The following is a 449,773-nucleotide window of genomic DNA, read 5'->3' on the forward strand; positions in this document are numbered from 1 at the left end:
CGATGTGGAATCGGTATCGCCGCACGGCTACTACATCGTCGAGCGCGAACAGGCCCCGCTCAAGCCCGAGGCGCGCTATTTCGTCGACTGGCTGCTGAGCCTGGACTGGTAGGAGACTGCGCCCATGGAAATCCGCCTGCTGAACCCCGACGATGCCGCAGCCTTCCACGCGCTGCGGCTGCAGGGACTTGCCGAAGCCCCGGAAGCCTTTGCTGCCAGCCTCGAAGAAGAACAGGACCTGCCACCTGAGGCGGTGGCGCAACGCCTTGCGCCGAGCGCGGACAAGGCCATGTTCGGCGCCTTCGAGGCCGGTCCCGCCGGCATCGCGCTGGCCGGCATGGTCGGCGTGATGCGCGAGCCCCGGCGCAAGCACTGGCACAAGGCCTCGATCTTCGGCATGTACGTGGCGCCGGCCTGGCGCGCGCGCAAGCTCGGCCGCGCGCTGATGCTGCGCGCGCTGCAGCAGGCCGCCGCCATGCCGGGCGTGCGCCAGGTCACGCTGTGCGTCAATGCCGGCAGCGCGGGCGCGGTGCGCTTGTACGAATCGCTCGGATTCGAGCGCTTCGGGCTGGAACCCGATGCGTTGTACGTCGCGCCGCACTTCCACGACAAGCTCGACATGGTGCTGCGGCTGCCTGACGCCCCGGCGCAGCCGGACCGCTGAAGGCGGCGCGGCCGGATCCCTGAAACCGGCCCCGCCTTTCCGCTGACCGGCCGCCGGTGCTACGCTGAAACCGGCGCCCGTGCCCGCGGGGCATCATGAGCATTTTTGATCGGCCTGCCATGCGGAATTCACGTCCGGCGTGGTGCCCGCGCCAGGTGCCCTGCGCTATAGTCACCCGTCCCCACGCGGCAGGCCTGCACCGCCGCGACTGGCAGGCCGCGCACCGGCCGCCGTCCCGGAGACCCCACAGGAGTCGTTCATGAATGCCCCGCACGAAGCCCAAACCCTCGCCACCGGCGACGCCCCGGCCTCGGCCACCGCGGCCGACGGCCGCCGCGACGCGCTGCTGGCAGGCCTGGCGCAGATCCTGCCCGACGCCGCGGTGTTGTGGAAGCCGGAAGACACCGTGCCCTATGAGTGCGACGGCCTGGCCGCGTACCGCCAGGTGCCGATGGCGGTGGCACTGCCCGACACGGAGGAGCAGGTCTGCGCCATCCTGCGGCTGTGCCACCAGCTGGGCGTGCCGGTGGTGCCGCGCGGCGCCGGCACCAGCCTGTCGGGCGGCGCCATGCCGATCGCCGAGGGCCTGGTGCTGTCGCTGGCCAAGTTCAAGCGCATCCTGTCGGTCGATCCGTATGCGCGCACCGCGGTGGTCCAGCCGGGCGTGCGCAACCTGGCCATCTCGGACGCCGCCGCGCCGCACAACCTGTACTACGCGCCCGACCCCTCCTCGCAGATCGCCTGCACCATCGGCGGCAATGTCAGCGAGAACTCCGGCGGCGTGCACTGCCTGAAGTACGGCCTGACCGTGCACAACGTGCTGCGCGTGCGCGCGGTGACGATGTCGGGCGAAGTGGTGGTGTTCGGCTCCGAGGCTCCTGACGCGCCCGGGCTGGACCTGCTGGCCGTGCTGATCGGCTCCGAGGGCATGCTGGCGGTGGTCACCGAGGTCACCGTGCGCCTGATTCCCAAGCCGCAGCTGGCGCAGGTGATCATGGCCTGCTTCGACGATGTCGAGAAAGGCGGCAACGCGGTCGCCGACGTGATTGCCGCTGGCATCATCCCGGCCGGGCTGGAGATGATGGACAAGCCCGCCACCGCCGCGGTCGAGCAGTTCGTGCATGCGGGCTATGACCTCGATGCGGCCGCGATCCTGCTGTGCGAGTCGGACGGCACGCCCGAGGAAGTCGCCGAGGAGATCGAGCGCATGAGCGCGGTGCTGACGGCATCGGGCTGCACCCGCATCGTGGTCTCGCAGAACGAGGCCGAGCGCCTGCGCTTCTGGAGCGGCCGCAAGAATGCCTTCCCGGCCGCGGGCCGGATCTCGCCGGACTATTACTGCATGGACGGCACCATTCCGCGCAAGCACATCGGTACGCTGCTCAAGCGCATCGAGGCCATGGAAGTGAAGTACGGGCTGCGCTGCATCAACGTGTTCCATGCCGGGGACGGCAACATGCACCCGCTAGTGCTGTTCGACGGCGGCGACCAGGACGAGTGGCACCGCGCCGAGCTGTTCGGCGCCGACATCCTCGAAACCTGCGTCGAGCTGGGCGGCACCGTCACCGGCGAGCACGGCGTCGGCGTGGAGAAGCTCAACTCCATGTGCGTGCAGTTCTCGACCGCGGAGCGCGATGCCTTCTTCGGCGTCAAGGCCGCCTTCGACCCGGCGCGGCTGCTGAACCCGGACAAGGCCATCCCCACGCTGGCGCGCTGCGCCGAGTACGGCAAGATGCACGTGAAGAAGGGCCTGCTGCCGCATCCCGAGCTGCCGCGCTTCTAAGCCACACCCCTGAGCCAAGCCATGCGAGAAAATCCCCGCCGGCGCCAGCACCAGGAAGCCGTGGTGCGCCAGCGCCTGGGCCAGCCCGAGGCCGGCTGGCGCCAGCGCTGGTACACCATCATCTTCGAGGCCGACACCCGCGAAGGGCGCATCTTCGATGTCGCGCTGCTGCTCGCCATCGTCGCCAGCGTGATGATCGTGATGCTCGACAGCCTGCCGGGGCTCAACCAGCGCCTGGGCCGAGCCTTCACGGCGCTGGAATGGATGTGCACGCTGCTGTTCACGGCCGAGTACGCCATGCGACTGCTGGTGGTGCGGCGGCCGTGGCGCTACGCGCTGAGCTTCTACGGCGTCATCGACTTCATCTCGATCATGCCGACCTGGCTGGCGTTCTTCGTGCCGGAGCTGCATTTCCTGATCGACGTGCGCCTGCTGCGGCTGCTGCGCGTGTTCCGGATCCTGAAGCTGACGGTGTATTTCGAGGAAGCCGAGATCCTGTACCGCGCGCTGGTCAACAGCCGGCGCAAGATCTTCGTGTTCCTGGCCGCGGTGTTCATCATCACCGTGATCCTGGGCACCGTGATGTACGTGGTCGAGGGCCCGGAGCACGGCTTCCACAGCATCCCGGTCAGCATGTACTGGGCGGTGGTGACGCTGACTACCACCGGCTTCGGCGACATGGTGCCGAAGACGCCGCTGGGGCAGTTCATCACCTCGCTGACGATTCTGCTGGGCTACGGCATCATCGCCTTTCCCACCGGCATCGTCGGCGCCGAGCTGGCCGCCAGCATCATGAAGCGGCCGCTGACCACGCGCACCTGTACCCATTGCCTGACCGAGGGGCACGAGCCCGACGCGCAGTATTGCAAGCACTGCGGCAGTCCGCTGCCGGTGTATCAGAACGACCGGCCTGAAGTCCCGGGCGGCCGCGACGGCTCGACCTGACCCTGGGCCTCGCCACCACACCCTACCCATCTCGCACGACTATGCAAGCCACCCTCGACGCCTTCCGCGACGCCGTCAGGCAAGCCACCGAGACCCGCACCGCGCTGCGGCTGCGCGGCGGCGGCAGCAAGGACTTCTACGGCCAGCCGCCGCAAGGCCAGCTGCTGGACACGCGCGCCTACACCGGCATCGTCGACTACGACCCGGCCGAACTGGTGATCACCGCGCGCTGCGGCACGCCGCTGGCCGAGATCGAAGCCGCGCTGGCGGAAAAGCGCCAGATCCTGGCGTTCGAGCCGCCCCACTTCGCGCCGCCCGGCCAGCCCAGCGTGGCGACGCTGGGCGGTGCCGTCGCCGCGGGGTTGTCGGGCCCGCGCCGCCAATCGGTGGGCGCGCTGCGCGACTTCGTGCTGGGCGCGCAGCTGATGGACGGCCGCGGCGAAGTGATGGACTTCGGCGGCCAGGTGATGAAGAACGTCGCGGGCTACGACGTGTCGCGGCTGCTGGCGGGCTCGCTCGGCACGCTCGGGCTGATCCTGCAGGTCTCGGTCAAGGTGCTGCCGGCGCCGTTCGACGAGGCCACGCTGCGCTTCGAGATGGCGCAGGCCGAAGCGATCCGGCAACTGAACCAGTGGGGCGGCCAGCCGCTGCCGCTGGCATCTTCGGTGTGGCATGCAGGCGTGCTGCACGTGCGCCTGTCCGGCGCCGGCGCCGCGGTGCGCGCGGCCTGCGCCAGGCTCGGCGGCGAACGCCTGGAGCCGGCCTCGGCTGCGGCGCTGTGGCAGTCGCTGCGCGAGCAGACCCATACGTTCTTCGCCCCGGCGCAATCCGGCCGCGCGCTGTGGCGCCTCGCGGTGCCCCCGGTGGCCGCGCCGCTGGCGCTGCCGGGCGAACAGCTGGTCGAATGGGGCGGCGGCCAGCGCTGGTGGCTGCCCGAAGAGGGTTCGGCCAGGGCCGACGCCGAAAGCGTGCGCGCGGTGGCCCAGGCCGCCGGTGGCCATGCCACGCTGTTTCGCCACGGTGACAAGTCGATGGGCGTGTTCACGCCGCTGGCGTCGCCGCTGGCCGCGATCCATCGCCGCCTGAAGGAAACCTTCGACCCGGCCGGCATCTTCAATCCGCAGCGCATGTACCCCGGGCTCTGAGCCCGCGGGCCAAGACACTCCAGGCACTACCTCCCCACATCATGCAAACGACCCTGGCCGATTTTCTCCGCGACACGCCCGAAGGCGAGGAAGCCAAATCCATCGTCGGCAAATGCGTGCATTGCGGCTTCTGCACCGCCACCTGCCCCACCTACCAGCTGCTCGGCGATGAACTGGACGGGCCGCGCGGGCGCATCTACCTGATGAAGCAGGTGCTCGAAGGCCATGCCATCACCGAAAGCACGCGCCTGCACCTGGACCGCTGCCTGACCTGCCGCAACTGCGAATCGACCTGCCCGTCCGGCGTGCGCTACGGCCGCCTGGTCGACATCGGCCGCCAGCTGGTCGACGACCAGCTCGAGGCCGAGGGCGTGCGGCGTCCCGCCAGCCAGCGCATCGCGCGCTGGGTGCTGCGCGAGGGACTGACGCGGCCGGCGCTGTTCGGCACGGCGCTGCGCCTGGGCCAGATGATGCGCCCGCTGCTGCCGGGCACGCTGCGCGCCAAGGTGCCGCCGCTGTCGGCCAGCGCCGCGCCCGGCGCGTGGCCGCGCAACACCCATGCGCGCAAGATGCTGTTGCTCGACGGTTGCGTGCAGCCGGCAATGTCGCCCAACATCAATGCCGCCACCGCGCGCGTGTTCGACCGTGTCGGCGTACAACTGGTGGTGGCGCGCGAGGCCGGCTGCTGCGGCGCGATCCGCTTCCACACCGGCGACCACGATGGCGGCCTCGACAATATGCGGCGCAATATCGACGCCTGGTGGCCGCATGTCGAAGCCGGCGCCGAAGCCATCGTGATGACCGCCTCCGGCTGCGGCGCGATGGTCAAGGACTACGGCCACCTGCTGCGCAACGACCCCGCCTATGCCGAGCGCGCGCGCCGCATCTCGGCGCTGACGCGAGACCTGTCCGAGATCCTGCCGGACTTTGCCGACGACCTGCACGCCGCCGCCGGCGCAGTCCCGCGCGACGGCCGGCGCGTGGCCTACCACCCGCCCTGCACGCTGCAGCACGGCCAGCAGATCCGCGGCAAGGTCGAAGCGCTCTTGACCGGCCTCGGCGTGGAAGTCAAACTCTGCGCTGACAGCCACCTGTGCTGCGGCTCGGCGGGCACTTACTCGGTGCTGCAGCCGGAACTGGCCCAGCGCCTGCGCGACGACAAGCTCGCCAAACTGCAGGCGACCCAGCCCGAAGCCATCGTCTCGGCCAATATCGGCTGCATCTCGCACCTGCAGGGCGGCACCGATACGCCGGTCATGCACTGGATCGAACTGGTCGACCGGATGCTGGGATAAGCCCTCCGGCCGGAGCAAGGCCCCGTGGTTGTCGCCCCTCTCCCATAGGGAGAGCGGAGAATGCACAACCACGACCGCCCCCATGCTCCAGACCTTTGCCATCCTGTTGGTTTTTCAGTCCGTCGGCGAGGTGATCAGCTACGCGCTGACCCTGCCCGTGCCCGGCCCCGTGCTCGGCATGATCCTGCTGTTCGGCTGGCTCGTCTTCGACGACCGGCTGCTGCCCGTGATCCAGGGCACCACCACCGAGCTGCTCAAGCACCTGTCGCTGCTGTTCGTGCCGGCCGGCGTCGGCATCATGGTCCACGCCAACCGCATCGAGGGCGAATGGATGCCGATCCTGGTCGCGCTGGTGGTGTCGACATGGCTGGCCATTGCCACCACCGCGGTGGTCACGCGCATGCTGATGCGCAAGCGCTCCGGCAGCCCCGACGCGCCGCCCGCCGACGCCAAGGGGGAACAGGCATGATGACGCCGCGCCTGAACGAGATCTGGGTCTACCTGGCCGCCAGCCCGCTGGTGGGACTGACCGCGACGCTGCTAGCCTATGTGTTCGCCTTCCGCATCTACGAGAAATCGCGCTTCTCGCCGCTGGCCAATCCGGTGATGATCGCGGTGGCGCTGCTGGTCACGGTGCTGACGGTCACCGGCACGCCCTACAAGACCTACTTCGACGGCGCGCAGTTCGTGCACTTCCTGCTCGGACCGGCGACGGTGGCGCTGGCGGTGCCGCTGTACCTGCAGCTGCCCAAGCTGCGCACCCACGTGTTTCCGTTGCTGGCCGGACTGGTGGCCGGCTCGGTGGTGGCGGTGGTGTCGGCGGTGGGCATTGCCTGGCTGCTCGGCGCCTCGCCGGAAACGGTGCGCTCGCTCGCGCCCAAGTCGGTGACGATCCCGATCGCCATGGGCGTGGCCGAGAAGATCGGCGGGCTGCCGTCGCTGACCGCGGTGCTGGTGATGGGCACTGGCATCATCGGCGCGGTCAGCGCGACCATGCTGCTGAACCTGCTGCGCGTCCGCGACTACAGCGTGCGCGGCTTCGCCACCGGCGTGGCCGCGCACGGCATCGGCACCGCGCGCGCGTTCCAGGTCAACCAGGAAGCCGGCGCCTTTGCCGCGCTCGGCATGGGCCTGAACGGCGTGCTGACCGCGATCCTGGTGCCGGTGATGGCGGCGTGGATGCCGCACTGACACCCTCCTGACAGCACGCTGTCAGCAGCCCCCGCGCATGATGCGAGCTCCTCACTCCCCTACCCATGGAACCCAGGAGCCCATCATGAGCCACCGCCTGATCAACTGGCTGGAAATCCCCGTTATCGACATGAACCGCGCCGTCGGCTTCTACGAGCAGGTGTTCGATGTCCGGCTGCGCCGCGAAACCATGAGCCAGGTCGACATGGCGGTGTTTCCGCATCCCGATCCCGGCGGCGCGCTGGTCGCCGGCGAAGGCTACCGCCCCAGCAACTACTACGGCACGGTGCCGTACCTGCATGCGCCGGAACTCGATGCGCTACTGGAGCGTGCCGCGCGCGCCGGCGGCAAGACCGTGTTCGGGCCGCTGCGGCTGCCGGGCGAGATCGGCCGCATCGCGCATATCACCGACAGCGAGGGCAACCGCATCGGCCTGCACGAGCCGGTGGCCGGATGACCGCCATGGACCACGCTGACCGATGAGCCGCCGCGCCGACCGCCTGTTCCAGATCGTGCAGGTCCTGCGGGGCCGCCGCCTGACCACGGCGGCGCTGCTGGCGCAGCGGCTCGGGGTCTCGGAACGCACCGTCTACCGTGATATCCAGGCGCTGTCGCTGTCGGGCGTGCCGGTCGAGGGCGAGGCCGGCATCGGCTACCGGCTGCGCGCCGATTTCGACGTCCCGCCGCTGATGTTCACCGCCATCGAAGTCGAAGCGCTGGTCGCCGGCCTGCGGCTGCTGAAGGCCTGGGGTGGTGGCGCGCTGGCCGCCGCGGCCGATCCGGCGCTGGAGAAGCTGATGGCCGCGCTGCCGCCGCCGCGCCGGCTGGCGGCCCAGCAAAGCCGCGTGTTCGCGCCCGAGTACGTCAACCAGGCGCAGGTGCGCGAGGCCTTCGACGTGGTCCATGGCGCGCTGGGCGCGCACAAGCTGCTGCAGCTCGACTACTGCGACGTGCAGCAGCGCATCACCGAACGCGTGGTGATGCCGCTGGGGCTGTTCTTCTGGGGCAATGCCTGGCTGCTGGCAACGTGGTGCACCACGCGCGAGGACTACCGCAGCTTCCGGCTCGACCGCTGCCGCGCCATCCGCATGCTCGACGACCATTTCCACGAAACCCCGGACCGCTCGCTCAACGGCTTCCTGCGCGCGGTGCGCGCCGGCGGGAGCTGAGGCTCAGGCGGCGGGGTCGGACAGCAGCCGCTCGATATCGGCGCGCAGCTCTTCCGGCTTGGTGGTCGGCGCATAGCGCTTGAACACGGTGCCGTCGCGGCGCAGCAGGAACTTGGTGAAGTTCCACTTGATGCCCTGGGTACCGAGCACGCCACGCTTTTCGGTGGTCAGCCACTGGTACAGCGGATGGGCGCTGGGGCCGTTGACGTCGATCTTGGCGAACATCGGGAAGCGCACCGCGAAGCGGGTTTCACAGAACTGCCCGATCTGCTGCGCATCGCCCGGCTCCTGCTTGCCGAACTGGTTGCACGGGAAGCCCAGCACCTCCAGGCCGCGCCCGTGGTATTCGTCATAAAGCTTCTGCAGGCCCTGGTACTGCGGCGTAAAGCCGCATTCGCTGGCGGTATTGACCACCAGCATCACCTTGCCCTGGAACTGCGACAGCGGCACCGGCTGGCCGGCGAGCGAGTTGGCTTCGAACTGGTAGACATTGCTCATGGCAGACTCCTGTAGGTAGCCAAGCATACCGCCATGGGCAGCGAAGCGCAGCCCTCAGATGACGTTGAGATGCTCGGTGCCGGCACCCAGGTCCGAGTCCTTGGCATGGGTGCTGTGCAGCTTGATCATCAGGCGCAGGTCGTTGAGCGAGTCGGCATTGCGCAGCGCGTCCTCGTAGGTGATCTTGCCCTGCTCGTACAGGTCGAACAGCGCCTGGTCGAACGAGATCATGCCCTGCTCGCGCGACTTCTTGATGACTTCCTTGAGCTCGTGGATCTCGCCCTTGAAGATCAGGTCGGCCACCAGCGGCGTGCCGATCATGATTTCCACCGCCGGCACGCGGCCCTTGCGGCCCGCGCGCGGCAGCAGGCGCTGCGAGATCATCGCCTTCAGGTTCAGCGACAGGTCGATCAGCAGCTGCTGGCGCTTCTCCTCGGGGAAGAAGTTGACCACGCGGTCGATCGCCTGGTTGGCATTGTTGGCGTGCAGCGTGGCCAGGCACAGGTGGCCGGTCTCGGCGTACTGCATCGCGTACTCCATGGTCTCGCGGTCGCGGATCTCGCCGATCAGGATCACGTCGGGCGCCTGGCGCAGCGTATTCTTCAGCGCCACATGCCAGGACTCGGTATCGATGCCGACCTCGCGCTGCGTGACGATGCAGTTCTGGTGGGCATGCACGTACTCGATCGGATCCTCGATCGTGATGATATGGCCGTAGGAATGCGCGTTGCGGTGGTCGAGCATCGCCGCCAGCGTGGTCGACTTGCCCGAGCCGGTCGCGCCGGTGACGATCACCAGCCCGCGCTTGGCCATCACCACGTCATGCAGCGTCTGCGGCAGGTCCAGGTCGGCCACCGACGGGATGCGCGTATTGATGGTGCGCACCACCATGCCGGCCTTGCCCTGCTGGATGAAGGCCGAGACGCGGAAGCGCCCGGCCTTGGGCGCGCTGATGGCGAAATTGCATTCGCGGCTGGTATCGAAATCCTGCACCTGGCGCTCGTTCATCACCGAGCGCACCAGCCCCAGCGCCTGGGTCGGGTTCAGCGGCTGCTGCGACACCGGCGTGATCTTGCCGTCGACCTTGATCGCCGGCGGGAAGTCCGAGGTGATGAACAGGTCAGAGCCGCGGTTGCTGACCATCAGCTCGAGCAGGTCGTTGATGTACTTGGCGGCGGATTCGCGGTCGAGCATGGCGGTGTCCTGCTGGAGGAAGGGCGAAGACGGGCCTCAGCCCATGAAGGCGTCCGGATTCTTGGCAATCGCGCGCGCGTCGTTGTAGCTGATGACGCTGCGCTTGATCAGGTCCGACAGGCACTGGTCCAGCGTCTGCATGCCCAGCCCGCTGCTGGTCTGCATCATCGAGTACATCTGCGCGATCTTGTTCTCGCGGATCAAGTGGCGGATCGCGGGGGTGGCGATCATGATCTCGTGCGCGGCGGTGCGGCCGTTGCCGTCGCGGGTCTTCAGCAGCGTCTGCGAGATCACTGCCTCGAGCGATTCCGACAGCATGGTGCGCACCATGTCCTTCTCTTCGGGCGGGAACACGTCGACCACGCGGTCGATGGTCTTGGCCGCCGAGCTGGTGTGCAGCGTGCCGAAGACCAGGTGGCCGGTCTCGGCCGCGGTCAGCGCCAGGCGGATGGTTTCGAGGTCGCGCAACTCGCCCACCAGGATCACGTCGGGGTCTTCGCGCAGCGCCGAGCGCAGCGCGTTGGCAAACGAATGCGTATGCGGCCCCAGCTCGCGCTGGTTGATCAGGCTCTTCTTGGAGCCGTGCACGAATTCGATCGGGTCCTCCACCGTCAGGATGTGGCCCATGTCGTTTTCATTGCGATGGTCGACCATCGCCGCCAGCGTGGTGGACTTGCCCGAGCCGGTCGGCCCGGTCACCAGCACCAGCCCGCGCGGCTTCATGCACAGGTCGGCAAATACCGCCGGCGCGCGCAGCTCTTCCAGCGTCAGCACCTTGGAAGGAATGGTACGGAACACCGCGGCGGCGCCGCGCTGGGTGTTATAGGCATTGACGCGGAAGCGCGACAGGCCGGCGATCTCGAACGAGAAATCGATTTCGAGGCGTTCCTCGTAGGCCTTGCGCTGGGTGTCGCTCATGATGTCGTACACCATGGCGTGGACATCCTTGTGCGTCATCGAGGCGACGTTGATGCGGCGCATGTCGCCGTGGATCCGCACCATCGGCGGCATGTCCGCGGACAGATGAAGATCGGACGCCTTGTTCTTGACGGCGAAAGCCAATAGCTGCGCGATGTCCATCTATAATGACCCCACCCTGATTTGTTATCGGTACTTGAGGTACCTTTTATATATGTTCGCCGGATTATGTCTGTGATTGCCGCCAACTTGCAAGCCGTGCGCCAGGGCATTGCGGCGGCAGCACAACAGGCTGGCAGGCAGCCCGCGGACGTCGCCCTGCTGGCGGTTTCCAAGACCGTTTCCCCCGACCGCATAAGGGCCGCATACGCCGCCGGACAGCTCGCTTTCGGCGAAAACTACGTCCAGGAAGGCATCGACAAGATCGCCGCGCTGGCCGACCTGCGCGACCAGCTGCAATGGCATTTCATCGGCCCGCTGCAGAGCAACAAGACGCGGCCGGTGGCGGAACATTTCGACTGGGTCCACACCATCGACCGGCTCAAGATCGCCGAGCGGCTGTCGGCGCAGCGCCCGGCCGGCATGCCGGCGCTGCAGGTCTGCATCCAGGTCAATATCAGCGGCGAAGCCAGCAAGAGCGGCGTCGCCCCGGCCGAGGTGCCCGCGCTGGCGCATGCTGTCGCGGCCCTGCCCGGCCTGCAACTGCGCGGGCTGATGGCGATCCCCGAACCCGCACACGAGCCCGCCGCGCAACGCCGCCCGTTCGCCGCCATGCGTGCCATGCTGCAGGCGCTGCGCGGCGACGGCCTGGCGCTCGACACGCTGTCGATGGGCATGTCGGGCGACATGGAGGCCGCCATTGCCGAGGGCGCGACCCTGGTGCGGATCGGCACCGCCATCTTCGGCGCGCGCGGCTGACGTCCGCGCCCCGACCGGAATCTTTCAGACCCCAGAGACCTTCATGCTCGACACCCTCACCTTCGGCTTTCTCGGCGGCGGCAACATGGCTTCCGCACTGATCGGCGGCCTGATCGCGCGCGGCGTGCCCGCCGGCGCGATCCGCGTGGTCGACCCGTTCCCGGAAGCGCAGCAGCGCCTGGCGCGCGACCTCGGCGTGCATGCCGCCGCGGCGCCGGACGCCGCCTTCGGCGCCAGCGACGTGCTGGTGCTGGCGGTCAAGCCGCAGCAGTTCCGCGACGCCGCGGCGCAGCTGCTGCCGCACCTGCCGGCCGGCGGCCGGGGCAACCTGGTGATCAGCGTGGCCGCCGGCATCCGGCTGCAGGACATGCAGCGCTGGCTCGGCGGGCACACCCGCGTGGTGCGGGCGATGCCGAATACGCCGGCGCTGTCGGGCATGGGCATGACCGGGCTGGCGGCACCGGCCGGGCTCTCGGCCGCGGACCGGGCCATTGCCAGCGCCGTGGCCGAGGCCGTCGGCAAGTGCGTGTGGGTCGATGGCGATGACCAGATCGACGCCGTCACCGCGATTTCCGGCAGCGGTCCGGCCTATGTGTTCTATTTCATCGAGGCCATGCAGCGCGCCGCCACCGAACTGGGGCTGAGCGCCGAGCAGGGACGCGAACTCGCGGTGGAAACCTTCCGCGGCGCGGCCACGCTGGCGGGACAGTCGCCCGAACCGGTGGCAACGCTGCGCGAACGCGTGACGTCCAAGGGCGGGACTACCTACGCGGCGCTGACGGCAATGGATGCGGGCGGCATTGCCGATGCCTTCGTGCGCGCCATGCATGCGGCAGCGGCGCGCGGCAAGGAGATGGGGGCGGAGTTCGGGAAGGATTGAAGTACCAGAGCGCCCGCAGCAAGCTCCCCTCTCCCGCCTGCGGGAGAGGGGCCGGGGGAGAGGGCAAGCGCGTGCCAAGGACGCCAGCCTCTCACTTCGTTGATACGCCGGCCCTCTCCCCCGCCCCTCTCCCATAAATGGGAGAGGGGAGCACACCCTCAGCCAGCGTACCCGTCACCGCACCGCATACGCCAGCGCCGTCCCGGCAAACACGCAGGCCCCCAGCCAGTTGTTGTGCCGGAACGCCGCGAAGCACCGCATCCGGTCTCGATCCCGGATCAGCGTGTGGTGGTAGCCGGCACAGCCGATCGCGGCCACCAGCCCCGCCCAGTACGGCCACCCCAGGCCGAGCAGCATGCCCGTCCACGCCATCAGTGCGAAGAATGCGCCATAGCACAGCATGATCGCCGCCACGTCGAAGCGACCGAAGGTGATGGCCGAGGTCTTCATGCCGAGCAGCAGGTCGTCGTCGCGATCGACCATGGCATAGGCGGTGTCATACGCCACCGCCCAGAACACATTGGCCAGCAGCATCAGCCACGCCACCGGCGGCACCTGGTCCTGGATCGCGGCGAACGCCATCGGGATGCCGAAGCCGAACGCGATCCCCAGATAGGCCTGCGGAATGGCAAAGAAGCGCTTGAAGAACGGGTACGTGCCCGCCACCACCGCCGCCACCACCGCCAGCCACTTGGTCAGCGCATTCAGCGGCAGCACCAGCGCAAACGCCACCAGCGCCAGCACGGCGGCGACCGCCAGCGCTTCCCACGCGGCGATCTTGCCGGCGGTCAGCGGGCGCTCGCGGGTGCGCTTGACGTGCTTGTCGAAGTCGCGGTCGGCCCAGTCGTTGATGGCGCAGCCGGCCGAGCGCATCAGGAAGGTGCCGGCGACGAAGATCCAGAACAGGCCCCGGCGCGGCGGCCCGTCCGCCGCCATCCACATGGCCCACAGCGTCGGCCACAGCAGCAGCAGCGTGCCGATGGGCTTGTCGATGCGCACCAGGCGCGCGTAAAGGGCAAGGCGTTCAAGCATGGAGGTCGGGGGCAACGGCGAGAGGGTCTGCACGGCGTGGATCCGGGGCGGGCGATTCAATGAAAACGCGCCGCAGCCCGGACGGCTGCGACGCGCAGTGCCGGCCGCCGCGGGCGCGGCAGCCAGGAGAGCGGGCCGGCCTCAGGCCAGCATCGAGCGCAGCATCCACGCGGTCTTTTCATGCGTCTGCATGCGCTGGGTCAGCAGGTCGGCCGAGGGCTCATCGCCGGCGGCATCGATCACCGGGAAGATCGAGCGCGCGGTGCGCACCACGGCTTCCTGGCCTTCGACCAGCTTGCGGATCATGTCGGTGGCCTCGGGCACGCCCTCTTCCTCGGCGATCGACGACAGGCGCGCGTACTCCTTGTAGGTGCCCGGGGCCGGGTAGCCCAGCGCGCGGATACGCTCGGCGATCGAATCCACGGCCAGCGCCAGCTCGTTGTACTGGGTCTCGAACATCAGATGCAGCGTATTGAACATCGGACCCGTCACGTTCCAGTGGAAGTTGTGGGTCTTGAGGTAGAGCGTGTACGTGTCCGCCAGCAGCTTGGACAGCCCTTCCGCGATCTTCTTGCGGTCCTTGTCGGAAATACCGATATTCACGCTCATCTCGTTCTTCTTTGCCATGGTAGATACGCTCCGTTCAGGTATAGCCACGAGGAGCGCCGCCGGGCTTGCCGATTCGGGGCCGGGCGGCGCAGTACCCCGCATTATTGCACCGGGCAACGGTCCCGGCCAAACCCCACGCCGGTTGGCCGTTGCCTGGCAGGTGCCTATCGCAGGTTGAGCGCGCGCTTCACGCCCTCGCCGTAGGCCGGGTCGGCCTTGCTGAAGTGTTCCAGCTGGACCCGCACGATTTCCTCCGGCACGCCCTGCATCGCCGCGGCGATATTGGCGAACAGCCGCTGGCGCTGGCCTTCGTCGAACAGGCGGAACAGCGCGCCGGGCTGGCTGTAGTAGTCGGTGTCGACGCGGTGGTCCCAGCGGTCGGCGGCGCCGTCGAGTGCCAGCGGCGGCTCGAGCGCGCGCTCGCTGGCGGCGTAGGCGCTTTCGCGGTTAGGCTCGTAGTTGAGCTTGCCGCCCTGGTTGCCGTCCACGCGCATCGCCCCGTCACGGTGGAAGCTGTTGTGGAACGGGCATTTCGGTGCATTGACCGGGATCTGCGCGTGGTTGATGCCCAGCCGGTAGCGCTGCGTGTCGCCATACGAGAACAGCCGCCCCTGCAGCATCTTGTCGGGCGAAAAGCCGATGCCGGGCACGATGTTGGCCGGGTTCATCGCCACCTGCTCGACCTCGGCAAAGTAGTTGTCCGGGTTGCGGTTGAGCTCGACCACGCCCACGTCGATCAGCGGGTAGTCCTTGTGCGGCCAGACCTTGGTCAGGTCGAACGGGTTGATGTGGTACTTGGCCGCCTCGGCCTCCGGCATGACCTGCACGCGCAGGTTCCAGCGCGGGAAGTTGCCGCGCTCGATATTGTCGAACAGGTCGCGCTGGGCGCTCTCGCGGTCGTTGGCCACCACCCTGGCCGCTTCCTCGTTGGTCCAGTTATCCACGCCCTGCTGCGACTTGAAGTGGAACTTGACGTAGAAGCGCTCGTTATTGGCGTTGATGAACGCGTACGTGTGCGAGCCGAAGCCGTGCATCTGCCGGTAGTTCTGCGGCAGTCCGCGGTCGCTCATCAGGATGGTGACCTGGTGCAGCGATTCCGGATGGCGCGACCAGAAGTCCCATACCGCGATCGGGTCGCGCAGGTTGGTGCGCGGGTTGCGCTTCTGCGTGTGGATGAAGTCGGGGAACTTGAGCGGGTCGCGCACGAAGAACACCGGCGTGTTGTTGCCGACCAGGTCCCAGTTGCCTTCGTCGGTATAGAACTTGATCGAGAAGCCGCGCACGTCGCGCTCGGCGTCGGCCGCGCCGCGCTCGCCGGCGACGGTGGAGAAGCGGATGAACAGCGGCGTTTCCTTGCCGACCTCGGCAAACACCGAAGCCTTGGTGTACTGGGTGATGTCATGGGTGATGCGCAGCGTGCCATAGGCGCCGGAGCCCTTGGCGTGGACGCGGCGCTCGGGAATGACCTCGCGGTCAAAGTGGGCCAGCTTTTCCAGGAACCAGACGTCCTGCAGCAGCATCGGGCCGCGCGGGCCGGCGGTCTGCGAGTTCTGGTTATCGGCGACCGGTGCGCCGGCGGCAGTGGTGAGAGTGTCCTTCTTGCTCATCTTTTCCTCTTTGTGGGTCGGCTGTAGGGGAATGCCGCGTCAGTGCGCAGCGGCATAGCAGGCAAGGCAATCGAGCAGGCAGCGCCCCATGCGGAGGGAAAAACGGGGCTGTGTCGGTGTGGTTCTCAGGGACTTGGCGCTGGTGCTCATCATCGGTTCCTGTCTTGCGTCGACGCCATCCGCATCGACAGGGCCAGTCTACAAATTATCTATTAAGTTGAGAATTTAATTATTTATACCTATGTATTAGGTCAAATCTATCCGGGGTTAGTGAAACTTATGCCGGCGACGGGTGACCGCCGCGGGACTGCCTGGGAACTGACCCGTCAGGAGAAGCACAAATGACAACGGCCGCAGCGGAATCTCCGCTGCGACCGTTGCATGGACAGTTCTTTGACGCGACGCTCAGGCGGCTTCGGCCAGTTCCTTGGCGTCGAGCTTGCGCACGCCGGGCAGGTCGCAGGCCGCCACGGCCTTGGCCAGCGCTTCCATCGCCGGCAGCCGGGTGAAGCTCTTGCGCCAGGCCAGCACCACGCGCCGGTCGGGCACCGGATCGGCAAACGGCACGTACGACAGCATGTCGCCCTTGGCCTTCAGGTCGGGCACCGAGGTGCGCGGCAGCACGGTGATGCCGACCCCGCTGGCCACCATATGGCGGATGGTCTCCAGCGACGAGCCTTCAAAGGTCTTCTGGATGCCGTCGGCCGCTTGCGAAAAGCGCGACAGCTCGGGGCACACGCCCAGCACGTGGTCGCGGAAGCAGTGGCCGCTGCCCAGCAGCAGCATGGTCTGCTGCTTCAGTTCCTCGGGATCGACGGCGTGGACCTGCGCCAGCTGGTGGCCGCGCGGCACCGCCACGACGAAGGGCTCGTCATAGAGCGGGCGCACCGTCAGGCCGGAATCGGGGAACGGCTCGGCCATCACCGCGCAGTCGATCTCGCCCTGCTTGAGCAGCTCGATCAGCTTGTGGGTGTAGTTCTCCTGCAGCATCAGCGGCATCTGCGGCACGGTGTCGATCATCTGCTTGACCAGCGACGGCAGCAGGTACGGCCCGATGGTGTAGATCACGCCCACGCGCAGCGGCCCGGCCAGCGGGTCCTTGCCCTGCTTGGCGATCTCGCGGATGGCCATGGTCTGCTCCAGCACCCGCTGGGCCTGCGCCACGATCTGCTCGCCGACCGAGGTCACCGACACTTCGGAGGTGCCGCGCTCGAAGATCTGCACGTTGAGTTCGTCTTCCAGCTTCTTGATGGCGACCGACAGTGTCGGCTGCGATACGAAGCAGGCCTCGGCGGCCCGGCCGAAATGGCGCTCGCGCGCCACGGCGACGATGTACTTGAGTTCGGTGAGCGTCATGACTTATCAAATCCGGGTAGGCGATAGATTTTACCTTCGATTGCCCGATCTGTCAGAGTGTCCGCTTCACGCGAACCGGCATGAGCCGGCTCCTTCACAAACCCGGCCAGCCAGACTTCAGTCAGGCCTTCAGGTAGTGCTCGCGCCCGCCCAGCCAGCGCGACAAGTGCGCTTCCACCGCTTCCGGATAGTGCGCCAGCATCAGCTCGGCCGCCGCCTGGGCATACTCGACCAGCCAGGCATCGGTCTGCAGGTCGGCAAAGCGCAACATCGCCTCGCCCGACTGGCGCGCGCCGAGGAATTCGCCCGGGCCACGGATCTCCAGGTCGCGCCGCGCAATCTCGAAGCCGTCGGTTGTCTCGCGCATGGTCGCCAGGCGCTCGCGCGCGGTGGGCGACAGCGGCGCCTGGTACATCAGCAGGCACACCGATTCGGCGCTGCCGCGCCCGACCCGGCCGCGCAGCTGGTGCAGCTGCGCCAGGCCGAAGCGCTCGGCATGCTCGATCACCATCAGCGAGGCATTGGGCACGTCCACGCCCACCTCGATCACGGTCGTGGCTACCAGCACCTGCAGCCGGTTGGCGCTGAAGTCGTCCATCACCGCGGCCTTCTCCGCCGGCGGCAGGCGCCCGTGCACCAGGCCCACGCGCAGGTCGGGCAGCGCCGCCACCAGGGTCTCGTAGGTCTCGACCGCGGTCTGCAGCTGCAGCGCCTCGCTTTCCTCGATCAGCGGGCACACCCAGTAGACCTGGCGGCCTTCGGCGGCGGCATGGTGGATGCGCCCGATCACCTCGTCGCGGCGCTCGTCGTTGACCAGACGCGTGACGATGGGGGTGCGCCCCGGCGGCAGTTCATCGATCACCGAGACGTCGAGGTCGGCGTAATAGGTCATGGCCAGCGTGCGCGGGATCGGCGTGGCCGACATCATCAGCTGGTGCGGCACGGTTTCGGCGGCGCTGCCCGCGGCGGGCTGCTCGGCCGCGCCGGCCTTGCCGCGCAGCGCCAGCCGCTGCGCCACGCCGAAGCGGTGCTGCTCGTCGACCACCGACAGCCCCAGCCTGGCAAAGCGCACGGTGTCCTGGATCAGCGCATGGGTGCCGATCACCAGCTGGGCCTCGCCCGCTTCCACGCGCGCCACCGCCGCGCGCTTGTCGCGCGCCTTCTGGCTGCCGGCCAGCCACGCCACCGGCACGCCCAGCGGTTCCAGCCACGCGGACAGCTTGCGGAAATGCTGCTCGGCCAGGATCTCGGTCGGCGCCATCAGCGCTGCCTGGAAACCGGCATCGATGGCCTGGCACGCCGCCAGCGCGGCAACGATGGTCTTGCCGCTGCCGACGTCGCCCTGCAGCAGCCGGTGCATCGGGTGCGGCAGGCTCATGTCGGCGGCGATCTCGCCGACCACGCGCTGCTGCGCGCCGGTCAGCCGGAACGGCAGGGCCGCCAGGAAGCGCGTCAGCAGCCCGCCGTCGCGGCGCGGCATGGTCGGCGCGGTCTTGTCGCGGCGCGCCGCGTGCGCGCGCCGCAGCGAGATCTGCTGCGCCAGCAGCTCGTCGAACTTGACGCGCTGCCACGCCGGGTGCGAGCGGTCGGCCAGCGCGGCCTCGCTTTCCTGCGGCGGCGGCGCGTGCAGCAGCCGCAGGCAGTCGGCCAGCGGACGCAGCTGCAGGCGCGCCAGCGGCCCCTTCAGCACCGCTTGCGGCAGCGTCTCGGGCAAGGGGGTACGCGCCAGCGCACCGCCGATGGCCTTGCGCAGATAGGCCTGCGGGATGCCGGCGGTGGACGGGTACACCGGCGTCAGCCGATCGGGCAGCGCCTCGCCCGCCAGCACCGGCCGCACCGTCGGGTGGACCATCTCGGCGCCGAAGAAGCCGCCGCGCACCTCGCCGCGCACGCGCAGGCGCACGCCTTCGGCCATCTGCCTGGTCTGGCTGCCGTAGAAGTTGAGGAAGCGCAGGGTCAGCTCGCCGCTGTCGTCGGCAATCTTCACCACCAGCTGGCGCCGCGGCCGGAACGTGACTTCGTTGGTCACGACCTCGCCTTCCACCTGCGCCGGCAGCCCGAGCCCGGCACGGTGGATGGCCTCGGCGATCGGCACCACCGTGGTCTCGTCCTCGTAGCGCATCGGCAGGTGCAGCACCAGGTCGACCGGGCGGCGCAGGCCCAGCTTGGCCAGCCGCGCGGCGGCCGTGGATGTGCCCTTGCCCGCGCCGGCCTTGCCGCGCGCGGGCGCCACCGCGTCGCTGGCGTCGTTGGCGTCGGCAGGGTCCTGGATCGGTTCGGCGGCGGTTCCGGGCATCGGCGAAAAAGTTGGCAGCGGTCGCTGCGGGCTGCTGGACTGGCTGGCGCGGCGCCGGCGAATGGCCGGTATCACGCCCGGCGCGGCGGCAAGCGCGCCCGTGGCCTTACAATATCGGATTCGCCGATTGTACCCATGCCGGCTGCCAACCCGGGCAGCGGAGTGACGCGCCATGCCCGGCGCCCGCCTCCGCCACAGCCTGCAGCCCGCGCAGACCGCCCCCTCCCACGATGTTGACGCTTTCCGATTTCGACTTTCCGCTGCCGCCCGAACTGATCGCCCAGAGCGCGCTGCCCGACCGCAGCGCCAGCCGGCTGCTGGTGGTGGAGCGTCTCGCCCCCGGCGACAGCACCGACGCGGTGCGCATGGTCGACCGCGCCTTCAGCGACATCGTCGATTACCTCGGTCCGGACGACCTGCTGGTGTTCAACGACACCCGCGTGATCAAGGCCCGCTTCTTCGGCCACAAGCCCAGCGGCGGCAAGGTCGAGGTGCTGGTGGAGCGCGTGCTCGATCGCGATACCGTGCTGGCCCAGGTGCGCGCGTCCAAGACGCCGGCCGAAGGCAGCGCCCTGCACCTGGCCGACGGCGCCTTCGCCGTGACCGTGGGCCCGCGCGTGGACCAGTTCTTCACGCTGCGCTTCCCCGAGCCGGCGCTGGACCTGATCGAACGCTACGGCCGCCTGCCGCTGCCGCCGTATATCACGCACGACCCCGACGCCTACGACGAGACCCGCTACCAGACCGTCTACGCGCGCAGCCCCGGCGCGGTCGCCGCGCCCACCGCGGGCCTGCATTTCGACGACGCCCTGTTCGCCCGCCTCGATGCCGCCGGCGTGCGCCGCGCCTTCCTGACGCTGCACGTGGGTGCCGGCACCTTCCAGCCGGTGCGCACCGAGAACCTGGCCGAGCACAAGATGCATTCGGAGTGGTACGCGATTTCCGAAGACCTGGCGCAGGCCGTGCGAGCGACCCGCGCGCGCGGCGGCCGCGTGATCGCGGTCGGCACCACCTCGCTGCGCGCGCTGGAATCGGCCGCGCAGGCCGACGGCACGCTCGCCGCCGGCAGCGGCGACACCGATATCTTCATCACGCCCGGCTACCGCTTCCGCCTGGTCGACGCGCTGATCACCAACTTCCACCTGCCCAAGTCGACGCTGCTGATGCTGGTGTCGGCGCTGGCCGGGCTGCAAGCCATCCGCGCCGCCTACCGCCATGCGGTCGAGCAGCGCTACCGCTTCTTCAGCTACGGAGACGCCATGCTGCTGACCCGGCAGCCGGACGCCGCCGCCGCGGCCTGATTTCAGACTATTCGACATGCTCAACTTCGAACTCATCACCACCGACGGCAACGCCCGCCGCGGCCGCGTCACGCTGAACCACGGCGTGGTCGAAACGCCGATCTTCATGCCGGTGGGCACCTATGGCTCGGTCAAGGCGATGTCGCCGCTGGAACTGAACGAGATCGGCGCGCACATCATCCTGGGCAACACCTTCCACCTGTGGCTGCGCCCCGGGCTGGAGGTGGTCAACGCCCATGACGGCCTGCACCGCTTTATCGGCTGGGACAAGCCGATCCTGACCGACTCCGGCGGCTTCCAGGTGTTTTCGCTGGGCGATCTGCGCAAGATCACCGAGGATGGCGTCACCTTTGCCTCGCCCGTCAACGGCGACAAGCTGTTCCTGTCGCCCGAGATCTCGATGCAGATCCAGCGCACGCTGAATTCCGACATCGTGATGCAGTTCGACGAATGCACGCCGTACGAGATCGACGGCCGTCCCGCCACCCACGAGGAAGCCGCCAGGTCGATGCGCATGAGCCTGCGCTGGGCCAGGCGCTCGCGCGACGAGTTCGAGCGGCTGGCCAATCCCAATGCGCTGTTCGGCATCGTCCAGGGCGGCATGTACGAAGACCTGCGCGACGAGTCGCTGGCCGGCCTGTCCGAACTGGACTTCCATGGCTTCGCCATCGGCGGGCTGTCGGTGGGCGAGCCCAAGGAAGACATGATGCGCGTGCTCGAGCACGTGGCGCCGCGCCTGCCGGCCAACAAGCCGCACTATCTGATGGGCGTGGGCACGCCCGAAGACCTGGTCGCGGGCGTCGCCGCCGGGGTGGACATGTTCGACTGCGTGATGCCGACCCGCAACGCGCGCAACGGCTGGCTCTTCACCCGCTACGGCGACGTCAAGATCAAGAACGCCGCGCACCGCAACGACCCGCGCCCGCTCGACGAGAGCTGCGCCTGCTACACCTGCCGCAATTTCTCGCGCGCCTATTTGCACCACCTGCACCGCGTCGGCGAGATCCTGGGCGCGCGCCTGAACACCATCCACAACCTGCATTACTACCTGCAGCTGATGCGCGAGGTGCGCGAGGCGATCGAGCAGCACCGCTTTGCCGGCTTCCGCCGCCAGTTTGCCGCCGACCGCGCCCGCGGCACGCAGTGACAAAGCGGCACGGCGCGAACTTTGGCGCCGCCGGCGGTCGAATAGCCGGTCGAGGCGCGGCGCCCGCCGCGCAAGTTGCCCCCAGCGCACCCGAACAAACCCGTATTCCGCCCTAGAATGCCAAGGGCGGGCTGGGTGCGAATGGTAGAATGTTCGATTAATTGATTGACTTTGTGACGGAGAATCAACGTGCTGATTTCTAACGCATTTGCCCAAACCGCCGGTGCCGGCGGCGCGGCTGGCGGCCTGATGAGCTTCCTGCCCATCATCCTGATGTTTGGTGTGCTGTGGTTCATCATGATCCGCCCGCAGATGAAGCGCCAGAAGGAAGCCAAGGCAATGCTCGAAGCGCTGGCCAAGAACGACGAAGTCGTCACCGCCGGCGGCATCCTGGGCCGCGTGACCAAGGTCACCGACCAGTACGTCAGCCTGGAAATCGCCGAAGGCACCGAGATCACGGTGCAGAAGAACGCCGTGACCACGGTGCTGCCCAAGGGCTCGCTGAAGGCGCTCTGATCCCCGGATCGCGCGCGCGACTCCCGCCTTTGTCTTTTCCGGCATGCCCGTTCGCGCATGCCCCGGCAGCCGCCTGATCCAGCCCGACGACGCCCCGGCGGCTTCGTTCCGCGGCTGCCAGGCGGCTGTTTGCCAAACCGGTTCGGCCCCGCCGTCGTGGCGCGCCACGCCTGCGCCGGCCCCGCCAACCGCTGAATGACTGGCCCGAGATGAATCGTTATCCGCTTTGGAAATACCTCGTGATCCTGGTGGCGCTGACCATCGGCATCCTTTACACCTTGCCGAACTTCTTCGGCGAGGCGCCTGCCGTGCAGGTGTCCTCGGGCAAGGCCACGGTCAAGGTCGACCTGTCGATGCAGAAGCAGGTTGAAGAGATCCTGGCGCAGAACCAGCTGCAGCCCGACGGCGTCTTCTTCGATATTTCCGGCCAGTCGGGCTCGGTCAAGGCGCGCTTCCGCACCACCGACGAGCAGCTCAAGGCCAAGGACGTGCTGTCGCGCGCGCTCAACCCGGACGCGTCCAATCCCGCCTACGTGGTCGCGCTGAACCTGCTGTCGGGGTCGCCGCGCTGGCTGACCTCGCTGCACGCGCTGCCGATGTACCTGGGCCTGGACCTGCGCGGCGGCGTGCACTTCCTGCTGCAGGTCGACATGAAGGGCGCGGTCGACAAGAAGCTCGACAGCCTGGCCGGCGACGCGCGCACGCTGCTGCGCGACAAGAACATCCGCCACGGCGGCATCGACCGCGACGGCGAGCGCCTGACGGTGCGCTTCAACAACGCCGACGACGCCGGCCGCGCCCGCGCACTGCTGACCGACAACCTGCGCGAAGTGGCCTTCGCCATGGACGGCAACAATATCGTCGGCACCTTCACCGAAGCCGCCCGCCGGGCCGTGCAGGACGCCGCGGTCAAGCAGAACATCACCACCCTGCACAACCGCGTCAACGAACTCGGCGTGGCCGAGCCGGTGATCCAGCAGCAGGGCGCCGACCGCATCGTGGTGCAGTTGCCGGGCGTGCAGGACACCGCCAAGGCCAAGGACATCATCGGCCGCACCGCCACGCTGGAAGCGCGCCTGGTCGACAACGACGCGCCGCGCAGCCCGCGCCCGGGCGACCCGATCCCGTTCGGCAGCGAGCTGTTCACGCAGGGCAACGGCGCCCCGGTGGTGCTGAAGAAGCAGGTCATCTTCACCGGCGACCGCATCGAGAGCGCCTCGGCCGGCTTTGACCAGAACCAGCAGCCGTCGGTCAACATCAAGCTCGACGCCCAGGGCGGCCGCGTGCTGCGCGACGTCTCGCGCGAGAACCTGAAGAAGCCGATGGCGATCGTGCTGTTCGAGAAGGGCAAGGGCGAAGTGCTGACGGTGGCGACGATCCAGTCCGAGCTGGGCTCGAGCTTCCAGATCACCGGCTCCTACTCCACCGAAGCCGCCAACGACCTGGCGCTGCTGCTGCGCGCCGGCTCGCTGGCCGCGCCGATGGAGATCATCGAAGAGCGCACCATCGGCCCGTCGCTGGGCGCCGACAACATCGAGAAGGGCTTCGATTCGGTCGCCTACGGCTTTGCCGCCATCGGCGTGTTCATGATCCTGTACTACATGCTGTTCGGCGTGTTCTCGGTGGTCGCGCTGGGCGTGAACCTGCTGCTGCTGATCGCGGTGCTGTCGATGCTGCAGGCCACGCTGACGCTGCCGGGCATCGCCGCGATCGCGCTGGTGCTGGGCATGGCCATCGACGCCAACGTGCTGATCAACGAGCGCATCCGCGAGGAACTGCGCGCCGGCGCGTCGCCGCAGATGGCGATCGCGGTCGGCTTCGACCGCGCCTGGGCCACCATCCTGGACTCCAACGTGACCACGCTGATCGCCGGCCTGGCACTGCTGGCGTTCGGCTCGGGCCCGGTGCGCGGCTTTGCCGTGGTGCACTGCCTGGGTATCCTGACCTCGATGTTCTCGGCGGTGTTCTTCAACCGCGGCCTGGTCAACCTCTGGTACGGCCGCAAGAAGAAGCTGCAGAGCGTGGCCATCGGCCAGATCTGGAAGCCGGGCAATACCACCGACACGCCGGTCGCCAAGTAAGCGGCCCGCGGTACAACACGCAGTACAGAACAGGATTCAACATGGAATTCTTCCGCATCCGGCGCGACATTCCGTTCATGAAGCACGCGTTGATCTTCAACGTGATCTCCTTCCTGACGTTTGCCGCGGCCGTGTTCTTCCTCTGGCAAAAGGGCCTGCACCTGTCGATCGAATTCACCGGCGGCACGGTGATGGAGGTCAGCTACCAGCAGGCGGCCGACCTGGAAAAGATCCGCGGCCAGGTGGGCAAGCTGGGCTATACCGACGTGCAGGTGCAGAACTTCGGCACCTCGCGCGACGTGATGATCCGCCTGCCCCTGCAAAAGGGCCCGGACGGCAAGCCCGCGACGTCAGCCCAGCAGAGCGAGCAGGTAATGGGCGCGCTGAGCGCGGCGGCGCCTGACGTCAAGCTGCAGCGCGTCGAGTTCGTCGGCCCGCAGGTCGGCAAGGAACTGGCCACCGACGGCCTGCTGGCGCTGCTGTGCGTGGTGGCGGGTATCGTGCTCTACCTGTCGTTCCGCTTCGAGTGGAAGTTCGCGGTGGCGGGCATCATCGCCAACCTGCACGACATCGTCATCATCCTGGGCTTCTTCGCCTTCTTCCAGTGGGAGTTCTCGCTGTCGGTGCTGGCGGCGATCCTGGCGGTGCTGGGCTACTCGGTGAACGAATCGGTGGTGATCTTCGACCGGATCCGCGAAGCCTTCCGCAAGTACCGCAAGATGACCACCCACGAGGTCATTGACCACGCCATCACCAGCACCATGTCGCGCACCATCATCACCCACGGCTCGACCGAAATGATGGTGCTGTCGATGTTCTTCTTCGGCGGCCCGACGCTGCACTACTTCGCGCTGGCGCTGACGGTGGGCATCCTGTTCGGCATCTACTCGTCGGTGTTCGTTGCCGCGGCGCTGGCGATGTGGCTGGGCGTCAAGCGCGAGGACCTGGTCAAGGGCGAGAAGAAGGGCGAGTCGACCGACCGCAACGACCCCAACTACGGCGCGCAGGCCTGAGCCCTGCCCTGCCGCAAAACAGAACGGCGCCCCGCGGGGCGCCGTTTTTCATGGCAAGGGGGCCGGCGACAGCCGGGCCCGCCCGTTCAGGCGGGCATCGAGAAGCGCTCGATCCAGGCGGCGAGGCGGTCGGCGGCGAAGCTCTCGCTGCGCGGGGCGGCGCGGCAGACGATGGTGTCGCCGTCGCGCACGAACTTCAGCGCCCCACCGGCCTCTTCCAGCCACAGCAGGCTGGCCAGCCAGGCGGCGTGCTGCGCCGACACCGCGGTGCCCACGGGCTGGGCCAGGAACTCGGCCAGAGCGGCCGGCTGGGTCCAGACCACCGTATCGCCGTCGCGGCGCACCACGTCGCTGCCGAGCGCGTCGGCAATCACCACGGCGGCATCGGCCGCGCCCTTGCCGGCATTGGCGCTACGCAGCCCGGCCAGGAGCGTGCTGACGGCATGGCCGAAGCTGCCGCTGCGCTCGGCTTCGGCGCGCACCAGGTCGGCATAGTCCATGCGTTGCCAGTCCGGATCGGCGTTGCGGGCCCCCGCCAGGTCGACCGCGACAAGGTAGGTCTCCACCGGCTGGAAATGGCCGGGACCGATCAGGCTCGCGCACAGCGCGTGCAGCATGCCGATGCGGGTCGCCACGGTCTGGGTCTGCAGCACCGCCAGCTTCTCGCGCACCAGCTGGTCGCGCTCCTTGCGCAGGCCGGACATTTCCAGCGCCTGCTTGAGCTCCATGCGCAGCGCGGTGATGTCCCACGGCTTCTTGATATAGCGGTGGATCTGCCCCTGGTTCACCGCCTCGACGGTCTGGTCGAGTTCCGAGTACGCGGTGGTCAGGATGCGCACGATATGCGGGTAGCGTTCGCGCGCATAGCGCAGCAGCTCGTTGCCATACTCGCCCGGCATGCGCTGGTCCGAGACCAGCACGGCGAGGCTGTCGGCGTGAGCGTCGAGCAGCGTCTTGCCCTCCTCCACCGAGCCGCCAGTCACCACCGGCGCCAGCGCGCCGATGGCCCGCTGGAAATATTTGACGGCGGTCGCCTCGTCATCGACGAACAGAATCGCCGGGGGTGGTGCCTGGGTGGCAATCGGTTCGCTCATCGGTCACTCCTAATCATTCGATTCCTGAAATTTGGAAAGTCCAGCGTCACTGTGGTCCCGGCACCGGGAGCGGAGGCGATCCGGATGCCGCCGCCGAAGGACTGCATGACGCGGTTGCAGAAAATCATGCCGAGGCCACTGCCGCCAGCACTGGCGTGGGTAGTGACCGGATCGACCAGCAGGCGTCCCATCACCTCCGGCGGGATGCCCGGGCCGTTGTCGCAGATGCGGATTTCCTGGTTGGGCTGGGTTGTCACCACGAAGCGCAGCGATGGCCGGTCCACGCCCGCCAGCGCGCGTAGCGCGTTGCTCATCACCGACGACAGTACCAGCGCGACGCAGTTGGGCAGCGTCTGCACCGGGAAATCGCCCTGCATGTCGACCTCGACCCACTGGCGCTGCCCGCCGGTGAACGGATACGTATCGAGCAGCGACGTCACCAGCGCGCCCGCGCTGACCTCGGTGCCGGCGTCGGCCGCCGGCGCCTTGCTGACACCCGCGCTGTTGCGCACCGACTCCAGGAACGACGACAGCACCGCCAGGCAATACTGCGCGTTGTCGTACATGGCGCCCGCGGCCTGCCCGATTTCTCCTTGCCGCTGCTCGCTGTACTCGGCCTGGACGCGGCTTTCGATGCCGCGCGCGAAGTTGGCGATCGCGGCCAGCGGCGTGTTCAGTTCATGCGCCAGGAACGCCAGGGTTTCGTCGATCGCCATCAGGCGGTGCTGGCGCAACGCGCGCTCCAGGTGGCGCTCGCCGGCCAGGTGCAGCACCTGGCGCACGTCGCTGACACTGAGCGGCTTTTCCAGGATGCGGAAGACCTCGCCGCTGTTGACCGTCTGCAACAGCATGTCCTTGTCGGCGTAGGCCGTCACCAGGATGCGCACGATCTGCGGATAGGCCTGCGCGACCTCGCGCAGCAGGTCGCCGCCATCGCGGCCGGGCATGCGGAAATCGGTGACCAGGATCGCGATCCGCCCGCCCTCGGCGCGCAGCATCGCCATCGCCTCGTCGGCGCCGGCGGCAAGCAGGACCTCATACTCGCTGCCGACCGCGCGCGCAAAGTACTTGCGCGCCATGTCCTCGTCATCGACGTAAAGGACCACGTTTGGCCGCGCTTGCTGGAGTTCGCCCATGCGACTTACTCCGCGCGAGGCAGGTCGAAGCTGAACGCGGCCCACTGGCCGAGCTCGCTCTCGGCAAACAGCTGGCCGCCGTGGCGCTCGATCACGGCATAGCTGATCGAGAGCCCCAGGCCCAGGCCCTGCCCGACTTCACGGGTGGTGAAGAACGGCTCGAACACCCGCGCCAGGTGTTCCGCCGCGATGCCGGGGCCGTTGTCGCGCACGGTCACGTGCAAGCGGCCTTCGGTCCAGCGCACCGCGGTATGGATCGCGGGTTCGGTGGTGCCGGCCTTGCGCATGGCCAGCGCCGCGTTGGAAAACAGGTTGATCAGCACGCCGATGATGGCGGCCTCGTCGCCCAGCACCAGCGTGTCGGCGGGCAACTCGCGCGTCACCTTGACGCCGCGCAGCTCATGCGCGGTCAGGCGGATCGACGAATCCAGCGCCTTTTCGAACATGAACGGCGTGCCTTCCACCTCGGCGCCCGGCTTGCGGTAGGCGAAGGTCTTCAGGTCGGAAACGATATGCTGGATGCGCTGCATCCCCTGCTTGGCATCCACCAGGCATTCGGTCAGCGACTCGCTTTCCTTGGCCTGGGGTTCTTCCATCGCCACCTCGATCGCCATCAGGCAGAAGTTCACCGGATTGTTGACTTCATGCAGCAGACCCGCGGCCAGGGTACCGATCGCGGCCATCTTTTCCTGCTGCAGCATCTGGCCCTTGATATCGACCAGCTTGCGGTTGATGACCTCGAGTTCGGCGTTCTTCTCGGCCACCTCCGCCTTGAGGCGGAACAGCATGAAGCGCGCGCGCTCGTTGAAATAGGTGTAGACCGCGCTGGCCGCGGCGGCAAACAGCAGGAACAGCGAATTGACGATAAAGGTCCCGAGCGGCTCGATGCCGCCGGGATGAAACAGGCACGCCAGCACGTACAGCAGGTACGAAAGCACGCCGAATACCAGGTTCTGCCACAGGCCGAACGGCAGCGCGATGCCTGACGCGAAGATGGCCAGGTTCAGTCCGACGTAGTACGGCGAATGCACGCCTTCAGTCTGCGAGATCATCCAGGCAATCATGATCTGCGGCAGCAGCAGCCAGGTCAGCGTCAGCCAGGGCGCGAAGCGGCGGCCGGCGGCGCTGTACAGGACCACCACGACCCCGGCGATCAGCATCGACACCACCACGCGCGCCACCGCGAAGGGAAACTGCTGCTGCGGATACTGTCCGTAGTCGAGCCCGACGCCGAGCAGGACCAGCACGATCGCGGTGTAGGCGCCGCCGCGGCTGAAGGCCAGGCGGAAGTCGACCAGTTCGGACTGGTAGCCGGCGTAGAGTTGGTTGGTGCTCATGGCGTGGCCCGCGAGGACAGCCTCAGTCAATGGTGGCTTCCGCGAACACGTTGACCCCGGTGCTGTCGACGTAGACGCGGTGCGAATGCGAGTGTTCGGGCAGCAGTTGCGCCATGCCCGAATCGTCGCGATAGATCAGGTACCACTCGAGCAGGTGCTCCATGCCGAATTTCTCCGGATTGTCCGCATGGACGTTGGTCACCAGGATCTGGCCGCCAGGGCGCGAGCGCGAGGCGAAGTACGACAGCAGCCGGGCGCAGACCTTGTCCGACAGGTAGTCGAACAGGCCGGCACAGTAGACCGCGTCGAACTCGCGTGCGGCGGCATCGTCCGGCGAGATGCGACGCTTGAGCAGTTCATGCACCGACTGGTGCACCATCTCGACGGCAAACTTGTTGCCGGCGCTGTTGGCCGAGTGCTCGATCGACTTGCGCGTGTAGTCGAGCGTCTCTTCGCTGAAATCGACCAGCTGGAACGACAACAGCTCCGGGTTCGGGTATTCGCGCACGAAGCGCTGGATTTCGAAGGCGGGGCCGCAACCCACGTTGAGCACGCGGAACGGCCGCCCGGCGGCGCGCGCGCGCTCGGCCTGGCGCTTGAGGAAATCGATCAGCAGGTCGATGCGGTTGCGGTGCGCGGTCGCCACCGCCGCCTTCAGGAAGGCGGTATTGACGATCTGGAAATAGGTGGTCGGACCTTGTTGCGGATCCCCCAGGATCTGGTTCACCATTTCATAGTCGCCGGCATAGCCAAGCGGCTTGGTGAACGTGCGATAGACGAACGGCGCGCGCAGCAGCAACGGATGCAGCGCCGACTGCGCGTAGGTGCGGTGCACCGGTGCGATTTCGGCGTCCACGCGCTGGGCTTCGCCCTCGAGCCAGTCCAGGTAGGTCTTGGTCTTGGCCATGATGGGCGTGGCCAGCTCGTAGAAGACGTCCTGGCGCAGCTTGCCTTCGGTCTTGGGCAGCGACTCGGTCAGGTCGACCTGCTCGACCCAGCGCGACACTTCGGACAGGAAGGCGCGCATCTCGTTGACCACGATCTGGTAGTCGCGCCGGATATTGAAGCGCGTGTCCCAATCCTGCACGAACAGCTCGGCTTCGCGCGCGACTGACTTGGGCTCGTTGTTGAGATCGGACAGTTCGCGCCACTCGTCGATCAGTGTCAGCGACACCACCGCGGTCAGGCCGGTGTTCACCAGGCTCATCACCACGGCCTTGCCGAGATAGGCATTCTTGGCGCCCATGCGGACGCTGAGCTCGCTCAGCACCTCGCTGACCTGCACGATCGAATACGGATTGTAGATTTCCATCACCAGAGACTTTCTCTGGAGATTGATGATCGTGCCCCGCACCTGCTCGCCCTGCGAGTTGCGGAAACTAACTACCGGATCGATTTGCGTTTTGGAGTACACGGTATAGCGCCAGGGAAAACCGGGAAACGCTGCGGGCCATACAGCCAGGGCAGAACGGCCAGGTACAGCATGAGGGGCGAGGGGGTCGCGGGGATGGCTACCGGTATCGGGACATGCAGCGAATGCTCATAGTGATGCGCTCTGGCCAGTTGCGGGCATGGCTGCCCCCCGCCGTGGCAGGAGTCGCAATACCCCGGATCATGGTGATTGCCGCGGGCCATTGTACTGTGCTCGTCGCAACTCGCACAACAAAGTGCCTTGCGGTCCCCTCGCATGGTGCGATACAACAAAAAAGGCCGGCATGCGCCGGCCTTGACAGCAGGTTGCCCGCCGCAGCGGGCCGCGCGCTCAGTCGGCGCGCACGCCTTCCACCTGGATGGCGAGCTTGACTTCGGGCCTGAAGCCCATCTTGACGCCATAGTCCAGGCCGAAATCGGCCCGGTTGAACTGGCCGACGGCGTCGGCGCCGCAGGCTTCGCGCTTGAGCATCGGGTGCTGGATGCACTTGAATTCGCGGATCTCGAGCTTGACCGGCTTGGACACGCCGCGCAGCGTCAGCACGCCGTCGACCTCGGTCGGCACGTCGCCCTTGAACTTCGAGAACTTGCCCTTGTAGGTGGCCTCGGGGAAGGCTTGCACGTCGAACATGTCCGGGCCCTTGGCGTGCTGGTTCAGCTTGGGATTGCCGAAATCGATCGAAGCCGGGTCGATGTTGACCTCGACCGAGCCCGCCTTGGCGGCGCGGTCCAGCGTCACCACGCCGCTGGACTTGTCGAACTTGCCGCGCCAGGTCGACAGGCCGCCCAGGTGGTCGGCCTCGAAGCTGGGGTAGGTATGGGTCGGATCGAGGTTGTACGTCACGGTGTTGGCCGAAGCCACGCCGAAGGCGGCGGTTGCGGAAACGGCCGCGACGGCGGCAACGAGGGAACGCAGTTTCATGGTGTCTCCCGACAAATCAGGGTTGGGATGGAGCGGTTCAGGTAAGTCCTGGGGTACGTCAGAGGTATGCCGGCCTTATTTCTTGGCCAGCACGATACGGAATTTGATCTGGACATCATCGGCGACCACGGAGGTGTCCTTCCATTCGCCGTCGCCGATATTGAACGCGGTGCGCTTGATCGGCAGCGCGCCCTCGAACACCTGCGCGCCGCCCTCCTGGCGGTAGGTGGCGGGCACCACCACGTCCACGGTCTTGCCCTTGATGGTCAGCTTGCCGGCGACGTCGTACTTGCCCGGCGTGCCGTTCTTGATGCTGGTCGACTGGAACACCGCCTTGGGATACCTGGCGGCGTCGAACCAGTCCTTGCCCTTCACTTCCTTGGTGGTCTCGGCATCGCCGATCTCGAAGCTGGCCACGTCGATCTCGATCTTGGCCGTCGAGGTCGCCAGCTTGGCGGGGTCGAAGCTGACGTTGGCGTCGAATTTCCTGAACTTGCCCTCCATCGGCACGCCGATCTGGCGCGCCACCGCGGTCACCGAACTCCTGGCGGCGTCGACCTGGGCCCAGGCCAGGTTGGCGGCGATGCCGGTGGCGGCCAGCACGGCGGCCAGGCTGGCGCGGATAGTGGCCGAGCCGCGGCGGGAATTGCGTTTCATCTGAGAAAACTCCTGTCAGGGACGGCGCAACGGCGCCGCGGTACGAAAATGATTGGCGCGCCAGGCTCAGCGCAGGAACGGCAGCATCCGGCCCAGCGTGCCGTCACGGTCGACAAACTGGTGTTTCACCGCCGCCGCCGCATGGACAACGACCACTGCGGCCATCAGGTAGTTCAGCCAGATATGGGTGAACTTCAGCACGTCCTTGAGCGCATCGCTTTTCTCGATCAGCGCCGGCATCTTCCACAGGCCCAGGTACACCACCGGCACGCCCGCGGCCGAGCTGTACAGGTAGCCGCTGATCGGCACGATCACGATCAGCAGGTACAGCAGGTGGTGGGCCCCGGCCGCGGCCCTGGCCTGCCACGCCGGGGTACCGGGCGCGACCGGCGGCGCGGCGTGGGTGGCGCGCCACAGCACGCGCAGCAGGGCGATGGCGAAGATCGTCACGCCCAGCCACTTGTGCCAGGAGTACAGCTTGAGCTTGGTCGGCGTCAGCCCGGGAATGCCGGTCATGTAGAGGCCCAGCCCGAACGCGGCAAAGATGGCCAGCGCCACCAGCCAGTGCAGGGCGATCGCGGTGGCACCATAGCCGGCGGGGGCATTGGCGGTAGAACGCATCGGATTCCTCTCGCCCGCGGCACGGGCGTTTCACAATTTTGGGGAAGGCAACGGCCGGATCCACCCGCCCGTGCGCTGACGATTCTCGCATTATTGCGGCCGGATGTGCGCCGGTGCAGGACAGTCCTTCATTAAGTTATTCAAATGCTTTGAAGCGACATTCCGGCGCAAGCGCCACAACGGTGGCCCGCAGGCAGCCGAGCATGCCCAAAACAAAAAAGCCATCCCGCGGGATGGCTTTCCGTTGCGACCGCCGGCTGGCGGCGGCAAGACGTGGCGTCAGATGCGCTCGGCGAGGGTCACGGCCTTGCCGATATAGCTCGCGGGCGTCATCTCCAGCAGCAGCTTCTTGGCGTCGTCGGGGATCGCCAGGCCGTTGATGAAGGTCTGCAGCGCTTCGCGCGAGATGCCCTTGCCGCGGGTCAGCTCCTTGAGCTGCTCGTACGGGTTGGGCACGCCGAAACGGCGCATCACGGTCTGCACCGGCTCGGCCAGCACTTCCCAGCAGTTGTCGAGGTCTTCGTCGAGGCGTTCCGGGTTGGTCTCGAGCTTGCCCAGGCCGCGCAGGCAGGCCTCGTAGGCCAGCAGGCTGTAGCCGAAGGCCACGCCGATATTGCGCAGCACGGTCGAGTCGGTCAGGTCGCGCTGCCAGCGCGACACCGGCAGCTTCTCGGACAGGTGGCGCAGCACCGCGTTGGCCAGGCCCAGGTTGCCTTCCGAGTTCTCGAAATCGATCGGGTTGACCTTGTGCGGCATGGTCGACGAGCCGATTTCGCCGGCCTTGGTCTTCTGCTTGAAGTAGCCCAGCGAGATATAGCCCCAGACGTCGCGGTTCAGGTCGAGCAGGATGGTGTTGGCGCGGGCGATCGCGTCGAACAGCTCGGCCATGTAGTCGTGCGGCTCGATCTGGATGGTGTACGGGTTGAAGCTCAGCCCGAGGCGGGTCTCGATGACCTGCTTCGAGAACGCCTCCCAGTCGAACGCGGGGTAGGCCGACAGGTGGGCGTTGTAGTTGCCCACGGCGCCGTTCATCTTGCCCAGCAGCTCGACCTGCTCGATGCGCTGGATCGCGCGTGCCAGGCGCGCCGCCACGTTGGCCATTTCCTTGCCCAGCGTGGTCGGGCTGGCCGGCTGGCCGTGGGTGCGCGACAGCATCGGCTGGGCGGCATTGAGCCTGGCCAGCTCGACCAGGCGTGCATGCACGCGCTTCAGCGCCGGCACCACCACGCCCTCGCGCGCGCCCTTGAGCATCATGCCGTGCGAGGTGTTGTTGATGTCTTCCGAGGTGCAGGCGAAGTGGATGAACTCGCTGGCGGCTTCCAGTTCGGCGTTGCCCTTGACCTGCTCCTTGAGCCAGTACTCGACTGCCTTCACGTCATGGTTGGTGACTGCCTCGATTTCCTTGATGCGGGCGGCGTCGGTCTCGCTGAACTTGTCGACCAGCGCCAGCAGTGCGGCCTCGGACGCGGCCGAGAACTTCGGCATGTCGGGCAGGCCGGCCTGCGCCAGTGCGATCAGCCAGTGCACCTCGACCTTGACGCGGTTGCGCATGAAGGCCGCCTCGGACAGCCATTCGCGCAGCGCATCGGCCTTGGCGGCGTAACGGCCATCGATCGGGGACAGGGCGGTGAGCGGCGAAAGCGAGGAGGAGGTCATGCTGGAAACCGGGAAAGGGAGGAATAGAAGAAGGCGAACAAGGGGCGCCGCGGGGGCCGGCGCTGGCGGCGCTGGCAGGCGCCGACGGGGCGATGCGCCCGTCACGCCGCATCGGCGGGCGGCCGGCGCTGCGCAACGCGCGATTTTACCACCCTGCCCCCGCTCCGGGCGGCGGCCAAGCGCGGCCGCGGGGCATCGGTGCGCGAGCCCGCATTCGCCATGCGCCGCGGGTATACTCGCGCACGCCGTTCCAGTAGCCTGTTATGAAGTGCATCGGGCAAGCCATCGCTGCCTCCCCGCCGCCGAGCGACGATGCACTTCATAACAAGCTCAAGGGGAGAACATGAAGCTGTATGCATCCCGGACCAGTCCATACGCGCGCAAGGTGCGCGTGGTGATGGCGGAGAAGAAGATCGAGTGCCAGCTGATCGAAGAGGACGTCTGGTCGCCCGAATCCCGGATCGGCCAGTACAACCCGCTGGGCAAGGTGCCGTGCCTGGTGATGGAAGACGGCGGCGCGATCTTCGACTCGCGCGTGATCGTCGAGTATGTCGACACGCTCACGCCGGTCAGCCGGCTGATCCCGCAGGGCGGGCGCGAGCGCCTGGAAGTACGTTGCTGGGAGGCCCTCGCCGACGGCCTGCTCGACGCCGCGCTGCTGGTGCGCCTGGAGGCCACCCAGCGCGAGCCGCACGAGCGCAGCGAGCGCTGGGTGCAGCGCCAGCGCGGCAAGATCGACGCGGCACTGGTGGCCATGGCCCATGGCCTGGCCGACCGCCCGTTCTGCACCGGCACGCACTACTCGCTGGCCGACGTGGCGGTGGGCTGCGCGCTGTCCTACCTGGACTTCCGCTTCCCGGACATCGCCTGGCGCGAACGCCATCCCAACCTGGCGGCGCTGGAGGAAAAGCTGTCGAAGCGCCAGTCGTTCATCGATACCGAGCCGCCGCGGGGATAAACGCCGGCGCCCGTGGCTACCCTATTGCCTGCTTCCTCTCCCCCAAGCGGGAGAGGGAAACAAACCGCGAGCGGCTTACTGCGGCGACGGCACTTACTGGATGATCCCGCCCCCCAGGCAGATCTCGCCGTCATACAGCACCGCCGACTGCCCGGGCGTGACCGCCCATTGCGGCTCGGCAAACGACAGCGTCAGCGCCTGCGCGTCGACCGCCTGCACCGTGCAGGCGGCATCGCTCTGGCGATAGCGGGTCTTGGCCGCCATCGCCGCCCCCGCCGCAGGCGGCTCGCCGGCCACCCAGGACAGGTCCGACGCGGTCAGCACGGGCGTCAGCAGCCACGGATGGTCGTGGCCCTGCACCACGTAAAGCGTATTGTTGGCCATGTCCTTGCGCGCGACATACCAGGCATCGCCGTTGCCGTCGCGGCTGCCGCCCAGGCCGATGCCCTTGCGCTGGCCCAGCGTATAGAACGCCAGCCCGATATGCTCGCCGACCACCTTGCCCTCGGGCGTCTTCATCGGCCCCGGTTTGGTCGGCAGGTAGCGGTTGAGGAAGTCGCGGAACGGGCGCTCGCCGATAAAGCAGATCCCGGTCGAATCCTTCTTTTTGGCGTTGGGCAGGCCGATCTCGGCGGCGATCTCGCGCACGCGCGTCTTCGGGATCTCGCCCAGCGGGAACAGCGTGCGCGACAGCTGCGCCTGGTTCAGCCGGTGCAGGAAGTAGCTCTGGTCCTTGGTATGGTCGAGCGCCTTGAGCAGCTCGAAGCGGCCGGCCGCATTCTGGCGCACGCGCGCATAGTGGCCGGTGGCGATGGTCTCGGCGCCCAGCGACATGGCGTGGTCCAGGAACGCCTTGAACTTGATCTCGGCATTGCACAGCACATCCGGGTTGGGCGTGCGGCCGGCCGAGTATTCGCGCAGGAAGTCGGCGAAGACGCGATCCTTGTACTCGGCGGCGAAGTTGACCGCCTCCACGTCGACGCCGATCAGGTCGGCCACCGAGACCACGTCGAGCCAGTCCTGGCGCGTGGAGCAGTATTCGCTGTCGTCATCGTCTTCCCAGTTCTTCATGAACAGGCCGATGACCTCATAGCCCTGCTGCTTGAGCAGCCACGCGGTGACCGACGAATCGACCCCGCCGGACATCCCCACCACGACACGCTTTGCGGCACCGCTCACGACTGCGCCCCCGCCTGCAGCACGGACGGGTGCGTGTACAGTGCGTCCAGCGCAAAGCGCTTGCCGGCCAGGTAGTCGTCCACGCACGCCATCACCAGCGGCGAGCGATGCCGCTCCGGGCACGCGCGCAGCTCGTCGGCACCCATCCAGACCGTGCGCACGATGCCGGTGTCGAGCTGGCGGCCGGCGTCGAGCGAGCCGAGGTCGCCGGTAAAGGCAAAGCGCACGTAGGTCACGTCGCCACCGGTGCGCGACGACAGCGAACGCCCCATGTAGCAGCCCAGCAGCGCGCGCGGCTCGAAGGTGTGGGCGGTTTCTTCCAGGGTTTCGCGGATCACGGCGCGGATCAGGCTTTCGCCCGGATCCAGGTGCCCCGCGGGCTGGTTCAGGCGCAGCCCGTCGGCGGTTTCCTCTTCCACCAGCAGGAACCGGCCGCCGCGTTCGATCACGGCGGCAACGGTCACGCTGGCATTCCAGTCACTTGACATGATGCTTATTTTTTAGGCAATGCCGCATTCTACCGGTTGCCGGCCCATCGTGCAGCCCGGCGGGGCCGGCACCGGCGCGCCACCCAGGCGCGGCAAAAGCCGACCGGCCGGTCACCATAGCAAGTCAGATTCCTGTAAGCTGCGGAAAAATTGTGCGCTGCGGCTTAACCCGTTCCGGCAGCGCGCACGGGCCAGACGTCGGTCCGCCAACCAGACAAGACGCCAGCTAAAGGAGAAATTGACGATGTACATCGGCATCCCGCAGGAGACGCGGGCCGGCGAGACTCGCGTCGCCGCCACCCCGGAGACCGTCAAGAAATACGTCGCCCAGGGCCACAAGGTGGTCGTTCAGGCCGGCGCCGGCCTGAGCGCCAGCCAGCCCGACAGCGCGTATGAGGCGGTCGGCGCCACCATCGGCAGCGCCGCCGACGCGCTCGGCGCGCAACTGGTGCTGAAGGTGCGCGCGCCCGAGGCCGCCGAACTGGCGCAGATGAAGCCCGGCGCGGTGCTGGTGGGCATGCTCAACCCGTTCGATACCGAGAACAACGCGCGCATGTCGGCCGCCAACATCACCGCCTTCGCGCTCGAGGCCGCGCCGCGCACCACGCGCGCGCAGAGCATGGACGTGCTGTCGTCACAGGCCAATATCGCCGGCTACAAGGCCGTGCTGGTGGCCGCGCACCACTACCAGCGCTTCATGCCGATGCTGATGACCGCCGCCGGCACCGTCAAGGCCGCGCGCGTGCTGATCCTGGGCGCCGGCGTGGCCGGCCTGCAGGCAATCGCCACCGCCAAGCGCCTGGGCGCGGTGATCGAAGCCTCGGACGTGCGCCCCGCGGTCAAGGAGCAGATCGAATCGCTCGGCGGCAAGTTCCTCGACGTGCCGTTCCTGACCGACGAAGAGCGCGAGATCGCGCAGGGCGTAGGCGGCTATGCGCGCCCGATGCCGCCGGACTGGATGAAGCGCCAGGCCGAGCTGGTGCACCAGCGCGCGCTCCAGGCCGACATCGTCATCACCACCGCGCTGATTCCGGGCCGCAAGGCGCCGGTGCTGCTGCAGGAAGCCACCGTGGCGCAGATGAAGCCCGGCTCGGTGGTGGTGGACCTGGCCGCCGCGCAGGGCGGCAACTGCCCGCTGACGGTGGCCGACCAGGTGGTCAACCACAACGGCGTGATCCTGATCGGCCATACCAACCTGGCCAGCATGGTCGCGGCCGACGCCTCGGCGCTCTATGCGCGCAACGTGCTGGACTTCCTCAAGCTGGTCATCGACAAGGACGGCCAGTTCACGCTCAACCTCGAAGATGACATCGTCGCCGCCTGCCTGATGTGCAGGGACGGCCAGGTCGTGCGCGAGGCGGCGTAACTCCAACGGGCGCAGCGCGCCCACTGCTTTCGCTTCAGATATAAGGACGTATCACCCATGCAACGCATCATGCTCCGCGCCAAGCTCCACCGCGTCACCGTGACGCAGGCGGACCTCAACTACGAGGGTTCGTGCGGCATCGACCAGGACCTGCTGGACGCCGCCGACATGAAGGAGTTCGAGAAGATCGAGCTGTACAACGTCAACAACGGCGAGCGCTTCTCCACCTACATCATCAAGGGCGAGCGCGGCAGCGGCGAGATCTCGCTGAACGGCGCCGCCGCGCGCCGCGCGCACCTGGGCGACCAGCTCATCATCTGCACCTATGCGCCGATGACGGACGAGGAAATCGCCACGTACAAGCCCAAGGTCATCCTGGTGAACGAGAAGAACGCGATCAAGGAAATCAAGAAGGTCTGACGCCTTGCCCCCTCTCCCGCAAGCGGGAGAGGGAGTACGCCGCCGGCCATTCAAGAGCCCGTGTCCGGCCGCGTGCCCCGCCGTAATACTGCAAACAACAATCACAGCAACACGCAGCATCCCGGTTTCAAAGCAACGGAGGAGAAGTCGATGGAGATGGTGAACCACACGGTGATCAACCTGATCATCTTCGTGCTGGCGATCTACGTGGGTTACCACGTGGTCTGGACGGTCACGCCGGCCCTGCATACGCCCCTGATGGCGGTAACCAACGCGATCTCGGCCATCATCATCGTCGGCGCCATGCTCGCCGCGGGCCTGACCGAAGGCGGCGTCGGGCGCGTGATGGGCACGCTGGCGGTGGCGCTGGCGGCGGTCAACGTGTTCGGCGGCTTCCTGGTGACCCAGCGCATGCTGGAGATGTTCAAGAAGAAGGAACCGAAGGCCAAGGCGTCCGAGGCCAAGCCGGCACTGGCCAAGGAGGGCGCGTGATGGCGGGCCTTGTCAGCATGAACCTCGTCACCCTGCTCTACCTGGTGGCCTCGGTCTGCTTTATCCAGGCGCTCAAGGGGCTGTCTCACCCGGCCTCGGCGCGCAAGGGCAATGCCTTCGGCATGATCGGCATGGCCATTGCGGTGGTCACCACGCTGGTGCTGATCATCAAGCTGAAGAACGAGTTCCTCGCGGCGGGCACGGCCCAGTCGTCGGTGGGCACGGGGCTGGCGCTGATCTTCGCGGCGCTGGTGGTCGGCGGCGGCATCGGCGCCTATGTGGCGCGCAAGGTGCAGATGACCAAGATGCCGGAACTGGTCGCGGCGATGCACTCGCTGATCGGCCTGGCGGCGGTGTTCATCGCGGTGGCCGCGGTGGCCGAGCCCGCCGCCTTCGGCATCAGCCCGGCCGGCTCGCACCTGATCCCGCTGGGCAACCGCATCGAGCTCTTTATCGGCTGCTTCGTCGGCGCGATCACGTTCTCGGGCTCGGTGATCGCCTTCGGCAAGCTGGCCGGGCGCTACAAGTTCCGCCTGTTCCAGGGCGCGCCGGTGGTGTTCGCCGGCCAGCACCTGCTGAACCTGGCGCTGGCGGTGGCCATGGTCGGCTTCGGCATCGCCTTCTTCATGACGCAGGAATGGCTGCCGTTCCTGGTGATGCTGGCGATCGCCTTCGTGCTGGGCGTGCTGATCATCATCCCGATCGGCGGCGCCGACATGCCGGTGGTGGTGTCGATGCTGAATTCGTACTCGGGCTGGGCCGCGGCCGGCATCGGCTTCTCGCTGAACAACCCGATGCTGATCATCGCCGGCTCGCTGGTGGGCTCCAGCGGTGCGATCCTCTCGTACATCATGTGCCGCGCGATGAACCGCTCGTTCTTCAACGTGATCCTGGGCGGCTTCGGCGGCGATGCATCGGCTGGCGCGGCGGCCGGCGCGCAGGCGCAGCGCAACGTCAAGTCGGGTTCGGCGGATGACGCCGCCTTCCTGATGGGCAACGCCGAGACCGTGATCATCGTGCCCGGCTACGGCCTGGCGGTGGCGCGCGCCCAGCACGCGCTCAAGGAACTGACCGAGAAGCTGGCCGAGAAGGGCGTGACCGTAAAGTACGCGATCCACCCGGTGGCGGGCCGCATGCCGGGGCACATGAACGTGCTGCTGGCCGAGGCCGAGGTGCCGTACGACCAGGTCTTCGAGATGGAAGACATCAACAGCGAGTTCGGCCAGGCCGACGTGGTGCTGGTGCTGGGCGCCAACGACGTGGTCAACCCGGCGGCCAAGACCGACCCCAAGTCGCCGATCGCCGGCATGCCGATCCTGGAGGCGTACAAGGCCAAGACCATCATCGTCAACAAGCGCTCGATGGCGGCCGGCTACGCCGGGCTGGACAACGAGCTGTTCTACATGGACAAGACCATGATGGTGTTCGGCGACGCCAAGAAGGTGGTCGAGGACATGTTCAAGGCGGTCGACTAAGGCCCCACAAGGCCAGTCCGCCCGCGCCCGCGCGCCGGGGCCGTTGCCGGTCCTGGCGCGGGCCGCGGTCCTCGCCCGCCGGCCCCGCAGGAACGGGGGCCGCCCTCCCATCCTTTCCCGCCGCAAGCCGCCTTGGCCGCAAGGCGTGCCTTGCAAGGCAGCCGTGGCGCGCTATACTGGCCTGCGAATACGCACGCTGGCTTGCCACTTGCGCCACGCCTGTGCCAACCCCTGCCCGCCGCTCCATGACCTTCAATCCCCACGACAGGAATCTGTCGGTCTTCCATCACCCGGTCCTGACTGTCCTGGTGGATGACAGCAAGTCCTTCATCGACAGCCTGGCGTTCCAGATGGATGCCGCGCGCGGGGTGATCACCTTCACCGACCCGCGCGAAGCGTTGCAATGGATCCGCGAAGCCTACGCCACCCGCTTCCCCGGCTTCCTGCCGGTGCGCGTCACCCATGACGACCTGACCTTCCTGACCGAGCGCCGCACGGTCCAGCTCGACATCGACCGCATCTACCGGCAGATCCACGACGTCAACCGATTCCTGCAGCCCGGCGTGGTGGTGGTCGACTATTCGATGCCGCAGATGGACGGCCTGGAGTTCTGCCAGGCGCTGCAGGACCTGCCGTGCAAGACCATTCTCCTGACCGGCACCGCCGATGAAAGCATCGCGGTGCAGGGCTTCAACCACGGGCTGATCGACCGCTATGTGAAAAAGCACGACAGCAATATGGTGGAGCGCCTGGACCAGGAAATCGAAGCCATGCAGCAGGCCTACTTCGCCACGCTGTCGCGCACGCTGCGCGAGCTGCTGACGCGGCATTCGTTCTCGTTCCTGTCCGATCCCGCCATGACCGAGCGCGTGCGCCAGCTGACCGCGCGCTACGGCTTCGTCGAGTACTACCTGTACCCCAATCCCGCCGGCATCCTGCTGCTGACCGCGCAGGGCCACGCCACGCTGATGGTGATCGAGACCCGCGCCGGACTGATGACGCAGGTGGAGTCGGCCGAGGCCTACGACGCCCCCGCCGCGCTGATCGAAGGCCTGCGCGAAGGCCGGCTGGTGCCGTTCTTCTGGCCCGGCAACGGCATGTACACGCCGGCCTGCGTCGATTGGGAACAATACTGCCTGCCGGCCGAGCGCTGCGACGGCAGGGAAGAATTCTTCTACGCGCTGTTCGACCTGCCGCGCCACCTGCTGCAGGAGCCGGTGGTCAGCCTGCAGAGCTTCCTGGCGGATTTCAGCCGAAACCCGGAAGCCTTGACGGGGCGCAAGCGCCCCTGACGCCACCAGACCGGCGGCTGGGCCGGATCAGTCCGCCTGCGGCGCCCGGTTGGCGCCGCGCACCATGTCGAAACGGAACAGCCGGCACTCGATATTGCCGTTATAGAGCGGCGTGCGGCGCGATTCCTTCAGCCGCAGCCGGCGCGGAAAGCCCAGGTCGCCGGTGAACACCCACGCCTGCCAGCCCGCGAAGTGCTGCTTCAGGGTGGTGGCAAAGGCGCTGGCGAACTGGTTGGCGGCGGCCTCTTCCACCTCGTCGCGCGGCGCTTCCTCCTCCGGCGCGCGGCGCTGCCCGCGCACCGCAATGCGCTCGCCGTACGGCGGATTCATCAGCAGCAGTCCCGGCTCGTCAAAGGGCGGCTGCACGAAACGCGCGTCCACCTGCTTGGTGCGCGCCTCGCCCGGCAGGCCGGCGCGCTCCCAGTTGGCGCGCGTGATCGCCAGCATGTCGATGGAGATGTCCGAGCCGACCACCTGCAGTTCATCGGCCGAGGCCAGCATGCGGGCGCGCTGCGCGTCCGACTTCAGCTTCTGCCAGGCTTTGGTGTCCATGCCCTTGAGCCATTCGAAGGCAAAGCTGCGGCTGCCACCCGGCGCGATGCCCAGCGCCACCTGCGCGGCCTCGACCAGGAAGGTGCCGCTGCCGCACATCGGGTCGTAGAAGGGCCGGAACGTCTGGCCCGGCACCCAGCCCGCCAGACGCAGGATCCCGGCCGCGAGGTTTTCCTTCAGCGGCGCCTCGCCCTTCTCGGTGCGCCAGCCGCGCTTGAACAGCGGCTCGCCGGTGGTGTCGAGATACAGCGTGCAGTCGCGCTCGGTCAGGTGGGCGTAGATGCGGACATCCGGGCTGACCGTGTCGACGCTGGGCCGTGCCCCCAAGCGCTCGCGCATGGCATCGCAGACGCCGTCCTTGACCCGCAGCGCGGTGAAATTCAGGCTGCGCAGCGGCGACTTGTGCGCCGTAATATCCACGCGCAGCGATTCGTCGGGCGAGAACCATTGCTCCCAGCGCACGCCGCGCGCCAGCGCATAGATGTCGTCCTCGTGCCGGTAGCCGCGCGCGGCCACGCGCATCAGCACCCGGCTGGCAATGCGCGAATGCAGGTTGACCGCATAGGCGGCGGCCATCTCGCCCGAGAAATTGACGCCGCCCGGCACTTCCTGGTGCACCGCGAACGGCGCCAGCGCGGCCATGCCCGGCATCGCGGCGATCTCGCGCAGCTCTTCGGCGAGCGCGCTCTCCAGGCCGCGCGGGCAAGGGGCAAAGAAGGCTTGGGTCATGAGAGGGATTCCTGCAAACAAAAACGTCCGCCGTGGCGGACGGGGAAGTATCGGTAGCTTAGGTCAAGCCGCTGCCAGGGCGCGGTCGAGAAAATCAAGGCGGTCCTGGCCCCAGAACGGCTCGCCGTCGAACACGTACCACGGCGCGCCGAACACGCCGGCCGAGATCGCGTCCTGCGTGTTCTGCGCGTAGGCGGCCTGCACCGACTGGGCCTCGCTCGCCTTGACCAGGCCGGCGCCATCCAGGCCGGCCTCGTCGGCGATCTGCGCCAGCGTGGCGGCATCGGCGATATTGCGCTGCTGTGCCCACACCGCCGCGCCGATCGCGCCGGTCAGCGCCATCGCGCGCGCGGTGCCGTGCGCGAGCTGCGCGGCAATGATCAGCTTGCTGGCGGCATCGCCCGACACCGGAAAGAACGTCGGTTGCAGGTTCAGCGGCAGGTTCAGGAACTCGCTCCAGCGCCTGAGTTCGACCAGGCGATACGCCTGCCGCTGTGGCGGGCGCTGCGCCAGCGGCAGACCGCCGGAAACCGAGAACACCTTGCCCAGGTCGCACGGTTTCAGGTTCACCTGCGCGCCATGGCGCGCGGCGATGGCGCTGAACCGGGCATGGCCCATGTAGACGTACGGCGATTGCGGCGTAAGGTAGTAGTCGACCAGCTTGCTCATCTCGGTTCTCGCGACGGAATAGGCAGCAATGTAAAGGCGGCCAGCCTCAGAACGGCTTGACCACGACCAGGATCACCACCGCCAGCAGCACCAGCACCGGCAGCTCGTTGAACCAGCGATAGAACTTGTGCGAGCGCGCGTTGCGCCCCGCCTCGAACTTGCGCAGCAGCACGCCGCAGCCGTGGTGGTAGCCGATCAGCACCAGCACCAGCGCCAGCTTGGCGTGCATCCAGCCTTGCCCGGCACCGCGGCCGATGCCGTAGCCCAGGTACAGCCACAACCCGAACACCAGCGCCGGCACCGCCAGCATGGTCATGAAGCGGAACAGCTTGCGCGCCATCAGCAGCAGGCGCTGCGTGCTGGCGGCATCGGTCTCCATCGCCAGGTTGACAAAGATGCGCGGCAGGTAGAACAGGCCGGCGAACCACGAAACGACGAAGACGATATGCAGCGCTTTGACCCAGAGCATCGGCGGACAGACGTTGGCTTGCGGTGGTTATTGTTGTTGGCGGGCCGGCTTCAGGGCCGCGTCAGGTCCGGATCTCGCCGTGCCCGAACACCACGTACTTGAGCGAGGTCAGCCCCTCCAGCCCCACCGGCCCGCGCGCATGCAATTTGTCGTTGGAGATGCCGATTTCCGCGCCCAGGCCGTACTCGAAGCCATCGGCGAAGCGGGTCGAGGCATTGATCATCACGCTGGCCGAATCGACCTCGCGGATAAAGCGCATGCCCGCCGAGTAGTTCTCGGTGATGATCGAATCGGTATGGTGCGAGCCGTATTCGTTGATATGCGCGATCGCTTCATCCAGGCCGGCAACGGTCTTGATGGCCAGGATCGGCGCCAGGTATTCCAGGCGCCAGTCTTCCTCGCTGGCATCCACCAGGCCGCTGAAGCCCGCCGCTTCGAGCGTGGCGCGGGTGGCCGGGCACACGCGCAGCTCGACGCGCTTCTGCTGGTAGACGCGGCACAGCGGCGGCAGCGCTGCGGCGGCGATGTGCTGCGACACCAGCAGCGTCTCCATGGTGTTGCAGGGCGCATAGCGCTGGGTCTTGGCGTTGTCGCAGACGCGCACGGCCTTGTCCAGGTCGGCCTCGGCGTCGATATAGACGTGGCAGATGCCGTCCAGGTGCTTGATCATCGGCACGCGCGCTTCTTCCATCAGGCGCGCGATCAGGCTCTTGCCGCCGCGCGGCACGATTACGTCGACGTACCCGGTCATGGTGATCAGCCGGCCGACCGCGGCGCGGTCGGTGGTCTCGATCACCTGCACCGCCTCGGACGGCAGCCCGGCCGCTGACAAGCCCTCGGCCACCAGCTTGGCCAGCGCGGTGTTGGATTCGATCGCTTCGGACCCGCCGCGCAGGATGGTGGCGTTGCCCGACTTCAGGCACAGCGCCGCGGCATCGATGGTCACGTTGGGGCGCGACTCGTAGATGATGCCGATCACGCCCAGCGGCACGCGCATCTGGCCCACCTGGATCCCGGTCGGGCGGAACTTCATGTTCGAGATCTCGCCGATCGGGTCGGCCAGCGCGGCGATCTGCTCCAGGCCCGCGGCCATGGTGGCGATGGCCTTGTCCGACAGCGTCAGGCGGTCGACGAAGGCGGCGTCCTGGCCGTTGGCGCGGGCGCGCTCCACGTCGCGCGCGTTGACGGCCTTGAGCTTGTCGGCATCACGGCGGATGGCGGCGGCAATGGTCAGCAGCGCCTGGTTCTTGTCGGCGGTGGAGGCACGCGCCATTGCGCGCGACGCCGCGCGGGCCTGGCGGCCGACGCGGTCCATGTATTGGTTGAGGTCGAGCTCGGTCATGTCAGTGGCCGGGGGGAAGGCCGTCTATGTGTGTTCCTTCCCTCTCCCGCGCGCGGGAGAGGGGTTGGGGGAGAGGGCCGGAGCATCTCGCGGCGAGATCGCCCGAGCCACCGCCTGCCCTCTCCCCCGGCCCCTCTCCCGCGGGCGGGAGAGGGGAGCAAACCTTCGGGACGCGAACGCTAGCGCGCAACCATCAGCGCCAGCTGCTGCAAGCCGTCCCACGGCTCGGCCGGCAGCGGCGCGGCGCCTGGCGGCGGCAGGTCCTGCAGGCCCTTGACCTGGCGGTCCAGCCGCGCGGCCAGCGCCAGGGCTGCTTCCAGCCGGGCCTGCGACAGGCGCTGCGCGGCCTGCGGCACCAGCCGCTCGCGCGGGCCCCAGACGCGCAGTTCGCGCATCAGCACGCCCGCCGGCTTGCCGGCCGCGAGCCCTTGCCGGACCTTGGATAATACGCGAATTTCCTCGGTCAGCGCCCACAGCACCAGCACCGTGGCCTCGCCCTCGCCGCGCAGCCCTTCGAGCATGCGCACCAGCCGCGGCACGTCGCCCGAGAGCATCGATTCCGACAGCTTGAACACGTCGTAGCGGGCCACGTTCAGCACCGCGTCGTGGACCTGGTCGAAACTCACTTCGCCGGGCGGGTACAGCAGGCCCAGCTTCTGGATTTCCTGGTGCGCCGCCAGCAGGTTGCCCTCGACCTTGTCGGCGATGAATTGCAGCGCACGCCGGCCCGGCTCTCCGCCCTGCACGTGCTGCTGCTGCAGCGCCAGCCGCTCGCCGACCCAAGCCGGCAAGCGGGTGCGGTCCACGGTGTCGACCTTGATCGACACGCCGGCGCCTTCCAGCGCCTGGAACCACGCCGACTTGGACGCGGCAAAATCCAGCCGCGGCAGCGTCACCAGCATCACCACGTCGGGCGACGGCTGCGCGGCCACGGCGCGCAGCGCCTCGCCGCCGTCCTTGCCGGGCTTGCCCGAGGGAATGCGCAACTCGACGATCTTGCGGTCGCCGAACAGCGACATCGACTGCTGCGCCTCGACCAGCCGGCCCCAGTGGAAGCCGCGTTCGGCCACCAGCACCTCGCGTTCGGTAAACCCCGCTTCGCGCGCCGCCGCGCGCAGGCGGTCGACCGCCTCCAGCACCAGCAGGTGCTCGTCGCCGTGCACCACATACAGCGGCGCCAGGCCCTTGGCCTTCGCCTGCTTCAGGTGCGCGTCGAGCCCGTCGAGCTTGAGTTGCATGCGCGCGTCAAATGGCCTTGACGGCGGCCAGCCGGCGCATCAGCTGCTGCACGATGTCGCGCTGCATGTCGCGGTACAGCTGCTGCTCTTCATAGTCCTTGGCCAGCGTGTTGGCTTCGTTGTAGGTCAGGTCGCGCGTCAGCACCAGCTGCGACGGCGCAATCAGTTCCTTGCCCGCGGCATCGCGCAGGCGGAAGGTGAAGCGCTGCGTCAGGCGGTATTCGCGCACCACGCCCTCGGTCGTGATCGACAGGATGGACTTGGTGCGGGTGTCCTGCAGCACGTCCAGCAGCGCGTCGGCCTCTTTCTGGTCGGCCACCACCTGGGTGTCAGAGCCGCCTCGGATCGCGCGGCGCAGGTCCGCGCCCATCAGCGAGTTGGGCGGGATGCCGATATACAGCCGCTTGAAGGCGAAGTCCGAGTTGCCGCGCAGATGGAAGCCGCAGCCGGCCAGCACGCCCGCGGCCGGCACTGCCAGCAGGGCTGCGAGCAGCTTGCGGCGTCCCAGGTTCAGTCGCTTCATGGTTGGCGATTCCTTTGTCAGGTTCCGGCGGGCGGACGACGGTGCTGTCAAAGCACCACGTTGACCAGGCGGCCAGGCACCACCACGATCTTCTTCGGCGCCTTGCCTTCGGCAAACTTGGCCACGGTGTCGCTGGCGGCGGCGGTGGCCTCGATTGCGGCGCGGTCGGCGTCGGCCGGCACGGTGATGCTGCCGCGCACCTTGCCGTTGATCTGCAGCACCAGCTCGATCTCGCTGCGCACCAGCGCGGCTTCATCGACCTGCGGCCAGGGGGCGTCGAGCAGGTCGCCGGCCTCGGCGGCATAGCCCAGCTGCTCCCACAGGCCGTGGGTGATGTGCGGCACCACCGGATACAGCACGCGCAGCAGGATGCCGAAGCACTCGCGGCGCGCGGCCGGCGACGCGGTCTTGGCGTCGTCCAGCGCGTTCAGCATCTTCATGGTGGCGGACACCACGGTGTTGTACTGGATGCGCTGGTAGTCGTAGTTGGCCTGCTTGAGCACGCCGTGGATCTCGCGGCGCAGCTCGGCATCGTCCGCGCCCGGCGCGCCGGCGGCCCCGTCTCGGATCGCGGCGGCGTTGGCATAGCCGTAGTTCCACACACGGCGCAGGAAGCGCGACGCGCCCTCCACGCCCGAACCGCTCCACTCCAGCTGCTGCTCGGGCGGCGCGGCGAACATCACGAACAGGCGCGCGGTGTCGGCGCCGTACTGGTCGATCAGCGCCTGCGGGTCGATGCCGTTGTTCTTGGACTTCGACATCTTCTCGATGCCGCCGATCACCACCGGCTGGCCGTCGGCGACCAGCGTGGCGCCTACCGGGCGGCCGCGCTCGTCGGTCTGCAGGTCGACCTCGGCCGGGTTGTACCAGTGCTTCTTCCCCGAGGCGTCTTCGCGGTAATAGGTCTCGTTGAGCACCATGCCCTGCGTCAGCAGGTTGGTGAAGGGCTCGTCGAACCTGACCAGGCCCAGGTCGCGCATGACCTTGGTCCAGAAGCGTGCGTACAGCAGGTGCAGGATCGCGTGCTCGATGCCGCCGATGTACTGGTCCATCGGCATCCAGTAGTCGTTGCGGGCATCGACCATGGTGGCCGCGTCCGGGCAGGTATAGCGCATGTAGTACCAGCACGAATCGATGAAGGTATCCATCGTGTCGGTCTCGCGGCGCGCGGGCTTGCCGCACGACGGGCAGGTGCACTGCAGGAAGCGCGGATCCTTGGCCAGCGGGTTGCCGGTGCCGTCCGGCACCAGGTCTTCGGGCAGCACCACCGGCAAGTCCTGTTCAGGCACCGGCACCACGCCGCAGCTGTCGCAGTGGATCAGCGGGATCGGCGTGCCCCAGTAGCGCTGGCGCGAGATGCCCCAGTCGCGCAGGCGCCAGGTGGTCTTCTTCTCGCCCAGGCCCATCGCTGCCAGGTCGGCGGCGATCGCCTCCACCGCGGCCTGGTAGCCCAGCCCATCGTACTTGCCGCTGTGGATGCAGGTGCCATGTTCCTTGTCGCCGTACCATTCCTGCCAGGCTTCGGTCGAATACGGCTGGCCCTTGACGTCGATCACCTGCTTGATCGGCAGCTGGTACTTGTTGGCGAAGGCAAAGTCGCGCTCGTCGTGCGCGGGAACGCCCATCACGGCGCCGTCGCCGTAGCTCATCAGCACGTAGTTGCCGACCCACACGTCGACCTTTTCGCCGGTCAGCGGGTGCACGACCTGCAGGCCGGTCGGCATGCCCTTCTTCTCCATGGTCGCCATGTCGGCTTCCATGACCGAGCCGTGCTTGCATTCGTCGATGAAGGCAGCCAGTTCGGGGTTGTTCAGCGCGGCGTGCGTGGCCAGCGGATGCTCGGCGGCGACCGCGCAGAAGGTCACGCCCATGATGGTGTCGGCGCGCGTGGTGAAGACGTAGAGCTTGCCGTCGTTGATCGGCTTGCCGTCCTCGCCCGGGATGTCATGGGTGAAGGCAAAGCGCACGCCCACGCTCTTGCCGATCCAGTTCTGCTGCATCACCTTGACGCGCTCGGGCCAGCCCAGCTGGTCCAGGTCGCCCAGCAGCTCCTGCGCATAGTCGGTGATGCGCAGGTAGTACATCGGGATCTCGCGCTTTTCGACCACCGCGCCCGAGCGCCAGCCGCGGCCGTCGATGACCTGCTCGTTGGCCAGCACGGTCTGGTCGACCGGGTCCCAGTTGACGGTGCCGGTCTTGCGGTAGGCGATGCCCTTCTCCAGCATCTTCAGGAACAGCCACTGGTTCCAGCGATAGTAGTCCGGGCTGCAGGTGGCAACCTCGCGCGACCAGTCGATCGCCAGGCCCATCGACTGCATCTGCTTCTTCATGTAAGCGATGTTGTCGTAGGTCCAGGCGGCCGGCGCCACGCCGTTGTTCAGCGCCGCGTTTTCCGCCGGCATGCCGAAGGCGTCCCAGCCCATCGGCATCAGCACGTTGTTGCCGTTCATGCGCAGGTAGCGCGCCATCACATCGTTGATGGTGTAGTTGCGCACGTGGCCCATGTGCAGCTTGCCCGACGGATACGGCAGCATCGAGCAGGCGTAGAACTTGGGCTTTTCCTTGCCGTCGGGCCCGGCGGCATGCTCCGACACGCGATAGGCGTCGATGGCTTGCCAGTGCTGCTGGGCGGCTTGTTCAACGGCGGAAGGAAGGTATTTGTCTTGCATGGTCGGGACAGCAGTCAGGGCAACGGTCAAGCCAGCGTCTGCGCGGCAACTGGCCTGCCGGCATCGGGGAAGATTCGTTGGAAAGTAAGCGGCGGGCGCCAGTCTGGGCGCCCGCCCGGCGTGCAATGCTAAAGCAATCGATTATAACCGTGGCGGCAGCGCTGGCCGCCCGCGGCGGCCTTACTTCAGGCCCAGCACGTCCTGCATGTCGAACAGCCCGTTGGCCTTGTCGGCCAGGAAACGGGCCGAACGCACCGCGCCGTCGGCATACGACTGGCGGCTCGACGACTTGTGGCTGATCTCGATGCGCTCGCCGATGCCGGCGAACATCACGGTGTGGTCGCCGACGATGTCGCCGCCGCGAATGGTGGCAAAACCGATCGAACCCGGGTCGCGCTCGCCGGTATGGCCTTCGCGGGCGAACACGCCGCAGGTCTTGAGGTCGCGGCCCAGCGCATCGGCGATCACTTCGCCCATCTTCAGCGCGGTGCCCGACGGTGCGTCGACCTTGAAGCGGTGGTGGGCCTCGATCACCTCGATGTCATAGCCGCTCGACAGCAGCCTGGCCGCGACTTCCAGCAGCTTGAAGGTGGCATTGACGCCGACGCTGAAGTTGGCGGCAAAGACGATGCCGATCGATTTGGCGGCCTCGGCCAGCGCGGCCTTGCCGGCCTCGTCGAAGCCGGTGGTGCCGACCACCATCTTGACGCCCAGCTTCTGCGCCGCTTGCAGGTGCGCCAGCGTGCCTTCCGGGCGGGTGAAGTCGATCAGGCAATCCGCGCCGGCCAGGCCGGCGTCCAGGTCCGCCGTGATCGCCACGCCGGTGTTGCGGCCCAGGAACAGGCCCGCATCCTGGCCCAGCGCCGGCGAGCCCGGCAGGTCGAGCGCGCCCGACAGCTTCACGCCCTCGGTGTTCAGCACTTGTTCGATCAGCATGCGGCCCATGCGGCCCGATGCGCCTGCGATGGCGATGTTCATGGTGTCTGGCTCTGCGGAATATGCGCGGTGCGCGAAAGAGAAACGAGCCGGCCATGACTGGCCGGCCCGGAAAACCGGCAGCGCGCCGCGGCTGGCGCGCGTGATCGATCAGTTGGCGGCGGGCTTGGTTGCGTCGGCAGGCGCGGTGGCCTGGGCCGGAGCAGACGCTTCGGCGGCGGGCTGCACCGCCTGCGCCGGTTGTGCGGGAGCGCCGGACGCTTCCGGCTGCGCCTGCCGCGGCACGAAGTTCTCGACCGTGGTCTGCTGCTCGGCCGGGGCCGGGGCCGGGGCCGGGGCCGCGGCTGCGCTGGTGGATATCCTGCCCGGCGTCTGCTCCTTGAGCGCCTTCTTCATGCCGTCGATTTCGGCGATCAGCTCATACTCGGACGGCAGTTCGTCACCGCCAAACTTGACCAGGCGCTCGCCCTCGAAGAACACCGTGTAGCGGCGCTGCTGGACCACGGAGGTATTGCCGCGGCGGAACGAAAACACATAATCCCAGCGGTTGGCATGGAACACGTCGTTCAGCAGCGGCGTGCCGAGCAGGAACCTGACCTGGTCGCGGGTCATGCCTTCGCGCAGCTGCGAGGCGGCTTCGCGCGAGACGAAGTTGCCCTGCACGATGTTGATCCGGTACGGCGTGATGGCGTTGGCTACCTTGCGCGAAGTGGAATCGTAGGCCGAGCAGGCGCCGGCCAGCAGGGCCGCGGCCAGCAGGGAAACAACCAGCGTCGGACGCATGGCGGACGAACGGATAGAACGCATGGATCTCGTTTCCGGAGGGAAAGAAAAGTAACGCGGCAGAGAACGGCTGCGCAGGCATAAAAATGGCGCAAAATGCGCCGATTGCACCCCACGCGCGGATGGCATCTGCCGCCGCAACCACATGGGTCGGCAGCCTCGCCGGGCACGCGATGCCGACCCGGGACATCGTCGGCACGAGCGACTTTTGCTGCCAAAACCCTTATGATTCAACTATCCAGACATTGTACTCTAGGGAGTCACCCACATGCCGAGTCCGGCGGACCTCAAGAATATCGGCCTGAAGGCGACCGTGCCCAGGCTGAAGATTCTTGAAATTTTTCAGACCAGCGAACAGCGTCACCTGAGCGCGGAAGACGTCTACCGCATCCTGCTCAACGAGCATATGGATATCGGCCTGGCCACCGTCTACCGCGTGCTGACCCAGTTCGAGCAAGCCGGCCTGCTGTCACGCAACAACTTCGAGTCCGGCAAGGCGATCTTCGAGCTCAACGAAGGCAAGCACCACGATCACCTGGTGTGCCTGGACTGCGGCCGGGTCGAGGAATTCTTCGATTCCGAGATCGAGCAGCGCCAGCAAAGCATTGCGCGCGAGCGCGGCTTCACCCTGCAGGAACATGCGTTGTCGCTGTACGGCAACTGCACCAAAACAAACTGTCCCCACAGACCTAAACGATAAGCAACCGCTCGCTCCCTTGCCGGAGCGCAGACGGGCAACAAAAAACCGGCGCCAGGCGCCGGTTTTTTGTTGGTGGCGTGCAGCAGCCACGGCTCAGCGCGCCTGCAGGTCCTGCAGGTCCTGCTCGCTCACCGCCCGTGCCGTGCGTGCCGGCGGCAGGCCGACGAACTCGCCCACCACCTGGCGGAACAGGCCGCGCGCCCACACCAGCATCGGGTGAGTGTTGCGGCTGCGATGCCAGAACATGTTCAGGCCGAGCGTGGTGTTCAGCTCTGCCGGCAGCGGGAAGGCCTTCAAACCATAGGTTTCGCAGGCCATGTCCTTGGTCAGCGCATTGACGGTGAAGATCATGTCGGTCTGCGAGGCCAGTTCTGCCTGGGCCCGCCACGAATGTACCGTCAGTGAGGCATTGCGCTTGAGGCCGCGCTGCTGCAGTGCGTAGTCAAGCGGAATCAGCGAAGGCGCCGGGCGTCCCGAGCCACCGGAGTGCGCCATGAAGATATGGCCGCAGTCCAGGTATTGCTCCAGCGTGCAGTGGCCCTTCAGCACCGGATGGTCCTTGCGCGCGCACACCCACAGGTTCAGCGACGTCACCATTTCCTCGACGATTTCCGGATGGCGGGTCGGGAACGGCGAGAATGCCAGGTCGAGTTCATTGGCGCGCATCGAGGCCACGTCGGTTTCCCACGAATGGGACTCGACCAGCTTGATATGCAGGTCCGGCGCCAGCGCCTTGATGCGCAGCACGAAACGGTTGAACACCGTATCGCCCAGTTCCGCGGCAAAGCCGATGCTGAGCGTGCCGGTGGCGGTGGCCGGATCGAAGTTGTCCGCGTCGCCCTCGTTGATCGACGACCACAGGTCCAGCATGTCGCGGACCTTGGGCCCCAGCTCGAGCGCGCGCGGTGTCGGCGTCAGCCCGTGCGGGACGCGGATAAAGAGTGGATCGTCAAAGATTTCGCGCAGCCTGCCCAGCGAATGCGAGACCGCCGGCGCGGTCATGTGCATCTTCTCAGCCACGTAGGTGGCATTACGCTTGCTCAGCAGCTCGGTGAAGATCACTAGAAGCTTTGTGTCTACGTTCACCATGATCAGGCCCCGGTCAGATTTTTCACAGCTAAGATGGCCCCACCACTTGCACTGGCTGCACATCAGATTTCAACAGCGTCTTAATAGTGTAAGAGGAAAAATCAGGCTCGGAAAGCAAATTCGGCATTTCTGAAACGGCCGCGCACGACATTACTTCGAAAAATTGCGCGATTTTGCCGCCATTGATTGCAGATGCGTACATTACTGGCGGCTCAACCGGCACTTCATTCCCGCAGGACCTGCAACTTCGGTTTCCACTTTTATCATTCTTTTCTGACGCAACTATTTCAGTGGCGCCAGCAGACCAGCCATCCTGCCTGAAAAAAGAAAAACGCGCCCGCAGGCGCGTTTCCGTGCTGTGGTAGCGGCGGATTACTTGGCCACCACGCGCGCCATTTCCAGGCACTTGTTCGAGTAGCCCCACTCGTTGTCGTACCAGCTCACCACCTTGATGAAGGTGCCGTCCAGCGCGATGCCGGCTTCGGCATCGAAGATCGAGGTGCGGGCATCGCCGCGGAAGTCGGTGGCAACGACCTTGTCTTCGGTGTAGCCCAGCACGCCCTTCAACGCGCGCTGGCTCTGGGCCTTCATCTCGGCACAGATTTCTTCGTACGAAGCGGACTTTTCCAGCTCGACGGTCAGGTCGACCACCGACACGTCGGAGGTCGGCACGCGGAACGACATGCCGGTCAGCTTCTTGTTCAGCTGCGGGATCACCACGCCCACGGCCTTGGCGGCGCCGGTCGACGACGGGATGATGTTTTCCAGGATGCCGCGGCCGCCGCGCCAGTCCTTGTTGGACGGGCCGTCAACGGTCTTCTGCGTGGCGGTGGCGGCGTGCACGGTGGTCATCAGGCCGCGCTTGATGCCCCACTTGTCGTTCAGCACCTTGGCCACCGGGGCCAGGCAGTTGGTGGTGCAGCTGGCGTTGGAGATGATCGCCTCGCCCTTGTACGTGTCGTGGTTCACGCCGTACACGAACATCGGGGTGTCGTCCTTGGACGGGGCCGACATGATCACCTTCTTGGCGCCCGCGTCGATGTGCTTCTGCGCGCCTTCCTTGGTCAGGAAGATGCCGGTCGACTCGATCACGACGTCGGCGCCGACCTCGCCCCACTTGAGCTCAGCCGGATCCTTGACGGCGGTCAGGCGGATCTTCTTGCCGTTGACGACCAGGGTGTTACCGTCGACCGACACTTCGCCGTCGAAGCGGCCGTGCACCGAGTCGTACTTCAGCATGTAGGCCAGATAGTCGGGCTCGAGCAGGTCGTTGATGGCAACGACTTCGATGTCCTTGAAGTTGGCGGCGGCGGCGCGGAACACCATGCGTCCGATGCGGCCGAAGCCGTTGATGCCGATCTTGATGGTCATGACTGTCTCTCCTGAGGATCGATTGAAACCGGTGGGCGCCGCGTCTGCCGCGCGCACCGCGCGGCTCCAGCGCCCGGATGCTTAGATAAGGGAGTCCTTCACCGTACGGACCACATTCTCGACGGTAAAGCCGAAGTGCTTGAACAGCACGCCGGCCGGGGCCGATTCACCGAAGGTATCGATGCCCACCACCGCCTGGACCTGGTACTTCCACCAGAAGTCCGTCACGCCCGCCTCGACCGCCACGCGCGGCACGCCGGCCGGCAGCACGCTGGCCTTGTAGGCGGTGTCCTGCTTGTCGAACACGGTGGTCGCGGGAATCGACACCACGCGCACATGCACGCCTTCGGCGGCCAGCGCATCGGCGGCGCCCACGGCCAGGCCCACTTCCGAGCCGGTGGCCAGGATCACGGCGTCCGGACGGCCGGTCTTGGCATTGACGCTGTCGCGCAGCACGTAGCCGCCGCGCGCGATATTGGCGCGGGTGGCGTCGTCGCGCTGCTGGAACGGCAGGTTCTGGCGGCTGAAGATCAGGCAGCTCGGGCCGTTCTCGCGGCGGATCGCCTCAGCCCAGGCCACGGCGGTCTCGGTGGTGTCGGCGGTACGCCAGACGTCCATGTTGGGGATCAGGCGCAGGCTGGCGACGTGCTCGATCGACTGGTGCGTCGGGCCGTCTTCGCCCAGGCCGATCGAGTCATGGGTGAACACGAACAGCGAGCGGATCTTCATCAGCGCCGCCATGCGCAGCGCATTGCGGCTGTAGTCCGAGAAGGTCAGGAAGGTCGCGCCGTAGGGGATGTAGCCACCGTGCAGCGTGATGCCGTTCATGATGGCGCTCATGCCGAATTCGCGCACGCCGTAGTTGATGTGGTTGCCCCAGGCGTCCACGCGCACGGCCTTGCTGCCCGACCAGTTGGTCAGGTTCGAGCCGGTCAGGTCGGCCGAGCCGCCGAGGAACTCGGGCAGCACCGGGCCGAAGGCCTCGATGGTGTTCTGGCTGGCCTTGCGGGTGGCGATGGTCTCGGCCTTTTCCTCGCACTTGGCAATGAAGGCTTCCACGGCGGCATCGAACGAACCCGGCAGCTCTCCCTTCATGCGGCGGGTGAATTCGCCGGCCTCGTACGGGTGGCGCTCGGCATACGATTCGAACAGCGCGTTCCAGGCACGTTCCAGCGCCTGGCCGTTGGCCTTGGCGTCCCAGGCGTCGTAGACCTCGGCCGGCACCTCGAACGGGGCGTGGGCCCAGCCCAGCGCCTCGCGCGTGGCCAGCACTTCGGCGCCGCCCAGCGGGGCGCCGTGCACGTCGTGGCCGCCTTCCTTGTTGGGCGCGCCCTTGCCGATCTTGGTACGGCAGCAGATCAGGGTGGGCTTGTCGCTGGCCTTGGCCTGCGCGATGGCGTTGTCGACCGCGACCACGTCGTGGCCGTCGATGCCGCGGATCACGTTCCAGCCGTAGGCTTCGAAGCGCTTCGGGGTGTCGTCGTTGAACCAGTGCACCACGTCGCCGTCGATCGAGATGCCGTTGTCGTCCCACAGCGCAATCAGCTTGTTCAGCTTCAGCGTGCCGGCCAGCGAGCAGGCCTCGTGCGAGATGCCTTCCATCAGGCAGCCGTCGCCCAGGAACACATAGGTGTAGTGGTCGACGATGTCGAAGCCCGGGCGGTTGAATTCCTCGCCCAGCAGGCGTTCGGCCAGCGCCATGCCGACCGCGTTGGTAATGCCCTGGCCGAGCGGGCCCGTGGTGGTCTCCACGCCCGGGGTGATGCCGTATTCCGGGTGGCCGGCGGTCTTGCTGTGCAGCTGGCGGAAGTTCTTCAGCTCTTCGACCGGCAGGTCGTAGCCGGTCAGGTGCAGCAGCGCGTAGATCAGCATCGAGCCATGGCCGTTGGACAGCACGAAGCGGTCGCGGTCGGCCCACTGCGGGTTGCCCGGGTTGTGCTTCAGGTGCCGGCCCCACAGCGCCACGGCGATGTCTGCCATGCCCATCGGCGCACCGGGGTGGCCGGAATTGGCCTGCTGGACGGCGTCCATGGCAAGCACGCGGATGGCGTCGGCCATCAGCTTGGCGGGCTGGGAAGCAAAAGGACTTGTGGCGGGATGGGCAAGGGCGGACATGCGGGCGGATTCGGCGTAAGCCTTGGCGGCAGGAAAACCGCAATTTTAGCAGAAGCCAGGGGGTTCTCCGGACTGCCGGACGCCCCGTCGGCCGAGTCCGGGCGATCATCGCAGGCCGCCCGCGCAGCCGCATGCCGGCAAGCGGAACTATCCGGGCCCCGGCATGCCTGATGCTTCACCCCGACGCCATGCCACGGAACGTGGCGCGGCACTTCGACAGCGTAGCGCGGCACGCGTAAGATGCACTCTCGCACCGCGCGGCCCGCCGCCGCGCCGGGTTTCCCGCAATCAGGAGACGATCATGACCAGACCGGCCAACACCCCCTGGCTCACCCCCTACCTGACCGTCGCCAACGGCCGCGCCGCGCTGGACTTCTATGGCCGCGCCTTCGGCTTCAGCCCCGGCAACGTGGTCGACGAGAACGGCGTCCCGACCCACGCCGAGATGCACTACCAGGGCCAGCTGGTGGTGATGTTCGCGCCCGAAGGCGCGTGGGGCAGCACGGCGCGCACGCCGCGCTCGCTGGGCGTGGAGTGCCCGCAGACTTTCTATGTCTATTGCGACGATGTCGACGCCATGCACCAGCGCGCGGTCGATGCCGGGGCGGTCAGCCTGATGGCGCCGGCCGACCAGTTCTGGGGCGACCGCTACTGCATGGTCGAGGATCCCGATGGCTACCGCTGGGGCTTCGGCAAGCCGCTGGCCGAGGCCAGCCAGGCCAGTCAGGCAAGCTGATGGCGCCACGATTTTTTGTCGGCGGCGCGGACGCCGTGCTGGCCGCCGACTCCGATTTCACGCTGCCCGAACCCGTGGTGCGCCACGCGCAGGTGCTGCGCCTGGCGCCGGGCGACGCCATCACCCTGTTCGATGGCCGCGGCGGCAGCCACGCCGCCACGCTGGTCGAGCTGGGCAAGCGCCACGCGCTGGCGCGCATCGGCGCGCATGACGCCGCCGAGGCCGAGCCGCCGTTCCGCGTCACGCTGGCACAGGGCCTGGCCGGCGGCGACAAGATGGACTGGCTGATCGAGAAAGCCGTCGAACTGGGCGTCGCGGCGATACAGCCGCTGCAGGCCAGCCGCTCGGTGGTGCGCTTGTCCGGCGAACGCGCGCAGAAACGCCAGGCACACTGGCAGGCCCTGGTCCAGGCCGCCTGCGAGCAATGCGGCCGAAATCGTTTGCCGGCGGTGACGGAGGTCACTAACTTGGATACGTGGCTGGCGCGCGCAGACCGGTCCGGCAACGGCGGCACCAGGCTGCTGGTGTCGCCGCGTGCCGCGCAAGCGCTGCCGGCGCTGGTGGCGGAACGGCGCGAGGCCTTGCTGGCCGATGGCGTCACCTTGCTGATCGGCCCGGAAGGCGGGCTGGCACCCGAAGAAGAGCAGGCCGCGCTGCGGGCGGGTTTCACCGGCGTGTCGCTCGGTCCGCGCATCCTGCGCACGGAAACCGCCGGGCTTGCGTGCCTGGCAACCCTGAACGCCTTGCTGGGCGGATTCTGACGACAGGGCCGCCCCGGCCCTGTGTCACCTTGCAACCCTGACTGAAAGGAGTCGACCATGGGACTACTCGATAGCGTGCTGGGCGGTGTGCTCGGACAGCTCGGCGGCGCGCGCGGCGAGGATGGCCAGGCCGGCGGGCTCGACCCCAAGCTGATGATGGCGCTCGGCCTGCTGGCGACGCTGGCCATGCGCAGCCGCGCGCAAGGTGGCGATGCCGCCGGCGACGCACCCGCGGCCGATGATGGCCTGGGCGGGCTGGGCAGCCTCGGCGGGCTGCTGGGCGGCATGCTCGGCGGCGGCGCCGGCACGCCCGGCGGCGCTACCGGCGGTCTCGACCTGGGCTCGCTGCTCGGCGGCCTGCTGGGCGGCCAGGGCGGCGCGCCGGCCAACAGCCAGGCGCTGGGCGCGGCCGCCGGCGGCATCGGCGCGCTGCAGCAGATCCTGGCGCAGGCGGGGCTCGGCGAACAGGTCGATTCGTGGATCGCCAGTGGCGCCAACCAGCCCGTCACGCCGTCAGCGCTGAGTGATGCGCTGAACGACACCGGCGCGCTGCAGTCGCTGGCGCAGAGCACCGGCATGTCGGAGGACGACGTGGCGGCACAGCTGAGCGAAGGCCTGCCGGAACTGATCGACCGGCTCACGCCGCATGGGCACCTGCCGGCGCAGGAATAAGCGCCCTATCTGCCCCGACAAGCAAAAAGCCCGCATCAGCGGGCTTTTTGCCTGGTATGCCGTGGAACGGCAGCCGCGCGCTCAAGCGAACGAGTAGAACACGCGGAACTGCACCTTGCGCTCGCCCCAGAACTCCGCGGCGTCGCGGAACACGTCGAGCAGCACCTCGCGCGCTTCCTTGTCGAACTTCTGAGCGATCGGCAGTCCCTCCAGCACGATCACGAAACCCGGCTGCGGGCCGGCCTTGTAGATCATGTCGGTCAGGCAGTCGGCCAGCGCATCGAAATTCTTGCCGAAATGCTTGGGAAAGGTGAACGAGGTGGCGATGGTTTCGAGGATCTCCGCCTTGCTGGCGCAATGCGCGCAATTGGCATAGAGAAAATGCTGGCCGAGATCGGCCGCGGCCTGGGCCAGTTCCGGCACGCGGAAGGCGCGGATCGACTGGACGATGTTCGGACGCACCGTCTTGAACAGGTTCATGGCCCCCTCGCTGGTGCCGTCGTTCCAGCCGGGACCGGCGGGCATGGCCACGGGCGCGGTCGCGGGCGGGAGTTTTTGCATGAGCTCCTGGCTCGGCATCATCAGCACGTTGTCGTATAGGTTCTGGGCCTGCTGCTGAGCCCGCTGCCAGCCATCTCCGGCGCCGCGCTCTTCGCGGGCGGCAAGGGCGTCGCCCAGTCCGAAAATGTCAGTCATCATTTGAGTATCCGTTTGAAGCTGTTGTAGTGGTCTTCCGTGTAGTAACAATCGTTGGCAGCGCGCTGTTCCCCGCCGCAGACGATCCGCTTGGCTCCCCGGTTCCGGCTCCTGGCGCTCTTGACCGTGTATTCGCGGTAATAACCGCGTTCTCTTTGCGGCAGGATGCGTTCGTAGTTGCCGAATCTCGAGCCGTCCTTGTCATACGCGAACGGGCCGCCGGCTTCGATGCGCTCCAGGGTCTGCCGCGCTTCGTTGGGCAACTGCTGCACTGCAATGGTTCCCAGCCCTTCGGTCTGCGCCTGGCGTGCCAGGGTCGGCTGCGCCAGGGCCAGCACCAGCGCCGCGCCGGTCAGGGACCGGGCCAGCATGCGCGTTGCCTGCCGCATCGGAGAAACTTGGAAACCCACGTTGCTTGTCTTGGTTGAACCGGAAATCGAGCCTGCCGCTGGTTGGGTAGACGATCTGTCCGGGCCACCCTGGCCTGCCCCTCTGCGCTGCATGAAGCGTCGCAAGAGGAATGCCGGCCGCACCGGGGCGCTCATGGCGAGCGCCTGTATCAAAGGCGTAAGGTTACGCGCATGCACGCAATTAATCAATCCCGGCCCTGTTGCAGCGCAATTTCTTCAATTGTTTCAATATGTTAAGCGTATGTGTGCGCATACTAACCAGAATCACGAGGGGATAAAAAAAGCCGGGCAAACCCGGCTTTTCGTCACCCTGGCCCGTAACGGGCCAGCGAAATCGGCTCAGCGCTTGGCGGCGGCGTCGACCACCACCAGCGACGTCATGTTGACGATGCGGCGCACCGTCGCCGACGGCGTCAGGATGTGGACCGGCGCCTTCACACCCAGCAGGATCGGCCCGATCGCGACATTGTTGCCCGCGGCAACCTTGAGCAGGTTGTACGAGATGTTGGCCGCGTCGATATTCGGGCACACCAGCAGGTTCGCCTCACCCTTGAGCGTGCCGTCCGGCACCAGCTGGTCGCGCAGCTTCTGGTCGAGCGCGCAGTCGCCGTGCATTTCGCCGTCGATCTCCAGCTCCGGCGCCTGCTCGCGCAGGATCGCCAGGGTTTCGCGCATCTTGCGCGCCGACGGCGCCTCGGACGAGCCGAAGTTTGAATGCGACAGCAGGCCGACCTTGGGTTCGATGCCGAAGCGCTTCAGCTCTTCCGCGGCCATCAGCGTGATCGCGGCCAGTTCCTCTGCGTTCGGGTCGACGTTGACGTGGGTATCCACCAGGAAGATCTGGCGGCCCGGCAGCACCAGGCCGTTCATCGCCGCATAGACCTTGTTGGTACCGCCCAGCACCTGGTCGATATAGCGCAGGTGCGCCGCGGTGTTGCTGACGGTGCCGCAGATCATGCCGTCGGCCTCGCCCTTGTGCACCAGCATGGCGCCGATCAGCGTGGTGCGGCGGCGCATTTCGAGCTTGGCGTACTGCGGCGTGATGCCCTGGCGGGCCATCATGCGGTAGTAGGCGTCGGAATAATCGCGGAAGCGCTCGTCGTGTTCCGGGTTGACCACGGTGAAGTCCACGCCGGCGCGCAGGCGCAGGCCGAAGCGCTCGATGCGGTGCTGCAGCACGGCGGGGCGGCCGATCAGGATCGGGTTGGCCAGCTTTTCGTCGACGATCACCTGCACCGCGCGCAGCACGCGCTCTTCCTCGCCCTCGGCGAAGACGATGCGCTTCTTCTCCATCTCGACCTTGCGCGCGGCGGCGTAGATCGGCTTCATCACCGTGCCGGAGTGGTACACGAACTGCTGCAGCTGCAGGCGGTACGCGTCCATGTCCTCGATCGGGCGCGCGGCCACGCCGGACTTCATCGCGGCTTCGGCCACGGCCGGTGCCACCTTGACGATCAGGCGCGGGTCGAACGGCTTCGGGATCAGGTATTCCGGACCGAACGAAAGGTCCTGGATGCCGTAGGCGGTGGCAACGATATCGCTCTGCTCCTGGCGCGCCAGTTCGGCCAGCGCATTGGCCGCGGCAATCTCCATCTCGCGCGTGATGGTGGTGGCGCCGCAGTCCAGCGCGCCGCGGAAGATGAACGGGAAGCACAGGACGTTGTTGACCTGGTTCGGGTAGTCGGTACGGCCGGTGGCCATCACCGCGTCCGGACGCACTTCCTTGACCAGTTCCGGCGAGATTTCCGGGTTCGGGTTGGCCAGCGCCAGCACCAGCGGCTTGTCGGCCATGCGCTGGACCATGTCCTGCTTCAGCACGCCTGCTGCGGACAGGCCGAGGAAAATGTCGGCGCCGTCGATCACTTCGCCCAGCTTGCGCTTGTCGGTCTTTTGCGAGAAGCGCGCCTTCTCGGGGTCCATCAGCTCGGTGCGGCCCTCATAGACCACGCCGGCGAGGTCGGTCACCCAGATGTTTTCGATCGGCAGGCCGATATCGACCAGCAGATCCAGGCAGGCCAGCGCGGCCGCGCCGGCGCCGGAGGCCACCAGCTTGACCTTGGTGATGTCCTTGCCGACCACCTTCAGGCCGTTGATGACGGCAGCGGCCACCACGATGGCGGTGCCGTGCTGGTCGTCGTGGAAGACCGGAATCTTCATCTTCTCGCGCAGCTTGCGCTCGACGTAGAAGCACTCCGGTGCCTTGATGTCTTCCAGGTTGATGCCGCCGAAGGTGGGCTCCAGCGCGGCGATGATCTGGACCAGCTTTTCCGGGTCCTTTTCGTCGATTTCGATATCGAACACGTCGATACCGGCAAATTTCTTGAACAGCCCGCCCTTGCCTTCCATCACCGGCTTGGATGCCGCGGCGCCAATATCGCCCAGGCCCAGCACGGCGGTGCCGTTGGTGATCACCGCGACCAGGTTGCCGCGCGCGGTATAGCGGAACGAGTTGGCCGGATCGGAAACGATTTCTTCACAAGCCGCCGCCACCCCGGGCGAATACGCCAGGGCCAGGTCGCGCTGGTTCGACAGGGGCTTGGTCGGCGTGACCGAGATCTTGCCGGGGGTGGGAAACTCGTGATACTCGAGCGCCGCTTTGCGCAGCGCCTCGCGCTGCTGCTGTTTCAGATCGTCTTGGGACGGGGACTGTGGGCTGGTCATCGGCGCATCTTCCAATCGGTGGAGCCGTCATTGACGAGGCGGGGACGATCGGCGGACCGGCTCCACGCGTCCGCCCTTCTCTTCCTTTGGAACCCAGCATTTTATATAGTGAAAAACTATTTCACAATAAGCGTTTTGCTTGGGGCACCTTTGCGATTCGGTACAATATGCCCCATCCTCCCGGGCAACACCAGCAAGCGTAGCGCCGAGCCGGCAAAGCGGCGCAGCGCATGGCGGTCATGGCTGTGATGCGCGGCAGTATCTTGCTGAAACGCACGGCGCGCCCCATGCTGATGCCGCGCCGCTGCGGGATTTTCCGCAAACCCGCTGATCTGCCGCAAAATCCCGCCGTCACTCCACCGCCCGTCCCGGCACGTCGTCGACCCATGCCCAACGCCCAGTCCGTCCAGCTCTCCGAATTCGACCTGATCCGCCGCTATTTCACACGGCCGGTGCGCAAGGCTGCGCTCGGCGTGGGCGATGACTGCGCGCTGGTCGAGGGCCGTCCGGGACACCATCTGGCCATCAGCACCGACATGCTGGTCAGCGGCCGCCATTTCTTTCCCGACGTGGCGCCGCGGGCGCTCGGCCACAAGGCGCTGGCCGTGAACCTGTCAGATCTCGCCGCCATGGGTGCCGAGCCCCGCGCCTTCACGCTGGCGCTGGCCTTGCCGGAGGCCGAGCCCGACTGGCTGGCCGAACTTGCCGCCGGCATGCTGGCGCTGGCCGACGAACATGGTTGCGAACTGGTGGGCGGCGACACCACGCGCGGCCCGCTGACGCTGTCGCTGACGGTATTCGGCGACGTGCCGCTGCGCGCCGCGCTGCGCCGCGACGCCGCGCACCCGGGCGACGATATCTGGATTTCCGGCACCCTGGGCGACGCGCGGCTGGCGCTGGGCGACTGCCGCGGCGAATGGCTGCTGCCCGAACCCGAGTTCAGCCAGGTCCGCCCCCGCATGGACACGCCCACGCCGCGGGTGGCGCTGGGCATGGCCTTGCGGGGTGTGGCGCATGCAGCACTTGACATTTCGGACGGCCTGATTGGGGATCTCGGCCATATCCTGGTCCGCTCTCAGGTCGGGGCCCTGGTCGATATCGACGCCTTGCCCCGCTCGGCAGTGCTGGCCGGCCAAAGCGACGCCATCCAGCGCGAATGCGTGCTGGCCGGCGGCGACGACTATGAACTGTGCTTCACCGCGCCGGCGGGCCAGCGCGACGCCGTTGCCGCGATCGGCGAGCGGCTGGCGCTGCCGCTGACGCGCGTCGGCACGATCACGCCCGAGCCGGGCCTGCGGCTGGTCGACCGCGCCGGCAACCCGACCCGCTACGAGGGCGCCAGCTTCGACCATTTCGCTGCCCCCTGACACTCGGTCACAGGCATGTCATGATGCCGGCATCGGCGCCTGCGCGGGCACGGGAATCCCGCACGAATCGCAGCGCAGCCGGCCATAACCATAAGCCGCATCCGCATCACACGAGCCAACTTTGATGTCCACCTTCCCTCCCGGGGCCGCGCCGCGCGACCCCGCCCTGACCCTGGAAGCCGGCCAGACCGTCAAGGTCACGCGCCCCAGCGCGCGCTTCATGCTGGCGCATCCGGCGCACCTGATCGCCTTCGGCTTCGGCTCGGGCCTGTCGCCGGTCGGCCCCGGCACCGTCGGCACGCTTTACGCCTGGCTCTCGTTCGTGGTGATCTCACTGTGGATCGAGCCCGCCGCCTGGCTGTGGATCATCGCCGGCGGCTTCGTGCTGGGCCTGTGGGCGTGCGCCCGCACCGCGCGCGACATGGGCGTGCACGACCACGGGAGCATGGTCTGGGACGAGATCGTCGCGTTCTGGCTGGTGCTGGCCTTTGTCATGCCGACCGGCTTCTGGGGCCAGTTCGCCGCGTTCCTGTGGTTCCGGCTGTTCGATATCGCCAAGCCGGCCCCGATCGGCCACTATGACCGCGCCCTGAAAGGCCCGGGCTTGCGCGGCGGCTTCGGCGTGATGTTCGACGATATCTTCGCGGCGTTCTACACGCTGCTGGTGTTTGCGCTGTGGCGCTCGTTCTGAGCGGCGAACGCCAGACTGATTCCCCCAAAACAACCCTGCACCCATCATGTCCGTCAGCCGCCTGCTCGACCAGCTCGCCATCCAGGCCGGCGTAGCCCTAGCCGACAAATCCCTGATGCTCGCCACCGCCGAATCCTGCACCGGCGGCCTGGTCGCCGCCGCCATTACCGACGTGTCGGGCTCGTCGGGCTGGTTCGAGCGCGGCTTCGTCACGTATTCCAACGAGGCCAAGTCCACCATGCTGGGCGTGCCGGCCAAGCTGATCCGCGATCACGGCGCGGTCAGCGAGGAAGTGGCGCGCGCGATGGCGGAAGGGGCGCTGCTGAACAGCCGCGCGCAGGTTTCCCTGTCGATCACCGGGGTCGCCGGCCCCAACGGCGGCACCCCGGAAAAGCCGGTTGGCATGGTGTGCTTCGGCTGGAGCAACCGCATCACCACCATCGTCGAAACCCAGCGCTTTCCCGGCGACCGCGCGCAGATCCGGCGTCAGGCGGCCGAGCACGCGATGCGCGGCCTGGTGGAGCTGTTGCGTAACGAGGCCTGAAAGACCGGCCGCGGCAAGCAGCCCGATCCAAAAAAAACCGCGCCAGCAGGCGCGTTTTTTTTATCCTGCCGCGTGTGGCGGCCGTGGCGGTCAGCCGTGGCGATAGCGGTTGATGGTATCGCGCGTCTGCAGCGCAACGTTGCGCGCAGCCGCCGCGAAGTCTTTCTCGCGGCTGGCGTACAGGATGGCTCGCGAAGAGTTGATCATCATGCCGGTGCCGTCGGCGGTGCGACCGGCCTTCACCGTGGCCTCGATGTCGCCGCCCTGGGCGCCGATGCCGGGAATCAGCAGCGGCATGTCGCCGACGATCTGGCGCACCCGCGCGATCTCATTGGGGAAAGTCGCGCCGACCACCAGGCCCATCTGGCCGGTGGTGTTCCAGCGCTCGCGCGCGGCCTCGGCCACGAGCTGGTACAGCGGCTTGCCGTCGACCTGCAGGAACTGCACGTCCGAGCCGCCCGGGTTGGAGGTGCGGCACAGCACGATCACGCCGCGGTCCGGGTAGGCGAGGTAGGGCTGCATCGAGTCGAAGCCCATGTACGGGCTGACCGTGACCGCATCGGCCTTGTAGCGCTCGAAGGCTTCCAGCGCATAGTGCTCGGCGGTCGAGCCGATGTCGCCGCGCTTGGCGTCGAGGATCACCGGGATGCCGGGGTGGGCGTCGTGGATATAGTGGATCAGCTGCTCGAGCTGGTCTTCGGCGCGCTGCGAATGGAAGTAGGCGATCTGCGGCTTGAAGGCGCACACCAGGTCCGCGGTGGCGTCGACGATCTCGCGGCAGAACGAGAAGATGGCGCCGCCGGCCCCGGTCAGGGACAGAGGAAGCTTGTGCGGGTCTGGATCGAGCCCGACGCACAGGAGGGAATCGTTGCGCTGCCAGGCGGCAGCAAGCTGCTCGATGAAGGTCATGGGTACTCGAAATGTCCTGGTGGCGCCGGCGTCTCATCATGAGGCCCGTCGTGACCGATGGACTCGGCCGGCGCGGTTGGCCGCAGTGGCGTGAAAACCTTTCATCCCTGCAGCATATGTCGCTTTCGGCAATTTTACCCGCTGCGTGCTATCGTTTTGCGCTTCGTCTCAAAACAATGCGCGGCATCCCGCACAGCCGCGTCCCGCCATGTCTCTCGATCGCCGTGGTCTCTTCCTGCTTGTGGTGCTGACGCTCGCCTGGGGCATCAACTGGCCCATCATGAAGGTGGGCGTGGCGCATTTCCCGGCAATGGGTTTTCGCCTGCTGTGCATGGCCGGCGGGCTGGTGGCGCTGGGGCTGGCGCTGCGGCTGCGCGGCGATTCGCTGGCCGTGCCGCGGCGCGAATGGGGCACGGTATTGCGGCTGGCGCTGCCCAACATGGTGATCTGGCACCTGTTCGCGATCTGCGCGGTCAAGATGCTGTCGTCTGGCCGCGCCGCCATCCTCGGCTACACCATGCCGATCTGGGCGGTGGTCTGGGGCCTGGTCTTCTTCCGCGAGCGCATCGGCGCATGGGCCTGGCTGGGTATCGGCTGCGCGCTGGCGGGCACGGTGCTGCTGCTGTCGGGCGAACTCGCCGCGCTGACCGGCAGCCCCGCCGGCACGCTGCTGATGCTGCTGGCCGCGGCCGGCTGGGGCTTCGGCACCCAGCTGATGAAGCGCACCCAGACCGATGTGCCGATCGGCGCCATGACCTTCTGGATGCTGGCCGTGACGCTGCCCTTCCTGGCGCTGGGCTCGCTGCTGCTGGAACACGGCTGGCGCATGCCCACCGCCATCGAATGGGCCGCGATCGCCTACAACGCGGTGGTGGTCTTCGCCTTCTGCCACCTGGTCTGGTTCGGGCTGGCGCGCAGCCTGCCGCCGGTGGTGTCGAGCCTGTCGATCATGTTTATCCCGGTGGTCGGCGTGTTCTCCGGGATGTGGATGCTGGGCGAGCAGCCGCACTGGCAGGACTACGCCGCGATCGTGCTGATGTTCCTGGCGCTGTCCTCGGTGATGCTGGCGCCGCTGCTGTGGCGCCGGCTGCGCGGCGCTGTGAGCTGAGCCGGCGCAGCGCGACCGGGGTCGCGAGCGGGCAACGGCGTGCGCCCCGTCGCCGAGATTTCACTTAACAAGCCACCCTCCGTTGGGCTACACTCGCGGCCATCACAATCCCGGAGAAATTACGTGGGCAGTAGCATCGGGTGTTCGAGTTGGCGCGGCAACGCTGCGACCTCTGCGAATGCCATGTCACTGCGGGCTGCGTAACGACGACCCGCCCGGAGCATCCGGCTCCGCGCTTCGTCGGCCTTGCCCGCAGTCAGAACTGCGGGCGAGTGTCTTTCCGTGCCACCGGCGGCGCCTCCATGCGCGCCCACCGTGGCGGATCTTCCCTCTCCCGGCTAGCCAGCCAACCCAGGCAAACGCCATCGCCTTGTCCGCCTGCCGCACGCAGCCGCGGGACAGCGCGATCACGCTTGCCCGTGGCCCGGCCCCGCGCGGCATGCCGCGGGGCCATGACGGGGCATGACGCAATACCTGGGAATGCGGCGAGCCGCCTGCGCTTGTCTTCGCGCTTGTCTTTGTTTTTCGTCGCAATCAGCAATAAGGAATCCCGGGGATGATCAACCTGTTCGTCCTGCAAAAAGGCCGGCTTGCCCAGGAGCAGGTCGACGAGCGCAATGAGCTGCTGCAGCACAAGCCGATCTGGATCGATGTCGTCAATCCCGACGACGAGGAACTGAACTGGATCAAGGAAGCCTATGGCGTCGCCCTTCCTGAACTGGAAGACCTGGGCGACCTGGAAGCGTCCGCGCGTTATTTCGAGGGCGAGGACGAGAACATCCATATCCGCACCGACTTCCTGCTCGACGAGGAAGAGGTGTCGCGCAACGTGCGCGTCGCCTTCGTGCTGACCAAGGACGTGCTGTTCTCCATCCACGACGAAGACCTGCCGGTGTTCCGTCTGGTGCGGCTGCGCGCGCGCATGCGCCCGGGCTCGGTGCGCAACGCCAAGGACGTGCTGATGGACTTGTACGCGACCGACGCCGAATACTCGGCCGACTCGATCGAGGAAATCTACGAACGCCTGGAAGAAGCCAGCCGCCGCGTGCTGGCCGAAAACGTTACCGATGCCGCCGCGGCCGACGTGCTGGAAACCATCGCGCGCGAGGAAGACCTGAACGGGCGCATCCGCCGCAACGTGATGGACACGCGCCGCGCGGTGTCCTTCCTGATGCGCAGCCAGCTGCTGTCGGCCGAGCAGCAGGACGAGGCGCGCCAGATCCTGCGCGACATCGATTCGATCGAGAACCACACCGCGTTCCTGTTCGACAAGATCAACTTCCTGATGGACGCCACCGTCGGTTTCATCAACATCAACCAGAACAAGATCATCAAGCTGTTCTCGGTGGTGTCGGTGGCGCTGATGCCGCCCACGCTGATCGCCAGCATCTACGGCATGAACTTCAAGTTCATGCCGGAACTGGACTGGGGCGCCGGGTATCCGTGGGCGATTGCGCTGATGGCGGTGTCGGCGGCGATCCCGCTGGTGTATTTCCGCAGGAAGGGTTGGCTGAGCTGAGGCCGGCGGCTTCAGTCGGGCAGCGTCGCTGCCCCCATCCGCCGCGCGATGATGCCCGCCTTGGCGCGGAAGTTCACGCGCACGTTGGCGCAGTACTCCTTCTTGTCGAAGCACTTGGGCGCCGGCAGCGCCGCCGCCAGGCGCGCCGACTGGCCCACGCTGAGCTTGTCGGCGCTGGTGCGGAAGTAGTGCTGGGCCGCGGCCTGGACGCCGAACACGCCCTCGCCCCATTCCACCGAATTCAGATAGATCTCGTAGATGCGCTGCTTGTCGAGCCAGAACTCGAGCATCCAGGTGATGGCGAGTTCCTGGCCCTTGCGCAGGTAATGCTGCTCGGACGACAGGAACAGGTTCTTGGCCAGCTGCTGCGTGATGGTCGAGCCGCCACGCACGATGCGCCCCCGCTTCTTGTTGCGCTCCCAGGCATCGAGCATGGCATCGAGCTCGTAGCCGGGATGGTTGACGAAATCGGCGTCCTCGCTGGCGATCACCGCGCGCTTGAGATTGCGCGAGATGCGGTCGTATGGCACCCACTGCCGGTCCAGGCCGCAGCTCCACACGTTGATGCCGCACAGGCGCCAGCGCTCGGCGCGCATGAAGGTGGTGGTGGTGGGATTGAGGTACTGCCAGCTGGCGATCTGCATGAAAAAGTACAGCTGCATCGCCACCACGCCGGCGGCCACGCAGCCCAGCAGATAGCCGAGCCAGCGCACCGGATTGAAGACGGCGCGCGCCGGCGCCGCGTGGGTGCGGGCGGCACTGGCCGTGCGGTTGCGGTTGGCCACGGCCGGCGGCGTCCCGGTCAGCCCTTGCGTTCGGCCTGCAGCGCGGCGCGCAGCTCGGCCAGCACGGGCGCGGTGCGGGGCCGCACGCCGCGCCAGATATAGAAGGCCTCGGCGGCCTGCTCGACCAGCATGCCGAGGCCGTCGCTGACGCGCGCGCCGCAGCGCGCGGCGAACTGCAGGAACACGGTGGGCTCGGCGCCGTACATCATGTCGTAGGCCAGCACGCCTTCCCCCAGCAGGAACTCCGGCACCGGCGGCACCTCGCCCTGCAGGCTGCTGGACGAGGCATTGATCACCACGTCGACGGCCTCGTCCTCGGACAGGCCCTCGAGCGCATCGAGGCCGCCGCCCCACAGCTCGACGCCATACTGGTCGGCCGCCTCGACAAATTCTTCGAGCATGTCGCTGGCGCGCGACGCGGTGCGGTTGGCCACCACGATGCGCGACGGCCGGCATTCGATCAGCGGCAGCATCGCGCCCATGGCCGCGCCGCCGGCACCCAGCAGCAGCACGCGCCTGCCTTCGATCAGCGTGTCGAGGTTGTCCTGGATATCGCGCACCAGGCCGATGCCGTCGGTGTTGTCGCCATGGATCAGGCCTTCTTCGATCCACAGCGTGTTGACCGCGCCGGCGGCCTCGGCACGCTCGGTCAGGCGGTCGGCCAGGTCATAGGCTTCCAGCTTGAACGGCACGGTCACGTTGCAGCCGTAGCCGCCATCGGCGAAGAACCGGCGCACGGTGTCGGCGAACCCGTCCAGCGGCGCCTCCAGGCGGTCATATTGCACGGCCTCGCCGGTCTGGCGCGCGAAGGCGGCGTGGATCGCCGGCGAGCGGCTGTGCGCGACCGGGTTGCCGATCACCACATAGCGGTCGGCGCTGGCTTGGGAAGGGGCAGTGGATGTCATCAGCGTGCCTGCAGGCGGGTTTCCAGCCCGCTGCGCGAAAACTTGAAAGTGGATATGACTTCGAGGATGTCCTGGCGCGCCGACATCTCCGCGGTAAAGGCGCCGAACGGCGCGGCCGCACGCACGATCGCCACCGCCTGGCGGTCGAGCGCGGGATCGCCCGAGCTCTTGACCACGTCGATGGCATCGACGTTGTAGCCGTCGCGGTTGTAGCCGAGCTTGCCCTGCCGGTTGACGTTGATCACCAGGATCAGCTGGCCGTAGAGCGGCTTGCCGTTGCGTTGCGGGAAATCGGTGGTGCCGCGCGCCTCGATCTTGCGGCGCAGCCGGTCATAGTACTGCGCGTAGTCGACCGCCTGCGCGCTGGTGGCGGTCAGCTGGAAACGCTTGGGCCGCTTGGCGTAGTGCTCCAGGTTGCGGCCGATCTCGGCTTCCAGCCTGGCCATCTCGTCGGCCGAGGTGCGCTCGTCCTGGCCGCGCTGCGGCGCGTCCTGGCGCTTCTCGCCCGGCCTGAGCGGCTGGTTGCGCACCGCCGGCGCGGCTTCGCGCGCCTGGGTCAGCAGGCGCTGCTGCTCCTGTTCCAGCTGCTCGACCCGGCGCTGCACCTGGCGCACCAGGTCGCCCTCCTGCGTCAGGGTCTGCGCCGGCAGCGGCGTGGTGGCGCGCTGCCGGTCATGGTCGCCGCCGCCGTCGAGGTTGGCCTGCGCCAGGGCGGTCGGGTTGCGCGGCTTCTGCGCCGACTTGGCATTGACCAGCACCACGTCGAGCGCGGCGTCGCTGCGCTTGATCTCGAACACTTCCGGCGCGGCCACCCGCACCATCAGCAGCAGTGCGTGCACGGCCACGGAAATGGCCAGCGCCCGGGCCAGCATACTGCTGTGGTGCCACCTGGCGTGCCACCAGGGGCGGGAAGCGGCAAGAGTGGCGTTCACGATGGATGGATGAGGGCTCGGGAGACAAGCGCGGCGGCACCGGCCGTGCCGGCAGGCAGGGCGGGCCCGGGGGCCCGGATCAGACCCGCATTGTAAGGGAGCCCCGCGGATTTCCGAAGGCTTCAGCCGGCCGCCGGGGTGCCGGTGTCGCGCTCGCCCGACGCCGCGCCGGCGGCGTCGCCGTCCGCCTGGGCCGGCTCCTGCTCCGCGACGCCCGCGGCTTGCTCGGCGGCTTCCTCGGCCGCGGCCTCGGCTGCGGCTTCGGCGGACATTTCGGCGGCTTCCTCGTCGCTTTCCAGCTCTTCCTCGGGAACCTCGCCTTCACCGGCGAAGATCTCGAGCACCCGGCACGAGACCTCCAGCGTGATCTCGTCGGTCTCGCCGATTTCCAGCAGCACCTGGGTGCCGCGCTGCGCCTGCACCAGCTCGGGCACGCGCGTGACCAGCGGGATCTCGGTGAAGCGCACCGCGCCTTCCTTGAGCACCGAGGCCACCATGCGCTCGCGGTTTTCCTGCTTGAGCCAGCGCAGGCACCAGTAGCGCTCCATGGTCGACTGGTGGTCGGCATAGGCGGCGTAGGTGCCTTCGAAGTCGGCCACCGCGGCCAGCAGGTCGGCGTCCTTGGGCTTGAACGGCGCCACCAGCTTGGCGGTCACGCCGTGCTGGGCCACCGCCAGGATCTGCCACTGGTTGACCAGGTCGACATAGCGGCGCAGCGGCGAGGTGCTCCACGCGTACTGCGCCACGCCCAGGCCCTCGTGCGGCGCCGGGTAGGTCTGCATGCGCGTGCGATGCATGCCCCAGGCCTTCTGCGTGCGATAGATGCCGGGCACGCCATGGTCCGCCAGCAGCTTGCCCCAGGTGCTGTTGGCCAGGATCATCATCTCGGCCACGATCTTGTCCAGCGGCGAGCCGCGCTTGCGCTGCTCGATGCGCACGCGCTGGCTGCCGTCGGGCTGGTCGTCGAGGTAGAAGTTGAAGTCGGCGCGGTTATGCGTCTCCGGGCGCAGGCCGCTGGCCAGGCGTGCCCGCTGGCGCTCGTCGTACAGGTAGCCGGCAAAGTGCCACAGCCGGGTCAGCGCCTCGCGGAACGGGTAGTCGCCGGTGCCCCCGGCGAGCGAGGCCTCGGTGATGACATCGTCGAGCAGGTTGTGGCGCAGGTTGGCGGCGATCGGCACCATCTCGGCGCGGGTCTCGCTGCCGGTGACTAGCCACACCGACGGGTCCACCGTCACGTACAGCGACAGCGCCGGGCAAACCCGGCCCTCCTGCAGCGTGTAGCGCTCGACCACCGGGTCCGGCAGCATGGTGATCTTGTCGCCCGGGAAATAGACCGTCGACAGCCGCTGGCGCGCGATGGCATCGAGCGGCTCGCCGCGACGGATGCCCAGCGCCGGCGCGGCGATATGGATGCCGATGCGCAGCTTGCCGTCGGGCAACTGCGTCACCGACAGCGCATCGTCGATCTCGGTGGTGGTGACGTCGTCGATCGAGAACGCCTCGACCTCGGCCAGCGGCAGCTCGGCGGGCGGCTCGGGCACGTCGGTATCGGGGAAGCCGGTGCCCTTGGGGAAGCACTCGGCGAGGAACTTGGCTTCGTGCAGCGCGCGCGCGCTGGCGACGCCGCCTGCAGCCACCATCAGCCGCATCGGCGACATGCCGAGCGCGCTGCAGGCGGCGTCCATGGCCTTGTATTCCAGGCTGTTCTTGTCGGGCTTGAACAGCAGCTGCAGCACCTTGTTGCGGAACGATTCCGGCAGCGTCAGCGCCTTCAGCTGGTCCTCATACTCGGCCTGCACCAGCGCCTGCTGGCGCTTGCGCTCGAGCGCGGCCAGCGCGGCCTTGAGCTGGTCTTCGGGGGCGCGCTGGTAGCGCCCGCGCCCCTTGCGGCGAAAGTACACCGGGTTGCCGTGCAGCGCCATCGCCAGCGCCGCCTGCTGCACCGCGCCGGGCTCCGCGCCGTAGTATTCCGCGGCCAGCTCGGCAAAGCCGAACTCGGCCTCGGGCGCGCATTCCCACAGGAAGTCCAGGTCGATCTCGGCCACCAGCTCGCCGGTCTGGCGCACCAGCTCGGGCGCCGACGGCTGCGCGAACTGCAGCAGCACGTCGCGCGACTTGACCTTGGTGCGCTTGCCGGCCGGCAGCTCCACCTGGTAAGCCTCGCCCTGCTGGTTCAGCACGGTGCCGGCGCGGATCTCGCCGCCTTCTTCGAACAGCAACTGCATCGATCGGTACTTTCAACTATGCGCGGAACCGCGCCGGGCGGCCCTGTGGCCAGCGCTGGAGCGGATCCGGTGGGAGAAATGGTGCCACCGCGCGCACCCGGACATCAACGCGTGCGAACGGGAACGGGTGCGGGGCGCGAGGGCCTGTCGGCGGCCTGCCGGTGACCGGCAAAGACCCAGGCCGAGACCTGGCATGATACCGCACCCCGGTGCGGCCGCCCTCCGGGGGTTCAGAGCGACATGCCGCCGCTGGCCTCGATCGCCACGCCGTTGACGTAGCTGGCGTCGTCGCTGGCCAGGAAGGCATAGATGCTGGCGATCTCGGCGGGCTCGGCCAGCCGGCGCAGCCAGCACGACGACTTCATGCCGTCCAGCACCTTGTCCGGCACGGTCTGCAGGATCTCGGTGTTGACGAAGCCCGGGCACACCGCGTTCACGCGCACGCCCTTGGGGCCCAGCTCGCGCGCCCAGGTCTTGGTGAAGCCGATCACGCCGAACTTGCTGGCCGCGTAGTTGGTCTGGCCGAAATTGCCGTACAGGCCGACCACGCTGGAAGCGTTCAGGATCACGCCCTTGCCCTGCTCGGTCATCAGCCCGGCCACGGCCTGCGCGCAGTTGAATACGCCTTTCAGGTTGACGTCGATGACGGCGTCGAACTGGGCCTCGGTCATCTTGGCCAGGCGCGCGTCCTTGGTGATGCCGGCGTTGTTGACCAGGATATCGACCCGCTCGTGGGCGGCCAGCACGGCGGCCACCATGGCGTCGACCTCGTCGCGGCGCGTAACGTCGACGCGGTAGGCCGAAACGGTGGCACCGGTGGCGGCCAGCCTGGCGGCGGCCTCGCGCACCCGCGCTTCCTGCACGTCGCACAGCACGACAATGGCGCCGTCCTCGGCAAAGCGCTGCGCGGTGGCAAAGCCTATGCCGGCGGCGGCACCGGTGATGATGGCAACCCGACCCTGCAGTTTCATCTCGTGGTCTCTTTCTTGATTTCGGTAGTGTGTGTCGAAACAGGGCTTCGGTCTGTCGTCCGCATATATTTGGGATGCGGTACCGCCTCGGTCCCCGGGGATGGCCGCGACAGCAGGTCCGGCAGGAACACTTCTGTCACGAGCATGACGCCGCCGCCGCGCCGGAACACCGAGCGCCGCGCGGTCAGCATCGGCACTGCAGCCGTGGCCGGCAGCACGCGGTGCAGGGACTGGCGCAGCGGGTGGTGCGGCAGCAGCCGCGCAAACTGGAACGGCTCGCGCCGCACCGCCGGATCGACGAACAGGCGTCCGCCCAGCGGGCGCTCGCCCAGCCCGCGCAGGAATGGCCAGTCGCGGCGCGCGTGGCGCAGCCGCACCACGGTGTGGGCGAACACGGCGGGGATGTCGTCGCAGATCAGCAGCACCTCGCGCGTCAGCGCGGGGGTGCGGTCGGGCTGGCCCAGCGCCTGCCATTCGTCGGCGAGCGGACGCTGCGGCGCCTGCAACAGCCGCGCCACGCGAAAGCGAGCGGACGCGGCCACCAGCCGCGCCGTCAGCGAACCGTCATCGCCGGTGACCCAGCGCCGCAGGTTCGGCGGGATCGCCGCGTCGAAGGCCAGGTGGGGACTCCAGCCGCAGCGGCGCACCGACTGCGCGCTCATGCCGCGTCGGCGCCGGCCGGCACCCTGCCGCCGGGGCCATAGCCGCAGAAGGCGAGCACATCGTCGACATAGTCGGCAAATCCGCTGATGCCGTGGTCGCTGCCCTCGATCACGCGGATGTTCGCGCCGGGGCAGGCCGCCACCATTTCGCGGTAATCCAGCACCTCGTCGCCGGTGGCGGCGAGCAGGTAGTAGCGCTCGGGGCGGGTGATGGTGTCCACGCGCAGGTCCAGCAGTTCCTGCAGGTGGCGGCGTTCGACCGTGACCGAGCCGCCGCCGTGCCACAGCGGCTGTTCGCCGAGGTAGCTTTCGAGGTCGGTCCAGGGATGGATGGCAGGATTGAGCAATACGGTCTTGCAGCCGTGCTGCTCGCCCAGCCAGCGCGCGTAGAAGCCGCCCAGCGACGAGCCGACGATGGCGATTTGCTGGTCGCCACCCGCCTGCGCGGCGCGGATCGCCGCCTGGGCCTGGGCCATGGCGAGCGCCGGCGAGACATTGAGCAGGGGGCAGGCATAGTAGCGCCCCACGCCCCACTCGCGCATGCGCGCCTGCACCAGCTGGGCCTTGAACGATTGCGGCGAAGAGCGGAATCCGTGCAGATACAGCAGCATGGCGGTGCGTCCGGTCAGCCCGCGGCGCCCTGGTGCAGCGCGTCCAGCAGCTTCTGGTGCACGCCGCCGAAGCCGCCGTTGCTCATCACCAGCACATGGTCGCCCGGCCGCGCCGCGGCGCACACCGCCTGCACCAGTTCGCCGAGATCCTGGAACGCGGTGGCGGTGGCGCCCAGCGGCGCCAGCGCTTCGGCCAGGTCCCAGCCCAGCGCGTCCTTGCCAGCGGGAGCGCCGTAGCCGAACACCAGGTCGGCCTGCTCCAGGCTGGCCGGCAACTGCGCCTTCATCACCCCCAGCTTCATGGTGTTGGAACGTGGCTCCAGCACCGCCAGGATGCGGGCACCGCCGACACGGCGGCGCAGCCCTTCGAGGGTGGTCTGGATCGCCGTGGGATGGTGGGCGAAGTCGTCATAGACGGTGACGCCGCCGGCCACGCCGCGCACTTCCATGCGGCGCTTGACGTTGGCGAAGCGCGACAGCGACGCGATCGCCTGCGCGACCGGCACGCCCACGTGGCGCGCGGCGGCGATCGCGGCCAGCGCGTTCATGCGGTTGTGGGTGCCCTGCAGGTCCCACACCACGGTACCGGCGACGGCGTTGCCGAACCACACATCGAACGCATCCTTGCCCGGCGCCGCCTTGGTGCCGGCAGCGTCGCTCTCGCGCCAGTCGCCGACGCCGAACTGCTCCACTTCACTCCAGCAGCCGCGTTCCAGCACGCGCGCCAGGCTCTCCTCCACGCCGTTGACGACGATCCGGCCCTGGCCCGGCACGGTTCGCACCAGGTGATGGAACTGGGTCTCGATCGCGGCCAGATCCGGGAAGATGTCGGCGTGATCATATTCCAGGTTGTTCAGGATGGCGGTGCGCGGCCGGTAGTGGACAAACTTGCTGCGCTTGTCGAAAAACGCCGTGTCGTACTCGTCAGCCTCGATCACGAAGAAGTCCGATTCGGTCACGCGCGCCGAAATACCGAAGTTCTGCGGCACCCCGCCCACCAGGAAACCAGGGTTGTAGCCGGCATCTTCCAGGATCCAGGCCAGCATCGAGGTGGTGGTGGTCTTGCCGTGCGTGCCGGCCACCGCCAGCACCCACTTCCGCGCCAGCACATGCTCGCCCAGCCATTGCGGGCCTGACACATAGGGCTGGTTGCGGTCGAGGATGGCCTCCATCAGCGGATTGCCGCGCGAGACCACATTGCCGATCACGAACAGGTCCGGCTCCAGCGCCAGCTGGGCCGGGTCGAAGCCCTCGATCAGTTCGATGCCCTGGGCTTCGAGCTGGGTGCTCATCGGCGGGTAGACGTTGGCATCGCAGCCGGTGACGCGGTGGCCGGCCTGCTTGGCCAGCACCGCCAGGCCGCCCATGAAGGTGCCGCAGATGCCAAGGATATGAATATGCATGGGTTCCCGGAAAGACTTGAAGCCCGCAGGCGAGGGGATTCGGGCCCGGCGGCGCGGCGGCTGGGTTGGAGCCTTGCGGCGCTGCGGCCGGGCAGGAAGCCTTCGATTGTACCCGAGCGCCAGCGCCCTTCCCTGCACTGGGACAGCGCCGGCAGCGCGTGCGCTGAAGCCTCCGGTATCATGGGGCATGAACCGACGTACCGCCCCAGACCCCACCCGCCTGCGCGAGGAAATCGCCCAGGCCGCCGCCCGCATGATTGCCGAAGACGGTGCCGACTACGCCACCGCCAAGCGCAAGGCCGCGCGCCAGGTGCTGGGCGAACAACGCGTGCCGGGCGAATGGTTGCCCGACAACGAGCAGGTCGAGGCCGAGGTACGCGCCTACCAGGCGCTGTTCCACGCCGACAGCCAGCCGCGCGTGCTGGCGCTGCTGCGCCGGCTGGCGGTCATGGCCATGGAAGACCTGGCAACGTTCCGTCCTTATCTGGTCGGCGCCGTGCTCAACGGCACCGCGACCGAACACTCCGATATCTATCTGCAGTGCTTCTGTGACAGCGCCAAGGATGCCGCGCTGCACCTGATCAACGCCGGTGTCGACTTCGAGACCAGCGAGAGCCGCCATTTCGGCGGCCGCGGCGAGGTCGAAACGCTGAGTTTCCTGTGGAAAGGCCAGTGGCCCGACCGCCGCGAGGCGCGACTGCTCGCGGGGGAGGTCCGTGCCGAACTGGGTGCGCCAGTCGGCATCCATATCGCACTGTATGATGCCATCGACGAACGGGGCGCAATGCGGACCGACGCCTCCGGGCGCCCGGCACGCGCCGATGTGCAGGCCGTGCAGGCCTTGCTGGATGCCGCCGGCGCCGCCGGCAACGCCTGAAGCCCCGTCCCACCTTCTACTGTTCAAGCCATTCCATGACTGAAACCATCGCCCCGCCCGCACGCCGCTCCCGTCTCTGGCTGTGGGTCGCCGTCGCCGTAGTCGCCTGTGCGGCCGGAGCCCTGGCTGGGCATTTCGTGTTCACGCCGAAGCCCGTCAGCGATCAGGCCGTCGAAACCTTGTTCCAGTCGCGTCTGCCCGATCCCGCTGGCGCAGAGCTGGACCTGAACAAGCTTCGTGGCAAGACCGTCGTGGTCAACTTCTGGGCGCCGTGGTGCGGTCCATGCGTCGAGGAAATGCCGGAGCTGACCGCGCTGCATGACGAGTTCAAGCACCGCCAGGTGGAATTTGTCGGCATCGGTATCGATTCCGCGGCAAACATCCAACAGTTCACTAAAAAGGTGCCGGTCGCTTACCCGCTGGCCGTGGCGGGATTCGCCGGGACCGAGTTGTCCCGCAATTTTGGCAACAGTGCCGGCGGCTTGCCCTATACGGTCGTCATCAATCCGGACGGATCGGTCAAGTATCGAAAGATGGGCCGGGTCACCGCGGACGAACTACGTGCCGTGTTGCCGCGCACTTGAGTCACTTTCGCGCCATCATCGCGCAATTTCGGGTTTCTGGACGGAATTACGCAAGACCCGCATCCTTTTGCGTGAAGGTGCTCGAAAGGCCGGCGCGAGCGCTTCGCAAGCCCGCAAGCCCTGTATCGCGTGCTAGACAAATCCCTCTAAGCTACGGTAATCTCCGCGCAATTTCGTTGATCTGGTCGAGCCGCCGTGACTGCATCCCGCTCTATCCGTCGCTCACCCCGCTACCGCAAGGTGCTGGTCCTGCATGGACCGAACCTTAACCTGCTGGGAACGCGCGAGCCGGAAACCTACGGGCACACCACGCTGGCCGATATCGACGCGGCGCTGGCCGAACGCGCGGCGAAAGCCGGCATTTCGCTGGCTACGTTCCAGTCCAACCACGAGGGAGCGCTGGTCGACCGCATCCATGCCGCGCGCGCGGAGGGGGTCGAGTTCATCATCATCAACCCGGCGGCCTATACGCATACCAGCGTGGCACTGCGCGACGCGCTGGCCGGCGTGGCGATCCCGTTCGTCGAGGTGCACCTGTCGAACGTGCACCGGCGCGAAAGCTTCCGGCACCACTCCTATTTCTCGGACGTGGCGGTCGGGGTGGTCTGCGGGCTTGGCTGGCAGGGTTATCTGCTGGCGCTGGACTATGTATTGGGCCAGGAGCAGCCCCCGCCCGACAGTTCGGGGAGCTGAACCCCCACAAGGATTTTTTCGACAACCTGCGCGCGCCGCCCGGCGGCCTGCGCCCGTTGGCGTGCCTCGGCACGGCGGGTGCGGACTTCCGGTGGCCGGCACAACGATTGTTCCGCCACGGCCCGTCTCGGGCAGCGGCGGAAAACCCGATTCAGGAGGATAAAAAGATGGACCTGCGCAAGCTGAAGACGCTTATCGACCTGGTGGCCGAATCCGGCATCTCCGAGCTGGAAGTCACTGAAGGCGACGGCAAGGTACGCATCGTCAAGCAACCGCCGCAAGTCATCGCCGCGCCGATGGCCATGCCGCAGATGCAGGCCCTGCCCGCCGCCGTGCCGGCGGCCACGGCCCCTGTCGGCGCCGCCGCACCGGCTGCCGAGCCGGCTCCGCAACTGCCCGCCGGCCATGTGGTGACGTCGCCGATGGTGGGCACCTTCTACCGCGCGCCGTCGCCGGGCGCCGCGCCCTTCGTCAACGTCGGCGACGCGGTCAAGGAAGGCCAGACCGTTTGCATCATCGAAGCCATGAAGCTGCTCAACGAGATCGAGTGCGACAAGGCCGGCGTCATCAAGGAAATCCTGGTCGAGAACGGCCAGGCCGTGGAATACGGCCAACCGCTGTTCGTCATCGGCTGATCCTGACCGGCATGCCGGGCCCGATGCCGCAGCCGTCCGCGCCAGCGGTCCACTGCGGCCCCGCCCGCACCGCATGCCAGGGCGCTTCCCGCGCCACGGACGTTGTGGGCTTCGCGGCCCGTTCCGTGCAGTTCCATGCAGTTCCCGCAGTCTCGCCGCCCTCACCGGCCATCGCGGAGCGCGCCTGGCGCGCCATGGCGCCACGCAGCGGGGCCGCTACTGTTCTCGCAGAGAGAGACCATGTTTGAAAAAATTCTGATCGCGAACCGCGGCGAAATCGCTCTTCGCATCCAGCGCGCCTGCCGCGAGCTGGGCATCAAGACGGTCGTGGTGTACTCCGAGGCCGACAAGGAGGCCAAGTACGTGCGCCTGGCGGACGAAGCCGTCTGCATCGGCCCGGCCCCGTCGCCGCTGTCGTACCTGAATATGCCGGCCATCATCTCGGCCGCCGAAGTGACCGACGCGCAGGCCATTCACCCCGGCTACGGCTTCCTGTCCGAGAACGCGGACTTTGCCGAACGCGTGGAAAAATCCGGCTTCGTCTTCATCGGCCCGACCGCCGACAGCATCCGCCTGATGGGCGACAAGGTGTCGGCCAAGCAGGCCATGATCAAGGCCGGCGTGCCGTGCGTGCCCGGCTCGGACGGCGCCCTGCCCGACGATCCCAAGGAAATCCTGGCGACCGCGCGCCGCGTGGGCTACCCGGTGATCATCAAGGCCGCCGGTGGCGGCGGTGGCCGCGGCATGCGCGTGGTGCATACCGAAGCCGCGCTGATCAACGCCGTCAACATGACGCGCGAAGAAGCCGGCCGTGCCTTCGGCAATCCCGAGGTCTACATGGAGAAGTTCCTCGAGAACCCGCGCCATGTGGAAATCCAGATCCTGGCCGACCAGCACAAGCAGGCGATCTGGCTGGGCGAGCGCGACTGCTCGATGCAGCGCCGCCACCAGAAGGTGATCGAGGAAGCGCCCGCGCCGCACATTCCGCGCCGCCTGATCGAGCGCATCGGCGACCGCTGCGCCGATGCGTGCAAGAAGATGGGCTACCGCGGCGCCGGCACCTTCGAGTTCCTGTACGAGAACAACGAGTTCTATTTCATCGAGATGAACACGCGCGTGCAGGTCGAGCACCCTGTCACCGAGATGATCACCGGCATCGACATCGTGCAGGAGCAGATCCGCATCGCCTTCGGCGAAAAGCTGCGCTTCCGCCAGAAGGACGTGCAGTTCCGCGGCCATGCCATCGAATGCCGCATCAACGCCGAGGACCCGTTCAAGTTCATCCCGTCGCCGGGGCGCATCACCGCCTGGCACATGCCGGGCGGCCCGGGTGTGCGGGTCGACTCGCACGCGTATGATGGTTACTTCGTCCCGCCCAACTACGATTCGATGATCGGCAAGATCATCACCTACGGCGCCACGCGCGAGCAGGCAATCGCCCGCATGCGCATCGCGCTGTCGGAAATGGTGGTGGACGGCATCCTGACCAACGTGCCGCTGCACCGCGAGCTGATGATGGACGCCAACTTCGTTGAAGGCGGCACCAGCATCCACTATCTCGAGCATCGCCTGGCAGAACGCGCGAAGGCCTGAGCACCGGTCTGAGCAACCCGCAGCAACAGAAGGAAGCCCGTGGCATTTCAGGAATGTGTGATCGAAGTGGCGCAGGACCAGGCCGAGGCCTGGTCTGACGCCCTGTTCGACCTCGGCGCGCTGTCGGTCTCGGTGGAAGACGCCGACGCCGATACGCCCGACGAGCAGCCGCTCTTTGGCGAGCCCGGGCTGGAACCGAAGCAACTCGCGTGGAACCGCTCGCGCGTGGTCGCGCTGTTCGGCGACGACGCCGATCCGGCCGTGGTGGTGGCGGCTGCCGCCAACCAGCTCGGCATCGACCCGGTGCCGCCGTACCAGCTGCGCGCGGTCGAGGACCAGGACTGGGTGCGGCTGACGCAATCGCAGTTCGAGCCGATCCGCGTGGGCGAGCGCATCTGGGTCGTGCCGTCGTGGCACGACGCGCCCGAGCCCGACGCCGTGGTGCTGGAGCTCGACCCGGGCCTGGCCTTCGGCACCGGCAGCCATCCCACCACGCGGCTGTGCATGCAGTGGCTGGAGCAGAACCTGACGCCGGGCGAAACCGTGCTCGACTACGGCTGCGGCTCCGGCATCCTGGCGATCGTCGCGCGCAAGCTGGGCGCCGGCGACACGGTCGGCATCGACATCGACCCCAACGCCGTGGAAGCGTCGCGCTACAACGCCGAACGCAACCAGGTCGAGGCGTCATTCGCGCTGCCGGAATCGGTGTCCGAGGCCAGCTACGACCTGGTGGTCGCCAATATCCTGTCCAATCCGCTCAAGCTGATGGCGGCCATGCTGAGCGCGCGCGTGCGCGCCGGCGGGCGGCTGGTGCTGTCCGGCGTGCTCGAGCGCCAGGCGGAAGAAGTCGCAGCGGCCTACGCGCCCTGGCTGCCGCTGACGGTGTGGCGCAGCGAGGAAGGCTGGGTCTGCCTGCACGGCACCCGCCCCTGATTGCGCCCGATGGCCGCCGTCAAGCTAGTCACGCGCTGCCCGGCCTGCCGCACCGCCTTCCGGCTGGTCGCCGACCAGTTGCGGCTGCGCCAGGGGCTGGTGCGCTGCGGCCAGTGCGAAACGGTGTTCGACGCGCGCGAGCACCTGATCGAGATTCCCCTGCCGGCGGGCACCAGCGCGGTCAGCGCCCCGGCACAGAAGCCGGCTGCCTCTGCCACAGCTTCCACACCTGCCACACCTGCCGCGCCTGCCCCGGCGGCCGCTGAAGCCGCCACGCCGCCCGCATCGGCGCCAGCGCTAGCTGGGCAGATGTCCGCCCCGAAGCCCGCCTTCACCCCGACCATCGATCCCGGCTATGACGTGCCGGCGCTGGATGCGCCGACCATGCTGATGTCGTCGCCCGAGGACACGGCCTTGCCGCCGCAGGCCGGCATGGACGATGCCGAGATCGAGCGTGCGCTGCGCGAAGCCAACGCAGCCGTCGCCGACCGCGATGCGCGCGACGCGCAGCGCCAGGCAGCGGACGCGGTCGCCGAAGCGGCCCCGGTCCCGGCACCGGCCGCAAAGCAGCCCACGCCGCCAGCCGCGTGGCCGGCGCTCGATCACGGCGCGCTCGATAGCGCCGCCGGGACGCCTGCGGCGCCGGCCCCTGGCGCGATTCCCAGCGCGAGCGAATTCCTGCGCGCGGCATCGGCCGACACGGCACCCGAGCCCGCGCCGTGGCCGGATCACACGCCGCTCCCGGCTGACACCCCCTCGCAACCAGCTTGGCCGGCGTCCCCGGACGCGGCCCCCGCCGCCGGCGACGAGGACCAGGCGACCGCCGCCGCTGCCGACACCATCGCCAGCGCCACGGGCGGCGCCGTCGCGCGCGAGCAGGTGACCCGCCGCTGGGTCCGCGCCGAAGCGCCGGCCGGCCCGGTGTTTGCCCCTGACTTCCTGCGGCACGCGCGCGAGCGTGAACGCGAACGCGAGCCGCGCCGGCCCATCGCGGTGCCGCGCGCCGCGTGGCCCGCGCTGGCCGTGGTACTTGCCATCGCCGCGCTGTTGCAGCTGGTCTACCTGGGCCGCAGTCAATTGGCCGGGCACTTTCCGATGCTGCGCCCGGCACTCGAGGCGGCATGCGCGCCGCCGGGCTGCACGGTGCCGCCGTGGCGCGACATCGATGCGCTGCGCATCGAGACCTCGCAGCTGCAGCGCCAGGATGAAGGCGGCGACACCTACCTGCTGGCCGTCACGCTGCGCAACCAGGGCCGCGCCAGCACCGCGCTGCCGGCGATCGAGCTGGTCATGACCGACCTGCAGGACCAGCTGCTGCTGCGCCGGGTGCTGCAGCCTGCGGAATACCTGGAGCCATCGCAGCAGGCCTTTGCCGCGCAAGGGCTGCGCGCGGGCATGGAGCTGCCGGTTCGGGTACGATTCCGAACGCAGCAGGCGCCAGCCAACTATCGCGTGCTGATTTTTTACCCCTGAATTCCTGGCCCGCCGCCGGACCGAATCCGAGTCAGGCAGCGAGCCTTGCCCCCGCTCCGGACCGCAACCGGAAACCCATCAGATCTCAAGGAGTAGACATGAGCAACGTCACCCTCGGCGGCAACGCCATCGAAGTCGCAGGCAAGTTCCCGCAAGCCGGCGACAAGGCCCCGGCCTTCTCGCTGGTCGGCAAGGACCTGAAGGACGTCACGCTGGGCGACTTCGCCGGCAAGCGCAAGGTGCTGAACATCGTCCCGAGCCTGGATACGCCGGTGTGCCAGGCCTCCGCGCGCAAGTTCAATGAAGCCGCCAGCGGCCTGGCCAACACCGTGGTGCTGACCATCTCCGCCGACCTGCCGTTCGCCATGGGTCGCTTCTGCAGCGCCGAAGGCCTGGCCAACGTGGTGCCGCTGTCGACCATGCGCGGCGCCGAGTTCAAGGGCAACTACGGCGTCGACATCAAGACCGGGCCGCTCGCCGGCGTGACCGCGCGCGCCGTGGTGGTGCTGGACGAGAACGACACCGTCAAGTACAGCCAGCTGGTGCCGGAAATCAAGACCGAGCCCGACTACGACGCCGCCCTGGCCGCGCTGAAGTAACAGGCGGCACGCCTGCGATGTCAGCGGCCGCCCGCAACCCGGGGCGGCCGCTTCTGTTTTCTGCGTTACTGCTTCTGCCCGCGAGGGCGCCGATCCACCAAAAGACCAATCTGACACCTGGAGAGAGCATGGCCAGCCTGATCTGCGGCTCCGTCGCCTACGACACCATCATGACGTTCGACGGACGCTTCCGCGAACACATCCTGCCGGACCAGATCCACATGCTGAACGTCTCGTTCCTGGTGCCCGGCATGCGCCGCGAGTTCGGCGGATGCGCCGGCAATATCGCCTATACGCTGAAGATGCTGGGCGGCGATCCGGTGGTGATGGCCACCGTCGGCAGCGACGCCGAGCCCTACCTGGAATACCTGCGCAAGCTGGAGATCCCCACCGGCCATATCCGCGTGCTGCCGGAGACCTTCACCGCGCAGGCCATGATCACCACCGACCTGGACAACAACCAGATCACCGCCTTCCACCCTGGCGCAATGAGCCAGTCGCAGCTCAACCAGGTCAAGGACGCGCTGGGCGGCGCCCAGGCGCCGAGCCTGGGCATCGTCGCGCCCGACAGCCGCGAAGGGATGCTGCACCACGCGCGCCAGTTCGCCGAAGCCGGCGTGCCGTTCATCTTTGACCTGGGCCAGGCCATGCCGCTGTTCAACGGCGACGACCTGCGGGAGTTCGTCGAACTCGCCAGTTACGTGACAGTCAATGACTACGAAGCGCAGGTCCTGCTGTCGCGCACCGCGTGGACCAGCGCCGAGGTTGCCGCCAAGGTCCGTGCCTTCATCGTCACGCACGGCGAGCGCGGCGCCAGCATTTTTGCCGATGGCCGCCAGTACGCGATCCCGGCCGTTGCGGCCGAGCGCATCGTCGACCCGACCGGCTGTGGCGACGCCTTCCGCGGCGGCCTGCTCTTCGGCATTGAAAACGGATTAGACTGGGAAACGACCGGCCGCCTGGCATCGCTGATGGGGTCGGTCAAGATCGCGCAGCAGGGTCCGCAGAACCACTGGTTATCGCGCGAGGAAATCGGCAACCGGTTCCAGTCCGCATTCGGGTACCGCTACGCCTGAGCTGCGGCCAGCGCGTAGCGTCTTTTCGGGAACTGACATGAACAAGAAGCTACGCGGCGGCGCGCTTGCAGTCCTTGGGGCCGCCGTGGTTGCCACGCTGGTGGCCGGCTGCGCCACCCAATCCAATTCGAACAGCGTCTACGGCACCGGCCAGGCGCAGCGCGAGCAGACCGTGCGCTACGGCGTGGTCGAAGGCATCCGCGAGGTCACCATCCAGGGCGGCCAGACCGGCGCCGGCACGCTGGCCGGCAGCGCCATCGGCGGCATCGCGGCCGGCAGCACCATCGGCGGCGGCAACGGCGCGGTGGCGGCCGGCATCCTCGGCGCGGTGCTGGGCGGCATCGCCGGCAGCGCGACCGAGAACAAGATCAACCAGCGCCGCGCGCTGGAGATCACTGTGCGCCTGGACAACGGCGAGATGCGAGCGATCACGCAGGAGGCCGACGAAGCCTTCCGCCCCGGCGAACGGGTGCGGCTGCTGTCCTCCGGCGGCGTGACCCGCGTCACGCACTGACGGCCGCGCAGGGCCTCGCCCAAGGCGCCCCGGGCGCCGTACCCGCAAGGGTGCGGCGCTTTTTCTTTGGCCGCTCTGGCGGCCATCCATGCCGTAGCGCAGCCTTTGCGCGCCCATGAAAAAACCCGCCGGGCGGTTGCCATCGGCGGGTCGGCAAGACCAGGTGTCTTGCGGACCGGATACGCGGTATCCGGTCATGCAGGCACGACTCGCGTGCCGAGGTGGTTCCTTGCGGAACGGGTAGGGTCCACGCCTTGGCGGCGCAGCTTACGGACGGTTGCCCGTCGGGAACGGCCAGGCAGCGGCCGGGTTCAGCGCGGTCTTGGCAGCCGAAGCGGGAGCAACCGCAGGGGCCGCGGCAGGCTTGGCGGCAGCCTTCTTGGCAGCCGGCTTCTTCGCAGCAGCCTTCTTGGCGGCCGGCTTCTTCGCAGCAGCCTTCTTGGCCGGTGCAGCCTTCTTGGCAGCGGCCTTCTTGGCAGGCGCCTTCTTGGCAGCAGCCTTCTTGGCCGGTGCGGCCTTCTTGGCGGCGACCTTCTTCACTGCGGCCTTCTTGGCCGGTGCCTTCTTGGCGGCTGCCTTCTTGGCCGGTGCGGCCTTCTTGGCGGCGACCTTCTTCACCGCGGCCTTCTTGGCCGGTGCGGCCTTCTTGGCGGCTGCCTTCTTGGCCGGTGCGGCCTTCTTGGCGGCGACCTTCTTCACCGCGGCCTTCTTGGCCGGTGCCTTCTTGGCGGCTGCCTTCTTGGCGGCCGGTGCAGCCTTCTTGGCGGCGACCTTCTTCACAGCAGCCTTCTTGGCGGCCGGCTTGGCGGCCTTCTTAGCCGCCGGCTTTTTCTTTGCAGCAGTTGCCATGGATAACTCCTTCACTAGAGAGTGAATATCGAATGACCTAAGTTGGCGACCCGACCGACCCGAGGCGCGCCACAGCAGCGCGGCCCCAGTCGAGCGAGCGATTCATCGGCGTGCGGCCCGACCACTGCTGCACGCTAATGAATTCGGTTGCAGGGGCACCGCCCATGGCGGTGACTTGGCGGCCGGCGCGAGCCCGCAAGCGGGTCTCGGGCACATGCCGCGCCCTGGAATATTCGATCAGCCCGCACCGCCCGTTGAGCCGGCGCGCGGCCAGAAATGAGGAGATATCGGACAGCAGGCCTGCGGTGCGGGCTTGGCCTCGCGCACGGCAGGCGGCATTCATTCGGTGGTAGCGGGTCCAACCCGTCAATGGACCAAGGGAGACTGCACGCGTTTTAAGAAGCCGGTCGGGCCTGGTCTGCGTCAAAGTTCTCGTGCTCCTCAGCTACTACCTTCGTCATTGCATCGAAGCGCGCATCGCGCTTTTCGGTTCATCTTGCTTCCTGCTTCGCTGCAATGAAGTGAGACTCTTGTCAAGGCGAATCATAATTCGTTTGCACGATGATGTTAAGAAAAAAGTGCAAAAAAACTTGCCTGCATGCACCGCTCCAGCTAGTTCTCACGCGCGTCGTCACGAAGACGTTGCCGACGACATCAAAACGCGTCGCACGCATGCCGGTGTCGGGACCCACCACGCGTGCTCGCGCACGCCGCGCGCTGCCCCGTCGCTGAACGCGCGCGCCGCAGCTTTTACACACAGTCCCGCGTAGCGATGACAAGCCGCGCTGCGAGTGCGCGGTGACTGCGAGAAGCTCTGCCGCGCGCCCTCGCGCTTTCTCAAAAGCCGCATGGACAAAGGCTTTGCGGGCGATGCACCGATACGCGAGCGGCGCGCCCCGCGCAACGCGGCGGCACGCTTCGACACGCGCGCGCCGCGAACTCCGGCGCGCGCTCTGCATGCTTTACACACTCGACCCGGCACGCACGCGCAGCGCCGCGCTCGATGCTCGGCGACACCGGCGTCGGTCGCTGCGCGACACCATCGCCGAGCACGCGCGCGAGTGATGCGTGTACGCAACGGTTTGCATCGAAGCAACATCGAAAGGGCATCGCGAAGGCATCGCAGAGACAGCGCGGCGGCATCGAAGCATTGCGATCGAGCCATGCCGCGACGACCGCGAAGCATCGCGGCAACACTCCGGCAGTCGCTGCGATGAGGGCGCGTCGCGTCGCGCGATCCGGAGCACGCGCGGCGCGATTCGCGGATGCGTGCGCGCCTTCGCGACGCGCGCGGCAAGTTGCCGCGCGGTGTCTCGTACGTCCGCTTAGAGGATTGCTTCGGCGGCGCGTGCAGGCGCGTTTTGCTGCGCCACAAAAACCCGCAATCCCCCGCCGCACGCGGCCTGGCGGGCAGCAGCCGGGTGCGGCGAAGCGGCGCGCGCCACGCCGCGCCGGATTGCGGCGCGGCGGCTGCGCCAGTAGATTGGCGTGGCTACGGACCTCAAAGGAGACATCATGCGCAGCCCTTCCCTCATTGCTTCCACGGTACGCGCCGCGGTGCTGGCCGCCACCCTGCTCGCCAGCGCCGCGGCGCTGGCGCAGGCCACGCCGAGCGGCACGTGGAAGACCATCGACGACAACACCGGCAAGCCGCGCGGACTGGTGGAGATCACCGAGAAGAACGGCGTCTACAGCGGACGCCTGCTCAAGAGCTTCGTCGACAGCGACGGCAAGCCGCGGGTCTGTGACAAGTGCACCGATGCACGCAAGGACCAGCCGCTGATCGGCATGACCATCCTGTCCGGCCTGCGCAAGACCGGCGACAACGAGTGGAGCGGCGGCGAGATCCTGGATCCGGAGAACGGCAAGGTCTACAAGAGCAAGATGTCGCTGGCCGAGGATGGCAACAAGCTCAACGTGCGCGGCTTCATCGGCATCAGCCTGATCGGACGCACCCAGACCTGGGAGCGCGAGCACTGATCGCTGCCGGCACTCAGGGTTTCTCCGGGGCATGCCGTTGCATGCCCGGTCAAAGGAGAACCAACAGGCGAAAAAAAACCGGGCGGTGATGAACCGCCCGGTTTTTTTGTCCCCGATGCTGCGCTTTACATGCGGTAGCGCAGGGTTGCCATGACGCTGCGCGGAGCGCCCGGCATGTTCAGGTTGGGGTTGGTGCCGTGCGCCGAGACGATGTAGCCCTTGTCGAACAGGTTGTACACGTTCAGCTGGGCCTCGAAGGCGCCGCGGCGGTACCAGGCCATCGCGTCGGCGGTGACATAGCCGGGCAGGGTCACGGTGTTGCCCGGATTCGCGAAGCGCTTGCCGACCAGGTTCAGACCGGCACCCACACCGAAGCCGTGGCCCAGATCCTTGGTCAGCCAGACGTTGCCGCTGTGCATCGGCGTAATCGTCGCGCGCTTGCCCTGAACCGGTTGTCCAGCATCGATCTGGGTAGAGTTAGTGACCCGGGCGTCAAGGTAAGCATAGCCAGCCAGTACACGCCAACCTTGCGGCAGTTCCGCCGCACCGGACAGTTCCACGCCATCGGTCCGCTGCGTGCCGATCGGAAGGATGGCATTGCCGGCGGCGTTCTGCACCTTCATGTTGTTCCGCTCCAGGCGAAACACCGAGATCGTCGTGCTGGCCTTGCCGTTCAGCCAATCGTACTTAGCGCCGACTTCCGTATTCCGGGTGCTCTCCGGACCGAGATCCGCATTGTTGGCCGCCACAGCGAACGCTTCGCCGGACGGCTGGAACGACTTGCTCCACGACACATAGTACGACTGCGTCTTGCTCGGCTGCCACACAAGGCCGGCACGCGGGCTCCAGGCAGTGTCGGTGCGAGACAGGTCGCGCTGGCCGGCGATGCGGTTCTTGGTCTCCTGCTGGAAGTTGTCGTAGCGCACCCCGACCAGCGCCTTCCACTGCTCGCTGAAGGTGATCATGTCCTGGGTGTAGAACGCCAGCGTGTCGAAGATGCCCAGGTTCGAGGTGGTCGGGGTGCCCGGCGCCAGGCGCGGCAGCACCGGCAGCACCGGGTTGAACAGGTCGAAGGTGCCCGGCACCGGCTTGGTGTTGTTGATCTGGTCCTTGTTCTGCTGACCGATCTCCATGCCGTACAGGATCTCGTGCTTGGTGCCGAAGATCGTCGCCTTCTGGATCAGGTCGGTCTGGTTGAACCAGCCATGTTCCTCACGGCGGACATTGCCGTGGTTCATGGTCAGCTGTTGCGTCGCTTCGTTGACCGCGGCGGTCAGCGTGTTGTTGCGATCGAGCGAGTAGTGGTAATACCGCGTGGCATTGCGGATCGACCAGTTCTCATTGAAGCGATGGTTGATCGTGGCGGTGCCGGAGAACACACGCGACTGCGAGTAGTCCGCATCGCGCGCATTGGCCGCGCCGTAGTAGCGCGACGCGGGCACGTCCACCGGCCGCCCGCGGTACGCCGGGATGCCGAAATCGGTGACGCGGCGGTCTTCCAGGTAGTCGGCCTGGAACAGCACGGTGGTCTCGGGCGCCACGCGCAACTCCAGCGACGGCGCGATCGCCGCCCGGTCCAGGAATTGCTGCGAGCGGTAGCTGTTGGCCTTCTCCACCGCGCCGGTCACCCGGAACGCCGCGGCGCCGTCGGCGAACACTCGGCCCACGTCGGCCTCGGCGCGGCGGTCGGCCCACATGCCGTAGCTGAGCGCGAAGTCGGTGACGTCGATGCCCGGCTTCTTGGTCACGCGGTTGATCAGGCCACCCGACGAGCCGCGCCCGTACAGCACCGCGGCCGGTCCCTTGATGACTTCGACGCGGTCGACGTTGGACATGTCGCGGAAGTACAGCGCGTCGTCGCGGATGCCGTCGACGAACTGGTCGGCGATGGCGGTGAAGCCGCGGATCGAGACCTGGTCGCGCTGGCCGTCGCCGTGCGAGAACGACACGCCCGGCACGTTCTTCAGCGCGTCCTGCATCGAGGTGGCGTGCTGGTCGCGCATCACCTCGGCGGTGACCACGTTGACGGTCTGGGGGACATCGCGTAGCGGCGCTTCGGTCTTGGTCGCGCTGACCGCATTGGGCGGGTTGTAGCCCTCCCCCAGCTCGCGGCTGACATCCGCCTTGACGGTGACCTCCGGCAACTGCGCCGGCGTCGCCGGTGCGGACTGCGCCCACACCAGCATCGGTTGAAAAACGAAGCTCCCCGCCACCGCGGCACAAATCGGGTGAAGTTTTATTCTCATTGGCCTGTAATCGACTGTAATAATTTAAAAATGCCGGCAAATTATCGATTACGGCTTTGTCACGGTCAACGAGATTGCGAATTATTCCTATTCCCAATCCGGATATGTTGCTTTCAACACAATGGCACCCACCTGGCGGGAATCGATTGGTGGCCCTTTTCTGACTTCAAGGGGACGCGCTAGGCCAGTTGTGCAGCCAGCGCATCGCGCGCTTGCGCAATGAAGGCCGACTCCCCCCGCCGCGCTGGCAGCAGGAAGAATTCCGCCTCGGGCAGCCGCGGCAATCCCAGCCGCGCAACCGTGGCGGCGTCCAGCGGCGCCACGCCCGGCCCGATCGCCGATGCGTTCAGGCACGACACGCCCAGCCCCGCTGCCAGCGCCAGGTGCAACCCCGCCACCCCGGAGGCAGAGTGCGCGATCTCGAACGGCACCCGCTTGCGCAGCAGCCGCTGCACCACGTACTGGTGCAGCGAGCAGGTATCGGGCAGCAGCACCAGCGGCACGGTCGCGGGCAGGCTGTCGGCTTCTGTCGGCGCGGCGACCCAGGCGAGCGGCTCGCGCCGCAGCACCGTGCCGCGCGCGGCCGGCCCGCGCGTGCCCGGCAGGCGCATGCTGAGGCCGATATCGAAGGTGTCGCGCCCGGCGGCGGCGTCGATCGCCGCGCTCTTCATCACCGTCACGTGCAGGCGCAGGTACGGATAGCGCTCGCGCAGGCGCCGCAGCATGCCGGCAATCTCGCCGGGGCGGAAATAGTCGGTCACCGCCAGGCGCAGTTCGCCTTCCAGCGCGTGGCCGCGCAACTCCTGCAAGGCCAGCTCGTTCAGCGCCAGGATGCGCCGCGCGTGCGCCAGCAGCCGCTGCCCGGCCGGCGTCGGCTGCGCGCCGTGGCGGCCGCGCGTCAGCAGCGGCACGCCGGCGCGCTCTTCCAGCTTGCGCAGCTGCTCGCTGACAGACGACTGCGACAGGAACAGCCTGGGCGCCGCGGCCGACAGGCTGCCGCTGTCGGCAACCGTCACGAAGGTGCGCAACTGGTCGGTGTCGAAGCCACGCATGGCAAGCCTCCGGGCAGGGTTGGAATGATTTCGGCATAGCCGATGGAATGCATCGATTATTCCCGCTTTTCCGATACCACGCCACGCCCTACCATGGCTTCACCAACCCGCTCGAACCCAAGGAGCCCGCCATGCCCCACATCGTCCTGCACCTGTCCGGCCACCCCGATGCCGACCTCACCCGCCGCAGCGCCAGGGCCATTGCCGACCTGACCGAGCGCGTGCTCGGCAAAGCGCGCGACGTGATCGCCGTGACGGTCCAGTACATCCCGCACGACCACTGGATCATCGCCGACGCGCCGCTGTCCGAGCATGGCTGCAACGCCTTCCACCTGGATATCAGCGTGACCGACGAAACCAACACCAAGGCGGAGAAGGCGCAGTTCATCGCGGCCGTGTTCGAGACCATGTCCGGCCTGCTCGGCAAGCTGCATCCGGTCTCCTACGTCCACGTGATCGACGCCCGTGCCGCGGCGTATGGCTACGGCGGGCGCACGCAGGAGTATCGCCACCAGCACCGGTGAACCTGCCCTGCTCCTTCATGCCGGCCGCCGCCACCGGCGCGGCCGGCGGCGAGCCGCGAGGTTTCGCCGACGGCCAAGCTGTGGCACAGTCGCCGGCTGATCCCTTTTCCTGACGCACAGAACGAGACAACGCGCCACCAGCGCAGCCCCCCGCGCGGCAACGGACCGCACCTCAGGAGAAGGCAACCCTGAAGGAGATCCGATGTCGTTCCTGATCGTACTGGCAGCCCTTGCCTTTCTGATGTTCGCCGCCTATCGCGGCTACAGCGTGATCCTGTTCGCGCCGATCGCCGCGCTGGCCGCGGTGCTGCTGACCGACCCGTCGGCGGTGGCGCCGGTGTTCAGCGGCATCTTCATGGAGAAGATGGTCGGCTTCGTGAAGCTGTATTTCCCCGTGTTCTTATTGGGCGCGGTGTTCGGCAAGGTGGTCGAGCTGTCGGGCTTTTCCGAGTCCATCGTCGCCGCGGCGATCCGCTATATCGGGCGGTCGCGCGCCAACGCGGTGATCGTCACGGTGTGCGCGCTGCTGACCTACGGCGGCGTGTCGCTGTTCGTGGTGGTGTTCGCGGTCTACCCGTTCGCCGCCGAACTGTATCGCCAGAGCAACATCCCGAAGCGGCTGATGCCGGGCGCGATCGCGCTGGGCGCGTTCTCGTTCACCATGGATTCGCTGCCGGGCACCGCCCAGATCCAGAACATCATCCCCACCAACTTCTTCAACACCACCTCGTGGGCAGCGCCGGTGCTGGGCGTGGCCGGCTCGCTCTTTATCCTGGTGGTGGGCCTGAGCTACCTGGAATGGCGCCGCCGCGCCGCCGCCGCGCGCGGCGAGGGCTACGGCACCAACCTGCGCAACGAGCCCGAGCGCAGCCAGGCCGGCAAGCTGCCGCATCCGCTGCTGGCGCTGCTGCCGCTGGTGGTGGTGGGTGTGGCCAACTTCTGGCTGACGCGGATGATTCCGCTGTGGTACGGCGAAGCCAGCAGCGTGGCGCTGCCCGGGCTGGCCAGTCCGGTGGAAACCAGGATCGCCAGCGTCACCGCGATCTGGGCGGTGGAAGGCGCGTTGCTGCTGGGCATCGCGGTGGTGCTGGTGACCGCCTTCGGCGCCCTGCGCGAGCGCTTTGCCGAGGGCACCAAGGGCGCGGTCGGCGGCGCCCTGCTGGCGTCGATGAACACCGCGTCGGAATACGGCTTCGGCGGCGTCATCGCGGCGCTGCCGGGCTTCCTGGTGGTCAGCGACGCGCTGCGCGCCATTCCCAACCCGCTGGTCAATGCCGCGGTCTCGGTCAGCACGCTGGCCGGCATCACCGGCTCGGCCTCCGGTGGCATGAGCATTGCGCTGGCGGCGATGTCGCAGACCTTCATCGCCGGCGCGCAGGCCATGCAGATTCCGCTGGAGGTGCTGCACCGCGTGGTGTCGATGGCCAGCGGCGGCATGGACACCCTGCCGCACAACGGTGCCGTGATCACGCTGCTGGCGGTGACCGGCCTGACCCACCGCGAGTCCTACCGCGATATCTTCGCGGTCACGCTGATCAAGACCGGCGCGGTGTTCTTCGTCATTGCGCTGTATTTTCTGACCGGACTGGTCTGAAGCATTCCCGGCGCGCGCCGGTTGTACATTGGCGATGTTGTTAACTAGTGTGGTTGGGTGCCGCACGGGCGCCCGACCCCGGCCAACCTGGAAGCCAAGCGATGAAGCAAGTCACCCTGCCCGACGGCGAGCGCATCCCGGCGCTCGGCATGGGCACCTGGAATATGGGCGAGTCGCCCGCCGCGCGCGCCGAGGAAATTGCCACGCTGCGCCTGGGGCTGGACCTGGGCCTGCGCCTGATCGACACCGCCGAGATGTACGGCGAGGGCCAGTCCGAGGCCATGATCGGCGAGGCCATCGCCAGCCGCCGCGACCAGGCCTTCCTGGTCAGCAAGGTCTACCCGTTCAACGCCAGCCGGCGCGGCACGGTGCAGGCCTGCGAGCGCAGCCTGAAGCGGCTGGGCACCGACCGCATCGACCTCTACCTGCTGCACTGGCGCGGCGGCGTGCCGCTGGAAGAGACCGTGCAGGCCATGGAGGCGCTGCAGCGCGACGGCAAGATCCGCCACTGGGGCGTCAGCAACCTGGACCTGTCCGATATGCAGGAATTGTGGGACGCACCGGGCGGCAGCCGCGTCGCCACCAACCAGCTGCTGTACAACCTGGGCCGGCGCGGCATCGAGTGGGACCTGTTGCCGTGGCTGCGCCAGCGCGGCGTGCCGGTGATGGCCTATTCCCCGATCGAGCAGTCGCGCCTGCTGGGGCATCCCGGTCTCAAGCGCTTCGCGCGCGACCACGGCATGAGCGCGGCGCAGGCGGCGCTGGCCTGGCTGCTGGCGCAGGAGGGCGTCATCGCCATCCCCAAGACCGGCCGGCGCGAACGCCTGCAGGAAAACCTGGCGGCGCTGTCGCAGATCCTGTCGCCGGCCCAGCTGGCCGAGCTCGACCGCATCTTCCCGCCGCCAGACGGTCCCGGGCCGCTGGAAATGCTCTGACCCGACGGCGCGCGCGCCGTCAGTTCTGGCGCGCCACGTAGCGCTCGCGCTCGACGTAGCGCACCAGGTAGTTGCGCGCCTTGTCGCGGGTGTCGGCGGTCACGCGCGCCGCCGCCTGGCGCGCGCTGCTCTTGCCGTGCGACGACGACATCTGCGCGTCGAGATAGCTGCGGAACGCACTGTGCATCGCATCCAGTTCCGGCTGGCATGCGGACAGCGCCAGGTCGGCCACGTCCCTGGACTGGCCCTTGGCCGACAGGTTGTCGTTCGCCTTCTTCTGCGTGCAATCCATGTATCTGGCGCGCAGCGCCTGCCATTCGCTGCCGGTGTCGGCCGCCGGGGCCGATACCGCGGCGTCAGTGGAAGCCCCCGGAGGCTGCGAAGCGCAGGCGGCCAGCAGGATCAGGGGCAATGCGGTGAGAAGTTTCTTCATGGCGGGTCAAGATGCGGTGACGGCGCAGCGGCGGTCACATGGGCATAAGCCAGCCATGGGACGTACCGGGCGCAAGGCCCGTTATTCTTGCCGCGAATGGCCATCCCACACCACCTTCGTCACAAATGGAAACGACTCGGCGGCGTGAATCATTTGCCCGGGTGATTTCGGCGCCTATGCTTCAAAGACGACAACAACACCAAGGAGACGAGATGAAACGTCGAACCTTCCTTACGGGCAGCGCGGGTCTGGCTCTCGGCACCCTGGCTACCGGCGCCTGCACCACCACCAAGCCCGAGGCGCCGAGCGACAAGTCGGCGCGCCGGCGCGAAATCGACTCGGGCGTGGATGGCACGCTGTCGCGCCTGTATAGCTCCGTCAACGGCTCGCGCGAGCTGGGCAACCGCGCGCGCGGCATCCTGGTGTTTCCCAAGACCCTGTCGGCGGGCTTCATCGTCGGCGGCGAGTATGGCGACGGCGCGCTGCGCTCTGGTGGCGCCACGCGCGGCTATTACCGGCTGGTCTCGGGCTCGGTAGGCTGGCAGATCGGGGCGCAGTCCAAGTCGGTGATCCTGATGTTCATGACGCAGGACGCCTACGACAAGTTCGTGCGCAGCAGCGGCTGGACCGTGGGCGTGGATGCCACCGTCGCGCTTGCCACGATTGGCGCAAACGGCGTGCTCGACACCAACACCGCCCAGCAGCCCATCGTCGGCTTCGTGCTGACCAATGCCGGCCTGATGGCCGGGCTCAGCTTCGAGGGCAGCAAGATCACCCGGCTCGACCTGTAGCGGTGCTTTGCGGGGCCACCGCGCGACCGGCGGTCGCGCGGCGCCGGGCATTTTTCGCCGCGCCGCGCCGCGGGCGTTAGAATTCGTCCCTTTGGCCGAATTCCCATGTGGTTCAAGAATCTGCAGGTCCATCGTTTCTCCGCCCCGTGGTCGCCGAGCGCCGACGAGGTCGAAGCCAGCCTGGCGAAACACGCCTTCTTTCCCGGCACCAGTCTCGAGATGCAGACGCAGGGCTGGGCTTCGCCGCGTGACAACGGCCAGCTGGTCCATACCGTCGGCCGCCAGATGCTGCTGACGCTGCGCACCGAGAAGAAGCTGCTGCCCACCACCGTGGTCAACCAGGTCACGCGCGCGCGCGCCGCCGAAATCGAAGAGCAGCAAGGCTACAAGCCGGGCCGCAAGCAAATGAAGGAACTCAAGGAGCAGGTCACCGAAGAGCTGCTGCCGCGCGCCTTCAGCATCCGCCGCGACACGCGCGTGTGGATCGACCCTGACCATGGCTGGCTTGCCATCGACGCCGCCGCCGCGGCCAAGGCCGATGAAGTGCGCGGCATGCTGTTCAAGGCGCTGGACCCGCTGCCGCTGATCAACCTGCACGTCAACCAGTCGCCGGTGGCGGCCATGACCGAATGGCTGGCCGGCGATGCCGCCCCGCCGGCTTTACCGTCGACCAGGAAATCGAGTTGCAGTCCGGCGCCGAAAGCAAGGCCACGGTCCGCTACGTGCGCCACCCGCTCGACGCCGAAGACCTGCGCCGCCATATCGCCGCCGGCAAGCGCTGCACGCGCCTGGCAATGACCTGGAACGACCGCGTCTCGTTCGTGCTGACCGACGGGCTGGTGGTCAAGAAAGTGGCGCCGCTCGACGTGATCAAGGAACAGGCCGACGGCACCGCGCACGATGAAGACGAGCGCTTCGACGCGGACTTCACCATGATGGCGGGCGAGCTGTCCGGCATGCTGGTCGACCTGACCGAGGCGCTGGGCGGCGAGCGCAAGGCCTGAGCCGACGCCATCGCACCAACGTGGCGCTGTCACCGGACCGCGCCACGCCCGCGGCTATTCCACCCAGTTCACCTTCGGGAAGCGCCCGGCGAATCCCGCCGGCATCGCCACCACCCGCCTGGCCACGTAGTCGAAGAAGACGAAGCCCGACTTGGCCATCGCGATCAGCGCGCCATCGGCCGGCCGCGTGATGCGGAAGATGATGTCGCCGCCGTACTTGTTGAAATCCATCACGCCCACCTCGAACAGCAGCTGGTCGCGCGCATGGGCCTCGTTGCGGTACATCGTCGCCAGGTCGGTGACGATGATGCCGACCCCTTCCGCGCGCACATCGTCGCTGCCCAACTCAAACAGGAACCGCGCCCGCGCCTCCGAAATCATTGAGATCATCGAATCATTGGCAAGGTGGTTGGCCGAATTGATGTCCGTCACGCGCACAGTGAGGTGCGTGGCGTAGCAAAGCTGGTCGGCGGGCAGGTCGAGTTTGAGGCGGGCCATGATGGTTCAAGCTGGAAATGGATCAAGCGCCGCACGGACCGGATTTACTGACCGCGCCGGCAGCGGCGGCGCCATCATAAGCGATGCCGCGGTTCGGATTGCGGCAGTCCGCATGCCCCTGCGCCAACCCGATCCGGGTAAGTACCCCCTACCGTTTTCGTCCATCCCGCCGATGCCGCGACGCATCGCGGCCTCGTACGCTGCGCGTTGCCGTGGCCACTGGCGTACTGACGCCCGGGCCGCCTGCCCACACGACGTCAATCACTGGAGGAAACACCATGCAAGCCGACCGCCGCAAGGCCCTGCACTGGCTGGGAGCCGGATCCCTGGCCGCCGCCGCTTCAACCCTGGGCATCGGCCCGGCCCGGGCCCAGCAGTCCTGGCCGGGGCGCCCGGTGCGGCTGGTCGTGCCCTACCCGCCCGGCGGCGCCACGGACGTGCTGGCGCGCGCGCTGGGCGACCCGCTGGGCAAGCTGTGGCAGCGCCCGGTGATCGTCGAGAACCGGCCCGGCGTCGGCGGCATGATCGGCGCCGACGTGGTCGCCAAGTCGCAGCCGGACGGCTACACGCTGCTGCTGGGCCTGCCCAGCCTGGTGCAGACACCCTACATGGTGGCCAAGCCGCCGTTCGACCCGCTGCGCGACCTGACCGCCATCGGCCAGCTGTGCACCTCCAGCCTGGTGCTGACCGCCAGCGCCGCCATGCCGCGCACGCTGCCGCAACTGGTGGCCCTGGCCAAGTCGCAGCCGGACAAGCTCTCGTATGGCACCTATGGCATCGGCACCGGCGCCCATCTCTACATGCAGGTGTTCCTGAAGAATGCCGGCGCCCAGCTGGTCCACGTGCCGTACAAGGGCGAAGCGCCGATCGCCACCGACCTGATCGGCGGCCAGATCTCGCTGGGCACGCTGTCGCCGATGACGGTGCGCCAGCATGCGCGCACCGGCAAGCTGCAGCCGCTGGCGGTGACCGGCAACACCCGCGCGCCGATGCTCCCCGACGTGCCCACCTTCCAGGAACTGGGCTACAAGGGCCTGGACGGCCCCGCATGGCTGGGCCTGTTCACCACCGCCGGCACGCCGCAGGCCATCGTCGACAAGATCGCGGCCGACGTTGAAACGGTGATGGCCGCGCCCGATATCCGCCAACGGCTGGGCGATCTGGGGCTGATCGTCAAGACCACGCAGCCGGCGGCGTTCGCGGCGGCGACCCGGGCTGACCAGGCGTACTGGGTCAGCGTGATCAAGGAGCACAATATTCGCCTCGACTGAGGCGCCGCAGCGCCGGCGTCTGCTCAGATGCCGGCTTCTCCGCACCAGCGCACCAGCGCATCGCGGAAGTCGCGGCACAGCGGCGACAGGTAGGCAGTGGCCCGCCAGAACACGGCCAGCTCATATTGCCAGCACATGTCGTCGCCCTCGATCGCTTGCAGCCCCTGCCCCAGCGCCTGCCCCAGCAGGCGCTGGGGCATGATGCCGAGCAGGTCGGTATTGCGCAGCAGGTCGGCGAACGACACCGATGAACTGGTGCTTTCAACGGTCACGCGCGGTGGCGGCAGCCCGCGGCTGGTGAAGCGACCCTCAAAGCCGCTGCGCACATAGAGCGAGGTGGCGGGCGCCACCCAATGCTCGTCGACCAGGTCGGCCAGCGAACGCCAGCGCGCGCGTCGCGGATGATCGGCGCGCGCCACCACTTGCAGCGTCAGCGCCCCCAGCGGCAGGTACTCGACGCCCTCGGTGGCGCCGTCCGGCATGGCGGCACAGACCAGGTCCACCTCGCCGCCCTGCAGCGCGGCCATCAGCTGCGGGCTCAGATGTGTGGCGATCGAGAACCGGGCCAGCGGCCGGCTGGCCAGGAATTGTTCCAGCAGCGGCGAGAACAGCGACGGCACCAGGTGCGGCAGCGTCGCCACGCGCACCTGGCCGACGCGCGCGTGGCGCTCGTCGTTGATCTCGTTCTCCATGTCGTCATTGGCCAGCACGATGCGCCGCGCGTGCGCCAGCAGCTTGTGCCCGACCGCTGTCAGCATGACGCCGCGCGGCATGCGCTCGAACAGCTGCATGCCGGCTTCCGCCTCCAGCCGCGCCAATACCTTGGACAGCGACGACTGGGTCAGCCCCAGCGTGCCTGCGGCCTTGTGCAGGTTGCCGTGCTCGGCCACGGCCAGGAACAGTCGGAGATCTTCGGTCCTCATGGCATTCCAGTAATGCCGGGTTTCGCGATGTTGCCGGTCCGGCGCGGCCATTCTAGTGCGCGATTCCAGTTCGGAATCGCTTTGCCGGATGCGGGCATCCCTGCATCCGGACAGGCGCCATAGACTCTTCCGCAGGCAGCGCAGGACCGCGATCATGCACAGCCCGGACACACGGGACACCCTGGACGCATCCGGCCACAGCCGCGTCCGCGCTGCCGCGGACCGAACCAGACCAGGAGACCACATGCCCCGCCCCCCCGACGCCCGCCGGCGCGCCTTGCTGAAGGCCATGCCGGCGGCGGCGCTCGCCCCCGCCATGGCCGCGTTCGGCCTGCCCGCCACCGTGCGCGCCCAGGCCTGGCCCACGCGCCCCATCACCCTGATCGTGCCCTTCACCGCCGGCGGCGCCACCGACGTGCAGATGCGGGCGCTGTGCCTGGCGGCCTCGAAGACCCTGGGCCAGCCGATCGTGATCCAGAACCAGCCCGGCGTAAGCGGCACGCTGGGGCCCGCCGCGATGGCGCGCAGCGCGGCGCGCGACGGCTACACGCTGGCGTTGATCACGCCGGCGCTGTTCCGCCTGCCGCACCTGCAACCGGTGAGCTACGACGCCATCCAGGACTTCACCTACATCATCGGCCTGACCAGCTATGTGTACGGGATCTCCGTGCCGGCGGGCTCGCCGTGGCAGCGCTTCGGCGAGTTCGTCGGATACGCGCGCGCCAACCCCGGCAAGGTCAACGTGGCCGCGGTGGGCACCGGCTCGCTCGGCCAGATCACCGTGCGGCGGCTGGAGCAGCAGGCCGGCATCCGGCTCAACTTCATCCCGTTCAAGGGCGGCGCCGATGCGCTCGCGGCGCTGTTGGGCGGCCATGTCGACGTGATGATCGAAGCCGGCTGGGGCGCCATGGCCGAAGCCGGCAAGGTGCGCCTGCTGGCCGTGGCCGAGCCGCAGCGCCTGAAGCGCTGGCAGGCCGTGCCCACCTTGCGCGAGCTGGGCTACGACATCACCGTCCAATCGGAAATCGGCATTGCCGGCCCGCGCGCGCTGGGCCCGGCAGTGGTCGCCACGCTGCACGATGCGTTCCGCCAGGCGACGTCGGACCCTGCCTACGTGCGCGCGCTGGAAGCCGAATCGATGCCCAACCGCTATATGAGTACCGCCGACTACCAGCACTACGCCGCGTCGCAGTTCGCCAGCGACAAGCGGCTGGTGGCAGAGCTCGGCATCCGGCTGGACTGAGCCAGCGCACCTGCAGGAGCCCTACCATGAGTGAAGCCGATCCGATCCGTCCCGCCGCCATCACGGACGCAGAGTGGGCCACCCGCATCGAGCTGGCGGCGCTGTATCGCGCCATCCACCGGTACGGCATGACCGACCTGATCTACAACCACATCACCGCGCGGGTACCGGGCGAGCCGGAACATATCCTGCTGAATCCCTACGGACTGCTGTACCAGGAGGTGACCGCATCCAGCCTGTACAAGATCCACATGAACGGCGACATCGTCTACCGCCCCGGTGGCGACGCCGGGGAACTAGGGCTGAACCCCGCCGCCTACGTGATCCACACGGCCGTGCATGCCGCGCGCCATGACGCGCTGTGCGTACTGCACACCCATACGCGGGCATCGTCTGCCGTCTCGGCAATGGCCTGCGGCCTGCTGCCGGTATCGCAGCATGCGCACATGTTCTATGGGCGCATCGCATACCACGATTTTTCCGGGCCGGTGGTCGATTTGGCGCAGCAGGGCCATTTGGTGCGGGACCTGGGCGCGCACCACGCGATGATCCTGCGCAACCACGGCCTGCTGGTCTGCGGCCGGTCCATCGCCGAAGCCTTCTTCAACATCTACTGGCTGGAAACGGCCTGCAAGATCCAGGTCGATGCCATGGCCGGCGGCGAGCTGGTGATGCCATCGCAGGCGTCGCTGGAAGCCAGCCGCAAGGCTTTCGGCCGCATCGCCATCCGCGGCGACCGCGAATGGGCAGCCGTGCGGCGCGAACTGGACCGCATCGATCCTTCATACCGGGACTGAGCCCGGTGCGACCGACTACCGAATGGAGACCACGATGACCCAAGCCATCCCCGCGGCCGATGCCGCAATTGTTGCAGTGTCAGTACCCGAACTGGGCCCCGACGTGCGCTGCCACGTGCTGCAGCCCGGCCGCCCGCCGCTGTTCATCGAACCCGCCGGCGAGGTGCTGCGCGAGCGCGCGCGCTTCCGCCAGTGGACGCGCGCGGCGCGCCCGGCGCTGGATGCGATGATCCTGGCGCACGGCGGCGTCGTGCTGCGCGGCTTCCCCACCACGGGCACGGAAGACTTCGCCGATTTCATCGAGCAGTTTCCGGCCTTTGACGGCGGCTACGCCGGCGGCCGCGCGCCGCGCGAAACCATCAGCGGCCGCGTGATGGAAGCCACGCGGCTGTCGGCCAGCGTGCGCCTGGCGGTGCATTCCGAAATGGCCTACCGCCGTGACTACCCGCGCCGCATTGCCTTTTTCTCGCGCAAGACTGCCGAGGTGGGCGGCGAAACACTGATCGCCGACGTGCGCCAGCTGGCCGAGCGCATGGATCCGGAGCTGGCCGGCAAGATCGCCACGCTGGGCTCCCGCACCGCCATCAATTTCGGCCCGCGGCGCGATGCGGACGATGCCTCGTACGCGCATATGGACGAGCGCGGCTGGAACCAGTCGTTCCATACCGAGGATCCGGCCGAGGTGAACCGCCTCTGCGCCGAACGCGGGCTGGAGCCGGCGTGGCATGGCGACGGCAGCCTGACCGTGTTCAATGCGCTGGAACCGTTCGTGGTGCATCCGCAGACCGGGCGCAGGCTGTACCGCTCGATCCTGCATATGCAGCCGCAGGTGGAGCACCCGGAGCAGGAACGGGAACGTCGCCAGCGCCAGAAGTACCCCACCGGCTCCACGCTGGGCAACGGCGAGCCGCTTAGCGAGGCGGAGCGCGCCCATATCGACCAGCTCTGCGACCAGTCCACCTATAGCTGGCCGTGGCGCGACGGCGATGTGATGGTGCTCGACAACCTGCAGGTCTGGCACGGCCGCAATGCCTACCAGGGCACGCGCGACGTGCAGGTGGCGCTGCTGGATTGAGCCGGCGCAGACCGAAGGGCAGAACCGGGCGCGACGGTGTTCCGGCTGGACTGAGGTCCGGCCGGAGGCTCACTCGTCCTTTTCGTCGCCCGTGGGGAAATGCACGCCGGCCCGGCGTGCCGCCAGCATGATGTGGCGCTCCATCGCACGCTGCGCCTGCTCCGGCTGGCGCGCGGCCAGCGCCTCGATGATGGCGCTGTGCTCGACGAAGGTGGCATTGCGCGCGCCGCGCCGGTAGTACGGCAGGCGCTGGCTCTCGCGCATCACTTCGGCGCTTTCGCGCAGGATCTCGCGGATGACCTGGTTGCCAGACACCGTGACGATCTGCGTGTGGAATTCATAATCCAGCTGCGAGGCCTCGTCGTAGGCATCGGCCTCGATCGCCCGCTGCATCGTGGCCGCGTTCTGGCGCAGCTGTTCGATCTCGCCGGCGGAGATGGCCAGCGCGGCCAGCCGCGCGGTCAGCCCTTCCAGCGCGAAGCGCAGCTGGTAGATATCGATCAGCGAATGCGTGGCGGCAAAGCGCCACGGCGGCGTGGCCGCGGCGCTGTCGCCGGCGGCGGTCACATAGACCCCCTTGCCCGGACGCGACACCACCACGCCCATGCCCTGCAGGGTGGAGATCGCCTCGCGCAATGACGCGCGGCTGATGCCGACCTTCGCCGCCAGTTCCCGCTGTGCCGGCAGCAGCGTGCCCGCGGGAAACGTGCCGTCGCGCACCCATTGCTGGATAAGGCTGACGGCCTGGTTGGCGACGGAGGCGGAAGATCCTGTCATACGTGCGGGGGGACCAGTAAGGGTGAGGCGCAAGGGGCGACGCGCGAGCGGCGCAGCGCCGGTTGCCGGAAATTCTAGCCGACAAACCCGCGCCCGCCCCGCCCCTTACTTGTTGACCAGCCTGGCCGGCACCGAGTACGTCAGCAGCGCGCCGCACAGCAGCACCGCCGCCAGCACGAACATCGCCGCATCGGTGCTCTGGGTGGCATCCTTGATCAGCCCGATCATGTAAGGGCTGATAAAGCCGGCAAGGTTGGCGAACGAGTTGATCAGCGCAATGCCCGCCGCGGCGCCCACGCCCGACAGGATGGCCGTGGGCAGGCTCCAGAACAGCGGCGACGTAGCCAGGCTGCCGCCGGCGGCCAGCGCCAGCGCGGCGAGCGACAGCGCGGTGTTGTGGCTGAACACGGCGCTCAGCACCAGGCCCGCGGCCGCGCAGCAGAACGGCACGATCAGGTGCCAGCGGCGTTCGCGCATGCGGTCCGAACTGCGGCTGACCAGGATCATCGAACACACCGCCACGCCGAACGGGATCGCGGTCAGCAAGCCCACGTCCAGCACGCTTTTCACGCCGGTCTGCTTGATCAGCGTGGGCAGCCAGAAGGTCAGCCCGTACTGGCCCATCACCGTGCAGAAGCAGATCATCGTCATTTTCAGCACGCGCGGGTCTGTCACCACGTGGCGCAGCGACATATGCCCGCTCTTGTGCGCATTCTCCGCGGCGATATTGCGCTCCAGCAGCGCCTTCTCGTCCGCCGTCAGCCAGCGCGCGGACTGGATGTTGTTGTCCAGGTACCAGAGCACGGCCACGCCCACCAGCAGCGACGGCACCGCCTCGATCACGAACATCCACTGCCAGCCGCGCAGGCCGTTGACGCCGTGCATGGCCTCCATGACCCAGCCCGACAGCGGCCCGCCGAAGATGCCCGAGATCGGGATCGCGGCCATGAACAGCGCCACCATGCGCGCGCGCCGGTGCGAGGGGAACCAGTAGGTCAGGTACAGGATCATGCCGGGATAAAAGCCGGCCTCCGCCGCGCCCAGCAGGAAGCGCAGCACGTAGAACTGCGTGCTGGTCTGCACGAACATCATCGCCGCGGAGATCAGGCTCCACAGGATCATGATGCGAGAGATCGTGGCCTTGGCGCCGATGCGGTGCATCAGCAGGTTGCTCGGCACCTCGAAAAAGAAGTAGCCGATAAAGAACAAGCCCGCGCCAAGGCCGTACACGGCCTCGCTGAACTGCAGGTCGGCCAGCATGTTCAGCTTGGCAAAGCCCACGTTGACCCGGTCCAGATAGGCCACCACGTAGCACAGCATCAGGAACGGCAGCAGCCGCCAGGCCACCTTGCGGTACACCGCGTCCTCCCGGGCCTGGGCGTGTGCCTGCGGCACGGCTATGCCATCCGGCCCGGCATGCGCGGCTTCTGTCGGAATCATGGAAGTCTCCTTGGTTGTTCGAGTCATCGACGCGATCCGGTCGCAACCGGATTTCGTCATACCGGTCTGACCAGTAGATGCCGAATGTTAGGGAGGCACCTTGCCGGTGTCAAGGCGACGTCAGGTGGGGAAAGCCCGGATACACGCGAATTAGCGCAAGGCGGGCCGGTGGGGCGCTTGTGCTGCGCCATGACTTGCTGCAGAATCCTGCTCAACCACTGGTCTGACCAGTTGAGCCATTCACGAAATCGCTCCGCAGCGGTCCGCCGCTTGCCGCGATTCTCAGATCTGGAGACTTGTTGATGGAAACCACGCTTGCGCGCATGGCAGGCGCCTGCATGTGCCTGCACCCGCAGCCGCTGACCGCCGCCGCCTTTGCGCCCTTCGGCGACGTCATCGAGGCACGCCCCGTCGGCGACCCCAACGCCTTTCCGATCAACGGCGGCATGGTCATGCGTCACCATGACCTCGCCACGGTGGAGCTTGGGCGCGGCCGGGCGCTGATCAGCCTGTTCGAGGCCCGGCCCTACGCATTCCCGATGGAAATCACCATGCTGGAGCGTCATCCGCTCGGCAGCCAGGCGTTCATCCCGCTTTCGGACCGCCCTTTCCTGGTCGTTGTGGCGCCGCCCGGCGACACGCTGGAAGCCGAGTCGGTCTGTGCGTTCATCACCAACGGCAGGCAAGGCGTCAATTACCGCGCCGGCGTCTGGCATCACATGCTGCTGGCCGTGGACGCGCCCTCGTCCTTTGCCGTGGTGGATCGCGGCGGCGATGGCAACAACTGCGAAGAGCGCTGCCTGGCGCAGCCGCTCTTGCTTGAACTGCCAGGTGCCTGACGACGCGCCGGAATGGTCCGGAATCCGCCTGTGCTGCCTCAGGCAACCAGCTTGCGGATCCGGCGCTCCATCGCCGGGACAATGTTTCCGGCGCTCCTGGCCAAATTGACCTGCATCGCCGCCGCGGCGACCTCGATGAGCGACGGTTCGATCTCGTAACCCTTCCGGCTCATCCACAAGAGCGCTTCCCACAAATGCCAGAGCGAACTGGCGCCCTCGTGCACCGGCGGCGGAAAGGAAGCCGGATGGCCCAGCATCAGCTTGCGCATGTTCTGGCGAGACATGCCAACGGTGTCCGCAATATCAGTCAGTCCCACCAGATCGGGTGCCGCTTCGATCAGCGTGGCGGACGGCATGGCGCGCCTGGCGTCGGTGAGCGCGCTGACGATGGCGTCGGCGGCCGATTCCGCCTCGCGGTCAAAGGCAATCGCAATCCGGCCCACCACGCCAGTGCCCACGGTAGCATCGTCGCATCCGGCTTCGTAAAGGCGCTCGACCAGCGTGTCGGGATCGCTGTCATCCGCCGACAGCTGGTATCTCAAGGTGAACGCATATTCCATGGTGGTGGTTTCTCCGTCAGCTCGACCGGCATCACGACTTCGTACCGATGCAAGCAGTTTTCCACGATCCGACGGATTCGGGTGGCGTGGTTGGATGGGCTCCTGGGCGTGCAATAGATGCTGATGACACAGAATTCCCCAGCACGGCACGCGCTGTCATGGTGCGAACAGTAGATCCGTCCCCAGGCATGGCCCCTGCCTTTCGCCGCCTCGACACGCCAGCCGCGAGACTCGGCGTGCCTTAACGCACCTTCAATTTCCTTCTTGGGGTGTTGCGCACGCGCCATCGATTTCTCCAAGGCTAGAGGCGGGCCCTACGGTTGTCAAGTGACAACAGTAGGGCCCGCACCATCTGCAATGCAATTGGAGAATTGTCCGGCTATGCGCGGTTCGTGGCGTTAAGACGACTCTGTAAGCAGCGGAACCCGACATACGCTCCGGTAACGACAGCAAAGGCGGCGCGGAGGCGATCACCTGCCTCCCCCCATCGCCCGCCTTCGCAACCGGAACACCGCCAGCGCCTCGCGTACACTGCGGGGGAGCAGGTTTGAAGCTGACCGACCGGCGAAACCGATCCCATGCCTATGTCCGCCCCGCTGATCCACTCCGACCGCCTGACCCTGTCGCCCTTCTGCGGAAACGACGCCGCCGAGGTGTGGCCCTGCATCACCCTCACGCTCGCCCGCTACATGGAATGGGACCCCGCCCCGTCGCCCGAGGCGTTTCGCGAGGTCTGGCAGGCATGGCTGCCGGCCATGGAGAACGGAACCGACTTCATCTTCACCGTCCGTCGGACCAGCGACGGTCATTTCCTCGGCCTGGCCGGGCTGCATCATGCCGACACGCCGGCGCCGGAGTTCGGCATCTGGATCCGCGAGGATGCCCATGGGTACGCCTATGGCAAGGAAGCGGTGCTGGCCGTGGCGGCGTGGGCAACGGCCACCTTGCGGCCGGCGCGCTTTGTATATCCGGCCGCGGAGCAGAACTGGAAGAGCCGCCGGATTGCGGAAGCGATGGGCGGCGTTGTAGTGGACCGGCAGCCGGCGCCCAAGTTTGTGCGCGTGGTGTATTCGGTGCCGGTGAAGTAGCTGGCTCGACCCATCGACACCACCGTTCAGGGGCGTCGGGCCGATTGCAGTTTCACCGCCCCTTCCACACCGCCGGGCGCTTGCCAACGAACGCGTCCACCCCTTCCCGGAAATCGTCGCTGCCATAACACTGCCGCACCAGATCGTCGGTATCGGCCACCGCCGCCACGGTCTGGCGGCGCAACGACTCCTTGATGACCGCCTGCGTCACCGGCGCCAGTGCGCCGAGCCGCTCGCACAGCGCGGCGACTTCCGCTTCCAGTGCCTCGGGCGCATGCACGCCCTCGAGGAAGCCGCACCCCAGCGCCGCATCGGCATCGAGAACCTGCGCGAGCAACAGCATGCGTCGCACCGGCTGCAGTCCCCATGCCGCGCGCAGCTTGGCCAGGTTCAGCGCCGACAGCGTATTGCCCAGCGTCTTCGCGATCGGCACGCCGAAGCGGGCCTTGGGCGTCGCCAGCCGGAAGTCGCATGCGGTGGCGATGGCCAGGCCACCGCCCACCGCCCAGCCTTCGATGACCGCAACCGTAGGCATCGGCAGCTGCTCGACCAGCGCGATGCCTTCATCGATGCGCGCTTCATATGCGACCCCGTCATCGCCGCCCGAGAACTGCTGGAACTGCGCGATGTCGGTCCCGGCAACAAAGGCCTCGCCGCCCGCCCCGCGCAGCACCACCACGCGCGCACCGGCGGCACCCTCCGCGGCGAGGGCGCGGCAGTGCTCGGCGAGCTGCCCGTACATCGCCCACGTCATCGCATTGCGCGCGGCCGGGCGGTCGAAGGTCAGCGTCGCGACCCCGCCCTGCCGCGTCAGCGTGACACGGCCTTCACCGGCCGCCTGCTGCGGGGCGCTCATGCGCCGAAGGCGCCGGCCGCGGCCAGCGACTGCTGTTCGTCCTGCGACAAACCCAGCTCGGCGAGGATCTCGCCGGTGTGCTGGCCCAGCAGCGGCGGCGGGCGCCGCACCTGCTGCGGCGTGCCGCCCATCTTCACCGCGAAGCCGATATTGGGCACCTTGCCTTCGATCGGATGATCGATTTCGATGCGCATTTGGCGGTGCCTGCCGTGATCGCTGTCGAACGCCTGCGGGTAGGTCAGGATCGGCCCGGCCGGAATGCCGACCTCGAGCAGCTGCTCGATCCAGTAGTCGGCGCTCTCCTTGCCGAAGCTCTCTTCCAGCGCGCCGATCAGTGCCTGCCGGTTGGCCAGGCGCAGCGCGACGGTGGCAAAGCGCTCGTCCGCGAGCAGGTCGGGCCGGTCGAGCGTATTGCACAGCAGTTGCCACAGCTTCTGGTTGGTCGCGCCCATCACGAAGTAGCCATCCGCCGCCTTCATCGCCTGGTACGGCGCGCTCATGCGGTTGGCGGTGCCGAGCGGCTCCGGCTCGCGCCCGGTGCCCCAATATTCGCAGGTGTCCCACACCGAGAACGCCAGCGCGGAATCGAACAGCGAGGCATCGACATACTGCCCCTTGCCGGTCTCTTTCGCGCCGATATAGGCCGACAGCATGCCGTAGGTCGCGAACAGCGCGCAGCCGATATCGGCCACCGGCACCCCCGCCTTCACCGGCGCGCCGCCCGGGTAGCCGGTGACGCTCATCACGCCCGACATCGCCTGCGCCATCAGGTCGAAACCCGGCCGCGTGGCCCATGGTCCGCTCTGGCCGAAGCCCGAGATGCTGCAGTAGACCAGCTTCGGGTTGATCCGGCTGAGGGTCTCGTAGTCGATGCCCAGGCGCTTCATCACGCCGGGGCGATAGTTCTCGACCAGGATGTCGGCGGTTTCCGCCAGCCGGTACAGCACCGCCCGCCCTGATTCTGTCTTCAGGTCGAGCGTAACGCTGCGCTTGTTGCGGTTCATGTTGAGGAAGCCCATGCTGTCCGGGCCCTTCATCTTGAACCCCATCGAGCCGCGCGTCTGGTCACCGCCCTCCGGCGGTTCGATCTTGATCACGTCGGCGCCCAGGTCCGCCAGCAGCATGCAGGCATAAGGGCCGGCCATGACCTGGCTGACGTCGAGCACGCGCACGCCGGCCAGCGGCAGGGGCCTGGCGTTAGCCTGGGTGGCGTGGTCGCCGGAGTCGCGGAATTCAGTCATCGGTTGCGTCCTGGGAAATTGATTCGTGCTGCGTGCATCGGTGCGTCGGCGTCCGGCCATCAGCTCTCCGCCTTCACGCCGGCGTCCTTGATCACCTTGGCCCATTTGGCCGATTCCGCGGTGATGTAGGCGGCGAACTGCTGGTTCGATCCGCCCGAGTCCTCGGCGCCGAAGCTCTTCAGCCGCTCGGCCACGTCCGGCATCGCCAGCACGCGGTTGACGTCTTCGTTCATGCGCTGCGCCAGCGCCGGCGGCATGCCCTTCGGGCCTACCAGCCCGTACCACGACGCCGCGTCCAGGCCCGGGAAGCCCGACTCCGCCAGCGTCGGCACGCCCGGATGGCTGGCCGCGCGCTTCAGGCGCGTCTGCGCGATCGCAATCACCTTGCCCTGCTGGATAAACGGCGTGGCCGCGGTCATGGTGTCAAAGGCATAGTCGATCTGGCCGCCGAGCAGGTCCGCCACCAGCGGGCCCGAGCCCTTGTACGGCACGTGCACCACGTCGATCTTCGCCTGCATCCGGAACAGTTCCAGCGCCAGGTGCTGCGCCGAGCCGATCCCCGACGAGCCAAACGAGATTTTGCCCGGGTTCTTGCGGCACAACGCCACGATGTCCGAAATCGTGCGCACCTTCTGTTCCGGACGGCAGGTCAGCATATTGGGCGTGACCCCGACCATCGAGATCGGCGTAAAGTCCGCGCGCGGGTCGTACTTGACGTCCAGCAGCGCCGGCGCGATCGCGTGGCTGTTGACATGCGCCATCAGCAGCGTGGTGCCGTCCGGCGGCTGCTTGGCCACATAGGCCGCGGCAATGGCGCCGGTGGCGCCCGGCTTGTTCTCCACCACCACACTGGTGTTCCACATGACACCCAGCTTCTGCCCGATCACGCGCGCCAGCACGTCGGTGCCGCCGCCGGGGGCAAAGCCCACCACGATGCGCACCGGCCCCGCCACATTGGCCGCGCGCACCAGGCCCGGCACGGCCAGCCCGGCCGCAGCCGCCAGAAGAAATTGTCTGCGCCGCATTGCGTGTCTCCTCCAATCGTTATGGAGCCATCTTCCGCAATGCACCCGCCCAGGGCTATCGCTATTTTCGGGATTCAGGTTTCGCGTTTTGCGCAAGCACCTGCAGCACGCTCAACGCCGCCGACGACAGCGCGCCGTGCGGCCGATGGCACAGCACAAAATGCCGCACCGCCCACTCCCCCGCGATCGGCAGGCGCACGAAGCGGCTGCCGCCCGCCACCTCGCGCGCAATCGCCTCCGGCATCACCCCGCCCCCCAGGTTCTGCGCCACCAGCGCCGCGATGCTGTCGAACCCGCTCACCCGCATGCGCATCCGCAGCACCCGCCCCGCCTCCTCCGCCAGCCGCTCCAGCGCGACCGAGATCGCCGAACTCTCGCCCAGCACGATCAGGTCGCAATCCAGCACGTCCTCCGGCGTCACCTTCTTGCGCTTCGCCAGCGCGTGTCCGCGCGCCACCACCAGCACCAGCCGGTCGCTGCGGTACGGCGCGGTCGGCAAGTCGACCACGCCCAAGCTGCCCTCGTAGATGCCGATGTCCACCGTGCCGCGACGCAGCGACTGCTGGACTTCCTGGCTGTTCATTTCCTGCAGGTCGATGCGGACGCCCGGGCATTCGGAGGCGCAGCGCAGGATGTCGAACGGGAGGAACTGGATCACGGCCGACTTTGGCGCCGCCACCCGCACCACGCCCAGGTCTCCGCCCAGGAACGACGCGGCGTCGTCCTGCATGCGCTGGACGGTGTGCGTGATGCCGCGGGCATGGGCGAGCAGGGCGCGGCCGGCCTCGGTGCAAGCCATGCCGTGGGGCAGGCGCTCGAACAGGGCGACGCCGAGTTGGGACTCCAGCTCAAGGATGCGTCTTGAAGCCGCGGCTGCGGCCAGATGCACGCGTTCGGCGCCGCGGGTGATGCTGCCCTCGTCGGCGACGGCGATGAAAAGCTGGATGGTGGTGAGGTCGAAATGCAGCCGGGGTTGGCGTGAGGGGGCGGGGGACGTCACGGTGGTCTGTGCGCTGGTGGGCGTTGTTGGGGCGAGGCAGGGATCGACGTTGGAGAAACCGCCATGAGCAATACAAAAGTTGCTGCGGGTGCGTGCCCATTTTCTGCTCAACGTCGGGCCTCTGCAATGGCGGGTTTCCCGTGTCTACAGATCGATGAATCTCGGCAGCAAATCCAGTTCAGCAAGCCGGATTTCAATGGCATTGGCCGACCTGACGTGTTCAGGGTCAGTTCCTGAGAAGGGGCCGTCGGTTACGCTCACGACAATCGTTCCCATCTGCTTGTTGCCCCCGTCGGGAACGGCCATGAGTGCGCGCGCTTCCGGGACGTGCTGGACAGTGAGGATGGTCGGCAGATAGATCATCCAGCCTGCCCCTGGACGGTCCGGGAAGACACGCTCATATTTCCGAGTATCGACAGTGGCGACCAGCGGGTGCCAGATCTTTACCGCCTCACGCAAGACCTTGGCAACCACTGTCCAAGGGCCTAATCGGCTCGATGGAGGCTTGGACCCCAAGGTAAGACTCATCGCCGACGCCGCACCGTCAGCGCGATCGAAAAAATAGGAAATGGAAGCACCTTGCGACTTTGCCAGTTGCCCATTCCATATGACGAAGGTCTTGATGACATCTTCTACGTCGAGTTCCTGATTCAAGACGGACAGCGCGGTCGTGGTGGGGCCCTGGCTGTCGAAGACCAAATAGCGGTAAGAATCGTCTTTCGTTTCACCTGCCAACAGCCACGCGGATGCATCGAGCAGCGTGTCTTCTACTCCCAGAAATCGCGTCAGCTTCTGCACAAGAGACAGATGATCTCGCAAAGTGAGATGTGAATCGGATGAGTGTCGAAACCGCAGGCAGAGCTCGTGCGACATGGCAGCGGAACCTTATCTGTAGACCTACGTCGTTTTCTCTTTGAGAGTTACAGGTCAGCGTATCGCGGCAGAAGGTCCTGATCGACAAGCCGCACCTCAATGGCATTGGCTACCCTGACGTGTTCCGGATCGCTTGCCGAGAAAGGTTCGTCAACTACGCTTACAACAATCGTTCCCATCTGCTGGTTGTTCTCGTCCAACACACCAACAAGGGCTCGCGCCTCGGGAACGTGCTGCTCCGTCAGGATGGTCGGCAGATAGATCATCCAGCCTACCCCTGGACGGTCGGGGAAGACACCAGCGTAGTTTCGCGTGTCGACGGTAGCCAGTAATGGTCGCCAGATTCTTACCGCCTCACTGAGAACCTTCGCAACCGTCGGCCAGGCGCCCAGCCGGCTCGATGGCGGCTTTGAGACCAGTGCAAGACTCCACGCCGATGGGGCACCGTCCGTTCCGTCAAAATAGTACAAAATGGATGCGCCCTTGGTGACCTCCAATTGCCCATTCCAAATGGCGAAGGACTTTAGGACATCGTCTCCATCCACTTCTTGCTTCAATACGGCCAATGCCGCCGCTGCTGGACCATGGCCGCGGAAGATTGGATATCGATAAGAATCGTCTTTCGTATCTCCGCATAGGTACCACACGGACTCCCCGAGAAGTGCATCCTCTGCTCCCAGTATTCGCGTGAAGCGTTGAACCATGGCGAGGTGGTACTCGAAATCAAGCCTAGCTTGTTCTGGTGGAGTTCGGAAATGAAGGTGGATTTCGTGTGACATAGTCTGCTTTAAGGTCCCCTAGCCGAACTCGACGCCCTGAGCGACCTTGCGCAAACAGTCTTTTCTATCAATCAAAGGACATCATCTCAAGTTTCTCTTAGAGAGTTAGAGCTCAGCGTATCGCGGCAGAAGGTCCTGATCGACTAGCCGCACCTCTATGGCATTGGCTACCCTAACGTGTTCCGGATCGCTTCCCGAGAATGGTTCGTCAACTACGCTTACCACAATCGTCCCCATCTGCTGGTTGCTCCCATTCAGCACGCTGACAAGTGCGCGAGCTTCCGGAACTTGCTGCTCGGTGAGGATCGTCGGCAGATAGAGCATCCAGCCAGCTCTTGGACGGTCGAGGAAGACACCGTTGTAGTTCCTTGTGTCGATTGTGGCGGTCATCGGCCGCCAGATCTTTACCATCTCACTCAGGACCCGCGCAACCGTGGTCCAGGCACCCAATCTGCTCGTCGCTGGTTTTGCGCCCAACGTGAGCCTCAGCCCCGAAGTAGAGCCATCCGTGCGATCGAAGTAGTAAGCAATGGATGCGCCCTTCTCGTTCTCCAATTGCCCGTTCCATATGGCAAATGCCTTTACGACTTCCTTGCCTTCTTGGTCGCGCTTCAATACGGCCAATGCCGCCGCAGTTGGACCTTGGTCTCCGAAAAGTTGATATCGATAGGAATCGTCCTTGGTATCCCCGCTTAGATACCATGCCGATTCGCCGAGCAGCGCATCCACCACACCCAGAGCCTGGAGCAAGCGCCTAACCAAGGCGAGGTGATCCTCCAGATATAGCCGTTGATCAGGGCAGGTCCTGAACTGAAGCTGGATTTCGTGTGACATGATCGGTATCAGGGGTGGTAAACAACTTCAATGGTCGGCGCTGCACTGCTTAACACCCTTTGCATGTATTGAAAGGACATCCACTCCATGAAATGCCATCGAAGGCGTGTGGGCGGCATCGGCTGTGCAGCTGCCAACTGCCGCATCGCCGATTCAGCCATATCGAAGAAGATCTTTTCCTGAAAGAAGTATCGGAATTCACCTCTTTCGTTAAAGAACTGGTCGTAGGTTGATTTCGCCTCCTTCAGCAAACACTGCCCCGATTCGAACCCATCAAACTTGACGCCCTTATGGGTCCATTCGAACAGATAGCCTGGCGGCGCCTCCGGCATTGCACCAATGCGCCGCTGGTACGAAATCGCCTGGCTGCTCCAACCCGCCGTCGGTTGCAGTGACAGACCGCCGCTGTCAGGCGGACATTCTTCGCACCTGTCCTTTTCCTTTGCCGGCGACTCAGTACGCGCGATCGGAGTGGTTTTCGAGTTCTCAGCCTCCTCCCTCCGTTGACGCGCTGCTTCCGCCGCCGCACCGGCCGCCGCTGCGGCCCCGAGCCACTGAAGCACTCTTAAAGCCATTAGCCGAATCGCAGGGATTGCGAGCGTCGCCATCAACCGTTCTCCTTGAGGACGAGCTTCATCACCGCTGACAGGTCATCCAGTCTTTGTTCGGGCGTTGCACCCGGCTTCAAGAGATATGCGCGGACCTGACGATCCGTTGCCAGCTGAGGCGCATCGGCGCAGAGATAGAGGAACTTCACGATGTGCTGCGTTGACAGGAGACCCAACTCCGCCGCCAGGCTATAACCGGCTTGCATTCGGCCAGAGACCTCCTCTCTGCCTGGCCTTTGCAGCAACACCGGGCGATGGGCGAGAAACTGCTCACACACCGCGCCGACAAAGTTCTGCACCTCTGTGTGCCGCAGCGCCTGCCATTGCGCTTCACTCAGCGTCAGCATGCTGCCTCCCTATCCAGACTCTGACGCCCTGGTCCAGAAAATGCCATTCATGGATATGGCCGAAGAATTCCGCCCGTTGGTCACCAGCCATCAATTGAAAGAGAGCCGCCAGCACACGCGAGTCCCAAAACCGCACGAGGGCAGTTCTTCCATCGGGCAGCTTGATATCGAGCCGCAGCTGCAGCAGCTGTGCCAGCCCGGTCAGATCGGCCTCGGCGAAGAGCCAGGTAACGGCCGGCGCCGTCATCTCAAGGGAGATCAAGTCCTGCAGCACTGCTTCGGTCACCTGCGCCGCATCAACCAACCAAGGCCCGGCGTGTTCCAGCGCGGCATCCGCTGTACCGGAAAACAAGGCAATCACCGCGCCGGGCACATGTTCAAGCTGTTGCTCCCGATGCTGCTGATACTGCGCGCCATCCACCAGGGCATACAGATTCAGCGTCTGCAAGTGCGCACGGCGTTGGTTGTAACGATCGAGGACATCCATCACCAGCTACCCTCGGACGACTACTACCGCACCTGCGGTAGCCGCCTTTATCAGACAGTCCAGGCAAAGGCCAGACTCCGTAACAGCGGCAATCCCTGCCGGTTCAAAGTCGGTTGCCTTTGGCATCTCTATGTCGCTAGCCAACGTGGTGTCCTGGCTGGCTAGCAACCTGGCACCGCAGGCGGTACGGTCCATATGCCTGGCGTACGGAACGCCATTGGGCGCAGTGATAATGCCGTTGCCCGCAAGGATCGGAAAAGTGCCCTTGCACCTGGGACAGATGGTCATGTCCCCCGCACGCGCCATGGCGCGATTGCCGATGATGCTGGTGACATCGCCGGTAATGACCGTGCCCCCGTGCGTTGTCCGGTCGCCCACGCGAATGAGTCCGGAGATCACCTTACCCCTCCACCTTCGTTATCTTCGAAAGAGCCGTCTGACATGCCGGTGCATGTGTGCCCAAGGTAGTTGGCGCAATGGGGTCGTGGCAACAGAGTAAATCCGCAAGGATATGCGTCGGCTTCTGCAAAGGTGATGGAAACCGCTGCATCCGGGCAGCGGTGGTGGCCGCGCTTGTGATCGGGCACCAGCCTGCCCTTGTTGAAGTCCGACAAAGCGAAAATCACCAGACCATTCTTCTGCAATCTTCCGAATACTCCGACGCCATTTGCCTAACGGCGCACCTAACCTGTAAGGCGATGGTCTCGATCAACGTGGCATGACCAATCTGGTCCGCCGACTCCGTATGACTTTGATGCCAGAGGGTGATGGCGATTCTTTTGGATTTGTCTACGGACTGGACCTTCGCCTATCGCATCACCGTCAGAAAGTATCCAGCCTTGCCATTCCACTTCTGTGCAGCAACGCCTTTTTGTAGCGCTGTGCGCGGCATTGTCGACGCTGGTCCCCTACCTCTTGCGGGAGGCAACCAACGCTCTGTCTGTAGACGCCGCGCATGGCGCCATAGGCTATCCGCTGCTTCTTGCAGCCGCGTACGGCCTGGCGTGGACTACCGCGCGCGCATTCGATTGGCTGAAGTTCATGCTGTCCGCGGTCGTTCTCGCAAGATGTGACGCCGCATTCCATCACGCCATCCTTGCCACGCTCATCAGGGTTGACTACCCGCGCCTGACTGCGAAAGATCCGGGCAAGCTGGTTTCGGTCATCGCGCGAAGTCGCGCAGCGTTCAGGGCCATCACGTTTGCAGTGTTCTGGGCAATCGCCCCGACTGTTCTGCAATTGGTACTGTCCAGCCTCCTGCTGTGGAAACTGACCGGCGGTGCATTCGCACTGGGCTTTGCCATATCCATGTCCCTTCTCTTTGCCGCGACCTGGTTCCTGGCGGACAAAAGCAAGAGTGCACACGAAGAGATCTTCAGCGGTGCCGACATGCTGTCGAGCCATCTTGTTGAGAAGCTCGGCTTCATTCTCGACATCAAACTCAACAACGCATACACGAGAGAGGACGCCGCATTGCACCGCACGCTTGCGGTTTATATCGGCAAAGTGACCCGTGGAAACACCCGGCTCGCGCTTCTGCTTGTGGCGCAGGCTATCTGCACCGGCCTCTTGCTCACGCTCTTCACGGTGACGACCGCATACGGCGTCATCCATTCAACCTTCCGGGCAGGCGATTTCGTCATGATCGCCAGCTCCATCGTGACACTGGCAATCCCCTTCACCAACCTCGCGGGATCCCTGTCTGATTTGCGTCGCAACCATCTTGCGCTACGCGAGAGTTTCGGGCTGCTGGAGCTGCCAATCGAGCGCAGCGAATCCAGCGTGCGCATTGACCGCACGGCGAACGAAGTGATTCGCATCGAGCACGCAGTTGTGAAACAAGGCGAGAGCCAGATTCTGCAAGACGTGAACATCACTGTCAGCCAAGGGGAGCTTGTCGCGCTCGTCGGGCCATCAGGGGCAGGAAAATCAAGCCTGGCTCACTTGATGCTCGGGCTATCCCGCCCCGCGGCTGGCACCGTTTTCCTTTTGGGTGCGGACGTCAGCAAGCTGGCTGTCAGCGATATCGCCCGCGCAGTCGCGGTAGCACCTCAAGCGCCGATGATCCTCACGGGATCACTCAGGGAAAACCTGATCTACGGCTGTGACAGCCCGCCGTCAGACCATGCACTGCGCGAACTCGTAGCCTTGCTCGAATTGCAGGGGATTGCCGCGGACGGGCACTGCGATATCCTGGATCGCCCGCTTGGCATTCAAGGTCGGGCGCTGTCAGGAGGTGAGCGCCAGCGCGTTGCGCTGGGCCGGGCGCTCGCACGCCGCCCAGCGGTCATCATTCTGGATGAACCCACCTCGGCAATCGATCCAGATCGCGAAGCGCGAATCTTCGCACGCGTCCGGCAACAGGTACCAACGGTGATCGTGGTTACGCATCGCGATGCGCTGGTTCGGATGGCAGATCGCGTTTATCGCGTTGCGAACGGCACCGTCCAGGCGGATTCTCCAAGCATCGCCAATGCCGCGGGGTGACCCGGCAGAGATCACCAGCTTCCCGCCGAGGGTGTCGATGCCCACCGCACGCCGGTGCCCCCGCGGGACGGAGCAACGCGCCCGTCGCTCCGCGCTCGAAACACCTGCCTTAACGAGGCTTCTGGTTTGCCCGCTTGTTGGCTGCACGCGTACGCGCCGCCTTTTGGGCAGCTTCGGAACGGCCAGCCGCACCCTTTGTCCTCGCCGCTTTCTCGGCGGCAGCAGAGCGATCAGCCGCAGTACGCTTGCTAGCCGCGCGCTTTGCCTGCGCTGACAGTGCCTGATGCGAGGCCCCGGCCGTGCTCTCTCGCTTGAGCGCGTTGATAGCGGCACTGCGACGCTTCGCCGTACTTTCGGAGCTAGGCCGCCTTGGCGTCTTTTCGCCGGCACTCTTGGCAGCAGGCTTGGCCGCGCTCTTGGCCGCCGCGGATTTGGTACTCGCCTTCGGCGGCAGTTCAACGCCAGCGCGGCGCGCTTCCGACAAACCGATGGCGATGGCCTGCTTTGCCGATCGCACGCCGTGCTTGCCATGGCGGACGGCTTCGATCTCATCGCGAACAAAATGACTGGCCTGGGTACTCGGCGACTTCCCCGCCCGCTTGTCCGCCTTTGCCTGCGCGATGCTGGATGCTTTTGGCATGATGGTCTCCATGGTGTTGGCGACGTTGTTTAACCGACGCATATGCCATGCCAGGCTTTCAATGTGGTGGAAACCGTCACTCAAAAGGGAAACCGCCGTTGCGGCAGACGGCGAAAGCTGCACGCTGTGCGTTGAATCTACAAGGATGGCTGTTGCATGCTGCCCCGCTATCCAGACTCCCATGCCCGTAGCAGGTGAATGGCGATGGCTAGAGGTCAGCGTACCGGGGGAGAAGGTCTTGGTCGACAAGTCGCACCTCAATACTGTTCGCCACCCTTACGTGATCAGGAATCAGGTCCGAAAACACTTGATCGACGACACTGATGATGATCGTCCCGATTTGACACTGCTCTCTTATGACAGGAACGAGAGCACCCGCTTCCGGTACCTCACCTTGTGTGGCGGAGCGCGGCAGATAGATCATGTTGCCGACGCCAGGGCGATCGCGAAACACCTTCTTGGTCATATACGACTGAGCGTGCGCAGTAATTAGCAAGGGCGACCAAATGACGGCGGCTTGTTCCACAACGTAGACGAACTGCGGGGTGGTAATTGCCGGGTCGACTCTCGCCCTAAGATTGACAGTCCACGGGCGAAGTCCGCCGATCAAATACTTCAGCCCAGCGGCCTGGGCACCGTCTTGCCCATTCCAGAGGCCGACGTCACATGCCGTGGCCTTTCCGCTATTCATCGTCCGGAGGACCGCGAGCGCCGCTGGCTTGATTCCAGCATCTCCAAAGGCCTCATACCGCAATGCTTCATCCTTGCTGTCGCCGCCCAGGTACCACTTTCTGAACGACGGCCCCAAGGTCTGGATCACGCGGATGAACCTGCCCAGTTGATCCAACTGATCCTGGAGAGACGGGGAGACGGGTGGGCGAATGAGAACAGCAATTTCGGGGAGCAGTGTGCTCGTCATGGTTCAAAGACCGTTTCCAAGCCTGGATAGTGGACCGAGAATAGCGAAGCAAAGTGGGAGTAGCTCTTGGGCTCCATGAAGTACCAACTTAGCCTACAGGTGGCCGTGGCAGCGCGACCGCGTACTGTGTACCCGCTTGTCGGATCAGGCCGTTCTCCCCGCCCGGATTGCTTGCCCACCACTCCTTCGGCAATCCGTACTCGTCAAGAAACTACGTGGGCCCAAGAATCGCCGCATGTCATTCTGACTCGCCTGATGCAAGCAACTGTCAGGAGAATAGCTTTGAGACGATGAATCTTGAGTTCAATCAAGTTTTCTCTCATCTTAGATTTGTCTGCACCCTGGGTTCCTTATCCCACGCTATAGAACAATCGTTCTGTACTCTGAGGGGATATTGTGAGCGCACACCCAGCCAGAAACTTATGCGGCAAGGGAATTGTGTGCGGAGGGACAGTCAATGCCTGACGTTCGATCCGCTCTCCTTGACGGCGACGCAACAACCACTGGCGGCCATCTGGTCAGTACTGAGCCGTTTATGACACACCTTGGCAAGAGAGTTGCCGTGCACGGCACCTTTGCCACTTGTCCCAGGTGCAAGGAAGGAGGACCGGCGCTCAATAACTGTGAGCCCGCCTTTACGATCATGGGGAAGACGGTGCTGGTTGAAGGTGCCCGTGTCTACTGCAAATGCGCTTCCAAACCCTATGTCATCGCATCGCAGAAGACATTCACCATCGAAGTGGGTTCGATCGAGCAAACAAGTGCGAACGACCTGTCCGGTGAGCACATGCTGCCAGAGTCTCGACAGAAGCTCGTGGACACATCGACGGATTCCCTCGGGGACGATGCGGACCGCATCTGTCCGAATATGAGCAATGCCGAGTTCCAAGCTCATATCATGCGCCTAAAGCCCTTAGCTCGGTTGCGGCAAGGCAAGTCGAATTGCAGAGATGGCATACCACCGATCAGCAATGGTTCAGACAGTGGTTCGGGACCACCGAGGCCACGGCGCGTAATGAGATTGCTACGGGCCTGCAGCGGATGAATGCCGTGCTGACCGGCCTGACGCCCGCCAACTTCATCCGCTACTCGCCGGAAAAAATGCGACATGTTGGCTGCGTATCTCGCGAGCATAACGTCGGTATGGTCGCGGAGGTATGCGCCCCGGATACCGCGACGCATACCATCGCCATACGTTTGGACTTCTACACACTACGGTCGCGCCACCGAAGCTTCGATTCTCAGCTGCTAACCCTGGTGCACGAGGTATCCCACTTTGCTGACGTATTCGGATCTCTTGACCATTGGTACTCTACGCATAAGGCAAAGGCTCGAGCCAGAATCCAAGACCCAAGGACTATAGAAAATGCCGACAACATCGCGGGTTACATTGTCTGTTCTGAGTAAGGCGCTCGTAGCGCTATGGATCTTGTATGCGGCCATTGGGAACGTTCATGCCTGTAGGCCTGGTCGTTCGCTGGACTTATCGTTTCTCAACGAGTCGGCCGATCTGACCGCTGGGGAAGCGCTGCGACTAGCGAGTTGGATCGCGGATTTGAAAGCGAGCTTTCCGAACTATGAAGCCTTCTTCATCGCCGGCCATGTTGACAGTTCGGAGAAGGGCGGGAAGCGCTTGGCAGAGCAGCGCTCTGCTACAGTCAGTCGATTTTTGGTGGGCAGTGGTTTCAGCGCTGACCGCGTCCATTTGGCAACGGCGGGGACCAGCTTCAGCCGCCCGATCGAGGGTCTGGCTAGCCGCTCGACATCCATTGATTTCATCCCTGCTTGCCCGAATCAATGCTGCACTTTGCCGACTCACAAGGCGGAGGAGCTAGGAGAGCCGATGCCGGGTGGTTAAGGCTACCGCTTTTCTACCACCCCTGTTACGGACCCTGCCACGACAGCTTACGACTGCGGGAGCGTGCCGTGGGATCGCTCTGCAGTAGAGGGAACAACTGCGCGGCACGGCGGCTGCGGATCAATCAGCTATCGATTCCCCCTCCCCGACCTTTCGTGGCATTCCGCCAGGGGAAAGCAACTCCAGCCGCGCAATATCGAAGCGCTCACACTCCGCCTTCAACCACGAAGAGAAAATGGTCACGCGCCGATCCTCAGGATCACGAGAAAGCAGCATGTAGCGCGCCGGCGCGCGAACATGCTTGCCGAAGACATCCACCAGCCGCCCGCTCCTGAGCTCGTCGTAGACCAACGCCGTACGTCCCATCGCCACCCCCTGGTGGTTCAATGCCGCGCTGATGGCAAGGCTCGACAGATTGAATTGCGGCCCCGCCAGATGCGCCATCCATGCCGGATGAAACGCCTCAAGCCATGTGCGCCATTCCACGAACTCGGCTGCGCCGACCCATGGCGATGCGTCATGCAGCAACTCGACGCCGTCGAGCGACACCCCGTCGGATAGTCCAGGATGCTGCGCCAGATACTCGGGGGTGGCTACCGGAATCAGGTACTCGTCCAGCAAGACGTCCGCGTGCAGCTGGCTGTAGCGGACCGGGTCGTAACGCACTGCCACGTCAATGTCTTCCGCTTCCATCGATTGCCTGTCCAGGGCCTGGAACTCGGCTTTCAGGCGCACGGACACATCCGGCTGCTCGCGGTGAAACTCGGTCAGGCGCGGCATCAGCCATTGCAGCGCAAACGACGGCAGGCAATTGACCTGCAACGGCGCGTTTGGCAAGCCGAGCCGCTGGATGGTCTGTTGGATGTCATGCAGTGCGCGCGTCGTGGTCTCGAACAGCGCCTCGCCCTTTGGCGTCAGTTTCAGGCCCCGCGGCTGGCGCACGAAGAGCATGTAGCCGAGCCGGTCTTCCAGCTGGCGAATCTGCTGGCTCACCGCGCTTTGGGTGAGGCTCAGGGATTCGGCAGCCTTGGTGAAGCTCAGCAGGCGTCCCGCGGCTTCGAAACAGCGCAGCGCGCCGAGTACAGAGGAGTCGAGCATTGGGATTAGCCAAGCTAATGCATGCGTTAGAAACGATCGCTATTCTTGCACGACTGCGGCGCCTAGGATCCTCTCCCATAACGCATTCCTTGGAGAAGGACTTGATGAGCACCCTGCCGATGCCCGCAGAGCTATTAGCGCGACTTCAATCGAGACAGCCGCTGCTTTGGCTGAATCCGAGGCTGGGGCAACCCTTGCCGGCTTCCGCGCCGTCGACAGAACTTATCGAGGCAGCCGAGGCACGTCTTGCGCGCTGCGCACCGCTCATGGCCACGCTGTTTGCCGAACTGGTGCCGAGCCATGGGCAAGTGGAATCGCAACTGATGCCTGCCACCGCGCTCCAGCACGCGCTCATTGGCTCCGATGGCGCCGAGGGCGCGTGGTTCATCAAGCGAGACGACGAGCTGCCGATTGCCGGTTCCATCAAGGCGCGCGGCGGCTTTCATGAAGTCCTGGCGATTGCCGAGTCCATCGCGATTGAGCATGGCATTCTCGACCCGAATGGTGATCGCCGCGTGCTCGCGACGGCGGAAGCGCGCGCGCTGTTCTCGCAATACTCGATGACGGTCGGCAGCACCGGCAACCTCGGCTTGAGCATCGGCGTAATGGCGGCTGCGCTCGGATTCGATGCGGTGGTGCATATGTCCGCCGACGCCAAAGCGTGGAAGAAGGACCGTCTGCGCAAGCGCGGCGTGCGCGTCGTTGAACATGAGGGCGACTACGCAGAAGCTGTTGCAGCAGGCCGGGAGCAGGCGTTGGCGGCGCCGCGCTGCCATTTCGTTGATGACGAACGCTCCGCCCTGCTCTTCTTTGGATACGCCGCCGCAGCCCGTCACCTGGCACGCCAGTTGGCCGAGGCCGGCCGCGTCGTGGATGCCGCGCATCCGCTCTTCGTCTACCTCCCCTGCGGTGTCGGCGGCGCGCCCGGTGGCATCACTTTCGGACTCAAGGCTCTGTTCGGCGAACATGTGCACTGCTTCTTTGCCGAGCCCGTGGCCTCGCCGTGCGTGCTGGTGCAGTTGGCCTCAGGTGCGGACACGCCCGTATCCGTCTACGACATCGGCCTCGATAACCGGACCGATGCCGATGGCCTCGCCGTCGGACAGGCATCCCATCTGGTCAGCCCGTTGATGGCCTGCCAGCTCGCCGGCGTGTTCACCGTCCCCGACGATCAACTCTACGTTCAGTTGCTCGCGCTCAAGACGTCGATGGGCGTGGAAGTCGAACCTTCAGCGGCGGCCGGCATAGGTGGCCCAGGCTGGTTGGGCGGCTCAGCCGAAGGCCAGGCGTATGTACGCGATCACGGGCTCGACATGCGCGATGCAACGCATGTGATCTGGGCCACCGGTGGTTCGCTGGTTCCGAGTGATGAGCTTCGCAGGTTCCAGGCTTACGCGGAGACGCTGGCAGGCCGTTAGTCTGGCGCGATGAAATAGATCGGTCCCTTTCGTCTGGTCGCCTTTCGTCTATGGGACGTGCACTCATTGGTAGTCGCTAGCGGAAGTGTTGTTGCTTAGCCTAATCAATGGTGCTGAACACACCGCTTACAGCGACTCAGCCACGCTCGACAGTCCGTGGTTCTTTGCGTCCATAGCTCTCGCTATGGCCGGGTAACGCGCAGTCATACAAGACCCGCAAGGGGAAAACTGCGGGCCGTCTGTGAGCGGTGTTCAAGTGCCTGGCCGCCCTATGAACAGGGCGAAGTAACAATCTCACAGGAGTTGGCTATGGCGAAAGGATCTGCTGGTGCGCAGGTACGCACCATCAAGGCTGGGCGCACTTTTTACCCGGTTGCTGCAGGCAGCAATAATAGATTTTCTGAGCTACGGGCAATCCCTTGGATTCGATTGCGTGGTATTTGGCTGGAGAGAGCTGGTTTCAGCGTTGGACAGCTACTGAAAGTTCAGGTAGGCCACAAAAAGGTCGTGATTTCCGTAGAGTGAGGCACGCGGCGAGGTTGGTGGGAATCAACGGAACGGCTCCTACCGACCCTTCTGCGCCGTTCGAATCTTCCTCAACACGATGACGGCTATCCGAGTCCAACGGTCATCCGCCCTAATGCTGCTTCGGTAGACGGTCGCCATTTCAGTCATTCGGCAATCAGCGCGCCAACGGCAGAAAAGGCCAAGCAGCTATCACCGGTTGCCATGCCTACGGCCGCCTACCACCGCGGATTCAGCCGACCACTATCCGAAATTACCCTGTACTCATACTTGTCCGGCGCCATCACCCGGCCACTGCCTCCATTTCCGCCCTGCGCCCCTCCGTAAGGCCGTCCAATACATGACCCGAAGTTCCGAAGACAACTCCGCCTCTTCGATCCTGCATCCAGGTGGGAAGCCGCTCAAGTCAATGCCAAGTTCCACCGCCGCAGCTAGACAGATCACCATGCGCCTCGGGCACGCTGAACGCATCTCCGCGCGATAGAGGAAGAGCAGCGCGGCCTGGTAGCCGATACCGTGACGCCTGGACAGGTGCCGAGCCTGCCGTGCTGTAGTACCGCGCCAGTCACGCATCTCGCGCAAGATGTCGCCAAGGCGGTCGATCAACCGGTCTTCGCTCCCAATGCGATGCCGGACACGAGTCTTCTGCTCCGCCACGACCGGGCGCTCTCGGATATCCCGAATGTGGAGAGCAGGCTCGGCCGGCCACCGAAACACATTCACGGGGGAACTCACGCCTGTACGTGGCCGGGCCAGGGAGCGCCGGAGCTTGCTCGTTGCCTGAGGAGGAACTTCTGGATCTTGCCGGTCGACGTCCTGGGAAGGTGGCCGATGACTACTTTCTTCGGCGCCTTGAAGTGCGCCAAATGGGCGCGGCAATGTTCGATCAGTTCGCGCTCGCCGACCCTGGCGCCATCGACGACTTCGACAAAGGCGCATGGCGTCTCCCCCCAACGCTCGTCCGGCTGGGCGACGACGGCTGCCACGCGCACCGCAGGGTGCCGGTAGAGCACCTCTTCAACCTCCAGTGAGTTGATATTCTCTCCGCCCGAAATGATGACGTCCTTGGAACGGTCCCGGATCTGTACATAGCCATCCGGGCAGACGACTGCGAGGTCACCCGAGTGGAACCAGCCGCCGGCAAAAGCTTCCGCCGTGGCCTCGGGGTTCTTCAGGTAGCCCTTCATCGTCATGTTGCCGCGGAACATGACTTCGCCGATGGTCTTCCCGTCCCACGGCACCGGCACAAGGGTTTCGGGATGCAGCACGGCCATGCCTTCCTGTGCGGTGTAGCGGACGCCTTGCCGTCCTTTTCGTTCCGCCAGCGCACCGATGCCGAGTTCCTCCCATTCGGGCTGCTCCACGCAAACCGCCGCGGGGCCGTAGACCTCAGTCAGCCCGTAGATCTGGGTGATCCTGATCCCCATGCGCATCAGGCCTTCGATCACCGGGATCGGCGGGGGGCGCCGCCGATGAGTCCGTGGACCGGATGGTCGATGCCCGCCTTCCACGCTTCGGGTGCGTGGGCAAGCATCGCATGCACGATCGGCGCCCCGCAGTAGTGCGTGACCTGGCACTCGCGAATCGCATCGAGCACGGCGGCGGCCTCCACCCGCCGCAGGCAGACGCTGGTACCGGCGTTGGCAGCCAGCGTCCAGGCGAAGCACCAGCCATTGCAGTGGAACAGCGGCAGCGTCCACAGGAAAACGGGGTGCCGGGGCATGCCCCAGTCGAGCATGTTCGACAGCGCAGCCAGATAGGCGCCGCGATGGTGGTAGACCACGCCCTTTGGGTTGCCTGTGGTGCCGGAGGTATAGTTGAGGGCGATGGCCTGCCATTCGTCGACGGGCTCGCCGCCCTCCCAGTGCGGATCGCCCCCGGCCAGGAAGCCCTCGTATTCGATCTCCGCCAGCCTGCGGCCCGCTTCGACGGCGGGATCGACGATGTCGATCACCAGCGGCTTGTTGTCGAGCAGCGCCAGTGCGGCTTCGACTACGTCAGCGTACTCCGTGTCGGTGACCAGCACCTTTGCATCCGCGTGCCTGAGCATGAAGGCGATGGCGGCCGCGTCCAAGCGCACGTTCAACGTGTTCAGCATGGCGCCGCTCATGGGCACGCCGAAATGCATCTCCAGCATCTCCGGCGTGTTGGCGGCCATCACGGCCACCGTATCGCCAGTCATGACGCCGGCAGCCACCAGCGCCGACGCGAGGCGGCGGCTGCGTTCCAGCATTGCCCGCCAGCTCGTGCGGCGCTCGCCGTAGACGATGGCTGTACGCTCAGGGTAGACCTCGGCCGTCCTGCGCAGGAAGGAGATCGGCGTCAGGGGCAAGAAGTTGACCGGGCTGCGCTCCAGCCCATCCGCGCTGTGTTCGACGTGTTCCATGGATTGCCTCACTGGCTGCAGCCTTGCGTCAGTGCATTACGTCGCGGGAGATGATCATCCGCTGGATCTCGGAGGTCCCCTCAACGATCTCGAGCACCTTGGCATCCCCGAACGCGCGCGATACCGCGTACTCCGTCATGATCCCGTTGCCGCCGTGGATCTGCACGGCCTGATGGGCCGCCTCCATGGCCTTCTCGGTTGCGAAGAGCTTTGCCATCGAGGCCTGCCGATCGTAGGGCCGGCCCTCGTCCTTGGCCACCGCGGCGTCGTAGAGCATCAGGCGGGCAGCGTGCGCGTGGGTCGCCATGTCGGCCAGCTTGAACTGCAGCGACTGGAACTGGTTGAGCGTCTTGCCAAACGCTGTGCGCTCGCTCATGTAGCGGATGGAGCGTTCCAGCGAGCCCTCCAGGATGCCCAGGCCCAGCGTTCCGATCAGGATGCGGCCGGTGCTCACCTGTGACAGGGTCTGTCTAAGGCCGGCCCCGAGCTCGCCGAGCAGGTGCTCGGCAGGAATGGTGCAGTCCTCGAAGAACAGCTCGAATGTGGTCGATCCGCGCCAGCCGATCTTGTGAAGCTTCTTGCCATGGCTGAAGCCGGGCGTACCGTTCGGCACGATGAAGTTCGAAATCTCCTTGCGGCCGTCGGGCCGGGTTCCAGTCACCGCCGCAATGACGATCGGGCCGGTGATCTCGGAACCCGAGTTGCTGATGAAGGTCTTGGCGCCATTGACGACCCAGCAGCCATCCTTCAGCACGGCGCGGGTCTGGATATTCGCAGCGTCGGAACCGGCGTTCGGCTCTGTCAGGCCGATGCAGCCGACCTGCGTGCCCGTCAGGATCGGCCGCAGGAACCGCGCCTTCTGACCGTCGGTGCCGTAGTTGTTGAGCAGGCTGGCCGCTGTCGAATTGGCCATGATGGCTACCGCCACGGCGCAGTCGACGCGGGCGATCTCTTCCAGCGCAATGGCGAAGCCAAGCCAGTCGCCACCGCTGCCTCCCCAGGCTTCGGGGTAGGGCAGCCCGATATAGCCCAGTTCGCCGGCCCGGCGCCAGATCTCGTAGGGAAAACTCTCCTCTTCCCACAACCGGTGGGCGACCGGTGCGATCTCTTCCTCGGCGAAGCGGCGCACCGCCTCGCGGATCATCTCGTGGTGTTCTGCGATGTATGACATCGTCTTTCTCCTCAATATGATTCCTGCAGCATCGCCAAGTAGTCGTCGACCGTGGCAGTGCGGGGATTGGTGGCGTGGCAGTGGTCCTTTGTGGCGGCGACCGCGATGTCCTCCAACACGTCACGCGGCACGCCCATGACGCCGAGACCAGCCGGCAAGCCGAGACGGGCGTTGAGTTCGCTGATGGCCTGAGCCGGGTTCCCGCCGGCGGGCAGGCCCATGGCCTGTACCAGTGCGGCCTGCTTGGCTTGGGTCGCCGGCTTGTTGAAGCGCAGCACGGCCGGCAGCAGCACGGCGTTCAGCGTGCCGTGGTGCAACGAGACGCCGGGCACCGCGCCCAGCGGGTGCGACAGGGCATGCACCGCACCCAGCCCCTTCTGGAAGGCCAGCGCGCCTTCCATGGCGGCCATCATCATGTTCCAGCGCGCGTCGCGGTCGCAGCCGTCCGCGGTGGCCTTGCCAATATTGGCTAGGCCGCGGCGCAGGCCGTCCAGGGCGATCGCTTCGGCGGGCGGGTTGATGGCCGGCGACAGGAAGGTCTCGATGCAGTGGGCGATGGCGTCCATGCCGGTCGCGGCGGTCAGGGCCGGCGGCAGGCCCAGCGTCAGTTCCGGGTCGCAGATGGCGAGCTTCGGCAGCAGGAACGGACTAAGGAGGCCGAGCTTGCGGCCGGACTCCATGACGATGACCGCGCCCCGGCCCACTTCGCTGCCGGTACCCGCAGTTGTCGGGATGGCCACCAGCGGGGCGGCCCGGCTAGTGATCCGGCTCGCACCGCCTTCCACCGCCGCGTAGGTCTGCAGCGGTGCCGGGTGGGTCGCCAGCAGCGCGGTGGCCTTGCCCAGGTCGATGGGCGACCCGCCGCCCACGGCCACGATGCCGTCGCAGCCGTTGCCGAGGTAAAGGCCGGTCGCCGCGGACACGGCGGCTTCCGTCGGGTTGGGTGGGGTGTCCTCGAAGACGGTGGGAGAGCAATCCGGGCCCAGGGCGTCGAGCACCTTGTCGGCGATACCGGCGGCGCGGATGCCGCGATCGGTGACGATCAGCGGTCGCTGGATGCCCAGGCGCTGCAGCTCGGCCCCCAGCATCCGGATGGCGCCGAAGTCGATGTGGACGGTAGTCAGGTAGTTGATGACAGCCATGTTTTCCTCGTAGATATGTCGATGCGTCAGGCGCGGAACAGCGTCGGGTCCATGCGCGGAAGCGGCTCCGCCACGCGCACCGGCGGGAAGGCCATCAGGTCCAGTACCTGCGACCTGACGTCGATGCCGGGCGCAACCTCCTCCAGCACCAGTCCGTCTGGCGCCACCGAGAAGACTGCGCGCTCGGTGATGACCTTGGCCTCCTGACCGCGCTCGGCCACGTTGCGCCCCAGTGGATAGGTGATCTCGTCCACGCGCTCGACGAACTTGCGCACGCTCCCCTCGCGCCCGACCGACAGGAAGCCGTCGGTGGTGTCGGCGGCGAGGCCGCCGGTGGTGAAGGTGCCGGTGAACAGCAGCTTGCGCGCGTTGTAGGCGATGTCGATGAAGCCGCCCGGCCCCGGATTGGCCGCGCCGAAGCGGCTGACGTTGATGTTCCCGGCCCGGTCGAACTGGGCAAAGGCCAGCGCCGCCATCGGGCAGTTGCCGCCGTCGATGAAGTCGAACTGCGACGGGCCGTCGATCAAGGCCTCCGGATACTTGTTGGCGGAGAATTGCCAGCCGCTCATCACGACGCCGCCGAAGGGGCCGTGCTCGGTGGTAAAGCTGTAGCGATGCAGGCCGCCGTCGGCGAACAGGCCGTCTTCCATCATCACCGTGGGCACATCGGACGAAGCGCCGAAGCCGAAGATGCTGACTTCGCCGGGCCTGATTTCCCGGGCCGCCCGCCGGGCGATCACCTTGTCGGCGCCGGGCGTCAGGCGGTCCGAGGCGCGGCCGTCGAAAAGCTGGCCGCCGAGATAGGCATCGTCGTACCGGATGTCGGTGGTCATCATGGCGTCGGGTTCCACCACGACGCGATCCACCAGCACGCCGGGAATCCGCACCGCGTGCGCCGGCCGGGCGTGGCGCGGCACCAGCTTGCGCACCTGTGCGATCACGGTGCCGCCTGACGCCTTCACCGCCAGCGCCATGGCCAGTGCGCACGACGTGATCGGCTCATCCTCGAAGCTCAGGTTGCCGTCCTCGTCGGCACTTGTGGCGCGCAGGAACCCCACGTCGAGCGGCCAACTCGGATAGAACAGGTATTCCTTGCCGTCCAGCTCCTGCACCCGCACCAGGTCGTCGGTGGCGCGCGCCGTATACTTGCCGCCCTGCTGGCGCGGGTCGATGTAGGAGCCGAGGCCGATGCGGGTCAGGTAGCCTGGGCTGCGCCGGGCGACTTCGCGCAGCCAGTGCATGGTGGCGCCGATCGGCCAGCAGTAGGCTTCCACCCGATTCTCGCGGATCAGGCGCATGAACTCCGGGCGCTTGCCGGTGGCCGGATTCACCGCATTGGTAAAGTTGCCCGACACGATCCGCTTCATCAGCCCTTCGACGGCCACGTGATCCATGCCGCGGATGCCAATGCCGTCGCCGACACTGACCGGGAAGAAGAACGTCAGGTCACGAGGCGACCCAGTCTCGTGGAAGCGTTGCGCCAGCGCCTGGAACAACGCGTCCGGCGTCAGCCAGCCGATCACGCCGACGCTGCCCACGCTCTGACCGGGCCGGATATCCGAAACGGCCTGCGCCGCAGTGCAGATCTTGCTCATGCGATCTCTCACCTTCCTCGTCGCTCGCAGCCCGGGCTCAGGCCTGGAAATGGATGATGTGGGTGCCGACGCAGACCGTCTCGCCCCGCTGGTTGAGTAGCGTCGCCTCGGCCCACAGGCGCTTCTTCTCGTCGTCGGCGCGGGCAATGCGGTAGTTCACGGTAAGGGTGTCGCCGATGCGCACGGGCTTGGTGAAGCGCACGTTGTCGTAGCCGTAGGAGACCGCCGGGCGCTGGATCATGTCGAGATACTTGGTCACGGCGCCGGCGATGAAACCGACCATCATGGCGCCCTGCGCGATGCGGCCGCCGAAGCCCATGCGCTTGCAGTATTCGTCGTCCATGTGGTTGGGGTGGTTGTCACCGCTGATGCCGGCGAATGCATAGATGTCGTACTCGCCGAGGGTGCGGGTGTAACTGGTGTGCGTGCCAATAAGGGTGGATACGTTGCCTTCGTGCGGGATCTTGATGTCAGACACTTGGTTTCTCCGGGAGTGGGTTGGGTTCAGACCTGGGTGGCGTCAATCCTGCCCGCGAGGATGAGCAGGGATTCGAAGAGAAAGTAGTCGCCCCAGACCAGCTCGTTATCCATGGCGACGCCATTGCGCTTGTTAAAGCAGCCGCCGGTGAGGATGCCAGCCTGCCGTTCATCGCCTGGGCTGACCGGGGTCAGGAAGCGGGTCACGAGTTGCTCGATGCTATCGATGGCGGCCTGGCGGTAGACCGCCGCGCGCTCCGGGATGAGCGCGGCCAGTTTGAGCAGGCTGGCAGCGGCGATGGCGGTGGCCGAGGTGTCACGGTTAGTGTGCGGGATGGCGGGATCGTCGAAATCCCAGAAGGCCACGCGGTCGGCGGGCAGGTGCGCGACCCACCAATCTGCCACGCGGATCGCGTCGGATTTGAACGCCTGCTCGCCGCACGACAGCACCTGTGCGAGGCCGAGCATGCCCCACGCCTGGGCGCGGGCCCAGGTGCTGCTGTCATGGATGCCCTTGTGTGTGTAGCGCTTCACGAGCGAGCCATCGGTAGCGTTGAATGTGGCGGACTGGCAGACCGAGCCATCCTCCCGCACGCACAGGGCAATGTGCTGGCGCAGGTGCTGGCGGCCGATCTCGCCCGTGCCGAGCGCGGCGTCGTGCCGCAGCAGCAGCGCCACGGTGCCCGGAATCGCATCGATGTTGGCCTCGCTCGTCCCCACGCTGGAGGCCTCCTCGGCCTCGGAGCCGAGCGGGATCAGGCGGGCCGCTTCGCTGTACATCTCCGCCAGGCCACGCGTGCCGTCGAGGGCGAGCCCTGCGGCCTGCGGATCGGCCAGCAGCGAGCCTCCGAGTTGCGCGCCGTACCAGAAGAGGAATCCTTTGAACACCGACTTCGACGCCACCCGCGGTGCCAGCCGCGCGGACCACATGCGGGCGCTGTCGCGGTACTTCTGCTCGCCAGTGCGCAAGGCAGCCAGCCACAGCATCCCGACCCAGAAGCCTCCGGTCCAGTCGCCGGCCGGGGAGCGTGTCCAGGTGCCGTCGGCCGGATTGCCATAGTGCGGAAAGCCCGCCTCGTCCTGCGCGATCGTCGCATCGATGCGTTGCAGGATGCGATCGAGCGCATCATCGATCAGTCTGGAATCCATATCTTTGTCTCCATGCATACATTGGCTTATCCGGTCTTCGCTGCCAGCCTTGCGGACCGCGGGGTGGAGCGCGGAGCGGGGTATGCATGGAATCGTAGGGATTGCGCAAACTAGCGTCCAATATATAATTAATCGCTCTTTTATACTTACAGGATATAGCGATGGACCTTCGCCACCTCCGGTACTTCATCGCCGTCGCCGAGGAACTCAACTTCACGCGGGCGGCCGAGCGCCTGCACATCGCCCAGCCGCCGCTGAGCCTGCAGATCCGCCAACTCGAGGAGGAGATGGATGTGACACTGCTGAACCGCTCGCGTCGGCACGTGGAGCTGACCGAGGCGGGTCGCATTTTCCTGGAGCAGGCGCGGCAGATTCTGCGCGCTACTGAGAGTGCGGTCATCCAGACGCAGCGCGCGCATCGCGGTGAGACTGGCCGGCTGACGGTCGGCTTCTTCGAGCACACGTCCTATACGCTGCTGCCGCCCATCCTGCGCGCCTACCGGGAGCGTTTTCCCTCCGTGGAAATCCTGCTGCGCTGGTTTCCGGTCGTCGAACAGGCAGAAGCGCTGCGGCGGGGTGACGCGGATATCTCCTTCATGCGGCCCGTGCCCGACCTCGAGGACGTGACGTGGGAAACCATCCTCGAAGAGCCGTTCGTGCTGGCTGTGCCTGCAAGGCACCCATTCGCGAACGCGGAGTCAATCTCGCTGAAGGATTGCGCGCAGGAGCCCTTCATCATGTACATGCCTGAGGCGGCGCCGGACTTCCACGCCATGAACATGCGCATGTGCGCGTCGGCGGGTTTCGTGCCGAAGGTCGTGTCTGAAGTGGGGCAGGTCTACACGCTGGTCGGGTTGGTCAGCTCCGGTGCGGGCATTGGCTTCGTGCCGGCATCGGTCCGGCAGATGAAGTTCGACCACGTCGTCTACAAGCCGATCAAAGGCCGGCAACCAACAGTCGAGATCATGCTCGGCTATAGCCAGCGCACCCCAACGCCGCTGATGACGGCTTTCATCGAGACGGCGAAAAGCATGCTGTGAAGGTTCCCCCGGGCCTCGCCCGCTGTAACGTTGGCGAGGGCCGGAGAATGGCGCGGACGTTCAGGCGCGCCGGGCTGCCGGCAATAGGCGGCAGCCGTACGTGGCGGTCGAACGCCAGCGAGTTGCCGTCGGCCAGGGCGGCCCGCAACAGGCGTGAGAGGAAGTTCTGATAACAGGGCGGTCTCGGCCATTGCGCTCGGTGAGGGTGTCGCCCAGCCCTTCGATGCCGAGGTCGATGGCCTCCAGGAAGCTGGCGCTCGCCTCGGGCGTCGTCTCGCGACAGGTGATCTTCATGACGTCTTCTTCCCAACCAGCGGGCAGCTACCTTCTTCCATCGGCCGGAACGCCTCGTTGGCGGGAATGGAGGCGATGAGCTTGTAGAAGTCGCCCGCATACTTCGATTCCGACGGCTTCTTCACCTCGAACAGATAAAGCTGGTGGATCTTCCGGCCGTCTTCGCGAATGCTGCCCTTGCCGAACAGCTTGTCGTCGGTGGGCATCGCCTTCATCTTCGCCACCACGGCGCCGCCGTCGCCATCCGCCTTCATCGCCGTTACTGCCTTCAGGTAGTGGATCACAGCCGAGTACGTACCCGCCTGCGCCATGGTCGGGAACTTGCCGTTGTTGGCAGCGGCGAATTCCTTGCCAAACTTGCGGTTCTCGTCGGTCATATCCCAATACCAGGTCTCGCTCAGCAACAGGCCCTGTGCAGCCTTGAGGCCGAGCGCCTGGACGTCGCTGCTGAAGACGAGCAGGCCTGCCAGCTTCTGACCGCCGGCGGTCACGCCGAACTCGGCGGCCTGCTTGACCGCGCCGATGGTGTCGCCCCCGGCGTTGGCCAGGCCCACTACCTGTGCCTTCGAGGCCTGAGCCTGAAGCAGGTAGGAGGAGAAATCGTTGCCCGGGAAAGGATGCCGGACCTTGCCGAGGACCTTGCCACCGTTCTTGACGACAACGGCCTCGGTGTCGCGTTCGAGCGAGTGGCCGAAGGCGTAGTCAGCAGTCACGAAGAACCAACTCTTGCCCCCCGACTTGACAACCGCCTTGCCAGTCCCATTCGCCAGTGCCCACGTGTCATAGGCCCAGTGGATCGCATTGGGCGTGCAGGCCTTGCCGGTGAGGTCGGAGGTGCCGCCGCCGGTGACAATCATCACCTTGTTCTTTTCCTTGGCCACCTGGTTGACCGCCAGGACGACCGACGAGGTCGGCACGTCGACGATAGCGTCTACCTTGTCCACGTCGAACCAGCGGCGGGCGATGCTCGCCCCGACGTCCGGCTTGTTCTGGTGGTCGGCGGCCACGATCTCCACCTTCAGGCCATGCTTCTCGGGCGCGAAGTCCTGGACCGCCTTCTTCGCGGCCCAGACCGAACCGGGACCAGCCAGCCCGGCATAAACGCCGGTCTGATCGTTGAGCACGCCGATCCGGACCACGCCGTCCGTGATCTCGGCCTGCGCCGTCGAGGCCGTCAGCAGCGCGGCGAGCGAAAGCAGCTTGATGCGATTGTTCATCATGTGTCTCCTCTACTGTGGGGATATATATGGGGTGTTCCGTTCAGCGCTAGATTTCATGCCTTTCCTTCCACGCGCCGGCCATGCACGCCTGCTCCGGCGGGCGTTTCGTCATGACTTGGTGCCGGCACGGCAGCGTGGCACGGTGCGGGCCGGCCGCGGCGGTTGCCCACGATGTTCTGGCACAACGCGATCAACTCGCCGACGATGCCGCGGCGGAACGCCAGCACGCACACGACGAAGATGCTCCCCATGATCACGGTGATCATGGAACCGACCTTGTCGGCCAAGGCGTTCTGGATGGCGACCACGATGCCCGCGCCCACTACCGGGCCGAAGGCCGTGCCAAGGCCGCCCAACAGCGTCATCAGCACGACTTCGCCGGAGGTGTGCCAGTGCGCGTCGGTCAGCGTGGCAAACTGGAAGACCAGGGTCTTGGTGGCCCCGGCAAGGCCGGCCAGGCCCGCCGAGAGGACGAAGGCCAGCAGCTTGTAGCGCGCGACGTCGTAGCCCAGTGAGGTGGTGCGCGCCTCGTTCTCGCGGATCGCCTTCAGGATTTGGCCGAAAGGCGAATGGATGATGCGGTGGATCAGCCAGAAGGTGAACAGGAAGATCGCCAGCACGAAGTAGTACATGCGCAGGTCCGACGCCAGGTCGATCAGGCCGAACAGCCTGCCTCGCGGAATGGCCTGCATGCCGTCCTCGCCGCCGGTGAACGGCGCCTGCAGGAACAGGAAGTAGAACATCTGTGCCAACGCAAGCGTGATCATCGCGAAGTAGATGCCCTGCCGGCGAATAGCGAGCGCCCCGACGACAAAGCCCGCGGCAGCCGAGACGGCCGTGCCGAGCAGCAGGCCGAGTTCCGGGGTCAGCCCCCAGGTCTTCATGCCGTAGCCCGATATATAGGCCGCCGTGCCGAGGAACGCCGCATGGCCGAACGAGAGCAGGCCGGTATAGCCGAGCAGCAGGTTGAAGGCGCAGGCGAACAAGGCGAAGCACAGCACTTTCATCAGCATCACCGGATAAAGCACGGCAGGGGCGGCCAGCGCGCCCAGCAGCAGGACACCGTAGCCAAGATTTCTCATTTTCATACTCGACCTCACTTTTCCTTGCCAAACAGGCCTGCCGGCCGAACCATCAGCACGATGACCATGATCACGAAGACCGCCGTGGCCGACGCCTCCGGATAAAACACCTTGGTCAGTCCTTCGACCACGCCCAGTCCCAGTCCGGCGACGATCGCGCCAAGGATGGAACCCATGCCGCCGATCACCACCACCGCGAACACGACGATGATCAGGTTCGACCCCATCAGCGGACTTAGTTGCCCCGTCGGTGCTGCCAGCACGCCGGCCAGCCCGGCCAGACCCACGCCGAAGGCATAGGTCATCATCACCATCACCGGCACGTTGATGCCGAAGGCTTGGGTAATGCTTGGGTTCTCGGTGGCGGCGCGCAGGTAGGCGCCGAGGCGGGTCTTCTCGATCGTGAACCAGGTCAGCAGGCACACTGTGAGCGAGCCACCGATGACCCACGCGCGGTATTTCGGCAGGATCATGAAGCCGAGGTTGAAGGCGCCGGCCACCTCGTCGGGAATCGAATAGGGCTGTCCCGAGACGCCGAACTGGAAGCGGAACAGGCCTTCGATAATGAGCGCCAGCCCGAAGGTGAGCAGCAGCCCGTACAGGTGGTCGAGCTTGTACAGCCACCGCAGCAGGCCGCGCTCGATGGCGATACCCGCTAGCCCGACCAGCGCCGGCGCCGCCAGCAGCGACCACCAGTAGCTGATGCCGAGATACTCCAGGCCCGCCCAGGCGACGAATGCGCCCACCATAAACAGCGCGCCGTGGGCAAAGTTGATGATGTTGAGCATGCCGAAGATCACGGCAAGCCCGAGGCTGAGAATCGCGTAGAACGAGCCGTTCACCAGCCCGAGCACGAGTTGCCCCAACAGCCCCTGTAGCGGGACTCCCAGAATCGTTGTCATGTTGTCTCCTCCGCAGCGGTCTCAGACACCCAGTAGTTCCTGGAGCAGGTGCTGCTTCTCGTGAATCTCGTGCTGGTGGATCTCCGCGGCGATTTGGCCGTGCTCCACCACGTACATGCGGTCGGCCAGCGGCGCGGCGAACCGGAAGTTCTGCTCCACCAGCACGATCGTGTAGCCTTTCGCCTTGAGGTCGCGGATGACCTGGGCGAGCTTCTGCACGATCACCGGCGCCAGTCCCTCGGAGATTTCGTCCAGCAGCAGCAGCCGCGCCCCGGTGCGCAGGATGCGCGCCATCGCCAGCATCTGTTGCTCGCCGCCCGAGAGCCGCGTGCCCTGGCTATGCCGCCGCTCGTGGAGGTTGGGAAACATCGCGTAGATCTCGTCGAGGCTCATCCCGCCGCCACCCACCTGCGGCGGCAGCAAGAGGTTCTCCTCGCACGAGAGGCTGGAATAAATCGCCCGCTCTTCCGGGCAAAAGCCGACGCCGAGACGCGCGATGCGATGGGCCGGCATGCCGATTGCCTCGCGGCCGTCGATCATGACCGAGCCGGCGCGCCGCCCCGTCAGGCCCATGATCGCGCGCAGGGTGGTGGTACGGCCTGCCCCGTTGCGGCCGAGCAGGGTCACGCACTCTCCCTCGTTCACCAGCAAGTCGATGCCGTGCAGGATGTGCGATTCGCCGTAGAAGGCATGGAGGTCGGTGACCCGCAGGTATTCCGTCGCCATGATCAATGCCCTCCCTGCGCAGCGAGCGCGGCATCAGCGCTGCCCATATAGGCCTCGATGACCTGCGGGTTGGCGGAGACTTCCGCGTATGTGCCCTCGGCCAGCACGCTGCCGCGCGCCAGCACCGTGATGGCGTCGCAGATGCCGGACACCACTTTCATGTTGTGCTCCACCATCAGGATGCTGCGATTGGCCGAGACCTTCTTGATGAGCTGCATGACGCGGTCAACGTCTTCGTGGCCCATGCCCTGCGTGGGCTCGTCGAGCAGCATCAGCTCGGGGTCGAGGGCCAGCGTGGTGGCGATTTCCAGCGCGCGCTTGCGGCCGTACGGCATCTCGGCGGTCGTCATGCCGGCGAAGTCCTCCAGTCCGACGTCGGCGAGCAAAGCCATGGCCCTGTCATCGAGTGATGCGAGGACTTTCGGCGAGCGCCAGAACTGGAAGGAAATCCCGAGCCTGCGCTGCAGCGGGATACGCACGTTGTCAAGCACGGTCAGGTGCGGAAACACCGCCGAGATCTGGAAGGAGCGCACCACGCCCCGGCGTGCGACCTGTGCCGGCTTCTCACCGGAGATCTCGGCACCGTTGAACCGGATGGTGCCGCGCGTGGGATCCAGGAACTTGGTAAGGAGGTTGAAGCAGGTGGTCTTGCCTGCACCGTTCGGACCGATCAGTGCGTGGATGTGCCCACGCGTGACCTTGAGGCTGACGTCGTTTACGGCGACGAATCCCTTGAATTCCTTCCTCAGTCCGACGGTTTCAAGAATGAGATTGCTTGCCATGGTCATTTCCGCGCCCGTTGTTGGGGTCTGCTGGAGAATATGGCCGCAACTAAAACACGTCCAATATATTATTGGTTAGTCATTGATACTTTTTGTGTATATGTATGAGGCGCGCAGCCAGTCGGGCGCCACTCGCGAATTGTCGCGGACGTCAGGACACGAAGGCGTGTCGAAGCGCCACAAAGGCGACAGAAGCGATTGCGAACAGGGGTCTGTTGCTTGAGCGAAGCGGACGCACTAACGTCCACGCGTCGGTGGAGGCGAATGACGCTTCATGGCTGCGGATTCAACCGGTCGATGCAACACACTAAAGGCTTTGCAAGCCTGAGGGGTGCTGCAAATGAAGCAAAGACGGCGGATCTACTACACCGAGACCCAAAAGGCACTGATGTGGGAACGGTGGCGCAAAGGTGACACGCTTCATCAGATCGCACGATTGTTCGATCGGGGTCACTCTTCGATGCAGAGGATCTTGGCGGAGACCGGTGGTATCCAGCCAGTACAGCGACACCGCTCCCGATTGGCATTGACGCTTGCCGAACGAGAGGAGATCTCTCGCTCCGTGGCGGCCGGACTCTCTGTCCGGTCGATTGCATCCCGGCTAGGACGCGCCCCGTCTACCATTAGCCGTGAGCTCAGGCGAAACGGGGGAAGCCAAGGCTATCGTGCAAACCAGGCGGACGAGCTTGCCTGGGCGCGAGCGCGCCGCCCAAAGGCCTGTAAGCTCGTCGGAAACCGAACGCTGGCGCAGGTTGTGGCAGCCAAGCTGAGGATGCAATGGTCCCCAGAGCAGATTGCAGGCTGGCTCAAGCATGCATATGCGGTCAACAAGGACTACCAGGTGTCACACGAGACGATCTATCGTAGCCTTTATGTACAGGCCCGCGGTGCGCTGAAGAAGGAGTTGCTTGAACACCTGAGGCGCTGCCGGGTCATGCGTCACTCTCGTCTCTATTCCGCGAAGACTGACGACCGTGGAAGAATCTGTGACACCGTTTCGATCAGTGAGCGGCCTGCAACCGTCGAAGATCGCGCGATTCCCGGCCACTGGGAAGGCGACCTGCTCTTCGGCAGCGACAACAGCCAGATCGTCACCTTGGTCGAGCGTCAGACGAGGTTTGTGATGCTGGTGAAGGTTGCCAGCAAGGACACAGAGACTGTGGTCAATGCCCTGATCAAACATGCAGGCAAATTACCCCAGGAGCTGTACAAATCGCTGACGTGGGATCGTGGAAAAGAGATGGCCGATCACAAGCGCTTTACCGTGGCGACCGACATTCAGGTCTACTTCTGCGACCCTCAGAATCCCTGGCAACGGGGCTCCAACGAGAACACGAACGGCCTATTAAGACAATACTTCCCGAAAGGCACGGATCTCTCTGTCTACTCGCAAGCCAAACTCAATGCCGTCGCGAGGCGGCTCAATGAACGTCCGCGCAAGACACTCAACTTTGATACGCCGGCCGAACGATTCCATCAAAACGTTGCATCGACCGGTTGAATCCGCAGCCGATAGCAGCCACCTTAAGCAAAAAAATGGGAGCCATCAGCTCCCATTTCTCATTATCCAAGGAAGATAACCACTCAATCCCAGCTCAACGCCCCACCCGTCTGATACTCAATAACCCGCGTCTCAAAGAAGTTCCTCTCCTTCTTCAAGTCAATCATCTCAGACATCCACGGGAACGGATTCTCCTCGTTCGGGAATAGCTGATCAAGACCAATCTGCTGGCAACGACGATTGCAAATAAACCGCAGGTAAGACTTGAACATCGGCGCATTCAGCCCCAACACCCCACGCGGCATGGTGTCCTCAGCGTAGCGATACTCAAGATCAACCGCCTTCTTGAACAGCTCCGTAATCTCAGCCTTAAACTCCGCCGTCCAAAGATGCGGATTCTCCAGCTTGATCTGATTAATCAGGTCAATCCCAAAATTGCAGTGCAGCGACTCATCCCGCAGGATGTACTGATACTGCTCCGCCGCCCCAGTCATCTTGTTCTGCCGCCCCATCGCCAGGATCTGCGTGAAGCCCACATAGAAGAACAGCCCTTCCATGATGCAGGCGAACACGATCAGCGACTTCAGCAGCTTCTGGTCGTTTTCCGGCGTGCCGGTCTTGAACGACGGGTCGGTCAGCGTGTCGATGAACGGGATCAGGAACTCGTCCTTGTCGCGGATCGACTGCACTTCGTGGTACGCGTTGAAGATCTCGGCTTCGTTCAGGCCCAGCGATTCAACGATGTACTGGTAGGCGTGCGTGTGGATGGCCTCTTCAAAGGCCTGGCGCAGCAGGTACTGGCGGCATTCCGGCGCGGTGATCTGGCGGTAGGTGCCCAGCACGATGTTGTTGGCGGCCAGCGAGTCGGCGGTGACGAAGAAGCCGAGGTTGCGCTTGATGATGCGGCGCTCGTCTTCGGTCAGGCCGTTCGGGTCTTTCCACGTCGCGATGTCTCGCGACATGTTGATTTCCTGCGGCATCCAGTGGTTGGCGCAGCCGGCCAGGTACTTTTCCCACGCCCACTTGTACTTGAACGGGACGAGCTGGTTGACGTCGGTCGAGCCGTTGATGACGCGCTTGTCGGCGGCGTTGACGCGGCGGTTGCTTTGCGCGGCGGCGGCGTTGGGGTTGTTGCCCAGGATGCCGGCTTGCGTGGCGCTCGGCGGCAGGACGCCTTGCTGGTCGGCGGTGGCAGCCGCGGGGTTGGAAACTGCAGCGGGTTGCAGGGCAGGCTGCGGTGCGGCCTGCGGGGTGGCTTGAACGTCGTCGTCCCAGCTCAGCATGATTGGTTCTCCGTGATTCGGTTGGGGGGCGCAGTTGGTCAGGTTTGACGCTTTACTTCGTTGATGCGCCGGCCCTCACCCCCGCCCCTCTCCCGCAAGCGGGAGAGGGGAGCAAACCGGGGGTTGTTTTTACGCTCAGGTTCTTCGCCTTACTGGCAGGCTTCGCACTCTTCAAACCCAGGATCGCCCGGGCGCATCGTGCAGACGGCGCCTTCGGCTTCCGGCATGGCCGGGGCCGATGCAGCGGCGGCGTCCAGGGACGACGTGCTGTCGCTGCCCGACGACACCGCGTTCAGCGAGCCGCGCGACACGGTGGACTTCTCCACGTGCGTGGCAGCCATCGTGCGCAGGTAGTACGTGGTCTTCAGGCCGCGCAGCCAGGCCAGCTTGTAGGTGTCGTCCAGCTTCTTGCCCGAGGCGCCGGCCATGTAGATGTTCAGGGACTGGGCCTGGTCGATCCACTTCTGGCGGCGGCTGGCGGCTTCGACCAGCCAGGTCGGCTCGACTTCGAACGCGGTGGCGTAGATGTCGCGCAGGTCTTGCGGAATGCGGTCGATGCGCGACAGCGAGCCGTCGAAGTACTTCAGGTCGGCGACCATCACTTCGTCCCACAGGCCGCGTTCCTTCAGGTCGCGCACCAGGTAGTCATTGACCACGGTGAACTCGCCCGACAGGTTCGACTTGACGTACAGGTTCTGGAAGGTCGGCTCGATGCAGGCGGACACGCCGATGATGTTCGAGATCGTGGCGGTCGGCGCGATCGCGATGCAGTTCGAGTTGCGCATGCCGTGCTGCTTGATGCGGGCGCGCAGGCTGTCCCAGTCCATGGTGCTGGACAGGTCCACTTCCAGGTAGCCGCCGCGCTCTTCGGCCAGCAGCTTGAGCGAGTCCTGCGGCAGGATGCCACGGTCCCACAGCGAGCCTTCGTAGGTGCTGTAGCGGCCGCGCTCTTCGGCCAGCTCGGTGGAGGCCTGGTAGGCGTAGTAGCACACGGCTTCCATCGAGGTGTCGGCGAACTTGACCGCGGCGTCGCTGGCGTACGGGGTGCGCAGCACGTGCAGGCAGTCCTGGAAGCCCATGATGCCCATGCCGACCGGACGGTGGCGCAGGTTGGAATTGCGGGCCTTGTCGACAGCGTAGTAGTTGATGTCGATGACGTTATCCAGCATCCGCATGGCGGTGCGGATGGTCTTCTGCAGCTTGGCATGGTCAAGCGCGTACGAGCCATCGGCCTGCTTGGCCAGGTGGGCGACCAGGTTGACCGAGCCCAGGTTGCACACGGCGATTTCGCTGTCGTTGGTGTTCAGCGTGATTTCCGTGCACAGGTTGGAGCTGTGGACGACGCCGACGTGCTGCTGCGGGCTGCGGATGTTGCACGGATCCTTGAAGGTGATCCACGGGTGGCCGGTTTCGAACAGCATGCCCAGCATCTTGCGCCACAGTTGCAGCGCGGGCAGCTTCTTGAACAGCTTCAGTTCGCCGCTGGCGGCCTTGGCTTCATAGCCCAGGTAGGCCTTCTCGAATTCCTTGCCGACCTTGTCGTGCAGGTCCGGGCAGGTGGCGGGCGAGAACAGCGTCCACTCCCCGCCTTCCATCACGCGCTTCATGAACAGGTCCGGGATCCAGTTGGCCGTGTTCATGTCGTGGGTGCGGCGGCGGTCGTCGCCGGTGTTCTTGCGCAGTTCCAGGAATTCTTCGATGTCCAGGTGCCACGTTTCCAGGTAGGCGCAGACGGCGCCTTTGCGCTTGCCGCCCTGGTTCACGGCCACGGCGGTGTCGTTCACTACCTTCAGGAACGGCACCACCCCCTGGCTCTTGCCGTTGGTGCCCTTGATGTGCGAGCCCAGTGCGCGCACATTGGTCCAGTCATTGCCCAGGCCGCCGGCGAACTTGGACAGCAGCGCGTTTTCCTTCAGCGCTTCGTAGATGCCTTCCAGGTCGTCCGAGACGGTGGTCAGGTAGCACGACGACAGCTGCGAGCGCTGGGTGCCCGAGTTGAACAGGGTCGGCGTGGACGACATGAAGTCGAACGACGACAGCAGCTGGTAGAACTCGATGGCGCGCGCTTCGCGGTCTTTCTCGTTAAGCGCCAGGCCCATGGCCACGCGCATGAAGAAGGCCTGCGGCATTTCGATGCGGGTTTCATCGATATGCAGGAAGTAGCGGTCGTACAGGGTCTGCAGGCCCAGGTAGTTGAACTGGAAGTCGCGGCCGGCGTCCAGCGCGGCGCCCAGGCGGGCCAGGTCGAAAGTGGCCAGCTTTTCGTCGAGCAGTTCGGCCTCGATGCCGCGCGCGATGAACTTGGGGAAGTATTCGGCGTAGCGCGTGGCCATCTCGGCCTGGGTCACTTCGGTGCCCAGGATTTCCTTGCGGATGGTGTGCAGCAGGATACGGGCGGTGACCTGGCTGTAGTCCGGGTCCTTCTCGATCAGGGTACGCGCGGCCAGGATGGCGGAGTCGTACACCTGCGTCATCGGTACGCCTTCGTACAGGTTCTTCAGCGTTTCCTTCAGGATCGGCTCGGCGCTGACGGCCGAGTTTTCCCCATTCCCCAGGCCGGAGCAGGCGTTGTCGATCAGGGCGTGCAGCGCGACGATGTCGAGCGGCTTGCTCACGCCGGCGTCGGTCACGTTGATGCTGATGCCGGCCTCCTGCACGCGGGCCACGGCCTCGGCACTGGCGCTGGCACGCTCGGCCTTGCGCTTCTCGCGGTACAGCACGTAGGCGCGGGCCACTTCATGCTCGCCCGAGCGCATCAGCGACAGCTCGACCTGGTCCTGCACGTCTTCGATATGGATGGCGCCGCCGCTCGGGCGGCTGCGCACCAGCGCGCGCACCACGTTGCCGGTCAGCTGCTCGACGATCTCGCGCACGCGCGCCGAGGCAGCGCCCTGCCCGCCGTTGACGGCGAGGAAGGCCTTGGTCATGGCGACGGCGATCTTGGACGGCTCGAACGCCACCACGGCGCCGTTGCGACGAATGATCTTGTGGTCCGGGTAATTCGTGGCTGCGGCGCTGGGGGTCTGCTGCGCGGTCGAGGCCTGGCTGGCAACGCCGGTGGCGGCGCCACCCGTGGTGATTTCGTTCTGGGCCGTTTGCATGAGAACTCCTGTTTTTACCCTGGAAATAAGAGACAAAGAGTCCCTGGCGAAATGCGGCGAAAAAGAACGTCCCTCCCGGCTGCATAGCGGGTGCGACAGACTGCCTTTACGTGAACATTTCGCCAGGGACTCTTGTGATTCGCTGGCCTTGCGTGGAGTTTTGCAGTCGACGCGAACTTCGCGGCTGCTGCCTCGCTCCTTGGGCCGGCTCCCCGGTTTGACTACTAGATATAGTGTGTGATGCGGAAAACTGGGCTAAGTATAGTGAAACGAATCCGAATGACCAGTCTTGACAACCGTTATTTGGGGGCCGCCCGCGGCTGTGCGGCGGCGCCACATGCCCGCAAGCCTAGTAGTCGCAAGGGTTTCGGCCAGACCGTTCGCAACTGCACATTTGACAAAAATTTTTTTGATTGTTGCAGGGTTGCGATAGCCCCACACCGACGTGGGGCATGTGCGCGGGGATGGGGCACGCCAGCGTTAGCAATGACGTTAGGAATCCGTCACCTGCCGGGCAGCGCCCGGGCACTGGTAGGGCAGCATGCCCGGCGCCACGCCGGCCTGCCTGGCAAAGCGCTCCCAGTCGAAATGCGGGCCGGGATCGGTCTTGCGGCCCGGCGCGATGTCGCTGTGGCCGGCAATCGCGCGCACCGGGTAGCCTGCCATCAGCGCTGGCACCAGCGTCGCCACGGTGTCGTACTGGGCTTTGGTGAACGGCAGGTCGTCGCAGCCTTCGATCTCGATGCCGATTGAAAAATCGTTGCAGCGCGCGCGGCCGAAGAAGTCTGACTGCCCCGCATGCCAGGCCCGCTGGGTGCACGGCACGAACTGCACCAGCTCGCCCGTGCGCGTCACCAGGAAGTGCGCGGACACCTGGACCTGGTGGATGGTGGCAAAGAACGGGTGCTTGTCCGGGTCGAGCCGGTTCTGGAAGAACGCCTCGATGTCGCCGCTGCCGAACTGGCCGGGCGGCAGGCTGATGTTGTGCAGCACCACCAGGTCCACCGGCATGCCGTCCGGACGTGCGTCGAAATTGGGCGACGGCACGCGGCGGGCCGCCGGTACCCAGCCGTCGGCATCGGGCAGGAAGGCGGAACGTGCAGGCGCGGTCATGACGTGCCCTCGCCTTCCGCCGCGCCGCGGTCGGCGGCGTCCATGGCTTCGCGGATGCCCAGCTGCTGGATGCGGTAGCGCAACTGGCGCAGGTTCAGGCCCAGCAGCGGCGCGGCGGCGGTGCGGTTGAAGTTGGTCTGCGCCAGCGCCTGCAGGATCAGTTCGCGCTCGACGGCTTCCAGCCTGGCGGGCAGGTCGATCGGGAAGACGATGCCGCGGCAGGCGCGTTCGGCGGGGTCGCCGGGGCCGGCCTCGGGCGCGGTTTCTTGCTCCTCCGCGTAGGCAGCAGCGGCCGACGGCGGTGGCTCGGGCGCAACCGGCGCAGGCGTGGCGGCGGCCGGCGCGGCCGCAACCGCTGCCGTGTCCCAGGGCGCGTAAGGGTATGGCGCCATCGGCTGCGGCACCATTGCCGGCGCCGGCGCATGCATCAGCCCGGCGCGCCCGGCGCCTGCGTCCAGCGGGCCCAGGTCGGCCACCTCGATGTCGCCGCTCTCGGCAAAGGCGTAGGCGCGCTCGAGCAGGTTTTCCAGCTCGCGCACATTGCCCGGGAACGGATAGGCCGCCAGCCGCTGCAGCGCGGCCGGCGACAGCCGCTTGGGATGCGCATCGCCGTAGCGCACCGCCAGGTGGTCCAGGATGGCGCGCGCCAGCACCGGAATGTCTTCGCCGCGCTCGCGCAGCGTGGGCATGCGCAGCGCCAGCACGTTCAGGCGGTAGTACAGGTCCTGGCGGAACTGCCCTGCCGCCACCATCGCGGCCAGGTCCTTGTGGCTGGCGCACATCACGCGCACGTCGACCGCGTCTTCGCGGCTGGCGCCGATCTTGCGCACGCGGCGCTCCTGCAGCGCGCGCAGCAGCTTGACCTGCATCGGCAGCGGCAGGTCAGCCACCTCGTCGAGCAGCAGCGTGCCGCCGTTGGCGGCCTGGAAGAAGCCACCGCGCTCGGCGTCGGCGCCGGTGAACGCGCCCTTGACGTAGCCGAAGAACTCGGACTCCATCAGGTTCTCGGGGATGGCGCCGCAGTTGACGGCGACGAAGGGATGGGCGGCCCGACTGCTGATCGCATGAATGGCTTGTGCCGCGCGCTCCTTGCCGCTGCCGGATTCGCCGCTGATCACTACCGGCGCCATGCTGCGCGCCAGCCGCGACAGCGAGCGGCGCACCTCCTGCATCGCCGCGGAATGGCCGGGCAGCAGCGCCGCGGCGCGGTCGGCCGCGTGCGCGGCCGCGGTGGCGGCGTCGGCATCGGCGCTGTCGCGCGACTGGCGGCCGAGCGCGTTCAGCACCAGGCTGCGCAGCTGCTCCAGCGACACCGGCTTGGCAATGTAGTCGAAGGCGCCGGCCTTGAGCGCTTCCACGGCGTTGTCGGCGCTGCCGTAGGCGGTGATCACCGCCACCGGGATGCGTTCGGGCGCGGCCGACAGCTGGCGCACGATCTCGATGCCCAGCCCATCACCCAGGCGCATGTCGGTCAGCACCAGGCTGTAGCGGCCCTGCGCCAGCTTGTCGCGCGCCTCGGCCAGCGAGCCGGCCAGCACCACGTCATGGCCCATGCGGCGGATCGAGATGTCCAGCAGCTCGCGCAGGTCGGCCTCGTCGTCGATGACCAGGATGGGATCGGGCGGGCGGGACATTCTGGGCGGCATGGGTGATGGCGGAATCGGTAGGGTCAAACGGCGGCCGCCGCGGCGGCTTCGGCGCTTTCGATGCGCAACGTCAGCACGAAGGCCTTGGCCGGCAGTGTATCGCGCGCGGCGGCGGCCAGCATGCCGGTGCGCTCGATGAGCGCCGGCAGCGAGATGGTGCCGTAGCGCACCTGCGCGTCATTGGCGCCGCACAGCTCGCGCGCCATGAACAGCCCCAGCCCGGTGCCCTGGGCGTTACTGGTGAAGAACGGCTCGAACAGGCTGCGCTGGTGTTCGCGCGCCACCTCGGCGCCGTCGTTCCAGACGATCAGCTCGGCATGGTGCTGGTCCAGCGCGTGCGCCAGCAGCCGGATCGAGCCGGGCAGCCGGCTGCAGTAGCGCCAGGCGTTGTCGAGCAGGTTGCCCAGCACCTGCTGCAGCTGCGCGGCGTCGAACACCACCGGCTGGACCACGTCGACGGTCAGGCGGATGGCATTGGCGTTGATGTCGGCGCGGCCGGCCGGGCGGGTCTCGCCGGCGCGGGGGCGGCGCTGGCGCATTTCGGCGCGCCAGCGCTCGACGATCTCGGGCAGCGCCTGCGCCAGCTGCACGGTGCTGCGGCCGGTGCGCGGGCGGCGCGACATCTGCAGCACGTCCGCCACCACCTGGTCCAGCCGGCGCACGTTGTCGTGGATGATGCGCAGCAGGCGGGCGTCGATATCGACACCGGCACCGCCCTGCTCCGGTGCGTCCGGATCGTGCCGGCCGGAATCGCCCAGCAGTTCGCTGGCCTGGCTGATCGCCGCCAGCGGGTTGCGGATCTGGTGCGCGATGCTGGCCACCAGCCGGCCCATGGCGGCCAGCTTTTCCTGCTGCACCTGTTCGGCGATGCGTTCCCAGCTTTCGATATGGACCAGCACGGTGTCGCGCATCTCGCTGCGCAGCAGCGCCTCATCCTCCTGCGACCACGCCATGGCCTCGTTCTGCGCGATGGCCAGGCGCAGGCGGGCGGCGGCTTCGGGCGACAGCTCGTTCCACGCGGCGGTGTCGAGCGCGGCCGGCACGGTGCGGCCATGCGCCATGGTCGAGCGCAGGCCGGCCAGGCCCGGCAGCACGAAGCGCAGCCGCAGCCGGGTGTGCTGCATGGTGCCATCGGCCAGCGCGGCGCCGGAAGCCATCGGCAGCAGCTGCAGGATGCGCGGCACGTCGTCCTTGCTGCGCAGCCAGTCGCGCAGCATTTCCATCAGCGGCTGCAGGCGCGGGATGCGGCGCAGGTCGAACAGCACGGTATCGCCGCCGCCCGGCCCGCCTGCGCCGGCCGGCGCAGCGCCCAGCTTGCGCGAGTAGATGCGCTCGTGCGGCTGCACGCCCAGCAGCACCACCGCGGCGGGATTGGCGGCCACTACCGCGCCGTTGGCGCGCACCAGCATCACGCCGTCCTGCATGTCGTTGACCATCAGCCGGTTGACCAGCTGCTGCAGGCGCAGCTCCTGCTCGCGCGCCAGCGCCAGGCGCTCCTGCGCCAGCTGGCGGTTGGCCAGCATATACATCAGCAGCGCGGCGATCATGAACACCAGGCCGAACAGGCCCGAGCCCAGCAGCCCGGCATCGGCCTGGCGCAGCAGGATGGTGTGCATGAAGGGCCCGCTCATCACCACCAGCGCCGAGATCGCCGCGGCAAATAGCGCGAACAGCAGGCTGGTGAGCGCGCCGGCTTCCAGCGCCGGCAGCAGGAAGATCATCGCCAGGCCCTCGGCGTGCCCGTCGCGCCCCAGCACGCTGAAGACCAGCGCCAGCAGCGCCAGGTCGGCCAGCACCTGCACCCGCACGCGCAGATGGAAATGCCGGCGCCACAGCGTGCCGGCCAGCATCGCCAGGGCAATGCCGAGGTAAGGGACGGCGACGGCCATGGCCGCCGCATGCTCGATGCCGCCCATGGCGTCCAGGCCAAAGGGCAAGGCGGGGATCGCGGCCGCGATGGTAGCGGTGGCGGAAGTGGCCGCGCCGGTGACCGGCTCGCCGCGGCGCATCAGCGCAAAGCCGACCAGCAGCAGCCCTATGGCGACGCGGGTCCAGCAGAAATAGCGCAGCAGGCGCCAGTGGAAGTCAGGCGGCTCGGGCTGGCGCCACAGCTGCGCCAGCCCGCGCCAGGCGTTCAGCCGCTGCCAGGCCGACGGCGCCGGCTGGGTCATGGGTGCGGGCCGCTGCTGCCGTCGCCGCTGCCGCGGCTGCTTTCGGTGCGGCTTTCTTCAGGCAGGTGGCTGCGCCGGCAGTAGTGCAGGCCGCGCCAGGCAATGGCATCGCCCTGCGGCAGGTGCACGCCGCACTGGGCGCACTGGACCATGCGCTCGGCGGCCGCGTCGGGCGTGCCGGCGGCGGCGTGTTCGCTGGCCTCGCGCGCCTGGCGGGCGCGATGCTCGGCCAGCCGGGCCTCGGCGCGGGCGCGCAGCCACCAGAAGACGCCCAGCACCACGGCCAGCAGGATCAGGATACGTGCCATGGAGAATCAGAGCCGGTGCAGGACGACTTCAATCACGAAACGGCTGCCGACATAGGCCAGCAGCAGGATGCCGAACGAGGCCATGACCCAGCGCAGCGCCACCTTGCCGCGCCAGCCGCGGAAGATACGGCCGGCCAGGATGCCGCCGAACATGGCCCACGAGATCAGCGCGAACACGGTCTTGTGGTCCAGCCGGAACGCACGCCCGAACAGCTCTTCGGAGAACAGCAGGCCCGAGCCGATGGTCAGCGTCAGCAGCACGAAGCCCGCGCCGATCAGCCGGAACAGCAGCTTCTCCAGCGTCAGCAGCGGCGGCAGCAGGTCCAGCCAGCGTCCCAGCCACTGGCCGGGCTGCGGTGCCGCTGGCCGCGCCGGCGCGTGCCGGAAGCCGTGCAGGCGCCGCTCGGCCAGCAGCATCAAGAAGGCGTGGAACGCGGCCAGCGTGAACAGCCCGTAGGCCACGTTGGCGATGATGAAATGCAGCTTGAACAGCGGCCGCGCCGCGTAGCCCAGGATCTGCGAGCCGGGAAACGCCAGCGGCATCAGGCTGGCCACCAGCGCCACCGGGATCACGATCAGCCCCAGCCCCGCCAGCGAGAAGAAGAAGCTCTCGATCCAGTAAATGCCCACGCCCAGCCATAGCATGGCCGACAGCGCAAAGGCAAAGCCGAACATCATGCGCTCGGCCGGGAAGATCGTTTCATGCAGCAGCATGCCGTGGCTGGCCAGCGCCGCCAGCATCAGCACATGCCACCAGGCCGGGCGCCCCTCGCCGTGCGCGCCGCCCGCCGGAGGGATGCCGCCGCCAGCCACCAGCACGGCAGCAGCCGAAGCGCCGGCCGGGCCGGCCGAAGCCGCCACGCGCGGATGGCGCGTGGCCCAGCCGTGCCAGGCCAGGCCGCAATAGAGAAGTGCCGTCAGGGCATACAGTACAATGACCATTTACGCAGTTTACCTTAGTGCCCACGGCCGGTGGCGGCCCGCTTGAACCGGTGTGGCCGGTGTTCCAGGCCCGCCCGTGTGCCGGACTGCCTCCCGATTTCAGCCCCGAGCCCTGCTCCGACTTCTCCTCCGATTCCTGCCATGCTGGACAATCTCACTCAACGCCTGGCGCGTGTGGTCAAGACCATGCGCGGCGAGGCGCGCCTGACCGAGGCCAACACCGCCGAGATGCTGCGCGAAGTGCGCCTTGCCATGCTCGAAGCCGACGTGGCGCTGCCGGTCGTGCGCGAATTCGTCGCCCGCGTGAAGGAAAAGGCCATGGGCGAGGAGGTGGTCAGCAGCCTGACCCCGGGCCAGGCCCTGGTCGGCGTGGTCCAGCGCGAGCTGACCACGGTGATCGGCGGCGCCGAAGCCGCCAGCGGCAACAATAAAGAGGCCGAGCTGAACCTGTCGGTGCAGCCGCCCGCCATCATCCTGATGGCCGGCCTGCAGGGCGCCGGCAAGACCACCACCGCCGGCAAGCTGGCCAAGTGGCTCAAGGAAAACAAAAAGAAGAAGGTGCTGACGGTCTCGTGCGACGTCTACCGCCCCGCCGCCATCGCCCAGCTCAAGACCGTGTCCGAGCAGGTCGGCGCTGACTTCTTCCCGTCGCAGCCGGACCAGAAGCCGGTGGACATCGCCCGCGCGGCGGTGGACTGGGCGCGCAAGCATTACCACGACGTGCTGATCGTCGACACCGCCGGCCGGCTGGGCATCGACGAGGCGATGATGCAGGAAATCGCCGCACTGCACGCCGAGCTCAAGCCCGCCGAGACCCTGTTCGTGGTCGACGCCATGCTGGGCCAGGACGCGGTCAACACCGCCAAGGCGTTCAATGACACCCTGCCGCTGACCGGCGTGGTGCTGACCAAGCTGGACGGCGATGCGCGCGGCGGCGCGGCGCTGTCGGTGCGCCACATCACCGGCCGCCCGATCAAGTTCGTCGGCGTCGGCGAAAAACTCGACGGCCTGGAGCCGTTCTACCCGGACCGCATGGCCCAGCGCATCCTGGGCATGGGCGACATCCTGGCGCTGGTCGAGGAAGCCCAGCGCGGCGTCGACATGGAAGCGGCCGAGAAGCTGGCCAAGAAGATCAAGAAGACCGGCGACTTCGACCTCGAGGACTTCAAGGCGCAGATCGGCCAGATGAAGAAGATGGGCGGCCTGGGCAGCCTGGTCGACAAGCTGCCGGCGCAGTTCGCCCAGCAGGCGCAGGGCGCCAACATGGACCAGGCCGAAAAGCAGGTGGCGCGCATGGAGGGCATCATCAACAGCATGACCCCGGCCGAGCGCGCCAAGCCGGAGCTGATCAAGGCCAGCCGCAAGCGCCGCATCGCCGCGGGCGCCGGCGTGCCGGTGCAGGAGGTCAACCGCCTGCTCAACCAGTTCGACCAGATGCAATCCATGATGAAGAAGCTCAAGGGCGGCGGCATGATGAAGATGATGCGCCAGATGGGCGCGATGAAGGGCGGCATGAAGGGCCTCTTCAACCGCTGAAGCCGGCCGCCGCAAGCCGAACCGCCTCCCCGCACAAGAACAGGAAAGACATCATGATGACTGCCGAACAGGCCCGCGAGCTGTGGGCCAATTCCGAAGAAATCGTCTCCGCCGTGGAAGTCCAGGCCTCGCTGGACCGCATGGCCGCGGACATCACCGCCAGGATGGGCAATGACTTCCCGCTGGTGCTGTCGGTGATGGGCGGCGCGGTGGTCTTCACCGGCATGCTGCTGCCCAAGCTGGCGTTCCCGCTGGAGTTCGACTACATCCACCTCTCGCGCTACAACAACAAGACCGTCGGCGGCGAGATGCAATGGCGCGTGGCCCCGCGCGAATCGGTCAAGGACCGCGTGGTGCTGGTGCTGGACGACATCCTGGATGAAGGCGAGACCATGGCCGCCATCCGCCAGCGCATCATGGACATGGGCGCGAGGGAATTCCACGCCGCCGTGCTGTGCGAGAAGACGCTGAGCAAACCCAAGCCGATGCATCCGGACTTCTGCGGCTTTGCCGTGCCGGACCGCTACGTGTTTGGCTGCGGGATGGATGCGAAGGGTTACTGGCGCAACCTGGATTCGATCCGGGCGCTGGTTTGAATTAGAGAGGGGCGCGCGGCGCGCGCTGAGGGTGTTCTCCCCTCTCCCGCGCGCTGTATGGACCGGGGACATAGGTAACAGGTGTGCCAGGACATGGGTAACACTTTTCCCGCTTAGTCAGCGGGAGGAAAACGTTGCCCTGGAGCCAAACCACCGTGAAGCAGCAAAGAGAAGAGTTCGTCCGCCTGGCACGCCAGGCGGACGCCAATATTGCGGAGCTTTGCCGCCGCTTCTGCATCAGCCGCAAGACCGGCTACAAGTGGTTGAACCGAGAGGATCTGGACGACCGAACTCGGCGGCCACATAGCTCTCCCGGCCGAACTCCAGCTGCCATCGAAGAGAGCGTGCTAGCGATACGAGCCGAACATTCGGCCTGGGGCGCCCGCAAGATCGCACGCGTGCTGGAGCGCGACCACCGCATCCAAATCGCCCCGAGCACAGTCAATTGGGTGCTGCGCCGCCATGGCTTGATCGATCCGGCCGCCAGCGCGGCCGCTACAGCATGGCAGCGCTTCGAGCACGACCGGCCCAATGCACTATGGCAAATTGACTTCAAAGGCCACTTCGCTACCGACACGCAGAGGTGCCACCCGCTCACGGTCTTGGACGATCACTCCCGGTTCAATGTGCTGCTCAAGGCCTTAGGCAACGAACAGTTTGAATCCGTACAGGAAGCGTTAGAGATGGCTTTTGCGCGCTATGGGCTGCCCGAACGGATCAATGCAGACAACGGCCCGCCCTGGGGTTCTCCTGTGCCCCGAGCATTAACCACGCTGGGCGCGTGGCTGATTCGCCTGGGCGTGCGGCTCAGTCATAGCCGACCTGGCCATCCTCAGACCAACGGTAAGGACGAGCGCTTCCATCGAACCATGCAGGCTGAGCTGTTGGCCAACCAGCGTTTCCGGGATCTGGACGATGCCCAGCATCACTTCAGCCATTGGCGCCACGTGTACAACTTCAAGCGCCCCCACCACGCGCTGGATATGGAGACCCCCGCAAGCCGCTATGCGCCTAGCCCACGGGCGATGCCGCGCGAACTCCCGCCCATCGAGTACGGCAGCAATGACATCGTGCGAAAGGTAGGCGACGGCGGGCGCATCTGCTTCCGAGGAAAGACGTTCCGGGTCGGACGAGCCTTGGTCGGAACGCCCGTAGCGCTGCGCCCTCGCGTGGATCTGGACGGCACCTTTGACGTCTACTTCTGCCATCAAAAGGTCGCCACAATAGACCTACAGCAGGCCGATTAAACTGGAGACTGGACTGTTACCCATGTCCTGGCACATGTGTTACCCATGTCACCGGTCCATACAGCAAGCGGGAGAGGGAGCACACAATCGGTTCATGGAAAGGGCTTACGTCTACGCGTGCTGCGTACCCAGGATCGGCCACAGCGACGCCAGCAGCAGTACCGCCATCCCGACATTGAACGCCCGCAGCACCCTGGGCCGCGCCAGCCAGCGCCGCAGCGCCGAGCCGCACAACGCCCACAGCGCCACGCTGGGCAGGTTTACCACCCCGAAGATCGCCGACAGCAGCAGCACGTTGAGCCACAGGTTGCCGTGCAGCACATAGGTGCTGCACGCGCCCACCGCCATCACCCACGCCTTGGGATTGACCCACTGGAACGCCGCGGCCGCCCAGAAGCCCATCGGCCGCGCCACCTGCTGGTCCTGCACGCCGCCGGCCGTGGCCAGCTTCCATGCCAGCCAGATCAGGTAGACCGTCGCCACCACGCGCAGCACCTGCCAGGTCCACGGGAACGCATGGAACAGCGACCCCAGCCCCAGGCCCACCAATCCCACCATCAGCGCGAAGCCGATGCTGACACCGAGCAGGTGCGGCAGCGTGCGCACGAAGCCGAAGTTCACGCCGGAGGCGAGCAGCATCGTGTTGTTCGGACCGGGGGTGATCGACGACACCAGGGCAAAGCCGGCAAAGGCGGCAAAGACACCGGTGCCGGCGGCGAGTTGGGACACTTCCATGACTGACTCCAGGGGGCGTTCATGTGCTTTCGGAAAATCAGTCTACGGCCAGTTATCGGTACAGTACCGGTACACTTTCCAGGAAATGCGCCGATACAGGGCGACCGGTGGGCAGCGCGCGGCTCAGCGCAGCGCATGCCAGGCAACGCCCAACGCCAGCAGCCACAGCACGGCCCCGGTCAGGCGTTCGACCCACCGCACCGAGCGCGCGAAGCGCGCCGCCACCGCCGGATGCCCGATGCCGCCGGCCACCAGCAGGTCCCAGGCGAGCACGACGGCAAACATCCAGGCGCCATAGGCGATTTGCACCGCCTGCGGCGTGCGACTGGCGCCCAGCACTGAAAACAGGCTGGCGTAGAACAGCCCGTTCTTCGGGTTCAGCACGGCCGACAGGAAGCCGCTGGCAAGCTGCGCCGGCCAGTCCGCGGCCGCGGGTCTCGCGGCAGCATCGGCCGCAGGGATCGACAGCTCGCCGGACGCGCGCAACAGCCGCCACCCCAGCCACGCCAGATAGGCACAGCCGGCCCACTGCAACGCCGCGAACCATTGCGGCGAGTCACGCATCGCGGCCACGCCGGCCAGCGCCAGGCCGATAAAGACGCCATTGCCCAGCGCAATGCCCAGGCAGACGGCGCCGGCGCGCCGCGGCCCGTGCAGCAGCGCGCTGCGCACTACCAGGAAGAAATCCGGTCCCGGGCTGAGCAGCGCCAGCGCATGCGCGCCGGCCACCATGGCGAATTGCTGCCATGGCAATGCCCCGGGGGCGAGATCGAAAACCATGTCCATGCCGACCCTCCGTGAAGAGTCCGCATTGTGGTGCGCGCGGCGGCGGCCGGTCTTGAAGAAAGTTGCGGTGCGGCGCCAGGCCGGCGCCTCAGGCGGCGCGCTGATACCCGCGCGGCGTCATGGCCACGCGTTGCTTGAAGGCGCGCTGGAAATGGCTCTGGTCGGCAAAGCCCAGCGCCAGCGCGACCTCGGCCAGCGCCGCGCCCTGCCGCAGCAGGCGGCGCCCGTGCTGGATGCGCAGGTCGAGCTGGTAGGCGTGCGGCGTCATGCCGGTTTCGGCGCGGAAGGCCCGCACCAGGTGGTAGCGGCTCAGGCCGCAGGCGCGCGCCAGTTCGGCCAGCGGCAGCCGCTCGGCATGGCGCTCGCGCAGCAGTTCGCATAACTGCGCCACCCGGGCGGAGACCGCGGCCGGTATCGGCAGTGTCCGGGTGGTTGCGCCGCTATCGATGGCGGCATGCAGGTCGCCGATGAAGGCGACCAGCGCGGCCTCCTTCTCGACGCTGTCGGCGGGCGAGAACAGCGTGCGGCTCAACGCGCAGACCAGCCGGTAAACCTCCGGCGAGGCCATCACGCGTGCCGGCAGCCAGGCCCGCGCCGCACTGTCCTCGTCCAGCAGGGCCGCGATCCAGGCCGGGTCGAAATGCAGCATCTGGTAGCTCCAGCGCCCGTCCGGCACCGGATTGCAGGCATGGACCTGGTGCGCCGGGATCACCACCACCGCGCCCGGCCCGAGCACCGCGCTTGCATCGCGGCAGGCAAAGCGGCTGGTGCCGCCGTCGACGGCGCCGACCGACAGCGTGGCATGGCTATGCGCCAGGTAGCTGGCGCTGCTGTGGCTGGCGCGCCGGCTTTCGGCAAACGGCAGCGCGGGGTCCGCCCACCAGCAGCCGGGTGCCGGTGCGGCCGCGGGACGGCTCACGCCGCGCTGCGGTACGGCCGTTCGCGCAGCCATTTGGTGGCGATCCACTTTTCGCCGGCGGCTACGGGCAGGCCGGCGTGCAGGGTGCGGTCGTCGAGCGTGCCGTCCGGCAGCAGGTAGCTGAAGTAGACCGCGTTGCCCTTGACCGGCGCCACCTCCAGGCCCACGCGCGGGAATGCGGTGGCGCCGCCCGCCTCGGGCGTGTTCAGGTAGATCACCAGGGTGGCGATGCGCTGCCCGCCGACCGACAGCTGCCGCGCTTCGCCGGGACGCTGCGGGTTGAAGTAGTCGAAGTGCGGCTGGTATTCGCCGCCCGGCTTGTAGTTGAGGATCTGGAGCCCTTCGCCATGCTCGGCCGGCACCCCGGTGACGGCGGCGATGCGGGCCTCGATGCGCGCGATCAGGGCGTGCTCGGCCACCTGGAACATCGCGCCCATGCTGGTGCGGGCGTCGATCAGGTTCTCGTCGCCGGTGTCGGGATTGACCACCGGCGAGCGCGCCAGCCGGCCGCGCGACAGCGCCACCAGGGCATCGCATTCGTCGTCGCTCAGCAACTGCTGGAACAGCTGCACCTGCGGCGCCGCCAGCCGGAACAGCACCGGCACCTGGCGGTCGCCGCCGTCGGCCGCGTAGACCGCGGGCGTGCCGGCGGCCGCCACGTCGGCCGGCGCCGGCCGTGCCGGCGCGGCAGCGCCGCCGGTGTCCTGCGCAAACGCCGCGGCCACGGCACGGCGCGCGAAGGCGTCGTCGTAGCCCGAGCGCAGCATCGACAGCACCAGCGCATCGGCGGCAAAGCCCTGGGCGATATGCCGGGCCAGCCATTGTTCGAGTTCGGGCGAGGATTCGGTGTAGCCGGCCTTGCGGCCGGCAACGGATGCTTCGCGGATCATGACGGATTGGCTGCGACGCGCTGCGACGAGAACGGGTTGCGGGCGGGCGGCTCCGCCACCGGCGCGCGCGGGCGCGACGGCGCGATCTCGGCATCGCCGGCCACGGTGACGGTGGCTTCGGAATACTGCCAGCGCTTCCACGCCGCCAGCACCGCGTTGGGATATTCCGGGCGGCCGCGGCTGCCGTTGTAGCGGCCCAGCGCCAGGTACAGGTCGCCCTGCTCGCGGTCCAGGTAGTAGCGCAGGATGGTGCAGCCGTAGCGCAGGTTGCTCTGCAGGTGGAACAGCTTGCGCGCGTCGCTGTCGCCGATGGTGCGCACCCAGAACGGCATCACCTGCATCAGCCCGCGCGCCCCGGCGGAACTGATCGCGTACTTGCGGAAGTTGCTCTCGACCTGGATCAGGCCCAGCACCAGCGCGGGCTCCAGGCCGGCGCGCTTGGCTTCGTAGTAGGCCACCTCGATCAGTTCGACCCGCACCTGCGGCTCGGGGATGCGCGCGGCCAGCCGCGCCGACATCTCGCCCAGCCACTTCAGGTAGGCCAGGCGCTCGCCGCCGGAGGCGAACACCGGCCGCAGCGGCCGGTCATCGGCAATGGCCGCGGCCAGCGCGCCGCGCACCGAATCGGCCAGGTCTTCTTCCTTCTGCGCGCCGGCGTGCGCCGCCGTGGCCGCCACGGCCAGCAGCGCTACCAGCAGCGCGCCCGCCAGGCGGCGGGCGGCGGCAGCTGCGGCGGTCATGCCGCGGACGGCGCGCATGGGGCTCAGTTCGCCAGCTGGCTGCGCACGTGGCCGACCACTTCGGCCACGCCGACGGCGGTGGCCTGCGCGTCGCGCCGGCCCTGGTACTCGACCTTGCCTTCCTTCAGGCCGCGGTCGCCCACCACCACGCGGTGCGGCACGCCGATCAGTTCCCAGTCGGCAAACATCACGCCCGGGCGTTCGCCGCGGTCGTCGAGGATCACGTCGACGCCGGCGGCGAGCAGCTCGGCATGGATGCGGTCGGCCTCGGCCTTGACGGCCTCGGAGCGGTCATAGCCCACCGGGCAGATCACCACCGCGAACGGGGCGATCGCGGCCGGCCAGATGATGCCGCGCTCGTCGAAGTTCTGCTCGATCGCCGCGCCCAGGATGCGGGTGATGCCGATGCCATAGCAGCCCATCTGCATCGGCTGGGTCTTGCCGTTCTCGTCGAGGAAGGTGGCGTTCATCGATTCCGAGTAGCGCGTGCCCAGCATGAACACGTGGCCCACCTCGATGCCGCGGCAGATTTCCAGCGTGCCCTGGCCATCCGGCGAGGCGTCGCCCGCCACCACGTTGCGCAGGTCGGCCACGATCGGCTCGGGCAGGTCGCGGCCCCAGTTGACGCCGGTGTAGTGGTAGTCGCGGTAATTGGCGCCGCAGACAAAGTCGCTCATGTTGGCGACGGTGCGGTCGGCCACCACCTTGACCGGCTTCTTCATGTCGATCGGGCCCAGGTAGCCCGGCGGCGAGCCGAAGGCTTCGACGATCTCGTTCTCGGTGGCGAAGCGGAACTCGGCCAGCCCCGGCACCTTGGAGGCCTTGACCTCGTTCAGCTCGTGGTCGGCGCGGATCAGCAGCAGCCAGATCTGGACGCCGGCGTCGCTATCGGTGGCCAGCACGATCGACTTGACGTTGGTCTCGAGCGGGATGTTTAGGAATTCGGCCACCTGCTCGCACTTGACCTTCTCCGGGGTGAAGGTCTTGACGAGGTCTTGCGTGGGCGCGGCGCGCTCCGCCACCAGCGGCAGCGCCTCGGCGGCCTCCATGTTGGCGGCATAGGCCGAGCTCGGGCAGTAGACGATGGCGTCCTCGCCGGTTTCGGCGATCACGTGGAACTCATGCGAGCCCGAGCCGCCGATGGCACCGTTGTCGGCGGCGACGGCGCGGAATTCCAGCCCGAAGCGGCGGAAGATGCGCACGTAGGCGTCGTACATGTTCTCGTACGACTTGCGCAGGCCGTCGGCGTCACGGTCGAAGGAATAGGCGTCCTTCATGGTGAACTCGCGCCCGCGCATGATGCCGAAGCGCGGCCGGCGCTCGTCGCGGAACTTGGTCTGGATCTGGTAGAAATTGACCGGCAGCTGCTTGTAGCTGCGGATCTCGGAGCGGGCGATATCGGTCACCACCTCTTCGGAGGTCGGCTGCACCGCGAAGTCGCGCTCATGGCGGTCCTTCAGGCGCAGCAGCTCGGGCCCCATCTTGTCCCAGCGGCCGGTTTCCTGCCACAGCTCGGCCGGCTGGATCACCGGCATCGACAGCTCCACCGCGCCGGCCCGGTTCATTTCCTCGCGCACGATGTTTTCCACCTTGCGGATCACGCGCAACCCGACCGGCATGTAGTTGTAGATGCCGGCACCCAGCTTCTTGATCATGCCGGCGCGCATCATCAGCTTGTGCGAAACGATTTCCGCGTCGGCGGGCGCTTCCTTGAGGGTGGAAATGAAGAATTGCGAGGCTTTCATCCGTAATTTCTCTCTGGGCCGCCGAGGTCGGAAAAATCCGTCCCGGCACGATCCGGGGGGCTGGCGGCGCTGAATTATGCGCACGCGCCTGAAACTGCCCTTCCGCTCGGGGAAAACCACCATCCCCCGCTCCGGGCCCGGCTGCGCGCTTCCTTTATAATCAGCGTAATTCTAAAGGATTCGAGGTGCAGTCATGCTCGATCGTGAAGGCTTTCGCCCGAACGTCGGCATCATCCTCCTCAACGCAAGAAACGAGGTTTTCTGGGGCAAGCGAATCGGCGAACACTCCTGGCAGTTTCCGCAGGGCGGCATCAAGTACGGCGAAACGCCGGAACAGGCCATGTACCGCGAACTGCATGAGGAAATCGGCCTGCTTCCGGAGCACGTCAGGATCGTCGGTCGCACGCGCGACTGGCTGCGTTACGAGGTGCCGGACAAGTTCATCCGCCGCGAGATCCGCGGCCACTACAAGGGCCAGAAACAAATCTGGTTCCTGCTGCGCATGGCCGGCAGGGACTGCGACATCCACCTGCGCGCCACCGAGCACCCGGAGTTCGATGCCTGGCGCTGGAGCCACTACTGGGTGCCACTCGAGGCCGTGATCGAGTTCAAGCGCGATGTCTACCAGATGGCGCTGACGGAGCTGTCACGCTTCCTGAACCGGCATCCGCGCGTGCCGCTCAGCCCGTATGGGACGCATGGCAGCCATGGTGGCCACGGCGTGCACGGGCGCCACGGCGGGCCGCGCGGCCAGGCGCTGAGCCGTGCCCAGGCCGCGCAGCAGGCCGACGCCGACGGCAATGCCGCAGCCCCGGGCGCGGCCGACTACGTTTCGCCGGCGACGCCGGTATCCACCTCACGGAGCACTGATGACTAGTTTGACCGGCGTGGGCCGCCGCGGCGGCCTGAGCGCGGCCGGATTGCTGCTTGCCGCGGCCAGCCTGGCGCTGGCCGGCTGCAAGACCACCGGCAAGGAGATGGCGGAGGAAGAGAGCACCTGGAACAACCCGTTCGCGCCCAAGACCTTCGAGGAAGCCAAGGCCATGCTGCCGCCATTGCCGCAGGAGGCCAACCTGATCCCGTTCTCGGTAGCCGGCACCGGCACGCTTTCGTTCGCGGTGGACAGCAAGTCCATTTCAGTGGGCAAGGACAACGTGGTGCGCTATACCGTGGTCACCACCAGCCAGAGCGGCGCCCGCAACGTGACCTTCGAAGGCATGCGCTGCGACGCGTTCGAGCGCAAGCTGTACGCGACCCTGCCCCCGGGCGCCACCGAGTGGGTGCCCAACAGCAGCGACTACGGCGAGACCTGGCACCGCATGCAGACCGGGGTGCGCAACGCCTACGCCGCCACGCTGGCGATCGATTTCTTCTGCGAGGGTCGCACCGTCGCCGGCAAGCCCGCGGACATGGTGCTCGAGCTGCAATCGCGCGCGCCGCACAAGCGCTGATGCGCGCCGCACCGGCATAGAAAAACGGCGGGACTGCCAGGCAGTCCCGCCGTTTTTCTTTCCATCGCTCAGACCAGTACCAGGTTGTCGCGATGGATCAGTTCGGGCTCGTTCAGGTGGCCGAGCACGGCTTCGATCTCGGACGACGGCTTGCGCGCGATCAGCCGCGACTCCGCGCTGGAATAGTTGGTGATGCCACGCGCCACCTCCTTGCCTTGCGCATCGACACAGGCGATCACCTCGCCGCGGGCGAATTCGCCCTGCACTTCGACCACGCCGATCGGCAGCAGCGACTTGCCGCCGCCGGTCAGCTTCTCGACCGCGCCGTTGTCGATCACGACGCGCCCGCGCAGTTGCAGGTGGTCGGCCATCCACTGCTTGCGCGCGGTCAGCCGGCCGGTCGGCGCCAGCAGCTGGGTGCCGATGGCCTCGCCGGCGGCCAGGCGCTCCAGCACGTTGGCCTCGCGGCCCGAGGCGATGGTGGTATGCGCGCCCGACTTGGCCGCGCGCTTGGCCGCCAGGATCTTGGTCAGCATGCCGCCGCGCCCGATCGACGTGCCCGCGCCGCCGGCCATGGCTTCCAGCTCGGGCGTGCCGGCCAGGGCTTCGTCGACGAACTGCGCGGCCGGGTCCTTGCGCGGATCGGCGGTGTACAGGCCGCGCTGGTCGGTCAGGATCACCAGTGCGTCGCCTTCGATCAGGTTGGTGACCAGCGCGCCGAGCGTGTCGTTGTCGCCGAACTTGATTTCGTCGGTGACCACGGTGTCGTTCTCGTTGATGATCGGCACCACGCCCAGCGACAGCAGCGTCAGCAGCGTGGAGCGCGCGTTCAGGTAGCGCTCGCGGTCGGCCAGGTCGGCGTGGGTCAGCAGCACCTGCGCGGTGCGGATGCCATAGCGGCCGAACTGGCTCTCGTAGACCTGCGCCAGCCCCATCTGGCCGACCGCGGCGGCCGCCTGCAGCTCATGGATTTCCTTCGGGCGGCGCGCCCAGCCGAGGCGCTGCATGCCTTCGGCGATGGCGCCGGAACTGACCAGCACCACTTCCTTGCCGGCCACGCGCAGCTTGGCGATCTGGGCCGCCCAGCGGGCGATGGCGTCGTGGTCCAGCCCCTTGCCGTCGTTGGTGACCAGGCTGGAGCCCACTTTTACGACGATGCGCTTTGCCTGCGCGATGACCGATTGCATGGTGGAAATCCTGTCTGCGATTGTGTTCCCCTCTCCCCTCAGGGGAGAGGGCAGGGTGAGGGGTGGTTAGACAAGGCGCCACGCCCGATCGGCCCCCGCCCTCACCGCCAGCCCCTCTCCCGCCCGCGGGAGAGGGGAGCCAACCATTGGCACGCGCAGGCGCGCCGCTTATGCCTCGCGCTGGTCCTGGTCGACGTTATGCAGGCGGTCGTCCAGGCGGATGTCCGGCTCTGCCAGCGCCGCGGCCTCTTCGGCCTTGATCGCCTGCAGGTGGTCCTTGATCGCATAGATCAGCTCGCGGCAGCCTTCGCCGGTCAGCGCCGAGATCTGGAACACCGGGCCCTTCCACTTGTAGCGCTTGAGGAAGTCCTTCACGCGCGCGGCGCGCTCGTCCTCGGGCACCATGTCGAGCTTGTTCAGCACCAGCCAGCGCGGCTTTTCATACAGGGTTTCGTCGTACTTCTTCAGCTCGTTGACGATGGCCCTGGCCTCGGCGACCGGGTCGACCGCCTCGTCGAACGGTGCCAGGTCGACGATATGCAGCAGCAGCCCGGTGCGCTGCAGGTGGCGCAAAAACTGGTGGCCCAGGCCCGCGCCTTCGGCCGCGCCTTCGATCAGGCCGGGGATGTCGGCGACCACGAACGATTGCTCATGGTCGACGCGCACCACGCCCAGGTTGGGATGCAGCGTGGTGAACGGATAGTCCGCCACCTTCGGGCGCGCATTGGAGATATGCGAGATAAAGGTCGACTTGCCGGCGTTGGGCATGCCCAGCAGGCCGACGTCGGCCAGCACCTTGAGCTCGAGCTTGAGCATGCGGCGCTCGCCCGGCTTGCCGTCGACCTGCTGGCGCGGCGCGCGGTTGGTACTGGACTTGAAGTGCAGGTTGCCCCAGCCGCCCATGCCGCCCTCGGCCAGGCACACGCGCTGGCCGTGCTCGGTCAGGTCGGCGATGACCTCGCCGGTGTCCATGTCGGTGATCAGCGTGCCCACCGGCATGCGCAGCGTGATGTCTTCACCGGCAGCGCCGTAGCAGTCGGAGCCACGGCCGTTCTCGCCATTCTTCGCCACATGCTTCTTGGCGTAGCGGAAGTCGATCAGCGTATTGATATTGCGGTCCGCCACGGCGAACACGCTGCCGCCCCGGCCGCCGTCGCCACCATCCGGGCCGCCGAAGGGCACAAACTTTTCGCGCCGGAACGAGGCGCTGCCATTGCCGCCGTTGCCGGCGATGGCTTCGATTCGGGCTTCGTCGATGAACTTCATGATGGGTTTTCCGTGATGGATCGGCAGGGATCGGTAGATCGGGCGCCGGCGTAGTTTACTTCGCCCGAAAAGAAAAAGCCCCGCAAGCGTTGCGGGGCCTTTCGTCCTGCAAAGGCTGTTATCAGGCCGCCGGAACGACGCTGACTTGCTGCTTCTTGGCAGGGCCCTTGACGGCGAACTGCACGTGGCCGTCGATCAGGGCGAACAGCGTGTGGTCCTTGCCCACGCCGACGTTGTCGCCGGCATGCACGCGGGTACCGCGCTGGCGCACGATGATGCCGCCGGCGTTGATGGCCTGGCCACCAAACACCTTCACGCCCAGACGCTTCGATTCGGAATCACGGCCGTTCCGCGTGGAACCGCCGCCTTTTTTCTGTGCCATGTCTTACTCCTGTCGCTTTACCGGATTACGCTCGATCGATCAGGCAACGATCGCTTCGATGCGCAGTTCGGTGTAATTCTGACGATGGCCCTGACGCTTCTGGTAGTGCTTGCGACGGCGCATCTTGAAGATCTTCACCTTGTCGTGACGACCCTGGGAGATAACGGTAGCCTTGACGGAAGCCCCGCTCACCAGCGGCGTACCAAACTTGATTTGGTCGCCGGCGCCCACTGCGAGCACCTGGTCGAGCGTGATTTCTGCGCCAATGTCTGCCGGTATCTGTTCTACTTTCAGTTTTTCGCCAGCAGCAACCTTGTATTGCTTGCCGCCGGTTTTTACGACCGCGTACATTGTCGAACCTCTCGGATGTGAATAAAACGCCGAAACCGCGCGATGCGGTCCGGTTATCTCCCACCGGCAAGGACCCGCAAGGCGAGCGACTACCGGAGGAAACCGGGAATTGTAAACGAGATCGGGGAAAACCGCAAAGAAAACAGGCACATAGCCTGCGAGCGGCGCGCCCGGCACAATCGGCGGCCACTGCGCTCAGGTCAGGTCGGCAAGAAGGAACCCCGCCAGTGCGGCAAACGCCACCCACCAGGCGGTGCGGCGCAGCTGGCGGCGAGGTACGGGCTTGTCCATGACTGCAATTATAGTGGCGCCGATGACCGGCGCCGCTGCGCGCATACCCTGAGCCCGGTGCCCGGCAAACTATGCGAGGCATGCGTAGAACGCCGCCTGCATCGCATATAATCGTCCGGTTTTGCGTAACGGTGATCATCTTGTCCCAGCCTTCCGCCACTGCCTTGCTTGCCCCGGTCGCTGCAGACATGCGCGCGGTCGATGCTGTTATCCGCCAGCGGCTGTCCTCCGAAGTCCCGCTGATCGAGCAGATCGGCGAATACATCATCGGTGCCGGCGGCAAGCGCCTGCGCCCGGTGATCCTGCTGCTGACAGCGCGCGCGCTGGGCTATGACGGCAACCGCCATCACGAGCTGGCGGCCGTGGTCGAGTTCATCCACACCGCCACGCTGCTGCACGACGATGTGGTCGACGAGTCCGAGCTGCGGCGCGGCCGCGATACCGCCAACGCCGTGTTCGGCAATGCCGCCAGCGTGCTGGTGGGCGACTTCCTCTATTCGCGCGCGTTCCAGATGATGGTCGATGCCGGCAGCATGCGCATCATGGAAATCCTGTCCAACGCGACCAACGTGATCGCCGAGGGCGAGGTGCTGCAGCTGCTGAACATGCACGACCCCGACGTCACCGTCGAGCGCTACCTGCAGGTGATCCGCTACAAGACCGCCAAGCTGTTCGAGGCCGCCGCGCAACTGGGCGCGGTGCTGTCGGGCGCCGACGCGCAGATGGAGGAAGCCGCCGCCGAATATGGCCGCCGCATCGGCACCGCGTTCCAGCTGATCGACGACATGCTGGACTACACCGCCAGCGCCGAGCAGATGGGCAAGAACGCCGGCGACGACCTGCGCGAAGGCAAGCCCACCCTGCCGCTGCTGCACCTGCTGGAACACGGCACCGCCGAACAGCGCCAGCTGGCCCGGGACGCGATCGTGCAGGGCGGCACCGAGCATTTCGACGCGGTCTTTGCCGCGATCCACGCCAGCGGCGCGCTCGAGGTCACCTTCGAAGCGGCACGGCGCGAGGCCGAAGCCGCCGAGCAGGCAGCCCGGCAATTCCCGCCGTCCGAGCTGAAGGAAACCCTGATCCAGCTGTGTGCGTTCTCGCTGCAGCGGCAGTCCTGAGCCGGGATGCGTGGCGTTTTCCTTCGCCCTCTTCCATTCCCAAAAAAACGCTGCTAAACTTACCTTCTTTGCTGCTGACGCCAAAACGTCTGCCGGCGAAACAAATCGGGGTGTAGCTTAGCCTGGTAGAGCGCTACGTTCGGGACGTAGAGGCCGGAGGTTCGAATCCTCTCACCCCGACCAGATTTAGAAAGGCCGAACTCACGTCAGTGGTTCGGCCTTTTGTCATTCTGGCCATGCACAATTCCGCGGCTCCCGCGGATTGTCCATAGCCCCAAACCCCTGTCCTTCATCAGCGCCATTTCTCCCCGCGCAAGTAGGGTTGCGCCCGTGTCGCGCAAACGCCAATACCGGGCCGTCATCGCCTTTACAAAAAGTGACCCCAGCGTCAAACTGCCCCGAGCCGGGGACGTGGGTTCGTCCGCCCTTGCCTGCATGCCTTACCGCCTAACCGCACCGCGCACCTGCCATGACACTCGGACTTTCCCTGGCCCAGAGCCGGCGTATCGCGCCCGCCCTGCTTGCTCAGCTGGAGCAGGCCGCGCGTGAAAAGCAATCGCAGCTGATCGACGAGATCGTCGGCAGCGGCACCATGAGCGCGCACGACCTGGCGCTGTTCGCCGCGGACAAGTACCAGCTGCCGCTGCTGGACCTGGCCCAGTACAACCTCGCCAAGGTGCCGCCGGCGCTCGCCGGCAACCGTGAATTCCATGCCCACCGGCTGCTGCCGCTGGGCCGGCGCGAGAACCGCCTGGTGCTGGCGCTGTCCGATCCGTCCAACCAGGCCGGCCTGGACGCGATCCGCGACAAGTACAAGCTGCCGGTCGAAGCGGTGGTGGTCGAGCACGACAAGCTGATGAAGCATGTGCGCGCCGCCGGCGAGGCGCTCGGCACGCTGAAGAACATCTCGCCGGTGCAGGCCGAGCGCAAGATGATCGAATACGATCCGGTCGCCGCCGCCGCCAACCCGCGCAACCGCACCACGGCCGACAGTATCGACGATGCGCCGGTGGTGCGCTTCCTGCAGAAGCTGCTGACCGAGGCCTTCCACCGCGGCGCCTCCGACCTGCACTTCGAGCCGTTCGAAACCTTCTACCGGATCCGCTTCCGCGTCGATGGCGTGCTGCAGGAAGTCGCGCGGCCGCCGCTGGATATCCGCGACAAGATCGCGACCCGCATCAAGGTGCTGTCGCGGCTGGATATTTCCGAAAAGCGCGTGCCGCAGGACGGCCGCATGAAGCTGCTGATCGCGCTGCCCAAGGACAAGGATGCCAAGGAAACCGTCGAGAAGGCGGTGGACTTCCGCGTCTCGACGCTACCGACGCTGTTCGGCGAGAAGATCGTGATGCGGATCCTGGAATCGTCGTCCGACAAGCTCGACATCGACCAGCTCGGCTATGAGCCGGAGCAGAAGGCGCTGCTGCTGGACGTGATCAAGCGCCCGTACGGCATGGTGCTGGTGACCGGCCCGACCGGCAGCGGCAAGACCGTGTCGCTGTACACCTTCCTGAACCTGCTGAACCAGGGCGACATCAATATCTCGACGGCGGAGGACCCGGCGGAAATCCAGCTGCCGGGCATCAACCAGGTCAACGTCAACGACAAGGCCGGGCTGACCTTCGCCACCGCGCTGCGCTCGTTCCTGCGCCAGGATCCGGACATCATCATGGTGGGCGAAATCCGCGACCTGGAAACCGCCGACATCTCCATCAAGGCCGCGCAGACCGGCCACCTGGTGTTGTCGACGCTGCACACCAATGACGCGCCGACCACGCTGACACGCCTGATGAACATGGGCGTGGCGCCTTTCAACATTGCCTCGAGCGTGCTGATGATCACCGCCCAGCGGCTGGCGCGGCGCCTGTGCAGCTGCAAGCGCGAGGGCGAGATCCCGCGCGAGGCCTTGCTGGAAGCGGGCTTTCGCGAGCAGGACCTGGACGGCAGCTGGCAGCCCTACCATCCGGTCGGCTGCGAGCGCTGCAACGGCAGCGGCTACAAGGGCCGCTGCGGCATCTACCAGGTGATGCCGATCACCGAGGCCATGCAGGAGATCATCCTGGCGCACGGCACCGCGCTGCAGATTGCCGAGCAGGCGCGCAAGGACGGCGTGCTATCGTTGCGCGAAGCGGGGCTGCTGAAGGTCAGGCAGGGCGTCACGTCACTCGAAGAAGTGCTGGCGACCACGAACACGTAGGGAAGCAGGACATAACGTAAATACAAGACGCAGAACAAGCGTCATTGTCATCGGGGGTCAATAACATGGCGACGCGCGCACCAGCAGCGGGCGCCCGGACGGGGGCACCGTCACGGGCCAAATCAGGGAAGGGACGCAAGGCTCCCACCCAGTACATCTTCGAGTGGGAAGGCAAGGACCGCAAGGGCAAGACCTTCACCGGCGAGCTGCGCGCCGAAAACCAGGCCGAAGTCACCGCCACGCTGCGCAAGCAGGGCCTGACCATCGTCAGGCTGAAGAAGCGCAAGGCCGCGCGCGGGCGCAAGATCACCGAGAAGGACATCGCCTACTTCACCCGGCAGCTGTCGACCATGCTCAAGGCCGGCATCCCGCTGCTGCAGTCGATCGACATCATCGCGCGCGGGCACGTGAACCCCAACTTCACCCAGCTGCTGTCCGACATCCGCTTCGACATCGAGGCCGGCAGCAGCATGGCCGCGGCGTTCCGCCGCCATCCCAGATACTTCGACACGCTCTACTGCAACCTGATCGATGCCGGCGAACAGGGCGGCATCCTGGACTCGCTGCTGGAGCGCCTGTCGCTCTACATGGAGAAGACCATCGCGCTGAAGGGGCAGATCAAGTCGGCGATGATCTATCCGATCGCGGTGCTGACCGTCGCCTTTGCCGTCACCGTGATCCTGATGCTGTTCGTGATCCCGGCGTTCAAGGGCGTGTTTTCCAGCTTCGGCGCCAATCTGCCCGCGCCGACGCTGCTGGTGATCGCGATCTCGGACTTCTTTGTCCAGTACTGGTACCTGATGATCGGCGCGCCGGTGGCCGGCATCAGCTTTTATCTGCGCGCGCTGAAGAAATCCGAGAAGGTGCAGCGCGCCACCGACCGCGCGCTGCTGAAGCTGCCGATCTTCGGCAGCCTGTTCCGCAAGGCCGTGATCGCGCGCTGGACCCGCACCCTGGCGACCATGTTCGCGGCCGGCACGCCGCTGGTTGAGTCGATGGAGTCGGTGGCCGGCGCGGCCGGCAACTGGGTCTACTACGACGCCACCCGCGAGATCGAGCAGTCGGTGCGCATCGGCACCAGCCTGACCAACGCGATGCAGGCGACCCATGTGTTCGACAACATGGTGCTGCAGATGACGCAGATCGGCGAGGAATCCGGCGCGCTGGACAACATGCTGCTGAAGGTTGCGGAGTTCTACGAGCGCGAGGTCGACGATGCCGTCGCCGCCATCTCCAGCCTAATCGAGCCGCTGATCATCGTGGTGCTGGGCGTGCTGATCGGCGGCATGGTGGTGGCGATGTACCTGCCGATCTTCAAGCTGGGACAGGTGGTGTAAGCGATGCAGCCGGTGTGGTCCGCGTCCCCTTATCCGAGCGGCAGTGCCCCGCTGCTGCACGCGCTGGCGGCGCTGCCGCCAGTCTTTCTGGTGGCGGCCGCGGCGCTGCTGGGGCTGGTGGTCGGCAGTTTCCTCAATGTGGTGATCCACCGCGTGCCGCGCATGATGGAGCGCGAAGAAGCCAACTACATTGCCGAGCTCCGCGGCGACCCGCTGCCCTACCCTGGCCGCTACAACCTGATGGTGCCGCGCTCGGCGTGCCCGCATTGCGGCCACGCCATCGCCCCGTGGGAAAACGTGCCGGTGCTGAGCTACCTGTTCCTGCGCGGCCGCTGCTCGGCGTGCAAGACACCGATCAGCGCGCGCTATCCGCTGGTGGAGCTGGCCTGCGGCGTGCTGAGCGCGCTGGTGGCATGGCGCTTCGGCCCGGGCGTGCAGGCGCTGGCCGCGCTGGTGCTGGTGTGGGGGCTGCTGGCACTGACCATGATCGATGCCGATACGCAATTGCTGCCCGACCAGATCACGCTGCCGCTGCTGTGGATCGGCCTGCTGCTGAACCTGGCCGGCCTGTTCGTGGCGCTGCCCGACGCAGTGGTCGGCGCCGCCGCCGGCTACCTGGTGCTGTGGCTCGCCTACTGGCTGTTCCGGCTGCTGCGCGGCAAGGAAGGCATGGGCTTCGGCGACTTCAAGCTGATGGCGGCGCTGGGTGCCTGGTTCGGCTGGCAGGCGCTGCCGGCGCTGGTGCTGCTGTCGTCGGTGGCGGGCGTGCTGTTCGGACTGGCCAATATCGCGCTGCGCCGCCAGGAGCGCGATACGCCGTTCCCGTTCGGGCCCTTCATTGCGCTGGCCGGCGTGGTGGTGCTGCTGTTCGGCCCCGGCGTGCTGCCGGTGTTTGCATGGTGATGGCCGCGCGGTCGTGATCGGGCCACGGCTGAAGCGGCCGAAGCTGGTATCGTTGCGGCAACGACGCCTGACAGAATACTTCACATGCTGGAAATCGGACTGACCGGCGGCATCGGCAGCGGCAAGACCCGCGTGGCCGACATGTTCGCCGCGCGCGGCGCCGCGATCATCGACACCGACCTGCTCGCGCACGAGATCACCGCCCCGGGCGGGCGCGCCATCCCGGCGCTGGTCGAGGCCTTCGGCCCCGCCTGCCTGCGCCCGGACGGCGCCATGGACCGCGACGCCATGCGTGCGCTGGTGTTTGCCGATCCCGCCGCCAAGGCGCGGCTCGAAGCCATCACGCACCCGCTCATCCGCGCGCTGACGACCGAACGCGCGCAGTCGATCCGTGATGCCGGCGCGCATCCCTACCTGATCTATGTGGTGCCGCTGCTGGTGGAGTCGGGCTCATGGCGCGAGCGCGTCGGCCGTGTGCTGGTGGTCGACTGCACGGAGGCCACGCAGGTGGCCCGCGTGATGTCGCGCAACGGCTTCAGCCGCGATCAGGTGCTGGCGATCATGGCCAGGCAGGCGACGCGCGCGGCGCGCCTGGCATGTGCCGACGACGTCATCGATAACGACGGACCGGTCGAGGCGCTGGTGGCGCAGGTCGACCGGCTCGACCGCTACTACCGTGAACTGTCGGCCGCGGGCACGGTCCATCCATAACGCGCCGCGCTGGCGCTGTGGCGCATTGCATCACGCGCGCGACATTGTCCTCGGACCTGGTCTCGCATAGAATGCGCTGGAACATGCCGGGAAATCGCCGCATAGTGCCGGTATTCCACACGCATAGATCGCCCTTTCCGGTATTTCCCGGGCCTCATTCAGCACCGGGCCGCCCCTGAAGCGCCCGACGCCCTGCACGGACACAGCACTTGATTCTGTACGAATACCCTTTCAACGAACGCATCAGGACACTCCTGCGCCTGGAGGACCTGTTCGATCGGCTGGAATACTTCCTCGGCCAGGATCATGCCCAGCAGCACCATGTCGCGCTGACCACGCTGTTCGAGATCATCGATGTCGCCGGCCGCGCCGACCTGAAGACCGACCTGATCAAGGAACTGGAGCGCCAGCGCCAGGCGTTGGCGCCGCTGCGCGCCAATCCGCAGATCGACCAGGACGCGCTCGACTCGGTCATCGGCGAGATCGAGCAGGGCATCGCCATGCTCAACCAGACCGTGGGCAAGGCCGGCCAGTTGCTGACGGATAACGAGTGGCTGACCAGCATCCGCAGCCGCGCCATCATCCCCGGCGGCACCTGCGAGTTCGACCTGCCTGCGTACTATGCATGGCAGCACCGTCCCGCCGAAGACCGCCGCGCCGACATCCTGAAATGGGCGCGGCCGCTGGTATCGCTGCGCATGGGCACCACCATCGTGCTGCGGCTGCTGCGCGAGGCCGGCCAGAGCGGCAAAGTGATCGCCACCGGCGGCAGCTACCAGCAGATGCTGTCAGGCCGCAGCTACCAGCTGATGCAGGTCTACCTGGACGATTCGCTGCTGGCCTTCATCCCCGAGATGAGCGCCAACAAGTACATGCTGTGGGTGCGTTTCACGCAGCAGGACGGCGACCTGCGCCCGCGCTCGGTCGATGCCGATATCCCGTTCCTGCTGAAACTCTGCAATTTCTGAAGCCCGCGCTGAACGCCATGCCAGCTGTCGTCAAATGCCCCACCTGCGGCACCGAGGTGGCCTGGGTGCCCGACAACAAATTCCGCCCGTTCTGTTCCGAGCGCTGCAAGCAGATCGATCTCGGCGCCTGGGCGTCGGAGAAATACGTGATCGGCGGCAAGCCGGGCGAGACCTCGCCCGACCGGTCCGAAGACGAGGACGACTGAGGGCGCGCCCCCTGCGCCCTCTTCCTCAGTGCGCTGCCGCCAGCACGCGGCGGTAGAAACCCACGCACACCAGCACGAACACCGCCAGACCCAGCCACTGCGCGGTCGCTTCAAACCCGCCCCCGACCACTGCCAGCGGCGCATCGCTGCCTGACAGGCCGATCACCGCGGCCAGCATCACGCCGACCAGGCTTTCGCCGACGATCAGGCCGGAGGCCAGCAGTGTGCCGCGCCGCTCGGCGTGCTCGAGTGCCAGCTGCACGTCGTCGCCGCGTGCGGTGGCACGGCGGCGCTCGGCGCGCAGCAACAGCCACGACAGCACCGCACCCACCACCAGCGCCGAGCTGATCGTCGGCGGCAGGTAGATGCCGATGCCCACCGCCAGCACCGGCAGCCGCGCCACGCCTCCACGGCGGCGCAGGATTTCGTCGATGGCGATCAGCACCACGCCCAGCCCGATGCCGATCAGGATCATCTTCCAGTTGAGCTGGTGGGTGAAGATGCCGGTGGCGATGGCGGTCATCAGCGTCGCCTGCGGCGCGGCCAGCGCCTGGTTCGGGTCCATGCCCGCACGCGGCAGCGCGCCGGCGAAGCCATAAGCGCTGTAGAGCAGTTCCAGCACCGGCGGAATCACCGCGGCGCCGACCACGCAGCCGATCAGCAGCGCGACCTGCTGGCGCCACGGCGTCGCGCCGACCAGCCAGCCGGTCTTCAGGTCCTGCAGGTTGTCATTGGCGATGGACGCCACCGCCACCACCGCCGAGGTGGTGAAGATCGCCAGCGCGATCGCGAACTTGCCGCCCTCGGGCGTGGCCAGCAGGCCGTCGGCCTGGCCCGCCAGCAGGATCAGCAGCGATACCAGGATCACCGCGATGATGCCGATGCCCGAAATCGGGCTGGCCGACGAGCCCACCAACCCCGCCATGTAACCGCACGCCGCCGCCACCAGGAAGCCGAAGATAAAGGCGAACACCACCGCGTAGACCACCAGGCGCCAGCGCGCCCCGCCATCCAGCGGCGCCGGCGCGAGGAACCAGGCGAACACCGTCACCAGCACCGCCAGCAGCGCCAGCATCGCCAGCCCGATCCACTTGGCGGGCAGGTCCTGCTGCGTGCGCGGCACGCGGCCCTGCCCCGTCGGCCCGGCCTGCAGCGCGCCGAACGAGGCGCGGATGCCGTAGAGCATCGGCCTGGCCAATGACAGCAGCGTCCAGATCGCGGCGATGCCGATGGTGCCGGCGCCAATGAAGCGTGCCTGCTGGCTCCACACCATGGTGCCGAAGGCCGACAGCGTGGCGCCGTCCGGGCGCGGCGTGACCGCGGTCAGCCAGGGCACCGCGACGCCCCAGGTCAGCACCAGCCCGAGCAGCATGGCCAGCCCGCCGACGATGCCGACCAGGTAGCCCGCGCCCACCAGCGCCAGCGAGAAGCCCATCGACAGCCGCACCACCGAGGCGCCCGCCGACAGCCAGAAATTGGCGCCCTCGGCCAGCACGCGCAGGCCGCCGGCGGCGAAGCTGAACAGCCCCGCGACCAGGCCCCCGGCCATCAGGTCGGCCAGGCCGGTCGCTTGCGGCTTCCGGCCCGGCGCGGCTTCGGCCGGCGCGGCGCTGCCCACGCGCAGGATTTCCGCGGCGGCCACGCCCTCGGGATAGGGCAGGTCGCTCTGCACCACCATGGCATGGCGCAGCGGGATGCTGAACACCACGCCCAGCATGCCGCCGGCCGCGCAGATCGCCAGCGTCTGCCAGAACGGGAAGCCCTGCCAGTGGCCCAGCATCACCAGCCCGGGCAGGATAAAGATAATCGACGACAGGGTGCCCGCGGCCGAGGCCTGCGTCTGCACCATGTTGTTTTCCAGGATGTTGGCGCCGGGGAAGAGCCGCAGCACGGCCATCGAGATCACGGCCGCGGGGATCGCCGACGAGAAGGTGAGGCCGACCTTCAGGCCCAGGTAGATGTTGGAGGCGGTGAACACGACCGTGATCAGCGCACCGAGGACGATGCCGCGCAGGGTCAGTTCAGGCAGGGAAACGTCGTCGGCGACACGATCGACACGTAGCATGCAGGTTCCTTTCCTGTGGACCGGTCCGGCCGGCCCGGGCGGCGCACAAGCGGGCGCCGCGGCCGCTTGTGGGTGACGCGGACGGCGAGGTCAGCCGTCGCGCGCTTCCTCGTCCAGCCACGCCACCACGGGAATGGTGGCCGGCAGCAGCGGCCCCACCGTCACCGGCGTGCCCTGCCACGAGAACGCCTGGCCTTCGCGGCCGACAGGCTCGCCCTGCCAGGCCGTGACCTTGCAGAAATGCAGCCGCACATAGGCGTGCGGGTAGTCATGTTCCAGGATGTGCCAGCGCTCGCATTGCGTGACATCAAGCCCCAGCTCTTCGTGAAGCTCGCGCGCCAGCGCTGCCTCCACCGACTCGCCCGGCTCCAGCTTGCCGCCGGGGAATTCCCAGTAGCCCTCGTAGGGCTTGCCGGCCGGGCGCTGCGCCAGCAGGAAGCGGCCGTCGGGCTGCACCAGCACGCCGACCGCCACCTCGGTCACCTTGCGCGCCGGGTTGCCGCCGGTGGCTGCGGGGTTCTGCGTCGCCGCGCTCATGCCTTGGCGTCCCCCGCCAGATCGGCGATGTACGGCTTGCCGTGCTTGCCGCCCCAGTCACGCGCGAACTGCCAGGCCACGCGGCCCGAACGCGAGCCGCGCTCCAGCGCCCACACCAGCGCGTCGCCACGCGCGGCGGCGATGTCCTCGTCGGTGCAGCCGAAGTGCCGCAGCCAGTGGCCGACGATGGCCAGGTACTCGTCCTGCTTGGGCGGGTAGAACGACAGCCACAGGCCGAAGCGCTCGGACAGCGAGATCTTCTCTTCCACCACTTCGCCGGGGTGGATCTCGCCGTCGTCGGTGTGGCGGTAGGTCTCGTTGTCCTTCATGTACTCCGGCAGCAGGTGCCGGCGGTTGGACGTGGCGTAGATCAGCACGTTGTCCGACTGCGCCGCGACCGATCCGTCCAGCGCCGACTTGAGCGACTTGTAGCCCGACTCGCCTTCCTCGAACGACAGGTCATCGCAGAAGATGACGAAACGCTCGGGCCGTTGCGAGACCAGCTCGACGATATCGCCGAGGTCGCCGAGGTCATCCTTGTCGACCTCGACCAGCCGCAGCCCGTCCTTGACGAAGGCGTTGAGACAGGCCTTGATCAGCGACGACTTGCCGGTGCCGCGCGCGCCCGTCAGCAGCACGTTGTTGGCGGGCAGCCGGTTCACGAACTGGCGCGTATTGCCGACGATGGCATCCTTCTGGCGCTCGATATTCTTCAGGTCGTCCAGGTGGATCGGCGGCAGCTGGCGCACCGGCTGGAGGTAGCCGATATTGCCGAACAGGCTCTGGCGCTTGCGCCAGCGAAACGCGACCGCCTCCTGCCAGTCCGCGTCGCTCAGTTGCGGCGGCAGCCATTGTTCGAGGCGGGAGAGGAAGTTGTCGAGGCGGGCGGCGAGGTCGGACATGGCAGCGGGGCGGTAAGCAGTAGAGGGTTAGCTTGGTGCCGATTGCTTGGCTCCCTCTCCCCTCGGCGGGAGAGAGTTGGGAGAGGCGGTGGTTTGGCCGGGCACCACGCTGGTTGAGACGCTGGCCCTCTCCCCCGGCCCCTCTCCCGCAAGCGGTAGAAGGGAGCAAACCGGCAGGGCTTATGAACGATAGTCGGCGTTGATCGACACGTAGTCGTGCGACAGGTCACAGGTCCACACGGTCGCTTCGGCATTGCCGCGGCCGAGCGCGATGCGCACGGTGATCTCGGCCTGCTTCATCACGCGCTGGCCGTCTTCCTCGCGGTAGTCGGGATTGCGGCCGCCGTCGCGGGCGACCCAGACGTCGTCCAGCCACAGGTTGACGCGGCCGACGTCGAGATCATCCACGCCGGCGTAACCCACCGCGGCCAGGATGCGGCCCAGGTTGGGGTCCGAGGCATAGAAGGCGGTCTTGACCAGCGGCGAATGCGCCACCGCGTAGGCGATCTGGCGGCACTCGGCCACATCGTTGCCGCCTTCGACGCGGATGGTGATCAGCTTGGTCGCGCCTTCGCCGTCGCGCACGATCATCTGCGCCAGTTCCTGCGCCAGGCTCGTCACCGCATGGCGCAGCGCTGCGAAGGCCGGACCTTCGGCGCGGTCGACCACGGCACCGGACTTGCCCGAGGCGATCAGCACGAACGAATCATTGGTCGAGGTATCGCCATCGATGGTGATGCTGTTGAACGAGTGGTCGGCGGCGTGCGTCACCAGCGCCTGCAGCACCGGCTGCGCCACCGCGGCATCCATGGCGATGAAGCCCAGCATGGTCGCCATGTTCGGGCGGATCATGCCGGCGCCCTTGCTGATGCCCGACAGCGTCACGGTCTTGCCGTCGATCTGCACCGTGCGCGACGCGACCTTGGGCTGGGTGTCGGTGGTCATGATCGCTTCCGCCGCGGCCAGCCAGTTGTCGGCCCCGGCATTGGCGATGGCGGCGGGCAGGCCGGCCAGCAGGCGCTCCATCGGCAGTTGCTCGAGGATCACGCCGGTGGAGAACGGCAGCACCTGCGCGGCATCGATGCCCAGCTGCGCGGCCAGCGCGTCGCAGGTGGCGCGGGCGTTGACCAGGCCCTGCTCGCCGGTGCCGGCGTTGGCATTGCCGGTGTTGACCACCAGCGCGCGGATGCCCCTGCCCGACTTTTCCGCAAGCGCTAGGTGCTCACGGCAGACCTGAACCGGCGCGGCGCAGAAGCGGTTGCTGGTAAAGACGCCGGCGACGGTGCCGCCTTCGGCCACGCGCACCACCAGCACGTCCTTGCGGTTGGCCTTGCGGATGCCCGCCTCGGCCCAGCCGAGCTCCACGCCGGCGACGGATTTCAGGTTCTCTGCCTGGGGCAGCGGAAGATTGACGGGCATGCAGGACTCCTCGATGTTGCTGCTAGCGACTGGCTGGTCTCAGACGAACATGCCCGCGAAGGGCGGGCATGTTCGTTTCCTGTTGCGTCACGCCCCGCGTTGCAGGACCGACGTCATACCGGGCACCCGGCGCGGCTCAGTTCAGCTGAGCTTGCCGTGGCACTGCTTGAACTTCTTGCCCGAGCCGCACGGGCACGGATCGTTGCGGCCGACCTTGGGCATGCCGGCCAGCGCCAGCTCGGCGGCGGCCATGGCCGTGCCGGTGCGCGGCGACGGCGCCTCCTCGACCGGCTCGCGGCCTTCGGCGAACTCGTCGTGCTTGTACTGCACGTTCTCCAGGTGCGACAGGCCTTCCTCGATCTGCTCCGAGGCCTGCTCCAGTTCTTCCGGCGACTGGATCTGCACGTTGAAGGTCACGCGCGTGACTTCGTTCTTGATCACGTCGAGCAGTCGCGCGAACAGCTCGAACGACTCGCGCTTGTACTCCTGCTTGGGATCCTTCTGCGCATAGCCGCGCAGGTGGATGCCCTGGCGCAGGTGGTCCAGCGCGGCCAGGTGCTCGCGCCAGTGGGTGTCGATGCTCTGCAGCATGACCGAGCGCTCGAAGCCGGCGAATGACTCGCGGCCGACCATTGCCACCTTGCTGTCGTAGCGCTCCGTCGCCGCCTTCATGATCAGGTTGAGCAGCTCTTCGTCCTCGATGCTCTGCGCGCCCTCGATGGTCTGCGCCAGCGGCACTTCCAGGCCCCAGTCGTCGCGCAGGCGCGTTTCCAGGCCGGCGATGTCCCACTGCTCTTCCATGGTGTCGGCCGGCACGTGGTCGCGGAACAGCTCGATCAGCACGCTCTCGCGCAGGTTGGCCACCATCTCGCCAACGTCGTTGGCCTCGAGCACGTCGTTGCGCAGCTTGTAGATTTCCTTGCGCTGGTCGTTGGCGACGTCGTCGTACTGCAGCAGCTGCTTGCGGATGTCGAAGTTACGGCCTTCCACCTTGCGCTGCGCCGACTCGATCGAGCGCGTGACGATGCCGGCTTCGATCGGCTCGCCCTCGGGCATCTTCAGGCGCTCCATGATGGCGCGCACGCGGTCGCCGGCGAAGATGCGCAGCAGCTGGTCGTCCAGCGACAGGTAGAAGCGCGACGAACCCGGGTCGCCCTGGCGGCCGGCGCGGCCGCGCAGCTGGTTGTCGATGCGGCGCGACTCGTGGCGCTCGGTGCCGACGATATGCAGGCCGCCGGCGGCCTTGACCTGCTCGTGCAGCGACTGCCACTCATCCTCGAGCTGCCGGATGCGCGCGGCCTTGTCGGCGTCGGACAGGTTCGGGTCCGCTTCGATAAAGCCCGACTGCTTCTCGACGTTGCCGCCCAGCACGATGTCGGTGCCGCGGCCCGCCATGTTGGTGGCGATGGTGATCATCTTGGGACGGCCGGCCTGCGCCACGATCTCGGCTTCGCGCGCATGCTGCTTGGCGTTGAGCACCTGGTGCGGCAGCTGCTCGCGCTCGAGCAGGCCCGACAGGTACTCCGAGGTCTCGATCGAGGTAGTGCCGACCAGCACTGGCTGGCCGCGCTCGTAGCAGTCGCGGATATCGCGCACCACGGCGTCGTAGCGCTCCTTGCCGGTCTTGTAGATCTGGTCCTGCAGGTCCTTGCGCTGGGTCGGGCGGTTGGTCGGGATCACCACCACTTCCAGGCCGTAGATCTCCTGGAACTCGTACGCTTCGGTGTCGGCCGTGCCGGTCATGCCGGCCAGCTTCTCGTACATGCGGAAGTAGTTCTGGAAGGTGACGGTCGCCAGCGTCTGGTTTTCCTGCTGGACGGTGACGCCTTCCTTGGCTTCGACGGCCTGGTGCAGGCCGTCGGACCAGCGGCGGCCGGTCATCAGGCGGCCGGTGAATTCATCGACGATCACGACCTCGTCGTTCTGCACCACGTAGTGCTGGTCGCGGTGGAACAGGCTGTGCGCGCGCAGGGCCGCGTACAGGTGATGCATCAGCGTGATGTTCTGCGGCGCGTAGAGCGATTCGCCCTCGCCGATCAGGCCCAGCTGCGACAGGATCTCTTCGGCCTTCTCGTGGCCGGCCTCGGTCAGGTAGACCTGGTGGCCCTTCTCGTCGACGTAGTAGTCGCCCGGCTTCTCGACCCCGGTGCCGTCGGCCTTTTCCTCGCCGATCTGGCGCTCGAGCAGCCTCGGGATGCCATTCATGCGCTGGTACAGGTCGGTCTGGTTCTCGGCCTGGCCGGAGATGATCAGCGGGGTGCGGGCCTCGTCGATCAGGATCGAGTCCACCTCGTCGACGATGGCGTAGTGCAGCGGCCGCTGCACGCGCTGCGACGGGTCGTAGACCATGTTGTCGCGCAGGTAGTCGAAGCCGAACTCGTTGTTGGTGCCGTAGGTGATGTCGGCGTTGTACGCTGCCTGCTTCTGGTCATGCGCCATCTGCGACAGGTTCACGCCCACCGACAGGCCCAGGAAGTTGTACAGCCGGCCCATCCACTCGGCATCGCGCTGCGCCAGGTAGTCGTTGACGGTGACCACGTGCACGCCCTTGCCGGTGATGGCATTCAGGTACACGGCCAGCGTCGCGGTCAGGGTCTTGCCTTCGCCGGTGCGCATTTCGGCGATCTTGTTGTCGTTCAGCACCATGCCGCCGATCAGCTGCACGTCGAAGTGGCGCATCTTCATGACGCGCTTGCTGGCCTCGCGGCACACGGCGAAAGCCTCGGGCAGCAGCGCCTCGAGCGATTCGCCACCGGCGTGGCGCTGCCGGAAGGCCTCGGTCATGCCGCGCAGCTCGTCGTCGGAGAGCTGCTCGAACTTCGGCTCCAGCGCATTGATCTGCGCCACCGTGCGGCGGTATTGCTTGATCAGCCGCTCATTGCGGCTGCCGAAGACTTTCTTGAGAAGGCCCGTGATCATCGATTGCTTTCACCTGCGCGGAACCGGGTGGCATCCCCAGGGAAGGCGGGCTGCCCCGGCGGCCGGGCGCGGTAATGGATAGATTGGCGCAAAACGCCGAGTTTATCATGTGCCGGGGTCACGCCCGGCGGCGCGGGGCGCTGGCGCCAGCCCCGCCGCAAGCAGTTCGGGATGGTTGCGCCGGCTTCGATCCGGCCGCCCTCGCTTCCGGCCTGCGCGGCCCTGCGTGCACGCGCCGCCCCCTTGCTAGAATGGACCCATGCGCCGCTTCACCCATCCCGCCCTGCAGACCCCCGTTGCCAAGCCGCTCAACGACTGGCTGGACAAGGCCGGCCCGGTGTCGACGCTGCTGCAGACCGCGCGCCAGCTGTCGGTGCTGGAGGCCGAGGTGCTGGCGCTGCTGCCGGCCGGCATGCGCGCGGGCCTGGCCGTGGCCGGCATCAAGCGCGACCCGTCCGACCCCAACGGCCAGGTGCTGCTGTTGCTGGCAGCCCATGGCGCGGCCGCGGCGCGGGTGCGCCAGGTCGTGCCCACGCTGCTCGGACGGCTGCAGCAGCGCGGCTCGCCGGTCACCTCGATCCGCGTGCGGGTGCAGCCCGAGGTGCAGCGCCATTCCGACTGGGAGGTGGAGCCGGTGCCCCGGCCGCGCACCAGCGGCCGCATGACGCCGACCGGGCTGGCCAATCTGGCCCAGCTCGCGCGCAGCCTGCCGGATTCGCCGCTGCGCGACGCGCTCAATACCCTGCTGTCACACCACCGCTGACCACCGGCGCAGCGTCCAAAACAAAAGAGCCGACCTGTGCAGGTCGGCTCTTTCTCCATGCGAGGCAGCTCAGGCGAAGGCCGGCTGGGCCTGCGGCAGGAACGCCGCCGGGGCTTCCTCGACGCGGTCGAAGGTGACCAGCTCGTAGGCTTCCTGGTCGGCGAGCAGCGCGCGCAGCAGCTGGTTGTTCAGGCCATGGCCGGATTTGTTCGCCACATAGGCGCCGATCAGCGGATGGCCCACCACGTACAGGTCGCCGATCGCATCCAGGATCTTGTGGCGCACGAACTCGTCGCCGTAGCGCAGTTCCTCGTTGTTGAGCATGCGGTGCTCGTCCAGCACGATCGCGTTGTCCAGGCTGCCGCCGCGCGCCAGGCCCATTTCGCGCAGGGCCTCGACCTCGTGCGCAAAGCCGAAGGTGCGGGCGCGGGCAATCTCGCGCACGTAGCTGGTGTCGGCGAAATCGATCGAGAAGGTCTGGCCGGTCTTGTCGACCGCCGGGTGGCGGAAGTCGATGGTGAACGACAGCTTGAAGCCGAAGAACGGCTCCAGCCGCGCCAGCTTGTCGCCTTCGCGCACTTCCACCGGCTTCTTCACGCGGATGAAGGTCTTGGGCGCATTCTGCTCCTCGATGCCAGCCGACTGCAGCAGGAACACGAACGACGCCGCGCTGCCGTCCATGATCGGGATTTCCTCGGCGTCGACGTCGACATAGAGATTGTCGATGCCCAGGCCGGCGCAGGCGGACATCAGGTGCTCGACGGTGGAAACGCGCGCGCCAGCCTTCTGCAGCACCGACGCCAGGCGCGTGTCGCCGATGGCCGAAGCGGCCACGGGAATCTCGACGGCCTCGGGCAGGTCGACGCGGGTGAAGACGATGCCGGTACCCGCCGGCGCCGGACGCAGCGTCAGCGTGACCTTGCGGCCGGAGTGCAGGCCGATGCCAACGGTCTTCACCAGGGATTTGATCGTGCGCTGTTTGAGCATGACAGCCTCAACAATTATTAAAATCTATCGTGTTGTCTTTTTGATTAAGGGATTTTACCACCACATCCGGGGCGGTGCAGCCGGGTTTTGTTTCCGGCTGTTAACACGCCTGTCACAAGTTACGTATTATCCACGTTTACCCGGATGACTGTGTCAGCCACGCAACGCCGCCAGCACCGCCTCGGCGCTGCTGACACGGAATTCGCCCGGCGCCTCGACTTCGAGCCGGGTCACCACGCCATCGTCGATCACCATGGCGAAACGCTTGGCGCGCACGCCCATGCCGCGCGCGCTCAGGTCCTGGTCCAGGCCAAGCGCGCGGGTCCACTCGGCGCTGCCGTCGGCCATCATCCGCACCTTGCCGGCCACCTGCTGCTCGCGGCCCCAGGCGCCCATCACGAAGGCATCGTTGACCGAGACGCACCAGATCTCGTCCACGCCCGCCTCGCGCAGCGCCGCGGCATGCTGCACGAAGCCCGGCACATGCTTGGCCGAACACGTCGGCGTGAAGGCGCCGGGCAGGCCGAACACCACGATCTTGCGGCCGCGGACCAGGTCCGCCACCTTGAACGCATTGGGGCCGAGCGCGCAGCCGTTGCTTTCGGTCTCGAAGAATTCCTGCAGCGTGGCGTCGGGGACGCGGGAACCGACAGTGATCATGGCTTTCTGGTTTTCCTTGGGTGTCTGAACGGGTCTATGAAGGATAGGACGGATGCGGGATCGCATGGCGGCGCGTTGCCGCAGGGCAACCTAACGATCATAGGTGCCCGGCCGGCGCTGCCAAAGCCGGATCACATCCGGTGACATTCGGACGAATTTCGATACACCTGAAGACGCTACAAAGACGTCCGCGCGGCGCACCTTTTGGGTGCGCCGCGCGGACGACGATACATCCCGACCGGGAAGGCGGGAAACCAGTCCGGGGAGGCGGCCAGCGGCACGCCCGTCCCGGCGACGGGATGCGGGTGAAGCTCAGTCCGGCGCAGGCGCGGCGCCGCCAGCAGCCCGGCGGTTCACGTCAGCCATGCAAGGCACGCGCGGATGGGGAGCGCACGTGCATCGCGACCAGGCGACGCGTTCCGTCAGGCGGCCGGTGGAGGCACCGATGCCGCGCCAGGCAGGCTTCAGTCTGCCTGCTTGCGCAGGAAGGCCGGGATGTCGTACGTATCCACACCCTTTTCCTGCAGCGCCGCAACGTGGGCCGACGCCGACTCACGCGAGCTGCGCCACACTGCCGGCGTATCGAGGTTGCTGTAGTCCGGCGAGCTGTGCTGCGCGGCGGTGGCGGCCATGTTGGCCATCATCTGCACCGGCATGTTGTCGGTGCCGGTCTTCAGCAGCGTCATCGGCTGCTGCTTCTTGGCCGAGCGGCCCAGGCCGGTCGCGACCACGGTCACGCGCAGCGCGTCGCTCATCGAGTCGTCGTACACCGTACCGAAGATCACGGTCGCATCTTCCGCGGCGTAGCTGCGGATGGTGTTCATGACTTCCTTGGTTTCCGACAGCTTCAGCGAACGGCTGGCGGTGATGTTGACCAGCACGCCGCGCGCGCCGGACAGGTCCACGCCTTCCAGCAGCGGGCTGGCAACGGCCTGCTCGGCCGCCAGGCGGGCGCGGTCCACGCCCGACACGGTGGCCGTCCCCATCATGGCCTTGCCCTGCTCGCCCATCACCGTCTTGACGTCTTCGAAGTCGACGTTGACCAGGCCGTCAACGTTGATGATCTCGGCAATGCCGGCCACCGCGTTGTGCAGCACGTCGTCGGCGCACTGGAAGCACTTGTCCATCTCGGCGTCGTCGCCCATCACTTCGAACAGCTTCTCGTTGAGCACCACGATCAGCGAGTCGACGCTCGATTCCAGCTCGCTGGAACCGTGCTCGGCCACCTTGGCGCGGCGCGCGCCTTCGAAGTCGAACGGCTTGCTGACCACGCCCACGGTCAGGATGCCCATCTCCTTGGCCACTTGCGCAACGATCGGCGCGGCGCCCGTGCCGGTACCGCCGCCCATGCCGGCAGTGATGAAGACCATGTGCGCGCCGCGCAGCGCGTCGGCGATCTGCTCGCGGGCCTGATCGGCGCAACCGCGGCCGACTTCCGGCTTGGCGCCAGCGCCCAGGCCCGTATTGCCGAGTTGAAGCACGCGCGAAGCGGTGGAACGCTTGAGCGCCTGGGCGTCGGTATTCATGCAGATGAATTCGACGCCTTGGACGCCGCGGCTGATCATGTGCTGCACGGCATTGCCGCCCGCGCCGCCCACGCCGACCACCTTGATGATGGTGCCGTCCATCACTTCCGTTTCGATCATGTCAAAGTCCATCACTGCCTCCGAGAAGAATCAGTCCCCAGACGATGCAGCCTCCCCGCCGCAACCCCTGGTTTCTGAACAAGAAACCAAAAAAAAGAAAATCAGAAAACTTCCATCCGGCACGCAGGCCTGTGCGGTAGACCGCCCTGCCCGCGCGCCGTTGCATCGTCAGCGCGTCAATTTCCGAATGGATCAGAAATTGCCGACAAACCATTCCTTCATGCGGGTCCACACCTGCTTGACCGACCCGCTCTGCACGGCCACCTTGCGCCCGCGCATGCGCTGCACGCGGCCTTCCAGCAGCAGGCCCATCACGGTCGCGTAGCGCGGGCTCTTCACCACCTCGTGCAGGTTGCCGCGATACTCGGGCACGCCGACGCGCACCGGCTTGAGGAAGATGTCCTCGCCCAGCTCGACCATGCCCGGCATCATCGCGGTCCCACCGGTGATGACCACGCCCGACGACAACAGTTCTTCATAACCGGATTCGCGCACCACCTGGTGCACCAGCGAGTACAGCTCCTCGATGCGCGGCTCGATCACCGCGGCCAGCGCCTGGCGGCTGAGCGTGCGCGTGCCGCGGTCGCCCACGCCCGGCACCTCGATCATGTCGTCCGGGTCGGCGATCGCCTGCTTGGCGATGCCGTACTGGATCTTGATGTCCTCGGCGTCGGGCGTCGGCGTGCGCAGCGCCATCGCGATATCGTTGGTGATCTGGTCGCCGGCGATGGGAATCACGGCCGTATGGCGGATCGCGCCTTCGCTGAAGATGGCGATGTCGGTGGTGCCGCCGCCGATGTCGACCAGCACCACGCCCAGTTCTTTCTCGTCCTCGGTCAGCACGGCCAGGCTCGAAGCCAGCGGCTGCAGGATCAGGTCGTGCACTTCCAGGCCGCAGCGGCGCACGCACTTGACGATGTTCTGCGCGGCGCTGACCGCGCCGGTGACGATATGCACCTTCACTTCCAGGCGGATGCCGCTCATGCCGATGGGCTCGCGCACGTCCTCCTGGCCGTCGATGATGAATTCCTGCGTCAGGATGTGCAGGATCTGCTGGTCGGTCGGGATATTGACCGCCTTGGCGGTCTCGATCACGCGCGCCACGTCGGTCTGCGTGACCTCCTTGTCCTTGATCGCCACCATGCCGCTGGAGTTGAAGCTGCGGATATGGCTGCCGGCAATGCCGGTGAAGACCTCCGAAATCTTGCAGTCGGCCATCAGCTCGGCCTCTTCCAGCGCCTTCTGGATCGACTGCACGGTGGCCTCGATGTTGACCACGACCCCTTTCTTCAGACCCTTGGACTCAGACTGGCCCATCCCGATCACCTCGTAGCTGCCGTCGGGGCGCAGTTCCGCCACCACGGCCGCCACCTTCGAGGTGCCGATATCGAGACCGACCAACAGGTCCTTGTATTCCTTGCTCATCGGGTTTTCTCCGCGTTCTTGCTCTTCAGTCGCGTCGGATTGTTGTTGGATGTACCTGAAACCGTTGCGGCCGCCCCCGGCCTGGCGGCGCTGGTCGCCGCACTCGTCGCCGCACTCGCCGCCTTCGCCCTGGCCGCTTTCTCGGCCTTCTCGGCCCGCACCGCTGCCGCGATCTGCGCCTCGGTCAGGAAGCGCGCGTTGGCGGCGCGGATGGCAAAGCCGTTGGGATAGCGCAGGTCGGCATACTCGATCTGGCTGCCCCATTGCTGCGTGACCTGCGGCCAGGCCGCGACGAAGCGGCGCACGCGCTGGTCCATCGCGGTGCGGTCCTCGTCGTTCTGCTCGCGCCCCAGCTCGACCTCCATGCCGTTGGACAGGCGCGCGCGCCAGGCGTAGCGGCCGGACAGCGCCACCGCGAGCGGCTCCGCGTTGAGCGGCTTGAACCACTGGCGCATCACCTCGAGCTTCTCGATCACGTCGGCTTCGCTGTCGGGCGGCCCGTCCAGTGCCAGCAGCTGCGCGTCTTCTTCCGCCTCGGCGGTGTTGGCGACAAAGATCTCGCCATAGGTGTTGATCAGGCGACCGCTGTCGGGCGCGCCCCAGGTGCCGAGCGCCTCGTGCTCCTCGACCTCGACCGCCAGGCCGTTGGGCCATTCGCGCCGCACGCTGGCGCGCCGCACCCATGGCACCGACTCGAACGCCTGGCGCGCCGCGTTCAGGTCCAGCGTGAAGAAGTTGCCGGTCAGCTTGCCCAGCGCGCTGGAGCGCACGCTGGGCGCGTTCACGTGGCGCAGGGCGCCGCCGTCCATCGGCCCGATCTCCACGTGCGTGATGGCAAACACCGGCCGCTGCGCCAGCCACAGCAGGCCCGCCGCGAGCGCCATCAGCGCCACCACCGCATACAGCGTGGAGGCGATCAGGTTGAGCAGGCGTGCGTTATGCCACATGGTCCGGTGCGGTCCTGTCGGGTGAAGTTATTCGGGTTTCCAATGCTCGTTGGGATGCAGGTCGAGCGTGGCGGCGGCCACCACCTGCAGCACGAAGTCCTCGTAGCTGATGCCGACCGCGCGCGCCGCCATCGGCACCAGCGAATGGCCGGTCATGCCGGGCGAGGTATTCATCTCGAGCAGGAACGGCGTGCCGTCGGCGCGCAGCATCACGTCGGCGCGCGCCCAGCCGCGGCAGCCCAGCACGCGGTAGGCCTGCACCGCCAGCGCCTGCACCTGCCGCTCGACTTCGGCATCCAGGCCAGACGGGCACAAGTACTGGGTATCGTCAGTAAAGTACTTATTTTGATAGTCGTAGTTGGCCTCGGGCGCGACGATGCGGATCACCGGCAGCGCTTCGGCGCTATCGCCCTCGCCCACCACCGGGCAGGTCAGCTCGGCGCCGTCGACGAAGGTCTCGGCGATGACGTCGTTGTCCAGCGCCGCGGCCTTGTCGAAGGCGGCGCGCATCTGGTCCGCCGCGGTGACCTTGGTCAGCCCGATCGACGAGCCTTCGCGCGCCGGCTTGACGATCAGCGGCAGGCCCAGGTCGGCCGCGACCGCGTCGAAGTCGGTGTCCGCGTGCAGCATGGCGAAGCGCGGCGTGGCCAGCCCATGCGTGATCCACAAACGCTTGGTGGCCTGCTTGTCCATCGCCAGCGCCGACGCCAGCACGCCACTGCCGGTGTACGGCACGCCCAGCTGCTCGAGCAGGCCCTGGATGGTGCCGTCCTCGCCGTAGCGGCCGTGCAGCGCGATGAAGACGCGGTCGAAACCGGCCGCCGCCAGCTCGGCCACGCCCTGCAGGCCGGGGTCGAAGCCGTGCGCGTCGACGCCGCGCGACTGCAGCGCGGCCAGCACGCCGTTGCCGGACATCAGCGAGATCTCGCGCTCGGCCGAGCGGCCGCCCAGCAGCACGCCGACCTTGCCCAGCGACTTGGGATCGATATTGGGATGGGCGACGAAGCTCATGCCTGGCTCCCTTGCTGCAGCGGTTGCTGGTGCGACACCAGCTGGCCCGGCACGCCGCCGATCGAGCCCGCCCCCATGGTCACGACCACATCGCCGGGCCGTACGGCATTCAGGATGGCCTGCGGCATCTCTTCCATCTGCTCCACGAAAACAGGTTCGACCTTGCCCGCCACGCGCAGCGCGCGCGTCAGTGCACGGCCGTCGGCGGCGACGATCGGGGTCTCGCCGGCGGCATAGACCTCGGACAACAGCAGGGCATCGACGGTGCCCAGCACCTTGACGAAGTCTTCAAAGCAATCGCGCGTGCGGGTGAAACGGTGCGGCTGGAACGCCAGCACCAGGCGCCGGCCGGGGAACGCGCCGCGCGCGGCGGCGAGGGTGGCGGCCATTTCCACCGGATGGTGGCCGTAGTCGTCCACCAGCGTGAAGGTGCCGGCGCCGTCGGGCGTGGCGACTTCGCCGTAGCGCTGGAAGCGGCGGCCGACACCGTGGAATTCACGCAGCGCCTTGACGATGGCGGCATCGGGCACTTCCAGCTCGGTGGCGATGGCGATCGCCGCCAGCGCGTTCTGCACGTTGTGCATGCCGGGCAGGTTCAGCACGATCTCCAGCGGCGGCTCGGCGTGATGGTTCAGCTGGCGCAGCACCGTGAAATGCATCTGGCCGTCGACCGCGCGCGCATCCACGGCGCGGATCTGCGCATCTTCGGCAAAGCCGTAGCGCACCACCGGCTTGGACACCAACGGCAGGATCTCGCGCACGTTGGGATCGTCCACGCACAGCACGGCGATGCCGTAGAACGGCAGGCGCTGGGTGAATTCGATGAACGCCTGCTTGAGCCGGGCAAAGTCATGCCCGTAGGTGTCCATGTGGTCGGCATCGATATTGGTGACGACCTCGATGACCGGGAACAGGTTCAGGAACGACGCATCCGATTCGTCGGCCTCGGCCACGATGAAGTCGCCGGTGCCCAGGCGCGCGTTGGCGCCGGCCGAGTTCAGCCGGCCGCCGATGACGAAGGTCGGATCGAGGCCGCCTTCGGCCAGCACCGATGCCACCAGGCTGGTGGTGGTGGTCTTGCCATGGGTACCGGCAATGGCCACGCCCTGCTTCAGCCGCATCAGCTCGGCCAGCATCACCGCGCGCGGCACCACGGGGATACGCTGGCTGCGCGCGGCCAGCACTTCGGGGTTGTCGCCGCTGACCGCGGTCGACACCACCACCGCGTTGGCGCCGCTCACGTTGACGGCGTCATGGCCGTGCATGACGGTGGCGCCCAGCGACGCCAGGCGCCGCGTGGCGGCATTGCTGCCCACGTCCGAGCCCGAGACCTTGTATCCCAGGTTCAGCAGGACCTCGGCGATGCCGCTCATGCCGGCGCCGCCGATGCCCACGAAGTGGATGTTCTTGACGATATGCTTCATTGGATTGCTGCTTCGCTCACTTCAGTCCCTGGCCAGCTCGCGGCATACCTCGGCGACGCGCCGGGTTGCCTCAGGCCTGGCCAGTCCGCGCGCCAGGCGCGCCATGTCTTTCAGCTGCGGCCGGGTCAGGCTGGCAATGGTCCGCGCCAGGCCCTCGGCCGTCAGGTCTTTCTGCTGCACGAGCAGGGCCGCGCCCTGGCTCGACAAAAACTGTGCGTTGGTGGTCTGGTGGTCGTCCACCGCATGCGGGAACGGCACGAACAGCGCCGCCACGCCCGCCGCGGCCACTTCCGACACCGTCATCGCGCCGGCGCGGCAGATCACCAGGTCGGCGTCGGCATAGGCGCGCGCCATGTCGTCGATGAACGGCAGCGTCTGCGCCGCCACCTGCGCCGCGGCGTAGTTGGCGCGCAGCGTGTCGATCTGCTTCGCGCCCGCCTGGTGCGTCACCACCGGGCGCTGAGGCTGCGGCAACAGCGCGATGGCCTTGGGCACCACCTCGTTGAGCGCGGCGGCGCCCAGGCTGCCGCCCACCACCAGGATGCGCAGCGGACCGTCGCGACGGTCGTAGCGCGCCTCGGGGTTATCCAGCTGCGCCAGCTCCTCGCGCACCGGGTTGCCGGTCCATTCGCTGCCGGGCAGTGCATCGGGGAACGCGCACAGCACGCGGTCGGCCACCCTGGCCAGCACCTTGTTGGCCAGCCCGGCGATCGAGTTCTGCTCGTGCAGCACCAGCGGCCGGCCCAGCAGCGACGCCATCATGCCGGCCGGGAAGGTGATATAGCCGCCCATGCCCAGCACCACGCTAGGACGTACCCGCCGCAGCGCGGCGAGGCTCTGCCAGAACGCGCGCAGCAGGTTCAGCGGCAGCAGGAACTTGGTCACCAGCCCCTTGCCGCGCAACCCGCCGAACTGGATGAACTCCATCGGGATGTCGTGCTTCGGCACCAGCGTGGCTTCCATGCCAGTGCGGTTGCCCAGCCAGACCACGTTCCAGCCCTGCGCGCGCAGCGCCTGCGCGACCGCCAGCCCGGGGAACACATGTCCCCCGGTGCCACCGGCCATCACGAGCAGGGTGCGCGGCTGCGTCATACCTTCCCTCCGCGCATCAATACACGGTTTTGGCTTCGGCCGCTGCGCTTAACTTCCTGCAATCGCAGGAAGTTAGCCTTCGCCGAAATCGCGTGCTGCTGCGTTCCGGTCATACCTTCCCTCCACGCATCAGCACGCGATTTTCATAATCAATGCGAAGCAGGATCGCCAGCGCCACGCAGTTCATCAGGATGCCCGAGCCGCCATAGCTGACCAGCGGCAGCGTCAGCCCCTTGGTCGGCAGCAAGCCCAGGTTCACACCCATGTTGATAAAGGTCTGCCAGCCGATCCAGACGCCGATGCCCTTGGCCACCAGGCCGGCAAAGGTGCGGTCCAGCTGCAGCGCGGTGCGGCCGATATTGAAGGCGCGCCGCACCAGCCAGTAGAACAGCACGATCACCACCAGCACGCCGATAAAGCCGAATTCCTCGCCAATCACGGCGAGGATGAAGTCGGTATGCGCTTCGGGCAGGTAGTGCAGCTTTTCGATGCTGCCGCCCAGCCCCACGCCGGTCCATTCGCCGCGGCCGAAGGCGATCAGCGAGTGCGTGAGCTGGTAGGCCTTGCCCAGGGCGTTGCTCTCTTCCCATGGATTCAGGTAGGCAAAGATCCGCTCGCGCCGCCAGGGCGACGCCGTGATCAGCAGCGCGAACGCGCCCACCGCCACCCCGACCAGCCCGGCGAAAAGCTTGCCGTTGATGCCGCCGAGGAACAGGATGCCCATCGCCACCGCGGCGATCACCAGGAATGCGCCCATGTCGGGCTCCAGCAGCAGCAGCAGACCCACCACCACCACCGCCACGCCCATCGGCAGGAAGCCCTTGGACACGGTCTGCATCCACTCCTGCTTGCGCACGGTGTAGTTGGCGGCGTACAGCACCACCGCCAGCTTCATCAGCTCGGACGGCTGGAAGTTCATCACGCCCAGCGGAATCCAGCGCCGCGCGCCGTTCACGCCCTTGCCGACGAACGGCACCAGCACGATCACCAGCAGGATCAGCGCAACGATAAAGAGCTTGGGCGCGTAGCGGTCCCACACCTTGACCGGCACCTGGAACGCGGCCAGCCCGACCGACAGGCCGATTCCCAGCGCGAATGCATGCCGCATCAGGAAGTGGCTTTCGCGGTAGTTGGCGTAGCGCGGCGAGTCCGGCAGCGCGATCGAGGCCGAGTAGACCATCACCAGGCCGAGCGCGAGCAGCACGATCGAGACCCACAGCATGGGCTGGTCGTACTCCATCATGCGCGAGCGGGTCGGCTTGACGCCCGACACCGCGTCGCGCAGGCCGCCCCAGGCATTGCCGATGGTGGCGCCGATAAATCCGCTGCGCTTGACCTGTGCGTCGTTCATGGGAGGATCCCCCGGGACAGGGCCAGTTCTTCCACCGCGCCGCGGAACACCTCGGCGCGATGCACGTAGTTGCGGAACATGTCCAGGCTGGCGCACGCCGGCGACAGCAGCACCGCATCGCCAGCCTGGGCCAGCGTGGCGGCCTGCGTCAACGCTTGCTCCAGCGTGGCGGCGTCGACCAAGGTGGCGCCACTGCCCTGCAGCGCATCGCGCAGCTCAGGCGCGGCGCGGCCGATCAGCACCACCGCGCGCGCGTACTGTCCCACCGGCGCGGCCAGCGGCGAGAAATCCTGTCCCTTGCCCTCGCCCCCGGCGATCAGCACCACGCGCTTGTCCAGGCCCGACAGCGCGGCCACGGTCGCGCCCACGTTGGTGCCCTTGCTGTCGTCGAAATACTCGACGTCGTCGATGGTGGCGACCCACTCGACGCGGTGCGGCTCGCCGCGGTATTCGCGCAGGCCGTGCAGCAGTGCGTTCAGCGGCAGGTCGATGGCCCGGCACAGCGCCAGCGCGGCCATCGCGTTGGTGGCGTTGTGCATGCCGCGGATATGCAGCGCGTCGGCTGGCATCAGCCGCTTGTGGCGCACCGGCACCGCTTCCGGCGCGGCCTCGGCGGACTTGCGGCGGCGCGGCTTGCCCTCCCCTTCCGCGTCGGGATCGGGCTCGGCCAGCACCAGCCAGGGCATGCCGCCCTCGCGCAGGATGCCGAAGCTGCCCGGCACCTCGGGCAGGTCGATGCCGAAGGTCACCGGCGCGGAGCCGGGGCGCGCCATGTCCAGCGTCAGGCGGTCGTTGCGGTTCAGCACCTGCACGCACGCGCTGCCGGCCGGGCCGAAGATGCGCGCCTTGGACGCGGCGTAGGCTTCCATCGAGCCGTGCCAGTCGAGGTGGTCCTGCGTCACGTTGAGCACGGTGGCGGCATGGGGCGCCAGCGTATGGGTGGTTTCCAGCTGGAAGCTCGACAGCTCCAGCACCCAGACCTCCGGCAGCGACGCCGCGGCGATGCAGGCCGACAGCTTGTCCAGCGCCGACGGGCTGATATTGCCGGCCACCGCCACGCTCTTGCCGGCGCGCTCGACCAGCCGGCCGGTCAGCGCGGTGGTGGTGGTCTTGCCGTTGGTGCCGGTGATCGCCAGCAGCTTCGGCGCATAGCCGGACTCGGCTTCGAGGTGGCGCAGCGCGCGCACGAACAGCTCGATCTCGCCCCACACCGGGATGCCGCGCGCCTGCGCCGCGGCCAGCAGCGCGCCGGTGGCGGGCTCGAGCGGCGACAGGCCGGGGCTGATCGCCACCAGGCCGATGCCGTCGAGCAGGCTTTCGGCAAACGGGCCGCCGACGAATTCGGCCGAAGTCAGCTCGGCCTGCAGGAACACAAGGTTGGCGGGCGCCTCGCGCGTGTCGGCCACGCGCACCGCGCAGCCGTTCAGGCCACACCAGCGCGCCATGGCCAGCCCCGACTCGCCGAGGCCCAGTACCAGCACATGAGGTTTTTGCAGCTCGCCAAACACTTCGATTTCCTGCCTTTGGTTTCCTGTATCGATAAAGCCGCGCCGTTTCAGCGCAGCGTCTTTCTTAACGCAGCTTGAGCGTCGACAACCCGATCAGCACCAGCAGCATGGTGATGATCCAGAACCGCACCGTGACCTGCGTTTCCTTCCAGCCGCCCAGTTCGAAATGGTGATGCAGCGGCGCCATGCGGAACAGCCGCCTGCCCTCGCCATAGCGGCGCTTGGTGAGCTTGAACCAGGTGACCTGCGCCATCACCGACAGCGTTTCGACCACGAAGATGCCGCCCATCACGAACAGCACGATCTCCTGGCGCACGATCACCGCCACCGTGCCCAGCGCGCCACCCAGCGCCAGCGCGCCGACGTCGCCCATGAACACCTGGGCCGGATGCGCGTTGAACCAGAGGAAGGCCAGCCCCGCCCCGCCCAGCGCCGAGCAGAAGATCAGCAGCTCGCCCGCGCCCGGGATATGCGGGAACAGCAGGTACTTGCTGTAGACCGCGTTGCCCATCACATAGGCAAACACGCCCAGCCCGCCGCCGACCAGCACCACCGGCATGATCACCAGGCCGTCCAGGCCGTCGGTCAGGTTGACGGCGTTGCTCGAGCCCACGATCACCAGGTAGGTCAGCACGATGAAGCCGGCCACGCCCAGCGGATAGCTGATCTCCTTGAAGAAGGGCACGATCAGGTTGGACTTGTACGGCATGTCCAGCGACAGCCCGCCCTCGACCCAGTTCAGGAACAGCTCCCAGACCCGCACGTTGCTGCTCTCGGACACCGAGAAGGCCAGGTAGACCGCGGCCACCAGGCCGATCAGGGTCTGCCAGAAAAACTTCTCGCGGCTCGACATGCCGCGCGGGTCGCGATACACCACCTTGCGGTAGTCGTCGACCCAGCCGATCGCGCCGTAGCCGAAGGTGACCAGCATCACCACCCAGATAAAGCGGTTGCCCCAGTCGCACCACAGCAGCGTCGACACCGCGATCGACACCAGCACCAGCACGCCGCCCATGGTGGGCGTGCCGGACTTGACCAAATGCGTTTGCGGGCCGATGGTGCGCACCGCCTGGCCGACCTTCAGCTCGGTCAGCTTGCGGATCACCCACGGCCCGAACGCCAGGCCGATCACCAGCGCGGTGACGTTGGCCATCACCGCGCGGAAAGTCAGGTAGTTGACGACCCGGAGGAAGCTGTAGTCGTTTTGCAGCCACTGGGCCAGAGCCAATAACATCGTGTTGTCTTATTTAGTGTGCGGAAGTGTCTGCGACCAGCGCCGCGACCATCCGTTCCATGCGCATGAAGCGCGATCCCTTCACCAGCACGGCGCCCGCTTGCGCCACCATGCCCCCGCTGTCTTCCTCCAAGGCCTTGGCCAGGTCTTCCGCGCTGCCGAAATGGCGCCCGTTGGCGCCGAACGCCCGCACCGCATGCACCGCCAGCGCGCCGGTGGCCCACAGCACGTCGATGCCGCGCGCCTGGGCATAGGCACCGATCTCTTCGTGGAACGCCGGCCCCTGGTCGCCTACTTCGCCCATGTCGCCCAGCACCAGCACGCGCGGCGCGGCAAAGCCGGCCAGCACGTCGATGGCGGCGCGCATCGAGTCGGGGTTGGCGTTGTAGGTGTCGTCGACCACCACCGTGCCGGCCGGCGTGTACTTGACCTGCAGCCGTCCCTTCACGGGCTTGAACTCCTCCAGGCCCGCCTGGATTGCCGGCACGCGCACGCCCGCGGCGAGCGCGCAGGCGATCGCCGCCAGCGCGTTGCGCACGTTGTGCTCGCCCAGCAGCGCCAGCCGCACCTCGAAGGCATGGCCCGGCGCGCGCACCTGCATCACCTGCACGCCGTCGACCAGTTCCACGGTGGCGTGCACGTCGGCCTGCTGCGAGGTGCCGAACGACAGCACGCGGCGGGTGGCCGCGGCCGCGCGCCACACCGGGGCGTAGGCGCCGCCGCTTTCCGCATCGAGCGGGAACACCGCGACGCCGTCGGCCGGCAGCGCCGCGATCGCGGCGGCGTGCTCGTGCGCCACGGCTTCCACGCTGACCATGAATTCCTGGTGCTCGCGCTGGGCGTTGGTGATCACCGCCACGGTGGGCTGGGCGATGCCGGCCAGGTAGACGGTCTCGCCCGGATGGTTCATGCCGAGCTCCAGCACCGCCAGCTGGTGCGTGGCGCGCAGGCGCAGCACCGTCAGCGGCAGGCCGATATCGTTGTTGAGGTTGCCGCCGGTGGCCAGGCGCTGGTCCTCGCCGACGGCCGCGGCAAAGATCGCCGCGATCATTTCCTTGACCGTGGTCTTGCCATTGCTGCCGGTCACCGCCACCGCCGGCAGCGTGAACTGGCGGCGCCAGCCCGCGCCAAGCTGGCCCAGCGCCATGCGCGTGTCCGGCGCGACGATGGCCGGCACCCCGGCATCGACTTCGCGGCTCACCAGCACCGCGGCGGCGCCGCGCGCGACCACGTCGGCGATGAAGTCATGCGCATCGAAGCGCTCGCCCCGCAGCGCCACGAACAGGTCGCCGGGCTCGACGCTGCGGCTGTCGGTATGCACGCGCGCGAACGGCACGGCGGCGTCGCCGCAAATGCGCGCGCCGGCGATCCAGCCGGCCGCTTGCTGCAAGGTGGTCATGGTGGTCTGGCTCATGCCGATACTCCGCGCGTGGCCAGTGCCAGCCGTACGTGTTCGCGATCCGAGAACGGGCGCTTGCGGCCCTGGATCTCCTGGGTGGCCTCATGGCCCTTGCCCGCCACCAGCACCACGTCGGCCGGCGCCGCGTGCCGCACGGCATAGAGGATGGCGGCGGCGCGGTCTTCGATCTGGCGCCCGCGCGCGCGCTCGGCCATGCCGTCGGCAATCGCGTCGAGGATCTCCTGCGGGTCTTCGCTGCGCGGGTTGTCGCTGGTCAGCACGATTTCGTCGGCCAGGCGCTCGGCGACGGCGCCCATCAGCGGGCGCTTGATCGGGTCGCGGTCGCCGCCGCAGCCGAACACGCACCACAGGCGGCCGTTGCGCGCCTGCGCCACCGGGCGCAGTGCGGCCAGCGTCTGCTCGAGCGCGTCAGGGGTGTGGGCGTAGTCGACCACCGCCAGCGGCGCCTGCGCGGCGTCGTGGCCGGCCCCGAACAGCTCCATGCGTCCTTCCACCGGCGCAAGCGCGCGCAGCGCGGCAATCGCCGCGTCCCACGCCACGCCGTTGGCCAGCGCCGCGCCCAGCACCGCCAGCAGGTTGCTGACATTGAAGGCACCGATCATCGGCGTGGCCATCTCGGCGTGGCCGAAGCTGCCGTCGATATGGAAGGCGGTGCCGGTGGCGGTGGCGCGCAAGTTGGTGGCGCGCAGCCATGCGCCGCGCTGGCCGCGCACCGTGGCGGCGGCAGGGCCGTCGATGCCGTATTCGATCACGTGCGGCGCGGCCACGGCGGCGGCGTCGGCTGCCAGCAGGCGCCGGCCCATGGCGTCGTCGCGGTTGATCACCGCGGTGCGCAGGCCGTCCCAGCGGAACAGGCGCGCCTTGGCGGCCTCGTACTCGGCCATCGAGCCGTGGTAGTCGAGGTGGTCCTGGGTCAGGTTGGTCAGCACCACCACCGAAAAATGCGTGCCGGCCACGCGCTCCTGCTCGAGGCCGTGCGACGACACTTCCATCGCCACGGCGCGCGCGCCGGCGTCGTGCAGCGTGGCCAGGCTGGCCTGTAGCTGCACCGCGTCGGGCGTGGTGAAGCCGGTGGCCTGCAGCGCGTCGGGGAAGCCGGTGCCGAGCGTGCCGATGGCCGCGCAGGGCGTGCCGGTGCCCTGCAGCACGCGCGCCAGCCACTGGCTGCATGAGGTCTTGCCATTGGTGCCGGTGATGCCGGTCACGGCCAGGCCGCGCGCCGGGTTGCCGTGCCAGCCAGCGGCGATCGGGCCTGCCAGCTGGTGCAGGCGGCTCACGGCCAGGTGCGGCACGGCGTCGCCGAAGGGCCAGTCGAAGCCGTCGGCCTCGTACACCACGGCGCCGGCGCCGGCGGCGATCGCCTGCGCGATATAGGGCCGGCCGTCGGTGGCGAGGCGGTCGTTGCCCAGCACGTAGGCGAAGAACACATCGCCGCGCGCCAGGCGCCGGGTATCGCCGGTCAGCTGCGCCGCGGCGGCCACGTTGGTACGCAGCCAGGCCAGCGCGTTGCTGGCCTGGGCGGTGACCTCGAGGGGAAGCAGGGGCTTGGCCGTCATCGGATCGATCTCATTGGGTCGAGCTCCACGGTTCGCTTTCCTGAACCTTGTCGCTGACCACCAGCTGGCGGATCGGCGAATCGGGCTGGACGTTCAGTGCGCGCAGCGTGCCGCCGGTGATGGCTGCGAACGCCGGGCCGGCCACCAGGCCGCCGTAGTGGCTGCCGGCGGTGGGCTCGTCCACGCTGACGGCAACGATGATGCGCGGGTTCGACATCGGCGCCAGGCCGATGAACGAGGCGCGGTACTTGCTGCGGTTGTAGCCGCGCCCTTCATGCTTGTAGGCGGTGCCGGTCTTGCCGCCGACGCGGTAGCCCATCACCTGCGCCTCGGGCGCGGTGCCACCGGGCGCGGTCACGGTTTCCATCATCGCGCGCACGTCGCGCGCCACCTGCGGCGACAGGATGCGCTCGCCGGTGGCGGGGCCGTTGGTGCGGAACATCGTCACCGGGATCAGTTCGCCGTCATGGGCGAAGATGGTGTAGGCATGCGCCATCTGGAACAGCGACACCGACAGGCCGTAGCCGTACGACATGGTGGCCTGCTCGATCGGGCGCCAGCTCTTGTACGGGCGCACGCGTCCGGCGACCGCGCCGGGGAAGCCGATCTTGGGCGCCTGCCCCAGGCCGATGCTGGTGTACATGTCCCACATTTCCTGCGGCTTCATCATCATCGCGATCTTGGTCGTGCCGATGTTGGACGACTTCTGGATCACGCCGGTGACGGTGAGCGCGCCGTAGTTGTGGGTATCGGTGATGGTGGCGCCTTCGAAGTTGTACTTGCCGGTGGTGGCGATCACCGTCGACGGCGACACGCGCTTGAGCTGCAGCGCCAGCCCCACCGTGATCGGCTTCATCATCGAGCCGGGCTCGAAGGTGTCGGTCAGCACGCGGTTGCGCAGCTGCTCGCCCGACAGCCGGGTGCGGTCGTTGGGGTTGTAGGTGGGCCAGTTGGCCAGCGCCAGCACCTCGCCGGTCTGGGCGTCGAGCACCACCGCACTGGCGGCCTTGGCCTTGTGCTTGTCGACCACGGCCTTGAGCTCGTTGTAGGCCAGGTACTGGATCTTGGCGTCGATCGACAGCTGGATGTCCTCGCCGTCGCGCGGGGTCTTCAGCACGCCGATGTCCTCGACCACGCGGCCGAGCCGGTCCTTGATCACCTGGCGCGCGCCGGCGCGGCCGGCCAGGCCGCTCTCGCGCGCCAGCTCGACCCCTTCCTGGCCGCGGTCCTCGACGTTGGTGAAGCCGACGATATGCGCCATCGCCTCCCCTTCCGGGTAGAAGCGCTTGTATTCGCGGGTCTGGTGGATGCCTTCGATCTTCAGCGCGGCGATCTTGTCGGCGACGTCGGGCAGCACCTGGCGCTTCAGATAGACAAAGCCCTTGTCCTCGGACAGCTTCTTGCCCAGGTCCTTCTCGGACATGCCGAGCAGCCGGGCCAGCTGGCGGATCTTGCCGGCCTCGACCTGGTTGGGCACGTCCTCGGGCACCGCCCAGATCGCCTTGACCGGCAGGCTCGTGGCCAGCACCAGGCCGTTGCGGTCCAGAATCTTGCCGCGCGTGGCCGGCAATTCGAGCGTGCGCTGGAAGCGCTTCTTGCCCTCGGCCTCGTAGAACTGGTTGCCGGGCCCCTGGATCCACGCGGCGCGCACGGCGAGCGCGACGAACGCGGCGAACATCAGGAACACCACCAGCTTGGAGCGCCACATCGGCAGGCGCAGGCCCAGCACCGGGCTGGCGGCGAACTGGCCGCTGCGCGGGCGCGAGGCGGTGCCGTTGCGGTCACGGCGGGGCGGGTTGGGGCGGGCCATGCTCATCAGCGCGCCTCCGCTGCGCTGGCCGGCGCCGACGGTGCCGGCGGCAGCACGATGCCGGACAGGTACTGGGTCTTGCCGGGGTTGACCGGCGCCATCTTCAGCTGCGCGCGCGCCGCCTCGGCAATGCGGGCGCTCTTGCCCAGCGCGCTCTGCTGGTATTGCAGGCGCGACCAGTCGATATCGAGCTGCCTTTCTTCCGCCTGGGCCCGCTCCAGCGCGACGAACAGCGTGCGCGCCTGGTGCTGCGCGCTCACCAGCGACAGCGCGCACAGGATCAGCGCGGCCAGCAGGAAGAAGGTCAGGCGGTTCATGCGCGCGTACCTCCGCCAGCGGTTGACACAGCCGGGGCCAGCTTCTCGGCCACGCGCATCACCGCCGAGCGCGCGCGCGGGTTGGCGGCCACCTCTGCGGCGCCCGGCTTGAAGCGGCCGAGCAGGCGCAGCGTCGGCTGCGGCAGGTCGGCCGCGCGCAGCGGCGCGCGGCGCAGCGCCGGGTCGGCATCCTGCTGGGGACGGGCGCGCGCCGCCATGAACCGCTTGACGATGCGGTCCTCCAGCGAATGGAAGCTGATCACCACCAGGCGTCCCCCTACCTGCAGCAGGTCATACGCCGCCTTCAGCCCTCTTTCGAGGTCCTCAAGCTCTTGATTGACGTGAATCCGTAGAGCCTGAAAGGTGCGGGTCGCAGGGTCCTGACCCTTCTCGCGTGTTTTGACGGCTTTCGCCACGAGCGCGGCAAGGTCGGCAGTAGTGGCGATGGGTCCGCCATCGCCGGATTCGCTCCGGCGAGCAACAATCGCCTTTGCAATCTGTACAGCAAACCGTTCTTCCCCATAGTCTCGTATCACCCTGGCAATGTCCTGCTCATCCGCCTGCGCCAGCCACTGTGCGGCAGTGATGCCGCGCGTGGTGTCCATGCGCATGTCCAGCGGGCCCTCGAAACGAAAGGAAAACCCCCTCGCCGCCTCGTCGATCTGGGGCGAGCTGATCCCCAGGTCGAGCAGCACGCCGGCAACATGGCCGCGCCCCGCCAGGCGTTCCGCCATGGCTGCAAAGCTCGCGTGCTCAATGGAGAAGCGGGCATCCTTGATGGTGCCCGCTTCTGCGATTGCTGCTGGGTCCTTGTCGAACGCAACCAGGGCCCCGTCTGGCCCCAGCCGGGCCAGTACCGCCCGGCTGTGCCCTCCCCTGCCGAAGGTGCCGTCGACATAAACCCCGTCGGGCCGCCAGACCAGGGCGTCGACGGCCTCGTCCAGCAGCACGGTGCGATGCTGCAAGGCGGGGGTTGCCGGGGTTCCGGTAGGACTCATGACCTCTTCAGAAAGAGAAATTCTTCAATGCTTCGGGCATGCCCTGCGCCATCGCCTGCTGTTCCTTGGCGGCGTAGGTTGCGGCATCCCACACTTCGAAATGGCTGCCCATGCCGAGCAGCATGACTTCCTTGTCGAGCATGGCGGCACTGCGCAGCTCCGGTGCGATCAGCACCCGGCCCGCGCCGTCCATATCCACGTCGGCGGCGTTGCCCAGGAAGATGCGCTTCCACCAGTGCGCATCCATCGGCAGCGCTGCAATGCGCGTGCGGAAGTTTTCCCACTCGGGCCGGGGAAACAGCAGCAGGCAGCCATCCGGGTGCTTGGTCAGCGTCACCCGGCCTTCGGCCTGCTGTTGCAGCGCTTCGCGATGCCGCGACGGAATCGACATCCGCCCCTTGGCATCCAGCGACAGCGCCGATGCTCCCTGAAACAAGCTCGCTCCCCGTCCACGCCGGCCTTGCGAACGGTTCGCCGGCCGGCCTGCGCGTGAATCCTTCCGTTCCGGCTATGGTGAGAATCATCCCACGGCCGGGGCCCAATTTCACACAAAAATACACTTCCTCACACTATTTCCCACTTTAGAGGAAGCGATATGGGCGGTCAAGGCTGCAGGCGGGCCAGCAAACGAGATTTTTTTAATCAGAACAATGACTTAGCGCGCACACCTCACGCACCGCAAAAGTGAATCCTTAATGAAATGAAGATCTTAGGGAGGAAAGCAGAGAAACCACCTGAGAACCACTTGCGGAGGAACTGCCGACCGCGCGGAAAAGACCTGTCCCGGCGCGCGCCCCGAGGATACAACAATTGCCCGCCAGCCCCGCTGAATTCAGGGCTGGGAGGGACATGCCCGAACCCGGGCGCCGGACTTCAGATACGGTAGGCGGCGGTGGTCATCACGCGCGAGGCGCCGCGCATCAGCGCCCGCACCGGGGCGGGCAAGGGCATGCCGCCGGCTTCGCGCGCAGCATCGCCGTGGCGGATCTCGTCGTCGCGCATCTGCTCGAGGATCGCGCGGGAGCGGCCGTCGGACTCGGGCAGGCGGTCCAGGTGTCCACCGAGGTGGTGCTCGACCTGGCGCTCGGTCTCGGCAACGAAGCCCAGGCTGACGCGATCGCCGGCGCGGCCGGCGACCCAGCCGATGGCGAAGGCGCCGGCGTACCAGAGCGGATTGAGCAGGCTGGGACGCGAGCCCAGTTCGCGCAGGCGCTCGGCGCACCAGGCCAGGTGGTCTTCCTCTTCGCGCGCGGCCGCGCCCATCTGCGCGCGCACGGCGCCGTTGCGCGCGGTCAGCTTCTGCGCCTGGTACAGGGCCTGCGCGCAGACCTCGCCGACATGGTTGATGCGCATCAGGCCAGCCACATGGCGGCGCTCCTCGGCGCTCATCTGTTCGGTGTCCGGCGCCAGCCGGTCAGCCGGGTTGGCGCGCGCCGAGCGCGTGGCGCCGGCAATGGCGCGCAGGGCCACGTCGAATTCTTTGATCAGGGTGTCCATGTCGCAGAGGCGGTTGGAATCGGTGCCCGGGCAAGCCCCTGCCATGCTGGGGTGCGCGGCCGCGGCGCGGCACGCGGGGGCGCCATCGGGATTACCCGTATTGTAGCGTGCCTCTAATCGGCGCCAGCCCGCATCACGCCTTGCGTGGATACGCCCGGCTAGTCAGAAACCCTGAGTTGTTAAAACAAGACAAGGGGTTGGGCCCCAATGGTGAACGAAACGTTGTTTGTTACAGTACTTCGCAACTTCGAAGGAAGTTTGACGCACGGGAGATGGAGACCATCAGGAGGTTCTCTCGCGCCGTCACCAATAATTCTTACAGTGGAGATCAACGAGCATGAAGAAATCGCTTCTGGCGCTGGCAGCGCTTGGCGCATTTGCCGGGGCGGCGCAGGCCCAATCGAGCGTGACCCTGTACGGTGTGGTGGATGCCAACATCGAATACGTGAGCAACATGTCCAGCGTCACGCCCTCGATCGCCAACGGCCTGGCAACCGGCCCCGCTGAAAACGTCTTCCGGCTGACCTCGGGCGGCCTGTCCGGTTCGCGTTGGGGCCTGCGCGGCGTGGAAGACCTCGGCAGCGGCCTGAAGGCGCTGTTCGTGCTCGAAAGCGGTTTCGGTCTCGATGACGGCCGGTCGCAGCAAGGCGGCCGCCTGTTCGGTCGTCAGGCTTATGTCGGCCTGGAAAGCGCCCAGGTCGGCCGCTTCACCTTCGGTCGCCAGTACACCACGCTGTTCGACATGATGGCCAACTTCTCGCCGACCGGCTACGCCACCCAGTATGAACCGGTGGTGGCACAGCTGGGCCTGAACTTCCGCTCGGACAACACCGCCAAGTACACCGGCAAGTTCGGTCCGGTGACGGCGATCGCCCACTGGTCGTTCGGCAACGGCGTGGCCGGCGCCGGCGAAGTTCCTGGCCAGTTCCGCCGCGACACCGGCTACGGTGCCGGCCTGGCCTGGGCGGCAGGTCCGTTCGGCATTTCGGCGGCCTACGACCAGTACAACCCGACCCTGAACGCCGCCGGCGGCACCGGCGACTTCAAGAAGGCCGCGATTGCCGCGAGCTACGCCTTCGGCCCGGCCAAGCTGATGGCCGGCTACCGCTGGGGCATGAACAAGGCCGCCAACGACAACAACATCCTGAAGGACAACTACTACTGGGTGGGCGCCAACTACCAGGTCACCCCGGCACTGGGCCTGACGCTCGCCTACTTCTACGACGACGTCAAGAACCTGAACCTGGCCGCCAACGGCGTCACCAACAACATCAAGAACCCCTGGCAGATCTCGTTCGTCGCCGACTACAACCTGTCCAAGCGCACCGACGTCTACCTGACCACCGCCTACGCGAAGAACGCCGGCGTCAACTTCGACACCTCGGCCATCAGCTTCGCCAACGGCTACTTCCTGGGCACCGGCAAGGACAACATGGTCGGCGTCGCACTGGGCATCCGCCACAAGTTCTGATCCGCCCTCCACGGCCGATCCTGCAAGGCACCTTCGGGTGCCTTTTTTCATTGCCGGGCAGCGCGCGCCATAGGGCATCACCTCATCGGCGCCGCCGCGGGTGCCGACTAGAATGCACTGACCATCCCCGCCATGGGCGATCCAGCGGGCCACACCAGGAGACCAGGCATGCAACTCACTCGCCGGCGCGTCGTTGCGCTGCTGCTGTCCGCCAGCCTTGGCGCGCTCGCCAGCCAGCCGGCGCTGGCCGCCGACCCGTATCCGGCCAGGCCGATCCGGCTGGTGGTGCCCTTTGCCGCCGGCGGCACCACCGACATCCTGGCGCGCGCGGTGGCGGCCGAACTGGCCAAGCTGCCGGGCTGGAACGTGGTGGTCGACAACAAGCCCGGCGCCGGCGGCAATATCGGCGCCGACATCGTCGCCAAGGCCGCGCCAGACGGCTACACGCTGCTGATGGGCACCGTCGGCACCCACGGCATCAACCAGTCGCTGTACGGCAAGCTGCCGTTCGACCCGATCAAGGACTTCGCGCCGATCACCGAGGTGGCGGCGGTGCCCAACGTGCTGGTGCTCAATCCCGCGTTTGCGCAGCAGAACAAGATCGAAAGCGTCAAGGACCTGATCGCCTATGCGCGCGCCAACCCCGGCAAGATCAACATGGCCTCGAGCGGCAACGGCACCTCGATCCACCTCGCGGGCGAACTGTTCAAGACGCAAACCCGGACCTTCATGGTGCACTTCCCGTACAAGGGCAGCGGGCCCGCGCTGACCGACCTGGCGGGCGGCACCATGCAGGTGATGTTCGACAACCTGCCGTCGTCGATGGCGCTGATCAAGAGCGGCAAGCTGAAGGCGCTGGCCGTGACCAGCGCCAGGCCGTCGCCGGCGCTGCCGGGCGTGCCCACCATCGCCCAGGCCGCGGGCCTGCCGCAGTACGAGGCCAGCTCGTGGTTCGGCCTGCTGGCGCCGGCGGGTACGCCGCCGGACGTGATCCAGCGCATCCAGCAGGAAGTGGCCAAGGCGCTGGGCGCCCCGGCGGTGCGCGAGCGGCTGCAGGCACAGGGCGCCGAGCCGGTCGGCAACACGCCCGAGCAGTTCGCCGCCTTCATCCGCGCCGAAACCACGAAATGGGCCAAGGTGGTCAAGGATTCAGGCGCCAAGGTGGATTGACGCCACACCGAGGCTGGCGTGACGCCACACCGAGGCTGGCGTGACGCCACACCGAGGCTGGCGTGACGCCACACCGAGGCTGGCGTGACGCCGGATTGATCGCCGGCAGGGCCGCGGCGCGCATCGCGCATATACTTGAGGCATCAAATGTCGGCCGCCCGCAGCGTGGGCGGTCCCTGGCGGCGCTTGCCGCACACCTGCCACCCAGGCCGCACCGAAGATGCCAAACCTGTCCCCTGCGGCGGGCGCCGAGAGCGCGCCGGTCGACCTCGAAACCCGCGCCGACCACACCGAGCACGAGGCCCTGCGGCTGTGGCTGCGGCTGCTGACCTGCACCAACCTGATCGAAGCCGATATCCGCTCGCGGCTGCGCCAGGACTTCGCCTGCACCCTGCCCCGCTTCGACCTGATGGCACAGCTCGACCGCCATCCCGAAGGGCTCAAGATGGGTGAGCTGTCGCGCCGCATGATGGTGACCGGCGGCAACGTCACGGGCATCACCGACCAGCTGCAGCAGGAAGGGCTGGTCTCGCGCGAGGCCCTGCCCACCGATCGGCGCGCCTACCTGATCCGGCTGACGCCGGCCGGGCGCGCCGCGTTCTCGCGCATGGCGCGCGCGCACGAGGACTGGATCGGGCAACTGTTCTCGGGCCTGGCCGAGACCGACCGGCGCGCCTTGTTCCGACTGCTTGGCCGGCTCAAATCCGGCCTGATCTCGCCATGAAACCGCTTGCCATCCTTACCCTGTGCGGCGTGCTGCCGGTGCTGGCCGCCTGCAGCACGCCACAGCCACCGCAGGTCGCCCCGGTGAACGCCACCATCAAGATCGGCCGCGTCACGGAACGGGTGTTCCTGACCCGCCTGGACGTGGCCCAGGTGCCTTACTACTATGGCGGCGGCACCAGTGTCGGCGTGGGTGCGGCCAGTGGCAGCCACGGCGGCGGCGGCGTCGGCGTGGGCTTTGCCTTCGACCTGAGCCGGCTGTTCAGCAAGCCGGCGCCGGTGCAGCAGGTAGACCTGTTCCAGTACAAGGTGCGCACGCTGGACGGCGCGACGGTCACGGCCAACGCACCGGCAGTGCCGGGGCTGGAACCCGGCGCCTGCGTGCGCGTGATCTACCCCGACAACGGCCAGGAGCCGCAGCTGGCGCCATCGAACGAATGCTGATCCCGGGCGGCCCCGCCTGAATGCACAACGGCCTCCGCGGAGGCCGTTGTCATTTGCACAGCAGGCCTGCTCGGGTTCAGGCTGCCGCGCGGCTGTCGCGCAGTTCGCGGCGCAGGATCTTGCCGACGTTGGTCTTCGGCAGCTCGGTGCGGAACTCGACGTACTTGGGCCGCTTGTAGCCGGTCAGGCGCTCCTTGCAGAACTCGATCACGTCGGCCTCGGTCAGCCCGGGGTCCTTCTTCACCACGAACAGCTTGACCACCTCGCCCGAGTGCGTGTCCGGCACGCCGACGGCCGCCACTTCCAGCACGCCCGGGCACTCCGCCACCACGCCCTCGACTTCGTTCGGATACACGTTGAAGCCCGACACCAGGATCATGTCCTTCTTGCGGTCGACGATCCTGGTATAGCCGCGCTCGTCCATCACGCCGATGTCGCCGGTCTTGAAGAAGCCGTCGGGGCTCATGACCTTGGCGGTCTCGTCCGGGCGGTTCCAGTAGCCGGCCATCACCTGCGGGCCGCGGATGCAGATCTCGCCGGGCTGGCCCAGCGGCACGTCGTTGCCGTCGTCGTCGCGGATCACGACTTCGGTCGACGGCAGCGGCATGCCGATGGTGCCCGAGAACGCATCGGTGTCGGTCGGGTTGCAGGTGGCCGAAGGCGAGGTCTCGGACAGGCCGTAGCCCTCGATGATGGGGCAGCCGGTCTTGGCCAGCCATTGCTTGGCCACCGCCTCCTGCACCGCCATGCCGCCGCCGTTGGCCACGCGCAGGCCGGAGAAGTCGACCTTGCCGATCTCCGGGTTGTTGAGCAGCGCGTTGTACAGCGTGTTGACGGCCGGGAACATGTTGAACTTGTACTTCTGCAGTTCCTTGATGAATCCCGGGATGTCGCGCGGATTCGGGATCAGCACGCTGGTGCCGCCGCTGCGCATGCCCAGCAGGCAGCAGACCGTCAGCGCAAAGATGTGGTACAGCGGCAGCGCCGTGATGGTGATGGGCTGGTCGATATGGGCGCCCTTGTTCAGCGCCGGCTGCATCCACGCCTCGGACTGCAGCACGTTGGCGACCACGTTACGGTGCAGCAGCACCGCGCCCTTGGACACGCCCGTGGTGCCGCCGGTGTACTGCAGGAAGGCGATGTCGTCGGGCCCGGTGGTGGCCGGCTGCAGCGTCAGCTTGCGGCCTTCGGCCAGCACGCTGTTGAAGCGCACGCAGTTGGGCAACTCCCACGCCGGCACCATCTTCTTGACGTTGCGCACGACGAAATTGACGATCGCGCCCTTCAGCCCGCCCAGCATGTCGCCCATGCTGGCCACCACCACGTGCTTGACCGGGGTCCGGGGCAGCACCTGCTGCAGCGTCGCGGCAAAGTTCTCCAGGATCACGATGGCTTCGGCGCCGCTGTCCTTGAGCTGGTGCTCGAGCTCGCGCGGGGTGTAGAGCGGGTTGACGTTGACCACCACGAACCCCGCGCGCAGCACCGCGGCCAGCACCACCGGGTATTGCAGCACGTTGGGCATCATGATTGCCACGCGCGCGCCGGGTCGCAGCCCGCGCGACTGCAGCCATGCGGCAAAGTGGGACGAGAGCCGGTCCAGCTCACCGTAGGTGATGGCCTTGTCCATGCAGATGAAGGCCTTGCGGTCGGCATAGGTATGGAAAGACGCCTCGAGCAGGGCAGCGAGCGAGCGGAACTGGCTGGCATCGATCTCGGCAGGCACGCCGGCCGGGTAGTGTTTCAGCCAGATTCTTTCCATAGCACCGTCTCCTGAATTTCTGAATGGTCGTTCGATTTTTCCGAGATGCTAAACGTGCGTCCAGGTTAAAACAACAACTTAGACGAAGTCCTCGGGGTCGTTCGCCAATCCTGGCCGCCCCTGGCGAGCATTATGCGCCACCGATCGGACATGGGCAGCGGGATAACCCCTAGTGTGCGCGCCGCGCTCACCCGTTGCTGGGCAGCACCAGCTTCATCATGCTGGCCGCGAGTTCCTGCGCCAGGGTCTCGGGCTCGGTGCGCCCGGGTTCGTGCCAGGTGTACAGGAACCCGACCACGCTGCCGATCGCATGGGCGGTCACGCGCGCGTCGCCAAAGGCGAACACGCCCTCGCGCTTGCCTTCCTCCAGCAGTGCATAAAGGTCGCGATAGAACTCGCGTGCCATGCTGTCGAGCCAGGCTACGGTGTCCGGGCGCAGGTATTGCCGGTCGCGAAAGCTCAGCGTGGCCGGCACATGGCACGCGATGCAGCGCCGCGCCATCTCGAGCAGGCAGGCGTGCAGGCGGTCCGTGACGGGTTGCCCCGGATCGGCGGTCTCGCGGATCACGGGCAGGCAGGTCTGCGCCGACTCGCGGCACAGGATGTCGAAGATCTCGTACTTGTCAGTGAAATAGTAATAGACCGCCGGCTTGGTCACGCCCAGCGCGCGGCACAGGTCGTTCATGGTCATGCCGGGGTAGCCCTTGCTGTAGAACAGCTGCGCGGCGGTATCGAGGATCTGCCGGCGGCGCGCCTCCTGGCGCTCGGCGATATGCGGGCGGGCCGGCTGGGGCTGCGTCGGCGCGCCCGACGGCGGCACCAGCGGTTCGGATCTGGGAGCAATCGACATGACGGCATTCTCGCACGGGCGCACCGCGCGGCACCGCGGTTGCCCGCCGGAAGCCAGGGGCGGCCTAGTTGACCGCTGCCTTGCCGCCCGCGGCCAGCGTCTCGGTGCGGGTGGCCGGCGGCGCCAGCCGGCGCAATGCCGCCTCGCGCTCGCCGGCGGGCAGCGCGCCGATGCGGCGCGCCTCGGCATAGAAGCGCTGCCAGTCGCCGTCGCAGCGCGCCAGCAGCGCGGTGAAGGCCGGCACCCATTGCTGGTACGTCGCCACCGCGGCCAGGTGGGCATTGGTCAGTGGCTGGTCGAACCAGCGGTCATAGCCGCTGTAGCCGCCCCACTCCGCGCGCAGTCGCGCATAGCCGGCGCGCAGGTCGGCAAAGATCTTCGCCTTGCCCTCGCGCTTGGCGGCGTCGTCGAGCGGGGTCTGGTACAGCGCCACCAGCCGGTCGCGCGTGCCCAGCAGCAGCGCGCGGAACTGCTGGCGCCGGGCATCGTACTGGCGATAGCTGGTACGCGCGTCCTCCGACGCATCCTGGTCCAGCCAGCGCTCGACGCCGGCCGCTTCCACCGCGGTGGCAAAGGACTCGTTGAAGGCAGTGTCGTTGCGTACGTACACCACCTGGTGCGCCAGCTCATGGAAGATCAGCCGCGCCAGTTCGCCCTCGGGCAGGTAGACGAAGGTGTTGAGCAGCGGGTCATCGAAATAGCCCAGCGTCGAATAGGCCGGGACGCCGGCCACATAGGTCTCGAGCCCGTCCCGGCGCAGGCCTTGCGCATACTGCTCGGCATCGGCCAGGGCGTAGTAACCGCGGTAGCTGATGCAGCCGACGATGGGGAAGCACCACTTGCGCAGTTCCAGCGACAGCTCGGGCGTGGCGAACACGCTCCACACCACATACGGCCGGTGCAGGTTGGCGTAGCGCCGATAACTACCGTTGTCGGGCAGCTTCAGCTCGCGCGAGGCAAAGTCGCGCATGCGGCCGGCCAGCGCCAGGCGCTGGGCCAGGCGCGCATCCTTGGCATCGTGCGCGCTGGCGATGGCGTCGGTCAGCGGCTGCGCCTGCGCCATCACGCCGAGATGGCCGCCGATCGACTGCGCGTAGTAGCCAACCGCCTCGCATCCCGCCGTCAGCAGCACCAGGGCCGACAGCGCCGCCGCCCCCACGAGTGCCGCCCAGCCGCGGCGGCCGCGCGGGCGCGTCATGCCGCCTCGACTGCCCCTTGCGCGCAGGCTTCGACCTGCACCAGGCAGTCGTAGAACACCGGCGCCCGGCCCAGGTCGGTCAGGCGCTGGCTGGTCAGCTCATTGGCGTTCTTGCCGTCGGGCGCGAGCTTCTTCCACCAGATCGACAGCCCTACCACCAGGCCGCGCCGGGCGCGATCGGTGACGCGCGCGCGCGCCACCATGCTGCCGCGGTCATTGAAGGCGCGCACCAGCGCGCCGTGCACGATGCCGCGCTCGGCGGCGTCGGCCGGATGGATGTCCAGGTGCGGCTCGCCCTCGGTGGCGCGCAGGCTGTCGACGTTGACGAACGAGCTGTTGAGGAAGTTGCGCGCCGGCGGCGAGATCATCGCCAGCGGATAGCGCGCGGCCAGTTCAGGCGCGGTCTGCGGCGCTTCGTACTGCGGCACGTAGTCCGGCAGCGGGTCGAAGCCGTCGCGCGCCATCGGCTCGGAATAAAACTGGCACTTGCCCGATGGCGTGGGGAAACCGCCCTCGGCGAACGGCGCTGCCGGCAGCGCCAGCTTCTGCCAGCCCTGCGCTTTCAGCGAATCCCAGCTGATGCCGGCAGCGCGCGCATCGTCCGGCAGGATCGCCTGCGCGGCAATGGTCTCGTCGCTGTCGGCAAAGCAGGCGTCGTTAAAGCCCATGCGCTGCGCCAGCCGGCGGAAGATCTCGGTATTGGGCAGGGCCTCGCCCAGCGGCGCGATGGCCGCGTTGTTGGCCAGGAAATAGGTATGGCCGTAGGCCTTGTGCACGTCGGTGTGCTCGAGCTGCGTGGTCGCCGGCAGGATGATGTCGGCGTAGTCGGCGGTGTCGGTGCGGAAGTGCTCCAGCACCACCGTGAACAGGTCCTCGCGCGCGAAGCCGGCGGCGACCTTGCCGGATTCCGGCGCCACCGCCACCGGGTTGCTGTTGTAGACCACCAGCGCCTCGATGCGCGGCGCGCCGGGAGCGGCTTCTGCCAGCAGGGCATCGCCGATGGTGCTCATGTTGACCAGGCGCGGCAGTTGCTGCGGCCAGCCCGGCAGCAGGTCCGGGCGCTGCAGCGCCGCCTCGTTGACCGGGAAGAAGCCGGAGGTCGACAGCTGCAGCCCACCCGCCGGATCGCGCCACGCGCCCACCAGCGACGGCAGGCACGCCACCGCGCGCACCGCCTGGCCGCCGCCGTGCACGCGCTGCATGCCGTAGTTCAGGCGGATCGCCACCGGCTGGCGCTCGCGCACCGCCAGTTGGCCGTAGAGCCCGGCCAGCCATTCGATGTCCTCGACCGGGATGCCGCAGATCCCGGCGGCGCGCGCCGGGCTATAGGCCTGCGCCCGCTCGCGCAGCGCCTCGAAGCCCACGGTGTGGCGTTCGATGTAGTCGTGGTCGAGCAGGCCGTCGCGGATCAGAACGTGGATCATCGCCAGCGCCAGCGCGCCGTCGGTTCCGGGCATCGGCGCGATATGGCGGTGGCACTTCTCGGCGCTCAGCGAGCGGTACGGGTCGATCGCCACCAGCGTGGCGCCGCGCCGCTTGGCCTCCTGCGCGCGCGTCCAGAAGTGCAGGTTGGAGGCAATCGGGTTGCCGCCCCAGATGATCACCAGTTTGGCGTCGACCACGTGCTCCATGTCCATGCCCACGCTGGCGCCGTAGGTGTAGCGCAGCGCGGTGGCGCCGGCGCTGGCGCAGATGGTGCGGTCCAGCCGCGACGCGCCCAGCTTGTTGAAGAAGCGCGCGGCCATGCTTTCGCCCTGCACCAGCCCCATGGTGCCGGCATAGCTGTACGGCACGATCGCCTGCGGATCGCGCGCGGCGATCGCCTGCAGGCGTGTGGCGATGGTGTCGAGCGCCTCATCCCACGAGATCGGCGCGAACTTGCCCTCGCCCTTCCGGCCGATGCGCTTCATCGGCGTGAGCAGGCGGTCCGGGTGGTAGGTGCGCTCGGTGTAGCGCGACACCTTGGTGCACAGCACGCCCTGCGTGCCGGGATGGTCTGGATCGCCCGCTACCTTGACGGCACGGCCGCCCTCGACGGTGACGAGCAAGGCACAAGTATCGGGGCAGTCATGCGGGCAGGCGGCGCGGACGATGCGGGAAGCCATGGGGTCTCCGGGCGGGGGCTGTGTTGTTTTCGTTCGGTCGTACGGAACTGGAGATGCCGGCGCAGGCCGCGGGTGGCGGCGCCTGCGCCGCGCCGGCTGGCGGCGCATTGCCCCGGGCGTGCGGGGCGATGGCGGGAAGTATCTCGTGCCGATTGTATTCGATTATGATGTGCCGGCGCGCTCGCGGCACAGACCGGGACGCGCACCATGCCGCACGATCCAGCAGCTCGCCGGCGCAGACCGGCCAACGCGGCCAACGGGTAACCGAACCAACATTCGCGGGGGTTTATGTCTTTCCGATCCGGGGTCAACGGCCGGCTTGCCGGCCTGCTGGTGGCGTGCGCCATCGGCACTGGCGGCGCGTCCTGCGCCGCTTTCGCGGCGAATACCGCGGCCACCACCACAGCCGAGCAAGGCGTCACCGCCGACACCATCCTGCTGGGCCAGTCCGCCGCGCTGACGGGCCCGACCGCGGTGCTCGGCAAGCAGATGAATTCAGGCGCGCTGCTGTATTTCGACCACATCAACCAGCAGGGCGGCATCCACGGGCGCAAGATCCGGCTCGAGGCGCTGGACGACTATTACGAACCCGAACCGGCGGCAAAGAATACGAAGAAGCTGATCGAAGAGGATCGCGTCTTCGCCCTGTTCGGCTATGTCGGCACACCCACCAGCCAGGCCGCGCTGCCGCTGGCGATCCAGGCCAGGGTGCCGTTCTTCGGTCCGTACACGGGCGCGCAGTCGCTGCGCGAGCCGCGCAGCCGCTACGTGTTCCATGTGCGCGCCGGCTACAACGAGGAAACCGCGGCGATCCTGCGCCAGATCCAGACCACCGGGCTCAAGCGCGTGGCCGTGGTCTACAACGAGGATGCCTACGGCAAGGCCGGCCTGGACGGGCTCGAGCGCGCGCTCAAGGCCGCGCCCGACAGCGGCGTGCAGATCGTCGCGCGCGAGCCCGTGGTGCGCAACACCACGGAGATCGGCGACGCCATGCAGGGCTCGATGAAGGCCAGGCCCGACGCCGTGGTCATGATCAGCGCCTACCGCACCGCCGGCGCCTTCGTGAAGGAAGCGCTGCGCCGCGGCTACAACGGCCAGTTCTACAACGTGTCCTTCGTCGGCACGCAGGCGCTGGCCAACGTGGTGGGCGCGCAAGGCAGCGGCGTGATCATCTCGCAGGTAATGCCGCACCCGGGCAACGCCACGCTGCCGATCGTGCGCGAATACCTGCGGCTGCTGCAGGCCGCGGGCAAGCCCAGCGAGTTCGACTACGCCAGCATCGAAGGCTTCATCGCCGCCAAGGCCTTCACCGAGGGCCTGCGCCGCGCCGGCAAGGACCTGACGCGCGAGAAGCTGGTGACCGCGCTGGAATCGATGCGCAACTACGATCTCGGCGGGTTTATCGTCAACTTCACGCCGGACAACCATGTCGGCTCGAAGTTCGTCGAGATGACGATCATCAATTCGAAGGGGCAGGTGATCCGCTGAAGCGGGCCCCATGATCGCTGGTTTGCTCCCCTCTCCCGCGAGCAAGAGAGGGGAGCAAACCAGTGCGATCGTCACAGGCCCTACTTCATGTCATTCAAATGGCATGCCGAGAACCTCAGCGGCGCAATTTCCTTGAGCAGCGGCTGCTCTTCCCGGCAACGCGGCATCGCGTGCGGGCAGCGCGGATGGAAATGGCAGCCGCTCGGCGGGTTCAGCGGCGATGGGATCTCGCCGCGGATCGCGACATAGGTCTTGCGCGCCACCTCCAGTTTAGGCGCCTCCGCCAGCAGCGCTTGCGTATAGGGATGGTTGGGCGCGGCGAACACGTCTTCGGTCGGCGCGGATTCGACCACCCGGCCCAGGTACATGATCACCACCCGGTCGCTGATGTGCTTGACCACGCCCAGGTCGTGGCTGATGAACAGGTAGGTCAGGTTCAGTTCTTCGCGCAGGCGCATGAACAGGTTCAGCACCTGGGCCTGGATCGACACGTCCAGTGCCGCCACGGATTCATCGCAGACCAGGAACTCGGGCTTCACCGCGAGCGCGCGTGCAATGCCGATGCGCGCGCGCTGGCCGCCTGAGAACTGGTGCGGAAAGCGGCGCAGCACGGTCGGGTCCATGCCCACGCGCACCAGCATGTCCTCGACATAGCCCTTCTGCGCGCCGCGCCCGACCAGACCGTGCACCACCGGCGCCTCGCCGACGATGTCGAGCACCCGCAGCCGCGGGTTGAGCGAGGCATACGGGTCCTGGAAGATCATCTGGATCGCCAGTTGCTTCTCGCGGCGCTGGTCCGGCGGCAGGTGGTCCAGGTTGGTGCCGCGCCACAGCCGCTCGCCTTCGGTCAGCGAATGCAGGCCCACCGCCATGCGGCCGAGCGTGGACTTGCCACAGCCGGACTCGCCCACCAGCCCTACCACTTCGCCGGCGCGGATGCTCAGGTCGACGCGGTCCACCGCGTGCACCACCTCTTCGCGCGCATGCGCGCCGAACAGGTTGGCGATGCGCGCCGCCGCATCGAGCGACTTGACGAAACGCTTGGACACGCCGCGCAGTTCGAGGATCGGCGCGGCGGGCGTGGCGCCTTCCTGCCCGGCGGGTTCGGTCATCGGTCGGGATTGCAGTGCAGTGGCGTTCATGCCGCCTCCTGGTTGGCCAGCACCGGATGGAAGCAGCGCAGCCGCCGCCCGTCGGCGGCGGTCTCCAGCGGCGGCTCGGTCTTGCATGCCGCGGTGGCATAGGGACAGCGTTCGCGGAACGAGCAGCCGCCCGGCAGGTTCAGCAGCGATGGCGTCATGCCCGGGATCTGCCGCAGCGGCGCGCCGCGCGGATTGCGCGACGGCGCCGAACTGATCAAGCCGTGGGTGTAGGGATGCTCGGGGTGCTCCAGCACCTGGCGCACGTCGCCGGCCTCGACGATCTTGCCGGCATACATCACGCATACCGAATCGGCCAGCCCCGCCACCACCGACAGATCGTGGGTGATCCAGATCAGCGCCGTGCCGGACTCGCGGCAAAGGGTCTGCATCTCGTACAGGATCTGGCCCTGGATGGTGACGTCGAGCGCGGTGGTCGGTTCGTCGGCAATGATCAGGTCGGGCTTGTTCAGCAACGCCGTGGCAATCGCCACGCGCTGGCGCATGCCGCCCGAGAACTGGTGCGGATAGGCCTGCAGGCGCTCGTCCGGCGACGGGATGCCGACCCGCGCCAGCGCATTGCGCGCGCGCTCGCGCGCCACCGCCTTGCTTACGTTCTCGTGCGCCAGCACCGCCTCGATCATCTGCGTATCGATGCGCAGCACCGGGTTCAGCGTCATCATCGGATCCTGGAAGATCATGGCGATGCGGTTGCCGCGCACGTCGCGCTGCTGCGCCGGCGTGAGCGCGCGCAGGTCGCGCGTCACGCCGTCGCGGCTGGTCAGCGCGATGCGGCCGTCGACGATCTTCCCGGGCGGGTCGATCAGCCCCATGATCGAATAGCCGGTCATGGACTTGCCCGAGCCGGATTCGCCTACCAGCCCCATGATCTCGCCGCGGCCCACGCTGAAGGAGACATCGTCGACGGCCCTGGCGATGCCGCCGCGCGTATAGAAATGCGTTTTCAGGTGTTCGACCACCAGTGTCGGTTGTGCCATCTCGCGCTCCCGGTTATTGCGTCTGCAGGCGCGGGTTCAGCACATCGCGCAGCTGGTCGGCGACCAGGTTCATCGCCACGATGGTGACCACCAGCGCGATGCCCGGGAAGAAGCTGATCCAGTACTTGCCCGACAGCATGTACTGCTGGCCGTTCGAGATCAGCGAGCCGAGCGACGGCTCGGTGATCGGCACCCCCAACCCAAGGAAGGACAGCGTCGCCTCCAGCGTGATTGCCGAAGCCACCTGCAGCGCCGCGATCACGATCAGCGGCGGCAGGCAGTTGGGCAGCAGGTGGCGGAACATGATGCGCGCCGGCGGCAGGCCCAGGCAGGTGGCGGCCTCGATGTATTCCTTGCGCCGTTCGACCAGCGCGGCGCTGCGCGTGGTGCGCGCGTAGTAGGCCCACTGCACCGCCACCAGCGCGATCACGATATTGCCCAGCCCGGGGCGCAGGAAGGCCAGCAGGATCAGCGCCAGCAGGATCGGCGGGAACGACAGCTGCAGGTCCGCCACGCGCATGATGAAGGCCTCGGTGCGCCCGCCCAGGAAGCCGGCCAGCAAGCCTAGCGTTGCGCCCAGCAGCAGCGCGATCAGGGTGCTGACCACGCCCACGCCGATGCTGATACGCAGCCCGTACATCACCGCCGACAGGATGTCGCGCCCCTGCTCGTCCGAGCCCAGCAGGAAGGTCATGCCGCTGCCGGCCTGCTCGCCCGGCGCCAGGCGCGCGTCGAGCACGTCCAGCGTGGCCAGGTCATACGGGTTCTGCGGCGCCAGCCACGGCGCGAAGATCGCGATCAGGATGATGGTCACCAGCGTGGCCAGTCCCGCCACGGCGATCTTGCTGGCAAAGAACTCCGCGGCAAAGCGCCGCCATGGGGACTGCTCGCGCGCCGCGGCGGGCGGCGGCGTCTTGTCTTCGGGTTCGACTGTGACTGCGGTCATGGCTCAGCCCTTGTTGTCGGCAATGCGCACGCGCGGATCGAGCATGCTGTAGATGATGTCCACCACCAGGTTGATCAGGATGAACAGGGTCACGATCACCATCAGGTAGGCGACGATCACCGGCCGGTCCAGCAGCTGGATCGAGTCGATGATGAGCTTGCCCATGCCGGGCCAGGCAAAGATGGTCTCGGTCACGATCGCAAAGGCAATGATCGAGCCGAACTGCAGCGCGATCACGGTGACGATCGGGATCAGGATGTTCTTGAGCACATGCACGCCGACGATGCGGGTGTTCGACAGTCCCTTGGCGCGCGCGAACTTGACGTAATCCTGCAGCATCGCCTCCTGCGTGCCGGCGCGCGTGAGCCGGATCACCATGGCGATGTTGAGCAGCGACAGCGTCACCGCCGGCAGGATCAGGTGCCGGATCCCGTCCGCGGTCAGGAAGCTGAGCGGGATGCCGAGCACGCGCACGGTCTCGCCGCGGCCGTTGGACGGCAGCCAGCCCAGTTGCACCGCGAACACCATGATCAGCATCAGCCCGACCCAGAAGGTCGGCAGCGAGAAGCCCAGGATCGACACCGTCATGATCGACTTGCCGGCAATGCCCTTGGGCCGCAGCCCGGCCCACAGCCCCAGCGGGATGCCCAGCACGATCGCCAGCAGGATCGCGCAGACCGCCAGCTCCATGGTCGCGGGCATGCGCTCGAAGATCAGCTTGAGCGCAGGCGTGCCGTGCGCGAACGAGGTACCGAGGTTGCCTTGCAGCGCATTCTGCAGGAACACCCAGTATTGCTCCCACAGCGGCTTGTCCAGGCCCAGCGCCGCGATGGTGCGCTTGATGTCCTCCTGGTCGGCCTGCGGGTTGATCAGGATATCGACGGGATTGCCGATGGCAAAGACGCCGAGGAAAACCAGCAGCGACATGGCGAAGAGCACGACCACGCTCTGCATCAGGCGCCGGATGATAAAGACCAGCATGTTCAGACCACTATCCTTTCGCGCGCGAATGCGCACGCCGCCCGGGAGCGCCATGCGCTTCCAGGCGGCGCGGCAGCCATGCGCGGCACCGCGAACTCAGCAGCAGGCAGCCTGCTTACTGGGGCTTGAAATTATGCGCGTAGGTGCGCTCGTCGGTGCGCGGCACGTAGACGATGCCCTTCTGCGTGGCCCAGGTGGTCACCTGCTGGTGGATCGGGATGATACCGCCATCGTTGATCGCGATCGCGGTGGCTTCCTGCAGCAGCTTGGAGCGTTCGGTGTCGTCCACCGTCGACAGCGCCTTTTCCAGCACCACGTCCATCTTCGGGTTGCAGTACTCGCCCCAGTTGGTGGTGCCGAAGCCCTTCTTGCTGTCTTCGCACGCCAGCAGCGCGCGCAGCGGCGAGCTGACCTCCCCGGTCTGCGCGCCCCAGCCGAGCAGGCCGAACGACCACTCGTGCTTGATGCCCTTGGACGAGTACGTCGCCATCGGCATGCCCTCGACCTTGGTGGCGATGCCGATGCGGGTCAGGTTCTGCGCGATGGTCTGAGCGATCTTCTCGTCGTTGACGTAGCGGTTGTTGGGCGTGTGCAGCGTCACGCCAAAACCGTTGGGAAAGCCCGCCTCCGCCAGCAGCTTCTTGGCGCCCTCGGGGTCGTACTTGACCGTCTTCAGGTTGGGGTTGTAGCCGAACAACGTGGGCGGCACCAGGTTGTTGGTCGGTTCGGACAGGCCTTCCATCAGCCGGTCCTTGATGCCCTGCCGGTTGATTGCCATGCTGATGGCATTGCGCACGCGCGTGTCCTTCAGCGGGTTCTTGTCCAGCGGCGCGCCTTCCTTGGTGGTGACGTAAGGCGACTTGTCGCGCTTGGCATCGAAGTACAGGTAGATCACGCGGTGCGAGATCTTGGAGAAGAACGCCAGCTTGGGATCCTTGCGCACCTTGGGCAGGTCGGGCGTGGGCACGTTCTCGATGGCCTGCACATCGCCCGACAGCAGCGCCGCCAGGCGCGTCGCCGGGTTGGGGATGAAGCGCAGCGTGACCTTGTCCCAGGCCGGCTTGTTGCCCCAGTAATCGTTGTTGCGCACCAGCTCGACCCGGTCGTCGCGCGCATAGCTGACGAACTTGAACGGGCCGGTGCCGACCATGCCCTTGCCCTGCGCGAAGTCATCGGAGCCCAGGCCCTGCGTGGCCTTTTTCTGCACGATGAAGATCGAGGTCAGGTCGTTCAGCATCAGCGGATACGGCTGGCTGGTGGTGAGCTGGATGGTGTGCTTGTCGACGATCTTCTTGTTGACGATCGCCTTGGTGTAGACATCGAACTTGCCCGGGCTGTTCTGGATCGTGGCGGGGCGGTCGAGCGACCAGATCACGTCCTCGGCGGTCAGCTCGGAGCCGTCGTGGAACTTCACCCCCTTGCGGATCTTGAATTCCCAGGTCAGGTCGTTGACCAGCTTCCACGACTCGGCCAGGCCCGGGATGATGCGGCTGTCCGGGTCCATCTTGGTCAGCGAGTCGAAGACATGCTCGGAAACGTTGATGTTGGAGAACAGGTTGTAGAAGTGCGGATCCATCGAGGTCGGCGGCGAACTCATGGCCAGTTTGAGGTCCGCGGCCTGGGCGGTGCCGGCCAGCGCGAGGCCAAGGGCCCCCGCCACAGCGACCGCGCCAATTGCCTTCTTGAAAGTGCGAAGGGACATCGCGCAATTCTCCCTGTAGGAAGTGAAGCAGACGTTTTAGGATCGGCAATGCGCGCGCGCAGCGGGTCACGAGCGGCGCTGCTTTTTGGTGCGATGGGGCATCACAAAGCGACGGTATTGCCGGCCGGGCACTTCAAGCATGAACTGTTCCAGCAGTGCACATGCCACGGCAATGCGGGGAAACCCACCCGCGCCGGCATATTGCACTGCGCCAACGCGGCGATCGCGCAGCAAATCGCCGCGTTTTGGCGCTTTCGCGACAGGCATCGTATGATCCGGGTATCCCATTGCTAACGCCCTGGATCCCAGGGCCGCCCGGCATCATGAAGCTCATCCCCGAAATCCTGCAGGCACAAGCCGAAATCCGCGCGATCCGGCGCGATATCCACGCCCATCCTGAACTCTGCTTCGAAGAGCAGCGCACCGCCGATGTGGTCGCGCGCAGCCTGGAATCGTGGGGCATCGAGGTCCACCGCGGGCTGGGCACCACCGGCCTGGTCGGCGTGATCCGCAACGGCAGCAGCCCGCGCACCATCGGCCTGCGCGCCGACATGGACGCGCTGCCGCTGCAGGAAGCCAACACCTTCGGGCATCGCTCGCAGCATGCCGGCAAGATGCATGCGTGCGGCCATGACGGCCACACCGCCATGCTGCTCGGCGCGGCGCGCTACCTGGCGCAGCACAAGCCCTTCGACGGCACCGTGCACCTGATCTTCCAGCCGGCCGAGGAAGGCGGCGGCGGCGCGCGCGAGATGATCAAGGACGGCCTGTTCGAGCGCTTTCCGTGCGACGCGGTGTTCGGCGTGCACAACTGGCCTGGCATGCCGGTGGGCGCCTTCGGCACGCGCGCGGGTCCGCTGATGGCCTCGAGCAACGAGTTCCGCATCGTCGTGCGCGGCAAGGGCGCGCATGCGGCCATGCCCAACAACGGCAACGACCCGGTGTTCACCGCCGCGCAGATCGTTTCGGCGCTGCAGGGCATCATCACGCGCAACAAGCGCCCGATCGATACCGCGGTAATCTCGGTCACGCAGTTCCATGCCGGCGATGCCACCAACATCGTGCCGGACCAGGCCTGGATCGGCGGTACCGTCCGTACCTTCACGGTGCCGGTGCTCGACCTGATCGAGCGGCGCATGGAAGAGGTGGCGCGCGCGGTGGCGGCGGCATTCGACTGCACCGTCGAATACGAATTCCACCGCAACTATCCGCCTACCATCAACAGCGAGGCCGAGACCGGCTTTGCCGCCTCGGTCGCCGCCGAACTGGTCGGCGCAGACAACGTCGACAGCAACGTCGAGCCGACCATGGGCGCCGAGGATTTCTCCTTCATGCTGCAGCACAAGCCGGGCTGCTATCTGTTCCTGGGCAATGGCGACGGCGGCCATCGCGACGCCGGCCACGGCATCGGGCCCTGCATGCTGCACAATCCGAGTTACGATTTCAACGACGCACTGCTGCCGGTCGGCTCGACCTTCTTCGTGCGACTGGCGGAGAAGTGGCTGGCACCTGCCTGAGGGCAGACAACGGATGGCATAGACCAGAGCGTGCCCGAGCACGCCTGCCTGAGCAAGGCACTACGATTACTACAGGGGAGCTTCGGCGATGGGGCGTTCGGCGCTGGATCGCGAGACCGCGCGCAGCTTTGCGCGCGTGGCGCTGGAGAATATCCTGCGCCGTTATCCGTACAAGCTCGACCACATGATGGCGGGCGCCGGCGATCTTGCCGGGCCCGCTGCCTGGCATCCGGTGTTTTGCGGCAGCTACGACTGGCACTCGAGCGTCCATATGCACTGGCTGCTGGTGCGGCTGCTGGCACTGTATCCGGACCTTGAGGACGCGCCGCGCATCCGCGCCATGCTGGACGCCCAGTTGCGTGCGGATGCCATGGCTGCCGAACTCGCGTATTTCCGCCGGCCTGAATCGCGCACCTTCGAGCGCCCCTACGGCTGGGGCTGGATGCTGAAGCTGCAGGCCGAGCTGCTGGCGCTGGCGCGGCACGATGCGCATGCCACGGTCTGGGCCGAAGCCTGCGCGCCGCTGGCCTCGCACCTGTCGCAGCAACTGTCGGATTTCCTCGATGCGGCAGCGTTCCCGGTGCGCACCGGCACCCATTACAACAGCGCCTTTGCGCTGGTCATGGCGCTGGCTTATGCACGCATCCATCAGGACCTGGCCTTGCGCCGCGCCATCGTACGGCGCGCCCACCGCTGGTTCGGCCACGACCAGAAGTATCCGGCCCGCTACGAGCCCGGCGGCGACGAGTTCCTGTCCGGAGGGCTCACCGAAGCCGTGCTGATGCACGCGGTAATGGACGGCTGCGCCTTTTCGGAATGGTGGGAGTTGTTCGTGCCGGGCCAGGCCGAGCTGGCCAACTGGCTGACACCGGTGACGATGACCAACCGCAGCGATCCCAAGACCGCGCATCTGGACGGACTGAACCTGTCGCGCGCATGGTGCTGGCGCTTGCTGGAGCCCGGGCTGCCCGATCCGCTGCGGCCGCTGGCGATCCGTGCGTGGTCGGACCATATCGAGGCATCGCTGCCCCAGGCGGTGGCAGGCGAGTATGTGTCCACGCACTGGCTGGCCTCGTTCGCGGTGCTCGCGCTGGCCGAACCGATCGGCGGCTGAGGTGCCGCCGGCGGCAATCTAGTCCAGCGCGATGTCGCCGTACCAGGCTTCGGCCTTGCTTTTGGTATTGTCGGTATCGGTCATGATGCCGACGGCGATGACTTGGCCGGGGTCGGTCCCGAACGCCTTGCGATAGTCGGCGCGCAGGTCGCGCTCGTGGCAACGCCACTTATTGGCGTGCTTCGTGCCGCTATCCACCACGATCATGCGCACACGATCGGTATGTGGATTTTTCACCACCGCGCCTTCCGCGCGCTGCCCGCCCCAGATATACATCAGCGTGGCATACGGCATCTCGCGCCCGGTGGTCAGCCGCGCCATCTCGTACATCAACTGGTCCTTGAGCGGCAACGCGCCCTTGTCGCCATCGAATGCCACGAACAGCCGCAGCGGAGAGTCTTCGCGCGCGCCATGGCTGTTGTCGGCATTGCGGATGATGCCGCTGGTCTTCCAGGTCCAGCGCAGCATGCCGGCATCGCGCTCGCGCAGCGGCACATAGAGGCCTGAGGCCGAACTGTCTGCCTTGGCGTGAACCACGACACGCTGGTCGACCTCGGCCATCGAGTAAGTGGTGGGGATCTTGTTGCGATTGATGGTCCACGGCTGCCAGCCTACTGGAAGCCGGTTGCCGCGCGGCGAAACTGAAAACAACGGCAGCGCGGCGAGGGTCGTCGGCGAAGCGTCGACGGGTTCGCCATCGTCGCCTGCTTCCGCATCCGTCGCGGGAATGTCGGAAGCGGCCAGGACATCGGGTTCAGTGACGGTGCTATCGGCCTGCACGGCGGCATGGGCGGCCATGCGCTCGGTGAACGCCTGGCAATCGATAGCGGAGCTGGAGGCAACAGGGACGGCGGGGCCCGGCTGCACTTGCGGCGTGGAAGGTTCAGGAGGAGTGGAAGCGCACCCTGCCAGCAGTAGCGCGCCGGCGGCGCCAGTCAAAACCAGCCGAAACATCTTGGCCGTCATGTAACCCCTCGAAACCCGAAATCACGGACCCGCCCTGTCGGCGTCGGCCGCTCTATTGCTCACTGCTTGCTGCAAACACGTGTTGCAACCGCCTTCGTGCCACGCGTGGGCACTTGAGGGTCGAACATAGCAGAACAGGGTCGGTGCAGGAATGCGCCGCGACCCGCAATGCAGCAGGAAAACAACGGGCACCGGCATGCCAGGGAACGGCAATGGCGAGCGCGGCCGCGCGGTCTGGCCGCGCCAAAGACAAAACCCCTCGCAGCACACGCTGTCGAGGGGTTTTGCACAATAAGAGCCTGGCGATGACCTACTTTCACACGGGTAATCCGCACTATCATCGGCGCGGAGTCGTTTCACGGACCTGTTCGGGATGGGAAGGGGTGGTTCCAACTCGCTATGGTCACCAGGCATGAGGGGTTGTGGCGCTGTCGTGGGACAGCGTCACGAATCGGGATGTAGTGTTGGTTGTGTGTATCGAGGCACAAGGCGATCGCTCACCAGGTGAAACACACTGGTTATAGGATCAAGCCTTACGGGCAATTAGTACTGGTTAGCTTAACGCATTACTGCGCTTCCACACCCAGCCTATCAACGTCCTGGTCTCGAACGACCCTTCAAGGCGGTCAAGCCGCCAGGGAATCCTCATCTTCAGGCGAGTTTCCCGCTTAGATGCTTTCAGCGGTTATCTCTTCCGTACATAGCTACCCTGCGATGCCTCTGGCGAGACAACAGGTACACCAGCGGTACGTCCACTCCGGTCCTCTCGTACTAGGAGCAGCCCCCGTCAAGATTCCAACGCCCACGGCAGATAGGGACCAAACTGTCTCACGACGTTTTAAACCCAGCTCACGTACCTCTTTAAATGGCGAACAGCCATACCCTTGGGACCGGCTACAGCCCCAGGATGAGATGAGCCGACATCGAGGTGCCAAACACCGCCGTCGATATGAACTCTTGGGCGGTATCAGCCTGTTATCCCAGAGTACCTTTTATCCGTTGAGCGATGGCCCTTCCATTCAGAACCACCGGATCACTATGTCCTGCTTTCGCACCTGCTCGACTTGTCGGTCTCGCAGTTAAGCACGCTTTTGCCATTGCACTTTAGGTACGATGTCCGACCGTACCAAGCGTACCTTCGAACTCCTCCGTTACACTTTGGGAGGAGACCGCCCCAGTCAAACTGCCTACCATGCACTGTCCCCGACCCGGATTCACGGGCCAAGGTTAGAACCTCAAACAAACCAGGGTGGTATTTCAAGGACGGCTCCACGTAGACTAGCGTCCACGCTTCAAAGCCTCCCACCTATCCTACACAGATCGGTTCAAAGTCCAATGCAAAGCTACAGTAAAGGTTCATGGGGTCTTTCCGTCTAGCCGCGGGGAGATTGCATCATCACAAACACTTCAACTTCGCTGAGTCTCGGGAGGAGACAGTGTGGCCATCGTTACGCCATTCGTGCAGGTCGGAACTTACCCGACAAGGAATTTCGCTACCTTAGGACCGTTATAGTTACGGCCGCCGTTTACCGGGACTTCAATCAAGAGCTTGCACCCCATCATTTAATCTTCCGGCACCGGGCAGGCGTCACACCCTATACGTCCACTTTCGTGTTTGCAGAGTGCTGTGTTTTTATTAAACAGTCGCAGCCACCATTTTATTGCAACCCCTTCACCCTTCTGGCGCAGGCCAGTCAAGCTACCAGGGCGTACCTTATCCCGAAGTTACGGTACCAATTTGCCGAGTTCCTTCTCCCGAGTTCTCTCAAGCGCCTTAGAATACTCATCTCGCCCACCTGTGTCGGTTTGCGGTACGGTCTCGTATGACTGAAGCTTAGAGGCTTTTCTTGGAACCACTTCCAATTGCTTCGCAGCACTAGGCCGCTCGCCCCACACTCTTGAATCCCGCGCCCGGATTTGCCTGAGCGCCTTCTCCAATGCAGGGACCGGGACTTCCAACACCCGGACAACCTTCCGCGATCCGTCCCCCCATCGCATCATACGACGGTGCAGGAATATTAACCTGCTTCCCATCAGCTACGCATCTCTGCCTCGCCTTAGGGGCCGACTCACCCTACGCCGATGAACGTTGCGTAGGAAACCTTGGGCTTACGGCGAGGGGGCCTTTCACCCCCTTTATCGCTACTCATGTCAGCATTCGCACTTCTGATACCTCCAGCATCCTTTACAAGACACCTTCACAGGCTTACAGAACGCTCTCCTACCACGCACTTGCGTGCGTCCGCAGCTTCGGTGACTGGCTTAGCCCCGTTACATCTTCCGCGCAGGACGACTCGATCAGTGAGCTATTACGCTTTCTTTAAAGGGTGGCTGCTTCTAAGCCAACCTCCTGACTGTTTTAGCCTTCCCACTTCGTTTCCCACTTAGCCAATCTTTGGGACCTTAGCTGGCGGTCTGGGTTGTTTCCCTCTTGACACCGGACGTTAGCACCCGATGTCTGTCTCCCGTGATTGCACTCTTCGGTATTCGGAGTTTGCTATGGCGGGGTAATCAGCAATAGACCCCCCAACCATGACAGTGCTCTACCCCCGAAGGTGAGACACGAGGCACTACCTAAATAGTTTTCGGAGAGAACCAGCTATTTCCAGATTTGTTTAGCCTTTCACCCCTATCCACAGCTCATCCCCTAACTTTTCAACGTTAGTGGGTTCGGTCCTCCAGTACGTGTTACCGCACCTTCAACCTGGCCATGGATAGATCATCTGGTTTCGGGTCTACACCCAGCGACTCAACGCCCTGTTCGGACTCGCTTTCGCTACGCCTTCCCTAATCGGTTAAGCTTGCCACTGAATGTAAGTCGCTGACCCATTATACAAAAGGTACGCCGTCACCCCTTACGAGGCTCCGACTGTTTGTATGCATGCGGTTTCAGGATCTATTTCACTCCCCTCCCGGGGTTCTTTTCGCCTTTCCCTCACGGTACTGGTTCACTATCGGTCGATCACGAGTATTTAGCCTTGGAGGATGGTCCCCCCATCTTCAGACAGGATTTCACGTGTCCCGCCCTACTTGTCGCACACCTAGTTCCACAAGTCTGTTTTCGCATACAGGGCTATCACCTGCTATGGCCGGGCTTTCCATCCCGTTTTGCTAACAGTCCTGCTAAAGAGTGCAAGGCTCTTCCCATTTCGTTCGCCACTACTTTGGGAATCTCGGTTGATTTCTGTTCCTGCAGCTACTTAGATGTTTCAGTTCGCCGCGTTCGCTTCCCACACCTATGGATTCAGTGTGGGATGACCCATACGGGCCGGGTTTCCCCATTCGGACATCTCCGGATCAAAGCTTGTTTGCCAGCTCCCCGAAGCTTTTCGCAGGCTACCGCGTCCTTCATCGCCTGTGATCGCCAAGGCATCCACCACATGCACTTGTTCGCTTGACCCTATAACAAGTGTGTCTCATCGACACGCTCACTACAGGTTGAGTTCTCGCATTTGTGCCGTATTCCAAGTCATCTTTCGATCACTTAAATACTTTGGTTGATACAATCACAACCCGGTATCACGTTAAACTACATGTGCGTCTCATCAACGCACCGTGACACCTTTACTACATCCCATATTGTTAAAGAACAGCCGATCTTGCGATCGCTTGGCAATGCCAAATGAAAACACTCGCAACCTCATCGTCGCGAGGCGCTTTCATTTGACAACCAATCCAAGGTACCAGGTAGTGGTGGAGGATGACGGGATCGAACCGACGACCCCCTGCTTGCAAAGCAGGTGCTCTCCCAGCTGAGCTAATCCCCCTTCGGATAACTTGGTGGGTCTGGTAGGACTTGAACCTACGACCCCCGCCTTATCAAGACGGTGCTCTAACCACCTGAGCTACAGACCCTTGGCTGTAACAGCAAACAAACCGATAAGTGTGAACGCTAGGCTTGAGACACAAGCCTCTGGAAAGGAGGTGATCCAGCCGCACCTTCCGATACGGCTACCTTGTTACGACTTCACCCCAGTCATGAACCCTGCCGTGGTAATCGCCCTCCTTGCGGTTAGGCTAACTACTTCTGGCAAAACCCACTCCCATGGTGTGACGGGCGGTGTGTACAAGACCCGGGAACGTATTCACCGCGGCATGCTGATCCGCGATTACTAGCGATTCCAGCTTCACGTAGTCGAGTTGCAGACTACGATCCGGACTACGATGCGTTTTCTGGGATTAGCTCCCCTCGCGGGTTGGCAACCCTCTGTACGCACCATTGTATGACGTGTGAAGCCCTACCCATAAGGGCCATGAGGACTTGACGTCATCCCCACCTTCCTCCGGTTTGTCACCGGCAGTCTCTCTAGAGTGCCCTTTCGTAGCAACTAGAGACAAGGGTTGCGCTCGTTGCGGGACTTAACCCAACATCTCACGACACGAGCTGACGACAGCCATGCAGCACCTGTGTCCACTTTCCCTTTCGGGCACCTGATGCATCTCTGCTTCGTTAGTGGCATGTCAAGGGTAGGTAAGGTTTTTCGCGTTGCATCGAATTAATCCACATCATCCACCGCTTGTGCGGGTCCCCGTCAATTCCTTTGAGTTTTAATCTTGCGACCGTACTCCCCAGGCGGTCAACTTCACGCGTTAGCTACGTTACTGAAGAAATGAATCCCCAACAACTAGTTGACATCGTTTAGGGCGTGGACTACCAGGGTATCTAATCCTGTTTGCTCCCCACGCTTTCGTGCATGAGCGTCAGTGACGTCCCAGGGGCTGCCTTCGCCATCGGTATTCCTCCACATCTCTACGCATTTCACTGCTACACGTGGAATTCTACCCCCCTCTGACATACTCTAGCCTGACAGTCACAAGCGCCATTCCCAAGTTGAGCTCGGGGATTTCACGCCTGTCTTATCAAACCGCCTGCGCACGCTTTACGCCCAGTAATTCCGATTAACGCTCGCACCCTACGTATTACCGCGGCTGCTGGCACGTAGTTAGCCGGTGCTTATTCTTCCGGTACCGTCATCGACGCCGGGTATTAACCAGCGCCATTTCTTTCCGGACAAAAGTGCTTTACAACCCGAAGGCCTTCTTCACACACGCGGCATTGCTGGATCAGGGTTGCCCCCATTGTCCAAAATTCCCCACTGCTGCCTCCCGTAGGAGTCTGGGCCGTGTCTCAGTCCCAGTGTGGCTGATCGTCCTCTCAGACCAGCTACTGATCGTCGCCTTGGTGGGCCTTTACCCCACCAACTAGCTAATCAGACATCGGCCGCTCCTGTCGCGCGAGGCCTTGCGGTCCCCGCTTTCACCCTCAGGTCGTATGCGGTATTAGCTAATCTTTCGACTAGTTATCCCCCACGACAGGGCACGTTCCGATGTATTACTCACCCGTTCGCCACTCGCCGCCAGGCCGAAGCCCGCGCTGCCGTTCGACTTGCATGTGTAAGGCATGCCGCCAGCGTTCAATCTGAGCCAGGATCAAACTCTTCAGTTCAATCTCTGTGTGGACCCGAAGGTCCGCGCTCTTTCGAGCGGTCGCTCACTCTCAGAAAACTGACTGACCAGATCCGAAGACCCGGTCACGTTTTGCTGTGCGAGCACTGTATAACTTGAAGCATCACTGCCCGTAGACAGCGGCGTCCGCTACCCAGCGCCCACACTTATCGGTTGTTTGTTTGTTAAAGAACTTCGCCACCCGGCTTTGCCGTTCAGCGCGCTGCGTTGTCTGCAGCAGAGAAACGAGATTATGCAGAGCTTTCTTCGTTTCGTCAACCGTTTCAGCAAACTTTTTTGCTGCGGCCGGCGCTGCAAACCTCGCTGCGCCAACCTCCCGGCCGACCCCGCAACCCTTGCTGCGCCTGCCTTGCAGGAACCGCGTTGTGTTGCGAGGGGGCGAATAATAGGCCGGTTTTTCCGGCCTTGCAACACCTTTGTCACGACGATCCGCTAAACGTTCCCGCGGCTATCGCGTAAGCCCTTGAACCACAAAGGGAAACCGACCAGCCACATGGCGGAAGCGAGGCAATAGCCCTGCTCCGTCCTCGGGTATTCCCTGATCCCGGCGCTTTAGCGGTGCTGGAAATTCGCGCGGCGCTTCTCGACGAAGGCGGCCATACCTTCCTTCTGGTCTTCGCTGGCGAAGGTGGCGTGGAACAGCCGACGCTCGAAATGAACACCCTCGGCCAGCGTGGTCTCGTAGGCGGCGTTGACCGACTCCTTGATCATCATCACCACCGGCAGCGAGAACCCGGCGATGGTCTCGGCTGCCGCCAGCACTTCGTCCAGCAGCTTGTCGGCCGGCACCACGCGCGATACCAGGCCTGAGCGCTCGGCCTCGGCGGCGTCCATCATGCGCGCGGTCAGGCACAGGTCCATCGCCTTGGCCTTGGACACGGCGCGCGGCAGGCGCTGGGTGCCGCCCGCGCCGGGCATGGTGCCGAGCTTGACCTCGGGCTGGCCAAACTTGGCCGAATCCGCGGCGATGACGATGTCGCACATCATCGCCAGCTCACAGCCGCCACCGAGCGCGTAGCCGGCCACGCCGGCGATCACGGGCTTGCGGATCTTGCGGATGGTTTCCCAGTTGCGGGTGATGTAGTCGCCCTTGTAGACATCCATGAAGGAATACTTGGCCATCATGCCGATATCGGCACCGGCGGCGAAGGCGCGCTCGCTGCCGGTGATGACGATGGCGCCGATACCCTCATCCTGGTCAAAGGCGGTCAGCGCGGCACCCAGTTCATCCATCAGCGCATCATTGAGCGCATTCAGGGCCTTCGGGCGGTTCAGCGTGACCAGGCCAACGCGGCCACGGGTCTCGACCAGGATGTTCTCGTACGGCATGTCTTCTCCTATATATGGTCAGGCGGATGGCACCGTCGCCACCGGCTGCGGGCTATTCTGCCATCGGTTGCGGCGTGGCGCCGCGCCCGCGGCTAGAGCATGTGCGCGAGGAATTCGCGGGTGCGGGCGTGCGCTGGTGCCCCGAACACGGCGTCGGGCCGGCCTTCTTCGAGAATGGTGCCCTCGTCCATGAAGACGACATGGTTGGCCACTTCCCGGGCAAACCCCATTTCATGGGTGACGACGAGCATGGTCATATGCTCTTCGGCAAGCTGCCGCATGGTGCGCAGCACTTCGCCGGTCAGTTCCGGGTCGAGCGCGGAAGTGGGCTCGTCGAACAGCATGATGTCGGGCTCCATCGCCAGCGCGCGCGCGATCGCCACCCGCTGCTTCTGGCCGCCGGACAGCCGCGCCGGGTAGCTGTCGCGCTTGGCCAGCAGGCCGACCTTGCGCAGCAACTCCTCGGCCTTGGGGATGACTGCATCGCGCCGCAGGCCCTTGACGGTCACCGGCGCCTCGATGATGTTCTGCAGCACCGTCATGTGCGGAAACAGGTTGAACGACTGGAACACCATGCCCATCTTCCGACAGATGCGGCGCACTTCCGCCTCTGGCACATAGCGGGCCGCGCCGTCGGGACCGGCCGCGGCCAGCGTCTCGCCCTCGATATGCAGGGTGCCGCGGTCGATCACCTCGAGATGGTTCAGGCAACGCAGCAAGGTACTCTTGCCCGAGCCCGACGGGCCGATCACGGCGGTGACATCGCCCTTGCGCAAGGTCAGCGAAACGCCGCGCAAGACCTGCAGCGGCCCGAACGACTTGAAGATGTCGCGTGCCGCGATCATGACGCCGGACGCATCGTGGGCTGGGGCGCCGTTCGCGCTAGTCATCATGTTTGGCATAGCGTTTTTCGAGATTCTGGAAGAACCAGGTCAGAATCAGCGTCATCACGAGGTAAAACAGCGCGGCGACGAGGAAAGGCGTGGTGGTGAAATCGCGCTGCACGATGCCGCGCGCGGTGCGCAGGATGTCGTTGAGGGCCAGCACGTAGATCAGCGAGGTGTCCTTGATCAGCGTAATGGTTTCATTGCTGACCGGCGGCAGCACGCGGCTGACCATCTGCGGCAGCACCACGCGCCGCATGATCTGGAAGTACGTCATGCCCAGCGCCTTGCTGGCCTCGTACTGGCCGCGGTCGACGGACTTGATTCCGGCCCGGAAGATTTCGGCGAAGTACGCGGCGTAGTTGAGCGCGAAGGCCACCACTGCCGCCGGAAAATCAGGCAGCCGCACGCCGATGACCGGCACGAACGGCAGCGCAAAATAGATAAACAGCATCTGCAGCATCAGCGGCGTGCCGCGCATCAGCCAGATATAGCCGTTGACCAGGCCGCTCAGCAGCGGCCAGGACGAAATGCGCGCCAGTGCCAGCGCAAGCCCGAGCGGCACCGACAGGGCGAGCGTGATGGCGAATAGCGCCAGCGTGACTTTGGCACCCTGCGCCAAGGGCAGCAGAAGAGATAAGACGTAATCCATGCTCGCGCGTACAGAAGGAGGTGAGGCCTCCGGGAAGCCCGATGAATGGGTCCGGAGTTGGCATGCCCCTCGCGTGAACCGCGAGGGGCGTTACGCCGGGTCTGGATTACTTGGTAATGTCGGCGCCAAACCACTGGGTGGCGATACGCGCCGCGGTGCCGTCCTGCTTCATCGATGCCAGGGTCTGGTCGAGCTTGCCGAGCAGTTCGGCGTCATCCTTGCGCACGCCGACGCCGTAATCCTCGGTGCCGAAGTTTTCTTCCAGCACGCGGTATTCGCCGGCACGCTTGCTGATCAGGTAGCGGCCCACCACTTCATCGACCACGATCGCGTCGAGGCGGCCCGCCGACAGGTCCATCAGCGCCGTCACGTTGTCGCCGAAGGTCTTGAGTTCCTTCAGGCTGGCGGCAACCTGGCTTTCCTTCTTGATGGCATCCACCGCGCTGCTGCCGTCCTGCGCGCCTACGGTGCGGCCGGCGAGGTCAGCCTTGGCCTTCACCGGCGACTGGGTGCCGACGATGACGATCTGGTGGTTGGTCATGTAGGGCGCGGTAAAGCTGATGTTCTTCTTGCGCTCTTCGGTGATGGTCAGCCCGTTCCACAGCACGTCGACGCGCTTGCCGTTCAGCTCCGCCTCCTTGGCGCTCCAGTCGATCGGCTTGAACTCGACCGTCATGCCGAGGCGGCGGCTGGCCTCCTTGGCCATGTCGATATCGAAGCCGGCCAGCTCATTGTTGGCATCGCGGAAACCCATCGGCGGGAAATTGTCGTCCAGGCCCACGATGATCTTGGTGGCCGTATCCGTGCCGGCAGCCGGCGCGGGGGCGGATTCTTTCTTGCCGCACGCGGCGAACAGCGCGACGGACGAGATCAGGAGCAATGCAGCGAGCTTCTTCATAGGAATTCCAATGCGGATGGGAGAGCGCCCCGGGCTTCGCCTGGGCAGGCCGGCGGGGTTTCAGATTGTTGTTGGCAGCGCGATTATAGAGCGGCGCCATCGGCCGGCATTGCGGACTGGCCGGCATTCGCGCCAATCTCGCCTCGCCAGCGGGTAAAAATTAGTGCTACCATTGCCCGACCGACTGGTCGGTTTATTTTAGAGGCCTCAGCCCGCGCCGAGCGGAGTCCTGGAGTCCTCGATTCCATTCGGCAGGAGACAAAAATGCCCCCGACGTCCACGCCCGCTGGCCAGCCGGTCAGCATCGAGAGCGGCCCCATCCTGCTGGCATGGCAGGGACCGGTCGCGGTCATCACGCTCAATCGTCCCGACAAGCTCAACAGCTTCACCCGCGCCATGCACCAGGCGCTGCAGCAGGCGCTCGACCATGTCGAGGGCGGTGGCGCCCGGGCCCTGCTGCTGACGGGCGCCGGCCGCGGCTTCTGTGCGGGCCAGGACCTGGCCGACCTGGACTTCACCCCCGGGCACATGACCGACCTGGGCGAACTGATCGATACCTGGTTCAATCCGCTGATCCGCCGCCTGCAGGCCCTGCCGCTGCCGGTGGTGGCGGCGGTCAACGGCACCGCGGCAGGCGCCGGCGCCAACCTGGCGCTGGCCTGCGACATGGTGCTGGCGGCGCGCTCCGCCAGCTTTATCCAGGCCTTCGTCAAGATCGGGCTGGCGCCGGACTCGGGCGGCACCTGGCTGCTGCCGCAGCGCATCGGCATGGCGCGCGCGCTGGGCCTGGCCATGACCGGCGAGCGCCTGAGCGCCGAGGATGCCGAAGCCTGGGGCCTGGTCTGGCAGACCATGGACGACCCGCTGCTGCCGGAACAGGCGCTGGCGCTGGCAACGCACCTGGCCGCGCAGCCGACGCGCGCGCTGGCCGCGATCAAGCGCGCCATGTATGCCAGCGCCACGGCCACACTCGACGCCCAACTCGACCTCGAACGCGACCTGCAGCGCGAGCTTGGCCAGTCCGCCGACTATGCCGAGGGCGTCAACGCCTTCCTCGCCAAGCGCGCCCCGCACTTCACCGGCAAGTAGACCGCGGGCCACCCCCCCGCATCCCGGACAGGAGACCAGCTTGAAACAGGACCCCCAGGCCCTCGCGGAAGCCGCGGCGGCCGCGATGTATGAAGCCGACACCTGCAGCCGCTGGCTGGGCATCACGGTCGAGGCGGTGCGGCCGGGCTATGCGCGGCTGACCATGCCGGTGCGCAAGGAATTCCTCAACGGGCACGGCATCTGCCATGGCGGCCTGATGTTTACGCTGGCAGATTCGACCTTCGCTTTTGCCTGCAACAGCCATAACATCAACACCGTGGCGGCGGGCTGCAGCATCGAGTTCCTGCGGCCCGTGCATGGTGGCGACGTGCTCACCGCCGAGGCCACCGAGCAGGTCCTGTCGGGCCGGCACGGCATCTACGATATCCGCGTGACCAATGCCGCGGGCCAGGTGGTGGCGATGTTCCGCGGCAAGTCCGCGCAGATCAAGGGACACGTGGTGCCGCCGCCCGACGCAAGCGAAGGCGCCTGAAGGCCCTGGCAAGACCCTGAAGACAAACGCCCCCCCCGTGCAGGAGACCCCATGAGCACGCGCCTGACCGACCTGCCCCTGGATCCGATCGAGACCGCCAGCCGCGCCGAGCTGCAGGCGTTGCAGCTGGAGCGCCTGAGATGGTCGCTCCACCACGCCTACGCCAATTCGCCGGTCTACCGGCGCAAGTTCGACGAGGCCGGCGTGCACCCGGACCAGCTGCAAAGGCTGGCCGACCTGGCCCGCTTCCCGTTCACCAGCAAGCAGGACCTGCGCGACAACTACCCGTTCGGCATGTTCGCGGTGCCGCAGGACCGCGTGGCCCGCATCCATGCCTCCTCCGGCACCACCGGCAAGCCGACCGTGGTCGGCTACACGCTGCAGGACATCGACAACTGGGCCACGGTGATGGCGCGCTCGATCCGCGCCTCGGGCGCGCGCCGTGGCGACAAGGTGCATATCAGCTACGGCTACGGACTCTTCACCGGCGGACTGGGCGCGCACTACGGTGTCGAGAAGGCCGGCCTGACCGCGATCCCGTTCGGCGGCGGGCAGACCGAGCGGCAGGTGCAGCTGATCCAGGACTTCAAGCCGGAAGTGATCATGGTGACCCCAAGCTACATGCTGGCGATCGCCGACGAATTCGAGCGCCAGGGCATCGACCCGGCCAGCACCTCGCTGCGCGTGGGCATCTTCGGCGCCGAGCCGTGGACGCCGGAGATGCGGCTGGCGCTCGAGAAGCGCATGGGCATTTCCGCGGTCGACATCTATGGCCTGTCGGAAGTCATGGGGCCCGGCGTGGCCAACGAATGCGCCGAGACCAAGGACGGCCCCACCATCTGGGAAGACCATTTCTACCCCGAGATCATCGACCCGGACACCGGCGCGGTGCTGCCCGACGGCGAGTTCGGCGAACTGGTGTTCACCTCGCTGACCAAGGAAGCGATGCCGGTGGTGCGCTACCGCACGCGCGACCTGACCCGGTTGCTGCCGGGCACGGCACGCGCGGCATTTCGCCGCATGGAGAAGGTCACCGGCCGCACCGACGACATGATGATCGTGCGCGGCGTCAACGTGTTTCCGTCGCAGATCGAGGAACTGATCCTCAGGCACGCCGGGCTGGCGCCGCACTACCAGTGCGTGCTGGCCAAGGAGGGCCATATGGATACGCTGACGGTGCGCGTGGAATGCGCACACGGCAGCGAGCCGGCACGAGCGCAGGCCGCGAGAGAGCGGCTGGCGCACGAGATCAAGTCTTATATCGGCGTGACCGCGGCGATCGAGGTGCTGCCCGAGGGCGGGATCGAGCGGTCGGTGGGGAAGGCGAAGCGGATCGTGGATCAGCGGCCGCGGTGAGGCAAGGGAGCGTTCGCGGACCAGCGCCCTCTGGACGCAAGCCACCGCCCCTGGTGAACGCTCCCCTCTCCCGCACGCGTAGAGAGGAGCAAAACGTCGGTCAGCTACGCGGCATCAGCACCCACATCCGGCCGCCCTGCTTCATCCGTCCGGCGGTCTCGCCGGCGGCATCGCCGGCGCCCCAGAAGAAGTCCGCGCGCACGCCACCCTTGATGGCGCTGCCGGTGTCCTGCGCGAACATCAGGCGCTGGATCGGCTCGGTCGACAACGGACGCGTGGTCGAGAGGAACACCGGCACGCCCAGCGGGATCGTGGCCGGGTCGACCGCGATCGAGCGCTCCGCGGTCAGCGGCACGCCCAGTGCGCCCACCGGGCCGTCGTTGCTGGGCGGCAGCTCGCGGAAGAACACAAAGCGCGGGTTGATGTTCAGCATCTCCTCGACCCGGCCCGGATTGGCACGCGCCCACGCCTTGATGCCCTGCATGGTGGCCTGCGCCGGGGTGATCTCGCCGCGGTCGAGCAGCCACTTGCCGAACGAGCGGAACGGCTGGTCGTTGGTGCCACCGAAGCCTACCCGCATCATGCTGCCGTCCGCCATGCGGATGCGGCCCGAGCCCTGGATCTGCAGAAAGGCGGCCTCGACCGCGTCGTCGACCCAGACCAGCTCGTTGCCGCGCATGGCCGGATTCTGCAGCAGCTCGGCGCGCGCCGGCAGCGCGCGGTTGCCGAACTGCGCCGGCTTGCGGTACAGCGGCACCTGGAACCTGCCCTGGCGCGTGCGCGAGCCGTGCAGGATCGGCTCGTAGTAGCCGGTGATCAGGCCGCTGTCGGTGCCGTCGCCGTTGACCACGCGGTACGGCTGGAAGTTGCTCTCGAAGTACGCGCGCATGGCGTTGATGTCGCCGGCATTGACCATCATGCCCGCGGCACAGGCGCGGCCCCATTCCGCGCGCTTCTTCAGCGCCTGGCAGCTTTGCTGCAGCGCCGGCCAGGCGGCGCGCACGTCGTCCTGGGACCAGCCGCCGAGCTCGGCCCAGCTGGCGGCCTGCAGCCGGCCCTTCTGCGACGATGCACTCGGTGGCGTGGTGCCGGACGGGGTAGTCTCGATGCGCGGCGGCGGGCCGCTCATGCAGCCGGCCAGCAGCACCGCGGGGCCGGCCAGCGCGAGCCAGCCGCGCAGGCGGCGTGGGGACAGGGAAGAAACCGGGGAAACTCGGGAAACCTGGGGAGTCGGGAAAGCGTCCGCGTATGCCATCTTGCTATTGTTCAAAGTTCTCGGGGGCACAGCCAGCAGCGCCGCATGGCGCCGGATTGCCCCTACAATGCCACCGTCATCCGTCAACCACCGCCTGCGCCCCCGCGGGCCGCGCCGCATCTGCCATGAGCAAGTTCTTCGAAGCCCATCCCATGCTGCTGTTCGCCCTGGAAGCCGGCGTGGCGCTGTTCCTGCTGATCTTTATCGTGGTCTGGACCATGGGCACGGCGAAAAAGCATCCGCGTCCCACCCGTGCCCCGTCGGAGCATCCGTCGCGCCGCCCGGCGCAAGGCGAGGCGCAAGCGCCGCCGCAGGATCAGGACAGCACACCGCGCCCGTAGGTTCCCCGCACCTTCAGTGCAGCATGCGCGGCAGCACCAGCGCGAATTCCGGGATCGGCACCTCGAAGCGATGGCCGTCCTCGGCCACGCAGAAGTACTCGCCCTTCATCGAGCCCACCGGGGTCGAGATCGTGGCCCAGCTGGTGTACTCGAAATGCTCGCCCGGCTTGAGCAGCGGCTGGTGGCCTACCACTCCCAGCCCGGCGACTTCCTGCGTGCCGTTGTCGCTGTCGGTGATGATCCAGTGGCGCGAGATCAGCTGTGCCGCGACCTCGCCGGTATTGTGGATGGTGATGGTGTAGGCGAAGGCATGGCGCCCGCGCTCGGGGTCGGACTGGTCCGGCAGGTACTGGGTGCGCACCGACACGGAGAAGGCGTACTCGCTCATCTTGGGCAGGGCCGGCAACGGGATCGGCCGGCAGGGAAAAAGGGTAGCCGCATTGTGCGGGATGGGCGCGGGACGGGCAAGAGCGCCGGCCGGGCGCGATCGCTTCCCGCGGGCGTAGAATATCGGTCTTTCAACGCCGTGCCGCCCGCCGCTGCGGCGATAACAGCATTCCCCGCATTCACCGCGCGCCACCATGACCCAGCCCACCTTCCGCATCGCCCCCTCCATCCTGTCCGCCGACTTTGCCCGCCTGGGCGAGGAAGTGCGCCGCGTGACCGAGGCCGGCGCCGACTGGATTCATTTCGACGTGATGGACAACCATTACGTGCCCAACCTGACCGTGGGCCCGCTGGTGTGCGAGGCGATCCGCCCGCACGTGACGGCACCGATCGACGTGCATCTGATGGTGCGCCCGGTGGACCGGATCATCCCGGACTTTGCCAAGGCCGGCGCCAACATCATCACCTTCCACCCCGAGGCCAGCGAACACGTCGACCGCTCGCTCGCCCTGATCCGCGACCACGGCTGCCAGGCCGGACTGGTGTTCAACCCCGCCACGCCGCTGCACCACCTGGACCACGTGATGGACCGCCTCGACGTGATCCTGCTGATGTCGGTCAACCCGGGCTTCGGCGGCCAGTCGTTCATCCCCGAGACGCTGAACAAGCTGCGCGCCGTGCGCCAGCGCATCGACGCCTACACCGCGCGCACCGGCCGCACCATCCTGCTGGAAGTGGACGGCGGCGTGAAGGTCGACAACATCGCCGAGATCGCCGCGGCCGGCGCCGACACTTTCGTGGCCGGCTCGGCAGTATTCGGCAAGCCGGACGCCGACGGCGGCTACCGCGGCATCATCTCGGCGCTGCGCGGCGAACTGGCCAAGGCCGCGCAATGAGCGCGGCAATGGGCGCGGGCGTGGTGCTGCGCCGCGCCGACTGGCGCGGCATCGAAGGCGTGATCGTCGACCTGGACGGCACCATGGTCGACACCGCGGGCGACTTCCACGCGTCGATCAATGCCATGCTGCTGACGCTGGGCCGCCAGCATCCCAACCTGGGGCCGGTGGCGCCGATGTCCGAGCAGGAGATCGTCAGCTACGTCGGCAAGGGTTCGGAAAACCTGATCCGGCGGGTGCTCGACGCGCGCTTCTCGCCGCTGCATGCCAACGGCCTGTTCGCCGATGCCTATGCGCTGTACGACCGCGAGTACATCCGCATCAACGGCCAGTTCTCGCAGGTCTACCCGGGCGTGCGCGAAGGCCTGGCGTCGATGAAGGCGGGCGGGCTGCGCCTGGCCTGCGTGACCAACAAGCCTTACAGCTTTACCGAGCCGCTGCTGGCCAAGACCGGCCTGGCCCAGTATTTCGAGCTGGTCTATGGCGGCGATGCCTTCCCGCTGCGCAAGCCCGACCCGTTTCCGCTGCTGAAGGTGGCCGATGCCTTCGGCCTGGAGCCGTCGGCGATGGCGGCGCTGGGAGACTCCGAAAACGACGCGCAGGCGGCCCGCGCGGCCGGCATGGGCGTGCTGCTGGTGCCCTATGGCTACAACCATGGCAACCCTGTACAAGGCGTCGACGCCGATGGTATAGTCGACTCCATTGCCCATGCCGCAGCGCTCTTTGCCGCACACTGGGCCGGTCATCGATAGTCCGTCGATCCCGACCAAATCCTGAACCTTCAATGTTTCTCAACCGCAAACGCATCTCTTCTGGCAGTGATCGGCAGGCCTGGCCCTGGCGTCGCTGGCGCGCCTCCCAACAGGCGTAAAGTGCGTTCGCGAGTCTGCTGACACGCCTTCGACCCGAAGGCGTCGCCACCACCGGCCCAGGCGACCAGCCATGCCGGGCATCACCACCCAAACCCGCCAAAAGCCAGCGTAGCCTGATTTCTCTGCTACGTTTAGCTCAAGAACGCGCCGCACGCCCTCTTTCCGGCCGTGTGCAGCCTTGTCCGCAAGCTTGCCGCACCACGGTCCGCAACCGGGGCGGACTTCCTACGCTCCAGCCAACTCTGCCGACAAGCGGCACCGCGCCTGACCATCGCTCGCGGCGCGGGCCGAACAAGAGGACCGACATGACCGAACTGGAATTCAAATCGCTGGCCGACCAGGGCTACAACCGCATCCCGCTGATCGCCGAGGCCTTTGCCGACCTGGAAACGCCGCTGTCGCTGTACCTGAAGCTGGCCCAGTCGCAGACCCGCGGTGTCAACACCTTCCTGCTCGAATCGGTGGTGGGCGGCGAGCGCTTCGGCCGCTATTCCTTCATCGGCCTGCATGCCCGCACGCTGCTGCGCGCCTACGGCAACCGCACCGAGGTGGTGACCGACGGCAAGGTGGTGGAAACCCACGAGGGCAATCCGCTCGACTTCATCGCCGCGTTCGAGAAGCGCTTCAAGGTGGCGCTGCGCCCTGGCCTGCCCCGCTTCTGCGGCGGCCTGGCCGGCTACTTCGGCTACGACGCGGTGCGCTATATCGAGAAAAAGCTCGCCAATACGCAAAAGCCCGACGACCTGAACCTGCCCGACATCCAGCTGCTGCTATGCGAAGAGCTGGCGGTGATCGACAACCTGTCGGGCAAGCTCTACCTGATCGTCTACGCCGACCCGACCACGCCGGAGGCCTATTCCCGCGCGCGCCAGCGCCTGCGCGAGCTACGCATGAAGCTGCGCCAGCCGGTCGACGTGCCGGTCACCAGTCCGTCGGTGCAGACCGAGGTCTACCGTGAATTCGCCAAGGCCGACTACCTGGCCGCCGTGCACAAGGCCAAGGAATACATCATGGCCGGTGACATGATGCAGGTGCAGATCGGCCAGCGCCTGGTCAAGCCCTACCGCGACGCGCCGCTGTCGCTGTACCGCGCGCTGCGCTCGCTGAATCCGTCGCCGTACATGTACTTCTACAACTTCGGCGACTTCCAGGTGGTAGGCGCATCGCCGGAGATCCTGGTGCGGCAGGAGGAACGCAAGGTCGGCACCAACGGGGAAAACGGCGGCGACACCCGCAGCGAACACATCGTCACCATCCGCCCGCTTGCCGGCACCCGCCCGCGCGGCAATACGCCGGACAAGGACGCGCAGCTGGCCACCGAGCTGCTCAACGACCCGAAGGAGATCGCCGAGCACGTGATGCTGATCGACCTGGCGCGCAATGACATCGGCCGCATTGCCGAGACCGGTTCGGTCAAGGTCACCGACAAGATGGTGATCGAGAAATACTCGCACGTGCAGCATATCGTCAGCTCGGTCGAAGGCACGCTGCGCGAGGGCATGAGCAACCTCGACGTGCTGCGCGCGACCTTCCCGGCGGGCACGCTGTCGGGCGCGCCCAAGGTCCATGCGATGGAGATCATCGACGAGCTCGAGCCGCGCAAGCGCGGCATCTATGGCGGCGCGGTGGGCTACCTGTCGTTCGGCGGCGAGATGGACCTGGCCATCGCCATCCGCACCGGCATCGTCAAGGATGGCAACCTCTATGTGCAGGCCGCCGCCGGCATCGTCGCCGATTCGGACCCCGAAGCCGAATGGAGGGAAACCGAGGCCAAGGCGCGCGCCGTGATCCGCGCCGCCGAGCAGGTCCAGGATGGCCTGGACTCCGACATCTGAGAGAACAGGAGACAGACGCCATGCTGCTGATGATCGACAACTACGATTCGTTCACCTACAACCTGGTCCAGTACTTCGGCGAACTGGGCGTGGACGTGCGCACCTATCGCAACGACGAGATCACCATCGAGGAAATCGAGGCACTGAAGCCCGACCATATCTGCGTGTCGCCCGGCCCGTGCAGCCCGAAGGAGGCCGGCATTTCGGTGGCGGCGCTGCAGCACTTCGCCGGCAAGATCCCGATGCTGGGCGTGTGCCTGGGCCACCAGGCCATCGGCGAGGCCTTCGGCGGCAAGGTGATCCGCGCCAAGCAGGTGATGCACGGCAAGGTCAGCACCATCGAGACTACGCAGCAAGGCGTGTTCAGCGGGCTGCCCAGGCATTTCGACGTGACGCGCTATCATTCGCTGGCGATCGAGCGCGAGACCCTGCCCGATTGCCTGGAGATCACCGCCTGGACCCCGGACGGCGAGATCATGGGCGTGCGCCACAAGACGCTCGCCGTCGAGGGCGTGCAGTTCCATCCCGAGTCGATCCTGTCCGAGCATGGCCATGCGATGCTGGCCAACTTCGTCAAGGCGCCGCGATGAGACTGCTCGATTCCGCGCCCGCCAGACCCCATCACGCCATCCAGACTGTCAACGAGAACGCCATGATCACGCCGCAAGAAGCCCTGACGCGCTGCATCGAACACCGCGAAATCTTCCATGACGAAATGCTGCACCTGATGCGGCAGATCATGCAGGCGCAGATCTCGCCGGTGATGGCCGCGGCGATCCTGACCGGGCTGCGGGTCAAGAAGGAAACCATCGGCGAGATCTCCGCCGCCGCGCAGGTGATGCGCGAGTTCGCCAACAAGGTCGCGGTGAAGGACCGCGAGAACTTCGTCGATATCGTCGGCACCGGCGGCGACGGCTCGCACACCTTCAACATCTCCACCGCGTCGATGTTCGTCGCCGCCGCCGCGGGCGCCAAGATCGCCAAGCACGGCAACCGCGGCGTCAGCTCCAAGTCGGGCAGCGCCGACGTGCTGGAGGCGCTCGGCGTGAACATCCTGCTTACGCCCGAGCAGGTCGGCCAGTGCATCGAAGAGACCGGCATCGGCTTCATGTTCGCGCCCACGCACCACCCGGCGATGAAGAACGTCGCGCCGATCCGCAAGGAAATGGGCGTGCGCACCATTTTCAATATCCTGGGCCCGCTGACCAACCCGGCCGATGCCCCCAATATCCTGATGGGCGTGTTCCACCCCGACCTGGTCGGTATCCAGGTGCGCGTGATGCAGCGCCTGGGCGCGCAGCACGCCATCGTGGTCTACGGCAAGGACGGCATGGACGAGGTCTCGCTCGGCGCCGCCACGCTGGTGGGCGAGCTGAAGGACGGCGAAGTGCGCGAGTACGAGATCCACCCCGAGGACTTCGGCCTGTCGATGATCTCCAACCGCGGCCTGAAGGTGGCCGATGCCGCCGAGTCGAAGGACATGCTGCTCGAGGCGCTGTCCAACGCGCCGGGCACGCCGCGCGAGATCGTGTCGCTGAACGCGGGCACCGCGCTGTACGCCGCCAACGTGGCGGACTCGGTCGAGGACGGCATCCGCCGCGCGCGCGAAGCCATCGCCAGCGGCGCGGCACGCCAGAAGCTCGACGCGTTCGTGCGGGCCACGCAGCAGTTCAAGTAAGAGACGCCGATATGTCCGACATCCTGCAGAAAATCCTGGCTGTAAAGGCCGACGAAGTCGCCGCCGCGCGCAAGCGGCGCGACCTGCCCAGCCTGCGCGCCGAGGCCGAGAGCCTGCGCACCGAGGCCGCCTTCGCGCCGCGCGGCTTCGAGCGCGCACTGCGCGACAAGATCGCCGGCGGCCACGCCGGCGTGATCGCCGAAATCAAGAAGGCCTCGCCATCCAAGGGCGTGCTGCGCGAGCAGTTCGTGCCCGAGGCCATCGCCGAGAGTTATGCCGAGCACGGCGCCGCCTGCCTGTCGGTGCTGACCGACGAGCATTTCTTCCAGGGCCACGCCGACTACCTCAGGCGTGCCCGCGGCGCCTGCCCGCTGCCGGCGCTGCGCAAGGACTTCATGGTTGACCTGTACCAGGTCTATGAAGCGCGCAGCTGGGGGGCAGACTGCATCCTGCTGATCGTCGCCGCGCTGGACCATGGCCTGATGGCCGAGCTGGAAGCGTGCGCGCTGGAACTCGGCATGGACGTGCTGGTGGAAGTGCACGGCGACGATGAGCTGGATGCCGCGCTGCGGCTGAAGACGCCGCTGCTGGGGGTGAACAACCGCAACCTGCGCACCTTCGAGGTGTCGCTGGACAACACGCTGGACCTGCTGCCGCATATTCCGGCCGACAAGCTGGTGGTGACGGAATCGGGCATCCTCGCGCCGGCAGACGTGAAGCGCATGCGCGATGCGAATGTGCACGCGTTCCTGGTGGGCGAGGCGTTCATGCGAGCAAAGGAGCCGGGGGTGGAGCTGGCGCGGTTGTTTGGCTGAGCCATGCCCCAGGAAATCGAACTCAAGCTCGCCGTCCCCGACGCCGCCCTCGCCCCGCTGGCCGCCTGGCTCGACGCCAACGGCCGGGCGCAAGGCGAAGCCACGCTGCTCAACGTCTACCTCGACACGCCCCGGCGCGACCTGGCGCAGGCGCGCGCCGCGCTGCGCCTGCGCCGCAAGGGCGAGCAGTGGCTGCAGACGCTGAAGACCGCCGGCAGCAGCCAGGGCGGCCTGGCCACGCGGCATGAGTGGGAGACCGCCATCGGCGGCGAGGCCATCGAGCTGCAGGCCTTTCCCGCCGAGGCGCAAACCGTGCTGGCGCCGCTGATCGGCAAGCTGGCGCCGGTGTTCCGCACCGACTTCGTCCGCCGCACCTGGCTGGTCACGCAGGACGGCGCGCGTATCGAAGCCGCGCTCGACACCGGCACCATCACCGCCCCGGCCAGTGCCGCGCAGGAGCGCATCCAGGAACTCGAGCTGGAGTGGCTCGATGGCGATGCCGCACACGCCGCCGAGGCCTTGCGCGCCTTCGCCGCGCGGCTTGCCGCGGTGGCGGCACTGGCGCCGTCGGACCTGAGCAAGGCTGCGCGCGGCTACCGCCTGGCCGGAATCGCCGAGGGCAAGGCGTCATAATCGCGGTTTTCCCGCCGCGCATTTCCCGCATGCAAGCCGATCTCTTTGCCGCCGAAGCGCCCCGCGCCCCCGGCGAACCCTCGCCCGCCGCCGGCCTGCAAGCGCAGGCCGATGCCCTGCCCGCCGCCTGGCGCGCCTTGCTCGAGCCCTGCATCGCCGTGCCGTCGTGGCGCGAGCTGGCCGCCTTTGTCGATGGCGAACGCGCCGCCGGCAAGCCGGTGTTCCCGCACCATGTCTTCCATGCGCTGCACCTGACGCCGCCCGATGCGGTCAAGGTGGTGATCCTGGGCCAGGACCCCTACCACGGCACCGGCACGGTCGGCGGCGTGGAGCTGCCGCAGGCGCACGGGCTCGCCTTCTCGGTGCCCGAAGGCGTCAAGGTGCCGCCCAGCCTGCGCAACATCTTCAAGGAAATCGCCGCCGAATTCGGCGCCGACGGCAATTGCCCGCCGCGCTCTTCCGGCAACCTGGAAGGCTGGGCGCGCCAGGGCGTGCTGCTGCTCAACACCGTGCTGACGGTCGAGCAGGGCCAGGCCGCCAGCCATGCGCGGCGCGGCTGGGAGGCGGTTACCGATTGCCTGATCCGGCACCTCGCCGCGAGCCGGCCGAACCTGGTGTTCATGCTCTGGGGCAGCCATGCGCAGGCCAAGAAGCCGCTGCTGGGCGCGGGCCACTGCGTGCTGAAAGCGCCGCACCCCTCGCCGCTGTCGGCGCACCGGGGCTTCCTCGGCTGCGGCCACTTCCGCGACGCCAACCGCTGGCTCGAAGCCCACGGCCGCACGGCGATCGACTGGACCACCGCCTAAGCGCCGGGCCGCTAGACCGTAGGCCGGAACTCGAAGCCGGCAAACTCACCTTCGCCGCGCCCGACCTCGACAAATGTCACCTGCGCTGCCGGCGGGCCGGTTTCCATCCACGCCTGCAGCGCTTCGAGCTGCCTGACCGTGCCGTGCGCCATCACCTCGACGGTGCCGTCGCTCCGGTTGCGCACCCAGCCGCCCAGCCCGAGTTCATCCGCCGCGTCGGCACAGGCGGCCCGATAGCCCACGCCCTGCACGCGCCCGTGCGCGACCAGGCGCCAGGTTGCCTTGTTCATGGTGGGTCCCCCGTGAGCGCACGCCACGCGTGCGCGTTGTGTCATCGACACCAAGTAAACTAGACCGCCATGCCGGGCGTTACCAGGGGATGCGCGCCGCCCGGCGTGATCAGCATGAAGCCGGCGGCATGCGGGCTTTGCCATGGTGCGCCGGGGCCGCGAACCGCGGGCAGGCCACAAGCCTGCGCCTGCCAACTCGACACAGCCCGAGAAGCGCCCATGATGCCACCCGCCGACCGCAACGCGGCCCAGCCCGCCCCTGGCTTCGACAGCCAGCTGCTGCGCGCCCCGCCCAACCGCTTCGACCTGGCGCTGCTGCCGATCATCCTGGCCGTGATCGTGATGATCGCGTTCGCGGCGCAGCAGATGAATGTCCCGTTCCGGCCCGAGCGGCCGCTGGCGGTGCATCTGGACGTGGCCTACCTGCCCTACTACCTGATGCGCACCAGCATCCGCATGCTGGCCGCGCTGGCGGCGTCGCTCCTGTTTTCGCTGGGCTTTGCCGCGCTGGCGTCCAAGAGCCGCACCGCGGAGAAGGTGCTGGTGCCGGCGCTGGACATCCTGCAGTCGATTCCGGTGCTGGGCTTCCTGTCGATCACCGTGACCGGCTTCATCGCCCTGTTCCCGGGCAACCTGGCGGGCGTGGAGTGCGCGGCGATCTTTGCCATCTTCACCTCGCAGGCCTGGAACATGGCGTTCAGCCTGTACCAGTCGTTCCGCACCATCCCGGGCGACCTGCTCGAGGCCGCGGCCATGTTCCGGCTGTCTGCGTGGCAGCGTTTCTGGCGGCTGGAAGTGCCGTACGCCATGCCGGGGCTGCTGTGGAACATGATGATGTCGATGTCGGGCGGCTGGTTCTTCGTGGTCGCGTCCGAGGCGATCTCGGTATCGGGCCACGATATCCGGCTGCCCGGCATCGGCTCCTATATCGCGCTGGCGATCCAGCAGCAGGACCTGGCCGCGATCGGCTGGGCCATCGTGGCGATGCTGGCGGGCATCCTGCTGTACGACCAGTTGCTGTTCCGCCCGCTGGTGGCCTGGGCCGACCGCTTCCGCTTCGAGACCCTGGCGCAGGACCAGCTGCCGCAGTCGTGGCTGCTGGACCTGCTGCGCCGCTCGGCGTGGGTGGGCGCGCTGCTGGCGCAGGCCGCGGCGCTGGCCTCGCGCACGCTGGCCTGGAGCGCGCGCACGCGCACGCCGGCACCGGGCCGCCGGCTCGATCCGCGCGGGGCGCTATGGCTGGGCCGTGCGCGCGACGCCGCCATCGTGCTGGTGGCGCTGGCCGCGCTGCTGCGCGTGGGCTATTTCGTCCACAGCGAGGTGGGCTGGGCCGAAGTCGTCCATGTGCTGTGGCTGGGCACGCTGACCATGCTGCGGGTGATCGTGCTGATTGCGCTGGCGGCGCTGGTGTGGGTGCCGATCGGCATCCGCATTGGCCTGAACCCGGACCTGGCGCGCATCGCGCAACCGATCGCACAGTTCCTGGCGGCGTTCCCGGCCAACCTGATGTTCCCGCTGGCGGTGATGCTGATCGCGCGCTTCGGGCTGAATCCGGAGATCTGGCTGAGCCCGCTGCTGATCTTCGGCACCCAGTGGTACATCCTGTTCAACGTGATCGCGGGGGCGTCGGGCATTCCCACCGAGCTGAAGCTCGCCGCACGGAATTTCGGCCTGCGCGGCTGGCTGCTGTGGAAGCGCTTCCTGATTCCGGCGGTGTTCCCCAGCCTGCTGACCGGCCTGGTGACGGCCGCGGGCGGGTCGTGGAACGCCAGCATCGTGTCCGAATACGTTACCTGGGGCGATCGCACCATCGTCGCCACCGGTCTCGGCAGCTATATCGCCGAGACCACCGCGCGCGGCGACTTCCCGCGCATTGCGCTGGGCATCGGCGTGATGGCGCTATTCGTGGTGGGCTTCAACCGGCTGTTGTGGAACCGCCTGTACCAACTCGCGCAGGAGCGCACACGCCTGTAAGGCAAGGCAACGATGGCAGAGAACCATGCAACCCCCACCGCCCCGGCGGTGATCGAACTGCGCGGCGTCGGCAAGGTCTTCCGCACCGCCAGCCAGAGCGACCGCGCCGTGCTCGAAGGCGTGGACCTGACCCTGCGCGAAGGCGAGATCGTCGCCATGCTGGGCAAGTCCGGCTCGGGCAAGTCCACGCTGCTGCGCATCATGGCGGGGCTGGTCGGCGCCGACCGCGGCGAGGTGCGCTTTCGCGGGCAGCGCCTGGCCGGCACCGCCGAAGGCATCGCCATGGTGTTCCAGTCTTTCGCGCTGTTCCCGTGGCTGACGGTGCAGCAGAACGTCGAACTGGGGCTGGAGGCGCAGGGCGTGCCCAGGGCCGAGCGCGCGCGCCGCGCCGAGGCCGCGATCGACATGATCGGCCTGGCCGGCTTCAACAGCGCGCTGCCGCGCGAGCTGTCGGGCGGCATGCGCCAGCGCGTGGGCATCGCGCGCGCGCTGGTGACCGAGCCCGACCTGCTGCTGATGGACGAAGCCTTCTCGGCGCTGGACGTGCTGACCGGCGAGACCCTGCGCGACGAGATGCTGGCGCTGTGGGCCAGCGGCCGCGCCAATATCAGGAGCATCCTGATCGTTTCGCACAATATCGAGGAAGCGGTGATGATGGCCGACCGCATCGTGATCCTGTCGAGCGACCCCGGCCGCATCCGCGCCGAGGTGCCGGTGGCGCTGCCGCGCCCGCGCAATCGCGACGGCGCCCAGGTGCGCGCGCTGGTCGACCAGATCTACGCGCTGATGACGGCCCCGGCGGCCGAAGCGCGCCTGCCCGCCCCCGCGCGCGAGATCGGCTACCGGCTGCCGGACGCCGACATCAGCCAGATGGAAGCCATCCTCGACCTGCTGTGCGAGGCGCCCTTCCACTGCCGCGCCGACTTGCCCCACCTGGCCGACGAGGCCGGCCTGACCGACGACGAACTGCTCCCGGCCTGCGAAGCGCTGCAACTGGTGCAGCTGGTGTCGATCGAGGCCGGCGACATCACCGCCACCGACGCGGGCCGCGCCTACTACGCCGCCGGGCCCCAGCAGCGCAAGGCGATCTTCGGCCGCCAACTGCTCGCCAACGTCGCGCTGGCCGCGCATGTGCGGCGCGAGCTGGTGGCGAGCGAAGCCGGCGAGATCGGCGAGGAGCAGGTGCTCGAGGAACTGGAGCAGTTCCTCAAGCCGGCCGAGGCCGAGCGCGTGCTGAGCGTGGCGATCGGATGGGGGCGGTATGGGGAGATCTTCGAATACAGCTATCACAGCGGGATGCTGACGTTGCCGGAGGATGAGGGGGCGGGCCACGGCGCTTGAACCCTGCCGCCGGTAATACTCCCCTCTCCCGCGCGCGGGAGAGGGGTTGGGGGAGAGGGCCGGTGCTGGCAAGAACGACGGCGTTCACTTCGTGGAAGCTCCCGCCCTCTCCCCCGCCCCTCTCCCGCAAGCGGGAGAGGGGCGAAAACCATCGGTTCGTGATCGAGCCGCTACGACCGCGCCCGCATCGCCCGGCCGATCGCCCCCGTTCGCAGCGCAATCTTGGCCGCGTCCTCGCGCAGCGCGCGCAGCCGGCGTTCCAGCACCGCGTTGGCGGTGCGGCCGGTGGAGCTTGAGGTCGCCCCGGCCCGTTCGCTCGACTCGCCCGCCGCGGCGGCCTGCACCAGCGTGTCGGTGCGGCGCTTGTCGGCGGAATCGGCCAGGCGCGCGCGGCGTTCCGCGGCGGCGTCTTCCGCGGCTTCCGCGGCTTCGGGCGTGACGGTTTCGACGACCGGCTCAGGGGCCGCTTCGGCCACCGCTTCAGGCACCACCTCGACTGCAAACGCCACCGGCTTGTCCGCGTCGGCAGGCGCGGCTTCCTTGTGTTCCACCGTGGCCTTGCTGCGGATAAAGCCGGCGCCGCGGCCGCCGCCGCGCTCGTCCGCATGCAGCCGCTCGCTGGCGACTTGCAAGCTGTGGCTGGCGGCCTCGGTGGCCTGTTCGATCGCGGCCTCGGCGGCCGGGATATCGAGTTCCTCGTAGTGCTGGCGCACCTGGATACGGGCTGCGGCCACGTGCGCGGCCACCAGGTAGTTCTGCACGATGAAGCGGTTCAGGTTGTCGACCGCGCGGTGCCGGCTCCTGGGCTCGTCCAGCATGCGCTGGAACGACGAGATCAGCGCCGACAGGTTGTCCATGAACTGCTTGCGCTGCACGCGGTAGGCAAAGTCATCCTTGGCCCGGCGCAGCAGCAGGTCGCGCGTGGCGGCGATATAGCGGCGGTTGGCCTGCAGCACGTTCTCCACCAGTTTGGGGATGGCACGGTACTCCCAGCTCGGCAGCACGAAGCTGAACAGCGACGCGATGATGCCGCCGATCACCGTATCCACCAGCCGCTCGCCCGCGACGGTGGGACTCCCCGGCATCAGCAGGTGGATCTGGATCAGCACCTGGATGCAGGCGGCGATCGCGGTGTAGCGGTACTTGATGGTGACGAACGCGGCGCTGGCCACCAGCGACAGGAACAGCACGCCCAGCAGGATCAGCGGCTGGTGCACCACCTTCAGGATCGCGACCGAGACCACGCAGCCGATCAGCGTGCCGATCACGCGGTCGTTGTAGCGCTGCTTGGTCATGCTGAAGTTTGGCTTCAGGATCACGATGATGGTCAGCAGGATCCAGTAGCTGTGCGAGACGTAAGGCAGGTGCTCGGCGATCCACAGCCCCAGCGCCACCGCCATCGACACCCGCAGCGCAAAGCGGAACGCCGGCGAGCGCCACTTCAGGTTGTCGCGCAGCACGCTCAGCTCGTACTTCTGGCGCGTCAGGAACGGCGTCATGTCGGAGCCGGGCAGCACCTTGGCCGGTTCCACCGGGGTGCGCGAAGCCTCGTGCAGCTGGCCGATCAGCGTGATCGCGCCGCGCATCATGTCGAGGGTCTCGACCAGCGCCGTCATCGCCGCCGGGTTGATATGGTGGTGGCGCAGCTGCGCGATTTCCGCCTCGACCGCGCGCAGGCCCTGGCGGTATTCCACCGTGGCGTACGAGCCCCGCCCGCGCGTGACCGCGTAGGCGATCTCTTCGACGTCCTTGCACATCTGCATCACCAGCCCGTGCAGGTGGTCCAGCACCGGCGTGCCGGCGAAGGTCTGGCGCAGCAGCGGATAGTCGGTGTTGGTCGACAAAATGTACTCGTACAGGTCGAGCATGCGCAGGTGCACCTGCACCAGCAGCCCGTCGTGCGGGGTGCGGTTGCCGCGCAGCACCAGGTCGCGCGCGGCCTGCTGGCGCTCGGCCACCACGATCTGCTGGCGCACCAGCTGGTTGAACTGCGCTTCGTAGTCGTTGCCGGCGTCGTAGAAACCGGCCTTGATCTCGAGATAGCCGGCCAGTTCATACAACGATTCGGCCAGCACCTGTTGCCGGGTGCGGCGCTCGGTGACCCAGCTCACCAGCATCGCATAGCCCAGGTAGGCTACCGCGCCGATGCTGAACAGCGCCGCGTGCTCGAGCGCGCGCCGCACCAGGAAGTCCTCGTTGATGGTGAGGGTCATCACGAACAGCGCGGCGAACTGCAGCGGCAGCGTCTTGTTGCCGTACACCGTCATCATGCCGGCCATGAACGTCACCAGCACCAGCAGGAACGGCATCACGCGAGGGAACGGCGTGGCCAGCGCCACCACCAGCGTGACCACGCTGCACAGCAGCACGCTGGCCAGCATCTCGTTGAACTTGTGGCTCAGCGGGCTGGGCAGGTCCATCAGGCTGGTGCACAGCGCCCCCATCGACACCACCATCGCGGTGGGCAGGTCGCTGAAATGCAGCGCGATCAGCGTCGCGCCGATCACGCCCGTGGCCGAGCGCAGCCCCCGGTACACGTAGTGCGAATACAGGAAGGTGCGGGGATCGTGCGCGTATTGCATGCAGCTGGGGCGGTGGACTGCGGTGGCGGGGTCTGGTGTCGCGGCGAAAGCAGACTAGCTCACTGGCCCAGCCAGCGCGAGCGCGCCGCATGCCGCCCGCCTTCCGCCTTGAGCTTGTACTGGGCCGCCGGCTCGCGCGCCAGCGTCACCGGCAGCACCTGCAGCTCGTCACGGCGGAAGGCGTGCAGCTCGATGCGGTCACCGCTGCGGTAGCGCGCCAGCAGCTTGTCGAGCTGGCCCGGGGCCACGCGCACGCTGTCGACGGCCACCAGCAGGTCGCCGGCGGACAGGCCCGCGGCCTGCGCGGCGCCGCCATCGAGCACCTGGGACACGCGCACCCAGCCGTCCTCGGTCTTGACCTTGATCCCCAGCGCCGCGGTGCGCGCCGGCTTCTGCGCCTCGGCCTTGATCCCGAACGCCTTGAACAGCGCCGGCAGCGGCAGCTCGCCGGTGCCTTCGGTCAGCGTGCGCAGCAGCGGCCCCAGGCGCAGGCCCGTGACTTCATCGAACAGCGCATGGACCTCGGCCTCGGTGACGCCGCGCTGCGCCGCGTCCGGAGCGTAGAAGCCGCGGCCGTAGCCGCGCCACAGCGCGCGCATGACATCGTCGAGCGAGCGCCGCCCGCGGGTCTTGTCGCGGATGGTCAGGTCCAGCGTCAGCGCCACCAGCGCGCCCTTGGTGTAGTAGCTGACGATGGCGTTGGGCGCGTTCTCGTCCTGGCGGTAGTACTTGGTCCAGGCGTCGAACGAGCTTTCGGCCACGCTTTGCTTGGTGCGGCCGTTGCCGCGCAGCACGCCGTTCCAGGTCTTGGCCAGCATCTCGACATACTGCGCCTCGGTGACGCAGCCCGAGCGCACCAGCACCAGGTCGTCGTAGTAGCTGGTGAAGCCCTCGAACAGCCACAGCAGCGGCGTGTAGGTTTCCTGCGCCAGCCGGTACGGCACGAACGCCGCCGGCTTGATGCGCTTGACGTTCCAGGTGTGGAAATACTCGTGGCTGCACAGCCCGAGGAAGGTGCGGTAGCCCTCGCTGGTTTCGCTGTTGCCGCGCACCGGCAGGTCATTGCGCGAGCAGATCAGCGCGGTGCTGGCGCGATGCTCGAGGCCGCCGTAGCCGTCGCTGGTGACCATGGTCATGAACACGTAGCGCCGGTTGCTGTCGAGGAACGGCGCCTGCGCGGTGCGGGGCTCGAACAGCCGGATCTGGGTCTCGCAGATGCGCTTCAGGTCGCGGCACACGCGCTCCAGGTCCAGCTGCGGCACGCGCCCGGTGAAGACCACGTCGTGCTGCGCGCCGCAGGCGCGGAAGCTGGCCAGCTGGAAGGTGCCCATCTCGACCGGGTGATCGACCAGTTCATCGTAGTCGGCCACCTGGTAGCGGCCGAAGCCGTAGCGCCTGGCGCCGTCGCGGCCCGGCGCCTCGCGCATGGCGGTGGCCACGCGCCAGTCGCGGTAGGCCTCGCCCGCGGGGGCATGGATGTCGACGGTGCAGGGCCGCTCGGCCTGCCCTTCCACGCACAGGAACACCGAGCTGCCGTTGAAGAAGCCATGGGTGGTGTCCAGGTGCGCGGCGCGCACCGACAGGTCCCAGGCGTAGACCTCGTAGCTGAGCGTCAGCGGGCCGTCGGCGAGGGTGAGCGGCGCGGCCTGCCAGCGCTGCTTGTCGAGCTTGGCCAGCGCGATCTCGCGCCCGCCCGCGTCGGCGCGGATGCGTACGATATTGCGGGCGAAGTCGCGGATCATGTAGCTGCCGGGAATCCACGCCGGCAGCGAGAAACACTGCCCGGCCGGATCGGGCTCGCTCACGGTGACGGTAACGGCAAACAGGTGCGCTTCAGGCTGAAGCGGGGCGATGGCGTAGCGGATCGGCGTCATGGGCACGATTGTAACGTCGGCGCCTGTGGAGGCGCCGACGCAGGGCTGGATCAGGGCGCGGCTCAGCCGCGGTTCACATCCACCACCACGCGCCCGCGCATGCCGCCCTCCATGATCTTGCGGCCCGCCTCGATGGCATCGCCCAGGCCGATCTCGCGCGTCAGCGCATTCAGCCGGTCCAGCTCCAGGTCGCTGGCCAGCCGCTGCCACGCCTGCTCGCGCAGCGGCATCGCCGCCATTACGCTGTCGATGCCGTGCAGCGTGATGCCGCGCAGGATGAAGGGCGCGACCGAGCCGGGAAAATCCAGTCCCTGCGCCAGCCCGCACGCCGTCACCACGCCGCCGTAGCGTACCTGCGCACAGGCGTTGACCAGCGTGTGCGAGCCCACCGAATCGACCACCGCGGCCCAGCGCTCTTTCTGCAGCGGCTTGCCCGGCACGCCCAGCTCGGCCCGGTCGATCACGTCGGCGGCGCCGAGCGCCTTGAGGAAATCCGCCTCGCGCGTCTTGCCGGTCGAAGCCACCACCTGGTAGCCCAGCTTGCTCAGCAGCGCGATCGCCACCGAGCCCACGCCGCCCGAGGCGCCGGTCACCAGCACCTCGCCCTCACCCGGGCGCACCGGCCCGTTGACGCCGCCGCGCTCGAGCGCCAGCACCGACAGCATCGCGGTATAGCCCGCGGTGCCGATCGCCATGGCCTGGCGCGTGGTGAAGGCGGCCGGCAGCGGCACCAGCCAGTCGCCCTTCAGGCGCGCGCGCTGCGCCAGGCAGCCCCAGTGGGTCTCGCCGACGCCGTAGCCATTCAGCACCACCTTGTCGCCGGCCTTCCAGCGCGGATGCGCGGATTCCAGCACCGTGCCGGCGCCGTCGATGCCCGCCACCATCGGCCACTTGCGCACCACCGGCGAGCGCCCCGTGATCGCCAGGCCGTCCTTGAAGTTGATGGTGGAGTAATCCACCGCGACGAGCACGTCGCCGTCGGCGGGCAGTTGGCCCTCGTCGAGGGTGGCGATGTTGGCCTCGGTGGCGCCGTCGGCCTGGGTCAGCAGCAGTGCCTGGAAGGTCATGGTGTCTCCTTGGTCGCCTGGCGGCGATCGCATGTATGGATAGGAAATGGCAGAAAGCACGACGGCCGGACAAGTCCGGCCGTCGCTCGAGCCGGGACAGTTCCGGCGCGCTTATTTCTTGATGCTGGCGAGCTTGCGTTCCAGCGTGGCGACGTCCGCCGCGCCAGGGATGCGGGTGCCGTCGGTGAAGAACACCGCCGGGGTCCCGGTCACGTTCATGCTGTGGCCCAGCGCCAGGTTCTCTTCCAGCGGGGTCTTGCAGCTGCCGTTGCCGGTCAGCGCCACCTGCTTGAGCATCCAGTCGCGCCAGGCCTTGGTGCGGTCAGCCGCGCACCAGACCTGCTTGGCCTTGGCCTCCGAATCCGGCGACAGCACCGGGTACAGGAAGGTGTACACGGTGATATTGTCCATCTGCTGGAAAGTCTGCTCGATGCGCTTGCAGTAGCCGCAGTTGGGGTCGGAGAACACCGCCAGCTGGCGGCTGCCATCGCCCTTGGTCCACTTGATCGCGCGCGCCAGCGGCAGGTCCGACCACTTGATGCGGTTGATCTCGGCGAGCCGCTCCTCGGTCAGGTTGGTGCCGGTGCGGGTATCGATCATCTCGCCGTTCAGGATGTAGCGGCCGGTGGCGTCGGTGTACACAACCTGGCCGCCGATATTGGCTTCGAACAGGCCCGGCACCGGGGTCTTGCCGACGCTCTTCACCTCGGCGCGGCCGCCCAGCATCTTCTGCAGCGATTCCTTGATGCGGTCGGTGCCGGGCTCGCCCGCGGCGAGGGCGTGCAGCGCGAAACCGGCCGCGGCCAGGCCGCCGGCGATGGCGGTGATGGTGGCGTAGACGGCGGGACGGCGGCGCAGGGATGGGAACATGTGGACTCCAGGAATTCGGTAAGGGGGGCGGACGGTGCGTGCAGAGCGGAGCTAGCCGAGCGCGCGCCCGATCAACAAGCGCTTGAGCAGGGACTGGCCGCCGACCGCGCGCATGCCGGTATTGCGCACCACCCGCGCCACGCTGCCCGGCAGCGAGAACAGCCGGTGCAGCCCGTCGGTGGCGGCGGTCAGCGATAGCAGGTCGGTGGCGCGCGCGCGCTCGTAGCGGCGCAGCAGGCGCAGGTCGCCCTCGCCGCGGAAAGGTTCTTTGTCGGCCATCACGCGGCCAAGTTCCGCGACGTCGCGCAAACCCAGGTTCATGCCCTGGCCGGCCAGCGGATGCACCACGTGGGCGGCGTCGCCTACCAGCGCCACATGCGGCTGCACGAACTGGTCGGCACGCTGCAGCACCAGCGGGAAGCCCTGCGCGGGGGTCACGCAGCGCAGCGCGCCAAACTGCGCCCCGACCGCGCCGCTGGCGCCCTGCATCACGGTGGCGGCCAGCGCCTCGGGCGACAGCGCCAGCAGTTCGCGCGCGTGGGCCTCGTCGGCGGACCAGACCATCGACACATGGTTGTCCGGCAGGGGCAGCATCGCCAGCACTTCGCCGTTGGCGGGTTCTTCGTCGGCCATCAGCTTTTCCGGCGCGCCCAGGAACCATTGCCAGGCGGTTTCATGGTGCGGCCGCTCGCACGCGAAATTGGCCACCACGCCAAGCTGGCGGTACTTGCGCGTGCTGACGCCGATATGGCACTGCTGGCGCAGCCACGAGCGCGCGCCGTCGGCGCCGATCGCCAGCGCGGTGCGCACCTTGCTGCCGTTGTCCAGCGTGAGCGTGATGCCGTCGGGGTCGCGCTCGCACACGCCGGCGCTGCCGTCGTGCCACGTTACCTGGTGCTGGAAGCCCAGCGCGGTATCGAGCGCGCGCTCGACCAGGCGCGACTCGATGATCCACGCCAGCTGCGGCACCGCCGCGGCATACGCGGAGAAGTGCAGGTCGCCATCGAAGCTGGGCGAGGTCTCGGCGGCGCTGACGTCGCCGAACACGCGCATGTCGCGCACCGGCTGGATCCGCGCCGGGTCCAGCGCCTCCCACACGCGCATGCGTTCGAGCAGCGCCTGCGAGCTGGCGGAGAAGGCGTAGATGCGGCTGTCCCAGTCGTCCGGCCCGGCGCTGGCCGCGGCGCGCGCCGGCCTGGGCGCGATCAGCGCGACGTCCATGCCCTGCTGCGCCAGCAGCAGCGCGCAAGACTTGCCGACGATGCCGCCACCGATGACGGCAACCTGGAAAGCGGAGGATTTGCGCGCGGCGGGTCGCGCGGACGCGTGGGATCGGGTCATGGCTGGATTATAGCCACGTCACTCCGGAGCCCGTCCCAGCCTGCCCGCCAGCGCGAGGGGTGCCGCGCAATGCGCCCCGGGGAGATTACCTGGCGGCGGCCGCCCCGGCGCAGTTGATTGGTTGACCCTTATAGCTGCAGGTCATAAGCCTTAGAACAAAACAATAGGGTTGGCGCTTGCGCTGCCGGACCCGCCCGGGCCTATATTGAAACGAAATGTTTCTGGCCGGGGTACTCACCACCTGAAGGGAGGTGGAACAATGCTTAAACAAACACTATTGGTTGCCGTTGCCACCGTGGGGGCCATGGGCACGGCATTCGGGGGTACCGGTCTTCGCGACGTCTATACGGATGGGGCGAAGGTTTCGAAGTTTGATGTCTACACCGATGGCGCGAAAGTCTCGAAGTTTGATGTCTACACCGACGGCGCGCGCGGAACCCGCGACACGTTCACTGACGGCGCGAAAACCACGGATATGCGCGACCAGTTCTCCGACGGCGCCTGATCGCCACCATGACGATCCGGCACCAGACCAGCAGGCACGGCCAAGCTGACACCTTGGCCGTTTTGCTTGCCAGGCCTGCCCTTCTCGCCTGACACCGTTCCGCCCCCCCAAAAGGTTACAATCGCGGTTTTCCGTGGCAACGCGTGCAACTTCGCCGAGCCAGCGCGATGTGATGTCTTTGTCTTGTTCCCGATGCAGTTCCGGCGAGCGCGCGTGTTCGGCGCCCGCCACGGCGCTGCCGGCACCGCTGGCATCACGCAACCCATTGATTCCAAAGACCACACCATGAGCCTCCAATGCGGCATCGTCGGCCTGCCCAACGTCGGCAAGTCCACGCTGTTCAATGCCCTGACCAAGGCCGGCATCGCCGCCGAAAACTATCCGTTCTGCACCATCGAGCCCAATGTGGGCGTGGTGGAAGTGCCGGATCCGAGGCTCGCGAAGCTGGCCGAGATCGTCAAGCCGGAGCGCATCCTGCCGGCCACGGTCGAGTTCGTCGACATCGCCGGGCTGGTGGCGGGCGCCTCCAAGGGCGAGGGCCTGGGCAACCAGTTCCTGGCCAATATCCGGGAATGCGATGCCATCACCCACGTGGTGCGCTGCTTCGAGGACGACAACGTGATCCATGTAGCCGGCCGCGTGGATCCGCTGTCGGATATCGAAGTCATCAACACCGAACTGGCGCTGGCCGACCTGGCCACCGTCGAGAAGGCGCTCGCGCGCTACGTCAAGCCGGCCCGCGCCGGCGACAAGGAAGCCCAGCGCCTGGTCGCCGTGCTGGAAAAGGCCCAGTCCGTGCTGGACCAGGCCAAGGCCGTGCGCACCCTGGACCTGGCGCCGGAAGAGTGGGACGCGATCCGCCCGTTCTGCCTGATCACCGCCAAGCCCACCATGTACGTGGCCAACGTGCGGGAAGACGGCTTCGACGACAACCCGCATCTGGACGCGGTGCGCGAGTACGCCAAGCAGACCGATTCCCCGGTGGTCGCCGTGTGCGCCGCCATCGAAGCCGAGATCGCCGACCTCGATGACGCCGACAAGGCCGAGTTCCTGGCCGACCTGGGCATGGACGAGCCGGGCCTGGACCGCGTGATCCGCGCCGGCTTCAAGCTGCTGGGCCTGCAGACCTACTTCACCGCCGGGGTCAAGGAAGTGCGCGCCTGGACCATCCACGTGGGCGATACCGCCCCCAAGGCGGCCGGCGTGATCCACACCGACTTCGAACGCGGCTTCATCCGCGCGCAGACCATTGCCTATGACGACTTCATCGCCTTCAAGGGCGAGACCGGCGCCAAGGAAGCCGGCAAGATGCGCGCCGAAGGCAAGGAATATGTGGTGAAGGACGGCGATGTGATGAACTTCCTGTTCAACGTCTGATCCACGCCAAACCCGTCAGAAAGCCCGCAGCGATGCGGGTTTTTTCATTGGCGTGGCGTATCTCGCGCCTGCCTTACAGCTTCTCCATCCCCTTTCCGCGCAATCCCACCAGCAGCGCCTGCCCGTCCGCGCCAACGCGGAATTCCCCGTATTCGGCGTCGGCGAAGCGCTTGCCCTGCCCCTCCTGGAAGAAATACGCATCGGTCGACACCTGCACCTGCATGCCGCCCCAACGCGAGCGCGCGGTCTGGTAGCGCAGCAGCTGCTCGCCCGGCGCCAGCGGCTCGGTGCCATGCACGCGCACGAAGCTGGCAACGCCCTGGGGGTCGCGCCGGATCACGGCCACGCCGTCGCGGGGAAGCTGCCGGTCTTGCGCCCCGGCGGCGCGGATCTGGTTGCCGATGTCGAAGTTGAGCGCCATGTAATCGCCCTGCATCAGCGAGCGCGGATCCACCGGCGCGAGCTTGAGGAAAACGGTGTCGCCGCGCGCCAGCAGGCGTTCCTTGCCGGCGATGCCGATAGCGGCCAGCGCCAGCGTCAGCGCCCAGGCGATCAGGATCCAGCGTTTCATGCGGCCTCCATCTGTGCACGGCGCAGCAGCCAGTGGCGGCCGGCCAGCAGCAGCACGCCGGCGGCGGCGAGCGTGGCGGACTTGGCCAGCAAGGTCCAGTGCAGCGCCGAGTAGTACCAGATAAAACCGATGGCGATGCTGGTGACGCCCAGCCCCAGCCACGGCATCGCGGCACGGCGCAGCGCCAGACCGAGCGCGAGCACGCCAGCCACCACCGCGGGCGCGGCCGCCATCAGCGCGCCGAACGCCACCAGTCCGCCCAGCACGGCGCCTTGCAGCGCCGGCCCGAGCGCCAGCCGGCGGCATTCGGCCAGCGCGAAGCCGGCCAGCATCAGCGTAGTCAATCCACCCGCGGCCCAGTGCGCCAGCGGGATGCGCGCCGCCGCGGGGCCCTCCAGCCAGGCCAGCGGATGGCTCATGCCGGTGACGACCAGCGCCGCCACCAGCGTGAACAGCAGCGTCGCGTCGGCCAGCGGTTCGAGCAGCACATGGCGGCCGTGCGCGCACAGGCGCGCCTCGGCCAGCGTGAAGCCGGCCGCCAGGGCGGCGCCGAGCGGCACCAGCCAGCCGAGCGACCACGTCAGCAAGAGCCAGTCCTCGGGCTTGCTGCCGGCCATGGCGAGGTGCACCGCGCCGGCCAGGCCGATCCACGTGCCCAGCCCGCACAGCAGCCGGTGCAGCCGGTTGGGCACCAGCCACGCCAGCGCCGCCTCGAACAGCGCCAGTGCGGCCCAGAAGCCGGCACTCTCGGCCACGCGCGTGAAGCCGAGCGCCTCGGTCAGGCCGAACACCGCCATGCCCTGCCCGCTCAGGCTCACCGCCAGCGCGAACTGGCCCGCGGCGATGCCGCCGCCGCGCCAGTACAGCAGCGCGGCCAGCGCGATCATGGCCAGCCCGGTGACGGCCATCGCCACACCGTTCTCGCGCGCGGCAACGAACACCGTGCCGACCAGGAAGAACTGGAAGAACAAGGCGCCCAGCCAGCCCGCCGCGCCCATCAGGCAGCGCACCGCCCACGGCGTATGGGGATGCGCGGGCGGCTCGTCCCGGACCTCGCCGCGTGCGGCGAGTTGTTGCCAGAGCCGCTGCTCGGTCTGCAGTGCGTTGCTCATGCCTGCTCCAGCTGGCTGCGCCAGGCCCGCAGCAGCCACGCGGCCGCGGCGGCGGCCAGGCCGATGGTCAGCAGGCCAAGCAACAGGAAAGCGCCGAAATCATCCTTGCCCTCGAACAGCACCTTGGCGATCGCCGCCACGGCCAGCACGATGCCGGTCAGGCAGGCCAGGCTCAGCACCACGATGTCGAAGGCATGCCGGCGGAACCACCAGAGCAGCGCGGCCAGCGCCAGCACCGCCAGCGCGAAGGCGGCGCCGTCGAAGTCGCTGCGCAGCAGGCTGGCCAGCCCGAGCGAGCCGGCATGCAGGCACGCCAGCGCCGCCAGCATGCGGCCGCCGGTCAGCCCGCGGAAGCCGAGCGCCGGCGCCTTCGCGCACAGCAGCTGCCACAGCACCAGCTGCAGCGCCACCGCGGCCAGCAACGCCAGCGTGGCGGTGCGCACATGGCGCGAATCGAACAGCAGCGAGAACACGCCGTCGACGCCGAAGCGGATGCTGAAGTACCGCAGCAGCGCCACGTTGCCGACCACGATCACCAGCCACCAGTGCGGCGCCGCGCGCGCCGCCAGCGCCCACGGCAGCGCCAGCAGCGCCCACAGCGCGAACAGCTGCCAGGCGTCGGCGCCGGTCTGGTAGGTCTGGCCGATCACCGCCAGCAATACGCCCGCCACCACCTGCGCGCCGCCCAGCGCGGCCCGGCCGGCGGCATCGCCCGCCGGGCGCAGCCAGGCAAGGCCGGCCAGCAGCGTGATCGCGCCGGCGAGCAGGCCGAACCTGGAAAACTTGTGCAGGTCCTGCCAGTTAAAGGCAAAGAACACGATCACGCCGGCGCACAGCAGCGCGGTACCCAGCGCCATCAGCGCGGTGTCCAGCCAGCGGCGCCAGTCCGCGGCGACCGGTTCGGTGCGCGCCCACGGCGCCGCTACCGCCTCTGGTGCCAGGCGGCCCAGCGCGCGCCAGTGGGCCAGTGCCTGGCGGATGGCGCGACGCTCGCCGACGGCTTCGCGGTCCGGGCCATTTGCTCCGATGCGGGTTGCTTGCATGCTCGCCCTTGCGTGCTGGAATGACGGCGACTTTAGCAAAGTGATACCTGGGCCGCACCTGTCGCGTGGGAGGGGGCGTGCGGTCGCGCTCCAGCTAGGCCCGGCCGGCGCGGGCCGGTATGCTGTGGCCCTTGTTCCAGTTGCCCACGCCCCATGACCCTCGGAATCCTCGCCGCCATCCACGATGAAGTCGACGGCCTCGTCGCCGCCATGCGCCATGACGACAGCCGCGCCACGGTATGCACCATCGGCATGCGCGACTACTACACCGGCCATTTGTACGGGCAGCCGTGCGTGCTGGTGCTGGCGCGCATGGGCAAGGTGGCGGCGGCGGCCACCACGGTCACGCTGATCCGCGAACTGGGGGCCACGCAGATCGTCTTTACCGGCCTGGCGGGCGGCATCGGTACGGCCACGCAGGTGGGCGACATCGTCATCGCCGACCGCACCCTGCAGCATGACCTGGACGCGCGCCCGTTCTTCGGCCGCCATGAAGTGCCGCTGCTGGAGCGCGCCGAATTCCCGGCCGATGCGGCGCTGACGGCCGAGCTGCATGCCGCCGCGGCAGACTTCCTGCGCGACGACCTCGCCGTCGATGTGCCGAGCGCGGTGCGCGAAAAGTTCGGCGTCGCGGCGCCGACCCTGCACCGGGGCATGATCGCCAGCGGCGACCAGTTTATCGGCTCGCCCGCCGCGGTAGCGGAGCTGCGCGAGCGGCTGCCCGGCCTGCTCGCGGTCGAGATGGAAGGCGCCGCGGTGGCGCAGGTCTGCCACGAATATGGCGTGCCTTATGCGGTGATGCGGACCATCTCGGACCGCGCCGACGACACCGCGCATGTGGATTTTTCGGCGTTTCTGACCGACGTCGCCAGCCACTATTCCAGCGGGGTACTGCGCCGCTTGCTGGCGGCAAGGGCCTGACGCAAGGCAGCGCGGCCGTCTGATCAGGATCAAGCCGCGTGCAGATTCCTGACCGCAGAGTCGGTTCAGTATTTACCGTCCGCGCGGCCGCACCGTGCCCCACAACCCCACCAGCAGCGCCGACCCGGCGATCACCCCCAGCCAGCTGCCGAGCTGGCCGTCGACAAACAAGTGCAGCGCGCGGCCGGTGTAGAAGGCCGCCGCCGCACCCGCCGCGCCCAGAACCAGCGCGGCCGGCAGGGTCACCACGCGCCCTGCGGGGTGCAACCGGCGTGCCGCCAGCCCGACCAGCAAACCCACGATCAAGGTGCCCAGCATTCGCTTCTCCTGTGTTGTGCGGATCACAGCCGCAAGCGGCCGCGGCGTAACGATACTGCAATCCGGCGGCCCTGCCACTCACCGCGGCGGGCGACTGCAATGATCGGTCCCGGCGGTATAATGACATCCGGTCCGGCCGCGCTCCGGACCACACCAGTCCCCCAACAATGCAACTGCTCGCGATCGGCATCAATCACACTACGGCACCCGTCTCGCTGCGCGAGCGGGTGGCGTTTCCGCTCGAGCAGATCAAGCCGGCGCTGGGGGCCCTGCGCTCCCACCTGTCGGGGCGCAGCGGCACCGAAGCCGCCATCCTGTCCACCTGCAACCGCACCGAGATCTACTGTGCCACCGACGTGCTGACGCCGGGCACCGATGGATTCGAGCACACCCTGCGCTGGCTGTCGCAGCATCACAACGTGCCGGCCACCGACCTGGCGCCGCACCTGTACGCGCTGCCGCAGTCAGAAGCCGTGCGCCACGCCTTCCGCGTGGCCAGCGGGCTCGATTCGATGGTGCTGGGCGAAACCCAGATCCTGGGCCAGCTCAAGGACGCAGTGCGCACCGCCGGCGAAGCCGGCTCGCTCGGCACCTACCTGAACCAGCTGTTCCAGCGCACCTTCGCGGTGGCCAAGGAAGTGCGCGGCCAGACCGAGATCGGCGCGCATTCGGTGTCGATGGCCGCGGCCGCGGTGCGGCTGGCGCAGCGGATCTTCGAAAGCGTCTCGACCCAGCGCGTGCTGTTTATCGGCGCCGGCGAGATGATCGAGCTGTGCGCGACCCACTTTGCCGCGCAGCAGCCGCGCCAGATCGTGGTCGCCAACCGCACCGTCGAGCGCGGCGAGAAGCTGGCCGAGCAGCTCAGCGGCCAGGGCCTGACCGCCAACGCCATCCGCCTGTCGGACCTGGGCGAGCGCCTGCATGAGTTCGATATCGTGGTGTCGTGCACCGCCAGCTCGCTGCCGATCATCGGCCTGGGCGCGGTCGAGCGCGCGGTCAAGCGGCGCAAGCACCGTCCCATCATGATGGTCGACCTGGCCGTGCCGCGCGACGTCGAGCCCGAAGTCGCGCGCCTGGACGACGTCTTCCTCTATACCGTCGACGATCTCGGCGCGGTCGTGCGCGAAGGCAACGCCCTGCGCCAGGCCGCGGTGGCGCAGGCCGAAGCCATCATCGAAAGCCGCGTGCAGAACTTCATGCACTGGCTGGAAACCCGCAGCGTGGTGCCGGTCATCCGGGAATTGCAGAGCAGCGGCGAAGCCATCCGCCAGGCCGAACTGGAGCGCGCGCGCCGCATGCTGGCGCGCGGCGACGATCCGCAGGCCGTGCTCGAGGCGCTCTCCGGCGCGCTCACGCGCAAGTTCCTGCACGGCCCCACCCACGCGCTCAACCACACCCAGGGCGAGGACCGGGAGGCGCTGCTGCGCCTGGTGCCGGGCCTGTTCCGCCACAGCAGCCATTCCGAGCGCTAGCCGCGCTTGCCCCGCTGGCGCGCCGCGCCGTCACGCCCCCGCCGCCCCGTTTTCGTAGGCGCAGCCCGGCCCACCCGATTCCCTGTCCGCCCCGATGAAAGCCAGCATGCTTGCCAAGCTCGACCAACTGGCCGAGCGACTCGACGAAGTCAACGCCCTGCTCGCGCGCGAAGACGCGACCGCCAGTATCGACCAGTACCGCAAGCTCAGCCGCGAGCATGCCGAGCTGTCGCCCGTGGCCGAGCAATACGGCCAGTACCGCCAGGCCCAGGACGACCTGGCCACTGCGCAGGCGCTGCTCGACGACCCCGAGATGAAGGACTTCGCTGCCGACGAAATCGCCGCCGCGCGCGAGCGGCTGGAAGCGCTGCAGGCCAGCCTGCAGCGCCTGCTGCTGCCCAGGGACCCCAACGACGACCGCAACTTGCTGCTGGAAATCCGCGCCGGCACCGGCGGCGAGGAAAGCGCGCTGTTCGCCGCCGATCTGCTGCGGATGTACACGCGTTATGCCGAACGGCGGCGCTGGCAGGTCGAGGTGATGAGCGAATCGGAATCGGACCTGGGCGGCTACAAGGAGGTGATCATCCGGATCGCCGGCGATGCGGCGTTTTCCCGGCTGAAGTTCGAATCGGGCGGCCATCGCGTGCAGCGCGTGCCGGCCACCGAGGCGCAGGGCCGCATCCATACCTCTGCCTGCACGGTTGCCGTGATGCCGGAGGCCGACGAGGTCGGCGAGGTCGAGATCAACCCGGCCGACCTGCGCATCGACACCTTCCGCGCTTCCGGCGCGGGCGGCCAGCACGTCAACAAGACCGATTCCGCGGTGCGCCTGACCCACCTGCCCACCGGCATCGTGGTCGAGTGCCAGGACGACCGCAGTCAGCACCGCAACAAGGACAAGGCGATGAAGGTGCTGGCCGCGCGCATCAAGGACATGCAGGCGCGCGCCGCACAGGCGCGCGAGGCCAGCACCCGGCGCAACCTGATTGGTTCGGGCGACCGCAGCGACCGCATCCGCACCTACAACTTCCCGCAGGGCCGCGTGACTGACCACCGCATCAACCTGACGCTGTACAAGATCGACATGATCATGGACGGCGACATGGACGAACTGCTGTCGGCACTGGCCGCCGAGCATCAGGCAGACCAGCTGGCGGCGCTGGGCGAAGACGCCTGAGCGCCACTTTCGGGTCTTTGCGCGAGGCTTCGGCGATGAACACCGCGTAAAGTCGCCGATATCTTTGTATTTGTTGTAAATGCTTGAAACAGCACTGGCAGGGGTAAAGTCGCTGTCTATAATCGATTTCGACCGGCAAACGGAGAATGGTGCCGGGTAGTCACTCCCGAGAACATCCCTAGGACGAAATCATGAAAAAACTGCTCGCGCTGTTGATGATCACCGCGGCCATGGCCGCCTGCAGCAAGAAGGAAGAAGCATCGCCGGCCGCCTCGAACGCCGAGAGCGCCATGCAAAGCGCCGCGGAATCTGCCAAGGCCGCCGCCAGCGATGCCGCCGCTGCCGCCAGCAACGCCGCAGATGCCGCCAAGGCTGCCGCCAGCGACGCCGCCTCGAACGCGTCCGCCGCCGCCGAGAAGGCCAAGGAAGACGCCGGCAACGCCATGGAGCACGCCAAGCAGGCCGCCAAGGACGCCGTCAACGCCAGCGCCGACAAGGCCAAGGACGCCGTCAATAAGTAATCGCCCCGGCAGGGCCATTGCGCCCGCCGCGGCCGATGAGCGGTACACTGGCGCGAAGCCGGAAGCTTCACCGCAGAGCACCGCCCCAAAGCCCCGCCAGGTCCCGCACCGGTGGGGTTTTTTATAGGCGGCACCAGAACCGTCCCTTGCCCGTTTGATGTCATCCCCCGATTCCGCCGCGCTGCCGGCAACGCCCACGCTGCGCGAGGCCCAGACCCTGGCCGCCATGGCAGGCCTGCCCGCGCTCGAGGCGCGCATGCTGCTGACCCACGTCACCGGCCTGAGCCGCACGCAGCTGATCACGCGCGACACCGACGTGCTCACCCTCGCCCAGCGCGACGCCTTTGCCACGCTGCTGGCGCGGCGGCTGGCGGGCGAGCCGATGGCCTACCTGATCGGCGAGCGCGAGTTCTTCGGCCGCAAGTTCCGCGTCACGCCCGATGTGCTGATCCCGCGCCCCGATACCGAGGTTGCCGCCGAAGCCGCGCTGGCACGGCTGGCCACGGTGCCGCAGCCCCATGTGCTGGACCTGGGCACGGGCTCCGGCATCCTTGCCGTCACGCTGGCGCGCGAGCGGCGCGACGCGCGGGTCTGGGCCACCGACATTTCGCCCGGCGCGCTGATGGTGGCACAGGACAATGCCCGCGCGCTGGGCGCGGATACCATCCAGTTCCTGGTATCGGACTGGTACGCGGCGCTGCCGCCTGAGCTGCGCTTCCACCTGATCGTCAGCAACCCGCCCTATATCGCCGCGGGCGATCCGCACCTGGCCGAAGGCGACCTGCGCTTCGAGCCGATCGACGCGCTGACCGACCACCACGACGGCCTCTCCGACCTGCGCGCCATCGTCGGCGGCGCCGGCGCGCGGCTGCTGCCGGGCGGCTGGCTGCTGATGGAACACGGCTATGACCAGGCGGCGGCCACGCGCCGGCTGCTGCAAGCCGGCGGCTTCGACGAGGTCTTCACCGCGCGCGACCTGGCCGGGCTGGAGCGCTGCACCGGCGGACGCTGGCCGGGCACGCCGCCCGCCGGCGCGGCCGCGGCACCCTGAAACGCCGCCGCGATTCCGGTAAAATCGGCGTCAGATTCCCGCCGCGCGGGCCCGTCCGCACGGTATCCCTTCCTCCCCAGGCGGCGCCCGCGACACGGCCTCGCCCCACTGAAAAGCAAACCATGAGCGACGTGCAGCAACAGATCGACCAGATCGTCAAGGGCAACCCCGTAGTCCTGTTCATGAAGGGCACTGCGCAATTCCCGATGTGCGGCTTCTCGGGCCGCGCCATCCAGATCCTGAAGGCCTGCGGCGTCGACGCGCCGACCACGGTCAACGTGCTGGACAACGAAGGCATCCGCCAGGGCATCAAGGAATACGCCAACTGGCCGACCATTCCCCAGCTCTACGTGAACGGCGAGTTCATCGGCGGCTCGGACATCATGATGGAGATGTACCAGAACGGCGAACTGCAAACCCTGCTGAAGGGCTGAGCTGCGCCATGTCCGGGGCTGGCGGCACACCGCAGCGGCTGATCGTCGCCATCACCGGCGCCACCGGGGCGATCTACGGCGTGCGCCTGCTGCAGGTGCTGCGCGCGGCGGCCGCGGTGGAAACCCACCTGCTGATTTCGCCGGCCGGCGTGATGAACCTGCAGCACGAGCTGGACATCGGCAGGGCCGAGGTCGAAGCGCTGGCCAGCGTGGTGCACAACGTGCGCGACATCGGCGCGACCATCGCCAGCGGCTCGTTCCGCGCGCAGGCCATGGTGGTGGCGCCGTGCTCGATGCGCACGCTGGCGGCGATCGCGCATGGTTTCTCCGACAACCTGATCACGCGCGCTGCCGACGTCACGCTGAAAGAGCGCCGCAAGCTGGTGCTGATGGTGCGGGAAACGCCGCTGAACCTTGCGCACCTGCGCAACATGACGGCGGTGACGGAAATGGGCGGGATCGTGTTCCCGCCGGTGCCCGGCTTCTACCAGAAGCCGCGCAGCATTGCCGAACTCGTCGACCATACGGTCGGGCGCGTGCTGGACCTGGTGGACCTGCCGCAGCTCGGCCAGACCCTCGCGCCCAGCTGGGGCGGGCTGAACGTCCGCGCCGGCGATGCGGCCGGCAACTGAGTCCGGCCGCTTCGGTTACCGGGAACGGTAACGCGGAACGCTTACCAGCGGCGATAGCCGCGGCCATAGTAGCCGTAGCCGCCGTAGTAGTAAGGACGGGGCGCCACCACCACCGGCGCGGGCGCCACGTACACCGGCGCCGGACCGACCGCCGGGCCGGCGGGCGTGGGATAGACGGCGCAGCCGCCCAGCAGGGTCACCGATGCCGCAGCGGCAGCCAGTCCAATCGTCAGCATTCTCATCATTTCATCCTTGGGGTCGCAACGGGCATGTGCCTGCCTTGCTGACGTTATACGGCCAGAACACGTAATACGGCGTCAAGGCCATGTAACGCTTGTTACCGTTCCCTACGCGCCCTGCCGCCCGCCCCCTGGGATGCCGTCAGATTTCGAAGCGGATGCCCTGTGCCAGCGGCAGCGAATCGCCGTAGTTGATGGTGTTGGTGGCGCGGCGCATATAGCCCTTCCACGCATCGGAGCCTGACTCGCGGCCGCCACCGGTCGCCTTCTCGCCGCCGAAGGCGCCGCCGATTTCGGCGCCGCTGGTGCCGATATTGACGTTGGCGATGCCGCAGTCGCTGCCCGCCGACGACAGGAAGCGCTCGGCCTCGCGCATCGATTCGGTGAAGATGCACGACGACAGCCCATGCGCGGCGGCATTGTTCAGCGCGATGGCCTCGTCCAGCGAGGTGTACGGCATCAAATACAGGATCGGCGCGAAGGTCTCCGTCAGCATGGTGTCGTGCTGAACGTCGGTCATCACCAGCGCGGGCCGCACGTAGCAGGCATGCGGATAGCGGTCGGCCAGCAGGCGCTCGCCGCCGGTGACGATATTGCCCTGCGCACGGCACGCCGCCAGCGCGTTGGCCATGGCGTCGCCGGCGGCGCTGTCGATCAGCGGGCCGACCAGCGTGCCGTCTGCGAGCGGATCGCCGACCGGGAGCCGGTCGAACACGGTGATGAGCCGGCTCGCCATGGTGTCCATCAGGTCGGCATGGATAAAGCAGCGGCGCAGCGTGGTGCAGCGCTGCCCCGCGGTACCGGCCGCGGCAAAGGTGATGGCGCGCACCGCCAGCTCGATATCGGCCGAGGGGGCGACGATGGCGGCGTTGTTGCCGCCCAGCTCCAGGATGCAGCGCTTGAAATGTCCGGCGCAGGCAATGCCGACCTCGCGGCCCATGCGGGTCGAGCCGGTGGCGCTGACCAGCCGCACCGCCGGGTGCGCCACCAGGTGGCCGCCCAGCGTGCGCCCGCCCGCCAGCACCGCCGAGATGCCACCATGCTGCGGCGCCGCCGCGGCCAGCACGCGCTCGAGCAGACCGTGCGCAGCGAGCGCGCACAGCGACACCTTCTCCGACGGTTTCCACACCACGCCGTTGCCGCACACCAGCGCCAGCGCCGCGTTCCACGCCCACACCGCCACCGGGAAGTTGAACGCCGAAATCACGCCGCACAGGCCATACGGATGCCAGGTCTCGCGCATCGCGTGCTGCGGGCGCTCGGAAGCGATGGTCAGCCCGTGCAGCTGGCGCGAGAGACCGACCGCGAAGTCGCAGATGTCGATCATCTCCTGCACCTCGCCCAGCCCTTCCTGCAGGATCTTGCCGGCCTCGAGCGACACCAGCCGCCCCAGCGCCGCCTTGTGTTCGCGCAGCACCTCGCCGAAGCGCCGCACGATCTCGCCGCGCGCCGGCGCCGGCAGCAGCGCCCAGGTGCTCTGCGCCGCGTGCGCGCGCGCGATCAGCGCGTCGGCCTGCGCCGGCGTACAGGCCGGCACGTGGCCGATGGCCTCGCCGTCGGCCGGCGAGCGCACCGTCACGGCGCCGGCGGGCGTGCCCTCGCGCCAGGGCCGCGGCAGGCCCAGCGAATCCCAGCAGGCGGCAAACTCTTGCGCTTTCATACCAGACTCTCCTGGAGCGGATGCTGCGTGTAGTGGCGGCCGAAGCGGTTGGCCAGGAAAGCCTCGAGCGGCATCGACTCCTGCCGCACGAAGCCGGCCTGCGGCAGCGCGCCGCTGGCCACCATGTCGAGCGCGGTGCAGATGCCCGCGGCGGTGGTCAGCTGGATCGCATTGACATGGCCGCCCTCACCGTCCACGCCGCCGATACGCGCCGAGAACGAAGCCTGCGTCAGCGGCCCGCGCCCGCGTTCGCCGCCGGCCGGATAGCCCGTGGCGGTGGCGAACACGATCACCACGTCCTGCTGGGTCACCGGAATGGCGCGGTCGAAGATATCACGCAGCCAGTCGCGGCGCTCGCGCAGGCGCAGGTCGTTGAGCAGCAGCTTCATCAGCGCACAGTGGCCGGGATAGCGGATCGACTTGTAGTCGACATGGCGCGCGCGCCCGGCCAGCGTCTCGGGCAGCGTGCCGAGCCCGCCCGATGTATTAAAGGCTTCATATTCGATGCCGTCCAGCGCAAAGCTCTCCAGCCCTTCCAGCGCCGTCAGTTCCACGCGCCGGCCGTCAACGATGGCCTCGCACGGGTTGCAGTATTCGTTGATCAGTCCCTCGGTGCTCCAGGTCAGGTTGTACTTGAGCGCATTGCTCGGATAGCGCGGCAGCGCCCCCACCCGCATCTGCAGGTCCAGCAGCTCGCCGCCGCCGCGCAGGAAGCGCTGTGCGAGGTCGTGCCCGACCACGCCGATAAAGCCGGGCGCCAGGCCGCATTGCGGCATCAGCACCGAGCGCGCTCCCTGCGCCAGCTGGCGGATGGCCTGGGTCGCGGCCACGTCCTCGGTCAGGTCGAAGTAATGCACGCCGAGGCGCGCCGCCACCGAGGCCACGCTGACCGCGGCATGGAACGGCAGCGCGTTGAGCACGGCGTCGGCGCCGGCCAGCAGCGCGGCGCAGGTGCCGGGCTCGGTGGGGTCGCCGGCGCGCGCCAGCACGCCGCGCGGCAGGCCATCGAGGCGGCGCCCGTCATGATCGACCACGCTGACACGGTAGTCGCCGCTGTCGTGCAGCATCGCCGCGATGGTGCGGCCGATCTTGCCCGCGCCCAGCACCGTCACGTGCAGCGGGCGGTCGGCCTTGGGCAGGTCGCGCGGGGCCTGCCGGCCCAGGTTCGAGGCTTGCATGATGTCTCCGTCCAAGAAAAAGAGATTCCCGTCGACTGGAGTATGGATAGCCCTGCCGGCACAATGAAGGCACAAGAACGACGAAAAACCGCCATAATCGAACGAAACGACGAGGCATCCCGACATAATGACCGAACTCGACACCACCGACCGCCACCTGCTGTCGCTGCTGCAGGCCAACGCGCGCGAAAGCGCCGCCAACCTCGCCCGTCATCTGGGGATCGCGCGCACCACGGTGGTGGCGCGTATCGCGCGGCTGGAACGCAGCGGCGTGATTGCCGGCTATGGCGTGCGGCTGGGCCAGCGCATGGAAGACAACGCCATCCTGGCCTATTGCGGCCTGTCGGTGCAGCCCAAGGCCGCGCCCGCGATCCTGCGCGCGCTGCAGCGGCTGCCCGAGATCGAAGAGGTCAATTCCGTCAGCGGCCCGGTCGACTACCTGGTGGCGATCCGCTGCGACACGCATGACCGGCTCGACCGGCTGCTCGACGAAATCGGCATGCTCGACGGCGTCAACCACACCACCACCTCGATTGTGCTGGCGCGCAAGCTCGACCGCCGGCGCGCCGCCGGTTGACGCGGTATGCTGCCAGACCAATCAGCCTTTGCGGAGAAGCAGAACATGAACGATCCGATCCGTGTCGCCGTGGGCGGCGTGACCGGCTGGGCCGGCGGCGAACTGGCGCGCGGCGTGGCGCATGCGGCCGACATGACCCTGGTGGCCGGCCTGTCGCGCGGCGCCGCCGGCCAGACCCTGGCGCAGCTGACCGGCCATGCCGGTACCCCGGGCCTGGCCGCCGCCAGCATCGAAGCGCTGGGCCAGACGCCCTATGACGTCTACGTCGAATACACCAGGCCCGGCATCGCCAAGCACAACATCCTGCAGGCGCTCGCGCACGGTGCGCACGTGGTGGTCGGCACCTCCGGGCTGAGCGACGACGACTATGCCGAGATCGACGCGGCCGCGCACCGGGCCGAGCGCGGCGTGCTGGCCTGCGGCAATTTCGCCATCACGGTGGTGCTGCTGCAGAAGTTTGCCGAGATGGCGGCGCGCCACCTCGACCACTGGGAGATCATCGACTACGCCAAGGCCGGCAAGATCGACGTGCCCTCCGGCACGGTGCGCGAACTGGCGTTCCGGCTCGGCCAGGTCAAGGCCGCCGCGCAGCCGGTGCCGGTCGACCAGGTCAACGGCCCGAAGGAAAGCCGCGGCGCCACCATGTCGGGCACGCAGGTGCACGCGGTGCGGCTGCCGGGCTACCAGCTGGGCGTCGAAGTGATCTTCGGCGCGGACGGCCAGCGCCTGCACCTGAAGCACGAAGCCGGCGATGGCTCCAAGCCCTATGTTGCCGGCGCACTGCTGGCCATCCGCAAGGTCCACACCGTGCGCGGCGTGGTGCGCGGGCTGGACAAGGTAATGGAAGGACTGTGAGGCAGCCGGCGGCGCAGGCATGCGTTGCGCTGCCTGCCTGTGCCGTTACCAGCTGCCGGGCTTTTCCGGCTTGGCCGGCGTCTTCGGCGCGGGCTTGGCCGCGTCGGCCTTGGCGCCCTTGGCCGCCGGCGCCGAGGCCGGGTTGAGCTGCTTGTCGACCTCGGCGTCCTTGTCCGCCATCAGCGCGCGCGCCTGCGGCAGCAGCATCTCGATGGTGCCGGTGTTGGGGTCTTCCGGCATCGCGTACAGCTCCACCGTCAGCGGCTTGCGCGTCCAGCCGGCATGCAGCGTCTTGACGGTCTTGCCGCCTTTGTCAGGCATGTCGACCTGCTCCTGGCGGAACGGCTTGCCGTACAGCACGCTGATGCTGTCGGCCGCGGCCTGCTGCGAATTGGCGCCGGCGGTCGGCACCACCAGGCCGACCAGCGCATTGCGATCGACAAAGGCCACCACATAGGGGCCATCCATGAACGCCGGGCGTTGCGCGCGCGGCACGCCGACCTGGCGCATCAGGCCATCGCCCTTCAGTTCGACGCAATAGCCGGTGACGTCGCGGCCGTCGGGCGTGCGCTTGTCGGCGCAGTCGGGCAGCGCCGGCAGCGGGTTGCCGATTTCCAGCATGGCCAGCAGCGGTGTCAGCGCACTGTGTTCAGCCTGGGCCGCGGGCCTGGCGGACGGTGCGGAGGCAGGGGGGGCAGCATTGGCGCCGGCGGCGCCCAGCAGGCCGGCAAGCGCCAGCCCGGCAACGGGGAATTTCAAGACGGACTCCTGGTGAAAGGCTCCGGGTTGGAGCCCGCCCCCGCCGCGTTGTTCCTGCGCGGCGCGCGCGAGCGTGGCGAACCGCTCACATCTGGCCACGACGGCAAGGGGGGTGCGCTAGCTTACCCGATGGCGCCGGCGCCGCCGGCACTTGCGCACGGCGCCGGGATCACCCTGCCGGCGCCTTGCGCGTCAGCGCCAGGGCCTCGCGCCGGAAGGTGTGGCCGACCTGGTGGTAGAACGGGTGCGGCGAGAACTGCCGCGAGATAAACGACGCCAGCAAGGACGCCGCCAGCAGGAACACCGTCAGGTCCTGCGTGCGCGTCATTTCCATCACGATCACGCTGGCGGTGATCGGCGCCTGCGTGGCCGCGGCCAGGAACGCAGCCATCGACACCAGCGCCAGCACGCGCGGCTCGGCCATGCCGCCGACGACATGCGCGACGTTCTCGCCGATGCCCGCGCCGATCGCCAGCGCGGGCGTGAAGATTCCGCCCGGGATGCCGGCGAAGTACGACACCACCGTCGCCGCCAGCTTGGCCACGCCGAACCACAGCGTGGCCTGCGATTCGCCGTTGATCAGCGCCGCGGCCTGCTCATAGCCGGTGCCGAAGGTCGCGCCCGCGGTGGCCCAGCCGAGCAGCGCCACCACCAGCCCGCAGCCGAATGCCGTCCACACCGGATGCCGCCCCGGCCAGTCGCGCCACGCGGCCGGCAGCAGCGCCGGCACGCCGCCCTTGAGCGCCTTGGCGAACACGCCGCCCAGCACGCCGGTGACCAGCGCGCACAGCAGCACCGGCCCCCAGGCCTCGTGCAGGCCGAGCATCGGCACCTTGACCACGAAATACGGGTTGTTGCCCAGCACCGCCAGCGACAGGAACCCGGCGGTCAGCACGCCCGACAGCACCAGGCGGTCCCAGCGCACCGCGGTGCCGCGGCCCAGTTCCTCGATCGCGAACACCACCCCGGCCAGCGGCGTGTTGAACGCCGCCGCCAGCCCGCCGGCCGCGCCGGCGGCGATCAGCGCATTGGGATGGAAGCCGATGCGAAAGCGCAGCTTCTCCTGACACCAGCGGCCCCAGGCCAGCATCGCCGCCGCGCCCACCTGCACCGACGGGCCCTCGCGCCCGACCGAGGCGCCGGCCAGCAGCGCCGCGGCGGTCAGCACCACCTTCCACATCGACTGGCGCAACGACACCAGCAGCGTCTGCGCCGGGCCGGCAGGCGGCAAGGTGACCGCCGCGATCACCTGCGGGATGCCGCTGCCGCGCGCCTGCGGCGCCAGCCGGATGGTCAGCCAGCGCAGCGCTGCCAGCCCGAACGGCAGCATGACGAAAGCCAGCCATGGCGTCGCCTGGGTCAGCTGCCGGTTCCAGTGCAGCGCCACTTCGGCGATCCAGGCGAACACCAGCGAGAACAGCCCGACGCAGCCGGCGCCGAACATGAACACGGCATAGCGCAGCGTGGTGCGCGAGATGCGCCCGGCCTGGCGTGACTTGCGCCAGGCCGCCACGCGCGCGCGGCGGCTGATCTGGTTCAGCAGGCGGGGATCGGGCGGCGGCGCGCCGGTGTCGGACTGCGCCTGCGGGTCACGTCCGGCATCCGGGTCGGCACCCGGGTTATAGGCAGACGAACCAGGAGGCGTGGGATCGTTGGGCTCGCGATCGGACATGACGGGGGCGTGGCGCGTGGATGGCGTCGACTATACCCCCATCGTCGATGCGATGACCGGCGCGGCCGGTGATCGGCGGATGAATGCAGGCCCGCCCTCAGTCCAGCGAGATGTTGTTCGCCTTGATCACCTTGCCCCAGTGCGCGCGGTCGGCCTCGAGATAGCGCTCGATCTCGGCCTGGGTGCGCGGCGGCTGCACCAGCAGCCCGAGGGCGCTGAAGGTGGCGCGGAACTGCGGGTCCTTGAGCACGTGGTCGGCGGCCGCCTGCAGCCTGGCCACCGCCTCGGGCGGCGTCTGCGCGGGCACGGCCAGGCCGAACCAGGTGGCGGCCTGGAACTCGGGATAGCCGCTTTCGGCCACGGTCGGCACGTTCGGCAGCACCTCCAGCCGGCTGCGCCCGGTGACCGCCAGCGCCTTGAGCTTGCCCGCCTTGATATGCGGCAGAGAGGTGCTGACCACATCCACCATCAGCTGCACGTCATTGGCCAGCAGCGCCGCCAGCGCCGGCGCGCTGCCGTTGTAGGGCACGTGGGTGATGCCGATGCCCAGTTCGGTCTTGAGCATCTCCGTGGCCAGCTGCAGCGCATTGCCCAGCCCCACCGACGCATAGTTGAGCTTGCCGCCCTCGGCCTTGGCGTAGGCCGCGAACTCGCGGATATTGCCGGCCGGCACCCGGGTATTGGTGACCACCACCAGCGGCGCCTCGGCGCCGATGCTGAAGATGCGGAAATCCCTGGGCGGATCGTACTGGATCTTCTTGTACAGCATCGGGTTCAGCACCATGCTGCCGTTGGTCGCCAGCACCATGGTGTAGCCGTCGGCCGGCGCGCGCGCCACGCTGGTGGTGCCGATCATGGTGGCCGCGCCAGGGCGGTTTTCCACCACCACGGTCTGGCCGAGCTGGCGCGACATGCCGTCGGCCAGCGCGCGGCCGAACTGGTCGGTCGAGCCGCCCGGCGTGTACGGCACCACCAGCTTGAGCGGGCGCTCGGGATAGGCCGCCTGCGCAGCCCCGCCCCAAAGCGCCAGCGCGCACCCCGCGCCGGCTGCGATCGCGGCGAGCCAGGCGCGCCGTAGCCTGAGTCCGGTTGTCCTGGTCGGTTCGTTCTGCATCGCGTCTCCTCCTGTCGTTATCGGCTTGTGCTTCGTGCAGTCCCGCCGGTACGCTCAGACGCGGCGCTGGCGGCCTTCCCAGTATCGGTCGCGCAGCCGGCGCTTGGCCAGCTTGCCGGTTTCATCGCGCGGCAGCTGCGCCTCGACCACGATGCTGCGCGGCACCTTGAAGCCGGACAACCGCTGGCGCAGCCAGTCGATCACCTCGTCCTCGCGGATCTCGGCGCCCGGCATCGGCTGTACCATGGCCAGCAGGCGCTCGCCGTATTCCGCGTCGGGAATGCCGAACACCACGCAGTCGGCCACGCCGGGGTAGCGCACCAGTTCGTGCTCGATCTCGGCCGGGTAGATGTTGACGCCGCCCGAGATCACCATGTCGGAGGCGCGGTCGCAGATGAACAGGTAGCCGTCGGCATCGACATAGCCCATGTCGCCCAGCGTCACCAGCCCGTCGCGGTCGATCGCGGCGCGCGCGGCCTCATTGTTGCGGTAGGTGAAGTCGGGGTAAGCGGGCTGGCGCACGTAGACCAGGCCGATTTCGCCCGGGGCGCACGCGCGGCCGTGTTGGTCGAGGATGCGCAGCTGCGCGTCGTCGACCGGCTTGCCGGCGGTGCCCGGACGCGCCGCGGCGTCGGCGGGCGTGGCCACCGTGATCATGCCGGCTTCGCTGGAGGCGTAGGTTTCATGGATCACCGGGCCCAGCCACTCCAGCATCGCGCGCTTGACCTCGGGTGCGCACGGCGACCCGGTCGAGGCGACAAAGCGGATCGAAGACAGGTCGTACCTAGCTCGCACCTCCGGCGGCAGCTTGAGCAGGCGCACGTACATGATCGGCACCAGGTAGAGCACGTCGATGCGGTGCTTTTCCACCAGCGCCAGCACCTGCTCGGCGTCGAAGCGCGGCGTCAGCACCAGGCGCTTGGCCATCTGCAGCGCGTTCTGGATAAACGAACCCGGCGCGCTGTGGTACAGCGGCGCCGACATCAGCGCGCGGCAGCCGGGCTCGAGGCCATAGGTCTGCCGCACCACCGAGCGCATGCGCTCGAGTTGCTGCTCGAGGCGGTCCAGCGGCAGCGCCTGGCGCAACACGCCCTTGGGCCGGCCGGTGGTGCCCGAGGTGTAGGCCATATGCCCGCGCGGCGCCACGCGCGGGCCGTCGTAGGCGGGCTGCTGCGCGAGCCAGGCCTCATACTCCATCGCGCCATCGGCGGGGCCGCCCACCGACAGCACCGGCATGCCGGCCGGGACCGCGCCGCGCACCGCGGGCAGCAGGTCGTCCTGCACCAGCAGCACCCTGGCGCCGCTGTCGCTCAGCAGGAAGCGCACTTCGTCGGCGGTGAAATGCCAGTTGATCGGGCAGTAGTAGCAGCCGGCGATGCGGCAGGCATGGACCACGTCGGCATACACCGGATCATTGCGCAGCAGGACCGCGACCACGTCGCCCTCCTGCACGCCCAGCGCGCGCAGGCCGCCGGCCAGCCGGGCGCCGCGCGCCAGCAGGACTTCGCCGCTGCGGTGCATGTCTTGATACCAAAGGTCCGTGGCCATCCGCTGTCTCCTTACCGTGTGTTCTGCCAGCCGACCACTGTATCGGCGTAGCCGCGTATCGACAATCAGGCGAGGTGGAATCACAATGTTGCGCCAGACGTGACAATGCTGCAGGCAATCCCCGATGGACCTCAACCTGATCCAGGCCTTCGTCGACATCGTCGATGCCGGCAACCTCGCCGAAGCCGGGCGCCGGCGCGGCGTCACCCGCTCGCAGGTCAGCCGCCAGCTGCGCGAGCTGGAACACCAGGCCGGCGCGCAACTGCTGCGCCGGACCACGCGCCGGCTCGAGCTGACCGAGCCCGGCCATGCGCTGTACCAGCACGGCGTGCGCATCCTGCAGGAAGTGGCCTCGGCGCAGGCCGAGATCGACAGCCTGGGCAAGACCCTGCGCGGCCATGTGCGCGTGAGCGTGCCCACCGGGCTGGGCGACGCCTATATCGCGCCGCTGCTGCTGCAGTTCGCGCACAAGCATCCTGGCATCACGCTGCGCGTATTCTTCGCCAACCGCGTCAACGACCTGATCGCGGCCGAGATCGACGTGGCGCTGAAGGTCACCTCGGCGCCGCCGCTGGACCATGTAGCGCGTGAAATCTGCGATATCCGCTGGCAACTCTATGCATCGCCGCAGTACCTCGCCAGCATTGCGCCGATACAGCTGCCGCCGGACCTGGCCGGCTGCAGCTTCCTGTGCCCGCCCTACCCGCCGCGGCAATTCCCGCTGTCGCTGTACCGCGAGGGCCAGCGCGTGGACGTGGCGCTGACGCCCGCGCTGCAGTCCGAACACTTCCTGTTCCTGGCGCGCGCCGTGCGCGAAGGACATGGCGTCGGCATGCTGCCGGTCTATATCGGCTGGGAAGAGGTGCGCGCGGGCAACCTGGTGCCGGTGCTGCCGGACTGGCGCCCCGAAGGGCTGGGCAACAAGCTGTTCATCATCACCACACCCAACCTGCATCCGTCGATGGCCACGCGCGCGCTGATCGGCTTCCTGCGCGAGGAGCTGGAAAAGCTCGAGGTGTTCCGCGACGCGGTGAAGTAGCCGGCACCGCTGGCCGGTGAACGCACGCTTTCGCAAGGTCCTCGCAGCGGCCCGCCTGCAAACTTTCAGTTTGCAAGCTATGCTGCAGCCAGCTTGCAAACTGAAAGCAGCTAGCACACAACGGCGGAGACCCATGCCCCCTACCGATTTCACCGCGATGCCCTGCCCCGTGGCCCGCTCGATGGCCGTGCTGGGCGAACGCTGGGCCATCCTGGTGCTGCGCGAGGCCTTCTACGGCAGCACCCGCTTCGACGAGTTCGAGCGCAACCTGGGCATCGCCCCCAACATCCTGAGCGCGCGCCTGAAGACGCTGGTGGCGCACGGGCTGCTGGCGCGGGTCACGCCCGCGGGCGGCGCGCGCCACGTCTACCAGCTGACCGACAAGGGCCGCCACTTCTTTCCCGCCTATGTGGCGCTGAAAGCCTGGGCCGACCGCTGGATGACCGACGACAAGGGACCGCTGACGCTGCTGCAGGACCGCCGCACCGGCACCGAGATTGCCGAGCCCGCCTTGACGCGCGCCGACGGCAGCGCGATCACGCTGGACGACGTGCGCGTGTTGCCTGGCCCCGGTGCGGGCCGCTTCCTGCGGCGGCGCTTCGGCGACGGCGACGGGGACGGGGACGCCAAGGGAATGGCCGCAGAGCCGGAGACCCGCCATGACTGACACGCGCGCATTGCCAGCCGGCACCCTGCCCGCCGACGCGGTGCCGGCGACCGAAATCGCCCGCCGCATCGGCAAGCTGGCCGGGCCCACCGCGCTGATTGCCGTGCTGCAGGCGGCGGCCCAGCTGATCGAAACCTGGCTGGCCGCGCGCCAGGGCACGGCGGCGCTGGCCGGCTGGGCCGTGGTGCTGCCGTTTGCGCTGCTGCTGCAGCAGATGTCGACCGGCGCCATGGGCGGCGGCGTGGTCGCGGCGATCGCGCGCGCACTGGGCGCCAACAAGCGTGACGATGCCTCGGCACTGGTCATGCATGCGCTGTGGATTGCCGCGATCGCCGGCCTGGCTTTTGCCGTGGCGCTGGCGGGATTCCCGCGCGCGGTGCTCGGGGCAGTGGCCGGCGCCACCGCCGCCGAGGCAGCCGCCACCTATGCGATCTGGCTGTTCGGCGCGGGTGCGATCCCGGCCTGGCTGGCCAACACGCTGGCGTCGGTGCTGCGCGGTGGCGGGCGCCATGCGCTGGCGGCGCGCGTGCTGGCGCTGATGTGGCTGGCGTTCCCGCTGCTGTCGTGGCTGCTGGCCGAGCCCGCCGGCATGGGCCTGGCCGGCATCGGCGCGGCGCTGGCGGCGGTGTCGTGGGCCGCGGCGCTGGCGATGGCGGTCGTGGTCGCGCGCGGCGGCGCGGGCTTCGTGCCGGTGCTGCGGGTGCGGCTGTCGTGGCCGCTGTTCGCGCGCATCCTGTCGGTGGGACTGGTGGCGTGCGCGCTGGCCTCGGTGGCCAACCTGACCACGATCCTGGTCACCGCGCAGCTGCGTCACCATGGCACCGCAGCGGTGGCGGCCTACGGCATCTCGGCGCGGCTGGAATTCCTGATGATCCCGCTCGCGTTCGGCGTGGGCTCGGCGCTGACGGCGCTGGTCGGCCGCGCCGTGGGCGCCGGCGACTGGCATACGGCGCGGCGCACCGCGTGGGTGGGCGCCCTGCTGGCGCTGGCCATCGCCGGCAGCGCGGGTGCCGCCGTCGGCCTGGCGCCGGTGCGCTTTGCCGGCCTGTTCACCCATGACCCCGAAGTGATCGCCATCGCCGCGCGCGCGCTGTCATGGGTGGGGCCGGCATTCGGCGGCTTCGGGCTGGGCATGGCGCTGTACTTCGCGTCGATGGGCGCGGGCCGGATGCGCTGGCCGGTGGCGGCCGGGCTGTGCCGCATCGCGCTGGCGGCCGGCGGAGGCTGGGTGCTGGCCAATGTCTTCGGCATGGGCCTGGACGGCCATTTCCTTGGGGTGGCGCTGGGGATCACTGCCTATGGCGTGGTGACGGCGATGGGCGTGCGGCAAGGCGAATGGTCAGCGCGTTAGCACCGGCGCATCGCCCTGCATGCCCGCGCCCCGTACGGCTTCCGGCACCGCCGGCCAGCCGCCCCCCAGCGACTTGTACAGCGCCGCGGTGCCGGTCAGCACGTCCACCTGCCCCTGGATCGCCGCCAGTTGCGCGTCGAACAGCTTCTCGCGCGCATTGGTGACCTCCAGGTAGCTCGAATAACCGCCCTCATACCGGGCAAAGGCCTGGTCGGCATAGACGAACAGGCTCTGTTCCTGTCGGCGCAGGCTGCCCAGCCGCGTGCGGGTCTCGACGCCGTTGGCGAGCGCGCTGTTCACATCCGCCAGCGCCGCCAGCACCGTGCCCTGGTAAGCGAGCATGGCCTGCTCGCGCTGCCCGGACGCGGTCTGCACCTGCCCGCGGATGGCGCCGCCCTGGAAGATCGGCTGGGTCAGCCCCGCGCCGAAGCCCCACACCCGCGACGCGCTGTCCCACAGCGCGCCCGGCGACGCCGCCACGGCGCCGAACAGGCCGCTCAGGTTGACCGCCGGCAGGTAAAGCGCCTGCGCCGCGCCCAGTTGCGCATTGGCGGCGATGGCGGTCTGCTCGGCCTGCAGCACATCGGGCCGGCGCGAGAGCAAGGCGGCCGGCAGGTCGGCACCGACCGGCGGCGCCTGCAGTTCGCCGATGGGCTTGCCGCGCTCGATCGGGCCCGGCGGCCGGCCCAGCAGCACCGACAATGCGTTTTCGGTCTGCGCGATCGCGGTACGTAGCGGCGGGATCGAGCCCTCGGCCACGTAGTAGTCATTCTCCGCCTGGGCCAGCTCGAGTTGCGAGATCACACCGCCTTCATAGCGCTGGCGGAAGATATCCAGCCCGCTTGCGCGCGATGCCAGCGTCTGCTGCGCGACTTCAAGCTGCGCGTCCAGCCCGCGCAGCGTGGCATACCCCTGCACCACCGAAGCGGCCAGCGACAGCACCACGCCGCGCCGCGCGTACTCGGCATTCCACAGGCTGGCCTCGGCCGCTTCGGCCTGGCGGCGGATACGGCCCCACAGGTCGAGCTCCCAGCTGGCGTTGGCCAGCAGCTGGTAGGAATTGCCGGTGCCCGAGCCGAACTGCGTGCCGCCCAGCCTGCCGATGCTCTGGCGCGCGGCGGCCGCGGACAGGTTCAATTGCGGAAAGAAGCCCGAGCGCGCCACCATCAGCTGGCCACGGAACTCATCGATGCGCGCCGCGGCGATGCGCACGTCGTAGTTGCCGGCCAGCGCGGCATCGACGAGCGCATTCAGCGCCGGATCGCTGAACTGGTTCCACCAGTCGCTGTCGGCGGCAATCGCCAGCGCGCCGGTGTCGAGGCGGTACTGCTCCACCTCCGGGGTCTGCGGGCGCTGGTAGTTGGGGCCGATCGCGCAGCCGCCCAGCGTTGCCACCGTGCAGGCCGCCAGCATCCACGCACGTGCGCTCATAGCGTTTCTCCGGCGGGCGGGGTGGTGGGTGGCGTGGCGGGCGGCTGCGGCGAATCGCCGGCCTTGGCTGCCGCCTTGGGCTTGCGTTCCGACAGCCGCTCCAGCCCCCAGAAGAACATCGGGATAAAGAACAGCGCGATCACCGTGGCCCCGAGCATGCCGCCGATCACGCCCGTGCCGAGCGACTGCCGGCTGGCCGCCGAGGCGCCGCTGGCGATGGCCAGTGGCACGCAGCCCAGGATAAACGCCAGCGAGGTCATGATGATCGGCCGCAGCCGCAGCTTGGACGCATGGATGGCGGCGTCGTACGCGCTCAGCCCTTCCTTCTCGCGCATTTCCACCGCGAACTCGAAGATCAGGATCGCGTTCTTCGCCGCCAGGGCGATCAGCACGGTCAGGCCGATCTGGAAGTAGACGTCGTTCTCCATGCCCCGCATCAGGATGCCGAGCAGCGCGCCGAACAGCGCGAACGGCACCGCCAGCAGCACCCCGAGCGGCAGCGACCATTTCTCGTACTGCGCCGCCAGGATCAGGAACACCATCAGCAAGGCAAAGGCGAAGACGTAGACCGCGGTGGAGCCGGCGGTCTTTTCCTCGTAGGCCTGGCCGCTCCAGGCATAGGCGTAGCCCGGCCCGAGCACCTCCTGCGCTACCTCCTCCATGGCCTTGATGGCCTCCCCCGAGCTGTAGCCGGGCGCGGAATCGCCCATGATCTTGGCGGCCGGGAAATTGTTGAAGCGCGTGACGATGTCCGCCCCCGGCACATACTTCGTGGTGGTCACCGCCTTGATCGGCACCATCTCGCCGTTGTGGTTGCGCACGTAGACCTTGTCGAGGTCTTCCGGCCGCGAGCGGAACTCGGGCTCGGCCTGCAGGATCACCTGGAACAGCCGGCTGTTCTTCGGGAACTGGCTCACGTAGAGCGAGCCGAACATGGTCTGCAGCGCGGAATAGACGTTCTCGACCGGCACGCCCTGGGTTTCGGAGCGCTCGCGGTCAACTTCGACGAGGAACTGGCGCGAGCGCGAATTGATCGTGGAGTTCACGCCGCTCAGCTCCGGCCGGTGGCGGGCCTTGGCGATGAACTCATGGACCTTCTGCTCCAGCTGCTGGTAAGTCCCGTCCGCGGTGCTCTGCAGCCAGAACTCGAAGCCGCCGGTGGTGCCAAGGCCCGGGATCGACGGCGGATTCAGCGGGATCACCACGCCGTCCTGGTAACGGGAGAACTCCTGGCGGGCCTTCTGCATCAGTTCGGTCGCCGTCTGGCCGGCACCCCGCTCATGGAAGCCCTTGAGCGTGACGAACAGCGTGCCGGCGTTGGCCTTGTTCTGGGAATCGATCAGGCTGTAGCCATCGACCGACGCCACCGACGACACGCCGGGCTGCTTGGCGAACCATGTCTCCGCGCGGCCGGACAAGGTCTGGGTACGGTCCAGGCTGGCCGCGTCCGGCATCACCACCGCGCCGAACAGGTAGCCCTGGTCTTCCACCGGCAGGAACGAGGTCGGGATGCGCATGAACATGACCACGCTGACCGCCACCATCGCCAGGATGATGGCGATCGACATCACGGTGCGCCGGATCACGATCTGCAGCGACTTGTCATAGCCGGCCACGAGCCGGTCGAACGAGTTGTTGAACCAGGTGAAGAAGCGGTTCTTCTTGTGCTGGCCGGGCTTGAGCAGGATCGCCGCCATCGCGGGCGACAGCGTCAGCGCCACCACGCCCGACAGCACGACCGAAACCGCGATGGTGATGGCGAATTGCTTGTAGAGCTGTCCGGTGATGCCCGACAGGAAGGCCACCGGGATGAACACCGCCAGCAGCACCAGCACGATCGCCACCACCGGGCCGCTGACCTCGTCCATCGCCTTCTTGGCGGCCTCCTTGGGCGGCAGGTTGAACTCCGTCATGTTGCGCTCGACGTTCTCGATCACCACGATCGCGTCGTCGACCACGATGCCGATGGCCAGCACCATGCCGAACAAGGTCAGCATGTTGACCGAGAAGCCGAACGCGCTCATGCCGACGAAGGCGCCGATGATCGACACGGGCACGGCCAGGATCGGCACCAGCGTCGCGCGCAGGCTCTGCAGGAACAGGAACACCACCAGGATCACCAGGATCACCGCGTCGCGCAGCGTGTGCACCACCTCGTCGATCGACTCCTGCACGAACTCGGTGGTGTCGAGCGCGATCTCGTACTCCAGCCCGGGCGGGAAGCTCTTCTTCAGCTCCGCCAGCGTGGAGCGCACCTGCTTGGCCACGTCCAGCGCATTGGCCCCCGGCTGCTGGTACACCGCCAGCAGCGTGGCGGTCTTGCCGTTGTAGCGGCTGCGCAGCGAATAATCCTTGGAGCCGAGCTCGGCGCGGCCGATGTCCTTCAGGCGCACCAGCGCGGCGTCGCCGGACTGCGCGCGCAGGATCATGTTGTCGAACTCGGCGGGCTCGGTCATGCGGCCCTTGGTGGCGATCGGGAAGGTCTGCTGCACCGGGCCGGTGGTGGGTGACTGGCCGATGCGCCCCGCGGAGAACTGCTGGTTCTGGTTGGCGACCGCGTTCTTGACGTCCTCGGTGGTGATGCCCAGCGAGGCCATGCGGTCCGGCCGCAGCCAGATGCGCATGGCGTAGTCCGGGCTGCCGAAGATCGACGACTGGTTGGCGCCGGGAATGCGCTTGAGCGCATCCAGCACGTAGATGTTGGCGTAGTTGCCGACGAAGGTCTGGTTGTAGCTGTTGTCGGGCGAATAGATGGCAATCACCATCATGAACGCCGATGACCGCTTCTGCACCGAGACACCCTGCGCCGTCACCGCATCGGGCAGCGTGGGCAGCGCCAGGTTGACGCGGTTCTGCACGTCCACCTGCGCGAGCTCGGGGTCGGTGCCGATCTCGAAATAGGTGGTCAGGGTCAGGTCGCCGGTCGATGAACTCGTCGAGTTCATGTACATCATGCGGTCCGCGCCGTTGACCTGCTGCTCGATCGGCGCGGCCACGTTCTGCGCCACCACCTCGGCACTCGCGCCGGGGTACCGGGTCGTGACCGTGATCGACGGGGGCGTGATATCCGGAAACTGGGCGATCGGCAGCTTGGTCAGCGCCACCAGGCCGCCCACCGTGATGATGATGGACAGCACCGATGCGAAGATCGGCCGGTCGATAAAGAAATGGGCAAGCTTCATGGCTTGCCCCCGGTGGTGTTGGCAGCCCTCGGCGCGGAAGCGCCGGAGGCCGCCGGCGCCGCAGCCGCCTCGGCGCCGCTGGCCGGGCCATGCGCGGCCACCGGGGCCGCCGGCACGGGCTTGACCGTCGCATCCGGCATCAGGCGCAGGATTCCGCTCACGGCGACGCGCTCACCGGCCTTCAAACCCGAGCGCACCACCCAGTTGCTGCCGGTCCATTCGCCCACGTCCACCACGCGCTGCTGCGCCTTGTTGTCCGGGCCGATGACCCACACCGTCTGGCCGCGCGGGCCTTGCACGATGGCTTCCTGCGGCACGGCAATGGCCTGTGTGCGCATCGCGCCATGCACCTTGACCCGCACGAACTGCCCGGGCCTCAGGGTCCCCTGCGGATTGGCGACCTCGGCGCGGACCAGGTAGGTGCCGGTTTCCTGGCTGAACGAAGCGTCGGCAAAGGCAATCCTGCCGTGGTGCGGGAACTCCGATCCGTCGGCCAGCACGATGACAATGTCGAAGGCCTCCTGCGCCGGATACTTGATCGCGCCGGATTTCTCCGATGAGCGGATCGACAGGACCTCGTTTTCCGACAGGCTGAAGTTGACCCACATCGGATCCAGCTTGGCGACATAGGTCAGCAGGCTGTTGGTGGTATCGATATAGGATCCCACCTGCCGCTTGGCAAAGCTCGACAGGCCAGCGACCGGCGACTTGATCGTGGTGTAGCTCAGGTTCAGCCTGGCATTGATCACATTGGCGCGCGCCTGCTCCACCGCGGCCGCGGCCTCCTGCTCCTTGCCGGTAGCGTCATCCAGGTCGCGCTGGCTGAGGGCATTGCGCGCCGCCAGCGGGCGCACGCGGTTCAGGTCGGCGCGGGCGGTGTTCAGCCGCGCCTGCTGCTGCGCCAGTTCGGCCTCGGCCGCCTTCAGAGTGGCCTCGAACGGCTTGGGATCCATCAGGAACAGGGTCTCGCCAGCCTTGACCAGGGCACCCTCCGAATAGACCCGCTTCTCCAGGAAGCCATTGACGCGCGCGCGTATCTCCACCTGTTGCGAGCTCTGGGTCTGGCCGACGAAATCAAAGATGAGCGGCACGTCGCGCAGCGCCACGGTGATGACACCCACCTCGGCTGCCGGTGGCGCCACCGCTGCCGGCTTTTCCTTGCCGCAGCCCGCCACCAGCAACAGGGCCAGCAGGCCCGCCGCGCTGCACCCTTTGAGCATTATCCTCACGTAACCTCCTCCGCCAGCAACCATGGCCGCCCCCCGATGCCAGACGTAGTGGCGCCCGCCACCCGATCCGGTGCCTGTTCAGGCAGGTTAAGGCGCGCTCATGGACGCGCCAATTCAATCTTTCTTGTGCCCGTGTTTAGTCATTTCGACAGTCGCGGCCAGGCCGGCTGCCCCCCGCCCGGCAGTCCGCCTCAGCGATGGAAGCCGCCGTGGAACCGGCCCCCGCCGCGGAATCCCCCGCCGCCAAGCCGGCCCGCGCCCTGCCACCGCTGCGCCATGCCGCTGAAGCGCTGCTGCCCCACTTCGCGCGCCTGGCGCTGCTGTTCCAGCCGGCCGGTCACTTCGTTGTTGGGCTGCACCGGTTCCCAGCCGCCGGGTGTGTGCTTCTGCCAGCCGTTGTCGGTGTGCTGGTACACCGAGCCGTCATGGCCGGCATAGACGTTGCCGTTGTTCCACACCACGGCGTTGTCCTTGCCCGGGTTGGCCACGAAGCCGCGGCTGGCTGCGGTGTGCGCGCCGGTCTGCGTGTTGCCGGCGATGCCGGCCTCGGCGGCGCCGACCCTGCCGGTCTGGGCGTTATAGCCTGCCGCCTGACGCCCGGCCGCGTAATCGCCGGTATACGTATTGCCGGCCACGCCGCCGCGCGCGGCGCCCTCGCGCCCGGTGGACGGGTTGGAGAACGAGCCCTGGCGCCCGGCTGCATAGTTGCCGGAATACGGGTTGAAGGCAGCGCCGCGGCTGCCCTGGTAGCTGGCACCGGTGGCAGGATTGAAACCGGAGGCGGCGCTGCCGCGCCACTCCGTGCCGGTCCAGGCGTTCCAGCCCTGCGCGTGGGTGACCGTGCCCTGGCCCCAGCGGCCGTAGAAGTTGGCCTGGTTCACATTGACGTAGTTCCAGTTGTACGGGCCGCCCCACCAGTACGGGCCCCAGTACGGCGCGGCCGCGCCCCAGAACGCGCCCGCGGCGAAGCCGAAGGCAAAGCCCTCGGCCACGCCGATGCCGAAGCCCGCGCCGTAGCCATAGGTAACAGGATAGCCGTAGTAGACCGCGCCCACGTAGGGCGGATAGACATAGCCGGTGCCGTAGACCACCGTGCCGTCGGCGCTCACCACCACCCCCATGTAGCCGGGGGTGTAGCCCATCACCACGGTCTGCGGCGTGACCGCGTAGATACGCACATAGGTGACGTAGTACACGGGCGAGGTCGGCGGGATGGTATAGATCGCCGACGGCACCTCGGTGGCGACCTGCCATGGGCCGGCGGGCGCCGGCGCGGTGAACCAGACGCCGTTGGCCACCGCGTAGTAGTGGCTGCCGTCGACCTCGATCACCGGCGTGGCGGTATTGACCGCGTAGCTGAGCGAGGTGCCGGTAATCGGCACGAAGCGCGGCGCGCCGTCGTACGCCACCGTCAGGCTGGCCTTGCTGCGCGTCACCGTGGCGGTCTGCGGGATGGTGGCGGCGATCTCGGCCTCGCGCGCCTGCGGCGTGCCGGGCACGGAGACCAGCACATTGGCCTTGGGATCGGTGGGCGGGATGCGGGCGAAATCGGCCGGCAGCCGGCTGCCGGGTACGTACTCCCACGGCCCGGTCAGCATCGGCGCGCGGAACCAGCGCCCCGAGACCAGCACGTAATACTGGTTGGCGGCCGGATCGACAAAGACGGCGTGGTCGGCGTTGGCCATGGTCAGCAGGCTGACCCCGCTGACCGGCGCCATCTGCGGCGCGCCGCCGGTCACCACCAGTTCGGTCGGCTGCGTGGCGAAGAGGATGGCCGGGGCGCGGGCCGGGCGCTTGCCGTCCGCGGGCAGCATCGCATCAGCCTTCATGCCGGCCGCCGCCTTGCCGGCCGCGCTTTCCAGCGCCTTGGGCACGGTGGTCATCACCTCCCACGCGCCGCCGGCGGATTCCGAGCGATACCAGTAGCCGGCCGCCTTCAGGTACAGCTCGCCGCCTGGCGCGCGCAGCAGCAGTGCGCGGCTGTTCAGCGCGCGTTCGTACGACGTTCCCGGCACGGCGCGCCAGGCGGGCTCGCCATCGACCAGCACCAGCAGCGTCGGCGTGGTGGCAAACAGGATCTGCGGCGCGTCATTGCGCACCGCGACACGTCCGGCTTTCGCCAGTTGCTGCGATACCGCATAGCTGGCCTGCAGCTGGTCCAGCGGCACCGTCAGCCCATTGGCCGGCAGGCGCGACACCAGCGCCTGGCGCACGCGGTCGGCGGCGTCGGGCCGGGTCGGGACCTCGACGCTTTCCACCGTGATCCGGCTCAGCTGCACCAGCCCTGAGGGCTTGTCGATATCGCCGGTGGCCGAGAAATGGACCACGCCGTAGGTCGGCGCGCCCGACGTCTCGCCCACCGCCACCGCGGCGCGCCCGGACAGGCGATTGCCTTCCCACGCCTCGATCTGCGGCTGGTACAGCTCCACGTGCTCGCTGGCAGCATCGAAGTTGCGCGGCCAGGCCAGGGTGGCCGCGGTCGGCGTGTGTGGCGTTGCTGCCAGCCCCGCGAGCGGGGCCAGCGCGAGCCAGGCCGCGATCAGCGCACTGGTGTGCTTTATCCGAAACGACATGGGTTTCTCCGGGAGGACGCTCGCGGGCACGATGCTGCACAACAGGCGGCCCACTCGCGAATCTAGATTAGCCCGCCAGTGGGAACAATCCGATTTGAAAACATTCAGGATCCGCCAGAAAAAGGACAGATCAGCCGGCTGGCGCGCGGCATGCGGGCAGTGCCTGCACAAGCCGGGGATTGGGCCGCGCAGTGGCGCGGTCAAGCCGCAATGCGCCGTTGCGGCGCGCACCGGCGCTGCGGGCGTGCATCTTGCTTTGCCCGGTGTGCGTCCGGCCCTGCCCTTGAAGGCGGCCGCCGCGGCCTCATCTCTGGACACTCCATCCCGGCTCCCCCCATGCCCCCACGCACGACCATCCTGACCGCGGCGCTGATCACGGCCCTGCTGCACGGCTATATCGGGCTGCGCCTGCTGCCGGCGATGCCGGTACCGATGGCGGTCAAGGCCCTGGCGGTAGCCTGGCTGGCCCTGTCCTGCGCCCTGCTGCCGGCCGGACTGCTGGCGCGGCGCGTCAGCCAGCCCTGGTCGGACCTGGTGTCGTGGCTCGGCATGCTTGCCATGGGGTTCTTCTCATCGCTGCTGGTGCTGACGCTGGTGCGGGACGTGGCCCTCGCGGCCGCCTGGCTGGCCGGACAACTGCTGGGCTGGCGCGCGCCCGGCCTGGCCGCCGGCAGCGCCGTGGCGGTGCCGCTGCTGGCCTTGCTGGTCACGCTGGCCGGCTATGTCAATGCGCGCCGGCTGGCGCGCGTGGTCGAGGTCGACGTGCCGGTGCCGGGCCTGCCGGAGGCGCTGCACGGCTTCACCATCGCGCAGATCAGCGACATCCATGTCGGCCCCACCATCAAGCGGCCCTACCTGGACCGCATCGTCGACCGCGTCAACAGCCTGCAGGCCGATGCCATCGCCGTCACCGGCGACCTCGTCGACGGCACCGTGCCGGAACTGTCCGCCCACACCGCGCCGCTGGCCCGGCTGCGGGCGCGCCACGGCACTTACTTCGTCACCGGCAACCACGAGTACTATTCCGGCGCACAGCCGTGGATCGACGAACTGCGCCGCCTGGGCGTGCGCGTGCTGATGAACGAGCACGTAGTGCTGCGGCATGACGGCGGCGCGCTGGTGCTGGGCGGGGTCACCGACTACTCCGCCGGCCGCTTCCACGAAAGCCACCGCAGCGACCCGCAGCGCGCCATCGCGGGCGCCCCCGCCGACGCCGGCGTGCGCGTGCTGCTGGCGCACCAGCCGCGCACCGCGCCCGCGGCGGCGCAAGCCGGTTTCGATCTGCAGCTGTCGGGCCATACCCACGGCGGCCAGTTCTGGCCGTGGAACCTGTTCGTGCCGATGCAGCAGCCGTACACCGCCGGCCTGGTGCGGCATGGCTCGCTGTGGATCTATATCAGCCGTGGTACCGGATACTGGGGCCCGCCGAAGCGCTTCGGGGCGCCGTCGGAGATTACGCGGGTGAGGTTGGTGCGAGCCAACTAGGAAACTGCCTTAACAGACGAAAACTTTTCGCGGGCATGGCGCGGCGAAAAGGCCCCGCTCATTTGAGTCGGGGCTCTTGCTTGAAGCGCGGATTCTGCGTGCTCATCGCTACCGGCGATCAGGGCCTCGGCGCCCTACTTCTCCTTAAGGTTCATCGAGCTGAATGCCTTTCGCGCCAAGTCGGAGATGCGTTTCTTGTTCCGCCTCAGCTCGGCGATTTCGGATTTCGTCAGATGTACGGAAACCGATGAGGTACCCCGCTTCATCCGCGGTGAGGGCGTGGGTGGCAATGCCGCAGACCGCCCCTGGAAAAAGGTGCTCACGATCCTGCCGAACCTCGAATGGCAGCTTCCTTCGGTGAGGTCCAGGTAGCCGCTTTAGAACGAAGAGGTGGATTGACTTTCGCACCCCCCAAACCTATCCGGCATGACACTAATGCCAAAGGTCTGGCGACATGGTTCAGAATTTTCGACAGCGCATACAGCCAGCACCATAAAAAAACCAGGCCCGCGGACCTGGTTCCCTTGCTCGCTCAGCAGTCCCTCACCGCACGATCGGCTTGTACCGGATCCGCTTCGGCTTGGCCCCTTCCTCGCCCAGCCGGCGCTTCTTGTCGGCCTCGTACTCCTGGTAGTTGCCCGGGAAGAACTCGACATGCGAGTCGCCTTCGAAGGCCAGGATGTGCGTGGCGATCCGGTCCAGGAACCAGCGGTCGTGCGAGATCACCATCACGCAGCCGGCGAACTCCAGCAGCGCATCTTCCAGCGCGCGCAGCGTTTCCACGTCGAGGTCGTTGGACGGTTCGTCCAGCAGCAGCACGTTGCCGCCGGCGATCAGCGTCTTGGCCATGTGCAGGCGGCCGCGTTCGCCGCCCGACAGCGTGCCGACCTGCTTCTGCTGGTCGCCGCCCTTGAAGTTGAAGCGGCCGATATAGGCGCGCGACGGCGTCTCGTAGCGGCCAACGGTCAGCACATCGGCACCGCCGGAGATTTCCTCGAACACGGTCTTGGTGCCGTCCAGCGCGTCGCGGCTCTGGTCGACGAAGGCCATCTTCACGGTCGGCCCGATCTTGATCTCGCCGCTGTCCGGCTGCTCCTTGCCCGTCAGCATCTTGAAGAACGTCGACTTGCCGGCGCCGTTCGGGCCGATGATGCCGACGATCGCCCCGGGCGGCACCTTGAAGCTCAGGTTCTCGATCAGCATGCGGTCGCCGAAGCCCTTGCTGACGTTGTCGAACTCGATCACCTCGTTGCCCAGGCGCTCGCCCACGGGGATGAAGATTTCCTGGGTTTCGTTGCGCTTCTGGTAGTCCTGGCTGTTGAGCTCGTCGAAGCGGGCCAGGCGCGCCTTGGACTTGGCCTGGCGGCCCTTGGGGTTCTGCCGCACCCACTCCAGTTCCTTGTGCAGCGCCTTCTGGCGCGCCGATTCGCTGGCCTCTTCCTGCTTCAGGCGCGCTTCCTTCTGGTCCAGCCACGAGCTGTAGTTGCCCTTCCAGGGGATGCCCTGGCCGCGGTCCAGTTCCAGGATCCATTCAGCGGCGTTGTCGAGGAAGTAGCGGTCGTGGGTCACGGCCACCACGGTGCCGGGGAAGCGCGTCAGGAACTGTTCCAGCCAGTCGACCGATTCGGCGTCGAGGTGGTTGGTCGGTTCGTCGAGCAGCAGCATGTCGGGCCGCGACAGCAGCAGCCGGCACAGCGCCACGCGGCGCTTTTCACCGCCGGAGAGGTGCTCGATCTTCGCGTCCCACGGCGGCAGGCGCAACGCGTCGGCGGCGATTTCCAGCTGCAGTTCGACGTTGTTGCCGTCGCTGGCGGCGAGGATGGCTTCGTACTTGGCCTGGTCGGCGGCGAGCGCGTCGAAGTCGGCGTCCGGCTCGGCGTAGGCGGCGTAGATTTCATCGAGCTTCTTGCGCGCCTCGAACACCCCGCCCAGGGCTTCTTCCACCGACTCGCGCACGGTCTGCTCGGGGTTGAGCTGCGGCTCCTGCGGCAGGTAGCCGATGTTCAGGTTCGGCATCGGCGTGGCCTCGCCCTCGATTTCCTTGTCGAGGCCGGCCATGATCTTGAGCAGCGTGGACTTGCCCGAGCCGTTCAGGCCGAGCACGCCGATCTTGGCGCCCGGGAAGAACGACAGCGAGATGTCCTTCAGGATGTGACGCTTGGGCGGAACGATCTTGCCCACGCGGTTCATGGTGAAAACGTACTGTGCCATGGGTGCGTGTTGGTGATGGTGCTGGAATAGGTGCGGGAATGGCGGAGTGTATCAGGCAGGCCGGGGCGCTAAGCCTGGCCCGGCTGGCTTTGGCCCCGCCGGTACAATCACAGGTTCGTCTTTTCGCTGATTTTTTTAAGCCATTGCCATGAGCAAACCCGCCCTGACCCTGAAGTTCAAGTGCAAGAAGTGCACCAAACCCGTCACGCTGTACCTGCAGAAGACCTCGGCGTGCTCGCACATCACCCCGTACCAGGGGTTCTGCAAGTGCGGCGAAATGATGCGCCACGCCACCGGCGACAAGGACGCAGTCGAGTCCTTCGTCAATTCGCTCGACAACAGCTGGATGCACCACCATCACCACCACCACTGAGCAGGCCGTCGCGGTGAATGAGACCTGGCACCCCGCCGGCAAGGACCCGATGCGCTTCCTCGGCGGCTATCCGCCCGGCGTGCTCGAGCAGGTGCGCGAACTGGTCGCCGCCGGCCGGCTCGGCGACCATCTTGCCCGCCGCTACCCGGCGCGCCACACCGTGCAGACCGACCGCGCGCTGTACGAATACACCACCGGGCTCAAGCAGGAATACCTGCGCAGCGCCCCGCCGCTGCACAAGGTTGGGTTCGATGCGCGCCTGGATTCCGCCCAGCGCGCGCTGGGCCTGCATACCGCGATCTCGCGCGTGCAGGGCGGCAAGCTCAAGGCCAAGAAAGAGATCCGGGTTGCCTCCCTGTTCAAGGAGGCACCGCCGGAATTTTTGCGCATGATCGTCGTGCATGAACTCGCCCACCTGAAGGAGAGCGAGCACGACAAGGCCTTCTACCGGCTGTGCGAGTACATGGAGCCGCGCTACCACCAGCTGGAGTTCGACACCCGCCTGTGGCTGGCGTCGCGCGAACTGGGGTAGCGCCGCCTTGCCGTCAGTCGCAGGCGTAGCGCGAGCTGCCGTCCAGGTAGGCCGGCATCACCAGCGTGCGCAGGTTCGCTGCCTGCGCTGCGGCACACAGTGCCTTGCGCTGTGACACGGTCTTGTACTTCGACTTGTACTCGATATTGAAGACCGCCTTGCCCTGGCCGGTGAACGCTGAATAGGCGCCGCACTCCTGGTACTGGAAGCACTGTTCGTTAATGGCGAAATCGAAGTCCGCCGCCAGTTGCGCGACCTGCTCGATATCGTTCTTCAGGCCGATGGCCAGGCCGCGCGCATGCGCCTCGGAGGCAAGGAAGCGGTTGTAGTCCAGCTGCGTGTCGGCCGTCAGCGGCAGGCCGGGGCTATTGGTATAGCTGTCGACATTGTCCGCATCCACGCCATCGCAGCGCTTGGACACAGCCAGGTCCAGCCGTGCCTGCATGATCCGGCGCGCGTTGGCCGAGCGCGTATCCACCCAGCGCTCACCAGCCCAGCCCGACAGCGGCCCGCCCAAGTCCGCCGCGGTGAACTGGTTGTAGTCGGGGCGCCAGTCTTCGGCGCTGCCGGCCGAGAAATAGCAGATGACGCGCTGCCCCCTGGCGTGCAGGGCATCGATGGTGGCCTGGGGCGTGTCGAACAGGTCGAAGTCGTACACTGCCACCGGGTAGCTGGTGTTGAGCTTGCCGGTCAGCTGGATCTGCCAGGTGTCGGTGATGGCGGGCATCCAGCGCGTGGTCGCGCTGGTGGTGGTGGCCGTGGTGCCGTACTTCGTGGCTTCCGTTGCGCCGGCCAGCGCCGGTGCGTCCCCGTCCCCGCCACAGCCGCCCAGCGCCATGGACAGCGCAACGGACAGCATGGCTCCCGCCATGGCTGCAGATCTGCCGTGCATGATTTTCCCCTTCCTTGTCGTTGTACCCCGTTGAAACGTCGTCGGCCCGTGTTTTCCCTGCCATGCACCGGCGGGCCTGCCGGTGTGGTGCTTGCAATGTAGCGGATTCATAGCCCGCATTGGAATGCGCATCGGCCCGCTGTTCGTGCAATGCAACACATAACGTTCTTGACGCCACGCTGGCGCGCTATGTATAAAGAGCGCGTGGGTAGAAGCGGTCGATTGGACAGCAGCGGTGCAATGCCGCGACGTTCAACTGGAGATTGCTCACTGACGGAGTGTTTCGTCGGTGGCGCAGTGGTCCAGGCGCTCCCCTGACAAAGACTCCCGATCGCAGCATGCAAGGCCGGCCCCGCGGCGTTGTTCGCACGCGCCCGCCGCATGCGTGTCCAACCTAGTCATTGTTAGGGGATCTCCCATGATCATCGACACCAGCTGTTATCCGACCAACCTGGTGGACCTGGCCTGGCGCCACGACGGCGACCCGTTTACCGGCGAGCGCCTGATCCAGATGATGGACGGCCCATTCACCATCAACGGCAAGCCGCGCCGCATCGACAAGGCCTTTATCCAGCCGCCGCAAGGCAACACCATCTACACCTACACCGATGGCGTGAAGTCGGGCAGTGAATCGATCGACGCGTACATGGCCTACACGGTCGAGATGGTGCAGAAGTATCCCGACCGCTTTATCGGCTGCTTCGTCTACAACCCGCGCTGCGGCGTGCAGAACGGCGTCAACGCGATCGAGCACTACGTGAAGAAGCTGGGCTTCAGGATGGTCCAGTTCCAGGCCAACATGCACGCCTACCGCCCGGACCGCGCGCTCGACTGGCTGCGCCCGGCGCTGCAGAAATGCGCCGAGCTGGGCGTGCTGGTCAAGCTGCATACCGGCGACGGCCCCTACAGCATCCCGACCGAGTGGGTGCCGATGATGAAGGAGTTCCCGACCGTGAACTTCATCATGGCCCACTTCGGCGTGCAGACCGGCGGCGTGTACTGCTTCGAGCCGTTCCAGATGGCGATGGACATGCCCAACGTGTACTGCGAATCGGGCTGGTGCCTGCAGTCGCGCATCGTCGAGTTTGCCAAGGTGCTGCCCAAGCACAAGATCCTGTTCGGTTCCGACACCCCGCCCAACGAGCCCGGCATGTGGCTGCGCCTGCTGGAAGTGCTGTGCTTCGAGCCGCCGCAGGGCCTCAACCTGGATGAAGACACGCTCGAGGACTACCTCGGCAACAACGTGGCCCGGATGATCGGCCTGCAGCCGACGCCGGTCCCGCGCACGCTGGAAGAAGCGAAAGCGCGCCTGGCCGCATAAGCCCCGCACCCGCGCCAACGACAACGGACTCCGGAGCACCCGAGATGATTATCGACACCCACCTGCACCCGACCAACCTGGTCGACGAAGCCTGGCGCCACACCGGCGAGCCCTTCAACGGCGAGCGCATGCTCAAGATGATGGACGGCCCCTACATGATCAACGGCAAGCCGCGCCGCATCGACATGGGCTTTATCCAGCCGCCGCCCGGCAACACCGGCTACCGCGACGGCAACCGCCGCGGCCGCGAAGGCATCCGCGACTACATGGCGTATATCGCCGAGCTGTGCCAGAAGTACCCTGACCGCTTTATCGGCAACTTCACCTTCAACCCGCGCTGGGGCCCGGAAGAAGGCGCGCTGGAGCTGGAATTCCACGTCAAGGAGTACGGCTTCAAGATGCTGAAGCTGCATGCCAACATGCACGGCTACCGGCCCGACCGCGCGCTCGACTGGCTGCGTCCGGCGATGAAGGTCTGCGCCAAGTACAACGTGGTGGTGCTGATCCACACCGGCGACGGCCCGTACACGATCCCGACCATGTTCTACCCGATCATCCGCGAATTCCCGATGGTCAATTTCATCATCGGGCATTTCGGCATCCAGACCGGCGGCAACTACTCGTTCGAGGCGTTCTGGATGGCGATGGACACGCCCAACGTGTATTGCGAATCGGGCTGGTGCTTCCAGTCGCGCATCGTCGAGTTCGCGCGCCAGCTGCCGCGCGACAAGATCGTGTTCGGCACCGACACGCCGCCCAACGAGCCCGGCATGTGGCTGCGCGAGCTGGAAATGCTGTGCGGCCCCGCGCCGCAGGGCATGGACCTGGACGAGGACGGGCTCGAGGACTACATGGGCAACAACATCGCCCGGCTGGTCGGCATCGAGACCACGGCCCCACCCAAAACGCAGGAAGAAGCGCTGGCGCGGCTGAAGGATACCTACGCCAGCACCCGCTAGCCGGTAGCAGTCCGGCAGGCAGGCACGGCACGGCGGCTGCGCGCATGCGCGGCCGCCGGGGCAGCCTTCGCCCTGGCCCACCCTGACCACAGGAGCCGTTCATGAACTCGCCTTCAGCGTCCTTTGCCCCGACCGCATCGGCGCGCCAGCCTTGCCACGATACCTCGCAGGATTTCCACCAGTTCCTGTCGGCCTACCGCGAGGCCTTTCCCGAAGACGTGCTGCATATCCGCGAGCCGGTCGGCGCCGACCAGGACCCGACCGCGCTGGTGTGGGCGCTGGCGGCGCAGGGCCGCCATCCGGCCCTGCTGTTCGACCATGTCGAAGGCCTGGGCACGTCGCTGGCCACCAACCTGTTTGCCTCGCGCGAGCGCGTGGGGCGCATGCTGGGCGGCGTGCCGCCCGCCGGCATCCATGCCGAGTACCAGGCCCGCAGCCGCCGCATGGTGGCGCCGCGCGTGCTGGATAGCGGCGCCGTCACCGGCCAGGTCGAGATGCAGCACATCGACCTGCGCACGATCCCGGCGATCCGCCATTTCGCCACCGATCGCGGCCCGTACATCACCAACGCGATCCTGATCGCGGAGGACCCCGACAGCGGCATCGGCAACGCCAGCTACCACCGCTCGATGCTGCATTCGTCCACCGAGATTGCTACCAGCCTGCATTCGCGCGGCCACCTGTGGCGCATGCAGCAGCGCGCGGCCGGGCTGGGCCGGCCGCTGCCGGTGGCGATGGTGATCGGCGCGCATCCGCTGTTCATGCTGGCCGGCGCCGCGCGGCTGCCGTTCGGCGTGGACGAGCGCCATGTCGCCGGCGGCCTGTTCGGCGCGCCGCTGGAAGTGGTACGCACGCCGCGCCACGGCATCCTGGTGCCGGCGCATGCCGAGATCGTGCTCGAGGGCGTGATCGATCCCGAGGCGCGCGTCGACGAAGGCCCGTTCGGCGAGTTCACCGGCTACTCGTCGGACCGCTCGACCAACAACCTGCTGCGCGTGCAGAGCGTGATGCGACGCACCGACGCGTGGCTGGTCGACGTGGTCGGCGGCAACTCGGCCGAGCACCTGAACCTGGGGCGGATCCCGCGCGAGTCCGAGATGGTGGAGAAGCTGCGGGAGCGCTTTCCCGGCGTCACCGCGGTGCACTACCCCAGCTCCGGCACGCATTTCCACGCCTACGTGGCGCTGCGCCAGAGCCGCCCCGGCGAGGCCCGCCAGGTGATGCTGGGCCTGCTCGGCTGGGACCCGTACCTGAAGACGGTGGTCGCGGTCGACGAGGACGTCGACATCACCCGCGATGAGGAAGTGCTGTGGGCCATGGCGACGCACCTGCAGCCGCACCTCGACGTGGTGGTGGTCGACGGCCTGCCCGGCAGCGCGCTCGATCCGTCGGCATCCGGGGTCGGCACCACATCCCGCATGGGGCTGGATGCGACGCGCGGGCCGAATTTCGACGGCATTCGCGCGCGCATCGATCCCGCCGCGATGGCGCGCGCGGCCGCGCTGCTGGCGCGGCTGGAGCGTGCGGCCGCCCACGTGCCGTGAGGCACGCCTCAGGGATAACCCGCTGGAAACGGCGGATTCATCGTTTCACCCGATCGATAAATCCGCCGCGAACGTTGTACCTTCCCTGCGCCGCTGTCATGCTGGATTGACAAGACAGGACAGGCGCGGGCTTCGCACGAGAGGATGGCAAGACCATCCCGCAAGAGGAAGCGCCGGCACCTTGGCGACACGTTAGCGCAATGCGCAACCGGCGTGATACCGACCAAAGGAGACAGCATGAACCCCACCCTGCCTACGCAAGGGCATGCCCCAGTGCATCCCGTCGACGAGGTCCTGCCCGCGCCGCGCCTGCTGGCCCTGGGCCTGCAGCATGTGCTGGTGATGTATGCCGGCGCCATTGCCGTGCCGATGATCATCGGCGGCGCCCTCAAGCTGCCCAAGGACCAGGTGGCCTTCCTGATCGCCGCCGACCTGTTCTGCTGCGGCCTGGTGACGATGATCCAGAGCATCGGCATCTGGAAGGTCGGCATCCGCCTGCCGGTGATGATGGGCGTCACCTTCACCGCGATCGCGCCGATCATCGCCACCGGCTCCAATCCGTCGCTGGGCCTTCCGGCCGTGTTCGGCGCGGTGATGGTGGCGGGCGTGTTCACCTGCTTTGCCGCGCCCTATGTCGGCAAGATGGTGCGCTGGTTTCCGCCGGTGGTGACCGGCACCGTGGTGCTGGTGATCGGGGTCTCGCTGATGCGGGTCGGGATCAACTGGGCGGCGGGCGGCAATCCCACCCTCAACACCCCGGCCGGCCCGGTGCCCAATCCCAGCTTCGGCCTGCCGGTGAACATCGCCATCGCCACCGCGGTGCTGTGCACGGTGCTGGCGCTGGTGGCGTTCGCGCGCGGCTTCCTGTGCAACGTTGCGGTGCTGATCGGCATTGCGGTGGGCTTCGCGATCGCGCTGGCGCTGGGCAAGGTCAATTTCGACGGCCTGCACAACGCGCACTGGATCGAGCTCATCACGCCCTTCCACTTCGGCTGGCCCACCTTCGACGCCATGACCGCGGTCACGCTGTGCGTGGTGATGATCGTGATCATGATCGAAGGCGTGGGGCAGTTCCTGGCGCTGGGCGAGATCGTCGGCCGCCCGGTCGGCTCGGAAGACCTGGCGCGCGGCCTGCGCGCGGACGGCGTCGGCGCGCTGGTGGGCGCCGTGTTCAACACCTTCACCTATACCTCGTACGCGCAGAACGTCGGGCTGGTGCAGGTCACCGGCGTGCGCAGCCGCTGGGTCTGCGCCACCGCCGGCGGCATCCTGATCGTGCTGGGCTGCCTGCCCAAGCTGGCCTTCTTCGCGGCCTCGATCCCGCAATATGTGCTGGGCGGCGCGGCGCTGGTGATGTTCGGCATGGTCGCGGCCACTGGCGTGCGCATCCTCGGCCATGTCGACTTTGTCGAGAACAAGAAGAACGCCTACATCGTCGCCGTCAGCGTGGCGCTGGGCATGATCCCGCTGGTGTCGGACAAGTTCTTCGCGCAGATGCCGGAGCTGCTGGCCAAGTTCTGCCAGAACGGCATCCTGCTCGGCACGCTGGCCGCGGTGCTGCTGAACCTGCTGTTCAACGCGCGTTCGCCGGCGCCCCAGCCCCACGGGCTGGCCAAGGAACCGGCATGAAATAGCTGCCGCAGTCAGACGGCTTCGGCCAGCCTGGCGCGGTAGCGCATCAGCAGGTCGCGGAAGGCCTGCGCCGGCGGCGACAGCGACCGGTCCGCGTGCACCAGCAGCGAGATCTCGCGGTGGATCACCGGATCGGTCGGCATCACCGTGGCCAGCCCCAGCGCGCCGGTCAGCCGCGTCACGGCCGCGCTCATCACCGCGATGCCCAGCCCGGCGTCGACCATGCCGACCATGGTCAGCGGCAGGAACACCTCGTGCACCCGCTGCAGCGTGATGCCGCGCGCGGCCAGTGCGGTGTCCAGGCAGTCGCGGATCGGGTTGCCCTTGTGCGGCCCGATCACCGGCAGGCCGGCCACGTCCTCCCAGCGCAGCGTCTTGCGCCGGCGCAGCGGATGGTGCGCGGGCATCACGATGACAAAGGCATCATCCATCAGCCGGTGCGCGCTGAGGTCGGGCTGGCCCTCGGGGATGGTGCCGATGCCGAAATCGACCTCGCCCGAGCTGACCATCCTGGTCACCTCGTGCTCGGACACATCGTGCAGCTCCACCTTCACCCCCGGATGGCTCACGCAGAACTCGCGGATCACGCGCGGCAACATCAGCGCGGCCTGGATCGACGAGGCCGCGATCGACACGCGCCCGCGTCCCAGCGTGCGCAGCTCGCTGGAATTCTCGATCACGCTGTCGATATCGGCCACCGCCTTCTTCACCAGCGGCAGCAGCTCGGCGCCGGCCTGCGTGATGTGCAGCTGGCGCGTGTGGCGGTCGAACAGCTTCAGGCCGAGATTGGCTTCGAGCTCGTGGATCAGCGCGCTGACCGACGACTGCGACAGGTCGAGCTTTTCGGCGGCGCGGGTGAAGTGGCGCTCCTGCGCCACGGCGATGAACGCGCGCAGCTGGCGCAGCGACACGTTCATGTTGCTGAGGTTGGGCACGTGGTCTACCTCCGGAATCTCGGGGTGCGCGCTCTGCGGCGAAGAGCCGGGGCTTGCGCGGCGCGTCTGATTCAGAGGGTAACACGATCAATTAATCCGTTTCCGGGTCTTTACCGATAAAGGGCGCCCGCCCATGATGGATTGAACGGCGCGCACCCCACCGGACCTCGGCAGGACCGGCAGCCGCCGCCGATGGCACAGACCAGGAGGAGCAATGAGAGCGTTTGAATATTTCGAACCGGCGACGCTGGCCGAAGCCTCGGCCATGCTGCACCGGTGCGGCGGCAAGGCCAGCGTGCTGGCCGGCGGCACCGATCTGCTGGTGCAGATCAAGGAATCCGTGCGCAAGCCCGAGCAGGTCATCAACATCAAGAAGATCCCGGGCATGGACGTGCTGACCTTCGACCCGGTCAACGGCCTGCGCATCGGCGCGCTGGTGACCACGCGCGCGGTCGAGACCTCCGGCTTCGTGCAGCGTCACTACGCCGGCCTGGCCAAGGCGGTGACCGACTTCGCCTCGATCCAGGTGCGCCATCGCGCCACCGTGGTCGGCAATGTCTGCCGCGCGTCGCCGTCGGCGGATTCGATCGCACCGCTGGTCGCAGACGGCGCCTCGGTGCACCTGTATGGCATGTCCGGCTCGCGCGAGCTGCGCGTCGAGGATTTTGTCACCGGCGTCGGCAAGACCGCCATCGCGCCGGACGAGATCGTTACCCGCATCACCGTGCCGGCGCCACGACCCGGCACCGGCAAGGTCTATCTGAAGCATGGCCGCCGCGTGCATATGGAACTGGCCACGGTTGGCGTGGCGGTAACGCTGACGGTGGCGGACGGCCACTGCGCCGACGCCGGCATCGTGCTTGCCGCGGTCGGCCCCACGCCCGTGCGCGCGGCGCGCGCCGAACAGGTGCTGCGCGGCCAGCGCCTGACCGACGCCCTGATCCTGCAGGCCGCGCACGCCGCCATGGACGAGGCCCGTCCGATCAGCGACGTGCGTGCCACCGCAGCCTACCGGCGGCAGATGGTCAGCGTGCTGACCCGCCGCGCCCTCGAACAAGCCCTGGAGGCCGCCTTGAGCGGAGCATCATGCGAAAAATGATCGAACTCCTCATCAACGGCGAACCGCGCGAACTGGCGGTCGAGCCGCACAGCACGCTGCTCGACGCCCTGCGCCACGACGCCGGCCTGACCGGCACCAAGAAGGGCTGCGACGTGGGCGAATGCGGCTCGTGCACCGTCATCATCGACGGCCGGCCGATGAACAGCTGCCTGGTGCTGGCACCGGAAGCGCACGGCTGCCACATCACCACCATCGAAGGCGTGCAGCCCGCGCCAGACACCGTGCATCCGCTCCAGGAGCAGTTCATGCGCTGCGGCGCCGCGCAGTGCGGCTTCTGCACCCCGGGCTTCGTGGTGATGGCCAAGGCCTTGCTGGAGCAGAACCCGCATCCCACCCGCGACGAAATCCGCTTTGCCATTGCCGGCAATATCTGCCGCTGCACCGGCTACACCAAGATCATCGAGGCCATCGAGCAGACCGCCCAGGCCATCGACCCCGCCGGGTGCGCGGACCGCATCGGCGCCAGCGAGGAGGCATGATGACCCACGCCGTGATCGGACACAGCGTCAAGCGCACCGACCTGCTCGACAAGGTCACCGGCAACGCAAGATACGTTGCCGACATGCCCTTCCCCGGCCTGCTGTACGGCAAGATCAAGCGCAGCAACGTCGCTCACGCCCGCATCCGCCGCATCGACACGTCACGCGCGCTGGCACTGCCGGGCGTCAAGGCGGTGCTGACGCACGAGAACGTGCCGCGCGTGCTGCACGCCGGCTCGCCGCATCCGCGCTCGGCGTCGGTGACCTGCGACCAGTACATCCTGGACAACAAGGTGCGCTACTGGGGCGAAGGCGTGGCCGCGGTGGCAGCGGTCAGCGAGGAGATCGCCGAGCGCGCGCTCGATCTGGTCGAAGTGGAATACGACATCCTGCCCGCGGTCTTCACCACGGAGGACGCCGAACGCTCAGACGCGCCGCGCATCCACGATCGCGAGCCCGGCGGCAACCTGGTGCTGCCGCCTGTTCTCATCAAACGTGGCGATGTGGAGGCCGGCTTTGCCGAAGCCGACTTCATCCTCGAAGGCGTCTACGAAGGCGGCCGCCCCACTCCCGCCTACATGGAGCCCAACGTCCTCACGTGCAGCTGGGACGGCAACGGCAACCTGACGGTGTGGATCTCCACCCAGACCGCCTTCATGGTGCGCGGCATCATGGCCGAGGTGCTGGGTCTGCCCCTGCACAAGGTGCGCGTGCTGGTCGATCACATGGGCGGCGGCTTCGGTGCCAAGCAGGACCTGTTCCAGCATGAGTTCCTGTGCGCGCTGCTGGCGCGCGAGACGCGCCGGCCGGTGCGCATGGAATACACCCGCGAAGAAACCTTCCTCGGCGGCCGCACGCGGCATCCGGCGAAGATCTGGCTGAAGCAGGGCTTCCGCAACGACGGCACCATCACCGCGCGCCAGGCCAGGGTGGTGTTCAACTCCGGCGCGTACGGCTCGCATGGCCCCGGCGTGACCAATGTCGGCACCGCCGCCATGGTGTCGCTGTACCGCTGCGACAACGTGCTGCTCGAGGGCCGCTGTGTCTATACCAACAGCCCCATCGCCGGCGCGTTCCGCGGCTACGGCGTGGTGCAGACCTACTACGCGCTCGACGTGCAGATGGACGAGGCCGGCGCGCACCTGGGCATGGACCCCGCCGAATTCAAGCTCAGGAACGCCGTCCGCGAAGGCGACATCGCGCCCTCGAACCATGCGCTGATCGGGCACGGCCTGGAAGCCTGCATCGAGCACGGCATGGCACTGCTCGACTGGCCCGCGCTGCGCCGCCGCCCGCGCGACACCAGCGGCCCGGTCCGCACCGGCTGGGGCCTGGGCTGCGAGATGCACGGCAGCAGCGCCTATCCCGGCATCAAGGAACAGGGCAACGCCATCATCAAGATGAACGAGGATGGCACCGTGGTGCTGCTGACCGGCGCCGCCGGGCTGGGTACCGGTGCGCATACCGCCCTCGCCCAGATCGTGGCCGAAGAACTGACGCTGCCGTTCGAAGCGGTATCGGTGGTGCATGGCGACACCGACGTTGTCCCCTGGGACATCGGCGCCTTTGCCAGCCACACCACCTACATGGTCGGCAAGGCCGCGCAGATGGCGGCAGGCGAGATCAAACGCCAGCTGTTCGAGCGCGCCGCCAGGCTGATGGAGTGCGAGGCCGAGGACCTGACGCTGGCCGCCGGCGTGATCGCCGTACGCGACCGCGACGGCCCCACGCTGACCGTGCGCGAGGCGGTGATGCCGCGCAAGGGCATTCCCGCCGCGCAGCTGGTCGGCACCGCCACCTATCACCCGACCAAGTCGTATTCGTTCGCCGCGCATTTTGTCGAGGTCGCGGTCGATACCGAGACCGGCTTCATCACCGTGCTGCAGGTGGTACCGGTGCATGACGTCGGCAAGGTGATCCACCCGGTGGCGGCCGCGGGCCAGATCGAAGGCGGCATCCAGCAAGGCATCGGACATACGCTGTATGAGGATTACCAGATCGACATGCGCACCGGCCGCTCGCTCAATGCCAACTTCGTCGACTACAAGATGCCGCTGGCGATGGATATGCCGGAGATCCGCACCGTGATCCTCGAAGCCGCGCCGGATCCCGGGGGCCCGTTCGGCGCCAAGGGCGTGGGCGAGGACCCGATCGTCGCGATCGGCCCGGCGATCGCCAACGCGGTGTTCGACGCCATCGGCGTGCGCTTCCGGCACTACCCGATCAAGCCGGAACAGGTGCTGCAAGCGCTGGCGGAGAAGGCGGCACGGGAGGGCCGGCAAGCATGATCCGCAAGCAACGCCTGGTCGTCGCCATCACCGGCGCCAGCGGCGCGGTGTACGGCGTGCGCGTCCTGCAGGCGCTGGCGGCGCTGGACGGCTGGGAGACCCACCTGGTCTGCTCGCCGTCCGGGCTGCTGACCGCGCACCATGAACTGGGCCTGCAGCGCCCGCAGCTGGAGGCCATGGCCGACGTGGTGCACAACGTGCGCGATATCGGCGCCACCATCGCCAGCGGCTCGTTCCGCTGCGACGGCATGGTGGTGGCGCCCTGCTCCATGCGCACGCTGGCCGCCATCGCCACCGGGCTGGCCGACAACCTCGTCACCCGCGCCGCCGACGTCATGCTCAAGGAGCGCCGCCGGCTGGTGCTGCTGGCGCGCGAGACCCCTTTCCACCTGGTGCACCTGCGCAACATGACCACGGTGACGGAAATGGGCGCCATCGTGCTGCCGCCGGTGCCGGCCTTCTACGCGCATCCGCAATCGGTCGACGACGTCGTCGACCACACCGTGGGGCGCGTGCTGGATCTGTTCGACGTACCGCACGACGGACTGGTGACACGCTGGCAAGGCCTGCGCCCCAATGTCGCCACCGCTTGAAAAGACCTACCGCCTCGCGCTCGCGGGGAACGCAGCACCCTAATCAGGAGACAACATGAACGCACTTGCCGTCGCACCACAGCCGCCCGTCCCGGTCACCATCCTTACCGGCTTTCTCGGCTCGGGCAAGACGACGCTGCTGAACCACATCCTGACGCAGAAGCACGGCCACCGCATCGCCGTGATCGAGAACGAGTTCGGCGAGGTCGACGTCGACTCCGACCTGGTGATGACCTCGGACGAAGAGATCTACCAGATGACCAACGGCTGCATCTGCTGCGTGGTCGATGTGCGCACGGACCTTGTGCGCATCCTGCAGAAGCTGCTGGAGCGACCGGAGCGTTTCGACCACATCCTGGTCGAGACCAGCGGCCTGGCGGATCCCACACCAGTCGCGGCCACGTTCTTCATGGACCACGAAGTCGCCAGGCAGGTCACGCTCGACGGCATCCTGACGCTGGTCGACGCGGTGCATATCGAAAGCCATCTGGACGATCCGCAGCTGACCGGCTTCGACAACCAGGCGGTCGACCAGATCGTCGCCGCCGATCGTGTGATCCTGAACAAGACCGACCTGGTCGACGCCGCGCAGCTGGACCGGCTCGAGGCCCGCATCCACCGCCTGAACGAGGGTGCCCAGATCCTGCGCTCCAACTTCGCACAAGTGGACCTGGGCAAGATCCTGGGCATCGGCGGGTTTACGCCTGGCTCGATCCAGGCCGATGCATACGATGCCCCCCACGGTCACGCCCAGGCGCACGACCATGAGGATCACGACCACGTCTGCGACGAGCATTGCGACCACGCACACGATGACGATACGCACGGCCACCGCCACGATCCGTCGGTCACCTCCGTGTCGCTGGTATTCGACCAGCCGTTCGACCGCCAGCGCCTGGAGCACGGCCTGAAAGCGCTGCTGGCCGCGCAGGGCGACGACGTATTTCGCATGAAGGGCATCGTCGCGGTGGAGGGCGATGATCGCCGCTACGTGCTGCAGGCGGTGCACCGGCTGATGGATTTCCACCCCGCCGAGGCGTGGGGCGCGGAACCGGCGCAAAGCAAGTTCGTGTTCATCGGCCGCCATCTCGACAAGCCGCGGCTGCAGACGCTGCTGAAGGTCTGCCTGCCGGTGGCGCAGGCCGCCTGATCGCGGCTGGCGGCAGCGGGACTGGCTTGCCGTCAGTCCCGCTGCGACGCCGCCGTGCGCAAGGTCTGCGACGGCAGCTCGCCGAACTCGCGCCGGTACTCGCGCGAGAACAGGCTCAGGTGGGTAAAGCCATGGCGCAGCGCGATCGCGCCGACCATGCCCTGCTGCTGCCGCGCGCGCTGCAGGTCGGCGCGTGCGCCATGCAGGCGCAGCAGCCGCAGGTACTCCATCGGCGTGGTGTTCTTGCTCTTGCGAAAACCCAGCTGCAGCGTGCGCGCCGAGACCCCGCAATGCGCGGCGATCTGCTCCAGCGTCAGCGGCTGGTCGAGGTGGGCGCGCAGGTAGGCAATGGCGTGGCGCACGTAGTCCGGCAACACCGCCTCGAACCGGCGCGGCAGCATATTGCCGTCCGCGGCAAAGCGGTCGAGCAGCAGCGTCGACAGCACGATGCGCTCGATGCTGGCATCGACCGCCGGCACGCCGCTGCCTTCGCGCCGCACCCGCGTTTCCGCGCGAAGGTAGCCGACCAGCGCCTGCCAGCGCTCGGCACGGCCATCGTCCGCCACCGGCTGCATGTCGAATTCGATCGGCGCCGGCGCGTCGAAGCTGAACTGCTGCCGAAACGCTTCTTCGATCAGCTGGCGCCGGATCACCACGCTGAAGCGCTCGCAGCCCGGATCGAGCGACAGCGTGGTCGGCACCGTGGGCGAGAACACGAAGGTCGCGCCCGGCGGCATCAGCATCGCGCCACGCGGCGTCTCCACGCGGCACGTACCGGCCAGCACGGTCTGGATCACAAACTCGTCCTTGTTCGGCTGCGGCTCGATCTGCACCGCCTGGTTGTAGGCGATGGTCACCAGCGTGAGCCGGCCGATGGTGCTGGTATCGATGCGCGCATCGAGCGCCGCATCGCCCTCCGCCGCGCGCAGCCGCGTCGGGCCGAATACGCGGCCGGACAGCGACTGGATGCGGTCGAGGTCCCCGCCACGACTGAACGGCGAGCGGGAGGCTGCGGCAGACCGTCCGACGGGGGGTGACATGTGTGATGGGAACGGAAAGTTGGGGGAAGACAGACGCTTGCCTGCCGAGACGCATGACCTATGCCAGCAGCCGCGGTGCACGCTCCCCTCTCCCTCAAGCGGGAGAGGGGAGCAAACACGCGGTGCGCGACGCGCCTGCGCCACGAACAATACGCATCCATCCTATGGCTCCCACCCTGCTCACGCAACCCAAGGGAAATCCCTGACCCCTCAAGCACGCATATTGCAGGTCCCGTTGCGGCCCGATGTCAGGGCCTTCGCAATAACGCTATGACAGCATGCCGCGCATCACTACTGTGCAAGGCATGCGCGCGCCATGCGCGGCGCATGGCACCGTGACGGACCGAGCCCGGCAACCACAGACCGGGCCAGCCGCCGCCGGCATGGCGCACTTTTCCCAGTACGCGGCAGGAGACCACATCATGCAACCAGCGGTTCACCCCGTCGACCAGATCCTCCCGGCACGCGCCATGGCGTCGCTCGGCTTCCAGCACATGCTGGTCAGTTACCTCGGCGCCATCGCGGTGCCGATGATCGTGGCCGGCGCGCTCAAGATGACGCCGGCCCAGACCACCATGCTGATCAGCACCGCGCTGTTTACTTCCGGCATCGCCACGCTGCTGCAGACCGTGGGCTTCTGGAAGTTCGGCGTGCGCCTGCCGCTGATGCAGGGCGTGGCGTTCAGCTCCGTGGGCCCGGTCATTGCCATCGGCACAGACCCCACGCTGGGTTTTAACGGCGTCTGCGGCGCCATCATCGCCGCGGGCGTGATCGCGATGTTGCTGGCGCCCGTGATCGGCAAGCTCAAGCGCTTCTTCCCGCCGGTGGTGAGCGGCTGCACCATCACCGCGGTGGGCCTGTCGCTGTTCCCGGTTTCGTTTCACTGGTTTGGAGGCGGAAGGGGCGCGCCGGATTTCGGTGCGCCCATTTTTTTCCTGGTTGCCTTCGGCGTGGTGGCAATGATCCTGCTGATCAACCGGCACGGCGGCGAGCTGGTGCGCAACCTGTCGGTGGTGATCGGCCTGCTGGTCGGGGGCGCGGTGGCGTGGATGCTGGGCATGGGCAGCTTCGATGAAGTCACGCGCGCGCCGTGGTTCACCCTGGTGACGCCGTTCGCGTTCGGCATGCCGACCTTCAACATCGGCGCCATCACCACCATGGTGATCGTGATGGTGGTGCAGATGGTGGAATCGATGGGCCTGTTCATCGCCGTCGGCGACATCGTGAAGCGGCCGCTGACCGAGCGCGACGCCACCCGCGGCCTGCGCGCCAACGGCCTGGCCAGCGCCATCGGCGGCATGTTCGCGGCGTTCCCGTACATCGCCTTCATGGAGAACGTGGGGCTGGTGATCGTCACCGGCGTGCGCAGCCGCTGGGTGGTCGCCACCTGCGGGGTGATGCTGTGCGCGGTGGCGCTGGTGCCCAAGATCGGCGCGTTGTTCGCGTCGATCCCGGCCGCGGCGCTGGGCGGCGCCACCATGGTGATGTTCGGCGTGGTCGTCGCCGCCGGCATCAAGACGCTGGGCGAAGTGGACTACGAGCGCAACCCCAACAACCTCTCCATCGTCTCCATCACGCTGGGCTGCGCGATGATGCCGGTGATGCTGCCCGGCATGCTCGAGAAGCTGCCCGGCTTCCTGCAGCCCTTCGTCCACAGCAGCGTGATCATCGCCTGCGTGGTTTCCGTGGTCCTTAACCTGATTCTCAACGGCCTGCCAGCCCGTGAAGCCGACGAGCTGCCCGCCAGTGCCGACAACGTCCAAGGGGTCTGAAAACATGGTGCACAACACCAACGCCACCGCCGCGCCCGCCGGCGACCTGCTGATCCGCAACGCCGCCGCCGTGATGACCGGCCGCGCCGGCGCCGCCGCGCGTGCGGGCGCCGTGGACATCCGCATCCGTGACGGCCGCATCGCCGAGATCGGCGCCGGCCTGCCATACCACGACGGCGAAGCCGTGCTCGACGCCAGCGGCTGCGTAGTCTATCCCGGCTGGGTCAATACCCATCACCACCTGTTCCAGAACCTGCTGAAGGCCGTGCCCAGCGGCATGAACGTCGGGCTCGAGCAATGGCTCGCGGCCGTCGCCTATCCACGCCTGTCGCGCTTCAGCCCGGAGATCTTCCGCACCGCGGTGCGGCTGGGCATGGCGGAGCTGCTGCTGTCCGGCACCACCACCTGCGCCGATCACCACTACCTGTATCACCACGGCCACGGCGCGGAAACCGGCGACGTGCTGTTCGAGGTTGCCGAAGAGCTCGGCATGCGCCTGGTGCTGTGCCGCGGCGGCGCGATCCAGTCGGCATCGGATCATCCCGGCATGCGCGCCACCGCGCTGGTGCCCGAAACCCTGGACGAAATGCTGGCCGATATCGAACGGCTGAAAGCGCGCTACCACGATCCCGCCCCCGATGGCCTGCGGCGCGTGGTGGTGGCCCCGACGACACCGACCTTTTCGCTGCCGCCGGCGCTGCTGCGCGAACTCGCCGCCTTTGGCCGCGGCATGGACCTGCGCCTGCATTCGCATCTGTCCGAGACCGGCAACTACGTCACGTTCTGCCGGGAGAAATACCAGTGCACACCGGTGCAGTTCGCCGCCGACCACGACTGGCTGGGCCCGGATGTCTGGTTCGCCCACCTCGTTACGGTGAATCCCGAAGAAATCCGCATGCTGGCCGTGACCAACACCGGCATGGCGCATTGCCCGGTCAGCAACGCGCGTCTCGGCAGCGGCATCGCGCCGGTGCGAGCCATGGCGGATGCGGGGGTGCCGATTTCACTCGGCGTCGACGGCGTCGCCTCCAATGAATCGGGCAGCATGGTGCATGAGGCCAACTTCGCCTGGCTGGTGCACCGCGCGCTCGGCGGTGCCGCCCAGACGCGCGTCGAGGAAGTGATTCATTGGGGCACTGCCGGTGGTGCGCAGGTACTTGGGCTGCCTGGTATCGGCACGCTTGCGCCCGGGCAGTCGGCGGATCTGGCGATCTATGACATCAGTGGGCTGCGCTTCCATGGGTTCCATGACATCGGCACGGCGCCGGTCGCGGCTGGAGAGCCGACTCCGGTCAGGGATGTGCTGGTGCGGGGGCGGCAGGTGGTGCGCGATGGGGCGGTGGTGGGGTTGGATCTGGAGAAGCTGAGGCGGGAGGCGCGGGAGGCGTTGGTGGGGTTGGTGGATTGAGGGGGGCTTGGGGGTCGGCTCGGGCTATCGGCCGGGTGAATTGCGTGGAATGGCTATGCGTCACAGCCCCCTTCAGCAAGAAGCCGCAAGTCTCCAAAACATTGAGATCCATCCGGTTGAAGTCGGCATTCATGGCTGCAGGCATCAATCGATGTTAGGCAGCGACTCCCATAGGGCGATAATTTCTTCCTTCGTTGCCACTTTCGCTTTGCTAGCATGATCTTCAAGAACAAAATTGCCATAAAGAACCCCGCCATGTCGAAGATAGCGGACGGCAACGTGACATGTCCCGGTGGGACGATAAACCGAGCCACCCTTTAGATCACAATCGACCTCCGCTGCATATATCGTTGCCCCCGACTTTAGCTCAAGCCGCGCCGCCGGATACGAGGAGATGCCGCTTGCTATGCTGACTTCCCGGCGTTGAGAAAATTCCCAATTTGAGGTGACTTGCGGGACGGAAAAAACACCAAAATCTCGCAAAAACTTCTCACTCTGCGTAGAGCAAAGGTATCCGAATTTCCTCTTGGACCTCGTTAGAGTGAAATCAAGGCAAGTGGTGCCTGGATATTGGCGCGTTAGCTTTTTTGCTTGGCGGAAAGCAAATGCCGCCGGCGGCTTTATATTGGAAATCAGCTCGGGCGATAGCGGCTGTCCAGCGCTTGATGCGGTAACCGAAAAAAAAGCAAGCAAGGCAAGTAGGCTGGCCGTTGCGCGAGACGTCATCATTTTAGCCCCTGGACCCGATCCAGTATAACTTCGGCAATCGCGACGGACTCATTAAGTCGCTCACGCAATTGATTGGGCTCGCCAGTTTTTCGGTTGGTCCCATTGATTGCTGTAGCCACCGCCCGAACCGATTGCATATTGATCTCATCCATGGTGATGGTAGAGTTGATCGTGACAAAGCGATTGGTAGCAGCACCGGCAAGCCAATACCAACCGCCTGCGTCTATTGCATTCCAAGGATCAGTCGAAAGTAACTGCGGGTGATCAATGCTTGGCGCGCGGTCCAGGCGAATGGGGTTCCACCACCGGCTGGCAAATGTGTTGGGGTTCAACCACCCTCGATACACCCAATATTTTGCGTAATTCTCCCTACCCGTTAATTGTTTCATGCCACGCCCACGGAATTTCGGACCATCGCCGACTGCAACATTGCCAAGCCGGCCCTCGAGATAGTATAGGTAGTCATTCTTGCTGACTGGAATGTAAAATCCTTCGTCTTCCGACTGAAAGCTGGCATGGGCAGGGTTGCGCGAGAAATCCACCGACCCCTCTATCATAAGGCACAAAAACAGCGACTCTATCGCCCCTTGCCCAAGGAAATGGCACATCCGGACTGGCGTCATGATCAGGTATTTACGCATGACACGATTTATTTCCCTTCTGTATCGCTCCCTGATTAATGCTGGCGTTCTTCCTTTGCCCTCAAATTTCAACGCAGTGATTGGATACTTTTTATCAGGGTAGATTCGACCAAGCTCGTTCGCACATAGCCAACCACATTTTCTATATGCTTTTATGAACTCGCGCGGATCAAATCTCCAGTGGTTCGGAGCCAGAACCTGCTCTGTGAGCCGCGCGCCTTGCTCATCGTAAACCGGCACTCGCAAATTGGCTTGTCGCCAAAAAGCGAGTGCTTCGACATGAGCCTGAAATTTGCCGAACTCGCTCTCCGTTTTTGGCGTCGGATTGGCGGGACTTTGTGTCTTTAGCCAGCCCCAGCGTGCCTCGATTGCAGTGTCGTCCCATTCGGTAGGAAATTTGCAAAGCAGCCGCCTCAGGAATCCTCGAACCTTGGAAGACGCAAGGCTTGTGCGGGCTTCGTCGGCAGTAACGATGCCGTCTTGACCTACATCCACAGCCTGCAGAATCAGAGGGGCGTTGCACCGAGAGTCTCCGTCAAGCGCATCCTCGATAAGACACCATCCCGCCATTGGGGGAAGTCAGCATCGCTAAACTTTCGAACGTCCGGAGCATTGAGATTGACCCAGGCCGTACCGTGGGGCGTACTGATCCGCCGCCAATGCGGTACACCTGCAGGCACCAGAGCATCGACACCTAACACCCGGCCGAAACGGAGAAGCTCGTAAACCGCGCTTGGGCATGGCCGCGCGCTTGAGGCGTATGCGTTGCAGATTTCATTGGCGTCACGATATAGATCGTATTCTGCGTCCGGCTCGGTAATGACATCGCCCAAAGGGATGCCGGTCGAACGATACGTTGTGAGATACGCGTGTCCGCCTGTGTGGCGGCCGCCGTCCCCCTTGGCGTAACGCAGGCCGACAAATAACTCCTCGCCAAGAGGCGTGCCGGCCGGTAACAGAGAGACATTCCGAGGCGGGCATTGCGGTTGGAGCACCGTCCCGGCGGGAAGATAAAAATACAGATCACCGAAGACTACATCGGAGCGACCATCACTGCTCAATGAAACGTGGTCGCAATTTCGCCCAATTAGCTGCCCGAGGTTCGTATCATCGCAAAGGATCTCCAGGTGAACCCGATTCGGCTGTCCCCGTATATATCCGGCCTGGCCTAACTCGTCCTTGCGTCGAATAGGACGGCCTTGGAGCACAGTGTTACGCACCGTATGTAAATGCATATACACCGAAAAGAATACGACGCGAGTCGGCACGCCGTCCTGTCGCGAGGCACCGATTTCGGTTTCATGTCGGATGACGACAACGCCATCGCTTGTCCTGCCTCCATAGCTTAACGGCGCCCCTGGCGCGGGCGGCTTCGGCACCTGGCTGGATCCCCTTCGGTAAACAACAGTCCCGTCGGCAATCGCACGAACTGGTTCCCGACTGTTTCCTCGAGCCGGCGCTACTAAGTGCATGCCCCCATGCCATTCGAGGTTATGGCTCACCGGATAAACACCATCATTTGCCTCACTACCGACCATGGCCGCTTCCAGCCATTGTTCTTCCGTTTGGCTGTCGGCTCGCGGTGGCAGGAAAGGGGGACTTATCAGCATTGGACACCCTCTCATCACGGTCAAATGGAGAACGGATAGTCGTCGTCGGCAGAAGGCCGCGTATCAGGAAACAGCGGAAGATCTCGATTAGTGTTCACCGGTCCCTCGAACTTCCTCTGCGCCGCCTTATAGGTAATCGGCCCCGGACATTCAAAGGTAATGTTGCCGCCCTCGATCGTGATGGCAGCCCCCCCAGCCGTCGCAATGCGGATGCGCTTGGCCGCGGCAAAGTCCACACTCATATTCGCGGAGACAATGGTCAGGTCCTCCCGCGCCGCCAGCCTCAGCAAGTCATGCTGCGCCTGGATATCGATGTCGTCTTGCCCCGCCGTCAGTTGCAGGCCGACATTGCCCTCGCCGGGCGCGGACAGCCCGGCCGCAATGCCGATCGCCTGTCCGGCATGCATGCGCGCCTGCCCCGCGACAGCGACGTTGTTGTCCTGCCCGCTGGCCAGCACTACGCTTTCCCCATTGGCAATCTGCAAGTCCTGTCCCGCCACCAACGCGATGCCAGCCCTGCCGTTGAGGTGGACCATCGGCTCGCTTTCGTGCGGCACCTTGCCTGGCGTGCTGGTACTGCCGCCGGCCGCATCACCCTGGGCCGCTTCGAACGATTGCCCATCGACCATGCCGGCTGCGGCCCTGGCCTGCTTCGCCAGTGGTTGCTCATCGCCCTTGCCGGTCGACAGCGCCTGGCCTTGATGGGTGCGCGCGACATCGCTCAGCGTCCTGACCAGATCACCCGCCTGCCGCAACAGCGCGATGCCCGCAGCGTTGTCGCCAGTCGGCAGCACGCGGCCGGTGACGGCATCGCGATAGGTCGTCAGCAGCAGCCCGGCCTGGCCGCGCACCGCGGCGTAGCCATCGGTCCGCAACTCGAACCCCTGCCCCCGGAAACTGCCGCGGCGGTTGTCCTGCTGGTGGATCACGTGGCCGAGGTTTAGCTGGGTGGCGTGTTCCGTGGTGGCCAGCAGTGTGCGCAGTTGCTCGTCGGTGTCGTCGAACACCAGCTGGTTGTAGCCCTTACCGCCGTGTTCCTGGCTCTTGAAGCCGGTCAGCGCGGCGTCGTTGCGGTGGCTGGCGGGGTCGGCGCACATGCCGTGCCACGCCGGGCTGTTGCCGCCGGCGAGGTTGCCCTGTGCGCTCGGCTGGCTGTCGCTCCCCATCGCATAGAGGCCGCTGGCGTCATAGGGCTGGGAGAGCGTGGTCGCGGCCATCGACTTGCCGCCGGGCGTGGGCGCGATGCCGGCTTCGCCCTGGCCGTTGTACAGCGCGCCGATAACGAAGGGCTGGTCGATATCGTTGTCCGCGAACTTGACCAGCACTTCCTGGCCGATACGCGGCAGCCATTGCCAGCCCATGCCAGCGCCGGCTTGGCTGCGCCACGCGTACCCAGCGACTGCTGCGGTCGTCGTCGCGTTCGCCGCGCTGCCAGGGGAAGCGCACGCGGATCTGCCCGCGCGGGCTGGCGTGGTGTTCGGCGTTGCCGTCCGGGTGGGTCTGGCCGTCCGGGCCGACCACGATGGCGGTATGGACGCCAAGCGGGCAGGCGTGGCTATAGAGTCGCGGGCAATCGCCCTCAAGCACGCGGGTGCGCCATGGGCGCCGCGCATCGAAGGCTCGGAAAAGCGCCGCATCACCGTGTTCCCGTGCTGCCGTCAGCAGGGCTTTGGTTGGCACCAGCCGCTCGGCTGCGTCATCAAGGAAGCTGCTCACCAAGCCGGCGGTGATTGCTGCCGTATCCGGCGCCGGTGGCGGGGTCTCGAAGCACAACGCCGCTTCCAGCGGTCCGATCCGGTCCGCGAGCGCGGCACGCGTTTCCACGGCGAGGTTGTTGATGCCGCAGTATTCCACCGCATCGAGCAGCAGCGGATACCCCGCTGTCTCGTCTTGCTGTGGCGGCAGGTGCGGGCAATCCGTGACGGTCAGTCGCGTGCCGCTGCGCAGCGTGCGCACGGAAGCGCTGCCGGTGAACACCAGCGCACGGGCTTCGATCGCTTCCATCACCTGCTCGGCGACGCGCTGCGCGCTGGCCGTGTCCGGCGCCAGCGACAGGCTGACGGACAGGTAAGGATCGGGACTGGCTGCGCGGCCCGAAAACACCTCGAAGCGTCCCGGCGCATGGCCGCGGAGGGTGCGTTTGGCCTCGGGATCCCAAGCCCCCACTGCCACGCCACCGACCGCGGCACGCGTTTCACAGATCAACTGCTGGATGGCGTCAGCCGATTCCTGGCTATGCGCGCGGTGGTAGCGGATGCCGCCGCCAGCCGCAGATTCGGTATCCTCCGGCAATTGCGCACTGTCGGCAAAGATCACCACGGCATGCCCGAAGAGCGCTTCGTCGTCTTCCACCACGGTGTAGCCCAGCCCGGCCTCGGCCAGCAGGCGCGACAGGAACTGGTGGTCGGTCTCGCGGAATTGTGCGACGTAGGCACGCTCGCCGATTGCCGCGATGCGGGCCTCGGCGCCGGCGGCATAGCACCAGTGCGCATAGGGCGCATAACCCTGCAGGATGGCGTCGATGATGCTGTCCAGGCGGCGGTTCTGGAACACCTGATTGTGGCGTTGCTGCGTGGTCAGCCATAGCCACGGCACCACGGTCAGTCGGTAGCGCGCGAGGCTGCCGTCGGCGCCGAACTTCTCGGCCTGGCGAACCAGGCCGGTGCGGCGGGATTGTCCGCCGCCGGCAAGCGTGGTGATCAGCGTGACGCGCTGGCCGAGCAGGCTGTCGAGCGCGATATCAACGTCAGCGCTGACCGCAACGATGCGCCATTCGAACAGCGTCGAGATGCCTTCGCGGCCGATTCAGGCTTCGACGGCCAGTTCGCCGGCCGCGCCTGCACCTTCCAGGGCGTACAGGCGATGGGTAGAGGAAAAGAGCTGTTGGTGGAAGCGTGCAGGATCCATCTGCCAATGCGTCAGACCGCCTTGTTGTACAGACGCGCTATGGCGACCTTGCGCATAGCAATAGGCTATTTGTGCTCCTGCATCCCAGGGAAATCAACGGCGGGATCTGGATTCGAAGCGCGATATTTATCTCGATCAAATATCCCGGGACTCTTGTCACTTCAACGCGACGAGTTTTCGCTTCGAATCCGCTCTTAAGATTTCGGCGATTTGCTGGCATGCGAGGCTCGGGCAGGATGCCGGCAATGGTTGTGACAGCGGTTTCCCGCCGTCGCCCCGCCCCGCCGCCCTCCTCTTGCGTCGCGCCGCGGACCTTCAACCGAACTACTTCGCGCCGGCCTCACAAAAACCCGATCGAAAACCAAGGCACCAGCGTCAACAACACCAGCGCGACAAACAGCGCCGCCATGTGTGGCCACACCCGCGGCATCGCCACGTCGGGCGACACCCGCCCGATCGCGCAGGCCGCATAAAAGCCCACGCCGAAAGGCGGCGCGAACAACCCCAGCCCCATCGCAAAGATCACCACCATGGCGTAGTGCACCTCATGCACGCCCACCAGCTTCGCAATCGGAAACAGCAACGGGCCGAACAGCACGATGGCGGGGATTCCTTCCAGCAGGCTGCCGAGAATGACGAACGCCAATGCCGATACCAGCAGGAAGCCAATCTTGCCGCCGGGGACCGCCGACAGGATGCTTACCAGGTCCTGCGCAAAGCCGGATTGCGTCAGTGCCCACGCCATGGCGGTGGCACAGCCGACGATCAGCAGGATGGCGCCGGACAGCGCGGCGGTATCCAGCAGCATCGGATAGACGCGACGCCACTCGAAGCGGCGATACACCAGAATGCCTGCCACCACCGCATAGAAGATGCCGATGGTAGACACCTCGGTCGCGGTAGCCACGCCCTCCACCACCGCGGTGCGGATGATCACCGGCAGTGCCAGCGCCGGCAGCGCAACCAGCAGGGCCTTCACGATGGCCTGGGGCGAAAGCCTGGGGACGCCGCTCATGTCTTCCTTGCGGGTCTGGAACCAGACCACCAGCGACATCATCACCAACCCTACTGCCGCGGGCATCAGGCCACCGATGAACAGCGAGGTGATCGACACGCCGGTCACCGATCCCACCGTGATCAGCACGATGCTGGGCGGGATGGTCTCGGACATCGCGCCCGAGGCCGACAGCAGCCCGATCAGGTCGCCATCCTTCGCGCCGCGCCGCTTCATTTCGGGAAACAGGCTTGGCGCCACTGCGGCCATGTCGGCGGCCTTGGCGCCCGAGATGCCGGAAACGATGTACATCGCGCCCAGCAGCACATACTGCAAGCCGCCACGCAGATGGCCGATCAGGCTGACCAGGAAGTGGATCATCGCGCGCGCCAGGCCGGTCATCTCGATCAGCGCGCCCAGGAAGACAAAGAGCGGCACTGCCAGCAGGATCAGGTGCGACATGCCTTCCTGCATGCGGTTCGGGATGATGGATAGCGGCGTGGCCGTGGACAGCGACAGGTAGCACAGCGTGGCCAGGCCGAACGCGAAGGCGATCGGTACGCCGATGGCGACGCATGCGACCAGCATCAGCAGGAAGAAGATCACCAGGTTGACATTGCCCAACGTCATCAGGGTGGGCGACAGCAACCACATCAGGCCGCCGCACGATGCCACCATCAGGCCGGTCGCAACCACCGGCCTCCAGTGCGCCGCGAGCAGGCGCAGGATTGCCGCCACCAGCATCAGCACGATGCCGGCCAGCACCGCGGCGGCGCGGTAGCCTTCACTGATCTCCAGCGTCGGCGTCGACACCTCGAGGTGCTCGCTCAGATGCTCCCACGCCGGCCGCAGCAACAGCAACAGGAACGCCACTACCAGCCACATGCCGAGCGCGTCGATCCAGCCGCGCCGGGCCGGCGACAAGCCCTTGATAAAGGTGGTCAGTTGCATGTGGCTGCCGCGGTCCAGCGCGATGATGGCGCCAAGCATCGCCAGCCACAGGAACAGGATGCTGGCCAGTTCATCCGTCCAGGGCACCGGCTGGTGCAGGGCGTAGCGCGCGAACGCACCGCCACCCAGCAACAGGATCTCTGCCAGCACGATCAGCGCGGCCGGCACCTCTACCACGCAGGCCAGCACGCGGCGCCAGCACGCCGCGACGGCTGACGGCGCCAACGGCGCTGGCGCAATGGCTTCAGCGGTGTGCTCCATCGATGTCTCCTCTCCGTCTTTATCGTTCGCGCCAGCCGTCATGCGAGGCGGCCCGCGTATTTCTCCAGCCGGGACCACGCTTCATCGCCGTACTTCTTCTTCCATTCGGCATAGAAGCCGGCGCCTTGCAGCAAGGCACGGAATGGCGCGGGATCGGGCCGGTTGAAGACGATGCCGAGGCGGCTCAACTCGGCCTGTGCATCGGTATTCAGGCGCGCGATGTCCTCGCGCTGCTTCAGCGCCGCCGCGGTGAAGTGGGTCGTGATGGCGGCCTGCACTTCCGCCGGCAGCGCCAGGAATTTCCTGGCGTTGCCAAAGATGAAGTGGCCATCCCAGGTGTGTCCGGTGAGCGCGCAGAACTTCTGCACTTCATACAGCTTGGCGCTGCGGATCAGCGCGAGCGGGTTTTCCTGGCCGTCGACGACGCGGGTCTGCAGCGCGGAATAGAGTTCGCCGAACGGGATCGCCGTGGGCGACGCGCCCAGTGCCTTGAACATCGAGATCCACAGCGGGATGCCGGGCACGCGCACCTTGAATCCCTTCAGGTCAGCGGGCGTGTTGATCGGCCGGCTTGCCGAGGTGATGTTGCGATAGCCGTTGTCCAGGCATTTATCGAAGACATGCAGGTTCACCTTGCCCAGGGCGGCACGCACATAGGCGCCGACGTCGCCGTCCATCGCGGCCCAGACCGTGGCGTAGTCCTTGAAGGCAAAGGCCACGCCGTTGATGCCGGCGGTCGGCACCAGGGTCTGCAGGTTGGTGCCGGCCGTGGACATGAAATCCATCGCACCGGTCCGCACCTGCGCGATCATGTCGGGCTCGCTGCCTAGCTGGCTGTTGGGATAGACCTGCAGGTCGACCTTGCCGCCGGTGTCCTGGCGGATGGCCTGCGCCGCCTGCTGGATGCGCAACGTGCCCGGATGGTCGGCGGGAAAAGCGGTGCCGTACTTGAGGCGGATGGGGGCGGCCTGCGCCAGCACATGTGCTGCCGGCAGTGTCATTGCCAGTGTGCCGGCGGCAAGCGCGCCGAAGCGGCGGCGGGTTAACAGAACGGCCATGGTGCGGTGGTCTCCTTGTTGTCGGGTAGGGATGGTTCAGGACGACAGCAGTGCGGCGGCGCCGCCGATGCGCAGCACCGACAGATGAAAGGCCAGGCGGTCCGCCAGTGCCGCCGGCCACGGCTCGCTGCCAAAGACCGGCGTGTGCGCGAGTACCCTGCTGACGGCGTCGGCATCGCTGGGCGCGCCGCGCAGGCACGCTGCCAGCGCTGGCGCACCCGGGTCGTCGAACGCGAGCGGCTCGCCGCTGTCGCTGCGTGCGCTGCGCAGACAATGCAGCCAGACGGCCAGCGCGCGTTCCAGCCACGGCCGCTCGGTGCCGGCGCTGGCGCGCAAGGCGGGCAGCCATCGCACCGGCACTTTCTGCGTGCCGTCGGCTGCAATCTGCGCGGTCCGATGATCGAGCGCGGCATTGCGCAAGCGCTGCAGCAAGGCCTCGCTGTACGCGGCCACGTCATACCCTGGCGGTGCTTGCACACTGGCGCGCAGGTCCGCCATCACGCCGCGCGCGAAGGCGCCGACCAGCGCATCGTCCATGGCCTCGGCAACGGTCTGCAGTCCGCACAGTCGCCCGGCATAGGCGATGGCGGAATGCGTGCCGTTGAGCAGCCGCAACTTCATCGCCTGGTACGGCCGGACATCGCCGGTCATCAGCGCGCCGCCCGCTTCCCATGCCGGGCGGGGTCCGGCAAAGCGGTCCTCGATCACCCACTGCGTGAAGGCTTCGCAGACGATCGCAGCCTCGTCGCGCAAACCCAGGCGGTGCTGCGCGTCACGCCGCGATGCTGGGGTGGCAGCGGGGACGATGCGGTCGACCATGGTGTTGGGGAACGCCAACTCGTCGCGCACGCGGCGGGCCAGCGCCGGGTGTGTCAGCGCGGCGTACTGCGCCAGCAGCTTGCGCAGCGTGTCGCCATTGGCTGGCATGTTGTCGCAGCAGACGATGCTCAGCGGCGCCCCGGCGGGCCGACGGCGCAGTCCGGCAGCCAGTACGCCGAGCGTGCTCCGGGGCGTATCGGGATGGGCCAGGTCGTGTCGGATATCGACCTGGTCCGTATCCAGGTCGGTGCTGGACGGATGCTGGCAGTAGCCCTTTTCTGTCACGGTGCAGGTCACCACGGCGATGCCGGGATCAGCCAGCGCGCCGAGCACCTCCTCCAGCGCATGCGGGGCATACCACGCCTGCACCACGGCACCGACGATGCGCGTCGTAGCCGCCGCGCCTTCGCGCTCGGTCACCGAATACAGGAAGTCCTGCGCCGCCAGGGTGCGGGGTGTGCGGGGCTCGCGCAGGCTGACGCCGACAATGCCCCAGCGGCTGTCCCCGGCGCGGATCGCGGCCTCGGTGTACAGCGCCTGGTGTGCGCGATGGAATGCGCCGAGGCCCAGATGCAGCACGCCGCGCGACAAGCGGCTGCGGTCGTAGCCAGGCTGTTGCACTTCAGCCTTGGCGCGGCAACAGGTGCGTTGCGTGAGCCTCATCAGCGGTACCTCGGCAGGTCTGTTGGCAGCGGCATCGTGCGTGCATCCGGCGTTGTCTTCGATGCGGTGAAGTGTGCACGCAGCCGTGGTGTCCAACGTGCGGGGCTTTCGCCATTCACTACGGCAAACGCTGCATTTGATTGCGGAATCGGCCGTACTCCGCCGCAATCGGCCCGCAGTAATCTGGCCGCATCCACACCGATGCGGGCGCTGCCAAACCAGGCGGCGCCATCGGGCCACGACAACGACGATCCGGCCGGAGACACCCTTTGAAGATCGAACAGATAAAGACCATCGTCACCTGTCCCGGGCGCAACTTCGTGACGGTCAAGGTGATCACCGATGCCGGCGTGTACGGACTGGGCGACGCCACGCTCAATGGCCGCGAGCTGGCGGTGCGGGCGTACCTGGACGAGCATGTGAGCCCGTGCCTGATCGGCCGCGATCCGCGCTGGCTCGAGGACATCTGGCAATACCTCTACCGCGGCGCTTACTGGCGGCGCGGGCCGGTGACGATGACCGCCATCGCCGCCATCGACATGGCGCTGTGGGACATCCTCGGCAAGCTGGCCGGCATGCCGGTGTACCAGCTGCTTGGCGGGCGCAGCCGTCATGGCCTGATGGTGTACGGCCACGCCAATGGCCGCGACCACGCCGAGGCCATCGACGCGGTGCACCGCCATATCGAGCAGGGCTACAAGGCGATCCGCGTGCAGTCGGGCGTGCCGGGCTTGTCCAAGGTGTATGGCGTGGGCACGCAGCCGGGCCACTACGAGCCGGCGCAGAAAGGCCTGCCGCCGGAGGAGCCCTGGGACACTTCGCTCTACCTGCGCCATACGCCCGAACTGTTCCGCAAGGTGCGCGAGGCCGTCGGCTTCGGCCCCCACCTGCTGCACGACGCGCACCACCGGCTGGCGCCGATCGAGGCGGCTGCCCTGGGCAAGGCGCTGGAGCCCTTCAGCCTGTTCTGGCTGGAAGATCCAACGCCGGCGGAGGATCAGCAAGCGTTCCGGCTGATCCGCCAGCACACCACCACCCCGCTCGCGGCCGGTGAGGTCTTCAATTCCTTGTGGGACTGCAAGGACCTGATCGGCCACCAGCTGATCGACTACGTCCGCACCACCATCGTCCACGCCGGCGGCATCACGCATGTGCGCCGCATCGCGGACTTCGCCGCGATCCACCAGGTTCGCACCGGCTTCCACGGCGCCACCGACTTGTCACCAGTATGCATGGCCGCGGCAGTCAACTTCGGGCTGTGGGCGCCCAACTTCGGCATCCAGGAACTGATGCCGCATGGCCCGCTGATCGACGAGGTGTTTCCGCACAACTACCGGCTGGAAGACGGCCACCTGGTGATGGACGACGTGCCCGGCCTCGGCATCGATATCGACGAGCCGCTGGCAGCCCGGTATCCGTACGAGCGCGCCTACCTGCCGGTGGCGCGGCTGCGCGACGGCGCGATGTGGAACTGGTAACCGCCGCGCAAGTTGACCGGAACAAGGAGCAAGCATGTTGAGCATAGTCGTCGAGCAACCGCACCACATGGCCGTGCGCGAGCGGCCCAACCCCTCCCCTGCCGAAGGCGAGGTGCGCGTGCGCGTCCGCCTTGCCGGCATCTGTGGTTCGGACCTGCACATCTTTCATGGCAGGAATCCGTTCGCGACGTACCCACGCGTGATCGGCCATGAGTTCGTCGGTCATATCGATGCGGTTGGCGCCGGCGTCGGCAACGACCGCATCGGCGAGCGGGTGGTGGTGGATCCGGTGGTCAGTTGCGGCCAGTGCCATGCCTGTCGCATCGGCCGGCACAATGTCTGCCAGCGGCTCCAGGTATTGGGTGTGCACCGCGATGGTGGCTTCAGCCAGTTCGCATGCGTGCCGGCACGCAACGCCTACACCGTGCCCGACGGCATGCCGACCGCCAGTGCCGCGGTGATCGAGCCGTTCGCGGTGGCGGCCAACGCCACCCACCGTACCGGCGTGCTGCCATCCGACGTGGCGTTGATCTATGGGGCCGGGCCGGTCGGCCTCAACCTGCTGCAGGTGCTAAAGCGTGTGTATGGCGTACGCACGTTCATCACCGACCATGTCGATGAACGGCTGGCCCTGGCGCGCGGCTGCGGCGCGCAGGAGGACGAGGTCATCAACACCACGCGCGAGCCGCTCGCCCGCGCGCTCGAACGGCGCGGCGTGGCCGGCGGGCCGACGCTGATCTACGACGCGGTCTGCCATCCCGCCATCCTGGAGGAAGCCGTGGCCATGGCTGCGCCGGCAGGCCGCATCGGCGTGCTCGGCTTTTCCGCCACGCCATCGGCCCTGCCGCAGCAGGCGCTGACCAGCAAGGAACTGACCTTGTACGCCTCGCGCCTGAATTGCGCGATGTTTCCCACCGTGATCGACTGGATCACGCGCGGGCTGGTGGACCCGGGTCGTATCGTCACGCACCAGATCAACTTCCGCGACGTGGCCGGCGCCTTCGACCTCGCCGAAAGCCACCCGCGCGCCTGCTGCAAGGTGCTGCTCGACCTGGGCGAGGACGCATGACATGCGCGCGCCATTCGACATCGTCGCGCTCGGCGAGGCCATGGTGGAGTTCAACCACACCGGCCCGCGCGGTTCGCGCACTTACGTGCAGGGCTTTGGCGGCGATACCGCCAACGCCGTCATCGCCGCCGCCCGCCAGGGCGCGCGGTGCGCCTATGTGACCAGGCTCGGCGACGACGAATTCGGCCGCATGTGCCTGTGCCTGCTGCGCAGCGAGCACGTCGATACCAGCAGCGTCGTGATCGACGCCTCGGCGCCGACCGGGCTCTACTTCGTCCATCACGGCCGGGATGGCCACGTCTTCACCTATCGGCGTTCAGGTTCCGCCGCGAGCCGGTTGCAGCCCGGGGATTTGCCGGTAGCATTGCTGGAAAGGGCCACATGGCTCCACGTCTCCGGAATCAGCCAGGCCATCAGCACATCAGCCGCCCGCACCGTGCGCGAGGCCATCCGCGTCGCCCGCCAGGCCGGCACCAGGGTGTCCTACGACCCCAACCTGCGCCTTACGCTCTGGCCCCTGGAGCGCGCCCGGGAGGTCATCGTCGCAACCCTTCCGATGTGCGACCTGTTTCTGCCCAGCCTTGACGACGTGCGCCAGCTTGCTGGCATCGACGATCCCGAAGCCATCGTCGACTGGTGTCACCGGATGGGCGCGCCGCATGTGGTCTTGAAGCTGGGCAGCCAGGGCTGCCTGGTATCCGACGGCGCACAGTCAACCGCCGTGGCGCCCCTCGCGGTGCAGGCGGTCGATGCGACCGGCGCCGGCGACTGCTTCGACGGGACCTATCTGGCGCGGCTGGTGGCGGGGGATGACGCGGTGTCCGCCGCACGCTGGGCCGGAGCGGCGGCCGCGCTGGCAACCACTGGCAGCGGCGCCGTGGCACCGCTGCCAGGGGTGCAGGCGGTATGGAATGCGCTGAGCGGGCGTGAACGGTAGATCGCCTTCCGGCCCGCCCGAGCAGCGCTGCCAGCCGCTGGCTCAGGCAGGCTTGCCGGTCAATCGCCCTTGAAGCCCGACGCCTTGATCACCGGCGTCCAGCGTGCCGAGAGTGCGCCGGCATACCTGGAGACTTCCTCTGGGGTGCTGCCTGGCAGGATGTCATAACCGGCGCGCGCCAGCTTTTCGCGAACGTCAGGCATCGCCAGCACCTTGCGTACCGCCTGGTACCACTGTGTCGCCATGTCGGACGGCGTATTGGCGCGCACGTAAAGCAGGTAGCGCGACGACGTCACGAGGTTGGGAAAACCGGATTCCGCGAAGGTCGGCACGTCGGGCAAGGCATCGGCCCGCTTATCCCCCGCCACGGCCAGCACGCGCAGCTTGCCGCCGCGATGCAGTTCGGTGAAGGTCGTGATGGCGTCCATGCCTGCCGCGATCTGGTTGCCCATCATTTCCGTCGCCATTGCCGTGCCACCGCGATAGGGCACCAGCGTGCTGCCGGTGCGGGACTGGCTGACGAACTCCACGGCAAGGAAGTGCAGCAGTGTACCGACCGTGCTGATGCCGATCGAATACTCGGCCGGTGTGGCCCTGGCAGCCTTGACGAAGTCGGCCAGTGTCCTGATGGGTGAGCTGGCGCTGACCGCGATGCCGAACTGGACGCCGGTCACATCGGTGATGGCGGTGAAATCGGTGGCAGGGTTGAAACGCATATTGCTGTAGATCAGCGGCCCGATGAACATCGGGTCGACCGGTGCCAGCAGCACGGTGTTGCCGTCGGCGGGCGCGTTCTTCAGGACTTCGGCCGCCACGCGCGTGCCGGCACCGGGGCGGTTGTCGACGATCACGGTACGGCCCATGGCCGCTTTCAGCTTCTCGGACAGCAGGCGGCCCATATAGTCCGCCGGCCCGCCCGGCGGGAACGGCACGATGATGCGCGACACGCTCTGCCCCCATGCGGCGCGGGAGAGGAACCCCCCGGTGCACAGGGCGGCGGCGGTGCCGGCCAGCATGGCGCGGCGCGAAAGCCGCAAGGTGTCAGCAGGATGACGTTCGTTCATGGGAAGCTCCTGGATCTAGATGCCGGATTGCACGTCGCTGAAAGGGATAAAGCGCGCCGCGTCTTCGATGGCCTGGCCGGCGCGCAGCAGCAGGTCCTCGCGGAAGCGCCATGCCATCAGCTGTACGCCGACCGGCACCCCGCCGGCCATGCCGGTCGGCACGGACAGCCCCGGCATGCCCAGCATGGCGGTGGCCAGCAGGGGGCTCTGCGCGTCCAGCAAGGCCTGGTTTTCTGCGGGCGAGCGGATATCCGCGTCTTGCACGCTGGGGCGCTGCCACGACACCGGCATCAGCACCAGCGGATACGTTTGCATGAACAGCGACCAGTTGCGTGCGATCGCCTGGCGCCGCGACAGGGCATCCAGGAAGCCATCGCGGTCGGTTTCCTGCATCCCGTCGAGCAGGTTGCGCTGGCTTTTCCGCATCGCTTCATCGCCATGCAGGTCCACGCCCGCGATAAGGTTGCGGCGGCTGTCGTCGACGATAAGCGTGCGCCATAGCGCAGCCGCCTCCAGGAAATCAGGCAGGCTGGCTTGCTCGACGTCGTAGCCAGCCTGCTGCAGCCATTGCGCGGCACGGTCCAGCGCCGCGCTGACCGCCGGATCGACGGGAATGCCCGGACAGCGGCTGAACAGCGCCACGCGGATCGGGCTCGCCGGCAGCGGCAGTTCCAGCGGCACCGGGACCCAGGCGGGGTCGCGCGAGTCGTGGCGTGCCATGGCCTGGTAGCCGAGCCGCAGGTCGGCAAGGTTGCGTGCGAGCGGCCCCTGCACTGACATGAGCTGTGGCGTGATGCTTCGCTCGGCCGTGGCTGACGGGTTGTACGCCGGCACCCGTCCCGTAGTGGGCCGCAGGCCGACGACACCGCAGGCATAAGCCGGATAGCGGATCGAGCCGCCGATGTCATTGCCATGCGCCAGCGCCCCCATGCCGGCCGCGACCGCGGACGCGGCACCGCCGCTGGAGCCGCCGGGGGTGATATCCGCATTCCACGGATTCAGCGTGCGCCCATGCAGGCCGTTTTCCGTAAACCACCGGGATGAATAGGTGGCCGTATTGCTGCGGCCGACGATAATGGCCCCGGCGCTGCGCCAGTGCGCCACCACGGGCGCATCCTCGCGCGCGATGTTGTGCTTCAGCGGAATCACGCCGTTGGTGGTGGCATGGCCGGCCTGGTCGACATTGATCTTGATCGTGACCGGCACGCCATGGAGCGGCCCCAGCTCGGCGCCCTCGGCCACCTGGCGGTCGGCGGCATCGGCGCTGGCCAGCGCCTCTTGTGCCAGCACTTCCGGCAGGGCGTTGAGGCTGGGGTTAAGGACTTCGATGCGGGACAGCACGCTGGCCGTGACCTCGCGGCACGATATCTCGCGCCGCCGCACCGCATCGGCAATATCGACAGCGCTCCAGCGCCAGAGCAATTCAGCAGGTTTCACGTCAGGACTCCCAGGGGTTCGGGCAACAGGAATCCCACCCGCCGTGTCGGCTGCGACGCGGTCGGTTGGGGGTGCAGGAAAAAGGAGGACGCTAGCGCGTCAGCAGGGTCAGTCGCCCGGGCGCATCAGCAAGCTCCCGCGGTCCACCCGGGCTTCCGCCTCCAGCGCCAGGGATTCCGCATGCGCCATGTGCTCTTGCATCAGGGCGCGTGCGCGTTCGGGATCGCGCGAGCGGAAAGCTTCGATCAGCGCGCTGTGGCTGTGGAAGATCTCTTCGTCGAACTCGCCGAAATCGTCTTGCGCGTTCCGCACCACGATGACGCGGCGGATGATGTCATTGAGCAGGCGGCAGAACAGCGCCAGCATCGGGCTGCTGCTGGCGTCGGCCAGGCGGTCGTGGAACAGCAGGTCGGCCTCGCGCCGCTGGTTCCAGTCGGCGCTGCCGCCATGCTCCGGGTGGCTCAGTCCTACCAGCGCTTCGAGCTCGGCGATGTCGGCATCGCTCAGGCGCGACGCGGCGTTGGCCGCCAGTTCCGGTTCCACGGCGCGGCGCAACGCGTACAGCGTGACAATGTCGACCGACTGGAAGTACAGGAAGTTGGAGACCGCTTCCAGGCATCGCTCATACGGCGGCTGCGTCAGCGTGGCGCCGCCGTTCGGTCCGGTACTGACCCTGACCAGGCCCTGCGCCTGCAACGAGGCCAGCGCCTCGCGCACCGTGCCGCGGGCGACGCCCATCTGTTCGATCAGGGCCGCCTCCTGCGGCAGCTTGTCTCCGACCTTCTGGTGCGTCTGCACGATCCAGCGCTTGATGTCGCTGACCACTTGATCGGAGCGTTTCACGCGCTTGCTGCCTTCTATCTGCGGCGTCGGCTTCAGGTCCATCGCTCTCTATTTATGATCATAATTATCATGATTATGGTCAACGAGCCGACTTTTCCTATGCGGGTATTCCCGGCGGCGGACGCGAACCGCCTTATCCAGGGCAAGGTGGCACTAAAACACCCTCCCGAAGCGGCCGGCATTGGCGCAGTCCGCGCGCACAATGGCGAACGAAATCCGTCGATTCGGCCCATGGGCCTGGAGCGGCGCCTGGTGCTGGCCTATACCTGACGCAAGCCAACCATTCTTCATGCCGAGGTCTCCCATGCACCATGCCTTCCCGCCCAACGATCCCAACGCCATGGCCTACTGGCGCGCGCGCCGCATGGTGCGCGCCTTGCGTGGCTGGTATATCCACCTGCTGGTCTATGCCGTGGTCAATGCGTGGCTGTGGTTCCGCTTCTTCTACTTCCCCTCCACGCCCTGGTCGCATTACGCCACCACGGGCTGGCCGTGGCCGCTGACCACCACCCTGGCCTGGGGCCTGGGACTGACCGTGCACGGATTGCTGGTCTGGATGCGACTGTCGCGCCGCGGGCGGGACTGGGAACAGCGCAAGATCCAGGAATTCATGGACCGTCACTGATTCCCCCGCCGGCGGCGCACCGCACCGACCGGCTTACATCTGCCGGAACCGATGCATGTAGGCGCGCGATACCGGCAGTTCGGCATCGCTGCCGCGCATCCTGACAAAGAGCCGTCCCGCCTTGTCGCGCCGCGTGCCGGCGACGTATTCCATGTTGACGATGGATGAGCGGTGGATCTGCCAGAACACCTCGGGATCCAGCCCGGCGATCAGTTCCGCCAGCGGCGTGCGGATCAGGTGCTCGCCGTCTCCGGTATGCACCACCACGTACTTGTCGTCGCTCTGGAAGTACATCACCTCCTGGATCGGCACGTGGCTGGTGGTGTTGCCGCGGCTGGCACGCACCCACCGCAGCTGGCCGCCCCCTTCCGTGCGCGGCTGGGCGCGTGTCAGCTGGTTCAGCAGCTGCGCCAGTTCGGGCAGCGGCGCGGCCTCCTGCAGAGCCTTGCGCAAGCGCTCGATGGTGCGGCCGAGCCGTTCCTCGCTGACCGGCTTGACCAGGTAGTCCACCGCCGCGCGCTCGAAGGCATCAAGCGCAAATTCGTCATAGGCCGTGATGAATACCAGCCGCGTATCGGTTTCCATCCCCTGCGCCACTTCCAGGCCGGAAAGGCCGGGCATCTTGATATCGAGGAAGGCAACGCTCGGCGACAACCGTGCGATGGCATCGGCGGCCTCGATGCCATTGGTCGCTTCGGCAACGATCTGCAGCTCCGGCCACAGACGCTGCAGCTTGCCGCGCAGGTACGCACGCAGATGCTCTTCATCGTCGGCAATCAGGGCGGTGGGCGTCATGGGGGGTCTCCGGTTCAGGATGGACGCGGCAGCGGGAGATCGATCAGCACCGCGGTACCGGGCGAGCGTTCTTCTATCCTGACGTGGGCATCGCCGTCATACAGCACGGCCAGCCGTTCGCGCAGGTTCGACAGCCCCACCCCCGCGCCGGCCGACGGCCGAAAGCCCATGCCGTCGTCCTCGATCGTCGCCAGCATGCGCGCGCCGCGCCGCTCCAGCCGGACCAGCAGCCGCCCGCCTTCGATCTTCGGCTCGAGACCATGCTTGATCGCATTCTCGACCACCGGCTGCAGCAGCATCGGCGCCAGCGGCATCGTTTCGAGCTCCGGGTCGACATCGACCATGTAATGCAGCCGCTCCCCCATGCGGATGCGGATCAGCGCCAGATAATCGCGCAGCAGTTTCGCTTCCTGCGCCACCGTGCCTTGCGTCGCGCGGCTGGCTGCCAGCGATGCACGCAGATAGGCAATGAAATGCTCCAGCATCATTGTGGCCTTCTGCGGCGCGGGCTCGATCAGGCTGACCACGTTGGCCAGCGTGTTGAACAGGAAGTGCGGCTCGATCTGGGCCTGCAGCAGCTTCATGCGCGCCTCGACCAGCTGCTTTTCGGTCGACAGCGTCCGCACCTGTTCCTGCGCCATGTACTCGGCAATCTTGCGCTCTTCCCAGCGCCGCCCAAGCAAACCCACCCGGCCCCAGGTCATGATGCCGTGCACCGCCAGGCCGATCCCCCAGCCCATCAACGGCCCACCCGCCCAGGGGCGATGCGGCGACCCCGTCAGATGAAAGCCGAGCAGCATAGCGTTCACCACTATGTAGACCATGGCGTGCAAGTAGAAGAAGCGCAACGCGCGCGCACGGTGGCGTGCTTCTTCATAGGCGCGTTGCTCGGGGGCGGAGCGCCAGAGGCGGGAGTTTGGGAAAGGCACGGGCGGTGGTTGGGCGGCAATTTGTGCAGGTTACCACCATGCCCGGGAGGCAGACATGCGAGTGCCGGCAATCGACAAGATGGCGGCGTGAGACGACGGAAAACAGGCGTCGATGTCCGGGGTTGCCGGCAATTAGCACCCGCGCATGGCGCAACGTCACGGCAGTGGGAGAAGCTCCGCGATACCGTAGCCAGGCTGCGCCTGCGACAACGCCAAGCAAAACGGGCTACGCAAACGCGTAGCCCGTTCTTCAATTCTGGTGCCGGCTGCAGGACTCGAACCCGCCACCTGATGATTACAAATCAACTGCTCTACCTGATGAGCTAAGCCGGCATATGGATGCAGACCGCGATTCTACTGCATTGCGGTCGGCTTTGGGATGGCTTACTTCACCACTTTCAGGGCTGGCTTCTTGCCGCCGATGCGGGGCACCGGGGGCGGCGTGTCGTCGTCGCCGGGGCCGGTGTCGCTGGTGGTTGCCGGGGTTTCGGCTTCGACCGGGGCGAGCTTGGGCGGCGGGTTGTTTTCACGCTCGGTGGCGGCCTGCGTTTCCGGCAGGCTGCGTTCGACCGGGAAGGCCATGCCCTGTCCGTTCTCGCGCGCGTAGATCGCCAGCACGTTCTCGACGGGCACGTCGATCTTGCGCGAGACACCGCCGAAGCGCGCGCTGAAGGTGATCCACTCGTTGCCCATGTCCAGGCCGCTGGTGGCGTCGAAACTGACGTTCAGCACGATCTCGTTGTTCTTGACGAACTCGCGCGGGACGTTGGTGCTGGCGTCGACGAAGACGGCGATGTACGGCGTGAAGCCGTTGTCCGTGCACCATTCGTAGATGGCGCGGATCAGGTAGGGCTTGGTGGAGGTTTCAGGCATTGTGCTTCCAATGGCGCCGCGATGGCCCGAGGGTGATTGCCGACGGGCCGGTGCCGGTTAGCGGCGCATCACCTTTTCGGACGGGGTCAGCGCTTCGATGTACGCGGGACGGCTGAAAATGCGTTCAGCATACTTCAGCAGCGGCGCGGCGTTCTTCGACAGCTCGATGCCGTAGTGGTCCAGGCGCCACAGCAGCGGCGCGATGGCGACGTCGAGCATCGAGAACTCTTCGCCCAGCATGTACTTGTTCTTGACGAAGATCGGCGCCAGCTGCGTCAGCCGGTCGCGGATCGCGGCGCGGGCGCGTTCGTGGTTCTTTTCCGCGGCCTTGCCCTTCTCGTTCTCCAGCGTGTAGACGTGGGTGAACAGTTCCTTTTCGAAGTTGAACAGGAACAGGCGGGCGCGGGCGCGCTGCACCGGATCGGCAGGCATCAGCTGCGGGTGCGGGAAGCGCTCGTCGATGTATTCGTTGATGATGTTCGACTCATACAGGATGAGGTCGCGTTCGACCAGGATGGGTACCTGGCCGTACGGATTCATCACCGAAATATCTTCGGGCTTGTTGAACAGGTCGACGTCGCGGATTTCAAAATCCATGCCCTTTTCGAACAGGACAAGGCGGCAACGTTGGGAAAACGGGCAAGTCGTACCCGAATACAACACCATCATGGTTGGATTCCTTGGGCTTAGCCGGAGCTGGGTCGGACAATAAGGTCTGCCATTCTGCCAAAGTCGACTACCGAAAAGCAAATAAGTGGCAAATGAGGCTCTTTCTTGGCCTTGCGCGTAAAAAAGCCAGGGGCGGTGCTGCCTTTTTGGCAGCGACCGCCCCTGGCCTTGTCGGATCAGGACCCGCCCAGGCCCTGTCACGATTTACTTCACATCTTTCCAGTACGCCGAGTTCAGGCGCCAGGCGAACACGGTGAACACGCCCAGGAACAGCAGTACCCAGACGCCCAGGCGCTTGCGGTGGTTCTGCGCGGGCTCGGCCATCCAGTCGAGGAAGCTGACGAGGTCGGCAGTCATCTGGTCGTACTCGACCTTGTTCAGCTTGCCCGGGCTCAGTTGCTCGAAGCCGGCAAACTTGTGCACCTTCTCGCCGTGCTCTTCCACTTCGGTGAACTTGGCGGCGCGCTGGCCCTGCAGTTCCCATAGCACGTGCGGCATGCCGACGCTTGGGAACACCAGGTTGTTCCAGCCGGTCGCGCGGCTATCGTCGCGGTAGAAGGTGCGCAGGTAGGTGTAGAGCCAGTCGTCGCCACGGGCGCGCGCGATCACCGACAGGTCCGGCGGCTGCGCGCCGAAGAAGGCCTTGGCTTCCTTCGGCTGCATGGCGATGTTCATGGTCTCGCCCACCTTGTCCGCGCTGAACAGCAGGCTCTCGCGGATCTGGTCGTCGGTCAGGCCGATGTCCTTGAGCCGGTTGTAGCGCATCATCGATGCGCCGTGGCAGTTCAGGCAGTAATTGACGAACACCTTGGCGCCGCGCTGCAGCGACGACATGTCGGCGGTGTTCACCGGTGCCGGCTCGAGGGGGAAGCCCCCCTCGGATGCCATGGCGGGCGCGCCGGCAATGCAGGCGCCGGCCAGCGCGAGAATCGAAAGCAGCTTTTTCATCTTGTGTCCTTGTGCTCTTGGCGGGGTTCGCTTCGCTCAGTGCGGGTGGAACGTGACACGCTCCGGGACCGGCTTGAACTCGCCGACACGGCTCCACAGCGGCATGGTCAGGAAGAAGGCGAAGTACAGCAACGTACCCAGTTGCGACACCTTCTCACCGACCGGCGACGGCGGTTGCACGCCGAGATAGCCGAGCACCAGGAACACCACCACGAAGACGATCAGGATGGTCTTGTGGAAGGCGGGACGATAGCGGATGGACTTGACCGGCGAGCAGTCGAGCCACGGCAGGAAGAACAGGATCACCACCGAGCCGCCCATCACCAGCACGCCCCAGAACTTGGCGTCGATGAAATAGAAGCCCACGGCCAGGATCACCGCGATGGCGATGGCACCGATCTTCACGCGCGCATCCTTGCTGCGCAGGAACACCATGCCGAGCAGCAGCGCGAAGAATACCCACAGGATCGGCAGGAAGTTCGACGTGGTGGCACGCAGCATCGAGTAGAACGGCGTGAAGTACCAGACCGGCGCGATATGCGGCGGAGTCTTCAGCGGATCGGCCGGGAAGAAGTTGTTGGCTTCCAGGAAATAACCACCCACTTCGGGGAAGAAGAAGATCACGGCCGAGAACAGGATCAGGAAGCCGCCCACGCCGAGCAGATCATGCACCGAGTAGTACGGGTGGAACGGGATGCCGTCGAGCGGAATGCCGTTCTCGTCCTTCTTGGCCTTGATCTCGACGCCGTCCGGGTTGTTCGAGCCCACTTCGTGCAGCGCGATGATGTGCGCGATCACCAGGCCCAGCAGCACCAGCGGCACGGCGATGACGTGGAACGAGAAGAATCGGTTCAGCGTCGCGTCGCTGACCACGTAGTCACCGCGGATGAACAGCGACAGGTCCTGGCCGATCACCGGAATGGCCGAGAACAGGTTCACGATCACCTGGGCGCCCCAGTACGACATCTGTCCCCACGGCAGCAGGTAGCCCATGAAGGCTTCGGCCATCAGGCACAGGAAGATCAGGCAGCCGAAGATCCAGACCAGTTCGCGCGGCTTGCGGTAAGAACCGTACAGCAGCCCGCGGAACATATGCAGGTAGACCACGACGAAGAAGGCCGACGCGCCGGTCGAATGCATGTAGCGCACCAGCCAGCCCCATGGGACTTCGCGCATGATGTATTCCACGCTGGCAAAGGCCACGGGAATGCCGGCGGCGTTCAGCGTGCCGTCCGGCTTGTAGTTCATGACCAGGAAGATGCCGGTCACGATCTGGATCACCAGCACCAGCAGCGCCAGCGAACCGAAGAAATACCAGAAGTTGAAGTTCTTCGGCGCGTAGTAGCGGGACAGGTGGTCTTCCCACAGTTGCGTCGCGGGAAAGCGGGCGTCGATCCAGCCCAGCAGGCCGGTCGTCTTGACTTGTTTTTCGGCCGCCATGATCAGGCTTCTCCTTTCTCGTCCTTGCCGATCACGATCTTGCTTTCGGACAGGAACTGGTAGGGGGGAACATCGAGATTCTGCGGAGCCGGCTTGTTCTTGAAGACGCGCCCGGCCAGATCGAAGGTCGATCCGTGGCAGGGGCAGAGGAAACCGGGATCAGTGCCGAGCTGAGGATTGGCACCGGGTGCGAAGGGGCCCGACGGGGAACAGCCGAGATGGGAACAAATACCCACTACCACCAGCACGTCCTTGTGCTCGGGACGCGAACGGGTTTCGTTCTTGCAGTACTCGGGCGTCTGCATGGTGAAAGGGATATCGGAATTGGGATCGGCCACTTCGCCGCCCGTCTTCTTCAGCGACGCCAGTTGCTCCTCCGTGCGCCGCATGATCCAGACCGGTTTGCCGCGCCACTCGACGGTCATCATCTCGCCCGGCTTCAGGGCGCCGATATCCGCCTCAACTGGGGCACCCGCGGCCTTGGCCTTCTCCGATGGTGCAAAGGTACTGACGAAAGGAACCGCTACCGCCACGCCTCCGACGCCGCCAGCGACGGATGTCGCGATCAACCAATTGCGGCGACCTTTATCCACGCTCTTCACGTCTTGCTGGTCACTCATTCCAAACCCCAGGGGAAGTCAATTTAGATTTTGCGTCAACCATAAAGTGTACCTTAGACACCTGCGCACTAGATAGGCAGAAAATGCCACGAGCTCGCGCGATTATCGGACATGCATCCCGGAAATCCGCCTGCACGCTTGATTTCCGGTGAGTGATGCGGCAGGCTTCCAGCTTGAAAGCGTTCACCCATTGCCACAAGAAGGAGAACCCCCCATGGGCATGATCTCGGAATTCAGAACCTTCGCCGTACGCGGCAACGTCATCGACCTGGCTGTCGGTGTGATCATTGGCGCGGCGTTCGGCAAGATCGTGGATTCGGTGGTCAACGACCTGATCATGCCGTTGGTGGGCCGTGTTGTGGGCAAGCTGGATTTCTCCAGCCTGTTCATTGTTCTGTCGGATCCCCCTCCCGGGACACCGCTGACGCTCGATGCCCTGAAGAAGGCCGGCGTACCGGTGTTTGCCTATGGCAATTTCCTGACCATCGTCGTCAACTTCGTCATCCTGGCCTTCATCATCTTTCTGATGGTGCGCGCCTTCAACCGGATGCGCGCCGAAGAACCGGCGCCGCCTCCCGCTGCCCCGCCCGAGGAAGTGGCGCTGCTGCGTGAAATCCGGGACAGCCTGAAGGTCCGCTGATTTCGAGTCCCGAACGATAAAACGGCCCCGCTGGGGCCGTTTTGTTTTTCGTCAGATCAGACCGGATTCGGAATATCAATAAAGGTATGGCGCAGGCCAAAGCGTTCGGCTACATGCGCGCCCAGCGACCGAATGCCATAGCGCTCGGTCGCATGATGGCCCGCCGCCAGATAGGCCACGCCGCTCTCGCGCGCCAGGTGCGTGGTCTGCTCCGAAACTTCGCCGCTCAGATAGGCGTCGACGCCGGCGGCCACTGCGGCATCGAAATACCCCTGCGCCCCGCCCGTGCACCAGCCAACGGTGCGGATCATCTGCTCCGGCGCGCCGATCGCCAGCGGTTCCCGCCCGAGCACGCCGCCGACATGCGCAGCCAGCGCGGCAAGCGGCATCGGCGCGGGCAGCGTGCCGGTCCAGCACAGCTGATCGTCGCTGAAGCGGCCGGTGGGAGTGAAACCTAGCTGCAGGCCAAGTTGCGCGTTGTTGCCGAATTCCGGGTGATTATCCAGGGGCAGGTGGTAGGCGAACAAATTGATATCGGCCCCGAGCAGGCGCTTCAGGCGCGCATGCTTCTGCCCCACCACGCGCGCATCCTCGTTTTTCCAGAAATAGCCGTGATGCACGAGGATGGCGTCGGCGCCCGCCTCGACCGCGGCATCGACCAGCGCCAGGCTTGCCGTCACCCCGGTCACCACATGTGTGATCTCCGAGCGACCTTGCACTTGCAGCCCATTGGGACAATAGTCCTTGTAGCGGGAAACTTCCAACAGGTCGTTCAAGTACAATTCAAGCTCTTTTGTTTTCATTTTCTGCTCAAAACTCCAATATGTTGCGGCGCTTTTGGCTGTTCTTTGCCCAGGCTGTCACCGTCGTGCTGGCGGTCTGGTTCGTCGTGGCAACGCTCAAGCCTGAATGGCTGCAGAGGGGGCGCGTCGCGGTCCAATCCGGCTCGCCCATCGTGGCGCTCAAGGAGGTGGTGCCCAACGTGTCCGGTCCTGCGGCCGAAGGGTCATACAGCGAGGCCGCCCAGCTGGCCATGCCGGCGGTGGTCAATATCTTTACCAGCAAGAACGGCAACAAGCGCTCGCCCAATCCGCAGGCCGAGGATCCGTGGTTCCGCTTTTTCTTCGGCGACCGCCTGCCCGAGCGGCAGGAGCCGGTCTCCAGCCTGGGGTCGGGCGTCATCGTCAGCGCCGAGGGTTACATTCTAACCAACCACCACGTGGTCGACGGCGCCGACGAGATCGAGATCGCGCTGACCGACGGCCGCAAGGCCAATGCCAAGGTGGTAGGCTCCGACCCGGAAACCGACCTGGCCGTGCTGAAGGTGACGCTCAAGGACCTGCCGGCAATCACGCTCGGCCGGCTCGAGAACGTGAAGGTGGGCGATGTGGTGCTGGCCATCGGCAACCCCTTCGGCGTGGGCCAGACCGTAACGATGGGCATCGTGTCCGCGCTCGGCCGCAGCCACCTGGGCATCAACACCTTCGAGAACTTCATCCAGACCGATGCCGCGATCAACCCCGGCAACTCGGGCGGCGCGCTGGTGGATGCGCAGGGCAACCTGCTCGGCATCAATACGGCGATCTATTCGCGCTCGGGCGGCTCGCTGGGCATCGGCTTCGCCATTCCGGTATCGACGGCCAAGCAGGTGATGGAGTCGATCATCTCGACCGGCAGCGTGACGCGCGGCTGGATCGGCGTCGAGCCGCAGGACATGACGCCGGAGATTGCCGAGTCGTTCGGGCTCGATGCCAAGGAAGGCGCGCTGATCGCCGCCGTGGTCCAGGGCGGTCCGGCCGACAAGGCGGGGGTGCGGCCCGGCGATGTGCTGACCAAGGTGGATGGCTTGTCGATCACGGACACCACGGCGCTCCTCAATGCCATTGCCCAGCTCAAGCCCGGCGTGGACATCAAGATGACGGTGATTCGCCGCGGCAAGCCGACGGACCTGACGGTCACCATCGGCAAGCGGCCCCCGCCGCCGCGCCGCTCGCTGCCGTTCGAAGAGGAAGAGTAAGCCGGGCCTTGCCCAGTACCGCAGTCAGCAAACCCGCCAGCGATGGCGGGTTTTTTTGTGCCCGCATCGATTGCGGGACTGGGAGTAGCGGCAAGACCGGTTGGCCTGCGTCCTGATTCGGCAGCGCCACAGCGTCTTGCCTCGCAATGCCAGTTGTCCAGGCAATCGCAACCCCTCCAAATGGATCCGTCAGCGCGCCATGCCTGGCGGCCACTGTCCGCGTGGCTCGAAGAGGCAAATGCCAACGGATACTGCCCTTAGCGAAAGTTGCGCGGTCTGACTGCAAGGGGGACGCAGCGCAAGGGGATTGCGCAAAAGAAAACGCCGGCATCCTTGCGGATGCCGGCGTTCTTCCAGTCAATCTTCAGCGGGCGGAGGCCCGCGTCAGATTAGAACTTGTGGCGCAGACCAACCACAGCACCGAACTGGTCCTTGCCCGACTGCACGGTGTTGAAGCCGTTCACGCCCAGCAGCGAGCCGTTGTCGTTCAGAGCGTACGACAGCGAGGTGTACACGTCGGTACGCTTCGACAGCGCGTAGTCGGCGGTCACGACGAATTGCCACGGATCGGCGTCCGACTTGCGGAAGTCTTGGTAGTACGCAGCGCCCGACAGCGAGAACGCCGGGGTCAGCTGGTAACCCAGACCCAGCCAGTACAGGTTGGAGGTACCGTTGACGGCAAGCGGGTTCTCGGCAGTGGCGATCTGGCCCGGCAGGCTTGCGCCGTCGGCAGCCTTGGCCCAACGATAGCCAGCGTAGACCTTGGCCGGGCCGAAGGCGTAGTTGGCACCAACGGTGGCGCGGCGGATACGCTGACCGCTTGCGTCGACGGGAGCAGCGACGGGGCCGACGGTCGAGCCGTGGACTTCGTCATAAGCAGCACCAACCGAGAACGGGCCAGCTGCGTAGTTCAGCATGGCGCCGTACTCTTGGCCGCGGCGGAAGGCGCCGGCGACTTCCTGGCCGTTGCTGTTGAAGCTGTAGAAGGCCGAAGCGGTCAGGCCACCGAACTTGCCGATGTACTTGACGGTGTTGTCAGCGCGCGAAGCGAAGGCGGCGTCCTGAGCCAGGATACCGTAGCGCGACGAGATGGCCATCGGATCATAGATCAGGCCGAAGTCGTAGAAGGCGGTCTGTTGACGGCCCAGCAGCAGCGAACCGTAGTTGCTTTGCAGACCGACGTAGGCTTGACGACCGAACAGACGACCACCTTGGGCCGAACGACCGTCATCCAGGTCGAAACCGCTTTCCAGGACGAACACGCCCTTCAGACCGCCACCCAGGTCTTCCACGCCACGCAGGCCCCAGCGCGAACCGGACTGGTTACCCGACGACATGCGGAACAGATCGTCGCCGGCAGCGTTGGCCTTGCTGACGTATTCGAGGCCGACGTCAGCCACGCCGTACAGGGTCACGCTCGACTGGGCATACGCGCCACCAGCGGCCAGAGCGGCGACGGCAGCAGCAAACAGTTTCATCTTCATATCGACACTTTCCTTGTCAACTGATTGGGAAATCTTGGTTGCCCAAGTGCTTGGGCGACGCATTTACATTCACGTCTGCTGCGTATTATGTGCCAGCCCCCCCGGCCCTCAGAAGGCTTTTTCGGCGTAAACCATGCTTACCGGCGGTTTTTGTTGTCGGGGAGCAACAGGAATGCCGACAAAAATCCCCAATTTGGTGCAAACAGCGCTGCGGGTTGCGAAAAAAGCTGCCTCAGTGCGATTCGTCGGGCTGCGTTTCTGCGGAAGTGGCCTGTTCGGCTACCGGGCGCCCGACAAAGCGGGCCAGGATCAGGCCAAGTTCGTAAAGGGCTACGAGTGGGACGGCGAGCAGCAGTTGCGACAGCACGTCCGGCGGCGTGACGATGGCGGCAATGATGAAGGCCCCGACGATCACATAGGGGCGGATCTGCTTGAGCTTTTCCAGTTCCACCACGCCAAACCGCACCAGCACGATCACCACCACCGGCACTTCGAAGGTAATGCCGAAGGCGAGGAAGGTGGTCATGGCGAAGCTGAGGTATTTGTCGATGTCGGTGGACATCTCCGCCCCCAGGGGCGCGTTGTAGTGCGCCATGAAATGGAACACCGTGGGAAACACCAGAAAATACGCAAAGGCCACGCCGCACAGGAACAGGAAATAACTGCTCGATACCAGCGGCAGGATCAGGCGCTTCTCATGCTGGTACAGGCCCGGGGCGACAAACTGCCAGACCTGGTAGAGCACCCATGGCAGCGCGATCAGGAACGCCACCAGCAAGGTGACCTTCATCGGCACGAAGAACGAGCCCGTCACGTCGGTGACGATCATCTTGCCGCCCTTGGGCAGCGATTCCATCAGCGGCGCGGAAAACAGATTGAAGATGACCGGCGCCCAGTAGACCAGCGAGACAAACACCAGGATGATGCCGGCCACGGCCTTGACTAGTCGCTGGCGCAACTCGACCAGGTGTGAGATGAAGGTTTCCTGCTGCGACTCGTCTTGCGGGTCTTGGGGATCGGAGGACCGGGTGTCGCTCATGGCGTGAACCGCTCAGCCGCGAGGGCTGGCAAGTGGATCGATGAAACCGCAACGTGGCGGCGTGGGAAGGCGGACACAACGACAGCGGCCACGACGGCCGGCAGGAGTTCGCCGCGCGCCATGCTTATTCGAAGAAGGAACGGGAGGGCCGGCTTGCCGGCCGGTGGCGCTTGACGCGCGCCGCGCCTGACTGCACCCAGACGCGGACATTGTGCTGGCGCTTGAACCACAGCGGACGCGCGCCCTGCTTGACGCGCCAGCTCTTGCGCCCGTTGTGCGCCTTGTGCGCCGCGTCCCAGCTGGGCACGAAACCGGCGCCGGCATCGCTGCCGCTGAGGCCGCTGGTGCCGCCGCTGGCCTCGGCGCCGCCGAGCGCTTCGTTGAGCGCCTGGGTCTGCTCGCTGACTTCCTTGTGGATAGTGCGCTCGACATCGCGCGCGGCGTCCTCGAATTCCGTGCGCATCTTGCGCAGTTCTTCCAGTTCGACCTCGCGGCTGACTTCGGCCTTGACGTCGTTGATGTAGCGCTGCGCACGGCCGACCAGTGCGCCCACCGTGCGCGCGACCTTGGGCAGCCGTTCGGGACCGATCACGATCAGTGCCACGGCGCCGATCAGCGCCAGCTTGGAAATGCCGAGATCAATCATGCGGACACATCATGCGGACAAAATGCGGAATAGCGCGGGCGCGCAACGACACGCGCAGCGAGGATTGCGTGGAAGGGAAGGCACACCGCCGGCTTATTGCTGGCGGGATTTTTCCTTGGCGTCGACGTCGATGGTGGTGGAATCGCGCAGTTCCTTGGACGCACCCGGCTGGGCGCCCTTGTCTTCGCCGTCCTTCATGCCGTCCTTGAAGCCCTTGACCGCGCCGCCCAGGTCCTGGCCGATATTGCGCAGCTTCTTGGTGCCGAACACCAGCATGACGATCACCAGCACGATCAGCCAGTGCCAAATGCTAAACGAACCCATCTCTTGCTCCTGATGCAGCCGCGGGCGCAATCATTGATGCCCGGACCCGTTGTTCCGTCCCGTGATGGCCGCGCCGGGCGACGGTTGCCGGCACAGCTTCTGCCCGGGCGTTGCCGCCGCGGACACTCCCTGCCAAGGCCGCCCGGTCAGGGCAGCGGTCCCTTCCAGGCGTGGCGCGGACCACCGAGCACATGCAGGTGCAGGTGGTAGACCTCCTGTCCGCCGTCCGGACCGGTGTTGATCACCGTCCGGAAGCCGTTGGAACAGCCGGCCGCGCGCGCCAGTTCAGGCACCTTCAGCATCATTCTAGCAAGCAGCTCTCCTTCGCCGGCGCCGCAATCGGCCAGCGAGTCGACATGTGCCTTGGGAATGACCAGCAAGTGTACCGGGGCCTTAGGATGGATATCGTGGAAAGCCAGCATGTCGTCGTCTTCATAGACTTTGTTCGACGGCAGCTGGCCGGCCACGATCTTGCAGAAGATGCAATTATCCTGAGCGTTCATGAAAATTTCATTGCGACGGCCGCGGCCGCGGTGACCGCCTGAGGCATCGGCCGGCCCGACATCAGAATTGCTGGTCCGGGTACATCGGCTTGCTGTCGTTCAGATACAGCCAGCCCTTGACGATACGATACAGCATCCACAGCGACAGCACGCCCCACACGGCAAAGGCCAGCGGCATCAGTACGACTGTCGCGAACAGCACCCCGCCCAGCACGCCCCAGGCCACCGACCACCAGAACGAGCGGATCTGCCAGGCGAAGTGCGAGGCATACAGCGATCCGCGGGCGTCGTCGCGCTTGACATAGTCAATCACGATGGCGATCAGCGCGGTGATGCCGCCGGTGAGCCAGAAGATCGCATACAGCGCGTAAAGGATGTGCAGCAGCTTGCGCAGGCCGCCCAGCTGTTCGCCGCTGGGAGTGGTGACCTGCCCGGTGTAGTCGTTCGCCATCATCGCCCTCGGTTGGAAGCCTGCCTTGCGGCAAGCGGGAAACCGGCCGGCACCCGCGCCGGCTAGTCCTTGCGCCGGGCCTTTTCTTCCAGGCCGGACAGCCCCTCGCGCCGCGCCAGCTCGTTGACCACGTCAGCCGGCGTCAGGCCGAAGTTTGCCAGCAGCACCATGCTATGGAACCACAGGTCGGCCACTTCGTAGACTACCTTGCCGGCCGCGGGGCCGCTTTCGCCGGCGGCGCGCGCGTCCTTGGCGGCCATCACGGTCTCGGTGGCTTCCTCGCCGATCTTCTTCAGGATGGCGTCGTCGCCCTTGCTGAACAGGCGCGCCACGTAAGACTTGTCCGGGTCGCCGCCGTTGGCGGGCTTGCGCGATTCCAGCACCTCGGCCAGGCGCGCCAGGACATCGTTGCTGCTGAGTGCGTTGTCGCTCATGGCTTGGTGTAGATCTGGGCAGGGTCCTTCAGCACCGGCTCGACCGTCTGCCAGTCGCCGGCGTCCGCATCGCCCTCGAATTTCTGGAAGAAGCAGGAATGGCGCCCGGTATGGCAGGCGATGCTGTCGATTTGCGTCACCTTCAGCAGCACCACGTCTTCATCGCAATCCAGACGGATCTCGTGCACCTTCTGCACGTGGCCCGATTCCTCGCCCTTGTGCCACAGGCGCTTGCGCGAGCGCGACCAGAACACGGCCTCGCCCAGCTCCACGGTGCGCAGCAGCGCCTCGCGGTTCATGAACGCGAACATCAGCACGTCGTTCGAGCCGACTTCCTGCACGATCACCGGCACCAGGCCGTTGTCGTCCCATTTCACTTTGTTGAGCCACTTCTTCGGCATGATCAGATCCGCACGGGTATGCCCTCGCGGGCCATGAATGCCTTGGCTTCGCCCACGGTGTGCTGGCCGTAGTGGAAGATGCTGGCGGCCAGCACCGCGTCGGCGCGGCCCCGGGTGATGCCGTCGGCCAGGTCCTGCAGGCCGCCGACGCCGCCCGAGGCGATCACCGGCACCGGTACCGCGTCGCTGACCGCGCGGGTCAGCTCCAGGTCGAAGCCGCTGCGGGTGCCATCGCGGTCCATGCTGGTCAGCAAGATCTCGCCGGCGCCACGCGTGGCCATCTCGCGTGCCCATTGCACCGCATCCAGCCCGGTCGCCTTGCGCCCGCCGTGGGTGAAGACCTCCCAGCGCGGCGCTTCGCCGGGGGCGGAGCTGCGCTTGGCGTCGATCGCCACCACGATGCACTGCGAGCCATAGCGTGCGGCGGCGTCCGACACCAGCTGCGGGTTGGCGATCGCCGACGAATTGACGCTGATCTTGTCTGCGCCGGCATTGAGCAGGCGCCGCACGTCTTCGACGGTACGCACGCCGCCGCCGACCGTCAGCGGGATGAACACCTGCGAGGCGACGTCCTCGATGATATGCAGCATCAGGTCACGCCCGTCGCTGGTCGCGGTGATGTCGAGGAATGTGATTTCGTCGGCGCCCTGCTCGTCATAGCGGCGCGCGATTTCCACGGGATCGCCCGCGTCGCGCAGCTCGACAAAGTTGACGCCCTTGACCACCCGCCCGTTGGTCACGTCCAGGCAGGGGATGATACGTTTGGCTAGCATGAGATTCCTTGTCCGCCACCGCTGCCGTGCCGGCAGCGGCCGGGCGGCCGCGCCCACGGCGCCGTTGCCTTATTGCCCGTCGCGCAGCTTGTCAGCGCGCGCCTGCGCGTCGGCAAAGTTGAGGTCGCCGGAGTAGATAGCGCGGCCGCAGATGACCCCTTCCACGCCCTCGCCCTCCACCGCGCACAGGTTGTCGATATCGGCCAGGTTGGACAGCCCGCCGCTCGCGATCACCGGGATCGACATCGATTGCGCCAGCTTGACGGTGGCATCGATATTGATTCCCTGCAGCATGCCGTCGCGGCCGATGTCGGTGTAGATGATGGCCTCGACGCCGTAGTCTTCGTACTTGCGCGCCAGGTCCGCCACCTCGTGGCCGGTCAGCTTGCTCCAGCCGTCGGTGGCCACCTTGCCGTCCTTGGCATCGAGTCCGACGATGATATGGCCGCCGAAGGCCGAGCAAGCGTCCTTCAGGAACCCGGGGTTCTTCACCGCCGCGGTGCCGATGATGACGTACGAGAGCCCGTCGTCGAGCCAGCGCTCGATGGTGTTCAGGTCGCGGATGCCGCCGCCCAGTTGCACCGGGATCTCGTCGCCGACCTCGGCGATGATGGACTTGATGGCCGCCTCGTTGCGGGGCTTGCCCACGAACGCGCCGTTCAGGTCCACCAGGTGCAGGCGGCGGGCGCCCTGCTCCACCCAGTGGCGTGCCATGGCGGCGGGATCTTCGGAAAAGACGGTGGCCTGGTCCATGTCGCCTTGTTTGAGGCGTACACACTGACCGTCCTTCAGGTCGATGGCCGGAATGAGCAACATATGCGTGACGAGGGTGGTTGAGTGAGTGAGATTGAGCGAGACCGGCACGTGCCGGTCAGGTCGGGTCGATAGTCAATCGGAAACAGGTCAGGTGCCGGGTCGGTCAGCGGTCGAGGATCGGGTCAACAAGCGAAAACAAGCGAATCGCGAATCGGCAAGCTGCGCTTCAGGGATTCCAGTGGACGAAGTTCCGGTACAGCTGCAGGCCCAGGGCCGCGCTTTTCTCGGGGTGGAACTGCGTGGCGAAAATATTATCGCGCGCTACCGCGCTGGTAAACACGACTCCGTATTCCGTTTCGCCGGCAATATGGGCCGGATCCTGCGCCTGCACATAGTAGCTGTGGACGAAATAGAACCAGCTGTCATCCGGGATACCGTTCCACAGCGGGTGCGGCCTGGCCTGGCGCACCCGGTTCCAGCCCATCTGCGGCACCTTGAAACGCGAGCCGTCGGGCTGCGTCATGCCATCCAGCGCAAACCGCACCACCTGGCCGGGCATCAGGGCCAGCGCCGGAGTGCGATCCATGCCGGCCCGGCTTTCCGTGCTGAATTCGAACAGCATCTGCTCGCCCACGCACACGCCCAGCATCGGCTTGCTCGCGGCGGCCTCGACCACCGCTTGCTCCAGCCCGGACGCGCCCAGCGCCGACATGCAGTCGGGCATTGCGCCCTGCCCGGGCAGCACCACGCGGTCCGCCGCGCGAATGCCTTCGGGCGCATCCACCACCCGGACATCGGCTTCCGGTGCCGCGGCGCGCAGCGCCTGCGCCACCGAGCGCAGGTTGCCCATGCCGTAATCCACAATTGCTATGGTAGTCATGATTTCAAAACAGGCAACAATGTCTTCAGCCCGTCCACGATGAATTCCACGGCCAGCGCCGACAGGATCAAGCCCATCAGGCGCGTGCCGATATTGATGCCGGTACGCCCGATCACCCGGGCGATCGGGTCCGCCGCGCGGAACACCAGGTACACCACCGAACCCAGCAGCACGCCGATGCCGACCAGGATCAGCAGCTGGTACCAGTGCTGGGTCTTGCCGGCATAGACGATTACCGTGCTGATCGAGCCGGGCCCGGTCAGCAGCGGCAATGCCAGCGGCACCACCGCGATGCTCGAGCGCGCTTCGGCCTCATCCTCTTCCTCGGGCGTGGCCTTGGTGCGGCTGGTTTGCGCATTCAGCATGTTCATGGCCATCATGATCATGATGAGTCCGCCGCCCACCTGCAGCGAGGCCACCGAGATATTGAAGAACTCGATGATCTGCTGCCCCAGCAACGCCGACACCGCAACCACGATCGCGACCGAGATCGATGCGATCTTGATGGTATGCCGCTTTTCCGCTTCAGTCTGCTGCGTGGTCAGGCTGATGAAGAACGGGATCGCCCCGATCGGGTTGATCAACGCCAGCAGCGAGATAAACGACTTGAGCGTATCCATCGGTTGCGGTTGCCAGCATCGCTGGCCGTATTGGCTAGAGAGGTGGGCGGGCGCCGCAACCAGCCGGCACGCCTACGGGTTCAGGGTGTTCAGAGCGTACCCTTGGTCGACGGGATCGTATTCGCCGCGCGCGGATCCAGTTCCACCGCCATGCGCAGCGCCCGGCCAAAAGCCTTGAACACGGTCTCGCACTGGTGATGGGCGTTGATGCCGCGCAGGTTGTCGATATGCAGCGTGACGCCGGCATGGTTGACGAAGCCGCGGAAGAACTCGATGGTCAGGTCCACGTCGAAACTGCCCACGCGCGCACGCGTGAACGGAACATGGAACTCCAGGCCGGGGCGGCCGGAGAAGTCGATCACCACGCGCGACAGGCATTCGTCCAGCGGCACGTAGCTGTGGCCGTAGCGGGTGATGCCCTTCTTGTCGCCGATGGCCCTGGCTACCGCCTGGCCGAGCGTGATGCCCACGTCTTCCACCGTATGGTGGTCATCGATATGCGTGTCGCCGGTGGCTTCGACCTCCAGGTCGAACATGCCATGCCGGGCGATCTGGTCGAGCATGTGGTCGAGGAACGGCACGCCCGACGCCAGCTTCTGGCGGCCGCTGCCATCGAGATTGAGGGAAACGCGGATTTGCGTTTCCGAAGTATTGCGGGTGACCTCTGCAACACGCATGGTGTTAATCCTGCAGCGACGCTGCGAATGCCTCAAGGAACTGCGCGTTTTCTTCGGGCGTGCTGACCGTGACGCGCAGACAATTGGCCAGCAACGGGTGCATTTTACTCACGTTCTTGATCAATACCTTCCGCGCCAGCAGGCGCTCGAAGGTCTGTGCGGCATCCGGCACGCGCGCCAGCAGGAAATTGGCGGCGCTCGGGAACACGGTGACCCCGGGCTGCGCCGCCATGCCGTCGGCTACGCGCGTGCGCTCGGCACGCAGTTGCGCGGCCTGTTCGTCCAGCACCGCCACATGCTCGAGCGCGAACAGCGCCGCGGCCTCGGTCAGCACGTTGACGTTATAGGGCGGGCGCACCTTGTCCAGCTGCGCCAGCCATTCCGGCGCGCCGGCCAGGTAGCCCAGGCGGATGCCGGCCAGGCCGAGCTTCGATACGGTGCGCATCACCAGCAGGTTGCCGAAGTCCGTCAGGCGCGGCATCCAGCTGTGCTGGGCGAACGGCTGGTAGGCCTCGTCGACCACCACCAGGCTGTTGCAGACCTCGCCTTGCGCAGCGCGGATGATGGCCTCCATGTCGGCGGCGTCGAACAGGTTGCCGGTGGGGTTGTTCGGATAGGCCAGGTAAATGATGGCGGGCTGCTGCGCGGCCATCGCCGCCAGCATGGCGGCACGGTCCAGCGTGAAATCGTCGCGCAGCGGCACGCCGACGAACTGCAGGCCGGCAAACTGCGCCGACATCGCGTACATGACAAAGCCGGGCACCGGTGCCATCACCTTCGCGCCCGGTTTGGCCGCGGCCAGCGCCAGCATGCTGATGAGTTCGTCCGAGCCGTTGCCGAGCAGCACCTCCATGCCGGCCGGCACCTGCATCACGCGCTTGAGCGCGGCGCGCAGCGCTTCGCTGCTCGGCACCGGGTAGCGGTTCAGCGCCACCTCGCCCAGCCGCTCGGCCAGTTGCTGGCGCAACCGGGGCGGCAGGCGGTACGGGTTCTCCATTGCGTCGAGCTTGACCAGACCGTGCGAATCCGGCACGTGGTAGGCGCCCATGGCGCGCACGTCGTCACGGATGATGCGTTCGATCAGGGAGGGCTCTACGGCTGACATGGGAACTCCTGGTTTGACTGCGTTGGTTCAGTAAATCAACTGCGCTTGAAACGGTATTCCGCGCTGCGGGCGTGGGCCTGCAGGCCTTCGCCATAGGCCAGTTCGGCGGCGATCTGGCCCAGCATCTGAGCCCCCCCTTCGCTCACCTCGATCAGGCTCGAGCGTTTCTGGAAGTCATAGACGCCCAGCGGCGACGAGAAGCGCGCGGTGCGCGAGGTCGGCAGCACGTGGTTGGGTCCGGCGCAGTAGTCGCCCAGCGACTCGCTCGTATAGCGGCCCATGAAGATGGCGCCGGCGTGGCGGATCTTCTCGCTCCACTGGCGCGGGTTCTCGGCCGAGATCTCCAGGTGTTCCGGCGCGATCGCGTTGGCGATCTCGCAGGCTTCTTCCATGTCGCGCACCTTGATCAGCGCCCCACGGCCGGACATCGACGCGGCAATCACCTCGCGCCGCGGCATGGTGCCGAGCTGGCGCTGGATGCTGGCTTCCACGCGCGCGATGTAGTCCGAATCCGGGCACAGCAGGATCGACTGCGCCAGTTCATCATGCTCGGCCTGCGAGAACAGGTCCATCGCCACCCAGTCGGGATCGGTGGCGCCATCGCAGATCACCAGGATCTCGGACGGGCCGGCGATCATGTCGATGCCGACGGTGCCGAACACGCGGCGCTTGGCCGCGGCGACATAGGCATTGCCGGGGCCGACGATCTTGTCGACCTGCGGCAGCGTCGCGGTGCCGTAGGCGAGCGCGCCGACCGCCTGGGCGCCGCCGATGGTGAACACGCGGTCGACGCCGGCGATCTGCGCCGCGGCCAGCACCAGTTCATTGCGTACGCCGCCGGGCGTGGGCACGACCATGATGATTTCCTTCACGCCCGCCACGCGCGCGGGGATCGCATTCATCAGCACCGACGACGGGTAGGCGGCCTTGCCGCCCGGCACGTAGATGCCGACGCGGTCCAGCGGCGTCACCTTCTGGCCCAGCATGGTGCCGTCGGCCTCGGTGTATTCCCAGCTGTGGCTGCCGCATTCGATCTTCTGCTTCTCGTGGTAGGCGCGCACGCGCGCTGCGGCCGCCTCCAGCGCGGCGCGGCGCTTGGGCTCGAGGTCTTCGAGCGCGGCTTCGAGCTGCTGCTGCGAGACCTCGAGCGCGCCCATCGACGCTGCTTCGACGCGGTCGAAGCGGCGCGTGTATTCCAGCACCGCGGCATCGCCGCGCGCCTTCACGTCGGCCAGGATCTGCGCGGCGGCGCGATCGATGGCCTCGTCCTCGCCAGCCTCGAAGGCCAGCACCTGGCGCAGCGCCTCGGCAAAGCCCGGCTCGCTGGAATCGAGCCGGCGGATCGGCAGGCTTTCCATTTCGGTTGGGTTCATGACTTCTGTTCCTGTCAGGCGGCGACCCGGCCTCAGGCCAGCGCCGCCGAAGCGCGCTCGAAGGCGTCGAGGATCGGTGCCAGCCGCTCGCGCTTGAGTTTGAGCGCGGCCTGGTTCACCACCAGCCGCGACGAGATCTGCACGATCTCTTCCACTTCCACCAGATTGTTGGCGCGCAGCGTGCTGCCGGTGCTGACCAGGTCGACGATGGCATCGGACAGGCCCACCAGCGGGCCCAGCTCCATCGAACCGTACAGCTTGATCAGGTCGACGTGAACGCCCTTTTTCGCAAAATGCTCGCGCGCGGTCTGCACGTACTTGGTCGCCACGGCCAGGCGCGCGCCCTGGCGCACGGCCTTGGCGTAGTCAAAGCCGGCCGGCACCGCCACCGACAGGCGGCAGCGCGCGATGTTGAGGTCGATCGGCGCATACAGGCCGGCCATGCCGCTTTCCATCAGCACGTCCTTGCCGGCCACGCCGAAGTCGGCCGCGCCGTACTGCACGTAGGTCGGCACGTCCGAGGCGCGCACGATCACCACGCGCACCGCCGGATCGGAAGTCGGCAGGATCAGCCTGCGCGAGGCCTCGGGATCCTCGGTGACGCGGATGCCGGCCGCTTCCAGCAGCGGCAGCGTCTCGGTGAAGATGCGGCCCTTGGACAGCGCCAGCGTCAGCTGGTTGGGCGATGCGTTGAAAGCGGGGCTCATCGTGCTTCAGTCCTTGGTGCTCAGGCAATGCGGCGGATCTTCGCGCCCACTGCCGACAGCTTGTCTTCCATGCGGTCGTAGCCGCGGTCCAGGTGGTAGATGCGGTCGATCACGGTTTCGCCCTCGGCCACCAGGCCGGCGATCACCAGGCTGGCCGAGGCGCGCAGGTCGGTCGCCATCACGTTGGCGCCCGACAGGCGCGGCACGCCGTTGACCACCGCGGTGTTGCCTTCGACGGTGATGTCGGCGCCCAGGCGGTTCAGTTCCTGCACGTGCATGAAGCGGTTTTCGAAGATGGTCTCGGTCACGCGCGCGGTGCCTTCGGCGACCGCATTCAGGGCCATGAACTGGGCCTGCATGTCGGTCGGGAAGGCCGGGTATTCGGAGGTGCGGAAGCTCACCGCGCGGGCGCGGTGCGGCATCGCCAGGCGGATCCAGTCGGCGCCGGTCTCGAGGCGCGCGCCGGCTTCGCGCAGCTTGTCGAGCACGGTGTCGAGGATCTCGGGCTGCACGCCGCGCAGCACCAGGTCGCCCAGCGTCGCGGCGGCCGCGCACAGGAAGGTGCCGGCCTCGATCCGGTCGGCGATGACGCTGTGGCTGGCGCCGTGCAGGCGCTCGACGCCGTGCACCACCAGGCGGTCGGTGCCGATGCCGTCGATCTTCGCGCCCATCTTGACCAGCAGCTGGGCCAGGTCGGTCACCTCGGGCTCGCGCGCGGCGTTTTCCAGCACGGTCTCGCCTTCGGCGAGGGTCGCCGCCATCAGCAGGTTCTCGGTGCCGGTCACGGTGATCATGTCGGTGACCACGCGCGCGCCCTTCAGGCGCTTGGCGCGGGCATGGATAAAGCCATGCTCGATGGTGATCTCGGCGCCCATCGCCTGCAGGCCCTTGATGTGCTGGTCGACCGGGCGCGCGCCGATGCCGCAGCCGCCCGGCAGCGACACGCGGGCCTCGCCGAAGCGCGCCACCAGCGGTCCCAGCACCAGGATCGAGGCGCGCATGGTCTTGACCAGCTCGTACGGGGCCTCGAGCACGTTGACGTCGGCGCCGTTCAGGGTCACGCGCGCGCCGTCGAACTCGGCCTGCATCCCCATCTGGCGCAGCAGCTTGAGGGTGGTGCGCACGTCCTGCAGGTTCGGCACGTTGTCCAGCGCGACGGTATCGGCCGTCAGCAGGCCCGCGCACAGGATCGGCAGGGCGGCATTCTTGGCGCCCGAGACGCGGATTTCACCCTTGAGCGGGCCGTTGCCGTGAATCTGGAATTTGTCCATGTTCTATGGTTTGTTCCGGGCATGCGCCCGGCATCATTGTTCTGCGGCCGCGCCGGCGCGCGGCGCATGGTGCGTTACTTGCCTGCGTCCGCCTGCCACTCCGCAGGGGTCAGGGTCTTCATCGACAGCGCATGGATCTCGGCGCGCATGCGGTCGCCAAGCGCCGCGTAGACACGCTGGTGGCGCTGGATCAGCCGCTTGCCTTCGAATTCGTTGCTGACGATGGTGGCAAAGAAATGCTGGCCATCGCCCTCGACTTGCAGATGTTCGCAGGGCAGTCCTTGGGCAATGTAGTCCCTGACTTGTTCCGGTGTAGGCAGCATGGGGTTCTCTTCAGCGTGATTCAGCTTGATTCAACAGGGCCGGCCGCCGCTCAGTGGCGCAGCTTGTATCCGGACTTCAACAGGCGCAGCGCGAGCGCGGCCAGCACCACGAATGCCGATCCGACCACCGCCAGGCTGAACAGCGGCGACACGTCCGAGACGCCGAAGAAGCCATAGCGGAAGCCGTCGATCATGTAGAAGAACGGATTGGCATGGGACACCGCCTGCCAGAAGGCCGGCAGCGAATGGATCGAATAGAACACGCCGGACAGGAAGGTCGCCGGCATGATCAGGAAATTCTGGAACGCGGCCAGCTGGTCGAACTTCTCGGCCCAGATGCCGGCGATCAGGCCGAGCGTGCCCAGGATGCCCGCCCCCAGCAGCGCAAACACCAGGATCCAGCCGACGTTGGCGAAATGCAGGTTGGCGAACCACGCCGTCACCAGCAGCACGCCCAGGCCGACCGTCAGGCCGCGGATCACCGACGCCACCACGTAGGCGCCGAACATCTCCCAGTGCGACAGCGGCGGCAGCAGCACGAACACCAGGTTGCCGGTGATCTTCGACTGGATCAGCGACGAGGAACTGTTGGCAAACGCATTCTGCAGCACGCTCATCATCACCAGGCCAGGCACCAGGAAGGCGGTGTAGCTGATCTGGTCATAGACCTTGACCCGGTCTTCCAGCACATGGCCGAAGATCAGCAGGTACAGCACCGCGGTCAGCACCGGCGCGGCCACGGTCTGGAAGCTCACCTTCCAGAAGCGCAGCACTTCCTTGTACAGCAGCGTGCGGAAGCCCACCAGGCCACCCACGGCCATCGGGCCGAGGCGGGTGTCTTCCAGGATTTCGATCTCGCCAGGCTGCTTCATGCCGCGGCCTCCAGCGCCGGATCGGGCAGCGCGCCGGGCATATGCCCCTCGCGGCGCATGATCTGCACGAATACGTCTTCGAGGTCGGCCTTGTTGATTTCCATGTCTTCGATATCACAGCCCGCTTCGCGGCAGGCGGCCAGGATCGGTTCCACCGCCTGGTAGCCCGACAGCCGCAGCCGCACCGCGCGCTCGCCGGGGTTGGCCGGCATGCGCAGCGGCTCCAGCGCCGCCGGCAGGGCGCCGCGCGCGAAGGTCAGCACCAGCTGCAACCCGGCAAACTGCGTCAGCAGGTTGCTGGTGCGGTCCAGCGCCACCACTTCGCCGAACTTGAGCATGGCGATGCGGTCGCACAGGGCCTCGGCCTCTTCGAGGTAATGCGTGGTCAGGATGATGGTGTGCCCTTCGCGGTTCAGGCGCGAGATGAACTTCCACAGCGTTTGCCGCAACTCGACATCGACGCCGGCGGTGGGCTCGTCGAGCACGATCACCGGCGGGCGGTGCACCAGCGCCTGAGCTACCAGGACGCGCCGCTTCATGCCGCCGGACAGCTGGCGCATATTGGCATCGGCTTTCCCGGTCAGGTCCAGGTTGGCCATGATTTCGTCGATCCAGTCGTCGTTGCGGGTCAGGCCGAAATAGCCGGACTGCAGCCGCAGCGTCTCGCGCACCGTGAAGAACGGATCGAACACCAGCTCCTGCGGCACCACGCCCAGCATACGCCGCGCCATGCGGTAATCGGCGACGACATCGTGCCCCAGCACACTGACGCGGCCGGAATCGGCGCGATTCAGGCCGGCGAGGATCGAGATCAGCGTAGTCTTGCCGGCGCCGTTAGGCCCGAGCAGGCCGAAGAATTCGCCGCGTTCGACGGTGAAGCTGACGCCCTTGAGCGCCTGCAGGTTGCGGTAGCGCTTGCGAACGTCGTGGATTTCAATGGCTTTCATGGCCGATTGTTTGTGGCGGGTCCGGCTCTTTCGGGGCCGGCCGCCAGGAAATGGGGAGCAACTGCGTGCCCGGATATCCTGGTCCGGCATGGATCGGGCCGGCAACAGGCGGGGCGATGGGCGAACAACCCGGAATTATAGGGGATGCGGGGTCGGTCCCGCTTGATCCCCGCCGGTTTCGCCCCGGGGGCTCGGCGGCCGCGCCAGCGGTCGCCGCGGCATCGCGTGCGGCCGCCAGGCTGGCGACCGGCGATGCCGGATCAATGTCGGTGATGGTGTCGCGATGCGGTGGCGGCCAGCGCGGCCGCGCTGGCCAGGCCGAGCAGGCTGTCCACGCCGTACAGGCCGGCGAGTTGCGCCAGTTGCGGCGGCACGCCGCGCAGCACCAGCGCCTGGCCGCGCGCCACGGCGGCCCGTTGCCACGCCAGCAGCACGGCAACGGCAGCAGAGTCCACCTGCGCCAGGCCGGTGCAGTCCACCTCGACGTCGCCCTGCGCAACGCGCGCCAGTCCGTCTCGCAGCACAGTGGCGGCGTTCTGGTTGGTCAGCGAGTTGCCCGGTGAAAGCATGGCGTCAGCGGCCTGGATGCGTAGGAAAGAAAAAGGGACTTGAAACGAAGGCTCCCGCGTGGCACGGGAGCCTGTGTCACGAACGGCCATTGTAGTGCAACTCTGGCGCGCCGTGCTGCATTGCAGCGGGCGCACGGCAAGCGCGCCGCTCAGCTCTTGGCGTTCGCGAGCTGGCGGTTGCGGTCCTGCAGCGTCTTGATCACGCCGTCGACGCCCTGCTGGCCGACGATGGTGTTGAAGCTGCCCTTGTAGGCCTCGGTCAGCCATGCGCCCAGCACGTTGATGTCATAGACCTTCCAGCCCTGCGCGGTCTTTTCCAGGCGGTAGTCCATCTGGATCGGCTCGCCCTTGTTGATCACCTGGGTGCGGATGGTGGCATCGGTATCGTCGGCGGTGCCGCGGTACGGACGGTATTGCACGGTCTGGTCGCGGATCTGCGCGATGGCGCCGGCGTAGGTCCGGATCAGCAGGGTCTTGAATTCGTCGGTGATCTGCTTCTGCTGCTCGGGCGTGGCCTTGGACCAGTTGCGGCCCATGGCGATCTGCGTGGTCTTCTGGAAATTGGCGTTGGGGATGATCTTCTGTTCGACCAGCGCGGTAATCTTGCCGATATTGCCGGCCTGCATGTCCTTGTCGGCCTTCACGGTCGACATCACGTCATTGACCACGGCCTTGACCAGCCCGTCCGGGGTAGCCGCGTCCTGGGCCGATACCTGGGCCGATACCTGGGCCTGCGCGGTCCCCGCGAAGGCAACCGCCGTCAGGAGGGGGAGCAACAGTCGCTTGAGCATGTGAGATTTCCTTCTTTATCAAAGAGGTCGGGACCCATGCGCCGGCGCTCGATACGCACCTCGCAAGCACGGGTCCTTGCAGATTGGAACATAGCGGTGTCGTATGCGTTCCATCCAAAGCGCACCGTACACCACCTACAAACAATTTGTTTCAGCGGTCACAGCGCATTCACAGCGCCGGTGACGTGTTCATCGCCTCAGCGGAAGCGTACCCCTGGCAGGCCGCCCGGCAGGCCCGGCGGCACCGGCATGCTCTGCCCCTCCGGCTGGGTCTCGCCCGCGGCGCCGGGCTTGGGCGGCTCGGCGGCAGGGGCTGAAGCGCCATCCGCCGACGGAGCCGGTGCTGGCGACGGAGCCGGTGCTGCCGACGGAGCCGGTGCCGGTGCCGGTGCCGGTGCCGGCGTCGGTGCCGCACCGGCGTCGGCTGCTGCCGGCGCCGCGCCTTCGGCCTCGGCTTCGTCGTCGCCCCCCGGCGGATTGCCGTCGTAGATCAGGTACTGGCGCCGCTGCAGGTAGGAATCACGCAGGAACGAGTACTTGTCCAGCGCCGCCTGCTCCAGCAGGTTGCTGGCCCCCAGCAGCTGGGCGCGGCCGGCGACGATGCGCACCCCGACCAGCGAATTGCGCAGCGAAACCGGGTAGAAGTACGCCGACGGATCAGCCTGGCGGTCGACCAGCATGCCGGCGGTGTCGCGGAAGGTGCTCGGCCCGAACAGCGGCAGCACCAGGTACGGACCGGCCGGCACGCCCCACACGCCGAGAGTCTGGCCAAAGTCTTCCTTGTACTTGGGCAGGCCGGCCGGGGTTGCGATGTCAATCAGGCCGCCGATGCCCAGCACGGTGTTCATGGCCACGCGCATGGTGTCTTCGGCCGCGCGCGTCGGCTTGCCCTGCAGCAGGTTGTTCACCGCCGAATAGACATCGCTGACATTGGAGAAGAAGTTCTCCACCGCGCGCTGCACCGGCGTGGGCGTGTAGTCGGCATAGAGCTCGGCCACCGGGCGCAGGATGCCCTTGTCGAAGTCCTCGTTGATCTTGGAGACTTCGCGATTGAACGGCTCCAGCGGGTCTTTCGGGTTGGCAGTCGGCCCGGTGGCGCAACCGGCAAGCGCCGCCGCGGCGGCGGCCGTGGCCAGGATGGACCGGAGCGGGCGGGCGGGGCTCACTTGAGATCTCCAGCCGGGGCCGGCGCACTGGCACCGGTGGACGAGCCGCCGCCGGCATCGGCGGCCTTGTTGTACAGGAACTGCCCGATCAGGTTTTCGAGCACCACGGCAGACTGCGTCATGGTGATGCGCGCGCCGTTGGCCAGCATGGCGGTGTCGCCGCCGGCTTCCAGGCCGATGTACTGCTCGCCCAGCAGGCCCGAGGTCAGGATCTTGGCCGAGGTGTCCTTCGGAAACTGATAGCGCGTCTCCAGGCTCATCTCCACGGTGGCCTGGTAGGTCTTGTCGTCGAAGCGAATCGCCGCGACCCGCCCGACCACCACGCCCGCGCTCTTGACCGGCGCGCGCGGCTTGAGCCCGCCGATGTTGTCGAAGCGGGCCTGCACGCTATAGGTGTCCTGGAAGCTGAAGGCGCTCATGTTTCCCGCCTTGAGGGCCAGGAAGAGCAAGGCGACGAAGCCTGCCACCACAAACAGCCCCACCCAGAAATCGAGTGTGTTCTTTTTCATTGGAATCTCTTTCTTCAACCCCGTAGTGTCTGTCGCTGCCTAGTTGGCGCTGCGTGTTGTCGTACTTCCTGCATGGTCGTCACGGGGGCCGCCTCAGTTGCTGAACATCAGCGCCGTCAGCAGGAAATCCAGCCCCAGCACCGCCAGCGACGCGATCACCACGGTGCGGGTGGTCGCGCGCGAGACGCCTTCCGGCGTGGGCTTGGCCTCGAACCCCTGGTACAGCGCAATGAACGTCACCGCGATGCCAAAGATAAAGCTCTTGATGACGCCATTGAGCACGTCGGCGCGCACATCGACGCCACCCTGCATCTGCGACCAGAAGGCGCCGGCGTCGACGCCGATCAGTTGCACCCCGACCACGTAGCCGCCCAGGATGCCCACCGCGCTGAAGATCGCGGCCAGTACCGGCATGGCGATCACGCCCGCCCAGAAGCGCGGCGCCACCACGCGCTGCAGCGGGTTCACCGCCATCATTTCCATGGCGGTAAGCTGCTCGCCCGCTTTCATCAGGCCGATCTCGGCGGTCAGCGAAGTGCCGGCGCGGCCGGCGAACAGCAGCGCGGTCACCACCGGGCCCAGCTCGCGCACCAGTGACAGCGCCACCAGCAGCCCCAGCGCCTGCTCGGAGCCGTAGCGGTTGAGCGTGTAGTAGCCCTGCAGGCCCAGCACGAAGCCGACGAACAGGCCCGACACCGCGATGATCACCAGCGACAGGTTGCCGACGAAGAAGACCTGGTCGGTCACCAGCCGGAAGCGGCGCAGCAGTGCCGGCGACAGTGCCAGCACGGCCAGGAACATGCGCGTGGCGTGGCCCAGCCCGGAAATGCTGCGGCGCACGGCCGCGCCGATGGCGCTGAAGAAGTCCGTCAGGAAGCCGGTCATCGCCCCTCTCCGACGAAATCCTCGGTCAGCGACGGTCCGGCATAGTGGAACGGCACCGGGCCGTCAGCCTCGGCGTGGACGAACTGATGCACGAACGGATCGGTGGAGGCGCGCAGGGCCTCGGGCGTGCCTTCGGCGGCGATGCGCCCGTCGGCAATGAAATAGACGTAGTCGGCGATCTGGAAGGTCTCGTGCACGTCGTGCGAGACGATGATGGTGGTGGCGCCGAGCGCGTCGTTGAGGCTGCGGATCAGCCGCGCGGTCAGGCCCAGCGAGATCGGATCCAGGCCGGCGAAAGGCTCGTCATACATCAGCAGCGCCGGATCCAGCGCGATCGCGCGCGCCAGCGCCACGCGCCGCGCCATGCCGCCGGAGATCTGCGACGGCATCAGGTCGCGCGCGCCGCGCAGCCCGACCGCGTTGAGCTTCATCAGCACCAGGTCGCGGATCATCGACTCGGGCAGGTCGGTGTGCTCGCGCAGCGGGAAGGCCACGTTGTCGAACACCGACAGGTCGGTAAACAGCGCGCCGAACTGGAACAGCATGCCCATCTGCCGGCGCACGGCGTACAGGCCGGCGCCGTCGAGCCGGTGGATGTCCGTGCCGGCAAAGCGCACCGCGCCCGACTGCGGCCGCACCTGGCCGCCGATCAGCCGCAGCACCGTGGTCTTGCCGCAACCCGAACCGCCCATCACCGCGATCACCTTCCCGCGCGGGAATTGCATGGTCAGGCCGGACAGGATCGGCTTGCCGTGGTCCGCGTAGGCGAAATCCACCGCAGTCAGTTCGACAAGGTTTTGAGGAGAATCGGTCACGTGGGCACCGGTCAGGACAGGGGCGCATTATAAGGTGTACTACCTAGCCCTGCTGGCACCGTGTGCCTCGCGCCACATGAAACGATCCTGTTGCGCCTCAGAATTCTCCTGGACGTCCGGCTATCTGGCCGATTTCCGCTGGAAGGCCAGTAATCTCCCACCCGGCCGCAGTGCGGCTCAGGGCTCCTGCGCGATCGGCACGTCCTTCAGGATGACCTGCCACTGGATCGATTCCGAGCGGATTGCGGTGGCAAACGCCTCTGGCGAGTCGCGCAGCGGCGTCAGGCCGGCGGCCTGCAGGCGCGAGCGCACCTCGCGCTCCGACATCACGTCGTCCAGTTCCCCGGCCAGTCGCGCCACGATCGCGCGCGGCGTCCTGGCGGGCGCCATCACGCCAAACCAGGCCGCCGCGGCGTAGCCGTCCTGCCCGGATTCCTGCAGCGTCGGCACCAGCGGTGCCAGTTGCGACCGCGCCACGCCGGTCACGCCGACCAGCCGCAGTCCGCCGCTCTTGACCTGGCTCTGGACCGCCGCGAACGAACAGAAGCAGGCGCTGATCCGGCCGGCCAGCATCTCCTGCACCACCGCGGCCTCGCCCTTGCCGGTGACCAGCGGCACGCCGCCGCGCAGGCCGCGCACCGCGTATTCGGCGTACAGGTGCGAAGGGCTGCCGGGCTGGCCGTAGCCGTAGCTGTAGGAACCGGGACTCGACCTGACCGCGGTCATCCATTGCTCCGGGGTGCGCATCGGCAGCCGGGCATCGATTACCAGGAACAGCGGCGTGGTGGCGACACGCGCCACCGGCGTCAAATCGCGCACGACGTCGTAGGGCACCGGCTCCAGCCCCGGCTGGATCAGCATGTTGGCCTGGTGGAACAGCAGCGTATGGCCGTCGGAGCTGGCCTTGGCGACGACATCGCCAGCGATGGTGCCGGCGCTGCCAGGACGGTTGTCGACCTCGACCGGCACGCCGAGCCTGGCCGACAGGCGCTCGGCCAGCATCCGCGCCACGGCGTCGGCGACACCGCCGGCAGGGAACGGCACGATCAACCGCATCGGGCGGTCAGGGAACGTCATGCTGCGCGCCAGCGGCTGGCTGCCGGCATGCGCGGGCCTGGCCGGCACGGCGAACGCCAGCGTGGCGCAGCCCAGCGCGTACAGGCACAGCACGGGCGGGAGCCAGCGCCGGGCGGCGGCGACCGCGGGCAGGCGCGGCGCGAACTTCGCTTTACCTCGCCAAAGCCGCGACAACTTGCGCACTTCGGACATCGATTTCCTCCGACCCGTCTCCTGAGGAGGCGGCAAACTGGTTCTGGGGAAAAAGGATTGACGAGGCAGTTTCCGTTAATTGTTTTTGAAAATTGTAAGGACAATGCCCGGGCCGCCACAGGCACGTAAACCATAGCCGGGAGAACCCTGAAAGCCTTGCTGGGCCTTGCCAAATGCGCCCTCGCGGAAGGCCCGGGCGGGGCCCGCGGCTATAATCCGCCGATGACGAAATTCACCGTGCGGCCCATGGTCTGGTCCGACCTGCCGGCCGTGCTGGCGGTGCAGGCCAGCTGCTATCCCGAGGGCCTGCTGGAAAGCCAGGCGGCCCTGGCCAGCCGGCTGGCGCTGTCGCCGGCCACCTGCTGGGTCGCGCACGAGCCCGCGCAGCGCGGCACACTTGCCGCCTACCTGTTCGCCCACGCCTGGCCCGAAGACAGCCTGCCGCCGCTGGACGGCCTGCTCGACGATGGCTGGCGCCAGCACGCCGCCCCGGACACCCTGACCTGGTTCGTGCACGACATGGCCGTGGCCCCGGCCGGCCGCGGCGCAGGGCTGGCGCCGCGCCTGTACGCGGCGGCGCAGGCGGCGGCGCACGGCGCCGGGCTGCGCCGCTCGCGGCTGATCGCGGTGCAATCCGCGGCGTCGTGGTGGCGCAGGCTCGGCTACGCCCCGCTGCCGGCGCAAATGGCCGCGCGGCATGCCGGCAAACTGGCGGCATACGGCGCCAGCGCGGTGCTGATGGAGCGAACGCTGGCCGGCTGAACGCCGCCATCGCCCAGAAAAAAAACCCGCCGGCTTGCGCCAGGCGGGCTTCTTGTTGCGGCGCCGAGGCCGGATCAGCGCGGCAGGTCGCTATGCCCCATCAGGAACGCGTCGACCGAACGCGCGGCCTGGCGGCCTTCGCGGATCGCCCATACCACCAGCGACTGGCCACGGCGCACGTCGCCGGCGGCGAACACCTTGGGCACGTTGGTGTGGTAGGCACGCTCGCCTTCGGTCGAGGCCTTGGCGTTCTTGCGCGCGTCGGTGTCGACGCCGAACGCTTCCAGCATCGAACCCACCGGGTTGGTAAAGCCCATCGCCAGCAGCACCAGGTCGGCCGGCAGGATGAACTCGCTGCCTTCCACTTCCTGCATGCGGCCATCCTTCCATTCGACGCGGCAGGCCTTCAGCGCGGTGACCTTGCCGTTCTCGCCGATGAATTCCTTGGTGGCGACCGACCAGTCGCGCTCGCAGCCTTCGTCGTGCGACGACGAGGTGCGCAGCTTGATCGGCCAGTACGGCCACACCAGCGGCTTGTTCTCTTCTTCCGGCGGCTGGGGCAGCAGTTCGAACTGGGTCACCGAGGTGGCGCCGTGGCGGTTGGACGTGCCGACGCAATCGGAGCCGGTATCGCCGCCGCCGATCACGATCACGTTCTTGCCCTCGGCGCGGATCTCGTTGGCGCCGTCGCCGGCCACTTCCTTGTTCTGCGGAATCAGGAATTCCAGCGCGAAGTGGATCCCGGCCAGGTCGCGGCCCGGCACCGGCAGGTCGCGCGGCACTTCCGACCCGCCCGCCAGCACCACGGCGTCGAACTGTTCCATCAAGGCCTGCGCCGAGATCGTTTCACGCGCGTAGTTCTTGATGCCGGCCGGCAGCTCGCCATCGGTCACCATGACGCCGGCGCGGAAGGTCACGCCTTCGGCCTGCATCTGTTCCATGCGGCGGTCGATCAGCGACTTCTCCATCTTGAAGTCGGGGATGCCGTAGCGCAGCAGGCCGCCGATGCGGTCGTTCTTCTCGAACACGGTCACGTCATGGCCGGCGCGTGCCAGCTGCTGCGCGGCGGCCATGCCGGCGGGGCCGGAGCCGACCACGGCGACGGTCTTGCCGGTCTTGTGGCGCGGCAGCTGGGGGGCAACCCAGCCCTCTTCCCAGGCCTTGTCGATGATGGCGTGCTCGATCGACTTGATGCCCACGGGCAGTTCGTTGATGCCCAGCGTGCAGGCAGCCTCGCACGGCGCCGGGCAGATGCGGCCGGTGAACTCGGGGAAGTTGTTGGTCTGGTGCAGCACCTCGATCGCCGACTTCCAGTCCTGGCGGTACACCAGGTCGTTGAAGTCGGGGATGATGTTGTTGACCGGGCAGCCGTTGTTGCAGAACGGGATGCCGCAGTCCATGCAGCGCGCACCCTGGAGCTTCGCTTCGCTGTCGGACAGCGCGAACACGAATTCCTTGTAGTGCTTCACGCGCTTGACTACCGGTTCGTAGCCCTCATTCTGGCGCGGAAATTCGAGAAAGCCAGTCGCCTTACCCATGTTGCGTCCTTGGTCATGCTGCGCGGGACCGGCGGCTTCGCCGGCCCTGCGGTGGGGTCAGTATCTTGTCAGGGCCGCTGCGCTTGCCGCGGCCCATCGCTGCTTGGTTGCGCGCTGCTCAGGCCGCGATGGCTTCGCGGTCGCTGTCGCGGGCTGCCTGTTCCTTGGCGTACATCTCGCCCAGCGCGCGCTTGTACTCGGTCGGGAAGACCTTGACGAACTTGCGGCGTGCCGTGGTCCAGTCAGCCAGCAGCGCCTTGGCGCGCTCGGAACCGGTGTAGCGGAAGTGCTGCTCGATCAGGTTGCGCAGGATGACTTCATCCAGCACGCGCTTGCCGTCGACCTTGTGCCACGAAGCCTGGGGCTGGCCCTTCTCCTGGTCGGCCGAGGCCAGCACCGCTTCCAGCGCCACCATCGAGGTGTTGCAGCGCTTGTCGAACAGGCCATCCTCGTCATAGACGTAGGCCACGCCGCCCGACATGCCGGCCGCGAAGTTGCGCCCGGTGCCGCCCAGCACCACCACCGTGCCGCCGGTCATGTACTCGCAACCGTGGTCGCCGGTCCCTTCCACCACCGCCACCGCGCCGGAGTTACGCACCGCGAAGCGCTCGCCAGCCACGCCGTTGAAGAACGCCTCACCGGCGATGGCACCGTACAGCACCGTGTTGCCGACGATGATGTTGCGGGTCGGATCGCCGCGGAACTCATGCGGGGCACGCACGATCACGCGGCCGCCCGACAGGCCCTTGCCGACGTAGTCGTTGCCGTCGCCCACAAGGTCCAGCGTGATGCCGTGCGCGAGGAATGCGCCGAACGACTGGCCGGCGGTGCCTTGCAGCTGGATGTGGATGGTGTCGTCGGGCAGGCCTTCATGGCCGTACTGCTTGGCCACCACGCCCGAAAGCATCGCGCCGACGGTACGGTTGACGTTCTTGACCGGCTGGATGAACGAGACGCGCTCGCCCTTCTCGATCGCCGGGCGGGCCTTGGCGATCAGCACGTGGTCCAGCGCCTTGCCGGCTTCGGCCGACAGGCCGTGATCCTGCACGTCGGTGTGGTACAGCGGCACGTCCGCGCCCAGCGACACCTGGTGGAAGATGCGGCTGAAGTCCAGGCCGCGCGCCTTCCAGTGCTCGATGCCGGCCTTGGTGTCGAGCAGGTCGGCGCGGCCGATCAGCTCGTCGAAGGTGCGGATGCCCAGCTGGGCCATGATCTCGCGGGCTTCTTCGGCAACAAAGAAGAAGAAGTTGACCACGTGTTCCGGCTTGCCCTGGAACTTCTTGCGCAGCTGCGGATCCTGCGTGGCCACGCCCACCGGGCAGGTGTTGAGGTGGCACTTGCGCATCATGATGCAGCCCTCGGCAACCAGCGGCGCCGTGGCGAAGCCGAACTCGTCGGCGCCCAGCAGCGCGCCGATGACGACGTCGCGGCCGGTCTTCATCTGGCCGTCGGCCTGCACGCGGATGCGGTTGCGCAGGCCGTTGAGCAGCAGTGTCTGCTGCGTCTCGGCCAGGCCCAGTTCCCACGGCGTGCCGGCATGCTTGATCGACGACCACGGCGAAGCGCCGGTGCCGCCGTCGTGACCGGCGATCACGACATGGTCGGCCTTGGCCTTCGACACACCGGCAGCCACCGTGCCGACGCCCACTTCGGACACCAGCTTGACCGAGATATCCGACGACGGGTTGACGTTCTTCAGGTCGTGGATCAGCTGCGCCAGATCCTCGATCGAGTAGATGTCATGGTGCGGCGGCGGCGAGATCAGGCCCACGCCCGGCACCGAGTAACGCAGCTTGCCGATGTAGTCCGAGACCTTGTGGCCCGGCAGCTGGCCGCCTTCGCCCGGCTTGGCGCCCTGCGCCATCTTGATCTGGATCTGGTCGGCGGAAGCCAGGTACTCGGCGGTCACGCCGAAGCGGCCCGACGCCACCTGCTTGATCTTCGAGCGCAGCGAGTCGCCATCCTGAAGCGGCAGGTCGGCCTCGACCACGTCGCCGAGCAGGCTCTTCAGGCTGTCGCCCTGCTTGATGGGGATGCCGCGCAGTTCATTGCGATAGCGCTTCTCGTCCTCACCGCCTTCGCCGGTGTTCGACTTGCCGCCGATGCGGTTCATCGCCACGGCCAGCGTGGCATGGGCTTCGGTGGAGATCGAGCCGAGCGACATCGCGCCGGTGGCAAAGCGCCGCACGATCTCCTTGGCGGGCTCGACTTCTTCCAGCGGAATCGCCTTGGCCGGATCGACCTTGAACTCGAACAGGCCGCGCAGCGTCATGTGGCGCTTGCTCTGGTCGTTGATGATGTTGGCGTATTCCTTGTACGTCTGGTACGAACCCTTGGCGTCCTCGGCGCGCACCGAGTGCTGCAGCTTGGCGATCGAGTCCGGCGTCCACATGTGCTCCTCGCCGCGGATGCGGAAGGCGTACTCGCCGCCGGCGTCCAGCATGTTCTCCAGCACCGGGTTGTTGCCGAAGGCGTCCTTGTGCAGGCGCAGGGCCTCCTCGGCGACCTCGAAGATGCCAATGCCCTCGACATTCGACGGCGTGCCGTGGAAGTACTTCTGCACCAGTTCGCGCGACAGGCCGATGGCCTCGAAGATCTGCGCGCCGGTGTACGACATGTAGGTCGAGATGCCCATCTTGGACATCACCTTGAACAGGCCCTTGCCGACCGCCTTGACGAAGTTCTTGACCGCCTTCTCGGGCGACAGGTCGCCCGACAGGCCGCTGGCCATGTCGGCCAGGGTTTCCATCGCCAGGTACGGGTGCACGGCTTCCGCGCCGTAGCCGGCCAGCAGCGCGAAGTGGTGCACTTCACGCGCGGTGCCGGTCTCGACCACCATGCCGGTGGACGTGCGCAGGCCCTTCTCCACCAGGTGGTGGTGGATGGCGGAGGTGGCCAGCAGCGCGGGGATGGCGACGTGGTCGGCATCGACCGGGCGGTCGGTCACGATCAGGATGTTGTAGCCAGAACGCACCGCATCCACGGCTTCGGCGCACAGCGAGGCCAGGCGCGCCTCGATGCCTTCCTTGCCCCACGCGGTCGGGTAGCAGATGTTCAGTTCGTATGAACGGAACTTGCCGCCGGTGTAGTGCTCGATGTTGCGGATCTTGGCGATGTCCTTGAAGTCCAGCACCGGCTGGGACACTTCGAGGCGCATCGGCGGGTTGATGTTGTTCAGCTCCAGCAGGTTCGGCTTCGGGCCGATGAACGACACCAGCGACATCACCATGTTCTCGCGGATCGGGTCGATCGGCGGGTTGGTGACCTGGGCGAACAGCTGCTTGAAGTAGTGGTACAGCGTCTTGTTCTTGGACGACAGGATCGCCAGCGGCGAGTCGTTGCCCATCGAGCCAGTGGCTTCTTCGCCGGCCAGCGCCATCGGCGCCATCAGGAACTTGACGTCTTCCTGGGTGTAGCCGAAGGCTTGCTGGCGATCCAGCAGCTTGGCCACCGGCTTCTTCTCGGCGGCGACGTCTTCGGGCTTGGCGTCGATCTCGTCCAGCTTGATGCGGACGGCGTCGATCCAGCTCTTGTACGGCTTGGCGTTGGCCAGGTTGTCCTTGAGCTCCTTGTCGTCGATGATGCGGCCCTGCTCCATGTCGATCAGGAACATCTTGCCCGGCTGCAGGCGCCACTTCTCGACGATGCGCGACTCGGGGAACGGCAGCACGCCGGCTTCGGACGCCAGCACCACGACGTCGTCCTCGGTCACGTAGAAACGTGCCGGGCGCAGGCCGTTGCGGTCCAGCGTGGCGCCGATCTGGCGGCCATCGGTGAAGCAGATCGCGGCGGGGCCGTCCCACGGCTCCATCATGGCGGCGTGGTACTCGTAGAAGGCGCGACGGTTGTCGTCCATCAGCGTGTGCTGCTCCCAGGCTTCCGGGATCATCATCATCATCGCGTGGACGAGCGGGTAGCCGGCCATCGTCAGCAGTTCGAGGCAGTTGTCGAACGATGCCGTATCGGACTGGCCCGGGTAGATCAGCGGCCACAGCTTGGGCAGGTCGTCGCCCAGCACCGGCGACGAGATCGCGCCGGTACGTGCGTTGATCCAGTTGACGTTACCCTTGACCGTGTTGATTTCGCCGTTGTGGGCGACCATGCGGTACGGGTGGGCCAGTTCCCAGGCCGGGAAGGTGTTGGTCGAGAAGCGCTGGTGCACCAGGGCCAGGGCCGACACGGCGCGCTGGTCCTGCAGGTCCAGGTAGTACTCGCCGACCTGGTTGGCCAGCAGCAGGCCCTTGTACACCACGGTACGGGCCGACATCGACGGCACGAAGTATTCCTTGCCGTGCTTGAGCTTGAGCGCCTGGATGGCGTGGCTGGCGGTCTTGCGGATGACGTAGAGCTTACGTTCCAGCGCGTCCGTGGTCATGATGTCGCGGCCGCGACCGATGAAGATCTGGCGGATCACCGGCTCGGTCTTGCGCACCGTGGGGGACATCGGCATGTTGCAGTCCACCGGCACGTCGCGCCAGCCCAGCACGACCTGACCTTCCAGGCGGACCGTGCGCTCGAGCTCCTGCTCGCACGCGAGGCGCGAGGCGTGTTCCTTCGGCAGGAAGATCATGCCGACGCCGTATTCGCCGGCGGGCGGCAGGCTCACGCCCTGCGCGGCCATTTCTTCGCGGTAGAACTGGTCCGGAATCTGGATCAGGATGCCGGCACCGTCGCCCATCAGCGCGTCCGCGCCGACCGCGCCGCGGTGGTCCAGGTTCTCCAGGATCTTCAGGCCCTGGGAAATGATCTCGTGCGACTTCCTGCCCTTGATGTGCGCGACCATGCCGACGCCGCAGGCGTCATGCTCGTTGGTCGGGTCGTACATGCCTTGGGCCTGCGGACGCAGGTCGAGGGCGGAGGAAGACTCGCTGATTTGCTCGCTGGTCTGCGCTTGGGCCGAAAGGTTCTTCATTTGGTCCACGGGCTGAATTCCGGTGAAGGCTGCGCGAACTGCTGGACTGCCGGAACGGGGACCGCGCGCTTTCTTTAAATCCACCCAAACCGGTGGACCGGCGGGAAGGGAAATGGGGACGAAGCTGTCTGCGGGCCGCAGCGGCGTACACGAGCGTGACGCGCCGCACAATGACTGTGGGTGGAGCAACTATATGGGAATCGCCTGCGCCTCGCAAAAAAATTAAATAGGGTCAGAATATATTAAAACACGCACCCTTTCGGTGAATGGATTAAATGGGGACACATATAATTTATGAAGCTTTATCCGCATTTTCCTCTCGGTTTTGCACCTTTTTGGGGCGACCTTTCGGCAGTGGCTGGACGCGCCGCGAGCCGTGCCTCTCCAGCTGCGCGAGAAACGCGTCGCCTCCCAGCGGCCAGCCGCTATGCGCATGTGCGCGCAAGGTGTCCAGGGTCTTGCCGGACAGGCCTTCGGCGCTCAGCATGCGGTAGTTCGACTGCCGCTCGAACGGGGTATTGCCCAGTTCCCAGTAGGCTGCGTGGTCGCTGACAAACGGGCTGGCCTCGATGCCGGCGTGATGGCGGTAGCTGCTCCAGCGGTCCGCCTCCGGGGTGCCGATCTCCCCGGCGCGCGCAGCGTTGCCCTCGACGTAGAGCATGGCCGGCAGCATCCATTGGGCCGGTTCGAACACGGCGGAGCGGAAGCGCCCCTCCCACAGCGTGCCGGTGCGTCCTGCCACGCGGTTGAAGTACCGCGCGTAGCGGCGTCCGACCGCCTGCATGGTCAGGCTAAGCGCGTCCTCACTTTTTGGCGTCGCCACGAGGTGCACATGATTGGGCCGCAGTGCATAGGCATGAACGGCCAGGTCGTGCTCGCGGGCGGCCATGCGCAGGCAGTCGAGGTAATGCAGGTAGTCGTCCGCGCCCAGGAACACGGGCTGGCGGTTGTTGCCACGTTGCAACACCAGCGCAGGCAGTCCGGTGGGAGAAAGACGGGGAAGGCGGGCCATGACAGGTGGTGCGGGCTGGGATGTCCCGCATCATAGCCTGATCCGTCCCTATTTCTCAGGGGGCAGTCCCCTCGCTGACGGCGAAGATGCGGCGATGCTCGCGGATGGCGTAGCGGTCGGTCATGCCGGCAATGTAATGCGCGATCAGCCGTGGCTGGTCGCCGCCATGGCTGGCCTGGTACTGCGGCGGCAGCAGGCGCGGATCGGACATGAAGGCCTGGAACAGGTCGCCGATGATGCGCTGGGCCTTGGCCGACATCCGCATCACCAGGTAATGCCGGTACAGGTGACGGAACAGGAAGCGCTTGAGCGCGGCGGCTTCCTCGTGGAGCGGCGCACTGAAGCCGACCAGCGGGCCGGCGGCACGCACCGCGTCGATATTGCGCGGGTTGGCGTCAGCGATATTGCGGCTGGTGGTTTCGATCAGGTCAACGATCAGCGTGTTGATCATGCGCCGGACCGTTTCGTTGATAGCGCGGCGGCCATTGATGCCCGGGAAGGCCGCGGCCACCTCGGCCCGGTGGCGGCCCCACATCGGCACCTCGTCGAGCTGCTCCAGCGTCAGCAGCCCGGACCGCAGGCCATCGTCGATATCGTGGTTGTTGTACGCGATCTCGTCGGCCAGGTTGGCCAGCTGGGCCTCCAGCGACGGCTGCGTGCCTTCGAGGAAGCGCCGACCCAGCTCGCCCAGCGCCGAGGCATTGACGCGCGAGCAATGCTTGAGGATGCCCTCGCGCGTCTCGAAGGTCAGGTTCAACCCGTTGAAGCCGCCGTAGCGCTCTTCCAGTTCGTCCACCACCAGCAGGCTCTGCAGGTTGTGCTCGAAGCCGCCGTGGTTCTTCATGCACTGGTTCAGCGCGTCCTGCCCGGCGTGGCCGAACGGCGTGTGGCCCAGGTCGTGGGCCAGCGAGATCGCCTCGACCAGGTCCTCGTTCAGGCGCAGGTTGCGCGCGATCGAGCGAGCGATCTGCGCCACCTCGAGGCTGTGGGTCAACCGCGTGCGGAACAGGTCACCCTCGTGGTTGACGAAGACCTGGGTCTTGTACTCGAGCCGCCGGAACGCCGTGCTGTGGATCACGCGGTCGCGGTCGCGCTGGAACTCGCTGCGCGACAGCGACGCGGGCTCGGCGTGCACCCGCCCGCGCGTCTGCGCGGAGCGGGCGGCGTAAGGGGCGAGGTGGCTTTCAAAGTCGGTCATGCGGCGCGTCCGGTGGCTGGGTCGGGATGGCGAGGCATAACCGATCGGTCAGGCGACCGGCGCCTCGGTGGGAGGTTTCAGGACGGCGTGCGCCAGCGTCGCGCGCAGATCCGCGTCCGGCACGGTGGTGATGAACGCCTCGCCGAGCTTTTTCAGCAGGATGAACTTGATGCTGCCGGCCTCGGCCTTCTTGTCGACCTTCATCAGTTCGATATAGCGGTCGGCGCCCAGTTCCGGGGCCACCACCGGCAGCATCGCCGCCTGCGTGAGGGTGCGCACGCGCGCCAGGGTCTCGATATCGATAAAGCCCAGCCGGTGCGACAGGTCCGCCGCCATCACCATGCCGCAGCCGACGGCTTCGCCGTGCAGCCAGGCGCCATAGCCCATGCCGGCCTCGATGGCGTGGCCGAAGGTATGGCCAAAATTGAGGATGGCACGCAGCCCGCCCTCGCGCTCGTCCTGCGCCACCACGCCCGCCTTGATCTCGCACGAGCGCTGCACGGCAACCGCCATCAGCTCCGGATCGCAGGCGTTCAGCGCCTGGATGTTGCGCTCGATCCAGGCGAAGTAATCGGCGTCGGCAATGGCGCCGTGCTTGATCACCTCGGCCATGCCGGCGGCAAGTTCGCGCGGCGGCAGCGTGCGCAGCGTGTCGATATCGGCGATCACCGCGTTGGGCTGGTGGAATGCGCCGATCATGTTCTTGCCGAGCGGGTGGTTGATGCCGGTCTTGCCGCCCACGGACGAATCGACCTGCGCCAGCAGCGTGGTCGGCATCTGGATGAAAGGCACGCCGCGCATGTAGCAGGCGGCGGCAAAGCCGGTCATGTCGCCAACCACGCCGCCGCCCAGCGCCACCAGTGTGGTCTTGCGGTCGGCGCCGGCCTGCAGCAGGGCATCGAAGATGCGGTTCAGTGTTTCCCAGTGCTTGAAGGCCTCGCCGTCCGGCAGCGTGACGGTGCGCACGGTCTTGCCGAGCGTCGCCAGCGCCTGCTCGACACGCGCCGCATAGAGCGGCCCGACGGTTTCATTGGTGACGATGACGGCGTGCTGGCCGCGCACGTGCGGGCGCAGCAGCTCGGCGTTGTCGAGCAGGCCGGTGCCGATATGGATGGGGTAGCTGCGCTCGCCCAGGTCGACTTCAAGGGTAATCATGGATTGGGGTCCTGCGCCGGCGGCCCGGCATCGCCCGCGGACGGGGACGCCGGCTGCGGGGGATCGATCCGGAAACCGGCCATTTCAAGTTGCATCAACACCATATTAGCAAGCTGCGCCACCGAGGGCTTGCCGGTTTCAATGATGAAGTCGGCGACTTCGCGGTACAGCGGATCGCGCTCGGCGTACAGCGCCTCGAGCTTGCCCTTGGGGTCCTCGGTCTGCAGCAGCGGCCGGTTGCGGTCGTGCCGGGTGCGCAGCCACAGGTCGTGCGGGCTGGCGCGCAGGTACACCACCGTGCCGCGGGCCTTCAGCACCTCGCGGTTCTCGGCGCGCAGCACCGCGCCCCCGCCGGTGGCCAGCACGATGCCCTGGCGCTGTGCCAGTTCGCGGATCATCGCGGCCTCGCGGTCGCGGAAGCCGGCCTCGCCCTCGAGCTCGAAGATCACCGGGATGCGCACGCCGCAGTGCGCCTCCAGCTCATGGTCCGAATCGAAAAACGGATAGTGCAGGCGCCGCGCCACCGTGCGGCCCACGGTGGTCTTGCCGGCGCCCATCAGGCCGACGAAAAAGAGGTTGGGTCGATCGGATTCCGGGCGCTCGGCACCGGATCGTTCGGCTTCGCGCCGATCCAGCGCCTGGCACTGCGCCGCCGGCCCTGTCGCTGAGGCTGTCACGGGACTGTGGTTCGGGAGCGCGGCATGGGGGCCGTCCTCCCCGGTTGGGAACTGCATCATCTTCTTATGTTGTGGCGCGGCCGGCAAGTGCCGAATGCGGCATTGGCCGCATTTCTCGCCGTTGCGCGTCCCTGCCGGACGGGCCCGGCGTTGCGGCGCGCAGCAAAAAAAAAGGCCGCATCTGTCGATGCGGCCTGCCAGTCTACTGTATCCGACGCCCCGGCCCTACCTGAGCGACACGCTTTCGTTAAGAATGCGTGGGGTCAGGAACACCAGCAGCTCGGTCCGGTTGCGGACCTTGGCGTTGCTCTTGAACAGGTAGCCCAGCACCGGGATATCGCCCAGCAGGGGTACCTTGTCGACATCGGTGGACTCCGTCTGGGTGTAGATGCCGCCGATCACCACGGTGCCGCCGTTCTCGACCAGCACCTGGGTCTGCACGTGCTTGGTGTCGATGGCAAAGCCCGAGGTGGTCTGGATGCCCACGCTGTCCTTGTTCACGTCGACGTCAAGCAGCACATTGCCTTCGGGCGTGATCTGCGGCGTCACCTCGAGCTTCAGGTTGGCCTTGCGGAACTGCACCGAGGTGGCGCCGCTGGAAGTGGCTGCCTGGTAAGGCAGTTCGGTGCCCTGCTCGATCAGCGCCTTGATGTTGTTGGCGGTGACCACGCGCGGGCTGGAGATGATCTTGCCCTTGCCGTCCGCTTCCAGCGCCGACAGCTCCAGCGCCAGGAAGCGCGTGGCGGCGCTGTTGAACAGGCTCACCGCGATATTGGCCGGGTTGGTGCCGTTGATGGAACCGGCCGGCAGGCTCAGGAACGGGCCGTTGTCCGAGGTCGCGCCCGGCAGCACGTTGTTGTAGGTGTTGCCGACGCGGGCATTGTTGTACTGCCCGGCAAAGCCCAGTTTCACGCCCAGGTTGCGGCTGAAGGTATCGGTGGCCTCGACGATGCGCGCCTCGATGATGACCTGGCGCACCGGGATGTCGATCTTGCCGATAAAGCTCTGCACCTCTTCCAGCTTGGAGGCGATATCCGACACAAAGAGCTGGTTGGTACGCGCATCGGCCGTCAGCGAACCGCGCTTGGACAGCATGCGCGTGCTGGCGCCCGCTGCCCCCGCGCTGCCGATGGGGGCGGCTGCGCCGCCGCCGGCGCCCATGCCCAGCAGCATCCGTCGCACGTCCTCGGCGCGCTGGTAATTGAGCTGGAATACCTGGCTGCGGATCGGCTCGAGGTCGTTGATCTGCTGCTGCGACTCGAGCTCCAGCTTCTCCTTGGTCTGCAGCTCGGCCTTGGGCGCCACCCACAGCACATTGCCGTTGCGGCGGGAGGCCAGTCCCTTCGCATCCATCACGATCTGCAGCGCCTGGTCCCACGGCACGTCCTTGAGCCGCAGGGTCAGGTTGCCCTGCACGCTTTCGCTGGTGATGATGTTCAGGTTGGTGAAGTCGGCGAACACCTGCAGCAGCGAGCGGATGTCGATGTTCTGGAAGTTCAGCGACAGGCGCTCGCCGCGGTAGCCGGGGCCGCTGATCAGCTTGGTCGGGTCTTCCTTGACGGGACGGACCTCGACCACGAACTGGGTATCGGTCTGGTACGAGCTGTATTCCCAGTTGCCGCGCGGCTCGATGGTCAGGCGCGCATTGCCGTTGGCGTCGGAGGCGCGCATGCCCTGCACCGGCGAGCCATAGTCGCTGACGTCGAAGTGGCGCCGCAGGTTCTCCGGCAGCGTGGTGCCGAGGAAATCGACGACCACGTTCTTGCCCTGTTGCGCGATATTGATGCCCGACTCGCGCGAGGACAGGTCCACCACCACGCGCCCGGCACCGTCGGCGCCCCGGCGGAAGTCGATGGCGCGCACCGACGGGCGCCCCGCGGCAGCGCCAGGCGCCGTCGCGGCCGGGGCGAAGGTCGGCGCGGCGCTCTTGGCTGCCGGCGCCACGTTATCCAGCGACACCACGAAGACATTGCCGCGCTGGTCGGTGCGATAGGTGGCGTTGCGCGTCAGGTCGAGGATCACGCGCGTGCGGTCACCGATCTGCATCACGTTGGCTGCCTTGACCAGCTTGCCGCCGTATTCATATTGGGCGCGCCGCTCGGCAAAGCCGGTATCGAAGAAATCGATCGCGAGCCGTGCCGGGTTCTGCGTGGTGAAGTCCGCCGGCTTCTGCGCCAGCGGCCGTTCCAGTTCGACCACCAGCACGGTCTGCTCCCCGGTCGTGCTGACGTCCACCGACTTGATCCGGTTGCCTTGCGCCAGCGCCTCCGGTGCGGCAAGCGCAAGCCAGAGCGCCAGCGCCGTGGCCATGGTCCTCATCACGGCGCCCGCGCGCGCTCGATACCAGCGCGCGGGGGTCATGCCGCCGCGTCCAGCTTCAGGCTGGTCATTTTCTCTTTCCACTCGGATACCCCCTCCCGGACCAATTCGCGCAGCACGATCTCCTGATCGGTGATGCGGACCACCCGGCCATAGCTCTGGCCGAGATACTGACCCACCTTCACATGGTGGATCTTGTTATCAACCCGGACGATGCCGAAGATTTCCCCCTGCTTCTTCATCATTCCGAGCATCTTGAAGTTTTCGAGCGGATAGTCCTCCAGCGGCTCGCGGCGCCGGCCGGCTTCGGGCGAATCCGCCAGGGTCTTGTTCAGTTCGCCGATCTTTGCCTGTGCGAACGGCTCGGGCGCACTGGCCGCGGCATATTCGCGCGGCACGTAGGGACGGGCGTCGGGCACGGGCTCGGGCGGCTTGGTACGCGCGCTGCGGGTGGCTTCCATCCACTGGCGCAGCGCGTCCTCGTCGCTGGCGCCACAGGCGCCCAGCAGGCCGAGCGCCAGCGCCGCCGCCACCGTGCGCCGCGACGCGATCCATGGCAGGGCGCGGATTCGAACGATGCGGCTCATTTCGCGCCTCCTGCCTTGGCGGCTGCCGCGGCCGCGGCAGCCTTGCGTTGCGCCGCCTGCTCTTCGGCGTCGAGCGCGCGGTAGGCCATCGCGACCGCCTCCATCGACAGCCCGCCATCCTTGGTATTGGCCAGCTGCAGGTTCTGCATCGACACGATCCGCGACAGCGCCGCGACGTCGGCGTTGAACTGCGCCACCTCGTGATAGCGCCCGGTCACGCGCAGGTTCACCGGGATCTCGGCAAAGTAGGGCTTGATCACCGCCGCCTGCGGCTTGAACAGCTCGAACTGCAGCCCGCGCGCGACGCCGGCATGGTTGACGTCGGCCAGCAGCGCATCCATTTCCGTCTTGTTGGGCAGCTGTCGCTCCAGCAGCGCCACACGCTGCTCGACCTGCTTTTTCTGCTCGCGCAGCGCCTCGAGGTTGGCCACCTGCGCCACCTTGGACTGGTACGCCTGCTTCAGGCTTTCCTGCTCCTGGCGCTGGCGCTCGAGCTCGTCGAACTTTCCGCTCCAGTAGAACTGCCAGCCCAGCAGCAGCACCACCGCCGCGGCCAGGATCGCGAACAGCACGCGCGGCGCGGCCGGCCAGGTCTCCGGCTCGTTCAGGTTGAGCCCGCGGAACTGGCTGGTCAGGTCAGCCAGGTTGATTTCGGTATTGAGCGCCATGGTCAGGCCTTTCCGGCCGCGGGAGCGGGTGCGGGAACAGGTGCGGCGGATGGGGCCGAAGCGCCCGGCGCTGCCTTCTTGCCATCGGCCGGGACCTCCGGGGCGCGGTACGCGAAGCGCATCGAAAAATCGAACAGCCGGCGCTGCTCGCGCAGGTTGTTGGTCATGGTGACCGCCTTGGACTCGACCAGCTCGGCCTTGTCGAGCCAGGCCACTCCGCCAAGGTTGCGCAGCAGCTCGGAGATGCGTTCATTGGACTGCGCCACGCCGGCGATGGTGAAGGCCTCGCCGGCCTGCTTCAGGCTGGTCAGGTAGACGCCTTCGGGCACCTGCCGCACCAGTTCCTCGAGCAGCTGCACCGGGCGGTTGCGCTCGGTCTGCAGGCCTTCCACCGCCTTCTGGCGCTGCAGCAGCGCGTCGATATCTTTCTTGAGCGTGTTGACTTCGCGGATCTGGCCGTCGAGCCTGGCGTTTTCCGCGCTCAGCACCTGGTTGAGCGCCACCACGGAAGCGATGCGCCCGTCGATATAGACGCCGCCCAGCAGCACCACGGCCGCGCCGGCGGCGGCCGCTGCGACCAGCATGGTGTAGACCTTCTTGCGCCTCGCTGCCTTGCGGGCTTCATGGTAGGGCAGCAGGTTGACCGAAGGCAGTGTGTTCGTTGACATCTCGTGCCTCCGGTGCGTTATTGCAGGCCGCGCAGGGCCAGGCCGGCACTGACGATATACGCCGGCAGGTCGCGCTGCAGGTAGCGCTCATTGACCTTGGCGTTGGTCGCCATGTTGGCGAACGGATTCGCCAGCGTGGTGGTGATCCTGGTCTGGTGCTGGATTGCCGCCTGCACGCCGAACAGCGAGGCATGTCCGCCCGACAGCAGGATCTCGTCGACCCGGCCGAGGCTGGAACTGGCGATGAAGTTGCCGATCGCGGACTGCACCTCCATGGCGAGGGCATCGAGCGATGGCTTGAGCAGCTGGGCGCGCCAGGCCTCGGGCAGCGTGTTCTTGCGCTTCTTGATCTCGGCCTTGAGCGCGTCGAGCGTGAACATGCGCGCCGCGCTTTGCGTGAGCTGGTCGCCGTAGCTGTTCAGCGGCTGCTCGTAGAGTTCTTTCCAGCCCTGGTAGAAGATGGCCTTGGAGCGGCTGCCGCCCAGGTGGACCACCGCCACCACCGGCAGCGCGCGCGCGTCGGCCTCGGACATCTCCTGCGGTACGCCCAGCATCTGCACGATCGAGCGTTGCACCGCGTATTCCTCGACGTCCATCACCTGCGGCTTGAGGCCGGCCATTTCGGCCGCGGTCACGCGCTCCTGCACGCGATCGCTGTTGGCGGCGGTGACGCGCACGCCGATGCCGCCCTCGGTCTCGCTTGGGCCGATCACGGCGAAATCGAAATTGACCGCCTGCGACGGCGGATAGAGCCGGTGCGCCTCGGATTCGACCTGGGAATAGAGCTCGTCTTCGGACAGGTTGTCCGGCAGGCTGACCGTCTGCGATTCGGTCAGCATGGAGGGAACGCCCAGTACCACGTCCTTGGCGCGGATGCCGGCCTTGCCGAGCGCGCGCCTGAGCGCGATCCCGACCGCCTCGATGTTGATGACGTTGCCGTCGGCAACGGCATTGCGGTCCAGCAGTTCGCTGGCGCATTTCTCCAGCCGGTAGTCTTGCCTGCTGCCCCCCACGGAGAGCTCGACTACCTTGACACTGGACGATCCGATATCCACGCCGACCGTAGTCCGGCGCAGAAGCCCCGACAAAATGCCCCGACGCAAGGTGACCCCCTGACTTTTGAACTCGCCCCTGGCTTGAACGCTCTAATCGGGCGAGCCTAGTTTCTTGAATGAAACGTGTGCTTTTTATGTTGGCCGATTCTCACAAAATCCAGCATCGGTGGCAACGTGCCGAACTCGGCCAAATTTGTTTTTGAGAAGGCCCTCATCAATCCGTTGCCAAAACCCCACGGTCGTCGGGTTCCCTTCCATGCCTGCCTGTGCCGCGCGCTTCGCCCGTAGTCGCCGCCAACGTCGCCCTGCACGCCGGCTTCGGCGGCCTTACATCTTGTAACAGCGCGATAGCGGCGCCCCCGCCACTGTGCGCCCGGGCGGGCGGATGCCGGAAGATATAATCGCGGGCACCCCTGACTAGGTATTTCCCTTATGGCCACAGCACAACACAAGCCGCCCCACCCTGCCCACCGTTCGATCTGGACGCGGCTCATGTTCTGGGCGGTGGGACTGGTTGTCGCCGGTGCCGTCGTGCTTGCGCTGCTGCTTGGCTACGCGCTGCTGGTGGCCGCGCCCAACCTGCCGTCGCTGGACACCATCACCGACTACCGGCCCAAGATTCCGCTGCGGATCTACACCGCGGACAATGTGCTGATCGGCGAATTCGGCGAGGAGCGGCGCAACTTCGTGCCCATCGCCGAAATTCCGGACGTGATGAAAAAGGCAGTGCTGGCGATCGAGGACGACCGCTTCTACGAGCACGGCGGCGTCGACTTCGTCGGCGTGATGCGCGCCGGCCTGGCCAACCTGCGCGGCGGGCTGTCGCAGGGCGCCTCCACCATCACCATGCAGGTGGCGCGCAACTTCTTCCTGTCCAGCGAGAAGACTTACACCCGCAAGATCTACGAGATGCTGCTGGCGTACAAGATCGAGGCCAACCTGAGCAAGGACCAGATCCTCGAGCTGTACATGAACCAGATCTACCTGGGCCAGCGCGCCTACGGCTTCGACAGCGCCGCGCGCGTGTACTTCGGCAAGTCGGTGCGCGAGGTGACGCCGGCCGAGGCGGCGATGCTGGCCGGGCTGCCAAAGGCGCCGTCGGCGTACAACCCGGTGGTCAACCCGCGCCGCGCCAAGGTGCGCCAGGAGTACATCCTGCAGCGCATGCGCGACCTGCGCTACCTCACGCCCGAGCAGTACGACGAGGCCGTGCAGGCCGAGCTGAAGGTGCGCACCGAGGGCAACGAGTTCTCCACGCACGCCGAATACGTGGCCGAGATCGTGCGCCAGCTGATGTACGCGCAGTACCGCGAGGAAACCTACACGCGCGGCCTGACGGTCTATACCACGCTGATCAAGACCGACCAGGACGCCGCCTATGAAGCCGTGCGCTCCGGCATCATGAACTACGAGCGCAAGCACGGCTACCGCGGCCCCGAGGCCTTCATCGACCTGCCCTCCGACCCGGCCGAGCGCGAGCAGGCCATCGACGATGCGCTGGTCGAGCACCCGGGCAGCGGCGACCTGCGCTCGGCGGTGGTCACCAGCGTGTCGCCCAAGCAGGTCAAGGCGACGCTGCTGTCCGGCGAAGTCGCAACCATCGAAGGCGCGGCGCTGCGCTTTATCTCGCCGTCGCTGTCGGCCAACGCGCAGCCCAAGATGAAGATGCGCCCCGGCGCGGTGATCCGCGTGACGCAGGACGAGAAAAACAACTGGTCGGTGACGCAGCTGCCGGAAGTGGCCGCGGCGTTCGTGTCGATCAACCCGCAGGATGGCGAGATCCGCTCGATGGTGGGCGGCTTCGACTTCAACCGCAACAAGTTCAACCACGTAACCCAGGCCTGGCGCCAGCCCGGCTCCAGCTTCAAGCCGTTCATCTACTCGGCGGCGCTGGAAAAGGGCTTCTCGCCGGCCACCGTGATCAACGATGCGCCGCTGACGATCGGTCCCGATACCGGCGGCCAGGTGTGGGAACCGAAGAACTACGACGGCCGCTTCGAGGGCCCGATGACCATGCGCCGCGCGCTGGCCAAGTCCAAGAACCTGGTCTCGGTGCGGATCCTGCGCGCGATCGGCACGCAGTACGCACAGGACTACATCACCCGCTTCGGCTTCGAGGCCGACAAGCACCCCGCCTATCTGCCGATGGCACTGGGCTCCGGCGCCGTGACGCCGCTGCAGATGGCCGGCGCCTACTCGGTGTTCGCCAACGGCGGCTACCGCGTCAATCCGTACCTGATCCAGAAGGTGGTCGATGCGCGTGGCAACGTGATCTCCGAAACCCATCCGCAGCGCGCCGGCACCGACGCGGTGCGCGTGCTCGATGCCCGCACCGCCTTTATCGCCGACACCATGCTGCGCGACGTGGTGCGCTACGGCACCGCCAACAGCGCCAAGCAGCGCCTGGGCCGCAATGACCTGGCCGGCAAGACCGGCACCACCAACGACGCGGTCGACGCCTGGTTCGCCGGCTACACCCCCAACCTGGTGGCAATCGCCTGGATGGGCTACGACCAGCCCAAGAGCCTGGGCGTGCGCGAGACCGGTGGCGGCCTGGCGCTGCCGATCTGGGTCGGCTACATGAGCAAGGCGTTGAAGGGCGTGCCCGAGTCTCCGGAACGGCCCGCGCCCGAAGGCGTGCTGATGGTGGGCGGCGACTGGACCTTCGAAGAGAACGCCGGCGGTGCCGGCGTGGCGTCGGTGGGCCTGGGCGATCCGTGGCCGGGCAAGCCGGAAGAATCCTCGACCCCGTCGGTCGATACCGAGACCGAGAAACGCAAGATCCTGGAGATGTTCGGCGGCGCCTGAGCGCGCTCGCCAGACAGCAGAAAGCCGGCCGCGAGGCCGGCTTTTCTTTTTTGCGCTCCGGGGACCCGCCCCGGGATGCCGGCGTCAGTGCAGGCTGAGGCTGGCGCCCGCCTGCTCGCTGACATAGCCCGACAGCGCCTTGTACAGTTCGCCGCCGTTGCGCGTATCGACCCAGCGCTCGCCCTCGCGGCGGAAGTGGAAACCGCCCGCGCGCGCGGCCACCCACAGTTCCTGCATCGGCGCCTGGCTGTTGATGATGATCTTGGAACCGTTCTCGAATTCCAGTTCCATCACATTGCCAGTGCGGCTGATTTCAATGTCGGCGTCGGCCGCGTCGGCGGCCGCCTCGACCGCGGCTTCGATGCGGTCCAGTTCCCGCGTGGCCAGGGCCAGGAACTCGCTTTCGCTCAAGGGGGGCATGCTAAACTCCGAGACCGCCGTTGCCGCCGCTGCCCGGACCGGGCGTACGTGGCGCGAACGGCTTTTTTTGTTGAGAATCCTCCGGATGACTGGCCATCGCGCCGGGCCATCCAACGCCTTGCCAACAAGCCAAAAGGACGACCCGATGCTGCGTCGTGTTGCGATTGTATCGGCGTTTGCCGCCGCCCTTGCGATGCCCCTGCTGGGCGGATGCGGTATCCGCGGGCCGCTGACCCTGCCCAAGGTGCCGCCCGAGCCGGCGCCGCCGACCGTGCCGGATCCGGGTCTGGGCCGCGCCGATGCCGTGCCGGCACCGGCATCGTCCCCCGCCGCCCCCACCACCCGATAACCATGACCGCATTCTTCCACCGCCAGGACGGCGCGCTTGCCGTCGAGCAGGTACCGCTGGCGCGCATCGCCGCCGAGTTCGGCACGCCGACCTACGTCTATTCGCGCGCGGCGCTGACCGCCGCATACCAGGCCTACGCCGCCGCCTGCGCGGGGCGCAAGGCACAGGTCCAGTACGCGATGAAGGCGAATTCCAACCTGGCGGTGCTGCAGGTGTTCGCCCGCCTGGGCGCGGGCTTCGACATCGTCTCGGGCGGCGAGCTCAAGCGCGTGCTGGCCGCCGGCGGCGATCCGCGCAAGGTGGTGTTCTCGGGCGTGGGCAAGAGCGCGGCCGAAATGGAGCTGGCGCTGGCCCAGGACGTGCGCTGCTTCAACGTCGAATCGATCCCCGAACTGGACCGCCTGAACGAAGTGGCTGGCCGCGTCGGCAAACGTGCGCGCGTGTCGCTGCGCATCAACCCGGACGTCGATGCCAAGACCCATCCTTATATCTCGACCGGCCTGAAGGGCAACAAGTTCGGCATCGCCTTCGAAGACGTGCTGCCGACTTACCGCGCCGCCGCCGCGCTGCCGCACCTGGCCGTGACCGGCATCGACTGCCATATCGGTTCGCAGATCACCGAGGTCGAGCCCTACCTGGAAGCGCTGGACAAGGTGCTGGACGTGGTCGAGGCGCTCGAGCGCGAAGGCATCAGCCTGGAGCACATCGACGTGGGCGGCGGCCTGGGCATTACCTACACCGACGAGGCCCCGCCGGACATCACCGGCTTCGCCACCACGCTGCTGGAGCGCGTTGCCGCGCGCGGCCATGGCCACCGCGAGGTGCTGTTCGAGCCGGGCCGCTCGCTGGTCGGCAATGCCGGCGTGCTGTTGACCCAGGTGGAGTTCCTCAAGCCGGGCGCGTCCAAGAACTTCTGCATCGTCGACGCCGCCATGAACGACCTGGCGCGCCCGGCCATGTACGAGGCCTACCACCGCATCGAGCCGGTGGCATTGCGCGATGGCGCGGCCGTGACCTACGACATCGTCGGCCCGGTGTGCGAATCGGGTGACTGGCTCGGCCGCGACCGCGCGCTGGCGGTGCAGCCCGGCGACCTGCTGGCGGTGATGTCGGCCGGCGCCTACGGCTTCACCATGAGCTCCAACTACAACACCCGCCCGCGCGCCGCCGAAGTGATGGTCGACGGCAGCAAGGTGCATCTGGTGCGCGAGCGCGAGCTGGTCGAAGACCTGTTCCGCGACGAGCGCCTGCTGCAGGACTGAGTTCCCGCAGGCCCGGCCCGCCGCGTCTTACGCGGCGGGCTGGCGCGTCCCTCCGGCTGGCTTGCGCAGCCGCCACCACACCCGCATCCCCAGCAGCACGAACACCACCGCGGCGTAGATCGAGACCTCGCCGAAGTCGTTCTTGCCCGCCTTGTGCCACCAGTAGTGCAGGATGGCCAGCACGGCGATGGCATAGACCAGCCGGTGCAGCGCCTGCCAGCGCTTGCCGCCGAGGCGGCGCACCATGCCGTTGGTCGAGGTCAGCGCCAGCGGCACCATCAGCACGAAGGCGGTGAAACCGACCGTGATGAAGGGCCGCTTGTACACGTCCTTGATCATGTAGGCCAGGTCGAAGCCGCGATCCACGCCGATCCACAGCAGGAAGTGCTGCAGGCCGTAGAAGAACGCAAACAGGCCCAGCATGCGCCGCAGCCGGATCAGCCAGTTCCAGCCGGTGAGGCGGCGCAGCGGCGTGATCGCCAGCGTCAGGCACAGCATCACCAGGGTCCAGGTGCCGGTCGAGCGCGTGACGAATTCAAGCGGATTGGCGCCGAACTGCCCGGTGGCGCCCAGGTACAGCAGCCGCATGAACGGCAGCAGCGCCAGCACCCAGATCGCCAGCTTGAGCGCGCGCACCCGCTGCGGCGCCAGCGTGGCCAGGCCCGCCGGCTTGCGCGCGGCGGCGGCCGCGGTGGTGGGAGATGAGGTAGCCATGCGCTCGCCTTGCATCAGAAGAACTTCTTCAGGTCCATGCCCTGGTACAGCGCTGCCACCTGCTGGCCATAGCCATTGAACGGCAATGTCTTGCGCTTGGGCGCGAACAGCGCGCCGAAGCCGCTGCCGCGCTCTTCGCCGATGCGGCGCTCGGTGGCCTGGCTCCAGCGCGGATGGTCGACATCCGGGTTCACGTTGGAGTAGAAGCCGTATTCCTGCGGCGCGGCCAGGTTCCAGCTGGTCGGCGGCTGCTTGTCGACAAAGCGGATCCTGACGATCGACTTGGCGCTCTTGAAGCCATATTTCCACGGCACCACCATGCGCACCGGCGCGCCGTTCTGGTTGGGCAGCACCTCGCCGTACAGGCCGAAGGTCAGCAGTGCCAGCGGATGCATGGCCTCGTCCATGCGCAGGCCCTCGCTGTAGGGCCAGTCGAGCACGCCGCTGCCGAGGCCGGGCATCTGCTTCTTGTCGGCCAGCGTGATGAACTGCACGTACTTTGCCCCCGGCTGCGGCTCGACCCGGCGGATCAGCTCGGCCAGCGGATAGCCGATCCACGGGATCACCATCGACCAGCCCTCGACGCAGCGCAGCCGGTAGACGCGCTCCTCCATCGGCGCCAGCTTGGTCAGCTCGTCCAGGTCATAGACCTTCGGCTTCTTCACCAGCCCTTCGACCGCCACCTGCCACGGACGCGGACGCAGCGTGCCGGCGTGGCGCGCCGGATCGGACTTGTCGGTGCCGAACTCGTAGAAGTTGTTGTAGGTGGTCACCTCTTCGTACGGCGTGCGCTTTTCGGTGATCACGTAGGCGTTGTTGGCCGTAGCCGGCAGCCGGGCGCCATGCTGGCCTTGCGCGAAGGCCCGGCGCGCGAACCACGGCGCCAGCGTGCTGCCGGCAGCACCGGCGGCCGCGAGCGCCAGCATGCGTCGGCGCGCTTCGAAGACATGGCGCGGCGTGATCTCGCTGGTGGCAATGTCGCCGCCGCGCAGCCATTTGGGGGAGGGAATCAGCATGGTTTTCCTCGATTGCCTGTTCGTTGCCGGCGCCGGCGGCGCCGCGTGCTTGCAGGATTGGACTCCGGGCTTGGTCGTGGAGTGCGGCCCAGTCCTGACAGTTTTTTTGATGGGGCGGCAGGCCGCGGGCCAGCATGCGCCGGCGTCCCATGCGCGGCAAGCGCGGCGCGGGTACGTTATCCGCCCTGGTATTGCTGGTACACCACCTGCGCCAGCGTCAGCAGCCGGGCGCGTTCCAGCGGCCCCGCCAGCGCAAAGCCCAGGTCGCGGTCGATCCAGTAGAACGCCATCATCGGATCGCGGCCCGGCGCCCGTCGGCGCGCGCCCTCGCCCGTCATGCGCTCGACGCGAAAGCCGGTATCGGGCGTACCCTGCGCCATGCGCCGCAGCTGCAGCGACAGGCGCGTGCCGTCATCGGCTTCATACATAAGGATGGCCGACGGGCCACCCTCGGCCACGCCCAGCCGGCCGCCGATCAGGTGGAAGCCCTGCGCGCGCAGGTCCGGCACCTGCAGCGCCGTGCCCAGGCGCCGCGACAGCCAGGCGACCAGGTGGGCCTCTTCGGTGGCGGCGACTTCCACGGGGTGGCGCATCTCCGGAGCGTAGACCGCGTGCGTGGCGAGCGCCTCGCGCGCAAAACGCTCGCCGGGCGCGAGCACCAGCGTGGCGCCGCCAAGGCGGCCGTGCGCCAGCCAGCCCAGCGTACCGCCCACGGCCAGCAGCGCGACCGACGCGCAAGTTGCCGCCAGGGCCATGGTCCAGCGCGGCCACGGCCTGGCGCCATCGTGCCGGCCGTCGCGGCCGCGATTGCGCCCCTGGTCGGCGTGCAAACCCGGCGGCAAGGCCGCCAGCGGCACCGGTTCATTGAGTACGGGGTCGAGCGCGCGGTGCAGCGCCTCGGCCTGCCGGCGCCAGGCGGCCACTTGTGCCGCCGCATCCGGGTGCTGCGCCAGGTACGCCTCGACGGCGGCGCGGCGGGCGCCGGCCAGCTGACCGTCGGCATAGGCGTGGAGATCGGCTTCCTGGATGCCGGCCATCATTTCACCCGTTGCAGCGCATTGGCGGCCGTGGCAGTTCGATTCGGCGCCGCGCCGTCAAGCAGCCGCCGCATCTGTTCGCGCGCCCGCGCCAGCCGCGACATCACCGTGCCCTGCGGGATATCGAGCACGCGCGCGGCCTCGGCGTAGGTCAATTGTTCCAGGCTGACCAGCAACAGCACCGCGCGCTGCGGTTCGGGCAGCCGCGCCAGTGCCTGCGACAGGTCGCGGCGCAGGCCCGGGTCTTCGGCGGGGCCGCTGACCTCGGGCAGGGTATCGGTGGGCACCACCAGATCCTTGCGGCGCAAGGCGTTCAGGCGCAGGCGGTGCATCAGCGTCAGCAGCCACGGCAGCAGGCCATCGGCGCCGTCGCCCCACCAGGCACCGGGGCGCAGGCGGAAGCGCCAGCGATAGCGCAGCGCGCGCTCGAGCGTGTCCTGCACCAGGTCGTCGGCCAGCGCCGCGTCGCCGGTGAGGCCGCGCGCATGGCGCCGCAGCCGCGGCGCCAGCGCAACGAGCTGGCCGTCAAACCCATCCATGCCGGGGTAGCTGTCGTGGTCGTGGTGGCGCCAGAGTGGCTGCGCCGCGTCAGGGCTTGGCCACGTGCCAGACGTTGTTGACGTTGTCGCCGGTGCGGTCGCCCGGCTTGGCGTCCTTGGCAAAGCGGTACAGCGGCTGGCCGCGGTAGGCCCACTGCTTGCCGCCGTCATCGCGCGTGATGATGGTGTACTGGCCCGAACCGCTAGTGCCCGGGGCCGCCATCAGCGGCGGCCAGTTGGTGGCGCAGGGGCCGTTGCAGGCGCTCTTGCCGCTGCCGGCGGTGTCGCGGTCAAAGGTGTACAGCGTCAGACCCTGCGGATCGGTCAGCACGCCATTGGACACCTTCACCGTGGGCGGCAGATTGCCGGCGCTGCCACCGCCCATGCCCATGCCGGAACAACCGGCGAGCAGGACGGCCGCGCAGCCGAGCGCGAGCGCGCCGGGACGAACCAGGAATGCAGCAGCGTTACGACGCAGACTTGCCATGATCTTGTTCTCCATGCAAACCGGTGCCGCCAGCCGGCACCGTCCCTCCAGTAAACACTGGATGTGATCTCTTTATTCCCACAGCGGCCAAAAAAATTGAAAAAAATCGAAAAAAAACCTGCCCGAAGGCAGGTTTTTTGCGTCGCAGCATGCGCGCGTCAGAGTTCGCCGTAGCTGTGCAGGCCCGACAGGAACATGTTCACGCCAAGGAAGGCAAAGGTCGTCACCAGCAGGCCGACCAGCGCCCACCAGGCCGCCACCGTGCCACGCAGCCCCTTCATCAGCCGCATATGCAGCCAGGCCGCGTAGTTGAGCCAGACGATCAGCGCCCAGGTTTCCTTCGGGTCCCAGCTCCAGTAGCCGCCCCAGGCCTCGGCCGCCCACAGCGCGCCGAGGATGGTGGCGATGGTGAAGAAGGCAAAGCCGACCGCGATCGCCTTGTACATCACGTCGTCGAGCAGTTCCAGCGACGGCAGGCGCTCGGCCAGGATGCCTCGCTGCCTGAGCAGGTAGGCCACCGCGACCATCGCCGCCAGCGCAAAGGTGCCGTAGCCGATAAAGTTGGCCGGCACATGGATCTTCATCCACCAGCTCTGCAGCGCGGGCACCAGCGGCTGGATCTCCTGCGCATTGCGGCTGACCGTGTACCAGAGCAGGAAGCCCACCGCGGCCGACACCACCAGCATCACGAACGGGCCCAGCGCGCGCGTGGCGTAACGGCCTTCGTAGTACAGGTAGAACAGCGAGGTGATCAGCGTGAACAGCACGAAGACTTCGTACAGGTTCGAGATCGGGATATGGCCGATGTCGGTGCCAAGCAGGTAGGACTCGTACCAGCGCACCAGCATGCCGGTAAAGCCAAGCACCACCGCGCCCCAGCACAGCTTGCTGCCGAGGCTGTAGCCGGTGCCCGAGCGCGTCGCCAGGCCGACCCAGTAGAACAGCGTCGACAGGAACACCAGCGCGCTCATCCACAGGATGGCCGACTGGCTCGACAGGAAGTACTTGAGGAAGAAGGCCTGGTCGGCGCGCGCGAGCTGGCCCTGGTAGAGCTGGATCGCGAACAGCGACAGCACCGCCAGTGCCACCATCAGCGGCCGCACCGGCTTCCAGTGCCAGCCAAGCAGCGCGAAGGTGGGCACGGCGCCGATCAGCACGGCCTTGTCGTAGCCGTCCATCCATTGCCCGTATTGCGCCAGCGCCACGCCGGCGCCAACCGCGAGCGCCAGCGCGAACAGCCAGTCCACCCAGCTCAGGCGGCGCAGGAAGGAAGGTTCGAGGTAGGCCTCGTCGGCACCGCTGTCGGCGCGCGGGGTGCCGCGCATGGCGGGACCGGCCTGGTTCACATTTGAGGACATAGCGTACCTGCTCGATTCAGTGGGGAGTGCCGGCCGGCTCGTGGGCGGCGCTGTGGCCTCCGGAGGCGCGGCCGATGTCGTCACGCAGCGCGGTGAATTCCTTTTCGAAATCCATGGTGCGGCGCTGGGTCGACATCGCCATCAGCACCTGGCTGCCGGCATCGGTGGCGCCGGTGGCGGACTGGTCTTTCACCCAGACCCAGACCCGGCGTTCGCGGATATAGAACATCGCGAACACGCCCAGCACCAGCAGCAGACAACCAAGATACACGATGTTCTTGCCCGGCGCACGGGTCAGCTGGAACACGCTGGCCTTGATTTCCTGGAAGTCGTCGAGCTGCAGGAATACCGGAGCGCCGTAGAAGAAACTATCCGACAAGGCGTTGATCGCCTGCTGCAGGAAGGCGCCGCTCTGGGCACTGTTGGCCACCACCGGCAACTGGTCCTGAGCGCGCGCAAGCTGCCACAGCTCCCACATCGAACCGTTCAGGATCTTCAGCAGCACGTCGGCGGCCTTCTGCTGCTCGGCCGGCGGGACGGACTTTTCCAGGAAGGCGGCGATGGCAGTGAAGCCGCCCGGCGGCGAATCCGGCGCGGGGCGTGTCGCGCCGGCGAACAGGTCGAGCGCGCGCAGCGCGCTTTCGGCCAGTTGCCGGCGCAGCTCGGCCTTGTCGTCGCCCGGCATCGACGCCAGCGCAAAGCGGCGCGCGGCCTCGCCGCGCAGCGCGCGGTCCTGCAGCGCGGCGCGCAGCCGCATCCAGTCGGCAACGCTGCCCTGGTCATCGGCGGGAATGCGAAGGTAGCGGAACGGCTCGCTGGGCGACTCGCGCATGCCGGCCAGGAACACCGACTGGCCGTCCATCTGAACCGGCACCATGTAGTTGTTGTACTCGCGCGCCTGCCCGGTGCGGTCGCGCAGCTTGTACTGCACCGACGGGCCGACATTGCGCAGGGTCTTGGCGCGGTCGGTGCTGGCGGCGGCGCCGAGATGCTTATCCAGCGTTTCGTTGAAGGACTTGCGCGCCACGCCGCGCGCATCGGGCTTGCCCGAGGCGTCGGTGACGTTCTCGATATTCATCAGCCGGAAGTCGCTGAACTCCACCGTCAGGCCGTCCCGGTCCGCGCTGGTGCCGGTGCCGGCCAGCGGCTTGTTGCCGCCCACCGCGCCGTCGATGGTGAAGGTGGCATGGCCGCTGCCCTGCATCGGATAGCCGACGAACTTCAGGCGCGAGCCGCCGTCCTCGAAGCTGGACTGGTAGATGGCGATGCCGTCGACGATCAGCGGCTCGTTCACCTTGATGGTGGCCTCGGTGCGCTTGCCGGTGGCACGGTCGGTCACGACCACGTCCGAAGCGAACAGCTTGGGCATGCCGGTCTCGTAGAAGTCGACCTTGAACTTCTTCAGCGTGATCGCGAACGGCAGGTCCTGCACCAGTGCGCCGTCGGCAATGTTGAGGATGGCAGTGGAGACGGTCGAGCCCTCGGGCACATAGGCGTTGCCGCGGAAGCCGGGGTTGTTCGCCGACAGCCGGTGCTGCGGCGGGATCTCGCTGATCACCGCGTTGCCGCGGATCGGGGTCTTGTCGCCCAGCCACATCTGCGCGCGGATCAGCAGGTCGCCGTCGAGCAGGCCGCCGACGCAGATCACCACGATGGCGGTGTGCGCCAGGATATAGCCGACCTTGTTGGCGGCGCCGGCCTTGGCGGCCAGCAGCGTGGCGCCGTCATGCTCGACCGCCTTGATGCGGTAGCCGCGGTTGCGCAGCAACGCCGACAGGCGGCCGACGGCCTCGGCGCGCGGACGCGCGCCGTCGAACTCGCCGCGATGGTGGAAGGCGCGCAGGCTGCGCTCGCGCACATGATCCTTCCATGAGCGCATGTCCGCGATCATCTTGGGCGCGTTGCGCACCAGGCACAGGCTGGTGGACACCACCAGGAAGGCCAGGATCAGCAGGAACCACCACGACCCGTAAACCTTCTGCAGCGACAGCGTGTGGAACACATCGGCCCAGAACGGGCCGAACTGGTTGACGTAGTTGGGATACGGCTCGTTCTGCTTGAGCACGGTGCCGATCACGCTGGCGATGGAGATCACCGTCAGCAGCGCGATCGCAAAGCGCATCGAGGACAACAATTCGACCGCGTCGCGCAGCACGCGGTGAGAGGTCTTCAGGTGCAGCCCTGAAGTGGAAGCGGTCGACATGTGCAGTGAAACCTAAAACAGCGTACGGCCTGGAAATGAATAAAGGGTGGACATGCTTTGGCAAGCAGGCCACCCTTTTCGATTGTGACAAGCGCGTTCGGTTGCATGGCTGGCCGCGCCATCCGGCGGCGGCCGCTCAACCGATGCGCCGGCGCGCACAGGCGCCAGCGTCGCGGAATCCCGGATCGTCAGCGAACCCCGGCGACGTAGTCCGCCACCGCCTTGATTTCGGCATCCGACATCTTGGCGGCGATGGTCGTCATGACCGGGTTGTTCTTGCGGGTGCCCTGGCGGAATGCCACCAGTTGTGCCTCGGTATAGTCGGCCCACTGGCCGCCGATGCGCGGATACTGCGCCGGAATGCCTGCGCCGGCGGGGCCATGGCAGGCGGCGCAGGCCGGCACGCCCTTGGCGGCGATGCCGGCGCGGTAGATCTTCTGGCCGGTTTCGATGCTGTCCTTGTTCTTGGCGGTGGCCGGCTTGAGCGACTGCTTGGCCAGGTAGGCGCCGACGTTGCGCATTTCCTCGTCGGTCAGCACCGACGCCATCGGCACCATGATCGCGTTGTTGCGGGCCTTGGCCTTGAAGTCGGCCAGCTGCTTGTGGACGTACTCGGGATGCTGCGCGGCCAGCTTGGGGTTGGCGGCGGCCGCGCTGTTGCCGGCGGCACCGTGGCAGCTCAGGCAGGCGGGCACATTGCGATCGGGGGCACCTTGCGTGTACAGCGTTTCACCCTTGGCCGGGTCCGCCTTCGCGGCGGCCTGCTCTGCGGCAGATGCCAGACCGGAAAGGGCGGCGGCAGGAACGGCCAGAGCCAGGACACCCAGAATCTTCGCAATGCGGTTCATTCGCACACCTTCTCTGAATTGTTTTGGACATCGTGATGCGTGCCGGTCCGGCGCTTTGCCGGCGGTGAGGACGCGCCGATGCAAAAGGCTGGGGAATCGTGGCGACCCGCGAGCGGCTGACCGATCCGCGCAACGCTGGCCGTGGCGGCAGACCCCGCCAGCCCGCGCCCGCCGCCGCCGCACCGTCCGGTGCAACGCGCAATGCGAGGCAAGGCCTTGCCCACGATGGAACGACACACTAGGCTTCCCGCCCGGACGACGGCAGCCGAGGCACGCGGCATGGATGCCACGCGTCACCCGCTCAGGAGACCGTAAACCGGCGTATTGTACAATAAGTTATGTGCCGGATTGATGCCTTGCGCCTTGTCGTGCCCGCTTCGGGCTGCGCCAGATCAAGCCCGGCGGGCGGCCCAGGCCGCAGCCATCCCACCCTGGCGAGACCCGGCCCCGGCGCGCGCAGCGCGCGGCCTCCGCGGCCCGCCCTACCGCTCCAGCGCATGTCCCTTCTTCACCAGGCCCGCTTCTTCATCACCGTGAACCACCTGCGCGACCTGCCCGCCACGGCCGTGCCCGAGGTCGCCTTCGCCGGCCGCTCCAACGCCGGCAAGTCCACGGCGATCAACATCCTGTGCAACCAGAAGCGGCTGGCGTTCTCGTCGCGCACCCCCGGCCGCACCCAGCACATCAACTATTTCTCGGTGGCGCCGGTCAAGGCGCCCGACCCGCTCGCCTTCCTGGTCGACCTGCCCGGCTACGGCTATGCCGAGGTCTCGGGTTCGGCCAAGTACCACTGGCAGGGCCTGCTGAGCGATTACGTGCAGACCCGCCAGCAGCTGGCCGGCCTGATCCTGATGATGGACGCGCGCCGGCCGTTCACGGATCTCGACTGCCAGATGGTCGAGTGGTTCCTTCCCACCGGGCGGCCCATCCACGTGCTGCTGACCAAGGCCGACAAGCTCACCAACAGCGAAAACGCCAAGGCCCTGCGCGAAGCCCGCAAGATGCTGCAAGGCTATGCCGAGCAGCTGGAAACGCCGGTGCCGCTGAGCGCCCAGCTGTTCTCCAGTCTCAAGCGCCGCGGCATCGAGGAGGCACAGGGCGTGATCGCCGGCTGGCTGAACCTGCCGGAAGCGCAGAAGCCTGAACGCGGGCCCGCTACCGCCAACGCAGTGCCGCCCGCGTCCGATCCTGCCGCGTGATCCTGGCTGCGAGCGCGCAAAAAAAGCCCCGTCGCAAGCAACGGGGACAAACTTTCCCGCCGGTGAGGCAGGTACCCGCTCAGGGAGGAGTAGCGGGGGACACCGCGCCACGCAGCGCGCAACGCAAAGTGTCCGCGAGTATGATGTCGGGCACGCACAAAAGTTTAGTTTTTCTTCGGCCGGCCGCATGGCGCTGCGCGCGCCACGCTTGCCGGCCTGCATTCCGTCCTCGTCCGTCAAGAAGCCGCCATGTCCACCTTCCCCGAGTTCCGCCCGCGCCGCATGCGCCGCGACGATTTCTCCCGCCGCATGATGCGCGAGCATCGCCTGTCTCCGGACAACCTGATCTACCCGGTCTTTATCCTCGACGGCCAGAACCAGCGCCAGGCCGTGGCGTCGATGCCGGGCGTGGAGCGCGTGTCGGTCGACCTGCTGATGCCGGTGGCCGAAGACTGCGTCAAGCTGGGCATCCCCGTGCTGGCCCTGTTCCCGGTGATCGACCCGTCGCTGAAGACGCCCGACGGCAGCGAGGCCACCAACCCCGATGGCCTGGTGCCGCGCGCGGTGCGCGCGCTGAAAGACCGCTTCCCCGAACTCGGCGTGCTGTGCGACGTGGCGCTCGACCCCTACACCAGCCACGGCCAGGACGGCGTGCTCGACGACAACGGCTACGTGATCAACGATGCGACGGTGGAGATCCTGGTGCGCCAGGCGCTGGCGCAGGCCGAGTCCGGGGTCGACATCGTGGCCCCGTCCGACATGATGGATGGCCGCATCGGCGCGGTGCGCACCGCGCTCGAGGACAACGGCCATATCCATACCCGCATCATGGCGTACTCGGCCAAGTACGCGTCGGCGTTCTACGGCCCGTTCCGCGACGCGGTGGGCTCGGCCGCCAACCTGGGCAAGGGCAACAAGATGACCTACCAGATGGACCCGGCCAACACCGACGAGGCCCTGCGCGAAGTGGCGCAGGACATCCTGGAAGGCGCCGACATGGTGATGGTCAAGCCCGGCATGCCGTACCTGGACATCGTGCGCCGCGTCAAGGACGAGTTCCGCTTCCCGACCTACGTGTACCAGGTCAGCGGCGAGTACGCGATGCTCAAGGCCGCCGCGCAAAACGGCTGGCTGGACCACGACAAGGTCATGATGGAATCGCTGCTGGCCTTCCGCCGGGCCGGCGCCGACGGCATCCTGACCTACTTCGCGCGCGACGCCGCGCGGCTGCTGCAGGCCTGAGCGGCCGACCGACAGCGCGCCCATGGAATTGCTCGGTTTCTCCGCCAGCCAGGTTCACCCGCTCGCCTCGCTCACCGACGCGGCCAGCTTCCTCGGCGGCAATGCCGCGTCGCTGTTCGTGTGGGCCGACTTCTCCACCGAAGAGGTCAGCGCGGCGCCCGACACCTGGCGCGAGCAGGTGCGCCAGCTTGCCGGCGCGCCCATCCTAGACCTGCACCTGGCCGACGCCACCAACCCTGCGCATCCCTCGTACTTCGATACGACCCATGCGTACGACATGGTGATCTTCCGCAAGCTCACCTTCGAAACCAGCCGCGCCATTGCCGAGGCGGAACCGCAGGACACCGCCGGCACCGCCAGGCCGGCCGAGGCGGCGGCCCGCCCGAAGCGTTATGCGCCCGGCTTCCTGCCGGCGCTGGCCAAGATTGACACCCAGCCGGTCACCTTCTTCATGTTCGACACCGTGCTGGTGACGGTGCGCTCGGGGCCGTCGCGCACCATCGACCAGGTACGCCAGCGTCTGCTCGAGCTATGCCAGGCCCCGCGCCCGCAAGCCGCGCCCGCGCGGGGCAACGGCCAGTCGCTGCTGCATGGCATCCGTCCGCCGAGCCGGCCCGAAGACCTGATGCTGCGGCTGCTCAACGCCATGGTCGACCGCTACCTGGAACTGCGCGCGCCGCTGACGCGCCAGCTCGACCGCTGGCAGCGCGCGCTGCTGAACTCGCGCCGCAGCTTCTCCAGCTGGGAGGGCCTGCTCGATGCGCGCATCCAGCTGCGCAAGCTGGAGCACCTGAGCGAGGAGCAGCGCGACGCGCTGCAGGAGTTCCGCGACAGCCTGCTCGACAACCGCTACAGCAGCGACCAACCCGGCGGCGGCGTCAATGCGCCGGGGCGCGACGAGGTGCTGCTGGTGCGCATCAACGACGTGATGGAGCATATCCAGCGGGTGCTGGCGCATGCGCGGCGGCTGGAGGATTCGATCGAATCGGCGGTGCAGATCCACTTCTCGGCGGTGGCGCACCGGACCAACCGCACCATGCGCGCGCTGACGCTGATCACCGCGCTGTTCATGCCGCTGACGCTCATCACCGGCGTCTTCGGCATGAACTTCGACCGCATGCCCTGGCTGCAGGAGCCGCAGGGATTCTGGTGGTCGATCGGCCTGATGGGCGCCGTGGCGGTGGTACTGGCGGCGCTGTGGGCGCTGGCGCGGCAGCTCGAGCGCTAGCCGCAGGCCTCGGTACGCCTCAGGTGCGGTTCAGGTGCGCGTACGCGTACCGAAAGCGCGCTCCAGGCTTTCCAGGAAGCGGTTGGCCGACTGGTAGCCGATCACGCGCACCGGGCGCTCACGCCCGTCCGGCCCGAACAGGATGATGCCGGGCGGCCCGAACAGCCCGAAGCGCTTGAGCAGGGCCTTGTCGTCGGCATTGTTCGCGGTGACGTCGGCCTGCAGCAGCACGATCTCCGACATTCGCGCGCGCACGCGCGGATCGACGAAGGTCAGGCGCTCCATTTCCTTGCAGCTGACGCACCAGTCGGCATAGAAATCCAGCAGCACCGGCTTGCCCGCGGCGGCGGCCTGCGCCACGCGGGCGTCGAGCTCGGCCACGCTGCGCACGCGCTCGAAACGTAGCGTCTGGGCGCTACCGGCGCTTTCGCCGCCACTGCGCGCCACGCTCAGGTGCGACAGCGGCTGCAGCGCATCGCGTCCACCGGAGGCCACGCCGATCAGCACGATTGCCGCGGCGATGGCAAACAGCACGCCCACGCCCTTGCCCACCCGCACCAGGTTGCGCGGATCCGGCCCCAGCCCGTCGAAGGCACCGAGGAACACCGCCGCCACGAGCAACAGCGCCGCCAGCAACAGCATCGTGGTCCACGCCGGCAGCACCGGCCCCAGCATCCACAGCGCCACGCCCAGCAGCAGGAAGCCGAAGAAGCGCTTGGTCACCTCCATCCAGCGCCCGGCGCGCGGCAGCAGGTTGCCCGCGCCCACGCCCACCAGCACCAGCGGCACGCCCATGCCCAGCGCCATCGCGAACAGCGCCGCGCCGCCGACCACGGCATCGCGGCTCTGCGCGATATAGGCCAGCGCGCCGGCCAGCGGCGCCGTCACGCAGGGACCGACGATCAGCGCGGAAATCGCGCCCATCGCCGCGGCCCCGACCACCTGGCCGCCCTGGCGCCGGTTGGACGATTCCGTCAGGCGGGTCTGCCAGCGCTGCGGCAGCTGCAGCTCGTACAGGCCAAACATCGACAGCGCCAGCGCCACCATCAGCCCCGCGAACGCGCCCAGCACCCAAGGGGTCTGCAAGGCGGCCGACAAGCCCTCGCCCAGCAGCCCGGCGGCCACGCCGACCGCGGTGTACACCACCGCCATGCCCAGCACGTAGGCCAGCGAGACCAGCAGCGCACGGCCACGCGTGACGTGCTCGCCCACCACGATCGACGACAGGATCGGCACCATCGGCAGCACGCACGGCGTAAAGGTCAGCAGCAGGCCAAGTCCGAAGAACAGTGCGCCGATCAGGCCGAGATTGCGGCTGGCCAGCGCGCCGGCGATGCGGTCGCTGTCGTCTGCGCGCAGCGCCGCGGGCGCGGCCTGCCGCGCCGGTGCCGGTGCCGGCTCGGCCGCCGGCGCGTCGCTGCGGCCGCGCTTGCCGAACAGGTCGGCCAGCGCGCTGCCGCCCACCTTGTGGACGCTCTCCATCGGCGGATAGCACAGGCCCTTGTCGGCGCAACCCTGCGAAGTCACCGTCAGCGTCCATTTGCCGTCGGCCGGCGCCGCCTCGACCGGCACTCGGATGACCACGGTGTCGCGATAGGTCTCCATCTCCTTGCCAAAGGTCTCGTCGAACTTGACCTTGCCCTGCGGATAGGCCGGCGCGCCCAGCTTTACATCGGCCGGCTGCGCGGCAAAGGCGAAGCGTTCGCGATACATGTAGTAGCCCGGCGCGACGTCGAAGCGCACTTCGACGGTCTTGTCGTCAGGCTGGCTGGCGGCAAAGCGAAAGGCCTGCTCGGGCGGCAGGAAGTCGTCCTCGGTGGCGGCGTGGAGGCTGCCTGCCAGGCACAGCCAGGCCAGCGCCGCCAGCAGCGCTGCGGCAATATGCCGCGCCCACATCTGCCCGGGCGAGCCCGCCCGACGTGCCAAACCGATGTTCATGAAGCCGATTCCTCTTTGTCTTGATCCCGGGATGCTGCCGTTCCTGCCCGCGCCTGCGCGCCGGCGGTCTCGCCATGCACCCATTCCAGGTAAGGCGCGTAGCCCGCAGACACGGGCCAAGCAAGCAGCTCAGGCACGTCATAAGGGTGATGTTGCCGGATCACGGCCTCGAGCGCAGCGTAGCTGGCGCGCGTGGTCTTGATCAGCAGCGGCCATTCGCGCGCCTGCTCGAGCTTGCCCTGCCACCAGTACTCGGATTCGACCGGCGCCAGGCGGTTCACGCAAGCGGCGGCGCGCGCCTGCAGCACGGCGCGCGACAAGCGCGCCGCGGTATCCGCATCGGGTGCATTGGTGATGACGACCAGCACTTCGTCCGGACCGGCGCCCTGGTCAATATGGCATTGCATCGACACTCCCCCGCGGCCGGCCACGCCGTACCGCACAAAACAAAAGAGCCAGGCGATTGCCTGGCTCGATTGTAAGCGGTGTGCCCGCGACCGTCGCACGACGGCAGCGGGCGGGAAACGCACTTATTCCGCGGCTTCTTCAGCCGGGGCTTCGGTGATTTCCGGACGATCCACCAGCTCGACCAGCGCCATCGGCGCGTTGTCGCCCTGACGGAAGCCGAACTTCAGGATGCGGGTGTAGCCGCCCGGACGGGTGGCGTAGCGCGGGCCCAGTTCGGTGAACAGCTTGGTGACCATGTCGCGGTCGCGCAGGCGGGCAAAGGCCAGGCGGCGGTTGGCAACGGTGTCCTTCTTTGCCAGCGTGATCAGCGGCTCGACGACCTTGCGCAGTTCCTTGGCCTTGGGCACGGTGGTCTTGATCAGCTCGTGCTGGAACAGCGAGTTGGACATGTTGCGCAGCATCGCAAGACGGTGCGACGAGGTGCGGTTCAGTTTCCGCAGACCATGACGGTGACGCATGATGATTCCTTTCAGTTAAGTGTTTGACCAGCTCTTCTATCGTCCGATACGACTGGACGCGGGCCGGTAGTCATACATGCCCCGGCCGAAACCAGGGCGGTTGCTGCGAAGCGGGACGGATGCCCCGCGCCACAATTACTTTTCCAGACCTGCGGGCGGCCAGTTCTCGAGCTTCATGCCGAGGGTCAGGCCACGCGAGGCGAGGACTTCCTTGATCTCGTTGAGCGACTTGCGACCCAGGTTCGGGGTCTTCAGCAGCTCGTTCTCGGTACGCTGGATCAGGTCGCCGATGTAGTAGATGTTCTCGGCCTTCAGGCAGTTGGCCGAACGCACCGTCAGCTCGAGGTCGTCGACCGGACGCAGCAGGATCGGATCGATCTGCGGCGTGCGGCTCGAAGCAGCCTCGGCTGCCGACTCGGTGCCTTCCAGCGCGGCGAACACGGACAGCTGATCGACCAGGATGCGGGCCGACTGGCGGATCGCTTCCTCGGGCGAGATCACGCCGTCGGTTTCGATGTTCATCACCAGCTTGTCGAGGTCGGTACGCTGCTCGACACGGGCGGATTCAACCGCGTACGACACGCGGCGCACCGGCGAGAACGAGGCGTCCAGCACGATGCGGCCGATGACCTTGCCGGATTCGTCGCCGAACTTGCGCACGTTGCCCGGCACGTAGCCGCGACCCTGCTCGACCTTGATCTGCATGTCCAGCTTGCCGCCGGCCGACAGGTGGGCGATCACGTGGTTCGGGTTGATGATCTCCACGTCGTGCGGCAGCTCGATATCGGCGGCCGTGACCACGCCTTCGCCATCCTTGCGCAGCGACACCGTGACTTCGTCGCGGTTGTGCAGCTTGAACACCACGCCCTTCAGGTTGAGCAGCAGGTTGACGACGTCTTCCTGCACGCCGTCGATGGTGGAATACTCGTGGACCACCCCAGCGATCGTGACTTCGGTCGGGGCATAACCGACCATCGACGACAGCAGCACGCGACGCAGGGCGTTACCGAGCGTATGGCCGTAGCCGCGCTCGAACGGCTCCATCACGACTTTGGCGTGATGGTCGCCCAGAGGCTCGACGGCGATGATTTTTGGCTTGAGGAGTGCTGTTTGCATTAGGTTGTCCTTTTCAATACCCTCGGCTCGTTACACCGATAAGGCTGACGTTTGGAACCTGGAAATCCCATCGTAACGATGGGCGAAGCCCGACGCGCGCGAAGCGCGTCGGGCTGAAGGAGAAGCTTTGCGACGAACGCAAGCTCTGGACCGGATGCTCGCGGATTAACGCGAGTACAGTTCGACGATCAGGCTTTCGTTGATGTCGCCCGAGATATCGGCGCGATCCGGGACTTGCTTGAAGGTGCCTTCGAACTTCTTGGCATCCACCGCGACCCAGGTCGGGAAGCCCGACTGCTCGGCCAGCGACAGCGCTTCGGCGATACGGACCTGCTTCTTCGACTGCTCGCGGATGGTGATGACGTCGCCCGACTTGATCTGGGCCGACGGCACGTTCAGGGTCTGGCCGTTCACCAGGATCGCCTTGTGCGACACCAGCTGGCGCGCTTCAGCGCGGGTCGAGCCGAAGCCCATGCGGTACACCACGTTGTCCAGGCGCGATTCCAGCAGTTGCAGCAGGTTTTCGCCGGTGTTGCCCTTGCGGCGGTCGGCTTCGGCGAAGTAGCGGCGGAACTGGCGCTCGAGCACGCCGTAGATGCGCTTGACCTTCTGCTTTTCGCGCAGCTGGTTGCCGTAGTCGGAGGTGCGGGCACCCGAGGTGCGGCCATGCTGGCCCGGCTTGCTGTCCAGCTTGCACTTGTCAGCCAGCGAGCGGCGCGAGCTCTTCAGGAACAGGTCGGTGCCTTCACGGCGGGAAAGTTTGGCCTTCGGGCCGGTATAACGTGCCACGTTGTCTTCCTTTGATCGATCACGGCGCCTTCAGGACGCGCCGTGAGTCCGCCAACGCTGTGCTGCCGCTGTGCCTCGGGGGCACGCGCCAGACCGTGACGGACGGTGGGCTTATTAAGCGCGCTCCGTTGCCGGAGGCATCGCTGCAAGCATTTACCAATACGCCGATGCCGCAATGTGCTTTGAAAGACACTGCTTCAGCGCAAAACGAAAACCTGCCGCATTAAAATGCAGCAGGTCAACGCGCGATACTACCATATCCGAATCCGGCAGGTAAACCCGCCGGCTCCGGACACGCCAACGCATCAGATGCGGCGGCGCTTCGGCGGACGGCAGCCGTTGTGCGGAATCGGCGTGACGTCTTCGATGATCGCGATCTTGATGCCCAGCGCGTTCAGTGCACGGACAGCCGACTCACGGCCAGGGCCGGGGCCCTTGATGCGCACTTCCAGGTTCTTGATGCCCTGGTCTTGCGCCACGCGGCCGGCGTTCTCGGCAGCAACCTGGGCAGCGAACGGGGTCGACTTGCGCGAACCCTTGAAGCCCTGGCCACCGGCGGTCGCCCACGACAGGGCGTTGCCCTGGCGATCGGTGATCGTGATGATGGTGTTGTTGAACGAAGCGTGGACGTGCGCAATGCCGTCGGCAACGTTCTTCTTGACCTTTTTACGCGCGCGAGCGGCGTTATTCGGACCTTTTGCCATTAGTTTCTTCCTCTGCCTTCGGCTTTACTTCTTCAGAGCCACGCCGGCCTTGCGCGGACCCTTGCGGGTACGGGCATTGGTGCGCGTACGCTGGCCGCGCATCGGCAGGCCCTTGCGGTGACGCATGCCACGATAGCAACCAAGGTCCATCAGACGCTTGATGTTCATCGTGGTTTCACGACGCAGGTCACCCTCGACCGTGACCTTGCCCACTTCGTCACGAAGCTTTTCCAGGTCGGCGTCGGTCAGATCCTTGACCTTCTTGTCAAACGGTACACCGGTGGCCTCGCAAATCTTGCGGGCGCGCGAGCGGCCGATACCGTAAATAGCCGTCAGGCCGATTTCGGTATGCTTGTGGTTCGGGATGTTAACCCCTGCGATACGTGCCATTCGTCAATCCTCTTTCCGATTAGCCTTGGCGTTGCTTGTGGCGGGGATCCGACGAGCAGATCACGCGCACGACACCGTTGCGCTTGATGATTTTGCAGTTGCGGCAAATGCGCTTAACAGAAGCCAGCACTTTCATAATTTTCCTCTTCCTTCAATTCCTGTTCGCTCACTTCGTCCGGAAGACGATTCGTGCGCGCGACAGATCATATGGGGTCAGCTCGACCGTCACCTTGTCACCCGGAAGAATCCGGATGTAGTTCATTCTCATCTTGCCGGAGATATGGCCCAGCACTACATGGCCATTCTCCAGCTTGACTCGGAACGTCGCATTGGGCAGGTTTTCCAGGACCTCGCCCTGCATCTGGATGACGTCGTCTTTAGCCATACCTAGCCTGTACCGATCCGAAGTCAGCGCAAGGTCAGATTGCCCTTGAAATTCGCCTTCTTCAGCAGCGACTCATACTGCTGCGACATGACATAGGACTGAACCTGGGCCATGAAGTCCATCGTGACGACCACGATGATCAGCAGGGAGGTTCCGCCGAAATAGAACGGAACGTTCCAGCGCAGCACCAGGAATTCCGGCAACAGGCAGACCAGTGTGATGTAGATCGCACCAGCCAGCGTCAGACGCACCAGGATCTTGTCGATATAGCGCGTCGTCTGCTCGCCCGGACGAATGCCCGGAATGAAGGCACCGCTTTTCTTCAGGTTGTCTGCCACTTCACGGCTGTTGTACACCAGGGCCGTATAGAAGAAGCAGAAAAATACAATCGCAGCAGCGTACAGCAGGATGTAGACCGGCTGGCCCGGCGACAGCGTGGCAGCCAGGTCCTTGATGAACCGGCCGACCATGCCCGTCGAATCAGACGTGAACCAGCCCGCGATCGTCGCCGGGAACAGGATGATCGACGATGCGAAGATCGGCGGAATCACCCCTGCCATGTTCAGCTTCAGCGGCAGGTGCGACGACTGGCCGCCGTACACCTTGTTGCCGACCTGACGCTTGGCATAGTTCACCAGGATCTTGCGCTGACCGCGCTCGACGAACACCACGGCGAAGGTCACACCGATCACGATCGCCACGATGAAGATCGCTGCGATGATGCTCATGGAACCCGTGCGGACCAGTTCGAACAGTCCGCCGATCGCGTTGGGCAGGCCCGCCGCGATACCGCCGAAGATGATGATCGAGATGCCGTTGCCCAGACCGCGCTCGGTGATCTGCTCACCCAGCCACATCAGGAACATCGTGCCGGTCACCAGCGTGATCACTGCCGTGGCCCGGAACATCAGGCCCGGATCCAGCACCAGCCCTGGCTGCGACTCCAGCGCGACCGCGATCGACAGCGCCTGGAACGTGGCGAGAACCACGGTGCCGTAGCGCGTGTACTGCGTGATCTTGCGCTGACCTGCCTGCCCTTCCTTCTTCAGCGACTCCAGCTGCGGCAGCACGATCGTCAGCAACTGCATGATGATCGACGCCGAGATGTACGGCATGATGCCGAGCGCGAAGACGGTAAAGCGCGACAGCGCCCCGCCCGAGAACAGGTTGAACATCCCGAGGATGCCACCCGACTGACTCTGGAAAAGCTTCGCAAGCTGCTCCGGATCGATACCGGGCACCGGAATATGAGCGCCGATGCGGTACACGATCAGGGCCAGCACCAGGAACATCAGCCGGCGCTTGAGGTCGCCGTACTTCGCCGTGTTCCTGGCTTGCGCGCTTGCATTGGGTTTCGCCGTGGCCAAACGATGCTCCGACTATGACTGCCTATGCTGCGATAAATGCTGCCGGTATCAGGCTGCGATCTGGCCGCCGGCGGCTTCGATCGCGGCCTTGGCGCCAGCGGTGGCGCCCAGACCCTTGATCGTCACCTTGCGGGTCAGCTCGCCGGCCTTGATGACCTTGGCGCTCTTGACCAGGTCGCCGACCAGGCCAGCCTGCTTCAGGACCAGCAGGTCGACTTCGGCCGCTTCCAGGCGCTCGATGTCACGCAGCGTGACTTCGGCGGTGAACGCCTTGGTCAGCGAGGTGAAGCCGCGCTTCGGCAGGCGACGGTACAGCGGCATCTGGCCGCCTTCGAAGCCCACCTTGTGGAAGCCGCCCGAACGCGACTTCTGACCCTTGTGACCGCGACCGGCGGTCTTGCCCAGGCCGGAGCCGATACCGCGGCCGACGCGACGCTTGGCGTGCTTCGAACCGGCAGCCGGTTTCAGGTTGTTCAGTTGCATCTTGCTCTCCAAGTCCCGATCAGGCCAGAACCTTGACCAGGTACGAGACCTTGTTGATCATGCCGCGCACGGCGGGCGTGTCCTGCAGCTCCGACACCGAGTTGATGCGGCGCAGGCCCAGGCCACGAACGGTGGCGCGATGATCCTCGCGCGTGCCGATCAGGCTGCGCACGAGTTGCACTTTTACGGTTTTCTGCGACATTGCGTTCACCTTAACCCAGGATGTCTTCGACCGACTTGCCACGCTTGGCGGCGATTTCGCCCGGCGTGCTCATCTTCTGAAGGCCGTCCAGCGTGGCGCGAACCATGTTGTACGGGTTGGTGGAGCCGTGCGACTTGGTCACCACGTTGGTGACACCCATCACTTCGAAGATCGCGCGCATCGGGCCGCCGGCGATCACGCCGGTACCTTCCTTGGCGGGCATCATCAGCACCTTGGCGGCGCCGTGCTTGCCAACGACTTCGTGTTGCAGCGTGCCGTTCTTCAGCGAGACCTTGACCATCTTGCGACGGGCTTCGTCCATTGCCTTCTGAACGGCGACCGGCACTTCCTTGGCCTTGCCCTTGCCCATGCCGATGCGGCCATCGCCGTCACCAACCACGGTCAGCGCAGCGAAACCGAGAATCCGGCCACCCTTCACCACCTTGGTGACACGGTTGACCGAGATCATCTTCTCGCGGAGGCCGTCGTCGCGTTCGTCCTGTTGGACTTTTGCTTGCATCTTTGCCATGACGTATCTCTCTCTATGCGCTTAGAACTTCAGGCCGGCTTCGCGGGCGGCGTCTGCCAGGGCCTTCACGCGGCCATGGAAACGGAAGCCGGCGCGATCGAACGCGACGGTTTCCACGCCGGCAGCCTTCGCCTTCTCGGCGATGCGCTTGCCCACGATGGTAGCGGCAGCGGCGGTAGCGCCCTTGCCTTCCAGTTCCTTGCGCACTTCTGCCTCGACGGTCGAAGCCGAAGCCAGCACCTTGGTGCCGCACTCGGAGAAGACCTGGGCGTAAATGTTCGAATTCGTACGGAACACGGTCAGACGATTGACTTTCATCTCCGCGATCTTGGCGCGGGTCTGACGTGCACGGCGCAAACGAGCGTCTTTCTTGTTCATCATTGCACCCCTTACTTCTTCTTGGTTTCCTTCAGGATGACGCGCTCGTCGCTGTAACGCACACCCTTGCCCTTGTAGGGCTCGGGCGGACGGTACGCGCGGACTTCCGCGGCAACCTGACCGACTTTCTGCTTGTCCGCACCCTTGATCAGGATTTCGGTCTGCGTCGGCGTTTCGGCCTTCACGCCTTCCGGCATCTCATGGATCACGTCGTGCGAGAAACCAAGCTGGAGCTTCAGCGCAGTGCCTTGCAGCTGGGCACGGTAGCCCACGCCGACGAGGTTCAGCTTGCGCTCGAAACCGGTGGTCACGCCCTTGACCATGTTCGCCGCCAGGGCGCGCATGGTGCCTTGCAGGGCGTTTGCTTCACGCGACTCGTCAGCCGGCGCGAAGGTCAGCGTGTCGTTCTCGACATTGACCTTGACCAGGCTGTGAATCGGCTGGGACAGCGTACCCAGCGGGCCCTTCACGGAGAGCACGCCAGCTGCCACGTTCACTTCCGCGCCCTTGGGGAGCGCGATGGGAGCCTTACCTACACGGGACATGGTTCTCTCCTTAAGCGACGTAGCAGAGAACTTCGCCGCCCACGCCGGTGGCGCGAGCCTTGCGGTCGGTCATCAGACCCTGCGGGGTCGAGATGATCGCCACACCGAGGCCGTTCATCACTTGCGGAATGTCGCTGCGGCCCTTGTACACGCGCAGGCCGGGCTTCGAGACGCGCTCGATGCGCTCGATCACCGGACGGCCGGCGTAATACTTGAGACCGATGCTCAGTTGTGCCTTGCCGCCATCTTCCTGGACGGCGTAGTCGTCGATGTAGCCTTCGTCCTTCAGGACCTTGGCGATTGCCACTTTCAGCTTCGACGACGGCATGACAACCGACGCTTTCTGCACGCCCTGGGCGTTGCGGATGCGCGTCAGCATATCGGCGATAGGATCGCTCATGCTCATACTGTTTCTCCTGTAGCCTGTGCGTAATTACCAGCTGGCTTTCGTCAGACCCGGGATTTCGCCCTTGAAGGCGATTTCGCGGATCTTGTTACGCGCCAGGCCAAACTTGCGGAAGGTACCGCGGGGACGACCGGTGATCGCGCAGCGGTTGCGCTGGCGGGTCGGGTTCGCGTTGCGCGGGAGCTGTTGCAGCTCGAGACGCGCGCTGTAACGCTCTTCTTCCGACTTCTCTTGGTCGTCGATAATGGCCTTGAGGTTGGCGCGCTTGGCGGCGTACTTCGCCACCAGCTTGGCGCGCTTCTTCTCACGTTCAATCAGAGCCAGTTTAGCCACGGTTACCCCTTAATTGCGGAACGGGAACTTGAACGCACCGAGGAGTGCCTTGGCTTCCTCGTCGTTCTTTGCCGTCGTCGTGATGCTGATGTTCAGACCACGCAGTGCGTCGATCTTGTCGTACTCGATTTCGGGGAAAATGATCTGCTCTTTCACACCGATGTTGTAGTTGCCACGACCGTCGAACGAACGGCCCGACACACCACGGAAGTCACGCACGCGCGGCAGGGCCACGGTGACGAAACGATCGAGGAATTCGAACATGCGCTCGCCGCGCAGGGTCACCATCGCACCGATGGGGTAGCCCTGGCGGATCTTGAAGCCGGCGATGGCCTTCTTGGCCTTCGTCACGACCGGCTTCTGACCAGCGATCTTGGTCAGGTCGCCGACGGCGTTTTCAATGATCTTCTTGTCATTGATGGCTTCGCCAAGGCCCATGTTCAGGGTGATCTTGGTGATGCGCGGCACTTCCATGACCGACTTGTAGCCGAACTGCTCGATCAGCTTCGGCACAACCTGTTCTTTGTAAAACTCTTGCAGACGTGCTGCCATGCTCAACTCCTAAACGTGCCCAGAATCAAGCTGCCACGACGGCGCCGGTAGTCTTCAGCACGCGCACGCGCTTGCCGTCTTCCACCTTGATGCCGACGCGCGACGGCTTGCCATTGGCATCCACGAGCGCAACGTTGGAAATATGCAGCGGCATGACCTTGTCGACCACACCACCGGTAGTGCCCAGCATCGGGTTCGGGCGGGCATGCTTCTTGGCAATGTTCACGCCTTGCACCGCGACCTTGTCGCCGAGGACGGCTTGCACGGTACCGCGCTTGCCCTTGTCCTTGCCGGTCAGCACGATGACTTCGTCGCCTTTGCGAATCTTGTTCATGGCGGCTCCTTACAGCACTTCCGGAGCGAGCGACACGATCTTCATGAAGCGCTCGGTACGGAGTTCACGAGTCACCGGCCCGAAGATACGGGTGCCGATCGGCTCGAGCTTGTTGTTCAGCAGGACGGCGGCATTGCCGTCGAACTTGATCAGCGAACCGTCAGCGCGGCGCACGCCCTTGGCGGTACGCACGACGACGGCGTTGTAGATGTCGCCCTTCTTCACGCGACCGCGCGGCGCTGCGTCCTTGACGGTCACCTTGATGATGTCGCCAACGCTTGCGTAGCGGCGCTTGGAGCCACCCAGCACCTTGATGCACAGCACTTCGCGCGCACCAGTGTTATCGGCCACTTCGAGCCGGCTTTCTGTCTGAATCATGGTGTTTGTCTTCCCAACTTAATCCGCCAGGTGCGATAGCGCCCGTCGGTCAGTCTTGGTCCCGTCGGTTCCGGCCTTGCGCCAGCACCGTATGGGTTGATCAACTTTGAAGTCGGTAGGAGCCCGGCAATTTCCGACTGAAAACATCGGAGCCGCCTGGCCCTGGCTCGCTCAACAGGCCCGCCCGGGTGGTACAGCTAAGGCGAACGCAATAAAGCGGAAGTCCAGGATTATAGCTACATAATCCTGGACTTGCAAGTCAAGCTAAGAACGTGTTGTTCTTAGATGACGCGTGCAGCCTCTACCAGCCGGGAAACCACCCAGGACTTGGTCCGCGACAGCGGACGGCCTTCCTGGATTTCGACCTTGTCGCCTTCCTTGTACTGGTTGGCTTCGTCGTGTGCGTGGTACTTCTTCGAACGCAGCACGTACTTGCCGTACAGGGGATGCTTGACGCGGTTTTCCACCAAGACCGTAACGGTCTTGTCCATCTTGTCGCTCACGACACGGCCGACCAGGGTGCGGCGAAGCGACTTTTCCGTTTGTGCAGCTTCAGTCATTTCGCGTTCGCCTTTTCAGTCAGCACGGTTTGCACGCGCGCGATGTCCTTGCGAACCTTCTTCAGCTGGCTGGTGTTCTGCAGCTGTTGGGTTGCCTTTTGCATGCGCAGGCTAAATTGGGCCTTCAGCAGCTCGGAGAGCTCCTGGTTCAGGCCTGCGGCGTCCTTGCCGCGAAGTTCGGATGCTTTCATTCCTGCTCTCCTTACGTCCCGACCTGGCGCACCACGAAATTGGTGGCGATCGGCAGCTTGGCAGCCGCGAGGCGGAACGCCTCACGGGCCAGGTCTTCGCTTACACCATCCATTTCGTACAGCATCTTGCCCGGCTGGATTTCAGCCACGTAGTACTCCGGATTGCCCTTGCCGTTACCCATACGGACTTCGGCAGGCTTCTTCGAGATCGGCTTGTCCGGGAAGATCCGGATCCAGATGCGGCCACCACGCTTGATGTGGCGGGTCATCGCACGACGTGCCGACTCGATCTGACGAGCCGTCAGGCGGCCACGGCCCATGGCCTTCAGGCCGAATTCGCCGAAAGACACGGCGTTACCACGGGTAGCCTTACCCGTGTTGCGGCCTTTCTGCTCCTTGCGGTATTTTCTGCGCTTAGGTTGCAGCATCGTTATTCTCCACTCTTCGCATCTGCGCCAGGCGCAGCGCGGCGACCGGCACCGGCACCGCCGCGGCGGTTGCCACCCGGACGGCCTTCGCCTTCACGGCGGCGGCCTTCCGGACGACCCGGGCGACGACGACGGTCGTCCTGCGGCTCTTCCACCACCGGCGCGTCATTGCGGCCGAGGTGATCCCCCTTGTAGACCCACACCTTGACACCGATGATGCCGTAGGTGGTTTCTGCTTCGGAGAAGCCGTAGTCGATGTCGGCGCGCAGGGTGTGCAGGGGCACACGGCCTTCGCGGTACCACTCGGTACGTGCGATTTCGATACCGTTCAGACGGCCGGCGCTCATGATCTTGATACCCTGGGCGCCCAGGCGCATCGCGTTCTGCATGGCGCGCTTCATGGCGCGGCGGAACATGATGCGGCGCTCGAGCTGCTGGGTGATCGAATCGGCGATCAGCTGAGCATCGGTTTCCGGCTTGCGGATTTCCTCGATGTTCACGTGCACGGGCACGCCCATGCGACGCTGCAGTTCGGCCTTCAGCAGTTCGATGTCCTCACCCTTCTTGCCGATCACCACGCCCGGACGCGAGCTGTAAATGGTGATGCGTGCATTGCGGGCGGGGCGCTCGATGACGACGCGGCCAACCGATGCGTTCTTGAGCTTCTTCTTCAGGAAGTCGCGAACTTCGATGTCTTCCTTCAGCATGCCGGCGAACTTCGTGTTGCTGGCGTACCAGCGCGAAGCCCAGTTACGGCTGACAGCCAGACGGAAGCCAGTCGGATGAATCTTCTGTCCCATCGTGACTCCTTAGTTGCCGAGCGTCACAGTGATGTGACAAGTTTGTTTCTCGATGCGGTTGCCGCGGCCCTTTGCCCGTGCCGTGAAGCGCTTGAGCGAGGTTGCCTTGTCGACGTAGATCGATTTGACCTTCAGTTCGTCGATGTCGGCGCCTTCGTTGTGCTCGGCGTTGGCGATGGCCGATTCGACCACCTTCTTCACGATCCCGGCAGCCTTTTTCGGGCTGAACGTCAGGACGTTGAGCGCGCGCTCGATCGGCAGACCACGGATCTGGTCAGCGACCAGGCGCGTCTTCTGGGCGGAGATGCGGGCACCGCGATGAATCGCTTTCACTTCCATGATGGCACCTTACCTCTTCGCTTTCTTGTCAGCCGCGTGGCCCTTGAACGTGCGGGTAATCGCAAATTCGCCGAGCTTGTGGCCAACCATGTTTTCCGTAACGTACACCGGCACGTGTTGACGGCCGTTGTGGACGGCGATCGTCAGGCCGATGAACTCCGGCAGAATGGTCGAGCGGCGCGACCACGTCTTGATGGGCTTCTTGTCCTTGCCGCTGGTTGCAACTTCCACCTTCTTCAGCAGGTGGGCGTCGCAGAACGGACCCTTTTTAGCGGAACGAGTCATATCTTTAGCTCCTACCTACCGATTAACGCTTGTGGCGCTTCTGGACGATCATGCTGTCCGTGCGCTTGTTGCTGCGGGTACGGTAACCCTTTGTCGGGGTACCCCACGGCGACACCGGATCGCGGCCAGCAGCGGTCTTGCCCTCGCCACCACCGTGCGGGTGGTCGACCGGGTTCATCACAACGCCGCGGACCGTCGGGCGGATACCGCGCCAGCGGGTCGCACCGGCCTTGCCGATGACGCGCAGGCTGTGCTCTTCGTTGCCCACTTCACCGACGGTGGCGCGGCACTCGATATGCACGCGGCGCACTTCGCCGGAGCGCAGGCGAACCTGGGCGTACAGGCCTTCACGGGCCAGCAGCACGGCGGAACCGCCTGCAGCGCGGGCGATCTGGGCGCCCTTGCCCGGCAGCATTTCCACGTTGTTGATCGTGGTACCGACCGGAATGTTACGGATCGGCAGGTTGTTGCCAGCCTTGATCGGCGCTTCCGAGCCATTCAGCAGCGCTTGGCCGGCAACCATGCCCTTGGTGGCGATGATGTAGCGGCGCTCGCCGTCGGCGAACACGACCAGCGCGATGTTGGCGCTGCGGTTCGGATCGTATTCCAGGCGCTCGACCTTGGCGGGGATGCCGTCCTTGTCGTTGCGCTTGAAGTCGACCACGCGGTAGTGGTGCTTATGACCACCGCCCTTGTGGCGGGTGGTGATATGACCATTGTTGTTACGGCCCGACTTCTGGAATTGCTTTTCCAGCAGCGGAGCGTGCGGGGCGCCCTTGTGAAGGTCCTTGTTGACCACCTTCACCATCGAGCGACGACCCGGGGAAGTCGGCTTGGTCTTGACGAGTGCCATGATTACTTGGCCTCCGCTTCAAAATTGATTTCCTGACCCGGCTTCAGCGACACGTAAGCTTTCTTCACGTGGTTACGACGGCCCATGAAACGGCCGAAGCGCTTTTGCTTGCCCTTCTGGTTCAGGATCTGAACGGACTGCACCTCGACCTTGAACAGCAGTTCGACGGCGGCCTTCACTTCTGCCTTGTTGGCATCGCGAGCCACTTCGAACACGACTTGTTCATTCTTGTCGGCGACCAGGGTTGCCTTTTCGGAAACCACCGGCGCGAGCAGCACCTGCATCAAACGATGATCGTTCTTGGCTACTTGCGTCATTTCAGCAACTCCTCGATCTGCGCGACGGCTGCCTTGGTCACCAGCACCTTCTTGTAGTGCACGAGCGACAGCGGATCAGCCTGGCGCGGCTCGACAACTGCCACGTGCGGCAGGTTGCGCGAAGCCAGGTAGAGGTTTTCGTCGAGGCTGTCGGTGATGATCAGCACCGAGTCCAGGCCCATGGCCTTGAACTTGTCGGCCAAGAGCTTGGTCTTGGGCGCATCGACGGTGAAACCGTCCACCACATTGATACGACCTTCACGTGCGAGCTGCGAGTAAATCGAGCGCATGCCGGCACGGAACATCTTCTTGTTGACCTTCTGGCTGAAGTTCTCTTCCGGCGAATTCGGGAAGATACGGCCGCCCCCGCGCCACAGCGGCGAGGAAGACATACCGGCACGAGCACGGCCCGTACCCTTCTGGCGCCACGGCTTCTTGGTCGTGTGCTTGACCTCTTCACGGTCCTTCTGCTTACGGTTGCCGCTGCGAGCGTTGGCCTGGTAAGCGACGACGATCTGGTGAACGAGGGCTTCGTTGTAGTCACGGCCGAACACTTCGGGCGACGCGTCAACGCCGGCGCCGATCTGGCCATTGTCCTGGAGGAGCTTGAGTTCCATTACATGCGCTCCTTAAGCTTTGGCTTTGGCCTTGACGGCCGGGGTAACGATGACCTTGCCGTTCTTGGAGCCGGGAATGGCGCCCTTGACCAGCAGCAGCTTGCGCTCTGCGTCGATCTTGGCGATCTCCAGGTTCTGCACGGTGCGGGTGACATCGCCCAGGTGACCGGTCATGCGCTTGCCCGGGAACACACGGCCCGGATCCTGCGCCATACCGATCGAGCCCGGCACATTGTGCGAGCGCGAGTTACCGTGGGTGGCACGGCCGGAGGCGAAGTGGTAGCGCTTGATGGTACCGGCGTAGCCCTTACCGATGGTCACGCCCTGCACGTCGATCTTCTGACCGACTTCGAACAGGTCGACCGACAGCGAACCGCCAGCTTGCAGTTCGGCAGCCTTGGCTGCGTCGATACGGAATTCGCGGATGATTTCGCCGGCTTCCACGCCGGCTTTGGCGAGGTGACCCGCCAGCGGCTTGGTGACGCGGCTTGCGCGTCGTGCGCCGAAGGTGACTTGAACGGCGGTGTAACCGTCGGTCTCGTCCGTCTTGATTTGCGTCACGCGGTTGTCGCCGACCTCGACCACGGTCACGGGAATCGCTTCACCGTCGTCCGTGAAAATACGGGTCATGCCAACCTTGCGACCTACAAGGCCAAGGCTCATGGTTTGCTCCATTCCCAGCTGCGATTGGCCGGGGCTGATTGATACACGAAAACTGTGCTTGCGCTTGTGCGCGGATGGACCTGCGCTAAAGAAGACTGCGCGCGGCCAAAATGGCCAGCCCACTACCCGAGGAAACGGGTAGCCTTACACTATATCGCAGCAGTTTGGAAAGGGCAATATGAATTGCGGATTTCCCTGCAATGCTGTAGGCAGGGCGGCCGCGGCAGTGACGTTTGCGCTGCCTGGCTGTGGCGCGGGGGCGACGGGCCGCTCGCGGAGCGGCCCCGTCAGCCACAGCAAATAGGTGCGTCAGGCCACGAGGCGGACGAAGTCGCCGCCATAGAAAACCAGCGGCTCGCCCTCCCCCGCCGCGAACGCTTCGACGGCACCGACGATCAGCAAGTGGTCGCCCAACGGGTCGGCGCGCTCGACCCGGCACGACAGCGTCGCCAGCGCCTCGTCCAGGTAAGGCACGCCGTGCGGGCAGCGGCGATGGCCCACGCCGGCGAACTTGTCCGGCGACGGCGTGGCAAAGCGGCGCGCCAGTTCGCCGTGGCCCGCGCGCAGGATGCTTACGCCGAACGGCGCGCCCGGTGCGAACAGGCCCGCATTGGGCGAATGCGTGACGAGGCTCCACAATATCAATGGCGGCGCCAGCGACAGCGACGCGAACGAGTTGACGGTGATGCCGACCGGCCGCCGCTGCGGCGTACAGGCACCGATCACCGCCACGCCGGTCGCGTAGCGGCCGCACACCCGGCGCAATTCGCGCGGATCGAGCGAGGGGGCGGCATGGCTGGTGGTGTCCATCTCAGGCGGCCCGCGGCAGGTAGTGGTCGATCAGCTGGTGGCAGGCCTGCGGATCCATCCACCAGGGGAAATATTCCGGCGGATTGTCGAAGCCGTTGGCGATGCGGGCCGCCAGCGCCGGCGCTTGCCCCGCGGCGCCCAGCAGCGCCAGGATGTGCGGCGGTGGCGGGGTCAGCAGCGAGTTGGTCCATGCCACCACATCGCCGGCGTATTGCCAGTAGCGGGCGAAGGTCTGCTCCATCCAGCCGCGGTCGTACGGCCGCTCGCCATGGTCGACGATGGCATCGAGATAGACCTTGCAGCACTTGGCGGCATTGTTCGAGCCCTGCCCGGTGATCGGGTCGTTGACCACCACGGCGTCGGCCATGCCGAACACCAAGCGCCCGGACGGCAGCGTCAGCACCGGCTTGCGCACGGTCGGTGCGAAGCGGCCCGACAGGATGCCGTTGTCGTCGGTCAGCGCCACGCGCTCGCAGCGAGCGGCCTCCCACGGCGCAAAGGTGCGCAGGATGCGCAGGCTTTCGGCGAGGTGCTGGGCGGGCGTGCGGGCCTCGGCCCAGCGGTCCATCGGGCCGCCCGGGATGCCCTCGAACACCATGATCTCGCACGGCCCCGACAGCGTCAGCGCGGGAAAGACGAAGTACTCGCCCACCCCAGGAATCAGGTTGAAGCAAACCCGCGAGAACGGCTCGCGCGGCACCATGCCGGTCACGTAGGTCAGCGCCAGCGCGCGCTGGGGCCGCTCGAAGGGGCTGCGCGACGCATCGCGCTCGAAGCGGCTGACGATCTCGCCCTTGCCGGCGGCCAGCAGCACCAGGTCATGTTCGCGGGTCAGGTCCTCCAGCTCGTCGACACCGACGTCGACGATGCGCAGGTCGCCGCCGCGCGCAACAAAGGCCTCCATCCACGCCGGCATCTTCAGGCGCTGGTCGACCGCCTGCGCCGGCCGGTCCAGCGGCGCGGCCCAGTCGATGACCTTGGCGCCTGGCTGTTCGGGATGCGGCACGGCCAGGCCGATGCCCTGCACCGGCGGACAGGCATCGTCCCACCAGTTCAGGCCAAGCTCGCGCTCGGTCTGCAGCGCGCGGTCGAACATGCACTGGCTGGACATGACCTTGCCGGCGCGGATCTGGTCCGGGGTGCGGTTCGACAGCAGCGTGACGCGGTAGCCGTGGGCTTGCAGCCCGAGGGCCATTTGCAGGCCCGACTGGCCCGCTCCGACGATGGCGATGCGTTGGCGCATGAGGTGGTCTCCTGAAGGATCGTTCGTTGTGGGGCGTTCAGCCGGCCAGCTTGCCGATGGCAGGCACGTTCTGCTCCGGACCCATGGCGGAGTAGCCGCCGTCGACGGCATAGTCCGCGCCGGTGACGAAGCTGGCGTGATCCGAGCAGAGGAAGAGCACCACCTGCGCCACCTCGTCGGGCTCACCGACACGGCCGAGCAGATGGAACGGCGCGGCCACCGCATCGGTGCGGGCGCGGTTGCCGCCGCTGACCTCGTCCATCAGCCGGCACCAGGTCCAGCCGGGCGAGACCGAGTTCACGCGGATCCGGTCCGGCGCCAGGTCCATCGCCATGCTGCGCGTCAGCTGCGCGATCGCGGCTTTCGACACCGGATAGAGCCAGCGCCCGGTCTGCGCCACGCTGGCGGAGATGCTGGTGAAGTTGACAATGGCGCCTCCGCCGCGCGCGCGCATATGCGGATGCACCGCCTGCGCCAGCACCACTCCGGACACCACATTGACGTTGAGCGCCGCCAGCCAGTCGTCACGGGTCGAGCGGAAGCCGTCGTCGAGATAGGTGCAGGCCAGGTTGACCAGGAAATCGACGCCGCCAAAGCGCTGCGCAACCTGGTTGACCGCATCGCGGACCTGCTCGTCCCGCGTGATGTCGGTGGCGATGAAGAGCGCGCCCTTGCCCAGGCCGGCGGCGACGCGCTCACCGTTGGCGGCGTCGATATCCAGGATCGCCACGCGCGCGCCGGCCTCGATGAAGGCCCGGGCCACGCCCGCGCCGATCAGCGTGGCGCCGCCAGTGACGATGGCCACCTTGTCCTGCAATCCCTTCATGGTTGTCTCCTTGTTGGTCACCGGTGTTCGGTTGGGGCAGGCCTCTGCGGGCCTGCTGCCGTTCAGTGGCGCCTGGCTACTTGCCTTCGCTCTGCTGCCAGCGCGCCATCAGCGTGTTCGACGGCAGGGTCTCGTCCAGCAGCTTGCGCGCGGTTTCCACGCCCGCCACCGGCAAACCCGCCGGGTCCAGCTTGCCGATCTGCACCAGCACGCTGGCCTGGTCCCAGTAGATATGCTCGTGGTACAGCTTGTCGCCGCGGAACTTGACGATGGCGATCAGCGGGATCTCCACGCGCTTGCCGGTGGGCGGCACGCCGGGCAGCATCCAGTCGATTTCGCTGGTGTGGGTGAAGCAGAACAGCAGCTCGTCGACGATCTGGGTGGCCCCGACCGTGCGCGACAGCGGGATCAGGGTGGTGTCGGGCGGGTTGCTGTGAACAAAATGGTTCTGGTAGAAGCGGCGCAACTGCGCGTAGCCAACGCCGCCGGTCATGGTCGGGATATGGTTCACATAGGGCTGCGCCACCATCGTCGCCATGGTCGCGTCGACGTCGCGGGTGGCGAATTCATATTCGCAGTGCTTATCCCACAGCGCCGAGAAGTCGTAGTGCGGACCCATCTCGCGGCGCAGCGCGGCGATCGAGCGCTGGTGCGCCATCAGCGCCGAGGGCTTGTCGAAATGCTCGCCGCCGGACCGCGCAAAGGCATGGTCGACGCCGGCATAGACGTACACCTCGACGTTGTCCCGGCCGGCCAGCGCCGCGCGGATCGCCGCCTGCGCCGGCGGCGGGCAGAAGCCGTCCATCTCCGCGATATGCAGCACCAGGCGGCCACGGACGTTGGCGGCCTCGCCCAGCGCGTGCTCGATGCCGACGCCGTAGTACGCCACCGCGCAGGCCACGTCGGGCAACCGGCACGCCGCCAGGTAGGCCAGCTTGCCGCCCAGGCAGAAGCCCAGCACGCCGGTCTGGCCAACGCATTCGGACCGCGCGCGCAACGTCTCCAGCGCCGCACCCACATCCTGCACGCCCTGCGCTTCGTCGAACCGCTGATAGAGGCCGAGCGCGCGCTGGAAGTCCTCGCCGCGGTCGGTCAGCTCGATTCCCGGTGCGATCCGCCAGAACAGGTCCGGCACCAGCACCGTATAGCCCTCCTCGGCGTAGTAATCGGCCACCTCGCGCATGGTGGCATTGACGCCGAAGATCTCCTGGCACAGCACGATGCCGGGGCCCTTGCCTGCCGCCGGGGTGGCGAGATAGCCGCTGAAACTGCCTTCGGGGGTCTGGATCTCGATGGTCTGGCCCATGGCCTGCGCTCCTTGTCGTTCTGTGTTGGCTGACAGCTGGTGGAGGGTTGCGCTGCCGTGCTGGATCCCATGATGGTGGCTCCGCACCGCAGCAAACTAGCCGCTGGCTGCAGCGGCTATCCGATTAGTGCAGGAAAGTTCGGCTTCGGTCAACGCAAGGCCAGGGTCGCGCGGGTCGATCCGCTATAGTGGTTGCGTGGACCATGCTGCGCGCATGGCGCCCCGGCCCGAGGCCGTGGACGCCAGCCAGCGCCGCGGCCACGCCAGAGGAGCGAGACCATGTTGCAGCTGCCCCCGACTGCCCGCCCGCCGGCGCCGCTGGCGCATGCCCTGCTACACGATGCCGGGCGGCAGGTGTTCGCCTCGACCGACCTCGGGCAGACGCGCGCGGCGGTCGGCAGGCTCTTCAAGCCGCACCGGCTCGATATCCGCGGGACCAGCCTGTCGGCCCGCATGCATCACGCCCCGCTCGGCGCGGTGTCGCTGAACCGGCTCGCCTACGGCGCCGATGTCACCATCGACCCGGGCCCGCTCGGAGACTTCCTGCTGGTGCAGATGCCGCTCAGCGGGCAGGCCGAGATCCGTTGCGGCGCGCAGCAGATCGTGTCGACGCCGGACTGCGCTTCCGTGCTGACGCCCAGCGATCCGCTGCTGATGCGCTGGAGCGCGGACAATGACCAGCTCATCGTGCGCGTCGAGCGCAGCGCGCTGGAGCGCGTGTGCGCCGCCTATCTCGGCCATCGCCCGGACCCGCCGCTGCGCTTCCAGCTCGGCATGGCCTGGCGCAGCGCCGGCTGGTATCCATTGATGGAGTATCTGGCGCAGATGCTGTCGATAGCGCCGCAAGCGGCGCGCCATCCGCTGACGGCCTGCCAGCTCGAGCAGCTGGTGATCGGCGCCCTGCTGACGCTGCAGCCGCACAGCCTGTCGGAGGCGCTGCAGCGGCACGGCAAGCCGCTGGCGCCGCGCCATGTGAAAGTCGTCGAGGAATATATCCACGCCCATGCCGCCGCCGCGCTGACGCCGGCGCTGCTGGCGGAGATCGCGGGCGTCAGCCTGCGCAGCCTGTATGCGGGGTTCCGCGAGCATCGCGGGCTGAGCCCGATGGCCTATCTGCGCACGGTCCGGCTGGACCGGGTACGGCACGATCTGCTCAACGATGCGGCGCTGTCGTCGGTGACCGGCGCCGCGCTGCGCTGGGGCTTTACCCACCTGGGCCGCTTCAGCGCCGAGTACCGGCGCGCGTTCGGCGAGTGCCCGGCCGAGACGCTGCGCCGGCGCGGCAGCGTGTAGGTGGCTGGCGGGAGGGGCCTGGTGGCGCCGCCGTGCGACGCGCCACCAAACAAAAACGGCGAACCGAGGTTCGCCGTTTTGCTGCATCAAGCCGCCTGGGCGGCCCGAAACATCTTTACACCTTGATCTCGACGTCCACGCCTGCCGGCAGGTCGAGCTTCATCAGCGCATCAACGGTCTTGTCGGTCGGGTCGACGATGTCCATCAGGCGCTGGTGGGTGCGGATCTCGAACTGATCGCGGCTGGTCTTGTTGACGTGCGGCGAACGCAGGATGTCGAAGCGCTGGATGCGGGTCGGCAGGGGCACCGGGCCCTTGACGATCGCGCCGGTACGCTTGGCGGTATCCACGATTTCGGCGGCCGACTGGTCGATCAGGCGATAGTCGAAAGCCTTCAGGCGGATACGGATCTTCTGGTTCTGCATGATATTTCCTTAAAAGAGCGATTGGGCAAGCTGCCCGTTGAATGGGGACATGCCCGCAGGCATGTCCCAGGAAGTGCTTAGTCGAGGATCTTTGCCACGACGCCGGCGCCGACGGTACGGCCACCTTCGCGGATAGCGAAGCGCAGGCCTTCTTCCATGGCGATCGGGGCGATCAGCTTGACGGTGATCGACACGTTGTCACCCGGCATGACCATTTCCTTGTCCTTCGGCAGCTCGATCGAGCCGGTCACGTCGGTGGTGCGGAAATAGAACTGCGGGCGGTAGTTGTTGAAGAACGGGGTGTGACGGCCGCCTTCGTCCTTCGACAGGATGTACACCTCGCCGGTGAAGTGGGTGTGCGGCTTGATCGAGCCCGGCTTGCACAGCACCTGGCCGCGCTCGACGTCTTCACGCTTGGTGCCGCGCAGCAGCAGACCGACGTTGTCGCCAGCCTGGCCCTGGTCCAGCAGCTTGCGGAACATTTCCACGCCGGTGCAGGTGGTCTTCACGGTCGGCTTGATACCGACGATTTCGATTTCTTCGCCGACCTTGATCACGCCGCGCTCGATACGGCCGGTCACCACGGTGCCGCGACCCGAGATCGAGAACACGTCTTCCACCGGCATCAGGAAGGTACCGTCAACGGCACGCTCCGGCGTCGGGATGTAGTTGTCCAGCGCGTCGGCCAGGTTCATGATGGCCACTTCGCCCAGTTCGCCCTTGTCGCCTTCCAGCGCCAGCTTGGCCGAACCCTTGATGATCGGGGTGTCGTCGCCGGGGAACTCGTACTTGCTCAGCAGCTCGCGCACTTCCATCTCGACCAGCTCGAGCAGTTCGGCGTCGTCCACCATGTCGCACTTGTTCAGGAACACGATGATGTACGGCACGCCAACCTGGCGAGCCAGCAGGATGTGCTCGCGGGTCTGCGGCATCGGGCCGTCAGCGGCCGAGCACACCAGGATCGCGCCGTCCATCTGGGCGGCACCCGTGATCATGTTCTTCACATAGTCGGCGTGGCCCGGGCAGTCAACGTGCGCGTAGTGGCGGTTGGCCGTCTCGTATTCGACGTGCGCGGTATTGATGGTAATACCGCGGGCCTTTTCTTCCGGCGCTGCGTCGATTTCGTCGTACTTCTTGGCGGCACCGCCGAACTTCGCTGCCAGCACCGTGGCGATCGCTGCGGTCAGCGTGGTCTTGCCATGGTCAACGTGACCAATCGTACCAACGTTCACGTGCGGCTTGGTCCGCTCGAACTTTTCCTTTGCCATTTTTTTCAGCTCCTAATGGAATGCAGTCTTGTCGATTCATCACGCCGCCGCGTCCCGGCGGACGCGGCGGCATACAGCTTATTTACTTGCCCTTGGCCGCCATCACTGCTTCGGCGATGTTCTTCGGCGCCTCGGCGTAGTGCTTGAATTCCATGGTGTAGGTGGCGCGGCCTTGCGTGGCCGAGCGCAGCGCGGTCGAATAACCGAACATTTCCGACAGCGGGACTTCGGCCTTGATGATCTTGCCGCCGCCCACCATGTCGTCCATGCCCTGCACGATGCCGCGGCGGGACGACAGGTCGCCCATCACGGTACCGGTGTAGTCTTCCGGCGTTTCCACTTCCACGGCCATCATCGGCTCGAGCAGGACCGGGCTGGCCTTGCGCATGGCTTCCTTGAAAGCCATCGAGCCGGCCATGCGGAACGCGTTTTCGTTCGAGTCCACGTCGTGGTACGAACCGAACGTCAGCGTGACCTTCACGTCCACCACCGGGAAGCCAGCCAGGATACCGGCCGTCAGCGTGTCGACGATACCCTTTTCGACCGCCGGGATGTATTCGCGAGGAATCACACCGCCCTTGATGGCGTCGATGAACTCGAAGCCCTTGCCCGGCTCTTGCGGTTCCAGCGTGATCACGGCGTGACCGTACTGGCCGCGGCCGCCCGACTGCTTGACGAACTTGCCTTCGACGTCCTCGGCCTTCTTGCGGATGGTTTCGCGGTAGGCCACCTGCGGCGCGCCGATGTTGGCTTCCACGCCGAATTCGCGCTTCATGCGGTCGACCAGAATTTCGAGGTGGAGCTCGCCCATGCCCGAAATGATGGTCTGGCCCGATTCTTCATCGGTACGCACACGGAACGACGGATCCTCGGCGGCCAGGCGGTTCAGGGCGATGCCCATCTTTTCCTGGTCGGCCTTGGTCTTCGGCTCGACCGCCTGCGAGATCACCGGCTCCGGGAACACCATGCGCTCGAGCACGATCGGTGCAGCCGGATCGCACAGCGTGTCGCCCGTGGTGGCGTCCTTCAGGCCCACCGCGGCGGCGATGTCGCCGGCCAGCACTTCCTTGATTTCTTCGCGCTGGTTGGCGTGCATCTGCAGAATACGGCCCAGACGCTCCTTCTTCTGCTTCACCGGGTTGTACACGGTGTCGCCCGAATTGACCTTGCCCGAGTACACGCGGAAGAAGATCAGCTGACCGACGAACGGGTCGGTCATGATCTTGAACGCCAGTGCCGAGAACTTTTCGTTGTCGTCGGCCTTGCGCTCGAGCTTCTTCTCGCTGTCGTCCTCGTCCGTGCCCGTAACCGGCGGAATGTCGACCGGCGACGGCAGGAAGTCGATCACGGCGTCGAGCATGCGCTGCACGCCCTTGTTCTTGAACGCGGTGCCGCACAGCATCGGCTGGATTTCGCAGGCAATGGTACGGTCACGCAGCGCCTTGACGATCTCGGCGCGGGTCAGCTCTTCGCCGCCCAGGTACTTTTCCATCAGCTCTTCGCTGGCTTCGGCGGCGGACTCGACCATCTTCTCGCGCCATTCTTCAGCGGTGGCTTGCAGCTCGGCCGGGATGTCCTGGTATTCGAACTTCACGCCCTGGCTGGCTTCGTCCCAGACGATCGCCTTCATTTCCAGCAGATCGACGACGCCCTGGAAGCCGTCTTCAGCGCCGATCGGCACCACCACGGGCACCGGATTGGCCTTCAGGCGGGTCTTCAGCTGGTCGTAGACCTTGAAGAAGTTGGCGCCGGTACGGTCCATCTTGTTGACGAACGCCAGACGCGGCACCTTGTACTTGTTGGCCTGACGCCAGACGGTTTCCGACTGGGGCTGCACGCCGCCCACTGCACAGTAGACCATGCATGCGCCATCCAGCACGCGCATGGAACGCTCCACCTCGATGGTGAAGTCCACGTGGCCCGGGGTGTCGATGATGTTGAAGCGGTGCTCGGGGTAGTTGCCGGCCATGCCCTTCCAGAAGGCGGTGGTGGCAGCGGAGGTGATGGTAATACCACGCTCCTGTTCCTGCTCCATCCAGTCCATGGTGGCGGCGCCGTCGTGCACTTCACCGATCTTGTGGTTCACACCGGTGTAGAACAGGATGCGCTCGGTCGTGGTGGTTTTACCCGCGTCAATGTGAGCCGAAATACCGATGTTGCGGTAACGCTCGATGGGAGTCTTACGAGCCACTTTAATCCTCTATTCGTCCGTGAGGCGCCGGCATCTCATGGCCCGCGCCCCTAACACAAACGGGCGAGATGTGTAAAAACACAGCCCGCCCGGCAACCAACAATGTTTTCGCTCGCTTTAGAAGCGGAAGTGCGAGAACGCCTTGTTGGCTTCGGCCATGCGGTGCACTTCGTCGCGCTTCTTCATCGCGCCGCCACGGCCTTCCGATGCTTCCAGCAGCTCACCTGCCAGGCGCAGCGCCATCGACTTCTCGCTGCGTTTTTTCGCGGCCTCACGCAGCCAGCGCATCGCCAATGCCAAACGACGCGACGGACGGACTTCGACCGGAACCTGATAGTTGGCGCCGCCCACGCGACGGCTCTTCACTTCCACCACCGGCTTCACGTTGTTGATGGCAACGGAGAACACTTCGATGGGGGCCTTGCCTGCCTTCTTTTCGATCTGGTCGAACGCGCCGTACACGATGCGTTCGGCAACCGACTTCTTGCCGTCCAGCATCAGCACGTTCATGAACTTGGCAACTTCAACGTTGCCGAACTTCGGATCAGGCAGAACGTCCCGCTTCGGGACTTCACGACGACGTGGCATCTTCTTTCCTTTAGATTCAGTTGAGAGCGCGGTCAGAGTTTCCCGCTCTCCGGCCACCAACTAGCTTGCATGCAAAGACAGCAAATTCGCCGGGTGACCACTTACTCGACGGCACGGTTGCCAAAAAGGCGCTCCGTGTACCGCCGCCTGGTGACAGCACCATGACTCGCGCCACAGGCTATCGTCTGTTGCTTCGGGCCTTGCGGGCCCAGGCTGCCGAAACTTAGGCTGCCTTCGGACGCTTCGCGCCATACTTCGAACGGGCCTGCTTGCGGTCCTTCACGCCTTGCAGGTCCAGCGAACCACGGACGATGTGGTAACGCACACCCGGCAGATCCTTCACACGGCCGCCGCGGATCAGCACGACCGAGTGTTCCTGCAGGTTGTGGCCTTCACCGCCGATGTACGAAATGACTTCGAAACCGTTGGTCAGGCGCACCTTGGCGACCTTACGCAGTGCCGAGTTCGGCTTCTTCGGCGTCGTGGTGTACACGCGGGTGCACACGCCACGGCGCTGGGGGCAGTTCTCAAGCGCCGGGCTCTTGCTCTTGACGACTTCCGAGACGCGCGGCTTGCGAACCAGTTGGTTGATAGTTGGCATTGTTCAATCCAGCTTGGTTTTACGAAAAACGCCCCTCGTGCCGGCATGTGCCAGGCTGGAGAGGCAACTACGGGTTTTGGGCGGGAGAGGTGAGCGGGCGCTCTGGAGACGGGACTGTGCGGTAACAGCATGCCAAAGAGCGCGAGCCGGCACCCGGATCCCGCGTCTGCCGCCACCGTCCATGGAAGTCCAGTCCGGCAGGCTTGCCGGCAGCGACCTGAAGGCCACTTATCCGACGGGCGAGCGAAATCCAAAGCCAAAAACTCGAATCTGGCATCCTAGCAGCGGAATCGTATACCGTCAAGCCGTATACCGGACCTGCGCCCGACATCCGCCCGACCGATGGACACCAGCGGCTAGGTCCCGCGCAGGGTGTCCAGGATGCCTTGCCCGTAGCGTTCCAGCTTGGACGCACCAATCCCGGGAATGCCCTGCATCGCCGACAGCGATTGCGGCGCGGTGCGCGCCAGTTCGGCCAGCGTGGCGTCATGGAAAATCACGTAGGCCGGTACGCCGTGCTCCCGCGCCGCCTCGGTGCGCCAGCGGCGCAGCGCCTCCCAGTGGGCCAGCGTAGCCGCGTCCATGTCCGCGGTATGGTCGGTGCGGTTGCCGCGCGCCGCCCGCTCGCCGGACTTGCCCGGCTTGGCGGCCTGGCGTCGCAGGATGATCTGACGCTCGCCCTTGAGCACCTCGCGCGCGCGTTCACCCAGCAGCAGCGCGCCGTGGCCGCCGTGGTCGATCATCAGCAAGCCGTGGGCGATCAACTGGCGGAACACGGTGTGCCATTCATGCACCGAGCGGTCCTTGCCGATGCCGAAGGTCGAGACCTTGTCATGGCCCCATTGCTTGATCTTTTCCGAGGCATTGCCGCGCAGCACGTCGATCAGGTGGGTCGCGCCGAAGTGCACGCGGCTGGCCTGCGCGGTCCGGTAGACGCAGGACAGCGCCATCTGCGCCTCGCGCGTGCCGTCCCAGGTGGCGGGCGGCTCCAGGCAGGTATCGCAGTTGCCGCAGGGCTCGCTGGCTTCGTTGAAGTACGCGAGGATGCGCTGGCGCCGGCAGCCGGCGGTTTCGCACAAACCCAGCAGCGCATCAAGCTTGGCCGACGACACGCGCTTGAAGGCCTCGTCCGCCTCGGACTCGTCGATCATGCGCTTCTGCTGCACCACGTCGCCCAGGCCGTAGGCCATCCAGGCATTGGCGGGCAATCCGTCGCGCCCGGCGCGGCCGGTCTCCTGGTAATAGCCCTCCATGCTCTTGGGCAGGTCCAGGTGAGCGACAAAGCGTACGTCGGGCTTGTCGATGCCCATCCCGAAGGCGATCGTCGCCACCATCACCAGCCCTTCCTCTTCGCGGAAGCGCGCCTGGTGGTGCTGCCGCACCTGGGCGTCCATGCCGGCATGGTAGGGGAGCGCGTTGATGCCCTGGCCGCTCAGCCACTGCGCAGTGTCCTCGACCTTTTTGCGCGACAGGCAATAGACGATGCCGCTGTCATGGGTGCCGTCGGCCGCGGTATGTTCCGCCTTGATAAAGGCCAGCAACTGCTGGCGCGCGTTGTCTTTCTCGACGATGCGGTAGCGGATGTTGGGCCGGTCGAAGCTGGAGATGAAGATGCGCGCGTCGTGCAGCGCCAGCCGCTCGACGATCTCGTCGCGCGTCAGCGCGTCGGCGGTTGCGGTCAGCGCGATGCGCGGCACGTACGGGAAGCGCTCGTGCAGCACCGACAGCTGGATGTACTCGGGGCGGAAGTCGTGGCCCCATTGCGACACGCAGTGGGCTTCGTCGATCGCGAACAGGCCGACGCGGGTTCGCTCCAGCAGGTCAAGGAAGCGCGGCGTCATCAGCCGTTCCGGCGCCACGTAGAGAATCTCGATGCGCCCGGCCAGCAGGTCGCGCTCCACCGCGGAGGCCTCGGCGCCGGTCAGCGTCGAGTTGAGCACGGCGGCGCGCACGCCGGCCTCGGTCAGTGCCGCGACCTGGTCCTGCATCAGGGCGATCAGCGGCGACACCACGATGCCGACGCCATCGCCGCCACGCTGGCGCAGCAGCGCCGGGATCTGGTAGCACAGCGACTTGCCGCCGCCGGTCGGCATCAGCACCAGGCAATCGCCACCGGTGGCGACGTGGTCGATGATCTCGGCCTGCCGCCCGCGGAAGGCGTGGTAGCCGAAGACATCCTTGAGGATCGCCAGTGCGTGCGACATGGACAACGGAAATGCTGGAGCCGGAAAAGCCGTAACCTTACCACTAAGGGGGCCGGCCGCCGCGCCTGCGCGGCAAACTCTCCGATGTTTCTCACGAAAGGCTGCGCCGCGCGCCGACGACAAAAAAGCCCGGCTGGATCAGCCGGGCTTTGGTCCGCCTTGCGGCGGTAATTACTGCAACGGGATCAAGCGTTGTCGCCTTCGCCCTCGGTCGCCTGCACCACCGGCGGCTCGATGAAGAGCGACTGCTCTTCTTCGGCGATCGCCTGGGCGCGTTCGCGCTCGGAGGCCTCGCGCGCCTTGCGGGCACGGTGGTAGGCCAGGCCGGTACCGGCCGGGATCAGACGACCCACGATCACGTTTTCCTTCAGGCCACGCAGGTCGTCGGTCTTGCCCATGATCGCGGCCTCGGTCAGCACGCGCGTGGTTTCCTGGAACGATGCCGCCGAGATGAAGCTGTCGGTCGACAGCGACGCCTTGGTAATACCGAGCAGCAGGTTCTCGTAGGTTGCCGGACGCTTGCCTTCGGCGATCACGCGGTCGTTCTCGTCGAGCAGTTCCGAACGCTCCACCTGTTCACCCGGGATGAACTTGGTGTCGCCCACATCGACTATCTGCACGCGGCGCAGCATCTGGCGAACGATCACCTCGATGTGCTTGTCGTTGATCTTCACGCCCTGCAGACGGTACACGTCCTGGACTTCGTCGACGATGTAGTGCGCCAGCTCTTCGATGCCCTTCAGGCGCAGGATGTCGTGCGGATCCGCCGGACCTTCCACGATCATTTCGCCCTTGTTCACCACCTGGCCGTCGTGCACCAGCACCTGCTTTTCCTTCGCGATCAGGAACTCGTGGGCATTGCCGTCCAGGTCGGTGATGACCAGGCGCTGCTTGCCCTTGGTGTCCTTGCCGAACGAGGTCGTGCCGGTGACTTCCGCCAGCACGGCGGCGTCCTTCGGCGAACGCGCTTCGAACAGTTCGGCCACACGCGGCAGACCACCGGTAATGTCGCGGGTCTTTTGCGATTCGGTCGGGATACGCGCGAGCACTTCACCGACGTGCACCTGCTGGCCGTCCTTCACGGTAATCAGCGCGCCGACCTGGAAGCCGATGGTCACGGAATGGTCCGTGCCCGGGATCTTCACTTCCTGGCCGTTGGCGTCGAGCAGCTTCACCTGCGGGCGGATGCCCTTGGTTGCAGCCGTGCGGCGCTTGGCGTCGATCACCACCAGGGTCGACAGGCCGGTGACTTCGTCCATCTGCTTGGCGACGGTCACGCCCTCTTCGACGTTCTCGAACTTGATCGTGCCCGAGTACTCCGAAACGATCGGGCGCGTCAGCGCGTCCCAGGTAGCCAGTTGCGTGCCGGCCTTGATCGCCTGGCCGTCCTGCACCAGCAGCGTGGCGCCGTACGGGATCTTGTGGCGCTCGCGCTCGCGGCCATGGTCGTCGGTGATCAGCGCCTCGCCCGAACGCGAGATCACGATCAGTTCGCCCTTGGCGTTGGTCACGTAGCGCATGGTCGCGGTGAAGCGGACCGTACCGGTCGCCTTCGCTTCCACGCTCGATGCCACTGCCGCACGCGATGCCGCACCACCGATGTGGAAGGTACGCATGGTCAGCTGCGTGCCCGGCTCACCGATCGACTGCGCGGCGATCACGCCCACGGCTTCGCCCGAGTTCACCAGCACGCCGCGGCCCAGGTCGCGGCCGTAGCACTTGGCGCACAGGCCGTAGCGCGTGTCGCACGACAGCGGGGTGCGGACCTTGACTTCGTCGACGCCGATGTTGTCGATCAGCTCGACCAGGTCTTCGTCCAGCAGCGTGCCGGATTCGATCGCGGTTTCCTGGGTTTCCGGGTTGACCACGTCGGCCACGGTCACGCGGCCGAGGATACGGTCGCGCAGGGCTTCGATCACTTCACCGCCTTCGACCAGGGCCTTCATGGCCACACCGTTGGAGGTGCCGCAATCGTCTTCCACCACCACCAGATCCTGGGTCACGTCGACCAGACGACGGGTCAGGTAACCCGAGTTCGCGGTCTTCAGTGCCGTATCGGCCAGGCCCTTACGCGCGCCGTGGGTCGAGATGAAGTACTGCAGAACGTTCAGGCCTTCACGGAAGTTCGCCGTAATCGGCGTTTCAATGATCGAGCCATCCGGCTTGGCCATCAGGCCACGCATGCCGGCCAGCTGGCGGATCTGCGCGGCGGAGCCCCGTGCGCCCGAGTCGGCCATCATGTAGATGGAGTTGAACGACTCTTGCTTCACGGTCTTGCCTTCGCGGTCGACCACGTCTTCGTGCTGGAGCTGCTCCATCATCGCCTTGCCCACCTGGTCGCCGGCGGCGCCCCAGATGTCAACGACGTTGTTGTAGCGCTCCTGGTCGGTCACCAGGCCCGACATGTACTGCTTGTCGTATTCCTTCACCTTCGCCGAGGCCTCGGCGATGATCTTTTCCTTCGCCGGCGGCACCAGCATGTCGTCGATCGCGATCGAGATACCGGCGCGGGTTGCCAGGCGGAAGCCCGACTGCAGCAGCTTGTCGGCGAAGATCACGGTCTCGCGCAGGCCGCAGCGGCGGAACGCCGTGTTGATCAGGCGCGAGATTTCCTTCTTCTTCAGCGGCTTGTTCAGCACCGAGAACGGCAGGCCCTTGGGCAAGATCTCGGACAGGATCGCGCGGCCGACCGTGGTGGCCTGCAGCGTGATCTTGGGCGCGAAACGTGCATCGCCCTCGGCGTCCTTGTCGACCAGTTCATACTCGGTGATACGCACGTTCACGCGCGAAGCCAGTTCGACTTCCTTGTTCTCGTACGCGCGGATCACTTCGCTGATGTCGGCGAAGGTCATGCCTTCGCCCTTGCCGTTGATCTTGTCGCGGGTGGTGTAGTACAGGCCCAGCACCACGTCTTGCGACGGCACGATCGACGGGTCGCCGTTGGCCGGGAACAGCACGTTGTTGGAGGCCAGCATCAGGGTGCGGGCTTCCATCTGCGCTTCCAGCGACAGCGGCACGTGGACAGCCATCTGGTCACCGTCGAAGTCGGCGTTGAACGCCGCGCAGACCAGCGGGTGCAGCTGGATCGCCTTGCCTTCGATCAGCACCGGCTCGAATGCCTGGATGCCCAGGCGGTGCAGCGTCGGCGCGCGGTTCAGCATCACCGGGTGCTCGCGGATCACCTCTTCGAGGATGTCCCACACCACCGGGGTCTGGCTTTCGACTTCCTTCTTCGCCGCCTTGATGGTGGTGGCGATGCCCATCGTTTCCAGCTTGTGGAAGATGAACGGCTTGAACAGCTCGAGCGCCATCAGCTTGGGCAGGCCGCACTGGTGCAGCTTGAGCGTCGGGCCGACCACGATGACCGAACGGCCCGAGTAGTCGACGCGCTTGCCCAGCAGGTTCTGACGAAAACGGCCGCCCTTGCCCTTGATCATTTCGGCCAGGGACTTCAGCGGACGCTTGTTGGCGCCGGTCATGGCCTTGCCGCGACGGCCGTTGTCCAGCAGCGAGTCAACCGCTTCCTGCAGCATGCGCTTTTCGTTGCGCACGATGATCTCAGGGGCCTTCAGCTCCAGCAGGCGCTTCAGGCGGTTGTTACGGTTGATGACGCGGCGGTACAGGTCGTTCAGGTCCGAGGTCGCGAAGCGGCCGCCGTCCAGCGGCACCAGCGGGCGCAGCTCAGGCGGCAGCACCGGCAGCACCTCGAGGATCATCCACTCGGGCTTGATGCCCGAACGCTGGAAGGCCTCGAGCACCTTCAGGCGCTTGGCGAACTTCTTGATCTTGGCTTCGGAACCGGTAGCCTGCAGCTCGGCGCGGATCTGTTCGATCTGCTTCTCGATGTCGATGCCGCGCAGCAGTTCACGGATGCCCTCGGCACCCATCATGGCGACGAACTCACCCTCGCCGTACTCGTCGCACTTCGCCAGGTAGTCGTCTTCGGACATGATCTGGCTCTTCTTGAGCGGGGTCATGCCGGGTTCGATCACGACGAATGCTTCGAAGTACAGCACGCGCTCGATGTCGCGCAGCGTCATGTCCAGGACCATGCCCAGGCGCGACGGCAGCGACTTCAGGAACCAGATGTGCGCGGTCGGCGCGGCCAGTTCGATGTGGCCCATGCGCTCGCGGCGCACCTTGGCCAGCGTCACTTCAACGCCGCACTTCTCGCAGATCACGCCACGGTGCTTCAGGCGCTTGTACTTGCCGCACAGGCACTCGTAGTCCTTGATCGGGCCAAAGATCTTGGCGCAGAACAGGCCGTCGCGCTCCGGCTTGAACGTACGGTAGTTGATCGTCTCCGGCTTCTTCACTTCGCCGTACGACCACGAACGGATCTTCTCGGGCGAGGCCAGGCCGATCTTGATCGCGTCGAACTGCTCTTCCTGCTGTACCTGCTTAAAGAGATCGAGCAATGCTTTCATTGCAACTCCTTGTTTCGCCACCGTCCCGGAGTCTGTCCGGATCGGCGGCATTCATTCTGTGGGAAATCCTGCGCTGGTGAGTGCCGGCCGCAGCCGGCACCCGCATCGGCTCGATCAGTAGCGATCGAGGTCGATATCGATACCCAGCGAGCGGATTTCCTTCACCAGCACGTTGAACGATTCCGGCATGCCGGCGTCGATCGAGTGCTCGCCCTTGACGATGTTCTCGTACACCTTGGTACGGCCGTTCACGTCATCGGACTTGACCGTCAGCATTTCCTGCAGCACGTACGACGCGCCGTAGGCTTCCAGTGCCCACACTTCCATCTCACCGAAACGCTGGCCACCGAACTGGGCCTTGCCGCCCAGCGGTTGCTGCGTCACCAGCGAGTACGGGCCGGTGGAACGCGCGTGCATCTTGTCGTCGACCAGGTGGTGCAGCTTCAGCATGTGCATCACACCCAGCGTGACCGGACGCTCGAACGCTTCGCCGGTGCGGCCGTCGAACAGCGTGACCTGCTGCTTGGAGGCGGTCAGACCCTTCTCCTTCGCGATCTCTTCCGGATAGGCGAGGTCCAGCATGCGGCGGATTTCGTCCTCATGCGCACCGTCGAACACCGGCGTCGCGAACGGCACGCCCTTCTTCAGGTTGTCGGCCAGTTCCAGGACTTCCGAATCCGACAGGCTGTCGAGGTCTTCGACCTTGCCGCTCTCGTTGTAGATCTGCGTGAGCAGGTTGCGCACTTCGGCTGCCTTGGCTTGCGCCTTCAGCATGTTGCCGATGCGCTCGCCCAGACCGCGCGCGGCCCAGCCCAGGTGCGTCTCGAGAATCTGACCCACGTTCATCCGCGAAGGCACGCCCAGCGGATTCAGCACGATGTCGGCGGGCGTACCGTCGGCCATGTACGGCATGTCTTCGATCGGGGTGATCTTCGACACCACACCCTTGTTGCCGTGACGGCCGGCCATCTTGTCGCCAGGCTGCAGGCGGCGCTTGACGGCCAGGTACACCTTGACCATCTTGATCACGCCCGGCGGCAGTTCGTCGCCCTGGGTGAGCTTCTTGCGCTTCTCTTCGAAGGCCAGGTCGAACTCGTGGCGCTTCTGCTCGATGGCTTCCTTGACGGCTTCCAGCTGGGCAGCCAGTTCCTCGTCGGCCGGACGGATGTCGAACCAGTGGTACTTGTCGATATCCGCCAGGTATTCCTTGGTGATCTTGGCACCCTTGGCCAGCTTCTTCGGACCGCCGTTGACGGTCTTGTCGACCAGCAGGCGCTCCAGACGCTGGAAGGCATCGCCTTCCACGATACGCAGCTGGTCGTTCAGGTCGAGGCGATAGCGCTTCAGTTCGTCGTCGATGATCGACTGGGCACGCTTGTCGCGGGTCACGCCTTCGCGGGTGAAGACCTGCACGTCGATCACGATGCCGCTCATGCCCGACGGCACGCGCAGCGAGGTGTCCTTCACGTCCGACGCCTTCTCGCCGAAGATCGCGCGCAGCAGCTTCTCTTCCGGGGTCAGCTGGGTCTCGCCCTTCGGCGTGACCTTGCCCACCAGCACGTCGCCGGCTTCGACCTCGGCACCGATGTAGGTGATGCCCGACTCGTCCAGGCGAGCCAGCTGGGCTTCTGCCAGGTTCGAGATATCGCGCGTGATTTCCTCCGGTCCCAGCTTGGTGTCGCGGGCGACGACCGACAGTTCCTCGATGTGGATCGAGGTATAGCGGTCTTCGGCCACCACACGCTCCGAGATCAGGATCGAATCCTCGAAGTTGTAGCCGTTCCACGGCATGAACGCCACCAGCATGTTCTGGCCCAGGGCCAGTTCGCCCAGGTCAGTCGAGGCGCCGTCGGCGATGACGTCGCCGCGGGCCACGTGGTCGCCCACCTTGACCATCGGACGCTGGTTGATGTTGGTGTTCTGGTTCGAGCGCGTGTACTTGATCAGGTTGTAGATGTCCACGCCGACTTCACCGGCCACGGCTTCGTCGTCGTTCACGCGGATCACGATACGCATCGCGTCGACGTAGTCGACCACGCCGCCACGCATCGCCTGCACGGCAGTACCCGAGTCGACCGCAACGGTGCGCTCGATGCCGGTACCGACCAGCGGCTTGTCCGGACGCAGGCAAGGCACGGCCTGACGCTGCATGTTCGCGCCCATCAGTGCACGGTTCGCGTCATCGTGTTCCAGGAACGGCACCAGCGAGGCAGCGGCCGACACGATCTGCGACGGCGCCACGTCGATGTACTGCACGCGGTCCGGCGTGACCATACGGGTTTCACGCTCGGAGCCTTCACGCGCGGACACCAGTTCGTCGGTCAGGTTGCCGTCGGCGTCGACGGTCGCGTTGGCCTGCGCCACCACGTACTTGCCTTCCTCGATCGCGGACAGGTAGTCGACCTGGTCGGTCAGCTTGCTGTTCTCGACCTTGCGGTACGGGGTTTCCAGGAAGCCGTACTCGTTCAGGCGCGCATACAGTGCCAGCGAGTTGATCAGACCAATGTTCGGACCTTCCGGCGTTTCGATCGGGCACACGCGGCCGTAGTGGGTCGGGTGCACGTCGCGGACTTCAAAGCCGGCGCGCTCGCGGGTCAGACCGCCCGGGCCCAGTGCGGAGACACGACGCTTGTGCGTGATCTCGGACAGCGGGTTGGTCTGGTCCATGAACTGCGACAGCTGCGACGAACCGAAGAACTCGCGGATCGCCGACGAGATCGGCTTCGAGTTGATCAGGTCGTGCGGCATCAGGTTCTCGGTCTCGGCCTGGCCCAGACGTTCCTTGACGGCACGCTCCACGCGCGACAGGCCGGCGCGGAACTGGTTCTCGGCCAGTTCGCCGACACAACGCACGCGGCGGTTGCCCAGGTGGTCGATATCGTCGACTTCGCCCTTGCCGTTGCGCAGGTTGACCAGGATCTTGATGGTCTCGAGGATGTCCTCGTCCTGCAGCACCATGGCGCCCTCACCGCTGGGACGGCCCAGGCGGCTGTTGACCTTCATGCGGCCAACGCGCGACAGGTCGTACGACTCTTCGCTGTAGAACAGGCGCTGGAACAGCGCTTCCACGGCTTCTTCGGTCGGCGGCTCGCCCGGGCGCATCATGCGGTAGATCGCGATGCGCGCGGCGGTCTGGTCGGCGGTCTCGTCCACGCGCAGGGTCTGCGACATGTACGGGCCCTGGTCCAGGTCGTTGGTGTACAGGGTCTGGATCTGCTTGACGCCGGCTTCGCGCAGGTTTTCCAGCAGCGCCTCGGTCAGTTCGTCGTTGGCATTGGCAATCACCTCGCCGGTATCCGGGTCGATGATGTTCTTCGCCAGCACGCGGCCCAGCAGGTAGTCTTCCGGCACGCTGATCAGCTTGGTGCCGGCCGAATCCAGGTCGCGGATGTGCTTGGCGTTGATCCGCTTGTCCTTCTCGACCACCACGCGGCCATTCTTGTCGGCGATGTCGAAGCGCGCGACTTCACCGCGCAGGCGCTCGGGCACGAACTCCAGCTGCGCGCCTTCCGACTGCAGCGTGAAGTTGTCGAACACGAAGAAGTGCGCCAGGATCTGTTCCGGGGTCAGTCCGATCGACTTCAGCAGGATCGTCACCGGCATCTTGCGGCGGCGGTCGACGCGGAAGTACAGGATGTCCTTCGGATCGAATTCGAAGTCCAGCCACGAACCGCGGTAGGGGATGATGCGTGCCGAGAACAGCAGCTTGCCCGAGCTGTGGGTCTTGCCCTTGTCGTGCTCGAAGAACACGCCCGGCGAGCGGTGCAGCTGCGAGACGATGACACGCTCGGTGCCGTTGATGACGAACGAACCCGTGGAAGTCATGAGCGGAATCTCGCCCATGTAGACTTCCTGCTCCTTCACTTCCTTGACCTTGCCCGGGTTCTCGCGATCGTTGATGATCAGGCGAACCTTGGCGCGCAGGGCCGAATGGAACGTCAGGCCACGCTGCTGGCATTCCTTGACGTCGAACGGCGGATTGGAGAGGTGATACGAGACGAACTCCATACGGGCGAGCCCGTTATGCGAGGAGATCGGGAAAATTGCGTTGAAAGCGGCCTGGAGGCCTTCGGTCTTGCGACGTGCGGGCGGCGTATCCGCTTGCAAGAACTGGGTGTAGGATTCAATCTGGGTGGCAAGCAGGAATGGAACCTGATGTACCGTCGCGCGCTTCGCAAAGCTTTTGCGAATGCGCTTCTTTTCGGTGAAGCTGTACGCCATGGGATCTCCGAATCATCGCAGGGCTGGCTGGACCTGGCCGGACCTGAGGTGTTCAGCGACTGGGAGGGGATTTGGCGGTTGGCCGCTACCAACCTCTGGCTGACGGTGTCCGCACGCTGCGGGCGGTGTGGTCGTCGCTTCAGCGCAACGCCTGTACTCGCCCGGGGGACACCCGACCAAACTTGTCTTCTGCAGTCGGTTCAGAAGACAAACATCAGCAGCAACCACTTAGTGTGCCACTGATGTTTGGCCTCTGCTGAATCGCGAGCAAAACCGCCGCCGCCGCGAGCCGCAAACATCACTTTATCCGCATTATCGCTGTGCGGAGTGGTGACTAAAACACAATCGCACAAGCGCAAAAAGGCTGGCGCCGGGAATATCCCTTTGCCAGCCCCATTCGCGTGCCGCGAGGGCACGCGAGTACAGCATTACTTGACGTCGACCTTGGCGCCAGCGTCTTCCAGCTTCTTCTTGGCTTCGGCAGCGGCAGCCTTGTCCACGCCTTCCTTGACGGGCTTCGGTGCGCCATCGACCAGGTCCTTGGCTTCCTTCAGGCCCAGGCCGGTGATTTCGCGAACGGCCTTGATGACGCCGACCTTGTTGGCGCCGACTTCGGCCAGGATCACGTTGAACTCGGTCTGCTCTTCAGCAGCGGCGGCACCGCCAGCGCCCGGAGCAGCAGCCACGGCCATGGCAGCAGCCGACACGCCAAACTTCTCTTCGAACGCCTTGACCAGGTCGTTCAGTTCCATCACGGACATCGCGCCAACGGCTTCCAGGATGTCGTCTTTGGTGATTGCCATTTGAAATACTCCTACTAGATTTGATTCGGTATCGGTAATGCGATCTTGCGATGCGCGGCCTGGATTGCCTTAGGCGCCGGCAGCTTCCGCTTCCGCGGGAGCGCCTTCTTCCTTCTTGGCGGCCAGAGCAGCCAGCAGACGGGCGAAGCCCGACACCGGTGCCTGCATCACGCCCAGCAGCTGAGCAATCAGTTCGTCGCGGGTCGGGATCGAGGCCAGCGCCTTCACGGCGGCAGCGTCGAGAACCTTGCCGTCATACGACCCGGCGCGCAGGACCAGCTTGTCGTTGGTCTTGGCGAAGTCGTTCAGAACCTTGGCCGAGGCCACTGCATCTTCGGAAATACCGTAGATCAGCGGACCGGTCATCTGCTCTGCGAGGCCTGCAAACGGCGTACCTTCGACGGCGCGGCGAGCCAGCGTGTTTTTCAGAACACGCAGGTACACGCCTTGCTGGCGAGCGGCAGCACGCAGCTTGGTCAGATCGCCAACCGCAATGCCGCGATATTCGGCGACGACGATGGTCTGGGCCTTGGCGACTTGCGCCGAGACCTCAGCAACGACGGCCTTCTTATCTTCAATATTGAGTGGCACGGTTAAGCTCCAAAATGACGCTGTGTCTCCGGCAATACCGGAGCCTTCACGTCAGCACAAACGAACGGCGTCCGATTGGCCCGAATCACCCGGGTCAGTGCCCGGTTGCTTCAATCCCTTCGGGTGCGCCATCTGCGCTGGCTGGCCGGAGGACGTCGCTCAGGCTTGGAGGCCTTCCCGCACGTTCCGACCGATTAAGCCCTCACCGCAACACTGCCGCGGACAAGGACACCAGCGGTCTTTGATAACCAGCAGTGCCCGCCGATGCTTGCGCATCCGGCCGGACACCACTGCCCAAAGCCATGCTCCATTCCTTGCGGTCCGGAGACGACCCTCGCCATTGGCCAGGGTCTTCAATTCTTCTTGCCGACCGGTGTTATCGGGTGCCGGTCAGCAATCTGCCGTCAGCTCAGGCTGCCAGCGTAGCCTGATCGACACGCACGCCGACGCCCATGGTCGACGAAACGGCGACCTTGCGCAGGTACACGCCCTTGCTGGTGGCCGGCTTGGCCTTGACCAGCGCGTCCAGCAGCGCGGCCAGGTTGCTCTTCAGCGCGGTGTCTTCGAACGAACGGCGGCCGATGGTGGCGTGGATGATACCGGCCTTGTCGACACGGAACTGGACCTGACCGGCCTTGGCGTTCTTCACAGCCTGGGCCACGTCGGGGGTCACGGTACCGACCTTCGGGTTCGGCATCAGGCCGCGCGGGCCCAGGATCTGGCCCAGCGTACCGACGATACGCATCGTGTCCGGCGAAGCGATCACGACGTCGAAGTTCAGGTTGCCGGCCTTGACTTGCTCGGCCAGGTCTTCCATGCCGACGATGTCAGCACCGGCGGCCTTGGCGGCCTCGGCCTTCTCGCCCTGGGCGAACACAGCCACGCGCACCGACTTGCCGGTACCGGCGGGCAGCACCACGGAACCACGAACCACCTGGTCCGACTTCTTGGCGTCGATGCCCAGTTGCACGGCCACGTCGATCGATTCGTCGAACTTCGCCGAGGCGCAGCCCTTCACCAGGCCCAGGGCCTCGTCGATCGGGTAGAACTTGGTACGCTCGATCTTCGCCTTGTTGGCGGCGACGCGCTTGGAAACCTTAGCCATTTACAGACCCTCCACGGTGATGCCCATCGAACGAGCCGAACCGGCGATGGTACGCACGGCGGCGTCCAGGTCGGCGGCGGTCAGGTCAGCGTTCTTGGCCTTGGCGATTTCTTCAGCCTGGGCGCGGGTGATCTTGCCAACCTTGTCGGTGTGGGGCTTCGGCGAACCCTTGGTGATGCCGGCTGCCTTCTTGATCAGCACGGTCGCCGGCGGCGACTTCATCACGAAGGTGAAGCTCTTGTCGGCGAAGGCGGTAATCACCACCGGCACCGGCAGACCAGGCTCCATGCCTTGGGTCTGGGCGTTGAACGCCTTGCAGAACTCCATGATGTTCAGACCACGCTGACCCAGTGCGGGACCAACGGGCGGGGAGGGATTTGCCTTACCAGCCGGAATCTGCAGCTTGATAAAGCCAATGATCTTCTTGGCCATCTCTACTCCAATCCGGACCGCTCCACGGAGGGGTTGCGATCCTGTTGAGTCGTAACGCGCTGTCGCCGCACCGTTGGCACGGCCTCACGCTCCTCTTTGGCAGTGCCCTGGGGCACTGCCTTTGCCGGTTGCCGCCCCTTCGGCCGACAACCTGCAAATTCTTTAAACCTTCTCGACCTGACCGAACTCGAGCTCGACCGGCGTGGCACGCCCGAAGATGGTGACCGAGACGCGCAGGCGCGATTTCTCGTAGTTCACTTCTTCCACGTTGCCGTTGAAGTCGGTGAACGGACCATCCTTGACGCGCACCATTTCGCCCACTTCGAACAGCGTCTTGGGACGCGGCTTCTCGACCCCTTCCTGCATCTGGGTCATGATCTTGTCGACTTCGCGCTGCGAAATCGGGCTCGGGCGATTGCGGGCACCGCCCACGAAACCTGTGACCTTGCTGGTGTTCTTCACCAGGTGCCAGGTCTCGTCGGTCATTTCCATCTCGACCAGCACGTAGCCGGGGAAGAAACGACGCTCGGTGACCGACTTGTGGCCACCCTTGATTTCCACCACTTCTTCGGACGGCACCAGGATGCGGCCAAACTTGTCCTGCATCTCGGCGCGCTCGATGCGCTCCTGCAGCGCGCGTTGCACGCTCTTCTCCATGCCGGAGTAGGCATGCACGACATACCAGCGCTTCTTCGACGAAGGCGATTCCGGCGCGGCGTTTTCCTGCTGGGCGTTATCCGTCATGTGCTACCTCTTATTTCCAGCCCAGCACGAGCGAGAACACGACCCACTCGATGAGCTTGTCCGCCGACCACAGGAACAGGGCCATGACGACGACAAAGACAAAAACCAGTCCCGTCATCTGCCCGGCTTCCTTGCGCGTCGGCCAGACGACCTTGCGAACTTCCCGATACGATTCCTTGGCGAACCCGATAAAGTCCTTGCCCGGTGCCGACACCAGCGCAACCGCGATACCCAGTGCAATACCACCGAACAGTGCGGCGCCACGTACATAAGACGGTTGCTGTGCCAGTGCATAGAAACCGATGACGCCCGCCACCACCAGCAGCACCGCGACGCCAAGCATCCACTTGCCGCTGCTGGCATTCACGGTTTCAACATTGGGATTGGCCATGTTTCGCAAACGAGACTAAGCCGCGTCACGATTGTTCCTCGCGACGCGGCTGATTGATTTGGCAGGGGCAGAGGGAATCGAACCCCCAACCTTCGGTTTTGGAGACCGACGCTCTGCCAGTTGAGCTATACCCCTAAAACAACTTCGGGGTCGACGCTTGCGCCAACCCCTCTGGCAACAAATGCGGCCGGTTGGTGCCGCATTCGCTATCGAACAGCTTAGTCGAGGATCTTTGCCACGACGCCGGCGCCGACGGTACGGCCACCTTCGCGGATAGCGAAGCGCAGGCCTTCTTCCATGGCGATCGGGGCGATCAGCTTGACCGTGATCGACACGTTGTCACCCGGCATGACCATTTCCTTGTCCTTCGGCAGCTCGATCGAGCCGGTCACGTCGGTGGTGCGGAAATAGAACTGCGGGCGGTAGTTGTTGAAGAACGGGGTGTGACGGCCGCCTTCGTCCTTCGACAGGATGTACACCTCGCCGGTGAAGTGGGTGTGCGGCTTGATCGAGCCCGGCTTGCACAGCACCTGGCCGCGCTCGACGTCTTCACGCTTGGTGCCGCGCAGCAGCAGACCGACGTTGTCGCCAGCCTGGCCCTGGTCCAGCAGCTTGCGGAACATTTCCACGCCGGTGCAGGTGGTCTTCACGGTCGGCTTGATACCGACGATTTCGATTTCTTCGCCGACCTTGATCACGCCGCGCTCGATACGGCCGGTCACCACGGTGCCGCGACCCGAGATCGAGAACACGTCTTCCACCGGCATCAGGAAGGTACCGTCAACGGCACGCTCCGGCGTCGGGATGTAGTTGTCCAGCGCGTCGGCCAGGTTCATGATGGCCACTTCGCCCAGTTCGCCCTTGTCGCCTTCCAGCGCCAGCTTGGCCGAACCCTTGATGATCGGGGTGTCGTCGCCGGGGAACTCGTACTTGCTCAGCAGCTCGCGCACTTCCATCTCGACCAGCTCGAGCAGTTCGGCGTCGTCCACCATGTCGCACTTGTTCAGGAACACGATGATGTACGGCACGCCAACCTGGCGAGCCAGCAGGATGTGCTCGCGGGTCTGCGGCATCGGGCCGTCAGCGGCCGAGCACACCAGGATCGCGCCGTCCATCTGGGCGGCACCCGTGATCATGTTCTTCACATAGTCGGCGTGGCCCGGGCAGTCAACGTGCGCGTAGTGGCGGTTGGCCGTCTCGTATTCGACGTGCGCGGTGTTGATGGTAATACCGCGGGCCTTTTCTTCCGGCGCTGCGTCGATTTCGTCGTACTTCTTGGCGGCACCGCCGAACTTCGCTGCCAGCACCGTGGCGATCGCTGCGGTCAGCGTGGTCTTGCCATGGTCAACGTGACCAATCGTACCAACGTTCACGTGCGGCTTGGTCCGCTCGAACTTTTCCTTTGCCATTTCGCGACTCCTGTCTCGGTAGCGATATTGCCAGTGCGTGGTATTTGGTGCCCATGGGCAGGATCGAACTGCCGACCTCTCCCTTACCAAGGGAGTGCTCTACCACTGAGCCACATGGGCGAAACTAGACGTACTACTTTATGACAGCAACCGCGCGACTGGAGCGGGTGAAGGGAATCGAACCCTCGTCGTAAGCTTGGAAGGCTTCTGCTCTACCATTGAGCTACACCCGCCTGGGTCTTTCCTGCTTCTTCACCGGCTTTGCCGGCTGCTGTCTTGCATTCTGGTGGAGAGGGCTGGATTCGAACCAGCGTAGGCGTAAGCCAACAGATTTACAGTCTGCCCCCTTTAGCCACTCGGGCACCTCTCCGCAGAGAACTATCGATTATGGGCTTCCTCGCCGCTCTTGTCAAGCACTTTCCGTTGCGGATGCTGTGCTGCCAAGGCATCGGGAGGGCGTTCCGGCGTGACGGCTGGCGCTGCCTGATCGCTCCCACAAGCGCAGTTTAGATTTCTGCGTTCTCACCCTATAGGGGCTCTGCAGGACGTTTGCTGGCGGCTCTGGCGCGGCCTGGCGGAACTGCGCGGCGGCCAGCGAACCGGCGACGAAAAAGCAAAAACCCCTCGCAGCACACGCTGTCGAGGGGTTTTGCACAATAAGAGCCTGGCGATGACCTACTTTCACACGGGTAATCCGCACTATCATCGGCGCGGAGTCGTTTCACGGACCTGTTCGGGATGGGAAGGGGTGGTTCCAACTCGCTATGGTCACCAGGCATGAGGGGTTGTGGCGCTGTCCTGGGGACAGCGTCACGAATCGGGATGTAGTGTTGGTTGTGTGTGTATCGAGGCACAAGGCGATCGCTCACCAGGTGAAACACACTGGTTATAGGATCAAGCCTTACGGGCAATTAGTACTGGTTAGCTTAACGCATTACTGCGCTTCCACACCCAGCCTATCAACGTCCTGGTCTCGAACGACCCTTCAAGGCGGTCAAGCCGCCAGGGAATCCTCATCTTCAGGCGAGTTTCCCGCTTAGATGCTTTCAGCGGTTATCTCTTCCGTACATAGCTACCCTGCGATGCCTCTGGCGAGACAACAGGTACACCAGCGGTACGTCCACTCCGGTCCTCTCGTACTAGGAGCAGCCCCCGTCAAGATTCCAACGCCCACGGCAGATAGGGACCAAACTGTCTCACGACGTTTTAAACCCAGCTCACGTACCTCTTTAAATGGCGAACAGCCATACCCTTGGGACCGGCTACAGCCCCAGGATGAGATGAGCCGACATCGAGGTGCCAAACACCGCCGTCGATATGAACTCTTGGGCGGTATCAGCCTGTTATCCCCAGAGTACCTTTTATCCGTTGAGCGATGGCCCTTCCATTCAGAACCACCGGATCACTATGTCCTGCTTTCGCACCTGCTCGACTTGTCGGTCTCGCAGTTAAGCACGCTTTTGCCATTGCACTTTAGGTACGATGTCCGACCGTACCAAGCGTACCTTCGAACTCCTCCGTTACACTTTGGGAGGAGACCGCCCCAGTCAAACTGCCTACCATGCACTGTCCCCGACCCGGATTCACGGGCCAAGGTTAGAACCTCAAACAAACCAGGGTGGTATTTCAAGGACGGCTCCACGTAGACTAGCGTCCACGCTTCAAAGCCTCCCACCTATCCTACACAGATCGGTTCAAAGTCCAATGCAAAGCTACAGTAAAGGTTCATGGGGTCTTTCCGTCTAGCCGCGGGGAGATTGCATCATCACAAACACTTCAACTTCGCTGAGTCTCGGGAGGAGACAGTGTGGCCATCGTTACGCCATTCGTGCAGGTCGGAACTTACCCGACAAGGAATTTCGCTACCTTAGGACCGTTATAGTTACGGCCGCCGTTTACCGGGACTTCAATCAAGAGCTTGCACCCCATCATTTAATCTTCCGGCACCGGGCAGGCGTCACACCCTATACGTCCACTTTCGTGTTTGCAGAGTGCTGTGTTTTTATTAAACAGTCGCAGCCACCATTTTATTGCAACCCCTTCACCCTTCTGGCGCAGGCCAGTCAAGCTACCAGGGCGTACCTTATCCCGAAGTTACGGTACCAATTTGCCGAGTTCCTTCTCCCGAGTTCTCTCAAGCGCCTTAGAATACTCATCTCGCCCACCTGTGTCGGTTTGCGGTACGGTCTCGTATGACTGAAGCTTAGAGGCTTTTCTTGGAACCACTTCCAATTGCTTCGCAGCACTAGGCCGCTCGCCCCACACTCTTGAATCCCGCGCCCGGATTTGCCTGAGCGCCTTCTCCAATGCAGGGACCGGGACTTCCAACACCCGGACAACCTTCCGCGATCCGTCCCCCCATCGCATCATACGACGGTGCAGGAATATTAACCTGCTTCCCATCAGCTACGCATCTCTGCCTCGCCTTAGGGGCCGACTCACCCTACGCCGATGAACGTTGCGTAGGAAACCTTGGGCTTACGGCGAGGGGGCCTTTCACCCCCTTTATCGCTACTCATGTCAGCATTCGCACTTCTGATACCTCCAGCATCCTTTACAAGACACCTTCACAGGCTTACAGAACGCTCTCCTACCACGCACTTGCGTGCGTCCGCAGCTTCGGTGACTGGCTTAGCCCCGTTACATCTTCCGCGCAGGACGACTCGATCAGTGAGCTATTACGCTTTCTTTAAAGGGTGGCTGCTTCTAAGCCAACCTCCTGACTGTTTTAGCCTTCCCACTTCGTTTCCCACTTAGCCAATCTTTGGGACCTTAGCTGGCGGTCTGGGTTGTTTCCCTCTTGACACCGGACGTTAGCACCCGATGTCTGTCTCCCGTGATTGCACTCTTCGGTATTCGGAGTTTGCTATGGCGGGGTAATCAGCAATAGACCCCCCAACCATGACAGTGCTCTACCCCCGAAGGTGAGACACGAGGCACTACCTAAATAGTTTTCGGAGAGAACCAGCTATTTCCAGATTTGTTTAGCCTTTCACCCCTATCCACAGCTCATCCCCTAACTTTTCAACGTTAGTGGGTTCGGTCCTCCAGTACGTGTTACCGCACCTTCAACCTGGCCATGGATAGATCATCTGGTTTCGGGTCTACACCCAGCGACTCAACGCCCTGTTCGGACTCGCTTTCGCTACGCCTTCCCTAATCGGTTAAGCTTGCCACTGAATGTAAGTCGCTGACCCATTATACAAAAGGTACGCCGTCACCCCTTACGAGGCTCCGACTGTTTGTATGCATGCGGTTTCAGGATCTATTTCACTCCCCTCCCGGGGTTCTTTTCGCCTTTCCCTCACGGTACTGGTTCACTATCGGTCGATCACGAGTATTTAGCCTTGGAGGATGGTCCCCCCATCTTCAGACAGGATTTCACGTGTCCCGCCCTACTTGTCGCACACCTAGTTCCACAAGTCTGTTTTCGCATACAGGGCTATCACCTGCTATGGCCGGGCTTTCCATCCCGTTTTGCTAACAGTCCTGCTAAAGAGTGCAAGGCTCTTCCCATTTCGTTCGCCACTACTTTGGGAATCTCGGTTGATTTCTGTTCCTGCAGCTACTTAGATGTTTCAGTTCGCCGCGTTCGCTTCCCACACCTATGGATTCAGTGTGGGATGACCCATACGGGCCGGGTTTCCCCATTCGGACATCTCCGGATCAAAGCTTGTTTGCCAGCTCCCCGAAGCTTTTCGCAGGCTACCGCGTCCTTCATCGCCTGTGATCGCCAAGGCATCCACCACATGCACTTGTTCGCTTGACCCTATAACAAGTGTGTCTCATCGACACGCTCACTACAGGTTGAGTTCTCGCATTTGTGCCGTATTCCAAGTCATCTTTCGATCACTTAAATACTTTGGTTGATACAATCACAACCCGGTATCACGTTAAACTACATGTGCGTCTCATCAACGCACCGTGACACCTTTACTACATCCCATATTGTTAAAGAACAGCCGATCTTGCGATCGCTTGGCAATGCCAAATGAAAACACTCGCAACCTCATCGTCGCGAGGCGCTTTCATTTGACAACCAATCCAAGGTACCAGGTAGTGGTGGAGGATGACGGGATCGAACCGACGACCCCCTGCTTGCAAAGCAGGTGCTCTCCCAGCTGAGCTAATCCCCCTTCGGATAACTTGGTGGGTCTGGTAGGACTTGAACCTACGACCCCCGCCTTATCAAGACGGTGCTCTAACCACCTGAGCTACAGACCCTTGGCTGTAACAGCAAACAAACCGATAAGTGTGAACGCTAGGCTTGAGACACAAGCCTCTGGAAAGGAGGTGATCCAGCCGCACCTTCCGATACGGCTACCTTGTTACGACTTCACCCCAGTCATGAACCCTGCCGTGGTAATCGCCCTCCTTGCGGTTAGGCTAACTACTTCTGGCAAAACCCACTCCCATGGTGTGACGGGCGGTGTGTACAAGACCCGGGAACGTATTCACCGCGGCATGCTGATCCGCGATTACTAGCGATTCCAGCTTCACGTAGTCGAGTTGCAGACTACGATCCGGACTACGATGCGTTTTCTGGGATTAGCTCCCCCTCGCGGGTTGGCAACCCTCTGTACGCACCATTGTATGACGTGTGAAGCCCTACCCATAAGGGCCATGAGGACTTGACGTCATCCCCACCTTCCTCCGGTTTGTCACCGGCAGTCTCTCTAGAGTGCCCTTTCGTAGCAACTAGAGACAAGGGTTGCGCTCGTTGCGGGACTTAACCCAACATCTCACGACACGAGCTGACGACAGCCATGCAGCACCTGTGTCCACTTTCCCTTTCGGGCACCTGATGCATCTCTGCTTCGTTAGTGGCATGTCAAGGGTAGGTAAGGTTTTTCGCGTTGCATCGAATTAATCCACATCATCCACCGCTTGTGCGGGTCCCGTCAATTCCTTTGAGTTTTAATCTTGCGACCGTACTCCCCAGGCGGTCAACTTCACGCGTTAGCTACGTTACTGAAGAAATGAATCCCCAACAACTAGTTGACATCGTTTAGGGCGTGGACTACCAGGGTATCTAATCCTGTTTGCTCCCCACGCTTTCGTGCATGAGCGTCAGTGACGTCCCAGGGGCTGCCTTCGCCATCGGTATTCCTCCACATCTCTACGCATTTCACTGCTACACGTGGAATTCTACCCCCCTCTGACATACTCTAGCCTGACAGTCACAAGCGCCATTCCCAAGTTGAGCTCGGGGATTTCACGCCTGTCTTATCAAACCGCCTGCGCACGCTTTACGCCCAGTAATTCCGATTAACGCTCGCACCCTACGTATTACCGCGGCTGCTGGCACGTAGTTAGCCGGTGCTTATTCTTCCGGTACCGTCATCGACGCCGGGTATTAACCAGCGCCATTTCTTTCCGGACAAAAGTGCTTTACAACCCGAAGGCCTTCTTCACACACGCGGCATTGCTGGATCAGGGTTGCCCCCATTGTCCAAAATTCCCCACTGCTGCCTCCCGTAGGAGTCTGGGCCGTGTCTCAGTCCCAGTGTGGCTGATCGTCCTCTCAGACCAGCTACTGATCGTCGCCTTGGTGGGCCTTTACCCCACCAACTAGCTAATCAGACATCGGCCGCTCCTGTCGCGCGAGGCCTTGCGGTCCCCCGCTTTCACCCTCAGGTCGTATGCGGTATTAGCTAATCTTTCGACTAGTTATCCCCCACGACAGGGCACGTTCCGATGTATTACTCACCCGTTCGCCACTCGCCGCCAGGCCGAAGCCCGCGCTGCCGTTCGACTTGCATGTGTAAGGCATGCCGCCAGCGTTCAATCTGAGCCAGGATCAAACTCTTCAGTTCAATCTCTGTGTGGGTCCGAAGACCCTCGCTCTTTCGAGCGGTCGCTCACTCTCAGAAAACTGACTGACCAGATCCGAAGACCCGGTCACGTTTTGCTGTGCGAGCACTGTATAACTTGAAGCATCACTGTCCGTAGACAGCGGCGTCCGCTACCCAGCGCCCACACTTATCGGTTGTTTGTTTGTTAAAGAACTTCGCCACCCGGCTTTGCCGCTCAGCGCGCTGCGTTGTCTGCAGCAGAGAAACGAGATTATGCAGAGCCTTCTTCGTTTCGTCAACCGTTTCAGCAAACTTTTTTGCTGCGGCCGGCGCTGCAAACCTCGCTGCGCCAACCTCCCGGCCGACCCCGCAACCCTTGCTGCGCCTGCCTTGCAGGAACCGCGTTGTGTTGCGAGGGGGCGAATAGTAAGCGAGCGCGGCGGGGTTGGCAAGTGATTCCACGAATTAATTCGGTGACGCCGAAAACTCCTTCTCAATGACCACGACAATGAGCATCGGTTTGTCAGCTGCAACACCATGATTCATGATCTGGGCTGGAGCGAACCGGGCACAACGCCGCCACTACGGCAAGGCGCCCCCGAGCCAAATCAGGATCCCCATGACCATCAGAATCGTAAGACTGGGTACACCGCGCGCGGCCAACGAGGGCCTGCGCGTCGGTACCGTGCGCCGGCCTCCGCGGGGCGTGCCCAAATCCGAGTTTGCTAGCCGCGATTACTATGATGTCTGGTACCCGGCGCTTTCTCCGTCGCCAGAACTGGTCACCCAGGCGCTGCATGCGACCGACGATAAACAATGGCGCGCCTTTGTACGGCATTTCCGCAAGGAAATGGCAGAACCGGATGCCAGCCGCACGCTGGACCTGTTGGCGGCACTGTCGCACCAGACCAATTTCTCGGTGGGCTGCTATTGCGAGGACGAAGCGCGATGCCACCGCTCCGTCTTGCGCGAACTGCTCGCCGAGCGCGCGGCGGTGATCGACTGAGTTGCGCGACATGCCGGGAACTTTCCGGCCTTGTTTTTTCACGTTTTCCCGCTTCCTCTCTGTCCGATGGCGCTGAACGTAGTCTGGCTCGGCTTCTTCCTGATTTCCTTCTCAGCCGCCTGCGTCCGCGTGGCGCAGGGAGACCTCGCCGTCTTCCCGGCGATGCTCAGCAGCCTGTTCGACAGCGCCCGCACCGCCTTCGAGATCGCGCTCGGACTGGCCGGCGTAATGAGCCTGTGGCTAGGCATCATGCGCATCGGCGAACGCGCCGGCGTTGTCGATGCTTTCGCCCGGCTGGTGAACCCGCTGCTGCGGCACTTCTTTCCGGGGGTGCCCCAGGGCCATCCGGCACAAGGCGCGATGATGATGAACGTGTCGGCCAACCTGCTCGGGCTCGACAACGCCGCCACGCCGCTGGGCCTGAACGCCATGCGCGAACTGCAGACGCTGAACCGGCGCCCGGACGTCGCCACCGACGCGCAGATCATGTTCATCGTGCTGAACTCTGCCGGGCTGACGCTGATCCCGACTTCGGTCATCGCCATTCGTCAGGCCATCGCGGTCAAGCAGGGGCTGGTCGGCTTCAACGCTGCCGATATCTTCTTGCCGACGCTCCTGGCCACCGGGGGCGCCTGCCTGGCCGGGCTGCTCGCGGTAGCCTGGGTCCAGCGGATCAACCTGCTGCGGCCCGCCGTGCTGGTGACGTTCGGACTGGTGGTGGCGTTGCTCGGGGCAATGTTCGCGTGGTTGCAGCATGCGCCTCCCGAGCAGGTGGGCACCGTGACGGCGCTGGCTGGCGCCGGCTTCATCCTGTCCCTGATCACCCTCTTTCTGATTTGCGGTGCGCTGCGCCGGGTCAACGTGTACGAGGCGTTTATCGATGGGGCCAAGGAAGGCTTCGGTGTCGCGATGCAGATCATTCCCTATCTGGTCGCGATCCTGATCGCCATTGGCCTGTTCCGCGCCGCCGGCTGCATGGACGTGCTGATGGGCTGGCTCGTGCAAGGGTTCGCGATGCTGGGCGTCAACACCGACTTTGTCCCGGCTCTGCCAGTCGGGCTCATGAAGATCCTGTCCGGCGCCGGGGCGCGCGGGCTGATGGTCGACGTGATGACGACCTACGGCGTCGATTCCTTCCAGGGGCGCCTGGCGGCGATTATCCAGGGATCGACCGAAACCACCTTCTATGTGCTGGCGGTCTATTTCGGCAGCATCAATGTGCGTAATACGCGCCATGCGCTCGGTTGCGCGCTGGTAGCGGATGCGGCCGGCATCGTTTGTGCCGTTGGCGCCGCATACCTTTTCCGCTGAGCCGCCAGGCCGCTGCTGTGTCGCGCCCTTACAACAATATTGTGCGCATCATCGGACATTGACACATTGCGCTTGGTGCGTCGCAACAAAGCATGTATAGTGAAGTCTGTCTCCTCCACCACCTCGGTGGATTCCAACCCACGCACAACCTGCGTGGGTTTTTTTTTGCCTGAACACAGGCGCTGCGGCGATGGGGTTTCCGCATTGCAGCAAGGTGGGAAAAAAGAGCGGAGACATGGCAATTCAGCGGGAAATCGAAAACAAGGGAAAACACCGTCTGGACAGACACTTACTGCGGGCTTTACGGAATGAAGGCGTGGCCTATATTGATTGGATACCTCCGCCGCAGCACGAGGCACGCCATGCCAGACATTACGTTCCCTCGCAGCCTCCCTACCTATTGTGCAGCCAGCCTGACGCTGTCCTGCCCCGCCACGGTCAACGGCAGTCCCACTTTGTATTCCGTCACCGCCGAGGCGCTCGAAGCCCATTTCGGCGCGCGCTCGCCGCGCGAAGAAGACCTGGTAGCGGCCTTCACCAGTAACCGCCAGCGCATCGAGCGCCTGGCAGAAAGCCTGTTCGAGCTGACCCAGGCACGCGAGATCGTGCTGCGCAGCGGCCACTTCCGCTTTGCCGGCTAAGGCTGGCTGCCGCGGGACGCTTCAATCGGCTTTCGCTTCGCCGCGCACCAGCAGCACCGGCACGGTGGACTGGCGGATCACCGCCTCGGCCACGCTGCCCAGCACCAACCGGGGCACGCCGCGCCGGCCGTGCGTGCCGATCACCAGGAGATCTGCTCCCCATTGGCGCGCGGCCTCATTGATGGATGCGCCGATATCGCCAGGCACCGCAGCCGCGGTCACGAGCTGGGTTTCGTGCGCGACGCCGGCACCAGCCAGGCGCTGCGCGGCGTCCTGCAGGGCGCGCTGCCCGCTTTCCTCGAAGGCCTTCTGCAACTGGCTGGGGTCGTAGTAGCCGACATCGAACATGGGCGTGCCGGTGTCGACGACATAGAGCGCCAGCACGGTGGCCTCACCCGGTGAGGCCACGCGAATGGCTTCGCCGACCGCCAGGTCTGACGTGCTGCTGCCGTCCACCGCCACTACGATCTTGCTGTATGCCGCGCTTGTCATATGCGTACCTCCGTCGATGGAAAGGGATGCGGCCCGGCAGCCGCCTGTCTTGGATAGTACACATCCGGCGGAGCCGGCGTCGTGCGCCCGCGCAAGCCTACCGCAGCCGCGGCCCCTTAAATTGACCGACCGGTCGGCTTATATATAATAGGGCCAGCCGTGCCGGAGCGGATTGGCGCGGCGTTCCCGCCAGAGGAGACGCTATGTACACGCAGAGTCTTGACCTGCCCGGCCAGCACGCCGATGCAGCGCAGGCCAGCGCGCCCCCGGATGAAACCGCCCGCCAGGCAGCGTTCGATGCCTGCATGGCCGCCGACGGCAAGATCGAGCCGCAGGACTGGATGCCGCAGGCCTACCGCAAGACCCTGGTGCGCCAGATCTCGCAGCACGCACACTCCGAGATCGTCGGCATGCTGCCCGAAGGCAACTGGATCAGCCGTGCGCCGTCACTCAAGCGCAAGGCCATCCTGCTGGCCAAGGTGCAGGATGAAGGCGGCCACGGCCTTTACCTGTATTCGGCGGCCGAGACCCTGGACGCCTCGCGCGACGACCTGGTCGACGCGCTGCACAGCGGCAAGGCCAAGTACTCGTCGATCTTCAATTACCCGACCCTGACCTGGGCCGATGTTGGCGTGATCGGCTGGCTGGTCGACGGCGCCGCGATCATGAACCAGATTCCGTTGTGCCGCTGCTCGTACGGGCCTTATGCGCGCGCCATGATCCGCATCTGCAAGGAAGAGTCGTTCCACCAGCGCCAGGGTTTCGACGCGCTGCTGGCCATGATGCGCGGCACCGACGCCCAGCGCGAGATGGTGCAGGACGCGGTCAACCGCTGGTGGTTCCCGGTGCTGATGATGTTCGGCCCGTCCGATGCGGCCTCGACCAACAGCGCGCAGACGATGGCCTGGGGCATCAAGCGCATTTCCAACGACGACCTGCGCCAGAAGTTTGTCGATGCCACGGTCGAGCAGGCGCGCGTGCTGGGCGTGACCCTGCCCGACCCCGGCCTGCAATGGAATGCCGAGCGCGGCCACTATGACTACAGCCCGCTGGACTGGGATGAATTCTGGCGGGTGATCAACGGCGACGGGCCGTGCAACAAGGAACGCCTGGCTACCCGCGTGAAGGCGCACGAAGATGGCGCCTGGGTACGCGAAGCCGCGCTGGCGCACGCCGCCAAGCAGGCCGAACGCGAAGCCGGCGCCGCTCGCGCCGCCGCCTGATGCCTGGGATCGCCAAGGAGACCACCATGCAACGCAAGGAATGGCCGCTGTGGGAAGTGTTCGTGCGCAGCAAGCAGGGCCTGGAACACAAGCACTGCGGCAGCCTGCATGCGGCCGACGCGCAGCAGGCGCTGCACATGGCGCGCGACGTCTATACGCGGCGCCAGGAAGGCGTATCGATCTGGGTGGTGCCGTCCGCGGCCATCACCGCGAGCGTGCCGGAGGAAAAGCCGGAACTGTTCGACCCGATGGCCGACAAGATCTACCGGCATCCGACGTTCTACCAGTTGCCCGACGAAGTCAACCACATGTAAGGCCCGCACGATGATCGCGTCCCCACAGCCCGCGGTGCCCGCCTCGCTCGACCACCTGCCGCCGGCGCGCACCGCCGCGCTGCGCTACGTGCTGCGCCTGGCCGACAATGCGCTGATCCTGGGCCAGCGCAACGCCGAATGGTGTGGCCATGGGCCGGTGCTGGAAGAAGACATCGCGCTGGCCAATATCAGCCTCGACCTGATCGGCCAGGCGCGGCTGCTGTATGGCCGCGCCGGCGAACTGGAGGCCGAGCTGACCGGCCTGCCCCGCCATGAGGACGACTACGCCTACTGGCGCGCGGAGCGCGAGTTCCGCAACTGGACCCTGCTGGAGCTGCCCCATCGCGGACCGCTGTCTGGCAACGCCGCAGCCGAACGCGACTACGCCGTCACCATCGTGCGCAACTTCCTGTACAGCGCGCTGATGGTCGAACTCTGGCAAGCCTTGCAGGCCAGCCGCGACGAACAGCTCGCCGCGATCGCCGCCAAGGCAATCAAGGAGGCGCGCTATCACCTGCATCACGCGGCCGGCTGGGTGGTGCGGCTGGGCGATGGTACCGAGGCCTCGCACGCGCGCATGCAAGGCGCGCTGGAACACCTGCTGCCGTATATGAACGAGTGTTTTGCCGAAGACGCGGTCGAAATCGATGCCGCCGCGCAGGGCATCGGCGTGGTCTCCGCCACGCTGCGCCCGGCCTGGGACGCCACCGTCGCCGAAACGCTGGAGGCGGCCACGCTGACCTTGCCGGCGGCCACCGGCTTTGTCTCGGCCGGCAAGCACGGCGTGCACTCGGAACACATGAGCTACCTGCTGGGCGAGATGCAGGGGCTGGCGCGGGCCCATCCGGGCGCGCAATGGTGAGCGCACGCTTTATCGCAAAGGCTTGATTCACATGGACGTCACCGCCTTCCCTTCCCATCACGTGCAAAACGCAGGCGCCACCGCCCAGGCGCGCGTCGCGCGCGCCTGGGCGGTGCTCGAAGCGGTGCCGGACCCGGAGATCCCGGTGGTGTCGATCCGCGAACTGGGCATCCTGCGCGAGGTCGCAGCCGGGCCGGACGGCGTGCTGGAGATCGTCATCACGCCCACCTATTCCGGCTGCCCGGCGATGTCGCAGATTGGTGAGGACATCGGCCAGGCGCTGGACCGCGCCGGGCTGGCGCCGTGGCGCATCCGCACCGTGCTGGCGCCGGCCTGGACCACGGACTGGATCACGCCGGCCGCGCGCGAGCGCCTGCGCGCGTTCGGCATCGCGCCGCCGGGACAGTGCGGCACGCCGGCCGGGGCGCAGCCGCTGCGCTTCGTGCCGCGCGCCGCGCGTGCCGGCGCGCCCGATGTCGTGGCCTGCCCGCGCTGCGGCGGCCTCCATACGCAGCAAATCTCGCGCTTTGCCTCGACCGCCTGCAAGGCGTTGTACCGGTGCCTGGACTGCCGCGAGCCCTTCGACTATTTCAAACCCTACTGAGCCCCCGGGCCGAGCCTAGGCTGCCATGACTCCACAGTTCCATCCGCTGCGAGTGGCGCAGGTGCGCCCCGAGACCGCCGACACCATCTCGATCGCGTTCGAGGTCCCGGACGCGCTGCGCGATGCCTACCGCTTCACGCAAGGCCAGTTCCTGACACTGAGGGCGCCGGTCGACGGCAAGGACCTGCGCCGCTCGTACTCGATCTGCTCGGCGGTGCAGGACTACGATGCGCACGGCGAACTGCGGGTGGCGGTCAAGCTGGTGGAGGATGGCCTGTTTTCCGGTCATCTGCACGACTCCATCGCCCCCGGGCAGGTGATCGACGTGATGACGCCTGACGGGCGCTTCCACGTGCCGCTCGACGCCAACGCCGCGCGCCACTATGTCGCCTTTGCCGCCGGCAGCGGCATCACGCCGGTGCTGTCGCTGGTCCGCACCACGCTGCAGGCCGAGCCGCACAGCCGCTTCACGCTGGTCTATGGCAACCGCAATGTCGACAGCATCATCTTTTCCGAAGCGCTGGAGGACCTGAAGAACCAGTACCTGGCGCGCTTCACGCTCTATCACGTGCTGTCGCGCCAGCCGCAGGAGGTCGACCTGCTGCACGGCCGGCTCGACCACGCGCGGGTGAGCGCCTTCCTGCAGACGCTGATTCCGGTCGACGATATCGACGCGGCCTTCGTCTGCGGCCCGGCCTCGATGATCGACGAGGTCGAGGCGGCGCTGCGCGATGCGGGCCTGGACCCGCACCGCATCCACGCCGAGCGCTTCGGAGTGCCGCTGGCACCGACCCGCAGCAAGCCGGCCGCGGCCCACGCCAATCACGCCGACCACGCCGGCACGGCGGAGCTGGTGGTGGTGCTCGATGGCAAGCAACACAGCATGCGCCTGCCGCTGGAGGACGCCAACGTGCTCGACACCGCGCTGGCCGCCGGGCTGGACCTGCCCTACGCCTGCAAGGGCGGCGTCTGTTGCACCTGCCGCGCCAAGGTGCTGGAAGGCAAGGTCGAGATGGAGAAGAACTACACGCTCGAGCCCTGGGAGATGGACAAGGGCTTCGTGCTTACCTGCCAGGCCCGCGCCCTGACGCCGCGGGTGGTGGTCAGCTACGACGAACGCTGATCCTGGCACGCGGTCGCGTGTGTCGTCAGACAATCGCCGACATTGGCCAGCACGGGCCGTGACTACAATGGCGGCAGGCGGCGCCCTGCTGGCGCGATGCTTGCAGGCGGGTGACCAGGCGCGCACGGCGCGCAGCTGTCGCGCCGCCGCCGCTGCGGCGCCAGCGAACCGCCCCACCCATATACAATCACGGCCATGCAATATATCCACGTCGTCAACGGTGATGTAGCAGGCACGACCCTGCGCCAGGCGCTGGCCCAGGCTGCGCGGCCGGACCCTGTCGTGGTGCTGCGCGACGATCTCGCCGTCGGTCCGCTGGCAGATATCGACAGCACCGGGATGATCCGCTCCGGATTCTGGCAGCGCGTCGCCCCGCACACCGACATCGACTTCGCCGCCGAGATGCGCCAGGCGCTGGACCAGCTGCTGGCGCTGCGGCAGGACGACATGGAAGTGGCGATCTGGCACGGCCAGAGCGCGGCCGACCAGCTGATGCTGCGCCGGGTGG

At 66.4% G+C, this 449,773-nt stretch carries 422 protein-coding genes, 10 tRNA genes, 6 rRNA genes and 3 pseudogenes (2 of these 441 running past the window's edge); 150 read left to right on the forward strand and 291 right to left on the reverse strand.

Features of this window, described 5'->3' with window-relative positions:
- The 10 genes from CBM2586_RS13345 to CBM2586_RS13390 form a co-directional block, all read left to right on the forward strand.
- Window positions 1–112, forward strand: the 3' portion of a protein-coding gene (locus CBM2586_RS13345; RefSeq protein WP_115661244.1) for a LysR substrate-binding domain-containing protein. Its footprint begins 779 nt before the window's first position; 112 of the gene's 891 nt are visible here — the last part of the coding sequence; the start codon falls outside the window, past its left edge; the stop codon is at window positions 110–112.
- A gap of 12 nt (window positions 113–124) precedes the next feature.
- Complete coding sequence (locus tag CBM2586_RS13350) at window positions 125–664, forward strand: GNAT family N-acetyltransferase (RefSeq protein WP_115661243.1); 540 nt, start codon at window positions 125–127, stop codon at window positions 662–664.
- Window positions 665–923: 259 nt separating this feature from the next.
- Window positions 924–2,447 (forward strand): FAD-linked oxidase C-terminal domain-containing protein, encoded by a 1,524-nt coding sequence (locus CBM2586_RS13355; protein ID WP_115661242.1) that lies wholly within the window; start codon window positions 924–926, stop codon window positions 2,445–2,447.
- Between the two features lie 21 nt (window positions 2,448–2,468).
- Window positions 2,469–3,392, forward strand: coding sequence for an ion transporter (locus CBM2586_RS13360; RefSeq protein WP_115687976.1), 924 nt, complete (start codon window positions 2,469–2,471; stop codon window positions 3,390–3,392).
- A gap of 41 nt (window positions 3,393–3,433) precedes the next feature.
- Window positions 3,434–4,537, forward strand: coding sequence for a glycolate oxidase subunit GlcE (gene glcE / locus CBM2586_RS13365; protein WP_115687978.1), 1,104 nt, complete (start codon window positions 3,434–3,436; stop codon window positions 4,535–4,537).
- Between the two features lie 41 nt (window positions 4,538–4,578).
- Window positions 4,579–5,832 carry a glycolate oxidase subunit GlcF gene (gene glcF, locus CBM2586_RS13370; RefSeq protein WP_115661239.1) on the forward strand — a complete coding sequence of 418 codons (1,254 nt, stop codon included), beginning with the start codon at window positions 4,579–4,581 and terminating at the stop codon, window positions 5,830–5,832.
- 82 nt (window positions 5,833–5,914) lie between these two features.
- Entirely contained in the window at window positions 5,915–6,301 is a 387-nt protein-coding gene (locus tag CBM2586_RS13375; RefSeq protein ID WP_115661238.1) for a CidA/LrgA family protein, read from the forward strand.
- Window positions 6,298–7,023, forward strand: a complete 726-nt coding sequence (locus CBM2586_RS13380; RefSeq protein ID WP_115661237.1) for an LrgB family protein — start codon at window positions 6,298–6,300, stop codon at window positions 7,021–7,023. The genes CBM2586_RS13375 and CBM2586_RS13380 overlap by 4 nt, the downstream gene beginning before the upstream one ends.
- 85 nt (window positions 7,024–7,108) lie before the next feature.
- Entirely contained in the window at window positions 7,109–7,480 is a 372-nt protein-coding gene (locus CBM2586_RS13385; protein ID WP_181924347.1) for a VOC family protein, read from the forward strand.
- A gap of 22 nt (window positions 7,481–7,502) precedes the next feature.
- Window positions 7,503–8,192, forward strand: a complete 690-nt coding sequence (locus CBM2586_RS13390) for a helix-turn-helix transcriptional regulator (protein WP_115661235.1) — start codon at window positions 7,503–7,505, stop codon at window positions 8,190–8,192.
- Window positions 8,193–8,195: 3 nt separating this feature from the next.
- On the opposite strand, the gene CBM2586_RS13395 is transcribed toward CBM2586_RS13390, so the two are convergent.
- The 3 genes from CBM2586_RS13395 to CBM2586_RS13405 are packed head-to-tail and all read right to left on the reverse strand — an operon-like array spanning window position 8,196 to window position 10,964.
- Window positions 8,196–8,690, reverse strand: coding sequence for a glutathione peroxidase (locus CBM2586_RS13395; RefSeq protein ID WP_115661234.1), 495 nt, complete (start codon window positions 8,688–8,690; stop codon window positions 8,196–8,198).
- Between the two features lie 54 nt (window positions 8,691–8,744).
- Entirely contained in the window at window positions 8,745–9,884 is a 1,140-nt protein-coding gene (locus CBM2586_RS13400) for a PilT/PilU family type 4a pilus ATPase (RefSeq protein ID WP_092306471.1), read from the reverse strand.
- 36 nt (window positions 9,885–9,920) lie between these two features.
- On the reverse strand, window positions 9,921–10,964 hold the full coding sequence (locus tag CBM2586_RS13405; protein ID WP_115661233.1) for a type IV pilus twitching motility protein PilT: 1,044 nt from the start codon (window positions 10,962–10,964) through the stop codon (window positions 9,921–9,923).
- A 66-nt stretch (window positions 10,965–11,030) separates the two neighbouring features.
- Here CBM2586_RS13405 and CBM2586_RS13410 point away from each other — a divergent pair, with 66 nt between their 5' ends.
- Together CBM2586_RS13410 and proC are read left to right on the forward strand one after the other, a co-directional pair.
- Entirely contained in the window at window positions 11,031–11,720 is a 690-nt protein-coding gene (locus CBM2586_RS13410) for a YggS family pyridoxal phosphate-dependent enzyme (protein ID WP_115687980.1), read from the forward strand.
- Between the two features lie 43 nt (window positions 11,721–11,763).
- Window positions 11,764–12,600 (forward strand): pyrroline-5-carboxylate reductase, encoded by an 837-nt coding sequence (proC, locus tag CBM2586_RS13415; RefSeq protein WP_115687982.1) that lies wholly within the window; start codon window positions 11,764–11,766, stop codon window positions 12,598–12,600.
- Between the two features lie 174 nt (window positions 12,601–12,774).
- Here proC and ubiA read toward each other — a convergent pair whose 3' ends face one another.
- The 5 genes from ubiA to recG form a co-directional block, all read right to left on the reverse strand.
- Complete coding sequence (ubiA, locus tag CBM2586_RS13420) at window positions 12,775–13,632, reverse strand: 4-hydroxybenzoate octaprenyltransferase (RefSeq protein ID WP_115687984.1); 858 nt, start codon at window positions 13,630–13,632, stop codon at window positions 12,775–12,777.
- 141 nt (window positions 13,633–13,773) lie between these two features.
- A complete protein-coding gene (locus CBM2586_RS13425; protein ID WP_092306463.1) occupies window positions 13,774–14,259 on the reverse strand; it encodes a Dps family protein in 486 nt (161 codons plus the stop codon).
- 146 nt (window positions 14,260–14,405) lie between these two features.
- Window positions 14,406–15,848, reverse strand: coding sequence for a catalase (locus CBM2586_RS13430; protein WP_115687986.1), 1,443 nt, complete (start codon window positions 15,846–15,848; stop codon window positions 14,406–14,408).
- A 405-nt stretch (window positions 15,849–16,253) separates the two neighbouring features.
- Window positions 16,254–17,204, reverse strand: a complete 951-nt coding sequence (locus tag CBM2586_RS13435) for a LysR substrate-binding domain-containing protein (RefSeq protein WP_115661228.1) — start codon at window positions 17,202–17,204, stop codon at window positions 16,254–16,256.
- A 121-nt stretch (window positions 17,205–17,325) separates the two neighbouring features.
- On the reverse strand, window positions 17,326–19,500 hold the full coding sequence (gene recG, locus CBM2586_RS13440; protein WP_115687988.1) for an ATP-dependent DNA helicase RecG: 2,175 nt from the start codon (window positions 19,498–19,500) through the stop codon (window positions 17,326–17,328).
- Between the two features lie 230 nt (window positions 19,501–19,730).
- Between recG and queA the strand changes: the two genes are divergently transcribed.
- From queA to secF, 5 genes are all read left to right on the forward strand, one after another.
- The gene (gene queA, locus CBM2586_RS13445; RefSeq protein ID WP_115687990.1) at window positions 19,731–20,801 is read left to right on the forward strand and encodes a tRNA preQ1(34) S-adenosylmethionine ribosyltransferase-isomerase QueA; all 1,071 of its coding nucleotides are present in this window, start codon (window positions 19,731–19,733) and stop codon (window positions 20,799–20,801) included.
- Between the two features lie 16 nt (window positions 20,802–20,817).
- Complete coding sequence (gene tgt / locus CBM2586_RS13450; RefSeq protein WP_115661225.1) at window positions 20,818–21,948, forward strand: tRNA guanosine(34) transglycosylase Tgt; 1,131 nt, start codon at window positions 20,818–20,820, stop codon at window positions 21,946–21,948.
- 189 nt (window positions 21,949–22,137) lie between these two features.
- Window positions 22,138–22,464, forward strand: coding sequence for a preprotein translocase subunit YajC (gene yajC / locus CBM2586_RS13455; RefSeq protein WP_012353816.1), 327 nt, complete (start codon window positions 22,138–22,140; stop codon window positions 22,462–22,464).
- Between the two features lie 209 nt (window positions 22,465–22,673).
- On the forward strand, window positions 22,674–24,545 hold the full coding sequence (gene secD, locus CBM2586_RS13460) for a protein translocase subunit SecD (RefSeq protein WP_115661224.1): 1,872 nt from the start codon (window positions 22,674–22,676) through the stop codon (window positions 24,543–24,545).
- Between the two features lie 41 nt (window positions 24,546–24,586).
- Window positions 24,587–25,558, forward strand: coding sequence for a protein translocase subunit SecF (secF, locus tag CBM2586_RS13465; protein WP_115687992.1), 972 nt, complete (start codon window positions 24,587–24,589; stop codon window positions 25,556–25,558).
- An 86-nt stretch (window positions 25,559–25,644) separates the two neighbouring features.
- Here the strand turns inward: secF and CBM2586_RS13470 are convergent, their stop codons facing one another.
- The 8 genes from CBM2586_RS13470 to purB all read right to left on the reverse strand — a co-directional run bounded on the left by CBM2586_RS13470 (window position 25,645) and on the right by purB (window position 34,412).
- Window positions 25,645–26,652 (reverse strand): response regulator, encoded by a 1,008-nt coding sequence (locus CBM2586_RS13470; RefSeq protein ID WP_115687994.1) that lies wholly within the window; start codon window positions 26,650–26,652, stop codon window positions 25,645–25,647.
- On the reverse strand, window positions 26,649–27,788 hold the full coding sequence (locus CBM2586_RS13475) for a hybrid sensor histidine kinase/response regulator (protein WP_115661221.1): 1,140 nt from the start codon (window positions 27,786–27,788) through the stop codon (window positions 26,649–26,651). Before CBM2586_RS13475 ends, CBM2586_RS13470 begins: the two co-directional genes overlap by 4 nt.
- A gap of 5 nt (window positions 27,789–27,793) precedes the next feature.
- Window positions 27,794–29,125, reverse strand: a complete 1,332-nt coding sequence (locus CBM2586_RS13480) for a sensor histidine kinase (RefSeq protein WP_115661220.1) — start codon at window positions 29,123–29,125, stop codon at window positions 27,794–27,796.
- 22 nt (window positions 29,126–29,147) lie between these two features.
- Window positions 29,148–30,539, reverse strand: a complete 1,392-nt coding sequence (locus tag CBM2586_RS13485) for a class I SAM-dependent methyltransferase (RefSeq protein ID WP_115687996.1) — start codon at window positions 30,537–30,539, stop codon at window positions 29,148–29,150.
- Between the two features lie 348 nt (window positions 30,540–30,887).
- Complete coding sequence (locus tag CBM2586_RS13490; RefSeq protein ID WP_115687998.1) at window positions 30,888–31,478, reverse strand: YceI family protein; 591 nt, start codon at window positions 31,476–31,478, stop codon at window positions 30,888–30,890.
- Window positions 31,479–31,553: 75 nt separating this feature from the next.
- On the reverse strand, window positions 31,554–32,135 hold the full coding sequence (locus CBM2586_RS13495; protein ID WP_115661217.1) for a YceI family protein: 582 nt from the start codon (window positions 32,133–32,135) through the stop codon (window positions 31,554–31,556).
- A 66-nt stretch (window positions 32,136–32,201) separates the two neighbouring features.
- On the reverse strand, window positions 32,202–32,756 hold the full coding sequence (locus tag CBM2586_RS13500; RefSeq protein ID WP_115688000.1) for a cytochrome b: 555 nt from the start codon (window positions 32,754–32,756) through the stop codon (window positions 32,202–32,204).
- A gap of 279 nt (window positions 32,757–33,035) precedes the next feature.
- Window positions 33,036–34,412, reverse strand: coding sequence for an adenylosuccinate lyase (purB, locus tag CBM2586_RS13505; RefSeq protein WP_115661215.1), 1,377 nt, complete (start codon window positions 34,410–34,412; stop codon window positions 33,036–33,038).
- Between the two features lie 343 nt (window positions 34,413–34,755).
- Between purB and CBM2586_RS13510 the strand changes: the two genes are divergently transcribed.
- Window positions 34,756–35,370 (forward strand): glutathione S-transferase C-terminal domain-containing protein, encoded by a 615-nt coding sequence (locus CBM2586_RS13510; protein ID WP_115661214.1) that lies wholly within the window; start codon window positions 34,756–34,758, stop codon window positions 35,368–35,370.
- Between the two features lie 93 nt (window positions 35,371–35,463).
- Here CBM2586_RS13510 and mnmA read toward each other — a convergent pair whose 3' ends face one another.
- The gene (mnmA, locus tag CBM2586_RS13515) at window positions 35,464–36,549 is read right to left on the reverse strand and encodes a tRNA 2-thiouridine(34) synthase MnmA (RefSeq protein WP_115661213.1); all 1,086 of its coding nucleotides are present in this window, start codon (window positions 36,547–36,549) and stop codon (window positions 35,464–35,466) included.
- Window positions 36,546–37,037 carry an NUDIX hydrolase gene (locus tag CBM2586_RS13520; protein ID WP_025583862.1) on the reverse strand — a complete coding sequence of 164 codons (492 nt, stop codon included), beginning with the start codon at window positions 37,035–37,037 and terminating at the stop codon, window positions 36,546–36,548. The genes mnmA and CBM2586_RS13520 overlap by 4 nt, the downstream gene beginning before the upstream one ends.
- Window positions 37,038–37,281: 244 nt before the next feature.
- Between CBM2586_RS13520 and CBM2586_RS13525 the strand changes: the two genes are divergently transcribed.
- The 5 genes from CBM2586_RS13525 (at window position 37,282) to CBM2586_RS13545 (ending at window position 42,082) form a co-directional block, all read left to right on the forward strand.
- Window positions 37,282–38,403 (forward strand): Re/Si-specific NAD(P)(+) transhydrogenase subunit alpha, encoded by a 1,122-nt coding sequence (locus CBM2586_RS13525; RefSeq protein ID WP_115688002.1) that lies wholly within the window; start codon window positions 37,282–37,284, stop codon window positions 38,401–38,403.
- A gap of 57 nt (window positions 38,404–38,460) precedes the next feature.
- Window positions 38,461–38,823: an aspartate 1-decarboxylase gene (panD, locus tag CBM2586_RS13530; RefSeq protein WP_115661210.1), complete on the forward strand. Its 363-nt coding sequence runs from the start codon at window positions 38,461–38,463 to the stop codon at window positions 38,821–38,823.
- A 150-nt stretch (window positions 38,824–38,973) separates the two neighbouring features.
- Entirely contained in the window at window positions 38,974–39,315 is a 342-nt protein-coding gene (locus CBM2586_RS13535; protein ID WP_115661209.1) for an NAD(P) transhydrogenase subunit alpha, read from the forward strand.
- Complete coding sequence (locus tag CBM2586_RS13540) at window positions 39,315–40,790, forward strand: NAD(P)(+) transhydrogenase (Re/Si-specific) subunit beta (RefSeq protein ID WP_115661208.1); 1,476 nt, start codon at window positions 39,315–39,317, stop codon at window positions 40,788–40,790. The genes CBM2586_RS13535 and CBM2586_RS13540 overlap by 1 nt, the downstream gene beginning before the upstream one ends.
- 245 nt (window positions 40,791–41,035) lie before the next feature.
- The gene (locus CBM2586_RS13545) at window positions 41,036–42,082 is read left to right on the forward strand and encodes a response regulator (RefSeq protein WP_115661207.1); all 1,047 of its coding nucleotides are present in this window, start codon (window positions 41,036–41,038) and stop codon (window positions 42,080–42,082) included.
- A 27-nt stretch (window positions 42,083–42,109) separates the two neighbouring features.
- Here the strand turns inward: CBM2586_RS13545 and CBM2586_RS13550 are convergent, their stop codons facing one another.
- From CBM2586_RS13550 to CBM2586_RS13590, 9 genes are all read right to left on the reverse strand, one after another.
- Window positions 42,110–43,363 (reverse strand): THUMP domain-containing class I SAM-dependent RNA methyltransferase, encoded by a 1,254-nt coding sequence (locus CBM2586_RS13550; protein WP_115688004.1) that lies wholly within the window; start codon window positions 43,361–43,363, stop codon window positions 42,110–42,112.
- A 63-nt stretch (window positions 43,364–43,426) separates the two neighbouring features.
- The gene (locus CBM2586_RS13555) at window positions 43,427–44,032 is read right to left on the reverse strand and encodes a 2-hydroxychromene-2-carboxylate isomerase (RefSeq protein ID WP_115661205.1); all 606 of its coding nucleotides are present in this window, start codon (window positions 44,030–44,032) and stop codon (window positions 43,427–43,429) included.
- 46 nt (window positions 44,033–44,078) lie between these two features.
- Complete coding sequence (locus CBM2586_RS13560) at window positions 44,079–44,501, reverse strand: CopD family protein (protein WP_115661204.1); 423 nt, start codon at window positions 44,499–44,501, stop codon at window positions 44,079–44,081.
- Between the two features lie 61 nt (window positions 44,502–44,562).
- On the reverse strand, window positions 44,563–45,843 hold the full coding sequence (locus CBM2586_RS13565) for a glutamate-5-semialdehyde dehydrogenase (RefSeq protein WP_115688006.1): 1,281 nt from the start codon (window positions 45,841–45,843) through the stop codon (window positions 44,563–44,565).
- Window positions 45,844–46,022: 179 nt separating this feature from the next.
- The gene (gene holA, locus CBM2586_RS13570) at window positions 46,023–47,081 is read right to left on the reverse strand and encodes a DNA polymerase III subunit delta (RefSeq protein WP_115661202.1); all 1,059 of its coding nucleotides are present in this window, start codon (window positions 47,079–47,081) and stop codon (window positions 46,023–46,025) included.
- 7 nt (window positions 47,082–47,088) lie between these two features.
- The gene (gene lptE, locus CBM2586_RS13575; RefSeq protein WP_115661201.1) at window positions 47,089–47,604 is read right to left on the reverse strand and encodes an LPS assembly lipoprotein LptE; all 516 of its coding nucleotides are present in this window, start codon (window positions 47,602–47,604) and stop codon (window positions 47,089–47,091) included.
- 47 nt (window positions 47,605–47,651) lie between these two features.
- Window positions 47,652–50,273: a leucine--tRNA ligase gene (gene leuS / locus CBM2586_RS13580; protein WP_115661200.1), complete on the reverse strand. Its 2,622-nt coding sequence runs from the start codon at window positions 50,271–50,273 to the stop codon at window positions 47,652–47,654.
- Between the two features lie 180 nt (window positions 50,274–50,453).
- On the reverse strand, window positions 50,454–51,251 hold the full coding sequence (gene dapB / locus CBM2586_RS13585; RefSeq protein ID WP_115688008.1) for a 4-hydroxy-tetrahydrodipicolinate reductase: 798 nt from the start codon (window positions 51,249–51,251) through the stop codon (window positions 50,454–50,456).
- 108 nt (window positions 51,252–51,359) lie between these two features.
- Window positions 51,360–52,016, reverse strand: coding sequence for an outer membrane protein assembly factor BamE (locus CBM2586_RS13590; RefSeq protein WP_115688010.1), 657 nt, complete (start codon window positions 52,014–52,016; stop codon window positions 51,360–51,362).
- Window positions 52,017–52,260: 244 nt separating this feature from the next.
- Here CBM2586_RS13590 and fur point away from each other — a divergent pair, with 244 nt between their 5' ends.
- A complete protein-coding gene (gene fur / locus CBM2586_RS13595) occupies window positions 52,261–52,692 on the forward strand; it encodes a ferric iron uptake transcriptional regulator (RefSeq protein ID WP_012353845.1) in 432 nt (143 codons plus the stop codon).
- Between the two features lie 93 nt (window positions 52,693–52,785).
- Here the strand turns inward: fur and CBM2586_RS13600 are convergent, their stop codons facing one another.
- From CBM2586_RS13600 to tkt, 4 genes are all read right to left on the reverse strand, one after another.
- Window positions 52,786–53,781 (reverse strand): LysR family transcriptional regulator, encoded by a 996-nt coding sequence (locus CBM2586_RS13600; RefSeq protein ID WP_115661197.1) that lies wholly within the window; start codon window positions 53,779–53,781, stop codon window positions 52,786–52,788.
- A 28-nt stretch (window positions 53,782–53,809) separates the two neighbouring features.
- A complete protein-coding gene (locus tag CBM2586_RS13605) occupies window positions 53,810–54,205 on the reverse strand; it encodes a hypothetical protein (RefSeq protein WP_145987404.1) in 396 nt (131 codons plus the stop codon).
- Window positions 54,154–55,152 (reverse strand): type I glyceraldehyde-3-phosphate dehydrogenase, encoded by a 999-nt coding sequence (gap, locus tag CBM2586_RS13610; protein WP_115688012.1) that lies wholly within the window; start codon window positions 55,150–55,152, stop codon window positions 54,154–54,156. The genes CBM2586_RS13605 and gap overlap by 52 nt, the downstream gene beginning before the upstream one ends.
- A gap of 81 nt (window positions 55,153–55,233) precedes the next feature.
- Entirely contained in the window at window positions 55,234–57,267 is a 2,034-nt protein-coding gene (tkt, locus tag CBM2586_RS13615) for a transketolase (protein WP_172583237.1), read from the reverse strand.
- 301 nt (window positions 57,268–57,568) lie between these two features.
- On the opposite strand from tkt, the gene CBM2586_RS13620 reads away from it, so the two are divergent.
- From CBM2586_RS13620 to CBM2586_RS13630, 3 genes are read left to right on the forward strand one after another with little or no spacing between them, the layout of a single operon-like run.
- A complete protein-coding gene (locus tag CBM2586_RS13620; RefSeq protein WP_115661195.1) occupies window positions 57,569–58,003 on the forward strand; it encodes a VOC family protein in 435 nt (144 codons plus the stop codon).
- Window positions 58,003–58,764 (forward strand): 16S rRNA (uracil(1498)-N(3))-methyltransferase, encoded by a 762-nt coding sequence (locus CBM2586_RS13625; RefSeq protein WP_115661194.1) that lies wholly within the window; start codon window positions 58,003–58,005, stop codon window positions 58,762–58,764. The genes CBM2586_RS13620 and CBM2586_RS13625 overlap by 1 nt, the downstream gene beginning before the upstream one ends.
- Before the next feature lie 57 nt (window positions 58,765–58,821).
- On the forward strand, window positions 58,822–59,436 hold the full coding sequence (locus CBM2586_RS13630) for a YidB family protein (RefSeq protein WP_115688014.1): 615 nt from the start codon (window positions 58,822–58,824) through the stop codon (window positions 59,434–59,436).
- A gap of 81 nt (window positions 59,437–59,517) precedes the next feature.
- Here CBM2586_RS13630 and CBM2586_RS13635 read toward each other — a convergent pair whose 3' ends face one another.
- The 3 genes from CBM2586_RS13635 to CBM2586_RS13645 form a co-directional block, all read right to left on the reverse strand.
- A complete protein-coding gene (locus tag CBM2586_RS13635) occupies window positions 59,518–60,135 on the reverse strand; it encodes a barstar family protein (protein WP_018006331.1) in 618 nt (205 codons plus the stop codon).
- Window positions 60,132–60,503, reverse strand: coding sequence for a ribonuclease domain-containing protein (locus CBM2586_RS13640; RefSeq protein ID WP_115661192.1), 372 nt, complete (start codon window positions 60,501–60,503; stop codon window positions 60,132–60,134). Before CBM2586_RS13640 ends, CBM2586_RS13635 begins: the two co-directional genes overlap by 4 nt.
- A gap of 378 nt (window positions 60,504–60,881) precedes the next feature.
- Complete coding sequence (locus CBM2586_RS13645) at window positions 60,882–63,203, reverse strand: NADP-dependent malic enzyme (protein ID WP_115663685.1); 2,322 nt, start codon at window positions 63,201–63,203, stop codon at window positions 60,882–60,884.
- 386 nt (window positions 63,204–63,589) lie between these two features.
- Between CBM2586_RS13645 and thiL the strand changes: the two genes are divergently transcribed.
- The 3 genes from thiL to CBM2586_RS13660 all read left to right on the forward strand — a co-directional run bounded on the left by thiL (window position 63,590) and on the right by CBM2586_RS13660 (window position 65,805).
- The gene (gene thiL / locus CBM2586_RS13650; protein ID WP_115688016.1) at window positions 63,590–64,570 is read left to right on the forward strand and encodes a thiamine-phosphate kinase; all 981 of its coding nucleotides are present in this window, start codon (window positions 63,590–63,592) and stop codon (window positions 64,568–64,570) included.
- A 124-nt stretch (window positions 64,571–64,694) separates the two neighbouring features.
- A complete protein-coding gene (locus CBM2586_RS13655; protein WP_115661190.1) occupies window positions 64,695–65,261 on the forward strand; it encodes a phosphatidylglycerophosphatase A family protein in 567 nt (188 codons plus the stop codon).
- A 46-nt stretch (window positions 65,262–65,307) separates the two neighbouring features.
- Complete coding sequence (locus CBM2586_RS13660; RefSeq protein ID WP_012353857.1) at window positions 65,308–65,805, forward strand: CinA family protein; 498 nt, start codon at window positions 65,308–65,310, stop codon at window positions 65,803–65,805.
- Window positions 65,806–65,895: 90 nt separating this feature from the next.
- Here CBM2586_RS13660 and pyrF read toward each other — a convergent pair whose 3' ends face one another.
- Window positions 65,896–66,714 (reverse strand): orotidine-5'-phosphate decarboxylase, encoded by an 819-nt coding sequence (gene pyrF, locus CBM2586_RS13665; protein ID WP_115661188.1) that lies wholly within the window; start codon window positions 66,712–66,714, stop codon window positions 65,896–65,898.
- 208 nt (window positions 66,715–66,922) lie between these two features.
- Here pyrF and CBM2586_RS13670 point away from each other — a divergent pair, with 208 nt between their 5' ends.
- Together CBM2586_RS13670 and corA are read left to right on the forward strand one after the other, a co-directional pair.
- Complete coding sequence (locus CBM2586_RS13670; RefSeq protein WP_115661187.1) at window positions 66,923–67,822, forward strand: DMT family transporter; 900 nt, start codon at window positions 66,923–66,925, stop codon at window positions 67,820–67,822.
- Between the two features lie 556 nt (window positions 67,823–68,378).
- A complete protein-coding gene (gene corA, locus CBM2586_RS13675) occupies window positions 68,379–69,341 on the forward strand; it encodes a magnesium/cobalt transporter CorA (RefSeq protein ID WP_018006324.1) in 963 nt (320 codons plus the stop codon).
- A gap of 11 nt (window positions 69,342–69,352) precedes the next feature.
- On the opposite strand, the gene mtgA is transcribed toward corA, so the two are convergent.
- The 8 genes from mtgA to mpl form a co-directional block, all read right to left on the reverse strand.
- On the reverse strand, window positions 69,353–70,054 hold the full coding sequence (gene mtgA, locus CBM2586_RS13680) for a monofunctional biosynthetic peptidoglycan transglycosylase (RefSeq protein ID WP_115663684.1): 702 nt from the start codon (window positions 70,052–70,054) through the stop codon (window positions 69,353–69,355).
- A gap of 89 nt (window positions 70,055–70,143) precedes the next feature.
- Window positions 70,144–71,031 carry a shikimate dehydrogenase gene (gene aroE, locus CBM2586_RS13685; protein WP_115688018.1) on the reverse strand — a complete coding sequence of 296 codons (888 nt, stop codon included), beginning with the start codon at window positions 71,029–71,031 and terminating at the stop codon, window positions 70,144–70,146.
- Window positions 71,031–71,963: an energy transducer TonB gene (locus tag CBM2586_RS13690; protein ID WP_115661185.1), complete on the reverse strand. Its 933-nt coding sequence runs from the start codon at window positions 71,961–71,963 to the stop codon at window positions 71,031–71,033. The genes aroE and CBM2586_RS13690 overlap by 1 nt, the downstream gene beginning before the upstream one ends.
- Window positions 71,964–72,085: 122 nt before the next feature.
- On the reverse strand, window positions 72,086–74,188 hold the full coding sequence (locus CBM2586_RS13695) for a ribonuclease catalytic domain-containing protein (protein WP_115661184.1): 2,103 nt from the start codon (window positions 74,186–74,188) through the stop codon (window positions 72,086–72,088).
- Between the two features lie 230 nt (window positions 74,189–74,418).
- Window positions 74,419–75,159, reverse strand: coding sequence for a 3-oxoacyl-ACP reductase FabG (fabG, locus tag CBM2586_RS13700; protein ID WP_115688020.1), 741 nt, complete (start codon window positions 75,157–75,159; stop codon window positions 74,419–74,421).
- The gene (locus tag CBM2586_RS13705; RefSeq protein ID WP_115688022.1) at window positions 75,156–75,821 is read right to left on the reverse strand and encodes a chorismate--pyruvate lyase family protein; all 666 of its coding nucleotides are present in this window, start codon (window positions 75,819–75,821) and stop codon (window positions 75,156–75,158) included. The genes fabG and CBM2586_RS13705 overlap by 4 nt, the downstream gene beginning before the upstream one ends.
- Window positions 75,818–76,432, reverse strand: a complete 615-nt coding sequence (locus CBM2586_RS13710; RefSeq protein ID WP_115661181.1) for a YqiA/YcfP family alpha/beta fold hydrolase — start codon at window positions 76,430–76,432, stop codon at window positions 75,818–75,820. Before CBM2586_RS13710 ends, CBM2586_RS13705 begins: the two co-directional genes overlap by 4 nt.
- Before the next feature lie 14 nt (window positions 76,433–76,446).
- On the reverse strand, window positions 76,447–77,835 hold the full coding sequence (gene mpl / locus CBM2586_RS13715) for a UDP-N-acetylmuramate:L-alanyl-gamma-D-glutamyl-meso-diaminopimelate ligase (RefSeq protein ID WP_115661180.1): 1,389 nt from the start codon (window positions 77,833–77,835) through the stop codon (window positions 76,447–76,449).
- A gap of 187 nt (window positions 77,836–78,022) precedes the next feature.
- Here mpl and CBM2586_RS13720 point away from each other — a divergent pair, with 187 nt between their 5' ends.
- The 10 genes from CBM2586_RS13720 to CBM2586_RS13765 all read left to right on the forward strand — a co-directional run bounded on the left by CBM2586_RS13720 (window position 78,023) and on the right by CBM2586_RS13765 (window position 86,812).
- Window positions 78,023–78,712 carry a UDP-N-acetylmuramate--alanine ligase gene (locus CBM2586_RS13720; RefSeq protein ID WP_115661179.1) on the forward strand — a complete coding sequence of 230 codons (690 nt, stop codon included), beginning with the start codon at window positions 78,023–78,025 and terminating at the stop codon, window positions 78,710–78,712.
- A gap of 35 nt (window positions 78,713–78,747) precedes the next feature.
- On the forward strand, window positions 78,748–79,296 hold the full coding sequence (locus CBM2586_RS13725) for a TlpA family protein disulfide reductase (protein WP_115661178.1): 549 nt from the start codon (window positions 78,748–78,750) through the stop codon (window positions 79,294–79,296).
- A 195-nt stretch (window positions 79,297–79,491) separates the two neighbouring features.
- Window positions 79,492–79,989, forward strand: a complete 498-nt coding sequence (gene aroQ / locus CBM2586_RS13730) for a type II 3-dehydroquinate dehydratase (protein ID WP_115661177.1) — start codon at window positions 79,492–79,494, stop codon at window positions 79,987–79,989.
- 167 nt (window positions 79,990–80,156) lie between these two features.
- On the forward strand, window positions 80,157–80,624 hold the full coding sequence (gene accB, locus CBM2586_RS13735) for an acetyl-CoA carboxylase biotin carboxyl carrier protein (RefSeq protein WP_115661176.1): 468 nt from the start codon (window positions 80,157–80,159) through the stop codon (window positions 80,622–80,624).
- Window positions 80,625–80,864: 240 nt separating this feature from the next.
- Window positions 80,865–82,217, forward strand: coding sequence for an acetyl-CoA carboxylase biotin carboxylase subunit (accC, locus tag CBM2586_RS13740; RefSeq protein WP_115661175.1), 1,353 nt, complete (start codon window positions 80,865–80,867; stop codon window positions 82,215–82,217).
- A gap of 39 nt (window positions 82,218–82,256) precedes the next feature.
- The gene (prmA, locus tag CBM2586_RS13745; RefSeq protein WP_115688024.1) at window positions 82,257–83,150 is read left to right on the forward strand and encodes a 50S ribosomal protein L11 methyltransferase; all 894 of its coding nucleotides are present in this window, start codon (window positions 82,257–82,259) and stop codon (window positions 83,148–83,150) included.
- Between the two features lie 9 nt (window positions 83,151–83,159).
- The gene (locus tag CBM2586_RS13750) at window positions 83,160–84,623 is read left to right on the forward strand and encodes a DUF3426 domain-containing protein (RefSeq protein ID WP_115688760.1); all 1,464 of its coding nucleotides are present in this window, start codon (window positions 83,160–83,162) and stop codon (window positions 84,621–84,623) included.
- A 98-nt stretch (window positions 84,624–84,721) separates the two neighbouring features.
- Window positions 84,722–85,222 (forward strand): thiol peroxidase, encoded by a 501-nt coding sequence (tpx, locus tag CBM2586_RS13755; protein ID WP_115688026.1) that lies wholly within the window; start codon window positions 84,722–84,724, stop codon window positions 85,220–85,222.
- A 128-nt stretch (window positions 85,223–85,350) separates the two neighbouring features.
- On the forward strand, window positions 85,351–86,298 hold the full coding sequence (locus tag CBM2586_RS13760; protein ID WP_115661172.1) for a carbohydrate kinase family protein: 948 nt from the start codon (window positions 85,351–85,353) through the stop codon (window positions 86,296–86,298).
- A gap of 37 nt (window positions 86,299–86,335) precedes the next feature.
- Complete coding sequence (locus CBM2586_RS13765; RefSeq protein ID WP_115661171.1) at window positions 86,336–86,812, forward strand: hypothetical protein; 477 nt, start codon at window positions 86,336–86,338, stop codon at window positions 86,810–86,812.
- A gap of 267 nt (window positions 86,813–87,079) precedes the next feature.
- Here CBM2586_RS13765 and CBM2586_RS13770 read toward each other — a convergent pair whose 3' ends face one another.
- On the reverse strand, window positions 87,080–87,661 hold the full coding sequence (locus CBM2586_RS13770) for a histone H1-like DNA-binding protein (RefSeq protein ID WP_062801739.1): 582 nt from the start codon (window positions 87,659–87,661) through the stop codon (window positions 87,080–87,082).
- Window positions 87,662–89,176: 1,515 nt separating this feature from the next.
- Here CBM2586_RS13770 and CBM2586_RS13775 point away from each other — a divergent pair.
- The gene (locus tag CBM2586_RS13775; RefSeq protein ID WP_115688028.1) at window positions 89,177–89,641 is read left to right on the forward strand and encodes a DUF2147 domain-containing protein; all 465 of its coding nucleotides are present in this window, start codon (window positions 89,177–89,179) and stop codon (window positions 89,639–89,641) included.
- A 125-nt stretch (window positions 89,642–89,766) separates the two neighbouring features.
- Here the strand turns inward: CBM2586_RS13775 and CBM2586_RS13780 are convergent, their stop codons facing one another.
- Window positions 89,767–91,887 (reverse strand): TonB-dependent receptor, encoded by a 2,121-nt coding sequence (locus tag CBM2586_RS13780; protein ID WP_115688030.1) that lies wholly within the window; start codon window positions 91,885–91,887, stop codon window positions 89,767–89,769.
- Window positions 91,888–92,066: 179 nt separating this feature from the next.
- Window positions 92,067–92,939 carry a LysR family transcriptional regulator gene (locus CBM2586_RS13785; protein WP_115688032.1) on the reverse strand — a complete coding sequence of 291 codons (873 nt, stop codon included), beginning with the start codon at window positions 92,937–92,939 and terminating at the stop codon, window positions 92,067–92,069.
- Window positions 92,940–93,070: 131 nt separating this feature from the next.
- Between CBM2586_RS13785 and CBM2586_RS13790 the strand changes: the two genes are divergently transcribed.
- From CBM2586_RS13790 to CBM2586_RS13800, 3 genes are all read left to right on the forward strand, one after another.
- Window positions 93,071–93,463: a tautomerase family protein gene (locus tag CBM2586_RS13790; protein ID WP_115688034.1), complete on the forward strand. Its 393-nt coding sequence runs from the start codon at window positions 93,071–93,073 to the stop codon at window positions 93,461–93,463.
- A gap of 202 nt (window positions 93,464–93,665) precedes the next feature.
- Window positions 93,666–95,057, forward strand: coding sequence for a GntP family permease (locus CBM2586_RS13795; protein ID WP_115688036.1), 1,392 nt, complete (start codon window positions 93,666–93,668; stop codon window positions 95,055–95,057).
- A gap of 101 nt (window positions 95,058–95,158) precedes the next feature.
- The gene (locus tag CBM2586_RS13800) at window positions 95,159–95,992 is read left to right on the forward strand and encodes an aldo/keto reductase (protein WP_115688038.1); all 834 of its coding nucleotides are present in this window, start codon (window positions 95,159–95,161) and stop codon (window positions 95,990–95,992) included.
- A gap of 19 nt (window positions 95,993–96,011) precedes the next feature.
- Here CBM2586_RS13800 and CBM2586_RS13805 read toward each other — a convergent pair whose 3' ends face one another.
- On the reverse strand, window positions 96,012–96,425 hold the full coding sequence (locus CBM2586_RS13805) for a hypothetical protein (protein ID WP_115688040.1): 414 nt from the start codon (window positions 96,423–96,425) through the stop codon (window positions 96,012–96,014).
- Window positions 96,426–96,637: 212 nt separating this feature from the next.
- Here CBM2586_RS13805 and CBM2586_RS13810 point away from each other — a divergent pair, with 212 nt between their 5' ends.
- Window positions 96,638–97,216, forward strand: a complete 579-nt coding sequence (locus CBM2586_RS13810) for a BPSL1445 family SYLF domain-containing lipoprotein (RefSeq protein ID WP_115688042.1) — start codon at window positions 96,638–96,640, stop codon at window positions 97,214–97,216.
- A gap of 105 nt (window positions 97,217–97,321) precedes the next feature.
- Window positions 97,322–98,220, forward strand: a pseudogene (locus CBM2586_RS13815) (recombination-associated protein RdgC).
- A 54-nt stretch (window positions 98,221–98,274) separates the two neighbouring features.
- On the opposite strand, the gene CBM2586_RS13820 reads toward CBM2586_RS13815, so the two are convergent.
- Window positions 98,275–98,718: a thioesterase family protein gene (locus tag CBM2586_RS13820; protein WP_115688044.1), complete on the reverse strand. Its 444-nt coding sequence runs from the start codon at window positions 98,716–98,718 to the stop codon at window positions 98,275–98,277.
- Window positions 98,719–98,996: 278 nt separating this feature from the next.
- On the opposite strand from CBM2586_RS13820, the gene CBM2586_RS13825 reads away from it, so the two are divergent.
- Entirely contained in the window at window positions 98,997–99,989 is a 993-nt protein-coding gene (locus CBM2586_RS13825) for a Bug family tripartite tricarboxylate transporter substrate binding protein (RefSeq protein ID WP_115661159.1), read from the forward strand.
- A gap of 23 nt (window positions 99,990–100,012) precedes the next feature.
- Here the strand turns inward: CBM2586_RS13825 and CBM2586_RS13830 are convergent, their stop codons facing one another.
- Complete coding sequence (locus tag CBM2586_RS13830) at window positions 100,013–100,912, reverse strand: LysR family transcriptional regulator (RefSeq protein ID WP_115663682.1); 900 nt, start codon at window positions 100,910–100,912, stop codon at window positions 100,013–100,015.
- Window positions 100,913–101,156: 244 nt separating this feature from the next.
- Between CBM2586_RS13830 and CBM2586_RS13835 the strand changes: the two genes are divergently transcribed.
- The 3 genes from CBM2586_RS13835 to CBM2586_RS13845 are packed head-to-tail and all read left to right on the forward strand — an operon-like array spanning window position 101,157 to window position 104,027.
- Window positions 101,157–102,155, forward strand: a complete 999-nt coding sequence (locus tag CBM2586_RS13835) for a tripartite tricarboxylate transporter substrate binding protein (RefSeq protein ID WP_115688046.1) — start codon at window positions 101,157–101,159, stop codon at window positions 102,153–102,155.
- Between the two features lie 26 nt (window positions 102,156–102,181).
- Window positions 102,182–102,952: a class II aldolase/adducin family protein gene (locus CBM2586_RS13840; RefSeq protein ID WP_115688048.1), complete on the forward strand. Its 771-nt coding sequence runs from the start codon at window positions 102,182–102,184 to the stop codon at window positions 102,950–102,952.
- Between the two features lie 34 nt (window positions 102,953–102,986).
- Entirely contained in the window at window positions 102,987–104,027 is a 1,041-nt protein-coding gene (locus CBM2586_RS13845; RefSeq protein ID WP_172583236.1) for a TauD/TfdA family dioxygenase, read from the forward strand.
- Window positions 104,028–104,096: 69 nt separating this feature from the next.
- Here CBM2586_RS13845 and CBM2586_RS13850 read toward each other — a convergent pair whose 3' ends face one another.
- Complete coding sequence (locus CBM2586_RS13850; RefSeq protein ID WP_115688050.1) at window positions 104,097–104,804, reverse strand: FadR/GntR family transcriptional regulator; 708 nt, start codon at window positions 104,802–104,804, stop codon at window positions 104,097–104,099.
- 105 nt (window positions 104,805–104,909) lie between these two features.
- Window positions 104,910–106,244: an MFS transporter gene (locus tag CBM2586_RS13855; RefSeq protein WP_115688052.1), complete on the reverse strand. Its 1,335-nt coding sequence runs from the start codon at window positions 106,242–106,244 to the stop codon at window positions 104,910–104,912.
- Window positions 106,245–106,546: 302 nt separating this feature from the next.
- Here CBM2586_RS13855 and CBM2586_RS13860 point away from each other — a divergent pair, with 302 nt between their 5' ends.
- Window positions 106,547–107,083, forward strand: coding sequence for an ureidoglycolate lyase (locus CBM2586_RS13860; protein WP_240987926.1), 537 nt, complete (start codon window positions 106,547–106,549; stop codon window positions 107,081–107,083).
- 38 nt (window positions 107,084–107,121) lie between these two features.
- Here CBM2586_RS13860 and CBM2586_RS13865 read toward each other — a convergent pair whose 3' ends face one another.
- A complete protein-coding gene (locus tag CBM2586_RS13865; protein ID WP_115688054.1) occupies window positions 107,122–107,643 on the reverse strand; it encodes a DNA-binding protein in 522 nt (173 codons plus the stop codon).
- A 578-nt stretch (window positions 107,644–108,221) separates the two neighbouring features.
- Between CBM2586_RS13865 and CBM2586_RS13870 the strand changes: the two genes are divergently transcribed.
- Complete coding sequence (locus tag CBM2586_RS13870; RefSeq protein WP_115661152.1) at window positions 108,222–108,731, forward strand: GNAT family N-acetyltransferase; 510 nt, start codon at window positions 108,222–108,224, stop codon at window positions 108,729–108,731.
- A 52-nt stretch (window positions 108,732–108,783) separates the two neighbouring features.
- Here the strand turns inward: CBM2586_RS13870 and CBM2586_RS13875 are convergent, their stop codons facing one another.
- The 11 genes from CBM2586_RS13875 to CBM2586_RS13925 form a co-directional block, all read right to left on the reverse strand.
- The gene (locus CBM2586_RS13875) at window positions 108,784–109,587 is read right to left on the reverse strand and encodes an enoyl-CoA hydratase/isomerase family protein (RefSeq protein WP_115688058.1); all 804 of its coding nucleotides are present in this window, start codon (window positions 109,585–109,587) and stop codon (window positions 108,784–108,786) included.
- On the reverse strand, window positions 109,584–110,828 hold the full coding sequence (locus CBM2586_RS13880; protein ID WP_115688060.1) for a CaiB/BaiF CoA transferase family protein: 1,245 nt from the start codon (window positions 110,826–110,828) through the stop codon (window positions 109,584–109,586). Before CBM2586_RS13880 ends, CBM2586_RS13875 begins: the two co-directional genes overlap by 4 nt.
- Before the next feature lie 59 nt (window positions 110,829–110,887).
- Window positions 110,888–111,853, reverse strand: coding sequence for a Bug family tripartite tricarboxylate transporter substrate binding protein (locus tag CBM2586_RS13885; RefSeq protein WP_115688062.1), 966 nt, complete (start codon window positions 111,851–111,853; stop codon window positions 110,888–110,890).
- A gap of 61 nt (window positions 111,854–111,914) precedes the next feature.
- Entirely contained in the window at window positions 111,915–112,853 is a 939-nt protein-coding gene (locus CBM2586_RS13890) for a LysR family transcriptional regulator (protein ID WP_115688064.1), read from the reverse strand.
- A 144-nt stretch (window positions 112,854–112,997) separates the two neighbouring features.
- Window positions 112,998–113,726, reverse strand: coding sequence for an Imm52 family immunity protein (locus tag CBM2586_RS13895; RefSeq protein ID WP_115688066.1), 729 nt, complete (start codon window positions 113,724–113,726; stop codon window positions 112,998–113,000).
- Between the two features lie 47 nt (window positions 113,727–113,773).
- The gene (locus tag CBM2586_RS13900) at window positions 113,774–114,505 is read right to left on the reverse strand and encodes an Imm52 family immunity protein (protein WP_115688068.1); all 732 of its coding nucleotides are present in this window, start codon (window positions 114,503–114,505) and stop codon (window positions 113,774–113,776) included.
- A 105-nt stretch (window positions 114,506–114,610) separates the two neighbouring features.
- Window positions 114,611–115,339 (reverse strand): Imm52 family immunity protein, encoded by a 729-nt coding sequence (locus CBM2586_RS13905; RefSeq protein WP_115688070.1) that lies wholly within the window; start codon window positions 115,337–115,339, stop codon window positions 114,611–114,613.
- Window positions 115,340–115,347: 8 nt separating this feature from the next.
- Window positions 115,348–115,947: a Tox-REase-5 domain-containing protein gene (locus CBM2586_RS13910; protein WP_240987927.1), complete on the reverse strand. Its 600-nt coding sequence runs from the start codon at window positions 115,945–115,947 to the stop codon at window positions 115,348–115,350.
- Window positions 115,947–116,294 carry a hypothetical protein gene (locus CBM2586_RS13915; protein WP_115688074.1) on the reverse strand — a complete coding sequence of 116 codons (348 nt, stop codon included), beginning with the start codon at window positions 116,292–116,294 and terminating at the stop codon, window positions 115,947–115,949. Before CBM2586_RS13915 ends, CBM2586_RS13910 begins: the two co-directional genes overlap by 1 nt.
- Window positions 116,278–116,781: a DUF4123 domain-containing protein gene (locus CBM2586_RS13920; protein ID WP_115688076.1), complete on the reverse strand. Its 504-nt coding sequence runs from the start codon at window positions 116,779–116,781 to the stop codon at window positions 116,278–116,280. Before CBM2586_RS13920 ends, CBM2586_RS13915 begins: the two co-directional genes overlap by 17 nt.
- A gap of 6 nt (window positions 116,782–116,787) precedes the next feature.
- Window positions 116,788–117,180: a PAAR domain-containing protein gene (locus tag CBM2586_RS13925; RefSeq protein WP_115688078.1), complete on the reverse strand. Its 393-nt coding sequence runs from the start codon at window positions 117,178–117,180 to the stop codon at window positions 116,788–116,790.
- Window positions 117,181–117,672: 492 nt separating this feature from the next.
- Between CBM2586_RS13925 and CBM2586_RS13930 the strand changes: the two genes are divergently transcribed.
- Entirely contained in the window at window positions 117,673–119,268 is a 1,596-nt protein-coding gene (locus CBM2586_RS13930) for an ATP-binding cassette domain-containing protein (RefSeq protein WP_240987928.1), read from the forward strand.
- Between the two features lie 109 nt (window positions 119,269–119,377).
- Here the strand turns inward: CBM2586_RS13930 and CBM2586_RS13935 are convergent, their stop codons facing one another.
- A complete protein-coding gene (locus tag CBM2586_RS13935) occupies window positions 119,378–119,908 on the reverse strand; it encodes a DUF6496 domain-containing protein (protein WP_115688764.1) in 531 nt (176 codons plus the stop codon).
- Between the two features lie 208 nt (window positions 119,909–120,116).
- Complete coding sequence (locus tag CBM2586_RS13940; protein WP_115688080.1) at window positions 120,117–120,827, reverse strand: Imm52 family immunity protein; 711 nt, start codon at window positions 120,825–120,827, stop codon at window positions 120,117–120,119.
- Between the two features lie 535 nt (window positions 120,828–121,362).
- Here CBM2586_RS13940 and CBM2586_RS32655 point away from each other — a divergent pair.
- From CBM2586_RS32655 to CBM2586_RS13955, 3 genes are read left to right on the forward strand one after another with little or no spacing between them, the layout of a single operon-like run.
- Window positions 121,363–121,872, forward strand: a complete 510-nt coding sequence (locus CBM2586_RS32655) for a hypothetical protein (RefSeq protein ID WP_368667208.1) — start codon at window positions 121,363–121,365, stop codon at window positions 121,870–121,872.
- Complete coding sequence (locus CBM2586_RS32660) at window positions 121,770–122,234, forward strand: M35 family metallo-endopeptidase (RefSeq protein WP_172587076.1); 465 nt, start codon at window positions 121,770–121,772, stop codon at window positions 122,232–122,234. The genes CBM2586_RS32655 and CBM2586_RS32660 overlap by 103 nt, the downstream gene beginning before the upstream one ends.
- Window positions 122,194–122,685: an OmpA family protein gene (locus CBM2586_RS13955; protein ID WP_115688086.1), complete on the forward strand. Its 492-nt coding sequence runs from the start codon at window positions 122,194–122,196 to the stop codon at window positions 122,683–122,685. The genes CBM2586_RS32660 and CBM2586_RS13955 overlap by 41 nt, the downstream gene beginning before the upstream one ends.
- A gap of 120 nt (window positions 122,686–122,805) precedes the next feature.
- Here CBM2586_RS13955 and CBM2586_RS13960 read toward each other — a convergent pair whose 3' ends face one another.
- Window positions 122,806–123,783, reverse strand: a complete 978-nt coding sequence (locus CBM2586_RS13960; protein ID WP_115688088.1) for a LysR family transcriptional regulator — start codon at window positions 123,781–123,783, stop codon at window positions 122,806–122,808.
- Between the two features lie 104 nt (window positions 123,784–123,887).
- On the opposite strand from CBM2586_RS13960, the gene CBM2586_RS13965 reads away from it, so the two are divergent.
- Entirely contained in the window at window positions 123,888–125,201 is a 1,314-nt protein-coding gene (locus CBM2586_RS13965) for a D-serine ammonia-lyase (RefSeq protein ID WP_115688090.1), read from the forward strand.
- Window positions 125,202–125,510: 309 nt separating this feature from the next.
- Entirely contained in the window at window positions 125,511–125,726 is a 216-nt protein-coding gene (locus tag CBM2586_RS13970) for a SymE family type I addiction module toxin (protein WP_115688092.1), read from the forward strand.
- A 731-nt stretch (window positions 125,727–126,457) separates the two neighbouring features.
- Here CBM2586_RS13970 and CBM2586_RS13975 read toward each other — a convergent pair.
- The 6 genes and pseudogenes from CBM2586_RS13975 to CBM2586_RS14000 all read right to left on the reverse strand — a co-directional run bounded on the left by CBM2586_RS13975 (window position 126,458) and on the right by CBM2586_RS14000 (window position 133,646).
- Window positions 126,458–128,112 (reverse strand): annotated as a pseudogene (locus CBM2586_RS13975) (acyl-CoA synthetase).
- Window positions 128,113–128,140: 28 nt separating this feature from the next.
- Window positions 128,141–129,283 carry an acyl-CoA dehydrogenase family protein gene (locus CBM2586_RS13980; RefSeq protein WP_115664327.1) on the reverse strand — a complete coding sequence of 381 codons (1,143 nt, stop codon included), beginning with the start codon at window positions 129,281–129,283 and terminating at the stop codon, window positions 128,141–128,143.
- 11 nt (window positions 129,284–129,294) lie between these two features.
- The gene (locus tag CBM2586_RS13985) at window positions 129,295–130,425 is read right to left on the reverse strand and encodes an iron-containing alcohol dehydrogenase (protein WP_115664328.1); all 1,131 of its coding nucleotides are present in this window, start codon (window positions 130,423–130,425) and stop codon (window positions 129,295–129,297) included.
- Between the two features lie 26 nt (window positions 130,426–130,451).
- Window positions 130,452–132,020 (reverse strand): acyl CoA:acetate/3-ketoacid CoA transferase, encoded by a 1,569-nt coding sequence (locus CBM2586_RS13990; RefSeq protein WP_115688096.1) that lies wholly within the window; start codon window positions 132,018–132,020, stop codon window positions 130,452–130,454.
- A 37-nt stretch (window positions 132,021–132,057) separates the two neighbouring features.
- Entirely contained in the window at window positions 132,058–132,498 is a 441-nt protein-coding gene (locus CBM2586_RS13995; RefSeq protein ID WP_022538176.1) for a MaoC family dehydratase, read from the reverse strand.
- A 26-nt stretch (window positions 132,499–132,524) separates the two neighbouring features.
- Window positions 132,525–133,646: a glycoside hydrolase family 88 protein gene (locus CBM2586_RS14000; protein ID WP_115688098.1), complete on the reverse strand. Its 1,122-nt coding sequence runs from the start codon at window positions 133,644–133,646 to the stop codon at window positions 132,525–132,527.
- 161 nt (window positions 133,647–133,807) lie between these two features.
- Here CBM2586_RS14000 and CBM2586_RS14005 point away from each other — a divergent pair, with 161 nt between their 5' ends.
- Window positions 133,808–134,686 (forward strand): LysR family transcriptional regulator, encoded by an 879-nt coding sequence (locus tag CBM2586_RS14005; protein ID WP_115664331.1) that lies wholly within the window; start codon window positions 133,808–133,810, stop codon window positions 134,684–134,686.
- Between the two features lie 60 nt (window positions 134,687–134,746).
- On the opposite strand, the gene CBM2586_RS14010 is transcribed toward CBM2586_RS14005, so the two are convergent.
- From CBM2586_RS14010 to CBM2586_RS14035, 6 genes are read right to left on the reverse strand one after another with little or no spacing between them, the layout of a single operon-like run.
- Window positions 134,747–134,980, reverse strand: a complete 234-nt coding sequence (locus CBM2586_RS14010; RefSeq protein WP_115664332.1) for a hypothetical protein — start codon at window positions 134,978–134,980, stop codon at window positions 134,747–134,749.
- Entirely contained in the window at window positions 134,977–136,197 is a 1,221-nt protein-coding gene (locus tag CBM2586_RS14015) for an ABC transporter substrate-binding protein (RefSeq protein WP_115664334.1), read from the reverse strand. Before CBM2586_RS14015 ends, CBM2586_RS14010 begins: the two co-directional genes overlap by 4 nt.
- Before the next feature lie 56 nt (window positions 136,198–136,253).
- On the reverse strand, window positions 136,254–137,282 hold the full coding sequence (locus CBM2586_RS14020) for a branched-chain amino acid ABC transporter permease (RefSeq protein WP_115664336.1): 1,029 nt from the start codon (window positions 137,280–137,282) through the stop codon (window positions 136,254–136,256).
- A 14-nt stretch (window positions 137,283–137,296) separates the two neighbouring features.
- On the reverse strand, window positions 137,297–138,184 hold the full coding sequence (locus CBM2586_RS14025; protein ID WP_115664338.1) for a branched-chain amino acid ABC transporter permease: 888 nt from the start codon (window positions 138,182–138,184) through the stop codon (window positions 137,297–137,299).
- Window positions 138,185–138,205: 21 nt separating this feature from the next.
- Complete coding sequence (locus tag CBM2586_RS14030; protein ID WP_029043246.1) at window positions 138,206–138,910, reverse strand: ABC transporter ATP-binding protein; 705 nt, start codon at window positions 138,908–138,910, stop codon at window positions 138,206–138,208.
- A 2-nt stretch (window positions 138,911–138,912) separates the two neighbouring features.
- Window positions 138,913–139,692, reverse strand: a complete 780-nt coding sequence (locus CBM2586_RS14035) for an ABC transporter ATP-binding protein (protein WP_115666432.1) — start codon at window positions 139,690–139,692, stop codon at window positions 138,913–138,915.
- Window positions 139,693–140,032: 340 nt separating this feature from the next.
- Between CBM2586_RS14035 and CBM2586_RS14040 the strand changes: the two genes are divergently transcribed.
- Complete coding sequence (locus tag CBM2586_RS14040; RefSeq protein ID WP_115687593.1) at window positions 140,033–141,193, forward strand: IS30 family transposase; 1,161 nt, start codon at window positions 140,033–140,035, stop codon at window positions 141,191–141,193.
- Between the two features lie 83 nt (window positions 141,194–141,276).
- Here CBM2586_RS14040 and CBM2586_RS14045 read toward each other — a convergent pair whose 3' ends face one another.
- The 7 genes from CBM2586_RS14045 to CBM2586_RS14075 form a co-directional block, all read right to left on the reverse strand.
- The gene (locus CBM2586_RS14045; protein WP_115688100.1) at window positions 141,277–142,476 is read right to left on the reverse strand and encodes a ribonucleotide-diphosphate reductase subunit beta; all 1,200 of its coding nucleotides are present in this window, start codon (window positions 142,474–142,476) and stop codon (window positions 141,277–141,279) included.
- Window positions 142,477–142,625: 149 nt separating this feature from the next.
- Window positions 142,626–145,577 (reverse strand): ribonucleoside-diphosphate reductase subunit alpha, encoded by a 2,952-nt coding sequence (locus CBM2586_RS14050; protein WP_115688102.1) that lies wholly within the window; start codon window positions 145,575–145,577, stop codon window positions 142,626–142,628.
- Window positions 145,578–146,069: 492 nt separating this feature from the next.
- The gene (gene ampD, locus CBM2586_RS14055) at window positions 146,070–146,690 is read right to left on the reverse strand and encodes a 1,6-anhydro-N-acetylmuramyl-L-alanine amidase AmpD (RefSeq protein WP_115688104.1); all 621 of its coding nucleotides are present in this window, start codon (window positions 146,688–146,690) and stop codon (window positions 146,070–146,072) included.
- On the reverse strand, window positions 146,687–148,336 hold the full coding sequence (locus CBM2586_RS14060; protein WP_115688106.1) for a sigma-54-dependent transcriptional regulator: 1,650 nt from the start codon (window positions 148,334–148,336) through the stop codon (window positions 146,687–146,689). Before CBM2586_RS14060 ends, ampD begins: the two co-directional genes overlap by 4 nt.
- Before the next feature lie 23 nt (window positions 148,337–148,359).
- On the reverse strand, window positions 148,360–150,507 hold the full coding sequence (locus tag CBM2586_RS14065; RefSeq protein ID WP_115661134.1) for a sensor histidine kinase: 2,148 nt from the start codon (window positions 150,505–150,507) through the stop codon (window positions 148,360–148,362).
- Window positions 150,504–150,815 carry a PP0621 family protein gene (locus CBM2586_RS14070; protein WP_115661133.1) on the reverse strand — a complete coding sequence of 104 codons (312 nt, stop codon included), beginning with the start codon at window positions 150,813–150,815 and terminating at the stop codon, window positions 150,504–150,506. The genes CBM2586_RS14065 and CBM2586_RS14070 overlap by 4 nt, the downstream gene beginning before the upstream one ends.
- A 6-nt stretch (window positions 150,816–150,821) precedes the next feature.
- The gene (locus CBM2586_RS14075) at window positions 150,822–151,757 is read right to left on the reverse strand and encodes a cytochrome C assembly family protein (protein WP_115661132.1); all 936 of its coding nucleotides are present in this window, start codon (window positions 151,755–151,757) and stop codon (window positions 150,822–150,824) included.
- 141 nt (window positions 151,758–151,898) lie between these two features.
- Between CBM2586_RS14075 and ffh the strand changes: the two genes are divergently transcribed.
- The 3 genes from ffh to CBM2586_RS14090 all read left to right on the forward strand — a co-directional run bounded on the left by ffh (window position 151,899) and on the right by CBM2586_RS14090 (window position 155,136).
- Window positions 151,899–153,293: a signal recognition particle protein gene (ffh, locus tag CBM2586_RS14080; RefSeq protein ID WP_115688108.1), complete on the forward strand. Its 1,395-nt coding sequence runs from the start codon at window positions 151,899–151,901 to the stop codon at window positions 153,291–153,293.
- 53 nt (window positions 153,294–153,346) lie between these two features.
- Entirely contained in the window at window positions 153,347–153,889 is a 543-nt protein-coding gene (locus CBM2586_RS14085) for a hypoxanthine-guanine phosphoribosyltransferase (RefSeq protein ID WP_115688110.1), read from the forward strand.
- 134 nt (window positions 153,890–154,023) lie between these two features.
- Entirely contained in the window at window positions 154,024–155,136 is a 1,113-nt protein-coding gene (locus CBM2586_RS14090) for an IS481 family transposase (RefSeq protein ID WP_115661616.1), read from the forward strand.
- Window positions 155,137–155,247: 111 nt separating this feature from the next.
- On the opposite strand, the gene CBM2586_RS14095 is transcribed toward CBM2586_RS14090, so the two are convergent.
- From CBM2586_RS14095 to CBM2586_RS14120, 6 genes are all read right to left on the reverse strand, one after another.
- Window positions 155,248–155,871 (reverse strand): LysE family translocator, encoded by a 624-nt coding sequence (locus CBM2586_RS14095; RefSeq protein ID WP_115661129.1) that lies wholly within the window; start codon window positions 155,869–155,871, stop codon window positions 155,248–155,250.
- Between the two features lie 123 nt (window positions 155,872–155,994).
- Window positions 155,995–156,657 (reverse strand): LysE family translocator, encoded by a 663-nt coding sequence (locus CBM2586_RS14100; protein WP_115688112.1) that lies wholly within the window; start codon window positions 156,655–156,657, stop codon window positions 155,995–155,997.
- Between the two features lie 88 nt (window positions 156,658–156,745).
- Window positions 156,746–157,576, reverse strand: a complete 831-nt coding sequence (locus CBM2586_RS14105) for a helix-turn-helix transcriptional regulator (RefSeq protein WP_172587077.1) — start codon at window positions 157,574–157,576, stop codon at window positions 156,746–156,748.
- Window positions 157,573–158,466 (reverse strand): 2OG-Fe(II) oxygenase, encoded by an 894-nt coding sequence (locus CBM2586_RS14110; protein WP_115661126.1) that lies wholly within the window; start codon window positions 158,464–158,466, stop codon window positions 157,573–157,575. The genes CBM2586_RS14105 and CBM2586_RS14110 overlap by 4 nt, the downstream gene beginning before the upstream one ends.
- Window positions 158,463–159,224, reverse strand: coding sequence for a transglycosylase SLT domain-containing protein (locus CBM2586_RS14115; protein WP_115688116.1), 762 nt, complete (start codon window positions 159,222–159,224; stop codon window positions 158,463–158,465). The genes CBM2586_RS14110 and CBM2586_RS14115 overlap by 4 nt, the downstream gene beginning before the upstream one ends.
- Window positions 159,225–159,229: 5 nt before the next feature.
- Window positions 159,230–160,951, reverse strand: coding sequence for a proline--tRNA ligase (locus CBM2586_RS14120; RefSeq protein ID WP_115688117.1), 1,722 nt, complete (start codon window positions 160,949–160,951; stop codon window positions 159,230–159,232).
- A gap of 193 nt (window positions 160,952–161,144) precedes the next feature.
- On the opposite strand from CBM2586_RS14120, the gene CBM2586_RS14125 reads away from it, so the two are divergent.
- Together CBM2586_RS14125 and CBM2586_RS14130 are read left to right on the forward strand one after the other, a co-directional pair.
- A complete protein-coding gene (locus CBM2586_RS14125; RefSeq protein ID WP_115661123.1) occupies window positions 161,145–161,828 on the forward strand; it encodes an RNA pyrophosphohydrolase in 684 nt (227 codons plus the stop codon).
- Window positions 161,821–162,402 carry a CNP1-like family protein gene (locus CBM2586_RS14130; RefSeq protein ID WP_115661122.1) on the forward strand — a complete coding sequence of 194 codons (582 nt, stop codon included), beginning with the start codon at window positions 161,821–161,823 and terminating at the stop codon, window positions 162,400–162,402. The genes CBM2586_RS14125 and CBM2586_RS14130 overlap by 8 nt, the downstream gene beginning before the upstream one ends.
- Before the next feature lie 68 nt (window positions 162,403–162,470).
- Here CBM2586_RS14130 and proB read toward each other — a convergent pair whose 3' ends face one another.
- The 4 genes from proB to rplU form a co-directional block, all read right to left on the reverse strand.
- A complete protein-coding gene (gene proB, locus CBM2586_RS14135; protein WP_115661121.1) occupies window positions 162,471–163,589 on the reverse strand; it encodes a glutamate 5-kinase in 1,119 nt (372 codons plus the stop codon).
- Window positions 163,590–163,757: 168 nt separating this feature from the next.
- Entirely contained in the window at window positions 163,758–164,855 is a 1,098-nt protein-coding gene (obgE, locus tag CBM2586_RS14140) for a GTPase ObgE (RefSeq protein ID WP_115661120.1), read from the reverse strand.
- 121 nt (window positions 164,856–164,976) lie between these two features.
- Complete coding sequence (gene rpmA / locus CBM2586_RS14145) at window positions 164,977–165,237, reverse strand: 50S ribosomal protein L27 (protein ID WP_012353931.1); 261 nt, start codon at window positions 165,235–165,237, stop codon at window positions 164,977–164,979.
- 39 nt (window positions 165,238–165,276) lie between these two features.
- Window positions 165,277–165,588: a 50S ribosomal protein L21 gene (gene rplU, locus CBM2586_RS14150; RefSeq protein WP_006576525.1), complete on the reverse strand. Its 312-nt coding sequence runs from the start codon at window positions 165,586–165,588 to the stop codon at window positions 165,277–165,279.
- A 479-nt stretch (window positions 165,589–166,067) separates the two neighbouring features.
- Between rplU and ispB the strand changes: the two genes are divergently transcribed.
- The 8 genes from ispB (at window position 166,068) to CBM2586_RS14190 (ending at window position 173,316) form a co-directional block, all read left to right on the forward strand.
- Window positions 166,068–166,997: an octaprenyl diphosphate synthase gene (gene ispB / locus CBM2586_RS14155; RefSeq protein WP_092306243.1), complete on the forward strand. Its 930-nt coding sequence runs from the start codon at window positions 166,068–166,070 to the stop codon at window positions 166,995–166,997.
- A gap of 106 nt (window positions 166,998–167,103) precedes the next feature.
- A tRNA-Pro gene (locus CBM2586_RS14160) sits at window positions 167,104–167,180 on the forward strand.
- 286 nt (window positions 167,181–167,466) lie between these two features.
- The gene (gene pilB / locus CBM2586_RS14165; protein WP_115688119.1) at window positions 167,467–169,191 is read left to right on the forward strand and encodes a type IV-A pilus assembly ATPase PilB; all 1,725 of its coding nucleotides are present in this window, start codon (window positions 167,467–167,469) and stop codon (window positions 169,189–169,191) included.
- Window positions 169,192–169,256: 65 nt separating this feature from the next.
- Window positions 169,257–170,528, forward strand: coding sequence for a type II secretion system F family protein (locus CBM2586_RS14170; protein ID WP_115661117.1), 1,272 nt, complete (start codon window positions 169,257–169,259; stop codon window positions 170,526–170,528).
- Window positions 170,529–170,531: 3 nt separating this feature from the next.
- Window positions 170,532–171,431 (forward strand): prepilin peptidase, encoded by a 900-nt coding sequence (locus CBM2586_RS14175; protein ID WP_115688121.1) that lies wholly within the window; start codon window positions 170,532–170,534, stop codon window positions 171,429–171,431.
- Between the two features lie 84 nt (window positions 171,432–171,515).
- A complete protein-coding gene (gene coaE / locus CBM2586_RS14180) occupies window positions 171,516–172,142 on the forward strand; it encodes a dephospho-CoA kinase (RefSeq protein WP_115688123.1) in 627 nt (208 codons plus the stop codon).
- 209 nt (window positions 172,143–172,351) lie between these two features.
- On the forward strand, window positions 172,352–173,110 hold the full coding sequence (zapD, locus tag CBM2586_RS14185) for a cell division protein ZapD (RefSeq protein ID WP_012353939.1): 759 nt from the start codon (window positions 172,352–172,354) through the stop codon (window positions 173,108–173,110).
- Between the two features lie 17 nt (window positions 173,111–173,127).
- Window positions 173,128–173,316 carry a DNA gyrase inhibitor YacG gene (locus CBM2586_RS14190; RefSeq protein ID WP_018006248.1) on the forward strand — a complete coding sequence of 63 codons (189 nt, stop codon included), beginning with the start codon at window positions 173,128–173,130 and terminating at the stop codon, window positions 173,314–173,316.
- A gap of 25 nt (window positions 173,317–173,341) precedes the next feature.
- Here CBM2586_RS14190 and CBM2586_RS14195 read toward each other — a convergent pair whose 3' ends face one another.
- From CBM2586_RS14195 to secA, 5 genes are all read right to left on the reverse strand, one after another.
- A complete protein-coding gene (locus CBM2586_RS14195; RefSeq protein ID WP_115688125.1) occupies window positions 173,342–175,381 on the reverse strand; it encodes an OPT family oligopeptide transporter in 2,040 nt (679 codons plus the stop codon).
- A 90-nt stretch (window positions 175,382–175,471) separates the two neighbouring features.
- On the reverse strand, window positions 175,472–175,918 hold the full coding sequence (locus CBM2586_RS14200) for an NUDIX domain-containing protein (RefSeq protein ID WP_115661113.1): 447 nt from the start codon (window positions 175,916–175,918) through the stop codon (window positions 175,472–175,474).
- A complete protein-coding gene (locus CBM2586_RS14205) occupies window positions 175,915–176,820 on the reverse strand; it encodes an ATP-binding protein (RefSeq protein WP_115661112.1) in 906 nt (301 codons plus the stop codon). Before CBM2586_RS14205 ends, CBM2586_RS14200 begins: the two co-directional genes overlap by 4 nt.
- Before the next feature lie 180 nt (window positions 176,821–177,000).
- Complete coding sequence (gene argJ / locus CBM2586_RS14210) at window positions 177,001–178,239, reverse strand: bifunctional glutamate N-acetyltransferase/amino-acid acetyltransferase ArgJ (protein ID WP_115661111.1); 1,239 nt, start codon at window positions 178,237–178,239, stop codon at window positions 177,001–177,003.
- A gap of 141 nt (window positions 178,240–178,380) precedes the next feature.
- Window positions 178,381–181,158, reverse strand: coding sequence for a preprotein translocase subunit SecA (gene secA / locus CBM2586_RS14215; protein WP_115661110.1), 2,778 nt, complete (start codon window positions 181,156–181,158; stop codon window positions 178,381–178,383).
- Between the two features lie 259 nt (window positions 181,159–181,417).
- Between secA and CBM2586_RS14220 the strand changes: the two genes are divergently transcribed.
- Window positions 181,418–181,921: a DciA family protein gene (locus CBM2586_RS14220; protein WP_115688127.1), complete on the forward strand. Its 504-nt coding sequence runs from the start codon at window positions 181,418–181,420 to the stop codon at window positions 181,919–181,921.
- 69 nt (window positions 181,922–181,990) lie between these two features.
- Here CBM2586_RS14220 and lpxC read toward each other — a convergent pair whose 3' ends face one another.
- The 18 genes from lpxC to coq7 all read right to left on the reverse strand — a co-directional run bounded on the left by lpxC (window position 181,991) and on the right by coq7 (window position 202,804).
- Window positions 181,991–182,908 (reverse strand): UDP-3-O-acyl-N-acetylglucosamine deacetylase, encoded by a 918-nt coding sequence (gene lpxC / locus CBM2586_RS14225; RefSeq protein WP_115661108.1) that lies wholly within the window; start codon window positions 182,906–182,908, stop codon window positions 181,991–181,993.
- Between the two features lie 153 nt (window positions 182,909–183,061).
- Entirely contained in the window at window positions 183,062–183,568 is a 507-nt protein-coding gene (locus CBM2586_RS14230; protein WP_115661107.1) for a peroxiredoxin, read from the reverse strand.
- Window positions 183,569–184,032: 464 nt separating this feature from the next.
- Window positions 184,033–185,226 (reverse strand): cell division protein FtsZ, encoded by a 1,194-nt coding sequence (gene ftsZ / locus CBM2586_RS14235; RefSeq protein WP_092306216.1) that lies wholly within the window; start codon window positions 185,224–185,226, stop codon window positions 184,033–184,035.
- 180 nt (window positions 185,227–185,406) lie between these two features.
- On the reverse strand, window positions 185,407–186,639 hold the full coding sequence (ftsA, locus tag CBM2586_RS14240; protein WP_010814765.1) for a cell division protein FtsA: 1,233 nt from the start codon (window positions 186,637–186,639) through the stop codon (window positions 185,407–185,409).
- Window positions 186,636–187,586, reverse strand: coding sequence for a cell division protein FtsQ/DivIB (locus CBM2586_RS14245; protein WP_115688129.1), 951 nt, complete (start codon window positions 187,584–187,586; stop codon window positions 186,636–186,638). The genes ftsA and CBM2586_RS14245 overlap by 4 nt, the downstream gene beginning before the upstream one ends.
- A 27-nt stretch (window positions 187,587–187,613) precedes the next feature.
- Window positions 187,614–188,597 carry a D-alanine--D-alanine ligase gene (locus tag CBM2586_RS14250; protein ID WP_115661105.1) on the reverse strand — a complete coding sequence of 328 codons (984 nt, stop codon included), beginning with the start codon at window positions 188,595–188,597 and terminating at the stop codon, window positions 187,614–187,616.
- A complete protein-coding gene (murC, locus tag CBM2586_RS14255) occupies window positions 188,594–190,021 on the reverse strand; it encodes a UDP-N-acetylmuramate--L-alanine ligase (protein WP_115688131.1) in 1,428 nt (475 codons plus the stop codon). The genes CBM2586_RS14250 and murC overlap by 4 nt, the downstream gene beginning before the upstream one ends.
- A gap of 21 nt (window positions 190,022–190,042) precedes the next feature.
- On the reverse strand, window positions 190,043–191,113 hold the full coding sequence (gene murG / locus CBM2586_RS14260) for an undecaprenyldiphospho-muramoylpentapeptide beta-N-acetylglucosaminyltransferase (RefSeq protein ID WP_115661103.1): 1,071 nt from the start codon (window positions 191,111–191,113) through the stop codon (window positions 190,043–190,045).
- Window positions 191,114–191,222: 109 nt separating this feature from the next.
- The gene (gene ftsW / locus CBM2586_RS14265; RefSeq protein ID WP_115661102.1) at window positions 191,223–192,464 is read right to left on the reverse strand and encodes a putative lipid II flippase FtsW; all 1,242 of its coding nucleotides are present in this window, start codon (window positions 192,462–192,464) and stop codon (window positions 191,223–191,225) included.
- Window positions 192,461–193,972, reverse strand: coding sequence for a UDP-N-acetylmuramoyl-L-alanine--D-glutamate ligase (gene murD, locus CBM2586_RS14270; RefSeq protein ID WP_115688133.1), 1,512 nt, complete (start codon window positions 193,970–193,972; stop codon window positions 192,461–192,463). The genes ftsW and murD overlap by 4 nt, the downstream gene beginning before the upstream one ends.
- A gap of 64 nt (window positions 193,973–194,036) precedes the next feature.
- Window positions 194,037–195,206, reverse strand: coding sequence for a phospho-N-acetylmuramoyl-pentapeptide-transferase (mraY, locus tag CBM2586_RS14275; protein WP_115661100.1), 1,170 nt, complete (start codon window positions 195,204–195,206; stop codon window positions 194,037–194,039).
- A 13-nt stretch (window positions 195,207–195,219) separates the two neighbouring features.
- Entirely contained in the window at window positions 195,220–196,620 is a 1,401-nt protein-coding gene (locus CBM2586_RS14280) for a UDP-N-acetylmuramoyl-tripeptide--D-alanyl-D-alanine ligase (RefSeq protein ID WP_115661099.1), read from the reverse strand.
- Entirely contained in the window at window positions 196,617–198,182 is a 1,566-nt protein-coding gene (locus CBM2586_RS14285) for a UDP-N-acetylmuramoyl-L-alanyl-D-glutamate--2,6-diaminopimelate ligase (protein WP_115688135.1), read from the reverse strand. Before CBM2586_RS14285 ends, CBM2586_RS14280 begins: the two co-directional genes overlap by 4 nt.
- A 10-nt stretch (window positions 198,183–198,192) precedes the next feature.
- Window positions 198,193–199,998, reverse strand: a complete 1,806-nt coding sequence (locus CBM2586_RS14290) for a peptidoglycan D,D-transpeptidase FtsI family protein (RefSeq protein ID WP_115661097.1) — start codon at window positions 199,996–199,998, stop codon at window positions 198,193–198,195.
- A complete protein-coding gene (gene ftsL / locus CBM2586_RS14295; RefSeq protein ID WP_115661096.1) occupies window positions 199,998–200,309 on the reverse strand; it encodes a cell division protein FtsL in 312 nt (103 codons plus the stop codon). The genes CBM2586_RS14290 and ftsL overlap by 1 nt, the downstream gene beginning before the upstream one ends.
- Window positions 200,306–201,307 (reverse strand): 16S rRNA (cytosine(1402)-N(4))-methyltransferase RsmH, encoded by a 1,002-nt coding sequence (gene rsmH, locus CBM2586_RS14300; protein WP_115688137.1) that lies wholly within the window; start codon window positions 201,305–201,307, stop codon window positions 200,306–200,308. Before rsmH ends, ftsL begins: the two co-directional genes overlap by 4 nt.
- A gap of 7 nt (window positions 201,308–201,314) precedes the next feature.
- Window positions 201,315–201,743 carry a division/cell wall cluster transcriptional repressor MraZ gene (gene mraZ / locus CBM2586_RS14305; RefSeq protein WP_115661094.1) on the reverse strand — a complete coding sequence of 143 codons (429 nt, stop codon included), beginning with the start codon at window positions 201,741–201,743 and terminating at the stop codon, window positions 201,315–201,317.
- A 437-nt stretch (window positions 201,744–202,180) separates the two neighbouring features.
- Window positions 202,181–202,804: a 2-polyprenyl-3-methyl-6-methoxy-1,4-benzoquinone monooxygenase gene (gene coq7, locus CBM2586_RS14310; protein WP_115661093.1), complete on the reverse strand. Its 624-nt coding sequence runs from the start codon at window positions 202,802–202,804 to the stop codon at window positions 202,181–202,183.
- A 337-nt stretch (window positions 202,805–203,141) separates the two neighbouring features.
- Between coq7 and CBM2586_RS14315 the strand changes: the two genes are divergently transcribed.
- The 4 genes from CBM2586_RS14315 to CBM2586_RS14330 all read left to right on the forward strand — a co-directional run bounded on the left by CBM2586_RS14315 (window position 203,142) and on the right by CBM2586_RS14330 (window position 206,612).
- Entirely contained in the window at window positions 203,142–204,275 is a 1,134-nt protein-coding gene (locus tag CBM2586_RS14315; RefSeq protein WP_115661092.1) for a porin, read from the forward strand.
- Window positions 204,276–204,443: 168 nt separating this feature from the next.
- Complete coding sequence (locus CBM2586_RS14320) at window positions 204,444–205,445, forward strand: Bug family tripartite tricarboxylate transporter substrate binding protein (protein ID WP_115688139.1); 1,002 nt, start codon at window positions 204,444–204,446, stop codon at window positions 205,443–205,445.
- A 220-nt stretch (window positions 205,446–205,665) separates the two neighbouring features.
- Entirely contained in the window at window positions 205,666–206,169 is a 504-nt protein-coding gene (locus CBM2586_RS14325; RefSeq protein ID WP_062801825.1) for a MarR family winged helix-turn-helix transcriptional regulator, read from the forward strand.
- Window positions 206,166–206,612, forward strand: a complete 447-nt coding sequence (locus CBM2586_RS14330) for a hypothetical protein (RefSeq protein WP_115661090.1) — start codon at window positions 206,166–206,168, stop codon at window positions 206,610–206,612. Before CBM2586_RS14325 ends, CBM2586_RS14330 begins: the two co-directional genes overlap by 4 nt.
- Before the next feature lie 76 nt (window positions 206,613–206,688).
- Here CBM2586_RS14330 and CBM2586_RS14335 read toward each other — a convergent pair whose 3' ends face one another.
- The 4 genes from CBM2586_RS14335 to CBM2586_RS14350 form a co-directional block, all read right to left on the reverse strand.
- A complete protein-coding gene (locus tag CBM2586_RS14335) occupies window positions 206,689–208,371 on the reverse strand; it encodes a long-chain fatty acid--CoA ligase (protein ID WP_115688141.1) in 1,683 nt (560 codons plus the stop codon).
- A 187-nt stretch (window positions 208,372–208,558) separates the two neighbouring features.
- On the reverse strand, window positions 208,559–209,221 hold the full coding sequence (locus tag CBM2586_RS14340) for a TetR/AcrR family transcriptional regulator (protein WP_115663680.1): 663 nt from the start codon (window positions 209,219–209,221) through the stop codon (window positions 208,559–208,561).
- A gap of 64 nt (window positions 209,222–209,285) precedes the next feature.
- Window positions 209,286–210,419 carry an aminopeptidase gene (locus tag CBM2586_RS14345; protein ID WP_115661088.1) on the reverse strand — a complete coding sequence of 378 codons (1,134 nt, stop codon included), beginning with the start codon at window positions 210,417–210,419 and terminating at the stop codon, window positions 209,286–209,288.
- Window positions 210,416–212,524 carry a molybdopterin-containing oxidoreductase family protein gene (locus tag CBM2586_RS14350; RefSeq protein ID WP_115688143.1) on the reverse strand — a complete coding sequence of 703 codons (2,109 nt, stop codon included), beginning with the start codon at window positions 212,522–212,524 and terminating at the stop codon, window positions 210,416–210,418. Before CBM2586_RS14350 ends, CBM2586_RS14345 begins: the two co-directional genes overlap by 4 nt.
- Before the next feature lie 288 nt (window positions 212,525–212,812).
- On the opposite strand from CBM2586_RS14350, the gene CBM2586_RS14355 reads away from it, so the two are divergent.
- Window positions 212,813–214,012, forward strand: coding sequence for an ABC transporter substrate-binding protein (locus CBM2586_RS14355; RefSeq protein WP_115661086.1), 1,200 nt, complete (start codon window positions 212,813–212,815; stop codon window positions 214,010–214,012).
- A gap of 80 nt (window positions 214,013–214,092) precedes the next feature.
- On the opposite strand, the gene CBM2586_RS14360 is transcribed toward CBM2586_RS14355, so the two are convergent.
- From CBM2586_RS14360 to CBM2586_RS14385, 6 genes are all read right to left on the reverse strand, one after another.
- Window positions 214,093–215,154: an ABC transporter ATP-binding protein gene (locus CBM2586_RS14360; protein ID WP_115661085.1), complete on the reverse strand. Its 1,062-nt coding sequence runs from the start codon at window positions 215,152–215,154 to the stop codon at window positions 214,093–214,095.
- Window positions 215,151–216,149 (reverse strand): ABC transporter ATP-binding protein, encoded by a 999-nt coding sequence (locus tag CBM2586_RS14365; RefSeq protein ID WP_115688145.1) that lies wholly within the window; start codon window positions 216,147–216,149, stop codon window positions 215,151–215,153. The genes CBM2586_RS14360 and CBM2586_RS14365 overlap by 4 nt, the downstream gene beginning before the upstream one ends.
- Before the next feature lie 13 nt (window positions 216,150–216,162).
- On the reverse strand, window positions 216,163–217,095 hold the full coding sequence (locus tag CBM2586_RS14370) for an ABC transporter permease (RefSeq protein WP_012353975.1): 933 nt from the start codon (window positions 217,093–217,095) through the stop codon (window positions 216,163–216,165).
- 3 nt (window positions 217,096–217,098) lie between these two features.
- A complete protein-coding gene (locus CBM2586_RS14375; protein WP_115688147.1) occupies window positions 217,099–218,076 on the reverse strand; it encodes an ABC transporter permease in 978 nt (325 codons plus the stop codon).
- A 115-nt stretch (window positions 218,077–218,191) separates the two neighbouring features.
- The gene (locus CBM2586_RS14380; protein ID WP_115661082.1) at window positions 218,192–219,778 is read right to left on the reverse strand and encodes an ABC transporter substrate-binding protein; all 1,587 of its coding nucleotides are present in this window, start codon (window positions 219,776–219,778) and stop codon (window positions 218,192–218,194) included.
- 66 nt (window positions 219,779–219,844) lie between these two features.
- Window positions 219,845–220,045: a hypothetical protein gene (locus CBM2586_RS14385; RefSeq protein ID WP_145987405.1), complete on the reverse strand. Its 201-nt coding sequence runs from the start codon at window positions 220,043–220,045 to the stop codon at window positions 219,845–219,847.
- A gap of 56 nt (window positions 220,046–220,101) precedes the next feature.
- Here CBM2586_RS14385 and CBM2586_RS14390 point away from each other — a divergent pair, with 56 nt between their 5' ends.
- Together CBM2586_RS14390 and CBM2586_RS14395 are read left to right on the forward strand one after the other, a co-directional pair.
- Window positions 220,102–221,295, forward strand: a complete 1,194-nt coding sequence (locus CBM2586_RS14390) for a M20 aminoacylase family protein (protein ID WP_115688149.1) — start codon at window positions 220,102–220,104, stop codon at window positions 221,293–221,295.
- Between the two features lie 88 nt (window positions 221,296–221,383).
- The gene (locus tag CBM2586_RS14395) at window positions 221,384–222,409 is read left to right on the forward strand and encodes a DUF2891 domain-containing protein (protein ID WP_115688151.1); all 1,026 of its coding nucleotides are present in this window, start codon (window positions 221,384–221,386) and stop codon (window positions 222,407–222,409) included.
- Between the two features lie 18 nt (window positions 222,410–222,427).
- Here the strand turns inward: CBM2586_RS14395 and CBM2586_RS14400 are convergent, their stop codons facing one another.
- The 10 genes from CBM2586_RS14400 to CBM2586_RS14445 all read right to left on the reverse strand — a co-directional run bounded on the left by CBM2586_RS14400 (window position 222,428) and on the right by CBM2586_RS14445 (window position 232,604).
- Window positions 222,428–223,375: a DUF3047 domain-containing protein gene (locus CBM2586_RS14400; RefSeq protein ID WP_115688153.1), complete on the reverse strand. Its 948-nt coding sequence runs from the start codon at window positions 223,373–223,375 to the stop codon at window positions 222,428–222,430.
- 297 nt (window positions 223,376–223,672) lie between these two features.
- Window positions 223,673–223,786, reverse strand: a 5S ribosomal RNA gene (gene rrf, locus CBM2586_RS14405).
- Between the two features lie 111 nt (window positions 223,787–223,897).
- Window positions 223,898–226,775: ribosomal RNA gene (locus CBM2586_RS14410) — 23S ribosomal RNA — on the reverse strand.
- A 291-nt stretch (window positions 226,776–227,066) separates the two neighbouring features.
- A tRNA-Ala gene (locus CBM2586_RS14415) sits at window positions 227,067–227,142 on the reverse strand.
- Window positions 227,143–227,153: 11 nt separating this feature from the next.
- Window positions 227,154–227,230, reverse strand: a tRNA-Ile gene (locus CBM2586_RS14420).
- 62 nt (window positions 227,231–227,292) lie between these two features.
- Window positions 227,293–228,821, reverse strand: a 16S ribosomal RNA gene (locus CBM2586_RS14425).
- The 16S, 23S and 5S rRNA genes sit together here with 2 tRNA genes alongside, the layout of an rRNA operon.
- A 572-nt stretch (window positions 228,822–229,393) precedes the next feature.
- Complete coding sequence (locus tag CBM2586_RS14430; protein WP_115688155.1) at window positions 229,394–230,170, reverse strand: enoyl-CoA hydratase; 777 nt, start codon at window positions 230,168–230,170, stop codon at window positions 229,394–229,396.
- A gap of 92 nt (window positions 230,171–230,262) precedes the next feature.
- Window positions 230,263–231,015, reverse strand: a complete 753-nt coding sequence (locus CBM2586_RS14435) for an amino acid ABC transporter ATP-binding protein (RefSeq protein WP_115688157.1) — start codon at window positions 231,013–231,015, stop codon at window positions 230,263–230,265.
- Between the two features lie 37 nt (window positions 231,016–231,052).
- Window positions 231,053–231,706: an amino acid ABC transporter permease gene (locus tag CBM2586_RS14440; protein ID WP_115688159.1), complete on the reverse strand. Its 654-nt coding sequence runs from the start codon at window positions 231,704–231,706 to the stop codon at window positions 231,053–231,055.
- 106 nt (window positions 231,707–231,812) lie between these two features.
- On the reverse strand, window positions 231,813–232,604 hold the full coding sequence (locus CBM2586_RS14445) for an amino acid ABC transporter substrate-binding protein (RefSeq protein ID WP_115661075.1): 792 nt from the start codon (window positions 232,602–232,604) through the stop codon (window positions 231,813–231,815).
- Between the two features lie 264 nt (window positions 232,605–232,868).
- Between CBM2586_RS14445 and paaG the strand changes: the two genes are divergently transcribed.
- The 3 genes from paaG to paaK are packed head-to-tail and all read left to right on the forward strand — an operon-like array spanning window position 232,869 to window position 235,542.
- Window positions 232,869–233,693: a 2-(1,2-epoxy-1,2-dihydrophenyl)acetyl-CoA isomerase PaaG gene (gene paaG, locus CBM2586_RS14450; RefSeq protein WP_115661074.1), complete on the forward strand. Its 825-nt coding sequence runs from the start codon at window positions 232,869–232,871 to the stop codon at window positions 233,691–233,693.
- Window positions 233,694–233,733: 40 nt separating this feature from the next.
- On the forward strand, window positions 233,734–234,186 hold the full coding sequence (paaI, locus tag CBM2586_RS14455; RefSeq protein ID WP_172583234.1) for a hydroxyphenylacetyl-CoA thioesterase PaaI: 453 nt from the start codon (window positions 233,734–233,736) through the stop codon (window positions 234,184–234,186).
- Window positions 234,187–234,237: 51 nt separating this feature from the next.
- Complete coding sequence (paaK, locus tag CBM2586_RS14460; RefSeq protein WP_115688161.1) at window positions 234,238–235,542, forward strand: phenylacetate--CoA ligase PaaK; 1,305 nt, start codon at window positions 234,238–234,240, stop codon at window positions 235,540–235,542.
- 100 nt (window positions 235,543–235,642) lie between these two features.
- On the opposite strand, the gene mltA is transcribed toward paaK, so the two are convergent.
- Window positions 235,643–236,797: a murein transglycosylase A gene (mltA, locus tag CBM2586_RS14465; RefSeq protein WP_115688163.1), complete on the reverse strand. Its 1,155-nt coding sequence runs from the start codon at window positions 236,795–236,797 to the stop codon at window positions 235,643–235,645.
- Window positions 236,798–236,922: 125 nt separating this feature from the next.
- Here mltA and CBM2586_RS14470 point away from each other — a divergent pair, with 125 nt between their 5' ends.
- Complete coding sequence (locus tag CBM2586_RS14470) at window positions 236,923–237,138, forward strand: hypothetical protein (RefSeq protein WP_115661072.1); 216 nt, start codon at window positions 236,923–236,925, stop codon at window positions 237,136–237,138.
- A gap of 13 nt (window positions 237,139–237,151) precedes the next feature.
- Here CBM2586_RS14470 and apaG read toward each other — a convergent pair whose 3' ends face one another.
- Window positions 237,152–237,526, reverse strand: coding sequence for a Co2+/Mg2+ efflux protein ApaG (gene apaG, locus CBM2586_RS14475; RefSeq protein ID WP_012353991.1), 375 nt, complete (start codon window positions 237,524–237,526; stop codon window positions 237,152–237,154).
- A 193-nt stretch (window positions 237,527–237,719) separates the two neighbouring features.
- Between apaG and rpe the strand changes: the two genes are divergently transcribed.
- The 8 genes from rpe (at window position 237,720) to CBM2586_RS14515 (ending at window position 245,060) form a co-directional block, all read left to right on the forward strand.
- The gene (gene rpe / locus CBM2586_RS14480) at window positions 237,720–238,421 is read left to right on the forward strand and encodes a ribulose-phosphate 3-epimerase (RefSeq protein WP_115661071.1); all 702 of its coding nucleotides are present in this window, start codon (window positions 237,720–237,722) and stop codon (window positions 238,419–238,421) included.
- A gap of 8 nt (window positions 238,422–238,429) precedes the next feature.
- Window positions 238,430–239,173, forward strand: a complete 744-nt coding sequence (gph, locus tag CBM2586_RS14485; protein WP_115661070.1) for a phosphoglycolate phosphatase — start codon at window positions 238,430–238,432, stop codon at window positions 239,171–239,173.
- Window positions 239,174–239,598: 425 nt separating this feature from the next.
- The gene (gene trpE, locus CBM2586_RS14490; protein WP_115661069.1) at window positions 239,599–241,128 is read left to right on the forward strand and encodes an anthranilate synthase component I; all 1,530 of its coding nucleotides are present in this window, start codon (window positions 239,599–239,601) and stop codon (window positions 241,126–241,128) included.
- 20 nt (window positions 241,129–241,148) lie between these two features.
- Window positions 241,149–241,718, forward strand: a complete 570-nt coding sequence (locus CBM2586_RS14495; RefSeq protein ID WP_092317948.1) for an aminodeoxychorismate/anthranilate synthase component II — start codon at window positions 241,149–241,151, stop codon at window positions 241,716–241,718.
- Window positions 241,719–241,780: 62 nt separating this feature from the next.
- Complete coding sequence (trpD, locus tag CBM2586_RS14500) at window positions 241,781–242,806, forward strand: anthranilate phosphoribosyltransferase (RefSeq protein ID WP_115688165.1); 1,026 nt, start codon at window positions 241,781–241,783, stop codon at window positions 242,804–242,806.
- Between the two features lie 11 nt (window positions 242,807–242,817).
- On the forward strand, window positions 242,818–243,621 hold the full coding sequence (gene trpC / locus CBM2586_RS14505) for an indole-3-glycerol phosphate synthase TrpC (RefSeq protein ID WP_115688167.1): 804 nt from the start codon (window positions 242,818–242,820) through the stop codon (window positions 243,619–243,621).
- 3 nt (window positions 243,622–243,624) lie between these two features.
- Window positions 243,625–244,254: a CYTH domain-containing protein gene (locus CBM2586_RS14510; RefSeq protein WP_115688169.1), complete on the forward strand. Its 630-nt coding sequence runs from the start codon at window positions 243,625–243,627 to the stop codon at window positions 244,252–244,254.
- Between the two features lie 29 nt (window positions 244,255–244,283).
- Entirely contained in the window at window positions 244,284–245,060 is a 777-nt protein-coding gene (locus CBM2586_RS14515; protein ID WP_115688171.1) for a uracil-DNA glycosylase, read from the forward strand.
- A gap of 11 nt (window positions 245,061–245,071) precedes the next feature.
- Here the strand turns inward: CBM2586_RS14515 and CBM2586_RS14520 are convergent, their stop codons facing one another.
- Window positions 245,072–245,350: an acylphosphatase gene (locus CBM2586_RS14520; RefSeq protein ID WP_115661064.1), complete on the reverse strand. Its 279-nt coding sequence runs from the start codon at window positions 245,348–245,350 to the stop codon at window positions 245,072–245,074.
- 219 nt (window positions 245,351–245,569) lie between these two features.
- Between CBM2586_RS14520 and CBM2586_RS14525 the strand changes: the two genes are divergently transcribed.
- Entirely contained in the window at window positions 245,570–247,324 is a 1,755-nt protein-coding gene (locus CBM2586_RS14525) for an ABC transporter permease (protein WP_172587078.1), read from the forward strand.
- A 12-nt stretch (window positions 247,325–247,336) separates the two neighbouring features.
- Window positions 247,337–248,665, forward strand: a complete 1,329-nt coding sequence (locus tag CBM2586_RS14530) for an ABC transporter ATP-binding protein (RefSeq protein WP_115688173.1) — start codon at window positions 247,337–247,339, stop codon at window positions 248,663–248,665.
- Between the two features lie 170 nt (window positions 248,666–248,835).
- Here CBM2586_RS14530 and CBM2586_RS14535 read toward each other — a convergent pair whose 3' ends face one another.
- From CBM2586_RS14535 to CBM2586_RS14555, 5 genes are all read right to left on the reverse strand, one after another.
- The gene (locus tag CBM2586_RS14535; protein ID WP_115688175.1) at window positions 248,836–251,247 is read right to left on the reverse strand and encodes an FUSC family protein; all 2,412 of its coding nucleotides are present in this window, start codon (window positions 251,245–251,247) and stop codon (window positions 248,836–248,838) included.
- Between the two features lie 59 nt (window positions 251,248–251,306).
- A complete protein-coding gene (locus tag CBM2586_RS14540) occupies window positions 251,307–253,121 on the reverse strand; it encodes a M61 family metallopeptidase (protein ID WP_115661061.1) in 1,815 nt (604 codons plus the stop codon).
- A 62-nt stretch (window positions 253,122–253,183) separates the two neighbouring features.
- On the reverse strand, window positions 253,184–254,188 hold the full coding sequence (locus CBM2586_RS14545; protein ID WP_115661060.1) for an MDR family oxidoreductase: 1,005 nt from the start codon (window positions 254,186–254,188) through the stop codon (window positions 253,184–253,186).
- Between the two features lie 111 nt (window positions 254,189–254,299).
- Window positions 254,300–255,058, reverse strand: coding sequence for a DsbC family protein (locus CBM2586_RS14550; protein WP_115661059.1), 759 nt, complete (start codon window positions 255,056–255,058; stop codon window positions 254,300–254,302).
- Between the two features lie 51 nt (window positions 255,059–255,109).
- On the reverse strand, window positions 255,110–256,399 hold the full coding sequence (locus CBM2586_RS14555; RefSeq protein WP_115688177.1) for a UbiH/UbiF family hydroxylase: 1,290 nt from the start codon (window positions 256,397–256,399) through the stop codon (window positions 255,110–255,112).
- A 259-nt stretch (window positions 256,400–256,658) separates the two neighbouring features.
- Here CBM2586_RS14555 and CBM2586_RS14560 point away from each other — a divergent pair, with 259 nt between their 5' ends.
- Window positions 256,659–256,904: a hypothetical protein gene (locus CBM2586_RS14560; protein ID WP_115661057.1), complete on the forward strand. Its 246-nt coding sequence runs from the start codon at window positions 256,659–256,661 to the stop codon at window positions 256,902–256,904.
- Window positions 256,905–257,189: 285 nt separating this feature from the next.
- Window positions 257,190–258,281, forward strand: coding sequence for a redox-regulated ATPase YchF (ychF, locus tag CBM2586_RS14565; RefSeq protein WP_115663675.1), 1,092 nt, complete (start codon window positions 257,190–257,192; stop codon window positions 258,279–258,281).
- A gap of 73 nt (window positions 258,282–258,354) precedes the next feature.
- On the opposite strand, the gene CBM2586_RS14570 is transcribed toward ychF, so the two are convergent.
- Genes CBM2586_RS14570 through CBM2586_RS14580 form a run of 3 tightly spaced genes read right to left on the reverse strand, consistent with a single transcriptional unit; the run spans window position 258,355 to window position 261,007 of the window.
- Entirely contained in the window at window positions 258,355–258,852 is a 498-nt protein-coding gene (locus tag CBM2586_RS14570) for a GDYXXLXY domain-containing protein (protein WP_115688179.1), read from the reverse strand.
- Window positions 258,849–259,964: a DUF4401 domain-containing protein gene (locus CBM2586_RS14575; RefSeq protein WP_115688181.1), complete on the reverse strand. Its 1,116-nt coding sequence runs from the start codon at window positions 259,962–259,964 to the stop codon at window positions 258,849–258,851. Before CBM2586_RS14575 ends, CBM2586_RS14570 begins: the two co-directional genes overlap by 4 nt.
- Complete coding sequence (locus CBM2586_RS14580) at window positions 259,961–261,007, reverse strand: DUF2157 domain-containing protein (protein ID WP_115688183.1); 1,047 nt, start codon at window positions 261,005–261,007, stop codon at window positions 259,961–259,963. Before CBM2586_RS14580 ends, CBM2586_RS14575 begins: the two co-directional genes overlap by 4 nt.
- A 153-nt stretch (window positions 261,008–261,160) precedes the next feature.
- Here CBM2586_RS14580 and CBM2586_RS14585 point away from each other — a divergent pair, with 153 nt between their 5' ends.
- Window positions 261,161–261,928: a 5'-methylthioadenosine/adenosylhomocysteine nucleosidase gene (locus CBM2586_RS14585; RefSeq protein WP_115688185.1), complete on the forward strand. Its 768-nt coding sequence runs from the start codon at window positions 261,161–261,163 to the stop codon at window positions 261,926–261,928.
- Between the two features lie 72 nt (window positions 261,929–262,000).
- Here CBM2586_RS14585 and CBM2586_RS14590 read toward each other — a convergent pair whose 3' ends face one another.
- Window positions 262,001–262,246, reverse strand: coding sequence for a hypothetical protein (locus CBM2586_RS14590; protein ID WP_115688187.1), 246 nt, complete (start codon window positions 262,244–262,246; stop codon window positions 262,001–262,003).
- A 167-nt stretch (window positions 262,247–262,413) separates the two neighbouring features.
- Here CBM2586_RS14590 and hemA point away from each other — a divergent pair, with 167 nt between their 5' ends.
- From hemA to CBM2586_RS14620, 6 genes are all read left to right on the forward strand, one after another.
- On the forward strand, window positions 262,414–263,718 hold the full coding sequence (gene hemA / locus CBM2586_RS14595) for a glutamyl-tRNA reductase (RefSeq protein ID WP_115661051.1): 1,305 nt from the start codon (window positions 262,414–262,416) through the stop codon (window positions 263,716–263,718).
- 94 nt (window positions 263,719–263,812) lie between these two features.
- Window positions 263,813–264,895 (forward strand): peptide chain release factor 1, encoded by a 1,083-nt coding sequence (gene prfA / locus CBM2586_RS14600; protein WP_115661050.1) that lies wholly within the window; start codon window positions 263,813–263,815, stop codon window positions 264,893–264,895.
- 191 nt (window positions 264,896–265,086) lie between these two features.
- Window positions 265,087–265,416 carry a hypothetical protein gene (locus CBM2586_RS14605; protein WP_115661049.1) on the forward strand — a complete coding sequence of 110 codons (330 nt, stop codon included), beginning with the start codon at window positions 265,087–265,089 and terminating at the stop codon, window positions 265,414–265,416.
- Between the two features lie 157 nt (window positions 265,417–265,573).
- Window positions 265,574–266,467, forward strand: coding sequence for a peptide chain release factor N(5)-glutamine methyltransferase (gene prmC / locus CBM2586_RS14610; RefSeq protein WP_115661048.1), 894 nt, complete (start codon window positions 265,574–265,576; stop codon window positions 266,465–266,467).
- Between the two features lie 122 nt (window positions 266,468–266,589).
- Complete coding sequence (grxD, locus tag CBM2586_RS14615) at window positions 266,590–266,901, forward strand: Grx4 family monothiol glutaredoxin (protein ID WP_115661047.1); 312 nt, start codon at window positions 266,590–266,592, stop codon at window positions 266,899–266,901.
- An 8-nt stretch (window positions 266,902–266,909) separates the two neighbouring features.
- Window positions 266,910–267,533, forward strand: a complete 624-nt coding sequence (locus CBM2586_RS14620) for a UbiX family flavin prenyltransferase (protein WP_115688189.1) — start codon at window positions 266,910–266,912, stop codon at window positions 267,531–267,533.
- A gap of 41 nt (window positions 267,534–267,574) precedes the next feature.
- Here CBM2586_RS14620 and CBM2586_RS14625 read toward each other — a convergent pair whose 3' ends face one another.
- The 3 genes from CBM2586_RS14625 to CBM2586_RS14635 form a co-directional block, all read right to left on the reverse strand.
- Window positions 267,575–267,769 carry a hypothetical protein gene (locus CBM2586_RS14625; protein WP_029048349.1) on the reverse strand — a complete coding sequence of 65 codons (195 nt, stop codon included), beginning with the start codon at window positions 267,767–267,769 and terminating at the stop codon, window positions 267,575–267,577.
- Window positions 267,770–267,914: 145 nt separating this feature from the next.
- A complete protein-coding gene (amaB, locus tag CBM2586_RS14630) occupies window positions 267,915–269,432 on the reverse strand; it encodes an L-piperidine-6-carboxylate dehydrogenase (protein WP_115661045.1) in 1,518 nt (505 codons plus the stop codon).
- Entirely contained in the window at window positions 269,429–270,610 is a 1,182-nt protein-coding gene (locus tag CBM2586_RS14635) for a saccharopine dehydrogenase C-terminal domain-containing protein (RefSeq protein ID WP_115688191.1), read from the reverse strand. The genes amaB and CBM2586_RS14635 overlap by 4 nt, the downstream gene beginning before the upstream one ends.
- A gap of 127 nt (window positions 270,611–270,737) precedes the next feature.
- Between CBM2586_RS14635 and CBM2586_RS14640 the strand changes: the two genes are divergently transcribed.
- Both CBM2586_RS14640 and dapB (CBM2586_RS14645) read left to right on the forward strand, forming a co-directional pair.
- Complete coding sequence (locus CBM2586_RS14640) at window positions 270,738–271,187, forward strand: Lrp/AsnC family transcriptional regulator (protein ID WP_010809873.1); 450 nt, start codon at window positions 270,738–270,740, stop codon at window positions 271,185–271,187.
- A gap of 45 nt (window positions 271,188–271,232) precedes the next feature.
- Window positions 271,233–272,042 (forward strand): 4-hydroxy-tetrahydrodipicolinate reductase, encoded by an 810-nt coding sequence (gene dapB / locus CBM2586_RS14645; protein ID WP_115661043.1) that lies wholly within the window; start codon window positions 271,233–271,235, stop codon window positions 272,040–272,042.
- 45 nt (window positions 272,043–272,087) lie between these two features.
- On the opposite strand, the gene CBM2586_RS14650 is transcribed toward dapB (CBM2586_RS14645), so the two are convergent.
- The 4 genes from CBM2586_RS14650 to CBM2586_RS14665 all read right to left on the reverse strand — a co-directional run bounded on the left by CBM2586_RS14650 (window position 272,088) and on the right by CBM2586_RS14665 (window position 277,294).
- Window positions 272,088–272,801, reverse strand: coding sequence for a hypothetical protein (locus CBM2586_RS14650; RefSeq protein WP_115688193.1), 714 nt, complete (start codon window positions 272,799–272,801; stop codon window positions 272,088–272,090).
- Window positions 272,802–272,970: 169 nt separating this feature from the next.
- Window positions 272,971–274,473 (reverse strand): chloride channel protein, encoded by a 1,503-nt coding sequence (locus tag CBM2586_RS14655; RefSeq protein ID WP_115688195.1) that lies wholly within the window; start codon window positions 274,471–274,473, stop codon window positions 272,971–272,973.
- 97 nt (window positions 274,474–274,570) lie between these two features.
- Window positions 274,571–275,587 (reverse strand): Bug family tripartite tricarboxylate transporter substrate binding protein, encoded by a 1,017-nt coding sequence (locus CBM2586_RS14660; protein ID WP_115688197.1) that lies wholly within the window; start codon window positions 275,585–275,587, stop codon window positions 274,571–274,573.
- A 54-nt stretch (window positions 275,588–275,641) separates the two neighbouring features.
- On the reverse strand, window positions 275,642–277,294 hold the full coding sequence (locus CBM2586_RS14665; RefSeq protein ID WP_346777687.1) for an acyl-CoA synthetase: 1,653 nt from the start codon (window positions 277,292–277,294) through the stop codon (window positions 275,642–275,644).
- Here CBM2586_RS14665 and CBM2586_RS14670 point away from each other — a divergent pair.
- The 3 genes from CBM2586_RS14670 to CBM2586_RS14680 all read left to right on the forward strand — a co-directional run bounded on the left by CBM2586_RS14670 (window position 277,260) and on the right by CBM2586_RS14680 (window position 280,192).
- Window positions 277,260–278,174 carry a LysR family transcriptional regulator gene (locus tag CBM2586_RS14670; protein WP_115663674.1) on the forward strand — a complete coding sequence of 305 codons (915 nt, stop codon included), beginning with the start codon at window positions 277,260–277,262 and terminating at the stop codon, window positions 278,172–278,174. The genes CBM2586_RS14665 and CBM2586_RS14670 overlap by 35 nt on opposite strands.
- A gap of 133 nt (window positions 278,175–278,307) precedes the next feature.
- On the forward strand, window positions 278,308–278,841 hold the full coding sequence (locus CBM2586_RS14675; protein WP_115688201.1) for a winged helix-turn-helix transcriptional regulator: 534 nt from the start codon (window positions 278,308–278,310) through the stop codon (window positions 278,839–278,841).
- Complete coding sequence (locus tag CBM2586_RS14680; RefSeq protein WP_115688203.1) at window positions 278,834–280,192, forward strand: MATE family efflux transporter; 1,359 nt, start codon at window positions 278,834–278,836, stop codon at window positions 280,190–280,192. The genes CBM2586_RS14675 and CBM2586_RS14680 overlap by 8 nt, the downstream gene beginning before the upstream one ends.
- On the opposite strand, the gene CBM2586_RS14685 is transcribed toward CBM2586_RS14680, so the two are convergent.
- The 4 genes from CBM2586_RS14685 to CBM2586_RS14700 all read right to left on the reverse strand — a co-directional run bounded on the left by CBM2586_RS14685 (window position 280,181) and on the right by CBM2586_RS14700 (window position 288,607).
- On the reverse strand, window positions 280,181–281,623 hold the full coding sequence (locus CBM2586_RS14685) for an efflux transporter outer membrane subunit (RefSeq protein ID WP_115688205.1): 1,443 nt from the start codon (window positions 281,621–281,623) through the stop codon (window positions 280,181–280,183). The two genes, CBM2586_RS14680 and CBM2586_RS14685, sit on opposite strands and share 12 nt — an antisense overlap.
- Window positions 281,620–284,805, reverse strand: coding sequence for an efflux RND transporter permease subunit (locus tag CBM2586_RS14690; protein WP_115661035.1), 3,186 nt, complete (start codon window positions 284,803–284,805; stop codon window positions 281,620–281,622). The genes CBM2586_RS14685 and CBM2586_RS14690 overlap by 4 nt, the downstream gene beginning before the upstream one ends.
- Window positions 284,802–286,025 carry an efflux RND transporter periplasmic adaptor subunit gene (locus tag CBM2586_RS14695; protein WP_115661034.1) on the reverse strand — a complete coding sequence of 408 codons (1,224 nt, stop codon included), beginning with the start codon at window positions 286,023–286,025 and terminating at the stop codon, window positions 284,802–284,804. The genes CBM2586_RS14690 and CBM2586_RS14695 overlap by 4 nt, the downstream gene beginning before the upstream one ends.
- Before the next feature lie 200 nt (window positions 286,026–286,225).
- Entirely contained in the window at window positions 286,226–288,607 is a 2,382-nt protein-coding gene (locus CBM2586_RS14700) for a carbohydrate-binding family V/XII (protein ID WP_115688207.1), read from the reverse strand.
- Window positions 288,608–288,943: 336 nt separating this feature from the next.
- Here CBM2586_RS14700 and CBM2586_RS14705 point away from each other — a divergent pair, with 336 nt between their 5' ends.
- On the forward strand, window positions 288,944–290,092 hold the full coding sequence (locus CBM2586_RS14705; protein ID WP_115661032.1) for a metallophosphoesterase: 1,149 nt from the start codon (window positions 288,944–288,946) through the stop codon (window positions 290,090–290,092).
- Window positions 290,093–290,635: 543 nt separating this feature from the next.
- Here CBM2586_RS14705 and ettA read toward each other — a convergent pair.
- Complete coding sequence (ettA, locus tag CBM2586_RS14710; RefSeq protein ID WP_115661031.1) at window positions 290,636–292,303, reverse strand: energy-dependent translational throttle protein EttA; 1,668 nt, start codon at window positions 292,301–292,303, stop codon at window positions 290,636–290,638.
- A gap of 148 nt (window positions 292,304–292,451) precedes the next feature.
- Here ettA and CBM2586_RS14715 point away from each other — a divergent pair, with 148 nt between their 5' ends.
- Both CBM2586_RS14715 and CBM2586_RS14720 read left to right on the forward strand, forming a co-directional pair.
- Entirely contained in the window at window positions 292,452–292,676 is a 225-nt protein-coding gene (locus tag CBM2586_RS14715) for a hypothetical protein (protein WP_010812270.1), read from the forward strand.
- A 49-nt stretch (window positions 292,677–292,725) separates the two neighbouring features.
- Window positions 292,726–293,208, forward strand: coding sequence for a M48 metallopeptidase family protein (locus CBM2586_RS14720; protein WP_115663673.1), 483 nt, complete (start codon window positions 292,726–292,728; stop codon window positions 293,206–293,208).
- Between the two features lie 13 nt (window positions 293,209–293,221).
- Here CBM2586_RS14720 and CBM2586_RS14725 read toward each other — a convergent pair whose 3' ends face one another.
- Window positions 293,222–294,100, reverse strand: a complete 879-nt coding sequence (locus CBM2586_RS14725) for an endo alpha-1,4 polygalactosaminidase (protein WP_115688209.1) — start codon at window positions 294,098–294,100, stop codon at window positions 293,222–293,224.
- Window positions 294,101–294,518: 418 nt separating this feature from the next.
- Between CBM2586_RS14725 and CBM2586_RS14730 the strand changes: the two genes are divergently transcribed.
- The 4 genes from CBM2586_RS14730 to CBM2586_RS14745 all read left to right on the forward strand — a co-directional run bounded on the left by CBM2586_RS14730 (window position 294,519) and on the right by CBM2586_RS14745 (window position 299,553).
- Window positions 294,519–295,421, forward strand: a complete 903-nt coding sequence (locus CBM2586_RS14730; RefSeq protein WP_115688211.1) for an amidohydrolase family protein — start codon at window positions 294,519–294,521, stop codon at window positions 295,419–295,421.
- A gap of 44 nt (window positions 295,422–295,465) precedes the next feature.
- Window positions 295,466–296,380, forward strand: coding sequence for an amidohydrolase family protein (locus CBM2586_RS14735; protein ID WP_115688213.1), 915 nt, complete (start codon window positions 295,466–295,468; stop codon window positions 296,378–296,380).
- A 101-nt stretch (window positions 296,381–296,481) separates the two neighbouring features.
- Window positions 296,482–297,924 (forward strand): UbiD family decarboxylase, encoded by a 1,443-nt coding sequence (locus CBM2586_RS14740; protein ID WP_115688215.1) that lies wholly within the window; start codon window positions 296,482–296,484, stop codon window positions 297,922–297,924.
- Between the two features lie 237 nt (window positions 297,925–298,161).
- Window positions 298,162–299,553: a nucleobase:cation symporter-2 family protein gene (locus tag CBM2586_RS14745; RefSeq protein WP_115688217.1), complete on the forward strand. Its 1,392-nt coding sequence runs from the start codon at window positions 298,162–298,164 to the stop codon at window positions 299,551–299,553.
- Window positions 299,554–299,567: 14 nt separating this feature from the next.
- Here the strand turns inward: CBM2586_RS14745 and CBM2586_RS14750 are convergent, their stop codons facing one another.
- Window positions 299,568–300,473, reverse strand: coding sequence for a LysR family transcriptional regulator (locus tag CBM2586_RS14750; protein WP_115663672.1), 906 nt, complete (start codon window positions 300,471–300,473; stop codon window positions 299,568–299,570).
- A 232-nt stretch (window positions 300,474–300,705) separates the two neighbouring features.
- Between CBM2586_RS14750 and CBM2586_RS14755 the strand changes: the two genes are divergently transcribed.
- Genes CBM2586_RS14755 through CBM2586_RS14775 form a run of 5 tightly spaced genes read left to right on the forward strand, consistent with a single transcriptional unit; the run spans window position 300,706 to window position 306,121 of the window.
- Window positions 300,706–301,590 (forward strand): FAD binding domain-containing protein, encoded by an 885-nt coding sequence (locus CBM2586_RS14755; protein WP_115688219.1) that lies wholly within the window; start codon window positions 300,706–300,708, stop codon window positions 301,588–301,590.
- Window positions 301,578–302,090, forward strand: a complete 513-nt coding sequence (locus CBM2586_RS14760; RefSeq protein ID WP_115688221.1) for a (2Fe-2S)-binding protein — start codon at window positions 301,578–301,580, stop codon at window positions 302,088–302,090. The genes CBM2586_RS14755 and CBM2586_RS14760 overlap by 13 nt, the downstream gene beginning before the upstream one ends.
- A complete protein-coding gene (locus CBM2586_RS14765; RefSeq protein ID WP_115688223.1) occupies window positions 302,090–304,378 on the forward strand; it encodes a xanthine dehydrogenase family protein molybdopterin-binding subunit in 2,289 nt (762 codons plus the stop codon). The genes CBM2586_RS14760 and CBM2586_RS14765 overlap by 1 nt, the downstream gene beginning before the upstream one ends.
- The gene (locus CBM2586_RS14770; protein ID WP_115688225.1) at window positions 304,375–304,971 is read left to right on the forward strand and encodes a UbiX family flavin prenyltransferase; all 597 of its coding nucleotides are present in this window, start codon (window positions 304,375–304,377) and stop codon (window positions 304,969–304,971) included. The genes CBM2586_RS14765 and CBM2586_RS14770 overlap by 4 nt, the downstream gene beginning before the upstream one ends.
- Before the next feature lie 55 nt (window positions 304,972–305,026).
- Window positions 305,027–306,121 (forward strand): CobW family GTP-binding protein, encoded by a 1,095-nt coding sequence (locus CBM2586_RS14775; protein ID WP_115688227.1) that lies wholly within the window; start codon window positions 305,027–305,029, stop codon window positions 306,119–306,121.
- A gap of 32 nt (window positions 306,122–306,153) precedes the next feature.
- On the opposite strand, the gene CBM2586_RS14780 is transcribed toward CBM2586_RS14775, so the two are convergent.
- On the reverse strand, window positions 306,154–307,161 hold the full coding sequence (locus tag CBM2586_RS14780; RefSeq protein ID WP_115688229.1) for an AraC family transcriptional regulator: 1,008 nt from the start codon (window positions 307,159–307,161) through the stop codon (window positions 306,154–306,156).
- A 422-nt stretch (window positions 307,162–307,583) separates the two neighbouring features.
- Between CBM2586_RS14780 and CBM2586_RS14785 the strand changes: the two genes are divergently transcribed.
- A complete protein-coding gene (locus tag CBM2586_RS14785; protein WP_115688231.1) occupies window positions 307,584–308,933 on the forward strand; it encodes a nucleobase:cation symporter-2 family protein in 1,350 nt (449 codons plus the stop codon).
- 4 nt (window positions 308,934–308,937) lie between these two features.
- A complete protein-coding gene (locus CBM2586_RS14790; RefSeq protein WP_115688233.1) occupies window positions 308,938–310,341 on the forward strand; it encodes an amidohydrolase family protein in 1,404 nt (467 codons plus the stop codon).
- Between the two features lie 144 nt (window positions 310,342–310,485).
- On the opposite strand, the gene CBM2586_RS14795 is transcribed toward CBM2586_RS14790, so the two are convergent.
- The 7 genes and pseudogenes from CBM2586_RS14795 to CBM2586_RS14825 form a co-directional block, all read right to left on the reverse strand.
- Window positions 310,486–311,070 (reverse strand): hypothetical protein, encoded by a 585-nt coding sequence (locus CBM2586_RS14795; protein WP_145987406.1) that lies wholly within the window; start codon window positions 311,068–311,070, stop codon window positions 310,486–310,488.
- Complete coding sequence (locus CBM2586_RS14800; RefSeq protein WP_145987407.1) at window positions 311,067–312,206, reverse strand: glycoside hydrolase family 19 protein; 1,140 nt, start codon at window positions 312,204–312,206, stop codon at window positions 311,067–311,069. The genes CBM2586_RS14795 and CBM2586_RS14800 overlap by 4 nt, the downstream gene beginning before the upstream one ends.
- Window positions 312,207–312,217: 11 nt before the next feature.
- Window positions 312,218–313,321 carry a M23 family metallopeptidase gene (locus tag CBM2586_RS14805; RefSeq protein WP_145987408.1) on the reverse strand — a complete coding sequence of 368 codons (1,104 nt, stop codon included), beginning with the start codon at window positions 313,319–313,321 and terminating at the stop codon, window positions 312,218–312,220.
- A gap of 20 nt (window positions 313,322–313,341) precedes the next feature.
- Window positions 313,342–316,126: pseudogene (locus tag CBM2586_RS14810) on the reverse strand (type VI secretion system Vgr family protein).
- A gap of 442 nt (window positions 316,127–316,568) precedes the next feature.
- Window positions 316,569–318,434 (reverse strand): TRAP transporter large permease subunit, encoded by a 1,866-nt coding sequence (locus CBM2586_RS14815; protein ID WP_115661016.1) that lies wholly within the window; start codon window positions 318,432–318,434, stop codon window positions 316,569–316,571.
- A 38-nt stretch (window positions 318,435–318,472) separates the two neighbouring features.
- Complete coding sequence (locus CBM2586_RS14820) at window positions 318,473–319,492, reverse strand: TRAP transporter substrate-binding protein (protein ID WP_115661015.1); 1,020 nt, start codon at window positions 319,490–319,492, stop codon at window positions 318,473–318,475.
- Between the two features lie 36 nt (window positions 319,493–319,528).
- The gene (locus CBM2586_RS14825; RefSeq protein ID WP_115688235.1) at window positions 319,529–320,974 is read right to left on the reverse strand and encodes a mannitol dehydrogenase family protein; all 1,446 of its coding nucleotides are present in this window, start codon (window positions 320,972–320,974) and stop codon (window positions 319,529–319,531) included.
- Window positions 320,975–321,243: 269 nt separating this feature from the next.
- Here CBM2586_RS14825 and manD point away from each other — a divergent pair, with 269 nt between their 5' ends.
- The 3 genes from manD to CBM2586_RS14840 are packed head-to-tail and all read left to right on the forward strand — an operon-like array spanning window position 321,244 to window position 324,458.
- Window positions 321,244–322,452, forward strand: coding sequence for a D-mannonate dehydratase ManD (manD, locus tag CBM2586_RS14830; protein ID WP_115661013.1), 1,209 nt, complete (start codon window positions 321,244–321,246; stop codon window positions 322,450–322,452).
- 34 nt (window positions 322,453–322,486) lie between these two features.
- Window positions 322,487–323,521 (forward strand): Zn-dependent oxidoreductase, encoded by a 1,035-nt coding sequence (locus CBM2586_RS14835; protein ID WP_115661012.1) that lies wholly within the window; start codon window positions 322,487–322,489, stop codon window positions 323,519–323,521.
- 1 nt (window position 323,522) lies between these two features.
- Window positions 323,523–324,458, forward strand: a complete 936-nt coding sequence (locus CBM2586_RS14840; RefSeq protein WP_115688237.1) for a sugar kinase — start codon at window positions 323,523–323,525, stop codon at window positions 324,456–324,458.
- 59 nt (window positions 324,459–324,517) lie between these two features.
- On the opposite strand, the gene CBM2586_RS14845 is transcribed toward CBM2586_RS14840, so the two are convergent.
- From CBM2586_RS14845 to CBM2586_RS14855, 3 genes are all read right to left on the reverse strand, one after another.
- Complete coding sequence (locus CBM2586_RS14845) at window positions 324,518–325,522, reverse strand: Bug family tripartite tricarboxylate transporter substrate binding protein (RefSeq protein ID WP_115688239.1); 1,005 nt, start codon at window positions 325,520–325,522, stop codon at window positions 324,518–324,520.
- A 15-nt stretch (window positions 325,523–325,537) separates the two neighbouring features.
- The gene (locus CBM2586_RS14850) at window positions 325,538–326,959 is read right to left on the reverse strand and encodes an amidase family protein (RefSeq protein ID WP_115688241.1); all 1,422 of its coding nucleotides are present in this window, start codon (window positions 326,957–326,959) and stop codon (window positions 325,538–325,540) included.
- Between the two features lie 108 nt (window positions 326,960–327,067).
- Window positions 327,068–327,802, reverse strand: coding sequence for a FadR/GntR family transcriptional regulator (locus CBM2586_RS14855; protein WP_231942392.1), 735 nt, complete (start codon window positions 327,800–327,802; stop codon window positions 327,068–327,070).
- Window positions 327,803–327,871: 69 nt separating this feature from the next.
- On the opposite strand from CBM2586_RS14855, the gene CBM2586_RS14860 reads away from it, so the two are divergent.
- Complete coding sequence (locus CBM2586_RS14860) at window positions 327,872–328,072, forward strand: hypothetical protein (RefSeq protein ID WP_145987409.1); 201 nt, start codon at window positions 327,872–327,874, stop codon at window positions 328,070–328,072.
- A gap of 34 nt (window positions 328,073–328,106) precedes the next feature.
- Window positions 328,107–328,427: a 2TM domain-containing protein gene (locus tag CBM2586_RS14865; RefSeq protein ID WP_115688247.1), complete on the forward strand. Its 321-nt coding sequence runs from the start codon at window positions 328,107–328,109 to the stop codon at window positions 328,425–328,427.
- A gap of 33 nt (window positions 328,428–328,460) precedes the next feature.
- On the opposite strand, the gene CBM2586_RS14870 is transcribed toward CBM2586_RS14865, so the two are convergent.
- From CBM2586_RS14870 to petA, 8 genes are all read right to left on the reverse strand, one after another.
- Window positions 328,461–329,222, reverse strand: a complete 762-nt coding sequence (locus CBM2586_RS14870; RefSeq protein WP_115688249.1) for a LytR/AlgR family response regulator transcription factor — start codon at window positions 329,220–329,222, stop codon at window positions 328,461–328,463.
- A gap of 14 nt (window positions 329,223–329,236) precedes the next feature.
- Window positions 329,237–330,151: a sensor histidine kinase gene (locus CBM2586_RS14875; protein ID WP_115688251.1), complete on the reverse strand. Its 915-nt coding sequence runs from the start codon at window positions 330,149–330,151 to the stop codon at window positions 329,237–329,239.
- Window positions 330,152–330,408: 257 nt separating this feature from the next.
- Window positions 330,409–330,484, reverse strand: a tRNA-Thr gene (locus tag CBM2586_RS14880).
- Window positions 330,485–330,535: 51 nt separating this feature from the next.
- A complete protein-coding gene (locus CBM2586_RS14885) occupies window positions 330,536–331,024 on the reverse strand; it encodes a ClpXP protease specificity-enhancing factor (RefSeq protein ID WP_115660986.1) in 489 nt (162 codons plus the stop codon).
- 57 nt (window positions 331,025–331,081) lie between these two features.
- Window positions 331,082–331,693, reverse strand: a complete 612-nt coding sequence (locus CBM2586_RS14890; RefSeq protein WP_010812311.1) for a glutathione S-transferase N-terminal domain-containing protein — start codon at window positions 331,691–331,693, stop codon at window positions 331,082–331,084.
- A gap of 204 nt (window positions 331,694–331,897) precedes the next feature.
- A complete protein-coding gene (locus CBM2586_RS14895; RefSeq protein WP_115660985.1) occupies window positions 331,898–332,641 on the reverse strand; it encodes a cytochrome c1 in 744 nt (247 codons plus the stop codon).
- A 36-nt stretch (window positions 332,642–332,677) separates the two neighbouring features.
- Window positions 332,678–334,081, reverse strand: a complete 1,404-nt coding sequence (locus CBM2586_RS14900; protein WP_012354073.1) for a cytochrome b — start codon at window positions 334,079–334,081, stop codon at window positions 332,678–332,680.
- Between the two features lie 2 nt (window positions 334,082–334,083).
- Window positions 334,084–334,701, reverse strand: a complete 618-nt coding sequence (gene petA / locus CBM2586_RS14905; protein WP_115688253.1) for a ubiquinol-cytochrome c reductase iron-sulfur subunit — start codon at window positions 334,699–334,701, stop codon at window positions 334,084–334,086.
- 214 nt (window positions 334,702–334,915) lie between these two features.
- Between petA and mscL the strand changes: the two genes are divergently transcribed.
- Entirely contained in the window at window positions 334,916–335,341 is a 426-nt protein-coding gene (gene mscL, locus CBM2586_RS14910) for a large conductance mechanosensitive channel protein MscL (RefSeq protein WP_115660984.1), read from the forward strand.
- Between the two features lie 56 nt (window positions 335,342–335,397).
- Here the strand turns inward: mscL and CBM2586_RS14915 are convergent, their stop codons facing one another.
- Window positions 335,398–336,144: a Nif3-like dinuclear metal center hexameric protein gene (locus tag CBM2586_RS14915; protein WP_115688255.1), complete on the reverse strand. Its 747-nt coding sequence runs from the start codon at window positions 336,142–336,144 to the stop codon at window positions 335,398–335,400.
- A gap of 20 nt (window positions 336,145–336,164) precedes the next feature.
- On the opposite strand from CBM2586_RS14915, the gene CBM2586_RS14920 reads away from it, so the two are divergent.
- Window positions 336,165–337,358, forward strand: coding sequence for a Do family serine endopeptidase (locus CBM2586_RS14920; protein WP_018004945.1), 1,194 nt, complete (start codon window positions 336,165–336,167; stop codon window positions 337,356–337,358).
- Between the two features lie 389 nt (window positions 337,359–337,747).
- Here the strand turns inward: CBM2586_RS14920 and CBM2586_RS14925 are convergent, their stop codons facing one another.
- The 27 genes from CBM2586_RS14925 to CBM2586_RS15055 form a co-directional block, all read right to left on the reverse strand.
- On the reverse strand, window positions 337,748–338,842 hold the full coding sequence (locus CBM2586_RS14925; protein WP_115660982.1) for a porin: 1,095 nt from the start codon (window positions 338,840–338,842) through the stop codon (window positions 337,748–337,750).
- Between the two features lie 232 nt (window positions 338,843–339,074).
- Window positions 339,075–339,881, reverse strand: a complete 807-nt coding sequence (gene tatC / locus CBM2586_RS14930; protein ID WP_115660981.1) for a twin-arginine translocase subunit TatC — start codon at window positions 339,879–339,881, stop codon at window positions 339,075–339,077.
- A gap of 124 nt (window positions 339,882–340,005) precedes the next feature.
- Entirely contained in the window at window positions 340,006–340,527 is a 522-nt protein-coding gene (gene tatB, locus CBM2586_RS14935) for a Sec-independent protein translocase protein TatB (protein ID WP_115660980.1), read from the reverse strand.
- Between the two features lie 93 nt (window positions 340,528–340,620).
- A complete protein-coding gene (gene tatA / locus CBM2586_RS14940) occupies window positions 340,621–340,851 on the reverse strand; it encodes a Sec-independent protein translocase subunit TatA (protein WP_018004941.1) in 231 nt (76 codons plus the stop codon).
- A 146-nt stretch (window positions 340,852–340,997) separates the two neighbouring features.
- Window positions 340,998–341,354 (reverse strand): histidine triad nucleotide-binding protein, encoded by a 357-nt coding sequence (locus CBM2586_RS14945; RefSeq protein WP_115688257.1) that lies wholly within the window; start codon window positions 341,352–341,354, stop codon window positions 340,998–341,000.
- 61 nt (window positions 341,355–341,415) lie between these two features.
- The gene (locus CBM2586_RS14950; protein WP_115688259.1) at window positions 341,416–341,808 is read right to left on the reverse strand and encodes a DUF4870 family protein; all 393 of its coding nucleotides are present in this window, start codon (window positions 341,806–341,808) and stop codon (window positions 341,416–341,418) included.
- Between the two features lie 59 nt (window positions 341,809–341,867).
- Window positions 341,868–342,239, reverse strand: coding sequence for a phosphoribosyl-ATP diphosphatase (locus CBM2586_RS14955; protein ID WP_115660978.1), 372 nt, complete (start codon window positions 342,237–342,239; stop codon window positions 341,868–341,870).
- Entirely contained in the window at window positions 342,236–342,640 is a 405-nt protein-coding gene (hisI, locus tag CBM2586_RS14960) for a phosphoribosyl-AMP cyclohydrolase (RefSeq protein ID WP_092317504.1), read from the reverse strand. The genes CBM2586_RS14955 and hisI overlap by 4 nt, the downstream gene beginning before the upstream one ends.
- A 2-nt stretch (window positions 342,641–342,642) precedes the next feature.
- The gene (gene hisF, locus CBM2586_RS14965) at window positions 342,643–343,413 is read right to left on the reverse strand and encodes an imidazole glycerol phosphate synthase subunit HisF (protein WP_115660977.1); all 771 of its coding nucleotides are present in this window, start codon (window positions 343,411–343,413) and stop codon (window positions 342,643–342,645) included.
- 69 nt (window positions 343,414–343,482) lie between these two features.
- Window positions 343,483–344,229 (reverse strand): 1-(5-phosphoribosyl)-5-[(5-phosphoribosylamino)methylideneamino]imidazole-4-carboxamide isomerase, encoded by a 747-nt coding sequence (gene hisA, locus CBM2586_RS14970; RefSeq protein WP_012354087.1) that lies wholly within the window; start codon window positions 344,227–344,229, stop codon window positions 343,483–343,485.
- A gap of 166 nt (window positions 344,230–344,395) precedes the next feature.
- The gene (gene hisH / locus CBM2586_RS14975; RefSeq protein WP_172587079.1) at window positions 344,396–345,049 is read right to left on the reverse strand and encodes an imidazole glycerol phosphate synthase subunit HisH; all 654 of its coding nucleotides are present in this window, start codon (window positions 345,047–345,049) and stop codon (window positions 344,396–344,398) included.
- Entirely contained in the window at window positions 345,046–345,669 is a 624-nt protein-coding gene (locus CBM2586_RS14980) for a YchE family NAAT transporter (RefSeq protein ID WP_115660975.1), read from the reverse strand. The genes hisH and CBM2586_RS14980 overlap by 4 nt, the downstream gene beginning before the upstream one ends.
- 89 nt (window positions 345,670–345,758) lie before the next feature.
- Entirely contained in the window at window positions 345,759–346,346 is a 588-nt protein-coding gene (hisB, locus tag CBM2586_RS14985; protein WP_010812330.1) for an imidazoleglycerol-phosphate dehydratase HisB, read from the reverse strand.
- A gap of 4 nt (window positions 346,347–346,350) precedes the next feature.
- On the reverse strand, window positions 346,351–347,451 hold the full coding sequence (hisC, locus tag CBM2586_RS14990; RefSeq protein ID WP_115688263.1) for a histidinol-phosphate transaminase: 1,101 nt from the start codon (window positions 347,449–347,451) through the stop codon (window positions 346,351–346,353).
- 35 nt (window positions 347,452–347,486) lie between these two features.
- Complete coding sequence (gene hisD, locus CBM2586_RS14995) at window positions 347,487–348,824, reverse strand: histidinol dehydrogenase (RefSeq protein ID WP_115660973.1); 1,338 nt, start codon at window positions 348,822–348,824, stop codon at window positions 347,487–347,489.
- A 32-nt stretch (window positions 348,825–348,856) separates the two neighbouring features.
- Window positions 348,857–349,531, reverse strand: coding sequence for an ATP phosphoribosyltransferase (hisG, locus tag CBM2586_RS15000; protein ID WP_115688265.1), 675 nt, complete (start codon window positions 349,529–349,531; stop codon window positions 348,857–348,859).
- A gap of 20 nt (window positions 349,532–349,551) precedes the next feature.
- Window positions 349,552–350,802 carry a UDP-N-acetylglucosamine 1-carboxyvinyltransferase gene (gene murA / locus CBM2586_RS15005; protein WP_115660971.1) on the reverse strand — a complete coding sequence of 417 codons (1,251 nt, stop codon included), beginning with the start codon at window positions 350,800–350,802 and terminating at the stop codon, window positions 349,552–349,554.
- Between the two features lie 74 nt (window positions 350,803–350,876).
- Entirely contained in the window at window positions 350,877–351,125 is a 249-nt protein-coding gene (locus CBM2586_RS15010; protein ID WP_018004929.1) for a BolA family protein, read from the reverse strand.
- Between the two features lie 50 nt (window positions 351,126–351,175).
- Window positions 351,176–351,997 (reverse strand): ABC transporter permease, encoded by an 822-nt coding sequence (locus CBM2586_RS15015; protein WP_115660970.1) that lies wholly within the window; start codon window positions 351,995–351,997, stop codon window positions 351,176–351,178.
- Window positions 351,994–352,944 carry an ABC transporter ATP-binding protein gene (locus tag CBM2586_RS15020; protein WP_115660969.1) on the reverse strand — a complete coding sequence of 317 codons (951 nt, stop codon included), beginning with the start codon at window positions 352,942–352,944 and terminating at the stop codon, window positions 351,994–351,996. Before CBM2586_RS15020 ends, CBM2586_RS15015 begins: the two co-directional genes overlap by 4 nt.
- Before the next feature lie 260 nt (window positions 352,945–353,204).
- Window positions 353,205–353,513 (reverse strand): STAS domain-containing protein, encoded by a 309-nt coding sequence (locus CBM2586_RS15025; protein WP_115660968.1) that lies wholly within the window; start codon window positions 353,511–353,513, stop codon window positions 353,205–353,207.
- A gap of 149 nt (window positions 353,514–353,662) precedes the next feature.
- Window positions 353,663–354,304 (reverse strand): MlaC/ttg2D family ABC transporter substrate-binding protein, encoded by a 642-nt coding sequence (locus tag CBM2586_RS15030; protein WP_115688267.1) that lies wholly within the window; start codon window positions 354,302–354,304, stop codon window positions 353,663–353,665.
- A 197-nt stretch (window positions 354,305–354,501) separates the two neighbouring features.
- Window positions 354,502–355,470, reverse strand: a complete 969-nt coding sequence (locus CBM2586_RS15035; protein WP_115688269.1) for an MlaA family lipoprotein — start codon at window positions 355,468–355,470, stop codon at window positions 354,502–354,504.
- Window positions 355,467–355,979 carry an outer membrane lipid asymmetry maintenance protein MlaD gene (mlaD, locus tag CBM2586_RS15040; RefSeq protein ID WP_115660965.1) on the reverse strand — a complete coding sequence of 171 codons (513 nt, stop codon included), beginning with the start codon at window positions 355,977–355,979 and terminating at the stop codon, window positions 355,467–355,469. Before mlaD ends, CBM2586_RS15035 begins: the two co-directional genes overlap by 4 nt.
- Window positions 355,980–356,072: 93 nt before the next feature.
- On the reverse strand, window positions 356,073–356,864 hold the full coding sequence (mlaE, locus tag CBM2586_RS15045; protein ID WP_373424207.1) for a lipid asymmetry maintenance ABC transporter permease subunit MlaE: 792 nt from the start codon (window positions 356,862–356,864) through the stop codon (window positions 356,073–356,075).
- On the reverse strand, window positions 356,861–357,679 hold the full coding sequence (locus CBM2586_RS15050; RefSeq protein ID WP_115688271.1) for an ABC transporter ATP-binding protein: 819 nt from the start codon (window positions 357,677–357,679) through the stop codon (window positions 356,861–356,863). The genes mlaE and CBM2586_RS15050 overlap by 4 nt, the downstream gene beginning before the upstream one ends.
- A gap of 177 nt (window positions 357,680–357,856) precedes the next feature.
- A complete protein-coding gene (locus CBM2586_RS15055; RefSeq protein WP_115688273.1) occupies window positions 357,857–358,948 on the reverse strand; it encodes a tripartite tricarboxylate transporter substrate binding protein in 1,092 nt (363 codons plus the stop codon).
- 222 nt (window positions 358,949–359,170) lie between these two features.
- Between CBM2586_RS15055 and CBM2586_RS15060 the strand changes: the two genes are divergently transcribed.
- On the forward strand, window positions 359,171–359,710 hold the full coding sequence (locus CBM2586_RS15060; protein ID WP_115688770.1) for a GNAT family N-acetyltransferase: 540 nt from the start codon (window positions 359,171–359,173) through the stop codon (window positions 359,708–359,710).
- Window positions 359,711–359,784: 74 nt separating this feature from the next.
- Here the strand turns inward: CBM2586_RS15060 and CBM2586_RS15065 are convergent, their stop codons facing one another.
- The 11 genes from CBM2586_RS15065 to pilM all read right to left on the reverse strand — a co-directional run bounded on the left by CBM2586_RS15065 (window position 359,785) and on the right by pilM (window position 375,532).
- Window positions 359,785–361,248: a glutamate synthase subunit beta gene (locus CBM2586_RS15065; protein ID WP_115688275.1), complete on the reverse strand. Its 1,464-nt coding sequence runs from the start codon at window positions 361,246–361,248 to the stop codon at window positions 359,785–359,787.
- Between the two features lie 118 nt (window positions 361,249–361,366).
- A complete protein-coding gene (locus tag CBM2586_RS15070; protein WP_172587080.1) occupies window positions 361,367–366,160 on the reverse strand; it encodes a glutamate synthase-related protein in 4,794 nt (1,597 codons plus the stop codon).
- A gap of 292 nt (window positions 366,161–366,452) precedes the next feature.
- Window positions 366,453–367,172, reverse strand: a complete 720-nt coding sequence (locus CBM2586_RS15075) for a transposase (RefSeq protein WP_115688277.1) — start codon at window positions 367,170–367,172, stop codon at window positions 366,453–366,455.
- Between the two features lie 55 nt (window positions 367,173–367,227).
- The gene (locus CBM2586_RS15080) at window positions 367,228–368,370 is read right to left on the reverse strand and encodes a deoxyguanosinetriphosphate triphosphohydrolase (RefSeq protein ID WP_115660960.1); all 1,143 of its coding nucleotides are present in this window, start codon (window positions 368,368–368,370) and stop codon (window positions 367,228–367,230) included.
- A 48-nt stretch (window positions 368,371–368,418) separates the two neighbouring features.
- Entirely contained in the window at window positions 368,419–369,525 is a 1,107-nt protein-coding gene (gene aroB, locus CBM2586_RS15085; RefSeq protein WP_115660959.1) for a 3-dehydroquinate synthase, read from the reverse strand.
- Window positions 369,522–370,202: a shikimate kinase gene (locus CBM2586_RS15090; protein WP_373424208.1), complete on the reverse strand. Its 681-nt coding sequence runs from the start codon at window positions 370,200–370,202 to the stop codon at window positions 369,522–369,524. The genes aroB and CBM2586_RS15090 overlap by 4 nt, the downstream gene beginning before the upstream one ends.
- A gap of 225 nt (window positions 370,203–370,427) precedes the next feature.
- Window positions 370,428–372,563, reverse strand: coding sequence for a type IV pilus secretin PilQ (gene pilQ / locus CBM2586_RS15095; protein ID WP_115688279.1), 2,136 nt, complete (start codon window positions 372,561–372,563; stop codon window positions 370,428–370,430).
- Window positions 372,560–373,108, reverse strand: a complete 549-nt coding sequence (locus CBM2586_RS15100) for a pilus assembly protein PilP (protein ID WP_115688281.1) — start codon at window positions 373,106–373,108, stop codon at window positions 372,560–372,562. Before CBM2586_RS15100 ends, pilQ begins: the two co-directional genes overlap by 4 nt.
- Window positions 373,105–373,776: a type 4a pilus biogenesis protein PilO gene (locus CBM2586_RS15105; protein ID WP_115688283.1), complete on the reverse strand. Its 672-nt coding sequence runs from the start codon at window positions 373,774–373,776 to the stop codon at window positions 373,105–373,107. Before CBM2586_RS15105 ends, CBM2586_RS15100 begins: the two co-directional genes overlap by 4 nt.
- Window positions 373,777–373,778: 2 nt before the next feature.
- Window positions 373,779–374,444, reverse strand: a complete 666-nt coding sequence (locus CBM2586_RS15110) for a PilN domain-containing protein (protein WP_115688285.1) — start codon at window positions 374,442–374,444, stop codon at window positions 373,779–373,781.
- A gap of 17 nt (window positions 374,445–374,461) precedes the next feature.
- A complete protein-coding gene (pilM, locus tag CBM2586_RS15115; protein WP_172587091.1) occupies window positions 374,462–375,532 on the reverse strand; it encodes a type IV pilus assembly protein PilM in 1,071 nt (356 codons plus the stop codon).
- Between the two features lie 399 nt (window positions 375,533–375,931).
- Between pilM and CBM2586_RS15120 the strand changes: the two genes are divergently transcribed.
- Window positions 375,932–378,307, forward strand: coding sequence for a penicillin-binding protein 1A (locus CBM2586_RS15120; RefSeq protein WP_115688289.1), 2,376 nt, complete (start codon window positions 375,932–375,934; stop codon window positions 378,305–378,307).
- Window positions 378,308–378,391: 84 nt separating this feature from the next.
- On the opposite strand, the gene cyaY is transcribed toward CBM2586_RS15120, so the two are convergent.
- On the reverse strand, window positions 378,392–378,727 hold the full coding sequence (gene cyaY, locus CBM2586_RS15125) for an iron donor protein CyaY (RefSeq protein WP_115660951.1): 336 nt from the start codon (window positions 378,725–378,727) through the stop codon (window positions 378,392–378,394).
- 145 nt (window positions 378,728–378,872) lie between these two features.
- Between cyaY and CBM2586_RS15130 the strand changes: the two genes are divergently transcribed.
- Complete coding sequence (locus CBM2586_RS15130) at window positions 378,873–379,076, forward strand: hypothetical protein (protein ID WP_115688291.1); 204 nt, start codon at window positions 378,873–378,875, stop codon at window positions 379,074–379,076.
- A 2-nt stretch (window positions 379,077–379,078) separates the two neighbouring features.
- Window positions 379,079–380,338: a diaminopimelate decarboxylase gene (gene lysA, locus CBM2586_RS15135; RefSeq protein ID WP_115688293.1), complete on the forward strand. Its 1,260-nt coding sequence runs from the start codon at window positions 379,079–379,081 to the stop codon at window positions 380,336–380,338.
- A 27-nt stretch (window positions 380,339–380,365) separates the two neighbouring features.
- Here lysA and msrQ read toward each other — a convergent pair whose 3' ends face one another.
- From msrQ to CBM2586_RS15175, 8 genes are all read right to left on the reverse strand, one after another.
- On the reverse strand, window positions 380,366–381,067 hold the full coding sequence (gene msrQ, locus CBM2586_RS15140; protein WP_115688295.1) for a protein-methionine-sulfoxide reductase heme-binding subunit MsrQ: 702 nt from the start codon (window positions 381,065–381,067) through the stop codon (window positions 380,366–380,368).
- Window positions 381,067–382,068, reverse strand: coding sequence for a protein-methionine-sulfoxide reductase catalytic subunit MsrP (gene msrP, locus CBM2586_RS15145; protein WP_115688297.1), 1,002 nt, complete (start codon window positions 382,066–382,068; stop codon window positions 381,067–381,069). Before msrP ends, msrQ begins: the two co-directional genes overlap by 1 nt.
- Window positions 382,069–382,244: 176 nt before the next feature.
- Entirely contained in the window at window positions 382,245–383,108 is an 864-nt protein-coding gene (locus CBM2586_RS15150; RefSeq protein WP_115688299.1) for an anti-sigma factor family protein, read from the reverse strand.
- Window positions 383,105–383,644 (reverse strand): RNA polymerase sigma factor, encoded by a 540-nt coding sequence (locus tag CBM2586_RS15155; RefSeq protein WP_115660945.1) that lies wholly within the window; start codon window positions 383,642–383,644, stop codon window positions 383,105–383,107. The genes CBM2586_RS15150 and CBM2586_RS15155 overlap by 4 nt, the downstream gene beginning before the upstream one ends.
- A gap of 49 nt (window positions 383,645–383,693) precedes the next feature.
- Window positions 383,694–384,131, reverse strand: coding sequence for a COG4315 family predicted lipoprotein (locus tag CBM2586_RS15160; RefSeq protein ID WP_115663665.1), 438 nt, complete (start codon window positions 384,129–384,131; stop codon window positions 383,694–383,696).
- 158 nt (window positions 384,132–384,289) lie between these two features.
- Window positions 384,290–385,456, reverse strand: coding sequence for a c-type cytochrome biogenesis protein CcsB (gene ccsB, locus CBM2586_RS15165; RefSeq protein ID WP_115663664.1), 1,167 nt, complete (start codon window positions 385,454–385,456; stop codon window positions 384,290–384,292).
- Between the two features lie 49 nt (window positions 385,457–385,505).
- The gene (locus tag CBM2586_RS15170) at window positions 385,506–387,692 is read right to left on the reverse strand and encodes a cytochrome c biogenesis protein ResB (RefSeq protein ID WP_115660944.1); all 2,187 of its coding nucleotides are present in this window, start codon (window positions 387,690–387,692) and stop codon (window positions 385,506–385,508) included.
- A 188-nt stretch (window positions 387,693–387,880) separates the two neighbouring features.
- On the reverse strand, window positions 387,881–388,540 hold the full coding sequence (locus tag CBM2586_RS15175; protein ID WP_115660943.1) for a c-type cytochrome: 660 nt from the start codon (window positions 388,538–388,540) through the stop codon (window positions 387,881–387,883).
- 497 nt (window positions 388,541–389,037) lie between these two features.
- Between CBM2586_RS15175 and yihA the strand changes: the two genes are divergently transcribed.
- The 3 genes from yihA (at window position 389,038) to CBM2586_RS15190 (ending at window position 392,209) form a co-directional block, all read left to right on the forward strand.
- On the forward strand, window positions 389,038–389,739 hold the full coding sequence (gene yihA / locus CBM2586_RS15180; protein WP_115688301.1) for a ribosome biogenesis GTP-binding protein YihA/YsxC: 702 nt from the start codon (window positions 389,038–389,040) through the stop codon (window positions 389,737–389,739).
- A 249-nt stretch (window positions 389,740–389,988) separates the two neighbouring features.
- The gene (hemB, locus tag CBM2586_RS15185) at window positions 389,989–390,981 is read left to right on the forward strand and encodes a porphobilinogen synthase (protein ID WP_172583228.1); all 993 of its coding nucleotides are present in this window, start codon (window positions 389,989–389,991) and stop codon (window positions 390,979–390,981) included.
- A gap of 22 nt (window positions 390,982–391,003) precedes the next feature.
- Window positions 391,004–392,209, forward strand: a complete 1,206-nt coding sequence (locus CBM2586_RS15190; RefSeq protein ID WP_115660940.1) for a magnesium transporter CorA family protein — start codon at window positions 391,004–391,006, stop codon at window positions 392,207–392,209.
- Between the two features lie 30 nt (window positions 392,210–392,239).
- On the opposite strand, the gene dsbD is transcribed toward CBM2586_RS15190, so the two are convergent.
- From dsbD to CBM2586_RS15360, 34 genes are all read right to left on the reverse strand, one after another.
- Window positions 392,240–394,147 carry a protein-disulfide reductase DsbD gene (gene dsbD, locus CBM2586_RS15195; protein ID WP_115688305.1) on the reverse strand — a complete coding sequence of 636 codons (1,908 nt, stop codon included), beginning with the start codon at window positions 394,145–394,147 and terminating at the stop codon, window positions 392,240–392,242.
- Window positions 394,144–394,554 carry a divalent-cation tolerance protein CutA gene (cutA, locus tag CBM2586_RS15200; RefSeq protein WP_115660938.1) on the reverse strand — a complete coding sequence of 137 codons (411 nt, stop codon included), beginning with the start codon at window positions 394,552–394,554 and terminating at the stop codon, window positions 394,144–394,146. The genes dsbD and cutA overlap by 4 nt, the downstream gene beginning before the upstream one ends.
- Window positions 394,555–394,677: 123 nt before the next feature.
- Window positions 394,678–395,073 (reverse strand): 50S ribosomal protein L17, encoded by a 396-nt coding sequence (rplQ, locus tag CBM2586_RS15205; protein WP_010812373.1) that lies wholly within the window; start codon window positions 395,071–395,073, stop codon window positions 394,678–394,680.
- Window positions 395,074–395,208: 135 nt separating this feature from the next.
- Window positions 395,209–396,189 carry a DNA-directed RNA polymerase subunit alpha gene (locus CBM2586_RS15210; RefSeq protein WP_010812374.1) on the reverse strand — a complete coding sequence of 327 codons (981 nt, stop codon included), beginning with the start codon at window positions 396,187–396,189 and terminating at the stop codon, window positions 395,209–395,211.
- 165 nt (window positions 396,190–396,354) lie between these two features.
- Window positions 396,355–396,978, reverse strand: coding sequence for a 30S ribosomal protein S4 (gene rpsD / locus CBM2586_RS15215; RefSeq protein WP_012354133.1), 624 nt, complete (start codon window positions 396,976–396,978; stop codon window positions 396,355–396,357).
- 305 nt (window positions 396,979–397,283) lie between these two features.
- Complete coding sequence (rpsK, locus tag CBM2586_RS15220) at window positions 397,284–397,682, reverse strand: 30S ribosomal protein S11 (protein ID WP_010812376.1); 399 nt, start codon at window positions 397,680–397,682, stop codon at window positions 397,284–397,286.
- A gap of 24 nt (window positions 397,683–397,706) precedes the next feature.
- Entirely contained in the window at window positions 397,707–398,072 is a 366-nt protein-coding gene (gene rpsM / locus CBM2586_RS15225; protein ID WP_008642961.1) for a 30S ribosomal protein S13, read from the reverse strand.
- 19 nt (window positions 398,073–398,091) lie between these two features.
- A complete protein-coding gene (gene rpmJ / locus CBM2586_RS15230) occupies window positions 398,092–398,208 on the reverse strand; it encodes a 50S ribosomal protein L36 (protein WP_008642959.1) in 117 nt (38 codons plus the stop codon).
- Between the two features lie 30 nt (window positions 398,209–398,238).
- Window positions 398,239–398,457 carry a translation initiation factor IF-1 gene (gene infA, locus CBM2586_RS15235; RefSeq protein ID WP_010812378.1) on the reverse strand — a complete coding sequence of 73 codons (219 nt, stop codon included), beginning with the start codon at window positions 398,455–398,457 and terminating at the stop codon, window positions 398,239–398,241.
- Window positions 398,458–398,480: 23 nt separating this feature from the next.
- On the reverse strand, window positions 398,481–399,824 hold the full coding sequence (gene secY / locus CBM2586_RS15240) for a preprotein translocase subunit SecY (protein ID WP_115660937.1): 1,344 nt from the start codon (window positions 399,822–399,824) through the stop codon (window positions 398,481–398,483).
- Between the two features lie 48 nt (window positions 399,825–399,872).
- Window positions 399,873–400,307, reverse strand: coding sequence for a 50S ribosomal protein L15 (rplO, locus tag CBM2586_RS15245; protein WP_012354135.1), 435 nt, complete (start codon window positions 400,305–400,307; stop codon window positions 399,873–399,875).
- 19 nt (window positions 400,308–400,326) lie between these two features.
- A complete protein-coding gene (gene rpmD / locus CBM2586_RS15250) occupies window positions 400,327–400,509 on the reverse strand; it encodes a 50S ribosomal protein L30 (RefSeq protein WP_010812381.1) in 183 nt (60 codons plus the stop codon).
- A gap of 10 nt (window positions 400,510–400,519) precedes the next feature.
- On the reverse strand, window positions 400,520–401,038 hold the full coding sequence (gene rpsE / locus CBM2586_RS15255) for a 30S ribosomal protein S5 (RefSeq protein WP_006160449.1): 519 nt from the start codon (window positions 401,036–401,038) through the stop codon (window positions 400,520–400,522).
- A 21-nt stretch (window positions 401,039–401,059) separates the two neighbouring features.
- The gene (rplR, locus tag CBM2586_RS15260; RefSeq protein WP_026164029.1) at window positions 401,060–401,416 is read right to left on the reverse strand and encodes a 50S ribosomal protein L18; all 357 of its coding nucleotides are present in this window, start codon (window positions 401,414–401,416) and stop codon (window positions 401,060–401,062) included.
- Window positions 401,417–401,427: 11 nt separating this feature from the next.
- Window positions 401,428–401,961 (reverse strand): 50S ribosomal protein L6, encoded by a 534-nt coding sequence (rplF, locus tag CBM2586_RS15265; protein ID WP_012354137.1) that lies wholly within the window; start codon window positions 401,959–401,961, stop codon window positions 401,428–401,430.
- A 10-nt stretch (window positions 401,962–401,971) separates the two neighbouring features.
- The gene (gene rpsH / locus CBM2586_RS15270; RefSeq protein ID WP_010812384.1) at window positions 401,972–402,367 is read right to left on the reverse strand and encodes a 30S ribosomal protein S8; all 396 of its coding nucleotides are present in this window, start codon (window positions 402,365–402,367) and stop codon (window positions 401,972–401,974) included.
- Between the two features lie 27 nt (window positions 402,368–402,394).
- Window positions 402,395–402,700, reverse strand: a complete 306-nt coding sequence (gene rpsN, locus CBM2586_RS15275) for a 30S ribosomal protein S14 (RefSeq protein ID WP_010812385.1) — start codon at window positions 402,698–402,700, stop codon at window positions 402,395–402,397.
- 9 nt (window positions 402,701–402,709) lie between these two features.
- Window positions 402,710–403,252 (reverse strand): 50S ribosomal protein L5, encoded by a 543-nt coding sequence (gene rplE / locus CBM2586_RS15280; protein WP_010812386.1) that lies wholly within the window; start codon window positions 403,250–403,252, stop codon window positions 402,710–402,712.
- A gap of 25 nt (window positions 403,253–403,277) precedes the next feature.
- Complete coding sequence (rplX, locus tag CBM2586_RS15285; RefSeq protein WP_010812387.1) at window positions 403,278–403,586, reverse strand: 50S ribosomal protein L24; 309 nt, start codon at window positions 403,584–403,586, stop codon at window positions 403,278–403,280.
- A 9-nt stretch (window positions 403,587–403,595) separates the two neighbouring features.
- Window positions 403,596–403,964 carry a 50S ribosomal protein L14 gene (gene rplN / locus CBM2586_RS15290; protein WP_010812388.1) on the reverse strand — a complete coding sequence of 123 codons (369 nt, stop codon included), beginning with the start codon at window positions 403,962–403,964 and terminating at the stop codon, window positions 403,596–403,598.
- Between the two features lie 281 nt (window positions 403,965–404,245).
- A complete protein-coding gene (gene rpsQ / locus CBM2586_RS15295) occupies window positions 404,246–404,524 on the reverse strand; it encodes a 30S ribosomal protein S17 (protein ID WP_010812389.1) in 279 nt (92 codons plus the stop codon).
- Window positions 404,521–404,715: a 50S ribosomal protein L29 gene (rpmC, locus tag CBM2586_RS15300; protein WP_008642937.1), complete on the reverse strand. Its 195-nt coding sequence runs from the start codon at window positions 404,713–404,715 to the stop codon at window positions 404,521–404,523. Before rpmC ends, rpsQ begins: the two co-directional genes overlap by 4 nt.
- Window positions 404,716–404,726: 11 nt before the next feature.
- Window positions 404,727–405,143 (reverse strand): 50S ribosomal protein L16, encoded by a 417-nt coding sequence (gene rplP, locus CBM2586_RS15305; protein ID WP_010812391.1) that lies wholly within the window; start codon window positions 405,141–405,143, stop codon window positions 404,727–404,729.
- A 2-nt stretch (window positions 405,144–405,145) separates the two neighbouring features.
- Window positions 405,146–405,943, reverse strand: coding sequence for a 30S ribosomal protein S3 (gene rpsC / locus CBM2586_RS15310; RefSeq protein WP_010812392.1), 798 nt, complete (start codon window positions 405,941–405,943; stop codon window positions 405,146–405,148).
- Between the two features lie 9 nt (window positions 405,944–405,952).
- The gene (gene rplV, locus CBM2586_RS15315) at window positions 405,953–406,282 is read right to left on the reverse strand and encodes a 50S ribosomal protein L22 (RefSeq protein ID WP_003271370.1); all 330 of its coding nucleotides are present in this window, start codon (window positions 406,280–406,282) and stop codon (window positions 405,953–405,955) included.
- Between the two features lie 9 nt (window positions 406,283–406,291).
- Entirely contained in the window at window positions 406,292–406,567 is a 276-nt protein-coding gene (gene rpsS, locus CBM2586_RS15320; RefSeq protein WP_012354138.1) for a 30S ribosomal protein S19, read from the reverse strand.
- Between the two features lie 22 nt (window positions 406,568–406,589).
- Window positions 406,590–407,420 (reverse strand): 50S ribosomal protein L2, encoded by an 831-nt coding sequence (gene rplB, locus CBM2586_RS15325; protein WP_115660935.1) that lies wholly within the window; start codon window positions 407,418–407,420, stop codon window positions 406,590–406,592.
- A gap of 2 nt (window positions 407,421–407,422) precedes the next feature.
- Window positions 407,423–407,737, reverse strand: coding sequence for a 50S ribosomal protein L23 (rplW, locus tag CBM2586_RS15330; protein ID WP_006576245.1), 315 nt, complete (start codon window positions 407,735–407,737; stop codon window positions 407,423–407,425).
- On the reverse strand, window positions 407,734–408,354 hold the full coding sequence (gene rplD, locus CBM2586_RS15335; protein ID WP_022536862.1) for a 50S ribosomal protein L4: 621 nt from the start codon (window positions 408,352–408,354) through the stop codon (window positions 407,734–407,736). Before rplD ends, rplW begins: the two co-directional genes overlap by 4 nt.
- 12 nt (window positions 408,355–408,366) lie before the next feature.
- On the reverse strand, window positions 408,367–409,017 hold the full coding sequence (gene rplC, locus CBM2586_RS15340) for a 50S ribosomal protein L3 (protein WP_010812397.1): 651 nt from the start codon (window positions 409,015–409,017) through the stop codon (window positions 408,367–408,369).
- Between the two features lie 309 nt (window positions 409,018–409,326).
- On the reverse strand, window positions 409,327–409,827 hold the full coding sequence (locus CBM2586_RS15345) for a flavin reductase family protein (RefSeq protein ID WP_115688307.1): 501 nt from the start codon (window positions 409,825–409,827) through the stop codon (window positions 409,327–409,329).
- Window position 409,828: 1 nt separating this feature from the next.
- A complete protein-coding gene (locus tag CBM2586_RS15350; RefSeq protein ID WP_115688309.1) occupies window positions 409,829–411,070 on the reverse strand; it encodes a styrene monooxygenase/indole monooxygenase family protein in 1,242 nt (413 codons plus the stop codon).
- Window positions 411,071–411,107: 37 nt separating this feature from the next.
- A complete protein-coding gene (locus CBM2586_RS15355) occupies window positions 411,108–411,896 on the reverse strand; it encodes an SDR family oxidoreductase (protein ID WP_115688311.1) in 789 nt (262 codons plus the stop codon).
- Window positions 411,897–411,972: 76 nt separating this feature from the next.
- Window positions 411,973–413,202, reverse strand: a complete 1,230-nt coding sequence (locus CBM2586_RS15360) for a dienelactone hydrolase family protein (protein ID WP_115660932.1) — start codon at window positions 413,200–413,202, stop codon at window positions 411,973–411,975.
- A gap of 279 nt (window positions 413,203–413,481) precedes the next feature.
- On the opposite strand from CBM2586_RS15360, the gene CBM2586_RS15365 reads away from it, so the two are divergent.
- Window positions 413,482–414,495, forward strand: coding sequence for an AraC family transcriptional regulator (locus CBM2586_RS15365; RefSeq protein ID WP_115688313.1), 1,014 nt, complete (start codon window positions 413,482–413,484; stop codon window positions 414,493–414,495).
- Window positions 414,496–414,610: 115 nt separating this feature from the next.
- On the opposite strand, the gene rpsJ is transcribed toward CBM2586_RS15365, so the two are convergent.
- From rpsJ to rpoB, 8 genes are all read right to left on the reverse strand, one after another.
- The gene (rpsJ, locus tag CBM2586_RS15370) at window positions 414,611–414,919 is read right to left on the reverse strand and encodes a 30S ribosomal protein S10 (RefSeq protein ID WP_006160488.1); all 309 of its coding nucleotides are present in this window, start codon (window positions 414,917–414,919) and stop codon (window positions 414,611–414,613) included.
- Window positions 414,920–414,996: 77 nt separating this feature from the next.
- Complete coding sequence (tuf, locus tag CBM2586_RS15375) at window positions 414,997–416,187, reverse strand: elongation factor Tu (RefSeq protein ID WP_115688315.1); 1,191 nt, start codon at window positions 416,185–416,187, stop codon at window positions 414,997–414,999.
- An 82-nt stretch (window positions 416,188–416,269) separates the two neighbouring features.
- Window positions 416,270–418,378 carry an elongation factor G gene (gene fusA / locus CBM2586_RS15380; RefSeq protein WP_092317636.1) on the reverse strand — a complete coding sequence of 703 codons (2,109 nt, stop codon included), beginning with the start codon at window positions 418,376–418,378 and terminating at the stop codon, window positions 416,270–416,272.
- Window positions 418,379–418,495: 117 nt separating this feature from the next.
- The gene (rpsG, locus tag CBM2586_RS15385) at window positions 418,496–418,966 is read right to left on the reverse strand and encodes a 30S ribosomal protein S7 (protein ID WP_010810459.1); all 471 of its coding nucleotides are present in this window, start codon (window positions 418,964–418,966) and stop codon (window positions 418,496–418,498) included.
- 223 nt (window positions 418,967–419,189) lie between these two features.
- Window positions 419,190–419,567, reverse strand: coding sequence for a 30S ribosomal protein S12 (gene rpsL, locus CBM2586_RS15390; RefSeq protein ID WP_010810460.1), 378 nt, complete (start codon window positions 419,565–419,567; stop codon window positions 419,190–419,192).
- A 356-nt stretch (window positions 419,568–419,923) separates the two neighbouring features.
- Window positions 419,924–421,771 carry a DNA helicase RecQ gene (gene recQ, locus CBM2586_RS15395; RefSeq protein ID WP_115688317.1) on the reverse strand — a complete coding sequence of 616 codons (1,848 nt, stop codon included), beginning with the start codon at window positions 421,769–421,771 and terminating at the stop codon, window positions 419,924–419,926.
- Window positions 421,772–421,956: 185 nt separating this feature from the next.
- The gene (rpoC, locus tag CBM2586_RS15400; RefSeq protein WP_115688319.1) at window positions 421,957–426,198 is read right to left on the reverse strand and encodes a DNA-directed RNA polymerase subunit beta'; all 4,242 of its coding nucleotides are present in this window, start codon (window positions 426,196–426,198) and stop codon (window positions 421,957–421,959) included.
- Between the two features lie 114 nt (window positions 426,199–426,312).
- On the reverse strand, window positions 426,313–430,419 hold the full coding sequence (rpoB, locus tag CBM2586_RS15405) for a DNA-directed RNA polymerase subunit beta (RefSeq protein WP_115660928.1): 4,107 nt from the start codon (window positions 430,417–430,419) through the stop codon (window positions 426,313–426,315).
- Between rpoB and CBM2586_RS15410 the strand changes: the two genes are divergently transcribed.
- Window positions 430,300–430,662: a hypothetical protein gene (locus CBM2586_RS15410; protein WP_165835220.1), complete on the forward strand. Its 363-nt coding sequence runs from the start codon at window positions 430,300–430,302 to the stop codon at window positions 430,660–430,662. The genes rpoB and CBM2586_RS15410 overlap by 120 nt on opposite strands.
- Window positions 430,663–430,847: 185 nt before the next feature.
- Here the strand turns inward: CBM2586_RS15410 and rplL are convergent, their stop codons facing one another.
- The 17 genes from rplL to CBM2586_RS15495 all read right to left on the reverse strand — a co-directional run bounded on the left by rplL (window position 430,848) and on the right by CBM2586_RS15495 (window position 442,151).
- The gene (gene rplL, locus CBM2586_RS15415; RefSeq protein WP_010810464.1) at window positions 430,848–431,222 is read right to left on the reverse strand and encodes a 50S ribosomal protein L7/L12; all 375 of its coding nucleotides are present in this window, start codon (window positions 431,220–431,222) and stop codon (window positions 430,848–430,850) included.
- A 69-nt stretch (window positions 431,223–431,291) separates the two neighbouring features.
- The gene (rplJ, locus tag CBM2586_RS15420; RefSeq protein WP_115660927.1) at window positions 431,292–431,813 is read right to left on the reverse strand and encodes a 50S ribosomal protein L10; all 522 of its coding nucleotides are present in this window, start codon (window positions 431,811–431,813) and stop codon (window positions 431,292–431,294) included.
- 409 nt (window positions 431,814–432,222) lie between these two features.
- A complete protein-coding gene (rplA, locus tag CBM2586_RS15425; RefSeq protein ID WP_042882511.1) occupies window positions 432,223–432,918 on the reverse strand; it encodes a 50S ribosomal protein L1 in 696 nt (231 codons plus the stop codon).
- Window positions 432,919–433,350: a 50S ribosomal protein L11 gene (rplK, locus tag CBM2586_RS15430; RefSeq protein ID WP_010810467.1), complete on the reverse strand. Its 432-nt coding sequence runs from the start codon at window positions 433,348–433,350 to the stop codon at window positions 432,919–432,921.
- A 162-nt stretch (window positions 433,351–433,512) separates the two neighbouring features.
- Complete coding sequence (gene nusG / locus CBM2586_RS15435; RefSeq protein ID WP_115660926.1) at window positions 433,513–434,094, reverse strand: transcription termination/antitermination protein NusG; 582 nt, start codon at window positions 434,092–434,094, stop codon at window positions 433,513–433,515.
- Window positions 434,095–434,104: 10 nt separating this feature from the next.
- On the reverse strand, window positions 434,105–434,485 hold the full coding sequence (gene secE / locus CBM2586_RS15440) for a preprotein translocase subunit SecE (protein ID WP_115660925.1): 381 nt from the start codon (window positions 434,483–434,485) through the stop codon (window positions 434,105–434,107).
- Window positions 434,486–434,544: 59 nt separating this feature from the next.
- Window positions 434,545–434,620, reverse strand: a tRNA-Trp gene (locus CBM2586_RS15445).
- A gap of 83 nt (window positions 434,621–434,703) precedes the next feature.
- Complete coding sequence (gene tuf / locus CBM2586_RS15450; RefSeq protein ID WP_115688315.1) at window positions 434,704–435,894, reverse strand: elongation factor Tu; 1,191 nt, start codon at window positions 435,892–435,894, stop codon at window positions 434,704–434,706.
- Window positions 435,895–435,939: 45 nt separating this feature from the next.
- Window positions 435,940–436,014: transfer RNA gene (locus tag CBM2586_RS15455), tRNA-Thr, on the reverse strand.
- Between the two features lie 39 nt (window positions 436,015–436,053).
- Window positions 436,054–436,127: transfer RNA gene (locus tag CBM2586_RS15460), tRNA-Gly, on the reverse strand.
- 51 nt (window positions 436,128–436,178) lie between these two features.
- A tRNA-Tyr gene (locus tag CBM2586_RS15465) sits at window positions 436,179–436,264 on the reverse strand.
- A gap of 292 nt (window positions 436,265–436,556) precedes the next feature.
- A 5S ribosomal RNA gene (gene rrf, locus CBM2586_RS15470) occupies window positions 436,557–436,670 on the reverse strand.
- A 114-nt stretch (window positions 436,671–436,784) separates the two neighbouring features.
- Window positions 436,785–439,663, reverse strand: a 23S ribosomal RNA gene (locus CBM2586_RS15475).
- Window positions 439,664–439,954: 291 nt separating this feature from the next.
- A tRNA-Ala gene (locus CBM2586_RS15480) sits at window positions 439,955–440,030 on the reverse strand.
- A gap of 11 nt (window positions 440,031–440,041) precedes the next feature.
- Window positions 440,042–440,118: transfer RNA gene (locus CBM2586_RS15485), tRNA-Ile, on the reverse strand.
- Between the two features lie 62 nt (window positions 440,119–440,180).
- Window positions 440,181–441,710, reverse strand: a 16S ribosomal RNA gene (locus CBM2586_RS15490).
- Window positions 441,711–441,833: 123 nt separating this feature from the next.
- Window positions 441,834–442,151, reverse strand: coding sequence for a hypothetical protein (locus CBM2586_RS15495; RefSeq protein WP_145987410.1), 318 nt, complete (start codon window positions 442,149–442,151; stop codon window positions 441,834–441,836).
- A 157-nt stretch (window positions 442,152–442,308) separates the two neighbouring features.
- Here CBM2586_RS15495 and CBM2586_RS15500 point away from each other — a divergent pair, with 157 nt between their 5' ends.
- The 3 genes from CBM2586_RS15500 to CBM2586_RS15510 all read left to right on the forward strand — a co-directional run bounded on the left by CBM2586_RS15500 (window position 442,309) and on the right by CBM2586_RS15510 (window position 444,647).
- Window positions 442,309–442,695, forward strand: coding sequence for a DUF488 domain-containing protein (locus CBM2586_RS15500; protein WP_115688321.1), 387 nt, complete (start codon window positions 442,309–442,311; stop codon window positions 442,693–442,695).
- A gap of 66 nt (window positions 442,696–442,761) precedes the next feature.
- The gene (locus CBM2586_RS15505; protein ID WP_115663662.1) at window positions 442,762–444,006 is read left to right on the forward strand and encodes a nucleoside recognition domain-containing protein; all 1,245 of its coding nucleotides are present in this window, start codon (window positions 442,762–442,764) and stop codon (window positions 444,004–444,006) included.
- 362 nt (window positions 444,007–444,368) lie between these two features.
- Window positions 444,369–444,647 (forward strand): DUF1488 domain-containing protein, encoded by a 279-nt coding sequence (locus CBM2586_RS15510; RefSeq protein WP_115688323.1) that lies wholly within the window; start codon window positions 444,369–444,371, stop codon window positions 444,645–444,647.
- A gap of 21 nt (window positions 444,648–444,668) precedes the next feature.
- Here CBM2586_RS15510 and CBM2586_RS15515 read toward each other — a convergent pair whose 3' ends face one another.
- A complete protein-coding gene (locus tag CBM2586_RS15515) occupies window positions 444,669–445,139 on the reverse strand; it encodes a universal stress protein (RefSeq protein ID WP_115688325.1) in 471 nt (156 codons plus the stop codon).
- 203 nt (window positions 445,140–445,342) lie between these two features.
- Here CBM2586_RS15515 and paaA point away from each other — a divergent pair, with 203 nt between their 5' ends.
- From paaA to CBM2586_RS15545, 6 genes are all read left to right on the forward strand, one after another.
- A complete protein-coding gene (paaA, locus tag CBM2586_RS15520; protein WP_115688327.1) occupies window positions 445,343–446,362 on the forward strand; it encodes a 1,2-phenylacetyl-CoA epoxidase subunit PaaA in 1,020 nt (339 codons plus the stop codon).
- Between the two features lie 26 nt (window positions 446,363–446,388).
- Window positions 446,389–446,676 (forward strand): 1,2-phenylacetyl-CoA epoxidase subunit PaaB, encoded by a 288-nt coding sequence (gene paaB, locus CBM2586_RS15525; protein ID WP_012354162.1) that lies wholly within the window; start codon window positions 446,389–446,391, stop codon window positions 446,674–446,676.
- Between the two features lie 10 nt (window positions 446,677–446,686).
- A complete protein-coding gene (gene paaC, locus CBM2586_RS15530) occupies window positions 446,687–447,538 on the forward strand; it encodes a 1,2-phenylacetyl-CoA epoxidase subunit PaaC (protein ID WP_115688329.1) in 852 nt (283 codons plus the stop codon).
- A gap of 31 nt (window positions 447,539–447,569) precedes the next feature.
- Complete coding sequence (paaD, locus tag CBM2586_RS15535) at window positions 447,570–448,142, forward strand: 1,2-phenylacetyl-CoA epoxidase subunit PaaD (protein WP_115663657.1); 573 nt, start codon at window positions 447,570–447,572, stop codon at window positions 448,140–448,142.
- Window positions 448,143–448,167: 25 nt separating this feature from the next.
- Window positions 448,168–449,265 carry a 1,2-phenylacetyl-CoA epoxidase subunit PaaE gene (gene paaE / locus CBM2586_RS15540; RefSeq protein ID WP_115688331.1) on the forward strand — a complete coding sequence of 366 codons (1,098 nt, stop codon included), beginning with the start codon at window positions 448,168–448,170 and terminating at the stop codon, window positions 449,263–449,265.
- Window positions 449,266–449,460: 195 nt separating this feature from the next.
- On the forward strand, window positions 449,461–449,773 hold the 5' end (the start) of the coding sequence (locus CBM2586_RS15545) for a DUF1835 domain-containing protein (RefSeq protein ID WP_115663655.1). The gene runs 482 nt beyond the window's last position; the window shows 313 of its 795 coding nt (coding positions 1–313); its start codon is at window positions 449,461–449,463; its stop codon lies off the right edge, out of view.

It is taken from the genome of Cupriavidus taiwanensis (assembly GCF_900250115.1).
Classification (GTDB): domain Bacteria; phylum Pseudomonadota; class Gammaproteobacteria; order Burkholderiales; family Burkholderiaceae; genus Cupriavidus; species Cupriavidus taiwanensis_B.

Excerpts from the sequence above, each read along its gene's own strand:
- CBM2586_RS13985 (WP_115664328.1), bottom strand. The coding sequence starts at position 130,425 with ATGGCTGTCATCAACTACCTGACTACCGTCCACATCGACTTCGGCGCC.
- CBM2586_RS14555 (WP_115688177.1), bottom strand. The coding sequence starts at position 256,399 with ATGACCCGATCCCACGCGTCCGCGCGACCCGCCGCGCGCAAATCCTCC.
- proC (WP_115687982.1), top strand. The coding sequence starts at position 11,764 with ATGCTCGACACCCTCACCTTCGGCTTTCTCGGCGGCGGCAACATGGCT.
- coaE (WP_115688123.1), top strand. The coding sequence starts at position 171,516 with ATGCTGGAAATCGGACTGACCGGCGGCATCGGCAGCGGCAAGACCCGC.
- obgE (WP_115661120.1), bottom strand. The coding sequence starts at position 164,855 with ATGAAGTTCATCGACGAAGCCCGAATCGAAGCCATCGCCGGCAACGGC.
- CBM2586_RS32655 (WP_368667208.1), top strand. The coding sequence starts at position 121,363 with ATGACACACCTTGGCAAGAGAGTTGCCGTGCACGGCACCTTTGCCACT.
- CBM2586_RS14755 (WP_115688219.1), top strand. The coding sequence starts at position 300,706 with ATGAGAGCGTTTGAATATTTCGAACCGGCGACGCTGGCCGAAGCCTCG.
- ettA (WP_115661031.1), bottom strand. The coding sequence starts at position 292,303 with ATGGCACAGTACGTTTTCACCATGAACCGCGTGGGCAAGATCGTTCCG.
- hisG (WP_115688265.1), bottom strand. The coding sequence starts at position 349,531 with ATGAGCCCCGCTTTCAACGCATCGCCCAACCAGCTGACGCTGGCGCTG.
- CBM2586_RS14100 (WP_115688112.1), bottom strand. The coding sequence starts at position 156,657 with ATGGACATGGTTTTCGATCTCGCCCCCGGGGCATTGCCATGGCAGCAA.
- CBM2586_RS14075 (WP_115661132.1), bottom strand. The coding sequence starts at position 151,757 with ATGGTCATTGTACTGTATGCCCTGACGGCACTTCTCTATTGCGGCCTG.
- paaA (WP_115688327.1), top strand. The coding sequence starts at position 445,343 with ATGTACACGCAGAGTCTTGACCTGCCCGGCCAGCACGCCGATGCAGCG.
- CBM2586_RS15020 (WP_115660969.1), bottom strand. The coding sequence starts at position 352,944 with ATGAAAGCCATTGAAATCCACGACGTTCGCAAGCGCTACCGCAACCTG.
- rplN (WP_010812388.1), bottom strand. The coding sequence starts at position 403,964 with ATGATTCAGACAGAAAGCCGGCTCGAAGTGGCCGATAACACTGGTGCG.
- hisI (WP_092317504.1), bottom strand. The coding sequence starts at position 342,640 with ATGCCGAAGAAGTGGCTCAACAAAGTGAAATGGGACGACAACGGCCTG.
- petA (WP_115688253.1), bottom strand. The coding sequence starts at position 334,701 with ATGAGTGACCAGCAAGACGTGAAGAGCGTGGATAAAGGTCGCCGCAAT.
- CBM2586_RS14655 (WP_115688195.1), bottom strand. The coding sequence starts at position 274,473 with ATGTCCGATCGCGAGCCCAACGATCCCACGCCTCCTGGTTCGTCTGCC.
- rpsC (WP_010812392.1), bottom strand. The coding sequence starts at position 405,943 with ATGGGACAGAAGATTCATCCGACTGGCTTCCGTCTGGCTGTCAGCCGT.
- ftsW (WP_115661102.1), bottom strand. The coding sequence starts at position 192,464 with ATGAACGACGCACAGGTCAAGCGCAGCGGATTTATCGGCGCCACCATC.
- ftsZ (WP_092306216.1), bottom strand. The coding sequence starts at position 185,226 with ATGGACTTTGACATGATCGAAACGGAAGTGATGGACGGCACCATCATC.
- CBM2586_RS13960 (WP_115688088.1), bottom strand. The coding sequence starts at position 123,783 with ATGCTCGACTCCTCTGTACTCGGCGCGCTGCGCTGTTTCGAAGCCGCG.
- rpsE (WP_006160449.1), bottom strand. The coding sequence starts at position 401,038 with ATGGCAAAGATGCAAGCAAAAGTCCAACAGGACGAACGCGACGACGGC.
- CBM2586_RS13620 (WP_115661195.1), top strand. The coding sequence starts at position 57,569 with ATGACCAGACCGGCCAACACCCCCTGGCTCACCCCCTACCTGACCGTC.
- mpl (WP_115661180.1), bottom strand. The coding sequence starts at position 77,835 with ATGCATATTCATATCCTTGGCATCTGCGGCACCTTCATGGGCGGCCTG.
- CBM2586_RS14860 (WP_145987409.1), top strand. The coding sequence starts at position 327,872 with ATGATTATGGTCAACGAGCCGACTTTTCCTATGCGGGTATTCCCGGCG.
- CBM2586_RS14205 (WP_115661112.1), bottom strand. The coding sequence starts at position 176,820 with ATGTCCGACCTCGCCGCCCGCCTCGACAACTTCCTCTCCCGCCTCGAA.
- CBM2586_RS13560 (WP_115661204.1), bottom strand. The coding sequence starts at position 44,501 with ATGCTCTGGGTCAAAGCGCTGCATATCGTCTTCGTCGTTTCGTGGTTC.
- CBM2586_RS13800 (WP_115688038.1), top strand. The coding sequence starts at position 95,159 with ATGAAGCAAGTCACCCTGCCCGACGGCGAGCGCATCCCGGCGCTCGGC.
- proB (WP_115661121.1), bottom strand. The coding sequence starts at position 163,589 with ATGCAATCGGTCATCGCGCAGGCAAAGCGCATCGTCGTAAAAGTGGGC.
- CBM2586_RS13970 (WP_115688092.1), top strand. The coding sequence starts at position 125,511 with ATGGCGAAAGGATCTGCTGGTGCGCAGGTACGCACCATCAAGGCTGGG.
- CBM2586_RS13820 (WP_115688044.1), bottom strand. The coding sequence starts at position 98,718 with ATGGCCCGCCTCAAACTCGACCTGCCCGCCGACCAGCTTTGCTACGCC.
- secD (WP_115661224.1), top strand. The coding sequence starts at position 22,674 with ATGAATCGTTATCCGCTTTGGAAATACCTCGTGATCCTGGTGGCGCTG.
- CBM2586_RS13510 (WP_115661214.1), top strand. The coding sequence starts at position 34,756 with ATGAAGCTGTATGCATCCCGGACCAGTCCATACGCGCGCAAGGTGCGC.
- pyrF (WP_115661188.1), bottom strand. The coding sequence starts at position 66,714 with ATGACCTTCATCGAGCAGCTTGCTGCCGCCTGGCAGCGCAACGATTCC.
- CBM2586_RS14785 (WP_115688231.1), top strand. The coding sequence starts at position 307,584 with ATGCAACCAGCGGTTCACCCCGTCGACCAGATCCTCCCGGCACGCGCC.
- rplV (WP_003271370.1), bottom strand. The coding sequence starts at position 406,282 with ATGGAAGTGAAAGCGATTCATCGCGGTGCCCGCATCTCCGCCCAGAAG.
- CBM2586_RS13750 (WP_115688760.1), top strand. The coding sequence starts at position 83,160 with ATGGCCGCCGTCAAGCTAGTCACGCGCTGCCCGGCCTGCCGCACCGCC.
- CBM2586_RS14340 (WP_115663680.1), bottom strand. The coding sequence starts at position 209,221 with ATGTCGATTGCTCCCAGATCCGAACCGCTGGTGCCGCCGTCGGGCGCG.
- CBM2586_RS14530 (WP_115688173.1), top strand. The coding sequence starts at position 247,337 with ATGGCAGAGAACCATGCAACCCCCACCGCCCCGGCGGTGATCGAACTG.
- CBM2586_RS14945 (WP_115688257.1), bottom strand. The coding sequence starts at position 341,354 with ATGAACGCTCAGGATAATTGCATCTTCTGCAAGATCGTGGCCGGCCAG.
- CBM2586_RS13395 (WP_115661234.1), bottom strand. The coding sequence starts at position 8,690 with ATGAGCAATGTCTACCAGTTCGAAGCCAACTCGCTCGCCGGCCAGCCG.
- CBM2586_RS13375 (WP_115661238.1), top strand. The coding sequence starts at position 5,915 with ATGCTCCAGACCTTTGCCATCCTGTTGGTTTTTCAGTCCGTCGGCGAG.
- CBM2586_RS14900 (WP_012354073.1), bottom strand. The coding sequence starts at position 334,081 with ATGGCGGCCGAAAAACAAGTCAAGACGACCGGCCTGCTGGGCTGGATC.
- argJ (WP_115661111.1), bottom strand. The coding sequence starts at position 178,239 with ATGCCCGTCAATCTTCCGCTGCCCCAGGCAGAGAACCTGAAATCCGTC.
- dapB (WP_115688008.1), bottom strand. The coding sequence starts at position 51,251 with ATGAACATCGCCATCGCAGGCGCATCGGGCCGCATGGGCCGCATGCTG.
- rplC (WP_010812397.1), bottom strand. The coding sequence starts at position 409,017 with ATGAGCCTTGGCCTTGTAGGTCGCAAGGTTGGCATGACCCGTATTTTC.
- CBM2586_RS14925 (WP_115660982.1), bottom strand. The coding sequence starts at position 338,842 with ATGAAGATGAAACTGTTTGCTGCTGCCGTCGCCGCTCTGGCCGCTGGT.
- rplQ (WP_010812373.1), bottom strand. The coding sequence starts at position 395,073 with ATGCGTCACCGTCATGGTCTGCGGAAACTGAACCGCACCTCGTCGCAC.
- CBM2586_RS15515 (WP_115688325.1), bottom strand. The coding sequence starts at position 445,139 with ATGACAAGCGCGGCATACAGCAAGATCGTAGTGGCGGTGGACGGCAGC.
- trpE (WP_115661069.1), top strand. The coding sequence starts at position 239,599 with ATGACCGAACTGGAATTCAAATCGCTGGCCGACCAGGGCTACAACCGC.
- CBM2586_RS14640 (WP_010809873.1), top strand. The coding sequence starts at position 270,738 with ATGACCGAACTCGACACCACCGACCGCCACCTGCTGTCGCTGCTGCAG.
- CBM2586_RS15100 (WP_115688281.1), bottom strand. The coding sequence starts at position 373,108 with ATGAGCCGCATCGTTCGAATCCGCGCCCTGCCATGGATCGCGTCGCGG.
- CBM2586_RS13480 (WP_115661220.1), bottom strand. The coding sequence starts at position 29,125 with ATGAGCACCAACCAACTCTACGCCGGCTACCAGTCCGAACTGGTCGAC.
- CBM2586_RS14580 (WP_115688183.1), bottom strand. The coding sequence starts at position 261,007 with ATGCAAGCAACCCGCATCGGAGCAAATGGCCCGGACCGCGAAGCCGTC.
- CBM2586_RS14870 (WP_115688249.1), bottom strand. The coding sequence starts at position 329,222 with ATGACGCCCACCGCCCTGATTGCCGACGATGAAGAGCATCTGCGTGCG.
- ispB (WP_092306243.1), top strand. The coding sequence starts at position 166,068 with ATGCGCGCGGTCGATGCTGTTATCCGCCAGCGGCTGTCCTCCGAAGTC.
- fabG (WP_115688020.1), bottom strand. The coding sequence starts at position 75,159 with ATGAAACTGCAGGGTCGGGTTGCCATCATCACCGGTGCCGCCGCCGGC.
- CBM2586_RS14070 (WP_115661133.1), bottom strand. The coding sequence starts at position 150,815 with ATGGCACGTATCCTGATCCTGCTGGCCGTGGTGCTGGGCGTCTTCTGG.
- CBM2586_RS14795 (WP_145987406.1), bottom strand. The coding sequence starts at position 311,070 with ATGATGACGTCTCGCGCAACGGCCAGCCTACTTGCCTTGCTTGCTTTT.
- CBM2586_RS13555 (WP_115661205.1), bottom strand. The coding sequence starts at position 44,032 with ATGAGCAAGCTGGTCGACTACTACCTTACGCCGCAATCGCCGTACGTC.
- mlaD (WP_115660965.1), bottom strand. The coding sequence starts at position 355,979 with ATGAAAAAGAACACACTCGATTTCTGGGTGGGGCTGTTTGTGGTGGCA.
- CBM2586_RS13810 (WP_115688042.1), top strand. The coding sequence starts at position 96,638 with ATGAAACGTCGAACCTTCCTTACGGGCAGCGCGGGTCTGGCTCTCGGC.
- secE (WP_115660925.1), bottom strand. The coding sequence starts at position 434,485 with ATGGCCAATCCCAATGTTGAAACCGTGAATGCCAGCAGCGGCAAGTGG.
- CBM2586_RS14190 (WP_018006248.1), top strand. The coding sequence starts at position 173,128 with ATGCCAGCTGTCGTCAAATGCCCCACCTGCGGCACCGAGGTGGCCTGG.
- rpsJ (WP_006160488.1), bottom strand. The coding sequence starts at position 414,919 with ATGCAGAACCAGAAGATCCGTATCCGCCTGAAGGCTTTCGACTATCGC.
- CBM2586_RS14430 (WP_115688155.1), bottom strand. The coding sequence starts at position 230,170 with ATGCCGTACGAGAACATCCTGGTCGAGACCCGTGGCCGCGTTGGCCTG.
- CBM2586_RS13915 (WP_115688074.1), bottom strand. The coding sequence starts at position 116,294 with ATGCTGACGCTGAGTGAAGCGCAATGGCAGGCGCTGCGGCACACAGAG.
- CBM2586_RS14020 (WP_115664336.1), bottom strand. The coding sequence starts at position 137,282 with ATGAGAAATCTTGGCTACGGTGTCCTGCTGCTGGGCGCGCTGGCCGCC.
- CBM2586_RS13725 (WP_115661178.1), top strand. The coding sequence starts at position 78,748 with ATGACTGAAACCATCGCCCCGCCCGCACGCCGCTCCCGTCTCTGGCTG.
- tkt (WP_172583237.1), bottom strand. The coding sequence starts at position 57,267 with ATGTCCGCCCTTGCCCATCCCGCCACAAGTCCTTTTGCTTCCCAGCCC.
- gap (WP_115688012.1), bottom strand. The coding sequence starts at position 55,152 with ATGACCATCAAGATCGGCATCAACGGCTTCGGCCGCATCGGACGCATG.
- CBM2586_RS14315 (WP_115661092.1), top strand. The coding sequence starts at position 203,142 with ATGAAGAAATCGCTTCTGGCGCTGGCAGCGCTTGGCGCATTTGCCGGG.
- thiL (WP_115688016.1), top strand. The coding sequence starts at position 63,590 with ATGCCCAACGCCCAGTCCGTCCAGCTCTCCGAATTCGACCTGATCCGC.
- CBM2586_RS15345 (WP_115688307.1), bottom strand. The coding sequence starts at position 409,827 with ATGGACACCACCAGCCATGCCGCCCCCTCGCTCGATCCGCGCGAATTG.
- CBM2586_RS14130 (WP_115661122.1), top strand. The coding sequence starts at position 161,821 with ATGACTAGTTTGACCGGCGTGGGCCGCCGCGGCGGCCTGAGCGCGGCC.
- CBM2586_RS15170 (WP_115660944.1), bottom strand. The coding sequence starts at position 387,692 with ATGTCGACCGCTTCCACTTCAGGGCTGCACCTGAAGACCTCTCACCGC.
- CBM2586_RS13980 (WP_115664327.1), bottom strand. The coding sequence starts at position 129,283 with ATGTCATACATCGCAGAACACCACGAGATGATCCGCGAGGCGGTGCGC.
- CBM2586_RS13860 (WP_240987926.1), top strand. The coding sequence starts at position 106,547 with ATGGAAACCACGCTTGCGCGCATGGCAGGCGCCTGCATGTGCCTGCAC.
- CBM2586_RS14865 (WP_115688247.1), top strand. The coding sequence starts at position 328,107 with ATGCACCATGCCTTCCCGCCCAACGATCCCAACGCCATGGCCTACTGG.
- ffh (WP_115688108.1), top strand. The coding sequence starts at position 151,899 with ATGCTGGACAATCTCACTCAACGCCTGGCGCGTGTGGTCAAGACCATG.
- rplB (WP_115660935.1), bottom strand. The coding sequence starts at position 407,420 with ATGGCACTCGTCAAGACCAAGCCGACTTCCCCGGGTCGTCGCTCGATG.
- CBM2586_RS14620 (WP_115688189.1), top strand. The coding sequence starts at position 266,910 with ATGTCCGGGGCTGGCGGCACACCGCAGCGGCTGATCGTCGCCATCACC.
- dsbD (WP_115688305.1), bottom strand. The coding sequence starts at position 394,147 with ATGAACATCGGTTTGGCACGTCGGGCGGGCTCGCCCGGGCAGATGTGG.
- CBM2586_RS15105 (WP_115688283.1), bottom strand. The coding sequence starts at position 373,776 with ATGGCGCTCAATACCGAAATCAACCTGGCTGACCTGACCAGCCAGTTC.
- CBM2586_RS15070 (WP_172587080.1), bottom strand. The coding sequence starts at position 366,160 with ATGAAGAACCTTTCGGCCCAAGCGCAGACCAGCGAGCAAATCAGCGAG.
- tatC (WP_115660981.1), bottom strand. The coding sequence starts at position 339,881 with ATGAGCGACACCCGGTCCTCCGATCCCCAAGACCCGCAAGACGAGTCG.
- CBM2586_RS14365 (WP_115688145.1), bottom strand. The coding sequence starts at position 216,149 with ATGGCACAACCGACACTGGTGGTCGAACACCTGAAAACGCATTTCTAT.
- hemA (WP_115661051.1), top strand. The coding sequence starts at position 262,414 with ATGCAACTGCTCGCGATCGGCATCAATCACACTACGGCACCCGTCTCG.
- CBM2586_RS13500 (WP_115688000.1), bottom strand. The coding sequence starts at position 32,756 with ATGCGTTCTACCGCCAATGCCCCCGCCGGCTATGGTGCCACCGCGATC.
- CBM2586_RS13390 (WP_115661235.1), top strand. The coding sequence starts at position 7,503 with ATGAGCCGCCGCGCCGACCGCCTGTTCCAGATCGTGCAGGTCCTGCGG.
- rplL (WP_010810464.1), bottom strand. The coding sequence starts at position 431,222 with ATGGCAATCACCAAAGACGACATCCTGGAAGCCGTTGGCGCGATGTCC.
- CBM2586_RS14095 (WP_115661129.1), bottom strand. The coding sequence starts at position 155,871 with ATGGAAGTGTCCCAACTCGCCGCCGGCACCGGTGTCTTTGCCGCCTTT.
- accB (WP_115661176.1), top strand. The coding sequence starts at position 80,157 with ATGGACCTGCGCAAGCTGAAGACGCTTATCGACCTGGTGGCCGAATCC.
- hisA (WP_012354087.1), bottom strand. The coding sequence starts at position 344,229 with ATGTTGCTCATTCCGGCCATCGACCTGAAGGACGGTCAGTGTGTACGC.
- CBM2586_RS14720 (WP_115663673.1), top strand. The coding sequence starts at position 292,726 with ATGCGCTTCCTCGGCGGCTATCCGCCCGGCGTGCTCGAGCAGGTGCGC.
- CBM2586_RS14725 (WP_115688209.1), bottom strand. The coding sequence starts at position 294,100 with ATGCACGGCAGATCTGCAGCCATGGCGGGAGCCATGCTGTCCGTTGCG.
- nusG (WP_115660926.1), bottom strand. The coding sequence starts at position 434,094 with ATGACGGATAACGCCCAGCAGGAAAACGCCGCGCCGGAATCGCCTTCG.
- rplA (WP_042882511.1), bottom strand. The coding sequence starts at position 432,918 with ATGGCTAAGGTTTCCAAGCGCGTCGCCGCCAACAAGGCGAAGATCGAG.
- CBM2586_RS15155 (WP_115660945.1), bottom strand. The coding sequence starts at position 383,644 with ATGGATGGGTTTGACGGCCAGCTCGTTGCGCTGGCGCCGCGGCTGCGG.
- CBM2586_RS13920 (WP_115688076.1), bottom strand. The coding sequence starts at position 116,781 with ATGGATGTCCTCGATCGTTACAACCAACGCCGTGCGCACTTGCAGACG.
- rplE (WP_010812386.1), bottom strand. The coding sequence starts at position 403,252 with ATGGCAGCACGTCTGCAAGAGTTTTACAAAGAACAGGTTGTGCCGAAG.
- msrP (WP_115688297.1), bottom strand. The coding sequence starts at position 382,068 with ATGCTGATTCCCTCCCCCAAATGGCTGCGCGGCGGCGACATTGCCACC.
- CBM2586_RS13765 (WP_115661171.1), top strand. The coding sequence starts at position 86,336 with ATGAACAAGAAGCTACGCGGCGGCGCGCTTGCAGTCCTTGGGGCCGCC.
- CBM2586_RS15130 (WP_115688291.1), top strand. The coding sequence starts at position 378,873 with ATGCTGCGTCGTGTTGCGATTGTATCGGCGTTTGCCGCCGCCCTTGCG.
- CBM2586_RS14110 (WP_115661126.1), bottom strand. The coding sequence starts at position 158,466 with ATGATCCGCGAAGCATCCGTTGCCGGCCGCAAGGCCGGCTACACCGAA.
- CBM2586_RS15175 (WP_115660943.1), bottom strand. The coding sequence starts at position 388,540 with ATGAACCGCATTGCGAAGATTCTGGGTGTCCTGGCTCTGGCCGTTCCT.
- murC (WP_115688131.1), bottom strand. The coding sequence starts at position 190,021 with ATGAAGCATATCGTCAAGAACATCCACTTCGTGGGCATCGGCGGCGCC.
- lpxC (WP_115661108.1), bottom strand. The coding sequence starts at position 182,908 with ATGCTCAAACAGCGCACGATCAAATCCCTGGTGAAGACCGTTGGCATC.
- CBM2586_RS14355 (WP_115661086.1), top strand. The coding sequence starts at position 212,813 with ATGTCTTTCCGATCCGGGGTCAACGGCCGGCTTGCCGGCCTGCTGGTG.
- CBM2586_RS14845 (WP_115688239.1), bottom strand. The coding sequence starts at position 325,522 with ATGAACGAACGTCATCCTGCTGACACCTTGCGGCTTTCGCGCCGCGCC.
- CBM2586_RS13790 (WP_115688034.1), top strand. The coding sequence starts at position 93,071 with ATGCCCCACATCGTCCTGCACCTGTCCGGCCACCCCGATGCCGACCTC.
- cyaY (WP_115660951.1), bottom strand. The coding sequence starts at position 378,727 with ATGCCCCCCTTGAGCGAAAGCGAGTTCCTGGCCCTGGCCACGCGGGAA.
- rpoC (WP_115688319.1), bottom strand. The coding sequence starts at position 426,198 with ATGAAAGCATTGCTCGATCTCTTTAAGCAGGTACAGCAGGAAGAGCAG.
- prmC (WP_115661048.1), top strand. The coding sequence starts at position 265,574 with ATGTCATCCCCCGATTCCGCCGCGCTGCCGGCAACGCCCACGCTGCGC.
- ccsB (WP_115663664.1), bottom strand. The coding sequence starts at position 385,456 with ATGCGCGGCACCCCGCGCGCCGACAGCGGTGCCGACGAGGCCTACCTC.
- CBM2586_RS14400 (WP_115688153.1), bottom strand. The coding sequence starts at position 223,375 with ATGACGGCCAAGATGTTTCGGCTGGTTTTGACTGGCGCCGCCGGCGCG.
- glcF (WP_115661239.1), top strand. The coding sequence starts at position 4,579 with ATGCAAACGACCCTGGCCGATTTTCTCCGCGACACGCCCGAAGGCGAG.
- mscL (WP_115660984.1), top strand. The coding sequence starts at position 334,916 with ATGGGCATGATCTCGGAATTCAGAACCTTCGCCGTACGCGGCAACGTC.
- ubiA (WP_115687984.1), bottom strand. The coding sequence starts at position 13,632 with ATGCTTGAACGCCTTGCCCTTTACGCGCGCCTGGTGCGCATCGACAAG.
- mlaE (WP_373424207.1), bottom strand. The coding sequence starts at position 356,864 with ATGACCGGCTTCCTGACGGACTTCTTCAGCGCCATCGGCGCGGCCGTG.
- CBM2586_RS13590 (WP_115688010.1), bottom strand. The coding sequence starts at position 52,016 with ATGCGTTCTATCCGTTCGTCCGCCATGCGTCCGACGCTGGTTGTTTCC.
- CBM2586_RS15065 (WP_115688275.1), bottom strand. The coding sequence starts at position 361,248 with ATGGGTAAGGCGACTGGCTTTCTCGAATTTCCGCGCCAGAATGAGGGC.
- CBM2586_RS13670 (WP_115661187.1), top strand. The coding sequence starts at position 66,923 with ATGTCTCTCGATCGCCGTGGTCTCTTCCTGCTTGTGGTGCTGACGCTC.
- gph (WP_115661070.1), top strand. The coding sequence starts at position 238,430 with ATGGGCGCGGGCGTGGTGCTGCGCCGCGCCGACTGGCGCGGCATCGAA.
- CBM2586_RS14245 (WP_115688129.1), bottom strand. The coding sequence starts at position 187,586 with ATGTGGCATAACGCACGCCTGCTCAACCTGATCGCCTCCACGCTGTAT.
- CBM2586_RS14035 (WP_115666432.1), bottom strand. The coding sequence starts at position 139,692 with ATGGCAAGCAATCTCATTCTTGAAACCGTCGGACTGAGGAAGGAATTC.
- apaG (WP_012353991.1), bottom strand. The coding sequence starts at position 237,526 with ATGAGCGAGTACGCCTTCTCCGTGTCGGTGCGCACCCAGTACCTGCCG.
- rpsQ (WP_010812389.1), bottom strand. The coding sequence starts at position 404,524 with ATGACTGAAGCTGCACAAACGGAAAAGTCGCTTCGCCGCACCCTGGTC.
- paaG (WP_115661074.1), top strand. The coding sequence starts at position 232,869 with ATGCCCCCGACGTCCACGCCCGCTGGCCAGCCGGTCAGCATCGAGAGC.
- CBM2586_RS14220 (WP_115688127.1), top strand. The coding sequence starts at position 181,418 with ATGCGCCGCTTCACCCATCCCGCCCTGCAGACCCCCGTTGCCAAGCCG.
- CBM2586_RS15210 (WP_010812374.1), bottom strand. The coding sequence starts at position 396,189 with ATGCAAACAGCACTCCTCAAGCCAAAAATCATCGCCGTCGAGCCTCTG.
- CBM2586_RS14125 (WP_115661123.1), top strand. The coding sequence starts at position 161,145 with ATGCTCGATCGTGAAGGCTTTCGCCCGAACGTCGGCATCATCCTCCTC.
- CBM2586_RS14520 (WP_115661064.1), bottom strand. The coding sequence starts at position 245,350 with ATGAACAAGGCAACCTGGCGCCTGGTCGCGCACGGGCGCGTGCAGGGC.
- CBM2586_RS13425 (WP_092306463.1), bottom strand. The coding sequence starts at position 14,259 with ATGGCAAAGAAGAACGAGATGAGCGTGAATATCGGTATTTCCGACAAG.
- ychF (WP_115663675.1), top strand. The coding sequence starts at position 257,190 with ATGAGCCTCCAATGCGGCATCGTCGGCCTGCCCAACGTCGGCAAGTCC.
- CBM2586_RS14540 (WP_115661061.1), bottom strand. The coding sequence starts at position 253,121 with ATGACGCCGATCCGCTACGCCATCGCCCCGCTTCAGCCTGAAGCGCAC.
- CBM2586_RS13780 (WP_115688030.1), bottom strand. The coding sequence starts at position 91,887 with ATGAGAATAAAACTTCACCCGATTTGTGCCGCGGTGGCGGGGAGCTTC.
- trpD (WP_115688165.1), top strand. The coding sequence starts at position 241,781 with ATGATCACGCCGCAAGAAGCCCTGACGCGCTGCATCGAACACCGCGAA.
- CBM2586_RS14005 (WP_115664331.1), top strand. The coding sequence starts at position 133,808 with ATGGACCTTCGCCACCTCCGGTACTTCATCGCCGTCGCCGAGGAACTC.
- CBM2586_RS15510 (WP_115688323.1), top strand. The coding sequence starts at position 444,369 with ATGCCAGACATTACGTTCCCTCGCAGCCTCCCTACCTATTGTGCAGCC.
- holA (WP_115661202.1), bottom strand. The coding sequence starts at position 47,081 with ATGCAACTCAAGCTCGACGGGCTCGACGCGCACCTGAAGCAGGCGAAG.
- CBM2586_RS15190 (WP_115660940.1), top strand. The coding sequence starts at position 391,004 with ATGGAATTGCTCGGTTTCTCCGCCAGCCAGGTTCACCCGCTCGCCTCG.
- CBM2586_RS13545 (WP_115661207.1), top strand. The coding sequence starts at position 41,036 with ATGACCTTCAATCCCCACGACAGGAATCTGTCGGTCTTCCATCACCCG.
- pilB (WP_115688119.1), top strand. The coding sequence starts at position 167,467 with ATGACACTCGGACTTTCCCTGGCCCAGAGCCGGCGTATCGCGCCCGCC.
- pilQ (WP_115688279.1), bottom strand. The coding sequence starts at position 372,563 with ATGACCCCCGCGCGCTGGTATCGAGCGCGCGCGGGCGCCGTGATGAGG.
- CBM2586_RS13855 (WP_115688052.1), bottom strand. The coding sequence starts at position 106,244 with ATGATTCCGACAGAAGCCGCGCATGCCGGGCCGGATGGCATAGCCGTG.
- purB (WP_115661215.1), bottom strand. The coding sequence starts at position 34,412 with ATGACCTCCTCCTCGCTTTCGCCGCTCACCGCCCTGTCCCCGATCGAT.
- paaC (WP_115688329.1), top strand. The coding sequence starts at position 446,687 with ATGATCGCGTCCCCACAGCCCGCGGTGCCCGCCTCGCTCGACCACCTG.
- CBM2586_RS14665 (WP_346777687.1), bottom strand. The coding sequence starts at position 277,294 with ATGTCGACGAAGGCCTGGATCAGGTTGAGGTCCATCGGGGATTGCCTG.
- CBM2586_RS14280 (WP_115661099.1), bottom strand. The coding sequence starts at position 196,620 with ATGAGCCAGACCACCATGACCACCTTGCAGCAAGCGGCCGGCTGGATC.
- corA (WP_018006324.1), top strand. The coding sequence starts at position 68,379 with ATGATCAACCTGTTCGTCCTGCAAAAAGGCCGGCTTGCCCAGGAGCAG.
- CBM2586_RS13565 (WP_115688006.1), bottom strand. The coding sequence starts at position 45,843 with ATGACCGAGCTCGACCTCAACCAATACATGGACCGCGTCGGCCGCCAG.
- CBM2586_RS14200 (WP_115661113.1), bottom strand. The coding sequence starts at position 175,918 with ATGAGCGCGGCGACGCAGAACCCCGCAGCCACCGGCGGCAACCCGGCG.
- leuS (WP_115661200.1), bottom strand. The coding sequence starts at position 50,273 with ATGCAAGACAAATACCTTCCTTCCGCCGTTGAACAAGCCGCCCAGCAG.
- CBM2586_RS14050 (WP_115688102.1), bottom strand. The coding sequence starts at position 145,577 with ATGCAAACGGCCCAGAACGAAATCACCACGGGTGGCGCCGCCACCGGC.
- CBM2586_RS14980 (WP_115660975.1), bottom strand. The coding sequence starts at position 345,669 with ATGGATACGCTCAAGTCGTTTATCTCGCTGCTGGCGTTGATCAACCCG.
- rpsK (WP_010812376.1), bottom strand. The coding sequence starts at position 397,682 with ATGGCAAAAGGTCCGAATAACGCCGCTCGCGCGCGTAAAAAGGTCAAG.
- CBM2586_RS13695 (WP_115661184.1), bottom strand. The coding sequence starts at position 74,188 with ATGCAGTTGCTGTTCGAAGAAGGCGGCGAGATCCGCGCCGGCACCGTG.
- tgt (WP_115661225.1), top strand. The coding sequence starts at position 20,818 with ATGCTCAACTTCGAACTCATCACCACCGACGGCAACGCCCGCCGCGGC.
- infA (WP_010812378.1), bottom strand. The coding sequence starts at position 398,457 with ATGGCTAAAGACGACGTCATCCAGATGCAGGGCGAGGTCCTGGAAAAC.
- CBM2586_RS14195 (WP_115688125.1), bottom strand. The coding sequence starts at position 175,381 with ATGCTACGTGTCGATCGTGTCGCCGACGACGTTTCCCTGCCTGAACTG.
- CBM2586_RS13830 (WP_115663682.1), bottom strand. The coding sequence starts at position 100,912 with ATGAGGACCGAAGATCTCCGACTGTTCCTGGCCGTGGCCGAGCACGGC.
- amaB (WP_115661045.1), bottom strand. The coding sequence starts at position 269,432 with ATGAAAGCGCAAGAGTTTGCCGCCTGCTGGGATTCGCTGGGCCTGCCG.
- CBM2586_RS14170 (WP_115661117.1), top strand. The coding sequence starts at position 169,257 with ATGGCGACGCGCGCACCAGCAGCGGGCGCCCGGACGGGGGCACCGTCA.
- CBM2586_RS14815 (WP_115661016.1), bottom strand. The coding sequence starts at position 318,434 with ATGGAGCACACCGCTGAAGCCATTGCGCCAGCGCCGTTGGCGCCGTCA.
- CBM2586_RS14350 (WP_115688143.1), bottom strand. The coding sequence starts at position 212,524 with ATGGCTTCCCGCATCGTCCGCGCCGCCTGCCCGCATGACTGCCCCGAT.
- yihA (WP_115688301.1), top strand. The coding sequence starts at position 389,038 with ATGTCCCTTCTTCACCAGGCCCGCTTCTTCATCACCGTGAACCACCTG.
- CBM2586_RS13760 (WP_115661172.1), top strand. The coding sequence starts at position 85,351 with ATGGCCAGCCTGATCTGCGGCTCCGTCGCCTACGACACCATCATGACG.
- CBM2586_RS13640 (WP_115661192.1), bottom strand. The coding sequence starts at position 60,503 with ATGCTGGCCCGGTCCCTGACCGGCGCGGCGCTGGTGCTGGCCCTGGCG.
- paaD (WP_115663657.1), top strand. The coding sequence starts at position 447,570 with ATGGACGTCACCGCCTTCCCTTCCCATCACGTGCAAAACGCAGGCGCC.
- CBM2586_RS14440 (WP_115688159.1), bottom strand. The coding sequence starts at position 231,706 with ATGGATTACGTCTTATCTCTTCTGCTGCCCTTGGCGCAGGGTGCCAAA.
- dapB (WP_115661043.1), top strand. The coding sequence starts at position 271,233 with ATGAACGATCCGATCCGTGTCGCCGTGGGCGGCGTGACCGGCTGGGCC.
- rpsS (WP_012354138.1), bottom strand. The coding sequence starts at position 406,567 with ATGACTCGTTCCGCTAAAAAGGGTCCGTTCTGCGACGCCCACCTGCTG.
- CBM2586_RS14525 (WP_172587078.1), top strand. The coding sequence starts at position 245,570 with ATGATGCCACCCGCCGACCGCAACGCGGCCCAGCCCGCCCCTGGCTTC.
- CBM2586_RS14590 (WP_115688187.1), bottom strand. The coding sequence starts at position 262,246 with ATGCTGGGCACCTTGATCGTGGGTTTGCTGGTCGGGCTGGCGGCACGC.
- CBM2586_RS13435 (WP_115661228.1), bottom strand. The coding sequence starts at position 17,204 with ATGACGCTCACCGAACTCAAGTACATCGTCGCCGTGGCGCGCGAGCGC.
- CBM2586_RS13525 (WP_115688002.1), top strand. The coding sequence starts at position 37,282 with ATGTACATCGGCATCCCGCAGGAGACGCGGGCCGGCGAGACTCGCGTC.
- grxD (WP_115661047.1), top strand. The coding sequence starts at position 266,590 with ATGAGCGACGTGCAGCAACAGATCGACCAGATCGTCAAGGGCAACCCC.
- CBM2586_RS13935 (WP_115688764.1), bottom strand. The coding sequence starts at position 119,908 with ATGCCAAAAGCATCCAGCATCGCGCAGGCAAAGGCGGACAAGCGGGCG.
- CBM2586_RS15030 (WP_115688267.1), bottom strand. The coding sequence starts at position 354,304 with ATGCTCAAGCGACTGTTGCTCCCCCTCCTGACGGCGGTTGCCTTCGCG.
- CBM2586_RS14950 (WP_115688259.1), bottom strand. The coding sequence starts at position 341,808 with ATGATGGCGAACGACTACACCGGGCAGGTCACCACTCCCAGCGGCGAA.
- lptE (WP_115661201.1), bottom strand. The coding sequence starts at position 47,604 with ATGAAGCGACTGAACCTGGGACGCCGCAAGCTGCTCGCAGCCCTGCTG.
- prfA (WP_115661050.1), top strand. The coding sequence starts at position 263,813 with ATGAAAGCCAGCATGCTTGCCAAGCTCGACCAACTGGCCGAGCGACTC.
- CBM2586_RS13875 (WP_115688058.1), bottom strand. The coding sequence starts at position 109,587 with ATGAGCGCCCCGCAGCAGGCGGCCGGTGAAGGCCGTGTCACGCTGACG.
- CBM2586_RS13885 (WP_115688062.1), bottom strand. The coding sequence starts at position 111,853 with ATGCGGCGCAGACAATTTCTTCTGGCGGCTGCGGCCGGGCTGGCCGTG.
- CBM2586_RS14760 (WP_115688221.1), top strand. The coding sequence starts at position 301,578 with ATGCGAAAAATGATCGAACTCCTCATCAACGGCGAACCGCGCGAACTG.
- CBM2586_RS13540 (WP_115661208.1), top strand. The coding sequence starts at position 39,315 with ATGGCGGGCCTTGTCAGCATGAACCTCGTCACCCTGCTCTACCTGGTG.
- aroE (WP_115688018.1), bottom strand. The coding sequence starts at position 71,031 with ATGACATCCACTGCCCCTTCCCAAGCCAGCGCCGACCGCTATGTGGTG.
- CBM2586_RS14060 (WP_115688106.1), bottom strand. The coding sequence starts at position 148,336 with ATGCCGCCCAGAATGTCCCGCCCGCCCGATCCCATCCTGGTCATCGAC.
- CBM2586_RS14775 (WP_115688227.1), top strand. The coding sequence starts at position 305,027 with ATGAACGCACTTGCCGTCGCACCACAGCCGCCCGTCCCGGTCACCATC.
- CBM2586_RS13630 (WP_115688014.1), top strand. The coding sequence starts at position 58,822 with ATGGGACTACTCGATAGCGTGCTGGGCGGTGTGCTCGGACAGCTCGGC.
- CBM2586_RS15025 (WP_115660968.1), bottom strand. The coding sequence starts at position 353,513 with ATGCTTTCACCGGGCAACTCGCTGACCAACCAGAACGCCGCCACTGTG.
- CBM2586_RS14700 (WP_115688207.1), bottom strand. The coding sequence starts at position 288,607 with ATGTCGTTTCGGATAAAGCACACCAGTGCGCTGATCGCGGCCTGGCTC.
- CBM2586_RS13385 (WP_181924347.1), top strand. The coding sequence starts at position 7,109 with ATGAGCCACCGCCTGATCAACTGGCTGGAAATCCCCGTTATCGACATG.
- CBM2586_RS13475 (WP_115661221.1), bottom strand. The coding sequence starts at position 27,788 with ATGGGCGAACTCCAGCAAGCGCGGCCAAACGTGGTCCTTTACGTCGAT.
- CBM2586_RS15075 (WP_115688277.1), bottom strand. The coding sequence starts at position 367,172 with ATGGCCCGCCTTCCCCGTCTTTCTCCCACCGGACTGCCTGCGCTGGTG.
- hisD (WP_115660973.1), bottom strand. The coding sequence starts at position 348,824 with ATGAACCCAACCGAAATGGAAAGCCTGCCGATCCGCCGGCTCGATTCC.
- tuf (WP_115688315.1), bottom strand. The coding sequence starts at position 416,187 with ATGGCAAAGGAAAAGTTCGAGCGGACCAAGCCGCACGTGAACGTTGGT.
- CBM2586_RS14705 (WP_115661032.1), top strand. The coding sequence starts at position 288,944 with ATGCCCCCACGCACGACCATCCTGACCGCGGCGCTGATCACGGCCCTG.
- CBM2586_RS13720 (WP_115661179.1), top strand. The coding sequence starts at position 78,023 with ATGAACCGACGTACCGCCCCAGACCCCACCCGCCTGCGCGAGGAAATC.
- rpmJ (WP_008642959.1), bottom strand. The coding sequence starts at position 398,208 with ATGAAAGTGCTGGCTTCTGTTAAGCGCATTTGCCGCAACTGCAAAATC.
- CBM2586_RS14670 (WP_115663674.1), top strand. The coding sequence starts at position 277,260 with ATGGACCTCAACCTGATCCAGGCCTTCGTCGACATCGTCGATGCCGGC.
- rpsL (WP_010810460.1), bottom strand. The coding sequence starts at position 419,567 with ATGCCAACTATCAACCAACTGGTTCGCAAGCCGCGCGTCTCGGAAGTC.
- rplX (WP_010812387.1), bottom strand. The coding sequence starts at position 403,586 with ATGAACAAGATTCGCAAAGGCGACGAAGTCATCGTGCTGACCGGCAAG.
- CBM2586_RS13380 (WP_115661237.1), top strand. The coding sequence starts at position 6,298 with ATGATGACGCCGCGCCTGAACGAGATCTGGGTCTACCTGGCCGCCAGC.
- fur (WP_012353845.1), top strand. The coding sequence starts at position 52,261 with ATGCCGAGTCCGGCGGACCTCAAGAATATCGGCCTGAAGGCGACCGTG.
- CBM2586_RS13880 (WP_115688060.1), bottom strand. The coding sequence starts at position 110,828 with ATGACTGAATTCCGCGACTCCGGCGACCACGCCACCCAGGCTAACGCC.
- CBM2586_RS13990 (WP_115688096.1), bottom strand. The coding sequence starts at position 132,020 with ATGAGCAAGATCTGCACTGCGGCGCAGGCCGTTTCGGATATCCGGCCC.
- tatA (WP_018004941.1), bottom strand. The coding sequence starts at position 340,851 with ATGGGTTCGTTTAGCATTTGGCACTGGCTGATCGTGCTGGTGATCGTC.
- tuf (WP_115688315.1), bottom strand. The coding sequence starts at position 435,894 with ATGGCAAAGGAAAAGTTCGAGCGGACCAAGCCGCACGTGAACGTTGGT.
- CBM2586_RS13655 (WP_115661190.1), top strand. The coding sequence starts at position 64,695 with ATGTCCACCTTCCCTCCCGGGGCCGCGCCGCGCGACCCCGCCCTGACC.
- rplF (WP_012354137.1), bottom strand. The coding sequence starts at position 401,961 with ATGTCCCGTGTAGGTAAGGCTCCCATCGCGCTCCCCAAGGGCGCGGAA.
- cutA (WP_115660938.1), bottom strand. The coding sequence starts at position 394,554 with ATGCAATGCCATATTGACCAGGGCGCCGGTCCGGACGAAGTGCTGGTC.
- hisB (WP_010812330.1), bottom strand. The coding sequence starts at position 346,346 with ATGCGTGTTGCAGAGGTCACCCGCAATACTTCGGAAACGCAAATCCGC.
- CBM2586_RS14435 (WP_115688157.1), bottom strand. The coding sequence starts at position 231,015 with ATGATCGCGGCACGCGACATCTTCAAGTCGTTCGGGCCGCTGCAGGTC.
- CBM2586_RS14495 (WP_092317948.1), top strand. The coding sequence starts at position 241,149 with ATGCTGCTGATGATCGACAACTACGATTCGTTCACCTACAACCTGGTC.
- CBM2586_RS13775 (WP_115688028.1), top strand. The coding sequence starts at position 89,177 with ATGCGCAGCCCTTCCCTCATTGCTTCCACGGTACGCGCCGCGGTGCTG.
- CBM2586_RS14890 (WP_010812311.1), bottom strand. The coding sequence starts at position 331,693 with ATGATGGTGTTGTATTCGGGTACGACTTGCCCGTTTTCCCAACGTTGC.
- rpsH (WP_010812384.1), bottom strand. The coding sequence starts at position 402,367 with ATGAGCATGAGCGATCCTATCGCCGATATGCTGACGCGCATCCGCAAC.
- CBM2586_RS14675 (WP_115688201.1), top strand. The coding sequence starts at position 278,308 with ATGCCCCCTACCGATTTCACCGCGATGCCCTGCCCCGTGGCCCGCTCG.
- paaE (WP_115688331.1), top strand. The coding sequence starts at position 448,168 with ATGACTCCACAGTTCCATCCGCTGCGAGTGGCGCAGGTGCGCCCCGAG.
- CBM2586_RS15015 (WP_115660970.1), bottom strand. The coding sequence starts at position 351,997 with ATGAAGCAGCCTGGCGAGATCGAAATCCTGGAAGACACCCGCCTCGGC.
- CBM2586_RS14175 (WP_115688121.1), top strand. The coding sequence starts at position 170,532 with ATGCAGCCGGTGTGGTCCGCGTCCCCTTATCCGAGCGGCAGTGCCCCG.
- ftsA (WP_010814765.1), bottom strand. The coding sequence starts at position 186,639 with ATGAGCAAGGAATACAAGGACCTGTTGGTCGGTCTCGATATCGGCACC.
- paaB (WP_012354162.1), top strand. The coding sequence starts at position 446,389 with ATGCAACGCAAGGAATGGCCGCTGTGGGAAGTGTTCGTGCGCAGCAAG.
- CBM2586_RS14680 (WP_115688203.1), top strand. The coding sequence starts at position 278,834 with ATGACTGACACGCGCGCATTGCCAGCCGGCACCCTGCCCGCCGACGCG.
- CBM2586_RS14025 (WP_115664338.1), bottom strand. The coding sequence starts at position 138,184 with ATGACAACGATTCTGGGAGTCCCGCTACAGGGGCTGTTGGGGCAACTC.
- CBM2586_RS14115 (WP_115688116.1), bottom strand. The coding sequence starts at position 159,224 with ATGCGCGCCGTCCGCGGCATGACCGCCGCAGCTGCCGCCGCCCGCCGC.
- CBM2586_RS13825 (WP_115661159.1), top strand. The coding sequence starts at position 98,997 with ATGCAAGCCGACCGCCGCAAGGCCCTGCACTGGCTGGGAGCCGGATCC.
- CBM2586_RS14790 (WP_115688233.1), top strand. The coding sequence starts at position 308,938 with ATGGTGCACAACACCAACGCCACCGCCGCGCCCGCCGGCGACCTGCTG.
- ftsL (WP_115661096.1), bottom strand. The coding sequence starts at position 200,309 with ATGAACCGCCTGACCTTCTTCCTGCTGGCCGCGCTGATCCTGTGCGCG.
- rpsM (WP_008642961.1), bottom strand. The coding sequence starts at position 398,072 with ATGGCACGTATCGCAGGGGTTAACATCCCGAACCACAAGCATACCGAA.
- rpoB (WP_115660928.1), bottom strand. The coding sequence starts at position 430,419 with ATGGCGTACAGCTTCACCGAAAAGAAGCGCATTCGCAAAAGCTTTGCG.
- hemB (WP_172583228.1), top strand. The coding sequence starts at position 389,989 with ATGTCCACCTTCCCCGAGTTCCGCCCGCGCCGCATGCGCCGCGACGAT.
- CBM2586_RS14545 (WP_115661060.1), bottom strand. The coding sequence starts at position 254,188 with ATGACCTTCCAGGCACTGCTGCTGACCCAGGCCGACGGCGCCACCGAG.
- murA (WP_115660971.1), bottom strand. The coding sequence starts at position 350,802 with ATGGACAAATTCCAGATTCACGGCAACGGCCCGCTCAAGGGTGAAATC.
- lysA (WP_115688293.1), top strand. The coding sequence starts at position 379,079 with ATGACCGCATTCTTCCACCGCCAGGACGGCGCGCTTGCCGTCGAGCAG.
- CBM2586_RS14625 (WP_029048349.1), bottom strand. The coding sequence starts at position 267,769 with ATGCTGACGATTGGACTGGCTGCCGCTGCGGCATCGGTGACCCTGCTG.
- CBM2586_RS14635 (WP_115688191.1), bottom strand. The coding sequence starts at position 270,610 with ATGCAAGCCTCGAACCTGGGCCGGCAGGCCCCGCGCGACCTGCCCAAG.
- rplK (WP_010810467.1), bottom strand. The coding sequence starts at position 433,350 with ATGGCCAAGAAGATCATTGGCTTTATCAAGCTGCAGATTCCGGCTGGT.
- CBM2586_RS14285 (WP_115688135.1), bottom strand. The coding sequence starts at position 198,182 with ATGACGGCCAAGCCCCTGCTTCCCCTCGAGGTCACCGCCCAGGCCAGC.
- msrQ (WP_115688295.1), bottom strand. The coding sequence starts at position 381,067 with ATGCAAGGCGAGCGCATGGCTACCTCATCTCCCACCACCGCGGCCGCC.
- tatB (WP_115660980.1), bottom strand. The coding sequence starts at position 340,527 with ATGATTGATCTCGGCATTTCCAAGCTGGCGCTGATCGGCGCCGTGGCA.
- mltA (WP_115688163.1), bottom strand. The coding sequence starts at position 236,797 with ATGGCATACGCGGACGCTTTCCCGACTCCCCAGGTTTCCCGAGTTTCC.
- CBM2586_RS14010 (WP_115664332.1), bottom strand. The coding sequence starts at position 134,980 with ATGAAGATCACCTGTCGCGAGACGACGCCCGAGGCGAGCGCCAGCTTC.
- CBM2586_RS13865 (WP_115688054.1), bottom strand. The coding sequence starts at position 107,643 with ATGGAATATGCGTTCACCTTGAGATACCAGCTGTCGGCGGATGACAGC.
- CBM2586_RS14560 (WP_115661057.1), top strand. The coding sequence starts at position 256,659 with ATGCTTAAACAAACACTATTGGTTGCCGTTGCCACCGTGGGGGCCATG.
- CBM2586_RS14840 (WP_115688237.1), top strand. The coding sequence starts at position 323,523 with ATGCGCGCGCCATTCGACATCGTCGCGCTCGGCGAGGCCATGGTGGAG.
- rpsG (WP_010810459.1), bottom strand. The coding sequence starts at position 418,966 with ATGCCACGTCGTCGTGAAGTCCCGAAGCGGGACGTTCTGCCTGATCCG.
- CBM2586_RS13710 (WP_115661181.1), bottom strand. The coding sequence starts at position 76,432 with ATGCTGCTGTATCTGCACGGATTCCGCTCTTCGCCGCAATCGTTCAAG.
- CBM2586_RS13550 (WP_115688004.1), bottom strand. The coding sequence starts at position 43,363 with ATGACCCAAGCCTTCTTTGCCCCTTGCCCGCGCGGCCTGGAGAGCGCG.
- CBM2586_RS15365 (WP_115688313.1), top strand. The coding sequence starts at position 413,482 with ATGTTGCAGCTGCCCCCGACTGCCCGCCCGCCGGCGCCGCTGGCGCAT.
- CBM2586_RS13535 (WP_115661209.1), top strand. The coding sequence starts at position 38,974 with ATGGAGATGGTGAACCACACGGTGATCAACCTGATCATCTTCGTGCTG.
- hisH (WP_172587079.1), bottom strand. The coding sequence starts at position 345,049 with ATGACTACCATAGCAATTGTGGATTACGGCATGGGCAACCTGCGCTCG.
- CBM2586_RS14335 (WP_115688141.1), bottom strand. The coding sequence starts at position 208,371 with ATGGAAAGAATCTGGCTGAAACACTACCCGGCCGGCGTGCCTGCCGAG.
- CBM2586_RS15120 (WP_115688289.1), top strand. The coding sequence starts at position 375,932 with ATGGCCACAGCACAACACAAGCCGCCCCACCCTGCCCACCGTTCGATC.
- CBM2586_RS14605 (WP_115661049.1), top strand. The coding sequence starts at position 265,087 with ATGAAAAAACTGCTCGCGCTGTTGATGATCACCGCGGCCATGGCCGCC.
- CBM2586_RS14885 (WP_115660986.1), bottom strand. The coding sequence starts at position 331,024 with ATGCCTGAAACCTCCACCAAGCCCTACCTGATCCGCGCCATCTACGAA.
- CBM2586_RS13635 (WP_018006331.1), bottom strand. The coding sequence starts at position 60,135 with ATGATGACTGACATTTTCGGACTGGGCGACGCCCTTGCCGCCCGCGAA.
- trpC (WP_115688167.1), top strand. The coding sequence starts at position 242,818 with ATGTCCGACATCCTGCAGAAAATCCTGGCTGTAAAGGCCGACGAAGTC.
- CBM2586_RS14780 (WP_115688229.1), bottom strand. The coding sequence starts at position 307,161 with ATGTCACCCCCCGTCGGACGGTCTGCCGCAGCCTCCCGCTCGCCGTTC.
- CBM2586_RS14045 (WP_115688100.1), bottom strand. The coding sequence starts at position 142,476 with ATGCTGAGCTGGGACGACGACGTTCAAGCCACCCCGCAGGCCGCACCG.
- CBM2586_RS14685 (WP_115688205.1), bottom strand. The coding sequence starts at position 281,623 with ATGAGCGCACGTGCGTGGATGCTGGCGGCCTGCACGGTGGCAACGCTG.
- secA (WP_115661110.1), bottom strand. The coding sequence starts at position 181,158 with ATGATCACGGGCCTTCTCAAGAAAGTCTTCGGCAGCCGCAATGAGCGG.
- CBM2586_RS13705 (WP_115688022.1), bottom strand. The coding sequence starts at position 75,821 with ATGAGCGCGCAGTCGGTGCGCCGCTGCGGCTGGAGTCCCCACCTGGCC.
- CBM2586_RS14330 (WP_115661090.1), top strand. The coding sequence starts at position 206,166 with ATGAAACCGCTTGCCATCCTTACCCTGTGCGGCGTGCTGCCGGTGCTG.
- CBM2586_RS13965 (WP_115688090.1), top strand. The coding sequence starts at position 123,888 with ATGAGCACCCTGCCGATGCCCGCAGAGCTATTAGCGCGACTTCAATCG.
- CBM2586_RS13600 (WP_115661197.1), bottom strand. The coding sequence starts at position 53,781 with ATGGTGAACGTAGACACAAAGCTTCTAGTGATCTTCACCGAGCTGCTG.
- rplU (WP_006576525.1), bottom strand. The coding sequence starts at position 165,588 with ATGTACGCGGTCGTAAAAACCGGCGGCAAGCAATACAAGGTTGCTGCT.
- CBM2586_RS13410 (WP_115687980.1), top strand. The coding sequence starts at position 11,031 with ATGTCTGTGATTGCCGCCAACTTGCAAGCCGTGCGCCAGGGCATTGCG.
- CBM2586_RS13470 (WP_115687994.1), bottom strand. The coding sequence starts at position 26,652 with ATGAGCGAACCGATTGCCACCCAGGCACCACCCCCGGCGATTCTGTTC.
- CBM2586_RS13795 (WP_115688036.1), top strand. The coding sequence starts at position 93,666 with ATGTCGTTCCTGATCGTACTGGCAGCCCTTGCCTTTCTGATGTTCGCC.
- hisF (WP_115660977.1), bottom strand. The coding sequence starts at position 343,413 with ATGCTAGCCAAACGTATCATCCCCTGCCTGGACGTGACCAACGGGCGG.
- CBM2586_RS14835 (WP_115661012.1), top strand. The coding sequence starts at position 322,487 with ATGTTGAGCATAGTCGTCGAGCAACCGCACCACATGGCCGTGCGCGAG.
- CBM2586_RS14895 (WP_115660985.1), bottom strand. The coding sequence starts at position 332,641 with ATGAAAAAGCTGCTTTCGATTCTCGCGCTGGCCGGCGCCTGCATTGCC.
- CBM2586_RS13940 (WP_115688080.1), bottom strand. The coding sequence starts at position 120,827 with ATGACGAGCACACTGCTCCCCGAAATTGCTGTTCTCATTCGCCCACCC.
- hisC (WP_115688263.1), bottom strand. The coding sequence starts at position 347,451 with ATGTCAGCCGTAGAGCCCTCCCTGATCGAACGCATCATCCGTGACGAC.
- CBM2586_RS14065 (WP_115661134.1), bottom strand. The coding sequence starts at position 150,507 with ATGACCCAGCCGGCGCCGTCGGCCTGGCAGCGGCTGAACGCCTGGCGC.
- CBM2586_RS13625 (WP_115661194.1), top strand. The coding sequence starts at position 58,003 with ATGGCGCCACGATTTTTTGTCGGCGGCGCGGACGCCGTGCTGGCCGCC.
- CBM2586_RS14085 (WP_115688110.1), top strand. The coding sequence starts at position 153,347 with ATGATGACTGCCGAACAGGCCCGCGAGCTGTGGGCCAATTCCGAAGAA.
- aroB (WP_115660959.1), bottom strand. The coding sequence starts at position 369,525 with ATGATTACCCTTGAAGTCGACCTGGGCGAGCGCAGCTACCCCATCCAT.
- ampD (WP_115688104.1), bottom strand. The coding sequence starts at position 146,690 with ATGACCGCGCCTGCACGTTCCGCCTTCCTGCCCGATGCCGACGGCTGG.
- CBM2586_RS14770 (WP_115688225.1), top strand. The coding sequence starts at position 304,375 with ATGATCCGCAAGCAACGCCTGGTCGTCGCCATCACCGGCGCCAGCGGC.
- CBM2586_RS13490 (WP_115687998.1), bottom strand. The coding sequence starts at position 31,478 with ATGAAACTGCGTTCCCTCGTTGCCGCCGTCGCGGCCGTTTCCGCAACC.
- CBM2586_RS14570 (WP_115688179.1), bottom strand. The coding sequence starts at position 258,852 with ATGAAACGCTGGATCCTGATCGCCTGGGCGCTGACGCTGGCGCTGGCC.
- CBM2586_RS13835 (WP_115688046.1), top strand. The coding sequence starts at position 101,157 with ATGCCCCGCCCCCCCGACGCCCGCCGGCGCGCCTTGCTGAAGGCCATG.
- CBM2586_RS13805 (WP_115688040.1), bottom strand. The coding sequence starts at position 96,425 with ATGAAGAAACTTCTCACCGCATTGCCCCTGATCCTGCTGGCCGCCTGC.
- CBM2586_RS15150 (WP_115688299.1), bottom strand. The coding sequence starts at position 383,108 with ATGATGGCCGGCATCCAGGAAGCCGATCTCCACGCCTATGCCGACGGT.
- CBM2586_RS14325 (WP_062801825.1), top strand. The coding sequence starts at position 205,666 with ATGCCAAACCTGTCCCCTGCGGCGGGCGCCGAGAGCGCGCCGGTCGAC.
- CBM2586_RS14955 (WP_115660978.1), bottom strand. The coding sequence starts at position 342,239 with ATGAGCGACAACGCACTCAGCAGCAACGATGTCCTGGCGCGCCTGGCC.
- CBM2586_RS14730 (WP_115688211.1), top strand. The coding sequence starts at position 294,519 with ATGATCATCGACACCAGCTGTTATCCGACCAACCTGGTGGACCTGGCC.
- CBM2586_RS14375 (WP_115688147.1), bottom strand. The coding sequence starts at position 218,076 with ATGCTGGTCTTTATCATCCGGCGCCTGATGCAGAGCGTGGTCGTGCTC.
- paaK (WP_115688161.1), top strand. The coding sequence starts at position 234,238 with ATGAGCACGCGCCTGACCGACCTGCCCCTGGATCCGATCGAGACCGCC.
- CBM2586_RS14820 (WP_115661015.1), bottom strand. The coding sequence starts at position 319,492 with ATGGCCGTTCTGTTAACCCGCCGCCGCTTCGGCGCGCTTGCCGCCGGC.
- CBM2586_RS14690 (WP_115661035.1), bottom strand. The coding sequence starts at position 284,805 with ATGAAGCTTGCCCATTTCTTTATCGACCGGCCGATCTTCGCATCGGTG.
- CBM2586_RS13400 (WP_092306471.1), bottom strand. The coding sequence starts at position 9,884 with ATGCTCGACCGCGAATCCGCCGCCAAGTACATCAACGACCTGCTCGAG.
- CBM2586_RS13785 (WP_115688032.1), bottom strand. The coding sequence starts at position 92,939 with ATGCGTGGCTTCGACACCGACCAGTTGCGCACCTTCGTGACGGTTGCC.
- CBM2586_RS13845 (WP_172583236.1), top strand. The coding sequence starts at position 102,987 with ATGACCCAAGCCATCCCCGCGGCCGATGCCGCAATTGTTGCAGTGTCA.
- CBM2586_RS13955 (WP_115688086.1), top strand. The coding sequence starts at position 122,194 with ATGCCGACAACATCGCGGGTTACATTGTCTGTTCTGAGTAAGGCGCTC.
- rpmA (WP_012353931.1), bottom strand. The coding sequence starts at position 165,237 with ATGGCACAGAAAAAAGGCGGCGGTTCCACGCGGAACGGCCGTGATTCC.
- coq7 (WP_115661093.1), bottom strand. The coding sequence starts at position 202,804 with ATGGACACCCTGATCAAAGAATTCGACGTGGCCCTGCGCGCCATTGCC.
- CBM2586_RS15080 (WP_115660960.1), bottom strand. The coding sequence starts at position 368,370 with ATGACCGACTTTGAAAGCCACCTCGCCCCTTACGCCGCCCGCTCCGCG.
- CBM2586_RS14000 (WP_115688098.1), bottom strand. The coding sequence starts at position 133,646 with ATGGATTCCAGACTGATCGATGATGCGCTCGATCGCATCCTGCAACGC.
- CBM2586_RS14660 (WP_115688197.1), bottom strand. The coding sequence starts at position 275,587 with ATGCAGAACGAACCGACCAGGACAACCGGACTCAGGCTACGGCGCGCC.
- CBM2586_RS15060 (WP_115688770.1), top strand. The coding sequence starts at position 359,171 with ATGACGAAATTCACCGTGCGGCCCATGGTCTGGTCCGACCTGCCGGCC.
- glcE (WP_115687978.1), top strand. The coding sequence starts at position 3,434 with ATGCAAGCCACCCTCGACGCCTTCCGCGACGCCGTCAGGCAAGCCACC.
- CBM2586_RS14920 (WP_018004945.1), top strand. The coding sequence starts at position 336,165 with ATGTTGCGGCGCTTTTGGCTGTTCTTTGCCCAGGCTGTCACCGTCGTG.
- rpe (WP_115661071.1), top strand. The coding sequence starts at position 237,720 with ATGACCCAGCCCACCTTCCGCATCGCCCCCTCCATCCTGTCCGCCGAC.
- CBM2586_RS14805 (WP_145987408.1), bottom strand. The coding sequence starts at position 313,321 with ATGCTGATAAGTCCCCCTTTCCTGCCACCGCGAGCCGACAGCCAAACG.
- CBM2586_RS13870 (WP_115661152.1), top strand. The coding sequence starts at position 108,222 with ATGCCTATGTCCGCCCCGCTGATCCACTCCGACCGCCTGACCCTGTCG.
- rpmD (WP_010812381.1), bottom strand. The coding sequence starts at position 400,509 with ATGTCGCAGAAAACCGTAAAAGTGCAACTCGTGCGCAGCCTGATCGGC.
- CBM2586_RS14320 (WP_115688139.1), top strand. The coding sequence starts at position 204,444 with ATGCAACTCACTCGCCGGCGCGTCGTTGCGCTGCTGCTGTCCGCCAGC.
- CBM2586_RS14230 (WP_115661107.1), bottom strand. The coding sequence starts at position 183,568 with ATGATCACTGTCGGTTCCCGCGTCCCCGACGCCACGCTGCAGGAATTC.
- rplP (WP_010812391.1), bottom strand. The coding sequence starts at position 405,143 with ATGCTGCAACCTAAGCGCAGAAAATACCGCAAGGAGCAGAAAGGCCGC.
- CBM2586_RS14715 (WP_010812270.1), top strand. The coding sequence starts at position 292,452 with ATGAGCAAACCCGCCCTGACCCTGAAGTTCAAGTGCAAGAAGTGCACC.
- rpmC (WP_008642937.1), bottom strand. The coding sequence starts at position 404,715 with ATGAAAGCATCCGAACTTCGCGGCAAGGACGCCGCAGGCCTGAACCAG.
- CBM2586_RS13430 (WP_115687986.1), bottom strand. The coding sequence starts at position 15,848 with ATGAGCAAGAAGGACACTCTCACCACTGCCGCCGGCGCACCGGTCGCC.
- CBM2586_RS15160 (WP_115663665.1), bottom strand. The coding sequence starts at position 384,131 with ATGGCAAGTCTGCGTCGTAACGCTGCTGCATTCCTGGTTCGTCCCGGC.
- CBM2586_RS14745 (WP_115688217.1), top strand. The coding sequence starts at position 298,162 with ATGAACCCCACCCTGCCTACGCAAGGGCATGCCCCAGTGCATCCCGTC.
- CBM2586_RS15010 (WP_018004929.1), bottom strand. The coding sequence starts at position 351,125 with ATGCTGCCTACACCGGAACAAGTCAGGGACTACATTGCCCAAGGACTG.
- CBM2586_RS15355 (WP_115688311.1), bottom strand. The coding sequence starts at position 411,896 with ATGAAGGGATTGCAGGACAAGGTGGCCATCGTCACTGGCGGCGCCACG.
- CBM2586_RS13520 (WP_025583862.1), bottom strand. The coding sequence starts at position 37,037 with ATGTCAAGTGACTGGAATGCCAGCGTGACCGTTGCCGCCGTGATCGAA.
- CBM2586_RS14395 (WP_115688151.1), top strand. The coding sequence starts at position 221,384 with ATGGGGCGTTCGGCGCTGGATCGCGAGACCGCGCGCAGCTTTGCGCGC.
- CBM2586_RS14825 (WP_115688235.1), bottom strand. The coding sequence starts at position 320,974 with ATGAGGCTCACGCAACGCACCTGTTGCCGCGCCAAGGCTGAAGTGCAA.
- CBM2586_RS14370 (WP_012353975.1), bottom strand. The coding sequence starts at position 217,095 with ATGACCGCAGTCACAGTCGAACCCGAAGACAAGACGCCGCCGCCCGCC.
- CBM2586_RS14765 (WP_115688223.1), top strand. The coding sequence starts at position 302,090 with ATGACCCACGCCGTGATCGGACACAGCGTCAAGCGCACCGACCTGCTC.
- murG (WP_115661103.1), bottom strand. The coding sequence starts at position 191,113 with ATGACGCAGCCGCGCACCCTGCTCGTGATGGCCGGTGGCACCGGGGGA.
- CBM2586_RS14575 (WP_115688181.1), bottom strand. The coding sequence starts at position 259,964 with ATGAGCAACGCACTGCAGACCGAGCAGCGGCTCTGGCAACAACTCGCC.
- rplW (WP_006576245.1), bottom strand. The coding sequence starts at position 407,737 with ATGACGCAAGTAGCCAAGAACGATCATCGTTTGATGCAGGTGCTGCTC.
- CBM2586_RS14750 (WP_115663672.1), bottom strand. The coding sequence starts at position 300,473 with ATGAACGTGTCGCTGCGCCAGCTGCGCGCGTTCATCGCCGTGGCGCAG.
- CBM2586_RS13660 (WP_012353857.1), top strand. The coding sequence starts at position 65,308 with ATGTCCGTCAGCCGCCTGCTCGACCAGCTCGCCATCCAGGCCGGCGTA.
- CBM2586_RS14510 (WP_115688169.1), top strand. The coding sequence starts at position 243,625 with ATGCCCCAGGAAATCGAACTCAAGCTCGCCGTCCCCGACGCCGCCCTC.
- CBM2586_RS15055 (WP_115688273.1), bottom strand. The coding sequence starts at position 358,948 with ATGTCCGAAGTGCGCAAGTTGTCGCGGCTTTGGCGAGGTAAAGCGAAG.
- recG (WP_115687988.1), bottom strand. The coding sequence starts at position 19,500 with ATGCCCGGAACCGCCGCCGAACCGATCCAGGACCCTGCCGACGCCAAC.
- CBM2586_RS15110 (WP_115688285.1), bottom strand. The coding sequence starts at position 374,444 with ATGTCAACGAACACACTGCCTTCGGTCAACCTGCTGCCCTACCATGAA.
- CBM2586_RS13900 (WP_115688068.1), bottom strand. The coding sequence starts at position 114,505 with ATGTCACACGAAATCCACCTTCATTTCCGAACTCCACCAGAACAAGCT.
- CBM2586_RS13405 (WP_115661233.1), bottom strand. The coding sequence starts at position 10,964 with ATGGACATCGCGCAGCTATTGGCTTTCGCCGTCAAGAACAAGGCGTCC.
- CBM2586_RS13350 (WP_115661243.1), top strand. The coding sequence starts at position 125 with ATGGAAATCCGCCTGCTGAACCCCGACGATGCCGCAGCCTTCCACGCG.
- CBM2586_RS14535 (WP_115688175.1), bottom strand. The coding sequence starts at position 251,247 with ATGCAATACGCGCACGATCCCCGCACCTTCCTGTATTCGCACTACGTG.
- CBM2586_RS14445 (WP_115661075.1), bottom strand. The coding sequence starts at position 232,604 with ATGAAGAAGCTCGCTGCATTGCTCCTGATCTCGTCCGTCGCGCTGTTC.
- CBM2586_RS14385 (WP_145987405.1), bottom strand. The coding sequence starts at position 220,045 with ATGCCTGTCGCGAAAGCGCCAAAACGCGGCGATTTGCTGCGCGATCGC.
- CBM2586_RS14290 (WP_115661097.1), bottom strand. The coding sequence starts at position 199,998 with ATGAGCATGGCCCGCCCCAACCCGCCCCGCCGTGACCGCAACGGCACC.
- CBM2586_RS15350 (WP_115688309.1), bottom strand. The coding sequence starts at position 411,070 with ATGCGCCAACGCATCGCCATCGTCGGAGCGGGCCAGTCGGGCCTGCAA.
- rplO (WP_012354135.1), bottom strand. The coding sequence starts at position 400,307 with ATGCAACTGAACAACCTGAAACCGGCTGCCGGTTCGAAGCACGCCAAG.
- CBM2586_RS14915 (WP_115688255.1), bottom strand. The coding sequence starts at position 336,144 with ATGAAAACAAAAGAGCTTGAATTGTACTTGAACGACCTGTTGGAAGTT.
- CBM2586_RS15500 (WP_115688321.1), top strand. The coding sequence starts at position 442,309 with ATGACCATCAGAATCGTAAGACTGGGTACACCGCGCGCGGCCAACGAG.
- CBM2586_RS14695 (WP_115661034.1), bottom strand. The coding sequence starts at position 286,025 with ATGCTCAAAGGGTGCAGCGCGGCGGGCCTGCTGGCCCTGTTGCTGGTG.
- CBM2586_RS13495 (WP_115661217.1), bottom strand. The coding sequence starts at position 32,135 with ATGAAACGCAATTCCCGCCGCGGCTCGGCCACTATCCGCGCCAGCCTG.
- CBM2586_RS13910 (WP_240987927.1), bottom strand. The coding sequence starts at position 115,947 with ATGGCGACGCTCGCAATCCCTGCGATTCGGCTAATGGCTTTAAGAGTG.
- CBM2586_RS14740 (WP_115688215.1), top strand. The coding sequence starts at position 296,482 with ATGAACTCGCCTTCAGCGTCCTTTGCCCCGACCGCATCGGCGCGCCAG.
- CBM2586_RS14515 (WP_115688171.1), top strand. The coding sequence starts at position 244,284 with ATGCAAGCCGATCTCTTTGCCGCCGAAGCGCCCCGCGCCCCCGGCGAA.
- CBM2586_RS14390 (WP_115688149.1), top strand. The coding sequence starts at position 220,102 with ATGAAGCTCATCCCCGAAATCCTGCAGGCACAAGCCGAAATCCGCGCG.
- CBM2586_RS13770 (WP_062801739.1), bottom strand. The coding sequence starts at position 87,661 with ATGGCAACTGCTGCAAAGAAAAAGCCGGCGGCTAAGAAGGCCGCCAAG.
- CBM2586_RS15360 (WP_115660932.1), bottom strand. The coding sequence starts at position 413,202 with ATGGGCCAGACCATCGAGATCCAGACCCCCGAAGGCAGTTTCAGCGGC.
- CBM2586_RS13905 (WP_115688070.1), bottom strand. The coding sequence starts at position 115,339 with ATGTCACACGAAATCCAGCTTCAGTTCAGGACCTGCCCTGATCAACGG.
- recQ (WP_115688317.1), bottom strand. The coding sequence starts at position 421,771 with ATGTCGCACGCACTGGCGATCCTCAAGGATGTCTTCGGCTACCACGCC.
- queA (WP_115687990.1), top strand. The coding sequence starts at position 19,731 with ATGTTGACGCTTTCCGATTTCGACTTTCCGCTGCCGCCCGAACTGATC.
- CBM2586_RS14735 (WP_115688213.1), top strand. The coding sequence starts at position 295,466 with ATGATTATCGACACCCACCTGCACCCGACCAACCTGGTCGACGAAGCC.
- panD (WP_115661210.1), top strand. The coding sequence starts at position 38,461 with ATGCAACGCATCATGCTCCGCGCCAAGCTCCACCGCGTCACCGTGACG.
- mraY (WP_115661100.1), bottom strand. The coding sequence starts at position 195,206 with ATGTTATTGGCTCTGGCCCAGTGGCTGCAAAACGACTACAGCTTCCTC.
- CBM2586_RS13895 (WP_115688066.1), bottom strand. The coding sequence starts at position 113,726 with ATGTCGCACGAGCTCTGCCTGCGGTTTCGACACTCATCCGATTCACAT.
- CBM2586_RS14550 (WP_115661059.1), bottom strand. The coding sequence starts at position 255,058 with ATGTTCCCATCCCTGCGCCGCCGTCCCGCCGTCTACGCCACCATCACC.
- CBM2586_RS13360 (WP_115687976.1), top strand. The coding sequence starts at position 2,469 with ATGCGAGAAAATCCCCGCCGGCGCCAGCACCAGGAAGCCGTGGTGCGC.
- accC (WP_115661175.1), top strand. The coding sequence starts at position 80,865 with ATGTTTGAAAAAATTCTGATCGCGAACCGCGGCGAAATCGCTCTTCGC.
- CBM2586_RS14360 (WP_115661085.1), bottom strand. The coding sequence starts at position 215,154 with ATGAACGCCACTGCACTGCAATCCCGACCGATGACCGAACCCGCCGGG.
- rplD (WP_022536862.1), bottom strand. The coding sequence starts at position 408,354 with ATGGAACTCAAGCTCCTCCAGGACAATGGCCAGATCGGCGCCGGCGTT.
- CBM2586_RS14030 (WP_029043246.1), bottom strand. The coding sequence starts at position 138,910 with ATGGCGACGGAATACCTGCGGGTCACCGACCTCCATGCCTTCTACGGC.
- CBM2586_RS14585 (WP_115688185.1), top strand. The coding sequence starts at position 261,161 with ATGACCCTCGGAATCCTCGCCGCCATCCACGATGAAGTCGACGGCCTC.
- CBM2586_RS13355 (WP_115661242.1), top strand. The coding sequence starts at position 924 with ATGAATGCCCCGCACGAAGCCCAAACCCTCGCCACCGGCGACGCCCCG.
- CBM2586_RS13645 (WP_115663685.1), bottom strand. The coding sequence starts at position 63,203 with ATGACCAGCCCACAGTCCCCGTCCCAAGACGATCTGAAACAGCAGCAG.
- CBM2586_RS14120 (WP_115688117.1), bottom strand. The coding sequence starts at position 160,951 with ATGAAAGCCTCGCAATTCTTCATTTCCACCCTCAAGGAAGCGCCCGCC.
- CBM2586_RS14470 (WP_115661072.1), top strand. The coding sequence starts at position 236,923 with ATGAGCAAGTTCTTCGAAGCCCATCCCATGCTGCTGTTCGCCCTGGAA.
- CBM2586_RS15505 (WP_115663662.1), top strand. The coding sequence starts at position 442,762 with ATGGCGCTGAACGTAGTCTGGCTCGGCTTCTTCCTGATTTCCTTCTCA.
- rsmH (WP_115688137.1), bottom strand. The coding sequence starts at position 201,307 with ATGAGTCCTACCGGAACCCCGGCAACCCCCGCCTTGCAGCATCGCACC.
- tpx (WP_115688026.1), top strand. The coding sequence starts at position 84,722 with ATGAGCAACGTCACCCTCGGCGGCAACGCCATCGAAGTCGCAGGCAAG.
- CBM2586_RS14040 (WP_115687593.1), top strand. The coding sequence starts at position 140,033 with ATGAAGCAAAGACGGCGGATCTACTACACCGAGACCCAAAAGGCACTG.
- CBM2586_RS14380 (WP_115661082.1), bottom strand. The coding sequence starts at position 219,778 with ATGTCCCTTCGCACTTTCAAGAAGGCAATTGGCGCGGTCGCTGTGGCG.
- secF (WP_115687992.1), top strand. The coding sequence starts at position 24,587 with ATGGAATTCTTCCGCATCCGGCGCGACATTCCGTTCATGAAGCACGCG.
- rplR (WP_026164029.1), bottom strand. The coding sequence starts at position 401,416 with ATGAACAAGAAAGACGCTCGTTTGCGCCGTGCACGTCAGACCCGCGCC.
- CBM2586_RS14250 (WP_115661105.1), bottom strand. The coding sequence starts at position 188,597 with ATGAGCTTCGTCGCCCATCCCAATATCGATCCCAAGTCGCTGGGCAAG.
- CBM2586_RS14345 (WP_115661088.1), bottom strand. The coding sequence starts at position 210,419 with ATGACGCGCCCGCGCGGCCGCCGCGGCTGGGCGGCACTCGTGGGGGCG.
- CBM2586_RS13840 (WP_115688048.1), top strand. The coding sequence starts at position 102,182 with ATGAGTGAAGCCGATCCGATCCGTCCCGCCGCCATCACGGACGCAGAG.
- CBM2586_RS13850 (WP_115688050.1), bottom strand. The coding sequence starts at position 104,804 with ATGACAGGATCTTCCGCCTCCGTCGCCAACCAGGCCGTCAGCCTTATC.
- CBM2586_RS14015 (WP_115664334.1), bottom strand. The coding sequence starts at position 136,197 with ATGAACAATCGCATCAAGCTGCTTTCGCTCGCCGCGCTGCTGACGGCC.